At 61.3% G+C, this 457,578-nt stretch carries 404 protein-coding genes, 1 tRNA gene, 1 other RNA gene, 2 pseudogenes and 1 riboswitch (2 of these 409 cut by a window edge); of the genes and pseudogenes, 250 read left to right on the top strand and 158 right to left on the bottom strand.

What is annotated here, in order from left to right:
• Positions 1-128: the 3' end of a response regulator gene (locus tag K5K89_RS22315; RefSeq protein ID WP_058427484.1), read on the top strand. The gene continues 550 nt to the left of window position 1, outside the view; 128 of the gene's 678 nt are visible here — the last part of the coding sequence; its start codon lies beyond the left edge, outside the window; its stop codon occupies positions 126-128.
• Positions 125-1,471: an ATP-binding protein gene (locus K5K89_RS22310; RefSeq protein ID WP_093128142.1), complete on the top strand. Its 1,347-nt coding sequence runs from the start codon at positions 125-127 to the stop codon at positions 1,469-1,471. The genes K5K89_RS22315 and K5K89_RS22310 overlap by 4 nt, the downstream gene beginning before the upstream one ends.
• Positions 1,472-1,589: 118 nt before the next feature.
• Here the strand turns inward: K5K89_RS22310 and K5K89_RS22305 are convergent, their stop codons facing one another.
• Complete coding sequence (locus tag K5K89_RS22305; RefSeq protein WP_071490512.1) at positions 1,590-2,588, bottom strand: AraC family transcriptional regulator; 999 nt, start codon at positions 2,586-2,588, stop codon at positions 1,590-1,592.
• Positions 2,589-2,926: 338 nt separating this feature from the next.
• Between K5K89_RS22305 and K5K89_RS22300 the strand changes: the two genes are divergently transcribed.
• From K5K89_RS22300 to K5K89_RS22290, 3 genes are all read left to right on the top strand, one after another.
• The gene (locus K5K89_RS22300) at positions 2,927-4,258 is read left to right on the top strand and encodes a dicarboxylate/amino acid:cation symporter (protein WP_071490511.1); all 1,332 of its coding nucleotides are present in this window, start codon (positions 2,927-2,929) and stop codon (positions 4,256-4,258) included.
• A gap of 140 nt (positions 4,259-4,398) precedes the next feature.
• Complete coding sequence (locus tag K5K89_RS22295; RefSeq protein ID WP_071490510.1) at positions 4,399-5,385, top strand: XdhC family protein; 987 nt, start codon at positions 4,399-4,401, stop codon at positions 5,383-5,385.
• The gene (locus K5K89_RS22290; protein ID WP_222540285.1) at positions 5,382-5,966 is read left to right on the top strand and encodes an NTP transferase domain-containing protein; all 585 of its coding nucleotides are present in this window, start codon (positions 5,382-5,384) and stop codon (positions 5,964-5,966) included. Before K5K89_RS22295 ends, K5K89_RS22290 begins: the two co-directional genes overlap by 4 nt.
• Before the next feature lie 63 nt (positions 5,967-6,029).
• Here K5K89_RS22290 and rne read toward each other — a convergent pair whose 3' ends face one another.
• Positions 6,030-9,185, bottom strand: a complete 3,156-nt coding sequence (rne, locus tag K5K89_RS22285) for a ribonuclease E (RefSeq protein ID WP_222540284.1) — start codon at positions 9,183-9,185, stop codon at positions 6,030-6,032.
• A gap of 759 nt (positions 9,186-9,944) precedes the next feature.
• On the opposite strand from rne, the gene rluC reads away from it, so the two are divergent.
• From rluC to K5K89_RS22270, 3 genes are read left to right on the top strand one after another with little or no spacing between them, the layout of a single operon-like run.
• Positions 9,945-10,904 carry a 23S rRNA pseudouridine(955/2504/2580) synthase RluC gene (gene rluC, locus K5K89_RS22280; RefSeq protein WP_071490507.1) on the top strand — a complete coding sequence of 320 codons (960 nt, stop codon included), beginning with the start codon at positions 9,945-9,947 and terminating at the stop codon, positions 10,902-10,904.
• A complete protein-coding gene (locus K5K89_RS22275) occupies positions 10,891-11,553 on the top strand; it encodes an HAD-IA family hydrolase (protein ID WP_222540283.1) in 663 nt (220 codons plus the stop codon). The genes rluC and K5K89_RS22275 overlap by 14 nt, the downstream gene beginning before the upstream one ends.
• Before the next feature lie 21 nt (positions 11,554-11,574).
• Positions 11,575-12,558 carry a S49 family peptidase gene (locus tag K5K89_RS22270; protein WP_092242527.1) on the top strand — a complete coding sequence of 328 codons (984 nt, stop codon included), beginning with the start codon at positions 11,575-11,577 and terminating at the stop codon, positions 12,556-12,558.
• Between the two features lie 130 nt (positions 12,559-12,688).
• Here the strand turns inward: K5K89_RS22270 and K5K89_RS22265 are convergent, their stop codons facing one another.
• On the bottom strand, positions 12,689-13,267 hold the full coding sequence (locus K5K89_RS22265; RefSeq protein ID WP_222540282.1) for a Maf family protein: 579 nt from the start codon (positions 13,265-13,267) through the stop codon (positions 12,689-12,691).
• A 105-nt stretch (positions 13,268-13,372) separates the two neighbouring features.
• Between K5K89_RS22265 and K5K89_RS22260 the strand changes: the two genes are divergently transcribed.
• The 20 genes from K5K89_RS22260 (at position 13,373) to K5K89_RS22165 (ending at position 30,940) form a co-directional block, all read left to right on the top strand.
• The gene (locus K5K89_RS22260; RefSeq protein ID WP_010566563.1) at positions 13,373-13,903 is read left to right on the top strand and encodes a YceD family protein; all 531 of its coding nucleotides are present in this window, start codon (positions 13,373-13,375) and stop codon (positions 13,901-13,903) included.
• Between the two features lie 13 nt (positions 13,904-13,916).
• On the top strand, positions 13,917-14,099 hold the full coding sequence (gene rpmF / locus K5K89_RS22255) for a 50S ribosomal protein L32 (RefSeq protein WP_003179396.1): 183 nt from the start codon (positions 13,917-13,919) through the stop codon (positions 14,097-14,099).
• 4 nt (positions 14,100-14,103) lie between these two features.
• The gene (gene plsX, locus K5K89_RS22250; RefSeq protein WP_222540281.1) at positions 14,104-15,114 is read left to right on the top strand and encodes a phosphate acyltransferase PlsX; all 1,011 of its coding nucleotides are present in this window, start codon (positions 14,104-14,106) and stop codon (positions 15,112-15,114) included.
• 126 nt (positions 15,115-15,240) lie between these two features.
• Complete coding sequence (gene fabD / locus K5K89_RS22245; protein ID WP_015885433.1) at positions 15,241-16,179, top strand: ACP S-malonyltransferase; 939 nt, start codon at positions 15,241-15,243, stop codon at positions 16,177-16,179.
• A 25-nt stretch (positions 16,180-16,204) separates the two neighbouring features.
• Complete coding sequence (gene fabG / locus K5K89_RS22240; protein WP_015885432.1) at positions 16,205-16,948, top strand: 3-oxoacyl-ACP reductase FabG; 744 nt, start codon at positions 16,205-16,207, stop codon at positions 16,946-16,948.
• 191 nt (positions 16,949-17,139) lie between these two features.
• Positions 17,140-17,376, top strand: coding sequence for an acyl carrier protein (gene acpP, locus K5K89_RS22235; protein ID WP_003175607.1), 237 nt, complete (start codon positions 17,140-17,142; stop codon positions 17,374-17,376).
• A gap of 128 nt (positions 17,377-17,504) precedes the next feature.
• On the top strand, positions 17,505-18,749 hold the full coding sequence (fabF, locus tag K5K89_RS22230) for a beta-ketoacyl-ACP synthase II (protein ID WP_071490502.1): 1,245 nt from the start codon (positions 17,505-17,507) through the stop codon (positions 18,747-18,749).
• A complete protein-coding gene (pabC, locus tag K5K89_RS22225; RefSeq protein ID WP_222540280.1) occupies positions 18,749-19,564 on the top strand; it encodes an aminodeoxychorismate lyase in 816 nt (271 codons plus the stop codon). The genes fabF and pabC overlap by 1 nt, the downstream gene beginning before the upstream one ends.
• Position 19,565: 1 nt before the next feature.
• Positions 19,566-20,711, top strand: coding sequence for an endolytic transglycosylase MltG (mltG, locus tag K5K89_RS22220; protein ID WP_071490500.1), 1,146 nt, complete (start codon positions 19,566-19,568; stop codon positions 20,709-20,711).
• A gap of 19 nt (positions 20,712-20,730) precedes the next feature.
• Positions 20,731-21,363, top strand: a complete 633-nt coding sequence (gene tmk, locus K5K89_RS22215; protein WP_071490499.1) for a dTMP kinase — start codon at positions 20,731-20,733, stop codon at positions 21,361-21,363.
• Positions 21,356-22,345 (top strand): DNA polymerase III subunit delta', encoded by a 990-nt coding sequence (locus K5K89_RS22210; RefSeq protein ID WP_222540279.1) that lies wholly within the window; start codon positions 21,356-21,358, stop codon positions 22,343-22,345. The genes tmk and K5K89_RS22210 overlap by 8 nt, the downstream gene beginning before the upstream one ends.
• Positions 22,346-22,408: 63 nt before the next feature.
• The gene (locus K5K89_RS22205) at positions 22,409-23,194 is read left to right on the top strand and encodes a TatD family hydrolase (protein WP_222540278.1); all 786 of its coding nucleotides are present in this window, start codon (positions 22,409-22,411) and stop codon (positions 23,192-23,194) included.
• A gap of 449 nt (positions 23,195-23,643) precedes the next feature.
• The gene (locus tag K5K89_RS22200) at positions 23,644-24,297 is read left to right on the top strand and encodes a TetR/AcrR family transcriptional regulator (protein ID WP_071490496.1); all 654 of its coding nucleotides are present in this window, start codon (positions 23,644-23,646) and stop codon (positions 24,295-24,297) included.
• A gap of 115 nt (positions 24,298-24,412) precedes the next feature.
• Positions 24,413-25,381: a GTP 3',8-cyclase MoaA gene (locus tag K5K89_RS22195; protein WP_071490495.1), complete on the top strand. Its 969-nt coding sequence runs from the start codon at positions 24,413-24,415 to the stop codon at positions 25,379-25,381.
• A gap of 143 nt (positions 25,382-25,524) precedes the next feature.
• Entirely contained in the window at positions 25,525-26,130 is a 606-nt protein-coding gene (locus K5K89_RS22190; RefSeq protein WP_071490494.1) for a DUF4823 domain-containing protein, read from the top strand.
• 16 nt (positions 26,131-26,146) lie between these two features.
• Positions 26,147-26,707, top strand: a complete 561-nt coding sequence (locus K5K89_RS22185) for a DUF1285 domain-containing protein (protein ID WP_071490493.1) — start codon at positions 26,147-26,149, stop codon at positions 26,705-26,707.
• A 70-nt stretch (positions 26,708-26,777) separates the two neighbouring features.
• Positions 26,778-27,491 carry a GntR family transcriptional regulator gene (locus K5K89_RS22180; protein WP_092242568.1) on the top strand — a complete coding sequence of 238 codons (714 nt, stop codon included), beginning with the start codon at positions 26,778-26,780 and terminating at the stop codon, positions 27,489-27,491.
• Positions 27,488-28,489, top strand: coding sequence for an ADP-ribosylglycohydrolase family protein (locus K5K89_RS22175; protein WP_102592265.1), 1,002 nt, complete (start codon positions 27,488-27,490; stop codon positions 28,487-28,489). The genes K5K89_RS22180 and K5K89_RS22175 overlap by 4 nt, the downstream gene beginning before the upstream one ends.
• 74 nt (positions 28,490-28,563) lie before the next feature.
• Entirely contained in the window at positions 28,564-30,030 is a 1,467-nt protein-coding gene (locus K5K89_RS22170; RefSeq protein WP_092242572.1) for a purine-cytosine permease family protein, read from the top strand.
• Complete coding sequence (locus K5K89_RS22165) at positions 30,023-30,940, top strand: PfkB family carbohydrate kinase (protein WP_222540277.1); 918 nt, start codon at positions 30,023-30,025, stop codon at positions 30,938-30,940. Before K5K89_RS22170 ends, K5K89_RS22165 begins: the two co-directional genes overlap by 8 nt.
• Before the next feature lie 49 nt (positions 30,941-30,989).
• On the opposite strand, the gene K5K89_RS22160 is transcribed toward K5K89_RS22165, so the two are convergent.
• Together K5K89_RS22160 and K5K89_RS22155 are read right to left on the bottom strand one after the other, a co-directional pair.
• Positions 30,990-31,256, bottom strand: a complete 267-nt coding sequence (locus tag K5K89_RS22160; RefSeq protein WP_058427435.1) for a hypothetical protein — start codon at positions 31,254-31,256, stop codon at positions 30,990-30,992.
• A gap of 51 nt (positions 31,257-31,307) precedes the next feature.
• Positions 31,308-31,640, bottom strand: coding sequence for a hypothetical protein (locus K5K89_RS22155; RefSeq protein WP_222540276.1), 333 nt, complete (start codon positions 31,638-31,640; stop codon positions 31,308-31,310).
• Between the two features lie 190 nt (positions 31,641-31,830).
• Between K5K89_RS22155 and K5K89_RS22150 the strand changes: the two genes are divergently transcribed.
• The 6 genes from K5K89_RS22150 (at position 31,831) to K5K89_RS22125 (ending at position 37,768) form a co-directional block, all read left to right on the top strand.
• Positions 31,831-32,310: a GNAT family N-acetyltransferase gene (locus K5K89_RS22150; RefSeq protein WP_010208407.1), complete on the top strand. Its 480-nt coding sequence runs from the start codon at positions 31,831-31,833 to the stop codon at positions 32,308-32,310.
• Between the two features lie 157 nt (positions 32,311-32,467).
• The gene (locus tag K5K89_RS22145; RefSeq protein WP_092242578.1) at positions 32,468-33,289 is read left to right on the top strand and encodes an SDR family oxidoreductase; all 822 of its coding nucleotides are present in this window, start codon (positions 32,468-32,470) and stop codon (positions 33,287-33,289) included.
• 32 nt (positions 33,290-33,321) lie between these two features.
• The gene (locus K5K89_RS22140) at positions 33,322-34,302 is read left to right on the top strand and encodes a substrate-binding domain-containing protein (RefSeq protein ID WP_222540275.1); all 981 of its coding nucleotides are present in this window, start codon (positions 33,322-33,324) and stop codon (positions 34,300-34,302) included.
• Positions 34,299-35,798 carry an L-arabinose ABC transporter ATP-binding protein AraG gene (gene araG, locus K5K89_RS22135; RefSeq protein WP_222540274.1) on the top strand — a complete coding sequence of 500 codons (1,500 nt, stop codon included), beginning with the start codon at positions 34,299-34,301 and terminating at the stop codon, positions 35,796-35,798. The genes K5K89_RS22140 and araG overlap by 4 nt, the downstream gene beginning before the upstream one ends.
• A 17-nt stretch (positions 35,799-35,815) precedes the next feature.
• Positions 35,816-36,781, top strand: a complete 966-nt coding sequence (gene araH / locus K5K89_RS22130; RefSeq protein WP_028617559.1) for an L-arabinose ABC transporter permease AraH — start codon at positions 35,816-35,818, stop codon at positions 36,779-36,781.
• Positions 36,782-36,964: 183 nt separating this feature from the next.
• Positions 36,965-37,768, top strand: a complete 804-nt coding sequence (locus K5K89_RS22125; protein WP_071491453.1) for an IclR family transcriptional regulator — start codon at positions 36,965-36,967, stop codon at positions 37,766-37,768.
• Here K5K89_RS22125 and K5K89_RS22120 read toward each other — a convergent pair whose 3' ends face one another.
• The gene (locus tag K5K89_RS22120) at positions 37,769-38,821 is read right to left on the bottom strand and encodes an NAD(P)-dependent alcohol dehydrogenase (protein WP_222540273.1); all 1,053 of its coding nucleotides are present in this window, start codon (positions 38,819-38,821) and stop codon (positions 37,769-37,771) included.
• Between the two features lie 181 nt (positions 38,822-39,002).
• On the opposite strand from K5K89_RS22120, the gene K5K89_RS22115 reads away from it, so the two are divergent.
• Positions 39,003-39,896 carry an AraC family transcriptional regulator gene (locus K5K89_RS22115; protein ID WP_071491451.1) on the top strand — a complete coding sequence of 298 codons (894 nt, stop codon included), beginning with the start codon at positions 39,003-39,005 and terminating at the stop codon, positions 39,894-39,896.
• Between the two features lie 42 nt (positions 39,897-39,938).
• On the opposite strand, the gene K5K89_RS22110 is transcribed toward K5K89_RS22115, so the two are convergent.
• Positions 39,939-41,603, bottom strand: coding sequence for an electron transfer flavoprotein-ubiquinone oxidoreductase (locus tag K5K89_RS22110; RefSeq protein WP_222540272.1), 1,665 nt, complete (start codon positions 41,601-41,603; stop codon positions 39,939-39,941).
• Positions 41,604-42,108: 505 nt separating this feature from the next.
• Here K5K89_RS22110 and K5K89_RS22105 point away from each other — a divergent pair.
• The 14 genes from K5K89_RS22105 to K5K89_RS22040 all read left to right on the top strand — a co-directional run bounded on the left by K5K89_RS22105 (position 42,109) and on the right by K5K89_RS22040 (position 53,669).
• The gene (locus K5K89_RS22105) at positions 42,109-42,858 is read left to right on the top strand and encodes an electron transfer flavoprotein subunit beta/FixA family protein (RefSeq protein WP_071491449.1); all 750 of its coding nucleotides are present in this window, start codon (positions 42,109-42,111) and stop codon (positions 42,856-42,858) included.
• Positions 42,859-42,860: 2 nt separating this feature from the next.
• Complete coding sequence (locus K5K89_RS22100) at positions 42,861-43,790, top strand: electron transfer flavoprotein subunit alpha/FixB family protein (protein ID WP_058427425.1); 930 nt, start codon at positions 42,861-42,863, stop codon at positions 43,788-43,790.
• 73 nt (positions 43,791-43,863) lie between these two features.
• Complete coding sequence (locus K5K89_RS22095) at positions 43,864-44,679, top strand: substrate-binding periplasmic protein (RefSeq protein ID WP_222540271.1); 816 nt, start codon at positions 43,864-43,866, stop codon at positions 44,677-44,679.
• A 9-nt stretch (positions 44,680-44,688) separates the two neighbouring features.
• Complete coding sequence (locus tag K5K89_RS22090) at positions 44,689-45,051, top strand: DUF4398 domain-containing protein (protein WP_092242594.1); 363 nt, start codon at positions 44,689-44,691, stop codon at positions 45,049-45,051.
• The gene (locus K5K89_RS22085) at positions 45,048-45,863 is read left to right on the top strand and encodes an OmpA family protein (RefSeq protein WP_093514574.1); all 816 of its coding nucleotides are present in this window, start codon (positions 45,048-45,050) and stop codon (positions 45,861-45,863) included. Before K5K89_RS22090 ends, K5K89_RS22085 begins: the two co-directional genes overlap by 4 nt.
• Positions 45,864-46,113: 250 nt before the next feature.
• Complete coding sequence (locus tag K5K89_RS22080) at positions 46,114-47,553, top strand: PLP-dependent aminotransferase family protein (RefSeq protein ID WP_015885400.1); 1,440 nt, start codon at positions 46,114-46,116, stop codon at positions 47,551-47,553.
• A 104-nt stretch (positions 47,554-47,657) separates the two neighbouring features.
• Positions 47,658-48,143 (top strand): hypothetical protein, encoded by a 486-nt coding sequence (locus tag K5K89_RS22075; protein WP_058427420.1) that lies wholly within the window; start codon positions 47,658-47,660, stop codon positions 48,141-48,143.
• Positions 48,144-48,305: 162 nt separating this feature from the next.
• A complete protein-coding gene (locus tag K5K89_RS22070; protein ID WP_071491547.1) occupies positions 48,306-48,560 on the top strand; it encodes a YkgJ family cysteine cluster protein in 255 nt (84 codons plus the stop codon).
• Positions 48,561-48,601: 41 nt separating this feature from the next.
• Positions 48,602-49,207 (top strand): START domain-containing protein, encoded by a 606-nt coding sequence (locus K5K89_RS22065; protein ID WP_071491444.1) that lies wholly within the window; start codon positions 48,602-48,604, stop codon positions 49,205-49,207.
• Between the two features lie 103 nt (positions 49,208-49,310).
• Entirely contained in the window at positions 49,311-49,547 is a 237-nt protein-coding gene (locus tag K5K89_RS22060) for a hypothetical protein (protein WP_071491443.1), read from the top strand.
• Between the two features lie 212 nt (positions 49,548-49,759).
• Complete coding sequence (locus K5K89_RS22055) at positions 49,760-50,101, top strand: ribonuclease E inhibitor RraB (RefSeq protein WP_058427416.1); 342 nt, start codon at positions 49,760-49,762, stop codon at positions 50,099-50,101.
• 403 nt (positions 50,102-50,504) lie between these two features.
• Positions 50,505-51,914: a circularly permuted type 2 ATP-grasp protein gene (locus tag K5K89_RS22050; RefSeq protein WP_222540270.1), complete on the top strand. Its 1,410-nt coding sequence runs from the start codon at positions 50,505-50,507 to the stop codon at positions 51,912-51,914.
• Positions 51,915-51,918: 4 nt separating this feature from the next.
• Complete coding sequence (locus K5K89_RS22045) at positions 51,919-52,869, top strand: alpha-E domain-containing protein (RefSeq protein ID WP_071491441.1); 951 nt, start codon at positions 51,919-51,921, stop codon at positions 52,867-52,869.
• Positions 52,866-53,669, top strand: a complete 804-nt coding sequence (locus tag K5K89_RS22040) for a transglutaminase N-terminal domain-containing protein (protein ID WP_093128108.1) — start codon at positions 52,866-52,868, stop codon at positions 53,667-53,669. Before K5K89_RS22045 ends, K5K89_RS22040 begins: the two co-directional genes overlap by 4 nt.
• Positions 53,670-53,714: 45 nt before the next feature.
• Here the strand turns inward: K5K89_RS22040 and K5K89_RS22035 are convergent, their stop codons facing one another.
• Positions 53,715-54,521 carry a c-type cytochrome gene (locus tag K5K89_RS22035; protein ID WP_222540269.1) on the bottom strand — a complete coding sequence of 269 codons (807 nt, stop codon included), beginning with the start codon at positions 54,519-54,521 and terminating at the stop codon, positions 53,715-53,717.
• A gap of 645 nt (positions 54,522-55,166) precedes the next feature.
• Here K5K89_RS22035 and K5K89_RS22030 point away from each other — a divergent pair.
• The 3 genes from K5K89_RS22030 to K5K89_RS22020 all read left to right on the top strand — a co-directional run bounded on the left by K5K89_RS22030 (position 55,167) and on the right by K5K89_RS22020 (position 59,333).
• Positions 55,167-56,372 carry an acetyl-CoA C-acetyltransferase gene (locus K5K89_RS22030; RefSeq protein ID WP_071491438.1) on the top strand — a complete coding sequence of 402 codons (1,206 nt, stop codon included), beginning with the start codon at positions 55,167-55,169 and terminating at the stop codon, positions 56,370-56,372.
• Positions 56,373-56,387: 15 nt separating this feature from the next.
• Positions 56,388-58,535: a 3-hydroxyacyl-CoA dehydrogenase NAD-binding domain-containing protein gene (locus tag K5K89_RS22025; RefSeq protein WP_222540268.1), complete on the top strand. Its 2,148-nt coding sequence runs from the start codon at positions 56,388-56,390 to the stop codon at positions 58,533-58,535.
• An 84-nt stretch (positions 58,536-58,619) separates the two neighbouring features.
• Entirely contained in the window at positions 58,620-59,333 is a 714-nt protein-coding gene (locus tag K5K89_RS22020; RefSeq protein ID WP_071491436.1) for an amidotransferase, read from the top strand.
• Here the strand turns inward: K5K89_RS22020 and K5K89_RS22015 are convergent.
• The 3 genes from K5K89_RS22015 to K5K89_RS22005 form a co-directional block, all read right to left on the bottom strand.
• A complete protein-coding gene (locus K5K89_RS22015) occupies positions 59,330-60,301 on the bottom strand; it encodes a magnesium and cobalt transport protein CorA (RefSeq protein ID WP_092242626.1) in 972 nt (323 codons plus the stop codon). The genes K5K89_RS22020 and K5K89_RS22015 overlap by 4 nt on opposite strands.
• Before the next feature lie 132 nt (positions 60,302-60,433).
• Positions 60,434-61,156: a lysophospholipid acyltransferase family protein gene (locus K5K89_RS22010; protein ID WP_071491434.1), complete on the bottom strand. Its 723-nt coding sequence runs from the start codon at positions 61,154-61,156 to the stop codon at positions 60,434-60,436.
• A gap of 212 nt (positions 61,157-61,368) precedes the next feature.
• Positions 61,369-62,061, bottom strand: coding sequence for a crotonase/enoyl-CoA hydratase family protein (locus tag K5K89_RS22005; RefSeq protein ID WP_222540267.1), 693 nt, complete (start codon positions 62,059-62,061; stop codon positions 61,369-61,371).
• A gap of 320 nt (positions 62,062-62,381) precedes the next feature.
• Between K5K89_RS22005 and K5K89_RS22000 the strand changes: the two genes are divergently transcribed.
• Positions 62,382-62,471, top strand: a tRNA-Ser gene (locus tag K5K89_RS22000).
• A gap of 162 nt (positions 62,472-62,633) precedes the next feature.
• Here K5K89_RS22000 and K5K89_RS21995 read toward each other — a convergent pair.
• The 3 genes from K5K89_RS21995 to K5K89_RS21985 form a co-directional block, all read right to left on the bottom strand.
• Positions 62,634-64,130: a trypsin-like serine peptidase gene (locus K5K89_RS21995; protein WP_222540266.1), complete on the bottom strand. Its 1,497-nt coding sequence runs from the start codon at positions 64,128-64,130 to the stop codon at positions 62,634-62,636.
• 145 nt (positions 64,131-64,275) lie between these two features.
• Positions 64,276-64,854, bottom strand: coding sequence for a DUF4337 domain-containing protein (locus K5K89_RS21990; protein WP_222540265.1), 579 nt, complete (start codon positions 64,852-64,854; stop codon positions 64,276-64,278).
• Between the two features lie 54 nt (positions 64,855-64,908).
• Positions 64,909-65,793 carry a LysR family transcriptional regulator gene (locus K5K89_RS21985; protein WP_071491430.1) on the bottom strand — a complete coding sequence of 295 codons (885 nt, stop codon included), beginning with the start codon at positions 65,791-65,793 and terminating at the stop codon, positions 64,909-64,911.
• Between the two features lie 93 nt (positions 65,794-65,886).
• Between K5K89_RS21985 and K5K89_RS21980 the strand changes: the two genes are divergently transcribed.
• A complete protein-coding gene (locus K5K89_RS21980) occupies positions 65,887-66,855 on the top strand; it encodes an NAD(P)H-binding protein (protein ID WP_222540264.1) in 969 nt (322 codons plus the stop codon).
• 125 nt (positions 66,856-66,980) lie between these two features.
• Here the strand turns inward: K5K89_RS21980 and K5K89_RS21975 are convergent, their stop codons facing one another.
• Positions 66,981-67,337 carry a helix-turn-helix domain-containing protein gene (locus tag K5K89_RS21975; RefSeq protein WP_071491428.1) on the bottom strand — a complete coding sequence of 119 codons (357 nt, stop codon included), beginning with the start codon at positions 67,335-67,337 and terminating at the stop codon, positions 66,981-66,983.
• Positions 67,291-67,542 (bottom strand): annotated as a pseudogene (locus tag K5K89_RS21970) (type II toxin-antitoxin system RelE family toxin); the annotation flags it as partial. The gene K5K89_RS21975 and the pseudogene K5K89_RS21970, both read right to left, overlap by 47 nt.
• Before the next feature lie 257 nt (positions 67,543-67,799).
• Here K5K89_RS21970 and K5K89_RS21965 point away from each other — a divergent pair.
• Entirely contained in the window at positions 67,800-68,489 is a 690-nt protein-coding gene (locus K5K89_RS21965; RefSeq protein WP_071491427.1) for an HAD-IA family hydrolase, read from the top strand.
• Positions 68,490-68,574: 85 nt separating this feature from the next.
• On the opposite strand, the gene K5K89_RS21960 is transcribed toward K5K89_RS21965, so the two are convergent.
• Positions 68,575-69,321, bottom strand: a complete 747-nt coding sequence (locus K5K89_RS21960) for a 3-oxoacyl-ACP reductase family protein (RefSeq protein WP_222540263.1) — start codon at positions 69,319-69,321, stop codon at positions 68,575-68,577.
• A 125-nt stretch (positions 69,322-69,446) separates the two neighbouring features.
• Between K5K89_RS21960 and K5K89_RS21955 the strand changes: the two genes are divergently transcribed.
• Positions 69,447-70,376 carry a LysR family transcriptional regulator gene (locus K5K89_RS21955; protein ID WP_071491426.1) on the top strand — a complete coding sequence of 310 codons (930 nt, stop codon included), beginning with the start codon at positions 69,447-69,449 and terminating at the stop codon, positions 70,374-70,376.
• Here the strand turns inward: K5K89_RS21955 and K5K89_RS21950 are convergent.
• The 3 genes from K5K89_RS21950 to K5K89_RS21940 form a co-directional block, all read right to left on the bottom strand.
• Positions 70,357-71,073 (bottom strand): aspartate/glutamate racemase family protein, encoded by a 717-nt coding sequence (locus tag K5K89_RS21950; protein WP_071491425.1) that lies wholly within the window; start codon positions 71,071-71,073, stop codon positions 70,357-70,359. The two genes, K5K89_RS21955 and K5K89_RS21950, sit on opposite strands and share 20 nt — an antisense overlap.
• 13 nt (positions 71,074-71,086) lie before the next feature.
• Positions 71,087-72,613, bottom strand: coding sequence for an NCS1 family nucleobase:cation symporter-1 (locus K5K89_RS21945; protein WP_222540262.1), 1,527 nt, complete (start codon positions 72,611-72,613; stop codon positions 71,087-71,089).
• 467 nt (positions 72,614-73,080) lie between these two features.
• Positions 73,081-73,815 (bottom strand): phosphoadenylyl-sulfate reductase, encoded by a 735-nt coding sequence (locus K5K89_RS21940; RefSeq protein ID WP_071493897.1) that lies wholly within the window; start codon positions 73,813-73,815, stop codon positions 73,081-73,083.
• A 152-nt stretch (positions 73,816-73,967) separates the two neighbouring features.
• Here K5K89_RS21940 and thrH point away from each other — a divergent pair, with 152 nt between their 5' ends.
• A complete protein-coding gene (gene thrH, locus K5K89_RS21935) occupies positions 73,968-74,585 on the top strand; it encodes a bifunctional phosphoserine phosphatase/homoserine phosphotransferase ThrH (RefSeq protein ID WP_222540261.1) in 618 nt (205 codons plus the stop codon).
• Positions 74,586-74,708: 123 nt separating this feature from the next.
• Here thrH and pabB read toward each other — a convergent pair whose 3' ends face one another.
• The 4 genes from pabB to K5K89_RS21915 all read right to left on the bottom strand — a co-directional run bounded on the left by pabB (position 74,709) and on the right by K5K89_RS21915 (position 79,212).
• Positions 74,709-76,052, bottom strand: coding sequence for an aminodeoxychorismate synthase component I (gene pabB, locus K5K89_RS21930; RefSeq protein WP_222540260.1), 1,344 nt, complete (start codon positions 76,050-76,052; stop codon positions 74,709-74,711).
• A gap of 99 nt (positions 76,053-76,151) precedes the next feature.
• Positions 76,152-77,138 (bottom strand): alpha-L-glutamate ligase-like protein, encoded by a 987-nt coding sequence (locus K5K89_RS21925; RefSeq protein WP_071491420.1) that lies wholly within the window; start codon positions 77,136-77,138, stop codon positions 76,152-76,154.
• Complete coding sequence (locus tag K5K89_RS21920) at positions 77,138-78,670, bottom strand: inactive transglutaminase family protein (protein WP_222540259.1); 1,533 nt, start codon at positions 78,668-78,670, stop codon at positions 77,138-77,140. The genes K5K89_RS21925 and K5K89_RS21920 overlap by 1 nt, the downstream gene beginning before the upstream one ends.
• Before the next feature lie 5 nt (positions 78,671-78,675).
• Complete coding sequence (locus tag K5K89_RS21915; protein ID WP_058427391.1) at positions 78,676-79,212, bottom strand: ATP-dependent zinc protease; 537 nt, start codon at positions 79,210-79,212, stop codon at positions 78,676-78,678.
• A 270-nt stretch (positions 79,213-79,482) separates the two neighbouring features.
• Between K5K89_RS21915 and K5K89_RS21910 the strand changes: the two genes are divergently transcribed.
• The 6 genes from K5K89_RS21910 to prpD all read left to right on the top strand — a co-directional run bounded on the left by K5K89_RS21910 (position 79,483) and on the right by prpD (position 87,875).
• On the top strand, positions 79,483-80,193 hold the full coding sequence (locus K5K89_RS21910; RefSeq protein WP_058427390.1) for a GntR family transcriptional regulator: 711 nt from the start codon (positions 79,483-79,485) through the stop codon (positions 80,191-80,193).
• Positions 80,193-81,086 carry a methylisocitrate lyase gene (prpB, locus tag K5K89_RS21905; protein WP_222540258.1) on the top strand — a complete coding sequence of 298 codons (894 nt, stop codon included), beginning with the start codon at positions 80,193-80,195 and terminating at the stop codon, positions 81,084-81,086. The genes K5K89_RS21910 and prpB overlap by 1 nt, the downstream gene beginning before the upstream one ends.
• A 41-nt stretch (positions 81,087-81,127) precedes the next feature.
• Positions 81,128-82,255: a 2-methylcitrate synthase gene (gene prpC, locus K5K89_RS21900; RefSeq protein ID WP_222540257.1), complete on the top strand. Its 1,128-nt coding sequence runs from the start codon at positions 81,128-81,130 to the stop codon at positions 82,253-82,255.
• A gap of 199 nt (positions 82,256-82,454) precedes the next feature.
• Positions 82,455-85,049 carry a Fe/S-dependent 2-methylisocitrate dehydratase AcnD gene (gene acnD, locus K5K89_RS21895; RefSeq protein ID WP_222540256.1) on the top strand — a complete coding sequence of 865 codons (2,595 nt, stop codon included), beginning with the start codon at positions 82,455-82,457 and terminating at the stop codon, positions 85,047-85,049.
• Positions 85,050-85,058: 9 nt separating this feature from the next.
• Positions 85,059-86,249: a 2-methylaconitate cis-trans isomerase PrpF gene (prpF, locus tag K5K89_RS21890; RefSeq protein ID WP_222540255.1), complete on the top strand. Its 1,191-nt coding sequence runs from the start codon at positions 85,059-85,061 to the stop codon at positions 86,247-86,249.
• Positions 86,250-86,390: 141 nt separating this feature from the next.
• Complete coding sequence (gene prpD, locus K5K89_RS21885; RefSeq protein WP_222540254.1) at positions 86,391-87,875, top strand: 2-methylcitrate dehydratase; 1,485 nt, start codon at positions 86,391-86,393, stop codon at positions 87,873-87,875.
• Between the two features lie 68 nt (positions 87,876-87,943).
• Here the strand turns inward: prpD and K5K89_RS21880 are convergent, their stop codons facing one another.
• Genes K5K89_RS21880 through K5K89_RS21860 form a run of 5 tightly spaced genes read right to left on the bottom strand, consistent with a single transcriptional unit; the run spans position 87,944 to position 93,417 of the window.
• Positions 87,944-88,672: an alanyl-tRNA editing protein gene (locus K5K89_RS21880; RefSeq protein ID WP_071491414.1), complete on the bottom strand. Its 729-nt coding sequence runs from the start codon at positions 88,670-88,672 to the stop codon at positions 87,944-87,946.
• Positions 88,673-88,674: 2 nt separating this feature from the next.
• Positions 88,675-89,667, bottom strand: coding sequence for a serine O-acetyltransferase (locus tag K5K89_RS21875; protein WP_071491413.1), 993 nt, complete (start codon positions 89,665-89,667; stop codon positions 88,675-88,677).
• 37 nt (positions 89,668-89,704) lie between these two features.
• Positions 89,705-90,619: a PLP-dependent cysteine synthase family protein gene (locus K5K89_RS21870; RefSeq protein WP_071491545.1), complete on the bottom strand. Its 915-nt coding sequence runs from the start codon at positions 90,617-90,619 to the stop codon at positions 89,705-89,707.
• A 15-nt stretch (positions 90,620-90,634) separates the two neighbouring features.
• A complete protein-coding gene (gene moeB / locus K5K89_RS21865; RefSeq protein WP_222540253.1) occupies positions 90,635-92,497 on the bottom strand; it encodes a molybdopterin-synthase adenylyltransferase MoeB in 1,863 nt (620 codons plus the stop codon).
• 26 nt (positions 92,498-92,523) lie between these two features.
• Positions 92,524-93,417, bottom strand: a complete 894-nt coding sequence (locus K5K89_RS21860) for a DMT family transporter (protein WP_162276406.1) — start codon at positions 93,415-93,417, stop codon at positions 92,524-92,526.
• Positions 93,418-93,577: 160 nt separating this feature from the next.
• Here K5K89_RS21860 and K5K89_RS21855 point away from each other — a divergent pair, with 160 nt between their 5' ends.
• Positions 93,578-95,002 (top strand): PLP-dependent aminotransferase family protein, encoded by a 1,425-nt coding sequence (locus tag K5K89_RS21855; RefSeq protein ID WP_071491410.1) that lies wholly within the window; start codon positions 93,578-93,580, stop codon positions 95,000-95,002.
• Between the two features lie 53 nt (positions 95,003-95,055).
• Here the strand turns inward: K5K89_RS21855 and K5K89_RS21850 are convergent, their stop codons facing one another.
• Positions 95,056-95,874 (bottom strand): pyruvate, water dikinase regulatory protein, encoded by an 819-nt coding sequence (locus K5K89_RS21850; RefSeq protein WP_003193298.1) that lies wholly within the window; start codon positions 95,872-95,874, stop codon positions 95,056-95,058.
• 178 nt (positions 95,875-96,052) lie between these two features.
• Between K5K89_RS21850 and ppsA the strand changes: the two genes are divergently transcribed.
• The 9 genes from ppsA to K5K89_RS21805 all read left to right on the top strand — a co-directional run bounded on the left by ppsA (position 96,053) and on the right by K5K89_RS21805 (position 105,599).
• A complete protein-coding gene (ppsA, locus tag K5K89_RS21845; protein WP_071491409.1) occupies positions 96,053-98,428 on the top strand; it encodes a phosphoenolpyruvate synthase in 2,376 nt (791 codons plus the stop codon).
• Positions 98,429-98,534: 106 nt separating this feature from the next.
• Complete coding sequence (locus tag K5K89_RS21840; protein ID WP_071491408.1) at positions 98,535-99,524, top strand: alpha/beta fold hydrolase; 990 nt, start codon at positions 98,535-98,537, stop codon at positions 99,522-99,524.
• A 189-nt stretch (positions 99,525-99,713) separates the two neighbouring features.
• The gene (gene rraA / locus K5K89_RS21835) at positions 99,714-100,205 is read left to right on the top strand and encodes a ribonuclease E activity regulator RraA (protein ID WP_058427377.1); all 492 of its coding nucleotides are present in this window, start codon (positions 99,714-99,716) and stop codon (positions 100,203-100,205) included.
• A 24-nt stretch (positions 100,206-100,229) separates the two neighbouring features.
• Positions 100,230-101,225 (top strand): zinc transporter ZntB, encoded by a 996-nt coding sequence (locus K5K89_RS21830; RefSeq protein ID WP_222540252.1) that lies wholly within the window; start codon positions 100,230-100,232, stop codon positions 101,223-101,225.
• An 86-nt stretch (positions 101,226-101,311) separates the two neighbouring features.
• Positions 101,312-101,557, top strand: coding sequence for a hypothetical protein (locus K5K89_RS21825; RefSeq protein WP_003230316.1), 246 nt, complete (start codon positions 101,312-101,314; stop codon positions 101,555-101,557).
• A gap of 2 nt (positions 101,558-101,559) precedes the next feature.
• Positions 101,560-102,384, top strand: a complete 825-nt coding sequence (locus K5K89_RS21820; protein ID WP_071491406.1) for a mechanosensitive ion channel family protein — start codon at positions 101,560-101,562, stop codon at positions 102,382-102,384.
• 87 nt (positions 102,385-102,471) lie between these two features.
• Positions 102,472-103,062, top strand: coding sequence for an RNA polymerase sigma factor SigX (sigX, locus tag K5K89_RS21815; RefSeq protein WP_010208495.1), 591 nt, complete (start codon positions 102,472-102,474; stop codon positions 103,060-103,062).
• A 107-nt stretch (positions 103,063-103,169) separates the two neighbouring features.
• Positions 103,170-104,150: an OmpA family protein gene (locus K5K89_RS21810; protein WP_222540251.1), complete on the top strand. Its 981-nt coding sequence runs from the start codon at positions 103,170-103,172 to the stop codon at positions 104,148-104,150.
• Positions 104,151-104,267: 117 nt separating this feature from the next.
• A complete protein-coding gene (locus tag K5K89_RS21805) occupies positions 104,268-105,599 on the top strand; it encodes an IS4 family transposase (protein WP_371914400.1) in 1,332 nt (443 codons plus the stop codon).
• 46 nt (positions 105,600-105,645) lie between these two features.
• Here the strand turns inward: K5K89_RS21805 and cobA are convergent, their stop codons facing one another.
• The 5 genes from cobA to K5K89_RS21780 form a co-directional block, all read right to left on the bottom strand.
• Entirely contained in the window at positions 105,646-106,389 is a 744-nt protein-coding gene (gene cobA / locus K5K89_RS21800; protein ID WP_222540250.1) for a uroporphyrinogen-III C-methyltransferase, read from the bottom strand.
• Positions 106,390-106,415: 26 nt separating this feature from the next.
• Positions 106,416-108,086 (bottom strand): bifunctional protein-serine/threonine kinase/phosphatase, encoded by a 1,671-nt coding sequence (locus K5K89_RS21795; protein WP_071491403.1) that lies wholly within the window; start codon positions 108,084-108,086, stop codon positions 106,416-106,418.
• The gene (locus K5K89_RS21790; RefSeq protein ID WP_222540249.1) at positions 108,086-109,297 is read right to left on the bottom strand and encodes a nitrate/nitrite transporter; all 1,212 of its coding nucleotides are present in this window, start codon (positions 109,295-109,297) and stop codon (positions 108,086-108,088) included. The genes K5K89_RS21795 and K5K89_RS21790 overlap by 1 nt, the downstream gene beginning before the upstream one ends.
• Before the next feature lie 157 nt (positions 109,298-109,454).
• Positions 109,455-110,030: an ANTAR domain-containing response regulator gene (locus K5K89_RS21785; RefSeq protein ID WP_071491401.1), complete on the bottom strand. Its 576-nt coding sequence runs from the start codon at positions 110,028-110,030 to the stop codon at positions 109,455-109,457.
• 13 nt (positions 110,031-110,043) lie between these two features.
• Positions 110,044-111,270 (bottom strand): CmpA/NrtA family ABC transporter substrate-binding protein, encoded by a 1,227-nt coding sequence (locus K5K89_RS21780; protein WP_222540248.1) that lies wholly within the window; start codon positions 111,268-111,270, stop codon positions 110,044-110,046.
• 273 nt (positions 111,271-111,543) lie between these two features.
• Here K5K89_RS21780 and sctC point away from each other — a divergent pair, with 273 nt between their 5' ends.
• The 5 genes from sctC to K5K89_RS21755 all read left to right on the top strand — a co-directional run bounded on the left by sctC (position 111,544) and on the right by K5K89_RS21755 (position 115,339).
• Positions 111,544-112,971 carry a type III secretion system outer membrane ring subunit SctC gene (gene sctC / locus K5K89_RS21775; protein ID WP_222541744.1) on the top strand — a complete coding sequence of 476 codons (1,428 nt, stop codon included), beginning with the start codon at positions 111,544-111,546 and terminating at the stop codon, positions 112,969-112,971.
• 16 nt (positions 112,972-112,987) lie between these two features.
• Complete coding sequence (locus K5K89_RS21770) at positions 112,988-113,212, top strand: FliM/FliN family flagellar motor switch protein (protein WP_222540247.1); 225 nt, start codon at positions 112,988-112,990, stop codon at positions 113,210-113,212.
• 156 nt (positions 113,213-113,368) lie between these two features.
• A complete protein-coding gene (locus tag K5K89_RS21765) occupies positions 113,369-113,773 on the top strand; it encodes a winged helix-turn-helix domain-containing protein (protein ID WP_071491397.1) in 405 nt (134 codons plus the stop codon).
• Positions 113,766-114,227 carry a transglycosylase SLT domain-containing protein gene (locus K5K89_RS21760; RefSeq protein ID WP_130898135.1) on the top strand — a complete coding sequence of 154 codons (462 nt, stop codon included), beginning with the start codon at positions 113,766-113,768 and terminating at the stop codon, positions 114,225-114,227. The genes K5K89_RS21765 and K5K89_RS21760 overlap by 8 nt, the downstream gene beginning before the upstream one ends.
• Positions 114,228-114,313: 86 nt before the next feature.
• The gene (locus K5K89_RS21755) at positions 114,314-115,339 is read left to right on the top strand and encodes a quinone-dependent dihydroorotate dehydrogenase (RefSeq protein WP_071491396.1); all 1,026 of its coding nucleotides are present in this window, start codon (positions 114,314-114,316) and stop codon (positions 115,337-115,339) included.
• Between the two features lie 123 nt (positions 115,340-115,462).
• Here the strand turns inward: K5K89_RS21755 and rmf are convergent, their stop codons facing one another.
• The gene (gene rmf, locus K5K89_RS21750) at positions 115,463-115,678 is read right to left on the bottom strand and encodes a ribosome modulation factor (protein WP_002553055.1); all 216 of its coding nucleotides are present in this window, start codon (positions 115,676-115,678) and stop codon (positions 115,463-115,465) included.
• 532 nt (positions 115,679-116,210) lie between these two features.
• Here rmf and rlmKL point away from each other — a divergent pair.
• Both rlmKL and K5K89_RS21740 read left to right on the top strand, forming a co-directional pair.
• Positions 116,211-118,475 (top strand): bifunctional 23S rRNA (guanine(2069)-N(7))-methyltransferase RlmK/23S rRNA (guanine(2445)-N(2))-methyltransferase RlmL, encoded by a 2,265-nt coding sequence (gene rlmKL, locus K5K89_RS21745; RefSeq protein WP_071491395.1) that lies wholly within the window; start codon positions 116,211-116,213, stop codon positions 118,473-118,475.
• A gap of 142 nt (positions 118,476-118,617) precedes the next feature.
• A complete protein-coding gene (locus tag K5K89_RS21740) occupies positions 118,618-121,014 on the top strand; it encodes a diguanylate cyclase (protein ID WP_222540246.1) in 2,397 nt (798 codons plus the stop codon).
• 64 nt (positions 121,015-121,078) lie between these two features.
• On the opposite strand, the gene dacB is transcribed toward K5K89_RS21740, so the two are convergent.
• Positions 121,079-122,539: a D-alanyl-D-alanine carboxypeptidase/D-alanyl-D-alanine-endopeptidase gene (gene dacB / locus K5K89_RS21735; RefSeq protein ID WP_071491393.1), complete on the bottom strand. Its 1,461-nt coding sequence runs from the start codon at positions 122,537-122,539 to the stop codon at positions 121,079-121,081.
• 238 nt (positions 122,540-122,777) lie between these two features.
• Here dacB and K5K89_RS21730 point away from each other — a divergent pair, with 238 nt between their 5' ends.
• Entirely contained in the window at positions 122,778-123,122 is a 345-nt protein-coding gene (locus tag K5K89_RS21730; protein ID WP_010208515.1) for a YggL family protein, read from the top strand.
• Positions 123,123-123,158: 36 nt separating this feature from the next.
• Here the strand turns inward: K5K89_RS21730 and K5K89_RS21725 are convergent, their stop codons facing one another.
• A complete protein-coding gene (locus K5K89_RS21725; protein WP_058427362.1) occupies positions 123,159-124,349 on the bottom strand; it encodes a benzoate/H(+) symporter BenE family transporter in 1,191 nt (396 codons plus the stop codon).
• A 214-nt stretch (positions 124,350-124,563) separates the two neighbouring features.
• Here K5K89_RS21725 and K5K89_RS21720 point away from each other — a divergent pair, with 214 nt between their 5' ends.
• Positions 124,564-125,328 (top strand): GntR family transcriptional regulator, encoded by a 765-nt coding sequence (locus K5K89_RS21720; RefSeq protein ID WP_015885332.1) that lies wholly within the window; start codon positions 124,564-124,566, stop codon positions 125,326-125,328.
• 64 nt (positions 125,329-125,392) lie between these two features.
• On the opposite strand, the gene guaD is transcribed toward K5K89_RS21720, so the two are convergent.
• The 4 genes from guaD to xdhA form a co-directional block, all read right to left on the bottom strand.
• Entirely contained in the window at positions 125,393-126,697 is a 1,305-nt protein-coding gene (gene guaD, locus K5K89_RS21715; protein WP_222540245.1) for a guanine deaminase, read from the bottom strand.
• Positions 126,698-126,709: 12 nt separating this feature from the next.
• Positions 126,710-127,549 carry a xanthine dehydrogenase accessory protein XdhC gene (gene xdhC, locus K5K89_RS21710; protein ID WP_071491391.1) on the bottom strand — a complete coding sequence of 280 codons (840 nt, stop codon included), beginning with the start codon at positions 127,547-127,549 and terminating at the stop codon, positions 126,710-126,712.
• A 117-nt stretch (positions 127,550-127,666) separates the two neighbouring features.
• Complete coding sequence (gene xdhB, locus K5K89_RS21705) at positions 127,667-130,066, bottom strand: xanthine dehydrogenase molybdopterin binding subunit (protein ID WP_071491390.1); 2,400 nt, start codon at positions 130,064-130,066, stop codon at positions 127,667-127,669.
• Positions 130,059-131,507 carry a xanthine dehydrogenase small subunit gene (xdhA, locus tag K5K89_RS21700; RefSeq protein WP_222540244.1) on the bottom strand — a complete coding sequence of 483 codons (1,449 nt, stop codon included), beginning with the start codon at positions 131,505-131,507 and terminating at the stop codon, positions 130,059-130,061. Before xdhA ends, xdhB begins: the two co-directional genes overlap by 8 nt.
• Before the next feature lie 280 nt (positions 131,508-131,787).
• Here xdhA and K5K89_RS21695 point away from each other — a divergent pair, with 280 nt between their 5' ends.
• From K5K89_RS21695 to K5K89_RS21650, 10 genes are all read left to right on the top strand, one after another.
• Complete coding sequence (locus tag K5K89_RS21695; RefSeq protein WP_058427357.1) at positions 131,788-132,447, top strand: GntR family transcriptional regulator; 660 nt, start codon at positions 131,788-131,790, stop codon at positions 132,445-132,447.
• A gap of 2 nt (positions 132,448-132,449) precedes the next feature.
• The gene (gene smc / locus K5K89_RS21690; RefSeq protein ID WP_222540243.1) at positions 132,450-135,938 is read left to right on the top strand and encodes a chromosome segregation protein SMC; all 3,489 of its coding nucleotides are present in this window, start codon (positions 132,450-132,452) and stop codon (positions 135,936-135,938) included.
• Between the two features lie 259 nt (positions 135,939-136,197).
• Complete coding sequence (gene zipA, locus K5K89_RS21685) at positions 136,198-137,061, top strand: cell division protein ZipA (RefSeq protein WP_071491386.1); 864 nt, start codon at positions 136,198-136,200, stop codon at positions 137,059-137,061.
• 87 nt (positions 137,062-137,148) lie between these two features.
• Complete coding sequence (ligA, locus tag K5K89_RS21680; protein WP_071491385.1) at positions 137,149-139,506, top strand: NAD-dependent DNA ligase LigA; 2,358 nt, start codon at positions 137,149-137,151, stop codon at positions 139,504-139,506.
• Between the two features lie 164 nt (positions 139,507-139,670).
• Complete coding sequence (locus tag K5K89_RS21675) at positions 139,671-140,837, top strand: putative zinc-binding metallopeptidase (protein ID WP_222540242.1); 1,167 nt, start codon at positions 139,671-139,673, stop codon at positions 140,835-140,837.
• 224 nt (positions 140,838-141,061) lie between these two features.
• Positions 141,062-141,158: signal recognition particle sRNA small type (ffs, locus tag K5K89_RS21670), an RNA gene on the top strand.
• A gap of 125 nt (positions 141,159-141,283) precedes the next feature.
• Positions 141,284-141,697: a hypothetical protein gene (locus tag K5K89_RS21665; RefSeq protein WP_071491383.1), complete on the top strand. Its 414-nt coding sequence runs from the start codon at positions 141,284-141,286 to the stop codon at positions 141,695-141,697.
• 20 nt (positions 141,698-141,717) lie between these two features.
• Positions 141,718-143,679, top strand: a complete 1,962-nt coding sequence (locus tag K5K89_RS21660) for a hypothetical protein (RefSeq protein WP_222540241.1) — start codon at positions 141,718-141,720, stop codon at positions 143,677-143,679.
• A gap of 157 nt (positions 143,680-143,836) precedes the next feature.
• Positions 143,837-144,883, top strand: a complete 1,047-nt coding sequence (locus K5K89_RS21655; protein ID WP_058427350.1) for an N-acetylmuramidase family protein — start codon at positions 143,837-143,839, stop codon at positions 144,881-144,883.
• Between the two features lies 1 nt (position 144,884).
• On the top strand, positions 144,885-145,475 hold the full coding sequence (locus K5K89_RS21650; RefSeq protein WP_222540240.1) for a hypothetical protein: 591 nt from the start codon (positions 144,885-144,887) through the stop codon (positions 145,473-145,475).
• Here the strand turns inward: K5K89_RS21650 and K5K89_RS21645 are convergent, their stop codons facing one another.
• Entirely contained in the window at positions 145,476-146,339 is an 864-nt protein-coding gene (locus K5K89_RS21645) for a LysR family transcriptional regulator (RefSeq protein ID WP_222540239.1), read from the bottom strand.
• 102 nt (positions 146,340-146,441) lie between these two features.
• Between K5K89_RS21645 and K5K89_RS21640 the strand changes: the two genes are divergently transcribed.
• On the top strand, positions 146,442-147,401 hold the full coding sequence (locus tag K5K89_RS21640) for a DMT family transporter (RefSeq protein WP_222540238.1): 960 nt from the start codon (positions 146,442-146,444) through the stop codon (positions 147,399-147,401).
• On the opposite strand, the gene K5K89_RS21635 is transcribed toward K5K89_RS21640, so the two are convergent.
• The gene (locus K5K89_RS21635) at positions 147,315-147,686 is read right to left on the bottom strand and encodes a VOC family protein (protein ID WP_092242803.1); all 372 of its coding nucleotides are present in this window, start codon (positions 147,684-147,686) and stop codon (positions 147,315-147,317) included. The genes K5K89_RS21640 and K5K89_RS21635 overlap by 87 nt on opposite strands.
• A gap of 59 nt (positions 147,687-147,745) precedes the next feature.
• Positions 147,746-148,495, bottom strand: coding sequence for a substrate-binding periplasmic protein (locus tag K5K89_RS21630; protein ID WP_222540237.1), 750 nt, complete (start codon positions 148,493-148,495; stop codon positions 147,746-147,748).
• A gap of 133 nt (positions 148,496-148,628) precedes the next feature.
• Here K5K89_RS21630 and dnaX point away from each other — a divergent pair, with 133 nt between their 5' ends.
• The 5 genes from dnaX (at position 148,629) to K5K89_RS21605 (ending at position 154,106) form a co-directional block, all read left to right on the top strand.
• Positions 148,629-150,674 (top strand): DNA polymerase III subunit gamma/tau, encoded by a 2,046-nt coding sequence (dnaX, locus tag K5K89_RS21625; RefSeq protein ID WP_222540236.1) that lies wholly within the window; start codon positions 148,629-148,631, stop codon positions 150,672-150,674.
• A 43-nt stretch (positions 150,675-150,717) separates the two neighbouring features.
• Entirely contained in the window at positions 150,718-151,056 is a 339-nt protein-coding gene (locus tag K5K89_RS21620) for a YbaB/EbfC family nucleoid-associated protein (protein WP_017527493.1), read from the top strand.
• Positions 151,057-151,189: 133 nt separating this feature from the next.
• On the top strand, positions 151,190-152,224 hold the full coding sequence (locus K5K89_RS21615) for an NADP-dependent oxidoreductase (RefSeq protein ID WP_222540235.1): 1,035 nt from the start codon (positions 151,190-151,192) through the stop codon (positions 152,222-152,224).
• 65 nt (positions 152,225-152,289) lie between these two features.
• Positions 152,290-152,892, top strand: a complete 603-nt coding sequence (recR, locus tag K5K89_RS21610) for a recombination mediator RecR (RefSeq protein ID WP_015885312.1) — start codon at positions 152,290-152,292, stop codon at positions 152,890-152,892.
• A 65-nt stretch (positions 152,893-152,957) separates the two neighbouring features.
• Positions 152,958-154,106 carry an acyl-CoA dehydrogenase family protein gene (locus K5K89_RS21605; RefSeq protein WP_222540234.1) on the top strand — a complete coding sequence of 383 codons (1,149 nt, stop codon included), beginning with the start codon at positions 152,958-152,960 and terminating at the stop codon, positions 154,104-154,106.
• Positions 154,107-154,217: 111 nt separating this feature from the next.
• On the opposite strand, the gene K5K89_RS21600 is transcribed toward K5K89_RS21605, so the two are convergent.
• Both K5K89_RS21600 and fnr read right to left on the bottom strand, forming a co-directional pair.
• The gene (locus K5K89_RS21600; protein ID WP_071491373.1) at positions 154,218-154,766 is read right to left on the bottom strand and encodes an adenine phosphoribosyltransferase; all 549 of its coding nucleotides are present in this window, start codon (positions 154,764-154,766) and stop codon (positions 154,218-154,220) included.
• 80 nt (positions 154,767-154,846) lie between these two features.
• Positions 154,847-155,581 carry a fumarate/nitrate reduction transcriptional regulator Fnr gene (gene fnr / locus K5K89_RS21595; RefSeq protein WP_071491372.1) on the bottom strand — a complete coding sequence of 245 codons (735 nt, stop codon included), beginning with the start codon at positions 155,579-155,581 and terminating at the stop codon, positions 154,847-154,849.
• A 156-nt stretch (positions 155,582-155,737) separates the two neighbouring features.
• Here fnr and K5K89_RS21590 point away from each other — a divergent pair, with 156 nt between their 5' ends.
• Entirely contained in the window at positions 155,738-156,235 is a 498-nt protein-coding gene (locus K5K89_RS21590) for a hypothetical protein (protein WP_222540233.1), read from the top strand.
• A 6-nt stretch (positions 156,236-156,241) separates the two neighbouring features.
• On the opposite strand, the gene hemN is transcribed toward K5K89_RS21590, so the two are convergent.
• The 14 genes from hemN to ccoN (K5K89_RS21520) all read right to left on the bottom strand — a co-directional run bounded on the left by hemN (position 156,242) and on the right by ccoN (K5K89_RS21520) (position 170,239).
• On the bottom strand, positions 156,242-157,624 hold the full coding sequence (gene hemN, locus K5K89_RS21585; RefSeq protein WP_071491370.1) for an oxygen-independent coproporphyrinogen III oxidase: 1,383 nt from the start codon (positions 157,622-157,624) through the stop codon (positions 156,242-156,244).
• A gap of 103 nt (positions 157,625-157,727) precedes the next feature.
• Complete coding sequence (locus tag K5K89_RS21580; protein WP_071491369.1) at positions 157,728-158,411, bottom strand: sulfite exporter TauE/SafE family protein; 684 nt, start codon at positions 158,409-158,411, stop codon at positions 157,728-157,730.
• Positions 158,404-158,616, bottom strand: coding sequence for a cbb3-type cytochrome oxidase assembly protein CcoS (ccoS, locus tag K5K89_RS21575; protein ID WP_010208549.1), 213 nt, complete (start codon positions 158,614-158,616; stop codon positions 158,404-158,406). The genes K5K89_RS21580 and ccoS overlap by 8 nt, the downstream gene beginning before the upstream one ends.
• Positions 158,617-158,638: 22 nt before the next feature.
• Complete coding sequence (locus K5K89_RS21570) at positions 158,639-161,083, bottom strand: heavy metal translocating P-type ATPase (protein WP_222540232.1); 2,445 nt, start codon at positions 161,081-161,083, stop codon at positions 158,639-158,641.
• A gap of 141 nt (positions 161,084-161,224) precedes the next feature.
• Positions 161,225-161,764: a FixH family protein gene (locus K5K89_RS21565; protein ID WP_071491367.1), complete on the bottom strand. Its 540-nt coding sequence runs from the start codon at positions 161,762-161,764 to the stop codon at positions 161,225-161,227.
• Between the two features lie 14 nt (positions 161,765-161,778).
• Entirely contained in the window at positions 161,779-163,182 is a 1,404-nt protein-coding gene (ccoG, locus tag K5K89_RS21560; protein ID WP_222540231.1) for a cytochrome c oxidase accessory protein CcoG, read from the bottom strand.
• Positions 163,183-163,483: 301 nt separating this feature from the next.
• Complete coding sequence (gene ccoP / locus K5K89_RS21555; protein ID WP_071491366.1) at positions 163,484-164,461, bottom strand: cytochrome-c oxidase, cbb3-type subunit III; 978 nt, start codon at positions 164,459-164,461, stop codon at positions 163,484-163,486.
• Positions 164,458-164,643 carry a CcoQ/FixQ family Cbb3-type cytochrome c oxidase assembly chaperone gene (locus K5K89_RS21550; protein WP_003175465.1) on the bottom strand — a complete coding sequence of 62 codons (186 nt, stop codon included), beginning with the start codon at positions 164,641-164,643 and terminating at the stop codon, positions 164,458-164,460. The genes ccoP (K5K89_RS21555) and K5K89_RS21550 overlap by 4 nt, the downstream gene beginning before the upstream one ends.
• Positions 164,644-164,646: 3 nt before the next feature.
• Positions 164,647-165,255, bottom strand: coding sequence for a cytochrome-c oxidase, cbb3-type subunit II (gene ccoO / locus K5K89_RS21545; RefSeq protein WP_003193167.1), 609 nt, complete (start codon positions 165,253-165,255; stop codon positions 164,647-164,649).
• Entirely contained in the window at positions 165,255-166,697 is a 1,443-nt protein-coding gene (gene ccoN / locus K5K89_RS21540) for a cytochrome-c oxidase, cbb3-type subunit I (protein ID WP_071491365.1), read from the bottom strand. Before ccoN (K5K89_RS21540) ends, ccoO (K5K89_RS21545) begins: the two co-directional genes overlap by 1 nt.
• A 350-nt stretch (positions 166,698-167,047) precedes the next feature.
• Positions 167,048-167,995, bottom strand: coding sequence for a cytochrome-c oxidase, cbb3-type subunit III (gene ccoP / locus K5K89_RS21535; RefSeq protein WP_222540230.1), 948 nt, complete (start codon positions 167,993-167,995; stop codon positions 167,048-167,050).
• Positions 167,992-168,192, bottom strand: a complete 201-nt coding sequence (locus tag K5K89_RS21530) for a cbb3-type cytochrome oxidase subunit 3 (protein WP_010208563.1) — start codon at positions 168,190-168,192, stop codon at positions 167,992-167,994. The genes ccoP (K5K89_RS21535) and K5K89_RS21530 overlap by 4 nt, the downstream gene beginning before the upstream one ends.
• Positions 168,193-168,195: 3 nt before the next feature.
• Positions 168,196-168,804, bottom strand: a complete 609-nt coding sequence (gene ccoO / locus K5K89_RS21525; RefSeq protein WP_017735321.1) for a cytochrome-c oxidase, cbb3-type subunit II — start codon at positions 168,802-168,804, stop codon at positions 168,196-168,198.
• 10 nt (positions 168,805-168,814) lie between these two features.
• Positions 168,815-170,239 (bottom strand): cytochrome-c oxidase, cbb3-type subunit I, encoded by a 1,425-nt coding sequence (gene ccoN, locus K5K89_RS21520; protein WP_058427329.1) that lies wholly within the window; start codon positions 170,237-170,239, stop codon positions 168,815-168,817.
• 79 nt (positions 170,240-170,318) lie between these two features.
• Here ccoN (K5K89_RS21520) and K5K89_RS21515 point away from each other — a divergent pair, with 79 nt between their 5' ends.
• Positions 170,319-171,011 (top strand): alpha/beta family hydrolase, encoded by a 693-nt coding sequence (locus K5K89_RS21515; protein ID WP_222540229.1) that lies wholly within the window; start codon positions 170,319-170,321, stop codon positions 171,009-171,011.
• A gap of 114 nt (positions 171,012-171,125) precedes the next feature.
• On the opposite strand, the gene K5K89_RS21510 is transcribed toward K5K89_RS21515, so the two are convergent.
• Positions 171,126-172,691, bottom strand: coding sequence for a methyl-accepting chemotaxis protein (locus tag K5K89_RS21510; protein ID WP_058427327.1), 1,566 nt, complete (start codon positions 172,689-172,691; stop codon positions 171,126-171,128).
• A gap of 103 nt (positions 172,692-172,794) precedes the next feature.
• Positions 172,795-173,586, bottom strand: coding sequence for a CPBP family intramembrane glutamic endopeptidase (locus K5K89_RS21505; protein ID WP_071491363.1), 792 nt, complete (start codon positions 173,584-173,586; stop codon positions 172,795-172,797).
• A 407-nt stretch (positions 173,587-173,993) separates the two neighbouring features.
• Between K5K89_RS21505 and K5K89_RS21500 the strand changes: the two genes are divergently transcribed.
• A complete protein-coding gene (locus K5K89_RS21500; RefSeq protein WP_222540228.1) occupies positions 173,994-174,854 on the top strand; it encodes a DMT family transporter in 861 nt (286 codons plus the stop codon).
• Positions 174,855-174,887: 33 nt separating this feature from the next.
• Here the strand turns inward: K5K89_RS21500 and K5K89_RS21495 are convergent, their stop codons facing one another.
• Together K5K89_RS21495 and K5K89_RS21490 are read right to left on the bottom strand one after the other, a co-directional pair.
• Complete coding sequence (locus tag K5K89_RS21495) at positions 174,888-175,772, bottom strand: DMT family transporter (RefSeq protein ID WP_071491361.1); 885 nt, start codon at positions 175,770-175,772, stop codon at positions 174,888-174,890.
• A 52-nt stretch (positions 175,773-175,824) separates the two neighbouring features.
• Positions 175,825-177,435, bottom strand: a complete 1,611-nt coding sequence (locus tag K5K89_RS21490) for a methyl-accepting chemotaxis protein (protein ID WP_409996332.1) — start codon at positions 177,433-177,435, stop codon at positions 175,825-175,827.
• A gap of 406 nt (positions 177,436-177,841) precedes the next feature.
• On the opposite strand from K5K89_RS21490, the gene aceK reads away from it, so the two are divergent.
• On the top strand, positions 177,842-179,557 hold the full coding sequence (aceK, locus tag K5K89_RS21485) for a bifunctional isocitrate dehydrogenase kinase/phosphatase (RefSeq protein WP_222540226.1): 1,716 nt from the start codon (positions 177,842-177,844) through the stop codon (positions 179,555-179,557).
• A 34-nt stretch (positions 179,558-179,591) separates the two neighbouring features.
• Here the strand turns inward: aceK and K5K89_RS21480 are convergent, their stop codons facing one another.
• Both K5K89_RS21480 and K5K89_RS21475 read right to left on the bottom strand, forming a co-directional pair.
• A complete protein-coding gene (locus tag K5K89_RS21480) occupies positions 179,592-179,861 on the bottom strand; it encodes a hypothetical protein (RefSeq protein ID WP_130898136.1) in 270 nt (89 codons plus the stop codon).
• An 18-nt stretch (positions 179,862-179,879) separates the two neighbouring features.
• The gene (locus K5K89_RS21475) at positions 179,880-180,179 is read right to left on the bottom strand and encodes a hypothetical protein (protein WP_222540225.1); all 300 of its coding nucleotides are present in this window, start codon (positions 180,177-180,179) and stop codon (positions 179,880-179,882) included.
• A 606-nt stretch (positions 180,180-180,785) separates the two neighbouring features.
• Here K5K89_RS21475 and hrpA point away from each other — a divergent pair.
• The 4 genes from hrpA to K5K89_RS21455 all read left to right on the top strand — a co-directional run bounded on the left by hrpA (position 180,786) and on the right by K5K89_RS21455 (position 186,997).
• Positions 180,786-184,697, top strand: coding sequence for an ATP-dependent RNA helicase HrpA (gene hrpA / locus K5K89_RS21470; RefSeq protein WP_222541743.1), 3,912 nt, complete (start codon positions 180,786-180,788; stop codon positions 184,695-184,697).
• Between the two features lie 307 nt (positions 184,698-185,004).
• On the top strand, positions 185,005-186,126 hold the full coding sequence (locus tag K5K89_RS21465) for a beta-ketoacyl-ACP synthase III (protein WP_071491358.1): 1,122 nt from the start codon (positions 185,005-185,007) through the stop codon (positions 186,124-186,126).
• A 17-nt stretch (positions 186,127-186,143) separates the two neighbouring features.
• Positions 186,144-186,758: an RNA polymerase sigma factor gene (locus K5K89_RS21460; protein WP_071491357.1), complete on the top strand. Its 615-nt coding sequence runs from the start codon at positions 186,144-186,146 to the stop codon at positions 186,756-186,758.
• The gene (locus K5K89_RS21455) at positions 186,752-186,997 is read left to right on the top strand and encodes an anti-sigma factor family protein (RefSeq protein ID WP_071491356.1); all 246 of its coding nucleotides are present in this window, start codon (positions 186,752-186,754) and stop codon (positions 186,995-186,997) included. The genes K5K89_RS21460 and K5K89_RS21455 overlap by 7 nt, the downstream gene beginning before the upstream one ends.
• Positions 186,998-187,104: 107 nt before the next feature.
• Here the strand turns inward: K5K89_RS21455 and K5K89_RS21450 are convergent, their stop codons facing one another.
• Entirely contained in the window at positions 187,105-188,427 is a 1,323-nt protein-coding gene (locus tag K5K89_RS21450) for a putative porin (RefSeq protein ID WP_028617432.1), read from the bottom strand.
• A 282-nt stretch (positions 188,428-188,709) separates the two neighbouring features.
• Between K5K89_RS21450 and K5K89_RS21445 the strand changes: the two genes are divergently transcribed.
• From K5K89_RS21445 to K5K89_RS21435, 3 genes are all read left to right on the top strand, one after another.
• A complete protein-coding gene (locus K5K89_RS21445; RefSeq protein WP_222540224.1) occupies positions 188,710-189,834 on the top strand; it encodes a GNAT family N-acetyltransferase in 1,125 nt (374 codons plus the stop codon).
• Positions 189,835-189,910: 76 nt separating this feature from the next.
• Positions 189,911-190,141: a BrnT family toxin gene (locus K5K89_RS21440; protein ID WP_222540223.1), complete on the top strand. Its 231-nt coding sequence runs from the start codon at positions 189,911-189,913 to the stop codon at positions 190,139-190,141.
• A gap of 25 nt (positions 190,142-190,166) precedes the next feature.
• On the top strand, positions 190,167-190,415 hold the full coding sequence (locus K5K89_RS21435; RefSeq protein WP_222540222.1) for a BrnA antitoxin family protein: 249 nt from the start codon (positions 190,167-190,169) through the stop codon (positions 190,413-190,415).
• 55 nt (positions 190,416-190,470) lie between these two features.
• On the opposite strand, the gene aqpZ is transcribed toward K5K89_RS21435, so the two are convergent.
• The 5 genes from aqpZ to K5K89_RS21410 all read right to left on the bottom strand — a co-directional run bounded on the left by aqpZ (position 190,471) and on the right by K5K89_RS21410 (position 195,642).
• Positions 190,471-191,172 carry an aquaporin Z gene (gene aqpZ, locus K5K89_RS21430; protein ID WP_093529419.1) on the bottom strand — a complete coding sequence of 234 codons (702 nt, stop codon included), beginning with the start codon at positions 191,170-191,172 and terminating at the stop codon, positions 190,471-190,473.
• A gap of 246 nt (positions 191,173-191,418) precedes the next feature.
• On the bottom strand, positions 191,419-193,251 hold the full coding sequence (locus K5K89_RS21425; RefSeq protein WP_071491352.1) for an ABC transporter ATP-binding protein: 1,833 nt from the start codon (positions 193,249-193,251) through the stop codon (positions 191,419-191,421).
• Between the two features lie 82 nt (positions 193,252-193,333).
• Positions 193,334-193,897 (bottom strand): peptidylprolyl isomerase, encoded by a 564-nt coding sequence (locus K5K89_RS21420; RefSeq protein WP_071491351.1) that lies wholly within the window; start codon positions 193,895-193,897, stop codon positions 193,334-193,336.
• A gap of 3 nt (positions 193,898-193,900) precedes the next feature.
• On the bottom strand, positions 193,901-194,704 hold the full coding sequence (locus K5K89_RS21415; protein WP_222540221.1) for an alpha/beta fold hydrolase: 804 nt from the start codon (positions 194,702-194,704) through the stop codon (positions 193,901-193,903).
• A gap of 14 nt (positions 194,705-194,718) precedes the next feature.
• Positions 194,719-195,642: a LysR family transcriptional regulator gene (locus K5K89_RS21410; protein WP_071491349.1), complete on the bottom strand. Its 924-nt coding sequence runs from the start codon at positions 195,640-195,642 to the stop codon at positions 194,719-194,721.
• A gap of 49 nt (positions 195,643-195,691) precedes the next feature.
• Here K5K89_RS21410 and K5K89_RS21405 point away from each other — a divergent pair, with 49 nt between their 5' ends.
• The 3 genes from K5K89_RS21405 to K5K89_RS21395 all read left to right on the top strand — a co-directional run bounded on the left by K5K89_RS21405 (position 195,692) and on the right by K5K89_RS21395 (position 197,817).
• Positions 195,692-196,006: a hypothetical protein gene (locus K5K89_RS21405; RefSeq protein WP_058425359.1), complete on the top strand. Its 315-nt coding sequence runs from the start codon at positions 195,692-195,694 to the stop codon at positions 196,004-196,006.
• Between the two features lie 139 nt (positions 196,007-196,145).
• Positions 196,146-196,745 carry an FMN-dependent NADH-azoreductase gene (locus K5K89_RS21400; protein ID WP_071491348.1) on the top strand — a complete coding sequence of 200 codons (600 nt, stop codon included), beginning with the start codon at positions 196,146-196,148 and terminating at the stop codon, positions 196,743-196,745.
• A gap of 202 nt (positions 196,746-196,947) precedes the next feature.
• The gene (locus tag K5K89_RS21395) at positions 196,948-197,817 is read left to right on the top strand and encodes a carboxylate/amino acid/amine transporter (RefSeq protein WP_222540220.1); all 870 of its coding nucleotides are present in this window, start codon (positions 196,948-196,950) and stop codon (positions 197,815-197,817) included.
• Here K5K89_RS21395 and K5K89_RS21390 read toward each other — a convergent pair.
• On the bottom strand, positions 197,814-199,112 hold the full coding sequence (locus tag K5K89_RS21390) for a mechanosensitive ion channel family protein (RefSeq protein ID WP_092242872.1): 1,299 nt from the start codon (positions 199,110-199,112) through the stop codon (positions 197,814-197,816). The two genes, K5K89_RS21395 and K5K89_RS21390, sit on opposite strands and share 4 nt — an antisense overlap.
• 193 nt (positions 199,113-199,305) lie before the next feature.
• Between K5K89_RS21390 and K5K89_RS21385 the strand changes: the two genes are divergently transcribed.
• Positions 199,306-200,652, top strand: coding sequence for a DEAD/DEAH box helicase (locus K5K89_RS21385; protein ID WP_071491541.1), 1,347 nt, complete (start codon positions 199,306-199,308; stop codon positions 200,650-200,652).
• Positions 200,653-200,702: 50 nt separating this feature from the next.
• On the opposite strand, the gene K5K89_RS21380 is transcribed toward K5K89_RS21385, so the two are convergent.
• Positions 200,703-200,978: a hypothetical protein gene (locus K5K89_RS21380; protein WP_222540219.1), complete on the bottom strand. Its 276-nt coding sequence runs from the start codon at positions 200,976-200,978 to the stop codon at positions 200,703-200,705.
• 154 nt (positions 200,979-201,132) lie between these two features.
• Here K5K89_RS21380 and K5K89_RS21375 point away from each other — a divergent pair, with 154 nt between their 5' ends.
• The 5 genes from K5K89_RS21375 (at position 201,133) to copD (ending at position 205,459) form a co-directional block, all read left to right on the top strand.
• Entirely contained in the window at positions 201,133-201,522 is a 390-nt protein-coding gene (locus K5K89_RS21375; protein ID WP_071491344.1) for a transcriptional regulator, read from the top strand.
• Between the two features lie 125 nt (positions 201,523-201,647).
• The gene (locus K5K89_RS21370) at positions 201,648-203,354 is read left to right on the top strand and encodes a copper resistance system multicopper oxidase (protein ID WP_222540218.1); all 1,707 of its coding nucleotides are present in this window, start codon (positions 201,648-201,650) and stop codon (positions 203,352-203,354) included.
• Between the two features lie 10 nt (positions 203,355-203,364).
• On the top strand, positions 203,365-204,180 hold the full coding sequence (locus tag K5K89_RS21365; RefSeq protein WP_222541742.1) for a copper resistance protein B: 816 nt from the start codon (positions 203,365-203,367) through the stop codon (positions 204,178-204,180).
• A gap of 53 nt (positions 204,181-204,233) precedes the next feature.
• Positions 204,234-204,608: a copper homeostasis periplasmic binding protein CopC gene (gene copC / locus K5K89_RS21360; RefSeq protein WP_092242886.1), complete on the top strand. Its 375-nt coding sequence runs from the start codon at positions 204,234-204,236 to the stop codon at positions 204,606-204,608.
• Positions 204,605-205,459, top strand: a complete 855-nt coding sequence (gene copD, locus K5K89_RS21355; protein WP_222540217.1) for a copper homeostasis membrane protein CopD — start codon at positions 204,605-204,607, stop codon at positions 205,457-205,459. Before copC ends, copD begins: the two co-directional genes overlap by 4 nt.
• Here copD and K5K89_RS21350 read toward each other — a convergent pair.
• From K5K89_RS21350 to K5K89_RS21340, 3 genes are all read right to left on the bottom strand, one after another.
• The gene (locus tag K5K89_RS21350; RefSeq protein ID WP_222540216.1) at positions 205,456-206,322 is read right to left on the bottom strand and encodes a DUF6279 family lipoprotein; all 867 of its coding nucleotides are present in this window, start codon (positions 206,320-206,322) and stop codon (positions 205,456-205,458) included. The two genes, copD and K5K89_RS21350, sit on opposite strands and share 4 nt — an antisense overlap.
• A gap of 65 nt (positions 206,323-206,387) precedes the next feature.
• Positions 206,388-207,110 (bottom strand): TorF family putative porin, encoded by a 723-nt coding sequence (locus K5K89_RS21345; protein WP_071491338.1) that lies wholly within the window; start codon positions 207,108-207,110, stop codon positions 206,388-206,390.
• A 196-nt stretch (positions 207,111-207,306) separates the two neighbouring features.
• Complete coding sequence (locus K5K89_RS21340) at positions 207,307-207,486, bottom strand: hypothetical protein (protein WP_003193095.1); 180 nt, start codon at positions 207,484-207,486, stop codon at positions 207,307-207,309.
• A gap of 323 nt (positions 207,487-207,809) precedes the next feature.
• Between K5K89_RS21340 and K5K89_RS21335 the strand changes: the two genes are divergently transcribed.
• From K5K89_RS21335 to K5K89_RS21325, 3 genes are all read left to right on the top strand, one after another.
• On the top strand, positions 207,810-208,646 hold the full coding sequence (locus K5K89_RS21335; RefSeq protein WP_222540215.1) for a S1 RNA-binding domain-containing protein: 837 nt from the start codon (positions 207,810-207,812) through the stop codon (positions 208,644-208,646).
• Positions 208,647-208,698: 52 nt separating this feature from the next.
• Positions 208,699-209,097 (top strand): DUF2177 family protein, encoded by a 399-nt coding sequence (locus tag K5K89_RS21330; RefSeq protein ID WP_071491337.1) that lies wholly within the window; start codon positions 208,699-208,701, stop codon positions 209,095-209,097.
• Positions 209,098-209,295: 198 nt separating this feature from the next.
• Positions 209,296-210,738, top strand: a complete 1,443-nt coding sequence (locus K5K89_RS21325) for an NCS1 family nucleobase:cation symporter-1 (protein ID WP_222540214.1) — start codon at positions 209,296-209,298, stop codon at positions 210,736-210,738.
• On the opposite strand, the gene K5K89_RS21320 is transcribed toward K5K89_RS21325, so the two are convergent.
• Positions 210,650-211,855 carry an MFS transporter gene (locus tag K5K89_RS21320; RefSeq protein ID WP_222540213.1) on the bottom strand — a complete coding sequence of 402 codons (1,206 nt, stop codon included), beginning with the start codon at positions 211,853-211,855 and terminating at the stop codon, positions 210,650-210,652. The genes K5K89_RS21325 and K5K89_RS21320 overlap by 89 nt on opposite strands.
• A gap of 103 nt (positions 211,856-211,958) precedes the next feature.
• Between K5K89_RS21320 and ptrR the strand changes: the two genes are divergently transcribed.
• The 3 genes from ptrR (at position 211,959) to K5K89_RS21310 (ending at position 215,572) form a co-directional block, all read left to right on the top strand.
• A complete protein-coding gene (gene ptrR, locus K5K89_RS21315) occupies positions 211,959-212,852 on the top strand; it encodes a putrescine utilization regulator PtrR (protein ID WP_071491334.1) in 894 nt (297 codons plus the stop codon).
• A 142-nt stretch (positions 212,853-212,994) separates the two neighbouring features.
• Entirely contained in the window at positions 212,995-213,117 is a 123-nt protein-coding gene (locus tag K5K89_RS28735; protein ID WP_003193089.1) for a PA1414 family protein, read from the top strand.
• Positions 213,118-213,481: 364 nt separating this feature from the next.
• A complete protein-coding gene (locus tag K5K89_RS21310; RefSeq protein WP_222540212.1) occupies positions 213,482-215,572 on the top strand; it encodes an FAD-dependent oxidoreductase in 2,091 nt (696 codons plus the stop codon).
• A 64-nt stretch (positions 215,573-215,636) separates the two neighbouring features.
• Here the strand turns inward: K5K89_RS21310 and K5K89_RS21305 are convergent, their stop codons facing one another.
• The 4 genes from K5K89_RS21305 to speB are packed head-to-tail and all read right to left on the bottom strand — an operon-like array spanning position 215,637 to position 219,960.
• Positions 215,637-217,019 (bottom strand): sodium:solute symporter, encoded by a 1,383-nt coding sequence (locus K5K89_RS21305; RefSeq protein ID WP_222540211.1) that lies wholly within the window; start codon positions 217,017-217,019, stop codon positions 215,637-215,639.
• 35 nt (positions 217,020-217,054) lie between these two features.
• Positions 217,055-218,566: a purine-cytosine permease family protein gene (locus tag K5K89_RS21300; RefSeq protein WP_222540210.1), complete on the bottom strand. Its 1,512-nt coding sequence runs from the start codon at positions 218,564-218,566 to the stop codon at positions 217,055-217,057.
• A 21-nt stretch (positions 218,567-218,587) separates the two neighbouring features.
• Complete coding sequence (locus K5K89_RS21295; protein WP_222540209.1) at positions 218,588-219,010, bottom strand: YybH family protein; 423 nt, start codon at positions 219,008-219,010, stop codon at positions 218,588-218,590.
• Positions 219,010-219,960 (bottom strand): agmatinase, encoded by a 951-nt coding sequence (gene speB / locus K5K89_RS21290; protein ID WP_222540208.1) that lies wholly within the window; start codon positions 219,958-219,960, stop codon positions 219,010-219,012. The genes K5K89_RS21295 and speB overlap by 1 nt, the downstream gene beginning before the upstream one ends.
• Positions 219,961-220,209: 249 nt before the next feature.
• On the opposite strand from speB, the gene K5K89_RS21285 reads away from it, so the two are divergent.
• The 8 genes from K5K89_RS21285 (at position 220,210) to K5K89_RS21250 (ending at position 233,821) form a co-directional block, all read left to right on the top strand.
• Positions 220,210-221,103 (top strand): LysR family transcriptional regulator, encoded by an 894-nt coding sequence (locus K5K89_RS21285; protein ID WP_017134867.1) that lies wholly within the window; start codon positions 220,210-220,212, stop codon positions 221,101-221,103.
• A gap of 5 nt (positions 221,104-221,108) precedes the next feature.
• Positions 221,109-221,699 carry a tRNA-uridine aminocarboxypropyltransferase gene (locus tag K5K89_RS21280; RefSeq protein WP_071491329.1) on the top strand — a complete coding sequence of 197 codons (591 nt, stop codon included), beginning with the start codon at positions 221,109-221,111 and terminating at the stop codon, positions 221,697-221,699.
• 71 nt (positions 221,700-221,770) lie between these two features.
• Positions 221,771-227,689, top strand: coding sequence for an NEL-type E3 ubiquitin ligase domain-containing protein (locus K5K89_RS21275; protein ID WP_222540207.1), 5,919 nt, complete (start codon positions 221,771-221,773; stop codon positions 227,687-227,689).
• Between the two features lie 108 nt (positions 227,690-227,797).
• Entirely contained in the window at positions 227,798-228,700 is a 903-nt protein-coding gene (gene cysM, locus K5K89_RS21270) for a cysteine synthase CysM (protein ID WP_058425337.1), read from the top strand.
• A complete protein-coding gene (gene rlmD / locus K5K89_RS21265; protein ID WP_071491327.1) occupies positions 228,700-230,052 on the top strand; it encodes a 23S rRNA (uracil(1939)-C(5))-methyltransferase RlmD in 1,353 nt (450 codons plus the stop codon). Before cysM ends, rlmD begins: the two co-directional genes overlap by 1 nt.
• Positions 230,053-230,173: 121 nt before the next feature.
• Positions 230,174-232,417 (top strand): GTP diphosphokinase, encoded by a 2,244-nt coding sequence (gene relA, locus K5K89_RS21260; protein ID WP_071491326.1) that lies wholly within the window; start codon positions 230,174-230,176, stop codon positions 232,415-232,417.
• Positions 232,417-233,250, top strand: a complete 834-nt coding sequence (mazG, locus tag K5K89_RS21255; RefSeq protein ID WP_071491325.1) for a nucleoside triphosphate pyrophosphohydrolase — start codon at positions 232,417-232,419, stop codon at positions 233,248-233,250. The genes relA and mazG overlap by 1 nt, the downstream gene beginning before the upstream one ends.
• A gap of 25 nt (positions 233,251-233,275) precedes the next feature.
• Positions 233,276-233,821, top strand: a complete 546-nt coding sequence (locus tag K5K89_RS21250) for a DUF2058 domain-containing protein (RefSeq protein ID WP_028617375.1) — start codon at positions 233,276-233,278, stop codon at positions 233,819-233,821.
• Between the two features lie 130 nt (positions 233,822-233,951).
• Here K5K89_RS21250 and K5K89_RS21245 read toward each other — a convergent pair whose 3' ends face one another.
• From K5K89_RS21245 to purM, 7 genes are all read right to left on the bottom strand, one after another.
• Positions 233,952-236,063 (bottom strand): TonB-dependent receptor, encoded by a 2,112-nt coding sequence (locus K5K89_RS21245; protein WP_222540206.1) that lies wholly within the window; start codon positions 236,061-236,063, stop codon positions 233,952-233,954.
• A gap of 11 nt (positions 236,064-236,074) precedes the next feature.
• Complete coding sequence (locus tag K5K89_RS21240) at positions 236,075-237,286, bottom strand: MFS transporter (RefSeq protein WP_092242935.1); 1,212 nt, start codon at positions 237,284-237,286, stop codon at positions 236,075-236,077.
• Entirely contained in the window at positions 237,276-239,204 is a 1,929-nt protein-coding gene (locus K5K89_RS21235) for an IucA/IucC family protein (RefSeq protein ID WP_222540205.1), read from the bottom strand. Before K5K89_RS21235 ends, K5K89_RS21240 begins: the two co-directional genes overlap by 11 nt.
• 205 nt (positions 239,205-239,409) lie before the next feature.
• A complete protein-coding gene (locus tag K5K89_RS21230) occupies positions 239,410-239,598 on the bottom strand; it encodes a hypothetical protein (RefSeq protein ID WP_071491322.1) in 189 nt (62 codons plus the stop codon).
• A gap of 380 nt (positions 239,599-239,978) precedes the next feature.
• A complete protein-coding gene (locus tag K5K89_RS21225; RefSeq protein ID WP_058424959.1) occupies positions 239,979-240,692 on the bottom strand; it encodes a DUF3108 domain-containing protein in 714 nt (237 codons plus the stop codon).
• A gap of 8 nt (positions 240,693-240,700) precedes the next feature.
• Complete coding sequence (gene purN / locus K5K89_RS21220; protein ID WP_071491321.1) at positions 240,701-241,351, bottom strand: phosphoribosylglycinamide formyltransferase; 651 nt, start codon at positions 241,349-241,351, stop codon at positions 240,701-240,703.
• On the bottom strand, positions 241,351-242,409 hold the full coding sequence (gene purM / locus K5K89_RS21215; protein ID WP_016976515.1) for a phosphoribosylformylglycinamidine cyclo-ligase: 1,059 nt from the start codon (positions 242,407-242,409) through the stop codon (positions 241,351-241,353). Before purM ends, purN begins: the two co-directional genes overlap by 1 nt.
• 342 nt (positions 242,410-242,751) lie before the next feature.
• Here purM and K5K89_RS21210 point away from each other — a divergent pair, with 342 nt between their 5' ends.
• Together K5K89_RS21210 and K5K89_RS21205 are read left to right on the top strand one after the other, a co-directional pair.
• A complete protein-coding gene (locus K5K89_RS21210; RefSeq protein WP_222540204.1) occupies positions 242,752-243,792 on the top strand; it encodes a DUF2066 domain-containing protein in 1,041 nt (346 codons plus the stop codon).
• 32 nt (positions 243,793-243,824) lie between these two features.
• Complete coding sequence (locus tag K5K89_RS21205; RefSeq protein ID WP_028617371.1) at positions 243,825-244,898, top strand: AI-2E family transporter; 1,074 nt, start codon at positions 243,825-243,827, stop codon at positions 244,896-244,898.
• 102 nt (positions 244,899-245,000) lie between these two features.
• Here the strand turns inward: K5K89_RS21205 and K5K89_RS21200 are convergent, their stop codons facing one another.
• Genes K5K89_RS21200 through K5K89_RS21185 form a run of 4 tightly spaced genes read right to left on the bottom strand, consistent with a single transcriptional unit; the run spans position 245,001 to position 252,395 of the window.
• Positions 245,001-249,338, bottom strand: a complete 4,338-nt coding sequence (locus K5K89_RS21200; RefSeq protein ID WP_222540203.1) for a glycosyltransferase — start codon at positions 249,336-249,338, stop codon at positions 245,001-245,003.
• Between the two features lie 2 nt (positions 249,339-249,340).
• Entirely contained in the window at positions 249,341-250,132 is a 792-nt protein-coding gene (locus tag K5K89_RS21195) for a class I SAM-dependent methyltransferase (protein WP_222540202.1), read from the bottom strand.
• Positions 250,129-251,274 (bottom strand): hypothetical protein, encoded by a 1,146-nt coding sequence (locus tag K5K89_RS21190; protein WP_222540201.1) that lies wholly within the window; start codon positions 251,272-251,274, stop codon positions 250,129-250,131. Before K5K89_RS21190 ends, K5K89_RS21195 begins: the two co-directional genes overlap by 4 nt.
• Positions 251,271-252,395, bottom strand: a complete 1,125-nt coding sequence (locus K5K89_RS21185) for a DegT/DnrJ/EryC1/StrS family aminotransferase (RefSeq protein WP_222540200.1) — start codon at positions 252,393-252,395, stop codon at positions 251,271-251,273. Before K5K89_RS21185 ends, K5K89_RS21190 begins: the two co-directional genes overlap by 4 nt.
• A gap of 269 nt (positions 252,396-252,664) precedes the next feature.
• Here K5K89_RS21185 and hda point away from each other — a divergent pair, with 269 nt between their 5' ends.
• From hda to K5K89_RS21105, 16 genes and pseudogenes are all read left to right on the top strand, one after another.
• Positions 252,665-253,369: a DnaA regulatory inactivator Hda gene (hda, locus tag K5K89_RS21180; protein ID WP_010208669.1), complete on the top strand. Its 705-nt coding sequence runs from the start codon at positions 252,665-252,667 to the stop codon at positions 253,367-253,369.
• Positions 253,370-253,582: 213 nt separating this feature from the next.
• A complete protein-coding gene (locus K5K89_RS21175; RefSeq protein WP_058424953.1) occupies positions 253,583-254,212 on the top strand; it encodes a C40 family peptidase in 630 nt (209 codons plus the stop codon).
• A 144-nt stretch (positions 254,213-254,356) separates the two neighbouring features.
• A complete protein-coding gene (locus K5K89_RS21170; protein WP_071491318.1) occupies positions 254,357-254,896 on the top strand; it encodes a C40 family peptidase in 540 nt (179 codons plus the stop codon).
• A gap of 165 nt (positions 254,897-255,061) precedes the next feature.
• Positions 255,062-255,309: riboswitch (cobalamin riboswitch) on the top strand.
• Between the two features lie 78 nt (positions 255,310-255,387).
• Positions 255,388-255,999: a cob(I)yrinic acid a,c-diamide adenosyltransferase gene (gene cobO / locus K5K89_RS21165; protein ID WP_010208674.1), complete on the top strand. Its 612-nt coding sequence runs from the start codon at positions 255,388-255,390 to the stop codon at positions 255,997-255,999.
• Positions 255,996-257,303: a cobyrinate a,c-diamide synthase gene (locus tag K5K89_RS21160; RefSeq protein WP_071491317.1), complete on the top strand. Its 1,308-nt coding sequence runs from the start codon at positions 255,996-255,998 to the stop codon at positions 257,301-257,303. The genes cobO and K5K89_RS21160 overlap by 4 nt, the downstream gene beginning before the upstream one ends.
• A complete protein-coding gene (gene bluB / locus K5K89_RS21155; protein WP_071491316.1) occupies positions 257,300-257,950 on the top strand; it encodes a 5,6-dimethylbenzimidazole synthase in 651 nt (216 codons plus the stop codon). Before K5K89_RS21160 ends, bluB begins: the two co-directional genes overlap by 4 nt.
• Positions 257,947-258,855 carry an adenosylcobinamide-phosphate synthase CbiB gene (gene cbiB, locus K5K89_RS21150; RefSeq protein ID WP_071491315.1) on the top strand — a complete coding sequence of 303 codons (909 nt, stop codon included), beginning with the start codon at positions 257,947-257,949 and terminating at the stop codon, positions 258,853-258,855. Before bluB ends, cbiB begins: the two co-directional genes overlap by 4 nt.
• Positions 258,848-259,837 (top strand): threonine-phosphate decarboxylase CobD, encoded by a 990-nt coding sequence (gene cobD, locus K5K89_RS21145; protein WP_222540199.1) that lies wholly within the window; start codon positions 258,848-258,850, stop codon positions 259,835-259,837. The genes cbiB and cobD overlap by 8 nt, the downstream gene beginning before the upstream one ends.
• Positions 259,834-261,292, top strand: a pseudogene (locus K5K89_RS21140) (cobyric acid synthase); the annotation flags it as partial. The gene cobD and the pseudogene K5K89_RS21140, both read left to right, overlap by 4 nt.
• The gene (cobU, locus tag K5K89_RS21135) at positions 261,288-261,809 is read left to right on the top strand and encodes a bifunctional adenosylcobinamide kinase/adenosylcobinamide-phosphate guanylyltransferase (protein ID WP_222540197.1); all 522 of its coding nucleotides are present in this window, start codon (positions 261,288-261,290) and stop codon (positions 261,807-261,809) included. The pseudogene K5K89_RS21140 and the gene cobU, both read left to right, overlap by 5 nt.
• Positions 261,806-262,861 (top strand): nicotinate-nucleotide--dimethylbenzimidazole phosphoribosyltransferase, encoded by a 1,056-nt coding sequence (gene cobT / locus K5K89_RS21130; RefSeq protein WP_222540196.1) that lies wholly within the window; start codon positions 261,806-261,808, stop codon positions 262,859-262,861. The genes cobU and cobT overlap by 4 nt, the downstream gene beginning before the upstream one ends.
• Entirely contained in the window at positions 262,858-263,433 is a 576-nt protein-coding gene (gene cobC / locus K5K89_RS21125) for an alpha-ribazole phosphatase family protein (protein WP_092242967.1), read from the top strand. The genes cobT and cobC overlap by 4 nt, the downstream gene beginning before the upstream one ends.
• Before the next feature lie 2 nt (positions 263,434-263,435).
• Positions 263,436-264,164, top strand: a complete 729-nt coding sequence (locus tag K5K89_RS21120) for an adenosylcobinamide-GDP ribazoletransferase (RefSeq protein WP_071491309.1) — start codon at positions 263,436-263,438, stop codon at positions 264,162-264,164.
• 42 nt (positions 264,165-264,206) lie between these two features.
• A complete protein-coding gene (locus K5K89_RS21115; RefSeq protein ID WP_071491308.1) occupies positions 264,207-264,611 on the top strand; it encodes a MarR family winged helix-turn-helix transcriptional regulator in 405 nt (134 codons plus the stop codon).
• A 63-nt stretch (positions 264,612-264,674) separates the two neighbouring features.
• On the top strand, positions 264,675-265,874 hold the full coding sequence (locus tag K5K89_RS21110; RefSeq protein WP_170856058.1) for an MFS transporter: 1,200 nt from the start codon (positions 264,675-264,677) through the stop codon (positions 265,872-265,874).
• Positions 265,875-266,024: 150 nt separating this feature from the next.
• Positions 266,025-266,576, top strand: coding sequence for a glutathione peroxidase (locus tag K5K89_RS21105; protein ID WP_058424941.1), 552 nt, complete (start codon positions 266,025-266,027; stop codon positions 266,574-266,576).
• Positions 266,577-266,641: 65 nt separating this feature from the next.
• Here the strand turns inward: K5K89_RS21105 and K5K89_RS21100 are convergent, their stop codons facing one another.
• The 4 genes from K5K89_RS21100 to K5K89_RS21085 all read right to left on the bottom strand — a co-directional run bounded on the left by K5K89_RS21100 (position 266,642) and on the right by K5K89_RS21085 (position 269,815).
• The gene (locus K5K89_RS21100) at positions 266,642-267,931 is read right to left on the bottom strand and encodes an OmpP1/FadL family transporter (RefSeq protein ID WP_092242979.1); all 1,290 of its coding nucleotides are present in this window, start codon (positions 267,929-267,931) and stop codon (positions 266,642-266,644) included.
• A gap of 146 nt (positions 267,932-268,077) precedes the next feature.
• Entirely contained in the window at positions 268,078-268,560 is a 483-nt protein-coding gene (locus K5K89_RS21095) for a hypothetical protein (RefSeq protein ID WP_092242982.1), read from the bottom strand.
• A 280-nt stretch (positions 268,561-268,840) separates the two neighbouring features.
• Positions 268,841-269,065 (bottom strand): hypothetical protein, encoded by a 225-nt coding sequence (locus K5K89_RS21090; RefSeq protein ID WP_005790139.1) that lies wholly within the window; start codon positions 269,063-269,065, stop codon positions 268,841-268,843.
• Positions 269,066-269,509: 444 nt separating this feature from the next.
• Positions 269,510-269,815 carry a hypothetical protein gene (locus K5K89_RS21085; RefSeq protein ID WP_222540195.1) on the bottom strand — a complete coding sequence of 102 codons (306 nt, stop codon included), beginning with the start codon at positions 269,813-269,815 and terminating at the stop codon, positions 269,510-269,512.
• A gap of 457 nt (positions 269,816-270,272) precedes the next feature.
• Between K5K89_RS21085 and K5K89_RS21080 the strand changes: the two genes are divergently transcribed.
• Positions 270,273-270,596 carry a hypothetical protein gene (locus K5K89_RS21080; protein ID WP_025855837.1) on the top strand — a complete coding sequence of 108 codons (324 nt, stop codon included), beginning with the start codon at positions 270,273-270,275 and terminating at the stop codon, positions 270,594-270,596.
• A gap of 175 nt (positions 270,597-270,771) precedes the next feature.
• Positions 270,772-272,136, top strand: a complete 1,365-nt coding sequence (gene rmuC, locus K5K89_RS21075) for a DNA recombination protein RmuC (RefSeq protein ID WP_222541741.1) — start codon at positions 270,772-270,774, stop codon at positions 272,134-272,136.
• A 24-nt stretch (positions 272,137-272,160) separates the two neighbouring features.
• On the opposite strand, the gene K5K89_RS21070 is transcribed toward rmuC, so the two are convergent.
• From K5K89_RS21070 to K5K89_RS21060, 3 genes are all read right to left on the bottom strand, one after another.
• On the bottom strand, positions 272,161-275,631 hold the full coding sequence (locus K5K89_RS21070; RefSeq protein ID WP_222540194.1) for a PAS domain-containing hybrid sensor histidine kinase/response regulator: 3,471 nt from the start codon (positions 275,629-275,631) through the stop codon (positions 272,161-272,163).
• A 117-nt stretch (positions 275,632-275,748) separates the two neighbouring features.
• Positions 275,749-276,132, bottom strand: coding sequence for a YbaN family protein (locus K5K89_RS21065; protein ID WP_222540193.1), 384 nt, complete (start codon positions 276,130-276,132; stop codon positions 275,749-275,751).
• Positions 276,133-276,152: 20 nt separating this feature from the next.
• Positions 276,153-276,740: a YecA family protein gene (locus tag K5K89_RS21060; protein WP_058424934.1), complete on the bottom strand. Its 588-nt coding sequence runs from the start codon at positions 276,738-276,740 to the stop codon at positions 276,153-276,155.
• Positions 276,741-277,005: 265 nt separating this feature from the next.
• Between K5K89_RS21060 and recQ the strand changes: the two genes are divergently transcribed.
• Both recQ and K5K89_RS21050 read left to right on the top strand, forming a co-directional pair.
• Complete coding sequence (gene recQ, locus K5K89_RS21055) at positions 277,006-279,132, top strand: DNA helicase RecQ (protein WP_071491301.1); 2,127 nt, start codon at positions 277,006-277,008, stop codon at positions 279,130-279,132.
• A gap of 121 nt (positions 279,133-279,253) precedes the next feature.
• Complete coding sequence (locus K5K89_RS21050; protein ID WP_058424932.1) at positions 279,254-279,688, top strand: MarR family transcriptional regulator; 435 nt, start codon at positions 279,254-279,256, stop codon at positions 279,686-279,688.
• Positions 279,689-279,917: 229 nt separating this feature from the next.
• Here the strand turns inward: K5K89_RS21050 and K5K89_RS21045 are convergent, their stop codons facing one another.
• Positions 279,918-282,107: a patatin-like phospholipase family protein gene (locus K5K89_RS21045; protein ID WP_222540192.1), complete on the bottom strand. Its 2,190-nt coding sequence runs from the start codon at positions 282,105-282,107 to the stop codon at positions 279,918-279,920.
• Positions 282,108-282,191: 84 nt separating this feature from the next.
• On the opposite strand from K5K89_RS21045, the gene K5K89_RS21040 reads away from it, so the two are divergent.
• On the top strand, positions 282,192-282,479 hold the full coding sequence (locus K5K89_RS21040; protein ID WP_058424930.1) for a SelT/SelW/SelH family protein: 288 nt from the start codon (positions 282,192-282,194) through the stop codon (positions 282,477-282,479).
• A gap of 42 nt (positions 282,480-282,521) precedes the next feature.
• Here K5K89_RS21040 and K5K89_RS21035 read toward each other — a convergent pair whose 3' ends face one another.
• From K5K89_RS21035 to K5K89_RS21025, 3 genes are all read right to left on the bottom strand, one after another.
• Positions 282,522-282,803, bottom strand: a complete 282-nt coding sequence (locus K5K89_RS21035; protein WP_093122281.1) for a hypothetical protein — start codon at positions 282,801-282,803, stop codon at positions 282,522-282,524.
• 132 nt (positions 282,804-282,935) lie between these two features.
• Entirely contained in the window at positions 282,936-283,820 is an 885-nt protein-coding gene (locus tag K5K89_RS21030; RefSeq protein ID WP_092242999.1) for a DMT family transporter, read from the bottom strand.
• Positions 283,821-283,919: 99 nt separating this feature from the next.
• Positions 283,920-284,669 carry a helix-turn-helix transcriptional regulator gene (locus tag K5K89_RS21025; RefSeq protein ID WP_071491297.1) on the bottom strand — a complete coding sequence of 250 codons (750 nt, stop codon included), beginning with the start codon at positions 284,667-284,669 and terminating at the stop codon, positions 283,920-283,922.
• Between the two features lie 137 nt (positions 284,670-284,806).
• On the opposite strand from K5K89_RS21025, the gene K5K89_RS21020 reads away from it, so the two are divergent.
• Positions 284,807-285,616 (top strand): UDP-2,3-diacylglucosamine diphosphatase, encoded by an 810-nt coding sequence (locus K5K89_RS21020; protein ID WP_071493772.1) that lies wholly within the window; start codon positions 284,807-284,809, stop codon positions 285,614-285,616.
• A 61-nt stretch (positions 285,617-285,677) separates the two neighbouring features.
• Here K5K89_RS21020 and K5K89_RS21015 read toward each other — a convergent pair whose 3' ends face one another.
• From K5K89_RS21015 to phhA, 3 genes are all read right to left on the bottom strand, one after another.
• On the bottom strand, positions 285,678-286,871 hold the full coding sequence (locus K5K89_RS21015; protein WP_222540191.1) for an amino acid aminotransferase: 1,194 nt from the start codon (positions 286,869-286,871) through the stop codon (positions 285,678-285,680).
• Complete coding sequence (locus K5K89_RS21010; protein ID WP_010208721.1) at positions 286,871-287,227, bottom strand: 4a-hydroxytetrahydrobiopterin dehydratase; 357 nt, start codon at positions 287,225-287,227, stop codon at positions 286,871-286,873. Before K5K89_RS21010 ends, K5K89_RS21015 begins: the two co-directional genes overlap by 1 nt.
• A 97-nt stretch (positions 287,228-287,324) precedes the next feature.
• On the bottom strand, positions 287,325-288,116 hold the full coding sequence (gene phhA, locus K5K89_RS21005) for a phenylalanine 4-monooxygenase (protein ID WP_092243009.1): 792 nt from the start codon (positions 288,114-288,116) through the stop codon (positions 287,325-287,327).
• 257 nt (positions 288,117-288,373) lie between these two features.
• On the opposite strand from phhA, the gene K5K89_RS21000 reads away from it, so the two are divergent.
• From K5K89_RS21000 to K5K89_RS20820, 37 genes are all read left to right on the top strand, one after another.
• Positions 288,374-289,936, top strand: coding sequence for a sigma-54-dependent transcriptional regulator (locus K5K89_RS21000; protein WP_071491293.1), 1,563 nt, complete (start codon positions 288,374-288,376; stop codon positions 289,934-289,936).
• 246 nt (positions 289,937-290,182) lie between these two features.
• Positions 290,183-290,923, top strand: coding sequence for a flagellar basal body rod protein FlgF (locus K5K89_RS20995; protein WP_071491292.1), 741 nt, complete (start codon positions 290,183-290,185; stop codon positions 290,921-290,923).
• A gap of 58 nt (positions 290,924-290,981) precedes the next feature.
• On the top strand, positions 290,982-291,767 hold the full coding sequence (flgG, locus tag K5K89_RS20990; RefSeq protein WP_025855853.1) for a flagellar basal-body rod protein FlgG: 786 nt from the start codon (positions 290,982-290,984) through the stop codon (positions 291,765-291,767).
• 53 nt (positions 291,768-291,820) lie between these two features.
• Positions 291,821-292,516 (top strand): flagellar basal body L-ring protein FlgH, encoded by a 696-nt coding sequence (flgH, locus tag K5K89_RS20985; protein ID WP_015885208.1) that lies wholly within the window; start codon positions 291,821-291,823, stop codon positions 292,514-292,516.
• A gap of 27 nt (positions 292,517-292,543) precedes the next feature.
• Positions 292,544-293,632 (top strand): flagellar basal body P-ring protein FlgI, encoded by a 1,089-nt coding sequence (locus K5K89_RS20980; protein WP_033901075.1) that lies wholly within the window; start codon positions 292,544-292,546, stop codon positions 293,630-293,632.
• A 4-nt stretch (positions 293,633-293,636) separates the two neighbouring features.
• Complete coding sequence (gene flgJ, locus K5K89_RS20975; RefSeq protein WP_222540190.1) at positions 293,637-294,908, top strand: flagellar assembly peptidoglycan hydrolase FlgJ; 1,272 nt, start codon at positions 293,637-293,639, stop codon at positions 294,906-294,908.
• 10 nt (positions 294,909-294,918) lie between these two features.
• The gene (flgK, locus tag K5K89_RS20970) at positions 294,919-296,964 is read left to right on the top strand and encodes a flagellar hook-associated protein FlgK (protein WP_222540189.1); all 2,046 of its coding nucleotides are present in this window, start codon (positions 294,919-294,921) and stop codon (positions 296,962-296,964) included.
• Between the two features lie 14 nt (positions 296,965-296,978).
• Positions 296,979-298,583: a flagellar hook-associated protein 3 gene (locus K5K89_RS20965; RefSeq protein WP_222540188.1), complete on the top strand. Its 1,605-nt coding sequence runs from the start codon at positions 296,979-296,981 to the stop codon at positions 298,581-298,583.
• 275 nt (positions 298,584-298,858) lie between these two features.
• A complete protein-coding gene (locus K5K89_RS20960) occupies positions 298,859-299,788 on the top strand; it encodes a ketoacyl-ACP synthase III (RefSeq protein WP_010208730.1) in 930 nt (309 codons plus the stop codon).
• Between the two features lie 264 nt (positions 299,789-300,052).
• The gene (locus K5K89_RS20955) at positions 300,053-301,474 is read left to right on the top strand and encodes a flagellin (protein ID WP_222540187.1); all 1,422 of its coding nucleotides are present in this window, start codon (positions 300,053-300,055) and stop codon (positions 301,472-301,474) included.
• A 75-nt stretch (positions 301,475-301,549) separates the two neighbouring features.
• Positions 301,550-301,900, top strand: coding sequence for a flagellar protein FlaG (locus K5K89_RS20950; protein WP_222540186.1), 351 nt, complete (start codon positions 301,550-301,552; stop codon positions 301,898-301,900).
• 81 nt (positions 301,901-301,981) lie between these two features.
• On the top strand, positions 301,982-303,370 hold the full coding sequence (fliD, locus tag K5K89_RS20945) for a flagellar filament capping protein FliD (protein ID WP_222540185.1): 1,389 nt from the start codon (positions 301,982-301,984) through the stop codon (positions 303,368-303,370).
• A 140-nt stretch (positions 303,371-303,510) separates the two neighbouring features.
• The gene (gene fliS / locus K5K89_RS20940; protein WP_222540184.1) at positions 303,511-303,915 is read left to right on the top strand and encodes a flagellar export chaperone FliS; all 405 of its coding nucleotides are present in this window, start codon (positions 303,511-303,513) and stop codon (positions 303,913-303,915) included.
• 25 nt (positions 303,916-303,940) lie between these two features.
• Complete coding sequence (locus K5K89_RS20935) at positions 303,941-304,237, top strand: flagellar protein FliT (protein ID WP_222540183.1); 297 nt, start codon at positions 303,941-303,943, stop codon at positions 304,235-304,237.
• A gap of 170 nt (positions 304,238-304,407) precedes the next feature.
• On the top strand, positions 304,408-305,883 hold the full coding sequence (locus K5K89_RS20930; RefSeq protein ID WP_071491285.1) for a sigma-54 dependent transcriptional regulator: 1,476 nt from the start codon (positions 304,408-304,410) through the stop codon (positions 305,881-305,883).
• Between the two features lie 110 nt (positions 305,884-305,993).
• Positions 305,994-307,205 carry a sensor histidine kinase gene (locus tag K5K89_RS20925; protein ID WP_071491538.1) on the top strand — a complete coding sequence of 404 codons (1,212 nt, stop codon included), beginning with the start codon at positions 305,994-305,996 and terminating at the stop codon, positions 307,203-307,205.
• 6 nt (positions 307,206-307,211) lie between these two features.
• Complete coding sequence (locus tag K5K89_RS20920; protein WP_222540182.1) at positions 307,212-308,588, top strand: sigma-54-dependent transcriptional regulator; 1,377 nt, start codon at positions 307,212-307,214, stop codon at positions 308,586-308,588.
• Between the two features lie 132 nt (positions 308,589-308,720).
• Entirely contained in the window at positions 308,721-309,050 is a 330-nt protein-coding gene (fliE, locus tag K5K89_RS20915; RefSeq protein ID WP_015885194.1) for a flagellar hook-basal body complex protein FliE, read from the top strand.
• Positions 309,051-309,066: 16 nt separating this feature from the next.
• Positions 309,067-310,848 (top strand): flagellar basal-body MS-ring/collar protein FliF, encoded by a 1,782-nt coding sequence (gene fliF / locus K5K89_RS20910; protein ID WP_092243027.1) that lies wholly within the window; start codon positions 309,067-309,069, stop codon positions 310,846-310,848.
• Positions 310,841-311,860 carry a flagellar motor switch protein FliG gene (gene fliG, locus K5K89_RS20905; RefSeq protein WP_010208743.1) on the top strand — a complete coding sequence of 340 codons (1,020 nt, stop codon included), beginning with the start codon at positions 310,841-310,843 and terminating at the stop codon, positions 311,858-311,860. The genes fliF and fliG overlap by 8 nt, the downstream gene beginning before the upstream one ends.
• Before the next feature lie 10 nt (positions 311,861-311,870).
• Positions 311,871-312,635: a flagellar assembly protein FliH gene (gene fliH, locus K5K89_RS20900; protein ID WP_071491282.1), complete on the top strand. Its 765-nt coding sequence runs from the start codon at positions 311,871-311,873 to the stop codon at positions 312,633-312,635.
• Positions 312,625-313,983 (top strand): flagellar protein export ATPase FliI, encoded by a 1,359-nt coding sequence (gene fliI, locus K5K89_RS20895; protein ID WP_071491281.1) that lies wholly within the window; start codon positions 312,625-312,627, stop codon positions 313,981-313,983. Before fliH ends, fliI begins: the two co-directional genes overlap by 11 nt.
• Before the next feature lie 3 nt (positions 313,984-313,986).
• On the top strand, positions 313,987-314,436 hold the full coding sequence (fliJ, locus tag K5K89_RS20890) for a flagellar export protein FliJ (RefSeq protein WP_071491280.1): 450 nt from the start codon (positions 313,987-313,989) through the stop codon (positions 314,434-314,436).
• A gap of 65 nt (positions 314,437-314,501) precedes the next feature.
• Positions 314,502-314,804 (top strand): STAS domain-containing protein, encoded by a 303-nt coding sequence (locus K5K89_RS20885; RefSeq protein ID WP_058424909.1) that lies wholly within the window; start codon positions 314,502-314,504, stop codon positions 314,802-314,804.
• The gene (locus tag K5K89_RS20880) at positions 314,801-316,519 is read left to right on the top strand and encodes a fused response regulator/phosphatase (RefSeq protein ID WP_222540181.1); all 1,719 of its coding nucleotides are present in this window, start codon (positions 314,801-314,803) and stop codon (positions 316,517-316,519) included. Before K5K89_RS20885 ends, K5K89_RS20880 begins: the two co-directional genes overlap by 4 nt.
• Positions 316,520-316,549: 30 nt before the next feature.
• Complete coding sequence (locus tag K5K89_RS20875) at positions 316,550-316,897, top strand: Hpt domain-containing protein (protein ID WP_071491278.1); 348 nt, start codon at positions 316,550-316,552, stop codon at positions 316,895-316,897.
• A gap of 681 nt (positions 316,898-317,578) precedes the next feature.
• A complete protein-coding gene (locus K5K89_RS20870; RefSeq protein ID WP_222540180.1) occupies positions 317,579-318,919 on the top strand; it encodes a flagellar hook-length control protein FliK in 1,341 nt (446 codons plus the stop codon).
• Positions 318,920-319,129: 210 nt separating this feature from the next.
• Positions 319,130-319,630 carry a flagellar basal body-associated protein FliL gene (fliL, locus tag K5K89_RS20865; protein WP_071489823.1) on the top strand — a complete coding sequence of 167 codons (501 nt, stop codon included), beginning with the start codon at positions 319,130-319,132 and terminating at the stop codon, positions 319,628-319,630.
• A 9-nt stretch (positions 319,631-319,639) separates the two neighbouring features.
• Positions 319,640-320,608 (top strand): flagellar motor switch protein FliM, encoded by a 969-nt coding sequence (gene fliM / locus K5K89_RS20860; protein WP_071489822.1) that lies wholly within the window; start codon positions 319,640-319,642, stop codon positions 320,606-320,608.
• A 42-nt stretch (positions 320,609-320,650) separates the two neighbouring features.
• A complete protein-coding gene (fliN, locus tag K5K89_RS20855; protein WP_058427232.1) occupies positions 320,651-321,118 on the top strand; it encodes a flagellar motor switch protein FliN in 468 nt (155 codons plus the stop codon).
• Between the two features lies 1 nt (position 321,119).
• Positions 321,120-321,563 carry a flagellar biosynthetic protein FliO gene (gene fliO, locus K5K89_RS20850; protein WP_071489821.1) on the top strand — a complete coding sequence of 148 codons (444 nt, stop codon included), beginning with the start codon at positions 321,120-321,122 and terminating at the stop codon, positions 321,561-321,563.
• Positions 321,563-322,306 carry a flagellar type III secretion system pore protein FliP gene (gene fliP, locus K5K89_RS20845; protein WP_016976565.1) on the top strand — a complete coding sequence of 248 codons (744 nt, stop codon included), beginning with the start codon at positions 321,563-321,565 and terminating at the stop codon, positions 322,304-322,306. The genes fliO and fliP overlap by 1 nt, the downstream gene beginning before the upstream one ends.
• A 4-nt stretch (positions 322,307-322,310) precedes the next feature.
• Positions 322,311-322,580: a flagellar biosynthesis protein FliQ gene (gene fliQ, locus K5K89_RS20840; protein WP_010208761.1), complete on the top strand. Its 270-nt coding sequence runs from the start codon at positions 322,311-322,313 to the stop codon at positions 322,578-322,580.
• Positions 322,581-322,584: 4 nt separating this feature from the next.
• On the top strand, positions 322,585-323,370 hold the full coding sequence (gene fliR, locus K5K89_RS20835; RefSeq protein ID WP_071489820.1) for a flagellar biosynthetic protein FliR: 786 nt from the start codon (positions 322,585-322,587) through the stop codon (positions 323,368-323,370).
• Between the two features lie 3 nt (positions 323,371-323,373).
• Entirely contained in the window at positions 323,374-324,510 is a 1,137-nt protein-coding gene (gene flhB / locus K5K89_RS20830; RefSeq protein WP_071489819.1) for a flagellar biosynthesis protein FlhB, read from the top strand.
• Positions 324,511-324,643: 133 nt separating this feature from the next.
• Entirely contained in the window at positions 324,644-324,862 is a 219-nt protein-coding gene (locus tag K5K89_RS20825; RefSeq protein WP_261400738.1) for a cold-shock protein, read from the top strand.
• An 18-nt stretch (positions 324,863-324,880) separates the two neighbouring features.
• The gene (locus K5K89_RS20820) at positions 324,881-325,081 is read left to right on the top strand and encodes a cold-shock protein (protein WP_222540178.1); all 201 of its coding nucleotides are present in this window, start codon (positions 324,881-324,883) and stop codon (positions 325,079-325,081) included.
• Between the two features lie 44 nt (positions 325,082-325,125).
• Here K5K89_RS20820 and K5K89_RS28730 read toward each other — a convergent pair whose 3' ends face one another.
• Positions 325,126-325,311, bottom strand: coding sequence for a DUF6124 family protein (locus tag K5K89_RS28730; protein ID WP_371914797.1), 186 nt, complete (start codon positions 325,309-325,311; stop codon positions 325,126-325,128).
• Positions 325,312-325,817: 506 nt separating this feature from the next.
• On the opposite strand from K5K89_RS28730, the gene flhA reads away from it, so the two are divergent.
• From flhA to yegS, 21 genes are all read left to right on the top strand, one after another.
• Positions 325,818-327,932 carry a flagellar biosynthesis protein FlhA gene (gene flhA / locus K5K89_RS20815; protein ID WP_219731804.1) on the top strand — a complete coding sequence of 705 codons (2,115 nt, stop codon included), beginning with the start codon at positions 325,818-325,820 and terminating at the stop codon, positions 327,930-327,932.
• A gap of 12 nt (positions 327,933-327,944) precedes the next feature.
• Positions 327,945-329,261: a flagellar biosynthesis protein FlhF gene (flhF, locus tag K5K89_RS20810; RefSeq protein WP_071489815.1), complete on the top strand. Its 1,317-nt coding sequence runs from the start codon at positions 327,945-327,947 to the stop codon at positions 329,259-329,261.
• 106 nt (positions 329,262-329,367) lie between these two features.
• Complete coding sequence (gene fleN / locus K5K89_RS20805; protein ID WP_003192912.1) at positions 329,368-330,201, top strand: flagellar synthesis regulator FleN; 834 nt, start codon at positions 329,368-329,370, stop codon at positions 330,199-330,201.
• Positions 330,198-330,938 carry an RNA polymerase sigma factor FliA gene (fliA, locus tag K5K89_RS20800; RefSeq protein WP_016976604.1) on the top strand — a complete coding sequence of 247 codons (741 nt, stop codon included), beginning with the start codon at positions 330,198-330,200 and terminating at the stop codon, positions 330,936-330,938. The genes fleN and fliA overlap by 4 nt, the downstream gene beginning before the upstream one ends.
• Positions 330,939-331,107: 169 nt before the next feature.
• Positions 331,108-331,482, top strand: a complete 375-nt coding sequence (locus tag K5K89_RS20795) for a chemotaxis response regulator CheY (RefSeq protein ID WP_015885173.1) — start codon at positions 331,108-331,110, stop codon at positions 331,480-331,482.
• 18 nt (positions 331,483-331,500) lie between these two features.
• A complete protein-coding gene (locus K5K89_RS20790) occupies positions 331,501-332,289 on the top strand; it encodes a protein phosphatase CheZ (protein WP_058427225.1) in 789 nt (262 codons plus the stop codon).
• Between the two features lie 11 nt (positions 332,290-332,300).
• Positions 332,301-334,502 (top strand): chemotaxis protein CheA, encoded by a 2,202-nt coding sequence (locus K5K89_RS20785; protein ID WP_071489814.1) that lies wholly within the window; start codon positions 332,301-332,303, stop codon positions 334,500-334,502.
• A 48-nt stretch (positions 334,503-334,550) separates the two neighbouring features.
• Positions 334,551-335,681: a chemotaxis response regulator protein-glutamate methylesterase gene (locus tag K5K89_RS20780; RefSeq protein WP_071489813.1), complete on the top strand. Its 1,131-nt coding sequence runs from the start codon at positions 334,551-334,553 to the stop codon at positions 335,679-335,681.
• Positions 335,681-336,421, top strand: coding sequence for a flagellar motor protein (locus tag K5K89_RS20775; RefSeq protein ID WP_033900785.1), 741 nt, complete (start codon positions 335,681-335,683; stop codon positions 336,419-336,421). The genes K5K89_RS20780 and K5K89_RS20775 overlap by 1 nt, the downstream gene beginning before the upstream one ends.
• A gap of 196 nt (positions 336,422-336,617) precedes the next feature.
• Positions 336,618-337,505 (top strand): flagellar motor protein MotD, encoded by an 888-nt coding sequence (motD, locus tag K5K89_RS20770; RefSeq protein WP_222540177.1) that lies wholly within the window; start codon positions 336,618-336,620, stop codon positions 337,503-337,505.
• 51 nt (positions 337,506-337,556) lie between these two features.
• Positions 337,557-338,345: a ParA family protein gene (locus K5K89_RS20765; RefSeq protein WP_016976611.1), complete on the top strand. Its 789-nt coding sequence runs from the start codon at positions 337,557-337,559 to the stop codon at positions 338,343-338,345.
• On the top strand, positions 338,345-339,121 hold the full coding sequence (locus K5K89_RS20760; RefSeq protein WP_222540176.1) for a CheW domain-containing protein: 777 nt from the start codon (positions 338,345-338,347) through the stop codon (positions 339,119-339,121). Before K5K89_RS20765 ends, K5K89_RS20760 begins: the two co-directional genes overlap by 1 nt.
• 53 nt (positions 339,122-339,174) lie before the next feature.
• Complete coding sequence (locus tag K5K89_RS20755; RefSeq protein ID WP_010564003.1) at positions 339,175-339,657, top strand: chemotaxis protein CheW; 483 nt, start codon at positions 339,175-339,177, stop codon at positions 339,655-339,657.
• On the top strand, positions 339,658-340,050 hold the full coding sequence (locus K5K89_RS20750; protein ID WP_071489809.1) for a DUF2802 domain-containing protein: 393 nt from the start codon (positions 339,658-339,660) through the stop codon (positions 340,048-340,050).
• A gap of 255 nt (positions 340,051-340,305) precedes the next feature.
• Positions 340,306-342,051, top strand: a complete 1,746-nt coding sequence (locus K5K89_RS20745; protein WP_231999520.1) for a ShlB/FhaC/HecB family hemolysin secretion/activation protein — start codon at positions 340,306-340,308, stop codon at positions 342,049-342,051.
• A gap of 11 nt (positions 342,052-342,062) precedes the next feature.
• Positions 342,063-342,584, top strand: coding sequence for a toxin-activating lysine-acyltransferase (locus tag K5K89_RS20740; protein ID WP_071489807.1), 522 nt, complete (start codon positions 342,063-342,065; stop codon positions 342,582-342,584).
• Between the two features lie 24 nt (positions 342,585-342,608).
• Entirely contained in the window at positions 342,609-350,387 is a 7,779-nt protein-coding gene (locus tag K5K89_RS20735) for a hemagglutinin repeat-containing protein (RefSeq protein WP_222540175.1), read from the top strand.
• A gap of 11 nt (positions 350,388-350,398) precedes the next feature.
• Positions 350,399-350,704, top strand: coding sequence for a hypothetical protein (locus K5K89_RS20730; protein ID WP_071489805.1), 306 nt, complete (start codon positions 350,399-350,401; stop codon positions 350,702-350,704).
• Between the two features lie 24 nt (positions 350,705-350,728).
• The gene (locus K5K89_RS20725) at positions 350,729-351,055 is read left to right on the top strand and encodes a hypothetical protein (protein WP_092243073.1); all 327 of its coding nucleotides are present in this window, start codon (positions 350,729-350,731) and stop codon (positions 351,053-351,055) included.
• A 26-nt stretch (positions 351,056-351,081) separates the two neighbouring features.
• Positions 351,082-351,624: a hypothetical protein gene (locus tag K5K89_RS20720; protein WP_222540174.1), complete on the top strand. Its 543-nt coding sequence runs from the start codon at positions 351,082-351,084 to the stop codon at positions 351,622-351,624.
• 93 nt (positions 351,625-351,717) lie between these two features.
• Positions 351,718-352,638: a lipid kinase YegS gene (gene yegS / locus K5K89_RS20715; protein ID WP_071489802.1), complete on the top strand. Its 921-nt coding sequence runs from the start codon at positions 351,718-351,720 to the stop codon at positions 352,636-352,638.
• Here the strand turns inward: yegS and K5K89_RS20710 are convergent.
• The 3 genes from K5K89_RS20710 to K5K89_RS20700 form a co-directional block, all read right to left on the bottom strand.
• The gene (locus K5K89_RS20710) at positions 352,597-353,256 is read right to left on the bottom strand and encodes a response regulator transcription factor (protein WP_222540173.1); all 660 of its coding nucleotides are present in this window, start codon (positions 353,254-353,256) and stop codon (positions 352,597-352,599) included. The genes yegS and K5K89_RS20710 overlap by 42 nt on opposite strands.
• Positions 353,253-354,146, bottom strand: coding sequence for a sensor histidine kinase (locus K5K89_RS20705; protein WP_071489800.1), 894 nt, complete (start codon positions 354,144-354,146; stop codon positions 353,253-353,255). Before K5K89_RS20705 ends, K5K89_RS20710 begins: the two co-directional genes overlap by 4 nt.
• 368 nt (positions 354,147-354,514) lie before the next feature.
• Entirely contained in the window at positions 354,515-354,964 is a 450-nt protein-coding gene (locus K5K89_RS20700; RefSeq protein ID WP_173668591.1) for a hypothetical protein, read from the bottom strand.
• A 541-nt stretch (positions 354,965-355,505) separates the two neighbouring features.
• Between K5K89_RS20700 and K5K89_RS20695 the strand changes: the two genes are divergently transcribed.
• Complete coding sequence (locus tag K5K89_RS20695; protein ID WP_092243082.1) at positions 355,506-356,441, top strand: chemotaxis protein CheV; 936 nt, start codon at positions 355,506-355,508, stop codon at positions 356,439-356,441.
• A 39-nt stretch (positions 356,442-356,480) separates the two neighbouring features.
• A complete protein-coding gene (locus tag K5K89_RS20690) occupies positions 356,481-357,287 on the top strand; it encodes an MOSC domain-containing protein (RefSeq protein WP_071489798.1) in 807 nt (268 codons plus the stop codon).
• A 64-nt stretch (positions 357,288-357,351) separates the two neighbouring features.
• On the opposite strand, the gene K5K89_RS20685 is transcribed toward K5K89_RS20690, so the two are convergent.
• The 8 genes from K5K89_RS20685 to K5K89_RS20650 all read right to left on the bottom strand — a co-directional run bounded on the left by K5K89_RS20685 (position 357,352) and on the right by K5K89_RS20650 (position 366,510).
• Complete coding sequence (locus K5K89_RS20685; RefSeq protein WP_058424671.1) at positions 357,352-357,636, bottom strand: pyrimidine/purine nucleoside phosphorylase; 285 nt, start codon at positions 357,634-357,636, stop codon at positions 357,352-357,354.
• Between the two features lie 63 nt (positions 357,637-357,699).
• Positions 357,700-358,242: an exonuclease domain-containing protein gene (locus tag K5K89_RS20680; protein ID WP_222540172.1), complete on the bottom strand. Its 543-nt coding sequence runs from the start codon at positions 358,240-358,242 to the stop codon at positions 357,700-357,702.
• A 73-nt stretch (positions 358,243-358,315) separates the two neighbouring features.
• Positions 358,316-360,199 (bottom strand): acetyl/propionyl/methylcrotonyl-CoA carboxylase subunit alpha, encoded by a 1,884-nt coding sequence (locus K5K89_RS20675; RefSeq protein ID WP_222540171.1) that lies wholly within the window; start codon positions 360,197-360,199, stop codon positions 358,316-358,318.
• Positions 360,200-360,292: 93 nt separating this feature from the next.
• Positions 360,293-361,054, bottom strand: a complete 762-nt coding sequence (locus K5K89_RS20670; RefSeq protein WP_222540170.1) for an enoyl-CoA hydratase/isomerase family protein — start codon at positions 361,052-361,054, stop codon at positions 360,293-360,295.
• Positions 361,051-362,208, bottom strand: a complete 1,158-nt coding sequence (atuD, locus tag K5K89_RS20665) for a citronellyl-CoA dehydrogenase (RefSeq protein ID WP_222540169.1) — start codon at positions 362,206-362,208, stop codon at positions 361,051-361,053. Before atuD ends, K5K89_RS20670 begins: the two co-directional genes overlap by 4 nt.
• Positions 362,209-362,225: 17 nt before the next feature.
• On the bottom strand, positions 362,226-363,842 hold the full coding sequence (gene atuC, locus K5K89_RS20660) for a geranyl-CoA carboxylase subunit beta (protein ID WP_222540168.1): 1,617 nt from the start codon (positions 363,840-363,842) through the stop codon (positions 362,226-362,228).
• A gap of 3 nt (positions 363,843-363,845) precedes the next feature.
• Positions 363,846-364,718 (bottom strand): SDR family oxidoreductase, encoded by an 873-nt coding sequence (locus K5K89_RS20655; protein WP_071489792.1) that lies wholly within the window; start codon positions 364,716-364,718, stop codon positions 363,846-363,848.
• Between the two features lie 13 nt (positions 364,719-364,731).
• Positions 364,732-366,510: an acyclic terpene utilization AtuA family protein gene (locus tag K5K89_RS20650; protein WP_222540167.1), complete on the bottom strand. Its 1,779-nt coding sequence runs from the start codon at positions 366,508-366,510 to the stop codon at positions 364,732-364,734.
• Between the two features lie 153 nt (positions 366,511-366,663).
• On the opposite strand from K5K89_RS20650, the gene K5K89_RS20645 reads away from it, so the two are divergent.
• Both K5K89_RS20645 and K5K89_RS20640 read left to right on the top strand, forming a co-directional pair.
• Complete coding sequence (locus K5K89_RS20645; protein ID WP_071489790.1) at positions 366,664-367,287, top strand: TetR/AcrR family transcriptional regulator; 624 nt, start codon at positions 366,664-366,666, stop codon at positions 367,285-367,287.
• A 94-nt stretch (positions 367,288-367,381) separates the two neighbouring features.
• Positions 367,382-368,170, top strand: coding sequence for a substrate-binding periplasmic protein (locus tag K5K89_RS20640; protein WP_071489789.1), 789 nt, complete (start codon positions 367,382-367,384; stop codon positions 368,168-368,170).
• A gap of 18 nt (positions 368,171-368,188) precedes the next feature.
• On the opposite strand, the gene K5K89_RS20635 is transcribed toward K5K89_RS20640, so the two are convergent.
• On the bottom strand, positions 368,189-368,740 hold the full coding sequence (locus K5K89_RS20635; RefSeq protein WP_005789991.1) for an RNA polymerase factor sigma-70: 552 nt from the start codon (positions 368,738-368,740) through the stop codon (positions 368,189-368,191).
• A gap of 289 nt (positions 368,741-369,029) precedes the next feature.
• On the opposite strand from K5K89_RS20635, the gene K5K89_RS20630 reads away from it, so the two are divergent.
• Positions 369,030-369,782, top strand: a complete 753-nt coding sequence (locus K5K89_RS20630; RefSeq protein WP_071489788.1) for a thioesterase II family protein — start codon at positions 369,030-369,032, stop codon at positions 369,780-369,782.
• A gap of 53 nt (positions 369,783-369,835) precedes the next feature.
• On the top strand, positions 369,836-382,714 hold the full coding sequence (locus K5K89_RS20625; protein WP_222540166.1) for a non-ribosomal peptide synthetase: 12,879 nt from the start codon (positions 369,836-369,838) through the stop codon (positions 382,712-382,714).
• A 109-nt stretch (positions 382,715-382,823) separates the two neighbouring features.
• Here the strand turns inward: K5K89_RS20625 and dsbG are convergent, their stop codons facing one another.
• Genes dsbG through dsbD form a run of 3 tightly spaced genes read right to left on the bottom strand, consistent with a single transcriptional unit; the run spans position 382,824 to position 386,139 of the window.
• On the bottom strand, positions 382,824-383,585 hold the full coding sequence (dsbG, locus tag K5K89_RS20620; RefSeq protein WP_222540165.1) for a thiol:disulfide interchange protein DsbG: 762 nt from the start codon (positions 383,583-383,585) through the stop codon (positions 382,824-382,826).
• Entirely contained in the window at positions 383,561-384,412 is an 852-nt protein-coding gene (locus K5K89_RS20615) for a TlpA disulfide reductase family protein (RefSeq protein ID WP_222540164.1), read from the bottom strand. Before K5K89_RS20615 ends, dsbG begins: the two co-directional genes overlap by 25 nt.
• Complete coding sequence (gene dsbD, locus K5K89_RS20610; RefSeq protein WP_222540163.1) at positions 384,412-386,139, bottom strand: protein-disulfide reductase DsbD; 1,728 nt, start codon at positions 386,137-386,139, stop codon at positions 384,412-384,414. Before dsbD ends, K5K89_RS20615 begins: the two co-directional genes overlap by 1 nt.
• Positions 386,140-386,300: 161 nt before the next feature.
• Here dsbD and K5K89_RS20605 point away from each other — a divergent pair, with 161 nt between their 5' ends.
• The 5 genes from K5K89_RS20605 (at position 386,301) to K5K89_RS20585 (ending at position 391,155) form a co-directional block, all read left to right on the top strand.
• Positions 386,301-386,981 carry a response regulator gene (locus K5K89_RS20605; RefSeq protein WP_028617287.1) on the top strand — a complete coding sequence of 227 codons (681 nt, stop codon included), beginning with the start codon at positions 386,301-386,303 and terminating at the stop codon, positions 386,979-386,981.
• Complete coding sequence (locus K5K89_RS20600) at positions 386,978-388,300, top strand: ATP-binding protein (RefSeq protein WP_071490797.1); 1,323 nt, start codon at positions 386,978-386,980, stop codon at positions 388,298-388,300. The genes K5K89_RS20605 and K5K89_RS20600 overlap by 4 nt, the downstream gene beginning before the upstream one ends.
• 124 nt (positions 388,301-388,424) lie before the next feature.
• Positions 388,425-389,192 (top strand): N-acetylmuramoyl-L-alanine amidase, encoded by a 768-nt coding sequence (locus K5K89_RS20595; protein ID WP_071490796.1) that lies wholly within the window; start codon positions 388,425-388,427, stop codon positions 389,190-389,192.
• Positions 389,193-389,456: 264 nt separating this feature from the next.
• Positions 389,457-390,851: an aspartate aminotransferase family protein gene (locus K5K89_RS20590; RefSeq protein WP_092243138.1), complete on the top strand. Its 1,395-nt coding sequence runs from the start codon at positions 389,457-389,459 to the stop codon at positions 390,849-390,851.
• Between the two features lie 82 nt (positions 390,852-390,933).
• A complete protein-coding gene (locus K5K89_RS20585; RefSeq protein WP_071490794.1) occupies positions 390,934-391,155 on the top strand; it encodes an MbtH family protein in 222 nt (73 codons plus the stop codon).
• 113 nt (positions 391,156-391,268) lie between these two features.
• Here K5K89_RS20585 and K5K89_RS20580 read toward each other — a convergent pair whose 3' ends face one another.
• The 8 genes from K5K89_RS20580 to minC all read right to left on the bottom strand — a co-directional run bounded on the left by K5K89_RS20580 (position 391,269) and on the right by minC (position 399,337).
• The gene (locus K5K89_RS20580; protein ID WP_071490793.1) at positions 391,269-392,615 is read right to left on the bottom strand and encodes an amidohydrolase; all 1,347 of its coding nucleotides are present in this window, start codon (positions 392,613-392,615) and stop codon (positions 391,269-391,271) included.
• A 17-nt stretch (positions 392,616-392,632) separates the two neighbouring features.
• Positions 392,633-394,798: a mechanosensitive ion channel family protein gene (locus tag K5K89_RS20575; protein WP_071490792.1), complete on the bottom strand. Its 2,166-nt coding sequence runs from the start codon at positions 394,796-394,798 to the stop codon at positions 392,633-392,635.
• A 52-nt stretch (positions 394,799-394,850) separates the two neighbouring features.
• On the bottom strand, positions 394,851-395,027 hold the full coding sequence (locus tag K5K89_RS20570) for a hypothetical protein (protein ID WP_163034621.1): 177 nt from the start codon (positions 395,025-395,027) through the stop codon (positions 394,851-394,853).
• A 127-nt stretch (positions 395,028-395,154) separates the two neighbouring features.
• Entirely contained in the window at positions 395,155-396,444 is a 1,290-nt protein-coding gene (locus K5K89_RS20565) for a M18 family aminopeptidase (protein WP_071490791.1), read from the bottom strand.
• Between the two features lie 186 nt (positions 396,445-396,630).
• Positions 396,631-397,266 carry an RluA family pseudouridine synthase gene (locus tag K5K89_RS20560; RefSeq protein ID WP_015885133.1) on the bottom strand — a complete coding sequence of 212 codons (636 nt, stop codon included), beginning with the start codon at positions 397,264-397,266 and terminating at the stop codon, positions 396,631-396,633.
• 96 nt (positions 397,267-397,362) lie between these two features.
• Positions 397,363-397,617, bottom strand: a complete 255-nt coding sequence (gene minE / locus K5K89_RS20555) for a cell division topological specificity factor MinE (protein ID WP_010208824.1) — start codon at positions 397,615-397,617, stop codon at positions 397,363-397,365.
• Positions 397,618-397,620: 3 nt separating this feature from the next.
• Positions 397,621-398,433, bottom strand: coding sequence for a septum site-determining protein MinD (gene minD / locus K5K89_RS20550; RefSeq protein ID WP_071490790.1), 813 nt, complete (start codon positions 398,431-398,433; stop codon positions 397,621-397,623).
• A gap of 166 nt (positions 398,434-398,599) precedes the next feature.
• Entirely contained in the window at positions 398,600-399,337 is a 738-nt protein-coding gene (minC, locus tag K5K89_RS20545; RefSeq protein WP_071490789.1) for a septum site-determining protein MinC, read from the bottom strand.
• Positions 399,338-399,456: 119 nt separating this feature from the next.
• Between minC and K5K89_RS20540 the strand changes: the two genes are divergently transcribed.
• Together K5K89_RS20540 and K5K89_RS20535 are read left to right on the top strand one after the other, a co-directional pair.
• Positions 399,457-400,392 (top strand): lipid A biosynthesis lauroyl acyltransferase, encoded by a 936-nt coding sequence (locus tag K5K89_RS20540; protein ID WP_071490788.1) that lies wholly within the window; start codon positions 399,457-399,459, stop codon positions 400,390-400,392.
• Positions 400,393-400,422: 30 nt separating this feature from the next.
• Positions 400,423-401,547 carry a patatin-like phospholipase family protein gene (locus K5K89_RS20535; RefSeq protein WP_071490787.1) on the top strand — a complete coding sequence of 375 codons (1,125 nt, stop codon included), beginning with the start codon at positions 400,423-400,425 and terminating at the stop codon, positions 401,545-401,547.
• 3 nt (positions 401,548-401,550) lie between these two features.
• Here K5K89_RS20535 and K5K89_RS20530 read toward each other — a convergent pair whose 3' ends face one another.
• From K5K89_RS20530 to puuE, 7 genes are all read right to left on the bottom strand, one after another.
• Positions 401,551-402,336 (bottom strand): outer membrane protein OmpK, encoded by a 786-nt coding sequence (locus K5K89_RS20530; protein WP_028617274.1) that lies wholly within the window; start codon positions 402,334-402,336, stop codon positions 401,551-401,553.
• 437 nt (positions 402,337-402,773) lie between these two features.
• Positions 402,774-404,120 (bottom strand): nucleobase:cation symporter-2 family protein, encoded by a 1,347-nt coding sequence (locus K5K89_RS20525; RefSeq protein WP_071490786.1) that lies wholly within the window; start codon positions 404,118-404,120, stop codon positions 402,774-402,776.
• A 132-nt stretch (positions 404,121-404,252) separates the two neighbouring features.
• Entirely contained in the window at positions 404,253-405,536 is a 1,284-nt protein-coding gene (locus K5K89_RS20520) for a urate hydroxylase PuuD (RefSeq protein ID WP_071490785.1), read from the bottom strand.
• A 51-nt stretch (positions 405,537-405,587) separates the two neighbouring features.
• A complete protein-coding gene (locus K5K89_RS20515; RefSeq protein WP_071490784.1) occupies positions 405,588-406,091 on the bottom strand; it encodes an ureidoglycolate lyase in 504 nt (167 codons plus the stop codon).
• A gap of 124 nt (positions 406,092-406,215) precedes the next feature.
• Positions 406,216-407,211, bottom strand: a complete 996-nt coding sequence (gene alc, locus K5K89_RS20510) for an allantoicase (RefSeq protein ID WP_222540162.1) — start codon at positions 407,209-407,211, stop codon at positions 406,216-406,218.
• A 41-nt stretch (positions 407,212-407,252) separates the two neighbouring features.
• Positions 407,253-407,768 carry a 2-oxo-4-hydroxy-4-carboxy-5-ureidoimidazoline decarboxylase gene (gene uraD / locus K5K89_RS20505; RefSeq protein WP_071490782.1) on the bottom strand — a complete coding sequence of 172 codons (516 nt, stop codon included), beginning with the start codon at positions 407,766-407,768 and terminating at the stop codon, positions 407,253-407,255.
• Entirely contained in the window at positions 407,765-408,691 is a 927-nt protein-coding gene (puuE, locus tag K5K89_RS20500; protein WP_071490781.1) for an allantoinase PuuE, read from the bottom strand. The genes uraD and puuE overlap by 4 nt, the downstream gene beginning before the upstream one ends.
• A gap of 345 nt (positions 408,692-409,036) precedes the next feature.
• Between puuE and uraH the strand changes: the two genes are divergently transcribed.
• Both uraH and K5K89_RS20490 read left to right on the top strand, forming a co-directional pair.
• Complete coding sequence (gene uraH / locus K5K89_RS20495) at positions 409,037-409,390, top strand: hydroxyisourate hydrolase (RefSeq protein ID WP_071490780.1); 354 nt, start codon at positions 409,037-409,039, stop codon at positions 409,388-409,390.
• 149 nt (positions 409,391-409,539) lie between these two features.
• Positions 409,540-414,744: a dermonecrotic toxin domain-containing protein gene (locus tag K5K89_RS20490; RefSeq protein WP_261400734.1), complete on the top strand. Its 5,205-nt coding sequence runs from the start codon at positions 409,540-409,542 to the stop codon at positions 414,742-414,744.
• On the opposite strand, the gene K5K89_RS20485 is transcribed toward K5K89_RS20490, so the two are convergent.
• From K5K89_RS20485 to K5K89_RS20475, 3 genes are all read right to left on the bottom strand, one after another.
• A complete protein-coding gene (locus K5K89_RS20485; RefSeq protein ID WP_222540161.1) occupies positions 414,725-415,366 on the bottom strand; it encodes a LysE family translocator in 642 nt (213 codons plus the stop codon). The two genes, K5K89_RS20490 and K5K89_RS20485, sit on opposite strands and share 20 nt — an antisense overlap.
• Positions 415,367-415,379: 13 nt before the next feature.
• Positions 415,380-416,726, bottom strand: coding sequence for an NCS2 family permease (locus K5K89_RS20480; RefSeq protein WP_071490777.1), 1,347 nt, complete (start codon positions 416,724-416,726; stop codon positions 415,380-415,382).
• 179 nt (positions 416,727-416,905) lie between these two features.
• A complete protein-coding gene (locus tag K5K89_RS20475; RefSeq protein WP_222540160.1) occupies positions 416,906-417,340 on the bottom strand; it encodes a MarR family winged helix-turn-helix transcriptional regulator in 435 nt (144 codons plus the stop codon).
• 81 nt (positions 417,341-417,421) lie between these two features.
• On the opposite strand from K5K89_RS20475, the gene K5K89_RS20470 reads away from it, so the two are divergent.
• Positions 417,422-418,588, top strand: coding sequence for a PLP-dependent aminotransferase family protein (locus tag K5K89_RS20470; protein ID WP_222540159.1), 1,167 nt, complete (start codon positions 417,422-417,424; stop codon positions 418,586-418,588).
• A gap of 10 nt (positions 418,589-418,598) precedes the next feature.
• The gene (locus K5K89_RS20465; protein WP_222540158.1) at positions 418,599-419,201 is read left to right on the top strand and encodes a glutathione S-transferase family protein; all 603 of its coding nucleotides are present in this window, start codon (positions 418,599-418,601) and stop codon (positions 419,199-419,201) included.
• On the opposite strand, the gene K5K89_RS20460 is transcribed toward K5K89_RS20465, so the two are convergent.
• Positions 419,198-420,109, bottom strand: a complete 912-nt coding sequence (locus K5K89_RS20460) for a LysR family transcriptional regulator (RefSeq protein WP_222540157.1) — start codon at positions 420,107-420,109, stop codon at positions 419,198-419,200. The two genes, K5K89_RS20465 and K5K89_RS20460, sit on opposite strands and share 4 nt — an antisense overlap.
• Before the next feature lie 111 nt (positions 420,110-420,220).
• Between K5K89_RS20460 and K5K89_RS20455 the strand changes: the two genes are divergently transcribed.
• The 3 genes from K5K89_RS20455 to K5K89_RS20445 are packed head-to-tail and all read left to right on the top strand — an operon-like array spanning position 420,221 to position 423,157.
• Complete coding sequence (locus K5K89_RS20455; protein WP_071490772.1) at positions 420,221-421,513, top strand: CitMHS family transporter; 1,293 nt, start codon at positions 420,221-420,223, stop codon at positions 421,511-421,513.
• Between the two features lies 1 nt (position 421,514).
• Positions 421,515-422,840 (top strand): acyclic terpene utilization AtuA family protein, encoded by a 1,326-nt coding sequence (locus K5K89_RS20450; protein ID WP_222540156.1) that lies wholly within the window; start codon positions 421,515-421,517, stop codon positions 422,838-422,840.
• A complete protein-coding gene (locus K5K89_RS20445) occupies positions 422,837-423,157 on the top strand; it encodes a hypothetical protein (RefSeq protein WP_071490770.1) in 321 nt (106 codons plus the stop codon). The genes K5K89_RS20450 and K5K89_RS20445 overlap by 4 nt, the downstream gene beginning before the upstream one ends.
• A gap of 109 nt (positions 423,158-423,266) precedes the next feature.
• On the opposite strand, the gene K5K89_RS20440 is transcribed toward K5K89_RS20445, so the two are convergent.
• The 5 genes from K5K89_RS20440 to K5K89_RS20420 all read right to left on the bottom strand — a co-directional run bounded on the left by K5K89_RS20440 (position 423,267) and on the right by K5K89_RS20420 (position 426,051).
• On the bottom strand, positions 423,267-423,638 hold the full coding sequence (locus tag K5K89_RS20440; protein ID WP_092243183.1) for a glutathione S-transferase N-terminal domain-containing protein: 372 nt from the start codon (positions 423,636-423,638) through the stop codon (positions 423,267-423,269).
• Between the two features lie 102 nt (positions 423,639-423,740).
• Complete coding sequence (gene folE, locus K5K89_RS20435; protein WP_003236739.1) at positions 423,741-424,286, bottom strand: GTP cyclohydrolase I FolE; 546 nt, start codon at positions 424,284-424,286, stop codon at positions 423,741-423,743.
• 78 nt (positions 424,287-424,364) lie between these two features.
• Entirely contained in the window at positions 424,365-424,922 is a 558-nt protein-coding gene (locus K5K89_RS20430) for a Smr/MutS family protein (RefSeq protein ID WP_058424628.1), read from the bottom strand.
• 75 nt (positions 424,923-424,997) lie between these two features.
• On the bottom strand, positions 424,998-425,318 hold the full coding sequence (locus K5K89_RS20425) for a hypothetical protein (protein ID WP_058424627.1): 321 nt from the start codon (positions 425,316-425,318) through the stop codon (positions 424,998-425,000).
• Positions 425,319-425,460: 142 nt separating this feature from the next.
• The gene (locus K5K89_RS20420) at positions 425,461-426,051 is read right to left on the bottom strand and encodes a cysteine hydrolase family protein (protein WP_222540155.1); all 591 of its coding nucleotides are present in this window, start codon (positions 426,049-426,051) and stop codon (positions 425,461-425,463) included.
• 239 nt (positions 426,052-426,290) lie between these two features.
• Between K5K89_RS20420 and prmB the strand changes: the two genes are divergently transcribed.
• Complete coding sequence (prmB, locus tag K5K89_RS20415; protein WP_071490767.1) at positions 426,291-427,199, top strand: 50S ribosomal protein L3 N(5)-glutamine methyltransferase; 909 nt, start codon at positions 426,291-426,293, stop codon at positions 427,197-427,199.
• 151 nt (positions 427,200-427,350) lie between these two features.
• On the opposite strand, the gene K5K89_RS20410 is transcribed toward prmB, so the two are convergent.
• Both K5K89_RS20410 and K5K89_RS20405 read right to left on the bottom strand, forming a co-directional pair.
• Positions 427,351-428,157 carry a hypothetical protein gene (locus K5K89_RS20410; protein ID WP_058424625.1) on the bottom strand — a complete coding sequence of 269 codons (807 nt, stop codon included), beginning with the start codon at positions 428,155-428,157 and terminating at the stop codon, positions 427,351-427,353.
• A 99-nt stretch (positions 428,158-428,256) separates the two neighbouring features.
• The gene (locus K5K89_RS20405; RefSeq protein WP_222540154.1) at positions 428,257-429,219 is read right to left on the bottom strand and encodes an alpha/beta hydrolase; all 963 of its coding nucleotides are present in this window, start codon (positions 429,217-429,219) and stop codon (positions 428,257-428,259) included.
• A gap of 143 nt (positions 429,220-429,362) precedes the next feature.
• Between K5K89_RS20405 and aroC the strand changes: the two genes are divergently transcribed.
• The 4 genes from aroC (at position 429,363) to K5K89_RS20385 (ending at position 432,631) form a co-directional block, all read left to right on the top strand.
• Entirely contained in the window at positions 429,363-430,454 is a 1,092-nt protein-coding gene (gene aroC / locus K5K89_RS20400) for a chorismate synthase (RefSeq protein WP_071490765.1), read from the top strand.
• 10 nt (positions 430,455-430,464) lie between these two features.
• Positions 430,465-431,625, top strand: coding sequence for an MFS transporter (locus K5K89_RS20395; protein WP_222540153.1), 1,161 nt, complete (start codon positions 430,465-430,467; stop codon positions 431,623-431,625).
• Positions 431,622-432,152 (top strand): acireductone dioxygenase, encoded by a 531-nt coding sequence (locus tag K5K89_RS20390; protein ID WP_222540152.1) that lies wholly within the window; start codon positions 431,622-431,624, stop codon positions 432,150-432,152. Before K5K89_RS20395 ends, K5K89_RS20390 begins: the two co-directional genes overlap by 4 nt.
• Positions 432,153-432,361: 209 nt before the next feature.
• Positions 432,362-432,631 carry a response regulator transcription factor gene (locus K5K89_RS20385; protein ID WP_071490762.1) on the top strand — a complete coding sequence of 90 codons (270 nt, stop codon included), beginning with the start codon at positions 432,362-432,364 and terminating at the stop codon, positions 432,629-432,631.
• A 58-nt stretch (positions 432,632-432,689) separates the two neighbouring features.
• Here K5K89_RS20385 and K5K89_RS20380 read toward each other — a convergent pair whose 3' ends face one another.
• Positions 432,690-432,968 carry a DUF3509 domain-containing protein gene (locus tag K5K89_RS20380; protein ID WP_003172952.1) on the bottom strand — a complete coding sequence of 93 codons (279 nt, stop codon included), beginning with the start codon at positions 432,966-432,968 and terminating at the stop codon, positions 432,690-432,692.
• Between the two features lie 352 nt (positions 432,969-433,320).
• On the opposite strand from K5K89_RS20380, the gene K5K89_RS20375 reads away from it, so the two are divergent.
• The 5 genes from K5K89_RS20375 (at position 433,321) to K5K89_RS20355 (ending at position 438,982) form a co-directional block, all read left to right on the top strand.
• A complete protein-coding gene (locus K5K89_RS20375) occupies positions 433,321-435,147 on the top strand; it encodes a long-chain-acyl-CoA synthetase (RefSeq protein ID WP_222540151.1) in 1,827 nt (608 codons plus the stop codon).
• Between the two features lie 110 nt (positions 435,148-435,257).
• Positions 435,258-435,773, top strand: a complete 516-nt coding sequence (locus tag K5K89_RS20370) for an ankyrin repeat domain-containing protein (RefSeq protein WP_071490760.1) — start codon at positions 435,258-435,260, stop codon at positions 435,771-435,773.
• 42 nt (positions 435,774-435,815) lie between these two features.
• A complete protein-coding gene (locus K5K89_RS20365; protein WP_071492765.1) occupies positions 435,816-436,346 on the top strand; it encodes a hypothetical protein in 531 nt (176 codons plus the stop codon).
• A 67-nt stretch (positions 436,347-436,413) separates the two neighbouring features.
• The gene (locus tag K5K89_RS20360) at positions 436,414-436,605 is read left to right on the top strand and encodes a PLDc N-terminal domain-containing protein (protein WP_003192770.1); all 192 of its coding nucleotides are present in this window, start codon (positions 436,414-436,416) and stop codon (positions 436,603-436,605) included.
• A 289-nt stretch (positions 436,606-436,894) separates the two neighbouring features.
• Positions 436,895-438,982, top strand: a complete 2,088-nt coding sequence (locus K5K89_RS20355) for an LTA synthase family protein (protein ID WP_071490758.1) — start codon at positions 436,895-436,897, stop codon at positions 438,980-438,982.
• 54 nt (positions 438,983-439,036) lie between these two features.
• Here the strand turns inward: K5K89_RS20355 and K5K89_RS20350 are convergent, their stop codons facing one another.
• Positions 439,037-439,189, bottom strand: coding sequence for a DUF3309 family protein (locus tag K5K89_RS20350; RefSeq protein WP_015885095.1), 153 nt, complete (start codon positions 439,187-439,189; stop codon positions 439,037-439,039).
• A gap of 327 nt (positions 439,190-439,516) precedes the next feature.
• Between K5K89_RS20350 and K5K89_RS20345 the strand changes: the two genes are divergently transcribed.
• The gene (locus tag K5K89_RS20345) at positions 439,517-440,332 is read left to right on the top strand and encodes an SDR family oxidoreductase (protein ID WP_071490757.1); all 816 of its coding nucleotides are present in this window, start codon (positions 439,517-439,519) and stop codon (positions 440,330-440,332) included.
• A 129-nt stretch (positions 440,333-440,461) separates the two neighbouring features.
• Positions 440,462-440,665 (top strand): carbon storage regulator CsrA, encoded by a 204-nt coding sequence (gene csrA / locus K5K89_RS20340; RefSeq protein ID WP_071490756.1) that lies wholly within the window; start codon positions 440,462-440,464, stop codon positions 440,663-440,665.
• A 2-nt stretch (positions 440,666-440,667) separates the two neighbouring features.
• Here csrA and K5K89_RS20335 read toward each other — a convergent pair whose 3' ends face one another.
• The 4 genes from K5K89_RS20335 to K5K89_RS20320 form a co-directional block, all read right to left on the bottom strand.
• Positions 440,668-440,895 (bottom strand): YheU family protein, encoded by a 228-nt coding sequence (locus K5K89_RS20335; RefSeq protein ID WP_003192759.1) that lies wholly within the window; start codon positions 440,893-440,895, stop codon positions 440,668-440,670.
• Between the two features lie 59 nt (positions 440,896-440,954).
• Positions 440,955-442,139, bottom strand: coding sequence for an osmoprotectant NAGGN system M42 family peptidase (locus K5K89_RS20330; protein WP_033900901.1), 1,185 nt, complete (start codon positions 442,137-442,139; stop codon positions 440,955-440,957).
• 78 nt (positions 442,140-442,217) lie between these two features.
• A complete protein-coding gene (gene ngg / locus K5K89_RS20325) occupies positions 442,218-443,966 on the bottom strand; it encodes an N-acetylglutaminylglutamine synthetase (protein WP_222540150.1) in 1,749 nt (582 codons plus the stop codon).
• 3 nt (positions 443,967-443,969) lie between these two features.
• Entirely contained in the window at positions 443,970-445,742 is a 1,773-nt protein-coding gene (locus tag K5K89_RS20320; RefSeq protein WP_222540149.1) for an N-acetylglutaminylglutamine amidotransferase, read from the bottom strand.
• A 215-nt stretch (positions 445,743-445,957) separates the two neighbouring features.
• Here K5K89_RS20320 and K5K89_RS20315 point away from each other — a divergent pair, with 215 nt between their 5' ends.
• A complete protein-coding gene (locus K5K89_RS20315; RefSeq protein WP_222540148.1) occupies positions 445,958-450,796 on the top strand; it encodes an NEL-type E3 ubiquitin ligase domain-containing protein in 4,839 nt (1,612 codons plus the stop codon).
• Here the strand turns inward: K5K89_RS20315 and mnmC are convergent, their stop codons facing one another.
• Positions 450,797-452,779, bottom strand: a complete 1,983-nt coding sequence (gene mnmC / locus K5K89_RS20310; RefSeq protein WP_222540147.1) for a bifunctional tRNA (5-methylaminomethyl-2-thiouridine)(34)-methyltransferase MnmD/FAD-dependent 5-carboxymethylaminomethyl-2-thiouridine(34) oxidoreductase MnmC — start codon at positions 452,777-452,779, stop codon at positions 450,797-450,799.
• Between the two features lie 141 nt (positions 452,780-452,920).
• Between mnmC and pap the strand changes: the two genes are divergently transcribed.
• The 3 genes from pap (at position 452,921) to K5K89_RS20295 (ending at position 456,772) form a co-directional block, all read left to right on the top strand.
• Entirely contained in the window at positions 452,921-454,438 is a 1,518-nt protein-coding gene (gene pap, locus K5K89_RS20305) for a polyphosphate:AMP phosphotransferase (protein ID WP_071490751.1), read from the top strand.
• 109 nt (positions 454,439-454,547) lie between these two features.
• The gene (locus K5K89_RS20300) at positions 454,548-455,732 is read left to right on the top strand and encodes a thiolase family protein (RefSeq protein ID WP_222540146.1); all 1,185 of its coding nucleotides are present in this window, start codon (positions 454,548-454,550) and stop codon (positions 455,730-455,732) included.
• An 83-nt stretch (positions 455,733-455,815) separates the two neighbouring features.
• On the top strand, positions 455,816-456,772 hold the full coding sequence (locus K5K89_RS20295) for a DMT family transporter (protein WP_071490749.1): 957 nt from the start codon (positions 455,816-455,818) through the stop codon (positions 456,770-456,772).
• Between the two features lies 1 nt (position 456,773).
• On the opposite strand, the gene K5K89_RS20290 is transcribed toward K5K89_RS20295, so the two are convergent.
• Positions 456,774-457,578, bottom strand: the 3' portion of a protein-coding gene (locus K5K89_RS20290) for a class II fumarate hydratase (protein WP_071490748.1). The gene runs 578 nt beyond the window's last position; 805 of the gene's 1,383 nt are visible here — the last part of the coding sequence; its start codon lies beyond the right edge, outside the window — the gene reads right to left on this strand; it ends in the stop codon at positions 456,774-456,776.

Here is a 457,578-nt window from a genome sequence, read left to right as displayed (position 1 = left end):
AGCGTGATCCGAATGTCATCGAGGTGCTGGTCGGTCGCCTGCGTCGCAAGCTGGAAGGCCCGGCCGGGTTCAAGCCGATCGACACGGTGCGTGGCCTGGGCTATCTGTTCAATGAGCGCTGCCGTTGATTCGCTCGCTACGCGTACGCTTGATGCTGGCGGCCGCCACCCTGGCCGTGCTGTTCATGCTCGGCCTGTTGCCGGCCATGCAAGGGGCGTTCAGCCTGGCGTTGCAGGACTCCATCGAGCAGCGCCTGGCGTCGGACGTCACCACCTTGATCTCTGCCGCGCGGGTCGAAAACAACCGTCTGCTGATGCCGGCGCAGTTGCCCGACGAACGCTTCAACCTCACTGACAGCCGCCTGCTCGGCTATATCTACGACCGCGAAGGCCACCTGGTGTGGCGTTCGCGGGCGACCAAAGAAGAAAACATCAACTACAAGCCGCGCTACGACGGGCGCGGTAACGAGTTTGCGCGGATTCGCGAGGCCAACGGCCAGGAATTCTTCGTGTATGACGTCGAGGTCAGGCTGCTGGGCGGCAAGAGCGCCGCCTTCAGTATCGTGGCCCTGCAACCGGTGCGCGAATACCAGTTGACCCTGGAAGGCCTGCGCGAAAATCTCTACCTGGGCTTCGGCGCAGCCTTGCTGGTGTTGTTGACCTTACTGTGGCTGGGCCTGACCTGGGGCCTGCAAGCCCTGCGCCGGCTGAGTCAGGAGCTCGACCAGATCGAAGGCGGCACCCGTGAGAGCCTCTCCGAACAACACCCCCGCGAATTGCTGCGCCTGACCGGCTCCCTCAACCGCTTGCTGCACAGCGAGCGTGAGCAACGTGCGCGCTACCGCGATTCCCTCGACGATTTGGCCCACAGCCTGAAAACCCCGCTCGCGGTGTTGCAGGGAGTGAGCGAAGAAATGGCCCAGCGTCCGGAAGATCGCGAGCAGGCCCGGGTGCTGCAATCGCAGATCGAGCGCATGAGCCAGCAGATCAGCTACCAGTTGCAGCGCGCCAGCCTGCGCAAAAGCGGCCTGGTGCGCCACCAGGTGCGCCTGGAGCCGGTACTGCAAAGCCTGTGCGATACGCTGGGCAAGGTCTATCGCGACAAGCGCGTCAGTGTGTCCTTCGACCTGCCGGAAGAATGTGACGTGCCAATCGAGAAAGGCGCCTTGTTGGAGCTGCTCGGCAACCTGCTGGAAAACGCCTACCGCCTGTGCGTGAGCGAAGTGCGCATCAGCCTCGTGGAAAGCCTGGAAGGCACCGAGCTGTGTATTGAGGATGACGGGCCTGGCGTGCCGCCGGATCAGCGTGCCAGGATTCTGCAGCGGGGTGAACGGCTGGACCGTCAGCACCCGGGGCAGGGGATTGGGTTGGCGGTGGTCAAGGACATCATCGAGAGCTACGGTGCGCGTTTGACCCTGGGCGATTCACCGTTGGGTGGCGCCGCCTTCAGGATTCACTTCCCGGCTTTGTGATCTTTATGGGGTGTACAGGCCTCATCGGGGGCAAGCCCCCTCCCACCTTTGAATGTGTTCAAACATCAAAATGTGGGAGGGGGCTTGCCCCGATAGCGTCAGTCCAGGCGCTACATCTTTAGCTCTCTTGGGCTCGGTAAGCCCCCGGCGTCAACCCCGTCCACTTCTTGAACGCTCGATGAAACGCCGACGGTTCGGAAAACCCCAACTGCTCGGCAATCTCCTGCAACGACAAATCCGCCCGCCCCAAATGATAGATGGCGATGTCCCGCCGCAGCTCATCCTTGAGTGCCTGAAAGCTGGTGCCTTCTTCGCGCAAATGCCTGCGCAGGGTCTGCGGGCTGATGTGCAACTGCTGGGCGACGGCTTCCAAGTCTGGCCAGGGTGTACGGTCGCCGCTGAGCAAGCGGCGGAGCTGGCTGCTCAAGCTGTCGCCTTCATCCGGCCGTGACAACAGGTCAGCGGGGGAGCGCTCGAGGAAGTGCTTGAGCGTGCGTTCGTCCTGCAACAGCGGCAGGCTCAGGTAGCGGCCGTGAAATACCAGGCTGCTGTTCGGTGCGCCGAATACCTGGGTGCAGGGAAACAGCAGGTCGTATTCGCTGGCGTGAGCCGGCATCGGGTAGCTGAAGGTGGCCTGGTGCAGGCGGATGCGTTGGCCGATCAGCCAACTGCCGAGTCGATGCCAGATCACCAGCAGGCATTCGCTGAGGAAGTGATCCGGGTCCCACAATTGCGAGTCGTCCAGGCTCAAACGGGCCATTTCGCCTTCACGTGTCAGCTGCCAGCGTGGTCCCTGCGGGAATAGGCTATAAAACAATAAGCCGCGTTCCAGGGCTTTCTCCAGGGTGCGGCAGTGGATCAATGCGTGGCACATCATGGCAAAGGTGCCGCGTTTGCTGGGGCCGTCGGCAAACCCCAGGTATTCATCGTCCAGCGCCAGCCAGAGCATTTGCAGCAACCGGGTAAATTGTTCCGGCGCGATGCGGGCGCGAGGTTCGGTCAGCAGTTCCGGGGTGATACCTGCTTGCAGCAGCAGGCCCGAGTAGTCGTAACCGACCCGACGCGCACCGCCGAGGGCTGCCCGGGCGTAATGGCTGGCGATGGTACGTTCACGCATGCGAAGGCCTCTTCCATGGAAGGGCGGATGGTAGCCACCCTCGGATGGGGTCACAAGGCGGATATCCGCCAAATTGTAGGACGGGATCAGGTTGGTGGGCGGAAATCCGCCACTCGACTCGGCGCCTGGGAGGGCACTTGTAAAGCCCAAACCCTGATGTCTAAAGGCCTTCAGGGTTTTTCAGCAAAGTGGCACGGCGTTTGCGATAAGGATGACAGCGCAGGCTGCACCTACAGACCTCGCAAACAACAAATCCCTCCAGTGCAGGAGGGTTCGCAATTCAAGTGTCGTGGGCAATGGCGGATATTTGCCACACGGGACGATTGAGGAACTTTGCAATGACGACTCGTCAGCCTATCTACAAATCCCTGTACTTCCAGGTGATCGTTGCAATCGTTATCGGTATTTTGCTCGGTCACTTCTACCCACAGACCGGTGTGGCCCTCAAGCCACTGGGTGACGGGTTCATCAAACTGATCAAAATGGTCATCGCCCCGATCATCTTCTGCACCGTTGTCAGCGGCATCGCTGGCATGCAAAGCATGAAATCGGTCGGCAAGACCGGCGGCTATGCACTGCTGTACTTCGAGATCGTTTCCACCATCGCGCTGCTGATCGGCCTGATCGTGGTGAACGTGGTGCAACCGGGCAACGGCATGCACATCGACGTCGCCACCCTGGACGCTTCCAAAGTGGCAGCCTACGTCACTGCCGGTAAGGACCAGAGCATCGTCGGCTTTATCCTCAATGTGATCCCTAACACTATCGTCGGCGCGTTCGCCAACGGCGACATCCTGCAAGTGCTGATGTTCTCGGTGATCTTCGGTTTCGCCCTGCACCGCCTGGGTGCCTACGGCAAGCCGGTACTGGATTTCATCGATCGCTTCGCCCACGTGATGTTCAACATCATCAACATGATCATGAAGCTCGCGCCAATCGGTGCCCTGGGCGCCATGGCGTTCACCATCGGTGCCTACGGTGTGGGTTCGCTGGTGCAACTGGGCCAGTTGATGATCTGCTTCTACATCACCTGCCTGCTGTTCGTGCTGGTGGTGCTGGGTGGTATCTGCCGCGCTCACGGTTTCAGCGTGTTGAAACTGGTTCGCTACATCCGTGAAGAGCTGCTGATCGTTCTGGGTACTTCGTCTTCCGAGTCCGCACTGCCACGCATGCTGATCAAGATGGAGCGTCTGGGCGCCAAGAAGTCCGTAGTAGGCCTGGTCATCCCGACTGGCTACTCGTTCAACCTCGACGGTACGTCGATCTACCTGACCATGGCGGCCGTGTTCATCGCCCAGGCGACTGACACTCACATGGACATCACCCACCAGATCACCCTGCTGCTGGTGCTGCTGCTGTCCTCCAAAGGCGCTGCAGGCGTGACCGGTTCGGGCTTCATCGTACTGGCGGCCACCCTGTCGGCCGTAGGTCACCTGCCGGTTGCCGGCCTGGCGCTGATCCTGGGTATCGACCGCTTCATGTCCGAAGCCCGTGCGCTGACCAACCTGGTGGGTAACGCCGTTGCCACCATCGTTGTGGCCAAGTGGGTCAAGGAACTGGACACCGACAAGCTGCAAAGCGAGCTGGCGTCCGGCGGTACCGGCATCTCGGAAACCCGTGAGCTGGATGACCTGGGCGTGGCCGAAGGCCCTGCACCTGTGGTCAAGTAAATCGCCGATGGCGTGAACTAACGCCGACAGCAACGCACAAACGCCCCGACTGGTTCGGGGCGTTTGCGTTTCTGGCGCGTCACTTCGGCAACTTTTGTTTTACAGTGAATGTCTCGGTTGTAACGCTTGCAGGAGGTTATGTGGACAGTGTGGATCTGAATGTCCTGCGCAGCGTGCTCGAATGGCGCCGTGCCGGACAGCGAGTGGTGTTGTACAGCGTGGTCCAGACCTGGGGCAGCGCGCCGCGCCCGCCGGGCGCCATGCTGGCGTTGCGGGGCGATGGGGTAGTGATCGGCTCGGTATCGGGCGGGTGCATCGAGGATGACTTGATTGCACGCCTGCAGGATGGCCGGCTGCCTGAAGACGGGCCGCCGGTGCAGTTGGTGACCTACGGCGTTACCCGCGATGAAGCGGCGCGTTTTGGTCTGCCGTGCGGCGGCACCTTGCGCCTGACCGAGGAGCGGGTAGACGAGTGGGAATGGGTGGCTGAGCTGCTGGCACGGTGCGAGGCTCATCAGATCGTCGCCCGGGAGTTGGACCTGGCCACTGGCAAGGTGACGTTGAGTGGCGCGAGCAAGACCGATGTCGTCACCTTCGACGGTGAACGCCTGCGAGCCATCTATGGCCCACGCTGGCGCCTGCTGTTGATCGGTGCCGGGCAGTTGTCGCGGTATGTGGCGGAAATGGCGCGCCTGCTGGATTTCGAAGTACTGATCTGCGACCCGCGCGATGAGTTTGTCTATGGCTGGGAAGACCAGCACGGTCGCTTCGTGCCGGGTATGCCCGATGAGGCGGTGCTGAATATCCAGACCGACGAGCGCACGGCCATTGTCTGCCTCACCCATGATCCGCGCCTGGATGACATGGCGCTGCTGACGGCACTGAATTCCTCGGCGTTCTACATTGGTGCCCTCGGTTCACGGGTCAACAGCCAGAAACGCCGGGAAAACCTCGCGGCGCTGGGCTTGTCGACGGAAGCGATTGCGCGTCTGCATGGGCCGATCGGTTTGCATATCGGCAGTCATACACCGGCGGAAATCGCGTTGTCGTTGATGGCGGAAATTGTTGCGATCAAGAATGGTGTGGCGCCGATGCAGAAGAAGCCGTTACCGGTGGTGGTTGAGTGAGCATCACCGCGATTGTGCTGGCGGCGGGGCAGGGCAGCCGTTTCCGCGCCGAGGCAGGGGCTGACCAGGACAAGTTGCTGGCTGATTGTGTGGGCCTGGATGGCGTCGTTCGGCCAGTGATCGAGCAGGTGCTGAAGAATCTGCCGAGTGCCGTGGCTGATCGTTGGGTGGTGACTTCAGCCGATCGTCCCGAAGTAATTCGCTTGGCAGAGATCTACGGTTGCAAGGTGTTGCTGCTGCGCTCGGCCGGCATGGGCGACAGTATTGCCGCTGCGGTTGCAGCCAGTGCTTCGGCGAATGGCTGGCTGGTGGTGCTGGGGGATATGCCGTTTATTCAGTCATCGAGCATTGAGCGAGTGATTGCGGGGTTGGAGGAGGGTGGCATCAGTGTGCCGGTGCAGGACGGGCAGTACGGGCATCCTGTGGCATTTGGCCGGGCATTTGGGCCTGGGTTGATGGCTTTGACCGGTGATCGTGGAGCCAAGCCGTTGTTTGCCCAGGCGGCGGTGTGTGAGGTGGCGGTAGATGACTCTGGTGTGTCATGGGATGTGGACGTGCCTGCGTTGTTGCATTACCTCTAGCCGGACGAACATAAAAAAGCCCCGCCTGATCACTCAGGCGGGGCTTTTTAGTGGCTGCGGGAATCAGGCGAGAGGTTTGCTCTCGTGTTCTGCTTCCTGTGCCGCGGCGGCAGCAGCGGCAGCGGCTTCAGCTTCCTTGCGACGACGACGCACTTCACGTGGGTCGTTCGGCGCACGGCCGTTTTCGGTCAGGGCGCTGACCGGTGCAGCTTCAACCACGGGGGCAGCCACTTCGGCAGCCGCCGGCGTTTCAACCACTGGCGCTGGTTCAACGACCGGAGCAGGCTCAACCACTGGGGCTGGCTCAGCAACCACAACTTCGGCAACCGGTGCCGGCGCTTCTTCTACCGCCGGGGCAGGTGCTGGCTCTTCAACCGAAGCGGCAGGCTCGGCAGTCCATTGGAAGGCGGTCTGTTCTTCACGAACTTCACGAACTTCCGGGGCCGCTTCGACAACCGGTGCTTCAATCACTGCTTCAGCCACAGGTTGAGGCTCGACTACCGGTACTTGTTCAGCCACCGCTTCAACTTCTGGCAGGGCTTCTTGAACCGGAGCAACTTCCACTTCCGGAACAACCGGTGCTTCGATTGGGGTAGTCGCTTCAACAACCGGTGCTTCTACGACTGGGGTTTCGGCAGCAGGTGCTTCAACGACCGGCGCTTCAACCACTGGGGCCTCGGCGGCAGGCACTTCCACAACGACGGCTTCTTCAACAGTCGCGGTAGCGCGCTCAGCCTGCTCGTGCGCCTGGGCTTCAGCCGGAGCGCTGATCACCGAGCTGGCAACGGCAGCGGTAACGGCCAGGCCGGCAGCCAGTTCGGCGCCAGTCGGCTCGCTGGTAGCGGCTTCTGCGTTTTCGCCGGTCTCTTCCGAGCCTTCGATCACGTTGCCGTTGGCATCGCGTTGACGCTCACGACGGTTGCTGCGACGACGCTGGCCACGGGAGCGGCGGCGTGGACGATCGCCTTCGGCGCCTTCCTGACTGTCTTCCTGCAGTTGCTCTTCGCCGGTCAGCACTTCTTCTTCGCTGGCGGCAGCCGCTTGTTCGGCACGTGGTTGACGCTCTTCACGCGGAGCGCGAGGCTGGCGTTCTTCACGTGGCGCACGTTCTTCGCGCGGCTGGCGAGCCGGGCGTTCTTCGGCAACAACAGCTGCACCGGCAACGGCTGGCGCAGCGTCCAGCGGCTCGCGCAGTTCGCGCACACGCTCTTCGCGCTCGCCACGTGGCTTGCGGTCTTCGCGTGGGGCGCGTGGAGTACGCGGTGCGCGCTCTTCACGCGGTGCCCGTTCTACGGTCGGGGTTTCTTCACGGGCTTCGCGAGGCGCACGCTCTTCACGTGGGGCGCGTTCTTCACGCGGCGCACGCTCTTCGCGCGGCTTGCGCTCTTCGTCACGACGGCCGTTGCGGTTACGGCTCTGCTGGCGACCGTTGCGACGCTCTTCGTTGCGTGCAGGGCGCTCGGTCGCTGGTTTCTCAACCACAACCGGTGCAGCAGGCTCTTCCTTGGTGGCGAACAGGCTTACCAGCGACTTCACCAGGCCTTTGAACAGGCTTGGCTCAGGCATTACGGCCGGAGCGGCAACCGGAGCGGCAGCTTCAACCGGAACCGGTGCGTTGGCACGGGCCGGAGCGGTTTTCACGGCGGCTTCCTGGCGAACCAGGGTGCGGGTCGCGGCGGCTGGCTGGACTTCTTCCACTTCGGCGGCGGCAGCGGCGATTTCGTAGCTGGACTGGCCGCTGTGGGCTTCCGGGCTGTCATCACGCAGGCGCTGCACTTCGAAGTGCGGGGTTTCGAGGTGATCGTTCGGCAGGATGACGATACGGGCACGGGTGCGCAGTTCGATCTTGGTGATCGAGTTGCGTTTTTCGTTGAGCAGGAAAGCGGCAACCGGAATCGGCACTTGCGCGCGGACTTCGGCGGTGCGGTCTTTCAGGGCTTCTTCTTCGATCAGGCGCAGGATCGCCAGGGACAGCGATTCAACGTCACGGATGATGCCGGTGCCGTTGCAACGTGGGCAAACGATGCCGCTGCTCTCGCCCAGGGACGGACGCAGGCGCTGACGGGACATTTCCAGCAGGCCGAAGCGCGAGATGCGGCCGACCTGTACGCGGGCACGGTCAGCTTCCAGGCATTCGCGGACTTTCTCTTCCACGGCGCGCTGGTTCTTGGCTGGGGTCATGTCGATGAAGTCGATCACGATCAGGCCGCCGATGTCACGCAGGCGCAGCTGGCGGGCGATTTCTTCGGCCGCTTCCAGGTTGGTCTGCAGGGCGGTTTCTTCGATGTCGCTGCCTTTGGTTGCACGCGCCGAGTTGATGTCGATGGACACCAGGGCTTCGGTCGGGTCGATCACGATGGAGCCACCGGAAGGCAGTTCGACCACGCGCTGGAAGGCGGTCTCGATCTGGCTTTCGATCTGGAAACGGTTGAACAGCGGAACGCTGTCTTCGTACAGCTTGATCTTGCTGGCGTACTGCGGCATCACCTGGCGGATGAAGGTCAGGGCTTCGTCCTGGGCTTCAACGCTGTCGATCAGCACTTCGCCGATGTCCTGGCGCAGGTAATCGCGGATGGCGCGGATGATCACGTTGCTTTCCTGGTAGATCAGGAACGGCGCGGAACGATCCAGGGAGGCTTCCTTGATGGCGGTCCAGAGTTGCAGCAGGTAGTCGAGGTCCCACTGCATTTCTTCGCTGCTGCGGCCCAGGCCGGCAGTGCGCACGATCAGGCCCATGTCGGCCGGTGCGATCAGGCCGTTCAGCGCTTCACGCAGTTCGTTGCGCTCTTCGCCTTCGATGCGACGGGAAATGCCGCCGGCACGCGGGTTGTTCGGCATCAGGACCAGGTAACGGCCAGCCAGGCTGATGAAGGTGGTCAGGGCGGCGCCCTTGTTGCCACGTTCTTCTTTTTCGACCTGGACGATGACTTCCTGGCCTTCGCTCAGGACGTCCTTGATGTTCACGCGGCCTTCGGGGGCTTTCTTGAAGTATTCGCGGGAGATTTCTTTGAGGGGCAGGAAGCCGTGGCGCTCGGAGCCGAAATCGACAAAGGCAGCCTCGAGGCTTGGTTCGATGCGAGTAATACGGCCTTTATAGATGTTGGCCTTCTTTTGCTCGCGTGCACCGGATTCGATGTCCAGGTCGTAGAGGCGTTGGCCATCTACCAGTGCAACACGCAACTCTTCGGGTTGAGTTGCGTTAATCAGCATTCTTTTCATGTTGTACCGTCGGTTTCCGGGCTGCCGGAAACGGCGTTCGGCACACACGACTTCTCACGGTCGGTGTCAGGTGCGTCAAGAGTGGTTGGCCACTCCAGTGTCCAGCAATAACAGGCCAATTGGGCCGGTACCGCGACGGACGCGTCCTGCTTGTTAGCGGTGGTGACAAAGGCACCACTTCAACAAAAGCTAAGGTCAGGAGGAGGAATCAACCGGCGACTGTGGACGAGATGAAGCGTCTAAATATAAGCCTAGTGCTACACGGTCCGACGGTTGTGCATCTCCACCCTACACGTATCCCTGATAATTCGGGTGCTGCCGCGCGCAGAATCCGCAGCGGGTTGGCATTTACCGTGTTCTCCAATGGGGAGTCCACGCTCATGGCTAAACAAGACTAGGTGTGGGCGGTTGCGCTCTCACTCAGCTCTTAACAGGCGTTGTTTCCGAAGCATTCGCCGTGGTCTGGTCCAAGACTGACTGCACTTTGTGAACTGGCCGTAAATATCGGCGCAGAACGCGAGTATTCACTCTGCTTTCTGCACTCGCTTCAGGCCTCATGTCACCTGCGCTTGTTACAACCTTGAACCTTCCAGGGTGGCGAAAGCCCCGTAGGACGGCCTCGCGTCCTGATGAATTGCGATGGTCAGGGCCGGCAGTTTGCCGCATGTCCTCTGTCCAGGCCGCTTTTGGCGGCGTTCGCGACTATAGCAGCAATGATTAAGTGCTTCAATTCCATAAAAAATTGTTATCATCGCCGCCATGACGACTACCGCCCCCCAGACCCCCAGCGTCCAGCTGCTCGAGGTCTCGCCGGAATATGCCGGCCAACGCATCGACAATTTTCTCCTGGCCAGGCTCAAAGGCGTGCCCAAGACCTTGATTTACCGCATCTTGCGTAAAGGTGAAGTGCGGGTGAACAAGGGCCGGATCAAGCCCGAGTACAAGTTGCAGGCGGGCGATATCGTGCGCGTGCCACCGGTGCGCGTGCCTGAGCGTGACGAGCCTGTACCGTTGGCCCAGGGCTTGTTGCAGCGCCTGGAAGCCTCGATTGTCTTCGAAGACAGCAAGCTGATTGTGATCAACAAGCCCTGCGGCATTGCGGTGCATGGTGGCAGCGGCCTGAATTTCGGTGTGATCGAAGCCTTTCGTCAGTTGCGCCCGGATGCCAAGGAGCTGGAACTGGTCCACCGCCTGGACCGCGACACGTCCGGCCTGCTGATGATCGCCAAGAAACGCAGCATGTTGCGCCACCTGCACACCGCCTTGCGCGGCGATGGCGTGGACAAGCGCTACATGGCGCTGGTGCGCGGTAACTGGGCCAGTTCCATCAAGAGCGTCCGTGCGCCGTTGCAGAAGAGCAACCTGCGCTCCGGCGAGCGCATGGTCGAAGTGGATGAGGAGGGCAAAGAAGCCCTGACCCTGTTCAAGGTGCTGCGCCGTTTCGGCGACTTCGCCACGATGGTCGAGGCCAAGCCGGTCACCGGGCGCACCCATCAGATTCGTGTGCACACCCTGCACGCGGGTCACTGCATCGCGGGCGATACCAAGTACGGCGACGAAGATTTCTCCAGGGAAATCCGCGATCTGGGCGGCAAGCGCCTGTTCCTGCACGCCTACATGCTCACCGTGCCGCTGCCAGATGGTGGCGAGTTGAAGCTGCAGGCACCGGTCGATGAGATGTGGGCCAAGACCGTGGAGCGCTTGAGTGTCGCGCCTTGACTACAAACTGCTGATATTCGATTGGGATGGCACCCTGGCCGACTCCATTGGCCGGATTGTCGAGTCGATGCACGCTGCGTCGACCCGCTCGGGGTATACGCTGTGCAGTGATCTGGCGGTCAAGGGCATTATCGGCCTCGGCTTGCCTGAGGCGATTCGCACCTTGTACCCCGAGATCAGCGACGCCGAACTGGTCGCGTTTCGCGAGCACTACGCCGATCACTACATTGCATTGGAGGCCACCCCTTCGCCGCTGTTCGACGGTGTGGTGCAGTCCCTGGAGGCATTCCGTGTCCAGGGCTATCACCTGGCAGTCGCCACTGGCAAGGCACGACGTGGCCTGGATCGGGTGCTCAAGGCCCACGGCTGGGAAGATTATTTCGATATCACCCGCGCCGCCGATGAAACTGCCAGCAAGCCTCATCCTCTGATGCTGGAGCAGATCCTAGCCCATTGCGGCGTGTCGCCACGCCAGGCCTTGATGGTGGGCGATGCCTCCTTCGACCTGATGATGGCGCGCAATGCGGGCATGGACAGTGTGGCGGTCAGCTATGGCGCCCAGGCTGCCGAGGCGTTGCAGCAATATGAGCCGCGTCTGACGATTGATCATTTTTCCGAATTGCAGGCCTGGCTCAGCCGGGCCCAATAAGTCTTTGCTGGGGTTGATGGCATGAGTGATGAGTGGAAAGCGCCCGAAAAGGCTGAAAGCAGTGATGACAAAAGCTGGAAGCTGCTGGAGAAAACCCTTCTGGCCAGCGTTCAGGAGCAGCGTCGCGCGCGGCGTTGGGGGATTTTCTTCAAGCTGCTGACCTTTGTCTGGCTCATCGGCATGCTGGCGCTGTTCAGTCCACTGGTGGACATGGAAAAAAGCGCAACCCGGGGTGCCAATTACACTGCCCTGATCGAAGTGCGCGGAGTGATTGCCGACAAGGAGTCCGCCAGTGCCGACAACATTGTCAGCAGTCTGCGCGCCGCGTTCGAAGACCCTAAGGTCAAAGGTGTGATCCTGCGCATCAACAGTCCGGGCGGCAGCCCGGTGCAATCGGGTTATGTGTATGACGAGATCCGTCGTCTGCGTGGTCTGCACCCGGATACCAAGCTGTATGCGGTGATTTCCGACCTGGGCGCCTCGGGTGCCTATTACATTGCCAGTGCCGCTGACCAGATCTACGCCGACAAGGCCAGTCTGGTGGGTTCCATTGGCGTGACGGCGGCCGGTTATGGTTTCGTCGGCACCATGGAGAAGCTCGGGGTGGAGCGTCGCACGTACACTTCGGGTGAACACAAATCTTTCCTCGATCCCTTCCAGCCGCAAAAGGCCGATGAGACCCAGTTCTGGCAGGGTGTGCTCGATACCACCCATCGCCAATTCATCGCTAGCGTGAAACAGGGGCGTGGTGATCGTCTGAAGGACAAAGACCATCCGGAGCTGTTCTCCGGCCTGGTGTGGTCCGGCGAGCAGGCGTTGCCGCTGGGCTTGATCGACGGCCTGGGCAGTGCCAGTTCGGTGGCGCGGGATGTGATTGGCGAGAAGGAGTTGGTGGATTTTACGGTTGAGGAATCGCCGTTTGATCGTTTCTCCAAGCGGCTCGGTGCCAGTGTGGCGGAGAAGCTGGCCTTTTACATGGGCTTTCAAGGCCCAAGCCTGCGCTGAGCCCCAGGCTACATATAGATCAAAATGTGGGAGGGGGCTCGCCCCCGATTGCGGTGGGTCAGCTGCGGGTTAGTTGGCTGATCCTCTGCTATCGGGGGCAAGCCCCCTCCCACATTTGCTTGTGGTGTTCTCAGGGGATTTGCACGCCTTCGGCCAGCAGCATATCCACCAGGCGAATGAGGGGAAGGCCGATGAGGCTGGTGGCGTCCGACCCTTCGGTACTTTGGAACAGGCTCACGCCCAACCCCTCGGCCTTGAAGCTTCCCGCACAGTTATACGGCTGCTCGACTCGCAAATAGCGCTCGATGCGCTCTGCATCGAGTTCGCGCATATGCACGGTAAAAGGCACGCAGTCGACCTGGCAGTGCCCCGTCTTGCTGTTGAGTAGTGCCAGCCCAGTGAAGAAGCTGACGCGCTTGCCGGTGGCGGCCAACAGTTGCTCGCGGGCATTCTTGAAGGTGTGCGGCTTGCCGATGATCCGGCCATCGAGTGCGGCCACCTGGTCGGAGCCGATAATCAAATACCCCGGATGGCTGGCGGCAAGGGCGCGGGCTTTCTGTTCGGCCAGGCGCTTGACCAGTTCCTCGGCGGATTCATTTTCGTGGTGACTTTCATCGATATCCGGTGAGCTGCAGATAAACGGCAGGTGCAGGCGGCTCAGCAATTCCCGGCGATACACCGAGCTGGATGCGAGTAATAAAGGCAGCATGGGCGTCTCCTCAGGTCGGCAGCGGATTCTAGCGGGGCGACCGGCTGACGCACAGGGCTGAATTTCCTTTGACATGGCTGGGTGCATCCCTATAATGCTGCGCCTATGTTGAATGACCCGATTCCACCTCACGTTGACCCGCGCAAATTGGCTGATCGTGGCACTTCCCTTCAAGGTGAGTTGCTGCTGGCCGATTTGGAGAGACTCTGCGACCCGCTTTCCGACACTGTCGGTACGGTGCAGGCCAAATTTGTTTTTGAACGAGATGAACGTAAATCTGTGGTAATCCACAGTTTTATCGACACCGAAGTCAAAATGGTTTGCCAGCGTTGTCTTGAGCTGGTCACCCTGCCGATCCACAGCGAGTGCAGTTATGCTGTGGTGAAGGAGGGTGCGAATACCCAGTCGTTGCCGAAAGGTTATGACGTGCTGGAACTGGGCGAAGATCCTTTGGATCTGCATGCACTGATCGAGGAGGAGCTTCTGCTCGCCTTGCCCATTGTGCCTGCTCATCATCCGGAAGAATGCCAGCAGCCGGCGGGCCTCGATGACGAGCCCGAACCGAGCGAGGACGAGGTAACGCGGTCCAACCCGTTCAGTGTATTGGCGCAGTTAAAGCGTGACCCAAACGTTTAGGAGTTAATCAATTATGGCTGTTCAGCAGAACAAAAAATCCCGCTCCGCCCGTGACATGCGCCGTTCGCACGACGCTCTCGAGGCTAGCACCCTGTCCGTGGAAAAGACCACCGGTGAAGTTCACCTGCGTCACCACGTATCGCCAGAAGGCGTATACCGTGGCCGTAAAGTGATCGACAAGGGCGCTGACGAGTAATCACTTGTCTGCTCTAGTCATCGCGATAGACGCAATGGGCGGGGACTTCGGTCCCCGCAGCATTGTTCAGGCCTGCATTGCCAGCCTGTCTGCAACACCCTCGCTGCACCTGGCCCTCGTCGGCCAACCCTCCTTACTTGAAGAACTGATTGCCAGCCATCCGGCGGTGGATCGCGCGCGCCTGACGATTACGCCAGCCAGCGAATCCATCACCATGGATGAAAAGCCAGCGGCAGCCCTGCGTGGCAAGCCTGACTCTTCGATGCGGGTGGCCCTGGAACTGCTGCGTGATGGCAAGGTGCAAGCCTGTGTCAGCGCCGGCAATACCGGGGCGCTGATGGCGTTGTCGCGGTTTGTGCTCAAGACCCTGCCCGGCATTGATCGACCGGCTATGGTGGCGGCGATTCCGACGCAAAAAGGCTATTGCCAGTTGCTGGACCTGGGCGCAAACGTCGATTGCAGTGCCGAGCATCTGCTCCAGTTCGCCGTGATGGGCTCGGTGGCCGCCGAGGCGCTTGGCGTGGCCCGCCCGCGCGTTGCCTTGCTGAATATCGGCACCGAAGACATCAAGGGCAACCAGCAGGTCAAGCTGGCCGCCACGTTGCTGCAGGGCGCGCGGGGTTTGAATTACGTCGGGTTTGTCGAAGGTGACGGCTTGTACCGTGGCGAAGCGGACGTGGTGGTGTGTGACGGGTTTGTCGGCAATATCCTGCTCAAATCCAGCGAAGGCCTGGCGACCATGATCGCCACGCGTATCGAGGCGCTGTTCAAGCAGAACCTGGCATCGCGCGTTGTCGGCGCCCTGGCGCTGCCGTTGATGCGCCGCCTGCAGGCTGACCTGGCTCCGGCGCGGCATAATGGCGCGAGTTTTCTGGGGTTGCAGGGCATTGTGGTGAAAAGCCACGGCTCGGCCGGTGTCGAGGGTTTTCAAAGTGCGATCGCTCGGGCAGTGATCGAGATCCAGGAAAACCTGCCGCAACGCTTGCACGGCCGTCTTGAGGACCTGTTGCCTTAGGCGAATCGGCCCGGGAGTGCTTAAATGTGACCGGCCAGTTCAATTGACCATCCAATCTGTCAGTTTCGTGCGCTCCCACCGTAGGAGTGCGCATTTTTGACGACCAGATCATTAGGGGCTTGTTACATGTCTACATCCCTCGCATTCGTCTTTCCAGGGCAGGGTTCGCAGTCCCTCGGCATGTTGGCCGAGCTGGGCGCGCAATACCCGCTGATCCTGGACACCTTCAAGGAAGCTTCCGACGCCCTGGGTTACGACCTGTGGGCACTGACCCAGCAGGGGCCGGAAGAGCAACTCAATCAAACCGATAAAACCCAGCCGGCCATCCTGACCGCCTCGATCGCCCTGTGGCGCCTGTGGCTGGCAGAAGGCGGCGCACGCCCTGCATTCGTCGCCGGCCACAGCCTGGGCGAATACAGCGCCCTGGTTGCCGCGGGCAGCCTGACCCTGGGTGAGGCGGTCAAGCTGGTCGAGCGTCGTGGCCAACTGATGCAAGAAGCCGTTCCGGCCGGGCAGGGCGGCATGGCCGCGATCCTGGGCCTGGACGACGCCGTGGTGATCGAAGCCTGCGCCGAAGCGGCCCAGGGCGAAGTCGTCAGTGCAGTGAATTTCAATTCCCCGGGCCAGGTGGTGATCGCCGGTGCCAAGGCTGCCGTTGAGCGTGCCATCGAAGGCTGCAAGGCCCGTGGCGCCAAGCGTGCGTTGCCGTTGCCGGTGAGCGTGCCGTCGCACTGCGAGCTGATGCGCCCGGCGGCCGAGCGTTTTGCCGAGTCCATCGCCGCCATCAACTGGCAAGCGCCGCAGATCCCGTTGGTGCAGAACGTCAGCGCCGCCGTGGCTGCCGACCTCGAAACCCTCAAGCGCGATCTGCTGGAGCAGCTCTACAAGCCGGTACGCTGGGTTGAATCGGTCCAGACCCTGGCCGCCAATGGTGCGACTGAACTGGTTGAGTGTGGTCCGGGCAAAGTCCTGGCCGGCCTGAACAAGCGCTGCGCCGACGGCGTGTCGACTGCCAACCTCAATACCCCTGACGCCTTTGCTGCCGCTCGCGCGGCACTGGCCTGAATCCCTGAACTTAGGAGAAGCCTGCATGAGTCTGCAAGGTAAAGTTGCACTGGTCACCGGCGCAAGCCGTGGCATTGGCCAGGCGATCGCCCTGGAGCTGGGCCGTCAGGGCGCCGTTGTGATCGGCACCGCTACTTCCGCCTCGGGCGCCGAGCGTATCGCCGCGACCCTGAAGGAAAACGGCGTGCAAGGCACCGGCCTGGAACTTAACGTGACCAGCGATGAGTCCGTGGCTGCCGTTTTGGCCGAGATCACCGCACAGTTCGGCGCGCCGGCGATTCTGGTGAATAACGCCGGCATCACCCGCGACAACCTGATGATGCGCATGAAAGACGACGAGTGGTACGACGTGGTCGACACCAACTTGAACAGTCTGTTTCGCCTGTCCAAGGGCGTTTTGCGCGGTATGACCAAGGCGCGTTGGGGCCGAATTATCAATATTGGCTCCGTAGTGGGTGCCATGGGCAACGCAGGCCAAGTAAACTACGCAGCCGCCAAGGCCGGTCTGGAAGGTTTCAGCCGTGCATTGGCACGTGAAGTCGGCTCGCGGTCGATTACGGTCAACTCGGTGGCTCCAGGGTTCATCGACACCGATATGACCCGCGAATTGCCGGAAGCACAGCGTGAAGCGTTGCTGACGCAGATTCCGCTGGGCCGTCTGGGCCAGGCTCAAGAGATCGCGAATGTGGTCACTTTCCTGGCATCCGACGGTGCGGCATACGTGACTGGGGCTACAATCCCGGTGAACGGCGGGATGTACATGAGTTAAATTGTGACGGATCGCTTCAAAAATATGTCATACGAGCTGTCTAAAATCCGTTATAAAGCTGCAACTTAATTTATAGGCAGGTGGCCGACCGGGTACAGGGTGAAGCTTTCAGTTGAAAAGCTGAAAAGGCTTTCTATACACTTACCCACTGGCCAGCTGCCTGAATTTGTCCATTAGGAGTTAAACAAGGTATGAGCACCATCGAAGAGCGCGTCAAGAAAATCGTCGCCGAGCAACTGGGCGTTAAAGAAGAAGAAGTGGTCAACACTGCTTCCTTCGTAGAAGACCTGGGTGCCGATTCCCTTGACACCGTTGAGCTGGTGATGGCTCTGGAAGAGGAATTCGAGACCGAAATCCCGGACGAAGAAGCTGAAAAAATCACTACTGTTCAAGCTGCTATCGACTACGTTACTAGCCACCAGGCGTAATAGTTTGTAGTCGTCGCTTGCTGTCAGGGAAAAACCGCACTGCTGTAACGGCGTGCGGTTTTTTCTTTAGCCCTGATGAAAAGTACGCGCTGAAGCAAAAGTGTCGTCATTAGAAAAAGGAGAGTGCTGTGTCGCGTAGACGCGTCGTAGTCACCGGTATGGGTATGTTGTCGCCACTGGGCACGGATGTGCCAAGCAGTTGGCAGGGCATTCTGGCTGGCCGCAGTGGTATTGGTCTGATCGAACACACGGACCTTTCTGCCTATTCCACCCGTTTTGGCGGCTCGGTAAAGGGTTTCAATGTCGAGGAATATCTCTCGATCAAGGAATCCCGCAAACTCGACCTGTTCATTCAATACGGCCTGGCAGCCGGTTTTCAGGCGGTGCGTAATGCCGGCCTGGAAGTCACCGACGCCAACCGTGACCGCATCGGCGTGGCCATGGGGTCGGGTATTGGCGGTTTGACCAATATCGAAGAAACCAGCCGCACGTTGCACGATTCCGGCCCCCGTCGAATTTCGCCGTTCTTCGTCCCGGGCTCGATCATCAATATGATTTCCGGTTTCCTGTCCATCCACCTGGGCGCACAGGGACCTAACTACGCCATCGCCACGGCGTGCACCACCGGCACGCACTGCATTGGCATGGCGGCGCGCAATATCGCCTATGACGAAGCCGACGTGATGATCGCCGGTGGCGCCGAAATGGCGGCCTGCGGCCTCGGCATGGGCGGCTTCGGCGCGTCCCGTGCGCTGTCGACGCGCAACGACGAGCCGACCCGCGCCAGCCGTCCATGGGACAAAGGCCGTGACGGTTTCGTGCTGTCCGACGGTGCCGGCGCCCTGGTGCTGGAAGAGTTGGAACACGCCAAGGCGCGTGGTGCCACCATCTACGCCGAGCTGATTGGCTTTGGCATGAGCGGTGACGCCTACCACATGACCTCGCCACCGTCCGACGGTGCCGGCGCCGCGCGTTGCATCACCAACGCCCTGCGCGATGCCAAGGTGAATGCGGACCAGGTGCAGTACATCAACGCCCACGGGACTTCGACTCCGACGGGCGACCTGGCGGAAGCCGAGGCCATCAAGTCGGTGTTCGGTGAGCACGCCTATAAGCTGGCGGTCAGCTCCACCAAGTCCATGACCGGTCACCTCTTGGGTGCGGCGGGCGCGGTCGAGGCGATCTTCAGTGTGATGGCCATCAAGGATCAGGTCGCGCCGCCGACCATCAACCTGGATGAGCCTGACGAAGGCTGCGACCTGAACTTCGTGCCTCACGAAGCGCAGCCGATGCCGATCGACGTGGCGATCTCCAACTCGTTCGGGTTTGGCGGCACCAACGGTTCCCTGGTGTTCCGCCGGTTCGCCGAGTGATGCACAGCTGGGTCGACGGTCAGCCAGCGGACAGCGTGCCCCTGAAAGATCGTGGCCTGGCGTATGGCGATGGGCTGTTCGAGACCATCGCCGTCAAGGCCGGGCAGCCGGTGCTGCTCGACCGTCACCTGCAACGCCTCGACGAGGGTTGCAGGCGCCTCGCCTTGGTTGCGGATCCGATGGTGATCCGCAGCGAAGTGCTGGCCTACGCCACCGCCCTTGGCGAGGGTGTCCTCAAATTGATCCTGACCCGTGGCGACAGCCTGCGCGGTTATGGCATCAACCCTGGCGCACCGGTGCGCCGTATCTTGCAGGGCAGCCCGCCTGCTACTTATCCCAGCGCTCATGGAACCGATGGCATCCGCCTGTTTCCCTGTGCCACCCGCTTGGCCGAACAGCCGTTGCTGGCTGGTCTCAAGCACCTCAACCGTCTGGAACAGGTGATCGCCCGCGCCGAGTGGCAGGACACCAAGCACGCTGAAGGCTTGATGCTGGATGTGTCCGGTCGCGTGATCGAAGGCGTATTCAGCAACCTGTTCCTGGTGCGCAATGGCTTGTTACTAACCGCTGATCTGACGCGTTGCGGCGTGGCCGGGGTGATGCGTGCCGAGATTCTGGCCCAGGCACAGACCCTGGGCGTCCCGGTGGCCGTGGCCGACATCAGTGTCGAGCAGTTGCAGCAAGCCGACGAAGTCTTCGTGTGTAACAGCGTTTATGGCATTTGGCCGGTGCGCGAGTGCGCTGCGATGAGCTGGTCGGTTGGCCCGCTCACCCGTAAACTGCAGGGCATTGTTCGCGCGCTATTGGAAATTTGAGTTGATACGAAAACTGGTTGTACTGCTGCTGATCGGTCTGTTCTCGGCGGCTTTGCTGTTGGGTTATGGCGCCTGGAAATACGACGCTGCCCTGAAGCAGCCCTTGAAGCTGACCCAGGAGCAATTGCTCGACGTACCGGCAGGGGCGACCCCCACCGGCACCTTCAATCGCCTGGAAGCTGACGGCGTACTGGATGGTGCCTTCTGGTTGCGCCTGTACTGGCGCTTCAACCTGGACGGCCAGCCATTGCACAGCGGCGAATACCGCATGACGCCCGGCATGACGGCGCAAGGCTTGATCGGCTTGTGGCAGCGTGGCGAAGTGGTGCAATACAGCCTGACGCTGGTCGAAGGTTGGAACTTCCGCCAGGTACGCTCGGCCCTGGCCAAGCATGAAAAGATCGTGCAGACGCTGTCGGGCCTGAGCGACAGCGACGTCATGGACAAGCTCGGTCACCCTGGCGTGTTTCCAGAAGGGCGGTTCTTCCCCGATACCTACCGTTTCGTGCGTGGCATGACCGACGTCGAATTCCTGAAGAAAGCCTACAACCGCCTGGACGACGTACTCGCCCAGGAATGGAGCAAGCGCGCTGCCGACGCGCCTTACACAGACCCTTACCAAGCGCTGATCATGGCCTCCCTGGTGGAGAAAGAGACGGGTGTGCCTGAGGAGCGTGGGCAGATTGCCGGGGTATTTGTGCGGCGCCTGAAGGTCGGCATGCTGCTGCAGACCGACCCGACGGTGATCTACGGCCTGGGTGAACGCTACAACGGCAAGTTGACCCGCGCGCACCTCAAGGAAGCCAATCCCTACAACACCTACATGGTCGCCGGCCTGCCGCCGACGCCCATTGCCATGGTCGGCCGCGAGGCGATCCATGCCGCGCTGAACCCGGTGCCGGGCAGCAGCCTGTATTTCGTTGCCCGTGGCGATGGCAGCCACATTTTCTCGGATAACCTGGATGCGCATAATGCCGCCGTGCGTGAGTTCCAACTCAAGCGACGCGCCGATTACCGCTCCAGCCCGGCGCCGGTGGTGAAGCCTGCCGAAGACGCAACGCCACCGGCGGATGTGCCCGCCGAGGCGCCGGTAGAAAAGCCGGCCGACCCTGCTCCGGACGCTACCGCGCCGCAAAGCCCGCAATAATTCTGACTAAGGACTGCCTGTGACTGGCTTGTTTATTACCCTGGAAGGCCCCGAAGGCGCCGGCAAAAGCACCAACCGCGATTACCTGGCCGAGCGCTTGCGCAGCGAAGGCATCGAGGTGGTGTTGACCCGTGAGCCCGGTGGCACGCCGCTGGCCGAGCGTATCCGCGAAGTGCTGCTGGCGCCGGGTGACGAGCAGATGAACCCGGACACCGAGCTGCTGCTGGTGTTCGCCGCCCGTGCCCAGCACCTGGCCGAGGTGATCCGTCCGGCCCTGGCCCGTGGTGCCGTGGTGATTTGTGACCGTTTCACCGATTCTACCTACGCCTACCAGGGCGGCGGTCGGGGCTTGTCCGTGGAGCGCATCGCCACCCTGGAAACCTTTGTCCAAGGCGACTTGCGCCCTGACCTGACCTTGCTGTTCGATCTGCCGGTGGAAGTCGGCATGGCCCGTGCCAGCGCCCGTGGCCGCCTGGACCGCTTCGAGCTGGAAGGCGATGGGTTCTTCAACGCGGTACGCAGTGCATTCCTCACACTTGCCAAGGCGGAGCCCGCGCGGTACTCCCTGCTGGATGCAGCCCAGCCGCTGGCGCAGGTGCAGCAGGCCATCGACGCGCTGCTACCCGAACTGCTGGAGCGCGCCCGTGGCTGAAGCCTACCCGTGGCAGGACAGCCTGTGGCAACAACTGGCCGGCCGTGCCCAGCACGCCCACGCCTACCTGTTGCATGGGCCGGTGGGGATCGGCAAGCGAGCGTTGGCCGAGCGCCTGATGGCAAGCCTGCTGTGCCAGCGCCCGATCAATCTTGAGGCCTGCGGCGAGTGCAAGTCCTGCCTGCTGCTCAAGGCCGGCAGCCACCCGGATAACTACCTGCTGGAACCCGAGGAAGCCGACAAGGCAATCAAGGTCGACCAGGTGCGCGACCTGGTCAGCTTCGTGGTACAGACCGCACAGATGGGCGGACGCAAGGTGGTGCTGATCGAGCCGGTGGAGGCGATGAACATCAATGCTGCCAACGCCTTGCTCAAAAGCCTGGAGGAGCCGTCCGGCGATACGGTGTTGTTGCTGGTGAGTCACCAGTCCAGCCGTTTGCTGCCAACCATCCGCAGCCGCTGCGTGCAGCAGGCGTGCCCGCTGCCAAGCGAGGCCATGAGTCTTGCGTGGCTGGCGCAGGCGTTGTCGGAGTGCTCCCAGGACGAACGGGTCGAGTTGCTGACCCTGGCCGCCGGTTCGCCGTTGGCGGCGGTGAAGCTGCAGGTCCAGGGCGTGCGTGAACAACGTGCGCTGGTGGTGGAGGGGGTCAAGAAACTGATCAAGCAGGAAGTGTCCGCCACCCAGCTGGCAGAAAGCGCCTGGAAGGACATCCCCCTGCTGTTGCTGTTCGACTGGTTCTGCGACTGGTCAAGCCTGATCCTGCGCTACCAGCTGACCCAGGATGAAAACGGTCTGGGCCTGCCGGATATGCGCAAGGTGGTGCAGTACCTGGCGCAGAAAAGTGCCCAGGACAAGGTGCTGGCGATCCAGGACTGGATCCTCGCCCAGCGCCAGAAGGTGCTCGGCAAGGCCAATCTCAACCGCGTGCTGCTGCTTGAAGCGTTGCTGGTGCAATGGGTCGGTTTGCTCGGACGCCGTTAATTTCCGTGGCCGGCGGGTGTATCGTCGGCCAGACACTTTTCGTGACTGAAGTTGTAGACTCCTATGATTGTAGATTCCCACTGCCACCTTGACCGCCTCGACCTGGCCCAGCACGGCGGTTCCCTTGACGCTGCCCTCGACGCCGCACGCCAGCGTGGGGTAGGGCACTTCCTGTGCATCGGCGTCAGCGCGGAGAATGCAGCGGACGTCAAATCCCTGGCCGAGCGTTATGCCGATGTGGATTGCTCGGTGGGCATCCACCCGCTGGACCTCAAGCCCGGTGAAGCCCCGGCACTCGACTGGCTGCTGGGTGAACTCAATCACCCGCGCGTGGTGGCCATTGGCGAAACCGGCCTGGATTACCACTACGAACCCGAAGCCGCCGAGTTGCAGCAGGCTTCGTTCCGCCTGCACCTGCAAGCCGCCCGGCAGACCGACAAACCGGTGATCGTCCACACCCGTGGCGCCCGTGCCGACACCCTGACCCTGCTGCGCGAAGCGGCATTGCCCCAGGCTGGCGTGTTGCATTGCTTTACCGAAGACTGGGACATGGCCAAGGCGGCGCTGGACCTGGGGTTCTATATTTCGCTGTCGGGCATCGTCACCTTCCGCAACGCCGACGCCCTGCGTGATGTCGCACGCCAGGTGCCCGCCGACCGCCTGCTGGTGGAAACCGATTCCCCGTACCTGGCTCCCATCCCCCATCGCGGCAAGCCGAACCTGCCGGAGTATGTGCGCGACGTGGCGGATTACCTGGCGATGCTGCGCGGTGAGTCTTACGAGCGTTTTGCCGAGCAGACCACTGAAAACTTCAAGCGCCTTTTCCCACTGGCCCACGTCGCTTCTTGATGCGAGGGTCAAATCGCAGGCAAAAAAAACCCGGGTTCTGGGGGGGTGAATCCGGGTTAAGACCATTAGGAGTAAAACAAGGGTACGCGGTCCGTTGGTACCCAGGTCGGCGCTTCACTTGGGGGAGATGTCACGCCGACAGTTCAAGTATTGATCAGTATCCGATTCAGTCCAGTCGCGGCTGATCGTTTTTTAAACAGATTTGGAATACGCGCGCTTCGCTTGAGTTCTCATCAGGTCGGTGCACGTGTGCAGTTGTTGCGTATTATTTCTGACTGATATCAATGAAAACGTTGGTGTGCTGAAAGTAAAGTGCATTCCGGGTTCACATAGACATTGCCCAACGACCGTTCAGTCGGGATAATCCCTCGCACCGGGTAAATCGTATCGCCACGTATCCGTGGCCCTGCGCAACCCTCCCTAATCCGACCTTTGCAGACCTCTTCCTCATGCACAAAGAACCCCGTAAGGTCCGTGAGTTTCGCCGCCGTGAGCAGGAAATTCTCGACACCGCACTCAAGCTGTTCCTTGAACAAGGTGAAGACAGCGTTACCGTCGAGATGATCGCGGATGCCGTGGGTATCGGCAAAGGCACGATCTACAAGCACTTCAAGTCCAAGGCCGAGATCTACCTGCGCCTGATGCTCGACTATGAGCGCGACTTGAACGAGCTGCTGCATTCGGCCGATGTCGACAAGGACAAGGAAGCCCTGTCCCGTGCCTACTTCGAGTTCCGCATGCGTGACCCGCAGCGCTATCGCCTGTTCGACCGGCTGGAAGAGAAGGTGGTCAAGGGCCACCAGGTGCCGGAGATGGTCGAGGAACTGCACAAGATCCGCGCCTCGAACTTCGAACGCCTGACTCTGCTGATCAAGGGGCGCATCAGCGAAGGCAAGCTCGAAGATGTGCCGCCGTATTTCCACTACTGCGCCGCCTGGGCTTTGGTCCACGGTGCCGTGGCGCTGTACCACTCGCCGTTCTGGAGCAACGTGCTGGAAGACCAGGAAGGTTTCTTCCAGTTTTTGATGGATATCGGCGTGCGCATGGGCAACAAGCGCAAGCACAGCAGTGAGCAGCCACCGGCAGAAACGCCTGCCACGTAATGATTTGCTGCCACGCGTAGTACCCCAGGAATATACTCAGGCATGGACTCTTGCTAAAAGCTGATTTATCAGTCAGCTTTTAGCGCGCCCGAATCATCCTCTGCCGGAGTGATCCATGATCGTTGATCGTCAAGGCAGGCGTTTTCGCAATTTGCGGATCAGCCTGACCTCAGCCTGCAATTACGCGTGTACCTACTGCGTGCCTAACGGCAAGCGGCTGGTGGCTGCCCAGGACGAACTCTCCGCCGAGGCCATGGCCCGTGGTGTGGAATACCTGATCGAAGCGGCGGGCATCGACCGCCTGCGCATCACCGGCGGCGAGCCGCTGGTCAGCCCCAAGCTGGAAGCGTTCATGGGCGCCGTGGGGGGGATGGGGCTCAGCGATATCAGCCTGACGACCAATGGCCAATTGCTCGCGCGCAAGCTGCCGTTGCTGGTGGAGGCCGGGATCAAGCGCATCAACGTGTCCCTCGATACCCTCGACGCAGATGCCTTCCGCAGCATTGCCCGTGGTGGCGACCTGGCCACTGTGCTCGACGGTATGGACCAGGCCCGCGCTGCAGGCATCAAGATCAAGGTCAATATGGTGCCGTTACGCGGCCAGAACCTCGACCAAGTCATGCCGCTGCTCGACTATTGCCTGGAGCGTGGCTACGAGCTGCGCTTTATCGAGTTGATGCGCATGGGCCACCTGGCCAAGGACTCCAACGCGTTCCTGCAGCAGTTTGTCAGCCTGCAACAACTGCTGGGTTTGATCGGTGAGCAGCATGAATACCTGCAAGCCAATGCGCCTGTGGATGCCACTGCCGTACGCTACGAAATCCCCGGTAAAGGCTTCTTTGGTGTGATCGCCAACGAAAGCGTACCGTTCTGCCGCACCTGCTCACGGTTGCGCTTGTCGTCCACGGGTTGGTTGCATGGCTGCCTGTCGTCGAGTAACCGTCACTACGTCGGCGACCTGCTGGACAAGCCGCGCCATCAAGCACTCCCGGCCTTGCAGGGGCTGTTGATGAAGGCGTTGGGTGACAAGCAGGAGGTGGCTTTTTCTGGCGGCGCCACCATCATGAAAATCATCGGCGGCTAACCAACCCGCAAAGCCAGCACGCAACCAACTGTGGGAAGGGGCAAGCTCCTCCCACATTTGTCATAGGTTGCTGCCAAATGGCGCAAAACCTGCATCACACGCCCATTCGCCGGTTTTCCGTCACCGGCTTCTGGAGGATTAGGATGCGTAGTGTGGTTTTGTTGCTGGCGTCGTTGACGCTGAGTGGCTGCATGACCGTCAGCGATATGGCCGAAGGTACCCGCTATCAGATGAGCGACGCCGGTTTGCTGGACCACAGCGATACCCGCCGTACCGCCTCGGTACGCATACAGCCGGACTCCTTTGTCTTTATCGCCCAGGGCGCCTTTGTGCCGCCGGGCAGTGCCTACCCGCGGCCGAACGTGGTGGCCGAAGAAGCCTTCAATGGCTTTGTCGAGTACTTCCCCATGGTGCGCCGCGCCCGTCAGCCTGAAGGCCTGGAGCAGGCCATGGCCGAAGCCCGCGCGGCGGGCGCTCACTACCTGCTGTACTGCCGTTTCGCCAAGGCGGATGACCGCATCGGCAACGCGGATGAATGGGCCGACCAGGAAGCCCTCGACCGCGTCGGCCTGGACAGCGGCGTCATCCAGATCATGTTGATCGAGACCAGCACCCAGTATTTGATTGATACTGCACGTATACGCAGTCGTGGCGGTTTACTGACGTTTCACGACAACAAGCCAGAAGACCTGATTGCCCGCCCCCTGGCGCAGTACGCCCGCGGCCTGTTGGGGATGAGCAATCCATAAGACCCAGGAGAACCCCATGACCGATTCCGCCAAGGCCAACGACCTGTTGGCCCAGTTGCCCAAGGGCAAGGGTCCGGCCCCGGTGCACCTGTGGAACCCGGACTTCTGCGGCCATATCGACATGCGTATCGCCCGTGATGGCACCTGGTTCTATCAAGGCACGCCGATCGGGCGCAAGCCGATGGTCAAGCTGTTCTCCAACATCATCCGTCGCGATGGCGATGATTACTTTCTGATTACCCCCGTGGAAAAAGTCGGCATCACCGTCGATGATGCTCCGTTTGTCGCCATTACCCTGGAAGTCGAAGGGCAGGGCGAAAGCCAGGTGCTGCGCTTCACCACCAACGTCGATGACCAGGTCGAAGCCGGCCTCGAACACCCGCTGCGGGTCGTGATCGATCCTGTGACCCAGGAGCCTGCACCCTATCTGCGAGTGCGCAGCAACCTCGAAGCCCTGGTGCACCGCAATGCGTTCTACCAGTTGGTGGAGTTGGCAGTGAGCCGTCCGATCAACGGTCAGAACTGGCTGGGCGTCTGGAGCGCAGGGGAGTTTTTCCCTATTGGCCTGGAGCCCTGACGCCGGTTTTATCATCTCCCTGAAATAATTCGCTTGCTGCACATGGGCGCTTTGCGTTATCAATTTGTACATGATTAGACATGTTCGATTTGATAAGAAAAAACGCGTCGTCGACGAGCTCATCCGCCGTATCGAGGGTGGGGTGATGGCCGACGGTTTCCTGCTGCCTGGCGAGCATCAATTGGCCGAGGAGTTCGCGGTGAGCCGCGGCACCCTGCGCGAGGCCTTGGCCGAACTCAAGCGGCGCAACTACATCGCGACCCAGAGCGGCGTCGGCTCCATCGTGACCTTTGACGGCATGGTGCTCGACCAGCGCAGTGGCTGGGCCCAAGCCCTGGCGGACACCGGTGCGAAGGTCAACACCGATATCCTGCGCCTGGAAGCGGTGACCCGCCCGGACCTGCTCAGCCGTTTCGGCAGCGACCAATTCATTGCCCTCGACCGCCGCCGTCGCACTACCGATGGCACTGCCGTGTCCCTGGAACGCTCGCTGATGCCCGCTTCCGGAGGCCTGGAGGGCCTGCCAAGAGTAGGCCTGATCGATAATTCCCTGACCATCACCCTGGCCGCCTACGGATATGTCGGCGCCGAAGGGGACCAATGGATCGGTGCCGAGCCCCTCAGCGATGAAGACGCCGAGTTGCTTGGCCGCCCAGCCGGTACGGTGTTCCTCAAGGCTTCGCGTACCACCTACGACCGTCGCGAACGTTTCATGGAGTATGTCGAAAGCTTGCTCGACCCTCTGCACTTTCGCCTGCACCTGCAATTTGGAAACTCGAAATGACCCCGCTCAATCGCGCCCTCGGCGCGTTCTACGGCCTGGCCTTGGGCGATGCCCTGGGCATGCCGACCCAGTCCTTGAGCCGCGAGCAGGTGCGTGCGCGTTTCGGTGCCATCACCGGCCTGGAAAACGCCGATGCCGACCAGCCCATCGCACCGAACATGCCCGCCGGCTCCATCACCGATGACACCGAACAGGCCATCCTGGTGGGCGAGTTGCTGGTGGAAGGCCGAGGCAAGATCGAACCCACTGTGCTTGCCCAGCGCCTGATCGACTGGGAAGCGGTGATGCGTGCCAAGGGCTCGCAGGATTTGCTCGGCCCCTCCACCAAGCGTGCAATCGACATGATCCTCGCCGGCCACACCCCGGAAGAGTCCGGCCGCTACGGCACCACCAACGGCGCCGCGATGCGCATCACGCCGGTGGGGATTGCCGCCGATGTCAGCGACCCGGCGCAGTTTATCCAGGCGGTGATCCAGGCCTGCCAGGTCACCCACAACACCACCCTGGGTATTTCCAGCGCGGCGGCGGTGGCGGCGGTGGTTTCGGCCGGCATCAACGGCGTGGACCTGGGCGAAGCGTTGAACATCGGCACCCAGGTTGCCCAGCAGGCCGAAGGCCATGGTCACTGGATCGCTGGTGGGCGGATTTCCACGCGCATCAGTTGGGCGCGGACCTTGAGCGTCGGCAGCGGTGACAAGGCCCTGTTCGCGGACCTGTTGTACGAATTGATCGGCACCTCCGTCGCGTCCCAGGAGTCGGTGGTGGTGTCGTTCGCCCTGGCCCAGCAAGTGGCGGTGGGCGAAATGAATGCCTTCGAGGCGTTGTGCCTGGCGGCCAGCCTTGGCGGCGACACTGACACCATCGCGGCGATTCTCGGCGCCATGCTCGGCGCGTGCCTGGGCATGCAGTGCTGGCCCGAGGCGATGATCGAACAGGTCAAGCAGGTCAATGGCCTGGATCTGCAATCGCTGGTTCAAGAGCTGTTGAAAATGCGCTGAGTCAGGACGACCGGAAGATTCGCTTTGTATACCTGCCACAACCACAACAATACAGGCACTTGGAGCACCCCCTCATGAGCAGTACATCTTCCGGTCAAAGCGCCGGGCAATTGGAAACACGCGGCATCGAACCGGTCCCGGAAGGCGAGTGCAACGGCCACCCGCTGCAACTGTTCTGGGTGTGGTTCGCGGCCAATATCAGCATCCTCGGCTTGCCGCTCGGCGCCACGCTGGTCGCGTTTCGCGGCCTGGCGATCTGGCAGGCCATCATCGTGGCGATCCTCGGCGCCGCCGGCTCCTTTGCGGTGGTCGGCATCATCTCCATCGCCGGCCGTCGCGGCCGTGCGCCCAGCCTGACGCTGTCCCGCGCCATCTTCGGTGTGCGCGGCAATATCGGCCCGACCCTTGTGTCGCTGATGTCGCGCCTGGGCTGGGAAACCGTCAACACCACCACGGCGGCCTTTGTGCTGCTGTCGTTGTGCTCGATCCTGTTCGGCTCGCCGGTCGAAGCCAAAAGCGCACCGGTGCTCACCCTGGTCTTCATCGCCATCTTCGTGCTGCTGACCTTATCGGTATCCGGGCTGGGCCACGCCACCTTGCTGGTGATCCAGAAGTGGGCCACCTACGTGTTCGGCGCGTTGAACATCCTGGTCGGCGGCTTCCTCTGCGCCACGATCGACTGGAGCGCGGTGTTCAACGCTACCCCGGCACCGTTGAGCGCGATGATCATCGGCATCGGCACCATGGCCGCCGGCACGGGTATCGGCTGGGCCAACGCCGGCGCGGACATGTCGCGCTACCAGCACCGCAGCGTCAAGGCGGTGCGCCTGGTGGCGTCGGCGGCGTTCGGTGCGGGCATTCCGCTGGTGCTGTTGATCACCCTCGGCGGCCTGTTGTCGGTGGGCAACAATGACCTGGCTTCGGCCACCGACCCGATCGTCGCGATCCGCGACATGCTGCCGACCTGGATGGCCGTGCCATACCTGATCACCGCGTTCGGTGGGTTGCTGCTGTCCAACAACCTGTCGGTGTACTCGGCGGGCCTCACCACGCTGACCCTCGGTTTGAAGGTCAAGCGCGTGCATGCGGTGATCGTCGATATCGTGGCGATCTTCGCCGGCTCCATCTACTTCATGCTGATCGCCGACAGTTTCTACGGCCCGTTCATCACGTTCATCTCTTTGCTGGCGGTGCCGATCACGGCATGGGTCGGCATCTTTGTGGTCGACCTGATCCACCGTCACTACTACAGCGCCAAGGACCTGCTGGACGTGAGCCCAAGCAGCGCCTACTGGTATCGCGGCGGTGTGGAGTGGCGTGCCTTCGGTGCCTGGGCCGTGGCGATCGTGCTGGGCTTCAGCTTCACCACCATCGGCACCACCGCCGAGAACATCTGGTTCGCCGGGCCTTTGTCCGACTCCTGGCTGGGCCACAACGGTCTGGGCTGGATCGTCACCTTCCTGGTGGCCGGCGGGATTTATGCGGTGCTGGGCGGTGCGGCTGACCGTCGCCCGGCTTTAGTCGAGAGCCCTAATGTCTAGATTGCTGCACACCGGCCAGGTCATCGTCGACCTGGTCATGGCCCTCGATACCTTGCCCGCAACCGGCGGCGACGTGCTGGCGCAATCGGCCAGTTTCGAAGCCGGCGGTGGCTTCAACGTGATGGCGGCTGCGCGGCGCAATGGGTTGGCGGTGGTCTACCTGGGCCGTCACGGCAACGGGCGCTTCGGCGACCTGGCACGCGCGGCGATGCAGGCGGAAGGTGTCGAAATCGCCCAAGCCGCCAGCACGGATAAAGATACCGGTTTGTGTGTATCGCTGACTGAGGCCACCACCGAGCGCACGTTCATTTCCCATATCGGTGCTGAAGGCGAGTTGAGCGCCGACGACCTGGCGCGGGTGGTTCCACAGGCGGACGATTATGTGTATGTGAGTGGCTACAGCCTGTTGCTGGAAGGCAAGGCGCAGGCTCTGCTCGACTGGTTACTGGCCCTGCCTCGCGATATCCAGGTGGTGTTCGACCCGGGGCCGTTGGTGAAGGCACCGGATTCGGCGCTGATGGTGGCGCTGTTGCCGCGTATCGATATCTGGACCAGTAACGGCCCTGAAGCACTGGCGTTTACCGGGGCGGAAACGGTTGCAGAGGCGCTGGTCGACCTGAGCCGTCATCTGCCCGGCGATGCCTTACTGGTGGTGCGGGATGGGCCGAATGGCTGCTGGGTGAGCCGCAATGGCCAGGCGGAGCATGTGCCGGGGTTCAAGGTGGCGGCGGTGGACAGCAATGGCGCAGGGGATGCCCACGCCGGGGTGTTTATTGCAGGGTTGGCCGATAGCCTGGCACCTGCCCAGGCAGCGCGCCGGGCGAACGCAGCAGCAGCGCTGGCCGTGACACGCTGGGGGCCGGCTACATCGCCTGGCAGCGCAGAAGTCGACGCCTTGCTGCGGGAATAGGGTAGGGTCAAAAAATGTGGAGGGGGCAAGCCCCCTCCAACATTTGAGGCTACTGGCTCGTTTCAGACTCCAGCTTGCGCGCCTCATCCACACCCGACGCCGTCAGCTTGATCGGCAGGTTCAACGCATACTCACCGGCGGCGTCGGTGGTCACATGCCCATCCTTGATCAGGCCGCGATCCTGCAGGAACGCCAACGCACTGGCGACGACTTTTTCTCCGCGGTAGTTATCCAACACCTCCTTGCCCAGCCCTTGAGGGTGAGCGTGCAGCAGGCGGGTCAGGACTTCTTTTTCAAGGTCTTTGTCGACGTTCATGCGTACCTCTTCACTGGGAAATGATCGGGTGTTCGTCAGGCGTTGGTTGGATCAGGGCGCAGGTTGTTTCGGAGCGCCGGGCAGGTTCGAGTCATCGCCCTTATTGATCTTGGGTTCATTGATCGATGGACCCATTTTGCCGTTGCCGACGGCGGCTGGCGCCTGGCGTTGAGTGTCATGACCCTGGGTGTGCGGGTCGGCGGCATTGGTATTGTCAATGACTGCTCCGCCATTGGTGTCCAGGCCGGTGCCCATGGATTTCTGGGACTCGTTGGTGGCGTCCGGATTGGTCGGGCCGGTAGAGGAGGTGGCTGCAAAACCGCTCAGCGAAACCGAAGACAACAGGCCAGCCAGGGCGAGGGCAGCAAACTTGGAATGCTTCATGAGGGTGTCTCCATATGATGAATGTCCTTACCCTCTATTGGTCCGCCGGTGTTCTACGTTCGTGCCTTGATGGCGACGAACGGTCTTGTGTCACCTGTAAGATTTTGTGTGCCATTGACCACGAAAATGCGCTGCAACTCGTCACGAAAGCGCCTTAGTATGTGTGCTTTGAAATTGCCAAGGCTCACCCATGACCATCGAGATTCGCCCCGCCGTGCCCAGCGATGCTGCGCAGATCCTGACTTTCATTACCGAGCTTGCCGAGTATGAGAAGGCCCGGCATGAAGTGATCGCCAGTGTGGTGGACATCGAGCGCAGCCTGTTCAGCGAAGGGGCGACCGCCCATGGCCTGATCTGTTTGCGCGATGGCTTGCCGATTGGTTTTGCGGTGTTCTTTTTCAGCTATTCCACATGGCTGGGCAGCAACTGCCTGTACCTGGAAGACCTGTACATCAACCCGGAGCAACGCGGTGGCGGCGCAGGCAAGAAGCTCTTGCGCCACCTGGCGAAGATCGCGTTCGACAACGGTTGCGGTCGCTTCGAGTGGAGCGTGCTGGACTGGAACGAACCGGCGATTGCCTTCTATAAATCCATCGGCGCCCAGCCGCAGGAAGAGTGGGTGCGTTACCGAATGGAAGGCGATGCGCTGCGTGATTTCGCCTTGGGCTAGCTGAAAATCAAAATGTGGGAGGGGCTTGCCTACTCCCACATTTTTTTGTGCTTTGCTCACTATATGGGATGCAAATTTATATATTGAGATGTTTCAAAAGATGGGTTTATAGTCGGCTGCATCAGCACTCACTACCAAAAATAAAACAGGTGAAGCGATGCAGGCACAACCGTTGTCACTCCCCGCCGTGCCCGAGCCCATCTACGGCGAGCGGCTCAAAGGCAAAGTGGTGATCATCACCGGTGCCGCCCAGGGCATTGGCGAGGCGATCGTCGCGTGTTTCCAGGCGCAGCAGGCGAAGCTGGTCATCGCCGATATCCAGGGTGAAAAGGTCGAGAACGTCGCGACCCACTGGCGTGAACGTGGCGCCGAGATCTACGCGCAACCGGTCGATATCACGTCCAGGGAGCAATGGCAGGCGCTGGTCAATGTGGCCATCGAGCGCTTCGGCCGGGTGGATGTGCTGGTCAATTGCGCCGGGGTCAATGTGTTCCGCGACCCGCTGGAGATGACCGACGAAGACTGGCGCCGCTGCTTCGCCATCGACCTCGACGGCGCCTGGTACGGCTGCCGCACGGTGCTGCCGCACATGATCGAGCAGGGCATCGGCAACATCATCAACATTGCCTCCACCCATTCCAGCCACATCATCCCCGGCTGCTTCCCCTATCCCGTGGCCAAGCATGGCCTGCTTGGCCTGACCCGCGCCCTCGGCATCGAATACGCGCCCAAGGGCATCCGTGTGAATGCCATCGCGCCGGGCTACATCGAAACCCAACTCAATGTCGACTACTGGAACGGTTTCCCCGACCCCCACGCCGAGCGCCAGCGTGCGTTCGACCTGCACCCGCCCAAGCGCATCGGCCAGCCGATCGAGGTGGCGATGACCGCGCTGTTTCTGGCGACCGACGAGGCGCCTTTTATCAACGCCACCTGCCTGATGATCGATGGCGGGCGGTCTGTGATGTACCACGACTAACGCGTTTTCCAATAACAAGAAAGAGGTGGTTCATGTTCAAGAAGACTCTAGGCACCCTCGCGCTCGCCCTTGCCTTCAGTGGCTTTGCATCGGCCGAAGAAGTGAAGATCGGCTTCCTGGTCAAGCAGGCCGAAGAACCCTGGTTCCAGACCGAATGGGCCTTCGCCGAAAAAGCCGGCAAAGAACACGGCTTTACCGTGATCAAGATCGCCGTGCCCGATGGTGAAAAAACGCTCTCGGCCATCGACAGCCTGGCCGCCAACGGTGCCAAGGGCTTTGTGATCTGCCCGCCGGACGTGTCCCTCGGCCCGGCCATCGTGGCCAAGGCCAAGGTCAATGGCTTGAAAGTCATGGCTGTGGATGACCGCTTTGTCGACGCCAAGGGCAACTTCATGGAAGACGTGCCGTACCTGGGCATGGCGGCCTTTGAAGTGGGCCAGAAGCAGGGCACCGCGATGGCGGAGGAGGCGAAAAAACGCGGCTGGGATTGGAAGGACACCTACGCGGTGATCAACACCTATAACGAACTCGACACCGGCAAGAAACGCACCGACGGCTCGGTCAAATCCCTGGAAGAAGCCGGCATGCCCAAGGACCACATCCTGTTCACCGCCGCCAAGACTCTCGACGTACCCGGCAGCATGGACGCCACCAACTCGGCGCTGGTCAAGCTGCCCAGCGGCGCGAAAAACCTGATCATCGGCGGCATGAACGACAACACCGTGCTCGGCGGCGTACGCGCCACCGAAAGCGCCGGCTTCAAGGCGGCCAACGTGATCGGCATCGGCATCAATGGCACCGACGCCATCGGCGAGTTGAAAAAGGCTGAAAGCGGTTTCTTCGGCTCCATGCTGCCCAGCCCGCATATCGAGGGTTACAACACCGCGTTGGCGATGTACGAGTGGGTCACCACCGGCAAGGAGCCTGCGAAATACACGGCGATGGACGAAGTGACGCTGATCACCCGCGCCAACTTCCAGGCAGAGCTGACCAAGATCGGGCTGTGGAAATGACCGGCGCGGCCTTGCGTTTCAACGGCATCGGCAAGGAGTTTCCCGGTGTGAAAGCCCTGGCGCAGATCAGCTTTGAAGCGCGGCCGCGCGAGGTGCATGCGTTGATGGGCGAGAACGGTGCGGGCAAGTCGACGCTGCTGAAAATCCTTGGCGGCGCCTACCTGCCCAGCAGCGGCTCACTGCAGATCGGCGCGCAGACCATGGCCTTCCGAAACGCCGCCGACAGCATTGCCAGCGGCGTGGCGGTGATCCACCAGGAGCTGCACCTGGTGCCGGAAATGACGGTGGCCGAGAACCTGTTCCTCGGCCACTTGCCGACGCGCTTCGGGGTGGTCAACCGCAGCCAGTTGCGCAAGCAAGCGTTGGCCTGCCTCAAGGGGCTGGCGGATGAAATCGATCCGGATGAGAAGCTCGGTCGGCTTTCCCTTGGGCAACGCCAACTGGTGGAAATCGCCAAGGCGCTGTCCCGTGGCGCCCATGTGATTGCCTTTGACGAACCCACCAGCAGCCTGTCGGCGCGGGAGATCGACCGCCTGATGGCGATCATCACCCGCCTGCGCGATGAGGGCAAAGTGGTGCTCTACGTGTCCCACCGCATGGAAGAAGTGTTCCGCATCTGCAACGCCGTCACGGTGTTCAAGGACGGCCGCTACGTGCGCACCTTCGAGGACATGAGCGCGCTGACCCACGACCAACTGGTGACGTGCATGGTGGGTCGCGATATCCAGGACATTTACGACTACCGCCCGCGTGAACAGGGCGAGGTGGCGCTGAAGGTCGAGGGCTTGCTTGGCCCGGGCCTGCGTGAGCCGGTCAGCCTTCAGGTACACAAGGGCGAGATTCTCGGCCTGTTCGGCCTGGTCGGGGCAGGGCGCACGGAGCTGTTTCGGCTGCTGAGTGGTTTGACCCGCAGCACCGCAGGACGCCTGGAACTCTGTGGGCAACCACTGCGGCTGCATTCACCCCGCGATGCCATCGTCGCCGGGGTGCTGCTGTGCCCGGAGGACCGCAAGAAGGAAGGCATCATTCCGCTATCCAGCGTCGCCGAGAACATCAATATCAGTGCGCGTGGCGCCCACTCTGCGTTCGGCTGGCTGCTGCGCGACGGTTGGGAAAAGGCCAACGCCGACCGGCAAATCAAAAGCATGAAGGTCAAGACGCCGAACGCCGAACAGAAAATCATGTACCTGTCCGGTGGCAATCAGCAGAAGGCCATTCTCGGCCGATGGCTGTCGATGCCGATGAAAGTGCTGCTGCTGGATGAGCCAACGCGAGGCATCGATATCGGCGCCAAGTCGGAGATCTACCAGATTATCCATAACCTGGCGGCCAGCGGCATTGCGGTGATTGTGGTGTCCAGCGACCTGATGGAAGTGATGGGGATTTCCGACCGTATCCTGGTGATGAGCGAAGGCGCCCTGACCGGCGAACTCACCCGCGACCAGGCGGATGAAGCACGGCTGTTGCAACTGGCTCTCCCGCGTTCGCGGGCTTGAAGAATTCGAGGTGAATGATGTCCGAGGTAAAAACTGCAAAGGGCTTCTGGCCGGGTTTCAACCAGCGCAAATTCCTCGATGACTGGGTGATGCTGCTCGCCGCGTTGAGCATCTTTGTGCTCAGCGCGTTGTTTATCGACAACTTCCTTTCACCGCTGAACATGCGTGGGCTGGGCCTGGCGATTTCCACCGTAGGCATTGCCGCGTGCACCATGTTGTTCTGCCTGGCCTCCGGGCATTTCGACTTGTCGGTGGGCTCGGTGATTGCGTGTGCCGGCGTGGTCGCGGGCATCGTGATCCGCGACACTGACAGCGTGGTGCTCGGTGTGTCGGCAGCGTTGGCCATGGGCCTGGTGGTGGGGCTGATCAACGGCATCGTCATCGCCAAGCTGCGCATCAATGCATTGATCGCGACGTTGGCGACCATGCAGATCGTGCGCGGCCTGGCCTACATCTTCTCCAACGGCAAAGCGGTGGGGGTGATGGATGAGGGCTTCTTCGTGTTCGGCAACGGCCAGCTGATGGGCGTGCCGGTGCCGATCATCATCACCGTGCTGTGCTTTGTGTTCTTCGGCTGGCTGCTCAACTACACCACCTACGGGCGCAACACCATGGCCATCGGTGGTAACCAGGAAGCGGCGTTGCTGGCCGGGGTGAACGTCGATCGCACCAAGATCATCATCTTTGCCGTGCACGGCTTGATCGGCGCCCTGGCCGGGGTGATTCTCGCCTCGCGCATGACCTCGGGCCAGCCGATGATTGGGCAAGGGTTCGAGCTGACCGTGATCTCGGCGTGTGTATTGGGCGGGGTGTCGTTGAGTGGCGGCATCGGCATGATCCGTCATGTGATTGCCGGGGTGTTGATTTTGGCGATCATCGAGAATGCGATGAACCTGAAGAACATCGATACCTTCTACCAGTACGTCATCCGTGGTTCGATCCTGTTGCTGGCGGTCATCATCGACCGCATGAAACAGCGTTGATCCCGAGCCCTATGAAGATTCGAATGTGGGAGGGGGCTTGCCCCCGACAGCGGTGGGTCAGTGGATACCTGTTTTTCTGATGTGCCGCCATCGGGGGCAAGCCCCCTCCCACATTTGGATCGCCACTGTATTGAGGGTCGGTATTTGCCATAATGCCCCCGCTTTCACACTAATAGGCCCGATATGCAGGAAAACGCCCACATCCCCGTCAAAGATACCGCCCCCACTGGCACCCAGACCCTGTTGCGCGGCCTGGGCGTGGTGCAGGCCGTGGCGGCGGGTGCGCGGGATCTGAAAGAGATCGCCAAGCGCATCGGCACCACTCGCAGCACCACCCACCGCCTGGCCAGTTGCCTGGTGGAGGAGCGTTACCTGCGCGTGGTGCCGCAAGTGGGTTACCTGTTGGGGCCGAAATTGATCGAACTGGGGTTCCAGGCGCGCGAAGAGCTGCCACTGGTGACCCTGGCCATTCCGTATCTGGATGAGCTGTCGGCGCTGACCGGTGACACCATCCACCTGGCCATCCGTGAATACGACGATGTGCTCTACCTGCACAAGAACCCCGGCCGCAATGGCCCGGAAATGCGCTCGCGGGTCGGCCACCGCATGCCGCTGGCGCGGACCGGGATCGGCAAGGCATTGCTGCTGGATGACACGGTGGAGGAGTGGCAGCGCCTGTACGACGTCAGCCTGCCGGCGGGTGGGAAAAGCCTGCAATGGCCGCAGCACCCGGAACAATCCTGGGCGCAGTTCGAGCAGCGCATGCGTGAATACGTCGTGGGTGGGTATGCGTTCGACCTGGAAGACAACGAACCGTCGATCCGCTGCGTAGCAGCACCGGTGCGCGATGCCAGCCGGCGCATCGTCGCCGGCATCAGCATCGCCAGTACCGTGCCCTACATGCCGCTGGAGAAGATGGCCGAGCTGATCCCCGTGGTCAAACAGGTCGCAGCCCGGCTGTCGGCAGAGTTGGGCGCGAAGGCCTGATCAGGCCTTCAAGGTCGCCATGTCGATGACAAAGCGGTACTTCACATCGCCGGCAATCATGCGGCTGTAGGCTTCGTTGATATGGCGGATGTCGAGCATTTCGATATCACAGGTGATGTTGTGCTCGGCGCAGAAATCCAGGACTTCCTGGGTTTCGGCAATGCCACCGATCAAGGAACCGGCCAGCACTTTACGGCCCAGCACCAGCTTGGCGGCGTTGACGGGCGGGTCGACCGGTTCGATCAGGCCCACCAGGATATGCACGCCGTCAAAGCGCAGCACGTCGAGGTAGGGGTTCAGGTCGTGCTGCACCGGGATGGTGTCCAGCAGGAAGTCGAAACTGCCGGCGGCGGCGTTCATCTGCTCAGCATCGGTGGACACGATCACATGGTCGGCACCCTGGCGACGACCTTCCTCAGCCTTGCTTGCCGAGCGGGTGAACAACGTCACTTCCGCACCCATCGCCTTGGCGAACTTGATGCCCATATGGCCCAGGCCACCCATGCCCAGCACGCCGACCTTATCGCCGGCCTTCACGCCGTAGTGCTTGAGCGGCGAGTAAGTGGTGATGCCGGCGCACAGGATCGGTGCCGCGCTGGCCAGGTCGAGCTTGGCCGGGATCTTCACCACGAAGTGTTCGCTGACCACGATGCTGTCCGAGTAACCACCCATGGTGTTGCTGCCGTCTACGCGGTCCGGGGTGGCGTAGGTCATGGTCGGGCCTTCGAGGCAGTATTGCTCAAGGTCCGATTTGCAGGCGTCGCAGTGACGGCACGAGTCGACCATGCAGCCGACGCCGACCAGGTCGCCGACTTGGTGCGCGGTGACATTGGCACCAACGGCAGTGACCTTGCCGACAATCTCGTGGCCCGGCATCAGCGGGTATACGGCGATGCCCCATTCGTTGCGAGCCTGGTGGATGTCGGAGTGGCAGACGCCGCAGTAGAGGATCTCGATGGCCACGTCATCGGCGCGCGGGCTGCGGCGCTGGAAGGACATGGGGGCGAGGGGAGTGGTGGCCGACTGGGCGGCATAACCGATGGCGGTGTACATGGGGAAACCTCGCAAAAGCCTGGACTGTAGAGGTGGCGCATTCTGCGCGCCGACCCTGGGAGCGAACATGGCAAATGCTCCGAGTCTCATGCCTATTCGTCCGGGAGTGCCCCTGGTTTGGATCCGTTGGCCGCCAGACCTGCGATGATGTTCTCATCCCTTATTCGCGAAGTTTTTTGCCATGTTGTTGACCCGCCATCTCGATGCCAACGCCACCTTGGTTGCCTTGATTGAGGGGCTTACGCCCTGCGACGGTTTCTCCCCGACCCACCTGCCCGGTGTGCAAGTGCTGCGCGCCAGTTGTGACGTGGCACGTGGGCCGCAGATTTATGAGCCAAGCCTGATGTTCGTGGCCCAAGGCAGCAAAGTCGCCTACCTGGGGCCGCGCACGCTGGAGTATGGCGCCGGGCACTACCTGATCCAGGCCATGCCGGTGCCCTTTGAGTGCGAGACGTTTGCCATGGGGTCCGATGCGCCGTTGTATGGCGTCACGGTGGGCATTGACCGCGTGGTCTTGGGCGAATTGGTGATGGCCATGGGCATTCAGGCCGGGCCGCCGCCCACGGCGCAGACGCTGGAGTCGATGAGTTCGGTGATGCTCGATGATGCGATGCGCGGTGCCGTCGAACGGCTATTGGAGTGTCTGCACGATCCGCTGGAAAGCCGGATCATGGGGCCGGCGCGGGTCCGGGAAGTGTTGTTCACCGCTTTACGAGGTCCGCAGGCGGATGTGTTGCGGGCGCTGGTGGAACAGCAGGGGCAGTTTTCGCGCATCGCCACGTCGTTGAATCACCTGCATGCCCATTACGCCGAGCCGCTGAATATCGAGACGCTGGCGGGGTATGCGCACATGAGTGCGTCGACCTTTCATGAGCACTTCAAGCGCTGCACGTTGTTGTCGCCGGTGCAGTACCTGAAGCGTTTGCGTCTGCTCAAGGCCCAGCAGTTGCTGCTGGTGGACGGCATGGGCGTGGCGCAGGCGGCGCATAGCGTGGGGTATCAGAGTACGTCGCAGTTCAGTCGGGAATATAAACGCTATTTCCTGCGTAATCCCGGCGAAGAGCGCGCAGCATAAAAAAGGCTCCCATTTGGGAGCCTTTTTGTTCGAGCCGCGAGCTTACATATTCGGGTAAGTCGGCCCACCCGCGCCTTCCGGCGTAACCCAGGTGATGTTCTGCGAAGGGTCCTTGATGTCACAGGTCTTGCAGTGCACGCAGTTCTGGGCGTTGATCTGGAAGCGCTTCTCGCCGTCTTCCTGGGTGATCACTTCATACACGCCGGCCGGGCAGTAGCGCTGCGCCGGTTCATCGTAGAGCGGCAGGTTGGTGCCGATCGGGATGCTCGCGTCTTTCAGCTTCAAGTGGCACGGCTGTTCTTCTTCATGGTTGGTACCGGAGATGAACACCGAGCTCAGCTTGTCGAAGCTCAGCTTGCCGTCGGGTTTCGGGTAGTCGATCTTCTTGCTGTCCTTGGCCAGCTTGAGGCAGGCGTAGTCCGGCTTGGTGTCGTGCAGGGTGAACGGCATCTTGCCGCCCAGGATGTTCTGGTCGAACCAGTTGAAACCGGCACCGATGATCGGGCCGAACTTGTGCATCGCCGGGCCGAAGTTGCGGCTGGCGAACAGTTCTTCGTAGAGCCAGCTGGACTTGAAGCTGTCGACGTAAGCGGTCAGTTCATCACCGCCTTCGGATTCGGCAAACAGGCGGTCGGCCACGGCGTCGGCGGCAAGCATGCCGGACTTCATCGCGGTGTGGCTGCCCTTGATCTTGGCGAAGTTCAGGGTGCCGAGGTCGCAACCGATCAGCGCGCCGCCCTTGAAGACCATCTTCGGCAGCGAGTTCAGGCCGCCTTTGCAGATGGCACGGGCGCCGTAGCTGATGCGCTTGCCGCCTTCGAGGTACTGGGCCAGCACCGGGTGGTGCTTGAGGCGCTGGAACTCATCGAACGGCGACAGGAAGGTGTTGCTGTAGGACAGGTCGACGATCAGGCCGACCACCACCTGGTTGTTTTCCAGGTGATAGAGGAACGAGCCGCCGGTGTTCTCGGCGCTCATGATGTCCAGCGGCCAGCCGCCGGTGTGCACCACCAGGCCAGGCTGGTGCCTGGCCGGGTCGATTTCCCAGATTTCCTTGAGGCCGATGCCGTAGTGCTGGGCGTCGGCGTCGCTGTCCAGGTTGAAGCGCTGGATCAGTTGCTTGCCGATGTGGCCACGGCAACCTTCGGCGAACAGCGTGTACTTGCCACGCAGCTCCATGCCTGGGGTGTAGACGCCTTCCTTTGGGTTGCCCTCGCGATCGACGCCGAGGTCACCGGTGATGATGCCGCGCACCACGCCGTTTTCGTCGAACAGCGCTTCCTGGGCGGCGAAGCCTGGGTAGACTTCCACGCCCAGGTTCTCGGCCTGCTGGGCCAGCCAGCGGCACAGGTTGCCCAGGGAAATGATGAAGTTGCCTTCGTTGTGCATGGTCTTGGGCACAAAGAAGTCAGGGACCTTGGTGGAGGCTTCGGGGCTGCGCAGTACATAGATGTCATCGCGTACCACCGGAGTGTTGAGCGGCGCACCGAGTTCTTTCCAGTCCGGGAACAGTTCGTTCAGGGCGCGGGGTTCGAACACGGCACCGGAGAGGATATGCGCGCCGACTTCGGAGCCTTTCTCGACCACGCAGACGCTGATTTCCTTACCGGCTTCGGAGGCCTTCTGCTTCAGGCGGCAGGCGGCAGACAGTCCCGCCGGGCCAGCGCCGACGATGACCACGTCGAATTCCATGTATTCGCGTTCCACAGGCTATCTCCTACTCAAGGCTCAACAGGCTTTTTTTCTAATGGGTGGAGGTTCGGTGTTGTCTTGCGGCAACGGCAAGACCCACCTTTCTCTCTAGGTGGCGCATTATATCTACACCACTGGCAGCGTCCAATACAAACGTTTGTTTGAATTGCCCGCAGGCTAGATAAATCACAGTGGTGCGGCTTATGACTGGCTATTTTGCCGTATTGACCAGAATAGGCGTTCCGGTCAATATACGGTCGGTTTTGCGCTTACCGTAGGCAGACAGCAGGTTTCAAGAGCACGTCCAAAAGCAAGACAGGTGACGCGTGCCCAACCATTGGCGCGCAGTTTACACGCTGCGATAAAGAATGACCTCTCAGTCACCCCTGACGAACGGTCATCATTTCCCGTGAGCAAGGTCGCCGCCTGCGTTTTTGGAGGTGCCCTTGTGTGCCGATGAGCATCAACCGCCAGGTTCGCCTAGGCGACTTTCTTTTCACCGGAGAGTAACGAGGAATCCATGAAGGTTCTTGTAGCTGTCAAACGCGTTGTCGATTACAACGTGAAAGTTCGCGTCAAGGCGGACAATTCCGGCGTCGACCTCGCTAACGTCAAGATGTCGATGAACCCGTTCTGCGAAATCGCCGTGGAAGAAGCCGTACGCCTGAAAGAGAAAGGCGTGGCGACTGAAATCGTCGTGGTTTCCATCGGTCCTGCCACTGCTCAAGAGCAGCTGCGTACCGCCCTGGCACTGGGCGCCGACCGAGCCATCCTGGTCGAGTCCGCTGAAGAGCTGACCTCCCTCGCCGTGGCCAAGCTGCTCAAAGCCGTTGTCGACAAGGAACAGCCTCAGCTGGTTATCCTCGGCAAACAGGCCATCGACAGCGACAACAACCAGACTGGGCAGATGCTGGCTGCGCTGACCGGTTACGGCCAGGGTACCTTCGCCTCCAAAGTCGAAGTGAGCGGCGACAGCGTGGCTGTCACCCGTGAAATCGACGGCGGCGCGCAGACCGTTTCTTTGAAACTGCCGGCCATCGTCACCACCGACCTGCGTTTGAACGAGCCGCGCTACGCGTCCCTGCCAAACATCATGAAAGCCAAGAAGAAGCCGCTTGAGTCGCTGACTCCGGAAGCTTTGGGCGTTTCCACCGCTTCCACCAACAAGACCGTCAAAGTTGAAGCACCGGCTGCACGCAGCGCGGGCATCAAGGTCAAGTCGGTGGCTGAACTGGTCGAGAAACTGAAAAACGAAGCGAAGGTAATCTAACCATGACTATCTTGGTAATCGCAGAACACGACAACAAAGTGCTGGCCCCGGCCACCCTGAACACCGTGGCTGCCGCTGCGAAAATCGGTGGTGATATCCACGTATTGGTTGCGGGCCAGGGCGCTGGCGCGGTGGCTGAAGCCGCTGCGAAAGTCGCTGGCGTGAGCAAAGTACTGGTCGCCGACAACGCGGCCTACGCTCACCAACTGCCGGAAAACGTTGCGCCTCTGGTTGCAGAGCTTGGCGCTGGCTACAGCCACATCCTGGCTGCCGCCACCTCCAACGGCAAAAACATCCTGCCACGCGTTGCCGCGCAGCTGGACGTTGACCAGATCTCCGAGATCATCTCGGTCGAAAGCGCCGACACCTTCAAGCGCCCGATCTATGCCGGTAACGCTATCGCTACCGTACAGTCCAACGCTTCGGTCAAAGTCATCACCGTGCGTGCCACCGGTTTCGACCCGGTTGCCGCTGAAGGTGGTTCGGCTGCCGTTGAAGCCGTCGCCGCTGCCCACGACGCTGGCACCTCCAGCTTTGTAGGCGAAGAGCTGGCCAAGTCGGACCGTCCTGAGCTGACCGCTGCCAAGATCGTCGTTTCCGGCGGCCGTGGCATGCAGAACGGTGACAACTTCAAGCACCTGTACGCCCTGGCCGACAAGCTGGGCGCTGCGGTCGGCGCTTCCCGCGCGGCCGTCGACGCAGGTTTCGTACCCAACGACATGCAGGTCGGCCAGACCGGCAAGATCGTTGCGCCACAGCTGTACATCGCCGTCGGTATCTCTGGCGCGATCCAGCACTTGGCCGGTATGAAGGACTCCAAAGTGATCGTTGCGATCAACAAGGACGAAGAAGCACCGATCTTCCAGGTGGCTGATTACGGCCTGGTGGCGGACTTGTTCGAAGCCGTCCCTGAGTTGGAGAAGCTGGTCTAATCCAGTCGCTTCACTTATAAAGAGCCCGGTCCTAGTGACCGGGCTTTTTTTTGACTTGCTGGAGACACACGCCATGGAATTGCGCCCCTGGGCTGTACTGCTGGGCCTCACACTGCTGCCGAGCCTGGCGCTGGCCGCCGGCAAATGCGACCGCCTGGTGGTCACCGGCAGCCCGGACGCGCCGCCCCTGCTCTGGCGTGACCCGCAAGACCCCACGCACCTGATCGGCGCCACCGCCGACGTGCTGCAACAGGTGGGCAAGGACCTCGGGTTGAAAGTCGACCTGCTCTATGGCGGCAAACGCCCGCTGGCCCTGGATGAGGTGCGCAGCGGGCGCATGGATATCCTCGCCGATGCGCCGCTGAACCTGGGCGAGCTGGAAACCCTCGACTACATTCACCCGGCCCTGGTGCAGCTCGACTACCTGGTGTGGACGCGCAAGGATTCAGCGCTGGTCTACACCACGGCGGCCGACCTGCACGGGCACAAAGGCGCGGTGTCGGAACGTGCGCGCTTGAGTGCCGCCTTCGAGAGCTTCGCCGGCCAGCAATTGAGCCTGCAACGCCTGGCGTCCCTGACGCCGGCGTTCCAGAAGCTGCTGCTGGGAGAGGTCGACTATGTCCTCGCCGGACGCTATTCCGGCATGGCGATGGCGCAGACCCTGGGCATGAGCAACGACCTGATCGCCCGCGACGTGCCCGTCGATCAGCCGGGCCTGTACCTGGCGATTTCCCACAACTCGGCCTGCAACGATCCGTGGTTGCGCGGACAGCTCGCCAAAAAGATGACAGAATTGCCCGGGTCTGGTGTGACGGAAGCCGCGTTGCAGCGCAATCTGGAACGTTGGAAAGCGCAATTGCAACAACCCGTCGGCACCCCAACAAAGTAGGGATTTTCAGTGACTCTTCGACCTCTTTTCGCGGCCCTCGCCGTTGTCGCTCTGGCGGGATGTGCAGCTGATCCTGCGCCGAATGAACAAATTCGCCTCACCCAGCAAGCCCTGGAGCAAGCCAGCGCCGTTGGCGCCAACCCTGATGAATCGCCCGAACTGAAACTGGCCGAAGAGAAATTCGCCCGGGCCAAGTCGAGCATGGCTGACCAGTCCTACAAAAATGCACGCATGCGCTTTGAGCAAGCCGAGTTGGACGCGCGGCTCGCAGAAGCCAAAGTGTTGACCCGCAAGAGCCAGGAGCAGTTAAACGTGCTCAACACCCGCATCACTCGCCTGCGCAAGCAACTGCAGTTGGGGGACGCCCAATGAGCCCGATGATCCGTGGTTTGAGCTGTGCGCTGCTGTTGGGCACTGCTGTATTGGGCGGTTGTGCCAGCCATCCCGACAGCGAACAGGCCCTGCAACAGGCCGGGAATGATTTCCAGAAGGTCAAGGAAGACGCCAATGTGTTGCGCTTTGCACCCAAGGACGTGATCCGCGCCGGTGAGTCCCTGGCCCGTGCCGACCGCATGTCCAGCTACTGGGGCAGCGGTGCCGACGTGGTGCATTACGCCTATTTGAGCCAGCGCTATAGCGCCATTGCCCGCGAACACACCGAACAGGCGCTCAACCAGGAGCGCGGCGCCAAGCTCGAACTGGAGCGCCAGCGCCTGCAACTGGCCTTGCGCGAAAGCAAGCTGAGCAGCGTGCAGCAGCAGGGCAAATGGCTTGAAGAACAGATCGCCAGCCTGACCACTACCCAGACCGATCGTGGCCTGGTGATGACCCTGGGCGATGTGCTGTTCGACACCGGTGACGCCGAGCTGAAGAACTCGGCCAACCGTACAGTGCTCAAGATCGTGCAGTTCTTGCAACTGAACCCCAAGCGTGTGGTGCGTATCGAGGGCTACGCCGATAACACCGGCGGCGAGCAGGAAAACCTCAAGCTGTCCCGCGACCGCGCGCAGTCGGTGGCTGATGTGCTGGTCGACCTGGGCATCGACGAAAAACGCATCCAGGTGGAAGGGTATGGCGACCAGTACCCGGTGGAGGCCAATGCCTCCGAGCGGGGCAGGGCACAGAACCGTCGCGTTGAAATCGTCTTCTCTGACGAAAAAGGCCAACTGGGCGCTGCCCGATAGTAGCCTGGAGCAGCTCTGAATGTGGGAGGGGGCTTGCCCCCGATAGCGGTGCATCAGTCAGCAAATCTGTCGCTGACCCACCGTCATCGGGGGCAAGCCCCCTCCCACATTTTTTGGTGTGCACCCTCACAGTTTTTACTGTCACTACAACGCGCGCTCGACTATTGTGGCAACTGTCCCCGTACACTTCTAAACTGTGCCGGTATGTTTCACACAAAAATAAAATACCCGTGAAATCGAGTGCTGCGTCATGACCAATCTGTTGCTTTACCAACGTATCGCCCAGCAGCTGGCTGAGGATATCCGGCGCGGTGTCTATCAACCGGGCGAGCGCGTGCCGTCGGTGCGCAAGATGAGTTCGCAGTTGAACGTCAGCCACGCGACGGTGTTGCAGGCCTATGCCAACCTGGAAGACCAGGGGCTGATCCGGGCGCGGCCACAGTCCGGCTATTACGTGCACCAGACGCCAGCACTCACGGCGCCGACGCCGGATATTGCACGGGTCGAGCGCCCTGGGTTGGTCACCCGCAGCAGCATCATTCAACAGGTATTGGGCGAGTCGCGTCGCGAGGGAGTGTTTCCGTTGGGCGCCGCGGTGCCGAGCGTGGACTACCTGCCTGTACGCGCCCTGCACCAGCAACTGGCCAAGGTCACGCGCTTCCAGAGCCCACGTGCGTTCAGCTACATGTTCAGCCCCGGTTTCGAACCCCTGCGCCGCCAAGTGGCGATCCGCATGCGCGATGCGGGTGTGGTGGTGGACCCGTCCGAAGTGGTGATCACCCACGGTTGTGTCGACGCGTTGCAGATGTCCCTGCGGGTGCTGACGCGGCCAGGCGACCTGATAGCCGCTGAATCGCCGACCTATTACGGGTTGCTGCAACTGGCCGATCTGTTGGGCCTCAAGGTCATCGAGATTCCCAGCGACCCGTCCACCGGCATGAGCCTGGAGGCCCTGCAGCTGGCGGCCAACCAATGGTCGATCAAGGCCCTGGTGCTGACCACGCGCCTGAGCAACCCGCTGGGCGGCACGATGCCCGAGGAACGGCAGAAACAGTTACTGCGCCTGGCCTCGGACTTCGACATCCAGATTGTCGAGGACGATATCTACGGCGAGCTGATGTTCGAACTGGGCCGCACCAAGGCGCTGAAAGCCTATGACCGCCTGGATCGGGTCATCTATTGCTCGAGCTTTTCCAAGACGCTGTCCCCCGGTGTGCGCATTGGCTGGATGATCGCCGGCAAGTATCAGCAGGAGATCCAGCGCCTGCAGATGTTCAGCACCCACTCCGCGTGCAGTGTCACGCAGATGGGCGTTGCGGCTTACCTGGAAAATGGCGGCTACGACAGGCATCTGCGTTACATCCGCCAGGAGTACCGCAAGAACCTCAGCGCCTTTCAACTGGCCGTGCAGCAGTATTTCCCGGAAGGCACTCAGATGACCCGTCCGACGGGCGGCTTCATCCTGTGGGTCAGTTTGCCTGGAAGGGTCAATACCCAGGAACTGCACGTGCGCGCACTGCAACAGGGCATCAGTATTGCGCCGGGGCTGATCTTCAGTAATACGGAGCAGTTCAATCACTGCATTCGCCTCAACTGCGGCACCCCGTGGAACCGCGAGGCAGAGCGGGCGCTGATGACGTTGGGGATGCTGGCCAGCCAGTTATGCCAGGAAACGGCAGCAGGACTCTGACGCTCGGAAAGGGGACAAATCCTATAGCGCGCTGATCACCGTGCTTGTCATGCCGCGCACAACAAGCGAGCATATGGCCCTCTGCCGTTAATGCTGTAGGCGATATGACCTGTATTTTTCGCGCTGTTCTGGTAATTGGCCTGTTAAGCCTGTGCAACGTCGGCACAGTGCTGGCGGCAGCCCCTGTGAGCGAAACCAAGCCAGCCGCCAGTAACGAGCAGAAGACCCCCGCGAAAAAACCGGCTCCCGTAAAAAAAGCGCCAGCGGTGAAGAAACCCACCGCCGCCGCCAAAAAACGTGCAGCCAGCAAGTCCAAGGCATCTCGCGAGGTGACGCAGACACAATTGCCACCGGCACAGTTGGACCTGTCCTTGCCGTCGGATATGGTCAGGCACTTGCAGCCTATCGGCACCATGCCCAAACCCAAAAGTGTGCCCTTGCTGCCGCCGATGTTCGGTGAGAAGCCCGCCGACAACAGCGCCTTCCAGATCAACGGCCGTCTGCTCAGCAACGAAATGAAGCTGCAACTGCGCAACGAAGAACGACGCGAAGTGGAAGGCGCCGCGCTGGAGTTCGAGTTCAAGCAGTAAACTTTTCCCGCAAACGTGACGCGTGCCCTCGACCATCTGTCGCAGACTGGTCAGTCACTTTTGTTTTCTGCGAAAAACCCCTGTTAACCCATTTTAAAACGGCTGTTTTAGGGCGTACTCTAGCCCCGCCATCCACATTGAGTCGTCGAGGACTTGCTGGTCATGAATTGCCGTGAAGGCTGTGGCGCTTGCTGCATCGCCCCCTCCATCAGTTCGCCATTACCGGGCATGCCACAAGGCAAGCCCGCCGGCGAACGCTGCTTGCACCTGTCGGTCGAACAACTATGCCTGCTGTTCGGCCAGCCGGAGCGACCGGCGGTGTGCAGTGATTTCAAGGCAGATCTCGAGGTCTGCGGCACCGACCAGGCCGATGCGATCCGCTTGATCGGCTGGTGGGAGCAGATGACGGCGGCTTGATGGGCTTTACTATCGGAACTTCAACAATAAGGAATACAACAATGGGTTCGCTGAAACGAATGGCTGTGTTGTGCGGTTTTACAGTGTTGTTTGCTGCCACTGCCCAGGCTGAGGATTGGCAAGTCGCCAAGGACGAAGACGGTATCAAGGTGTCCCTGAGCGAAATTGCCGGCTCCAAGTACAAGGCGTATCGCGGGGTCACCACGATCAAGGCGCCGGTGGCCAAGATTGTCGCGCTGCAGGAAGACGTTGCCGGTGCGTGCGCCTGGATCCACGAATGCAAGTCCCAGAAACTGGTCGACAAGAAGGGCGACGAGAGCTGGACCTACACCCAATTCAAAGCGCCGTTCCCTGTGACGGATCGTGACTCTTACCTGCATATCACCACGACCAAGGCCGCCGATGGCACGTTGACTCGTAAACTTGAAGGTGTCCCCACCTACAAGCCTGAAGAAAAAGGCTACGTGCGCGTCGCCCAGGTGGACGGCTTCTGGAAACTGGTGCCCAAAGGCGACAACCTGACCGAAGTCACCTACCAGGTGCACACCGAGCCTGGCGGCAGCGTGCCCTCGTGGTTGGCCAACAAGTTTGTGGTGGACGCCCCGTTCAACACCTTGAAAGCCTTGAAACAACACGCAGAAAAATAACTGCAGTTGATCCGGTGCCTCCGGCCTTGAGTGGAACGTTTGTCCAGCGCTCAAGGTCCAGATACGTGTAAGCCCACACATGGGTTTTATCGAGGAGGCACCGATGCAAACGTGGCAAATTACCTTCGTTGATGATCACGGCGTGCAGTCCGTGGAGCAGTTCACCTGCGAACACAAGCCCAGCCTCGAAGACGCTGCGCGCATGATTCGCAACAAGCTGGTGCCCGTCGCCGCCGAACTGGACCTCAATGACCTGGAGGGCCGCAAGCCCGAGCCGACGGTCAAGATCCTCAAAGACCAGAACAGTATCCAGATCCTCGACATCTCTCCCGCCGCCTGAACATTCCCTGTAAGCCATCCAAGCGCCTCTGGTGGAGGTGATAGCTTCGCGCTACTCTGCAAACGAGATCAGCGAATGAATCGCTAGTTCTGGTCTTGTCAGCTACATGCTTGTTTTCCAGCGGTGATGTTGTTGCCGTAGTCCCCACGCCATTGCGGCGTGGGCTTCGGGAAGCACGGAAAGTCTATCCATCAATTCGAGGAGCACTTTTCATGAGCACAGCCTATCAAGAAGACATCAGCACCAACGTTCTGCGCCGCATGAAAGAAGGCGGCTTCGACTTTTCGCGTTTTCACCCCATCGAGTTCTACGCCATTTTCCCGGATGAGGAACGGGCGCGCAGGGCGGCGGGTGAGTTTCGCGGGGAATCCCTGAATGCCCAGGTGAGTGCGCGCGACGATGGCGCCTGGTACCTGGAACTGAGCAAAGTCATGTTTGCGACCTACGACGGCATAGGAGACTTCGAGCAAGACTTCGGGGCGGTGGTCGAGCCGCTGGGTGGGATCATCGAAGGATGGGGCGTGAAGCAGGAGGTGCGTGGGTTACCCATGTAGCGACTTGAAGTATGAGAAACGCAGCGTATCGGCTGACCTTTGGGTCGGCCGATTTTGTTTGTGAGGTGGGAAAATTACTCGGAACTTGCGCGCTATTTTTATGCACCAAAAAAAAGGCCACCCATGAGGGTGGCTTAAAGGGAAGAGCGGAGCGCTGAAGGCAGTTCAGCAGATGGGGCCGATTATCCGCAGCCTGCGCCGGGCAGTGAAATCAACTCTGACTATGCTGTTGATAGTCAAAGCCCGCATTGCGATGAAGCGTCGGGCAGTGCACCGGGCATTCTGCGCACCAGGACGGTGCGAGCAGATTGCGTGGTTAATTCAACTCACTGATTTCTAAGTGTTTATGCCGCTGGCACGGGCCTTGCGACGGTTCTTTCGCCCGGGTGACAAGGAGTTCGGCATGATCCGCACTTATTACGATGAAATGTACGATGGGGCAGGCCAGGTCCGACCGCATTACCGCGAGTTCGCCCGCTGGCTGGCCGAAACCCCGCCTGAACTGCTGGCCCAGCGCCGGCGCGAAGCCGATTTGCTGTTTCACCGCGCCGGGATCACCTTCACCCTCTACGGGGACGAGCAGGGCACCGAGCGCCTGATTCCCTTCGACACCATCCCGCGCAGCATTCCCGCCAGCGAATGGCGGATTGTAGAGCGCGGCTGCATCCAGCGGGTCAAGGCGCTGAACATGTTTCTCGCCGACCTGTATCACGAGCAACGCATCATCAAGGCCGGGATCATTCCTGCCGAACAGGTGCTGGCCAACGAGCAATACCAGCTGGCAATGCAGGGCCTGGACCTGCACCGCGACCTGTATTCCCACATCTCCGGCGTCGACCTCGTACGCGATGGAGACGGTACGTACTACGTGCTCGAAGACAACCTGCGTACGCCCAGCGGCGTCAGCTATATGCTCGAAGACCGCAAGATGATGATGCGCCTGTTCCCCGAACTGTTCGCTGCCCAGCGCATCGCGCCTATCGATCACTACCCCAACCTGTTGCTCGACACCCTGAAAAGCTCAAGCCCCCTGGATAACCCCAGCGTGGTGGTATTGACGCCGGGTCGCTTTAACAGCGCGTTCTTTGAGCATGCCTTTCTCGCCCGTGAGATGGGGGTGGAACTGGTGGAAGGCGCCGACCTGTTCGTGCGTGATGATCGCGTCTTCATGCGCACGACCGATGGGCCAAAGGCCGTGGATGTGATCTACCGTCGCCTCGACGATGCGTTTCTCGACCCCCTGGCCTTCAACCCGGACTCCATGCTCGGCGTGCCCGGCCTGCTCGCGGCTTATCGCTGCGGGAATGTGGTGCTGGCCAATGCCATCGGCACCGGGGTGGCGGATGACAAGTCGGTGTACCCCTTCGTCACCGAGATGATCCGTTTTTACCTCGATGAAGAACCGATCCTGAAGAATGTTCCGACCTTCCAGTGCCGTAAGCCCGACGAACTGTCCCACGTGCTCACCAACCTGCCGGACCTGGTGGTGAAGGAAACCCAGGGCTCCGGCGGCTACGGCATGCTGGTAGGCCCGGCGTCCACGGCAGCGGAAATCGAAGCCTTCCGTGCGCGTATCAAGGCCAAGCCCCACGCCTATATCGCCCAGCCGACCCTGTGTTTATCCACCTGCCCGACCTTTGTCGAAAACGGCATTGCGCCGCGCCATATCGACCTGCGCCCATTTGTGTTGTCCGGCAAGGAGACCCGTGTAGTCCCCGGTGGCCTGACCCGCGTGGCCTTGCGCGAAGGCTCGCTGGTGGTCAACTCGTCCCAGGGCGGCGGCACCAAAGACACTTGGGTGGTCGAGGAATGATGCCATGTTGAGTAGAACTGCCTCGGATCTGTACTGGATGTCGCGCTACCTGGAGCGTGCCGAAAACCTCGCACGCATGCTCGACGTCAGCTACTCGCTGTCACTCATGCCCCAGGATGGGCGCGGCGATGGCCTGCATGAACTGGCCATGCCGTTGTTGATTACCGGCACCCTGGAGGATTACCACGAGCGTCACGGCCAGTTGCACGCCGAACGCCTGTTGCACTTTTTTGCGCTGGACGCGGCCAACCCGGCCAGCATCTACAGTTGTCTCGGTGCGGCGCGGGCCAGCGCCCATGCCGTGCGTGGGCGAATTACCGCGGATATGTGGGAAAACATCAACGCCACCTGGCTGGATATTCGCGATATCGCCCAGCAGGGCCTCAGCCGTTATGGCATGAGCCGGTTCTGTGAGTGGGTCAAGGAACGCTCCCATCTGTTCCGTGGCGCCACCTACGGCACCATCATGCGCAACGACGCCTTCCGGTTTATCCGCCTGGGCACTTTTATCGAGCGCGCCGACAACACGCTGCGCCTGTTGGACGCCCGCTATGAAATGGCCGGTGACCGCGCCGAGCCTGTCACCGATGGCACGGCCCACGCCTACTATCAATGGAGTGCCTTGCTGCGCGCCTTGTCGTCGTTCGAGGCCTACACCGAGATTTATCGCGATGCGCCTGGCGCGCGGCAAGTCGCCGAGTTGCTGCTGTTGCGCGCCGATGTGCCACGCTCGTTGCGTGCCTGCAGTGAAGAGATCGACCAGATCCTCGCCAGCCTGCCCGGCATCAACGGCCGCCCGGCCCAGCGCCTGGCTGCCGAGATGGATGCGCGCCTGCGCTTTACCGCCATCGATGAAATCCTTGAGGAAGGCCTGCACGCCTGGCTGACCGACTTTATCCCTTTGGTCCGCCAGTTGGGCGACGCCATCTACAGTTCCTACCTGGAGGCGGCATGAGACTCTCCATCAGCCACGAAACCACCTACCATTATGAAGACCAGGTGCGCGCCAGCATCCAGTACCTGCGCCTCACGCCCCATGACAGCGAGCGCCAGCACGTGCTCAGTTGGCAACTCGACCTGCCGCGCCCGGTGCGTGCCCAGGTGGACCCGTTCGGCAACATCCTGCATGTGTTGACCCTGGATGAGCCCCACGACGCCATCATCATTGGCGCGCGTGGCCAGGTGGATATTGACGAGCTGCGTGAGGCCGAGCACGAGAGCCAATCGGCGTTCCCGTTCCTACGGTGCACCCGCCTGACCGAACCTGATGACGCCTTGCGTGGTTTTGCCGAACAGCACTGCCATCAACGGCGCGACCGCACGGCGTTGATCGACTTGATGCACGCGCTGAACCAGGCGATGGCCTACACACCTGGCGCGACCGAAGTCGACACCTGCGCCGCCCAGGCCTTCGCCGGCCGGGCGGGCGTGTGCCAGGACCACACCCACGCGTTCCTGGCCTGTGCGCGTAGCCTGGGCATTCCTGCGCGGTATGTGTCGGGGTATTTATACACCGAGGACAGCACGCACCTGGCCAGCCACGCCTGGGCCGAAGCCTGGCTGGATGACGCCTGGTACAGTTTTGACGTGACCAACCAACTGGCCCGCCCGGAGCGGCATTTGAAGCTGGCGGTGGGGCTGGATTACCTCGATGCTTGCCCGGTGCGCGGCATGCGCCGGGGCGGTGGGCATGAGCAGATGCATGCCAAGGTGTTCGTGGCGCCGACGCCGGTGATTTCCGTCCAGCAGCAATGATAGGGTCGCGGCGAGCGGGGTGTCGTGGCGTTCACCACCGGATGTTTAAGGTTGCTGTTTACGTCCGGCCATATGCTTCAAATACCTCACCAACAGATCCAGCTCACCGTCCGGCAACACGCTGGCCGCGAACGCCGGCATCTTCGCCTGCGGCCAATGCCGCAAACTCTGCGGGTCGCGGATATAGCGCTTGAGGAAATCACCGCCAAAATACTCGGTGGGGTTGTAGGGGATATTCAGGTCCGGTCCCACCTGGGCGTCTCCGGCGCCATTGAGGCGGTGGCATGCCAGACAGTTTTTCTGGAACAGGGCAAAACCCTGGTTGATCGGGTCGTTGGCCGCCAGCTTCGGATCCGGCAACAACGCCGGAAAACGCTCCGCCACTGTCTTCAACTGTTTGATCGCGGAAATCTGGAATGGCCACTGCTCAGGGCTGATAGCCCCGGCTTGCGGGTTGGTCCACACCAGGTAGAACGGCCCTGCACCGGGTTTGCCATCTGCCAGCGCCGGCCATGGTTGAGCAGGATCCTCCACCGCCAGCCAGGCGCGTGCACCCTGGTGTTCCAGCAACGGCGCGGCGGTGAGTTCGGCGGCGAACCCATCCAGGGCCACCGCTTGCACGTGGCTCTCGGGTTTCAAGCCAGGTAGGAGTACGGCCAGCGGCACTGCGCGATAACTCATGCTGCGCTTGTAGGAGACGTCATCGGCGATCTGCACCGTCTGCGCTTGCGGGTGCTTGAGCAAGTCGGCGGTCTGCCAGGTCTTGCGGGAGTGGTCGAGTTCGATGGTCAATTGGGCCGCCGCAGTGGGGAGGCTGATGAGCAAGGCGAGGAGGGCAAGGATGGCTTTCAAGAAAGGGCCCGGTGTCGAGTGGCGATGCTGCTCACGATACCGCAAATCTGCACGCAAAAAGACAGCCCCTGCAGGACCGCTATGCGCAATGTCCTTGCAGGCGCTGCCAAAAACTGCAGACCCGGTGCTGTGAATGCACGGCATGTGGGCGTGGAGGTGTCACCCAATAACCTTGGTTAAATTGGGCAAGATCAGAATCAGTGTGGTGGCGAACAGAATGAGTCCCGCCTGACGTACTTTCGAATGTTTGAACATGGCTGACTGCCTTTTGTTGTTATTCCTGAGCGTCAAATGCGTGCCGGTTTTATTTCAGTATGGCGAGATGACGTGTCGCTTTTCTTACAGTTGCTCCAGCAAAACCCGGCAGCAACTTCCTACTGATTCAACCTTAGAGGCCTTGTTCTTCGCGGCTTAGACTCATTTCGTATCAGCTAATCAGCATTTCTGCTTAAAAAGGCATGAGGCATATCGCCATCTTGGCGCCAATGCCTTGGCTAGACAGCTAAAACGATTAATCAGGGGATTACCTTAGGTACCTACCGTTCGTCCGAGCGAGGGGGTCAAAAGCAATGAGCGCATCCGTCATTGAAACCGTGTCAATCGGGCCTAAGGTAGGGCACACATGCACACTGGTTCGAGGACGTCATGACCCAAGCGTTGATCTTTGATGCAATACGCACCCCACGTGGCAAAGGCAAGCCGGACGGTGCCTTGCACAGCGTCAAGCCGGTGAACCTGGTGGCCGGCCTGCTCACCGCGCTGGCCCGACGCAGTGACCTCGACACTCATCAAGTGGACGACATCGTGCTCGGCTGCGTGACCCCGGTAGGCGACCAGGGCGCCGACATCGCCAAGACCGCGGCGCTGGTGGCGGACTGGGACATCAGCGTCGCCGGCGTGCAGGTCAACCGCTTCTGCGCGTCTGGCCTGGAGGCGGTGAACCTGGGGGCGATGAAAGTCCGCTCCGGCTTCGAGGACCTGGTGGTGGTCGGCGGTGTCGAGTCCATGTCCCGCGTGCCCATGGGTAGTGACGGCGGCGCCTGGGTGCTCGACCCGCAGACCAATATGCACAGTCACTTCACCCCACAGGGCATTGGCGCGGACCTGATCGCCACCCTGGAAGGTTTCACCCGCGAGGACGTCGACGCCTTTGCCCTGCATTCGCAGCAGAAAGCGGCGAGGGCGCGTGCAGACGGTGCCTTCAACAAGTCGCTGATCGCGGTTCAGGACCAGAACGGCATCGTGCTGCTGGACCATGACGAATTCATTCGCGGCGACTCCACCCTTGAAGGCCTCGGCAAGCTCAAGCCGAGTTTCGAAATGATGGGGCAGATGGGCTTCGATGCCACCGCGTTGCGGGTCTACAGCCATGTAGAGCGCATCCATCACGTACACACCCCCGGCAACAGTTCCGGCATCGTCGACGGGGCGGCGCTGATGTTGATCGGCTCCGAAGCCAAGGGGCGTGAACTGGGCCTGCAACCCAGGGCACGTATCGTTGCCACGGCGGTCACCAGTACCGATCCGACGATCATGCTCACCGGTCCCGCGCCCGCCACGCGCAAGGCCCTGGCCAAGGCCGGCCTGCGCGTCGAAGACATCGACCTGTTCGAGGTCAACGAAGCGTTTGCCTCGGTGGTGCTCAAGTTCATCAAGGACATGGGCATCGACGCCGCACGTGTGAACGTCAACGGCGGCTCGATTGCCATGGGGCACCCGTTGGGGGCGACCGGCTGCGCGATCCTCGGCACCCTGCTCGACGAACTCGAAGTACGCCAGCAGCGCTATGGCCTGGCCACCCTGTGTGTTGGCGGTGGCATGGGCATCGCCACCATTATCGAACGCCTCTGAGCCAAGGAATTTGTCATGACCCAAGCCATTCGTTACGAAAAAGGCCAGGACGGCATCGTGGTGCTGACCCTCGACATGCCCGGCCAAAGCGCCAACACCATGAACGGCGTATACCGCGCGGCCATGGCGGCCACGGTCGAGCGCCTGGAGACGGAAAGGGACAGCATCGCCGGCGTCGTCATCACCTCGGCGAAGAAAACGTTTTTTGCCGGTGGCGATCTCAATGAACTGATCAAGGTCGACAAGGCCCAAGCCAAGGATTTCTATGACGGTGTGCGGGTGTTGAAAGCGCAACTGCGGCGCCTGGAAACCCTCGGTAAGCCCGTGGTGGCCGCCATCAACGGTGCGGCACTCGGGGGCGGCTGGGAGATTTGCCTGGCATGCCATTACCGCATCGCGCTGGACGACAAGTCGGTGCAGTTGGGCTTGCCGGAAGTCACCCTGGGCCTGCTGCCGGGGGGCGGCGGGGTGGTGCGCATGGTGCGTATGCTGGGGCTGGAAAAGGCCTTGCCGTATTTGCTCGAAGGCAAGAAAGTGCGGCCGCAACAGGCGCTGCAAGCCGGCTTGATCAACGAACTGGCGGCGGATCGCGATGAGTTGCTGGCCAAGTCCCGCGCCTGGATTCTGGCCAATCCGGACGCCAGGCAACCGTGGGACAACAAGGCCTACCAGATTCCAGGCGGCACCCCTTCGAACCCAAAAGTTGCACAGATGCTGGCAATTGCGCCGTCGATTTTGCGCAGTAAAACCAACGGCTGTTTCCCCGCCCCGGAGAAAATTCTCTGTGCGGCCGTCGAGGGCGCCCAGGTAGACTTCGACACCGCGCACCTGATCGAAACCCGTTACTTCACCGAGTTGGTGACGGGGCAGGTGGCAAAAAACATGATCGGCACCTTCTGGTTCCAGCTTAACGAGATCAACGCCGGCAGCTCGAGGCCGCAAGGGTTTGCGCCGTATATCACGCGTAAAGTCGGCGTGTTAGGTGCGGGGATGATGGGGGCGGGTATTGCCTATGTCAGCGCCAGTGCAAGCATCGAGGTGGTGCTCAAGGACATCAACCTGGCGGCCGCCGAGAAGGGCAAGGTGCATTCGGCGGTGCTGCTGGACAAGAAGGTCAGCCGTGGGCAGTTGACCGCCGAGCAGCGGGAAACCATTTTGGCGCGGATTCTTCCTACGGCCTCTGATACTGACCTGGCAGGCTGTGACCTGATCATCGAGGCGGTGTTCGAAGACCGCGAACTCAAGGCCAGGGTCTCGGCCGCTGCGCAAAGCGTGGTCGGCGCCGAGGCCGTAATCGCCTCCAACACCTCCACCTTGCCCATCAGCGGCCTGGCCACGGCGGTGCCGGATCAGGCCAGGTTCATTGGCCTGCACTTCTTCAGCCCGGTGGACAAGATGCCGCTGGTGGAAATCATCAAGGGCGCACGCACCAGCGACGAAACCCTGGCCCGGGGTTTCGATTTCGTCCTGCAAATCAAGAAAACCCCGATCGTGGTCAATGACAGCCGTGGCTTCTTCACTTCACGGGTGTTCGGCACCTTTACTAACGAAGGCATTGCCATGCTCGGTGAGGGCGTGGCCGCGCCGATGATCGAGACCGAAGCGCGCAAGGCCGGCATGCCGGTGGGGCCGTTGGCGGTGTCTGACGAAGTGTCCCTCAGCCTGATGAGCCATATCCGGCAGCAGACGGCCAAGGACTTGCAGGCGGAGGGCAAGGCGCTGCCTGCGCACCCGGCGACGGCGGTGATCGATCTGTTGGTCAATGAATACAAGCGGCTGGGCAAGGCGGCGGGAGGCGGTTTCTATGAGTACCCCAGCGGCGGGCAAAAGTACCTGTGGCCAGAGTTGAAAAGCCGCTTTGAGCGACCCGACCAACGCATCTCTGCGCAGGATGTACGCGACCGCCTGCTGTTTATCCAGGCCATCGAGACGGTGCGCTGTGTGGAGGAGGGGGTGTTGATGTCCACGGCGGACGCGAACGTGGGGTCTGTTTTCGGCATTGGTTTCGCGGCCTGGAGCGGTGGCGCGCTGCAGTTCATCAACCAATACGGCTTGAACGACTTTGTTGCCCGCGCCCGCTATCTGGCGCAGCAGTATGGCGAACGTTTCGCGCCGCCGGCGCTGTTGCTGGAGAAAGCGGCGCAGGGTGAAGTGTTCCGGTGAAGCTGGGGGGCTTGCCTTGAAGGGGTATTTCAAGGCAGGCTCTGGGGGTGTGCAATATTCCCATCACCGTGTCAGGTATTTTTTATGTCGCTACGCGTCTGTATCCTGGAAACCGATATCCTGCGTCCAGGCTTGATCGATCAATACCAAGGGTACGGGCAGATGTTCAAGCGCCTGTTCGCCAAGCAGCCGATTCCCGCCGAGTTCGTGGTGTACAACGTGGTGAACGGTGAATACCCCTCGGACGACGAAGTCTTCGACGCGTACCTGGTCACCGGCAGCAAAGCCGACTCCTTCGGCACTGACCCATGGATCCAGACCCTCAAGACCTACCTGCTCGACCGTTACGAGCGTGGCGACAAGCTGCTCGGCATCTGCTTCGGTCATCAGTTGCTGGCACTGTTGCTGGGCGGCAAGACCGAGCGCGCCGGCCAGGGCTGGGGCATGGGCATTCACGACTACCAACTGGATGCCAAGGCCCCGTGGATGAGCCCTGAAGTACCGGAATTGACCCTATTGATCAGCCATCAGGACCAGGTCACCACGTTGCCGGAGAATGCCACGGTCATCGCCTCCAGCGCTTTTTGCCCGTTCGCGGCGTACCACATCGGTGACCAGGTGCTGTGTTTCCAGGGCCACCCGGAATTTGTCCATGATTATTCTCGCGAGTTGCTGGAGATTCTCCAGACAACCCTGGGCGAAAAAGTCTATACGAACGGCGTGGCCAGCCTTGAGCGCGACCACCACGGTGCAACCGTGGCGGAATGGATGATGCGGTTTGTGGCGCACAAATCCTAAAGCCAACCCGACCGTTTGAAACTGGCCCACAATGCCGTGCAACCCGTCGCAATAAACCCGAGTACCGCAAAGTAGCCGTAGTGCCATTGCAGCTCGGGCATGTTCTGGAAGTTCATCCCGTAAATCCCCGCCACTGCGGTGGGGAACGCCAGGATCGCCGCCCATGCGGCAAACTTGCGCTGCACCACGCTCTGGCGCGAAGCCTCCAATAACACACCGATTTCGATGGTCTGGCTGGCGATATCGCGCAGGGTGGTCAGGTCTTCCATCTGCCGCGTCACATGAATCTGCACGTCACGGAAATACGGGCGCATGTTCTTGTCGATGAACGGGAAGCTGAGCTTCTGCAGCTCCTGGCTGATCTCCACCATCGGCGCCACATAACGCTTGAGTCGCAACACGTCGCGGCGCAGGCCATGGATCTTCTGGATATCCCGCTCGCTCAGCGAACTGCACAACACGTTGCGCTCCAGCTCATCGATCTCGGCATGGATCGCTTCGCTCACCGGCTGGTAGTTTTCGGTAACGAAATCCAGCAGCGCATACAGTACGAAATCTTCCCCATGCTCCAGCAACAGCGGCCGCGCCTCACAACGCTGGCGCACAAAGCCGTAGGACGCCGAGTGCCCATTGCGCGCGGTGATGATGTAGCCGTTGCCGGCAAAGATATGCGTCTCGATAAACTCCAGCTTGCCGTTCTCGCGCACCGGCGAGTAGGTGACGATAAACAGCGCATCGCCAAAGGTTTCCAGCTTGGGGCGGCTGTGTTTTTCCAGGGCGTCTTCGATGGCCAGTTCATGCAGGTTGAACTGGCGTTGCAGGTTGGCCAGCTCCCGGGCGTCGGGTTCTTCCAGGCCTATCCATACAAAGTGATCGGGTTTGGCGGCCCAGGCCGCGCCTTCATCGAGGGTGATATCCGTGACTTTCTTACCGGCGCTGTAGACGGCGGCCGCAACAACTCTACCCATGGTGCTGATCGCTTCTTATTGGGAGGACAAGTGTTGGGCAGCTTAGCCTGAATGGCGTTCCGTCGTTGCGTCGAGCTTTTTGTAGTGAGCGAGCTTGCTCGCGCTGGGGTGCGAAGCGCCTTCAAGCGGTGTTCAGGCTGCCCGCAACTCGCGGTCCATCTCGTCAATACAGGCTTGCATCTGCGCATGACACGCCTGCATCAACGCCGGGATGTCATCCGAGGTCAGGCCAACGGTAGGAATTGGCGGCAGCGACCGTATGAGCACATCCCCACTGTTCCAGCGATTGAGCTGCATCTGCGTGACGTAATTGCTGACACACACCTGCACAATCGGCACACCCGCCGCAATCGCCATATGGAACGCACCTTTCTTGAACGGCAGCAATCCTTTGCCCAGGTTGCGCGTGCCTTCCGGGAACACCCAGATCGAGGTGTCTTCATGCTGCAACGTGTGGGTGGTGGTGAGCATCGCGCGGCGTGCCTTGTGCGCATTGCCCCGGTCAATCAACACATTGCCCGCCAGCCAGAACAACTGGCCGAACAGCGGCACCCACTTCAAGCTTTTCTTGGCGATGCACACCGTGCGGTGGGGCACCACGGTGCCGAACACAAACAGGTCATAGTTGGACTGGTGGTTGGCGATGATCACGCAGGTGCCGGGCTTGTTGCGCAGTGAGTCCACATCGGCCTTCACGTTGAGCCGCAGGATCCACATGGCCGGCACCGCGTACAGGCGTGCGCACAGGCGACTGTTGTCCGGGTTGAACGGCCGGCACACACCAACCAGCACGCCGAGCACGCCGGCAAGCATAAAGTGCAGGCTCATCAACAACATACGCAACAGGAAAAGCATCGACACGGCCTACCGGGACAAAAGTTGGCGCAGTGTACGGTTGTGCACTGTATTCGGCAATTATCCCGGTAGAGGTAGGAGATAGCCGATGTTTAAGCGCATGTTTCAACATCTGTCGATACAGGCAAGCTAGAGCGGCTGAAGATGATTCGGAATTGGTTGTAAGAAAAAGCCCGACGCAAGGTCGGGCTTCGGTGTATCAGGCGTAGGGATTAACTCAGGATATGCCCCTGGTCCTGGATGATGGCGTCGTCCAAGGCTTCCAACAGTTCTTTACGGACTTTCAACTTGGTGTGCTTGTGGGCGTTCATGTTGAGCTTCTTCAACTGACGCGCCGCTTCCAGCGCCGCCGCGTGCAGCTCTTCCGGTGCCACCACCTTGTCGAGGAAGCCCGCTTGCAACGCGCCCTGCGGGTCAAACATCTCGGCATTGATCACCGAACGATGGAACGCCGACTTGCGCAGGCGATCCCGCGCCAACTCGATACCGGCGTGGTGCATGGTCATGCCAATCGCCACCTCGTTCAGGCCAATGCTGAACGGGCCTTCCACGCCAATCCGATAATCCGCCGACAACAGCAGGAAAGCACCCTTGGCCACCGCATGGCCAGGGCACGCCACAATCACCGGGAACGGGTGCGACAACAGGCGACGCGCCAACGTCGAACCGGACGTCACCAGGCTGATCGCCTCTTTAGGGCTGGCGGTCATCACCTTCAAATCATAACCACCCGACAAAATCCCCGGCGTACCGGTGATCACCACCACCGCCCGGTCCTTCTCCGCCTGGTCCAGCGCTTCATTAAACGCACTGACCACCGCCGGAGAAATGGCATTCACCTTGCCGTTGCTCAAGGTCAGGGTCGCGATACCGTCTTCGAGGTGGTAGGCAATCAACTCACTCATGACGCGGTTCCTTGTAGGACTTGTTATAGAAGAATGCAGCAGACGTTACCCACCACGCCCGCCCCGGTAAAGCGCTGTGACTGACTGGCCAGTCAGGGTTTTCCCCTGCACAGCGCATCGGAATGCCTGGGGCAGGGCACAATCGCCACCCCAGACACCTACCGCCAATGCCTGAGAATGGCACAATCAACGCCCCTTGCCGGGCGGTGAGCGGCATAACCGGCTAAGCGCATGAATATTCTGAAAAAAACCTTTGCCATCAGAAAGGCTTTCGACTACATTAGCGCGCCTCGACAGACTGAACTGGTTTGACGAGATACGGTGAAGTGTCCGAGTGGCTTAAGGAGCACGCCTGGAAAGTGTGTATACAAGAAATTGTATCGAGAGTTCGAATCTCTCCTTCACCGCCAAATTCTTGAAGAAATCCCGCGAGTTAGACGCTCTGCGGGATTTTTTTTGCTCTCGATTTCGCAGCCTACCCCCATCTGTGCCCCGGTCGAGTGGTGCCTTTTGGGCATTGCCTATTCTCATACCCGAATTTCATCAAAGGTTGCTGAAAAGGGCTTGCTGCCTCACCTGGCATGATGCTGCGAACGAACCGTTGCGCTTTCGATCATGTCTGTGCGAATGGCTGACGGTTGCCCAACACTGTTGCGTGCATAGCTGCATAACGTGACCGGCAGCTCTGCTATTTCCAGGAAAATGCCATCCATGGCCAGGGTGTAGCGTTCATCGTCAATATCGCCACAGGTGGTCCTGCTCGCCGAATGCACGCTGTAGTAGTAATGCTGGCTAAAACCGCTGTGCTGGTTTTCCCAGGCGATGTGATAGCGGTGCTTGATCTGCGGTGCCGGTGCGGGGTTGGTCAGGAAGACCGAATGGGTGAATACATTACGCAGGAGTGCTTCGGTCAGCGGTTGCTCGGCCTTTTGCACGCCGAGTATGCACAGCACATGCGGCCCCAGCACTGGGCCGATGGACTGGTTGATGTACGCCTCGTCAGAGGCGGCGGCGACTTGGTAGCCGTGGGGGCGTGCGCAATCGTTGATGTCATTTACGGCCTTGAATCGGTAGAACGGCTCCTGGATCGAGAATCTCAGGTTCCAGGTTGGACGGATTATTTGGCCGGCGGCATCACGTTGTAAATGCACATACGGCTTCAGGTTCCATGGTTCGTCCAGCGTGATTTCAACGGCCTTGAGCTGGCAGGTCGGGGTGTCATTACGGAACACACCGTCTACAAAGCAGTAGTACAAGTGGTTGGCAGGATAGCTGTAGTTGAATTTGGCGGCTTCACACACCGAGTTGTTCTGACAGCTATTGAGAATGTCCTTCTGAATGGCGGATGCGACCTTGCTGATGATACTGGTGATTTCATTGGTATTCCGGTCCAGCATCGGACTGCCGGAGCTGCCTGGGCGCAGACCGTTGCAGCGGTTGCGCAAGGCGTTGGGGAACACACCGGGTTGTTCGGCAAAACTGTTGATAGTCGACTCCACGCAGGCGCTCATGCGTAGTCCCTTTTTCAGGAACCCGGTCGGCGCACCCACATTGATCACTTCTCGATCCGACGTGTGACGTTGAGATGCCAGCCTGAGTGGCATGATCCCGCTGGCCACCAGCGCGGCCAGTGACGTATCCAGTTCGAGCACGGCTAAATCGGTGCCCGCCATGCTGCTCCAATGTGCTGTTTTGACGGCGTAGGTGACATGCCGTTCAGGTGTGTCATGAAAGTAATTGAAGGTGACATCGGCGGTGAACGCCCGGCGCAGGAGCGCCGTACCGTAGCTGAAGAACACGCAGTGCCCGCTGGTCAGCACATAAGCCGGGCCGGTGGCCTTGCCCCGGCGATCATGAGTGTCAAGCAAAACGGCATTGCAGGTCTGGCCTAAGGCGTTTTTCAGTGAACCGATGCCGGTCCATTGCGGGTAACGGTGGTGTTTATTCTCAAGTGCCATGGACGGTGACTGTTCGGTAAGTCCTTCGGCCAGGTCTCTGGCGTGGCTGGGCCAGACGATGCTGAGCAACAGGAGATACAGGAAAACGCAAGCGCTGTGAGTACGTGACATAAGGGGGCCCGACAAGGAAGTCATTGATTGGCTGAAACTACCCAATCAGGCCATGGCAAACGCCATACAGGACTATTGCGTGAGCCCTTGAGAGAAGGTGCTGATCCCAGTGATCATGGCGTCACCACCTTTTGACTGCATCGTCTCAGATATGCAGCCACGCCAGGCTGCCCAGCACCACCGCGACACCCGCCGCTGTATACGACAGGCGCTTCAACCAGTCCCGCCTGGTCAGCAAGGTGATCGCCGCCAATGAAATCGCGATCTGAATCGCGGTCATCGCCTGGGCCCAGCGATGGTGCTGGTGCAGCGCCTGTTCCGACTTTTCATCCCATTGCTTTGACGTGGCCTCAAGCTTTTCGGCCTGTTTGCGCACGTCTTCCTTCTGGCTTCTGTAGCGCTCTATCTCTTCCTTGTAATGCACCGCGTCCACGCCGGGAATGTGGGTGGCCAGTTCTGCCAGGTTTTGCCGGCTGGATTTGGCCTGGTAGTAGTTCCACTGGTTGGCGGCTTCGGTCTTGAAGATGGCGGCGTTGTTCTTGTCCATTGCCGCTTCGCTTTCGGTGGAGCCGGCCTGGTAGCTGAGCATGGCGCCGAGGGTGGCCATGAGGGCGGTCATCACGGCGATGCGGCTGGCGAAGGTGTCACCACGGCCGTGGGCATGTTCGGTGGTGTGTTCGATGTGTTTTTCGTGGGGGCTGGGGACTTCGAAGGCTTCGGACATAGGGGCGTCTGTGAAGGGACTGAGGGAGTCTGATTCTTCACCAGTGAAGCTGTCTCAATCCTGTACGTAACGCTGCAAACCTTCCACCAGGGCGTCGAACATCACGCGGCAGCGCGGGCTGTTGCGCAGGTCTTCGTGCATGGTCACCCAGGTGTCCAGCTTGAGTGCAAAGCCTTCTGGCAGGACCCGGCGCAGGCAGGGATCGCGCTTGGCCAGTTGGACCTGGCAGCCGCCGATACCGGCACCGGCGCGGATCAGTGCCAACTGTGCCAGGTCGCTGTCGCTGCTGAGGGCGAAGGCGCTACGCTCGAAGCCCTTGATGGCCAGGCTGCGGATAAATGCGTTTTCCTGGTCGAAACCGATCACTGAGTGGCCGGCCAGGTCCTGCATCAACAGGGGCGTGCCGTGTTGCTGCAGGTAATCGTCGCGGGCATGCAGGCCGACTTCGATCAAGCCGATGCGTCGCGCCAGCAGTTGCTCCTGGCTGGGGCGGACCATGCGCACGGCGATGTCGGCTTCCAGTTGCAACAGGTCGCTCAGGCGGTTGGTCAGCACCAGTTCGACCTTGAGGTGCGGGTGTGCCTGGCGCACTTGCGTGAGGATCGGCGGCAGCACTTCCACGCCGATCACTTCGCTGGCGGACACGCGCACCACGCCGCGCACTTCATCACCCTGGGCAGACGCTGCACGCTCAAGTGCCGCCGCTGTGCGTTCCATGGTTTCGGCGTGGGCGCGCAGGGTCCGGGCTACCGCCGTGGGCAACAAGCCGCTCGGTGAACGGGTAAACAGCACCACGCCCAGCGCCGTTTCCAGCGCGGCAATGTGCCGGCCGACCGTGGGCTGTGTAATGCCGAGTTGCCGTGCGGCTCCCGACAACGATCCTTCTCGGAATACGCCGAGGAACGACCGGTAAAGCTCCCAACCAATATTCGTTGCCATGCATAAATGTATAGCGCTTTGGCGATCTTCGACAATTCCTCTATAGCGCCGGCACGCAGAAAATGTCCCCATCAACCCCTGTGGGAGAGTGTGATGAACAAAGTTTTGGTGTTGGGTGCAACCGGTGGCATTGGTGGCGAAGTTGCACGGCAGCTGCTGGCGGCGGGTTGGCAGGTGCGCGCGTTGACCCGTGATGCCGACAAGGCCCGTGGCCAGAACGCCGCATTTGACTGGCTTGAGGGTGATGCACTCAACCGCGATGACGTACTTGCTGCAGCCCGAGGCTGTGAAGTGATCGTGCACGCGGTCAACCCGCCGGGCTATCGGCACTGGGCCGAGCGGGTGCTGCCGATGATCGACAACACCATCGCGGCGGCCGTTGCGGAAGGCGCCACCATTGTGTTGCCCGGTACCGTCTACAACTTTGGGCCGGACGCGTTTCCCGTACTGCACGAAGACTCCCCTCAACACCCGCAAACCCGCAAGGGCGCGATCCGTGTGCAACTGGAGCAGCGTTTATACGAAGCTTCAGGCAACGGGGCGAGGGTGCTGATCGTGCGCGCCGGTGACTTTTTCGGCGCGCAGGCGGCCAACAGCTGGTTTTCCCAGGGCTTGGTCAAACCTGGCAACATTGTGCGCAGCATCAATTATCCGGGGGCGCCAGGTGTTGCCCATCAATGGGCGTACCTGCCCGATGTGGCGCGTACGATGGTTGAACTGCTGGAGCGCCGTGAAACCCTGCAGGCGTTCGCGCGTTTTCATATGGCGGGGCAGGTGGACACGGATGGCACACAGCTGAGCCGGGCGATCCAGCGCGTGGTGCTGCGTAGGACGGGGCAACAGCCGGTCGTCAGGATGTTCCCCTGGTGGCTGCTGAAAATAGCTTCGCCCTTTGTCGCCACCTTCCGTGAAATGCTGGAGATGCGTTACCTGTGGCAAACCCCTGTACTGCTCGATAACACGCGGCTGGTTGCGGTACTGGGCGCTGAACCTTGCACGCCGCTGGATGAAGCGGTGGAGACGACCCTGGCCGGCATGGGTTGCCTGCGTCGGGCAGTGTGAAGTTTGGCTCAAAGTGGCCTGTGGCACGCCCTCTACGGCACTGGCCCATGCGCGGATCCAGGTGGAAGCCTTGAGCAAGGGCTGCAATGGGTGGGCTGGGGGCGCGGATTTTCCAGAGTTACGCTTTATAGCTCCAGTTGACTGGCGTTGATGCCGAAGGCCTTGGCAATTTTTTCCCGCGTTGCACGGCGAGGTTTGTTCACCGACTCTTGTTGGGCAAATGCGGATTGGGAAATGCCCAGGCGTTTGGCAACCTCTTCCTGGGTCAGGTTCAGGTGTTCGCGCCATGCACGGATAGGGGTTGCCCCATCCACCAGGCGGCTTACCACCGCATGGGGAATCAGATTTGGATCGTTCTGCCGGGCCAGATAATGTTCATAGGGAATCACCACAAAGGCTGGCTTGCCCTCCGTATTGTGGATGATCTGTACGGCAGTAGGTTCGCTCGTCACGCTTCTTGACCTCTTCAATGCTGACCACATGGATATCGCGATCCCAATCGAAAAGGACTCGGTAATTACCCACGCGCAAGCGATAACCATGGGGGTAATTGACCAATGCCTTGACGTTGGCTGCCTCGGGCATGCGCTCAAGCGCTGACACCGCATCGCGTACCTGTTGCTGATGATACGTATGCAACCGAAGCAGTTGCTTTACGGATTTTCTAGTCCAGTGGATGGAGTTCATTGGAAGATTAATAAGTCTTTTATAAGGTTATCAAGCGATATTTTCAGACGCCGGCCAGTGGCGGTTCGCGCTGCCCTCACAAACCGTAGACGGTCGCCGCACACACCGACCGGTATAACTGTTGCCAGTTATGAGGCACTGATATGAAGGGCCATCAACTCGGGAATCGAATCGATACAAAGTCATGGCGGTTGCCTGCATGGGACCCGCACCGCTATTGTGCTGAATCCTTTTAGTCTTTCCCTTGGGTTGTCGTGATGAATGCACCGCGTACCGCAGTCGGTCCGATCAAGGCCGTGATTTTCGATATGGACGGGTTGTTGCTGGACACGGAAGGCATCTACACAGAAGTCACGCAAATCATCGCCGAACGCTACGGTCGCATCTACGATTGGGGCATCAAGCAGCACATCATCGGGCGTGGTGCCCAGGACCTGGCGGACTACGTGGTGAAGGCGCTGGACCTGCCGATCACACCGGCTCAATTCCTGGAGATCCGCGAACCGCTGATGAGCGAGCGTTTCCCCAAGGCCTTGGGCATGCCCGGCGCCGAAGCCTTGGTGCGGCACTTGAAGGCGCACAATATCCCGATTGCCGTGGGCACCAGTTCGTCGCGCAATTCGTTTGGCCACAAGACCACCCTGCACCGCGAATGGTTTGGCCTGTTCGACACCATCGTCACCGCTGACGACCCGGAAGTGGGCGCCGCCAAACCCGCGCCAGACATCTTCCTCACCGCCGCCCGCCGCCTGGGCGTTGCGCCCGAGGATTGCCTGGTGTTCGAAGACTCACCCTTCGGCGTCACTGCTGCCAAAGCTGCCCATATGACCGCCATCGCCGTGCCGGATGAAGCCATGGCCGACAGCAAGTACCACCACGCCGACCAGATCATCCGCAAGCTCGCGGACTTTGACCTGGCGGCCTACGGCCTGCCACCTCGAACCTGATTGATCGCGGTTGAAAATGTGGGAGGGGCGGTGCGACGATTCGGCTTGCCCCCTCCCACATTTGATTGGCAGTGTTCAGGAAGCCTTAGGCGCTGAAGCCTCCATCGATGGTCAAGCTTGCACCGGTGATATAGCCCGCTTCCGGTCCTGCAAGGTAAGCCACAAAACTGGCAATCTCCTCCACATGCCCATACCGCCCCACCGCCATCAACCCAATCAGACTCTCGGCAAAATCACTGTTGGCCGGGTTCATATCGGTGTCCACCGGCCCAGGTTGCACGTTGTTGATGGTGATCCCCCGTGGCCCCAGATCCCGCGCCAGGCCCTTGGTCAAGCCCACCAGCGCTGCCTTGCTCATCGCATATGGGCCACCGCCACCAAACGGCATGCGTTCGGCATTGGTGCTGCCGATATTGATCACGCGGCCGCCTTCACCCATATGCCTGGCCGCTTCCTGGGTTGCGATAAACACGCTGCGTACGTTGATTGCCAGGGTCTGGTCAAAGTCTTCCAGCTTGAAGTCCTCCAGCGGCGCGATGGCCAGTACGCCGGCGTTGTTCACCAGGATATCCAGGCGCCCAAAGGCTTCGACGGTGGCGTTGACCGCATTGCGTATCGCATCGGCACTGGCGCTGTCGGCATGGATCGCCAGGGCTTTGCCGCCTTCGCTGATCACGCTGTTCTGCAGTTCTTCGGCCTTGGCGGCCGAGCTGACGTAGGTAAAGGCAACGGCTGCGCCCTGTGCGGCAAGATGTTTGACGATGGCGGCGCCGATGCCGCGAGAACCGCCTTGAATCAAGGCGACTTTGCCGCTGAGGTTTTGTGTGGTCATGTCGATCTCCAAGCTGTTCAAGGCGGGATGCCTTGTTGTTGGAACCGAGTATCGACCTCGCCAGCCCCTCCCGGTAGACCAGGATTGCTATAGTCTGTGTAAACCAAAAGTTTAGAGTGGTCGATATGGAAAGCTTTGGCAGTATCGAATGTTTCGTGCGCAGCGCCGAAGGTGGCAGCTTTGCCGAAGCGGCGCGGCACCTGAGCCTGACACCGGCGGCGGTGGGCAAAAGTGTCGCCAAGCTCGAAGCGCGTTTGGGCGTACGCCTGTTCCAGCGCAGCACTCGGCGCCTCACCCTCACTGAAGCCGGCAAGCTGTTCCTCGAAGAGGTCAGCGGCAGCCTTACCACCATCCAGAACGCCGTGGCCAACCTGGCCAGCGCTGAAGGGCGGCCGGTGGGCACGTTGAAAGTGAGCATGGGTACGGTGTTTGGCAATCGCTACGTGGTGCCGCTATTGGGCGTGTTCATGCGCCGCTTCCCGGACATCAGCCCGGACTGGCATTTCGATAACCGCCAGGTCGACTTGATCGGCCAGGGTTTCGATGCTGCCATCGGTGGTGGCTTCGAGCTGCCCCAGGGGGTGGTGGCGCGCAAGTTGACCCCGGCCCATCGCGTGCTGGTGGCGTCACCGGACTACCTGGCGCAGCGTCCCCCGGTGCGGGCGCCCGAAGACCTGGCGCATTGCCACGGGATTCTCATCCGTTCACCGCAGACCGGACGCGTGCGCTCCTGGCAATTGACCAGTACCGAGCGTGAACACCGCCCGCTGGTGCTTAGACCGAGCATGACCATGAGCGATTCCGAAGCCGCCTGCTGCGCCAGCGCCCAAGGCCTGGGCGTCGCCTTGGTGAGCATGCCTATGGCCGTGCCATTCCTGGACAGCGGTGCGGTGGTGCGGGTGCTGCCCGACTGGTACGTCGACGACGGCAACATCTCCATCTACTACGCCGAACACAAACTGCTGCCCGGCAAGACCCGCGCGTTTGTGGATTTCATCATCGAGCAATTCGCCGAGCAGCAGTTGAACCAACGCTTCAGCGCGGCCAACCGATGACTTTTTTCGCCCTTGGCGTTGCGTAAGTCCTGATCTTCGACGTCGACAACCCCAGCCGCACCAGCGACTCGGCAATGGTCACCGCCGCTGTCACCCCATCCACCACCGGCACACCGGTGCGCTGGCGAATCTGCTCATCCAGCCCGGCCATGCCGCCACAGCCCAGGCAGATCACCTCGGCCTTGTCTTCGCTGATGGCCAGTTCCGCCTGGCGCACGATGGCCTCCATCGCTGCCAGCGGGTTTTCTTCCAACTCCAGCACCGCCATGCCACTGGCGCGCACCGAGGCGCAGCGCTGGTACAGGCCAGCCAGTTTCAGGCGGTCTTCGATCAGCGGCACCGTGCGGTCCAGGGTCGTCACTACCGAGTAGGCGTGACCCAGGAACATCGCCGTGCTGGCGGCGGCTTCGGTGATGTCCACCACCGGCACGTTGAGCAATTCCTGCAAGCCTTCACGACCATGCTCGCCGTACCCGGCCTGGATCACTGCATCAAACGGCTGGTCATAGGCCATCACCCGGTCCATCACCGCGATGGCCGCCAGATAGCTTTCAAAGTTGCCCTCCACCGATTCGGCGCCGAAGTACGGCGTGAGCCCGACAATCTCGGTGCCCGGCGCAGCCACGGCGCGCGCCTGCTGGGCGATGGTTTCAGTGATGGATTCGGTGGTGTTGACGTTGACCACGAGGATACGCATGGAAGGTCCTTGATTAATGACTGACGTTATCGACGGCAATGCTTTCGCCGCTGACATCGGCGTAGAACGGCTGGCGCTTGGCGATCAGCAAGTACAACAGCCCTGCAATACCGGCGCCAAACATCCAGGAAAACGGTGACACGTTGGCAAAACCCGGTAACAAGGCCAGGAGAATGGCGATCACCGCCGCAGGAATAAACGCTGCCACCGCACGCAAATTGACTCCACGGCTGTAGTAATAAACGCCGCGCGGGTCTTCGCTGTACAACTGCGGCACGTCCACCTGGCTTTTACGGATCAACCAGTAATCGACCATGATCACCCCATACAGTGGCCCCAACAGCGCGCCCAGGCCGGACAGGAAGTACACGATCACCAGGGGGCTGTTGTAGAGGTTCCACGGCAGGATCAGCACCGCCACGGTGGCGCTGATCAACCCGGCGCGACGGAAGTTCAGGTACTTGGGCGCCAGGTTGCTCAGCACAAAGGCCGGCGCGACAAAGTTGGCCATGATGTTCACCGCCACGGTGACGATCAGGAACGCCAGGCAGCCCAGCACCAGGAAGAAGGTATTCGGGATGGCCGCGATGATCTCGGTCGGGCTTTCGATCACTCGGCCATTGAGCTGGAATTGCCCGCCGCACAGCAGCACGGTGATCGCGGCAAACACCAGGATATTCACTGGCAGGCCCCAGAAATTACCCACCTGAATGGTCTTGCGGCACGGCGAGGAGCGGGCGAAGTCACAGAAATTGAGGATCAGCGTGCCGTAGATCGCCAGCCACAGCGCGCCGCCGGCAAAGATATTGCGCCACATCTCGCCGCCGCTCAGCGGCTCGCGGATCGACCAGGCGATGGTCCCGCCGGTCTGGAAATACATCCAACCGGCCAACGACGCCACGGTGAGTAAAATCACCGGCCCGGCGAAGCCTTCGTAGCGGCGTACCATTTCCATGCCGTAGGCCAGGATCACCAATTGCACCAGCCAGATTGCCACGAAACACACCCAGCCGAGGGACGACAGGCCCAGGATCGAATTGTGGTCGTATTCGGCAAAGCCTGGATGAATCGCCGTCAGCAACACGCGGAAAACCACCGAGGCCAGGTAGGTCTGGATACCGAACCAGGCAATCGCAATCACTGCGCGGATCAACGCCGGAATCTGCGCGCCATGAATGCCGAAGCTGATACGGCTGATCACTGGAAACGGCACACCGGTCTTTTGCCCCATATAGCCCGACAAGTTCATGAAGAAGTACACCAGCGCGGCACCGATGCCGAGAGACAACAGAATCTGCCAGCCGCCCAGGCCCAGTGCATACAAGCCAATGGCAAACGAGTAGTTGGCGATGTTGTGTACGTCATTGGTCCACAGCGCAAAGATGCTATAGCGACCCCAGCGCCGGCCTTCAACCTTGGTGGGCGCCAGGTCCTTGTTGTGCAGGCGTGGGCTCAGCACCAGAGGGCCGGGCTCGATGGCTTCGGGCTTCAGGGAGGAGGGCAGATCCAGTGCGATATTATTCGAGAGGCTTGTACGCATTCCGGCAGGCTCCAGCACATCGGCAGCCAGGCCGCAGATGGCAAAGTGTATGTAGGTTTTGTATTTATTGTATACAAAGCTTGTTTTGCCTTAAGCCACTTGCGTGCCAGTTTTTGATCTATGAAAACCTGTGGTAATTTCGTTTTTATAGGTTTATTGAATAACTAGCTGAATTTAAAGCGATATAAATTGACCGTTTGAACAGTTATTTATTTTTTGGTAGGAACCGGGCTATTTGTAAAGACAAAAGGCAGGAGGGGAGAGGTGTTACGTAATGGTGCGCAACAAGATGGATTGCACACATAAATGGCACCGATGGTTACATATGTGTGTACACGTTCAGTGGCTAACATAACTCAAATGTGGGAGGGGGCTTGCCCCCGATTGCGGAGTGTCAGTCACTATTGACCTGGCTGACCCACCGCTATCGGGGGCAAGCCCCCTTCCACATTTTTTACAGCGCAACTTCAGGCCTTGCTGATGATATTGCCCGCATGCAACCCGCATTCCTTCTGCGTGGCTTCCTCCCACCACCAGCGACCTTCACGCTCATGCTGGTTCGGCAACACCGGGCGGGTGCAGGGCTCGCAGCCGATGCTGATAAAGCCGCGCTCATGCAGGCTGTTGTAAGGCAGCTCCAGCATGCGGATGTAACCCCAGACTTCCTCACTGGTCATCTGCGCCAGCGGGTTGAACTTGTACAGGGTGCGTTCCGGGGTAGAGAAGGCCGTGTCGATTTCCAGCGCCGCTACCTGGCTGCGGGTGCCGGGGCTCTGGTCGCGGCGCTGGCCGGTGGCCCAGGCAGTGACGCCGGCGAGTTTACGGCGCAGCGGTTCGATCTTGCGCACGCCGCAGCATTCGCCGTGGCCGTCCTTATAGAAGCTGAACAGGCCTTTCTCTTTGACGAAGGGTTCCAGCTTGCTCTGGTCCGGCGAGATCAACTCGATATCGATCTTGTAGAACTCGCGCACCTGCTCGATGAACCGATAGGTCTCCGGGTGCAAGCGCCCGGTGTCGAGGCTGAACACCTTGACGTTCTTGTTCAGCTTCCAGGCCATGTCTACCAGCACCACGTCCTCGGCGCCGCTGAAGGAAATCCACAGGTCATCACCGAACTGGCTGAACGCCAGCTTGAGAATGTCCTGGGCGGATTTGTTGGCATAAGTCGCGGCGAGTTCAGCGACGTCGAAGGCTTGGTTCATCAGGACGGTTCCTACAGGTCAGTGGCGCTGAGCGCTCTATAGGGGAGCGATGGTATCAAAATCCGCCCTGCGTTGCGGCGGCGAGCATGAATCGCTAGAGTTCGGCAGTCCTTTTGCTCGCTCAACCAACAACATCTATAGGGGAGTGTCTTGTGGAAATTGCCTGTCTCGACCTGGAAGGGGTACTGGTTCCGGAAATCTGGATCGCCTTCGCCGAAAAAACCGGTATTGAATCCCTGCGCGCCACCACCCGGGACATTCCCGACTACGACGTTCTGATGAAGCAGCGCCTGCGCATCCTCGACGAGCACGGGCTCAAGCTTGGCGATATCCAGGCGGTGATCGCCACCCTCAAACCGCTGGATGGCGCCATCGAGTTCGTCAATTGGCTGCGCGAGCGCTTCCAGGTGGTGATCCTGTCCGACACCTTCTACGAATTCTCCCAGCCGCTGATGCGTCAGCTGGGTTTCCCGACCCTGCTGTGCCACCGTCTGATCACCGACGAGAGCGATCGCGTGGTCGGTTACCAACTGCGCCAGAAAGATCCGAAGCGCCAGTCGGTATTGGCCTTCAAGAGCCTGTACTACCGCGTGATCGCCGCCGGCGACTCCTACAACGACACCACCATGCTGGGCGAAGCCGACCGTGGGATTCTGTTCCATGCGCCGGAGAATGTGATCCGCGAGTTCCCGCAGTTCCCGGCGGTGCACACGTTTGAGGCGTTGAAGCAGGAATTTATCAAGGCGTCGAATCGGTCGTTGAGCCTGTAAGGCTTTCAGCGCGGCTGATGGCCTCTTCGCAGGCAAGCCAGCTCCCACACTTGACCGAGTTCCATCATGAGAATGCAGTCAAATGTGGGAGCGGGCTTGCCCGCGAAGAGGCCAGCCCAGTCACTACAAACCGTCCAGTGTCTCCAACAACACCCGCACCTTCGTCAGCGACTCCTGGTACTCCGCCTCCCATTCCGAGTCCGCGACAATCCCGCCGCCGCCCCAGCAACAAACCTGGCCATCCTTCACCAGCAAACTGCGAATGGCGATGGAACTGTCCATCTCGCCGCGCACATCCAGATACACCAGCGAGCCGCAGTACAACCCACGGCGAGTCGGCTCCAGCTCGTCGATGATCTGCATCGCGCGGATCTTCGGCGCGCCGGTGATGGAGCCGCCGGGGAAGCTGCCGGCGATCAGGTCGAGCGCGTCCTTGCCGTCGGCCAGCTCGCCGATGACGCTGCTCACCAGGTGGTGCACGTTGGGGTAGCTTTCCAGGCTGAACAGCTCCGGCACGCTGACCGAGCCGGTGCGGCAGGTGCGCCCCAGGTCGTTGCGCAGCAGGTCGACAATCATCAGGTTTTCGGCGCGGTCCTTGGTGCTGGCCAGCAGTTCGGCGGCGTTGGCGGCGTCTTCCTCAGGCGTCAGGCCGCGTGGGCGGGTGCCTTTGATGGGGCGGGTTTCGACCTGGCGTTTGCTGATGTGCACGAAACGCTCTGGCGACAGGCTCAGCACCGCGCCGTCGTCCGGCAGGCTCTGGAACCCGGAGAACGGCGTCGGGCAGGCTTCGCGCAGGGCGCAGTAAGCGACCCATGGATCGCCGATGCACGGGGCCCGGAAACGCTGGGCAAAGTTCACTTGGTAGCAGTCGCCGGCCTGGATGTAATCCTGGATGCGCACGATAGCCTGGCGGTAGGCCTCGGCGGTGAGGTCCGGCGCCATGGGACCGTTCAACTTGAAGATTGCCGCGCTGTCGGCGACCGGCTGGCCGAACAGAGCGATCAAGCGTTGCTGCTCGCTATCGGCCAGTGTCGGATGAAACACGAGCTGGCTGGTCTGCGCCTGATGATCACTGATCAATGCCCAGGCATACAGCCCGAAGCGCGCATCCGGCAGGTGCAGGTCATCCACGGCGAGGTGCGGCATGTGCTCCAGGTGTCGGCCAAAGTCATAGCTCAGGTAACCGATCAACCCACCGGCAAACGGCAGCTCATAACCAGCAGGCAGATCCGCCTCGCCCAACTGCGTAAGATTTGCACGCAAGCGTTGCAGGAAATCACTGCCGCTTTCGTCGTGCGATACCGTCAATGTCGTTTGTGGCCACGCGCTCAACAGGTCATACCGTCCGCGCTCGGCTGCCGGTCGGCCGCTGTCCAGCAGCACTGCGCCAGGCGCATGGCGAATCGCCGCGAAATACTCGGCGGGGTTGGCCCGGTAGGGCAGCGGGTGTACGGAGCAGGTCAACATGCGGGGTGGATCAGCCATTGGCGCGGGGGAGGGGATTGTAGTCCCCCGTAGGATTTGCTCCTAGGGGGGATGTCGGGGATAGACAGATTGAAGACCTGATCAGCCTTCGACGGGGGGAATATGTCCAAACATTTCCTGCACGAACTTCACCCGTTCTTCCGGGGTTTCTGTCACGCCAGCGGCGTTCAGCGCTTCCAACCGTGCTTCCACCGCATGGGTGCGCAGGGTCAGGCCGCAGTCATTGGCAATCTGGATATTCAGCCCAGGCCGCGCATTCAGTTCCAGGATCAACGGGCCTTTTTCCTGGTCCAGCACCATGTCCACGCCGATATAGCCCAGCCCGCACAGCTCATAGCAGCCGGCGGCGAGCTTCATGAAACCGTCCCAGTTGGGCAGCTGCACGCCATCCACCGCATTGGTGGTGTCGGGGTGTTTGGTAATGATGTTGTTCAGCCAGGTGCCGCGCAGGGTCAGGCCGGTGGCGAGGTCCACGCCGACGCCAATTGCACCCTGGTGCAGGTTGGCCTTGCCGCCCGACTGGCGGGTCGGCAAGCGCAGCATCGCCATCACCGGGTAGCCCATCAGCACGATGATGCGAATGTCCGGCACGCCTTCATAGCTGATGCTCTTGAAGATCTGGTCGGGCACCACACGGTATTCGATCAACGCACGATCACGGTGGCCGCCCAGGGAATACAGGCCAGTGAGGATGCTGGAAATCTGATGCTCGATCTCTTCATGGCTGATGATCTTGCCCGACACCGTGCGATAGCGCCCTTCAAAGCGGTCGGCGACCACCAGGATGCCGTCCCCGCCGGCGCCCTGGGCCGGCTTGATCACGAAGTCGCTGCGCCCGCCGATGATCTCGTCGAGCTTGTCGATTTCTTTCTCGGTGCTGATCACCCCGTACATTTCCGGTACATGGATGCCGGCCGCCAGCGCGCGCTCCTTGGTGATGATCTTGTCATCCACGATCGGGTACAGGCTGCGCTTGTTGTACTTGAGCACGTAGTCGGCGTTACGCCGGTTGATGCCCATGATCCCGCGCGCTTCCAGGGCTTTCCAGGTCTTCCAGAAACCGAACATTACCGGTCAGCCTTCAAGAACGCCTTGAAACGCACCAGCTCGGTCAGGCGGTAACCGCGATAACGCCCCATGGCCAGCATGAACCCCACCAGGATCAGCAGGATCGCCGGGAAGGTGAACACGAAGTAGATCAGCTCCGGCACGCTCATGATCAGGTGCGCCAGGGACGCCGCGAACAGCGTACCAATCGCCACTTTCAGCGCATGGTTGGCGCCGCGTTCCTCCCAGGTGATGGACAGGCGTTCGATGGTCATGGTCAGGATCACCATGGGGAACAGCGCCACCGACAACCCGCGCTCCAGCCCCAGCTTATGGCTGAACAGGCTGATGGCCGCAATCAGCACCACGACGAAGGTCAGCACCACCGACAACCTTGGCAGCATCTGCAATTTCAGGTGTTCCAGGTACGACCTGAGGGACAGCCCCAGCGCCGTGATAATCGTAAACAGCGCAATCCCGAAGCCCAGCTGCGTCTCGCGGAACGCCAGGGCGATCAGCACCGGGGTGAACGTGCCGAGTGTCTGCAGGCCGATCAGGTTGCGCAGGATAAGGATCACCAGCACGCCAATCGGGATCATCACCATGATCATGAAGGTCTGCTGGGTTTGCAGCGGCAGGCCGTACAGCGAGTATTCGAGGAAGTTGGCGTCGGTGTTCTCGTCGGTCAGCTTGGCCAGGCGAATCGCGTTCATCTCGCTGTTGTTCAGGCTGAAGGTCACCATGGCCTTTTTGCCGCCCTCGACGGTGATCAGGTTTTCATCACCGGTCCACCACAGCAGGCGGTCGGCGGGCAGGCCCTGTTCGCCGGTTTCCGGGTTGAAGTACAACCAGTCATTGCCGTTGAAGCTGCGCAACCACAGTTCCGGGGTTTGCGGCTGGTCGGCGACCAGGCGGATGGTGTGGACCTTTTCCACCGGCACGTGGGCGATGGACAGCAGCAGTTCGACGATCTTGGCCTTGTGTGGCGTCGAAGGGTCGCCCGCCAGCAGCAGTTTCACATTGTCGTCGTTGAGGTTGTTGGTGCGTTTGATCGCTTCGGTGATAAACGTCTCGACGTCGGCCGAGTGCTGGCGGATAGGCGCCAGCAGGGCTTCGGCGGCAATCTTTTCCGGGCCTTCCACGGCGATGCTGTCGCGGAAGGTGGGGCCTTTGACCTTGACCTTCTCGCCGCTGTAGCGCTTGGTCAGCACCAGGCGGTAGTACAGGGTCTGGTTACCCTTGGCGCGGCGCGCCGACCAGGTGACCTTGCGGTTGCCGTCGATGCGGTTGACGCTCACCCCGTAGTTATTCGAGATGAAGCTTTCGTTGAGGCTGACGAAGTCGCGGCTCAGGGGCGGCACGAACATCTGGATCTTCACCGGGTCTTTCGGGTTGGCGACGAACTCGACCTTGGCGTCGATGTTCCACAAGTCGTCGGTGGCGTCCTCGGTGACGGGGATCCCCAGCACGAAGATCTGATAAGCGGTGACCGAAATACCCAAAACCACCAGGATGGTGATCAGGATCTTCAGGTGCAGGGTCAGAGAGCGCATTCGGTTTACTCGGCGGTATGAGCGTCGGCGGCGCAGGCGGGTTTGCCTGCTGCGTATTTAAGACTGGGGTCGACCAGCGCATCAAAGCGTTTCAGCGCTTCGGAGCCGATCAGCAGCGGGTATTGGAATGCGCTGCGGTCAGTCAAGTTCACTTCGATGCTGCGTAAAGCAGTGCCCATGCAGATATCCAGGGCAATCACCGGACGGGCGGTGTAGTTCTTGTCCTCATCGGGGTCGTAGTCACCGGCGCGGCGCTTGATCTTGCTGACGCGGGCCAGGGGACGCTCGATGGGATGGGAATGGGCGGTGTCGATGGCCAGGTAGAAGCGCACCCAGGATTCGCCGTTGCGCTTGAAGCGCTTGATATCACGGGCACTGAGCGAGGCGGTCTTGGCACCGGTATCCAGTTTGGCGGCGACTTCCAGGTCGATACCGGCCAACTGGGCGTATTCGTTGAGGCCATACACGGTCTTCTCGGCGGCAGCGCCGAGGCTGGGTGCGGTCAACAGGCACATCAATAGAAGGAAGGGTTTGAGTCTCATAGATCCCGAGGCGGCAGTGCGATGTTCAATTCAAGGCGACTGGCATTGCTGCGCAAACTCCCTCGTACGCCGTTTCATCCAATGATGTCAGGCAAAAGTGCCGGGCATTCTAACATGATGCTTTTTTGGCGCCAGCGCTGGCAGGCGGCCATGCCCTGCTAGGGTGCAACCCTGGTTATTAGACGATTGTCGACAATGTGTATTTATTCTTTGACTATCCTGGGCTGATTGGCTAGTTTTTGCGGCATTGCTTTCAAAGGTGTCGACAATATGCTGGATCAGCTGGAATCCCCAGTAGTGGCGCAAGACGATTCCCAGACCATGTCCGAGAACGTCTTCCGGCGTATCCAGGCCGCCATCGTCAAGGGCGAGATCGCCCCGGGCAGCAAGATCTCCGAGCCGGAGCTGGCGCGCACCTACGGCATCAGCCGTGGCCCGCTGCGTGAGGCGATCCACCGTCTGGAAGGCCAGCGCCTGCTGGTGCGCGTGCCTCACGTCGGCGCGCGGGTGGTGTCGTTGAGCCACGACGAACTGATCGAACTCTATGAAATCCGCGAATCCCTCGAAGGCATGGCTTGTCGCCTGGCCGCCGAGCGCATGACCGACGCGGAAATCGAAGAATTGCGCCAAGTGCTGCACACCCACGAGCGCGACGAAGCCTTCCAGGCCGGCCTGGGCTATTACCAGCAGGAGGGCGACTTCGACTTCCATTACCGGATCATCCAGGGCGCCGGCAACCGCACCCTGACCCAGATGCTCTGCGGCGAGCTGTACCAATTGGTGCGTATGTACCGCATCCAGTTTTCCGCCACCCCCAATCGTCCGCGCCAGGCCTTTGCCGAGCACCACCGCATTCTCGACGCGATTGCCGATCGCGACGGTGAACTGGCCGAACTGTTGATGCGCCGGCATATCGGCGCATCCAAACGCAACATTGCCCGTCACTTCCCGGACGGCACTCCCCCATCACGAGGTGAATGATGAGTTCCAATAACAAGACGACTCCCGGCCAGCGTTTCCGTGACGCGGTCGCCAGTGAACACCCGCTGCAGGTGGTGGGTGCGATCAACGCCAACCACGCACTGCTGGCCAAGCGCGCCGGGTTCAAGGCGATCTACCTGTCGGGTGGCGGGGTGGCGGCTGGCTCCCTCGGTGTGCCGGACCTGGGCATCACCGGCCTGGACGATGTGCTGACCGACGTACGCCGCATCACCGACGTGTGCGACCTGCCGCTGCTGGTGGACGTGGACACCGGCTTCGGCTCCTCGGCATTCAATGTGGCACGCACCGTCAAGTCGATGATCAAGTTCGGCGCGGCCGCCATCCATATCGAAGATCAGGTCGGCGCCAAGCGTTGCGGTCATCGCCCGAACAAGGAAATCGTGTCCCAGCAGGAAATGGTCGACCGTATCAAGGCCGCCGTGGATGCGCGCACCGATGACAGCTTCGTGGTCATGGCGCGTACCGATGCGCTGGCGGTCGAAGGCCTGGAGTCCGCGCTGGAACGTGCCGCCGCCTGCATCGAGGCCGGCGCCGACATGGTGTTCCCGGAAGCCATCACCGAGCTGGAGATGTACAAACTGTTCGCCTCCCGCGTGAAAGCGCCGATCCTGGCCAACATCACCGAGTTCGGCGCCACGCCGCTGTACACCACCGAACAGTTGAAATCTGCCGATGTTTCCATCGTGCTGTACCCGCTTTCGGCCTTCCGCGCCATGAACAAGGCCGCCGAGAATGTCTATACCGCGATCCGTCGCGACGGTACCCAACAGAACGTGATCGACACCATGCAGACCCGCATGGAGCTTTACGATCGCATCGACTACCACACCTTCGAGCAGAAGCTCGACGCGCTGTTTGCCGCGAAAAAATAACCCGGCGCACTCCCAAATAAATTCAAGATTGGAGAACAGACATGGCTGAAGCAAAAGTATTGAGTGGTGCCGGCCTGCGTGGCCAGGTGGCTGGGCAGACCGCACTGTCCACCGTGGGCCAGGCGGGTGCCGGCCTGACCTATCGCGGCTACGACGTGCGCGAACTGGCCGCCGATGCGCAATTTGAAGAAGTCGCCTACCTGCTGCTGTACGGCGAGTTGCCGACCAAGACCGAGCTGGCCGCCTACAGCGCCAGGCTGGGCAAGCTGCGCGACCTGCCGCAAGCGCTGAAGGAAGTGTTGGAGCGTATCCCCGCCGACGCCCACCCGATGGACGTGATGCGCACCGGTTGCTCGTTCCTGGGCAATATCGAGCCGGAAAAAGACTTCAGCGTGCAGCGCGACGTTACCGACCGCCTGCTCGCCGCGTTCCCGGCAATCATGTGCTACTGGTATCGCTTCAGCCACGACGGCAAGCGCATCGACTGCGTGACCGACGAGCCGAGCATCGGCGGCCACTTCCTGCACCTGCTGCACGGCAAGAAGCCCAGCGAGTTGCACGTCAAGGTGATGAACGTGTCGCTGATCCTCTACGCGGAACACGAATTCAACGCCTCGACGTTCACCGCCCGGGTGTGTGCCTCGACCCTGTCCGACCTGTATTCCTGCGTCACCGCCGCCATCGGCTCGCTGCGCGGCCCGCTGCACGGCGGCGCCAACGAAGCGGCGATGGAAATGATCGAGCGTTTCTCGTCCGCTGAAGAGGCGATCGAAGGCACCCTCGGCATGCTGGCGCGCAAGGACAAGATCATGGGCTTTGGCCACGCGATCTACAAAGACAGCGACCCGCGTAATGAAGTGATCAAGGGCTGGTCGAAAAAACTTGCGGACGAGGTGGGCGACAAGGTGCTGTTCCCGGTTTCCGAAGCCATCGACAAGACTATGTGGGAACAGAAGAAGCTGTTCCCCAACGCTGACTTCTACCATGCCTCGGCGTACCACTTCATGGGCATCCCGACCAAGCTGTTCACCCCGATCTTCCTGTGCTCGCGCCTGACGGGCTGGGCGGCGCATGTGTTCGAACAGCGCGCCAACAACCGCATCATCCGTCCAAGCGCCGAATACACCGGCGTCGAGCAGCGCAAGTTCGTGCCAATCGAACGTCGCTGAATGGGAATGCCGACGATCCCGAATTGTTAACCGGATCAAATGTGGGAGGGGGCTTGCCCCCGATTGCTGTCTGTCAATTGATGCAGCGGGCACTGACCCACCGCTATCGGGGGCAAGCCCCCTCCCACATTGTGACCGCATTTCAATTCTGGATCGGTGCAGGTCCTCCCTTTGTTATCACCGTGACCGAGTCCTGACGATGAACACTGAATTCCGCAAACCGCTTCCCGGCAGCCGCCTGGATTTCTTCGACGCCCGTGCGGCTGTCGAGGCAATCACCCCTGGCGCCTACGCCACCTTGCCTTACACCTCCCGCGTCCTTGCGGAAAACCTGGTGCGCCGCTGCGACCCAGCCACCCTCAATGCTTCCTTGAGCCAACTGATCGAACGCAAGCGCGACCTCGACTTCCCATGGTTCCCGGCGCGTGTGGTGTGCCACGACATCCTCGGCCAGACCGCTCTGGTCGACCTCGCCGGCCTGCGTGACGCCATCGCCCTGCAAGGCGGTGACCCGGCCCAGGTCAACCCGGTAGTGCCGACCCAACTGATCGTCGACCACTCCCTGGCCGTCGAAGCCGGTGGTTTTGACCCGGACGCGTTCGAAAAAAACCGCGCCATCGAAGACCGTCGCAACGAAGACCGTTTCCACTTCATCGAGTGGACCAAGAAGGCCTTCAAGAACGTCGATGTGATCCCGCCCGGCAACGGCATCATGCACCAGATCAACCTGGAGAAAATGTCCCCGGTGATCCAGGTGCGCGACGGCGTGGCCTTCCCCGATACCTGCGTCGGCACCGACAGCCACACCCCGCACGTGGATGCCCTGGGCGTGATCGCCATCGGTGTCGGCGGCCTGGAAGCCGAGAGCGTGATGCTCGGTCGCGCCTCGTGGATGCGCCTGCCGGAAAGCGTCGGCGTCGAATTGACCGGCAAGCTGCAACCGGGCATCACCGCCACCGACATGGTGCTGGCGCTGACCGAGTTCCTGCGTAAACAGAAAGTGGTTGGCGCCTGGCTGGAGTTCTTCGGCGAAGGTGCTTCGGCACTCACGCTTGGCGACCGTGCAACCATCTCCAACATGGCCCCGGAATACGGCGCGACTGCGGCGATGTTCTACATCGACCAACAGACCATCGCCTACCTGAAGCTCACCGGCCGCGAAGACGAACAAGTCACGCTGGTGGAGCAGTACGCTCGCCACACCGGCCTGTGGGCCGATGACCTCAAGGGCGCGCAGTACGAGCGAGGGCTGACCTTCGATCTGTCCAGCGTCGTGCGCAACATGGCCGGCCCGAGCAACCCCCATGCTCGCGTTGCCACCAGCGACCTGGCGTCCAAGGGTATTTCCGGCCAGTGGGACGAAGTGCCAGGCCAAATGCCTGACGGCGCAGTGATCATCGCCGCCATCACCAGTTGCACCAACACCAGCAACCCGCGCAACGTGATCGCCGCCGGCCTGCTGGCGCGCAACGCCAACAAGCTTGGGTTGACCCGCAAGTCGTGGGTCAAATCGTCCCTGGCACCCGGCTCGAAAACCGTGGCGATGTACCTGGAAGAAGCCGGCCTGGGCCATGAGCTGGAAAAACTCGGCTTCGGTGTGGTGGCGTTTGCCTGCACCACCTGCAACGGCATGTCCGGCGCACTCGATCCGGTGATCCAGCAGGAAATCATCGACCGCGACCTGTACGCCACCGCCGTGCTCTCGGGCAACCGTAACTTCGACGGGCGTATTCACCCCTACGCCAAGCAAGCGTTTCTCGCGTCGCCGCCGCTGGTGGTCGCGTATGCGATTGCCGGCACCATCCGCTTCGACATCGAGAAAGACGTGCTTGGCCTCGACGCGAATGGCAAGGAAATCCGCCTGCAAGATATTTGGCCGAGCGACGAAGAGATCGACGCAGTGGTCAAGGCCTCGGTCAAGCCGGAGCAGTTCCGCCAGGTCTACATCCCGATGTTCGCCATCCACGAGGACACTGGCCCGAAAGTCGCGCCGCTGTACGAATGGCGTCCGCAAAGCACCTATATCCGCCGCCCACCTTACTGGGAAGGCGCGCTGGCCGGTGCCCGTCCGCTCAAGGGCATGCGCCCGCTGGCGGTGCTGCCGGACAACATCACCACCGACCACTTGTCGCCCTCCAACGCGATCATGCTCGACAGCGCCGCCGGCGAATACCTGGCGAAAATGGGCCTGCCGGAAGTCGACTTCAACTCCTACGCGACGCACCGGGGCGATCACTTGACCGCGCAGCGCGCCACCTTCGCCAACCCGAAACTGTTCAACGAAATGGTGGTGGAAAACGGCAAGGTCAAGCAGGGTTCCCTGGCGCGCATCGAGCCGGAAGGCCAGGTCACGCGGATGTGGGAGGCCATCGAAACGTACATGGAGCGCAAGCAACCGCTGATCATCATTGCCGGCGCGGACTACGGCCAGGGCTCGTCTCGCGACTGGGCGGCCAAGGGCGTGCGGCTGGCCGGTGTGGAGGCGATTGCCGCCGAAGGTTTCGAGCGCATCCACCGCACCAACCTGGTGGGCATGGGCGTGTTGCCGCTGGAGTTCCTGCCGGGCACCGACCGCCACACCCTGAAGATCGATGGCAGCGAGACCTATGATGTGGTCGGCGCGCGTACTCCGCGGGCGCAGTTGACCCTGGTGATCAACCGCAAGAATGGCGAACGTGTCGAGGTGCCGGTGACCTGCCGCCTCGACACCGCCGAAGAAGTGTCGATCTACGAGGCGGGCGGCGTGTTGCAACGCTTTGCCCAGGACTTCCTGGAATCGGCGGCGACGGCCTGAGGGGACACCATGGCACACGTAGCGCAAATCAAGATCCCCGCCACCTACATGCGTGGCGGCACCAGCAAGGGCGTGTTTTTCAGCCTCACAGACCTGCCCGAATCGGCGCAGGTGCCGGGCGCCGCACGCGATGCCTTGCTATTGCGGGTGATCGGCAGCCCCGACCCCTACGACAAGCAAATCGACGGCATGGGCGGCGGCGCCTCGAGCACCAGCAAGACCGTGATCCTGGCCAAAAGCACCCGCGCCGATCACGACGTGGATTACCTGTTCGGCCAGGTCTCCATCGACAAACCCTTCGTTGATTGGAGCGGCAACTGCGGCAACCTGTCGGCGGCGGTCGGTTCCTTTGCCATCAGCGCCGGCCTGGTCGATCCGGCACGCCTGCCCCACAACGGCGTGGCTGTGGTGCGTATCTGGCAAGCCAACATCGGCAAGACCATCATTGCCCACGTGCCGATCACTGACGGCGCGGTGCAGGAAACTGGTGACTTCGAACTGGATGGCGTGACCTTTCCGGCCGCCGAAGTGCAGTTGGAGTTCATGGACCCGGCGGCGGAAGAAGAGGGCGGCGGTGGTTCGATGTTCCCCACCGGCAACCTGGTGGACGACCTGGAAGTGCCTGGCGTCGGCACCTTCAAGGCGACGCTGATCAACGCCGGTATCCCGACCATCTTCATCAACGCCGAAGACCTCGGCTACACCGGCACCGAGCTGCAAGGCGCGATCAACAGCGACCCGAAAGCCCTGGCAATGTTCGAGACCGTGCGGGCTTATGGCGCGTTGCGCATGGGCCTGATCCAGCACCTGGACGAAGCCGCCCAACGCCAACACACGCCGAAGGTGGCGTTTGTGGCCAAGCCGGCCGACTACGTGGCGTCCAGTGGCAAGGCGATCAAGGCGGGTGATGTGGACCTGCTGGTGCGTGCGCTGTCCATGGGCAAATTGCACCACGCGATGATGGGCACGGCGGCGGTGGCGATCGGCACGGCGGCGGCGATTTCCGGCACCCTGGTCAACCTCGCGGCCGGTGGTGTGGAGCGCAATGCCGTGCGCTTCGGGCACCCGTCCGGCACCTTGCGCGTCGGCGCAGAGGCCACCCAGGTGAACGGCGAGTGGGTGGTGAAGAAAGCCATCATGAGCCGCAGCGCCCGAGTGTTGATGGAAGGTTTCGTACGCGTGCCCGGCGACGCTTTCTAACAACCCACACTGTCCCCAGTGTGGGAGGGGGCTTGCCCCCTCCCACATTGGATTTTCATACCCACAAGCAGGCGGCCAGACCTGCGATGGAGCGATCAACCGTGATCCTGAGGACTAACCCAACCTTTTAGGAGTACTGCCATGAGCGCCAACGTCGACCAGAACAACCGTCCCGACTACGACCAGGTCCTGCAGGACATCGCCGATTATGTCCTCACTTACCGGATCGACTCTCAGGATGCATTGGACACCGCCCGCAACTGCCTGATGGACACCTTGGGTTGCGGCCTGCTGGCCCTGCGTTTCCCGGAGTGCACCAAGCACCTGGGGCCGATGGTCGAGGGCACGGTGGTGCCGTTTGGCGCTCGTGTACCGGGCACTTCGTTCCGGCTGGATCCGGTCAAGGCGGCGTGGGACATCGGCTGCATCGTACGTTGGCTCGACTACAACGACACCTGGCTCGCCGCCGAGTGGGGGCACCCCTCGGATAACCTCGGCGGCATCCTCGCTGTGGCCGACCACTTGTCGCAAAAGCGCATCGCCAACGGTGAGGCACCGCTGACCCTGCGCGCGGTGCTGGAAGCAATGATCATGGCCCACGAAATCCAGGGCGTGATTGCCCTGGAAAACTCGTTCAACCGCGTCGGCCTCGACCATGTGCTGTTGGTGAAAGTCGCTTCAACGGCGGTGACGGCCAAACTGATGGGGGCCAACCGTGAACAGCTGCTGGCGGCCCTGTCCCATGCGTTTGTCGATGGGCAGGCATTGCGCACGTATCGGCATGCACCGAATGCCGGTTCGCGCAAATCCTGGGCGGCGGGAGATGCCTCCAGCCGGGGCGTGCGTCTGGCGGATATCGCGATGCGCGGCGAGATGGGCATCCCTGGCGTGTTGAGCGCGCCGCAGTGGGGGTTCTATGACGTACTGTTCAGCCACACCAACAAGGACCTGGCGCTCAAGCCGCAGGACAAGCGCGGGTTCAGCCTGTCCCAGCCCTACGGCACCTATGTGATGGAAAACGTGCTGTTCAAGATCAGCTTCCCCGCCGAGTTCCATGCGCAAACGGCCTGCGAAGCGGCGGTGACCTTGCATCCGTTGGTCAAGGATCGCCTGCAGGAAATCGAGCGTATCGTGATCACCACCCATGAGTCGGCGATTCGCATCATCTCCAAGGTCGGGCAACTGGCCAACGCCGCTGACCGTGACCACTGCCTGCAATACATGACCGCCGTGCCGCTGGCGTTCGGCAATCTGGTGGCCGAGCAGTACGAAGACGAATTCCACGCCGCCCATCCGATCATCGATGAGCTGCGGGATAAAATGGTCATCGTCGAGGATCCGCGCTATAGCCGCGAATACCTGGAGGCGGACAAGCGTTCCATCGCCAACGCGGTGCAGGTGTTCTTCAAGGACGGCAGCAGCACCGAGCAGGTGGCGGTGGAGTACCCGATCGGCCATCGCCGGCGCCGGGTGGAGGGCATCCCGTTGCTGGAGGACAAATTCAAGGCCAACCTGGCCACACGGTTTACCGCGCAGCGCAGTGCCGAGATTTTTGCGCTGTGCAAGGATCAGGCGCGGCTAGAGGCGACACCGGTAAACCGGTTTGTGGATCTGTTCGTGATCTAGCAGACACCGCGTATTCACCGGTGCAAATCCAATGAATGTGGGAGGGGGCCTCCCACAGTTGACCGTGTTCATTCGAATCGCAGTATGACTCTGCGGTTGTGTTTGCTCTTCTTCTCGATCTTCTCGCAGAACACCCGGCCGATTTCTTCGGTGTTGAGCACATGGGTGCCGCCGCACGGTTGGATATCGATACCGGCGATTTCAATCACCCGCACCGCCCCCTGGACCACCGGTGGCGCCACCGCCTGGGTGCGGGTGATCTGCAGCAGGGTGGCGTACTCGGTGGCTGGCATCGACAGGGTTTTCACCGGGTGGGCCTGCTCGATCAGTGCGTTGAGGTCGCGGGTGATGCTGTCTTTGTCGAGGGTCATTTCCGGCAGGTCGAAGTCCAGGCGGCCTTTGTCTGCACTGATGCTGCATCCTGTGACCGGCGCGTCGATGATCGAGCACAACAGGTGCAGGCAGGTGTGCATCTTCATGTGCTGGTAGCGCCGGTCCCAGTCGAGGCCAGCGTCCACCTGCACCCCGGCGGTCAATTGTTCGGGGCAGTGTTCCACCTGGTGCCAGATGATCGAGCGCTGCACCGGGTCGCGCACTGTGCCGGTCACTTCGACCCGCGTACCGTCCGCCAGGGTGAGGTGCCCCGTGTCGCCTGGCTGCCCGCCCCCGGTGGGGTAGAACAACGTGTGCTCCAGGGCGACGCCGTGTTCGCTGACGGCAATCACTCGGGCGCTGAAGGCGTTCTGGTAGGGTGCGCTGTCGAACAGCGCCAGGGTTTCCATGGTGTGCACGGACATGTTCAACCTCCGACGATCAATGGGCTGGCTTGCAACAGGGAGCGCACCATCGCACTCAAGCCAGGCGGGGAAAGCAGGGTGATTTCAAATTCCGGGCCGCAGACCTTCAGGTTCAGCGGCAGGCGTGGCAGGTGGTTGCCCGATTCGATGCGATGCAGGCGAAATTGCAGGTGGTGACGTTCCTTCACCGTAGGCTCCAGCATCAGCCCGGGCAAGGGATGGAAGTCGGCGTCCAGCACTGTGACCTTGTGGCTGGTATTGATCTCGCCGACCACGTGCAGACGCTCATCCAGGGCGAAGGCGCCGAGGTAATTACTGTGGTCCGACTCGTCGTTTTTTTGCAGTTGGATCTGGTTCACCACCTTCACCTTGGTGCCGGCGGGCACGTCCTGGGTGATCACGCAGGACGGGCTGATAAACACGTTGTCGCCGATCAACACATAGCCGAGCACGCGGGCGCCGGAACCGACCTCGACGTTATTACCCAGGCGTGGATGGCGCTTGCCGTCGGGGTTGTTGGCGATGCCGCGGGCGCCCAGGGTCACGCCGCAGAGGATGTAGCAGTCGTTGCCGATCTCGCAGGTTTCACCGATCACGGTGCCGTAGCCGTGGTCCAGTACGAAGCGCCGACCGATACGCGCCGCCGGGTGGATCTCGGCGCCGGAAAGCACCTTGCCCTGGTTGCTCAGCTTGAGGGCGATACGGGAGAAGACGCCGTTGGTCTGGTCGGGGAAATGCCACACCAGGTGCGCCAGTCGGTAATACAGCACCGCCTTGAACGACGCGTAGGACTCCAGGATCAGCTCACCGCGCCCGCGTGATGCCGGGTCGCGGTAGGCGTAGGCGATCAAATCCTCGGCCACCGCCTGGGCGGCATTCTGGACCAGCGGCGCCAGATGCGGCTCCAGCTGTTTCATCTGCGCCGGCGTGAGGGTCTTGATGAGGTGAGTCAGCAACTCATCGTGCAACTGTTGCATGTCGATAAAGCCACCCATTGAGGCACCCCCTTAGTCTGATTGGTTGGAAGAGCGCTTATTCGAAACTGGGCAGGTAGCTGTCGGCATTGTCGTAGACCATGGTCAGCACCACCGTTTCGGGTGGCAGTTCCGGGGCGAGTTGGGCGACAGCCACCATGTTGGCGGCCGAGGACAAGCCCAGGCTGATGGCGTCGGTGCGCATGATGCGTTTCATCATGTCGATGCAGTCCTGGCGCGAGACCTTGAGCATGCCGTCGATCACGTCCAGGTTGAGGATGCTCGGGATCAGGCCGATCGACAGGCCCTGGATATGGTGCGGCGCATGCTGGTTTTTCAGCAGGTCGCATTCTTCCGGTTCCACCCCCATGACACGCAGCCCCGGCCAGGCGGCTTTGAGGGTTTCTCCGATGCCTGTGATATGCCCGCCTGTGCCGATCCCGCTGACAAAGTAGTCAGCGCGACGCTCGCCGAACGCACGCAGGATTTCCGGTGCGGTGGTGTCGCGATGGGTCTGCGGGTTGGCGCCGTTGCGCTGCTGATTGAGCATCACGTAGCTGGGGTTTTCCAACTGCAGCTCCATGCACTTTTCGCCATGGGAGTTGTTGCCCAGGCGGCTGTCCGACAGCACCACCTTGGCCCCGTACAGGCGCAGCAGCTTCTGTTTTTCGGGGCTGTAGTTGTCGGGGATCACCAGCACGACCTTGTAGCCCAGCACATTGCCGGCCATGACCAGGCCGATACCGGTATTGCCGCCGCTGGGCTCGATGATGGTTTGCCCGGAGTCACGGATCAGCACGCCCCGGCGTTCGGCGTCGAGGATCATGCCCAGGGCGATGCGCGCCTTGTGGCTGCCGCCCGGGTTGAGGGATTCGAGCTTGGCATAGACCTCGATGCCGAGGTCTTCAGAGAACTGCGCCAGGCGCACGATCGGCGTTTGGCCGATGACCTCGAGAATGGAGTTGTGCAACATCATTCAGTCCTCGGCTCAATACAAGGGCATGTCAGGTTCGACGTCGCGAACCCAATGCTTCATGCCGCCCTGAAGGACTTTGGTATTGGCGAAACCCGCCGCCAGCAAGGTGCTGGCGGCTTGCTCGGCGCGGGTGCCGGCGTAGCAGATCAGGTAGTGGGTGTTGTCCCGGCTGAGGCGGTCGAGCTGATTGTCCAGTTCGGCCAGGGGGATATGCACCACACCTGGCAATTTGCACACCTCCAGTTCGCTGGCATCACGCACGTCCAGCAACACATCGACGCTGCGCGGGTGTTCGAGCAATTGCTTGAGTACACGGGGCTTTATGTAGCGCTCTTCGGCCAGGGACGGCTGGCTGGGCACAGCGTCCGCACAGACAGCCGGCGCCACGCTTTCGCTATGGCGCAGTTCGGAGCAGCACGGGCAGTCGGCCCGCCGCTTGAAGCGGATCTCGCTGAACTTCATTGCCAGCGCATCGAAGCGCATCAAGCGGCCGGACAGCGGTTCACCGATGCCGATCAACAGCTTGATGGCCTCGGTGGCCTGGATCATCCCGACCACACCGGGCAACACGCCGATCACGCCACCGGCGCTGCAATTGGGCGCCAGTTCGGCGGGCGGCGCGCTGGGGAACAGGCAGCGGTAGCAGGGGCCACCTTTATAGTTGAGTACGCTGATCTGCCCGTCGAAACGGTAGATGGCGCCGTATACCAAAGGCTTGCCCAACTGCACGCAGGCGTCGTTGACCAGGTAGCGGGTGTCGAAATTGTCGGTGCCGTCGATCACCAGGTCATAGGCGCCCACCAGTTCCAGGGCGTTATCGGCGTTCAGGGCGGTGTCGTGGGCGTTGATCTGGATATGGCGGTTGAGGTCTTGCAGACGTTGCTTGGCGGACTCGACCTTGGGCATGCCGAGGGTGCTGTTGCCATGCACGATCTGGCGTTGCAGGTTGCTGCTTTCCACCACATCGAAGTCCACCAGCCCCAGGGTGCCGACGCCGGCTGCTGCCAGGTACAGGCTGATCGGTGAGCCAAGGCCACCGGTGCCGATGATCAACACCTTGGCTTTCTTGAGGTTCAACTGGCCTTCGCGGCCGACGCCGGGCAGGGTGATATGGCGCACGTAGCGTTGCACTTCTTCATTGCTGAGGGCATCGACATCCATACCGCCCGAGGTGGCGAGCAGTACTTCGATCCGGGCTTTTTCCGGAAGCGGATCGTCGGCGCCGACCAGTTCTTCCTCGGCGGTAAACAGAAAGTGTTCCTTGAGCTGGTTGTTCTTCTCGTGGAACAGGTGCGCACGCAACTGCGGGTGGCTGGTGCAGAGGTTTTCAATGACTTCGCGCAATGTCGTTCCGGCGCCCTCGAGGGTCGATTCCGGCAGCTTGGCCACGCGAACCAGAATGTCGGGGAAAGAGACAGCGTTCATGGACAACTCCGTGTGCAGGTCGTTGAAAGGTTGAAGGGCGAAATGTTTGCCATCCCAGGCAAACAGCTTGGAACCCAGGGACTGGCCCTGGCGAACGTCCACCACCAGGTAGCTGACGGGGTAGATCGGTTCGCCCATGAACAGCGCCTTGTCCTCGTCTTCGTCGCTGAAATAGGCGCCGACATCCGGGTGGGAGTGGTAGATCACCACCACTGGGTTGTTGCTGCGAAACGCCTTGCTCAGCAGCAGGGTGTCGGCCACCGAGAAGGTGTAGCCGTTGGCGGCGCTGCGCGGGTACATTTCGGGGTTCTTGCCGTGCAACTCGTTCTGGATATTGCTGCCCAGGTACACGCTGCCGTCGGCGAAGACAAAACCACAGCACTCCTCGGGGTAGCTGCGGCTGGCGTGTGCGTAGATCTGTTCCAGGGCTTCGGGGCGGAGGACGTCCATGTTTCTCTCGCATGGTGGTAGGAGGGTCAATTTTTCTTGGCCAGGAGTTTTTCAACCGGCAGCTTGGTGATCGCAAAGCCGGCCAGCAGGATGGCCGAGTACAGCATCAGGTCGCGGGAAATCGACACGCCTTCGTACCAGGCGCCGATGATCACCGCGAACACCGGGAAGATGATGAACACGAACGACAGGATGATCGGGCTCAAGCGCTTGAGCAGCATGAAGTACACGATGAACCCACCCACCGAGGCCACCAGTCCCAGGTAGAACAGCGCACCCCATGACCGCAGGGTGATGGCTTCGAAGGTCGGCGCTTCAAACCACAGCCCGGCGACGAACAGCATCAGCCCGGCAATACCGATGGGCAGCGTGTTGTAGGTGATTACGCTGATGGCGCTGCCCTTCTGCTTGGTGATGACGTAGCACAAGGCATGCATGATCGCGGCGGTCAGAATCGCCAGCACCCCGAAGAACTCGGCGTGGTCCAGGTGCAGGCCCTGGCTCTTGATGATCATGTAGAGGCTGCCGAAGCCGATACCGATGCCGACCACCTGGGAAAAGTAGATGCGTTCGCGCAGGAACAGCGCGGAGAAAATCAGGATGAACACCGGCATGCAACTGAACAGCAGTGCGGTAAGGCCGGACGAAACATGCATCTCGCCGTAGTTGAGCAGGTAGTAGGGCACGCTGAAGTAGGACAGGGTCACGAACACGAAGAACCAGCGGCTCTCGCGGGGAAACAGGACCGGCTCGCGGCGCACCATGGCAAAGCACAGGAACAGCGGGAAGGCGATGAGGAAGCGCAGGCCGGCGGAGGTGAGCGGCGGCACGCTCTCCACGGCAATCTTGATGCCCAGCCAGGTGGTGCCCCAGCTCAGGCATACGATCAGGAACATCACACTGGTGATCAGCCCGGCCAGCCACTGTTTTTGGGGTTTGGTCTTGGCGGTGTTTTCGAGAACGGCGGACATTGACATCGTTTATTGCTTCCCTGAGCCGGAATTGAACTCTATATTGAGCTTGTAATGAGTTGTAAAATTCGGCGATTGAACCCGTAAAAGCACACTATTAGGGCGAAAGATGGCTGTCAAAACAAATATTGACATGGTGTCAATTATGCGTGAGGGGTTGTCCAACGGTCAGGGCGTGAAGTACAAGCGCCTGTCCGATGTCATGGAACGGGGCATCCTTGAAGGCTTGATTGAGCCAGGAAGAAAACTGCCGCCCCACCGGGTGCTTTCCGACAATCTTGGCGTCACGATCGGCACCATCAGCCGCGCCTATGGCGAACTGGAACGCCTGGGGCTGGTGGTGGCGCGGGTCGGTGACGGCACGTTCGTGCGCAAGCGTGGGATGGAGCGCCAGCGCGATGAAGGCTTTCGCAACTTCAGTGAAGAACCGCGCCAATACTTCGACATGAGCCGGAATATGCATATCCCGGGGCAGGAGACAGTCTTCCTGGCCCAGAGCTTCCAAACCCTGTCGACCAACGCCAAGTTCCTCCAGGACATCAGTGCCTACACACCGGATGCCGGCTTGCCGCGCTACCGTGAAGCGGGGGCGCAATGGCTGGTGCAGCGCGATTTTCATCCGATCCCCGAGCAGGTGATCTGCGTCAACGGCGGCCAGCATGGCTTGCTCTGCTCGATGATGGCGCTGTTACGGGCCGGCGATACCGTCGTGACTGAGCAACTCACATACCCCGGCCTGATCACTGCCGCCCGCATGCTCGGTATTCGCTTGATCGGGCTGGAGATGGACGAGGAAGGTGTGCTGCCGAGCGCGCTGGACGAAGTCTGTCGTAATCACCGGATTTCAGCGCTGTACTGCACGCCGACCATCCAGAACCCCACCACCGCTGTGCTCTCGGTGGCGCGTCGCGAAGCGTTGGTCAAAGTCTGTCGCGAACACAATCTGCTGATTCTTGAGGACGAAGCCCACGGCGTACTGGTGGAGGATCGGCCGCCGCCCCTCAGCCATTTCGCCCCTGAGCGTACGATTCTGATCAGCAGCCTGAGCAAGGCGGTATCCGCCGGGCTGCGTGTGGGCTATGTGCATGCGCCGCCCGCGCTGGTCAGCCGTATTTCGGCGGCCCTGCGTTCGACCTGCTGGATGGCTACCCCCGTCACCCTCGAGCTGGCGACCCAGTGGATCGAGAACGGCACGGCGGAATACCTGCTGCGCCAGCAGATCAACGAGATCAGCCGCCGCAAGGCCCTGGTCCGCGACCTGCTGACGGGCCTGGAGTACCGCACTCACCTCAACAGTCCGCACTTCTGGATAGAAGTGCCGGAGCCGTGGCGGGCGTCGGAGATCGAGGCCGAGCTCAAGCAGAACAATTACCTGATCGCCACCGCCGAGGCGTTTGCCGTAGGGCAGACGGCGGTGCCGCAGTTTATCCGGGCGAGTATCTGCAATACGTCTGGGGATGATCAGTTATTGCGGGCGGGGTTTGATGCGCTGGCCACGGCGCTGGGGCAGGGCGGGGGACGCTTCCAGTTGTAGCAGGGTTTGTTGTGGCGAGCCCGCTCGCCACGGTGCAACAGCGTCTCAAGGCGTTATTTGAAGCGCCGCTCCACGCCTTTCTCCACCAGAATCTTCGCCGAAATCTCTTCCACCGAAAAATGCGTGGAATTGATGTGCGCAATATTCTCGCGACGGAACAGATTTTCTACCTCGCGCACTTCGAACTCACACTGGGCATAGCTCGAATAGCGACTGTTGGGCTTGCGCTCATTGCGGATCGCCGTCAGCCGGTCCGGGTCGATGGTCAGCCCGAACAGCTTGTGCGAATGCGCGCGCAGGGCCGCCGGGAGCGTCAGGTGCTCCATGTCGTCTTCAGTCAGCGGGTAGTTGGCCGCACGGATGCCGAATTGCATGGCCATGTACAGACAGGTGGGCGTTTTGCCGCAGCGCGACACGCCCACCAGGATCAGGTCAGCCTTGTCGTAGTAATGGGTACGGGCGCCGTCGTCGTTGTCGAGGGCGAAGTTCACCGCCTCGATACGCTCCATGTAGTTGGAGTTATGCCCAATGGAATGGGACTTTCCGACCGAATACGAGGAGTGTTCGCTCAACTCCTGCTCCAATGGCGCCAGGAAGGTCGAGAAAATATCGATCATGAAACCATTCGACGTTGCGAGAATCTCACGGATGTCTTGATTGACGATGGTGTCGAAAATGATCGGCCGAAAACCGTCTTTTTCAGCCGCCAGATTGATTTGTTGTACCATGGCCCGCGCTTTATCCACGCTGTCGATGTACGGCCGCGTGAATTTGGCGAAGGTAATGTTTTCGAACTGCGCGAGCAGGCTCTGGCCCAGTGTTTCGGCTGTGATGCCGGTGCCGTCGGAGATAAAGAAAGCAGATCGTTTCATTTGAGCCCTGGGCCTTAAGCTGATGGCGAATCTTGGATATGATAGGCGCGATTTTGCCGTCCCGCGGTGGGCCGCATTCTCACTTATTTTCCAGGTCCAGGCCACAAGCGCGGGCGACAGCTCCTATTGAGCAGCCGGCGTCCTGAGCTTTTCCAACACAGAAAGTGGAGAGATCACCTTGGTAGAGTACGTAGTTTCCCTCGATAAGCTCGGCGTCCATGATGTAGAGCACGTAGGGGGCAAGAACGCATCCCTCGGCGAGATGATCAGTAATCTTGCAGGCGCTGGCGTGTCGGTGCCCGGTGGTTTCGCCACCACGGCCCAGGCTTACCGCGATTTCCTCGAACTGAGCGGCCTCAACGCTCAGATCCACGCCGCGCTGGACGCCCTGGATGTCGATGACGTCAACGCCCTGGCCAAGACCGGTGCCCAGATCCGCCAATGGATCATGGAAGCCGAGTTCCCCGAGAAGCTCAACGAAGAGATCCGTACCGCCTTCGCCACCCTCTCAGCCGGCAACCCGGACATGGCTGTCGCCGTGCGTTCCTCGGCTACCGCCGAAGACTTGCCAGACGCTTCCTTCGCCGGCCAGCAAGAGACCTTCCTGAACATCCGCGGCGTGGAAAACGTCATCCGCGCCGCCAAGGAAGTGTTCGCCTCGCTGTTCAACGATCGCGCCATTTCCTACCGTGTTCACCAGGGTTTCGACCACAAGCTGGTGGCCTTGTCTGCCGGTGTACAGCGCATGGTGCGTTCGGAAACCGGCACGGCCGGCGTAATGTTCACCCTCGATACCGAATCGGGCTTCCGTGACGTGGTGTTCATCACCGGCGCCTACGGCCTGGGTGAAACCGTCGTACAGGGCGCGGTCAACCCCGACGAATTCTACGTACACAAGGGCACCCTCGAAGCGGGTCGCCCGGCCATCCTGCGCCGTAACCTGGGCAGCAAGGCCATCAAGATGATCTACGGCGACGAGGCCAAGGCCGGTCGTTCCGTGAAAACCGTTGAAGTCGACAAGGCCGAACGTGCGCGTTTCTGCCTGACCGACGCTGAAGTCAGCGAGCTGGCCAAACAAGCGATGATCATCGAAAAGCACTACAAGTGCCCGATGGACATCGAGTGGGCCAAGGACGGTGACGACGGCAAGCTGTACATCGTGCAGGCCCGTCCGGAAACCGTGAAAAGCCGCACCTCGGCCAATGTCATGGAACGCTACCTGCTCAAAGAAACCGGCACCGTACTGGTGGAAGGCCGTGCCATCGGCCAACGCATCGGCGCCGGCAAGGTGCGGATCATCAAGGACGTGTCCGAAATGGACAAAGTCCAGCCAGGCGATGTACTGGTCTCCGACATGACCGACCCGGACTGGGAACCGGTAATGAAGCGCGCCAGCGCCATCGTCACCAACCGTGGCGGGCGTACCTGCCACGCGGCGATCATCGCCCGTGAGCTGGGGATTCCTGCGGTAGTCGGTTGTGGCAACGCCACCCAGCTGCTCAAAGACGGCCAGGGCGTGACCGTGTCCTGCGCCGAAGGCGATACCGGCTTCATCTTCGAAGGTGAACTGGGCTTCGACATCAAGCAGAACTCCATCGACGCCATGCCGGACCTGCCGTTCAAGATCATGATGAACGTCGGCAACCCGGACCGTGCCTTCGACTTCGCACAGTTGCCGAACGCCGGTGTGGGCCTGGCCCGCCTGGAGTTCATCATCAACCGTATGATCGGCGTGCACCCCAAGGCCCTGTTGAACTACGACGGCCTGCCGCTGGAGATCAAGGAAAGCGTCGACAAGCGCATCGCCGGCTACAACGACCCTGTTGGCTTCTACGTCGAGAAGCTGGTGGAAGGCATCAGCACCCTGGCGGCGGCGTTCTACCCGAAAAAGGTCATCGTGCGCCTGTCGGACTTCAAGTCCAACGAATACGCCAACCTGATCGGCGGCAAGCTCTACGAACCGGAAGAAGAAAACCCGATGCTGGGCTTCCGTGGCGCCTCGCGTTATATCAGCGAAGCGTTCCGTGACTGCTTCGAGCTCGAATGCCGCGCCCTCAAGCGCGTGCGCAACGAAATGGGCCTGACCAACGTCGAGATCATGGTGCCGTTCGTGCGCACCTTGGGCGAAGCGAGCCAAGTGGTCGACCTGCTGGCAGAAAACGGCCTGTCCCGTGGCGAAAACGGCCTGCGCGTGATCATGATGTGCGAATTGCCGTCCAACGCCATCCTGGCCGAAGAGTTCCTCGAGTTCTTCGACGGTTTCTCCATCGGTTCCAACGACCTGACCCAGCTGACCCTGGGCCTGGACCGCGACTCCGGAATCATCGCCCATCTGTTCGACGAGCGAAATCCTGCGGTCAAGAAGCTGCTGGCCAACGCCATCCAGGCCTGTAACAAGGCTGGCAAGTACATCGGCATCTGCGGCCAAGGTCCTTCCGACCACCCTGACCTGGCCAAATGGCTGATGGAACAGGGCATCGAAAGCGTCTCGTTGAACCCCGATTCCGTGTTGGAAACCTGGTTCTTCCTGGCGGAAGGCCAGGCGTCCGCCTAAGATCGTCATGTCAAAAGTGCCGGTCACCCGATGAGGGTGACCGGCATTCTTATCTGTGCAGGGCGGAACTCCTTCCGGACGCCGCCCTTTTTTGTGCAAGAGCATTATGCAAAGCAGCAGCAACCTGTTTCCCGTCGCCCTGATCAGCGCTGAACGTCGTGGCGACCTGAGTGAAGACGTGTACCGCCTCAAGCCCGGTAACAGCCCCGACGGCACCGTCGAGCTGGCAGTTACCCGTTTGGGCCTGGCCGATGTCCCGGAAAACCGGGGCATTGCGGTTATTTTATTGCATGGCAGTTTTTCCAATCGCCGCTTCTGGTATTCGCCCAAAGGCATCGGCCTGGGCGCTTACCTGGCACGCCAGGGATTTGATGTGTGGATCCCGGAAATGCGTGGTCATGGTTTGTCCAAGCGCAATCATGACTACGCACGCAACCGCGTCGCTGACTATGCGCGCTACGACTTGCCGGCCATTGGCGCGTTCGTGCGCGAGCAAAGCGGGCAGGTTCCTCACTGGATCGGTCATTCCCTGGGTGGCACCAGTCTGGCGGCGGCGCTTGGCGGGCGGCACCTTGGCGCGCCAGCCGTGGCTTCGGTGGCATTGTTTGGCTGCCAGGTCAGCCGCACCCACTGGCCGTTGAAGCTGCCACCGGTGGAATGGACGGGGCGCTTGCTCTTGAAACGCTTCGGCGAAGTCTCCGGCTCGCGCCTCAAGCGTGGCCCGGAGGACGAGCCGGCAGGCGTGATGATCGAAGCCATGCGCTGGAATGGCCTGTTTGGCCGCTTTGGCGAAGGCAAGAACGACTGGTGGAAAGGCCTGGCGGAGGTCGATGTGCCGTTGCTGTCGGTCAGTGCTGCCGGCGATCGTCAGGACCCCGACTGGGCCTGTCGCAAGCTGTTCGAGCAGGTCGGTTCCGAGCACCGTCAATACTTGTGCCTCGGCCGTCAGCAAGGGTTTACCGAGGATTTCGGGCACGTTGAAATGCTCGTCAGCAAAGCCGCACAGGCTGAAGTGTGGCCACTGGTGGCGCAATGGCTGAAGGACCCGCTCGCCCCATTGTTCGGCGTGCAGCCCGAGGTGTTGGCCACTGTTTGAGGGCAGGGCTCTGCCAAGGGCGTTTCACTCGTGTGTGGTTGCGGCTAAGATATGACGCATTAAACGCTTCTGGTCATATTCAGTCGCGCAGTGGCTATTGCGTTGCGACGAAGTGGATGGGATGTTTCGCACCTGCTTGGGCTGGCGCTTCTTTCGAAAGACACCTCTTTGACGGAAAGGAATTGTTCAATGAACCATTATGTGACCCCCGACCTGTGCGACGCCTACCCGGAGCTGGTGCAGGTGCTCGAACCGATGTTCAGCAACTTCGGCGGCCGAGACTCCTTCGGCGGTGAGATTGTCACCATCAAATGCTTCGAAGATAACTCCCTGGTCAAGGAACAAGCCGACCAGCCTGGTGCTGGCAAGGTGCTGGTGGTCGACGGTGGAGGATCCCTGCGCCGTGCGCTGCTGGGCGACATGATCGCCGAAAAGGCTGCCAAAAACGGCTGGGAAGGGCTGGTGATCTACGGCTGCATTCGTGATGTGGATGTCATCGCCCAGACCGACCTTGGCGTGCAGGCCCTGGCCAGTCACCCGATGAAGACCGACAAGCGTGGTATTGGCGATCTGAACGTGGTGGTCACCTTTGCAGGCGTGACGTTCCGCCCGGGTGAGTACATCTACGCCGACAATAACGGCGTGATTGTGTCGCCCAGCCCACTGAAAATGCCTGAATAAACTGCTGTAAGCGACGGGGTGAGGATGTTCGAGGAAGAAAACGCGCAATGGGGGCTGGTGCATGCCCTGGTGCTGGACGGTAAAGGCGGTGCGCGTTCGATTGCCCGGACAGAGCTCGACGACTTGCAACTGCAGTCCCAGGAAAGCGTGTGGCTGCATTGGGATCGCAGTCATCCACAGACCCAGACCTGGCTGCGCAAATCCAGTGGCTTGAGCGAGTTCGCCTGTGACCTCTTGCTGGAGGAGAACACCCGCCCGCGCCTGTTGCCGTTGCCGGACTCGCAATTGCTGCTGTTCTTGCGTGGGGTCAACCTCAACCCCGGTGCCGAGCCGGAGGACATGGTTTCGGTGCGGATTTTCGCCGCGGCCAACCGTGTGATTTCCCTGCGGTTGCGCCCGTTGCGCGCCACGGATGAGTTGCTGGTGCAGCTGGCGGATGGCAAGGGGCCTAAGACGGCCTCTGAACTCATCCTTTATATGGCTCAGTACCTGACTAATAAAGTGCAGGATCTGGTCAGTGACCTGTCTGAAATCGTCGACGTAGAGGAAGAAAAACTCGATACCGACGAACGGTATACCCCGGAACATGGCAGCGTCTTGCAGATCCGTCGACGGGCAGCCGGGCTGAAGCGATTCCTCGCGCCGCAGCGGGATATTTTCGCCCAGCTCACGCGCATCAAACTGCCGTGGTTCTGTGACGACGATGCCGACTATTGGAACGAATTGAACAACAGCCTCACCCGTTATCTGGAAGAGCTTGAATTGACCCGAGAGCGCGTGGGGCTTGTGCTGGAGGCCGAAGACCGGCGTTTGAGCGTGCGCATGAACCGCACCATGTACCGCTTCGGGATCATCACCGGAATCTTCCTGCCGATGAGTTTTCTCACCGGCCTGCTGGGTATCAATGTGGGTGGGATTCCGTTCTCTGCCAGCCCCTATGGATTCATGATTGCGTGCCTGTTGATGGTCTCGGTGGCGCTTGGACAATGGTGGCTTTTTCGACGATTGCGCTGGGTTTGACCTGAATATGACCTGAACGTAGGAAGGGTCCTATGTGACCCCAAGAAATTTACCCTCGTCTTTTAAATCACTTGCGAGAGGTCCTTATGCACGATCCGTTCGAACAGTCTTTGCGTGACATGCTCAATGCCTCGCCGTCCAACCGCGACGACGATGCCTGCCTGGGCCGCGTGCTGAAAACCGCCAACCGTCAGGTGGGCGCGGGTGATCTGTTCGGTCTGCTCGGGCGCTGGGTGCCGGCGTTGATGATGGCCCTGAACAACGGTTCGGCCCATGTCTCACCGGTTTCCCGTGGTAAACCTCTTGCTCGCACTGCTGATAAGGCTGATTGAATATGGAACTTGATCTCTGGACCCAGAGCCTGGTCACCGCGATGACCGCATTGTGGACCAAGGTGGCGAATTTCATTCCCAACCTGTTTGGTGCCCTGGTGCTGGTGTTGCTGGGCTTTGTCGTGGCCAAGCTGCTCGACACCCTGCTGTCCAAACTGCTCGCGAAACTGGGCCTCGACCGCCTGATGGCAGGCACCGGTCTGACCAAACTGTTGGGGCGTGCCGGGCTGCAGGTACCGATCTCGACATTGATCGGCAAGATCGTTTATTGGTTTGTTTTGCTGATTTTCCTGGTTTCTGCGGCTCAATCCCTTGGACTTGAGCGAGTTTCAGCTACGCTCGACATGCTGGCGCTGTACTTGCCGAAGGTTTTCGGCGGCGCGCTGGTGCTGCTGGTAGGTGTTTTGCTGGCGCAACTGGCCAATGGGCTGGTGCGCGGCGCCGCCGAAGGCGTGGGTTTGGACTATGCTGCTGGCCTGGGGCGGATTGCCCAGGGCTTGGTGATTATCATCAGTATTTCGGTCGCGATCAGCCAGTTGGAGGTCAAGACTGACCTGCTCAACCACGTGATTGTGATCGTTTTGATTACCGTTGGTCTGGCCGTTGCGCTGGCCATGGGCTTGGGAAGCCGGGAAATTGCCGGTCAGATTCTTGCGGGAATCTATGTGCGTGAGTTGTACCAGGTGGGCCAACAGGTGCGTGTGGGCGAGGTTGAAGGGCAAATCGAGGAGATCGGCACGGTCAAGACGACGGTGCTGACCGATGACGGCGACCTGGTGTCGCTGTCCAACCGGATTCTCCTGGAGCAGCAGGTCAATAGCCGCTAACCCGGCAAACCCTGCTAATGTACGCCGCCGCGAGCCTGGGTGATCGGGCTGTGGCGGACATTGACCTGACTGTCGGCACGACTTGTTTTGAATAAAGCCCAAACGCTGTCCACGCGCTATGACCCCCGTGAGCTCTCTGATGAGGAGCTGGTCGCGCGTTCGCACACGGAGCTGTTTCACGTCACTCGCGCGTACGAAGAATTGATGCGCAGATATCAACGCACTTTGTTCAACGTTTGTTCAAGGTATTTGGGGAACGATAGAGATGCGGATGATGTCTGTCAGGAAGTGATGCTCAAGGTGTTGTACGGCCTGAAGAACTTCGAAGGCAAATCGAAGTTCAAGACATGGCTGTACAGCATCACGTACAACGAGTGCATCACGCAGTATCGGAAGGAACGGCGAAAGCGTCGCTTGATGGACGCCTTGAGTCTTGACCCCCTTGAGGAGGCGTCTGAAGAGAAGGCGCCGGCACCCGAGGAGAAGGGCGGACTTGATCGCTGGTTGGTGTATGTGAACCCGATTGACCGGGAAATTCTGGTGCTACGATTTGTCGCAGAGCTGGAGTTTCAGGAAATCGCTGACATCATGCACATGGGTTTGAGTGCTACAAAAATGCGTTACAAGCGTGCTCTTGATAAATTACGTGAGAAATTTGCGGGCGAGACTGAAACTTAGTGCGTGGCAAATATCTCTTACGTGTAGGCAAGTTCTGTTAGACTTGTCGCCGAGTTGTCCCCCGGTTTGTGGGACTGCTTTACAATCACCAGATGGGGATTTAACGGATGAAACTGAAAAACACCTTGGGCTTGGCCATTGGTTCTCTTATTGCCGCTACTTCTTTCGGCGTTCTGGCACAAGGCCAAGGCGCAGTTGAAGGCGAGCTGTTCTACAAGAAGCAGTACAACGATAGCGTCAAGCACATCGAAGACGGCTTCAATCCTGGCGCTCGCATCGGTTACTTCCTGACCGACGACCTGTCCTTGAACCTGTCCTACGACAAGACCAACCACACCCGTTCGAACGACGGTACTGGTAACCAGAAGATCAAAGGCGATACCGGCAGCCTGGTTGCCCAGTATCACTTCGGTCAAGCTGGCGTAGACAGCCTGCGTCCATACGTAGAAGGCGGTTTCGGTCACCAGAGCCGTACCAACGTTCAGGCTGACGGCCACAGCGGTCGCGACCAGACTACTTTCGCTACCGTTGGTACTGGCGTGAAGTACTACTTCACCAACAACCTGTACGCACGTGCCGGTGTTGAAGCTGACTACGGTCTGGACAACGGCAAGTGGGACTACTCCGCACTGGTCGGCCTGGGCGTAAACTTCGGCGGTAACGCTGGCGCAGTTGCTCCAGCTCCTACCCCAGCACCAGCTCCAGAGCCAACTCCAGAGCCAGAAGCTCCAGTTGCTCAGGTTGTACGTGTTGAGCTGGACGTCAAGTTCGACTTCGACAAGTCGGTTGTTAAGCCTAACAGCTACGGCGACGTGAAAAACCTGGCCGACTTCATGGCTCAGTACCCAGCTACCAACGTAGAAGTTGCTGGTCACACTGACTCCGTAGGTCCAGACGCTTACAACCAGAAGCTGTCCCAGCGTCGTGCTGACGCTGTTAAGCAAGTCCTGGTTAAAGACGGCGTTGCTCCTAGCCGTATCACCGCAGTAGGTTACGGCGAGTCCCGCCCAGTTGCTGACAACGCAACTGAAGCTGGTCGTGCTATTAACCGTCGCGTAGAAGCGTCGGTTGAAGCTCAAGCTCAGTAATTACTGAGTGGTAGAAAAAAGCCCGGCTTAGGCCGTAATGCTGTTCACTTAAGCATTTGAGTCCCGGCCGGGCTTTATAGAGAATCCGATGTCAGACTCCTGGCATCGGATTTTTTTATGCCCATTCAGCAGCAGTTGCTCGACCTCGGCGATCTCTTCAACTTTTCTGACCTGAGCACCTTCACTCAGAACATCCCAATCGAGTGGGTAGCGAGTGCGCTGAACCTCTCGGTGCAAGCCACCATACGGCGGCGCCGCTTGCCGAGTGACCAAGTTCTTTGGCTGGTTCTGGGCATGGCTTTGTTTCGTGATGAGCCCGTCCACGAGGTCGCCAGGCGTTTGAATATCTGCGCGCAAGGCTTGGCTTCTGATCAGTTGCTGGCTCGAAGCGGAGTAACTGAAGCTCGCAAACGGCTAGGCGCTGACCCCGTCGAATCGCTGTTCCGTCAGACCGGTAAGCATTGGGGCAACGAGCGCTATGAGGCAGATGACTGGAACGGTCTACAAGTCTTCGCGGTGGACGGTGCATTGCTGCGAACCCCTGATTCACCCGAGCTCAGAGAGCATTTTGGCTCCGGCAATACCGGCACCGACCGTCAGACTCCGTTTCCGATGCTGCGGCTCGTTGCGCTGATGAATGTCCGCTCGCATGTCATCCTCGATGCGCAGCTCAGCCCTTTTCGGGGCAGTGAAATGCGGTTGGCCGAAACGTTTCTGGGGCAAATTCCAGACAATTCAATCACCTTGTTCGACAAAGGCTTCTGGGGCGCGGATCTACTGCTAAGCGTGGTTGGCGGCGGTGCGAACCGACACTGGCTGACACCTGCTCGCAAGAATTTGGTCATGGAGGAAGTGGAGCGCTACGGCGAGCATGATCGTCTTGTGCGGATGAAAGTTTCTCCTCAGGCACGCAAACGAAATCCTGAGCTGCCCTTGAGTTGGGAAGTGCGTGAAGTTAGCTATGAAAGCCATGGGAAAGTGAGGTCGCTGCTTACCTCTCTGCCTGTCGAGGGCTATGACACAGCAGCTGTAGCTGAGCTGTACCTGGAGCGGTGGGAAATTGAGCTGGGCTTCAGGGATATCAAAAGCTCGATGCAACAGAACGCGGTAACGCTGCGCAGTAAGAAGGTCGAGCTGATTTATCAGGAGGTCTGGGGGCTTTTGCTGGCTTACAACATTATTCGTCGGGAGGCCAGCCAGGCCGCTGTAGCATTCGGCCGCGCACCTTCAGATATACGGTTCAAGCCAGCCTGCCAGTACATAGCGGTACAGTTGATCGTGATGGCAGCAGCGAACCCGGTATCAGCAACAGGAAGGAGGCTAAGCGAGCTGAGGGGAGGAGTAGGAGGAATGTTTCTGGATCACCGCCCAAGGCCAGGAAGGCCAAGGACGGTGAAGATTTCCAAAACCCGGTACCCAGTGGACCGTAAGGCTGCTCCGCTTAAGTGAACAGCATTACGGCTTAGGCCGGGCTTTTTTTCGCCTGTGATTTGTCTCAGGCGCTGGCGGTTTGAGCGAGGCAAGCGACTTGCCCTGGGGCTGCGACATGGCCAATTACCAGGATGGCCGGGCTTTTCAAGGCAAATGCCTGCGCATCTGCATACATTCGTGACAGCTCACTGCGGCATTCCCGTTGCTGGGGCAGCGATGCGTTTTCGATCATCGCCACCGGCATATCCGCCGCCATTCCGCCGTCCAGCAATTGCTGGCGAATCTCCTCCAGCTTCGCCACGCCCATGTACACCACCAGCGTTGTCCCGCCCTCGGCCAGTGCTCGCCAATTCAGGCGACTATCGTCCTGGGTATGCGCCGTCACCAGGGTCACACCACGACTCACTCCGCGCAGCGTCAGCGGAACCGCACAATTTGTCGCGCCCGCCAGCCCGGCCGTAATCCCGTTGACCAACTCTACCTCGACGCCCCTTTCACGCAGCCACATGGCTTCCTCACCGCCGCGCCCGAAAATGCACGGGTCACCGCCCTTGAGCCGTACCACGCATTTGCCCTGGCGCGCATAGCGCAGCATCAGGCGATGGATAAAGTCCTGCGGTGTCGAGCGACAGCCACCGCGTTTACCCACGGTGATCACCCGTGCTTCAACGCAGTGTTCCAGTACCGCCGGGTTGACCAGGTCATCGATCAGCACCACATGCGCCTCACGCAGGGCGCGTACGGCCTTGAGGGTCAACAGTTCCGGGTCACCGGGACCCGCGCCCACCAACCAGACTTTTGCGTTCATGGATTTTTCCTCGTCCAGGGATGACGTCAGCGGTGAAAGAGTGAGTACAACAGCACTAGATTGATCAACATCGACAGCAGTCCCAGAGTGCGCCAGACCTTCAAGGGTTCACGCTCCAGCAAGGGCTTGGGGCGAATGCTCAGTTCCTGCCGGTCCGCCTGTTCCAGCACACGCAACCATTCTTCGGCGGTTTCGTAACGATGCGCAGGTTGGGCCGCCACTGCCCGGTCCAGGCTGAGGGGTAGCCAATCCGGCAGATCGGGGCGGTAGCGGCTGGCGCTGAAGGGCTGGTTGAACCGGGGCCGTTGGAAGGCTTCGATTTCACCGTAGGGGTAGTGCCCGGTCAGCAGGTAATACAGGCTGACACCGACACTGTATAAATCCTGTTGGGCCGTAGGCCGGTCGCCGTTGAACGCCTCGGGCGCGATAAAGCTTGGTGTGCCAGGCAATGCATGGACGCGGTCTTCCGACAGGCCCGGGCAGTACGCCAGGCCGAAATCCAATACACGCAGTTCGCCGTCATCCCCCAGCAGCAGGTTTTCCGGCTTGATATCGCGGTGCAGGATCTGCCGCCGGTGCAACATGCCCACCGCCCGCAGCAAGCGCTCGGCGATCGACTGCCATTGCGCCAGGGGCAATGGGCCGTGCTGCTGGAACAGTTCGGCCAGGGTCTGGCCGGGGTAGTCCCGCATCACGTAGTACAGATGCTGGCGTCCGCTGGCGGCATGGACTTCAGGAAACGCCCGGCCGGCGACGCGTCGTAGAAACCATTCTTCCGCGAGCAAGGCCTGGCCGGCATCGCTGTCATCATCGCGGCTCAGCGGCAGGGTTTTCAGAAGCCAGGGTTGCTGCTGGGCATCCCGCACCCGGTACAGTAACGACTGTCGGCTCTGCGCCAATACGCTTTGCACCTGCCAGCCTTCAAAGTGTTGCCCGGCTTTCAACGGCGGTGGCAGCGGCCATTGCTGCAACTGCACCAGGGCGTCGCCGAGGGTCGCCGCGCCGAGGGTGTCGATACGCACGAGCAGGGCGCTGGCATTGTCCTGGCTACCCGCCAGGTGCGCGGCGTTCACCAGGGTGTTGACCGCCAGATCCAGGTCGGTTTGCTCGCGCAGAATCGAACGGATGCTGTGATCACCCAGGGTTGCCCACACGCCGTCACTGAGCAGCAGGAAACATTCGCCTTCGCGCAACTGGCCGTCGAGAAAATCCACTACCAGGTGTTGATCCAGGCCGAGGGCACGCTTGAGCACATGCTGCATGCCCGGCTGCTCCCATACGTGATCCTCACTGAGGCGCTGCAATTCGCCATCCAACCAGCGATACGCCCGGCAATCGCCGACATGCGCGAGGGTGAAGCGCTGGCCGCGAAACACCAGGGCGCTCAGGGTGGTCAGCAACGGCTGGCCACCGCCATTGGCCTGCAGCCAGCGATTCTGGGCCGACAGCAAGCGTTCCAGGGCCTGGGCCACGCTCCAGGTCTGCGGCGTGGCGTAGTAATCCAGGGCCAGCGCCTGCAAGGTCGAGCGCGCGGCCAGGCCGCCGTCGGCGCACTGACTCACTCCATCGGCGATGGCGCACAAGTAGCCTTTGCTCGCCGCCAGTTCGGCCACGGGTGTCACCACCCGCAGTGCGTCCTGGTTTTGCGCCCGAGGGCCGATGGTACTGGCCTGAGCGATGCTCAGTTGCAGGCTCATCAGACCCGTGCAGCCGTCACGGCGGCCGAGCCCCAGGTGGTTCTCCAGCGACGTTTAACGCCATGCAGGCCGAACCAGGCCAATACGCCCAGGCTCGCGAACAGCCACAGCGCCATCTGATAGCTGCCGGTGCTTTGCTTGATCGCGCCCATGCCAGCTGCCAGGGCGAAACCGCCAATGCCGCCGGCCATGCCGATCAGGCCGGTCATCACGCCGATCTCACGGCGGAAACGCTGCGGCACCAGTTGGAACACCGCACCGTTACCGGCGCCCAGGCCAAGCATGGTGCAGACGAACAGGGCCAGCGCCGCATAAGAGCTTGGCAGGTTGAAACCCACCGCCGCGATGCAGATTGCTGCCACGCTGTACATGCCCAGCAACGTACGAATCCCGCCGAAGCGGTCCGCCAGCGCACCGCCCAGTGGGCGCATCAGGCTGCCGCCGAACACGCAGGCGGCGGTGTAGTACCCCGCGGTCACCGGGCTCAGGCCGTACTGGTCGTTGAAGTAACCGGGCAGGGCGCTCGCCAGGCCGATAAAGCCGCCGAAGGTCACGCTGTAGAAAAACATGAACCACCAGCTGTCACGGTCGCCCAGGGCCTTTAAGTAGTCGGCCATGGATTTGGCTTTTGGCCGTTCAGGGGCATTGCGCGCCAGCCAGGCAAACACGATCAGCGTCAGCACCAGCGGAATCAGAGCGAAGCCGAACACGTTGCTCCAGCCAAACGCGGCCGCCAACACAGGCGCCAGCAACGCGGCGAACACCGTGCCTGAATTGCCCGCACCGGCGATGCCCATGGCCTTGCCCTGGTGTTCGGCCGGGTACCATTGGGAGGCCAGCGGCAACGCGACAGCAAAGGATGCACCGGCCATACCGAGGAACAGTCCCAGCAGCAGCGCTTGTTCGTAGCTATGGATGCCCAGTTTCCAGGCGCCGAACAGGGCACAGATCACAATCACCTGGCCGATCACCCCGGCGGTCTTGGGCGACAGCTTGTCCGCCAGCATGCCCATCAGGAAGCGCAGCACCGCGCCCGCCAGGATCGGTGTCGCCACCACCAGCCCGCGTTGTTGGGTGGTCAGGTGCAGGTCGGCGGCAATCTGTACCGCCAGTGGGCCTAGCAGGTACCAGACCATGAAGCTCAGGTCGAAATACAGGAACGCGGCAAACAGGGTCGGGGTGTGCCCGGATTTCCAGAAGCTTGATTTCATCACGCACCTCAACGGTTGGGAGTCTTGTAAGAAGGCCAAAACGAAAAAACGCCGCCACCGGGTTCGCGAGGGCAAACCGGGTGTGCGACGTCTTTGTCGTGGAGGGGCAACCGCCGTTGGCTACCTGTGCGGAATACTTAGCAAGAGCTGAGCCAAATCAGCCGAGCAGCTCGCTCATGGCGATAATCTGCTCCGCCACCTGGATCAGTTTCTGCTGGCGGCTCATGGCCTGGCGACGCATCAGGGTGTAAGCCTCTTCTTCGTTGCAGGCCTTCATTTTCATCAGCATGCCCTTGGCCAGCTCGATGCGCTTGCGCTCGGCCAATTGCTGGTCGCGCGCCTGGAGCTGGGCGCGCAAGGCCTGGTCGCTTTCGAAGCGCGCCATGGCCACATCGAGGATCGGCTGCAGGCGCTGGGCCTGGATGCCTTCGACGATGTAGGCGCTGACGCCAGACTTGATCGCCTGGCGCATTACGTTCGGGTCATGTTCGTCGGTAAACATCACGATGGGCCGGGGTTGGTCTCGGCTGACCAATACCACCTGCTCCATCACATCACGACCCGGTGACTCGGTATCGATCAGGATCACGTCCGGGCGCACCGTTTCGACGCGTGCGGGCAGGTCGATGGTCAGGCCGGACTCATCGATGACATCAAAACCGGCCTCGATCAGCGCCGACCTGAGGCGGCCGACCTTACGCGGGGTGTCATTGATCAACAGGATTCGCAGCATGGAGATTCTCCTGTCAGCGCCAGGCCTGGCGGTTGGAATCATTGGCCAGGGCATGCAGGCGGAAGCTGCGGGCGTATTCGGTTGGGTTGGAACCGTCCCAGATTTTGCCGTCGATCAGTTGGCTGCTGCGCATGTCCTGGGCCTTTACCGGGATCCCCAGCGCACCTGCCGCCTGGCGATACAACGCCAGTTGCTGCACCTGGCGGGCAACGCCCAGGTAGTCGGGGTCCTCGCGCAACAGGCCCCAACGCCGGAACTGGGTCATGAACCACATGCCGTCGGAGAGGTAAGGCAGGTTCACCTCGCCACCGGCGAAAAAACGCAGGGCGTGGGGATCCTGCCACTGGTTGCCCAGGCCATCGTCATAGGCGCCCAGCAGGCGCGGTTCGATGCAGTCGAGCGGGGCGTCGAGGTACTCGCGACCACTGAGCAATTGCGCGGTGGAACGGCGGTTTTCGGTGCTTTCTTCGATAAACCGGCTGGCCTCCAGGATCGCCATCACCAGCACGCGCGCAGTATTGGGGTACTGGTCGACGAACGTCCGGGTGCAACCGAGGACCTTTTCCGGGTGATCCGGCCAGATCGCCTGGCTTGTCGCCAAGGTAAACCCCTGGTTTTGCTTGACTGCGCTGGCGCACCAGGGCTCGCCGACACAAAACCCGTCGATGCGTCCGGCTTGCAGGTGGGCAACCATTTGCGGTGGCGGGACCACCACGCTGTCCACATCCTGCAAGGGGTGAATACCTTGGCTCGCCAGCCAGTAATACAGCCACATGGCGTGAGTACCTGTGGGAAAGGTCTGCGCGAAGGTCAGTTTTGTTCGGCTTTGGTGCACGTGGCGGTCAAGCGCCTCAGGAGTGATCACCCCTTGTTGCTGCAAGCCGTGGGACAGGTTGATGCTCTGGCCGTTCTGGTTGAGCCCCATCAGCACGGCCATGTCGGTGGGCGCGACTCCGCCGATGCCCAGGTGCACGGCATAGATCAGCCCGTAGAGGCTGTGGGCGGCGTCCAGTTCGCCGCTGACCAGTTTGTCGCGCAGGTTGGCCCAGGACGATTGGCGCTTGAGGTTCAGGGTCAGGCCGTAGGGTTGAGCGAAGCCCTGGGTGGCCGCTACGACCATCGAGGCGCAGTCGCTCAGGGCCATGAAACCCAGGTCAAGGCTGCTCTTTTCCGGGGCATCACTGCCGTTGACCCAGGCCAGCGGGTCGTTCATCGGGCTGTGGCCGACCGAATCGTTCATCAACACCTACCTTTTCTTTCAAAAAAAAGCGTCGTTCCCTCAGATGGCGATGTAAGCCAATGTGGGTAACGACGCCTTTGTCCGTAGCGCGCTCCGCCGTTGGCGCGTGCTCTCATGCAGAGTTCATAGCAAGGCACATGCCACGGGCGGTGAGGCGCGGCTGGCCGTCAGCTTTCCATCAAGATTGAAACCGGACGGGCTTTCAGTATGGCCGCTCTCTCACCGCCAGACTGCCCAGGAACCCTCACGGTGCACGCCGAATCCCTTTTAACGATGCCCCGCCTCCGGTTCCACCGTTGGCTGTGGTTTGCCGGGCTGTGGCTGGTAAGTGCGCTGGCTGGGGCCGAGCTTCACCAGGTTCGGGATGAAAGCCTGTATACCGTGTTCACTGCGCTGTCTGAGCCGCTGGGGGTGCCCATCGTTGTCAGCCAGGCGGTGGCGCGCAAACGTCTCAGCACCGCACTGGATTTCGATGCGCCGCAACAGGCGTTGGAGGCGCTTGCGCAAGAGCAGGGGTTGATCTGGTACAGCGACGGGCAAGCGCTGCATATCTACGATGCTGACGAGGCAAAGAGCTCTGCGGTGACCTTGCGGCATATTACGGTCGACAAGTTGCGTGGCCTCATGCGCCGCTCGGGCCTTGATGAGTCACGCTACCCGCTGCGTGAAAGTGGGGCGCGCACATTCTATGTGTCCGGCCCACCGAATTACGTCGACCAGGTGATGCGCCTGGCCCAATTGATGGATCGGCAAAGAGCCGATCTGCGTGTGGGCGCGCAGGCCTTTGGTGTGGTTCAGGTGCTTAACACCGATGTGGCGGACCGTCAGTACGGCGCGCGCGACAACCCGGTTACCGTGCCGGGAATGGCGTCGATGATCGAGACCCTGCTGGCCAGCGAGCACAAGGGGTTGCTGGCCGACAAGAGCCTCGGTGTGATCGCCTACCCGGACAGCAACAGCCTGCTGATCAAGGGCAAGCCGGCCCAGGTGACCTTCATCCAGAAACTGGTGGCGGAACTCGACATACCCAAGCGATCGATCGAAGTGTCGTTATGGCTGGTGGATGTTGAGCGTGACGAGCTGGAAAAACTGGGCCTGGGCAGGGATGAAGACGCCCGGATGTCGACCACGCGAATCCTTGCGCCTCAGGATGACAATCGCGTGATGGCCAGGATCGGTGCATTGGAGCGTCGTCGACGGGCGAAGGTGGTGGCACTGCCCGTGATTCTCACTCAGGAGAACGTCCCGGCGGTGTTTCAGGATAGCCATACGTTTTATCTACCGCCCTCCGGAAACGACCGAACTGACTGGAAACCTGTGCGCTATGGCACTCAGGTCAGCGTACTGCCGCGTTTTTCAGAAGCTAACCAGATCGAAATGCGCCTTGAGATTGAGGAGGGGCGCCAGATAAGTGAGAAGGGGCGGCGTGAAAAAAATACCGCGGTGGGGCAGGTGGGGGTCAACAGTGTGGTGCGTGTGCCCCAGGGCAGGCGTCTGTGGCTGGGCGCGTTTCAACGAGAGGCAGAGCGGCGGGCGACTACTCGCCCGGATCAAGTGCGTCTGTTTGTGATTCAGGCCAGGGCCGTGGGCCTTGAGACGCTGGGGCCGGGTGGGGGGGCAGGGCCGCCGCCTTTGACGGCAGCGCAATACGAGCGTGTTCAACGTGCGTTTGTACGGCCTGAGCGCGATGTCTCACCGTGAACAAGGTGTCAGCCCGATGCATCTGGAAATTCTTCTTCAGGAACAACTGATCAGCCGCCGGCGCCTGGCAAAGTTTGCGCCCGGGAAGGTGTTGCCTTTGATGCCAGAGATAATCCATTGCGTGGAGGTTCGGGTCAACGGGCAATTACTGGCCTTGGGTGAGTTGGTGCAGTTGGAAGACCGGTTGGGGGTTGAGTTGCACGATGTTTACCACGCGTGGCTACCTGAAGGTGATGGGTAGCGAAACGTCTTACAGCATGGTTCCAAAATAATGCGCGATGTCTGCGCTTTTTCCTAACGTGAGCCTTGATGCAGGTTTTTATAGTCGTGGCAGGGGCACTTGAACCCGTAATGCAAATGAGGACTTCAATGTCAGTAGTCGGATGCCGAGGTAATCATGGCTGTCATGGATGATGGAGGGACGACGACTTCCCTGGTTTTTGCGCGTTGGACCCTGCACGAAGATGGTCGCCTGACCGGTGAGGACGCAGATCTTCAGTTGCCGCCCAAGGAAGGGCTGGTGTTGCGGTTGTTGCTGATGTCCGGTGGCGTGTTGATGACCAAGGATCGCTTGCTGGAGCTGGCCTGGCCGCAGGGGGAAGTTGCCGAAGAGTCGCTGACACGCTGCATTTATTCACTGCGCAAGTACCTTGGCACCGACAAGGGGTTTATCAAGACGATTTACGGTCGGGGGTACCGTTTCATTTGCCCGGTGACGATCAAGGGCCCCGCGTCTGGCCGTATGGACCATGTGTGCTCGGCATGCGGCCATACCCGCAATGGAGTGGCAGGCCGTGGCTAGGTTCTGGAGCAAGGGCTTGGTGTTGGGTGTCATGATGACCGGCAATCAGGCGCTGGCCTATTGCTGGGAGGAGGCGGCCAGCCGCTACGATATCGAGCCCGAATTGCTGCAGGCGATCGCTGCGGTGGAGTCGGGCTTTCGTGCGCACGCGATAAACGATACGAACCGTAATGGCACTCGGGACATCGGCCTGATGCAGATCAACAGCAGCCATTTGCCGCGCCTGCTCGAGCGAGGTATTACCGAGGAGCGGTTGCTCAATGAGCCTTGCCTGTCGGTGGAGGTAGGGGCTTCGATTCTCGCCGAGTTCATCCAGCGCTTTGGCTACAACTGGACGGCGGTAGGCTCCTACAACGCAGGCCCGGGTTCCGGGCCTGCGCGTGAGGCGTTGCGCATGCAATATGCCCAGAAAATCTGGGCGTATTACGAGCAGTTGGTAGCGCACCGCTACTGACGATTGAGGTTCGCGCCTCGCGCGCAACCCGTGACCCCGGCTATAATCGCCGCCACCTTTCGCCGCCATCCGAGTCTAGCCCGCCCATGTATACCCTGGCCCGCCAGCTGTTGTTCAAACTCTCCCCGGAAACCTCCCACGATCTGTCCCTGGACCTGATCGGTGCCGGTGGCCGCCTGGGGCTCAATGGCCTGGTATGCAAGGCACCGGCAAAAATGCCGGTCTCGGTGATGGGGCTCGACTTCCCCAACCCGGTCGGCCTGGCGGCTGGCCTGGATAAGAACGGTGCGGCCATCGATGGTTTTGCACAGCTGGGTTTCGGTTTCGTTGAAATCGGCACCGTGACGCCACGTCCACAGCCGGGTAACCCCAAGCCACGTATCTTCCGCCTGCCGGAAGCCGAGGCGATCATCAATCGCATGGGTTTCAACAACCTGGGCGTTGATCACCTGCTGTCGCGGGTTCAGGCGGCGAAGTACAAGGGCATCCTGGGCATCAATATCGGCAAGAACTTCGATACGCCGGTCGAGCGTGCGGTGGATGATTACCTGATCTGCCTGGACAAGGTCTACGCCCACGCCAGCTATGTCACGGTCAACGTCAGCTCGCCCAATACCCCGGGCCTGCGCAGCCTGCAGTTCGGCGACTCCCTCAAGCAACTGCTCGAAGCCTTGCGCCAGCGCCAGGAAGACCTGGCCGTGCGTCATGGCAAGCGCGTGCCGCTGGCGATCAAGATCGCGCCGGACATGAGCGACGAAGAAACCGTGCTGGTGGCCCAGGCCCTGGTGGACTCGGGGATGGACGCAGTCATCGCGACCAACACCACCCTCAGCCGCGTAGGCGTCGAAGGCCTGGCACATGGCGACGAAGCGGGCGGCCTGTCGGGGGCGCCGGTGCGTGACAAGAGCACCCATATCGTCAAGGTGCTGGCTGCGGAGTTGGCCGGGCGCTTGCCGATCATCGCCGTCGGCGGTATTACCGAAGGCAAGCATGCGGCCGAGAAGATTGCCGCGGGCGCAAGCCTGGTGCAGTTGTATTCCGGCTTCATCTACAAAGGCCCGGCGCTGATTCGCCAGTCGGTAGATGCCATCGCGGCATTGCCAAAAGCCTGAAAACCATCCATTAAAAAGGGCTCCTGAAAAGGAGCCCCCTGGGCCGAAGCCCGCCGCCCGGATGGGGCGTGCATGGTAAGTCGTTATAAATCCAGAGGTGGTGTCGGAATTAATTGCCCTTGATTAGCCGACGGCGTGAAGTTCGTTGAGTCTGTGGATTCCCGCAGTGCCAGTCATACCGTCCCAGTTGTCGCCGCGTCCTTCTCGCCAGCCGTTGATCCAGGCTTGGCGTACCGACGGTAGAGTAAATGGGCAAAGCTCACGGGATTTGCCATGAACGCCGTATTGATATCCGCGTAAAAATGCTCTTTCCAACGGATCACGCTTAAGTCTTCTCATAGGGTGTTTCCCTCACTTGTTGACTGTCTTGATATCCTTCGGCCTCGTCCGAGACCGGGCAGAGTTTTTCTGCCGTTGGTGGGCTCGCTGCCGGCGTGGCGAGCCGATGTGTCGGCGTCGTTACGGCGCCAACCTGTGTTGAGTTCTAACCAATAGGTCACATGGATTCAATGATCGTTTTGTCATAAGCACGTAACGATAACGATGCTATAGCGATAAGCTGGGATGGTTTTTCGCCCCTTTTATCGGGCAAAGCCAGCTATGATGCACCCTGCATAGAGGATGGGTTTAATCCTTTAGTGAGAATGTCCGCCCGTTGCAGTCAGTTATTATTCGACGAAGGGTCGGAATATTTCTTTTTGTTACAGCTAATTGTTTCTCTGCCCCTTCATTACAGGCCCAAAGGCCCGGCAGCCGGGGTGGGACGGCACATTCGTGCCACGCGAGCACTCTTCAAGAAAAGTGCTTGATTGAAAACCGAACCGGCGATGCGTCGCCCGTTCATTTATTGCTGAAAAGCCTGGAATGCCCCATGTCGGACCGTTTTGAACTCTTCCTCACCTGCCCCAAGGGCCTCGAAGGCCTGCTGATCGAGGAAGCCGTCGGGCTTGGCCTTGAGGACGCCCGCGAGCACACCTCGGCTGTGCGCGGCATGGCCGATATGGAAACCGCCTACCGCCTGTGCCTCTGGTCGCGCCTGGCCAACCGCGTGCTGCTGGTGCTCAAGCGCTTCCCGATGAAGGACGCCGAAGACCTCTACCACGGCGTGCTGGATATCGAGTGGGCCGACCACATGGTGCCGGATGGCAGCCTGGCGGTTGAATTCAGCGGCCACGGTTCGGGCATCGACAACACCCACTTCGGCGCCCTGAAGGTCAAGGATGCGATTGTCGACAAGCTGCGCACCCCGACTGGCGAGCGCCCGTCCATCGACAAGATCAACCCGGACCTGCGCATCCACCTGCGCCTGGACCGTGGCGAAGCGATCCTGTCCCTCGACCTGTCCGGCCACAGCCTGCACCAGCGCGGTTATCGCTTGCAGCAGGGGGCGGCACCGTTGAAGGAAAACCTGGCGGCCGCGATCCTGATCCGTGCCGGCTGGCCGCGCATCGCCGCTGAAGGCGGCGCGCTGAGTGACCCGATGTGCGGCGTGGGCACCTTCCTGGTGGAAGGCGCAATGATCGCTGCCGACATGGCCCCCAACCTGAACCGCGAGCTGTGGGGTTTCACCACCTGGCTCGGTCATGTCCCGGCGCTGTGGAAGAAGCTGCACGCCGAAGCCGCTGAACGCGCCGCCATCGGCATGAACAAGCCGCCGCTGTGGATCCGTGGCTACGAAGCCGATCCGCGCTTGATCCAGCCTGCGCGCAATAACATCGAGCGGGCCGGCCTGAGCCACTGGATCAAGGTGTACCAGGGCGAAGTCGGCACCTTCGAACCGCGCCCGGACCAGAACCAGAAAGGCCTGGTCATCTGCAACCCGCCGTACGGCGAGCGCCTGGGTGACGAAGCCAGCCTGTTGTACCTCTACCAGAACCTCGGCGAGCGTCTGCGCCAGGCGTGCATGGGCTGGGAAGCCGCAGTGTTCACCGGCGCGCCGGACCTGGGCAAGCGCATGGGCATCCGTAGCCACAAGCAGTATTCGTTCTGGAACGGCGCGTTGCCGTGCAAGTTGCTGCTGATCAAGGTCAACCCGGACCAGTTCGTCACCGGCGAGCGTCGTACCCCGGAACAGCGCCAGGCCGAGCGTGAGCAAGCTGCCTACGATCAGGCCCCGGCCGAGCCGCAAGAGCGCCAGTACAACAAGAACGGCAACCCGATCAAACCTGCTCCGGCCCCGGTGGTCGAGCAGGCGCGCCTGAGCGAAGGCGGGCAGATGTTTGCCAACCGCCTGCAAAAGAACCTCAAGCTGCTGGGCAAGTGGGCCAAACGCGAAGGCGTGGATTGCTACCGCGTGTACGATGCCGACATGCCGGAATACTCCATGGCCATCGACCTGTATCACGATTGGGTGCATGTACAGGAATACGCGGCCCCCAAGTCCATTGACCCGGAAAAAGCCTCCGCGCGTATGTTCGATGCGCTGGCGGCCATTCCCCAGGCGCTGAACATCGACAAGAGCCGCGTGGTGGTCAAGCGCCGTGAGCGTCAGAGCGGTACCAAGCAGTACGAGCGCCAGAGCGCCCAAGGCAAGTTCACCGAAGTCAGCGAAGGCGGCGTAAAGCTGCTGGTCAACCTCACCGACTACCTGGACACCGGCCTGTTCCTCGACCACCGCCCGATGCGCCTGCGCATCCAGAAAGAGGCGGCCGGCAAGCGTTTCCTCAATCTGTATTGCTACACCGCCACCGCCAGTGTGCATGCGGCCAAGGGCGGCGCGCGCAGCACCACCAGCGTCGACCTGTCCAAGACCTACCTGGACTGGGCACGCCGCAACTTGTCCCTCAACGGCTTCTCCGACAAGAACCGTCTGGAGCAGGGTGACGTGATGGCCTGGCTGGAGGCCAGCCGCGATGAGTTCGACCTGATCTTCATTGACCCGCCGACCTTCTCCAACTCCAAGCGCATGGAAGGTATCTTCGACGTGCAGCGCGACCACGTGCAGTTGCTCGACCTGGCCATGGCGCGCCTGGCGCCGGGCGGCGTGCTGTACTTCTCGAACAACTTCCGCAAGTTCGCACTGGAGGACAACCTGAGCGAACGCTACGCGGTCGAGGAAATCAGCGACAAGACCATCGACCCGGATTTCGCACGCAATGCGAAGATCCACCGGGCGTGGAAAATCACCGCGCGCTGAACACGGCTGTCAATCAGGCCGCAAGCCTGGATTATTCCGGGTTTGCGGCTTTTTTACGCTGGTCAAATTCAAGGCCGGTGGCTATAACTTAAGGCCAAGCCAAAGTGACACCCCCCGCACGCTGGCGCTGTGAGTGTTGCCTATGCCGTTGCAAGCCGTACGCCCGAAAATCCTAGGCTTTATCAGTGAGCAGGCGTCGGCTTGGCTGGTGGCATTGGTGGTGTTGCTGGCAGGGTTTGCCTTGACGGCTGTTGTGGCCTGGGCGGCCGCCGACCTCTATCAGCAGCAGGTGCGCCAACGCTTTCAGTTGTTGGTCAACGAACGCTACACCCGCCTGCAGGAACGCTTCGACGACCAGGAACAACGCCTGAACAGCCTACGGCGTTTCTTCGTCAACTCCGATGACGTGTCCCGCGAAGAGTTTGACGGTTTTGCCCAGCCCTTGTTGCTGCGCGCGCGCGCTTACTCCTGGGCGCCCCGGGTGTATCGCGAACAGCGCGGTCAGTTTGAGCAAGCCGTGTCCGCGCAGCGCGGCACACCTTTCGTGATCTGTGAGTTGAATTCCACGGGTGAGTTGGCCCCTGCGCCCGAGCGCGATGAATACGTACCGGTACTGTACAGCCAGACTCAAAGCCTGTTGGGGGCACCCCTCGGCTTTGACCTGCTGGCCCAGCCCCTGCGGCGTTCGGTGCTTGAGCGTGCGCAAAACACCGGCAAGCTGGCGGTGTCCCAGCCCATGCAACTGGTGGGTGTGGAACCGGACTATGCCACCGGGGTTTTATTGGTCGCGCCGGTCAGTCATTTGCCCACCTCCGACCAATCCCAGAATGAGCCCTACGGCTATGTCATGGCGGTGATCAGCATGCGCCAACTGGTGGCCGACGGTTTGCCCAAGCCGGACCGCGACAACCTGGTGATGCAGATCGTCGACACCTCCGACGTGCAAAAGCGCGTGCTTTTCGAGTCCGGCAATGCCGTGGCCAGCAGTGATCTGGTCGGGGCGCGCCGCCTCACGCTGGGTGACCATGTGTATGCCCTCACACTGCGTCCGAGCCAGGTGTTCGACCAGGCCAACCACTCCTCGTTGAGCACGATCCTGACCATGGGCGGCCTGCTCAGCCTGTTGCTCAGCGCGTTGCTCTATGTGCTGGTCAGCCAACGCCAGCGCGCGCTGAAACTGGTGGAGCAGCGCACGGCGCAGTTGCGCCTGCGCGAGCAGGAATTACGCGGCGCCCACGGCCAATTGCGCAGTGTGCTGAATGCCGCGACGCAGGTCGCGATCATTGCCACCGACCTGCGCGGTGTCATCAATACCTTCAATGCCGGTGCCGAGCAGATGCTGGGGTTCAAGGCCGAGCAGGTGGTGGGCACGCACACCCTGGAAAGCCTGCACCTGGCGTCGGAACTGGAAGCGCGTTCCGCCAGCCTCAGTGTAGCCTTGGGCAAACGCATCCCGGCAAGCCAGGCGATGCTGGTGGAAAGTCCCGACAACCTGCACCAAGCCCGCGAGTGGACCCTGGTTCGTGAGGATCGCAGCCAACTGACGGTGAACATGCTGGCCACCGTGTTGCTGGACGACCATGGTTTGTGGATCGGTCACCTGGCGATTTACCTGGACATTACCGAACAAAAGCGCGCCTACGAGGCATTGGCGGCCAGGGATCGGCTGCTCAAGAAACTCAGCGCCCATGTGCCCGGCGGCATCTTCCAGTTCACCCTGGAGCCTCAAGACAACTGGAAATTCATCTACGCCAGCGACGGCATGCGCGATATCTATGAAATCGAGACCGGCGTGCTGCAGCAGGATGCGAAGAAGGTCTTCGAGCGCATCCACCCGCTGGATGCGGAGCGGGTACGCGCATCGATCCGCTTGTCGGCGTTGCAGTTGAGCCATTGGCGGGAGGAGTACCGGGTGCTGTTGCCGCAACGCGGACTGCGCTGGATTCGCGGCGAAGCGACGCCGGAAGAGTTACCCGGAGGAGGGACGCTGTGGCATGGCTACGTGTCGGATATTTCCGATCTGAAGCGGGTGGAAGAAGAGCTGCGTGCACTCTCCATCACCGACTCCCTGACCGGGATCCACAACCGCCGCTATTTCCAGGACCGCCTCAAGGCCGAGATGGTCAGGCTCAACCGCACCTCGGGGGCCTTGTCGGTGATCATGCTCGATATCGATCACTTCAAGCGCATCAACGACCAGCATGGGCATGCCGTCGGCGATGGGGTATTGCAGGAGTTGTGCAAACGCATCAGCCAGCGCCTGCGCCGCACCGATGTGTTCTGCCGCCTGGGTGGCGAGGAGTTCATGGTGCTGTGCCCGCACACCGATGGTGCTCAGGCCTACAGCCTGGCGATGGAGTTGTGGGCGTCGTTGCGCAGCGTGCCGATGGAGCCGGTCGGTATTGTCACCGCGAGCTTCGGCGTGGCCAGTTGGCGGGTGGACGAAGGTATCGATGGGCTGCTGCTGCGCGCTGACTCGGCCGTGTACGTGGCCAAGCAGGCAGGCAGGGATCGGGTGGAAGCGCAGTCGGTTTGCTGACTGGCCCTGTCGTGGTGAGCGGGCTTCTGGGGTGAGCGGACAAGCCTGTTCACCCCAGTATGTTTCAGAGGGCCGGTGCTGCCGCAGCCACCTTCGGCTGACGGTACAGGTCGAGCAACACCTGATCCAACACCGACGAAGCACCCCATGGCTTCGGGTCGTTGAGGATAGCCACCACAGCCCAGGTATTGCCGTTGTTGTCGCGGCTGAACCCGGCGATGGCGCGCACGGTGTTCAGGGTGCCGGTCTTGACGTGGGCTTCGCCGCGCATGGCGGTGGTCTTCAGGCGTTTGCGCATGGTGCCGTCGGTGCCGGCAATCGGCATCGAACTGATGTACTCGGCAGCGTAGGGGCTTTTCCACGCGGCTTGCAGCATGGCCGCCATCTCGCGGGCGCTGACCCGTTCGGCGCGGGACAGGCCTGAGCCGTTCTCCATCACCAGGTGCGGCGCGGTGATGCCTTTCTTCGCCAGCCACTGGCGCACCACGCGTTGCGCAGCCTTGGCATCGTCGCCATCGGCGTCGTTGCGGAACTGCGCGCCCAGGCTCAGGAACAACTGCTGGGCCATGGTGTTGTTACTGTATTTGTTGATGTCGCGGATGATTTCCGCCAGGTCCGGCGAAAAGGCCCGGGCCAATACCTTGGCATCCTTGGGCACCGGTGCCTGGATGTCACGGCCCTGGATGGTGCCGCCCAATTCCTTCCAGATCGCCCGGACGGCGCCGGCGGTGTAGGTGGCGTGGTCCAGCAGCGACAGGTAGGTCTGCGAGCTGCAGCCATCGGCCAATTGGCCGCTGACCGTTACCGTCACGCTGCCGTCGGCGGCGGTGACCGGGTTATAGCGTACGTCGCCGGTGCACTGCTTGGCGTTGGACACCTTGACCTGGTTGTCGATACGGATGCTGGCAATCGGCGGCTCGACCGATACCAGTACCCGGCCCGAATCATTGCGGGTCACGAAGCGCAGGGCCTTGAGGTTGACCAGCAGCGCGTCCGGCTTGACCAGGAAGGGCTTGTTCTCGTCGTTGCCGTCGTCGTTGAATTCCGGCAACAGCGGCTGGTTGAAGAAGCTGCGGTCCAGCACCAGGTCCCCAGTGACTTGCTGCACGCCGTTGGCGCGCAGGTCGCGCATCAGCAGCCAGAGTTTTTCCATGTTCAGCTTGGGGTCGCCGCCGCCCTTGAGGTACAGGTTGCCGTGCAACACGCCACCGCTGAGGGTGCCATCGGTGTAGAACTCGGTTTTCCACTGGTGGTTGGGGCCGAGCATTTCCAGGGCCGCGTAAGTGGTGACCAGCTTCATGGTGGAGGCCGGGTTCACCGACACGTCGGCGTTGAACACGGTGGGCGTGCCCGGGCCGTTCAGTGGGATCATCACCAACGACAGCGCAGTGTTTTGCAGTTTGGCTTTGGCCAACGCCTGTTGAACATTGGGCGGCAGGGTATTGTTGACGGGGGCAGCGGAGACGGAAAAGGCCAGTGGCAGAATAAAACCGGCAAACAGAACGGAACGCAACGATTTGATCATAAGAAGTAAAACCCTACTGCTGAGGAGGGTGAAAAAGGCGAGGGGTAAGTAAGAAAAATCCCTCAATGGTCATGAAAGTGTCGGCATTATGCCCCAAGGTGGAGCCACTTGTAGCTGAACCATAGCTGGTATTAGGCGTTTTTTTTACAGGCATTGTGCCGCCTGTCCCAGAGAGTCGGGCAATCGCCGCCTTAAACTGCTAAAGTGCCGCCCGTTATTACTTATGAGGATTGTTCCAATGGCGACTAACCGTTCCCAGCGTCTGCGCAAAAAACTGTGCGTTGATGAATTTCAAGAGCTGGGTTTCGAACTGAACCTGGACTTCAAAGAAGGCCTGAGTGAAGAAGCTATCGACGCTTTCCTCGAAGCATTCATCAAAGAAGCCATGGAAGCCAATGGTCTGGGCTACGTCGGCGGCGACGACTACGGTCTGGTTTGCCTGCAGAAGCGTGGCTCGGTCTCCGAAGAGCAACGTGCTGCCGTTGAAGCCTGGCTGAAAACCCGTTCCGAGCTGACCAAGGCTGAAGTCAGCCCGCTGCTGGACGTGTGGTATCCGGAAAAGCCGATCAACGCGGCTAAGTGATACTGAAAAAACGGCGACCCCAGGGTCGCCGTTTTTTTATGCCTTGCGCCAATTCAGAATCAGCAGCGTCAACACCCCCGCCACAATCCCCCAGAACGCCGACCCGATGGAAAACAGCGTCAGGCCAGACGCCGTGACCATGAAGGTGATCAGCGCCGCTTCACGTTCCTTCGGCTCATTCATGGCGATGCTCAGGCCATTGATGATCGAGCCAAACAGCGCCAGCGCCGCGATCGACAGCACCAGTTCCTTGGGCAAGGCTGCGAACAGCGCCGCCAAGGTCGCGCCGAATACCCCGGCAATCCCGTAGAACACCCCGCACCACACGGCTGCGGTATAGCGCTTGTTGCGGTCTTCATGGGCATGGGGCCCGGTGCAGATCGCTGCGCTGATGGCGGCCAGGTTGATTCCGTGGGAGCCGAACGGCGACAACACCAGAGATGCCAGCCCGGTGGCGGTGATCAGCGGCGAGGCCGGCACGTTGTAGCCGTCGGCCCGCAGCACGGCGATGCCGGGCATGTTCTGCGAGGTCATCGCCACCACGAACAACGGGATGCCTATGCTGATGGTCGCCGCCAGCGAAAAGTGCGGCGTGGTCCATACCGGCGTCGCCACTTCCAGGTGGAAACCGCTGAAGTCCAGCAGCCCCATCAACCCCGACAGCGCGGTGCCGATCAGCAGCGCGGCCAGCACCGCATAACGCGGCGACAGGCGCTTGATCACCAGGTAGGTGAAGAACATTCCCAGCACCAGCCCGGTGCGATGCTGCGCGGCGACGAAGATCTCGCTGCCGATCTTGAACAGGATGCCCGCCAGCAGGGCCGCCGCCAATGACGCCGGGATACGCTTGACCAGTTTTTCAAAGCTGCCGGTCAAGCCGCAGATCGTCACCAGCACCGCGCAGGTGATGTACGCGCCGATGGCTTCGCCGTAGCTCACACCGCCCAGGCTGGTGATCAGCAGCGCGGCACCTGGCGTCGACCAGGCAATGGTGATGGGGGTGCGATAGCGCAGGGACAGGCCGATGCTGCACACCGCCATGCCGATGGAGATCGCCCAGATCCATGAAGAAATCTGCGCCGTGGTCAAACCGGCGGCTTGCCCGGCCTGGAACATCAGGACCAGGGAGCTGGTGTAGCCGGTCATCATGGCGATGAAGCCGGCGACGACGGCCGAAGGTGAAGTGTCGGCCAGCGGGCGCAGAGGCGCTTGGGCGGCATCGGTCATGAACAGGTGTTCCTTTTACCAGGGAAGTTGCGGATTCAAGCCTAAACTCAAACGCAGCGACCCATTGCAATACAGCCGACGCCGCAAACAGCCGTACAGTGTGTTGGCGCATTGGGTTGTGTACAATGTGCCCTGTTTTTAGGTGATACTTGCCAGCGACACGCTGTTGCCGTATTACCGTTAATTCGCCGCCGTTCTCCAAACCCGAGTGCCCATGAACGAACAGTTGCAACCTCTCAAGAAACAACCGCGTGCCGGCAAGGCCGGTCGCAGCGGAACCCAGGACGATATCGTCTACGCGCATATCTTCGAGGCGATCCTCGAACAACGCCTGGCACCCGGTACCAAGTTGAGCGAAGAGGCACTGGGCGAAATCTTCGGCGTCAGCCGCACCATCATTCGCCGCGCGTTGTCGCGCCTGGCCCATGAAGGCGTGGTGCTGCTGCGGCCCAATCGCGGTGCGGTAGTGGCCAGCCCAAGCGTCGAGGAGGCACGCCAGGTGTTCCTCGCGCGGCGTCTGGTGGAGCGGGCGATCACTGAGTTGGCGGTGCAACACGCCACGGCCGAGCAACTGGCCGAACTGCGCCAGATGGTCAATGACGAACGCGACAGCTTCTCCCGTGGCGATCGCGGTGCCGGTATCCGCCTCTCCGGCGAGTTCCACCTCAAGCTGGCCGAAGCGGCGAAGAACGCGCCGCTGATCAGCTTCCAGCGCAGCCTGGTGTCCCAGACTTCATTGATCATCGCCCAGTACGAAAGCGGCAACCGCTCGCACTGTTCCTACGATGAACACACCCAGCTGATCGACGCAATCGAGGCACGGGATGCGGCGTTGGCAGTGAACTTGATGATGCATCACATGGATCACATCGACAGCAAGCTCAACCTCGATGAAGAGAGCGCGTCGGATGATCTGCATGCGGTGTTTTCGCATTTGTTGCAGACCAAGAAGCCGGGGCGTTCGTCCATAAAGTTGTAAATACGACCAACAATGTGGGAGTGGGCTTGCCCCCTCCCACATTTGTTTTGGGGTGTTTATGGGATTAGCGCTGGTGCACCAATTGCCCCGCCGCATAAGTCTGCAACACCGTCCGATCATCCCCCAGTGTCATCAATACAAACAACGTCTCGGCAATGTTCTTCGCCTGCTTCAGGCGATAGCTCAGCAGTGGCGTGGCGTTGTAGTCCAGCACCAGGAAGTCCGCATCGGTGCCCGGTTGCAGCGTGCCGATCTTGTCTTCCAGCCGCAGCGCCCGCGCACCGCCCAGGGTCGCCAGGTACAGCGACTTGAACGGGTTCAAGCGCGCGCCCTGCAACTGCATGACTTTGTAGGCTTCGTTCAGGGTTTGCAGCAGCGAGAAACTGGTGCCGCCCCCCACATCGGTGCCCAGGCCCACATTCAGCTTGTGCTTCTCGGCCATCGGCAGGTTGAACAAACCGCTGCCGAGGAAGAAGTTCGAGGTCGGGCAAAATGCGACTGCTGAACCGGCCTCTGCCAGCCGCGCGCACTCGTCATCACACAGGTGCACGCCATGGGCAAACACCGAGCGCTCGCCCAGCAACTTGTAGTGGTCGTAGACATCCAGATAGCCACTGCGCTCCGGGAACAGCTCCTTCACCCACTCGACTTCCTGCTTGTTCTCGCTGATGTGGGTCTGCATGTACAGGTCCGGGTATTCCCCCAGCAGTTGCCCGGCCAGTGCCAGTTGCTCCGGCGTACTGGTCGGGGCAAAGCGTGGCGTCACCGCATAATGCAGGCGGCCCTTGCCGTGCCAGCGCTCGATCAGCGCCTTGCTTTCCTGGTAGCCGGATTCGGCGGTGTCGGTCAGGTAGTCCGGCGCGTTGCGGTCCATCATCACCTTGCCGGCGATCATGCGCAGGTCGAGTTTTTCTGCCGCTTCAAAGAATGCATTCACCGATTGCGGATGCACACTGCCGAACACCAGCGCGGTGGTGGTGCCGTTGCGCAGCAGTTCCTTGATGAAGATATCCGCGACTTCTTCGGCGTGAGCCTTATCGGCGAACTGGCTTTCGCACGGGAAAGTGTAGGTGTTGAGCCAGTCGAGCAACTGCTCGCCATAGGCGCCGACCATGCCGGTCTGCGGCAGGTGGATGTGGGTGTCGATCAGGCCCGGGGTGATCAACGCGTCCTGGTAATGGGTGATGTCGATGTCGGCGGGCAAGGTCGGCAGTAAATCGCTGGCATGGCCGATGGCGCTGATTTGACCGTTTTCGATCACCAGCAGGCCGTCTTCGAAGTACTCGTAGGAGGCGTCGATGCCCACTTCAGCGGGGTCGGCGAGGCTGTGCAGCAGGGCGGCACGGTAGGCTTTGCGAGTCAAAGGCATGGTGATCTCATTTCAAATGGCTTGGCTGCGACGCGAGGCCGGCAGCAGTTTGGCAATGGGTTCGGCGCTGGCGGTGTGCTGGCCGAAATTGGCGTTATAGGTGGCGATGATTTCGCCGGCGATGGAGATGGCGATCTCCACCGGCAACTTGCCCTTCACCTCGGTGAGGCCCATGGGGCAGCGCATGCGTTGCAGTTGCGCGGCGTCGAAGCCGCGATCCCGCAGGCGATGTTCGAACTTGACGCGCTTGGTCTTCGAGCCGATCAGGCCGAAGTAGGCAAAGTCGTTGCGCTTGAGCAGGGCGGCGGTGAGTTCTAGGTCCAGCGCGTGGTTGTGGGTCATGACGATGCAATAACTGCCCACCGGCAGATCGGCAATTTCGTCGACCGGCTCTTCGCTGACGATTTTACGCACGCCCTGGGGGATATGTGCTGGAAACTCCTGGTCACGGGAATCGATCCAGCGCACCCGACACGGCAGGCTGGCCAGCAACGGCACCAGCGCCCGGCCGACATGGCCGGCGCCAAACACCGCAATCTGCGCCTGCACCTGGCCCATGGGCTCAAACAGCAATACGGTCACGCCGCCGCAGCACTGGCCCAGGCTCGCGCCGAGGCTGAAGCGTTCCAGATGGGTGTTCTGCTGGCCGCGCACGAGCATGTCGCGGGCGATCTGCATCGCCTTGAATTCCAGGTGCCCGCCACCGATGGTGTCGAAGGTCTGGGCGGCGCTGATGACCATCTTCGAACCGGCATTGCGCGGCGTGGAGCCGAGCTCTTCGATGATGGTCACCAGCACGCAGGGTTCACCTTGGTTTTGCAGGTCGGCGAGGGCGCTGATCCAGTTATTCATGGTCACCTCTTGTGGTGTCTGTCAGGCCGCTATCGGGGGCAAGCCCCCTCCCACATTTGAAGGTATTCACAGATCAAAGTGTGGGAGGGGGCTTGCCCCCGATGGCAGCGCCTCGGTCTAAAGCGAAGCCATCTCGGTATCCGCCTCAACCACCTTCGCCGCAGTCAACTGCCGCATCTGCTCACACCCCCACAACACCCGCTCCGGCGTGGCCGGTGCATCGATCCTGGGCTGATGGCGATAGTCAGCCAGGCTCGCCACGGCATCCTTGATCGCGCACCACGAAGCAATCCCGAGCATGAACGGCGGCTCGCCCACGGCCTTGGAGTGGAACACCGTGTCTTCGGGGTTCTTGCGGTTTTCCACCAGCTTCACCCGCAGGTCCAGCGGCATGTCGGCCACGGCCGGGATCTTGTAGCTGGCCGGGCCATTGGTCATCAGCTTGCCCTTGTCGTTCCACACCAGCTCTTCCATGGTCAGCCAGCCCATGCCCTGGATGAAGCCGCCCTCGACCTGACCGATGTCGATGGCCGGGTTCAGCGAGGCGCCCACGTCATGGAGGATATCGGTGCGCAGCATCTTGTATTCGCCGGTCAGGGTGTCGACGATCACTTCGCAGCACGCGGCGCCGAACGCGTAGTAGTAGAACGGCCGACCCCTTGACTGGCTGCGGTCGTAGAAGATTTTCGGGGTCTTGTAGAAGCCCGTGCTCGACAGCGACACCTGGGCGAAATACGCCTGCTGGATCAACGCCTCAAACGTCAGGATCTGCTCGCGCACGCGCACATGGCCGTTGTGGAACTCCACGTCCGCTTCGCTCACGTCGTACTTGCGTGCGGCGAATTCCACCAAGCGCTGCTTGATGGTTTCGGCGGCGTTCTGTGCGGCCTTGCCATTCAGGTCGGCACCACTGGAGGCGGCGGTCGGTGAGGTGTTGGGCACCTTGTCGGTGTTGGTGGCGGTGATCTGTACGCGGTCGATGTCCACCTGGAACACCTCGGCCACCACCTGTGCGACCTTGGTGTTCAAGCCCTGGCCCATTTCGGTGCCGCCGTGGTTCAGGTGGATGCTGCCGTCGGTGTAGATATGGATCAGCGCACCGGCCTGGTTGAGGAAACTCGCGGTAAACGAGATACCGAATTTCACCGGGGTCAGCGCCAGGCCTTTTTTCAGGATCGGGCTGTGGGCGTTGTACAGGCGAATCGCTTCGCGGCGCTCGGCGTATTGGCTGCTGGCTTCCAGTTCGGCGGTCATCTCGTCGAGCATGTTGTGCTCGACGGTCTGGTAGTAGTGGGTGACGTTGCGCTCGGTCTTGCCGTAGTAGTTGGCCTTGCGCACCGCCAGAGGGTCCAGCGCCAGGTGGCGAGCGATGGCGTCCATCACTTCCTCGATGGCCACCATGCCTTGCGGGCCGCCGAAGCCGCGATACGCGGTGTTGGACGCGGTATTGGTCTTGCAGCGGTGCCCGTTGACGGTGGCGTCGCCCAGGTAATACGCGTTGTCGGCGTGGAACATGGCGCGGTCGACAATCGAGTTGGACAGGTCCGGCGAACAGCCGCAGTTGCCCGCCAGTTCCAGGTTGATCCCGTGCAGGCGACCGCTGTCGTCGAAGCCGACGTCGTATTCGATATAGAAGGGGTGGCGCTTGCCGGTCATCAGCATGTCTTCGACGCGCGGCAGGCGCATCTTGGTCGGCTGGCCGGTCAGGCGTGCGACCACCGCGCACAGGCACGCCGGGCTCGCCGCCTGGGTTTCCTTGCCGCCGAAACCACCGCCCATGCGGCGCATGTCCACCACGATCTTGTTCATCGACACGTCCAGCACTTCGGCCACCAATTTCTGCACTTCGGTGGGGTTCTGCGTGGAGCAGTAGACGATCATGCCGCCGTCTTCGGTGGGCATCACCGAAGAGATCTGGGTTTCCAGGTAAAAGTGTTCCTGGCCGCCGATGTGCAGGGTGCCCTGGATGCGGTTTTTCGCAGTGGCCAGTGCGCCGGTCGAATCGCCGCGCTGGTGGGTGTGACTGTCGAGTACGAAATGTTTTTTACGGAACGCCTCGACCACATCCAGCACCGGTTCAAGGTCTTCGTACTCGATTACCGCCGCCATGGCGGCCTTGCGTGCGGTTTCCAGGTCACGGGCAGCAACGGCCAGCACCACTTGGCCGACGAACTGCACCGTATCAATCGCCAGCAAGGGGTCGCCGGGCATCAATGGGCCGATGTCTTTAAGGCCCGGCACGTCCTCATGGGTGATGACAATGCGCACGCCATCAATGGCGTAGCAGGGCGCCGTGTCAATGCTGATGATGCGGGCGTGGGCGCGGTCGGACATGCGCGCATACAGGTGCAACTGGTTGGGGAATTCCAGGCGGTCATCGATGTACTGCGCTTCGCCGGATACGTGCTTGGCGGCGCTGTCATGCTTGACGCTGCGGCCGACCCCGGAAGTAAGGTCCTGGGCAAACAGTTCGGCGAGTTCGGCCTGGGTTTTAACGACGGCGTGATGGTTAGACATAAGCGGTCACCCGAGTCTCGATGTGCGGTGTTTGCAGCTCAATGAAGTACTTGCGCAGCAGGTTCTGTGCGCTGAGCAGGCGGTATTCCTTGCTGGCGCGGAAGTCCGACAGCGGGGTGAAGTCCTGGGCCAGGGCGGCGCAGGCTTTCTCCACGGTAGCGCTGTTCCAGGTGGCGCCGACCAATACGGCCTCGCAGCTTTTGGCGCGCTTGGGCGTGGCGGCCATGCCGCCGAACGCCACGCGGGCCTCGCGGATCACGCCGTTGTCGAGCTTGAGGTTGAACGCGGCGCAGACGGCGGAAATATCGTCGTCCAGGCGCTTGGAGACCTTGTAGGCGCGGAACAGCGTGTGGCCCTTGGGCACGATGATCTTCTCGATGAACTCGCTGTCCTGGCGGGCAGTGACGCGGTAATCGATGAAGTAGTCCTCGAGTGCCAGGGTGCGGCGTGTCGCGCCTTTGCACAGCACAATCTGCGCGCCGAGGGCGATCAGCAGTGGCGGCGAATCACCGATCGGCGACGCATTGCCGATATTGCCGCCGAGGGTGCCCTGGTTGCGGATCTGCAGGGAGGCGAAGCGGTGCAGCAGGTCGCCGAAGTCCGGGTATTCGTGGTGCAGCGCGGTGTAGCAGTCGGAGAGGGCGGTGGCAGCGCCGATTTCCAGACGGTCGTCGAAGTCGTCGATGCGCTTCATTTCTTCAATGTTGCCGACGTAGATCATCACCGGCAAGGTGCGATGGAACTGGGTCACTTCCAGCGCCAGGTCGGTGCCACCGGCCAGCAGGCGGGCCTGCGGGTAGGCGTCGTAGAGGTCGGCCAGGTCGGCGACGGTGAGCGGCACCAGGCAGCGTTTGTCGCCGCTGTTGAGTTCACCGGTCTGGGTCGGCGCAATGGCTTTGAGGCGGGCGATGGTCTGCGCCTCACGGCTGTCGAACTGATCCTGGGGCTTGTTGCAGCAGGCCTGTTCGGCTGCGGCGAGGATCGGGCGGTAGCCGGTGCAGCGGCACAGGTTGCCGGCCAGGGCTTCATGGGCTTTCTGGCTGTCGGGCGCATCACTGTTCTTTTGCAGGGCGAACAGCGACATCACGAAACCGGGGGTGCAAAAGCCGCATTGCGAACCGTGGCACTCGACCATCGCCTGTTGCACGCTGTGCAGTTGGCCCTGGTGCTTGAGGTCTTCGACGCTGATCAGTTGCTTGCCGTGCAGCGACGAGACAAAGGTCAGGCAGGAGTTGAGGCTGCGATAACGGATCCGCTCGGCGCCTTGATCGTCGGTGTGCAACTCGCCGACCACCACCGTGCACGCGCCGCAATCGCCGCTGGCGCAGCCTTCCTTGGTACCGGATTTGCCCAAATGCTCGCGTAAATAGTTGAGCACGGTCAGGTTGGGGTCCAGGGCGTGCTCGCTACGGAGTTCCTGGTTAAGTAAAAACTGGATCACGGAAGGCCTCGCAGACTCATTATTGTTGTTAACCGCTTTGCGCCGAATCTAGTCATCTCTGACTTTTCGGTCAACGATTTTCTGACCAGAAGGTCAAGAAATTGCGATCGCAACACTTTCAATTATGGTTCAGTCTTCTGAAACCGGCGTTTTTGGGGGCTTATGGCTATTCATCGTTGCTTATTCCGTGCCAAATTCGCCACGGTGGGCGTAGCGCCATCAGCCAGCCAATGCGCTACACTGCCGCGCTTGTACCGATAGAAGATTTTGAAGGGAAAACATGACGTTCAAGGCGCCGGACAGTCTCGCCGAGCAAATTGCTCACCACCTCGCCGAACGCATCATTCGCGGCGATCTCAAGCCTGGGGAGCGGATCCAGGAACAGAAGGTCACGCTGGCGCTCAATGTCAGCCGTGGTTCCGTGCGCGAAGCCTTGCTGATCCTCGAACGCCGCCACCTGATCGCGATCCTGCCGCGCCGTGGCGCCCATGTCACCGAGTTGACCGCGCACAAGGTGCAGAGCCTGTGCACCTTGATGGGCGAGCTGTACATCCTGCTCGGCAATGCGGTCGCCCAGGGCTGGCAGGTGCAGGCCGACATGGCGCCGTTCCTGCAGATCCAGCAGCGCCTGGTGACCAGTTACGAGCGCGAGGACATCCGCGCTTTCGTTGAAGAAAGCTTCAACGTGATGCGCGCCGCGTACCCCTTCGCCAATAACCCGTACTTGCAGGAAACCGTCGAGAACCTGCAGCCGGCGATGAACCGCGCCTATTACCTGGCCCTGGATCAGCGCAAGGCGTCCATGAGCGAATACCTGGCGTTGTTCGAGCAACTGCTCGCCGCCGTACTTGCCCGTGACTTGCCGCAGATCCGCCAAGTGCTCTCGGCCTACGGCGAGCGCAGTTGCTCGCTGGTCATTGCTGCGTTGGCGGACGCCTAAACGTGCGGCTCAAGTGCATCAAACTGGCGGGGTTCAAATCCTTCGTCGACCCGACCACGGTGAACTTCCCCAGTAACATGGCGGCGGTGGTCGGGCCCAATGGTTGCGGCAAGTCGAACATCATCGACGCCGTCCGCTGGGTGATGGGCGAGAGCTCGGCCAAGAATCTGCGCGGCGAGTCGATGACCGACGTCATCTTCAACGGCTCCACCAGCCGCAAGCCGGTGAGTCAGGCCAGCATCGAACTGGTGTTCGACAACTCCGACGGCACCCTGATCGGCGAGTACGCAGCCTACGCGGAGATCTCCATTCGCCGCAAAGTGACCCGCGACAGCCAGAACAGCTACTTCCTCAACGGTACCAAGTGTCGCCGTCGCGACATCACCGATATTTTCCTCGGCACCGGCCTGGGCCCACGCAGCTACTCGATCATCGAGCAGGGCATGATCTCCAAGCTGATCGAAGCCAAGCCCGAAGACCTGCGTAACTTCATCGAAGAAGCGGCTGGCATTTCCAAGTACAAAGAGCGCCGCCGCGAGACCGAAAACCGTATCCGCCGCACCCACGAGAACCTCGCCCGCCTGACCGACCTGCGCGAAGAGCTGGAGCGCCAGTTGGAGCGCCTGCACCGCCAGGCCCAGGCCGCCGAGAAGTATCAGGAATACAAGGGCGAGGAGCGCCAGCTCAAGGCACAACTGTCGGCCCTGCGCTGGCAGGCGCTGAACGACCAGGTGGGCCAGCGCGAAGCGATCATCGGCACCCAGGAAATCAGCTTTGAAGCCCTGGTGGCCGAGCAGCGCAATGCCGACGCCAGTATCGAACGCCTGCGTGACGGTCACCATGACCTGTCCGAGCGCTTCAATCTGGTGCAGGGCCGCTTCTATTCGGTCGGTGGCGATATCGCCCGCGTCGAGCAGAGCATCCAGCATGGCCAGCAGCGCCTGCGCCAGTTGCAGGATGACCTCAAGGAAGCCGAGCGCGCGCGCCTGGAGACCGAATCCCACCTGGGCCACGACCGCACCTTGCTGCTGACCCTGGGCGAAGAGCTGGACATGCTCACCCCCGAGCAGGAAGTCACCAGCGCCGCCGCCGAAGAAGCCGCCGCCGCCCTGGAAGAAGCCGAAGCCACCATGCACGGCTGGCAGGAGCAGTGGGACACCTTCAACCTGAAGTCTGCCGAACCCCGGCGTCAGGCCGAAGTGCAGCAGTCACGCATCCAGCAACTGGAAACCAGCATGGAGCGCCTGGCCGAGCGCCAGCGCCGCATGCAGGAAGAGCGCGCGTTGCTGTCCGCCGACCCGGAAGACGCGGCGATCATGGAACTGAGCGAGCAACTGGCCGAAAGCGAAATGACGCTGGAAGAGCTGGAAGCCAGCGAAGAACAACAAGTGGAGCGCCTGGAGCAATTGCGTCAGCAGTTGCAGCAGGCGACCCAGGCACAGCAACAGGCCCAGGGTGATTTGCAGCGGCTCAATGGCCGGCTCGCCTCCCTTGAAGCGTTGCAGCAGGCTGCATTGGACCCGGGCACCGGCACCGCCGAGTGGCTGCGTGATCAACATCTGGCCGAACGCCCGCGCTTGGCCGAAGGTTTGAAGGTAGAAGCCGGTTGGGAACTGGCGGTGGAAACCGTCCTGGGTGCCGACCTGCAAGCGGTGTTGGTGGATGACTTTGGCGGCTTCGACCTGGCCGGTTTTGCCCAGGGCGACCTGCGTTTGCTCAGCCCTGCCGCCGATGGCACGCGGGTGCCGGGCAGTTTGCTGGATAAAGTTGAAGCGGCGATTGATCTGTCGCCGTGGCTGGGCCAGGTCAAGCCGGTGGATTCCCTGGAGCAGGCCCTGGCCCAGCGCGGTCAGTTGGGCGCCAGCGAAAGCCTGATCAGCCGTGACGGCTATTGGGTCGGCCGCCACTTCCTGCGCGTGCGCCGCGCCAGTGAAGCGGAAAGCGGCGTGTTGGCCCGTGGCCAGGAAATCGTCAACCTGATCGCCGAGCGCGAAGAGCGCGAAGCCACCCTGGAAAGCCTGGAAACCGAACTGCAAACCCTGCGTGCCACCCAGCGCCAGCAGGAGACCGGCCGCGAGCACCTGCGCCGCCTGTTGCAGGACGAAGCGCGCCAGCAAGGCGAACTCAAGGCCCAGCTCTCCGCGAGCAAAGCCAAGGTCGAGCAACTGACCCTGCGCCGCACCCGCCTCGACGAAGAAGTCGCGGAAATGGGCGAGCAGCGCGCCCTGGAACACGAACAGATCGGCGAAGCGCGCCTGCAGTTGCAGGAAGCCCTCGACAGCATGGCCCTCGACACCGAGCAGCGCGAACTGTTGCTGGCCCAGCGCGACAGCCTGCGCGAACGCCTCGACCGTGTGCGCCAGGAGGCGCGCCAGCACAAGGACCACGCCCACCAGTTGGCCGTGCGCCTGGGGTCGCTCAAGGCCCAGCACGCGTCCACCGCCCAGGCCCTTGAGCGCCTGGAGATGCAGTCCGAACGCCTGACGGAAAAGCGCGAGCAACTGAGCCTCAACCTGGAGGAGGGCGAAGCCCCACTGGAAGAGCTGCGCCTGAAGCTCGAAGAGTTGCTCGACAAGCGCATGACCGTCGACGAAGAGCTCAAGACCGCGCAGATCGCCCTCGAAGACGCCGACCGCGAACTGCGCGACGCCGAAAAGCGCCGGACCCAGGCCGAGCAGCAATCCCAACTGATCCGTGGCCAGCTCGAACAGCAGCGCATGGAGTGGCAAGCCCTGACCGTGCGCCGCAAGACCCTGCAAGACCAATTGCTGGAGGACGGCTACGACCTGCACGGCGTACTCAACACCCTGACCGCCCAGGCCAACGAGAAAGAAGCCGAAGAAGAACTGGAGCGCATTGCCGCACGTATCCAGCGCCTGGGCGCGATCAACCTGGCGGCCATCGACGAGTACCAGCAGCAATCCGAACGTAAACGTTATCTGGATGCCCAGGACGCCGATCTGGTGGAAGCCCTGGACACCCTGGAAAACGTGATTCGCAAGATCGACAAGGAAACCCGTAACCGTTTCAAGGATACCTTTGATCAGATTAATGGCGGTTTACAGGCGTTATTCCCAAAAGTTTTCGGCGGTGGCAGCGCTTACTTGGAACTGACGGGCGAAGATCTACTCGATACAGGGGTGACGATCATGGCGCGGCCTCCGGGCAAGAAGAACAGCACCATCCATTTGTTGTCCGGCGGCGAGAAAGCCCTGACCGCATTGGCCCTGGTATTTGCCATCTTCAAGTTGAACCCGGCGCCGTTCTGCATGCTCGACGAAGTTGACGCGCCGCTGGATGACGCTAACGTTGGACGCTACGCGCGGTTGGTGAAAGAGATGTCCCAGACCGTGCAGTTCATCTATATCACCCACAACAAGATCGCCATGGAAATGGCGGATCAGTTGATGGGGGTCACGATGCACGAACCGGGCTGTTCGCGTTTGGTGGCGGTGGATGTCGAAGAAGCGATGGCAATGGTGGAGTCTTGACCCATGCCGGCAAAGAATTTTTGTAGCGTGCGGTAAGAGGCTTTAACGGCCTGGCGAAAGTGGCAAATGGACATATTTGTTCAAGGCATTTTGACAGACGGTGTAAAGTTATCTTTGGTCGTGCTAGTTTAATGTCAAATTTTCGTATGCGTGGGCAAAACGTCAGTCAGAACATAGAGTTGGCGCCACGTTTTAAAGCGGTTTGCACGTTGCTAAACCCCTTATTTTTCAGCATTTTTTATTAGAGGCACGGGATTACATGGAAATCGGTCTGCGCGAGTGGCTGATCGTCATCGGCATTATTGTCATTGCCGGTATTCTTTTTGATGGCTGGCGCCGGATGCGCGGTGGCAAGGGCAAGCTCAAATTCCGTCTGGACCGCAACCTGTCCAACTTGCCTGACGACGACGGCAGCGCCGAGCTGCTGGGGCCGCCCCGTGTGCTGGACACCCATAAAGAACCGCAATTGGACGAGCACGACTTGCCGTCGATGAGCGCGCCGGTGCGTGAAGCCCGCGAGCCGTCGCCCAAGCGTGGCAAGCGCACCGCTCCGGTGGTCGCGGAACCGCGCCAGGCCGACCTGGACCTGGACGTCAATGACGGCCCGAGCTTCAGCAGCCGCGATGATGATTTCCCGGACGAGAACGCCGGCAAGAACGCGCCGCGCCAATCCGTGAACGACCAGCCGGCCGCCGAAGAAGTGCTGGTGATCAGCGTGATCTGCCGCGACGCTGCTGGCTTCAAAGGCCCGGCCCTGTTGCAGAACATCCTCGAAAGCGGCCTGCGGTTTGGCGAGATGGATATCTTCCACCGTCACGAAAGCATGGCCGGCAACGGCGAAGTGCTGTTCTCCATGGCCAATGCGGTCAAGCCGGGCACCTTCGACCTGGACGATATCGACCTGTTCAGCACCCCGGCCGTGAGCTTCTTCCTCGGCCTGCCAGGCCCGCGTCACCCGAAACAGGCGTTCGACGTGATGGTGGCCGCGGCCCGCAAGCTGTCCCAGGAACTCAATGGCGAGCTCAAGGACGACCAGCGCAGCGTGCTGACCGCCCAGACCATCGAGCACTACCGCCAGCGCATCGTCGAGTTCGAGCGTCGCGCCCTGACACAGAAGCGCTGAGGTCCGATCTTAAGCGTTGCCTGTAGAATCCGTGCACTAACATATTGAGCAGCTTCGGCTGCTCTTTTGCTTTATGAGAGAACACCCATGACCGCCGCCCACACCCGCATCCTCGAACTGCGCGCTGAACTGGATCAGCACAACTACCGCTACCATGTCCTCGACGAGCCGAGCATTCCGGACGCCGAGTACGACCGCTTGTTCCACGAGCTCAAGGCCCTGGAGGCCGAGCACCCGGAACTGGTCACGCGGGATTCACCGACGCAGCGAGTCGGCAGTGCGGCGCTGTCGGCGTTCACCCAGGTCAAGCATGAGATCCCGATGCTCAGCCTGGGCAACGCGTTCGATGAAACCACCATGCTCGAGTTTGATCGCCGGGTCACCGAAGGCCTCGACCTGCCGGTGGGCGACCTGCTCGGCAGTGGCGCAGCGGTGGAATACAGCTGCGAACCGAAGCTGGACGGCTTGGCGGTCAGCCTGCTGTACCAGGATGGCGAGCTGGTTCGCGGCGCCACCCGGGGCGACGGCACCACCGGCGAGGACATCAGCGTCAACGTGCGCACCGTGCGCAATATCCCGCTGAAACTGCACGGCAGCGGCTGGCCGGCAACCCTGGAAGTGCGCGGTGAAGTGTTCATGTCCAAGGCCGGTTTCGAGCGACTCAACGCCGCGCAACTGGAAGTCGGCGGCAAGACCTTCGCCAACCCGCGCAACGCCGCCGCCGGCAGCCTGCGTCAGTTGGACTCGAAGATCACCGCCAGCCGCCCGCTGGAGTTCTGCTGCTACGGCGTGACCACCGACATCAGTGATACCCACATCGGCAACCTGCAACAGTTGAAGAAGTGGGGCATGCCCATCAGTCATGAGCTGAAGCTGGCCAAAGGCATTCAGGATTGCCTGGAGTACTATCGCGACATCGGTGAGCGGCGTAACAGCCTGCCCTATGAAATCGACGGCGTGGTGTTCAAGGTCAATAGCATCGCCTCCCAGCGTGAACTGGGCTTCCGCGCCCGCGAACCGCGCTGGGCCATCGCGCATAAATTCCCGGCCATGGAAGAGTTGACCGAACTGCTCGACGTGGAATTCCAGGTTGGCCGCACCGGCGCCGTGACGCCTGTGGCGCGCTTGAAGCCGGTCAAGGTTGCGGGCGTGACCGTGTCCAACGCCACCTTGCACAACATGGATGAAGTCGCGCGCCTGGGCCTGATGATCGGCGATACCGTGATCATCCGCCGCGCCGGGGATGTGATCCCGCAAGTGGTTTCGGTGGTCACCGAGCGTCGCCCGGAAAATGCCCGCGCCGTGCAGATCCCCGAAAGCTGCCCGGTGTGCGGCTCCCATGTGGAGCGCACGCAACTGGTCAAGCGCAGCAAGGGCAAGGAAACCGTCAGCGAAGGCGCGGTGTACCGCTGCGTCGGGCGCCTGGCCTGTGGCGCGCAGCTCAAGCAGGCGATCATTCATTTCGTCTCGCGCCGCGCCATGGACATCGATGGCCTGGGTGACAAGACCATCGAGCAACTGGTGGATGAAAAACTGATTGGCTCACCGGCCGACCTCTACAAGCTCAAGTACGAGCAGATCATCGACCTGGAAGGCTTTGCCGATATTTCCAGCAAGAAGCTGATCACTGCTATCGAAAACAGCAAGACCCCGACCCTGGCGCGGTTTATCTATGCCCTGGGCATTCCCGACGTGGGCGAGGAGACCGCCAAGGTGTTGGCGCGTTCGCTGGCATCCCTGGAGCGCGTACAGAAGGCCTTGCCGGCAGTGCTGACGTACCTGCCGGACGTGGGCCTGGAAGTGGCGCACGAGATCCACAGCTTCTTTGAAGACAGCCATAACCAGGACGTGATCGGTGCGCTGCTGTCGCCAGACGAATGCGGCCTGCAATTGCAGGACCAGGGCGACCTGAGTGCCGAATTCGCCGCCAGTACCACGCTGGGCGGCTTGCTCGACAAGTTGCATGTGCCAAGCGTCGGCCCCGGCGCCGCGCAGAAACTTGCGGACAAATTCGGCACCTTGGAAGGCGTGATCAAGGCCGACTGGCTGGATATGCGCCAGGCGCTGCCCGAAAAGCAGGCCAAGGCTGTGCGTGAGTTCTTCGATAACGCAGACAACGCCAACCATGCCCTGGCCATCGAGCAGCAGCTCAAGGACTTCGGCATGCACTGGTTGAGCGAGAAGAAGGTCGTCGAAGGCTTGCCCGAAGCGGGGCACACCTGGGTGCTCACCGGTTCCCTGGAACTGATGAGCCGCGACGTGGCCAAGGAAAAACTCGAAAGCCTCGGCGCCAAGGTAGCGGGTTCCGTCTCGGCGAAAACCCACTGCGTGGTGGCGGGGCCGGGCGCCGGTTCCAAGCTGGCCAAGGCGAGCGAGTTGGGCCTGAAGGTACTGGATGAAGAAGCCTTCGTCGCCTTCCTGGCCAAGCACAACATCACGGTCTGATCCGGGCTTTGTGGCGAGCGGGTTTGCTGTGGAGAGCGGGCTTGCTGTGGCGAGCGGGCTTGCCCCGCGTCGGGCTGCGCAGCAGCCCTCTCCCAACCATCACCAAAGTGGAACGATCCTGAACAGAAAGTGATCTAGTCTCAGTCACCCAGGGAGAGATCGCCATGTTCCGCTACTTCGAGCAACTCAGTTCTCGCATCGCTGCCCCCTTTGTAGCCGGTACATCTCGCGACAGCAAGGTGTGGCAGTGCCGCTGCGGCCAATCCCTGTTCTTTCGCAACAGCCAGTGCCTGGCCTGCCAGGCGCTGCTGGGCTACCAACCCCAGCAAGCCCGGCTGGACTCCCTGCAGCCCGGCCCGGTCGAAGGCACCTGGCTGCAGGACGGCAACCTCGACGCCGGCGCCTTCCGTCGCTGCGCCAACCTCGACACTCCGGCCGCCTGCAACTGGCTGATCCCGGCCCACAGCACCGCGCCGCTGTGCGTGGCCTGTAGCCTGAACCGCACCATTCCTGACCTGTCGATCCCGGAAAACCATGAACGCTGGCGAAAAGTCGAAACCGCCAAGCGCCGGTTGGTCGCGCAATTGATCAGCCTGGGTTTGCAAGTGGTGCCCAAAAGCGTCGACGAAGACACCGGCCTGGCCTTCGATTTTGTCGGTATCGACCTGGAAGGCAACGCGCCCATGACCGGCCACGCGAACGGCCTGATCACCCTCGACATCAAGGAGGCCGACGACGCCCACCGTGAAAAGGTCCGCGTCCAGATGCGCGAACCCTACCGCACGCTGCTCGGTCACTTTCGCCATGAGGTCGGCCATTACTACTGGGATCGCCTGATCGCCAATACCCATTGGCTAGAACCGTTTCGCAACCTGTTCGGCGACGAACGCGCCAGTTATGCCGACGCCCTCGACCAGCACTACCAGCACGGTCCACGTGCCGACTGGCAGCAAACCTGCGTCAGCGCCTACGCCACCATGCACCCCTGGGAAGACTGGGCAGAAACCTGGGCGCACTACCTGCATATGATGGACGCCGTCGACACCGCCCTCGGCTTTGGCATGAGCGCCCGCGAGATGGACCTGGATTACCAGCCATTTCCCCTCAGCACGCTCTATGATCCCGAACACCCTGGCGGCGCGGCATTCCTGTCATTCGTCAACGCCTGGATCGAACTGGCCGGCATGCTCAACGAACTGTCGCGCAGCATGGGCCAGCCGGATTTCTACCCCTTCGTGCTGCCACCGGCGGTGATCGCCAAGCTGCATTTCATTCACCTGGTGATCCAGGAAGAGGGCGGCCGAGCGGATGAGGTGGTACTGGCACAATGATGAGCACTGTGGGAGGGAGCTTGCCCCCGATGGCGCTGGGTCAGTCACCTGTTTATTGGCTGATGTACCGTCATCGGGGGCAAGCCCCCTCCCACAGATGCTGTTGGCGGTGACAAGTACTTGAACCCCTTCATATTTTTAATCCGTCCCCAACGGTTGTAACTTCCGATGAGATCGGTACAATGGCCCCGCTTGCCGAGAGGCAGGCGTCGTTATGGTGACCCCATCGGTCCCCCCGCAACGATTACCCGTGAACCTGGTCAGAGCCGGAAGGCAGCAGCCACAGCGGGAACATTGTGTGCCGGGGTGTGGCTGGTGGGGTTGCCTCCATAACGCTCCTCCTTGCAGTACCTGTTCAAATTCAAATCAAAAATGCTTTCACGCCATCTGCCATCGGGCAGTCCATGGCGGCATACTCCAGTGCCTGGCATCCGGAGACAGCACACGTGGAAAAAGTCGACGACCTCACTCGCGAAAAACTGCGGGAATGGCAGATGCGCCGCCTGGAGATCAAGGACCGCATTCAATCCCACCCTGAGCAGACCCTGGAATTGTCGAGGGTGCTGGACCTCATGGACGACGAACATGCGGAAATCCTCAGCCAGGCGGAAATGATCCGCTCTGCGCAAGTGGCTGATGAGCCCGCGCAGCCACCGCTGGCGGGCGCTTGCACGCTGCAATTGAACGTGGTCGCGCAGAGCGCCGAAGACTTGCGTCGCTTGCTCGATATGGCTGTGTTCGAACTCCAGCAACAGATCAATGCGATGGCGTCTGCGGCTGGCGCAGGCCCTCATTGCGGCGGTATGTCGGGCTCGCTGGGCGAGTATCGGTTTGAACTGGGCGGTCAGGGCAATGCCTGACTCCCTGGCGGCGAGGCACTATGCAACCTGAACACTTCGATTTATCCAGCCCGGTCTTCCTGCCTGTCACGGAGCAAACCTGCACGGCCCTGCTAGGCTCGGACGGCGCCCAGGCCCTGGTCGGCCTGACGAATCCGGAGCTGGCCGCCGTACTGGTCATCCAGAACCTGGCCCAGGCCGCGGAAAAAGAACTGACCTGCGCGGGCGCCGAGCGCATCCTGTCCAAATTGCTCGACTGGTCGGTGGACACGCAGGCAGGGGGCGCCGCGACGCTGCTGTCCGAAGCCCAGCGACTGTTCGACCCGCGCAAGCTCTACTTCGGTTTCAACGCGCTGAAAAGTGTCAACCTGCGCCTGTTGTCGGCGGAAGAGGTCGCCGCGCGGGATTACCTGCTGCCTACGGGAAAATGGGATATCGGCTACAAGGTCCGCCACCTGCGCAGCAATGACCCCTTCAGCCAGCAGATGATCACGCCCCGCCAGCGTGAGCGCTGGCTCAGCCCGGCCCAGGACAAACTGGTGCGTACCTTCCGCGCCAACCTCAACGAAGATTTGCACGTCCAAGGCTACGCCGGCATTGGCAAGAGCCACTTGCTCGGCGCCTTGATGGAGTGCCTGCGCCCCGCTCAGACCCTGGTGCTGGCCCGCACGGGGGCAAAACTGGCGACCCTGCGTGAGCGCATGGGGCTGGGGAAGGACAGCAAGGCGGGTTCGACCTTCGCTGCGTTCGCCAAGGCGCTGCTGCAGGGGCCACGCCCTTCCGTGCAGGGCACGCCGGGCAGGTTGCCCGGCAAACATGAAGTGTCTGAGGCCCTGAATATCCACGGCTGGCGAGGGCACGAGGGCGTGGCGACGCTGGATATCTGTCTGAAGGTGCTCGAAAGCTATTGCCACTCCAGCCATCACAGCCTGTCGGCCAGGCACCTGCCGCATTTCAAGCACCCGTTGTCCAGCGTGGATACCCAGGCGTTGCTGGAGTATTCCAGCCGGTTGTGGACGTACCTGGAGGCCAACCCACAGTGGGCCGGCCAGACTGCTTTCGCGGCGCTATGGCTGATCAAGCGTGCGAGTCTCGAAGGCTGTGTGGTGCCGCCTCGCTATACCCATGTGTTGATCGATGAAAGCCAGGACATCCCGCCTTCGTTGCTGCAGATCATCGAGCGTGGCCGCCAAGTCTTGATCACCCTCGGCGATGAATACCAATTGGCCAGCGGTGTGATGGTGCGAAGAAAGCGCGAAGTCCGACACACCGACATCAATTATTCGGTGCGCTCGGGTCGCAACGTCGAGCGCCTGGTCAACCCATTGATCAGTGTGCACTCACAAAAGTGCAAGACCCCCTTCGAAGGCGCACGGGATGCGGACGTCGGCATCGAACATTACCCCCAGGGCTTCGTACCGCCGGAAGGCTGCGTGGTGTTGACCGCCTCCCATTGGGACACCATGAAATGGGCCATCCAGTTGCAGCAGGCCAACTGCCCGTTCGGGTTCTTCGACACTGCGGCGCAGCAAGATCTGCAGCGTTTCATGATCAGCGTCATTGCCTTGTTCAAGCCGGAGTTCTACAGCAACGAGCACAACGGCAACGGCCCTCACGCCTATTTCAGTGATATGCAAGACTGGCAACAGGTGCGCGACGCCAGCCAGTTCGACGAGGCGTTTCTGTGGGTCGAGAGCGAGCTGGAAAAAGGCTTCAATGTCGCCGACATCACGCGCTTGAACCGGCTGGGCGGCGTGCCCGGCAAACGTTGCCTGCTGATGCTGGCGGCAGAGGCGGGCGGCATGGAGTTTGACCGGGTGCTGCTGACGCCCGAGTTGCTGACCAACGTGAAGTTCAAGGACGCCTACGCGTTCGACCAACGGCTGTGCGAGGTGTATATCGCCATTTCCCGCGCGCGGATGCAGCTTTACCTGCCTTACGACGTGGTCGAGTGGATTGATTTCCACACGTATCAGAAAACCCGGGAGTTTCACGGTTACTGATTGATTTAATTCGGCTGTTTCACAACTTTTGCAGGTCGCTCTGGACAACCCAAAACCACCTTGCTAGTTTCCGCCAGCTACTTGTTTCAGAGTGTGACAAGTACGCGAGGTTGATATTGAAGTGCCATCACTTCTTTAACTAACAAGGATGTCTGTGATGAAAAGCCTGCAAGGGTTGCCCCGTCTTATCAGTGCTTCGGTAGGCGCGCCCGGCAAAGCCCGCAACTTGCCCGCCGATGTGCAGTGCGTCCAGTATTTATTCAATCTGATCATCCCGAAAATGGGTTTCCCGCTGGCCGAAAACGGCAAGTGCGATGGCCAATTGGTGCAATGCATCAGCCAGTACCAATTCCGTCATCTCAAATATGCCCACCCTGATGGCGTGATCGACCCGACTGGTAAGACCTTCAACAGCCTGATCGAAGAAGCGGTGAAAGTGCCGGTGAAGGCGTTCCCGAGTATGCGTATCCCGAGCTTTCTGAATGTGTTCGGCAACAATCAGGGCGACGCAGTGCAGGCCACGGTGAATGTGTACCTGGACCGCATGCGCGCGATGATCGAGGCCGAGAAGCGCAACCGCCAATTGATGCTGCAGGCCACGTGCGACGGGGGAATGACCCTCAGCGAGACGGATTTCCAGAATGCCGCTACGCAGTTGGGTGGCGGTATTTCGGTGAACATCATCAAGGCCTTCGCCACGGTAGAATCCGGCGGCCGTTCGGGTTTCGGCCCGGCCAAGTTGCCGGTAATCGCGTTCGAAGGGCACCTGTTTCGCAAGTACACCAAGCACATCTACGACCAGGCGCATCCGCTGCTGTCCTACCCCTACAAGAAAAAAGCCGGGCCGCAGTGGCAGACCAATAACAAGGACCAGACCAAGGCCTGGGAAACCATGGCCACCGCGTTTGCGCTGGATCAGGAAGCCGCGTTGATGTCGGCGTCCTGGGGCATGTTTCAGATCATGGGCTTCAACTACGCGTCCTGCGGCTACAAGACGGTGTTTGAATTCTCTGCGGCATTAAAAGTGAATGCCGGTAACCAACTAAAGGCCTTCCTCGGTTTTTGCAGCAAGAGCCCGGCGTTGATGAAAGCCATGAAAGCCAAGGATTTTACCGGCATGGCGCGTAACTATAACGGTGAGGACTACGGCAACTATGACGTCCTTATGCAGAAAGCCTACGAGAAACTTGAAGGGAAAAAATAAGATGATCCGTTTTCTAGCGATGGGTGTGTTGTCGTTGTGCGCCGTAGCCCCTGCGTTTGCCGGTTCGCCCGCGTTGCATTCGGGCAAGTACGAAGGGCTGATGCTGGCGGTGACGCCTGAGCATCAGGTGGAAGGTTACTACTCGGAGGAGATGGGCGAAGGCGTGACCCGCAGTTGCGCGTTCTACCTGCAGGGCAAACCCGCGGCGTTGACCACCTGGGCCGACGCCACCTACCCAGGCAGCGTGGCACCCTCGTCCGATGGCGTGACCCTGACCGTGGCAGAAGGCCGCCAGCATCCGGGTTGCCTCAATGTGCTGATGCCGGAGATCGCCACCGGCCTGGACCTGAGCCAGACCGCCAACACGAAATGGATCGGCCTGGTGAAGGTGTCCGCCGACAAGGCTTACCTGCTGAAAAACCCAAGCGCCAAGGCCGCCAAGCGTCCGTACATCGTCAAGAACGATGTGGTCGGGGTGCTGGCCTTCAAGGATGGCTGGGCCCAGGTCGAGTTCATCAATGCCGATGACCGTTCGTTTATCGGGTGGATCAGTCAGGATCAGTACAGCCGCCTGGCAGCACCCAAAAGCTGATCAGCCGAAGGTTTCGCGCAACAACCCGGCAAACGCATCCCGTGCCAGGTGCCGCTGGGTGTCCTTGTGCCAGAACAGCAGGTTGTCCACCGCCTGCAGTTCCTCGAATCGGTACGACGCCAATTGGTTGGCCTGCTCATAGCGGGCCAGGATGCCCTCCGGCGCCAGTGCCACGCCAATTCCCGCACTGACACAACCGATGATCGTGCCCCAGCTGGCATAGCTGGCAATGGCCGGCTTGAACGCGTGGGGCTTGACCCAGTTCTCCAGCGCTGCCCGATAAGGGCAGCCGGGCGGCCATACCAGCAGGGTGCGGCCGGCCAGGTCTTCGGCGCTGTGGATCGGTGCGCTGGAGGCGCTGGCGATCAGCACCAGGCGTTCACTGTAGACCACGCTGTGTTCGAGCTTTGCGCGTTTGTTGCCCGCGGCCACCAGCGCCACGTCCAGGCGGTGGTGTTGCAGGTCATCGAGCAGTTCGCCCCAGGCGCCGGTCACCAGCTCCAGGCTGACATCCGGGTAGCGCCGATGGTATTCGGCCAGCAACGGCGGCAGGCGTCCGCTGGCGCTGGACTCCACCGCACCGATACGCAGGGCGCCACGGGGGATGGCATTGGCATCGACGGCGCGTTTGGATTCGTCCACCAGGGCCAGGATCCGTTCGCAATATTCCAGGAAGATCTCACCGGCCGCACTGATCGCCAGCCCGCGTCCGGCACGGATAAACAGCGGTGTGCCCAACTCGCTTTCCAGCTGCTTGATGCGCGTGGTGATGTTGGACGGCACACAATGCAATTGCACGGCGGCCTGGGCCACGCTGCCGGTTTGTGCCACGGCGCGCACCATTTTCAGTTGGGCCAGTTCCATTGCTCAGTTCCAGTGATTTCAGAAGTCAGAAACGGTTAATTGTCCTGCGCGTTGCTCGGGCGAAGACTGACGGCATTCCTTCCCCGTTTTCGGATGCCGTCGATGAACACCCCGTCACCCCTGAAGCTTACGCTAGTCATCGCCAGCGTCATCCTCTGTTGGGCCTATTCGCCGATTGGCGTGCACATGGGCCTGCACAGCTACAGCCCTGGCCAGCTTGCGCTGTTGCGGTTTCTGATCGCCTCGCTGTTCATGGCCGGCGTGGCGCTGGTGCTCGGCATCGGTCGGCCACGCCTGCGGGATCTGCCGTGGCTGTTGGTGTTGAGTTTTTTCGGCGTGTTCCTGCACCACACCAGCCTCAATTATGGGCAGCAATTCGTGACGGCGGCGGCGTCCAGTGTGCTGGCACAATCGGCGCCGCTGTTCAGCGTGTTGATCGCGTTCTTCTGCTTGAAGGAGCGGGTCAGCCTCTGGCGCTGGAGCTGCGTGCTGCTGGGGTTGCTCGGCGTGCTGGTGGTGATCTGGGGCGATCACGGCGTGGGTGATATTGACCCGCGCGGCTTGCTGATTCTGCTGGCGGCAGTCTCATGGAGCCTGTACTTCGCCATCCAGAAACACTACGCCCATCGCTACAGCCCGCTGGCGATGGCGTGCTACATGGTCTGGGCCGGCACCTTGATGCTCTGCGTGAACCTGCCGGGCCTGCCGGCTGCGGTGGTACAGGCGCCGTTGCCCGAGAACCTCGCGGTGCTGGTGCTCGGGGTTTTCCCCAGCGCCCTGGCGTACCTGGCCTGGGGCTATGTGTTGAAACATGTCGAGGTCAGCCGCGCCTCGGTAGCGATGTACCTGATCCCCCCGGTGGCGATGACGATGGCGGCCACGCTGCTCGGTGAGCACATCGCCCTGCAAGTGGTGCTGGGCGGCGTGATCGTGCTGGCCAGCGTGGCCGCCATCAGCCTGGAGGGGCGCTGGCGGTCAGCCGCTCAGGCAAAACGCGCGCAGCCGGTGGCCATCGAGGTCCTGGGCGACGAAGGTGTAGCCGAAATCCAGGGTGGTCGGTGACTGGATGATGGTTGCGCCGCGCTCTACCCATTGATCATGCAGCGCGTCCACCGCGGCCTGGTCAGCCAGGGACAGGCCCACTTCGCCGCCACCCCCGGTGAGCCGGGCCGCCGGTTCCACGGTATGACGCGACCACAGCCCCAGCTTTACGCCATTGTCGAGAATGAACAGCGCGAAGGTCGGGTTGAGTTCCACGGGCGGCTTGTCCAGCAGGCGGCTATAGAAGTTGGCGCTGGTGGCCGGGCTGTCGACGTACAGCAGGAAGTAATGGGCGAGGGTGTTCATGCAGGCTCCTTGGGAATGCGTGTTCGATTCGATGGAGCCAAGTCTATAAGGCGGCATTGTCAGTTTCTGTCAGGAGTCTCACCGGTGTAGAGCCGGATGATCTGCTCGATCTCGCCCGACTGCTGCATGCGCAGCAAGGTGCGCAGGATCAGCTGCACCGGCACATTCGGGTCGTTGCGCACGATGCAGCCCAGGCGCTGCTCATCAATCACCGCAACCTTGTGCAGCCGCTTGCCGACCGGCATGCGTTGGTTGAACCGCTCGAGTATCCATTCGTTGCTCACCGCAAACTTGAAGCGCCCGGCCACCAGTTTGTGCAGCACCTGCTCTTCGCTGCGCGCGTCGTCGCGGCTGAGCTGGCCTTTGGCGAACAGAGGGTCGAGGGACGCGTAGCGGTAGTTGAGCACAGTGCCGATGGCCTGCGGTGCGAGTGTGTCCAGCTGTATCGGCTTCGGGGGGGTGTGGGTGCTCACCAACAGGTTGCGCTGCACCATCAGCGGCACGCTCCAGACGTAATCGCCGGACGCTTCGTCGACCCAGGCCTGGGTGACATAACAGCGCACATCGATATCGCCATGCTCCATGGCGCTTGAGATACGCGCCCGTGCCAACACATGGAATTCGGCCGGCCGTCCGACCTGGGTAGCCAGGCTCAACATCAGGTCATACAAAATGCCCTGGGTGGGCCGGTCGTTGTCCAGTTGCACCATGGGCATCGCCCAGCTGTCGGAAACCGAGAAACGCAACGGTGCGGGCGCTGCCAGGCAAGCCATGGTGATCATCCATAAAGCGCCCAGGACTACGCGCATACACACTCCGGGTTCAGGCCTTTTTGGGGCCAACCAGGCAAGCTTAGTCAGATTAGGCGAGCGTGCCGGATGCAATTTCCCCCTTGCTCCGCTAGCATTACCGGCTTCCGCTTCCCAGTTGCGACGGTTTTCGATGAGTTATCAGGTTCTTGCACGTAAATGGCGTCCGCGCTCGTTCCGCGAAATGGTCGGCCAGACCCATGTGCTCAAGGCTCTGATCAATGCCTTGGACAGCCAACGGCTGCACCACGCCTACCTGTTCACCGGTACCCGTGGGGTGGGCAAGACCACCATTGCGCGCATCATCGCCAAATGCCTGAACTGTGAAACCGGTATCACTTCGACGCCCTGCGGCACCTGCTCGGTGTGCAAGGAAATCGACGAAGGGCGTTTCGTCGACCTGATCGAGATCGACGCCGCGAGCCGCACCAAGGTCGAAGACACCCGCGAGTTGCTCGACAACGTGCAGTACGCGCCCAGCCGTGGCCGCTTCAAGGTCTACCTGATCGACGAAGTGCACATGCTGTCCAGCCATTCCTTCAACGCCCTGTTGAAAACCCTGGAAGAGCCGCCGCCCTACGTCAAATTCATCCTGGCCACCACCGATCCGCAGAAACTTCCTGCAACGATTCTGTCGCGGTGCCTGCAGTTCTCCCTGAAAAACATGACCCCCGAGCGGGTGGTCGAGCATTTGACCCATGTGCTGGGCGTCGAGAACGTACCGTTCGAGGACGACGCGCTGTGGTTGCTCGGTCGCGCCGCCGATGGTTCGATGCGCGATGCCATGAGCCTCACCGACCAGGCCATCGCCTTTGGTGAAGGCAAGGTCATGGCCGCCGACGTGCGCGCCATGCTCGGCACCCTCGATCACGGCCAGGTCTTCGACGTGCTGCACGCGCTGATCGAAGGCGACGCCAAAGCGCTGCTCGAAGCCGTGCGCCACCTGTCGGAGCAAGGCCCGGACTGGAACGGCGTGCTCTCGGAAATTCTCAATGTGCTGCACCGTGTCGCCATCGCCCAGGCGCTGCCTGAAGGCGTCGACAACGGCCATGGCGACCGCGACCGTGTGCTGGCGCTGGCCCAGGCGCTGCCGGCTGAAGATGTGCAGTTCTACTACCAGATGGGCCTGATCGGCCGCCGCGACTTGCCCCTGGCGCCCGACCCGCGCGGCGGCTTTGAAATGGTGTTGCTGCGAATGCTGGCGTTCCGGCCCGCTGATTCGGCAGACGCGCCGAGACAGCCGCTAAAGCCAGTGGGGATCAGCCAGGCCACAGTTGATTCCGCCAAACCAGTGGCTGGCGCGGCGCAGGTCGCACCAGTGGTTGCTGCACCTGCACCTGCACCGGTGCCTGAACCTGTGGCAGCTGCGCCAGTGGTCGAGCCGGCACCCGTTGTCCAGCCCGAGCCGGTCGTCGACCTGCCCTGGAATGATCCGGTCGAAGCAGACGCCGAGGCCGAGCAAGCGCCCGCCGTGGAGCCCGTGCTGGAAACCAGCGGCGAGCAGCCCGAACTGACACCGATGCCCACGCCGACTCCGGATAGCGTGGTGCCGGATGCCCCCGAATGGGTGTCTGCGCCCGTCCCCGAGCCGACCGTGGCCCAGGTGGAAGCCGCCACGCCGGGTATCGACCTCGACGACGAACCGCCGCTGGACGAAGACTACATCGAGCCGGACATGGATTCGGCCTACAGCTACCTGGACGACCTGGCCAGCGAGCACACCGCCGAACCGGCCCCCGAGCCCGAAGCGGAACCCGCTGCGGCCCCCGCCACCGGCCTGGCCCTGCAATGGCTGGAGCTGTTCCCGAAACTGCCGATCTCCGGCATGACCGGGAGCATCGCCGCCAACTGCACATTGATCTCCATCGAAGGCGACCACTGGCTGTTGCATCTGGACCCGGCCCACAGCGCCCTGTTCAACGCGACCCAGCAGCGCCGTCTCAACGATGCGCTGAACCAGTACCATGGGCGCACGCTGACCATCGCCATAGAGCTGATCAAGCCCGAGCAGGAAACCCCGGCCCAGGCCGCGACTCGTCGGCGCATCAACCGCCAGCGTGAGGCCGAGGATTCGATCCATGCCGATCCGCTCATCCAGCAAATGATGCAACAGTTCGGTGCGGTCGTGCGTCACGATACTATTGAACCTGTCGAAGCCCCGGTGCCCCAAGCGTCATAAAACCGGGCTACTTATTGATCCACGTACTTTTGAGGTGATTCCCATGATGAAAGGTGGCATGGCCGGCCTGATGAAGCAGGCGCAGCAGATGCAGGAAAAGATGGCCAAGATGCAGGAAGAACTGGCCAACGCCGAAGTCACCGGTAAAGCCGGTGGCGATATGGTCAGCGTGGTGATGACTGGTCGTCACGACATCAAGCGCGTGAGCATCGACCCGAGCCTGCTCGAAGGCGTCAGCGATGATGACCGCGAAGTGCTGGAAGACTTGTTCGCCGCGGCCGTCAACGACGCTGTGCGCAAGATCGAAGCCAACAGCCAGGACAAAATGTCCGGCGTGACCGCGGGCATGCAACTGCCTCCGGGCATGAAGCTGCCGTTCTGATCGGCGTGCTTTAGCTAGACTCCAATGCCAGGCCTTGTGCCTGGCATTTTTGTTTGTGCCAATTGGATCGAACCCGGGCACGCCACGCATGGTCTGCACCCTATACCGATGGATTCGATAAAGGAGCCCCTTCATGCCTCAAGAACCGACCCTGAACCAGCGCATCGTCCTGGTCTCACGCCCCCAGGGCGCACCCACCCCGGAAAATTTCCGCCTGGAACGGGTGAACCTGCCGGAGCTGGCAGACGGCCAGGTCCTGCTGAAAACCCTGTACCTGTCCCTCGACCCCTACATGCGCGGCCGCATGAGCGATGCACCGTCCTACGCGGCGCCGGTAGAAATCGACGAAGTGATGACCGGTGGCGCTGTCAGTCGTATCGAGCAGTCGCGTAATCCGAAATTCGAAGTGGGCGACCTGGTGGTGGGTGCTACCGGTTGGCAGAGTCACAGCATTTCCGATGGTCGCAACCTGATGCCGGTGCCCAAGGGCCTGGCCAGCCCGTCGATGGCACTGGGCGTGCTGGGTATGCCGGGCATGACGGCCTACATGGGCCTGATGGACATCGGTCAGCCCAAGGCCGGGGAAACCCTGGTGGTGGCGGCCGCGTCCGGCGCGGTGGGCTCGGTGGTGGGGCAGGTAGCCAAGCTCAAGGGCTTGCGTGTGGTCGGGATCGCGGGGGGCGCAGAAAAGTGCCGCTATGTAGTGGATGAGCTGGGCTTTGATGCCTGCGTCGATCACAAGAGCGCGACCTTTGCCGATGACCTGGCGCAGACGTGCTTCAAGGGCGTCGACATCTATTTTGAAAACGTCGGCGGCAAGGTGTTCGATGCGGTGGTGCCGTTGTTGAATCCGAAGGCTCGCATCCCGCTGTGCGGGCTGATCGCCGGCTACAACGCCCATGAAGCCCCCAGCGGGCCTGATCGTTTGCCGGCGCTGCAACGTACCTTGCTGACCAAGCGCGTGCGCATCCAGGGCTTTATCGTGTTCGATGACTACGGCGACCGCCAGCCTGAATTCCTCAGCGCCATGGCGCCGTGGGTGCGCGACGGCAAGATCAAGTTCCGCGAGGATGTGGTCGACGGTCTGGAGCGGGCGCCCGAAGCCTTTATCGGTTTGCTGGAAGGGCGCAATTTCGGCAAGTTGGTGGTACGCGTTGCGCAGGATTGAGTATTTGACGCTAATCCGGGGCGCGGGTATAAACCGCGTCTCGTTGTTTTGTCGGACCCATGCCCATGAGCTTCAGCCCCCTGATTCGCCAACTGATCGACGCCCTGCGCACATTACCGGGTGTCGGCCAGAAAACCGCCCAGCGTATGGCGCTGCAACTGCTGGAGCGTGATCGCAGCGGAGGCACCCGATTGGCCCAGGCCTTGAGCCAGGCCATGACCGGCGTGGGTCACTGTCGCCAGTGTCGCACCCTCACCGAAGAAGAACTCTGCCCGCAATGCGCCGACCCGCGCCGCGACGACACGCTGCTGTGCGTGGTGGAAGGGCCGATGGATGTATACGCGGTGGAGCAGACCGGCTATCGCGGGCGCTACTTCGTGCTCAAGGGCCACCTGTCGCCCCTGGACGGCCTTGGCCCGGAAGCCATCGGCATTCCGCAACTGGTGGCGCGCATCGAAGAGCAGGGCACCTTTACCGAAGTGATCCTGGCCACCAACCCGACGGTGGAAGGCGAGGCAACCGCGCATTACATTGCCCAACTGCTCACCAACAAAGGCCTGATCACCTCGCGCATTGCCCATGGCGTGCCACTGGGTGGCGAGTTGGAATTGGTCGATGGCGGCACGCTGGCGCATTCATTCGCCGGCCGCAAACCTATCGCGCTCTGACTCCATGGCTTGATAACCAAGCAAGCGCTTGGTAATTTCGCTCCACCTTACCGTGGAGCTTGCCGATGTCTGCCTATCAGGACTACTTCGACCCCAGCCACCAATTGGTCCGCGACAGCGTGCGTCGCTTTGTCGAGCGCGAGATGCTGCCGGGTATCGAGCAATGGGAGGAGACGGAAAGCTTTCCCCGGGAGTTGTACTTCAAGGCCGGAGCGGCGGGCATCCTCGGTATCGGTTATCCCGAAGCTTTCGGCGGCAGCCACGAAGGTGATCTGTTTGCCAAGGTCGCGGCCAGCGAGGAACTGATGCGCTGTGGCTCCGGTGGCGTGGTGGCAGGCTTGGGGTCGCTCGATATCGGTTTGCCGCCGGTGGTCAAATGGGCCAGGCCCGAGGTCCGCGAACGGGTGGTGCCCCAGGTGCTGGCCGGCGAAAAGATCATCGCCCTGGCAGTCACCGAACCGGGTGGCGGTTCTGATGTGGCCAGCCTGCAAACCCGGTCCATTCGTGACGGCGACCATTACCGCGTCAGCGGCAGCAAGACCTTCATTACCAGCGGCATCCGCGCCGATTTCTACACCGTCGCCGTCCGCACTGGCGGGCCGGGCTTTGCCGGGATCAGCCTGCTGCTGATCGAAAAAGACACCCCCGGTTTTACCGTCGGCCAGCCCCTGAAGAAAATGGGCTGGTGGGCGTCGGACACGGCTGAATTGTTCTTCGACGATTGTCGGGTGCCCGTAGGCAACCTGATCGGCGCCGAAAACATGGGCTTTGCCTGCATCATGGGCAACTTCCAGAGCGAGCGCCTGGCCCTGGCGCTCATGGCCAACATGACCGCGCAACTGGCCCTGGAGGAAAGCCTCAAATGGGCCGCCGAGCGCGAAGCCTTCGGCAGACCCATCGGCAAATTCCAGGTGATCAAGCATCGCCTGGCGGAAATGGCCACCGCCGTGGAGGTCTCTCGGGAGTTCACTTATCGGCAGGCAGCAAAGATGGCCGCCGGTATCAGCGTGATCAAGGAGATATCCATGGCCAAGAACCTTGCCACCGACACCGCCGACCGCGTCACCTACGACGCGGTGCAGATCCTCGGGGGCCAGGGTTATATGCGTGGCAGCCTGGTGGAGCGGCTGTATCGCGACAACCGCATCCTCTCCATCGGTGGCGGTACCCGCGAGGTGATGAATGAAATCATCAGTAAGCAGATGGGCTTCTGATCTTTAGTGCCTTTCAGCGCCTCATCGGGGGCAAGCCCCCTCCCACACTTGACCGGTTCACAGATCAAAATGTGGGGGGCTTGCCCCCGATGGCGTCAGCCCAGGCAACCGTTATTGTTCAGTCAGCGCAAACTGCGTCAGGCAGAACGTTGCAATCCCCATGTCCTCCAAACGTTGCGACCCCCCCAGCTCCGGCAAATCAATGATTGCCGCGGCCTCGAAGATCTTCGCGCCCATGCGGCGTACCAGGTTCGCCGCCGCGATCAGGGTGCCGCCGGTGGCGATCAGGTCATCGAACATCAACACCGAATCCCCTTCGCACAAGCTGTCGGCGTGCACTTCGAGGAAGGCCTCGCCGTACTCGGTCTGGTAACCCTCGGCCAGCACGTCAGCGGGCAGCTTGCCCTGCTTGCGGAACAGGATCAGCGGTTTGTTCAGTTGATAGGCGATGATCGAACCGATCAGGAAACCCCGCGCATCCATGGCGCCGATATGGGTGAAATCGGTCTCGACGTAGCGGTGGGCAAAGGTGTCGGCCACCAGGCGCAGGGCTCGGGGCGATTGGAACAGCGGCGTGATGTCACGAAAGATCACCCCGGGCTTGGGGAAGTCGATGACGGGACGGATCAGGGATTTGATGTCGAACGAATCGAAGGTCATCGTCGAAGAGTCCTGGGGCTGGAAACGGACTCGAAGTATACCTGCGGCCTCGCCGGTTGGCGCGGCCGCAAGTGTCTGCGTCAACCGTCTAACGAACCACCGGCCAGCGCGCACAACTGGATCGGGTCGAGGATATGCACTTCCTTGCCTTCGGCGGCGATCAGCTCGTTCTGCTGGAAACGGGTAAATACGCGGGACACGGTTTCCACCGCCAGGCCCAGGTAGTTGCCGATTTCGTTGCGTGACATGCTCAGGCGGAACTGGTTGGCCGAGAAACCCCGGGCACGGAACCGCGCCGACAGGTTGACCAGGAAAGTCGCGATGCGCTCGTCGGCGGTTTTCTTCGACAACAGCAGCATCATTTGCTGGTCGTCACGAATCTCGCGGCTCATTACGCGCATCAACTGGCGGCGCAGTTGCGGCAATTGCAGGGCCAGCTCGTCAAGGCGCTCGAAGGGGATTTCGCACACCGAGGTTGTCTCCAGCGCCTGGGCCGACACCGGGTGGATCTCGGTGTCCATGCCCGACAAGCCCACCAGTTCGCTGGGCAGGTGGAAACCGGTGAGCTGTTCTTCGCCGCTGTCGCTCAGGCTGAATGTCTTCAACGCACCCGAGCGTACTGCATAAACGGAATCGAACTTATCGCCCTGGCGAAACAGGAACTCGCCTTTTTTCAGCGGGCGACCGCGTTTAACGATCTCGTCCAGCGCATCCATGTCTTCCAGATTCAACGAAAGTGGCAAGCAGAGGGGCGCCAGGCTGCAATCCTTGCAATGAGCCTGGCTGTGAGCGCGCAGTTTAACTGGCTCGGACATTTCTTAAATCCTTGTGGGAAAACACACATAAGACGTAAGGGTAACGCACTGTGGGCTGGTGAGGCCAGCGTGTACAAAAAACCAGCAACGGTATAAAGAGTTTTGTGTCGCCGCCGATACAAAGTCACGAACCCTTGAGCTTGGAGGCTCGATATCATGATTTCCATCGGTGCAACGAACGCTGCACGCACTCAGGTGCAGTCCTTTGCGGAGCCGAAAGACTTGGTGGCAGAAGCCAAGCTCACCAAGGCTGACAAAGCGCTCAAGGACGCTACTGAGGCGCCGCTGCGGGAAAAAAAGGACGAGGAGGGGGTGAAGGTGACCTTTTCCGGAGCTGCCTTGAAAGCCCTGACGGAGGCCAAGAAACCCAGCAACGACATCGAAGACAGCGGTCTGCCGGATAACGTCCAGCAGGTTCTCAAGATGATTCGCAAGCTCAAGGAGCAGATCGCCGAGAAGCAGGCCGAACTGCAAGCCGTGATGGCGGACAAGAGCCTCAGCCCCGACGAGGCACGGATCAAGGTCAGCAATCTGCAAGGGGCGCTTGCCCAGTTGCAAGCGAGCCTGATGACTGCACAAACCTCCCTGGCCAAGGCCATGAAAGGCCTCAGCGGGGAAGACGCGTTGAAGGCCGGCTCCCTGGCTATGGCGTAGGGTGTTTCAGATCACCCGCGAAAACCGCTGCCTGTTCTGGTGCTCCAGGTAGGCATCGAACACCATGCACACCGAACGCACCAGCAGGCGTCCGGCGGGCAGTACCCGAATGCCCTGGGCGTCGAGTTCGATCAGGCCATCCTCGGCCATCGCCGTCAGTTGCGGCCAGATGTCGTCGAAATACCCGCGAAAATCAATAGTGAACGCCTGCTCGATCTCGTCGAAGGCCAGGCTGAAATTGCAGATCAACTGCTGAATCACCTCCCGGCGCAAGCGATCGTCCGTGGTGCAGACCAGACCCCGGCTGGTGGCCAGTTGCGCGCCGGCCAGGGTGTTCTGGTAGGCGTTGAGGTCACTGCTGTTCTGGCAGTACAGGTCGCCGATCTGGCTGATCGCTGACACCCCGAGCCCGATCAAGTCGCAATGACCGTGGGTGGTATAGCCCTGGAAATTGCGCTGCAGGGTGCCTTCTTCCTGGGCGATGGCCAACTCGTCGTCGGGCAGGGCGAAGTGGTCCATGCCGATGTAACGGTAGCCGGCCTGGGTCAGTTGCTCGATGGTGGTTTGCAGCATCAGCAGCTTTGACGCCGGGGACGGCAGTTCATCGGTGTTGATGCGCCGCTGGGGCATGAAACGTTCGGGCAGGTGAGCGTAGTTGAACACCGACAAGCGGTCGGGTTGCAGCCTGATCACCTCCTCCACGGTGCGCGCAAAATTGATCGGCGTTTGCTTGGGCAGGCCGTAGATCAGGTCGACATTGATCGAGCGAAATTGCAGGGTGCGTGCGGCATCGATCACCGCGCGGGTTTCTTCCAGGCTTTGCAGGCGGTTGACTGCCCGTTGTACCTCGGGGTCGAGGTCTTGCAGGCCGATACTCACGCGGTTGAAACCCAGTTCGCGCAGCAGGCCCATGGTGGCCCAATCCGCTTCGCGTGGGTCGATCTCGATGCCGTAGTCGCCCGAATCGTCATCCAGCAAATTGAAGTGCTGGCGCAGGCAGCTCATCACCTGGCGCAATTCGTCGTGGCTGAGAAAGGTCGGGGTGCCGCCGCCGAAGTGCAGCTGTTCCACCGGCTGTCTGGGGTCGAGGTGGCACGCCACCAGCTGGATTTCCTGCTCCAGGCGTTGCAGGTAGGCCTGGGCGCGGCCACGGTCCTTGGTGATGACCTTGTTGCAGGCGCAGTAGTAGCAGATGTTCGCGCAGAACGGCACATGCACATACAACGACAGCGGCCGCACCGCCTTGCGGCTGTCGCGCAGGGCGTGGAGCAGGTCGAAGGTGCCGACCTGGCTGTCGAATTGTACGGCGGTGGGGTAGGACGTGTAGCGCGGTCCCGCCAGGTCGTAGCGGTGAATCAGATCGGTATCCCAACGAATGGCGTCGAGCATGCGGGCGTTCCCCCGGATAGGCTAGTGGGCCGAGTCTAGGGGCTGGCCGGGGAGGCCACCTTGATTTGCATCAACAGGGAGCGGCGCTATGCCACATGGCCTTTCAATGGCCCATTAGCCAGTGCTGATGCGGACCGGGCAACGTCCAAATGCCGAATAGAATTACCAGCAAGCCACCGGCCATCCTCACGCTGCGCTTGCGCAACAGTGCCGTCACCCGTTCCGCCGCCAGTCCAGTGGCCAACAGCACCGGCCAAGTCCCCAAGCCGAATGCCAGCATCAGCAACCCGCTGTCCAGCGCATTGCCCTGGCTCGCCGCCCACAGCAACGTGCTGTAGACCAATCCGCACGGCAACCATCCCCACAACGCGCCCAGCAGCAATGCACGCGGTACGTTGGACACGGGCAGCAAACGGTTGGCGACCGGCTGTATATAGCGCCATAGGCCGCGTCCGAGGCTTTCGATACGGGTGAGACCGCTCCACCAGCCCGCCAGGTACAGGCCCATGCTGATCAAAAGCAGGCCGGCGAGCACGCGCATGAACATCGCCGCGGGGCTGTTCGCCACCGCCCAGCCGGCGAGGCCGATCAACACGCCGGCCGCGGCATAGCTGAGGATGCGTCCCAGGTTGTAGGCCAGCAGCAGTTGAAACCGGCGACCGCGTTGCTCCTTGGGGATCGCCAGGGTCAGCGCGCCCATCAACCCGCCGCACATGCCCAGACAATGGCCTCCACCGAGCAGGCCGAGGATCAGTGCAGAGACCAGCAGCGGCGCCAGCTCAAGCATGAGGCGGGTCTTTTGGTGGTTGTTCGGGGTGGTTGGCCTCTTCGACGCCGGCCAGGTGGTTCGGGTCCTGGTCGTCGAACAGCACGCTATGGGCCGGGCCGTCGAGGTCGTCGTACTGGCCGCTGTCCACCGCCCAGAAGAAGATGTAGATGGCCACGCCCACTAACAGCAGCGCCGCCGGGATCATTACGTATAAAGCTGGCATCTGCACTCCATGCCCACGCGGCTCACACTGGCAGCGGGCGGGTTACTGAGGGGGCTCGGGCGGCCGGCGCGCTCGGCAGGCGAGTCAGGCGCAGGGCATTGAGCACCACGGTCAACGAACTGAGGGACATGCCGATCGCCGCCCAGATAGGAGTGATCCAGCCCAGGGCGGCAAACGGCAGCATAAGGCCATTGTACAACCCGGCCCACAGCAGGTTTTCAATGATTACCCGGCGGGTGCGCCGCGCCAGAGTAAAGGCTTGCACCAGGGCGTCCAGGCGGTTGGACAGCAACACCGCATCGGCGCTGGTCTTGGCCAGGTCGGTGGCCGTGCCCATCGCCACGCTGATGTCCGCGGCGGCGAGTACCGGCACATCGTTGACACCGTCGCCAAGCATCAGCACTTTGCGGCCTTGCTTGTGCAGTTGCTGAAGGACTTGCAGCTTGTCATCCGGGCGCAGGCCGCCGTGGGCCTCGTCGATACCCAGCTCGGCGGCGACGCTGGCGACCATCGGCGAACTGTCACCGGACAGCAATAGCGTGCGCCAACCCCGCGCCTTGCACGCGGCCAGCAATGCAGGCGCATCACTGCGCAGGCGGTCGTCGAGCACGAACCAGGCCAGGGCGCCGTCGCGGTCGCCGAGCAGCAGCCATTGGCCGCAAACCTCCGGCGCTGCCGGGATCGGGCAACCACTGAGTTCGCAGACAAAACCCGGCTGGCCAATGCGCAATACGCGCTCGCCGACGCGACCTTCAAGGCCCAGTCCTGGCGAACTGACGACCTCATCGGCGGCCACTGGTGCACGCCCAAAGGCGCGGGCAATCGGGTGTTCGGAGCGGTTTTCCAGGGCAGCGGCGAGGCTCAGGCACAGGTCGGTACTCAAGGTGCCCAGCGGGCGTATGGCTCTCAACGCCAGGCGCCCTTCGGTGAGGGTGCCGGTCTTGTCGAAGATCACCGTGTCGATCTGGTTGAGCCCTTCCAGCACATGGCCGCGCGTCAACAGCAGCCCGAGTTTGTGCAAGGTGCCGGTGGCGGCGGTGAGGGCGGTGGGAGTGGCCAGGGACAGCGCACAGGGGCAGGTTGCTACCAGCATCGCCAGCACAATCCAGAACGCCCGCGACGCATCCAGCTCCCACCACAGCAATCCGATCAGCGCGGCGGCGATCAGCGAGCACAACAGGAACCACTGTGCGGCGCGGTCGGCGATCTGCGCGAGGCGTGGTTTATCGGCCTGGGCGCGCTCCAGCAGGCGCACGATGGCGGACAGGCGCGTGTCATGGCCCAGGGCACGTACTTCGACGGTCAATGCCCCCTCGACATTCAGCGTGCCCGCCGTGACCGCATCGCCGCTTTGGCGCGGTTGCGGCAGGTACTCACCGGTGAGCAGGGATTCATCGATGCTCGATTGCCCGTCGAGGATCACGCCGTCCGCCGGCAGCACGGCGCCGGGGTGCACCAGCACGCGGTCGCCCAGGGTCAGTTCGGGGAGCAGGATGCGCTCGCTCTGGCCGTCGGCCTTGAGTCGCAGGCACGAGGCGGGCAGCAGGTTCACCAATTGCGCCGTCGCGGCGGCCGTGCGCTCCCTGGCGCGGCGCTCCAGGTAACGGCCGGCCAGCAGGAACAACGCAAACATGCCCACCGCATCGAAGTACAACTCGCCCACGCCGGTGATTGCCGTCCAGATGCCCGCCAGGTAAGCCCCGCCGATGGCCAGGGACACCGAGACATCCATGGTCAGGTGGCGCGTGCGCAAGTCGCGCAAGGCGCCCTTGAAAAACGGTGCGCAGCTGTAGAACACGATGGGTGTTGTAAGAAACATCGCCACCCAGCGCAGGATCACATGCAGCTCGGGGCTCAGGTCGATGTTGAATTCCGGCCAGGTAGCCATGGTTGCCATCATTGCCTGGAACCACAGCAAGCCGGCCACGCCCAATTGGCGCAGGGCCAGGCGATTTTCGCCGGCCAGCTGCTCGGCAGCGCGATCGGCCTGATAGGGGTGAGCGGCGTAGCCGATATGGCGCAGTTCACTGAGCAGTTGGCTCAATGGCAGTTGCCCATCGGTCCAACGAACGTGCAGGCGATGGTTGGACAGGTTCAACCGCGCCTCGGCCACGGCGGGCAGGCTGCGCAGGTGTTTCTCGATCAGCCAGCCGCAGGCGGCGCAGCTGATGCCCTCCATCAGCAGGGTGGTTTCGGCCAGCTCGCCCTCGTGGCGCACGAAGGGTTTCTGCACGTCGGCGCGGTCATACAGCGCCAATTCGTCCAGCAGTTGCACCGGCAACGCCTCAGGGTTGGCCGAGGCTTCGCTGCGGTGCTGGTAATAACTTTCCAGGCCGCCGGCCACGATGGCTTCGGCCACGGCCTGGCAGCCGGGGCAGCAGAGTTCGCGGCGCTCACCGAGGATGACCGTGGTGAAACGGCTACCGGAGGGGACGGGGAGGGCGCAGTGGTAGCAGGGGGTGGTCATGGCTTGGGAATCTATGGTGGCTGGTAGGGCCTCATCGGGGGCAAGCCCCCTCCCACATTTGACTGATTTCACCAATAGATATGTGTAAACCCAATCCAGTGTGGGAGGGGGCTTGCCCCCGATGCGCGAAGCGCAGGCTTTTTACTTTTTCAGGTCTTCGGCACCCTGCAACGGTTCATCACCCAGCAGCAAGTCCTTGTCGTGGCTGACTTGTTCTTCCTCGAACATGCGCCAGGTCCGGTCGCCTTCCACGCCGAGCAACTCGACGAACCGCCGGCCTTCGACCTTGTCGGTGACCTGGCCGATGTAGCGGCCGGGCTCGCTGTCGCTGCGGGCCAGGTTGATCTTGCGGTCTTTCTCCGGCTGGGTCGGGGAAATCAGGTTCAATTCCAGGGTTTTCGGGTTGCTGTAGCCGGTGAGGTTGACCTCGACTTCACCGGTCAGCTCATCCAAGTGCACCTTGGCGCGCAGTTGCAAGGTCTGGGCCAGCAGCTCGCGGTCCAGGGAGCGGTTGATGCCTTTGCCGGCCTCGTAGTAGTTGTCGTTGACCAGGTTGTCCGGGTTGTTCACCGCGATGGTCACCATGGACAGGGTCAAGGTCACCGAACAGGCCAGGATGCCGATGATGATCCACGGCCAGAGGTGCTTGTACCAAGGGCTTGCGGCGGTTGCTACGGACATTGTTCGGTTCCCTGTTAGCGGACTTGAGGGCCGATGAATCGGCTCTTGGCTTCAATATGGACGCTGGCGTCATCGGCATCGGTGAGGATGAATTTCACCTCGTTGGTGCTCGACGGCAATTGTTCCGGCGCACTCGACAGCTCCACCGGCATGCTGACGATATCGCCGGCCGCCACCTTGATCTCCCGGCGGCCTTGCAGCTTGAGGTCGGGCAGGCCGGCGGCACCGAGCACGTAGGTGTGGTCGCGTTGGTCCTTGTTCATGATCTTCAGGCTGTAGACGTTTTCGATGCGGCCTTCGGCGTTCTCGCGGTACAGCACGCGGTCCTTGCTCACGTCGAAACCCACCAGCGAGCGCATGAAGAATGCCGCCACCAGCAGGCTGATCATCGCCAGCAACACCAGGGCGTAGCCGATCAGGCGCGGGCGCAGCTTGTGGGTTTTCTGCCCGGACAGGTTGTGCTCGGTGGTGTAGCTGATCAGGCCGCGCGGGTACTCCATCTTGTCCATGATGTTGTCGCAGGCATCGATACAGGCGGCGCAGCCGATGCACTCGATCTGCAGGCCGTCGCGGATGTCGATACCGGTGGGGCACACCTGCACGCACATCGTGCAATCGATGCAATCGCCCAGGCCCTGTGCCTTGTAGTCGGTACCTTTTTTACGCGGGCCACGCAGTTCGCCGCGGCGTGGGTCGTAGGAAACGATCAGGGTGTCCTTGTCGAACATCACGCTCTGGAAGCGCGCGTACGGGCACATGTAGATGCACACCTGTTCGCGCAGCCAGCCGGCGTTGCCGTAGGTGGCAAGGGTGAAGAAACCCACCCAGAAATACGACCAGCCATCGGCCTGGCCGGTGAAAAAGTCGAACACCAGTTCGCGGATCGGCGAGAAGTAGCCGACAAAGGTCATGCCGGTGACAAAGCCGATCAACAGCCACAAGGTGTGCTTGCTGAATTTGCGCAGGAATTTGTTGGCGCCCATCGGTGCCTTGTCGAGCTTGATGCGCTGGTTGCGGTCGCCTTCGGTGACCTTCTCACACCACATGAAGATCCACGTCCACACGCTCTGCGGGCAGGTGTAGCCGCACCACACGCGACCGGCGTACACCGTGATGAAGAACAGGCCAAACGCGGCAACGATGAGAATGCCCGAGAGCAGGATGAAGTCCTGGGGCCAGAAAGTTGCCCCGAAAATGAAGAACTTGCGCTCGGGCAGGTTCCACCACACGGCCTGGTGGCCACCCCAGTTCAGCCACACCGTGCCGAAGTACAGCAGGAACAGACCGGCCCCGCCGAGCATGCGCAAGTTGCGGAACAGGCCGGTGAAGGCGCGCGTGTAGATTTTCTCTCGCGAGGCGTAGAGGTCGACGGTTTTGGCAGGCGGGGTAACGTCATGTACCGGTATCTGGTTACTCATCATTGCATCCCACGGCGGTGGAGATTTGCCTTGGCCAGTACGTGCCAGCCGGGGTCAAATTAGGGGTGTTGCAGTGGTGTAATGATACGCCCCCGGTGGTGCTGAAAGGGGGCGACCTAAGTGATCTGGATCAATTGATCTGGCAAGTATGGCCGGTTTTGGCTGGCCCGGTTCTATGAAACACCGCGGATCCAATGTAGGGGGGGCTTGCCCCCGATTGCAGTGTGTCAATCAGTGCATCTGTCACTGATCCACCGCTATCGGGGGCAAGCCCCCTCCCACATTGGTATTGCAGCGGCTTTTATTGCTCTTCAGCCTTCTTATCTCCATGGGACAAGCTGTACACATACGCCGCCAGCAAGTGCACCTTGTCATTGCCTTGCAGCTGTTCCTGCGCCGGCATCTGGCCCTGGCGGCCCCAACGGATGGTCTGTTGCAGTTGGGCGAAGCTCGAGCCGTAGATGAAGGCGCCCGGGTGGGTCAGGTCGGGCGCGCCCATGGCAGGAGTGCCTTTACCGGCCGGGCCGTGGCAGGCCACGCAGTTGGCGGCGAAGAGTTTCTCGCCGTTGGCCACATCGGCTTTTACGCCTTCGGGCAGTTTTCGCCCGTCGAGGTTGGTGAGCACGAACGCAGCCACATCGCTGACGCCTTGCTCCTTGAGGATATCCAACCAGGCCGGCATCACCGCATGACGGCCCTTCATGATGGTTTCCTTGATGGTGGCCGGTTCGCCGCCCCAGCGCCAGTCGGCGTCGGTCAGGTTGGGGAAGCCATAGGCGCCCTTGGCATCGGAACCGTGGCACACCGAGCAGTTGGAGGCGAACAGGCGCCCCCCCATCTTCAAGGCTTGCGGATCCTTGGCCACTTCTTCAATCGGCATCGACGCGAATTTGGCGAAGATCGGCCCGAACTTGGCGTCCGACCTGGCCATTTCCTTTTCCCATTCGTGCACGCCGGTCCAGCCAGTCTGGCCATTGGCGAAGGGGGTTTGCTTGTCGGTGTCGAGGTAGTTGTAGCCCGGCAGCAGGCCTTTCCAGTTGCCCAGGCCGGGGTACAGCGCCAGGTAGCCGAGGGCGAAGACGATGGTGCCGACGAACAGCATGAACCACCACTTGGGCAGCGGGTTGTCGTATTCCTCGATGCCGTCGAACGAGTGGCCGACGGTCTCGTCGGTTTGCTCGGCGCGCTGGCCCTTGCGGGTCGACAGCAGCAGCCAGGTCAGGGCGAAGATGGTACCCAGACTGAGGACTGTGACGTACAGACTCCAGAACGTAGTCATTCTTTGTTACTCCTAGAAGCTTGCTCGACGTGCTTGATGGCTTCGGGATCATCCGCAAAGGGCAGCAAGGTCGCGTCTTCAAACTCCGACTTGCGCTTGGGGCTGAACACCCACAACGCCAGGCCGATAAAGGCCACCATCACCACAACGGTGCCCAGGCCACGAATCATCCCGATATCCATAGATCACCGTTTGCTTTTGATGATGGTGCCCAGGCCCTGCAGGTAGGCCACCAGTGCGTCCATTTCGGTCTTGCCCTTCACGGCGGCCGCTGCACCGGCGATGTCTTCGTCGGTGTAGGGCACGCCCAGGGTGCGCAAGACCTCCATCTTCTTCGCGGTGTCCTTGCCGTCGAGCTTGTTTTCCACGAGGAACGGGTACGCCGGCATTTTCGACTCAGGCACCACATTGCGCGGGTTGTACAGGTGCGCACGCTGCCAGTCATCGGAGTAACGCCCGCCGACACGGGCCAGGTCCGGGCCGGTACGCTTGGAACCCCACAGGAACGGGTGGTCCCACACGCTTTCACCGGCGACCGAGTAGTGGCCGTAGCGTTCGGTTTCGGCACGGAACGGGCGGATCATCTGCGAGTGGCAGCCGACACAGCCGTTGGCGATGTAGACGTCGCGGCCTTCCAGTTCAAGGGCGGTGCGCGGCTTCATGCCTTCCACCGGCTTGTTGGTCACGTCCTGGAAAAACAGCGGAACGATCTGGGTCAGGCCGCCGATACTCACGGCGATGACCATGAAGAAGGCCAGCAGGCCGATATTCTTCTCGACTACTTCATGCTTCATCAGTGAGCTCCCACAACGGCGATCTTGGCGGCGGCTTCGGCTTCTGCCGGGTCGGCGGCACGCACGGTGCGCCAGACGTTGTAGGCCATCAGGAACATGCCGGAGGCAAAGAATGCACCGCCCAGGGCGCGCACGATGTAACCCGGATGGCTGGCTTGCAGCGCTTCGACGAAGGAGTAGGTGAGGGTGCCGTCATCGTTGATGGCTCGCCACATCAGGCCCTGGGTGATGCCGTTGACCCACATCGAGGCGATGTAGAGCACGGTGCCGATGGTGGCCAGCCAGAAGTGCGCGTTGATCAGGCCAACGCTGTGCATCTGCGGACGGCCGAACAGTTTGGGGATCATGTGGTACAGCGCGCCGATGGAGATCATCGCCACCCAACCGAGGGCGCCGGCGTGTACGTGGCCGATGGTCCAGTCGGTGTAGTGGGACAGCGAGTTGACGGTCTTGATCGCCATCATCGGCCCTTCGAAGGTCGACATGCCGTAGAACGCCAGCGACACCACCAGGAAGCGCAGGATCGGGTCGGTGCGCAATTTATGCCAGGCGCCGGACAGGGTCATCATGCCGTTGATCATGCCGCCCCAGCTCGGGGCCAGCAGGATGATCGACATCGCCATGCCCAGGGACTGTGCCCAGTCCGGCAACGCGGTGTAGTGCAAGTGGTGCGGGCCGGCCCAGATGTACAGGGTGATCAGCGCCCAGAAATGCACGATGGACAGGCGGTACGAGTAAATGGGACGTTCGGCCTGTTTCGGCACGAAATAGTACATCATCCCCAGGAAACCGGTGGTCAGGAAGAAACCCACGGCGTTGTGGCCGTACCACCACTGGATCATCGCGTCCGTGGCCCCGGCGTAGGCCGAGTAGGACTTGAACAGGCTCACCGGCAACGAGGCGTGGTTGACGATGTGCAGCATCGCCGTCACCAGGATGAACGCGCCGTAGAACCAGTTGCCCACGTAGATGTGCTTGGTCTTGCGCTTGACGATGGTGCCGAAGAACACCACGGCGTAGGTCACCCACACGATGGCGAGCAAAATGGCGATGGGCCATTCCAGCTCGGCGTATTCCTTGGTGGTGGTGTAGCCCAGTGGCAGGGTGACGATGGCGCCAACGATGACTGCTTGCCAACCCCAGAAGGTGAAGGCCGCAAGGCTGTCGGAGATCAGTCGCGTCTGGCAGGTTCGCTGCACGACATAGTAGGAGGTGGCAAACAATGCACATCCGCCGAAGGCGAAGATCACCAGGTTGGTGTGCAGCGGGCGCAGGCGGCCAAAGGTCGTCCATGGCAAACCGAAATTCAATTCCGGCCAGACCAGTTGCGAGGCGATGAACACCCCGAGCCCCATGCCAAGGATCCCCCAGACCACCGTCATGATGGCGAACTGGCGGACTACCTTATAGTTATAAGCAGTCGGACTGATTGCTGTGCTCATTCTAAGGTTCCACGGTTTAGGTTTTTTTATAGGTAAAATCGGCCGCAAGTATGTAGAAAGCGAGGGGTCATTGCAACGCAATGACTGACCTGTATCAATGCGTTCCACGCCAGATTCTGCGCCCTTTCCATGTTTGGTGTAAGGACAAAATCGGAAATCGAAAGCTGATCGAGTGGACAGGAAAATTCGAGGGTCGCAACGAATGTCGTTGCGTACGCCAGGATCGGTCCGCTGTGGGAACAAGCGTAGACCCGAAAGTGAGGAGGGGAAAGTTGTGCTTTGGAGGGGTGTGACACTTGGTCGCGTACAGCGCCAGGGTTGCCGCCCCAAAATGGGGCGGCGATCAGAGGTTATTGCGCCTGGCTTTCTGGCGTTGCGCCATCAGCGTTGTGGGACAGGCTGTAAACGTAGGCGGCCAGCAGATGCACCTTGTCATTGCCTTGCAGCACTTCCTGCGCCGGCATCTGGCCCTGGCGGCCGTGGCGGATGGTCTGCTGCAACTGCGCGAGGCTGGTGCCGTAGATGTAGCCGGCCGGTTTGGTCAGGTCGGGCGCGCCCATGGCTTCCATGCCGTGGCCTTCCGGACCGTGGCAGGCGACACAGGTGGTGTTGAAGGCTGACTGGCCGGCAGCCACATCGGCGCTGCTGTCGGCGGGCAGGGGCAACTTGGCCAGGTCGTGGCGAACAAAGGCCGCAACGTTTTTCACACCCTCGTCGCCGAGCATGTCACCCCAGGCCGGCATCGCCGCGTGGCGACCGTTGAGGATGGTGGTCTTGATCGCCTCGGCCGAACCGCCCCAGCGCCAGATGTTGTCCGCCAGGTTCGGGAAGCCAAACGCGCCCTTGGCGTCCGAGCCGTGGCACACCGCGCAGTTGGAGGCGAACAGGCGACCGCCCATTTTCAGCGCTTGCGGGTCTTTGGCCACTTCTTCCACGGGCATGGCCGAGAATTTGGCGAAGATCGGCCCGAACTTGGCGTCGGCCTTGGCCATTTCCTTGTCCCATTCCTTGGCCTGGGTCCAGCCGTCTTCATAGCCCGGCAACACGCCTTTCCAGTTGCCCAGGCCCGGGTAGAGGATCAGGTAGCCGACCGCGAACACCAGGGTGCCGGCGAACAGCATGAACCACCACTGGGGCAGCGGGTTGTCGTATTCCTCGATACCGTCGAAGGCGTGGCCCATGGTCTGGTCGACGCTGCCCTTGGTCTCGCCCTTGCGGGTGCCGACCAGCAGCCAGGTCAAGCCGATCAGGCTGCCGAGGGTCAGTACGCAGATCCATGTACTCCAGAATAGGGTCATGGCCGGGTGCTCCTTATTGCAGGCTCTTCTTGAGCGTCGGATGGAGAGGGTTCATCGGCGAAGGGCAGCAGGCGCGCCTGCTCGAATTCCGCATTGCGCCGGTTGTTGAACACCCACAGCGACAGGCCGATAAAGGCGATGGCAACCACCAGCGTGCCGAGGCCGCGGATGGTGCCTGCATCGAATTCAAATCCCATGGCTCACCTCTTGCTCTTGATGGCGGTGCCGAGCACTTGCAGGTACGAGACCAGCGCGTCCATCTCGGTCTTGCCCTTGAGGCTGGCCACGGCGCCACTGATGTCGTCGTCGGTGTACGGCACGCCGAGGGTGCGCATCACTTTCAACTTGGTCTCGGTGTGGCTGCTGTCGACGGCGGCGGTGACCAGCCATGGATAGGCCGGCATTTTCGACTCGGGCACCACGTTGCGCGGGTTATACAGGTGCGCGCGGTGCCAGTCGTCCGAGTAGCGTGCGCCGACGCGCGCCAGGTCCGGACCGGTGCGCTTGGAGCCCCACAGGAACGGGTGGTCCCACACACTTTCACCGGCGACCGAGTAATGGCCGTAGCGTTCGGTTTCGGCACGGAAGGGGCGGATCATCTGCGAGTGGCACTGTACGCAGCCTTCGCGGATGTAGATGTCGCGGCCTTCCAGTTGCAGCGCGGTGTAGGGTTTCATGCCCTCCACCGGCTTGTTGGTCACGTCCTGGAAGAACAGCGGGACGATCTGGGTCAGGCCACCGATGCTCACGGCAAGCACCATGAGCAGCATCAGCAGGCCGACGTTCTTTTCAATCGTTTCGTGTTTCATCACAGACTCCTCAGGCCAACTGCGCAGTGGTGGCGGCTTCGACAGGCTGCGCCGAACGCACGGTGCGCCAGGTGTTGTAAGCCATCAGGAACATGCCGCTGAGGAAGATCGCACCGCCCACCAGCCGCACGATGAAGCCAGGGTGGCTGGCCACCAGGGTTTCGACGAAGGAGTAGGTCAAAGTGCCGTCTTCGTTGACCGCCCGCCACATCAGGCCCTGGGCGATACCGTTGACCCACATCGAAGCGATATAGAGCACGGTGCCGATGGTGGCCAGCCAGAAGTGCGCGTTGATCAGGCCAAGGCTGTACATCTGCTCGCGGCCGAAGACTTTCGGGATCATGTGGTACAACGCGCCGATGGAGATCATCGCCACCCAGCCGAGGGCGCCGGCGTGTACGTGGCCGATGGTCCAGTCGGTGTAGTGGGAGAGGGCGTTGACGGTCTTGATTGCCATCATCGGGCCTTCGAACGTCGACATGCCGTAGAACGCCAGGGACACCACGAGGAAGCGCAGGATCGGGTCGCTGCGCAACTTATGCCAGGCGCCCGACAGGGTCATCATGCCGTTGATCATGCCGCCCCAGCTCGGTGCCAGCAGCACCAGGGACATCACCATGCCCAGGGACTGTGCCCAGTCCGGCAGCGCGGTGTAGTGCAAGTGGTGCGGGCCGGCCCAGATGTACAGGGTGATCAGCGCCCAGAAGTGCACGATGGACAAGCGATAGGAATACACCGGACGCTCGGCCTGCTTGGGCACGAAGTAATACATCATGCCGAGGAAACCGGCGGTGAGGAAAAAGCCTACCGCGTTATGCCCATACCACCACTGCACCATGGCATCCGTCGCACCGCCATAGAGGGAGTAGGACTTGGTCAGGCTGACCGGGATTTCCAGGTTGTTGACGATATGCAGGATGGCCACGGTGATGATGAACGCACCGAAGAACCAGTTGCCGACGTAGATGTGCTTGGTGTTGCGCTTGGCCACGGTGCCAAAGAACACGATGGCATAGGCCACCCAGACAATGGTGATCAGGATGTCGATCGGCCATTCCAGCTCGGCGTATTCCTTGGAGCTGGTGTAGCCCAGCGGCAGGGAGATCGCTGCCAGCAGGATGACCAACTGCCAGCCCCAGAAGCAGAACGCGGCGATTTTAGGCGCGAACAGCTGCGTCTGGCAGGTACGCTGCACCGAGTAGAAGGAGCTGGCGAACAGCGCGCAGCCACCGAAGGCGAAGATCACCGCGTTGGTGTGCAGCGGGCGCAGGCGGCCGAAGCTGGTCCAGGGCAAGTCGAAGTTGAGTGCAGGCCACACCAATTGGGCCGCGAGAAAAACCCCGAGCCCCATGCCGACGATGCCCCACACCACCGTCATAATGGCGAATTGGCGGACCACCTTGTAGTTATAGGCGGTACTTAAAGTAGTGTTCATGGTTCCCCATCCACGGTTCAACCCAAGCAGATGCGGCACTTGGGCTGGAGTTATAGGCAGACTAAAAAGCGAGGCAAGCATGGGCAAAGAGCACAAGGCCAGTATTGACGGGGATCAATGGGCGCAGTGTGTGCGGGAACATGGGTGGTTGTGGGATGTCGCGGCGGGGGCGGGTGGGGCTGCACCCGTGACGCTGATCCTGGCCCACGGCGCCGGTGCACCGATGGACTCATCCTTCATGAACGATATGGCTGCACGCCTTGCCGGGCAGGGCGTCAACGTGTTGCGCTTCGAATTTCCCTACATGGCCCAGCGCCGGGTTGACGGCGGTAGACGCCCGCCCAACCCGGCCCCGAAGCTACTCGAATCCTGGCGTGAGGTGTATGCCGAGGTGCGACGTCATGTCGCTGGAAAACTGGCCATTGGCGGCAAGTCCATGGGCGGGCGCATGGCCAGTTTATTGGCCGATGAATTGGGTGTTGGTGGGTTGGTGTGCCTGGGGTATCCGTTCTATGCGGTGGGCAAGCCGGAAAAGCCACGGGTCGAACATCTGGCCGGGCTGAAGACGCCAACCTTGATTGTGCAGGGCGAGCGCGATGCACTGGGCAATCGGGCGGCGGTGGAAGGGTATGAGCTGTCGCCGAGCATCGAGGTGATGTGGCTGGTGGCGGGGGATCATGACTTGAAGCCGTTGAAGGCGTCGGGATTCAGTCATGAGCAGCATCTGGAAGCCGCGGCAGTGGGGGTGGCTGGGTTTTTGGCTGGCCTATAGGGCCTCATCGGGGCGGTGCGACGCTTCGACAAGTCCCCCCACACTTGACCGTGTTCTCACATTCCAAATTGTGAACACAGTCAAATGTGGAGGGGGCTTGCCCCCGATAGCGACCTACCGGTTAAACCGCTCCACCAGCGAGTACTGAGTATTGGCGGTATGCGTCAGCTCTTCACTCAACTGCGCCGAGTTCAGCGCCTGCTCCGAGGTCTGGTCCGCCAACAACGCAATGGTGCTGATGTTACGGCTGATCTCTTCGGCCACCGAGCTTTGCTCTTCGGTGGCAGCCGCGATCTGGGTAGTCATATCGGTGATATGCGCCACCGCTTCACTGATGCCCACCAACGCCTGGTCCGCTTCCATCACCCGCGCTACACCTTCTTCGGCCTGGCGATGCCCGGCGTCCATGGTTTGCACGGCGGCGGCGGCAGTCTGCTGCAGCTTGGCGATCAATGCATGGATCTGCCCGGTTGACTCGGCGGTACGCTGGGCCAGTTGGCGGACTTCATCAGCCACCACCGCAAAACCACGGCCCATCTCCCCGGCACGCGCCGCTTCGATGGCGGCGTTGAGCGCCAGCAGGTTGGTCTGGTCGGCAATGCCCTTGATCACGTCGACCACACCACCGATTTCATCGCTGTCCTTGGCCAACTGGGTCACAGTCACACCGGTCTCACCCACAGCCACGGACAGACGCTGGATCGCCTCGCGGGTTTCCCCGGCGATATCACGGCCACGGCCGGTGAGGCGGTTGGCCTCTTGGGTCGCATCGGCCGTGCGCTGTACATGGCTGGCGACTTCCTGGGTAGTCGCCGCCATCTGGTTGACCGCCGTGGCCACCTGCTCGGTCTCGACGCGCTGGCGTTCCAGGCCGCTGGAGCTGTTGTGCGCCAGGGTGTTGGACTGCGCGGCCTGGTCGTTGAGGTGCTCGGCAGTGTCCTGCAAACGCGTAAGGCAGGTCTTCAGACGTGCCTCCTGGCTGAGGATCGACATTTCCAGGCGCGCCTGGGCGCCACGGCTGTCGGTGTACATCTGCGCGATCAGCGGGTCGGAGGTGGTCTGCTCGGCCAGGCGCAGCAAACGCTTGAGGCCGCGCTGCTGCCAGCTCAGGCCGAGCAGGCCCAGCGGCACCGACAACCCCGCCGCCAGGGCAAAGCCCCAGTGGGAGTTGAGCGAAGCGCCGATCATGAAGCTCAACTGGCTCACCAGGATAAACGGCAGCCAGTCCTGCAACACCGGCAACCACTTGTCCCGCTGAGGGATCGCCGACTTGCCCTGGTTGATGCGTTGGTAGAGCGCTTCGGCCCGGCGGATCTGCTCGGCGGTGGGCTTGATGCGCACCGATTCGTAGCCGACCACCTGGTTGCCTTCGAAAACCGGCGTCACATAGGCGTTAACCCAGTAGTGGTCACCGGTCTTGCAGCGATTCTTGACAATGCCCATCCATGGCAAGCCTTGTTTGAGCGTTGACCACATGTGCGCGAACACCGCCGCCGGAACGTCCGGGTGACGCACCAGGTTGTGCGGGGCACGCACCAGTTCGTCGCGAGAAAACCCACTGATTTCGACGAAGGCGTCGTTGCAGTAGGTGATCACGCCTTTGGCATCTGTGGTGGAGATCAACCGTTGCTGAGCGGGGAAGGTACGTTCGCGCTGGGTAACGGGTTGGTTATTACGCATGATTGTTCAATCCGCAAGGCTTTCAGGGGGTATCGGCAAGAACGGCGGTTTATTTAACTTATTTTTGCAACAATCGACGGGATGCACGTTCCCCAGCAGGAGATCAACCGGCCAGCATCGGGTAGGTAAACAACCCGAAGTGAAGCAGATTCAAGCCAAAGTGCGTGGCCACCGCTGCGCCCAGGCCGCCAAACCGATAGGCCAGGCCGTAACCCACCCCGGCGATGCTTGCCAGCAATACCCAATGCCAGCCTGCGCCGATGTGCACCAGGCCGAACAACAGCGAGGCCAGCAGCAGGGCGAGGTTTTCGCCATAGGGCAGGTGTTTGAAGCGACGGCTCAAACCGCCCTGCACATAACCGCGGAACAGGGCTTCTTCCACCAGAGTCACCAGCAGCAGGTTATTGAGTACCCACAGCCAGGCCTGTTCCGGCCACTTCGGCGCCCAACTGATCATGCCCAGCAAGGCCGCTCCGCCGAGGGCGGCGATGGCGGTGAGGGTCAACGCCAGGGCGGCCACGCAGATCGACAAACGCAACGAGCGCCGCGCCACAATCCACGGGCAGGCCAGCAACAGCCAGAAGCCAATCAGCGGTTTGTCCTGGTTCAGGTACATCGAGAAGGGCACGGCATCCTCGGTGAAACGCTGCGAGGCAATGCCGCGCCCGTTGTAGAAACCCGGCAACCAGTGCATCGCCAGGCTCAGGGCCAGCACCACAAACAGCCCGTGGCCCAGGTAACGCGCCCACGGCGTGCGTTGCTGGCGTACGGCGTAGCCGGCAATCAGCAGCAGGGCGACGGACACGCCCGCCAGCACGCCCAATTGCCCGTAGATCAAGGCCAGTAGATAGCCAATGGAAAGAAGCGCCAGGTACAGCCAGGGCAATGCGATCATGGGAAATCCTTGGGAAAAACTGGGCGGCATTATAGCGATCTGTCCTACGGGGCTTACATGAAACTCCTCCATTCAGAGTGATTGCAAAACCTATCACCGGCTGGTTATAGTCCGAGCCTCTCCATCCCTTCACACAAGATCAGCCCATGCCTGCTTCCCAGCGCACAGCGGTAGTCGATTCAGCGGTCAACGCTGCGGTCGTGCCGTGCGGGGACAAGCAGCCTGCGCAGATCAGTCACTACCCTCCACCTGTCAGCAGCACGTCGGTGTACGCAGTCGTATCACCGCCGGGTGTTGGTATTGCGGGTTGATCAGCTGATCGCTGTTCCCGTCTGCCCGCCTGAAAAAAACCTAATGCATTTCAGCGTCTGCTGAATCGGCTTTTTGCCTGATGACAGGTGGTAACCATGTCTGTTTTTTCGAAACAATCCGTGGCCGCGGCGGCCTCGACGAGCCTGTTTGTTCTGCTGTGGAGCAGTGGGGCGATCTTCTCCAAATGGGGCCTGGCCCACGCGTCACCCTTTGCGTTTCTGCTGATCCGCTTTGCCATTGCCCTCGGGGGCCTGGTGGTGCTGATACCGATCCTCAAGTTGAAACTGCCGCGCCCCGGCAAGCCACTTTTATACGCAGCGGCGACGGGGTTGGTGTTGTTGGGCGCCTATCAGATTTTCTATCTGTTGGCCCTGGACCTCAACGTCACCCCCGGCGTGATGGCAACCATCATGGGCGTACAGCCGATCCTCACCGTGATGCTGATAGAGCGCCAGCGTTCTTTCAGCCGTGTGTTCGGCCTGGGCCTCGGGTTGGCGGGGCTGATCATGGTGGTGTATCAAGGCATCGGCCTTTCTGGCATGTCCCTGGCGGGCATGCTGTTCGGGTTGCTGGCCCTGGCCAGCATGACCTTCGGCTCGATCATGCAGAAACGCATCACCGACGAGCCCCTGGGCACGCTGCCGGTGCAGTACTTGGCGGGGTTGCTGCTGTGTTCGGTGTTTGTGCCGTTCCAGCCGTTCCATTTTGAACACAGCAGCAGCTTTTACCTGCCGGTGCTGTGGATGGGCTTGGTGGTGTCGTTGCTGGCCACGCTGTTGCTGTACCGCCTGATCGCCCGGGGCAACCTGGTGAATGTCACCAGTCTGTTCTATCTGGTGCCGGCGGTGACGGCGGTGATGGACTACCTGATCTTTGGCAACCGGTTTGCGATGTTGAGTCTGTTGGGGATGGGGTTGATCATCATCGGTTTAGTGTTTGTCTTCCGTAAGCGTTGACACTGTACTGTAGGAGCCCGGCAAGCCGGGCTCCTACAATTTTCGCGGGCGCAACACCAACCACAACGCCCCCGCAATCAACACCCCGCCATACAGATGCGCCATGGACAATGGCTCATCCAGCAGCAACGCGCCCCACAATACCCCAAACGGCGGAATCATGAAGGTAACGGTCATCGACTTAACCGGCCCGATGGACGTCAGCAACCGGAAGTAAAGAATGTAGGCAAACGCCGTACACACCAGCCCCAACCCCAGCAACGATCCCCACACCTGCCATCCACCCCAACTCGCCGGCGGTTGGCTGATGGCGCTGTAGGCAAAGAACGGCAACAGGAACAACGTCGCGCCGAGCATGCTGCCCAGGGCCGACAGGCGGCTGTCCAAGCCACCACGCTGATCCAGCCAGCGCCTTGCCAGGAACCCGGCAAAGCCGTAACAGGTGGTCGCCAGCAAGCAGGCCAGCGCGCCCATCAATAATTCCAGGTCAAACGCCACCGGCCCTGCGCGGGTCAGTACCCCCACGCCCAGCAGGCCCAGGCACACCCCGGCGACTTTCGATGGGGTCAGGCGTTCGCTGAAGAACAGCCCGCCAATCAACACGCCCATCAACGGCGTGGTGGCGTTGAAGATCGCCGAGTAACCCGCCGGCAGTACTTGGGCAGCGACTGAATACATGGTCGCGGGAATGCCTGAGTTGATCACGCCGAGCAGCAGTACAGTCTTGAACTTGCCCTGGAAATCCCAGCTCACCCGCATCGCCGCCAGGATCACCAGCAACCCGGCGGCGGCGATCGACACGCGGAAAAACGCCGTCGGCAGCGTGCCGATCTCCGGCGCGATAATGCGCATGAACAGGAAGCTCGCGCCCCAGATGGCGGCGAGCCCCAGCAAGTACAAGGTGTCGACAGGTCTCACGGAACACTCCTACCTCAATAAGGCCGCGAGTGTTGCATGACATGTCTAATGATTACAGGACAAACCGCGTCACCAGCCCATTCAGGTCCACCGCCAGGCGTGACAGTTCCTGGCTGGCGGCCGAGGTCTGAGTGGCACCGGCGGCGGTCTGGGTGGACAGGTCGCGGATGTTCACCAGGCTGCGGTCCACGTCACGTGCCACCAGCGCCTGCTGCTCGGCGGCGCTGGCGATCACCAGGTTGCGCTGGCTGATCTGCGAGATGGCCGCGGTGATTTTTTCCAGGGCGCTACCGGCGCTGTTGGCCCGTTGCAGCGTCTGGCCGGCGTGCTCGGCGCTGCTGTTCAGCGCTTCGACCGTATCCTGGGTGCCGCGCTGGATGCCGGTGATCATCTGCTCGATTTCTTCGGTGGAGTCCTGGGTGCGTTGCGCCAGGGAGCGCACTTCATCGGCTACCACCGCAAAACCACGCCCGGCCTCGCCTGCGCGGGCTGCTTCGATGGCGGCGTTGAGCGCCAGCAGGTTGGTTTGCCCGGCGATGCCGCGGATCACTTCCAGCACCTTGCTGATGTCCTGGGCCTGCACGGCCAGGCCTTCGGCCTTGTTCGAGGCGCCGAGCACCTCGTCGACCAGGTTCTGGATCGAGCTGATGGTTTCGCTGATCTGGTAGTGGCCGTGCTTGCTGTCCTCGTCGGAGGCCTGGGACGCCTCGGCGCTGGACACCGCATTGCCCGCCACTTCGTCTACGGCCGCGCTCATTTCGGTGACGGCGGTGGCCGCCTGTTCGATCTCGTCGTTCTGCGCTTGCAGGCCACAGGTGCTTTGTTCCATCACCGAGCTCATCTCCTCGGCGGCGGAGGCCAACTGTTGCGCCGATTCGCTGATGCCACGGATGGTGCCTTGCAATTGCGCCTGCATGGTGGCCAGGGCGTTGAGCAATTGGGCCGGTTCGTCCTTGCCGCTGACGGCGATCGGCTGGCTCAGGTCGCCGCCGGCAATGGTGCGCGCCACGCTCAGTGCCTGGCCGAGCGGGGCGGTGATGCTGTGGGTCAGCAGCCAGGCGAGCAACAAGGTGGCGATCAAGGCGAATACGATGATCAGGCCGACGATCCACTGTGCACTGGAATAGGTCTGCGCGGCGGAATCCACGGCGGTTTCCACGCCGTTCTGGTTGAAGACGATCAGGTCCTCCAGGCTCTTGCTGAGGATCACGCCCTGGGGAGCGAGGCGGGTGTTGAGCAGGTCAATGGCGTCTTGCTGCTGATCCTTGTCCACCAGGGTGACGATCTGTTCGACGAGGGCCAGGTAAGCGTCCACGTTACCTTCGAGCTGTTTGAGCATCTGGCGCTCTTCGTCGCTGCTGAGCAGGGTTTTGTGATGGTCGAGCAGGGTTTGCAGCTCGCTGCGCTGGCGTGTGATCAGGGCTTTGCTGTTGTCGCGGATCCGCGATTCGTCGGTGGTCGCCAGGCGCAAGGCTTCCAGGCGGATGCTGGCGACAAAGGCTGCGCTGTCGTGGATGTTCTCGATGCTCGGCATCCACGATTGCTCGATGACCAGCGCGCTCTGGCGCAGCTTGGCCATCTGGCCCAGGCCGAACATGCCCACGATCACCAGCAAGCTGGCCAAAACCCCAAAACTCAGACTGGCACGCAGACCGATCCTCATGTTCCTCAATGACATCTCAATGCTCCTTGGGCGATTAGAACCTGTTCCCGGATCGGTCTTCGGACCTTGTTAGGGTGGGAGAGGGCGCGCTATATATCAAAGTGCCATCAAGGTGGTAATCAGGGTTTCCCTTAGCTGGATTCAACGGTGTATTTGGAGCAGAGCCCCGGGGGGAGTACGCGGGATTCCGGCGCTAAGCGGCAAGGCCGCGTCGTTGTGGGCGTATGGGGAAAACAATGTGCGACTTTTCAGTGCGTTTATTGACCAATTGGTCGAATTAAATAAATTGAAAATAAATGTACGAAATGAACGGAGTTGTACAAGGCTGCACAAAAAATGACTCTTCTCCTGTGTTCGTACACTGGCTAAGCTCAGGGCTTCCCGATGCCCGCTCGAGGTTTCCCGCATGTCGCAATCCGCCCTCGCCATTGCCCAGATGATCCTCGATGGCTTCGACGACTACCGAGAGCACTTCCGCCAGATCACCGACGGCGCCCGCGAGCGTTTCGAAAAGGCCCAGTGGCAACAGGGCCAGGCGGCGTCGGCGGCGCGCATCAATCTCTATGAGGAAAAGGTCTCCGAGGTGACTCAGCGGTTGCGTGAGCACTTCAATGACGCCGCGCTGCTCGACATCGATGTGTGGCCCGTGGTCAAAAGTGCCTACATCGGCCTGATCGACCTGCGCTTCGACGATGAACTCTCCGAGACCTGGTACAACTCGATCTTCTGCGGCCTGTTCAGCCACGACCTGATCAGCGACGGCTGCATGTTCATCCACACCACCCGGCCCAGCCTGCGCCGGGCACGGGCCGCGCAGACGCGCACCTACACGCCCGCCGGGCAAATCCCGCAAATGCTCGCGCAGATCTTTGCCGACTACCGCTTCAGCGAACCCTACGCCGACCTCGCAGCCGACCTTCATCGCCTCGAAACCCAGCTGCGCGAAAACCTGCCGGACTGGGTGTGCAAGGACCCGGACCTCAAGGTCGAGCTGTTTTCCTCGGTGCTCTACCGTAATAAAGGCGCCTACCTCGTCGGGCGCATCTACACGCGCGACGAACAATGGCCGCTGGTGATCCCGCTGCTGCACCGTGAAGGGCAGGGCATCCAGATCGATGCGCTGATCACCGACGAAGCCGATGTGTCGATCATCTTCTCGTTCACCCGCTCCTACTTCATGGTCGATGTACCGGTGCCGGCGGAATTCATCGGCTTTCTCAAACGCATCCTGCCGGGCAAGCACATCGCCGAGCTGTACACCTCCATCGGGTTCTACAAGCACGGTAAGTCGGAGTTCTACCGCGCGCTGATCAACCACCTGGCGACCACCGACGATCAGTTCATCATGGCCCCCGGCGTGCGCGGCATGGTCATGAGCGTGTTCACCCTGCCGGGCTTCAACACCGTGTTCAAGATCATCAAGGACCGTTTTTCACCGTCGAAAAACGTCAACCGCGCCACGGTGATCGAGAAGTACCGCCTGGTCAAAAGCGTCGACCGGGTCGGACGCATGGCCGATACCCAAGAGTTCGCCGACTTCCGTTTCCCCCTGAGCAAATTCGAACCTGAGTGCCTGGCCGAGCTATTGGAAGTGGCTGCGGGCACCGTCGAAGTCGAAGGCGATACCGTGCTGATCCGTCACTGCTGGACCGAACGGCGCATGACCCCGCTCAACCTCTACCTCGACAACGCCAACCCCGCCCAGGTGCGCGAAGCTTTGGAAGACTACGGCCTGGCGATCAAACAGCTGGCGGCCGCCAATATCTTCCCTGGCGATATGCTGCTGAAGAACTTCGGCGTTACCCGCCACGGTCGCGTGGTGTTCTACGACTACGACGAAATCTGTTTTCTCACCGAAGCCAACTTCCGTCACATCCCCGCACCGCGCACCCCGGAAGATGAGATGGCCTCAGAACCCTGGTACTCCATCGGCCCACTGGATGTGTTCCCCGAGGAATTCCCCCCGTTCCTGTTTGCGGATGCTGGTCAGCGCAAGTTCTTCGATGAGCTGCACGGGGAGCTGTACAACGCGGATTACTGGAAGGGGCTGCAGGAGGCGATTCGGGCCGGGAAGGTGATCGATGTCTTTCCGTATCGGCGCAAGGAGCGCGATCAACTGTAGCAGCGACTGTCTACAGGTGATCGCGCCGTGCGGCTTATATACGGCTGAGAAAGCCCATCAACATTCTTACGCCAAGCGTTGATGATCGATCCGCGGGTAGTTGTTGATCGATTTGAGGGGACGTCGTGTTCGAAGACCGGCCTGAACCGATCCGGTTTATCGAATCGGTATTGGTCAGCGTCGAATAGGCCGGCGGATACTCATACGGGGGTGGCGGCAACGTATCGGCGCTGCGTAGCTGCAGGCTCAATGCTTGCGCATAAGTGGGCAGTTGGGCGGTGGAACGGCTGGAATCAATTGGCATGGAAACTCCTGTATTGGGTCATACCGCTGCGGGCTGGGTAAGCACACGATTTGTGCTGGAGGGCCTTGCTGAGTGGGTGCCGATCAGCGAGGCGTTCCGATCATTGCCAAGCTGTTTTCTTCGGGTTGGTATCCCAGTCTCAGCGCCGTAAGGTTGATCGTCGGCTGCCATGTGGCTTGGCTGTTTGAAGTGGACGCTGGTTTTTTCTGTATAGGCTGGGGGCGGCTTCGCGGCTTCGTAATAGGTTGGCGGCTCGGTAGCCTCGGCATAGCTGTGGGTATTGCCGCTGTACGCGTGGTTGTTGGAGTTGATGGGCATATACACCTCGTGCGATGAGCTTGGAGGGAATCTGTCGTTTCTAATAGGTCGAGTGGATCCAGGACCTTTGCGTCACAGGCCGCTCATGAAACCCATTCCTCGTAATGCCTGACTGGTCGTGTGAAAGCTCGAGATTCGATTTGCCGTCAAATTAGTGGGCGGTGTCGAGTAGGTCCGGGAGGATGCGTTGTGCGGTGGCTTCTCGGTGTACGCGGGCGGGAACTCATAGGGGGGTGGTGGTTCCGACGCTGCCGAGCGCGGTTGGGCTCGCATGGATTGCGCGTAGCTGGGTAGGTTAGGTTGGCTGTTTGTCGATTCGATAGGCATAAAAGCTCCGGTTTCATAAGCGATACAGTGATCTGCCAGAGATTTCTGGCGGGTTGATTTGATCCTGCGTACTTCACTTAAACCATCGGATTTCTACTGTGAAAGGGTCGGATGAGCGACTTGCTCGTGTATGAAATATGTTCATTCGGAGGCGCTACGCCGTCAGTCACTGACTGAGCGTCTCCAGAAATGCCGAAATCTGCGACAATCGCCCCTCGTTTTTTCGTCCGTAGCTATGCAGGCGTGTCCTGCCTCACTCAGAAGACCTTTGCCGCCCTGATGACCGACCAAGCGCCCACCATCGACCAACTGCTCAAAACCCTTGATCACGCCATGCTCGCCGACCGCCACCGTTTGCGTCGGCAGTTGCTTGAGTTGCGCAAAAAGCCCGACGAGGACAAGTTGGTGCAGTGGGTCGCGCGCATGCAGGCGTCCTGCGCCCAGGTCACGGCGCGGCGCGCCAGCCTGCCGGTGATTCGTTATGACGACAGCCTGCCGATTGCGGCCAAGCGCGATGAAATCAAAGAAGCGCTGAACAAGCATCAGGTGCTGATCATTGCCGGCGAAACCGGCTCGGGCAAGACCACCCAGTTGCCGAAGATCTGCCTGGAAATCGGTCGCGGCCAGTTCGGTCTCATTGGTCATACCCAGCCCCGCCGGATCGCCGCACGCAGCGTGGCCAGCCGGGTCGCCGAAGAGTTGGCCACGCCATTGGGCGCGCTGGTCGGCTATCAGGTGCGCTTTGAAGACCAGAGCGATTCCAACACCCTGATCAAGCTGATGACCGACGGCATTCTGCTGGCAGAAACCCAGAACGACCGCTACCTGGAACGCTACGACACCATCATCGTCGACGAAGCCCACGAACGCAGCCTGAACATCGACTTCCTGCTGGGCTACCTGAAAACCCTGTTGCCACGTCGCCCGGACCTGAAAGTCATCATCACCTCGGCGACCATCGACCTGGAGCGTTTCTCCAAGCATTTCGACGATGCGCCGATTGTCGAGGTGTCGGGCCGCACCTTCCCGGTGGACACCTGGTATCGCCCACTGACCCTGGAGCAGGACGAGGAGGGCAACCGCGTCGAGGACGACCTCACCGTCGACCAGGCGATCCTCGCCACCCTGGATGAAATTGCCGCCTATGAGCGCAGCGAGCGGCGCAGCCCGGGCGACGTGCTGGTGTTCCTGCCGGGCGAGCGCGAGATTCGTGACGCTGCCGACATGCTGCGCAAGGCCCAGCTCAAGCACACCGAGATCCTGCCGCTATACGCGCGCCTGTCGCCAGCCGAGCAGCAGCGCATCTTCCAGTCCCATCCGGGCCGACGTGTGGTGCTGGCAACCAACGTCGCGGAAACCTCGCTGACTGTGCCGGGCATTCGTTATGTGATCGACAGCGGCACCGCGCGCATCAGCCGCTACAGCTACCGCGCCAAGGTGCAACGCCTGCCGATCGAGGCGATTTCCCAGGCCAGCGCCAACCAGCGTAAAGGCCGTTGCGGCCGGGTCGAGCCGGGCATCTGCATTCGTTTGTACAGCGAAGAAGATTTTATCGGCCGCCCGGAATTTACCGACCCGGAAATTCTGCGCACCAACCTCGCCGCCGTGATCCTGCAGATGCTGCATTTGCGTCTCGGCGAAATCACCGACTTCCCGTTTATCGAACCGCCGGACGGCAAGGCGATCAGCGACGGTTTCAACCTGCTGCAAGAGCTCTCGGCGGTCGACCGCAACAGCCAGCTCACCCCGCTGGGCCGCCAGTTGGCGCGCCTGCCGGTGGATCCGCGCATGGGCCGCATGTTGCTGGAAGCCGCCAAGCTCGGCAGCTTGCAGGAAGTACTGATCGTCGCCAGCGCCATGTCGATCCAGGACCCGCGTGAGCGCCCGCCGGAGCGTCAGCAGGCCGCCGACCAGGCCCACGCACAGTGGAAGGACCCGGATTCGGACTTCGCCGGCCTGGTCAATTTGTGGCGCGGTTTTGAAGAGCAGCGCCAGGAGCTCACTGCCAGCCCGCTGCGTAACTGGTGCCGCAAGAACTTCCTCAATTACCTGCGCCTGCGCGAGTGGCGTGATTCCCATCGCCAGTTGAGCCTGATCTGCCGCGACATGCAGTTGAGCGTCAATAAAGAGCCGGCGGATTTCCCGAAACTGCACAAGGCGGTGCTGTCCGGTTTGCTCAGCCAGATCGGCCAGAAAACCGAGGACGGCGATTACCTGGGCGCGCGTCAGCGGCGTTTCTGGATCCACCCCTCGTCGGGCATCGGCAAGAAGCGCCCGCAATGGCTGATGACCGCCGAACTGGTGGAAACCACCAAGCTGTATGCGCGCATGGTCGCCAAGATTGACGCCGACTGGATCGAACCGCTGGCCGGGCACCTGATCAAGAAAAACCACTTCGAGCCGCACTGGGAGAAAAAACGCGGCCAGGTCGTGGCCTTCGAGCAGATCACCCTGTTCGGGCTGATTGTGGTCGGGCGCCGTCCGGTGCATTACGGGCCGGTCGACCCGGTGGTGTCTCGCGAACTGTTTATCCGTGAAGGCCTGGTGCGTGGCGAGATCCAGTCGCGGGCCAAGTGCCTGGCGGCCAACCAGCAATTGCTGGAGCAGCTCGACGAGCTGGAGGCCAAGGCGCGCCGGCGCGACATCCTGGCCGACGAGGAAACGCTGTTCGCCTTCTACGATGCGCGCCTGCCGGCGGAGATCCACCAGACCGCGACCTTCGACAGTTGGTACAAGGTCAACAGCCAGAAAGACCCGCAACTGCTGATCATGCGCGAAGAAGACGTACTGGCCCGCGAGGCCAGCGAAGTCACCGCCGCGCATTACCCGGACACCCTGCATTTGGGTGACCTGGAACTGGCCTTGAGTTACCACTTCGAACCCAACCACCCGCGTGACGGTGTGACCTTGCGCGTGCCGGCGCCGCTGTTGCCCGCCTTGCCGGCGGAGCGCCTGGAGTGGTTGGTGCCGGGGGTGATCGAGGCCAAGTGCATCGCCCTGGTGCGCAACTTGCCCAAGGCGCTGCGCAAGAACTTCGTGCCGGTGCCAGACTTCGTCAAGGCGGCCCTGCAACGCATCGAGTTCGGCCAGGGCTCGTTGCCCCAGGTCCTTGGCCGCGAATTGTTACGCATGACCGGGGCGCGGGTCAGCGATGAAGCCTGGGCCGAAGCCGCGCAGCAGGTAGAAAGCCACCTGAAGATGAACCTGGAAGTGGTGGACGGCCAGGGCAAGTTCCTCGGTGAAGGCCGGGATCTCGCCGAACTGACGGCGCGCTTTGCCGAGGCCAGCCAGGCCGCGCTGGCCATACCGCAAACTGCAAAAAGCCAGCAGCCGGTGGAGGCCAAGGTGTTCGCGGCGGTAGCCGAGAAGACGCAACAGAAGATCGCCGGGTTGTCGATGACGGTGTATCCGGCGCTGGTGGAGGAAAACGGCACGGTCAAGGAAGGGCGTTTCTCCACGGCGGCCGAGGCTGAGTTCCAGCATCGCCGTGCCTTGCAACGCCTGCTGATGCAACAACTGGCGGAACCGGCGAAATTCCTGCGCGGCAAACTGCCGGGCCTGACCGAACTGGGCCTGATGTACCGTGAGTTGGGCCGGATCGATGCGCTGGTGGAAGACATCCTGCTGGCCAGCCTCGACACCTGCGTGCTCGAAGGCGAAGCCAGCCTGCCGCGTGATGGCGCAGGTTTGGCGGCCCTGGCCGAGCGCAAGCGCGGCAGTTGGACCGAACATGCCGAGCGCCTGGCGCGCCTGACCCTGGAGGTGCTGAAACTCTGGCATGGCCTGCAAAAGCGCTTCAAAGGCAAGATCGACCTAGCCCAGGCCGTGGCCTTGAACGACATCAAGCAGCAACTGAGCCACCTGGTGTACCCCGGTTTTGTACGGGAAACCCCGGTGCAGTGGTTCAAGGAATTGCCGCGTTACCTCAAGGCCATCGAGTTGCGCCTGGAAAAACTACCGAGCCAGGTGCAGAAGGATCGGGTGTGGAGCGGCGAGCTGGGCGGCCTGTGGACGCAGTACGAAAACCGCCTGAAAAAACATGCCCAGGAAGGCAAGCGCGATCCCCAGCTGGAGCTGTATCGCTGGTGGCTGGAGGAATACCGGGTGTCGTTGTTTGCCCAGCAACTGGGTACCAAAGTGCCGATTTCCGACAAGCGCCTGAGCAAGCAGTGGAGCCTGGTAGAAGCCTGATATTTGCACGGTTTCCAGGGCAATACAGGTCCAGTGTGGGAGGGGGCTTGCCCCCGATTGCGGTCTGTCAGTAAAGGATGTGTTGACTGGCCCACCGCTATCGGGGCAAGCCCCCTCCCACAGATAGCGCCAAATTCCGAGGGTTGTGGCAAACTTCGCGGTTATAAATGCCGGGATCGTCGCGAAAGGCTGCGGCGCGATGGAATAAAGCGATGCCAGTTTGGTGTCCGCGGAGCGGAATCGGACTACTTACAGTTTGGTACGACGGTACCAATATCTTCTGCCTGACAGATTTAGAGGAACGACCGTGCATAACGTCGTCATCAGCGGCACTGGCCTGTATACCCCGGCCAACAGCATCTCCAACGAAGAGCTGGTGCAGTCTTTCAATGCTTACGTGCAACAGTTCAACAGCGACAACGCCGCCGCCATCGAGCGCGGTGACGTGCAGCCGCTGACCGAATCCAGCGCCGCCTTCATCGAAAAGGCCTCCGGCATCAAGAGCCGCTTCGTGATGGACAAGGACGGCATTCTCGATCCGCAGCGCATGGCCCCGCGCCTGCCCGAGCGCAGCAACGACGAATGGTCGGTGCTCTGCCAGATGGCCGTCGGCGCCGCTGAACAAGCTCTACAGCGCGCGGGCAAAACCGCTGCCGACATCGACGGCGTGATCGTCGCCTGTTCCAACCTGCAGCGTGCCTACCCGGCCATCGCCATCGAAGTCCAGGAAGCCTTGGGCATCGAAGGGTTTGGTTTTGACATGAACGTGGCCTGTTCCTCGGCCACCTTCGGCATCCAGAACGCCGCCAACAGCATCCAGTTGGGCCAGGCGCGGGCGATCCTGATGGTCAATCCGGAGGTGTGCACCGGCCACCTGAACTTCCGCGACCGCGACAGCCACTTCATCTTTGGCGATGCGGCCACCGCCGTGGTCCTGGAGCGCGCCGACCTGGCAACCTCCGAACACCAGTTCGACGTGGTGAGCACCAAGTTGCTGACCAAGTTCTCCAATAACATCCGCAACAACTTCGGCTTCCTCAACCGCACCGCGGAAGAGGGCATCGGCGCGCCGGACAAACTGTTCGTACAGGAAGGCCGCAAGGTGTTCCGCGACGTATGCCCGATGGTCGCCGAGCTGATCGGCGTGCACCTGGAAGAGAACCAGTTGAACGTGACCGACGTGAAGCGCTTCTGGTTGCACCAGGCCAACCTGAGCATGAACCACCTGATCGTCAAGAAACTGCTGGGCCGCGAAGCCACCGTGGAAGAAGCCCCGGTGATCCTCGATACCTACGCCAATACCAGCTCGGCGGGTTCGGTGATTGCGTTCCACAAGAATCAGGATGACCTGCCCAAGGGCTCCGTGGCGGTGCTCAGCTCGTTTGGCGCGGGCTATTCGATCGGCAGCGTGATCCTGCGCAAACGCTAAGACAGTCGAGGTCTTGAATGGCAGCAGCGGACGACGCGCACCTGCTTGAACGCCTGCTCCAGGGTGAGCAGCGGGCCTACAAGGAATTGGTCACCACCTACCAGAGCGCCATGCGGGCGGTGGCCTATGCCATCGTCGGCCAGCGTCACGCCGACGAAGTCGTGCAGGACGCCTGGCTATCAGTGGTGCGCAACCTGGCCAGGTTCGAAGGCCGTTCCAGCCTCAAGACCTGGCTGCTGACCATTACCGCCAACGCTGCCAAGGGGCGCTACAAGCAGAACCGTCGCGAAGTGTTGCTCGACGATCTGCCCTCGCCCCACGGCACTATCGGTGACGATCGCTTCACCCCCGATGATGGTCACTGGGCCGTCGCCCCGTATGCCTGGCACCAGGACACCCCGGAAGCCTTGCTCACCGAGGATGAACTGCGCAAATGCCTGGAGCATACGATCCTGAGCCTGTCGGAGTTGCAGAGCAGTGTGCTGGTACTGCGTGAGCGCCAGGGCCTGGAGTTGGAAGAGATCTGTAATCTTCTGACGTTGTCGCTCTCCAATGTCCGTGTGCTGTTGCATCGGGCACGGCTTAAAGTCTTCGCCACGGTGGAGCATTTTGAGGAAACGGGCGAATGTTGACCTGTAAAGAACAAGTGGCACGTTCCAGTGACTATCTCGATGGGCAGTTAACCTTTCGCGAGCGTCTGCTGGTGCGTCATCACTTGATGTTCTGCCCGAACTGCCGCCGGTTTATCCGCCAGATGCGCCTGATGCAGGCGACGCTGAGGATAATGCCGGACGAACCGGTTGACGGTGTGGAGGCCTTGGCGCAGCGTCTGGCTGACGAGCGGCTCAAGGATCATAAAGGCGGGGAATAAACAGGCTCGCGTGGGTGGAGCGAACGGATGATGGGGACCGATCCACCTACGCAAGACTGGTACAGCCACCTCGGGCCGTCCTGGCCCAAGGCTTTCAACACTTACTGTTAGAACTTGGCTTCTGCATCCAGCTGCAGGGTGTTGGTGTTGGCATCACGCTGGGTGCGGCTGGCGTAGTCGGCCTTGGTCAGGAAGTACGTGGCACCGAGGGCGAAGTTCTTGTCGATGTCGTAGCTGACCTTCATCTTGTGACCGCGCGAACCGGTGGTGCCGTTGGCGAAGTCCGAATCGGTGAAGGCACCCACCACGGCATTACGCTGAATGTCGCGGTAGTTGTAGTCCAGGTTGAAACCGAACACTTTCGACTTGGCGCCGATCAGCCAGGCGGTGTCTTGGTCGGTCACGGCGTCGTTGTTTTTCACGTACTGGCCGTAGAACGCCAGCGGTACAGCCAGGCCGCCGATGTCGGCTTGGGCAAATCCTTCATACAGGCGGAACTGGTTGTCGGCCGAGTTACCGTTGACCGCCAGTGCGCAAGGCGTGGTGGTGGTTGTGCAACGGCTGTCCTTGTCATTCTGGTAGGCGTAGACGCTGCCGCCCAGGGTCATTTTCAGGTTGTCGGTGACCGAGAAGCGTGTGCCCAACTGGCCAGAGGTCAGGCGCAGGTCGTGACGGAACTGCACGCCGTCGCCGTCGACGTTGTCCTTGAGGTTGTAGTTGCCGAGGCTGCCGAACAGTTCGGCGCTGCTGCCCAATGGGTATTTGTAGGTCAGGGCCAGACCTTCAGGGTTGATGTCGCTATCCCAGATGACGTCGCCCATGTTCACCCACGGTTGCAGCATCTTGCCGCCGATCACGTGCAGGTTCTTGATCTGGTCCGGGTGGTAGTCGATGTAGCCAAGGTCCAGCCAGATCGACTTCTTGTCGAAATAGTTGTCCTGGTCCTGGTTGGTCGAGCGCGCATCGTCGCTGCTGCCGGTGGCAATACGGATACCGGTGTCGACCTGCGAGTTGATCTCGGTGTAGGCGCCCAGGCGGGCACGGATGCGCTGACGGTCCTTGTCGCGGCCGCCGTTGTTGGATTCGCCCTGGATTTTCACGGTTTCCTGACGGAAACGTACGTCACCCTTGAACTGAGTCTTGGCGGCCCAGGCCAGCTTCTGGTCAAAGCTGCTCAGCTCATTGGTTTTCTTCGCGGTGGCCGCGATCTGTTCGTTGGTCTCTTGTTGAGCTTGCCGTGCGATCTGCTGTTCTTTCTGGTCTTTGGCCAATTCGCTTTGCAGTTCGGTGTACTGCGCTGCGGTGATCTGGCCGTTGGCCTTGAGCATGTCGAGCAATTTAGCGTCGACTGCAGCGCTGGCCGGAACGCTCAGGGCCAGTAACAGGCCGCCGCACAGGACCGCCGCAGTTTTAGTGGAAGCAAGACGCATATCAATCTCCGAAAGTGAGGAGGGATGGCAAACCATCCAGGACACAACCGACCGATGACGGACGGAAAATAGCCGCCGGGTAGAACCAGGCGCTCTAAAAACAGGCGTCAGTATCGCGACCGTTTATGACGACGCAGTGGCGAAGTGATGTCATCTAGATGACAAATTATTTATATTCGGAACTATTGGTTTAGAGCCTTGTCGTGCGAATCGGGGATGTGCCAGGGCTGGCAATCGGCGATACTCGCCAGGCTTTCACGCCCCGAACCAGTGAGGATGCCGATGCCGCTGCAACGCCTGGACAGCCTGTCCGAAATCGCCCCGCAAGCCTGGGATGCGCTGGTGCCGCAGGGGCAGCCGTTCGTGCGGCATGCGTTCCTGAGTGCCTTGGAAGACAGCGCCAGCCTGGGCCCGCAATCTGGCTGGCAGCCGGAGCATTTGCTGCACTGGGAGGGTGAGCGGCTGGTGGCGGCGTTGCCCAGCTATCGCAAATGGCATTCCTATGGCGAGTACGTGTTCGATCACGGCTGGGCTGATGCCTGCGAGCGCGCCGGTATCGACTATTACCCCAAGTTGCTCACGGCGGTGCCCTTCAGCCCGGTCAGCGGTCCGCGCTTATTGGCCGCGAGTGCCGATGACGGTTTTGAGCTGCTCAAGAGCCTGCCGGGTTACCTCGAGATCGAGGGGCTTTCCAGCGCCCATATCAACTTCACGGATGATCTGGCCGATGCTGCACTGGCCCGGCAAGCGGGCTGGTTGCAACGCCTGGGCTGTCAGTATCACTGGCAGAACCGGAGCTACCGCGACTTCCAGGACTTCCTCGACGCCTTGAGTTCGCGCAAGCGCAAACAGATGCGCAAGGAGCGCGAACAAGTGGCGGGGCAGGGGATCGATTTCGAGTGGCTGCAAGGCCATGAACTGAGCGAGGCGCAGTGGGATTTTGTCTACGCCTGCTACGCCAACACCTATGCCGTGCGCCGCCAATCTCCCTACCTGACCCGCGCTTTTTTCAGCCTGCTGGCCGAGCGCATGCCCGAAGCGATCCGCGTGGTACTGGCCAAGCAAGGCTCGCGTCCGGTAGCCATGGCCTTCAGCCTGCTCGGCGGCGACAGTTTCTACGGCCGCTACTGGGGTTGCCTGGCAGAGTTTGATCGCCTGCACTTCGAAACCTGCTTCTACCAGGGCATGGACTACGCCATCGCCCACGGCCTGCAACGCTTCGACGCGGGCGCGCAGGGCGAGCACAAGTTGATCCGTGGGTTCGAGCCGGTGATCACGCGGTCGTGGCACTACCTGCGCCATCCGGGATTGAAGAATGCCGTGGAGGATTTTCTCGAGCGTGAACGGATGGGGATCGTGGCGTATGCACAGGAGGCAAGGGCAGCCCTGCCTTATCGGCAGGGCTGAGCCGCTGGTCTTGTGGCGCTTCCAGGCAAGGCTGAAATTGCTATCTGTATGTACAAAAGTACATACAGGTCGTGCCATGCTATTTGAGTGGGATGAATCCAAAAATAAAGCCAATATTGTTAAACACGGCATCGATTTCAATGACGTTCCAGATATCTTCAGGCACCCGATGCTGGCCTTACGCGATGATCGAGCGGATTATGGCGAAGAGCGTTGGATCAGTATTGGCTGGATCAAATTGTTAGTGGGTGTGGTCGTATATACCGAGCGGCATGGTGGTGTGATTCGCATCATTTCTGCCCGATAAGCAACCAAGAAGGAGGCCAAATACTATGACGCAAACATCGAAAACTGACTGGGAGCGCTTGGCCAAAATGAATGATAACGAGATCGATACCAGCGATATTCCTGAGCTGGATGCCGATTTTTTCCGGCATGCCGATTTACGTGTTCCAGTGAAGCAGGCGGTCACTATCAGGCTGGACGCTGATGTACTGGAGTGGTTCAAAGATCAAGGATCTGGTTACCAGACGCGTATTAACCAGCTATTGCGTCAGTACATGCAGGCCCATCAAGGGTGAATGGCTGTCCGATAAGGGCAGCCCTGCCTTATCGGCAGGGCTGAACCCGTTTGCGTCAGCCCGGCGCCTCCTTGCCCAGCCATCGATAAGTGAACCCACCGATCACCGCACCCAGGATCGGCGCGAGCCAGAACATCCACAATTGCTGGATCGCCCACCCGCCGACGATCAGTGCCGGGCCGGTACTGCGGGCCGGGTTGACCGAGGTATTGGTCACGGGAATGGAGATCAAGTGGATCAGGGTCAGGGCCAGGCCGATGGCGCAGGGTGCCACGCCCTTGGGGACGCGGCGGTCGGTGGCGCCCAGAATGATCACCACAAACATGGCCGTCATCACCAGCTCACACACAAACCCCGCCGCCAGTGAATACCCGCCGGGCGAATGCTCGCCATAGCCGTTGGACGCCAGGCCCGATGCCAGTTCGAACCCCGGCTTGCCGCTGGCAATGAAGTACAGCAACGCAGCGGCGACCGTGCCACCGACCACCTGCGCGACGATGTACGCCGGTAACTCCCTGGCCGGAAACCTTCCGCCCACTACCAGCCCCACCGATACTGCCGGGTTGAGGTGACAACCGCTGATATGCCCGATGGCCACCGCCATGGTCAGCACCGTGAGCCCGAAGGCCAGGGACACGCCCAACAACCCGATCCCGACTGCGGGAAACGCCGCGGCCAGCACCGCACTCCCGCACCCGCCCAACACCAGCCAAAACGTACCCAACCCCTCTGTGACTGAACGCTTGAACAAAGACATGCAACCCGTCCTTGATAGATCGCTCTACCCAATCAGTAAATCAGTGATGCTCCCTGCAGATTTACTTCAGCGCCCGTCTGGGCACTGCACTGAGTACAGCACGGCTATGGCACAAATCCAGGGCTCTAATGTGGGAGGGGGCTTGGCCCCGATGGCGGAGTATCAGTCGCTGTATCCGGTGACTGATCTGCCGCTATCGGGGGCAAGCCCCCTCCCACAGGTTGGATCGGAAAGGGGTTGTAAGGATCAGTCGATGCCGACGAAGCCGCCGGTCTGGTGCTGCCACAACCGTGCATACAACCCACCATGGGCCAGCAGTTCGGCATGGCTGCCGCTTTCGGCAATCTGGCCTTTCTCCAGCACCACCAGGCGGTCCATCCGCGCAATGGTCGACAAGCGGTGGGCAATCGCGATCACGGTCTTGCCCTGCATCAGGGTTTCCAGGCTTTCCTGGATCGCGGCTTCCACTTCCGAGTCCAGCGCTGAGGTGGCTTCGTCCATGATCAGGATCGGCGCGTCCTTGAGCAGTACGCGGGCGATGGCGATACGTTGACGCTGCCCGCCGGAGAGTTTCACGCCGCGCTCACCGACATGCGCATCCAGCCCGGTGCGGCCTTCGGAGTCCGACAGTAATGGGATGAACTCATCCGCGCGCGCCTTGTGCACGGCGGCCCAGAGTTCTTCGTCGGTGGCATCGGGCTTGCCGTACAGCAGGTTGTCGCGGATCGAGCGGTGCAGCAGCGACGTGTCCTGGGTGATCATGCCGATCTGTTCGCGCAAGCTTTCCTGGGCGACGTCGGCGATGTTCTGGCCGTCGATCAGGATACGCCCGCCTTGCAGGTCGTACAGGCGCAGCAGCAGGTTGACCAGGGTCGACTTGCCCGCACCGGACGGGCCGATCAGGCCGATCTTTTCACCGGCCTTGATCTCAAGGTTGAGGCCGCCAATGATCCCGCTCTTCTTGCCATAGTGGAAATCAACCTGCTCGAAACGCACTTCGCCATGGGGCACGCTCAGGCGCGGGGCTTTGTCGCGGTCGATCACGGCCAGCGGCTGGGCAATGGTCTTCAGGCCATCCTGCACCTGGCCGATGTTTTCGAAAATGCCGTTGACCACCCACATGATCCAGCCGGACATGTTGACGATACGGATCACCAGGCCGGTGGCCAGGGCGATCGCGCCAACGGAAATCAGCGACTGCGTCCACAGCCACAGCGCCAGGCCGGTGGTGGTCACGATCAGCAGGCCGTTCATGGTGGTGATCACGATGTCCATGCTGGTGACCACGCGGCTGGCCAGCTGGGTTTTTTCGGTCTGCTCGATGATCGCTTCCTTGGCATATTCCTGCTCATAGCGGGTATGGGCGAACAGCTTCAAGGTGGTGATGTTGGTGTAGCCATCGACGATGCGGCCCATCAATTTGGAGCGCGCCTCGGAGGAAATCACCGAGCGCTCCTTCACCCTTGGCACAAAGTAGCGCAGCGCCAGGCTGTAGCAGAGGATCCAGGTCACCAGCGGGATCATCAGGCGCCAGTCGGCCTCGGCAAACAGCACCAGGGAGCTGATGGCGTAGATCGCCACGTGCCAGATCGCATCCACCGCCGCCACGGCAGAGTCGCGCAGGGAGTTGCCGGTTTGCATGATGCGCTGGGCAATACGCCCGGCGAAGTCGTTCTGGAAGAAATTCAGGCTCTGCTTGAGCACGTAGCTGTGGTTCTGCCAGCGGATCAGGCTGGTCATGCCGGGACTGATGGTCTGGTGCACCAGCAGGTCATGCAGGGCGCCGAAGATCGGGCGCAGCAACAGGGCGACCACGGCCATCCAGATCAGCTCGGTGCTGTGCACCTGAAAGAAGTCGGCGGGCGGCGTGCCTTGGGCGAGGTCGATGATGCGGCTCAGGTAGCTGAACAGCGCCACTTCGATCAGCGCGCCGATCAGGCCCACCACCAGCAAGGCGGCGAAATGCGGCCACACCTGGCGCAGGTAGTAGAGGTAGAAGGGCAGGACTTTATCAGGCGGGGCGGCGCTGGGGGCGTCGCGGAAGATGTCGATCAGTTGTTCAAAGCGACGATAGAGCATTAGGTATGACGCCCGCCGTGCGGGCTCTCCTTTCAAATGCGCACGCAGCCTTGTGGGCTGCGCGCGGAACTGCCTGCCAGGCTCAGTCGAGGCGCTTGGCCGACTTGATCACGACAGGATCGATTGGCACGTTCTGCATGCCTTGCTTGGTAGTGGTCTGGGAGTTGACGATGATGTCGACCACATCCATGCCCTTGACCACTTTGGCGAACACGGCGTAACCGGCATCGCGGCCTGGGTCGAGGAAGGCATTGTCGGCGACGTTGATGAAGAATTGGCTGGTGGCCGAATTCGGATCATTGGTGCGCGCCATCGACAAGGTGCCACGTACGTTATGCAGGCCGTTGCTGGCTTCGTTCTTGATTGGCGCGTCAGTCGGCTTCTGCGCCATCTGCGCGGTGAACCCGCCGCCCTGGACCATGAAACCCGGGATCACACGGTGGAAAATCGTGTTGGTGTAGAAGCCCTTGTCGACATAGGCCAGGAAGTTCTTGGTGCTGATCGGCGCCTTGACCGGGTCCAGTTCGATCTCGATGTCGCCGTTGGTGGTGGTGATCAATACGTGGGGCGCCTTGGCGGGCTCGGCGGCCATCAGGTTGGCGGCGAACAGAACAGAACCGGCAAAGAAGGCGATTTTTTTCAGCATGGGTCAGTGATCCTGGGTAGTGGTTTCGACTGTCTTTAGAAATTCGAGCAAGGTTGCGTTAAAGACTTCGGGTTGATCCAAGGGCGTGGCATGGCGGGAATCTTCTATCACCACCAGTCGCGCATCGGGCAGCAGTTTTACATAGTTTTGTTTCTGCGCCACAGGGGTGTAGTCGTGGTCGGCGCTGATGACCAGCGTAGGACAGGTAATGCGCGAAAGATGTTCCTGCACCCCCCATCCCACAATCGCATCGAAGCTGGCGAGATAAGCACGTTTGTCGTTCTTTGCCCAGCGTTCGGCCATTTTGCGGCGCAGGTCGGCCTGGTGCGGTTTTGGGAAGAGCCGCTCGCCCAACGCCTTGCCGATTGTGGAGAGGCTCAGCAAGCGTGCCAGGCTCCAGCGCTTGGCCCACTGCCAGTAATCATCGGCACTGCGCACCTTGACCTCGGGGGCGCTGTTGACGATGCACAGGCTCTTGACCCACGCCGGTTCGTCCACGGCCAGTTGGAAAGCGATCATGCCACCCATGGACAAGCCCACCACGTGGGCCGGTGGCAGGTCCAGGTGTTCGAACAAGGCGATCAGGTCGTAGGTGAAACCCGGGATGCTGTAGCGTTCGCGCGGTTTGTCCGAGCGGCCGTGACCGCGCACGTCCACCACGACCAGGCGGTAATGCCGGGCCAGCACTGGAATCTGCAGTTCCCAGTCCTGGCTGCTGGAGCCCAGGCCGTGGATCAGCACCAGCGGCGTGCCGTGGCCATATTCCTCGTAGTGCAGGCTGCATCCTTCATGGTCGAACCAGGCCATGGGCGAACTCCGTTTCAGGCTTGCCGGGGGGCGGCGAAAGGCGCGTCCAGCGGTGCGGTGTCAAAGGTGCGCAGCAGTTCCACGAGGATCTGCGTGGCAGGCCCCAGGGGTTTGTCCTTGTTTGAATACAGGTAGAACGTGGGGTGGCGGCTACCGCCCTGTTCCAGCGGCAGTTGCTTGAGAACGCCTTCGGCGAGTTCGCGCTCGATCATGTGCCGGGGCAACCAGGCAAAGCCCAGGCCGCTGCCGACAAAGGCGGCGGCGGTGGCAAGACTGCCGACGGTCCAGCGCTGTTCGGCGCCGAGCCAACCCACATCGCGCGGTTGCTGGCGGCCGGAGTCGCGGATCACCACCTGCATCTGGCTTTCCAGGTCCTGGAAGCTCAGTTCGCGGTTCATGCGGTGCAGCGTGTGCTCGGGATGGGCCACTGCGACAAACTCCACATCGCTCATTTCCGTGCCCAGGTAGCCGGGGATACTGAACCCGCAGATCGCCAGGTCGGCGACGCCTTCCATCAGCAACTCTTCAACGCCAGACAACACTTCTTCCCGCAGGCGCACGCGGCAGCCACGGCTCTGGGGCATGAAGGCGGAAAGAGCGCGCACCAGGCGCGCATTCGGATAGGCCGCGTCCACCACCAGGCGCACTTCGGCTTCCCAGCCCTGCTCCATATGGTGGGCAAGGTCCTCCAACTGGCTGGCGTTTTTCACCAGTTGCCGGGAGCGGCGCAACAGCACTTCACCAGCGTCGGTGAGTACCGCCTTGCGCCCGTCAATGCGCAACAGCGGTACGCCAAGCTGGTCCTGCATGCGGGCCACGGTGTAGCTCACCGAGGACTGCGAACGGTGCAGCGCTTCGGCCGCCTGGGCGAAGCCGCCATGGTCGACCACGGCCTGCAGCGTGCGCCATTGATCGAGGGTAACGCGGGGCGCTTTCAAGATGGGCTCCTCTTGTCCTAAGCTGGCTGTCCTTATTGGAGACTGCCGAATGAGAAAATTCTGTTGTGTGTTGCTGGCGCTGCTGCCGATGAGTGCGTTTGCCTACCCCATTGACGTGACCAAGAAGATCGACGGCGTGAGCATCGATTACACCGCCTCTGACGTGGACGGCGACATCAGCTCGATCCAACTCAATAACTACGGCACGCACGATGCCGTGTGCTCGGTAACCTTCACCAACGGCCCGGAATCGCCGCGTCGCCGCACTGTCACGGTGCCGGCGGGCAAAAGCACCAACACCACGGTCAAGTTCAACCGCGCCATTATCAAGATGCGTATTGCCCTGGCCTGCACGCCGAAATAAGCCGAGAGCGGAGCATGCTCCGCCTTTGAACAAATTTATAGATGGGTTATAGCAGTTTTTTGCGCTTTTTAATCGAATTGGCTCTGTTTAATCTTCACTCCATCGACTCACAGCAATTACAGATGGAGCCTACAACGCCATGTCCAACGTTCTGATCATCGAAAGCAGCGCTCGCCAGCAGGATTCGATTTCCCGCCAACTGACCCAGCAATTCATCAGCCAATGGCAGGCCGCTCACCCGACAGATCAGATCACCGTGCGTGACGTGGCGCTCAACCCGGTTCCACACCTGGATGCCAACCTGCTCGGCGGCTGGATGAAGCCGGCCGATCAGCGCAACGCCGACGAACAGGCGTCCCTGGATCGCTCCAACGCATTGACCGACGAATTGCTCGCCGCCGACGTCCTGGTGATGGCTGCGCCGATGTACAACTTCGCAATCCCCAGCACCCTCAAAGCCTGGCTGGACCACGTGTTGCGTGCGGGTGTGACCTTCAAGTACACCGCCACCGGCCCTCAGGGTCTGCTGACCGGCAAGCGCGCCATCGTGCTCACCGCTCGCGGCGGCATCCACACCGGCGCCAGCTCCGATCACCAGGAACCGTACCTGCGTCAGGTCATGGCCTTCATCGGGATTCATGACGTCACGTTCATTCATGCCGAAGGGGTGAACCTGAGCGGTGACTTCCAGGAAAAGGGCATCAACCACGCCAAGGCGCTGCTGGCCCAGGTGGCTTGATCCTTTAATCGTCACATAATCGCGCAGTGTTTATATCGCTCCACGCCAACCCTTCAAGTACGCGTAACGAACCTCCCTTTGCACTTTTGCTCCTGAGTGCTACCGCCCGACTGACGCTTTAGCGAGGTCGGGTTTTTTTTGCCCCGAGTTTCTTCAACCGTCGAAAACCTTTAATGTCCCGCCCATTCGAAACGAGGCGCGCATGGGCTACTTACTGATTGTTACCCTGATTCAGGCATTTTCCTTCAGCTTGATCGGCGAATACCTCGCCGGTCACGTCGACAGCTACTTCGCCGTGCTGGTGCGTGTGCTGCTGGCCGGGCTGGTGTTCATCCCGCTGACCCGCTGGCGCTCGGTGGAGCCGGCCTTCATGCGCGGCATGCTGGTGATCGGCGCGCTGCAGTTCGGCGTGACCTACGTGTGCCTGTACTTGAGCTTTCGTGTGCTCACCGTGCCGGAAGTGCTGCTGTTCACCATTCTCACGCCGTTGCACGTGACCCTCATCGAGGACGCCCTCAACCGTCGCTTCAACCCCTGGGCACTGGTCGCCGCACTCGTGGCGGTAGCAGGCGCAGCGGTGATTCGCTTCGACCAGATCACCCCGCATTTCCTTGGCGGTTTCCTGCTGCTGCAACTGGCCAACTTCACCTACGCCGCCGGCCAGGTGATGTACAAGCACCTGGTGGCGCGCTACCCGAGCACTCTGCCGCACTACCGGCGCTTCGGCTACTTCTACCTCGGCGCGTTGCTGGTGGTATTGCCGGCGTTCCTGCTGTTCGGCAAGGCTGACTTCCTGCCGGAGGCGCCGCTGCAATGGGGCGTGCTGGTGTTCCTTGGCCTGGTCAGTACGGCGCTGGGCATGTACTGGTGGAACAAGGGCGCCTGCCTGGTGCAGGGTGGCACCCTGGCGGTGATGAATAACCTGCATGTGCCGGTGGGGTTGCTGCTGAATTTGCTGATCTGGAACCAGCATGAACCACTGGGGCGGTTGGCGTTGGGTGGGGTGGTGATTCTGGGGGCGGTGTGGATCAGTCGGTTGGGCGCGAAGGCGCCCAACCGCTCCCTGGTTTAGCCAGCGCGACTTTCAGGGGCCGGCAAATGACTGGCCCCCAACACCGCCGGCAACACCCCGGCGCGCAAGTCATTGCCACTCGGCTGCTGATACAGACTCAAGCCAAATTCCGGCAACACCGCCAGCAGGTAATCAAAGATATCCCCCTGGATCCGCTCGTAATCGGCCCATGCCGTGGTGCGGGTGAAGCAGTAGATCTCCAGCGGCACGCCCTGGGCAGTGGTCTGCATCTGGCGCACCATGCAGGTCATGTTCGGCTGGATGTCCGGGTGGCTTTTCAGGTAGGCCAGGGCATAGGCGCGGAAGGTGCCGAGGTTGGTCATGCGGCGGCGGTTGGCCGACAGTTGCGCGCTGTGGCCCTGGGCTTCGTTCCAGGCCTTGAGTTCGGCCTGTTTTCGCCCGATGTAGTCGGTGAGCAGGTGCACCTGGGTCATGCGCAGTTCTTCGTCGTCGCGCAGGAAGCGCACGCCGCTGGCGTCGATGAACAGGCTGCGCTTGATGCGGCGCCCGCCGGAGGCCTGCATGCCGCGCCAGTTCTTGAACGACTCGGACATCAGGCGCCAGGTGGGGATGGAAACGATGGTCTTGTCGAAGTTCTGCACCTTGACCGTGTGCAACGTGATGTCCACCACATCACCATCAGCGCCGACTTGGGGCATTTCGATCCAGTCGCCGACCCGCAGCATGTCGTTGCTGGTCAACTGCACGCTGGCGACGAACGACAGCAACGTGTCCTTGTACACCAACAGGATCACCGCCGACATCGCACCCAGCCCCGACAGCAGCAACAGCGGCGAGCGGTCGATCAGGGTGGCGACGATGATGATCGCGCCAAACACGAACAGCACCATCTTCGCCAACTGCACATAGCCCTTGATCGAGCGGGTGCGCGCGTGTTCGGTGCGGGCGTAGATGTCCAGCAGGGCGTTGAGCAGGGCGCTGATGGCCAGCACCAGGAACAGGATGGTCAGCGCCAGGGCCACGTTGCCGATGAACAGGATGGCGGTCTTGCTCAGGTCCGGCACCAGGTACAGGCCGAACTGGATCACCAGTGACGGCGTCATCTGCGCCAGGCGATGGAAGACCTTGTTGTGCCGCAGGTCGTTGAGCCAGTGCAGGGACGGTTGCCGGCCAAGCAGTTTGACGGCGTGGAGGATGAGGTAGCGCGCCACCCGTCCGAGCACCAGGGCCACCACCAGCAATACCAGCAAGCCGAGGCTGGCGTGCAGCAGCGGGTGTTCGTCGAGGGCGCCCCAGAGGTCCTGGGCGTTGAGCCAGAGCTGTTTGATATCCATGGGTGAAACCGATTCTTCTGTGGGACAAGACGGGGCGATTAGAGCATTTAAGTGCAACAAAGTTGACGCCATGGACAAATGTCCTGACAAAAAAGCGGCCGATTCACACCGTTCACGTAAAGAAACTCGGTTTGGGCGCCCGAAACCGGTAACCTATGCAGCTGATTTTTTGTATTTCTTCGAGGTAGCACCCGTGTTTTCCCAATTCGCCCTGCACGAACGCCTGCTCAAAGCCGTGGCCGAGCTTAAATTTGTCGAGCCTACGCCTGTGCAGGCAGCGGCCATCCCGCTCGCGCTCGAAGGGCGTGACCTGCGGGTGACAGCTCAAACCGGGAGTGGCAAGACCGCCGCTTTTGTCCTGCCTGTGCTGAACCGCCTGATCGGTCCGGCCAAAGTGCGCGTCAGCATCAAGACCCTGATCCTGCTGCCGACCCGCGAGCTGGCCCAGCAGACCTTGAAGGAAGTCGAGCGCTTCTCCCAGTTCACCTTCATCAAGTCCGGCATCATCACCGGCGGTGAAGACTTCAAGGTCCAGGCCGCCATGCTGCGCAAGGTGCCGGACATCCTGATCGGCACCCCGGGGCGCATGATCGAGCAGCTCAACGCCGGCAACCTCGACCTCAAGGAAGTCGAAGTGCTGGTGCTGGACGAAGCCGACCGCATGCTCGACATGGGCTTTGCCGACGATGTACAGCGCCTGGTGGGCGAGTGCGTCAACCGCCAGCAGACCATGCTGTTCTCCGCCACCACCGGCGGTTCCACCCTGCGCGAGATGGTCGCCAAGGTGCTGAACAATCCTGAGCACCTGCAGGTCAACAACGTCAGCGACCTGAACGCGACCACGCGCCAGCAGATCGTCACCGCCGACCACAACGTGCATAAAGAGCAGATCCTCAATTGGCTGCTGGCCAACGAGACCTATCAGAAAGCCATTGTGTTCACCAACACCCGCGCCGCCGCCGACCGCATCTACGGCCGCCTGGTGGCCCAGGAATACAAGGCGTTCGTGCTGCACGGCGAGAAAGACCAGAAGGACCGCAAGCTGGCCATCGACCGCCTCAAGGCCGGCGGCGTGAAGATCCTGGTGGCCACCGACGTTGCCGCACGCGGCCTGGACGTGGACGGCCTGGACCTGGTGATCAACTTCGACATGCCCCGCAGCGGCGACGAATACGTGCACCGTATCGGGCGTACCGGGCGTGCCGGCAACGATGGCCTGGCCATCTCGCTGATCTGCCACGGCGACTGGAACCTGATGTCGAGCATCGAGCGCTACCTCAAGCAGTCGTTCGAGCGCCGTACCATCAAGGAAGTCAAAGGCACCTACACCGGGCCGAAGAAGGTCAAGGCCTCGGGCAAGGCCGTTGGCGTGAAGAAGAAAAAGACCGACGCCAAGGGCGACAAGAAGAAAACCGGCGCCAAGTCGCCCACCAAGCGCAAGATCGCCAACCGGCCTAAGACCGACAACTTGTCGCTCGTCAGCAAGGACGGCATGGCACCGCTCAAGCGCCGCAAGCCGCAAGCCCCGGCTGCCGAATAAGGCGCGGGTGATGTGAAAAAACCGGACGATTGTCCGGTTTTTTTATGCCCTCAGTCTTTGGCTTTGGCGGCGGCTTCCTTGAGTTCCTTGAGCCGGGCGTCGATCAACTGGCATTTGTCGGGGAACTCCGCGCTTTGCGTATCCAGGTCCATCTTCTGCAGTTCGTCGTTGATCTCCTTGGCCTTGGTCGGATTCTGCTCGGTCAGCCTGGTCACTTCCTGAGCCAATTGCTCGCGTTTGGTCGTGGCTTCGTCGGGCGTACAGGCCCAGGCGGGCAGGGCGCTCAACAGCGCGGCCGCGACGACCAGGTTAATCAGGGTTTTCATGGGCACACCTCCTTGGCGGATATGAGCTGTTGAGGCCGCGAACGTCTGGAAAGTTCAGAGAAATGACGTCCGTCTATTCGGCTGAACGGTGACCGACAGGGCGTGTCACACCTCTAGACAGGCTATTTTCCACCCGCCTGCAGGAGGAATCAGGATGACGACTTACAACTGGGATCTGATCGAACGTCTGCTGCATGAAGTGCAGAACGGCGAGGGCAGCTTCGCCCCACGCAAATACGCCGAGCAGGAAGCGGCCGAGAAGGCCACCGCGGGCGAGCCCACCGGTAACCTGGACGCGCTCAAGAAGACCGCGGCAGATTATGAAGCGCTGTTGTTCAAGCGCGGCTTCATCGAGTCGCGCCCTGAAGAGGAGGGCGGCAATGGTGAGAATTTCATCCTGACTCCGCTCGGCGCGCAGCTGTTGGCGCTGATCGACAGTTCGATCCCGGGCAATGATCACCCGCGCCAGGTGCTGGACGAACAGGCGGATGCACTGGACCCAACGACCTTTGCCGAAGTGGCCTCCAAGGCGCAGATCGCCTGACCCCCTACGCTCCGGCACCGAGTACGGTGCCGGGCGAAACTGTCAGATCGGTAATCTGCCGCTAAGCTGGCTGACAGCCGGCCCTGCCTAATCTGCTGCCATTCAACCCATGGAATTGAATCGGCATGCACTCCACCACTACCCGACGAACCTTCGTCAAAGGCCTGGCCGCCGGCGGCTTGCTCAGCGGGCTAGGGCTCTGGCGCAGCCCGGTCTGGGCGCTCACCAGTCCCGGCCAGCCCACCGTGCTGGCGGGTACCGAATTTGATTTGTTCATCGACCAGATGCCAGTCAACCTCACCGGTCGCAACCGTACCGCGCTGACTATCAACGGCAGCCTGCCTGGCCCCTTGCTGCGCTGGCGCGAAGGCGACACGGTCACCGTGCGCGTGAAGAACCGCCTGGCCGAGCCGACGTCGATCCACTGGCACGGCATTCTCCTGCCGTCGTCCATGGACGGTGTGCCGGGCTTGAGCTTCAAGGGCATCGAGCCGGGTGGGGTGTTTGTCTACCAGTTCACGCTCAAGCAGCACGGCACCTACTGGTACCACAGCCACTCGGGGTTTCAGGAGCAGCAGGGCGTGTATGGCCCGTTGGTGATCGATCCCAGGGAGCCCGAGCCCTTCACTTACCAACGTGACTACGTGGTGATGCTGTCGGACTGGACCGATGAAGACCCGGTTGCGCTGATGAAAACCCTCAAGAAACAGTCCGACTACTACAACCTGCACAAACCCACCGTGGGCGATTTCGTGCGGGATGTGGGCAAGCAGGGCTGGTCGGCCACCGCCGCCGATCGCCTGATGTGGGCGCAGATGAAGATGAACCCCACCGACCTGGCCGACGTCAGCGGCGAGACCTACACCTACCTGCTCAACGGCCAGCCACCGGAACGCAACTGGACTGGCCTGTTCCGGGCGGGCGAGACCCTGCGCCTGCGCTTCATCAACGGCTCGGCGATGAGCTATTTCGATGTGCGCATCCCGGGGCTGAAAATGACGGTGATCGCCGCCGATGGCCAGCCGGTGCAGCCAGTGAGTGTCGATGAGTTCCGCATTGCCGTGGCGGAGACCTTTGATGTGCTGGTCGAACCTACCGCGGCCGCCTACCTCCTGTTTGCGCAGTCGATGGACCGCAGTGGTTACGCCCGCGGCACGCTGGCCCTTCAAGCGGGAGCAATCGCGTCGGTGCCGGCGCTGGACCCGCGCCCCTGGATCACCATGGACGACATGGGCATGGGCGGCATGGACCACGGCGCCATGGCGGATATGCCGGACATGGCGGGCATGGATCACCGCGCCATGTCGATGCAGGCCCATCCGGCCAGCGAGCAAGGCAACCCGCTGGTGGACATGCAGGCCATGAACCCGGTGCCCAAGCTCGACGACCCCGGCATCGGCCTGCGCAACAACGGCCGGCGTGTCCTGACTTACGCCGACTTGCGCAGCACCTTTGAAGACCCTGACGGCCGCGACCCCAGCCGCACCCTTGAGCTGCACCTCACCGGGCACATGGAGAAGTTCGCCTGGTCGTTCAATGGCGTGAAGTTCTCCGACGCCGAACCCTTGCAATTGACCTATGGCGAGCGGGTCCGGCTGGTGCTGGTCAACGACACCATGATGAGCCATCCCATTCATCTGCATGGCTTGTGGAGTGATCTGGAGGATGAAAACGGCCAGTTCCAGGTGCGCAAGCACACCATCGACATGCCGCCGGGCTCGCGGCGCAGCTACCGGGTAACCGCCGATGCGCTGGGGCGCTGGGCCTATCACTGCCACCTGCTGTACCACATGGAAATGGGCATGTTCCGAGAGGTGCGCGTGCATGAGTAAGGACGCAAGCATGAGCCATCGTGTTTTATTCGCCTTTATCGGGCTGGCGTTCGCTCCGTTGGTGCAGGCCGACGAGTTCCAGGGCATGAGCCCGGCGACACCGGCGCTCACCGAGAGCCGGACACCGATCCCGGCGCTGACCGATGCTGATCGCGCGGCGGTGTACAACGCCCCCGGTGGGCACAGGGTTCATGACAGTGGCGTCAATTCGCTGCTGCTGATCAACCAGTTGGAATGGCAGGGCGGTGACGGTGCAGGCGCGCTGAACTGGGATATCAAAGGCTGGGTTGGCGGCGATATCGACCGTCTGTGGCTGCGCAGTGAAGGCGAGCGCAGTGCCGGCCGCACTGAAAGTGCCGAGGTCCAGGCCCTGTGGGGGCACGCCATCAGCCCGTGGTGGGACCTGATGGGCGGCGTGCGCCATGACTTCAAACCGGGCGACGGCCAGACCTGGGCGGCGTTCGGCGCCCAGGGCATGGCGCTGTACAACTTCGAAGCCGAAGCCACGTTGTTTGTCGGTGAGGCGGGTCGTACCGCTGCTCGCCTGGAAGGCGACTACGACATCCTGCTGACCAACCGGCTGATCCTGCAGCCCACCGCTGAACTCAACTTCTATGGACGCAACGATCCGCCGCGCGGCGTCGGTTCGGGCCTGTCGGGCAGTGAGCTGGGTTTGAGGTTGCGTTACGAAGTACGCCGTGAGTTCGCGCCCTATGTGGGCGTCAGCTGGAACCGCAGCTACGGCCAGAGCGCGCAATACGCCCGGGATGAAGGCGAAGACATCAGCCAATGGCGCTGGGTGGTCGGTGTGCGTCTGTGGTTCTGACGGTTTACCCATCCTATAACTCACTCGCCGCCATGAGCGGCCTGGAGCCTTGCATGTCATTGTTGAAAACTACTGTGCTGTGCGCCGGACTGATCACCAGCCTGGCGGTATCAGCTCATCCGAAGCTGCTGTCGTCCACACCATCGGATGGGGCCAAGGGGGCGCCACCCGCCGTGATTGAACTGCGTTTCTCGGAAAACCTGCTGACGCAGTTTTCTGGCGCCAAACTGACCATGACCGATATGCCCGGCATGTCTCACTCGCCGATGCCGGTGAAAGCCAGCGTCGCGGCCAGTACCGATCCCAAGGTGATGCTGATCAAGCCGGCGTCCGCGCTGACGGCGGGTACTTATCGGGTGGATTGGCGCGCGGTGTCGTCCGATACGCATCCGATCCTGGGGAATGTGATGTTCAGCGTCCAGCCATGAGTGAGGCGGTCTCGATATTCCTGCGTTTTGCGCTTTATCTGGATTTGATGCTGGTGTTCGGCCTGGGGTTGTTTGGCCTCTATGGCGACCGCCGCCTATTGAATCGGCAGCCGCTGTTGCGACTGGCGGCGTGCCTGGGCGTACTGCTGTCGGTGGCGTCGCTGCTGGTCATGACCCAGGCCATGAGCGGCGCTGAAGATTGGCAAACGCTGTGGCCGCACCTGCAGATGATGCTCTGGCAGACCGAGCTGGGCTGGACCTGGAGCTTGCGAATGGTGGCGTTGGTGCTGGTTGCGCTCAATACCGGACTGGCGCCGCTGTTCGGCGCGATTGCGCTGGTGACGCTGGCGTGGGCTGGACACGGCGTGATGCATGAGGGTACGCAGGGGTTGTGGCACGTCCTCAGCGACAGTGCGCACCTGCTGGCGGCGGCGGGTTGGGTCGGCGCGCTGGCTGCATTCGGGTTGGCGCTGAGGAGTACCTCGTTACCGGCGCTCCACAGGCTGGCCCACGCGCTGGCGGCGTTCGAGCGGATGGGCATGCTGTTCGTAGCGGTGCTGATCGGCACGGGCGTGGCGAATTATCTGTTTGTGGTCGGGCCGAACCTCGATGGCATCACCGGGGGCACCTACGCGCTCCTGTTGTGCGTCAAGTTGGGCGTGTTCGGTGTGATGCTGGGGCTGGCGGCGCTCAATCGCTCGCACTTCACGCCGTTGCTGCAACGCGCCCTGGCGGCGGGCGCCACTACCGTGGCAGTCAAAGCACTGCGTCGCAGCATTGCGCTGGAGTCTGCCGCAGTGGTGTTGATCCTGGCGCTGGTGGCCTGGCTGGGGACGTTGGCGCCCGGTTAGGACTGCGCGCTCTTCAAGCATTTAAGTGCCTGGAAATCACTGCGGACCTTGTCGATTTTCTGCGTGAGTTTCTGCCGTTGTTGCAGCGTACTTTCGGCCATCACATCGACAATCAGGCTGCGCGCCGCCGCTTCCGTCCGGGCATAGGCCGTTCTGTACTCCGGGGTCCACAGGCTTTCGCGGTCAACCAGCAACTGCTGGATCTTCTGCGGGAAATCGGCACTGCGGCGTTGTTGCACGGCGTCGATAAATTGCGCCTGCCAGCGGGCGCGGTTGCCGATCCATTCCCGGTTCTGCTCGCCCAGGGCGATGGACCACGCGGTTACGCGGTTCTGCTGGCTGGCGCTGAGCGGGCCTATCCAGGCGTCCAGGCGTTTATTCATGCGTTCGGCGCGTTCCTTGATCTGCTGTGCCAGGGGCGGCTTGAGGTATTCGTCCTGGCGTTTGCGCAGGTCCTTGGCCAGCGCGTCGTTCATGTCCTTGACCTGCTGATCATCCAGGCCCTGTAGCAGTTGGATGGCGGAGGGGGTGATCTCGTGGGCGATTTCGTTGATGGCCTGCTTGGCCTCGACGGTACGGGCCTGCAAGGCAGCGTCGGTGACCTGATTGTCATCGGCCATCCGCTGCAGGCGGTCCAGCCAATCCAGGTAACCCGGCAATTGCGTGGTGCAGTGCCAGGCCAGGTGCTGCTTGAGGGTGTCGTTGAACCAGCTCTTCTGCCCGGCGTTCATGTCCAGGTAGTCGTTGAGGGTCCAGGGGATGATCACGTCCAGGTTGCGGTAGGCCAGGCCCACGCGATTGCAGCCGGCGAGCACCAGGCTCAGGCTCAGTAATAGCACCAGTAGTTTGAGCCGACGCAGCATGGGCGGGTCCTTCGCAGAGTGGGTTATCACATGTGAACCCGCGGCGGTTGCAACAGTTCAGCCCATCAATAAAACGACCGCGCAGCCTTCAGCGTCAACAGGCCATCGCATTGCGAATTGTGTCCGGAGTAGGCCGAGCAATCCCCGCCGCTGAGGCTGGAGTCGCTGTAGATCAGGTTCAAGTCAACGCCCATCCACTCCCGGGAGAATTGCACCGACCAGTCGCTGAAGCTGCGAATGGAGCCGCCGTCCACCGAAACCGGAGTGCCCAACTGATGGGTTGTGTATTTCATACTGACGCCGATGCCAAACGGCTGCGTGCCACCGAGGTCGGCGAACAGGGTGCTGTCCTGGCGGTCCGGGTCGTTGCTGAAGGACGCCCCGAAGCGGTTGCCCAACAGGTTCAGGCCGCCGTAGAACTCCTGGCTGTCGAGGGGGCTGAGCTTGGGGTAGCTGTAGTGGATCAGGCCCACTTCGTAACCCAGGGTCTGGTCGAAGGGGTGTTTGAAACCCATGTAGGAATCGACTTCGAGGTTGCTGGACGAAGACAAGCCCATGTTGGGTGAAAACTGACCGAAATACAGGCCACTGTCGTGGCTCAGGTCCAGCCCGCCATGGAACGAGTCGCTGCCGGGGGAGGTGGGCTTGACCAGACCCTGGGCCATGCTTCGGCTGGGTGTAGTGCCCAATTTCAGGTCGAAATCGCCCAATTCACGCTGGAAGACCTGCGCTTCGGCGAGGGGGCTGGCAACCAGGGCAAAGACCAGGAAGATGCAGGATTTGAACATGCTTCACTCCATGAAAAGCGAGGAGCAGTGACGGATGAAATCGGGCAGATGCCCGTGCTAGACGTGTGCAAGCATACCGGCGAATGGCAGGCGGTGAGGCCCGTTCGTCGATTAGAGGTATAGCGGGGGGACTTGGGGCTCTAGTCCTAGCGCCTTGAGAGTCAAGACGCTTAGGGACCAGGGGTATTGCGCGGTATTACTTTTTACCCAGGCTGATCTGCTTGGACGGGCCGAAAGTCTGGCCGCTTACGCCTTTGGCAATTTGCTGGATTTCGCCGCCGGACTTGAGGAACGCCGCAATCTGGCTGTTGATCGACTCGCTGGTTTCAACGGCGGGAGCTGGCTTTGCTTTGCTGTTGGATGCTTTTACGCGCATGGCGGCCACTAACCTGTAGAAAATTAACTTGGCCAGGCATCGTACATGAAATACTTGACAATTGCTTGGTAAATATCCCCCGGGAATAAGTGTCGGGTGTGGAAATAGCCAAAGTTTATCTTTGAGATAAGCCTCTAACTTACTGTTTTAACTCGAAACCACGAGGATGGAGGGCGTTCGGCAGCGCGGGAAAATTCAGTCCAGTGATCGGACGAGCGGGGCTGTGCCATTGGAAGGCCACGCCCGCCCGCGATTTTTCAGGCGCGCGCGCGTGGCGATTGCAACTCGGGTAGAATGCCGCCCACGTAATGAGGGGTTTGGACATGGCTTTAGTCGGGCGCTACAACAGCTTGCAAGTGGTTAAACATACTAACTTCGGTTTGTACCTGGACGGTGCGCAAGATGGCGAAATCCTCTTGCCCAATCGGTATATCCCCAAAGATATTCCCAGTGAAGATGAAGACTGGCTCAACGTTTTCATTTATCTGGACAGCGATGACAAACTTATCGCCACGACTGAAAAACCCAAAGTTCAAGTCGGTGAATTCGCCAGTTTGAAAGTGGTGGAAGTCAACAGTATTGGCGTGTTCCTCGACTGGGGGTTGCCCAAGGATCTGCTGCTGCCGTATTCGGAAGAAAAGCGCCAGCTGACGGCCGGTGAATACTGCGTGGTGCATGTCTATCTCGACAAGCACACCAAGCGCATCACCGCCACCGCGCGCCTGGATCGCTATCTGGACAAGACTCCGGCCAACTACCAGGTGGGCCAGGAAGTCGACCTGCTGGTGGCCGAAGCCACGGACATGGGTTTCAAGGCGATCATCAACAACAAGCACTGGGGCCTGATCCACAAGAACGAAGTGTTCAAGTTCCTGCGCCCGGGCAAGGAAGAAAAAGGCTTTATCAAAGAGATCCGTGCCGACGGTAACATCAGCCTGAGCCTGCAACCGGTTGGCCAGGAAGCGGCCTCCAGCCTGAACTTGAAGATCCTTGCCAAGTTGCGTGAAAACAACGGCACGTTGCCGGTCAGCGACAAGAGCGACCCGGCGGTGATCAGCAACTTGTTCGGCGTGAGCAAGGGCAACTTCAAGAAGGCCATCGGTGCGCTGTATAAGCAGGGCCAGATTGTGATTCATGCCGATCGCATTGAACTAAGCTGAGTGCGTTCTGCTCTTCTGTAGGCGCCCATTGGCGTCTACAGAGGCCGCCTCAATGAATAAGAAAACGCTGTTCGCCTACCTCGGCACGTTGCTCGCCTTCCTGATCCTGGACGGCCTCTGGCTCGGCGTCATCATGGGGCCCACCTATAAGTCCCTGTTGGGTCCACTGATGCTGGATCAACCTCGGCTGTTGCCGGCAACGCTGTTCTATCTCCTTTATGTGCTCGGTTGCGTCGTGTTCGTGGTCTTGCCCAGCGCAAGCTGGCAACGCGCCGGCCGCCTGGGCGCCTTGCTCGGCCTGGTCGCCTACGGCACCTATGACCTGAGCAACTGGGCCACGCTGCAAGGTTGGTCCGCTCGATTGGCGATCATGGACATGGCCTGGGGGACGTTCCTGACCGCCGCATGCTGTACGGTGGGCTACCTGTGTGCACAACGAGTGCAACGCTGATTGTGTACAGGATATCTGTGCACCGTTGCTGAGCGTGGCGCCGCCCTATAGCCCGTTATCAGTCCCTTTGGAGCACCGTGCCAGAGGGATTGCGTTCAATTGGCACGCATTCTGCTGACTATCTCGTATACAAACCATGCCGCCTCCCGTATGCACCCTGTGACGGAAGCGCAGGCCGGTATTTCGAGGAGCCCAGCGATGACCGAACAATTGCCCAAAGGCTACAGCCCGCGCCTGTACAACCAGGACTTGGGCCCGCTGCCGCAAAAGTGGAACTGGTACAACATCTTCGCCTTCTGGATGAGCGACGTGCACAGCGTCGGCGGCTACGTGTTCGCCGCCAGCTTGTTCGCCCTGGGGCTGGCCAGCTGGCAGGTGTTGATCGCCTTGCTCGTGGGGATCTGCATTGTGCAGTTGATCGCCAACCTGGTGGCCAAGCCAAGCCTGCAGGCTGCGGTGCCTTATCCGGTGATCTGCCGGCTGGCGTTTGGTGTGTTTGGCGCGAATATTCCGGCGGTGATTCGCGGCCTGATCGCCGTGGCCTGGTACGGGATTCAGACGTACCTGGCGTCGAGTGCCTTGATCATCGTGGTGCTGCGTTTCTTCCCACAGATGGCGGTGTATGCAGAGCCGCATTTTGCAGGCCTGTCCTACCTTGGCTGGTTTGGTTTCCTCAGCCTGTGGGTGTTGCAAGCGGCGGTGTTCTGGGCGGGCATGGAGTCCATCCGCCGTTTTATCGATTGGGCAGGGCCGGTGGTGTACGCGGTGATGTTTGCCCTGGCCGGTTGGATCGTGTGGAAGGCCGGTTGGTCGAACATCAGTTTTACCCTGGCGGAAAAATCCCTGTCGGGCTGGCAGGCGTTTGGCCAGGTCGTTGTGGCGACGGCGCTGGTGGTGTCGTACTTCTCCGGGCCAACATTGAACTTCGGTGACTTCAGCCGTTACTGCCGCAGCATGCAGGACGTACGACGCGGCAACTTCTGGGGGCTGCCGGTGAATTTCCTGGCGTTTTCCCTGGTGACCGTGGTGATTGTCTCGGGCACCTTGCCGGTGTTTGGTGAAATGCTGCATGACCCGATCGCCACCGTGTCGCGCATCGACAACAGCATGGCCGTATTGCTCGGGGCCTTTGCCTTCGTCACCGCGACCATCGGCATCAATATCGTCGCAAACTTCGTGTCCCCGGCGTTTGACTTCGCCAACGTCGCACCGAGCAAGATCAGCTGGCGCGCCGGCGGGATGATCGCTGCCGTGGCGTCGATCTTCATCACCCCGTGGAACCTGTTCAATAACCCGCTGATGATCCACTACACCCTGGACATCCTCGCGGCGTTTATCGGGCCGCTGTTCGGGATCCTGCTGGTGGATTTCTATTTGATCAAAAAACAGCAGATCGACGTGGATGCACTGTTCGATGACAGCCCCAGCGGGCGCTACTACTTCGACGGTGGCGTGAACTGGACGGCGGTCAAGGCATTGGTGCCCGCGACGCTGGTGGGCGTCGCGATCACCTTCACCCCGGCCTTGCAGGGCATGGCCAATTTTGCCTGGTTTACCGGGTGCTTCCTGGGTGGGCTGTTTTTCCTGGTATTGGCGCGGCGTGAACAGGTGCGTGTGCCTGCGCCGCTGGTTGTCGGCTGATCAACACCGAGCCCGCCACCAACAAGCCTGCCCCGGCGACCACCAACGCCGGTTGCAGGCCACCGCTCAGGTGGCTGCTGACCGACGCCAGCAACGGCCCGCTCAATTGGCCGATGGCAAAGCTGGCGGTCAACAGCCCGGTGCTGCGCTGGTAGCCATGGGGCGCGACGTCCCGCAACCGGGCCATCACCAACTGCATGCAGGCCAGGAACGGCCCGCCACACAGCAAGACCCCCAGTGCCAGGCCCCAGCCATTGCCCAGCAAGCAGGCAAACACCCCGGCCGCTTGCAGCCATAGCGTGGTCATCAGCCAGCGGCGTGTGGTGTTCGGGTCCTTGCGGCGCAGGGTCGCCACCACCACACCGATCGCGGCGGCCAGGCCGAAGCACGGCCAGAACAGGTCGGCCTGCCAGGCGCCCTTGAACTGCGCGTTGGCCATCTGTGACAGGAACGTCGCCGGGATGATGTAGCCCAGGCCGAACAGTACGTAGATCCAGCACAAATGCGCGATGCTGCCATTAATGCCTGCGTCGGAGTGGCCGCTAAGGGGGGCGGCGGCAGACGGCTTGGGCAGGAACGGCAGAATCGCCAGCAACATCACCAGCGCCACTGCGCCATACACCAGCCACAACGTTGCGGAGCTTTGCCCCAGCAGATTGGAGCCCAGCGCCAGCAAGCCCGTCAGCAAAATCCCCAGTCCCGGACCGGCAAACACCAAGGCACCCAGGCGCGGACGTCCGGCGGCAATCGCCAGTGGCTGGCTCAGGCTGGTGATCATCACCAATGCCCAGGCACTGGCGACGCCGGTGCCAAAGCGCAGCAACAGGTGTGGCCAAAAGCCATGGGCCCAGTACGACGCCAGGGTCAGCAGCACGCACAGCCATAACCCGCCATACAACCGGCCACGGACGTGGTGATGGCTGCGCGCGAAGATCGAATCTACCGCGCCGACGAAGTAGCCCAGGTAATTGGCGGCGGCGATCAGGCCCGCACCGGTCAAGTCGATCTGCCCCTCGCTGAGCAGGTGCGGCATTTGCGGGGTGAGGGCGAAGCGGCCAATCCCCATCGCCATCATCAAGGCGACAAAGCTGGCAGTTAAGCGAATCAAGGGAGACATGGTCACATTTCCTGCGGCTAAGCGAATACCTTCAGGCTAAGGTGGATTGACTTTCTGTAGAATTGAATAATAGTGAGCAACTTGTTCAGTTTTGGAGAAAGTCATGGAGTTCAGTCAATTGCGCATTTTCCAGGCCGTGGCGGAAGAGGGCTCCATTACCCGTGCGGCTGATCGCTTGCACCGGGTGCCGTCGAACCTGTCGACGCGCCTCAAGCAAATGGAGGAGCAGCTCGGTGTAGAGCTGTTCGTGCGTGAACGCCAGCGCTTGCAGCTTTCTCCTGCGGGCAAGGTTCTGCTGGACTACAGCACCCGTCTACTGGCCCTGCATGATGAAGCCCATGGTGCCGTGCAAGGTGGGCAACCGGCTGGCGATTTCGTATTGGGCAGCATGTACAGCACGGCCGCGGTGCATTTGCCGAAGCTGTTGGCGGGCTATCACAAGGCTTATCCGATGGTGAACCTTCAGGTGCAATCGGCGCCCAGCGGGGAGTTGCTCGAAGGGTTGATCACCGGTCGCCTGGATGCGGCCTTTGTGGACGGCCCCATCACCATCGCCTCCCTGGACGGCATCGCCCTGTGCGAAGAACGTCTGGTGCTGATTTGCGAAGCCGATCATCCCCCCGTGCGTGGGCCTCAGGATGTAGCGGGGCGCTCGGTGTTCACCTTCCGTCGCAGTTGCGCCTACCGCACCCGCCTGGAGACCTGGTTCTCCCATGAGCGCGTGGCCATGGGCCGGGCGATTGAGATCGAGTCCTACCAAGGAATGCTCGCCTGTGTGATCGCCGGGTCGGGCGTGGCGCTAATGTCCGAATCGATGCTCGACAGCCTGCCTGGCAAGGACAGCGTGTCCGTTCATCCGCTGACAGGGCCTTTTGCCACTGCGACCACCTGGCTGATGTGGCGAAAGGGTATGCTCGGCGCTAACCTCAACGCATGGATCGACCTGCAGCAAGCTGGCAAGGCTGCGGTGGTGCAAGACACGCGCGCCATTGCTTGAGCGATCCGTCAGGATTTTGATGAATTCAGTAATAGTTCGTTGTGTTTTCGTTCAAGCAATACGTAGGACTTAGGGCTACTATCACTGTAGGAAAGGGCGACAGAACTTGCGCCTACCCGCATTACCCTCAAAGGGGGCAACCATGAAAGAGAAAATTCAAAACTGGCTCCATGACCTGGGTGTTGCACTGGGCTTGATCGAGCCTCCGCTGCAGCCGGTGCCGATTCGCACAGATGACGAGCAGCGTCGTCCACGTCGGCGATAAAACGCGACCTGTAAATCGCCTCAGAATCCATGTGGGAGCGGGCTTGCTCGCGAAGGCGGTGTGTCAGTCAACATTTTATGTACTGACACACCGCCTTCGCGAGCAAGCCCGCTCCCACAGTCGTTTTGTACCAGGCCAAAGAAATGTGCGACAGCTAACGTCGCCCCGTTTTAGGGTGAGCATCCGCCTCTCTTCAAGCGTTTTGACTAATGGTCAGAATCGGACTACCTGTCAGTCGGAATCAGCTGGCTTATCTAATTCTAGAAATACCCATAGCTTGAAATTCAAGCGCCTCTTCATAGCGCCCCAACGTTGTTGAGTGCCTCTTTTCGAGGTGTCAGTCAGAGTTGTTGGAGACAAAGCTATGTTGCTCTCTTCAGTTCCTCCGGTCGCCGCGTCACTCATCACCACAACCGATTGTGTTTTACAGGCTGCGCCTGTGTCGAAAAGCTGGAGGGCCGACGCGCCCAGAAACGTCGTGTTTCTTTCGCCGGCATTGACCAGGCAGGCGCTGCTGATACAGATCGCGCTCCTGCGTCCAACAACCATCATTGTTGGAGACCAACCCATCGATGCAGATGTCCTGGAGCAATGGCGTACCTCCCACCCCTTTGGAAACCTCTGTTTGATCCGCAGGGGTACGAGTTTGGACAAGATACGACAGGACCTGTGTGAATCCCACGCCATTCAAGTACTCAACACCCCAGGGGTGAATGCGCCGCATGTGGCCGCCTATATCCTGCGTTGGCTGAGACTGGCTGATGGTTCCATTCCCCGTGACGTGCGTGTACTGGGATACGGCAATGTGGGGAAAGAACTGGTCAACCTGTTGCTTGATCGAGATCCCGATGTTCGGATCAGAGTGCTGGTCCGGCCAGGTCGAGCGTCGGATACTCTCGGTAATGCCGCCTCCGACAGTCGAGTGTCATTTGTCGTGGACTGGTTCGAGGCCTTGGAGGGCGCCGCCGCTGTCGCTGTATGCGTATCCCTCAATGACGAGTCCGTTCATCGCCTCGATCGGGTCCTCATTCAGTGCCTGCACCGACAAGCCCGCCTGATCTGTGTCGCCAAGCCGGACGTCTTCAGCGACGGTGCGTTGCACGCCCTGGCCGAGGCTGAACATATCCAGCTGGTATTGGACTATGGGCCTGCGACACTGGATGAGTTCCGACAACGCACACAGAGGCTCGGCTGTGAGGTCTCCACTTGGTACCGGCCTGCGACGCTCACTACCCAGGCGTCAACCACCGAGGCCTGCCACCGCGACCTTGACTATGCCGTTTCAATACAGCTGAGTTTGATGGCCTTGCGCGGTCTGGTGAGGCGTAAACTTGCACAGTCATTGACGCTCCCTTCTCTGCCCGCAGCGGCCAGTGCGCCGCGTGTTTCAATCATCGGCAGAGGCATTAATGGCCTGTTCCAGGCCGTGATGCTCCGGTTGGCGAATTATCAGGTCACGGTGTATGGGGGAAATCAGAAGAGCGATGGCGCCAGTCATAAGCCTGTAAACATGCGCCATATGTCGGCAACGGAGACGACTGCAAAGCCACTGCATAACGACTATCTACTTCCCGCCAATCAATATTTGGCTGTTGAGTGCAACCGTGCAGGTATCGAGCTGTTTGAAAAGTTTCTGGCTGACAACCCAACGCTGGCACCATTCGCGCGGGCTCGGGTAGTACGCGCTTATATGGACGACGCCAGCGGGGTAGAGACTGCGATACGCGAGCAACGCGATATAGAAAACAGACCTTGGCCGAGTGGCAAGCCAGGAGGTGAGCTCACAGAAATCAGTCAGCAGACGTTCTTGGAGACTTTTGGCGTTCCCGGGGTCGGTCGCGCTATTGAGGTGTCGGGCTACGATTTGGATTTTATCGATTTAAAGCATGAAATAGAGGTGCTGTTGCTGAACTCTGGAGTTCAGTTCATGCCCGGGCACCTGACTCCGATGCAAATTGGTGAGCTAAGCAGAGAACACTTCGTTGTTACTGCTATGGGGGTCGAGGAGTCAGAGATAATCGCCATCACTGGTTGGTTTTTCAAGCTGCGCGCAGTGGGTCATGAAGGCGCCGGGATACGCGGGCTCAAACTGCAGTACGATTTACCAATCGGGGTTATGAATTGCCGATTGGACGGAGACTGCATTCTTGTTTCCGGCGGGCAGGTTCCTCCTGATTCGGCGCCAGAACGCAAAGAGCAGATATTGGGGGCATGCTTGGCGGCTGTTTCTCGGCACTTTCCACAGTCCTACCGAAGGGCAATCGAACGTGGTGATTTACAAGTTATCGAATGTGCCAGGCCCGGCACCTCGGATGGGCTTTCGATAGTGCATTGGTCGGCCCACCACCACATCGCAGCCGGAGGAACCTACGCCGCCGGCACAACGCAAGGACTGTTATGGGCCTCCCTGGTCCAGGAGATCATCCAGGCAAACCAGAACCTTGCGGTTGAATGAAAAAAACGGGCGCGACATCCGACGTCGCGCCCGCTGAAGAAACCCCTCTAAACCCCGCTGTCTCTCAAACCGCGCTGGCCGCCACGCCCTCTGGTCGACGCGACAACAAACTCACCACCACAAAGCTCACCAGCCCCACCGCCAGGCTGTAATAGATCGGCGTGTTCGCATCCAGCCCATCCTTGATCATGAATACCAGCGCGGTCACAAAGCCCAGCGTCATGGAAGTAATTGCCCCGGAGGTGGTGGCGCGCTTCCAGAAGATCGCGCCGATCAGCGGGATCAACATGCCGCCCACCAGCAGGTTATAGGCCAGGGTCAGGGCGCTGATCACATCGCTGACTACCAGTGCGATGCCCAGCACGGCAACACCGGTCAGCATCGTGAACAGGCGGTTGACGGCCAGGCTCGACTGTTTGCCGCCACGCAGGCGCGGCAGCAGGTCTTCGGTCAGTACGGTGGAGGCAGCGAGCAGGCCGGCGCTGGCGGTGGACATCATCGCCGCCAGTGCTGCGGCGATCACCAGGCCACGGATGCCATCTGGCAGCGAGGCTTTCACGATAGCGGCAAACGCATTGTTGACGTTGTCCAGGTCCGGGATCAGCACATGCGCGGCCATACCGATCAGCGCACAGGCCAGGCCGTAGAGGATGCAGTAGAAACCGGCGAAGGTGCCGGCGTACTGGGCGACCTTTTCATCACGGGCGGTGAACACCCGCTGCCAGATGTCCTGGCCGATCAGGATGCCGAAGAAGTAGATCATGAAGTAGGTGATGATCGTGTCCCAGCCGATGGCGGTGAAGCTGAAGCTCGACGCCGGCAGCTTCGCGACCAACTCATCCCAGCCGCCGACGCGGTACAGGCAGATCGGCAGCAGGATAAACATCAGGCCGACGGTCTTGATCACGAACTGCACGATGTCGGTCAGGGTCAGCGACCACATGCCGCCGATGGTCGAGTACACCACTACTACGCCACCGCCGAGCAGCACCGAGATCCAGAACGGCAAGCCGAACAACACCTGCAACACAGTGCCGATGGCCAGGATCGACGTCACGCCGATCATCAGTGCATAAGCCAGCATAATCACAGCGCTGGCCTGGCGGGCCATGGGGTTGTAGCGTTTTTCCAGGACCTGGGTCACGGTGAAGATCTTCAGCTTCAACAGCGGCTTGGCCAGGAACAGGTTCAGCGCAATGATGCCCATGCCCAGCGCGGCACACAGCCAGAAGCCGGAAATGCCATGCACATAACCCAGGCGCACGGTGCCGACGGTGGACGCACCGCCCAATACCGTGGCGGCCATGGTGCCCATGTACAGCGACGGGCCCAGGTTGCGCCCGGCCACCAGGTAGTCTTCGTGGGTCTTGGCGCGGCGCATGCCGTAGTAGCCGAGCACGAGCATGCCGGCGGCGTAGATGAGTACGACGAATAAATCCAAAGCCATGACGGCGGTTCTCCGATTATCTTTTTTATGGGCGATCAGGCGGCGGGTTGCAGCGCCGGTTTAACGCGCGCATCCGTGCGCTTGCTGCGAGGGTCGGCGGGCCCGTAGACGGCCGCCGGTTCCGGGAACACACGCAGCAAGGTCAGGTACACCACCGAGGCCAGTCCCAGCGTCACCGGCAGGCTGATATCGATGCCGTCGGCCAGGTTGCCCAGCGGCCCGACAAACTGCCCCGGCAGGTTGACAAAGCACAGACCCACCAGCGCACTCGGAATCCACGCCCCCAGCCCGCGCCAGTTCCAGCCATGGCTGAACCAGTAGCGACCGCCGGTTTCTCCACGGGTGAACACCTGCAAGTCATCCGGGCAGTAAAAGCCGCGACGCACGATCAGTCCGATGATCATCATCACCATCCACGGCGTGGTGCAGGTGATGATCAGCACGGCGAAGGTCGACACGCTCTGCACCAGGTTGGCGGCGAAACGTCCGATAAAGATGAAGGCAATCGACATCACCCCAATCAGCAAGGTGGCCTTGACCCGTGACAGCAGGCGCGGGAACACACTGGACATGTCCAACCCGGTGCCATACAGCGAGGTGGTGCCGGTGGACATTCCGCCGATCACCGCGATCAGGCACACCGGCAGGAAGAACCAGGTCGGTGCCACTGCAAGCAAACCGCCGACGTAGTTATTCGCCGCTATGTAGTCCGGTGCCTTGATCGCCACGATGGTCGCGGTGGCCAGGCCGAACAGGAACGGGATCAACGTCGCGATTTGTGCCAGGACCACCGCCAGCATGATGCGCATTTTCGGCGTTTCACGCGGGATGTAGCGCGACCAGTCGCCGAGGAACGCGCCGAAGGAAATCGGGTTGCTCATGGCGACCAGCGCGGCGCCGATGAAGGCGGCCCAGAAGCCGGTCTGCCCCAGCGCGACGGAGCCTGCGAAGTGGCTGTCGAAAGCCGGCGCGAAGGCGAAGATACCCAGCAGGAACAACAGGCTCGCCGCCCACACCGCAATGCGGTTGACCCACAGCATGAAGCGAAAGCCGTAGATGCACACCGTCAGCACCAGAATGGCGAACACCCCGTAGGCCAGCCCCAGGGTCAGGTTGGTTTCCGGCAGGCCGATCAGACGTTTCGCACCGCCCACCAGCGCATCACCCGAACTCCACACCGACAGTGAGAAGAAGGCAATCGCCGTCAGCAGCGACAGAAACGAGCCGACGATCCGCCCGTGCACACCAAAGTGCGCACCGGAAGACACGGCGTTGTTGGTGCCATTGATCGGCCCGAACAGGCCCATGGGCGCCAGGATCAGTGCACCCACCAGCACGCCCAGCACAATCGCCCAGACGCCGGCCTGGAATGACAGGCCAAACAGCACGGGGAAGGAGCCCAGCACGGCGGTGGCAAAGGTATTGGCACCGCCGAAGATCAGTCGGAACAGATCCTTGGGGCCGGCGGTACGTTCGTGATCCGGGATCTGCTCGACCCCGTTGGTTTCTATTTTTCGAATACTTTTATCGTTGTTTTTATTATTCATGATCAGCTCCGATCACATTGGCTAAGGGTGCGGCAGCCCTTCCGGCATAGCGGACAAATGTTCGTGACAGGCCAGCCACAGGCCTTGTTTTTGTTGTGCGCCAGATCCTTGCCGTGTGAAGACAATGGTCTCGCGTTCCTGGCTTTTGAATTGCTCCCCGTTCATGCGCAGCTCGGTGGCCACGTCATGGATAAATATCGCCACGTCGCCCTGCAGGCTGACCACGGCGTTGCTCGAGGTGCACGACAGCACCTCGAACCCCTCGTCCCGACGCCAGCTGTCCCACAACGCCTGGTAGGCATCGCGGCTGAGCAGCGGCTGGGGGAGGGTGTAGAACACAAAGCTGGCATCGGCCGTGAACGCGCCGAAGTAGGCGGCGCGGTCATTGCGGGCGAAGGCCGCCACCAGCTCGGCAGCGGCTTGCAGCACCTCGTGCGTGCTCATCAGCGGTGCGCCACGCCCGGCAATACGCAGAGCATTTCGTACAGCAGGTTGGCGCCCAGCAACGAGGTGTTGCCAGTGGTGTCATAGGGCGGCGAAACTTCTACCAGATCACAACCAATCAGGTCGAGGCCCTGGCAGCCACGGATGATCTCGATGGCCTGGATGGTGGTCAGCCCGCCGATTTCCGGGGTGCCGGTGCCCGGTGCCCAGGCTGGGTCGATGCCGTCGATGTCGAAGCTCAGGTACACCGGGCCGCCGCCGACCTTTTCACGCACTTCGGCCATCAGCGGTGCGAGGGATTGGTGCCAGCATTCTTCGGCCTGGACCACGCGGAAACCCTGTTTGCGGCTCCAGTTGAAGTCTTCGGCGGTGTAGCCCTGGGCGCGCAGGCCGATCTGCACCACACGGTCGCAGTCCAGCAAGCCTTCTTCCACGGCGCGGCGGAAGGTGGTGCCGTGGGCGATTTTCTCGCCGAACATATGGTCGTTCACATCGGCGTGGGCATCGATATGCACCAGCCCGACCTTGCCGTGTTTCTTGTGGATCGCCCGCAGGATCGGCAGGGTGATGGTGTGGTCGCCACCCAGGGTCATCGGGATCACGTCGTGTTCGAGGATCTCGTCGTAGGCTTCTTCGATGATGCGCACGGCGTCGAGCAGGTTGAAGGTGTTGATCGCCACGTCGCCGATGTCCGCCACCGACAGCGAGTCGAACGGTGCGGCGCCGGTGGCCATGTTGTACGGGCGGATCATCACCGATTCAGCGCGGATTTCACGCGGCCCGAAGCGGGTGCCGGCGCGCAGCGAGGTGCCGATGTCCAGGGGCACGCCGATGAAGGCAGCGTCCAGGCCTTTGGCGGTTTGCAGGTGGGGAAGTCGCATCATGGTGGCGATGCCGGCAAAGCGCGGCATTTCGTTGCCGCCCAGTGGTTGGTGGAAAATCTTGTCCACGGGAGTGCCTCATCGTTGTTTTGTTTATTAGGGGTCGATTCTGCGAAATACAGGGAAACGAAAGAATCGGCAGGGGCAAATACTTAGTTCAGATTTTTCTAAACTAATGCCTGGGGTAAACTGCGTTTAAATGTGGGAAGGGGCTTGCCCCCGATGGCGGTGGGTCAGTCAATGTTGTGCCGACTGACACGCCCTCATCGGGGGCAAGCCCCCTCCCACAGGATTTTGTGTGTGCCTCTGGAGCCGCCCATGGCCAACGCCTTGCCCGACCTGAAACTCCTGCGCATCTTCGTCAGCGTCGTGCGTCACCAGGGGTTCGCCAATGCCCAGCACGAACTCAACCTGTCCACCTCGGCCATCAGCACCTACATGAGCCAGCTGGAGTCGGCGTTGGGCCTGGTGCTGTGCCATCGCGGCCGCGGCGGGTTCAGCCTCACCAGCAAGGGCGAGCTGTTCCATCAGGAAACCCTGCGCCTGCTCGGTGAGCTGGAAGGCTTCGAGCAATATGCTGCCGCGTTGAAGGGCGAGTTGCGCGGCACCCTCAAGCTCGGCGTGCTCGATTCCACCGTCAGCGACAAGGCGCTGCCGTTCGCCGAGGTGATCGGCGCCTACAGCCTGGAGCACCCGGCGGTGCATTTGCACTTATCGGTGATGAGCCCCTACGAGCTGCAACTGGGCGTGCAGGACAACCGCCTGGACCTGGCCATCGGCGCCTTCTCCAACCGCATGAGCGGGCTGATCTACATGCCGCTGTACCGCGAACAGCACTGGCTGTATTGCAGCACCCGGCATCCTTTATTCAATGAACGACGTATCCCGGAACAAGTGATTACCCAGCAACGCATGGTCGGACGCGGCTACTGGAGCCAGGCCGAACTGGCGCGCCATGGCTTCAAGCACAGCGCGGCGACAGTGGAAAGTATGGAGGCGCAACTGATCCTGGTGTTGTCCGGTGCCTATATCGGGTACTTGCCCGAACACTATGCCCAGGCCTGGGCCGACAAGGGCGATTTGCGTGTGTTGCTGCCGGCGACCTTCGGCTACCAGGCGCCGTTTTCGATGATCATGCGCCGTGGTCGCAGCCGTGAACCGCTGATCCAGACCTTTCGCGACCTCCTCAAAGCCCAGCTCAACCAGGCCTGAAAATCATGTCCAGACCCCAATGCTCCCGTTGTCTCAGGCCTGCCACCCACTGCCTGTGCCCGTTGATCCCCAGCCTGGAAAGCCGCACCCGCGTCTTGCTGTTGCAGCACCCGAGTGAGGTCAACCACGCGCTGAATACCGCAAGGCTGGCCGCGCTGGGTTTGAACAACGCGCAGTTGGTGGTGGGGGAGGTGTTCGACGATCTGGCGACATTGTTGAACCCACCCGGTTATCAGGCGCGGCTGTTGTTTCCGTCGGACGATGCGCAACCCTTGCAACGCTATGCGCCGGACGAACAGCCGATGTTGCTCGTGGTTCCCGACGGCACCTGGCGCAAGGCGCGCAAATTGCTGCACCTCAACCCTTTGCTGGCGGCGTTGCCGCGAGTGACCTTGATGGGCGACGCCGTATCACGCTATCGATTGCGCAAGGCGCCCGGGCCCGGTGCGTTGTCCACCGTCGAAGCGATTGCGCAGGCCCTGCAAGTATTGGAAGCGCCTGCCTCCTTCGAGCCATTGCTGCGCCCGTTCGACGCACTGATCGAGCGGCAGATTGCAGCGATGGGCGCAGCGGTCTTCGAGAAGAACCATGGCTGAATCAACGCGCTACATAGTTACCGGAGCCGTCGACAAGTAGTGGATAGGCTGATCATTTCAAGGAGTGTGAAATGATCGAGCCGTTAGCGACACACCAGCAGGCAGACCCGTTGGCCACGTTCATGACGGAGCAGCGAGCGAGGCTGCCCCTGGTCTCAGGCGACGAGTGGGCGACCCTGCAAACCGTGGACGCCTTGCGTGAGAAGTTCGCGGCCTTCCTCGGTGGGCTCGAAGAAGGTGAGCGGCGTGAGTATGTGCGCGCGCAGCGGGCCTTGATCGAGATTCAGACGACGGTGTCGCGAGATGTAAGTCAACTGGTGGCGCAGTTTGAACGCCAAGGCCTGGAGCGTTTGCGCAAAGGCCTCAAAGACCTGGTCGGCAAGGATATCGACCCGAAGGCCGAGCATATCACCACGGTGTATTCCTTGCGGTCTGGTCGTTATCGTCGCGCGCCTTCGGGGCCTCCCTCTCACGGACAACTTCACCTGACACTCTGGGTGGCCGCGTGCATGAATTACGACGGCCTGACCAGTTGGGAGCGCCCAGGCGAGCCCGGGGTGGCGAAATCCAGCAGGCTGAGTGTTGATATCAGCCCTGAGGATTTCATTGCGTTGGTGCGTAAACTCAACCTCGGCGGTCAACTCCGCACTCTGCTCGACGACAACCTGGGCAAGGATAAGCCGTTGGGTGTCGCGATTGCGAGCCTGGGGCGCCTGGAATTTGAGTTCGCCCTGATCGAGGCCCTGAGAGACTCGAAAACCACCCGGGTTGATCGGGAAAAATATCGGTATATCAAGCAAGCGTTGGAGCAAGAGGGACGCTGGGGGCACTGCGAAGAAATGCAACTGTTCATCCCCGATGGCAAAGATAAAGACGTCATCGGTTGGGTGCCTCAGTTTGTCGGGTATATCGGGCAGATCCTTAGCAGGCCACCCGGTGACAGCCTGGAGATTCCTCACTTGGTATTTGCCGTTATCGGTTGCAAAGGCGCTTTCAGTTACTTCCCCGGAAGGCCAGGCGGAGGCGATTTGCGTCATTACGACAGTCACCGGGAAGCCTGCCAGGAGTTCTATGTCGTGTTCAGCGCTTTCTACAGGCAGGGTAAGGTGGCGTGGCTTTACACGGTCATGGCATACCCTGACCAAGAGCGCTTGACGAGACTCAGGCGAGGTTACGCTCGTGAAGAAGGCCTTTATGAACATGCCAGAATACTACAGGACTTTGTCCATCGCACGTTCGAGTCTCGGTTGGAGGACAGGACCGGGTATGTCCGCAAGACTGTGACCGAAGCGCCCCCCGTCAGTCTGGGAGACCTCCACCTGACGCGTATCCGCACCAACCTGAAATGCCTGGCTAATGAGACTCCCGGGCTTCTGCAGACTATTACCGGTGTTGCTCGGGTGGTGTTGAGTGAGGTGCTGGAAATATTGCTGCTGCCGGTGCCTGGTGCGCTAAAAGGGCTGGCGCGCATACGGGTTGTTGCATTGTTTGCGGCACTCGGTGAAGGGCTGCTCAATGGTGTTTCCAGGATGTTGGAGGGGCACGCCGGCGAATTGGTCCTGGCCTTTGCCGACTTGGCCGACTTGCTTATCAGCGGGCGGCTGCACTCCCGACTGGCAATCAGTGTACGGCGGCGTCATCACGCGTTGTATAGACGCCTGTCGCAACTGCCTGAAGCCACCCGCGCCCAGGAAACCAAAGACCTGAGCGACTCCCAGTGGGTGGAGCGCATGCTGCTGCCCGCTCAGGCACCGGCGCGTGAAATACAGGCGCTGCTCGACACCAGCGGTACCTCACGGGCTGACCTTGAGCGTGTGTGGGCGGGTGAGAAACCGTCGGCTTCGCTGGTCGAGGCTACCGTACGGTTCAATGCCGACCGCCTGATTGACTGGATCGCCGATCCCGCCGGCGCAGGCGGGCCGGCGCCTGTCGATAGTTTTGCCGTGGCGGGCCCGCTGCTCGTGCAGTTGCCCGCATGGCCGGTGGACACCACGCTGCGTATCGTGAATGCGCAGGGCCTGGAGCTGCGGCGCTACAGCAAGGATGCCGACCATCCGACGACCGCGGTGGTCACGGTGACAGCGCTGGAAAACTATCAGTTTGGCTACGCAATCCCTCAGCGCATCACGATGGACCTGACCCAGGCGGTCATGCGGCTATTACCCAATCGTTTTGCCGACGAGCACGCGGTTCGTCGGCAACTGTCAGCCCAGGCCCAGGCGTCGCGGTTCGATCTGTTCGAAGCCCTGACCCGGTTTGCCGATATCCATCGGTCGGCCGCTATCCGCGCGTCGGTGTCCGTGCGCAAGTGGTTGCCCGACAGCGTTGGGCATGACTACCCGGTACCCGAGGTGATCGAGGTGCTGCGCGCTTTGCATCCCGACGTCAGCCTGCCGAGATTGTTGGAGGTGCTGGATCAGCATCCGCTGTCGGCTGATCAGCAAGCCCGTCTGCTTGAGGTCCGACAACAACCCGAGGGACTGTACGATGGGCTCAAGGCCGCCGCGCAGATGGCGCGCGCCGAGGCCCTCATTGACCGGATCTACCACCGCCGCAGGTTTGACCCGCAAACCCAGGCGTGGGTCCAGGCGTTCGCCCGCAGTGCCTTGGGCACTCTCGGCAAACGCCTGATTGTCGGCCCTCCAACCTATGTGCCCCTGGACCGTGACAGACATGCCGTGTTGGTCCTCGACCACGGCGAGGGAGAATTTTCGCCCTACGATCCGGATAGCCAGAGTGCCGGTGTGCAGCAGGGTGGCGCGGATGCGTTTTTCCGGGTGATGCTGAGCCAACTCTCCGAGCATGATCGCGCCAGGTTCGGCGCCGATATTCCGGCAGCCATCACCGGGTTTCGTCATCAGGTGGCGCAGGCCATGCTGCGCAATCGTGCACCGCAAGGCACGTTTTACCCCGTGCTGCGCGAGATCACCCAGTATGCGAGCCACGTCGACGCCACGCGTATGGCCTCCGAGCCTGATGCGATGGGTGTGTACCGTTTGGAGTCGGACCGCTATTTGTTTATCGACAGCCAATATTTCAAAGTGACCCAAGCGGATCAGACCCAACCCTGGCGTATCCGCCATCCTTCCCTGGACGACGCGTATGCGCCGGTATTGAGCCATAACGGTGCGGGCGCCTGGCGCCATGAATGGGAGAACCCGCTGACGTGGGATGGGCAGAAACCCTTTTACCGCCTAGGGCCCAGGTTTCGCGCATTGACCCCTGATGCCATCGACAAGGTTCAGCAGATCAGCGGCGTGACGCCGGACATGCTGCGCAAGGTGCATGTGCGCGGCGAACCGCCGCCGGTGCTGCTGGTGGAGACGTTCGAGCGGCTGAATATTTTTGAACGGGTCAAGCATGGGCTGGAGGCTGGGGCGGAATTTATCGTCCAGGTGCTCGATGAAATAACGCCCGACAACGCTGATGTGTTGGTAGGCCTGCCTGGAGCTGCCCGTGAAGACCAGGTCACGGCGTTGGAAGCCAAGGTGAATATGGACAAACTGCAGATGCATGCACGGTTTTTCGATGTGCTGCGTCGCAAGAACCAGCGTTCCGACGACCCTTTGGTACAGGTGATATTGCGCCAGTATCCCGGCTTGACACTGGGTATCGCGCAAGACTGGGTGCAACACGCCTCTGCATCGGAGTTGGAGCGCCTCAGGGCGGGGCGTGTACCGAACTCTCTGGCGCAAGAGGCGCGTTGGTGGATCCGTTGGTTACGGGTCTGTGGCGCCCTGGAAGGCGTCTACCTGTCCCCGTTGGCGAATGACGACAGTTCACGACTGATGCTCCATGAGCTGGCCGGTCTCGAGGGTTGGCCGACATCGCTGCGGGTTGAACTCTGGGACGCCCATCGCGTGATCGACAGTGTCGGTCCTGATGATGCGGACCTTCGGCGGGTCTTGAAACCAAGCGTCGGGCAGTACCTGGCTTACGTCCAACGGGCAGATGGCACCTTGCAGGCGGTGGGCGCGCGCGCGCCGTTCCTGGAGGCTTTGTTCGGCGCATTACCCCCGGCTGAGCGCCAGTCGTTGGGCTATACCCACGCCGGCGCATTGGAGGAATTGCGCGCCGACATGGGCGCCCGCCTGGGGCAGGATTGGTCGGGAATCCAAGCGACACTCAACATGCGGCAAATGCCATTGAGGCTTGGGCCATTCCGGCTGATCAATGGTCGCAAAGGCTATCCATTCAGTGGTGGAACTGAGTTTGGGCCGACAGAGCGTGATCAGATCTCACGCATGCGCGAGCTGTACCCCTCTAAAACGGATGCCGAGGTTTGGGCGATGCTGGCGGAGGCGGGTGACACGGTCAGAGAGCGCGAAGACTTGATCAACTATCAGGTCAGGGAGCGTGATCGGCTGTACAGGGATTTGCAGGCGTGGCGGGATCAGGCGTCGACAGTCCAGCCGGACAGCGTATCGGCCCGTTCGCGGGCCTTGGCGGCCGAGCGGATTCAGCGTTGCTGGGCCAAGGAAGGGTTCACTCCGGGAGTGGCCGAGGAACTCAACCTGGACGATTTGGATTTGGCAAGTTTACCCACCCTGGGCGCGTACTTTGGTCATGTGACGATGTTGAGCGTGAGAAACAACCGATTGACGGCGTTGCCGGAGCGCTTTCTGTTCAACTTTCCGGCCCTGCGCATTCTTTATCTGAATGGTAACCAACTCACTCATCTTCCCAATCTGGACGTCCACGCTCACCTGGCAGTGCTCAATTTGTCGAACAACCACTTGCGGTTCAACTACATAGACGAGGAACGGTTGGCTGAGCTTACCCGACTCAGAAGCCTCGATTTGTCGGGAAACCCGCTTGGGCAGGGCCGACGCTTGAATGTCTATAAGTTGAAGAGCCTGCGGGAGCTGAACCTGCGCAATTGCGAGTTGAAGCAATTGCCGCGCGGCGCCGTGAGCCTCCCTACCTTGGGCAGCCTTGACCTGCGTGACAATCAACTACAGGAATTGGCCGAGACGGACTTGTTCATTTATCCCGATGTCCATCGAGGGATGAACCTGAGAGGTAATCCGCTTTCCGCCGAGGCACGGCAGTTGTTACGCCGAGTGGGCGAGCGTCGGGGACCACCCGGTATTGATTTCGGACTATGGGAACCGACGGTTCCTCTTGATCAGCGTCCCGACCGCTGGTTGGCGCTGCTCCCTCCTGGAGAAGTACAAGCGCGCCAACTCGATTGGGCGTACTTGCAAAACCAGCCAATGGCGGATTATTTCTTTGAGTTGCTGGCAAGCATTGCCGAATACCCGCAGTTCATTGACCCTCACCACCGTGTAATGAGAGAGATCATTTCACACCGAGTCTGGGGGGTGATTGACGATGCGATGTCCCATGAGGGCATGGAGCGGATTGCTTACTTACCGTGTTATCGCACCCTTCGCGGAGGGATTGATGGTTGCCTGTTGTGCTTGCATCAACTTGAGTTGCAAATAGTTCCTTTACGGATACTCGATGCCGGCGTCCAAACGGCAGGGCCAAATCTGTTGCATTACTACCGGGCACGGCGTCGCCTTGAATACATAGATCAGTATCTTTCCAGGCACTTTGAGCCCCAGGGCATGGCATTCGCTTGCACGCGGGTCCTGAGTTATCGCATCGCCCTGGCATCGAGCCTGAATTTGCCGCAAGTACTTCCCCAGCGTTTTGAGGCGGCTGTGCCGGATGCCCATTCAGTCAATACCGTGCGCACGGCTGTACTGAATAATGAGACGGGAACGAACTGGCCTGAGTTGTTACAGAATGAGCCTTTCTGGGTGCATTTTATTCAGCATAAATATGCCGCAGATCTCGAATTCAAACTCCGCCGTTTCCAGAGGCTGTTGGAGGTTGCTGATCAACAACTGGCGAGCGGCTTGATCAGTGAAGGGCAGTACGTGAATCGTCTCAATGGCGTGCGGGACGCAAGGGCATCAGCCGAAAACAAGCGGATTCGGGAACTTACCCGCCAGGAGTGGACGGCGTTCGTGATCGGATGATTTTTCGTGCTTATATCCTAACGCAATAAGCACCACACTTTGCGTGATATGGCCCGCCGGCCTTTCCCGGTATGATGTGCGCCCCGCAGTCTGGATTGCGAATACGCCATGACCTTGCAGTACCCTACAATCGCCGATTGCGTCGGCAACACGCCCCTGGTCCGCTTGCAACGCATGGCGGGTGAAACCAGCAATACCCTGCTGCTCAAGCTCGAAGGGAACAATCCGGCCGGTTCCGTGAAGGACCGTCCGGCGCTGTCGATGATCACCCGCGCCGAGTTGCGCGGGCAGATCAAGCCCGGCGACACTCTGATCGAAGCCACCTCGGGTAACACCGGTATCGCCCTGGCCATGGCCGCCGCGATCAAGGGCTACAAGATGATCCTGATCATGCCCGACAACGGCAGTGCCGAGCGCAAGGCGGCGATGACTGCCTATGGCGCGCAGTTGGTGCTGGTTACCCAGGAAGAAGGCATGGAGGGCGCGCGCGACCTCGCCGAGCGCATGGCCGCCGAAGGCCGTGGCCTGGTGCTTGACCAGTTCGCCAATGGCGACAACCCCGAGGCGCACTACACCAGCACCGGCCCGGAAATCTGGCGCCAGACCCAGGGCACCATCACCCATTTCGTCAGCTCCATGGGCACCACCGGCACCATCATGGGCAACTCGCGCTACCTCAAGGAGCAGAACCCGGCGATCCAGATCGTTGGCCTGCAACCGATGGAAGGCGCGGCCATCCCGGGTATCCGCCGTTGGCCCGAAGAGTATCTGCCGAAGATCTACAACGCCACGCGCGTGGACCGCATCATCGACATGGCCCAGCGCGAGGCCGAAGACACCACTCGCCGCCTGGCCCGTGAAGAAGGCATCTTCTGCGGCGTATCCTCCGGCGGCGCCGTGGCCGGTATGTTGCGCCTGTCCAAGGAGGTGGAAAACGCGGTGATCGTCGCGATCATCTGTGACCGAGGCGACCGCTACCTGTCGACCGGCATCTTCGACGAACCCAACTGATGGCCAGGCACGAGAGAGGCCTGCGCTTCCAACCGACGGGCGGCAGCCGCGCCCCGCAGATTCCGGTGGGCAAGAAACAACGCCTGACCATCGAGCGCCTGGCCAATGACGGCCGTGGCATCGTGTTCTTCGAAGGGCGCACCTGGTTTGTGAACGGCGCGCTGGCCGGCGAAGAAGTCGAAGCGCGGGTGCTGGGTGCCCACGGCAAAATCGTCGAGGCGCGCACCGAGCGCGTCTTCAAGGCCAGCGAGCTGCGCCGCCCGGCGCCTTGTGCGCACGTCGGTCGTTGCGGCGGTTGCAGCGTGCAGCATTTGCCCCATGCCGAACAGCTTGCCCTGAAACAGCGCATGCTCGCCGAGCAACTGTCCCGCGTGGCGGGCGTGGAACCGCAAGAGTGGGCCGCACCGTTGAGCGGGCCGGAATTCGGCTACCGTCGCCGCGCCCGCGTGGCCGTGCGTTGGGATGCCAAGGCGAAACACCTGGACGTCGGTTTTCGCGCCGTGGCCAGCCAGGACATCGTCGCTATTGATGATTGCCCGGTGCTGGTACAGGCCTTGCAACCGATCATGCAGCGCCTGCCGAACATGCTGCGCCGCCTGAGCAAACCGCAGGCCCTGGGGCATGTGGAATTGTTCAGCGGCACGTCCATTGCGGTGTTGCTGCGGCATATGGCACCGCTGTCCGAAGCGGACCTGCAGGTATTGAACGAATTCTGCGCTTTCCATGAGGCCCAGTTGTGGCTGCAGGGCGAGGGCCAGCCGGCGCCGGTCGACACCGATGCTGTGTTGGGCTTTCCACTGGAACAGTGGAATCTGGAACTGGCTTACCGGCCAGGCGACTTTGTGCAGGTCAACGCCGGCGTCAATGCCGCGATGGTTGCCCAGGCCCTGGAATGGCTGGCGCCACAACCCGACGAACGGGTGTTGGACCTGTTTTGTGGCCTGGGCAATTTTGCTTTGCCACTGGCACGCCAGGTACGCGAAGTGGTGGCGGTGGAAGGTGTGCAGACCATGGTGGACCGGGCGGCCGTGAATGCTGTCAGCAACGATTTGCACAATGCGCAGTTTTTTCAAGCCGATTTGTCCCAGCCTTTGATTGACGCAGAATGGGCCAAACAGGGCTTTTCTGCGGTACTCTTGGACCCACCCCGTGACGGTGCCCTGGAGGTTGTGCGCAAGCTTGCGACCTTGGGTGCCAAGCGTCTGGTGTATGTGTCCTGCAACCCGGCCACGCTGGCGCGGGACACGGTTGAGTTGGTCAGGCAAGGCTACCGGCTAAAACGTGCCGGGATCCTCGACATGTTTCCGCAAACCGCGCATGTCGAGGCCATGGCGTTATTTGAAGCGGGCTAGGATGCCTGTTTAATCCGACTGGCCTGCGTTCTCCAGGGCCTCTGATCTGCCAGGGAGTCCGCAGTAAACGTCGGCGATGATTTTGGCGCATCGAAGGTGCGTCGTAGGGAAGGTAAGCAAGATGGTACAGGTGAGAGCACACCAGCCGATCAACACCGACGGCAGTATCAATCTCGAGGCATGGCTGGACCATGCCATCAGTGTCGATCCGGCACTGGACCGTGAAGCCTTGAAAGCAGCCTGCGAGTTCGCTCGTGAGTCTGAGCAGCAAGACAATGCGGCCAAGAACCTATGGGCCGAAGGCACTTCCAGCTTTCGCACCGGGTTGGAAATCGCTGAGATCCTCGCCGATCTCAAGCTGGACCAGGATTCGTTGATTGCCGCCGTGCTCTATCGCGGCGTGCGTGAAGGGCATATCCCGTTGCCCACCGTCAGCCAGCGTTTCGGCACCGTGGTGGCCAAGCTGATCGACGGCGTGCTGCGCATGGCGGCGATCAGTGCCAGCCTGAGCCCGCGCCAGTCCATGGTGCTGGGCACCCAGGGCCAGGTCGAGAACCTGCGCAAGATGCTGGTGGCGATGGTCGATGATGTGCGCGTCGCCCTGATCAAGCTGGCCGAGCGTACCTGCGCGATCCGTGCGGTGAAGACCGCCGACGACGAAAAACGCAACCGTGTTGCCCGCGAAGTCTTCGACATCTATGCGCCGTTGGCGCATCGCCTGGGCATCGGCCATATCAAGTGGGAGCTGGAGGACTTGTCCTTCCGCTACCTCGAACCCGATCAATACAAACAGATTGCCACGTTGCTGCATGAGCGGCGGCTGGACCGTGAGCGCTTCATTACCGATGTGATGAACCAGCTGCGCTCCGAGTTGCAGGCCACTGGCGTCGAAGCCGACATCAGCGGCCGCGCCAAACACATCTATTCCATCTGGCGCAAAATGCAGCGCAAGGGCCTGGCCTTCAGCCAGATCTACGACGTGCGTGCGGTGCGCGTGCTGGTGCCGGAAATGCGCGACTGCTACACCGCGCTGGGGATCGTCCACACCCTGTGGCGGCACATTCCCAAGGAGTTCGACGACTACATCGCCAACCCCAAGGAAAACGGCTATCGCTCGTTGCACACGGCGGTGATCGGCCCCGAGGGCAAGGTGCTGGAAGTGCAGATCCGCACCCACGCCATGCACGAAGAGGCGGAACTTGGGGTATGCGCGCACTGGCGCTACAAGGGCACCGACGTCAAGGCCGGGTCCAACCAGTACGAAGAGAAAATCTCCTGGCTGCGCCAGGTGTTGGAATGGCACGAAGAACTCGGCGACATCGGCGGCCTGGCCGAACAGCTGCGCGTGGATATCGAGCCGGACCGGGTCTACATCTTCACCCCAGACGGCCACGCCATCGACCTGCCCAAGGGTGCCACGCCGCTGGACTTCGCCTACCGCGTGCACACCGAGATCGGCCACAACTGCCGGGGCGCCAAGATCAACGGGCGCATTGTGCCGCTCAACTACAGCCTGCAGACCGGTGAACAGGTCGAGATCATCACCAGCAAGCACGGTACGCCGAGCCGCGACTGGCTGAACCCGAACCTGGGCTACATCACCACGTCGCGGGCGCGGGCGAAGATCGTCCACTGGTTCAAACTGCAGGCGCGCGACCAGAACGTCGCTGCCGGTAAAACCTTGCTCGAGCGCGAACTGGCACGCCTGGGCCTGCCTCAGGTGGACTTCGACAAGCTGGCCGAAAAGGCCAACATGAAGATCGCCGAAGACATGTTCGCCGCCCTCGGTGCCGGCGATCTGCGCCTGGCCCAACTGGTCAACCTGGCCCAGCAACTGGTCGAGCCGGAACGCGGCAGCGAACAGCTGGAACTGATCCCGCGCAAGGCCACCGGCTACAAGCCTGGCAAGCGTGGCGATATCCAGATCCAGGGCGTGGGCAACCTGATGACTCAAATCGCCGGCTGCTGCCAGCCGCTGCCGGGGGATGCCATCGTCGGCTATATCACCCAGGGCCGCGGTGTAAGCATTCACCGCCAGGATTGCGCCTCGGTGCTGCAACTGGGCGGGCGTGAGCCGGAGCGGATCATCCAGGTCAGCTGGGGGCCGGTGCCGGTGCTCACTTACCCGGTGGACATCGTCATCCGTGCCTACGACCGTTCCGGGTTGCTGCGTGATGTGTCGCAGGTGCTGCTCAATGAGCGGATCAACGTACTGGCGGTCAACACCCGCTCGAACAAAGAGGACAACACCGCGCTGATGTCCCTGACCATCGAGATTCCGGGGCTGGACGCACTGGGACGGTTGCTGGGGAGGATTTCCCAGTTGCCGAATATCATCGAGACGCGGCGTAACCGTACCCCATGATGTATACGCTCGAAGACCTGCTGCACCTGATGAGTCGCCTGCGGGACCCGCAATATGGGTGCCCGTGGGACATCAGGCAAACCTACGCCACCATCGTCCCGCACACGTTGGAAGAGGCCTACGAAGTCGCCGACGCCATCGAGCGCGGCGACTTCGATCATCTGCAAGGTGAGTTGGGCGACCTGCTGTTCCAGGTGGTGTACTACAGCCAGTTGGCGCGGGAAGAAGGGCGCTTCGAATTTGCCGGGGTGATCGACAGCATCACGCGCAAGCTGATCCGTCGCCATCCCCATGTGTTCCCCACCGGCGACCTGTATGCGCCGCTGGATATCCCGCAGTTGAGCGAAGAACAGGTCAAGGAACGCTGGGAGCAGATCAAGGCCGAGGAGCGCGCGCAGAAGTCCGACGCGCCGGAGCAGCTTTCCCTGCTGGACGATGTACCCACCGCGTTGCCGTCCCTTTCCCGTGCCGCCAAATTGCAGAAGCGCGCCAGCCAGGTCGGGTTCGACTGGCCCTGCGCCTTGCCGGTGGTGGATAACGTGCGCGAAGAGCTGGATGAAGTGCTCGAAGCCATGGCCGATAACGACCCGGCGGCGATTGCCGATGAGGTCGGCGACCTGCTGTTTGCGGCGGTCAACCTGGCCCGTCACCTCAAGGTCGACCCGGAAACCGCGCTACGGGGCGCCAATGCCAAGTTCGAACGACGCTTCCGATTTATCGAACAGGCATTGCGCGATACCCGCCGTCCCATAGAAGATTGCACCCTCGAAGAGTTGGACGCCCTGTGGGGCGAAGCCAAACGTCAGGAAAAGAATGTGTCCAGCTGCGGTTGAGCAGTTGCCTAAGTGAGTAAGCACCATGAGCCTTTCCCTTCGCGACCAGTTGCTCAAAGCAGGTCTGGTCAATCAAAAGCAGGCCAAGCAGGTCGGCAAAGAGAAACAGAAACAGCAGCGCCTGGTCCATAAAGGCCAGATCGAGGCCGACGACACCCAGGCCCGCCTGGCGGCCGAGGCGCACGCCGAGAAGGTCAAGCGCGACCAGGAGCTGAACCGCCAGCAGCAGGAAAAAGCCGAGGCCAAGGCCCGCACGGCCCAGGTCAAGCAACTGATCGAGACCTCGCGCCTGCCCAAGCTGACCACCGAGGACTACTACAACTTCGTGGACGACAAGAAGGTCAAGCGCCTGTCGGTCAACACGCTGATGCGCAACAAGCTGAGCAACGGCTCCCTGGCGATCGTGCACCACGGTGGCGGTTATGAGGTGATCCCGCGTGAAGCGGCGCTGAAGATCCAGGAGCGCGCACCGGAGCGTATCGTGCAGCTCAATATCCTTACCGAAAGCCAGGTGCCGGATGAAGATGATCCCTACGCCGCCTACCAGATCCCGGATGATCTGATGTGGTAAGGCTGCAAGCCTCAATTGTGGTGAGCAGGCTTGCCTGTGGTGAGCGGGCTTGCCCCGCGTTGGGCCGCGAAGCGGCCCCAAAACACAAACCCCGCTCAAAAGGCGGGGTTTGTGCTTTCAGCGCCGCGTGTTACCAGTCCACGGCATAACTCACGCTGAAGGTCCGACCTTCGGCATTCGGGTACGGTGCTCGCGCGTTGGCCTGGGCAAACATGTTCTGGTAATTGCGGTTGCTGAGGTTGTAGATCGCCCCCTCCATGCGACCCACAGGCAAGCGTACCGAACCCAGCAGGTCGACCAGGGTGTAGCCCTGGATATCGCGGCCGTTGTTGTCCTTGAACGCGGCGTCATAGTCGGCCAGGCGCATGGCTTGCAGGCGCAGGCTGTAGTCGTCGTGGTCATAGCCGACAAAGGCGGTGGTCTTGGCGGGGGAGATGCGCGTGGCCGGCAAGTCGATCCATTTGCCGTTTTGGCGGGTCTCGCCTTTGGCATATGCGTAAGTACCGCCGACCGACCACTGGTCAGTGACGTTGTACGTCAGGCTGGTTTCAATGCCGCGCACGCGTTCTTTCTGGTTGATCAGGCGCAGCACGCGATCATTGGCGTCATAGAACTGGGTGACATCCGAAGTGTTTTCATACGCCGTGACGTTGGCCAGCCATTTGTCCCAGTTGCCACGCCAGCCCAGCTCATAGCTGTCGACCTTGAGGGCTTGGGCATTGAGCTTCTGAATGTCGTACTGGCTGTTGACGTCCCGCAGGAAACGTTGGATGTCCGGCAGGGAAAAGCCCTGGCTGTAGTTGACGAATACATCCTGGTTTTCGCTCAGGTGATACACCGCCCCGAGGTTATAGAGGGTGTCGTCATATTTGAGGGTGCCGCCCGGCAGGGTAGCGCGGTTACCGGTCTGAACGATTTCGCCATAGGCAATGCTGTCGTCGATCCGGCTCTCGATCCACTCGCGGCGCACACCGCCACGCAAGGTCCAGTCGTCGATGTCGTAGGACAGTTGGCCAAAAATCGCCTTGGTGGTAGTGGTGATGTCCGGCCCCATCTCGAACGTGGTGCCGGTCTTGGTGTAGGTCAGGCCATTGACCCGGTACTGGTCGCCGCGCTGGCGTGAGGTTTCGTGATCATAGTCAGCGCCCCAGACCAGGTTGCCGGTCGCCGGGCCGATATCCGGCATTTGCGTGTCGATGGCTGCGCGCACGCCATAGACGTCCTGCACGCTGTTGTTGTCGGAAACCCCTGCGCGACCGCGGGACAGGTCCGGGAAAAACAGCGCGTCGGCCCGGCGCCAGTAGCTTTCGACCTGCAAGCCCTGTCCGAAGAACGCTTTGTCGGAGTAGTTGAGGTTGACCGCCTGGTTGTGTGTGAACGGTTGATCGTCCAGGTCCAGGCCTTTGACCGCAACGGCGGTGGTGGTGATGCGTGGGTTCTTGGTGTAACGGGTGTCCTGTTCGTCTTTGTAATCTTGCAGGGACAGGCTGATCTTCTTGTCGTCATCCAGCGTGTAGCCGAAGCGACCTTGCAGGTCGTAGGTCTGGGTATCCATGTTGCTGCCCTGGGACGTGTCCTGGGGAATGCGCTTGCCGTTGCCGTCGAACTGGTCGTTGCGCTGCACGCCGTTCGCCGATACGTACCAGTCCACCGGGCCGTTGCGCCCAGTAGCGCTTTGGAACGCCTCGTAGGCAAAGCCCTTGTGACTGAAGTTATTGCCGCTGGTCATGCCGATCTTGCTGCTGAAGGCGAGGTCTTCACCTTGGTTACGCTTGGTGATGATATTGATGATGCCGCCTGAGGCGCCCGCGCCATAAACGCTGCTCGCTCCGGAGATCACTTCGATGCGCTCGATGCTTTCCGGCGCAACGCTGTTGAGCTGGCGGAAGTTGTCGCGTGTGGCGTTCTGGGACACGCCGTCGATCAGGATCAGCGTATTGCGTCCGCGCAGGGTCTGGCCGAAGTTGCTCATGCCACCGCTGGAAGGGGCAATGCCTGGCACCAATTGCCCGAGAATATCCGCGACCCGGCGCCCTGCGGCTGTTTGCTGGCGGATCTGGGTTTCGTCGATGACCTGTACGGAGCCTGGAATCGCGGCAATGCTGGTTTCACTGCGCGTGGCCGAGACGACGGTGGCCTGCAATTGCAGGTTGGTGGGCTCGGCCTCGGACTGATCGGCCCAGGCCGGTGCGCTTATCGATCCCATCAGTGGCAGCAGCGCTGCCCATTGCGACTTTCTCATGATCTTGCCTTTCAATTATTAGACGTATTGACAGAAAAAACAGGCATAGCGGGTGTTCGGGTGAACGAGCGGATGATGCGGATACCCAGGGCGGCCAAGGCGTACGTGAGTGCAACCAGCCAGAAGCTGTGTGCCAGGCCTACCATCCCCATGCCGATACCACCCAGCAAGGCACCGCCTAGCGCTCCCGCCTTGGCGGCGCTGTTGCCGATGCCCAGGGCAAACCCCTGTTGGGCGGGCGCAACGGTATTGGCGATCAACGTATAGGCGACCGGCAGCAATGCGCCTTGCCACATGCCCCACAGCAGCCGGCTGGCGATGAAGCCCAGCCATTCGCTGGCCAGCGCCGTGCACGCCAGGGTCAAGGCGCAGGCCCAGGTGACCCATTCGATGATGCGCAGCGTGTGTGCAGGCGGGTGTCGGTCGAACAGGCGACCCCAGAGCGGTGCGGACAGGGCCAGGGTCAGTGCGCTGGCGGCATAGCTGGCACCGATCAACCAGCCTGGTGCATGCAGGACGTCCGCGACGTATAGGGCGTAAAACGGCTGGGGCATCATTTTGGCAGCCTGGATCAGTACGATGATCCCCAACATTGCGCCGAGCCAGCCTTTGGGCAGGGCGGTGGGCGTGGTGGCATGAGTCTTTCGCAGGCGCTGGGTGTCGCTGGGCAAGAACAGGCTGACCAGCGCGCATACCAGGCAGACGGCGGTAGCGCTGTAGCACAGCAGGGCGAATCCGGAGATATCCATCAGCCAGCCACCCAACACCGGACCGGCCAGCGAACCCACGGCGGTGGCGGATTGCAGGCGGGCCATTATGTGTCCGCGCCCACTGTCGCCGCAGCACGCCAGCGCATAGGCTTGGGCGGCCGCGATAAAACCCGCCAGTGCACCTTGTGCCACGCGGATCGCGACCAGCAGCCAGGGATCGAAGGTCAGGGCGGCCAGCGCCTGACAGGCCGCCAGCGCCAGCAGCGCCCGAATGATCATCGGCTTATGCCCGGTTCGGTCGCCCAGGCGACCCCACAGGGGCGTCAGGATCATCGCTGCCATCATCGGTCCGGCGTATACCAGCGACGACAGCAGGCCGGTGTAATGGGCGCCGGCATCGCCAAGCAGCCTCTGGATCTGCAAAGGCCAGAAGGGGCCGCTCATTTCCATGGCACCCATCGACACCAACTGGATGACCACCAACAAACGCAGTGCAGTGCTGTTAGCCGGCATGTGCGGCGCCGCTCAGCGGGTTCGGCAGGCGCCCGACGATATCGGCGTGACTGTCCAGCAGCCGCATCCGCATGAACGACTTGGCTGGCCACGGCTGCTCCAGCAGCGCTGCACGTTCGGTTTCCCAGCGTTGGGGAGCGACTTCGTTGCGCATGCGATCAAAGCACTGGCTGACTTGGGCCGCGAGTTCGTTCCACAGTTGTGCCTGGGGAATATCGAAGTAGCGGGCACTGAGCAGCACCAGCTCGCCCAGGTGGCACATGAATACCGTGTGCAGCAGCTTGTCACGGACAAAACCGGCATCGTCGTAAAGGGTCATCCCGGGGTCATGCAGTTCGACGTCCAGGCCGTGCGCATGCAAGGTCTGGCGGTCGATGCGAATATCGCCAAAATCACGCAACAGCAGGCGGCTCAACTGCCCGTCTGCGGCCATGACCATGAAGGCGTTCTGCTGATGGGCCTCGAACGCCACACCGTAGCGCAGGTACATCCCCAGCAGGGCCGGCACAGTGATCGCTGCATAGTCTCGAAAGAACGCGAGCATGGCCGGTGCATTGTCCTGGCCTTTACTCAAACGTACCCACTGTCTCAGCAAAGGCTGCCCGTGTTGGTCGATGGCAAACAGGCTACCTACCGGAACGGCCATTTCCCCCGGTTGTAGCAGGCTCTGGGGGTTGTCGCGGTAGAGCACGGCCAGGTGGCGGGCGTGTTCGTCATTTACCGGTTGGGGGTTGAAATGCACGCCGATCCGCTCGGGGACGATGTTCAGGATGTTCTGGATCGCGGGTTCGCGCGCGAGGATCGTTTGCAGCAAGTGACTGATCCGCGGCCCCATGCGCGCCGAGCGCGGCGATACCGTGCGCTGTACGCTGGTCAGGCGCAGTGAGACCGGGAGCTTGACCATGGGCGCGCCGTCCTGGCCATCAGGCAATACGGTCCGGAAGGACATGGTGGGGTGGGCGGTAAACGCGACGATGTCGGTCAGCACCAGCAGTCGGTCGCCGATTTCGTTGGCGAACAATTGAGGCAGTTCCCGTTGGGCTTGCCAAGGGTGCGCAGGCAGCGGCAGATACTCACTGGCTTCCAGGCCCTGGGCCGTCAGCGCTGCGGTCAATTGCTGTGCAGCACGTGGAAAGTGGGCTTGCCACCATTGCCAGTAATCAGCGGTATCGGCCAGCGTTTCCACGTGGGCGTACTGGTGGTGCAGCGCGCACAGCAACACCGGGAAGCGCGCTTCGAACTCCGGTGAGAAGTCGATGACCTGGTGGGTGTCCAGACCCAGTTTGGTTTTGTAGTTGGGGTGCCAGGGGTGGCCCAGCGTGCCCCACTGCTCAAGCACGGAAGTCGGGTTGGTAACGCTTGGCTCATCCTTGAGGTGACTCAGCAGGTTGTCCTGATGGGACGGGCCCATCGAGGCGTGCAGCCTCAGGCTCCATTGCTCGTGGAAGGCCAGGCAGAGCGTATCGTTGACAAAACTGTCGTCGATCTCGCTGTTCAGGCGGCTCAATACCTGCGGGGCGGCAGGTGTTTCGAGGGTGTCGTTGAGCAGCGTCAGCAACTGCGATGGGAATTGGATCTTCCGTGCGGCCTGTCCAGTTTGCACAAGCGTCACCGCGCCACGCAGGTCCCAGCTGGCCATGCGCCCGGCACGCAGGTGGTCGAAACGCAGGCAGGCGTGATCGGACAGCGGTAGGTGGTGGCGGCCTTGTTCGTCTTGGGTGAGTGTATCGGGTGCCAGCAGGCCTTCACGGAACAGGGCCTGGATCAGGCGTTGAAAGCTGCGTTCGGCGGCGGGTGCGAGGGTGTCGATCAGGGCTTCGAGGGTGACGTTGTGAGTCTGGAACTGGGGCGTAACCAGTGCTTCACCCCAGCGTTTGAGCAATTGTTGGTCTGGCGTATTGCTGCATCCGTTCGTCATGATGAATTCCGTTTTCATGGGCGTGCTGAAAGGTGGTGGATATTATCGAGAATCATTTCCAATTGTCTATTTACTGATACAATTTTACTGAATCGTTTATGCCCGCCGTGCAGTTTGCCAAAACGAAAAACCCCGCTCGAAGGCGGGGTCGTCGGGGGTAGGCCCTACAGCTGCGTGGGGCTGGGGCCTACGAGATTTCAGGTGTTCAGGAGCTTTGTGTCTGGCGTCTCATCTCAAGGGCTTCGAGCTCGTTTTTATAATTATGAGCGTCGCTCTCGTTGTGAAACATGCCGACCAACAGGTCTTGCTGGTGTACATCCCAGATGTGAATCCCATGGCCCAGTGCTTCGTGGGACATATGTTCGTCGTCGCGTTCAGTTACTTTTACAGTCATCTGCTTGCTCCAATCTCTGGTGGATCTGCGGCAAGTCGTCGCAGGCCTTTGTTATATGTTTTGTTAGCTTGCTAAGTAAACCGACTTTTCGCGCAACAAATCATTGCAGCAAACGCAACAGTGCTGCAGGCCGCGTAAACCGCGACATTGCGCCGCAGGGTGCTGAGTTTTATGACGAAAGTTTCATGTTCAAGTCAGGCATTGAACCCTTTGTTGGCCCGGCTATCGCCATCGGGGGCAAGCCCCCTCCCACATTTTGATCGGTGAACACAACCACGTGTGGGAGGGGGCTTGCCCCCGATAGCGGTAGAGGTTTGAACACCAAATCCATAGGCGAAAAAAAGCCCCGCATTCGCGAGGCTCGTTGTTCCAGCTACCGATCAGCTACCTTTGACAGCCTTACCGTCAACAGTGCCGTCCTGCAGCATGATGTTGTATTCCTTGCCATCGGTTTCTACCTGGCGCAGGGCAACCAGAATGCCGCCCTGGTCCTTGGCAAACCACATCTGGGTGATGCGCTTGCTTTGCGTCGGGTCACGCACGCGCTCGACCTTGATGGCGTCGATGGAGCCGACCTTGGTCTGGACTTTTTCCGGGCCGATCACGCGGAAGTCGTAGGTGTCGACGTCGGTGCCTTCAACCACGTTGTAGCTCATGCTTTTCTTGCCGGCGGCCACATCGCGTTGCAAGGCCAACTGGTAGGTCGACTTGTCGAGCATGCCACTTTGCAGGGGCACGTTGACCGGGTCTTTGTTTTCAAAGCCGGTGACTTTCTTGGCGGTCTGGTCGAAGTCCAGATTGATTTTCTTCGCCTTTCCCAGGCCGCCGCGTTCGAAGGTGTAGCTCTTCGGTTGCAGGGTGTCCTTGTCAAACAGGATCACGCTGGTTTCGGTGAGGCTGGCGATCATCATGGAAGCCTTGAAATTCAAGGTCCAGGAGCCGTCGCCGTTCTTGGCCAGGCTGCGTTCGGCCGAACCACTCATGGGCAACTGTTTCCAGTCGGCGGTGTAGCTGACGGAGAAGGGGTGAAGGTCTGCTGCTTGCACGGCTGGCAAGGCGAACAGCGCAAAAGCGAAGAGCAAGGCGCGACGCATAAAATCTCCTAGGTTCGAATCAAGTGGCCGCTGGCCGCGAGTAACTGACCGTCCAATAATGCACCCTGGTCACCAAGAATCAACCGCCCCTCGGCAAACCAGCGAACGGCCAGCGGGTAAATCCTGTGTTCCTGGGCGTGAACCCGTTGCGCAAGCGTCTGCGCCGAGTCGTCAGACTCTACCGGAACCACTGCCTGTACGACCAGAGGCCCGCCATCGAGTTCCTCGGTGACAAAGTGCACGCTGCAGCCATGCTCGCTGTCGCCGGCCTCGAGCGCACGCTGGTGCGTGTGCATGCCTTTGTACTTGGGCAGCAGGGAAGGGTGGATATTCAATAGGCGCCCGGCGTAATGCCGCACGAAGTCAGCGCTGAGGATGCGCATGAAGCCGGCGAGTACTACGAGCTTGGGGTTGAAGGCGTCGATCAGTTCGATCAAGGCGCGGTCGAAGGCCTCGCGACCGTCGAACGCCTTGTGATCCAGCGAGCGGGTGTCGATACCCGCGTCCCTGGCGCGTTGCAGGCCGTAGGCGTCGCTGCGGTTGGAGATCACCGCAGCAATGCGCACCGGGTTGTCGCCGGTGCGCGTGCTGTCGATCAGGGCCTGCAAGTTACTGCCGGTGCCGGAGAGCAGCACCACGACATCACAGGTCTGAGACATTAATGAGCCTTGAGGTTCTTCAGCTCAACCTGAGCCGCGCCTTCGGCAGCGGTGGCGATCTGGCCGATGACCCAAGGCTGCTCGCCGGCTTCGCGCAGTACGTTCAGTGCGGTTTCAACGTGCTCCTGAGCCACGCAGATGACCATGCCGACGCCGCAGTTCAGCACGCGGTGCATCTCGGTTTCGTCGACGTTGCCTTTCTCTTGCAGCCAGTCGAATACTGCCGGACGCTGCCAGCTGGCCACGTCAACGATGGCCTGGGCGCCTTTTGGCAGCACGCGCGGGATGTTGTCCAGCAGGCCACCGCCGGTGATGTGGGCCATGGCCTTGACGGCGCCAGTGTCCTTGATCAGCTTGAGCAACGGCTTGACGTAGATGCGGGTCGGGGCCATCAGCAGGTCCGTCAGCGGCTTGCCGTCGAGCTGGGTGTTCTCGATCTCGGCGCCGGACACTTCGATGATCTTGCGGATCAGCGAGTAACCGTTGGAGTGCGGGCCGGAGGATGGCAGGGCGAGCAGGGCATCGCCGGCGGCAACCTTGGAGCCGTCGATGATCTCGGCTTTTTCCACGACGCCGACGCAGAAGCCGGCCAGGTCGTAGTCTTCACCTTCGTACATGCCTGGCATTTCAGCGGTTTCGCCGCCGACCAGTGAGCAACCCGACAGTTCGCAGCCGGCGCCGATGCCGGTGACCACTTGGGCCGCGGTGTCCACGTTCAGCTTGCCGGTGGCGTAGTAGTCGAGGAAGAACAACGGCTCGGCGCCGCACACCACCAGGTCATTGACGCACATGGCGACCAGGTCGATGCCGATGGTGTCGTGCTTGTTCAGGTTCAGCGCCAGGCGCAGCTTGGTGCCCACGCCGTCGGTGCCGGACACCAGTACAGGCTGCTTGTAGCCGGCCGGGATCTCGCAGAGGGCGCCAAAACCGCCCAGGCCGCCCATGACTTCAGGGCGCGCAGTGCGCTTGGCGACGCTCTTGATGCGTTCGACCAATGCTTCACCGGCGTCGATGTCTACACCGGCGTCCTTGTAGCTCAGGGAGGGTTGCTTGCTCATGATCCAGGCCTTTAGGGGGGATTTCTGGGTAACGACCGAGCGAGCGGGGGCTTTTATAAAGGCCACGCCGTTGACGGTCTGCGAAGGCGCGCGATTTTATCAGGCTTGAGGGGCAGCGGCCATCCTCGGGCCGACGGGCAGGGGCATATGGCGTTAAAAAAATGCTAATCGGGTCTGCTTTGGTGCGTATTAAGGTATAGCCTTTACTGCGCTAGCGTTGTGACAGTACGAAAACTTACCAAGACCCTGTGAATGTTTTATCGGTCGCCGTGGTCACAGCCTTGGCAAACCGAGTTCGCGCGGTCTGTTCCAGCCGCTAAATTTGTCGTTCGGGAATCTTCCATGCGTCTGTGTAAATTCTTCTTTGTAGGCTGCTTGTCGTTGGTCAGCCTGGCGAGTCATGCCGAAACCCTCAATGGCCTTTATCAAGTACTCGAACCCGTCAGCAGTCAGTCGCCGCAAGAGCGTGACCAGGCGACCCAGCGCGCCGTGCAGACCCTGGTGATCCGCCTGACCGGCGACGCCAAGGCCGCCGAGGGGCCGGGTCTGGCGGCCGTTCGCAAGGATCCGCAACAAATCATCAGCCAGTACGGCTACGACGCCGGCCCGCCGGAAAGCCTGCAAGTGGATTTCGACCCGGTGAGCACCGATCGCGTGCTGCGTGAAGCGGGTCTGTCGATCTGGGGCAGCAATCGGCCGTCGATCCTTGGCTGGTGGCTGAACGACTCCACCGAAGGCAGCAGCCTGGTGGGTGATGGCCAGACCGTCGCCCAGGCGCTGCGCCGTGCCGCGCAACACCGTGGCTTGCCGCTGCGCCTGCCGCTGGGCGACCTGGATGAGCAGGTGGTCGCCACCGCACCGAACCTGGAAAGTGCTGACGCCACACCGTTGCGCGCCGCTTCCGAACGTTACGGCGCCGACGCTTTGCTGGCCGTGCATGCGCGTCAGGAAGGCAACCAATGGCAAGCCAAATGGCGCCTGTGGCTGGGCGACAAGAGCGAGCAGGGCACCGCGCAAGGGGCCGACACCGGCGCTGTAGCCGACGCGGTGATGCTGGCGGTCAGCCAAAAGCTCGCGCCACGCTTTGCGGTCAAACCCGGCGTGAGCACCGAACAATTGCTGGAAGTGCAGGGCATGACCCTTGAGCGTTATGCCGCGCTGGGTCACCTGCTGGAGCCTTTCGATGGTCAGCCGCAGTTAGTGGATGGCAATCGCATCGTATACCGCGTCAATGGCAGTGCCGATCAGTTGCGTACCCAGTTGAGCCTGGCCAAGTTGCAGGAGATTCCCGCAGGTGAAGCGCCGGTCCAGCAGCCTGTAGTAGACGGCACTCAGCCTGCGGTTGCTCCCGAACCTCAGGCGCAACTGCGTTTTCGTTGGTAGCAGTTTTCTTCTTTATATAGGTGGAGTGGTTTATGGCCGATACGCGTCGTTGGGTGTGGCTTGGCGGGATTGTCCTGCTGTGCGCGTTTGTGTTCCTGCTGCATTCGATCCTGACGCCGTTCCTGGTTGCGTTGCTGCTGGCCTATCTGTTCGATCCGGTGGTGGATCGCCTGGAAAAAGCCGGGTTGTCGCGAACCTGGGGCGTAGTGGCAGTGTTCGCCCTGTTTACCTTGATCATCACGGCGTTGGTGCTGGTGCTGGTGCCGATGTTGGCCAAGCAACTGTTCCGCCTGTATGAGCTGGCACCGCAGATGCTCGATTGGTTGCAGCACACAGCGATGCCGTGGGCTCAGGCGAAGTTGGGGTTGTCGGATGGCTTCTGGAAGTTCGACAAGGTCAAGGCGGCCATCAGCGAGCATATGGGGCAGACCACCGATATCGTCGGTGTGGTCCTCAGTCAGGCCACGGCGTCGAGCCTGGCGTTGATCGGCTGGCTGACCAACCTGGTGCTGATCCCGGTAGTGGCGTTCTACCTGCTGCGCGACTGGGACATCATGATGGCCAAGATTCGCAGCCTGCTGCCGCGTAATCGCGAAGAGCGCATCGTGTCTCTGGCTGAGGAATGCCATGAGGTGCTCGGCGCCTTCGTGCGCGGGCAGTTGCTGGTGATGCTGGCCCTGGGGATCATCTACGCGGCCGGCTTGATGGCCATCGGCCTGGAGCTGGGCCTGTTAATCGGCCTGATTGCCGGCCTTGCCGCAATCGTGCCGTATATGGGCTTTGTGATCGGTATCGGCGCGGCATTGGTGGCGGGGCTGTTCCAGTTTGGCGGCGACCTCTACCCGATGCTGGGGATCGTGGCGGTGTTCATGGTCGGCCAGGCCCTCGAAGGCATGGTGCTGACGCCGTTGCTGGTGGGTGATCGAATCGGCCTGCACCCGGTGGCAGTGATCTTTGCGATCCTGGCGGGCGGTGAGCTGTTTGGCTTTACGGGTATCTTGCTGGCGCTGCCGGTGGCGGCGGTGATCATGGTACTGGTGCGCCATGTACACGATTTGTATAAGGATTCGGATGTGTATACGGGGGTTGAAGACCCCGATCTGTAATGTAGTCGTCAAAAAAAATCGGAATCCGCTAAGGATTCCGATTTTTTTATGCGTGGGGCTCTGAACCCCTTCGCAGCTCAGAACGTCGTCGAGCCACAGTTTTCACGCTTTCAGCCAGGCGTTTCTCCACGCCACTAGGTGGTCTTCCTTGAGTACCCAGTTCTGGAGCACCGCGCTACGCAGGGCGTCTCCGGCTTGAGCGCTGGCGTCGGGTTCCGCAAGGTGCTCGCGAATGGCAGCAATCCAGTCTTTAGGTGTGTTTCTGACCCGGGTCACCGGCAGCTCACCGTTGTAACAACGAATATCCGAGCAAATGACCGGGAAACCACAGGCGCCATATTCCAATAACCGCAAATTGCTTTTGCAGGCATTGAAAAAGTTATCTTCCAGCGGCGCCAAAGCCAGGTCCAGATTCAAGCCGGCCAATCGTGACGGGTACTTTTCGATTGTTACACCTTGGTGGAATTCGTGGATATAGGGGCGCAGTTCCGGTGGGCACATGCCCATGAATACCCATTCCACCTCATGCGCCAGCGCGCGAACTACTTCGGCGATAACGTGCAGGTCGCCGCCGTGACTTGAGCCACCTGCCCAGCCGACTCGTGGCTTGCGGCCTTGCTGGCGATGGCTGGTCAGGCCGTTCCACCATGCGCCTGGCAGGCGATTTTCCATCACGCGGATGTCGGCATTGAAGTGTTCCAGCGCTTCGGCCAGCGGCTGGGTCGACACCACCAGCCTGTCGCAGAGGCCGATAGCGTGTTTCAGCCGTATTGCGGTGTCTTTGGGAAAAAGTTGGCGACTGGCGTTGCCGGCAGGTACATCGAGAATATAGTCATCCAGTTCATAGACCTTGAATGCCCTGGAGAAGGCTTTGGTGTTCTCGATGATCTCCAGTTGAGGCGTAGTGAATTGCCGCTGGAAAATGATCGTATCCGGCGCATGGCGCTCCACTTCTACGGGTTGGAGCAGCCAGTCGCTGACCGCACCCTCGATCAGCCCCGCTGCTTTGAGGGCAGCAAAAGGTTGGCGCACACGATAGTGCCCACTGCCAAAAAAGTCGCCGGGGTAGCAAAGGGCGTAAGGCAATTGGTGGCTGGCGAACGGATGCCAGCCTGCATCGCTGCGACATTCGTAAGCAAAACCGCGGCCTTCCAGTGTCAGGTTGCGGTTATAGGCTGGATCATTGGCGAGTTGCGGCAGCCAGCGCTGGTACATCACCGATTGCTCGCGTTTGAAGCGCTCGCGCTTGGCGTCCAGTCTGGTCGTGTCGACCTTGTCCTGACTGACGTTGGCTTCGTGCATAAGCAATGCATAAGGTGTCCAGACGATCAGTTGCCCGGCCTGGCCCACTTTCAGGCAGAGGTCTACGTCGTTGAATGAAACCCCCAGGCTGGTCTCGTCCATTCCGCCCACCTGGTGGTACAGGTCGGTGCGAATCATCAGGCAGGCGGCGGTAACCGCGCTGTAGTTCTGGTCAACTTGCAAGCGATGAAGGTAGCCGTTGGACTGCATGGGGTCGCCGACAAATGGATGGTCAGCTACGCCGTGCAAGCCGAGCACCACACCCCCGTGCTGAATCGTCCCGTTGAGTAACAACAACTTGGCACCGACTATCCCCACTTCCGGCCGCTGGGCGTGATGGAGCATTGCGCCGAGCCAGTCGCCATCAATGACTGCAGTGTCGTTGTTGAGCAGCACCAGGTATTCGCCACGGGCTTGGCTGACGGCGTAGTTATTGATGGCTGAATAGTTGAACGGATGCGGGTAGCGCAGTATGCGTACCTTGGCGTCGTTCAACTGCTCCATGCCGGCGAACCACTCCCGGGCCTGGGCCGTTTCACTATTGTTGTCGATGATGATCAGTTCGTAGTTCGTGTAGCGGGTTTTCTCCATTACGCTTTCGATGCAGCGCATCAGCATCGGCAGTTGGTCCTTGGTCGGGATCACGATGGACACCAAGGGTTGCCCGGCGTGCTGGTAAATCACGCGATTGACCATCGGCAAAGGCCCCGCACGCATTTCATGAGCCACGCCCAAGCGCTGCAAATGCGCTTGGACTATCGCTGCTGAGTGTGCAATGACCTGGGGCTCGCCGAGCCACTGACCGAAATTGATTAACTGGTGCACGAGTACATCCGCGAGGTGTCCGACGGTGCCCAGCCCGTGGGTTTCAATCAGCCGATAGAGCAGGTCATGGGGCGCGAGCTCGGCGAAGGTGGGATCGAAGCCATTGAGACTCAGCGCTGACTCGCGACTGAATGCCAAGGCTCGGCCAACATAGGGATAACTGCGCAGCAGGTCCAGGTTCAGGTCAGGCTTGAAGACCGGGTCTTGGTAACCGGTTGCCGTCAGTGAATCTTCATCGGTGTAGCACAGGCTGATGCCAGGGTTAAGGGCGATGCCCTCTGCAAGCAATAGCAGTGCGTGCGGATCAAGTCGGTCGCCGCCACGTAACAGGTAGCACCAGTCGACCTGGACGGCATGAAGCAGTTCATTGAGCTGGCTGGGCCAGGACTCCGCTCGCGGTAGCCAGACCAGGTTATCGGCCGGTGTCACCCCGGTCGGCTCGGCGTTTGACAGCACCACGATGGCCGCCGCCTTGTAGAATTGGCGGTCGATGCTTTCCAGGCTGGCGCGTAGCTGTGCGATATCACCGGTTGTATCGGTCAACACCACCAATACGTCGGTGTGCTGTGGCCAGCCAGCCAGCCGTGTTGGCAAACCTTCGAAGTCTGTGGCAGACAGCTGTCGGGTATCCAGCCAGCGCCGATATTGGTCGATATTGCGCTGGTGTTTGCCTGCATTCGCCAGCACGCCGAAGAAGCGCTCGAGGGTGTGTGCCAGCGTGCCGGTAAGTTGTCCGCGTTCGGTTTCGAAGTCTTTGCCGGTGAGGTTCATCCGTTCCAAGGGGGCCAACGCTTCAGTGCGTACAAAGAACATGGAACCGGCAAAAAAATCCGCATCGTCGATTCGTTGTGAATCAATCCCGGCGCGTTCGGCCAGGGCCAGCAGGCGCTGACGGTCGCCTTCTTCAAGGTCCTGAGTGACTGGCACGCGGTACGGCTCTGTGCCGAGCAGTGGATGGTGCGACGGGGCGGCAAGATATTCTACCGACTGCCGGAATCGGACAGGGCTGAGCAAGTCATCGAAAAGGTCATGCGCCCAAGAGCTTTCGGTGCCCCTATGTGCCGAGCGCTTGGTGTGCAACTTGACCAGGGTGTTGATGTTGTCGGCACGCAAGTACGCCAGAACATTTAGGAATGGCAGGGCATCCCTACCGTGATCAGGCACCCGATAGAGCGAATATTTCAGCCCGCTCGCCGCAAGGTGGCTGTTTACGGTGTCTTCCAGGCCGGCTACGCACGTTACGTATAGGTGCAAGCGTTCATGCAGCAGGACCAGGCGGCGCATAATGTCTTGCAGCACGCCGGGAAGATACACATGGATCACCACGCCAATGGGAGGCTCGCCGTCTTCGAGAACGGGCTGTTCGGCGACAAGCACTTCGCATTCGCCGACCAGCGGGGTGGCACTGTGTGAGGTAATGAGTGGCTGGAAATCGCAAGCCAGGTAAGCGCCCTGCAAATGAAACAGCTCAAAGGCTTCAGGGGTTGACAAGTGAGCACGCCGTACCTGCGATGCAGGCTGCGGGTGGTAAAGCCCCAGTGCGTGGATCTGCTGGGTGAAATTGGCGAGGCCCTGATCGAACAGCGCCTGCATATCCGGCTGGTTCTGGCGTTGCTCGGCATGCCGGCGAAAGAGTGACAGGGACTCCTGTATAAAAGCGAGGTGGCCGTGTTGCAGCAGATTCACAAATAAGGCCAGGTCGTTAATGGCACGAATAACGACGCCGCCCAAAGCGCAGATGTGCGGCGCTTGGTCGATCAGTTGGGCGCGGCGAAACATCACCGTGCTGGGTTCGCCAATGAAATTGACAGGCCAGTCGCACAGTAGAGAAATGAGATCTGCGCCATGCAGGCAGGCATCTGCGTCAAACACTTCGCATGTCTGGAGGATGTCGGGCAGCGGCTCATCCTCGGTGCCTATCAGACGACGACGCGAAGTGACCAGCGAGATATCGTTACGTGCCTCAAGCACAGCGGCAAGGCGCTCGACGCAGTGGGGCAGCAGCAGGTCGTCGTCATTCAGAAACTTGATGTATTCGCCCCGGGATTCCTCCAGGCAGCGACTGAGGTTGAGCTGTCCACCCAACTGCTGTTCATTGTGCAGGTAGCGCACCGGCACCACCGTCTGTGCAGCAAGACGCTCGGTGATCAGGCGGATGCCGTCACCACGACAATCGTCGGTGATCACTATTTCCAGATTCGCGTAGCTCTGGTTCAGTGCGCTGTTCAGTGCGGCCTCAAAGAACCGCGGGTTATAGGCAGGTATCGCAATGCTGACCAGCGGCAAGCGGCCGGTCGCGAGGGTATTGGTCATGCTCACACCAACTTGAACAGGGGGCGAAGGTAGAACTCGCTGAGGCCGCCTTCACGGCCTAGGCGATCACAGGTTTCAGCTTGGGCGAGGGCGCCGGGGCTATCGAACAGCTCGATTTTGCGTGTGTGGGGGTCCAATACCAACCCGATGTGTTCGATCCTCCAGCCGGTGCCTGTAAGTGCTGCATCGACGTAAGCGAGTTTTTCGGCCAGTACGTTGCGACCCGCCACGGGTTGCGCTGTGTCGCCGCCCCAATTGAAACCCATCTGGTAGAGGAGGCAGTCGGCTGACGGGCGAAGCGCCTTCAGGAAACCCTGGATATACCCTTGCAGGGCATGTCTGTCGGGCACTAGCGCGGCATCGAAATCGACGCCGGCATGATGTAATACGTTGAACAGCAACAACGTATGGAAATGCCCCGGCATCGCCTGCGCGACTGCGTAGTCGAGAGCTTGCTGCACGACCTCGACGTTGCCCAAATCAAACTCGACGCTCAAGGCGCGAATAAAGTTTGCGCTGGTCTCGTCCAGCTCCCAGGCAACACATTGGCTGCTGGGGTACGCATGAGCGAGGGTGGTGCTGAACAGTCCGGTATTGGCGCCGACGTCCAGAAGCCGTTGGCCGCTGAAGTCGAAGTGTGCTTGCAGGTATTCCAGGCGGCCGTGGTCGGCTCGCCAGCGCGGATTTACCGGTACGTCAAAGCCTAGTCGCTCGGTTACGAAAGCAGGCAGCGGTTGGTAACAGGCGTGTTTACCGGAGTGCATGTACAGCGCCAGTAATTGTTCTCTGGTCATTGGCGTTTGCCTGAACGAAGGAATTCGAAGAAGAACAGCCTGAGGCTGTCAGTAGCGAACCAGATGTCATAGCGCGGCAGCCAACAGCAGGCGTTGATCAGCCAACTGCGAGCCCCGGCGAAAAAGCGCATGTCACTGCGTGGCTGTCCGACAAAACCGCCAAGCCAGAGGTACTTGTCCCGTTGCCAGATGCCTAAAAAACGCTGCTGCGCGGCCATCTGCGGCGCCTGGTGCCGATCTTGCACCAACCAGCTGGCGCGAAAGCCATTTTCAAGCGCCAGTTGCATGGGCCCCCAAAGGCGTGGGTTTGCCTCGATGATGAAGTGTTGGCCAGCGCTTTCCATCACTTCAAACATGATGAAGCCACAATATTGATGCTGTTCAAGCAATGCCCGCAGGCGCTGGTCGGTATCTGCATCGGGGCAGCGCACCAGCTCGGCGGCAACCATCGATTTGCCTGCCGCCTGTTGGGCGATGTTGCGTTGATAGAGCGCGACGACACCCGCATCGTTGCGGAAATAGAGGTAGTAAAAACTTTGCCCGTCTATATAACGTTGAATGAGGTAGTGTGCGGCATCGTAGTGGCTCGCATGTTCAGCGTACTCCGCAGCATTACGTACCAGTAGTGGGTAAAGGCGCTGGCCATGGGGGCCGCTTTCGACCCTGGGCTTGAGTACAAGGGGCAATTGACGTTCAGACAATTGCTCGATTTGCGCGGGTATTTCCAGGCCAACGACTTTTGCCGCCGCCAGGAGTTTTTCCTTATCGGAAAACAGATGGTAAATCTGCGGGCTGACAGATATTCCCCGGATACCTTCCTGGCATAACCAGTCCTGCATGCCCATCAGCAGGCGGTTTATCGACTCTGCGCTCGGGGCTATGGTCAGCGGTCGTGTGGGGTGGTGAGCCTTGATATCGAGCAGTAGGCGCTTGAATTCATTTTCATCCAGGGCATCCTGAGTGCGTTGTGCAAACAAGTGGCGGCGAAGGCGGGTGCGATATAGCGCATCTTGAGCGTTGCGTGTGATCAAGACGAAGTCGATGTGGTCGCGCTCGAGGGAGCGACAAAAAGCGCCGACTGCGCGCTCGTTGGCCCCGGTGAACAGGATCACCAAAGGCTTTTCAGCGGGTGTCATCGTCATCGCGCGGCCAGTTGTTCAGCAAGCAAGTCGGCCAGGCAGTCTATGACTCTATCGACGCATTGATCGGTGAGTGAAAGGTGAAACGGCAATCCCAGCAAACGCTCCGCCAACTGGTCAACCGCTGGCAGCGGGCCAGCCGTATACGCTTGAAAAGCTGGGTGGCCGTGCAGCGGAGGGCAGTACCAGCGGCGGGTTTCGATGTCTTTACCTAGCAGACGCAACTGAATGTCTACACCGCGCAACCCCGCGGGCAACATTATGGGCATCAGGCTGTACACGCCATCAACGGGCTTGGACTGGAGTTTCAGTGCAGGGATTTTTTCCTTCAGGCGTTCGACGTAGCGTTGATGCAGAGTACGTCGTGCTTCTGCGACAGTTGGCCAATTGTCCATCGCGGCCAGTGCAACGGCGGCGTGGTATTCGCTCATCTTGCCGTTCTCGCCCGCCTCGAACACCAAGCCTCCACTCTGTGCGTCGATGCCGAAGTTACTTAACGCTCGCATACTTTGGGCATAGGCATGGTGGCGTGAAGCCACGAAACCGCCTTCACCTCCCCCGAGTGCCTTGGTGGCGTGCAGGCTGAAGGCAACCTTGGTCGTCAGTCCAATCTGTTGGTTACCCCAAGCGCCAGCGGCGTCGACGACCACAGGAATTCCGGTTTCGGCACTGAACAGATCCCAACCAGCGACATCTTGAGCGCAACCGTACGTTGACACGGGCATCACGGCATCAAACGGCATTTCGGCGAGCACCGCGCGTGCTATGGCGGGGGTCAGCAACCAATTGTCGGGATCGACGTCGCTGATAAGCGGTGTGAGTCCGGCCCGAATGATTGCGGTTGCCGTGGCAACGAACGTCAATCCGGGAACCAATACGCGCCCGCTCTTACGTAGCTTCAGGGCTTCCAAGGCAATTTGCAGCGCACACGTACCATTCGCCATAGACACAACATGGACTTGCGCGGGCTCGCGACTAAAAGAGCGCGATAACCGGCCCTCTAGCTCATTCACCAGCGGGCCGAAGTTGGTGTACCAGCGGTTTTCATCGATTTGCTTCCAGTAGGCAAGAATCTGCTCGACTTTGGGCATTTCCGGAACGAGCAGTTTGATGATGTTTTTCATGGTACGCACAACCGTCAATGAAATGTCGTTCTAGGCTATATGACGAGGCAAAGCAGGAAACATACCAATGTAGAAACGGGTCGGCCTGGTGGGTTTACGGCCTGACAGGTGATCGGCGGCATCAAACAATCTGCATAAATCCAACAAGTTAACGCAAACCTTTGATTTTGCTTGGGGTCTGTTGCATTGTGCGCCCGGCGTCACGGGTATAAACTTTGCAAACTTTACACAGAGGCCACTAACGGTTCGTTTGGAGCCGTTCAGTCAGCATGAAACCGATTCAGCTGCCCTTGGGTGTGCGTCTGCGTGACGACGCCACCTTCATCAACTACTACCCAGGCGCCAATGCCGCTGCACTCGGCTATGTCGAGCGGCTCTGCGAAGCCGACGCCGGGTGGACCGAAAGCCTGATCTATCTGTGGGGCAAGCACGGCGTAGGGCGTACCCACCTGTTACAGGCCGCGTGCTTGCGTTTCGAGCAGATGGGCGAACCGGCGGTTTACCTGCCCTTGGCTGAGCTGATGGATCGCGGAATCGGCATCTTCGACCATCTTGAGCAGTACGAGTTGGTGTGCCTGGACGATCTGCAAGCCATCGCTGGCAAGGCAGAGTGGGAAGAGGCGCTTTTTCACTTATTCAACCGCTTGCGTGACAGTGGCCGGCGCCTGCTGATTGCCGCGTCCACCTCGCCGCGCGAGTTGCCGATCAAGCTGGCCGACCTCAAGTCGCGCATGACTCTGGCGCTGATCTTCCAAATGCGCCCGCTGTCCGACGAAGACAAATTGCGTGCCTTGCAACTGCGCGCATCCCGTCGCGGCCTGCACCTCACCGACGAAGTCGGGCATTTTATTCTCACCCGCGGTACGCGCAGCATGAGCGCGTTGTTCGACCTGCTCGAACAGCTCGATCAGGCTTCCTTGCAGGCCCAGCGCAAGCTGACGATTCCCTTCTTGAAAGAAACCTTGGGTTGGTAGCCAGCCAGCTGTTTTCACGGCTTTCGGCAAATTCCAGGCGCCAGAAAACCTGCGTTTGAGCCGGTTTGGCTACGCAAAAGGCAGATATAGGGTGTTAAGGGCTTAGATGTCATAGTCCAAACAAGAAGTCACATAGATCACGATTGAATTTGCAAATCGATGTGATAGAGGGCATAGTCTCGTCTTCTTTACATATCAGCCACGGTCGTGCCCATGCTAAATCGCTTCGCACCCCTCGTGCCCCTCGCACTCGTTACCCTGTTGTTTGGTTGCGCCTCCCACCCTCAGCAGGTGGCAGATCAGCAGAAACCACAGGTTCAAAATCAGGCAAAATTCGTTGCTGCACAATCTGCCTCTGTTTATGAGGAAGAAGTCGCAACGGAAAAGGAACTGGCCGACTTCGCCGGCAACAAGCCTTATCAGCTTCCAGTCCTGGCCGACAGCATCCTCGAACGCGGCATGTCCCTGATCGGTACCCGTTACCGTTTCGGTGGTACCTCTGAAGCCGGTTTCGACTGCAGCGGTTTTATCGGCTACCTGTTTCGTGAAGAGGCCGGCATGAATCTGCCGCGCTCCACCCGCGAAATGATCAACGTGAATGCACCGTTGGTCGCACGCAACAACCTCAAGCCTGGTGATCTGCTTTTCTTCAGTACGGCAGGCCGTGGTCGTGTGAGCCACGCCGGTATCTACCTGGGCGATAACCAGTTTATCCACTCCAGCAGCCGTCGCAGTGGCGGTGTCCGGGTCGATAACCTGGGTGACAGCTACTGGAGCAAAACCTTCATCGAAGCCAAGCGCGCACTCGCCATGGCCCCGACGACGGTTACCGCTAGCAAGTAAACTTAAAGTGATACTTGAAGTTTGACGTGTAAGCGCTAGAATCCCTGGACATTGTTGTAATCCGTTCGCGCGAGCTTTGCTTGCGCGTTCTGGTTTTCAGCGTTCGGCAGCGAAAGCCGCATCCAGACCAGGATTGTTCTGCACATGTCGACCTCGGCCCGCCTGATTCTCATTGTTTGCGCCGCGCTCCTCAGCGCCTGTGCAAGCCGCACACCGCCGCCCGCTCCTGTAGCGGTGAAGCCCAAGCCGGTGTTCAACTATTCCACCCAGAATTTCTCGCCCGCAGCCGAAGACGTACTCTTCCGCGCGCTGGGCCTGGTCGGCACGCCTTACCGTTGGGGCGGCAACACGCCGGACTCCGGGTTTGATTGCAGCGGCCTGATCGGGTTTGTCTTCCGCGATGCCGCCGGGATTTCCCTGCCGCGTACCACCCGCGAGTTGATCGTAATGCGCGCGCAGGACGTCAGCGAGCAGAACCTGCAGACCGGCGACCTGCTGTTCTTCGCCACCGGTGGCGGTTCCCAGGTCAGCCACGCCGGAATCTACGTGGGTGAAGGGCGCTTTGTGCATGCGCCACAAACCGGCGGTACGGTGAAGCTGGACACGTTGTCCAAGGCCTATTGGCAGAATGCCTATTTGAGCGCCAAGCGCGTGTTGCCGGGCAACCTGGCACGCAATCCTTAGCGCCAGACTCGAATCGAAATGTGGGAGGGGGCTTGCCCCCGATAGCGGTGTGTCAGCTAAAGATAACTGGGCTGATCCACCGCCATCGGGGGCAAGCCCCCTCCCACAGTTGTTTTGTGTCGACTTCAAGTTGCTTTAATTGACGCTCCACCCCCAACCTACTACCCTTCGCCGCTTGTTCCAGGTGCTCTGTGACCCACGGGTCGACAGAGTGAAACAGGGAAGCCGGTGAGTGAGCGCACTTCTACACAGTGCCGCCGCGATTCCGGCGCTGCCCCCGCAACGGTAAATGAGTCAAGACGCTGCCTTCTGCCACTGTATCGCCTGCGATATGGGAAGGCGCAGCGTTGGCCTGCCTTCAGCCAGCACGCCACTCATGAGCCCGGAGACCGGCCTGCAACATCCAACAGCATCACGGTGGGCGATGCTTGGCTGTCTGCTTTTCTTTTTTCCTGCCCGCCGTTTTTGTCCAGCCCCAACGGAGAGCTGCCATGACCGATTCCCCCGACCGCGACGAACGCCACCTGGCGCGCATGCTGCGCAAAAAAGCCGTGATCGACGAGCGCATCGCCAACTCCCCCAACGAATGCGGTCTGCTGCTGGTGCTGACCGGCAACGGCAAAGGTAAAAGCAGCTCCGCGTTCGGCATGTTGGCCCGTGCCATGGGCCACGGCATGCAGTGCGGTGTGGTGCAGTTCATCAAGGGGCGCAACAGCACTGGAGAAGAATTGTTCTTCCGCCGCTTCCCCGAGCAAGTGCGCTTCCATGTAATGGGCGAAGGCTTCACCTGGGAAACCCAGGACCGCCAGCGCGACATCGCCGCCGCCGAGGCCGCCTGGGCGGTCTCCCGCGAATTGCTGCAAGACCCCTCCATCGGCCTGGTGGTGCTGGACGAGCTGAACATCGCGCTCAAGCACGGCTACCTCGACCTGGACCAGGTCCTCAGCGATCTGCAAGCCCGTCCACCGATGCAACACGTGGTCGTCACCGGCCGTGGCGCCAAGCCCGAGTTGATCGAAATGGGCGACACCGTCACCGAAATGGGCATGCTCAAGCACGCGTTCCAGGCCGGTATCAAGGCACAGAAGGGCGTCGAACTTTGAATCAGCCCCGTCATTGCCCTGCCGTTTTGATCGCCGCTCCGGCGTCCGGCCAGGGCAAAACCACCGTCACCGCCGCGCTCGCCCGTTTGCACCGCAACCTGGGGCGCAAGGTGCGCGTGTTCAAATGCGGCCCGGACTTTCTCGACCCGATGATCCACGAACGCGCCAGCGGTGCGCCGGTGTATCAGTTGGATATGTGGATGGTGGGCGAGCAGGAAAGTCGTCGTTTGCTGTGGGAAGCGGCGGGGGAGGCAGACCTGATCCTGATCGAAGGCGTGATGGGCCTGTTCGACGGCACACCCTCCAGCGCCGACCTGGCGCGACACTTCGGCGTGCCGGTGCTGGGGGTGATCGACGGCACGGCCATGGCGCAGACCTTCGGCGCGTTGGCATTGGGCCTGGCGCGCTATCAGCCGGATCTGCCATTCGCCGGCGTATTGGCCAACCGTGTCGGCACCCTGCGTCATGCGCAACTGCTCGAAGGCAGCCTCACCGAGGGCCTGCGCTGGTATGGCGCATTGTCACGCGAGACCGGTATCGAACTGCCCAGTCGCCACCTCGGCCTGGTGCAAGCGAGCGAACTGAATGACCTCGATGTACGCCTGGACGCCGCCGCCCAAGCGTTGGGCAGCAGTTGCGAAGTCGCCTTGCCGCCGCCGGTGACGTTCGCTGCGCCCCAAGTGATCGAGGCTGAGCCGTTGCTCAAGGGCGTGCGCATTGCCGTGGCCCGCGATGAGGCCTTCGCCTTTACCTACGGCGCGAGTCTCGACCTGCTGCGCGCAATGGGCGCTGAGCTGAAGTTTTTTTCGCCGATTCACGATCGCCAATTGCCCGATGCCGACAGCCTCTACCTGCCCGGTGGTTACCCCGAATTGCACCACCAGGCGCTGTCGGAAAACATCCCGATGCTCGACGCCATTCGCGCTCACCACGCGGCCGGCAAACCCTTGCTTGCCGAATGCGGCGGCATGCTCTACCTGCTGGACTCGCTGACCGATGTCGACGGCATCCGCGCTGAACTGCTCGGCCTGTTGCAGGGCGACGCGGTGATGCAAAAGAAACTGGCGGCCCTGGCCCTGCAAAGCGTCGAATTGCCGGAAGGCACCCTGCGTGGCCATACCTATCACCATTCCCTGACCACCACTGAATGGCAACCGATTGCCCGTGGCCTGAGCCCCAATGGCGGGCGCGGTGCCGAGGCGGTGTATCGGCAGGGGCGGATGACGGCGTCCTACGTACACTTCTATTTCCCCTCCAATCCCCAGGCGGTGGCCGCATTGTTCGCGCCCGATCCAGCACTATGAGCGACAACGCTTTTCCCCAGGCCGACCGCGACGCCGTCTACCGCGCCATCGCCGAACGCCGCGACATGCGCCACTTCAGCGGCGGCACTGTCGCCCCCGAGCTGCTCCACCGCTTGCTCCAGGCCGCACACCAGGCGCCCAGCGTCGGCCTGATGCAGCCCTGGCGCTTTATTCGCATCAGCGATCGCCAGTTGCGTGGGCAGATTCAACAGGTGGTGGAAGAAGAACGCGTACGCACCGCCGAAGCCCTGGGCGAGCGTTCCGATGAGTTCATGAAGCTCAAGGTCGAAGGCATTCACGACTGTGCCGAAGTGCTGGTAGCGGCGTTGATGGATGATCGCGAGCGGCACATCTTCGGGCGTCGCACCCTGCCGGAAATGGACATGGCGTCATTGTCCTGTGCTATCCAGAATTTGTGGCTGGCGGCGCGGGTCGAAGGCCTGGGCATGGGCTGGGTCTCGTTGTTCGAACCCCAGGCGCTGGCCGATCTGCTGGGTTTGCCGCCCGGTGCGAAACCCCTGGCCGTGTTGTGCCTGGGGCCGGTAGCCGAGTTCTACCCGGCACCGATGTTGCAGCTCGAAGGCTGGACCGAGCCTCGGCCCTTGAGTGACATGTTGTATGAAAATGCGTGGGGAGTGAGTCAATGAGTGTGGCCTTGCTGTGTGTCGCTGCAGTCGCGCTGGATGCGCTGCTGGGCGAACCCAGGCGCTGGCATCCGCTGGTGGCGTTCGGCGATTTTGCCGGGCGCATCGAGCAACGTTTCAATACCGGTGGCCGTGGCTGGCGCAGCCATGGCGTGACCGCGTGGTTTATCGCCGTGGTGCCGCTGACGCTGCTGGCTACGGCCTTGTCGTGGGCGCCTTACATTGGCTGGGTACTGGAGATCCTGGCGTTGTACTGCGCCCTTGGCATGCGCAGCCTTGGCGAGCATGTGATCCCGGTGGCCCAGGCCCTGCGCAGTGATGACTTGGAGGCGGCGCGCAAACGCGTGAGCTACCTGGTCAGCCGCCAGACCAGCGAGCTGGACCGCACCGAAGTCGCCCGTGCCGCCACCGAATCGGTGCTGGAGAACGGCAGCGATGCGGTGTTCGCTGCGATTTTCTGGTTTGTGGTGGCCGGTGTGCCGGGCGTGGTGCTTTACCGCCTGAGCAACACCCTCGACGCCATGTGGGGTTATCGCAACGAGCGTTTTGAGCGCTTCGGTTGGGCGGCGGCAAAAATCGACGATGTGCTGAACTACATTCCCGCACGCCTGGTGGCGTTGACCTACGCGTTGCTGGGCAAGACCCGGCTGGCGCTCAAATGCTGGCGCACCCAGGGCCCGACCTGGGACAGCCCCAACGCCGGCCCGGTCATGGCCGCTGGTGCGGGCGCCCTGGGCGTGGAGCTGGGCGGTGCCGCGATCTATCACGGCGAAGTGCACCATCGTCCGCAACTGGGCGAAGGCCCGGCGGCGGATGCCGATTCCATCGATCGGGGCTGGCAACTGGTGCAGCGCGGCGTATGGTTGTGGCTGTTGATCCTGTGCGCGGGGGCGCAATTCTATGCTTGAGCATGGTGGCCGGCTGCGCAAGGCAGCGATTCAGTACGGGATAGCCGAAGCCGACTGGCTCGACCTGTCCAGCGGGCTCGCGCCCTGGCCCTGGCCGATCCCCGAGATTCCCCTGCGTGCCTGGGCGCGCCTGCCGGAAACCGACGACGGCCTGGAGCAGGCCGCCAGCGAATACTACGGCGCTGCGCATCTATTGCCGGTGCCGGGTTCCCAGGCGGCGATCCAGTTGTTGCCGCGCCTGCGTCGCGCCGGCAAGGTCGGCGTGCTGTCGCCGTGCTATGCCGAACACGCCGAAGCCTGGCGCCGTGCCGGTTACGTGGTGCGCGAAGTGCAGGAACAGGAAGTCGACTTCTTTCTTGATGGCCTCGACGTGCTGGTGGTGGTCAACCCCAATAACCCCACCGGCCTGAGCCTGAGCCCGCAACGCCTGCTGGATTGGCACTCGCGGCTGGCCCAGCGCGGCGGCTGGCTGGTGGTGGATGAAGCCTTCATGGACGTCACCCCGCAACTGAGCCTGGCCGGCCAGGCGCATCAGGTCGGTTTGATCGTGCTGCGTTCGTTCGGCAAGTTCTTCGGCCTGGCCGGCGTGCGGCTGGGCTTTGTGTTGGCCGAGCGCAAGTTGCTCAAGTTGCTCGCCGAGCAGGTCGGCCCCTGGGCGGTCAGCGGACCGACGCGGGTGCTGGGCCAAGGGTGCCTGCGCGACACCGCCGGGCATGCGCGGCAACGCACGCGTTGCATAGAGGCGGGCCAGCGCTTGTTCGCGTTGCTGGAGCGCCACGGCTTTCCACCTCAGGGCGGCTGTGCCTTGTTCCAATGGCTGATCACGCCCCATGCCGAACGTGTGCACGAATTCATGGCCCAGCGCGGCATTCTGCTGCGCCTGTTCGTCCACGACAGCAGCCTGCGTTTCGGCCTGCCCGACACTGAGGCCGACTGGCAGCGCCTCGACGACGCCCTGGCCGCCTATAAGGACGCAACATGAGTACGCTGATGGTGCAGGGCACCACCTCCGATGCCGGCAAAAGTACGTTAGTGACCGCGTTGTGCCGCTGGCTGGTGCGCCAGGGTGTGGCCGTGGCGCCGTTCAAGCCGCAGAACATGGCGCTCAACAGCGCCGTGACCGCCGAAGGTGGTGAAATCGGCCGCGCCCAGGCGGTGCAGGCCCAGGCCGCCAACCTGGCGCCTCATACCGACATGAACCCGGTGCTGCTCAAACCCAACAGCGACACCGGCTCCCAAGTGATCATCCACGGCCGTGCCGTGACCACCATGAACGCCGTGGCCTATCACGACTACAAAGCCATTGCGATGCAGGCGGTGCTGGCCTCCCACGCCCGGTTGAACCAGGCCTATCCCGTGGTCATTGTGGAAGGCGCTGGCTCCCCGGCGGAAATCAACCTGCGCGCCAACGACATCGCCAACATGGGCTTCGCCGAGGCGGTGGATTGCCCGGTGTTGCTGATTGCCGATATCAATCGCGGCGGGGTATTCGCCCACTTGGTCGGCACCCTGGAGCTGCTGTCACCCACGGAACAGGCGCGGGTCAAAGGCTTCATCATCAACCGTTTTCGCGGTGACATCGCGCTGTTGCAACCCGGCCTGGACTGGCTGGAAGCACGCACCGGCAAACCGGTGGTGGGCGTTCTGCCTTACGTGATGGACCTGCACCTGGAAGCCGAGGACGGCATCGACCAACGCCAGATCGACAAGGCGGCCCAGGTGCTCAAGGTGGTGGTCCCGGTGTTGCCGCGCATCAGCAACCATACGGATTTCGACCCGCTGCGCTTGCACCCCCAGGTGGATTTGCAATTCATCGGGCCAGGCCAGCCGATCCCGGCCGCCGACCTGATCATCCTGCCCGGCTCGAAAAGTGTGCGCAGCGACCTGGCCTATCTGCGTGCCAACGGTTGGGACGCCGCCGTGGCGCGTCACTTGCGTTATGGCGGCAAGGTGCTCGGCATTTGCGGCGGCTTGCAGATGCTCGGCGAGCAAGTGCACGACCCGTTGGGCCTGGAAGGGCCTGCCGGTTCCAGCGATGGCCTGGGGCTGCTGGCATTCAGTACCACGCTGGAAGAAGAGAAGCAGTTGCGCAACGTGCGTGGGCGTTTGTTGTTGGAGAATGCCGAGGTCAGCGGTTATGAGATCCATGCGGGCGTGACCTGCGGTGATGCTTTGTCGAATGCCGCCGTGCTGCTGGATGATGGCCGCAGCGATGGCGCACAAAGTGCCGATGGGCAGATCCTTGGCACCTACTTGCATGGCTTGTTCGAAAGCCCGGCCGCGTGCAGCGCCTTGTTGCGCTGGGCCGGTTTGCAGGACGTGCAGGAAGTGGATTACCACGCCCTGCGCGAGCGCGATATCGAGCGCCTGGCAGACTTGGTAGAGAACCACCTGGATACCGATTTGTTGCGCAGTTTGTGTGGAGTCACCCCATGCTCCAGCTGATCCTCGGTGGTGCCCGGTCCGGCAAAAGCCGCCTCGCCGAAAAGCTTGCCAGCGACAGTGGCTTGCCCGTCACGTACATCGCCACCAGCCAACCGCTGGATGGCGAGATGAGCGCGCGTGTCGCCCTGCATCGCCAGCGTCGCCCCGACCATTGGGGGCTGATCGAAGAACCCGTTGAACTGGCGCGGGTACTGCGCGACAACGCGGCAACCGAGCGCTGCCTGCTGGTGGATTGCCTGACCCTGTGGCTCACCAATCTGCTGATGCTTGAGGATTCGCATCGTCTGGCCGCCGAGCGCGATCAACTGCTGGAAACCCTGGCCGCGCTGCCGGGTGAAATCATTTTTGTCAGCAACGAGACCGGTCTGGGTGTCGTGCCGCTGGGCGAATTGACTCGCCGCTATGTGGATGAAGCCGGTTGGCTGCATCAAGCCTTGGCCGAGCGATGTCAGCGTGTTCTCCTGACCGTCGCCGGCCTGCCCCTGACTTTGAAAGGTACTGCGTTATGACTGACACCTGGTGGCTCAACCCGTGTAAGGCGATTGACACTCAAGCCTACGAACACGCCCTGGCACGCCAACAGCAACTGACCAAACCGGCCGGCTCCCTCGGCCAGTTGGAAGCGCTGGCGGTGCAATTGGCCGGCTTGCAGGGCCAGGTCAAACCGTCGGTGGACGCGCTGTGGATCGCCATCTTCGCCGGTGACCATGGCGTGGTCGCGGAAGGTGTGTCGGCGTTTCCCCAGGAGGTCACCGGGCAGATGCTGCACAACTTCGTCAGCGGTGGTGCGGCTATCAGCGTCTTGGCGCGGCAGCTGGAAGCACAGTTGGAAGTGGTCGACCTGGGCACGGTGAACCCGTCCCTGGACCTGCCCGGTGTGCGTCACCTGAACATCGGCGCGGGCACCGCCAATTTTGTCGACGGCCCGGCCATGACCGAGGCCCAGGGGCAACGTGCCCTGCAAGCCGGTCGCGACAGTGCGCGGCGTGCGTTGGCTAGCGGTGCTCAGCTGTTTATCGGCGGTGAGATGGGCATCGGCAACACCACCGCCGCCAGTGCCCTGGCGTGTGCCTTGCTCGATTGCCAGGTCAGTGACCTGACGGGGCCGGGCACCGGCTTGAATGCCCAGGGCGTGAGCCACAAGGTGGCCGTGATCGAGCGCGCACTGGCGGTGCATGCCGCCCAACGCGGCGATGTCTTGCAGACCCTGTTCAATCTCGGCGGCTTCGAGATCGCCGCGCTGGTCGGTGCATACCTGGCGTGTGCCCAGGAAGGCATCGTGTTGTTGGTGGATGGGTTCATCTGCACCGTCGCGGCACTGGTCGCCACGCGCCTGAACCCGGCATGCCGCGAGTGGCTGGTGTTCGGCCATCGTGGCGCCGAGCCTGGCCATCGTCATGTGCTGCAACACCTCGACGCGCAGCCGTTGCTGGAACTGGGCCTGCGCCTGGGCGAAGGCAGTGGTGCGGCGCTGGCAGTGCCGTTGTTGCGCCTTGCCTGTGCATTGCACGGGCAAATGGCGACCTTCGCCGAAGCCGCCGTGGCGGACCGCCCGGCATGATCTTGCACCTCGACCTGCTGCGCCACGGCGAAACCGAGCTGGGTGGCGGCCTGCGCGGCAGCCTGGACGATGCACTCACCGCCAATGGCTGGGTGCAGATGCGCGAGGCCGTGGTGGCGCGGGGGCCGTGGGACCGCCTGATCAGTTCGCCGCTGCAACGCTGTGCGCGATTTGCCGAAGAATTGGGCGCCCGGCTCAAGCTGCCGGTGACGCTGGAGAAGGACCTGCAAGAGCTGCACTTCGGTGCGTGGGAAGGGCAGAGTGCGGCGACCTTGATGGAGACCGACGCCGGAGGGCTGGGGCTGTTCTGGGCCGATCCTTATAGCTTTACACCGCCGGACGGGGAGCCGGTCAGCGCCTTTTCCGAACGGGTTCTGGGGGCTGTCTCACGTTTGCATCAGGCATATGCCGGTGAACGAGTGTTGTTGATCAGTCACGGCGGCGTGATGCGCCTGTTACTGGCGCAGGCGCGTGGCTTGCCCCGGGAGCAGTTGTTGAACGTCGAGGTCGGTCATGGTGGGCTGTTCAGTCTGCAGGTTGCGGCTGACGGAACTCTGAAGGAAGGGGAGTAGACGTGCTGCCATTCTGGATCGCCCTGCAATTTCTCAGCAGTCTGCCGATTCGCCTGCCGGGCATGCCGCAGCCTCAGGAACTGGGGCGTTCGCTGCTGTTTTATCCGGTGGTAGGCCTGTTGTTCGGCGTGCTGTTGTGGGCGCTGAACAGCGTATTGATGGGCGCGCCATTGCTGCTGCATGCCGCACTGTTACTGACTGCCTGGGTATTGCTCAGCGGCGGCTTGCACCTGGATGGCCTGGCGGACAGCGCCGATGCCTGGCTGGGCGGCTTCGGTGACCGCGAGCGCACGCTCACGATCATGAAGGACCCGCGCAGCGGGCCGATTGCCGTGGTGACGCTGGGGTTGGTGCTGTTGCTCAAGTTCACTGCGCTGGTGGCTTTGATCGAGCAACACAATGGCGCCGCGCTGATCCTGGCGCCGCTGATCGGCCGCGCATCGATGCTGGCGCTGTTTCTCACCACGCGCTATGTGCGTGCAGGGGGACTGGGCCAGGCTCTGTCGGATCATTTACCGAGGATTGTCGGTCAACAGGTACTGATCCTCAGTGGTCTTGCCTGCATCCTGATTGGCGGCTTCAGCGGCGGGGTTGCGGTATTGCTCGCGGCGATCTGCTTTCTGGGGCTGCGCCAACTGATGGTCAATCGCTTGGGCGGCACCACCGGTGACACCGCAGGGGCCTTGCTGGAGCTGCTGGAAGTCGTGGTGTTGGTCGGCCTGGCGCTGTAACACTTTCTTGCATTTCCTTAATCGCGGGTATATACACGTTCCATGCTTGCCTCCCAATGTTTATGTACCAACCTGCGACGTGCCGCCCGTGGCGTCAGCAGGCATTACGACGGCGCTCTCGACGGCTTCGGGATCAACGTCGCCCAGTATTCTTTGCTGTGCAACCTGCAACGACTCGACCAGCCGAGCATTTCCAGCCTGGCGGACGCCATGGGCCTGGATCGCAGCACCTTGGGCCGCAACCTGCGGGTGCTGGAAGGCGAGGGCCTGGTGCAACTGGTGGAAGGCGACGACCTGCGCAATCGCCTGGTGATCTTGACCCGGGAGGGTGAGGCGCGACTCGCCGCCGCATTACCCGCCTGGGAAGCGGCGCAGCAGAAATTGATCGATCAACTCGGCGCGGAAAAACGCGAAACCTTGTTGGCCTTGCTGGACGAACTCGCCTGAATGGGAGTTTGTTCGAATACAAGCGGGTATATACCCGCGAGCGGAGAATAAGAAATGACCTCGATGTGGCGCACCAGTGGCTGGATTCTTGTGGGGAGTGCGCTGATCCTGGCGTTGTCGTTGGGCGTGCGCCACGGTTTCGGCCTGTTCCTGGCGCCGATGAGCAGCGAGTTTGGCTGGGGCCGCGAGACCTTCGCCTTCGCCATCGCCCTGCAGAACCTGATCTGGGGTCTGGCGCAGCCGTTCACCGGCGCCCTGGCCGACCGTTTTGGTGCCACCAAAGCGGTATTTGTCGGCGGTGTTCTGTACGCCGTTGGCCTGGTGTTGATGGGCATGTCCGATTCGGCGTGGTCGTTGTCCCTCAGTGCGGGCTTGTTGATTGGTATCGGCCTGTCCGGCACCTCGTTCTCAGTGATTCTGGGTGTGGTCGGCCGCGCGGTGGCGCCGGAAAAACGCAGCATGGCGATGGGGATCGCCAGTGCGGCCGGTTCGTTCGGCCAGTTTGCGATGGTACCGGGCACGCTGGGTTTGATCAGTTGGCTGGGCTGGTCGGCGGCATTGCTCGCACTGGGCTTGATGGTGGCGCTGATCCTGCCGCTGGTCGCCATGCTCAAGGACCGGCCTCTACCAGCGCTGGCCGGCCAGCAGACCCTGCGTGAAGCCTTGAAGGAAGCCTGCTCCCATTCCGGCTTCTGGCTGCTGGCGTTCGGCTTTTTTGTCTGCGGTTTTCAAGTAGTGTTTATCGGCGTGCACCTGCCGGCTTACCTCGTAGACCAGCACTTGCCGGCCACGGTTGGCACCACGGTGCTGGCCCTGATTGGCCTGTTCAATATCTTCGGGACCTACACCGCCGGCTGGCTCGGCGGGCGCATGTCCAAACCGCGCTTGCTCACCGGGTTGTACCTGTTGCGTGCAGTGGTGATCGTGCTGTTTCTGTGGGCGCCGGTCACCGAGATCACGGCCTACCTGTTTGGTATGGCGATGGGCTTCCTGTGGCTATCCACGGTACCGTTGACCAACGGCACCGTGGCAACGCTGTTTGGTGTGCGAAACCTTTCCATGCTGGGTGGGATCGTATTCCTGTTCCACCAGTTGGGTTCGTTCCTGGGTGGCTGGTTGGGTGGGGTGGTCTATGATCGAACCGGCAACTACGATTTGATCTGGCAGGTGGCGATTCTGTTGAGCCTGCTCGCCGCCGCCTTGAACTGGCCGGTGCGTGAGCGGCCGGTGGCGCGCTTGCAGGCGCAGATGGAGGCGGCATGAGTGTAGCGTTACGCGGTCTGACCCTCGTCGCGGGGCTGCTCCTGGTGCTGCTGGCCTGGTGGGGCTGGCAGCATGGCGGGCTGGCGTTGATGCAACTGGGTATGGCGATCTGTTAAGTTCGTGGTCTGAATACTTTTAAGGACACACGACATGCAGATGCGTTGGCTCGCTGTACCCGTCCTGATGGCCATTGGCAGTGCTGCCCTGGCCGCCAGTTGCCCGCCGCTGCTGGAGGGCCAGTTGCCCAAGCTGCGCGCCAAGGAATCCATCGACCTGTGCCAGCGTTTTGCCGGCAAGCCGCTGGTTATCGTCAACACTGCCAGCTTCTGCGGGTTCGCCCCGCAGTTCAAAGGCCTTGAGGCGTTGTACCAACGCTACAAGGGCCAAGGGCTGGAAGTGATCGGCGTGCCGTCCGATGACTTCAAGCAGGAAGCCAAGACTGGCGAAGAGACTGCCAAGGTCTGCTACGTGAATTACGGCGTGACCTTCACCATGACCGAGCCACAGAAGGTCAAGGGACCGGATGCGGTGCACCTGTTCAAGGTGCTGGCGCAGCAGACCGACACGCCGCCGAAGTGGAATTTCTACAAGTACGTGGTGGATCGGCAGGGCAAGGTGATTGCCAATTTCTCCAGTTTGACCAAGCCGGACAATCCGGATCTGATCAAGGCGGTGGAACAGGCGATCGCCTCCAAACCTTGAGGGCCAGCCATTAAAAAGCCCCGCTTCCTTTGCAGGAGAGCGGGGCTTTTTAATGCGGTGTCAGATCAGAACTTGTACGTTACGCCCAGGCCAAAACCGTTGGCGCTGTTCTCGTACTTAGCATTGTAGGACTGGCCCAATGCGTTGGCGCGAGCGACCTTGACTGGTTCTTCCTTGAGGTAGGAGTAAGCCAGATCAACGGTCATATTCGGCATTACATCGTAACCAAGGCCGAGACTGAAGATAGTCCGGTCACCGGTTGGGATGCGCGGCGAACGGTCTTTGTTGTTGGTCGGCGACTGGTCGAAGGTCAGGCCGGTACGCAGCACCACTTGCTTGGTGACGCGATACGAGGTACCCAAGGCATAGGCCCAAGTGTCGTGCCAGTTCTGGTCTTCTTTGATGGTACCGACAATTTGCGGAGCCAAAGCACCGCTACCGGCTGCGGCCGATACACCTTCGTTGTTGACGGTAATGTCTTTCAAACGGCTCCAACGGGTCCAAGTAGCGCCTGCGTAGAGTTTCCACGCGTCGCTCATATCTTGAGTAACCGAGAAGTCCCAGGATTCAGGCGTGTCGATCTTCAGCGACGCGTCGTAGCGACCATTGTTCAGCGCGAAAGCCGGAACGTTGGTGCCTTTGGTCACTTCAGTATGGCCTTCGAGCTTGTACTTCACTTTCGAGTGGTAGGTCAGGCCCACGCGAGTTGTATCAGTGGCTTGAACCAGCAGGCCGGCATTGAAGCCGACGGCGGTGTCATCTCCCTTGATCTTGATGTTGTTGGAGCCGGTACCATTGATTGGCAGGTTGATATCGGACTCGAGCGTACCAGCGATACGGTTGATGGTCGGGCCAAAACCAATGGAAACCCGATCGTTGAAGGCGTAGCTCACCGTAGGCTGGAAGGTGATGACCGTCACTTCGCTTTTGCTGCCAAAAGCTTTGCCTTGGAAGCCATTTTCGTAGTCTGTCACGAGGCCAAACGGAGCATAGACGCCGAAACCGACAGCCCATTGTTCATTGAGTTTATTGGTGTAGAAACCGAAAGGAACGGCAGTGAAAGGCACCATATCGCCTTTGTTCGTGCCTGAGGAGCGGCCGCTGACATCCTTGATGTTGCTTGAGGCATCAATCGCTGCAACACCGCCAGTGACTTGCTGGCCTTCAAGGCGAGCCATACCGGCAGGGTTACCATAAACGGTACTTGCATTTTCGGCAGAAGAGGAGCGGCCTGCGAAACCCGTTCCCATTCCCGCGACGTCTTGTTCGTTAAGGGCGAAGCCACTTGCGAACACGTGGGAAGAGGCCATTGCAACGGCGAGGCTAAGTGTGGTCTTGAGCATTACTTTTTTCATTATTAGAACTCCGTGGTGATCACCGCTGCGGAAAGTAACAATAAATTTAACATCGCGCTATAGGCTGTAATGCAGGAGATAGAGCGGTTTTGTAGGACAATCCGACCAAATTTCAGGTTTTTTGGCGAATCTTGCAAATTGCCCGGTCAGCAAACCACCTGATTCATGGGTGAAACACAGGTTTGCCAGGCTTGAGTGAAATCGCGCAGCCTTCCTTGTGGATGAAAAATTTCTTTCCAGATACGTGCCATGCCCAGCACATCACCGGGCGGGGGCAGTGCAGGGGTGTGTTGTTCCACCAAAAGCCAGGCGATGGCCGTGGCATAACGCAGGTTGACCGTCAGCTCAAGTTGCGGTGCGCTGAGGAACGCGTGCTGGCTGGCGAGGCCGCGTACCAGGCTGGCGCGCTCGGGGTCCAGCGCCAGGTAGTCGTCCCACAACGCGCGGTGGCGCGGTTCGGTGATGCTGTACAGGCCGTGTCCACGCCGGTCGTGCAAGGCGGAACCGAGTTCCGACTGGCTGGCGGCAATGCCCAGCAGCAGGGACTCGGCCGTCGGGTTATGTCGGCCGAGGTACATCAACGTCGGCCTGATCACATAACGACATAATTCGCTGGCAGCGATACCCATACAAGCCTCAATCCGTGAAAGTGGTCGACGAGGCCTGAGAAGGTGGGGGCTTGGCAGCAGTGGATCGGATCTCAGGCTCGCCGGAAGCGGATCATGCCGCTTGAGTTGAAGTGTAGTGTCATATTTGCGATGTAAAGGCCTGTTTTTAAAACATCTTATTCATTTAGTTATAACGTTTATATCTATTTGAACTTAGTGCAAAAGCTCGATGGGCAAATTCCGGGCAATAAAAAACCCTGCTTTTTAAACAGGGTTTTTGTGTTTCAGCGACTCAGGTCGATCAGGCAGTCAGTGCCTGACGGGTACGCTCGATCACGGCCTGCAGCGGTTCTGCGCTGGAGTATTGATCGGGGTACAGGCGTTCGCTGTGACGAGCGATGCCGTGTTCGTTGACCAGGGTGAAGCTGAAGCAGCCTTTGCGAGCGGCCATGATCAGGCAGTTCATTGGAGCAAAAGCGTTGGTGAGGGTGCGAATGGCATCCTGAGTATGGATTTGAGCGTTCATAATTATTGGTGTTCCTACAAATGACACAGATAAGAACTGTGCCGTATTAAAACGTTCCAGTGACGTTGATCACCATTGATCGAACGAAGAACCCGACTGGAACAAAGCAGCCAGTTTGAAGCGCTATTAAGTTAGGCGCGCTTGGGCTGGCAGGTAGGTACTTAGGAGGGCAGGCGACACAACAGGGGCAAAGGTTCTGGGCCCAGGGTGAAGATCCTGATCAATTTGCAGGTTGGTTCGGTCAGAGTATGGAAACTTCGCGGCACCCTTTGCTTGTTCAAAGGCAGTGTCGTCGCAAGTGATACCTGGAAACCATCGAGGTGGTCGATCCCGTGTTGTACAAGGGAGTTGTTCGACCAGAATTGACTTTCAGCTTGGTACTAACGCCGCGGATAGTAACGGATTGAAACGGGTAAGGGAAGTGTGTTAGCGAAAAAACTTCAATCAGCCGCCCGGCAGGCCCCGATAAACCAGTACCGTGGCTGCCGCTGCCAGCGAGCAACCCAGCCCGTAGGCGGCAAGGGTCAAGCGCAGGGATTGGCCGGTCTCGACCACCTTCATCACGTCACCCATATCGTTGATCCGGCCTTCGCCGAGCTCAATGCACAAGCTCACGGCCGTGAACGCCGCCGACAGCAAAATGGCGATGGCGAACAGTGCCCCGTCCGGAGAGGGCAGCGCCGCATTGATTCCCAAGGAAATGGCACAGATGGCCAGGAGCAGCACCGCGAACAACAGAATTCCCTTCATCGACCCCTCCACCGTTGCGCTGTAGGTCGGGGAGTGTGGCGAGCCCGGCAAGATTTGAAAAGTCCCTGGTTGGCCTTGGCGGTAACATCTTTGCAGCAAGTTGCTTCAAAAAACGCCGGTGATATAACCGTCGGATGGGTACTTGTGCACATTAGTTGCGGGGTGTGTAACCATGCTGTCAACTGCTCTGAGGGGCTGCCATTTGCCTGCAATGGAAATTTAAGTCAATGAAAAATCTGGCTTTTTTTTATTGGTGAAAAAATCGTCAGTTTGACTGCGGCCCCCATTCCATGGGGCTTTGCGCGAGTTAAAGGGGGGTTGTCCACTGAGTTATCCACAGCTTCTGTGGATTGTCCCAAGCGCTTGCTCTAGAACGGGCGTGCAGAGTTTTTTCAGCTTTACCTGTACGAAAAAAAGAGTAGAGTGGCGCGCCTTCTGATCTGTCCCACAGTGCTTTATGAAGTTTCGCTCAGTATCACCTTCTGTTACCGATACCCCTCAAACTGTTACCGCCCCCAAGCGCTTCTCCTTGAAAGTTGCCTTGTGGCTGCTCGACAGTCCGCGCCTGGGTCATAACACCAACGTCAAACACTTCGCCGGGCGCTTGCTCAAGCAGCCCGCCCGTGAAGGCGTGGTCGCTGCCCAAAGTCGCCTGGGCCAACTGATGTGCCGTGAATGTGGGAATGCCCGCGACCGCCGCATCGGCCACGACCTGTTGCGCCTGGCGGCCCGTGCCGGCGACCGTCGCGCCCAGCGTGAACTGGGCCAGGTCGAAGACTGAGCTGTCCTCAGGCCCTGGGCTCCGCTAACCTTGCTTTTTTTCGGTGATGGCAGACATGTCTATGGTTTTTGACTGGACCAGTATCGCCCTGGGCCTCGCAGGCGCTGCCGTGCCTTTATTGGCGGTGTGCTGGCAGCTTCAGCGGCGTCTGACCGCACGCATGACCGGCTGGGAACTGCTCGAAGAGCGCCTGGCCACCGCACAACTGGCCCAGGAGGGCCTCGCCGCGCAGTTGGATGCCAGCCGCGACGAGATCAGCGATCTGAGCCAGGCCAACGCCGCCAAGCAGGCCGACCTGGCTGCCTTACGCCGCGAAGTCGAGCTGCTGCAGATCGACCGCGACAATGCCCGCGACGCCGCCCACGCCTGGAGCCTCGACCGCAGCGCCAAGGAGACTGAGCTGCGCCGCCTCGACGCTCTTTCAGCTGCCTTGCGCGCCGAATTGCGCGAACAACAGGACAGCCATCAACAACGCCTGACCGACCTGCAAGGCTCGCGGGATGAGCTGCGCGCGCAGTTTGCCGAGCTGGCCGGCAAGATCTTCGATGAGCGCGAACAGCGCTTTGCCGAAACCAGCCAGGAGCGCCTGGGCCAATTGCTCGACCCGCTGAAGGAGCGCATTCAGTCTTTCGAAAAGCGCGTGGAAGAAAGCTATCAGAACGAGGCGCGCGAGCGTTTTTCCCTGGCTAAAGAGCTGGAGCGCCTACAGCAACTGAACCTGCGTCTGTCGGATGAAGCCACCAACCTGACCCGTGCGTTGAAGGGCCAGAAAACCCAAGGCAACTGGGGTGAACTGATCCTCGAACGGGTATTGGAGCACGCGGGCCTGGAAAAAGGCCGTGAGTACCAGACCCAGGTCAGCCTCAAGGGCCCGGATGGCGAGCGCTTCCAGCCGGACGTGCTGATCATGTTGCCTGGTGACAAGCAGGTGGTGGTGGATTCCAAGGTCAGCCTCACCGCGTATCAACAATACGTGGCGGCGGATGATGAGGTCATCGGCCAGGCGGCCCTGAAACAGCACGTACTGTCGCTGCGTAATCACGTCAAGGGGCTGGCGAGCAAGGATTACAAGCGCCTGGAGGGCCTGCACAGCCTGGATTTCGTGTTGCTGTTCGTACCTATTGAAGCAGCGTTTTCCGCTGCGTTGCAGGCCGAGCCGAACCTGTTCCAGGAAGCCTTCGACCGCCATATCGTGATCGTCAGCCCGACCACGTTGCTGGCCACCCTGCGCGTGATCGACAGCCTGTGGAAGCAGGAACGTCAGAGCCAGAATGCCCGGGAAATCGCCGAGCGCGCCGGTTGGCTGTACGACAAGTTCGTATTGTTTATCCAGGACCTGGATGAAGTGGGTAACCGTTTGCAGCAGTTGGATAAGGCTTACAGCGCTGCGCGTAACAAGCTGACAGATGGGCGCGGAAATCTGGTCAGCCGGACTGAGCAATTGAGGTTGCTCGGTGCGCGGGCCAGCAAGAGTCTTCCTGCTGATTTGCTGGAACGGGCGATGACCGACTCAGATGGCGTGGCCCATCTGCCCGAGTAACGGTAGGCGTCGGCCTGCCGTCTCCTACAAAGGCAGATGCCGACTCAACAATGCTCGCAACGCTGCCGGTTTCACCGGCTTGGCCAGGTAATCCAACCCCGCCGCATGCACCTCGGCCACCATCTCCGGACGGCCGTCGGCGCTGATCACCACGCCGGGAATCGGCTCCGCCAATTGCGCACGCAGCCAACCCATCAATTCAGTCCCGGTTTCGCCATGGTCCAGATGGTAGTCCACCAGCGCCAGTTGCGGACGCACGCCATCGGCCAGCAATGCCGCGCATTGCGCCTGGTCGGTGGCGGTCCAGACTTCGCAGCCCCAGCGCGTCAGCAGGCTGCGCATGCCGAGCAGGATGCTCTCTTCGTTATCCACGCACAGCACCTGCGCACCGCTCAGCGGCAGGCCGGTTTCCTGCGGCGTCCTGACCTGCGGGCTGGTCTGGTTGCGGGCCAGCGGCACGCGCACGCTGAATACGCTGCCTTTGCCGGGCCATGAACGCACACTCAGGCGGTGGCCCAGCACGCGGCACAGGCCGTCGGCGATCGCCAGGCCCAACCCCAGGCCTTTCTCGGCGCGGGTCTGGTGGCTGTCCAGGCGCTTGAATTCCTCGAAGATCACCTTTTGTTTATCCGGTGGGATTCCCGGGCCACGGTCCCACACTTCCAGGCACAGCTCGTCTTTACGTCGGCGTACGCCGAGTAGCACCGGGCCGTCGGCATAACGGAATGCGTTGGTAAGAAAGTTCTGCAAAATCCGGCGGAGCAACTTGATGTCGCTGTCCACGCGCAAACGACTGCCGCGCAGGCGGAAGCGCAGACCTTGCTCCTGGGCCAGCGCCTTGAACTCGGCGCCCAAGGTGTCGAACAGTTCGTTAAGCACAAAAGGCTGGCGCTGCGGATTGATCTTGCCGTTTTCCAGGCGCGAAATATCCAGCAGGTCGCTGATCAGGTCTTCGGCGGAACGCAGTGAGCTGTCCAGATGCTGCACCAATTGCCGGGCTTCGCTGGAGAGGCCGTCCTGCTGGTGGGAGAGGGCGGCGGAGAACAGGCGTGCGGCATTCAGGGGTTGCATCAGGTCATGGCTGACCGCCGCCAGGAAACGCGTCTTCGACTGGCTGGCGGACTCGGCCACGCCCTTGGCGTCGGTGAGCGCCACGTTCAACTGCGACAGTTCGTGGGTGCGCTCGGTGACCCGTTGTTCCAGGCCTTCGTTGGCCTCTGTAAGGGCTTGCTCGGCTTCACGGAACGCAGTGATGTCGGTGAAACTCATCACGAAGCCACCGCCGGGCATCGGGTTGCCGATCAGCTCGATCACGCGACCATTGGGAAACAAGCGTTCAGACGTGTGCGCACGGCCCTGGCGCATCCAGTGCAGGCGTCGCGCCACATGCACTTCGGCCTCACCTGGCCCGCACAAGCCACGTTCGGCGTTGTAGCGGATGATGTCGGCAATCGGCCGACCGACGCTGATCAGTCCATCCGGGTAGTTGAACAGCTCCAGGTAGCGCCGGTTCCAGGCCACCAGCTTGAGGGACTGGTCGACCACGCTGATACCCTGGGTGATGTTCTCGATAGCGCCTTGCAGCAAGGCGCGGTTGAACTGCAGCACTTCCGAGGCTTCGTCGGCGATGCGTACCACGTCCTCCAGCTGCATTTCCCGCCCTTCAATGGCGGCTTTCACCACGGCACGGGTCGAGGAGGCACCGAGTACACCGGCCAGCAACCGCTCTGTGTGGGCGATCCAGTCGTTGTCGGCATTCTGGTTGGGGTTGAAGCCTTTGCCCTGACGATAGGCGAAGCGGATAAAACTCTGCTGGGCGCGTTCTTCACCCACAAAGCGCGCGGCCAGGCTGAGCAAATCACTGATCTGCACCGACAGCATCGAGCGGGCGCTGACGCGTTGGCTGATTTCCTGGCCAATAAAACGCCCGGCTTGCCAGTGTTCGGAAACCCGTGTGCGCGACAGCATCGACACCCACACGAACAGCGTGAAGTTGCCCGCCAGCGAGAACACGGTGCCCAGGGTCAACGACGTGACGGACAGACCCAGTGGATGGGAATGCATCCACGTCAGTCCTGGGAAAAGGCTGAGGGACCAGCCCAGGCTTTTCGCCGTTACCGGTAGGACCAAGGTGTAGAACCATAGGAAAGTGCCCGCTGCCAGCCCGGCAAACACGCCGCGTCGGTTGGCCTGTTTCCAATACAGCGCACCGAGCATCGCCGGTGCCAGTTGAGTCACGGCGGCAAAGGCGATCTGGCCGATGGTCGCCAGGCTCGCGGTGGAGCCCAGCAGGCGGTAGCTGACGTAGGCCAGCAACAGGATGATGACGATGCTGACTCGGCGTACCGACAGCATCCAGTGGCGGAACACTTCGAACGGGCGCTCGGCACTGGAGCGGCGCAGCAGCCACGGCAGTAGCATGTCGTTGGAGACCATGGTCGACAGGGCGATGCTCGCCACAATCACCATGCCGGTGGCCGCCGAGGCGCCGCCGATAAAGGCCAGCACCGCCAGCGCCGGGTGGGCTTCGGCCATGGGCAGGCTGATCACGTAGGAGTCCGGCAGCACCGAGCCCGGCAGCATCATCTTGCCGCCCAGGGCGATCGGTACTACAAACAGAGCGGCCAGGATCAGGTAGGCGGGGAACACCCATTTGGCCAGACGCAGGTCCTGAGGGTCGATATTTTCCACCACCGTGACATGAAACTGCCGCGGCAGGCAGATGATCGCCATCATTGCCACGCCGGTCTGCACCACCATCGACGGCCAGTTGACGGTCTCTTTCCAGTATTCCTCCAGCCGTGGCGCCAACATGGCCTGGCTGAACAGGTCGCCGAAACCGTCGTACAGGCCGTAGGTCACAAACGCGCCGACCGCCAGAAAGGCGAACAGCTTGACCAGGGATTCAAACGCGATCGCCAGCACCATGCCCCGGTGGTGCTCCGTCGCGTCGAGGTTGCGCGTACCAAACACGATGGTGAACAGCGCCAGCACCAGCGACACAATCAACGCGGTGTCCTGGGCGCGGGTGCCGGTGGTGTCCGCGCCCGCGCCGATCAACAGGTTCACCCCCAGCACGATGCCTTTGAGTTGCAGGGCGATGTAAGGCAATACGCCGACCAGGCAGATGAGTGCGACCACCACCGCCAGCGATTGGGATTTGCCGTAGCGTGCGGCAATAAAGTCGGCAATGGAGGTGATGTTTTCCTGCTTGCTGATCAGAATCATCTTCTGCAGCACCCAGGGTGCCAGCACCAGCAGCAGCACCGGCCCCAGGTAAATCGGTAAAAACGCCCACAGCTGTTCGGCGGCCTGGCCTACGGCGCCAAAGAAGGTCCAACTGGTGCAATAAACTGCCAGCGACAGGCTGTACACCCAGGCACGCATGCGCGGCGGCAGTGGCGCACGGCGACGGTCACCGTAGAAGGCGATGGCAAACATAATGGCCATATAGGCCAGGGCAACGGCGGCGATCAGCCCGCTGGACAGCGTCATGGTAACTCCGAGCATAGGAACGCCCGGGCATTCCAGGCCCGGTTGGACAGTCTCGCATGATGCCTGGGGTTAGTCAGTGTCGACCAAGGTCGTGTGGGATCGAATGTCGCAGGTCATTCAGCGCTGTGGCAGGGTTTTCTGGCGCAGGATGTAGATTGTCACCAGCACGGCGCTGGTCAGCATGAAGCCGCGCGCCCACGGTAGGGGCACTAAATAGCAGGACACGCCGATGCTCAGCCACATCAAGCCGATGGCGTAGACCTTGCCCTTGAGCGGGATGCCGTTGCCGTCCAGGTAATCACGGATCCACGGGCCAAGGCGCGGGTGTTGCACCAGCCAGTGGTAGAAACGCGGGGAGCTTCGGGCGAAGCAGGCGGCGGCGAGCAGCAGGAAGGGCGTGGTCGGCAATACCGGTAGGAAAATGCCGATGACCCCCAGCGCTACGCTCAGCCAACCAATGGCCAGCAGCAGGTAGCGCAGGAGCAGCGGACGGTTGCCCATGGGTGTCACGGGCAAACGACTCAGTGGTGACGTGGCTTGAGGATCGCCGGTTTTTCGTCAGGGGCGTTGCACAGCAGGTACAGCGCGGTGAGGGCTTCCGGGATCTGCACGATCATGTCGTCCATCAGGTTGGCGTCGGCGGCGATGTCGGAGAACTCCGGCTGGTCGTCGAACAGACCCGAACCGACCATGATCGGCAGCAGCATTTCGCTGACTTCTTCCTCGGCGGTTTCGAACCAGGCGGCTTCGCGCAGGAACACGCCTTCCATGAAGCCGATGCACCAGCCGCGCAGGTCGGAGTCATCCGGCTCTTCGCCCAGGTCCAGTTCGCACGGCAGCTCGAACTCTTCGTCGGAGGCCAACTGGCGACCGATGTGGGCCTTGAGGGCCAGCAGGGTCGCTTCGATTTCTTCGCGTTGGGCGGCGTCGGTGTAGTGCGGCTCTTCGGCGAACAGCGCGTCGATCCATTCACGGTCAGGCACGACCTCGGAGCAGATCGACAAGGCGGTCAGGTAGCCGTGGGCGGCCACGTAGTCCAGCGCCTCGTCATGCAGCTCATCGGCGTCGAGGAAGGCTTGCAGGCGGGTTAGTTGCTCAGCGAAGGACATTGAAGAGTTACCTTGGGAATAAACGATGCTGAATTCTAGGCTTTCTTGAGCGCCCAGGCCAGCCGCACGGCATTTTAGATCGTGGCGGCTATTCGTCAGTGATGCCCTTTGCCGCAGATCGCTCGGGTATACTGCCGCGTTTTGTGATGCCCTTGCAGGCCAAGCGCCAGCCCGCGAAAACTTCGCTTACGGATTATTTCCCGTGAAAGCGTGTTTTTTCGGCCAGCCTGTACAGAGGGATTTCGGCACCATTTTGGAGTTTTACATGCTCGAGCAGGCTCAACGCGTCCTCAAGGACATCTTCGGCTACGACAGTTTTCGTGGCCGCCAGGGTGCGATCATTGAGCGCGTGGCCAGTGGCGGTGATGCACTGGTCCTGATGCCTACCGGTGGCGGCAAGTCATTGTGCTTCCAGGTGCCGGCGCTGTTGCGCAATGGCTTGGCGGTGGTGGTATCGCCTTTGATCGCATTGATGGACGACCAGGTGGCAACCCTGGAAGAGCTGGGTGTCGCCGCCGCATCGTTGAATTCCACCCTCAGTGCCGAACAGCAGCGTGACCTGGCCGCGCGCATCAAGCGCGGTGAAGTGAAGATGCTCTATCTGGCGCCCGAGCGCCTGGTACAGCCGCGCATGCTGGCGTTTTTGCAGAGCCTGGAAATCGCCCTGTTCGCCATCGATGAAGCCCACTGCGTCTCCCAATGGGGTCATGACTTCCGCCGCGAGTATTTGCAGCTCGGCCAATTGGCGGAGCTGTTTCCCGATGTGCCGCGCATTGCGCTGACCGCGACCGCCGACAAGCGCACCCGGGAAGAAATCGTCGAGCGCCTGCATTTGCAGAACGCCGAACGCTTCCTCTCAAGCTTCGACCGACCGAATATTTTCTATCGCATCGTGCCCAAGGAGCAGCCGCGCAAGCAGTTGCTGGCGTTCCTCTCCGAGCGGCGCAGCGACGCGGGCATCGTCTATTGCCTGTCGCGCAAGAAGGTCGATGAAGTGGCTGCGTTTCTCTGCGAGCAGGGCTACCCGGCGCTGCCGTACCACGCCGGCCTGCCCAACGAAACGCGTTCGGCGCACCAGAAGCGCTTTCTCAACGAGGAAGGCCTGATCATGGTGGCCACCATCGCGTTCGGCATGGGCATCGACAAATCCAACGTGCGCTTCGTGGCGCACATGGATTTGCCCAAATCCCTCGAGGCGTACTACCAGGAAACCGGGCGTGCCGGCCGTGACGGTTTGCCGGCGGATGCGTGGATGGTCTACGGCCTGCAAGACGTGGTGATGCTCAAGCAGATGTTGCAGAACTCCGAAGGCGACGAGCGACACAAGCGCCTGGAGCAGCACAAGCTCGACGCGATGCTCTCGCTGTGTGAGGAAACCCGCTGCCGGCGCCAGACCCTGCTGGCATATTTCGATGAAGACATGCCTGAACCCTGTGGTCATTGCGATAACTGCGTCGATGGCGTGCAGACCTGGGATGCCACCGAGCCGGCGCGTCAGGGCTTGTCCGCTATCTACCGCACCGGCCAGCGTTATGGCGTGGGCCACTTGGTGGATGTCTTGCTGGGTAAGGACAACGAGAAAGTGCGCAGCTTTGGTCATGAGAAACTCTCGGTCTTTGGCGTTGGCAAGGCCCGCGCCGAAGGCGAATGGCGTTCTCTTTTCCGGCAGATGGTCGCGCGTGGATTGGTAGACATCGACATCGAAGGATTCGGCGGCTTGCGTCTGAATGACAGTTGCCGGCCCTTGCTGAAAGGCGAGGTCAGCCTGGAATTACGCCGCGACCTCAAGCCGCAGACCACCGCCAAGACCAGCACCAGTCAGGCCAGCCAACTGGTGCGTGGCGAGGAACGCGAACAGTGGGAAGCCCTGCGCACCCTGCGCCGCAAACTGGCCCAGGAACACAGCGTGCCGCCGTACGTCATTTTCCCCGACTCGACGTTGTTGGAAATGTTGCGCGAACAGCCCACCACCATGGCCGAGATGGCGCGCGTCAGCGGCGTGGGTGCGCGAAAGCTGGAGCGTTACGGCCAGGCGTTCCTCGAAGTGCTCGGCGGCCAGGCCGAAGCGCCAAAGGAGGTCGCCGATATCCGCCACGAACTGATCAGCCTGGCACGCGCCGGCATGACCCCGATCCAGATCGCCGGTCAGTTGCAATGTTCGGAAAAAAACGTCTACACCTTGCTTGCCGAATCCATCGGCAAGCAGCAGTTGTCGTTGGAGCAGGCCCTTGATTTGCCAGAGGATCTGCTCGGCGAGATCCAGGATGCGTTCCTCGACGGCGAGGGTGAATTACCACCTGTTGCGGAGATTGCGCCGCTGTTTACCGGGCGTGTTCCAGAGGGGGTTTTGTACTGCGTGCGCGCGGCTTTGCAGTCTGAGTTCGAAATTTAGTGTGGCAATTACGACAATGTAACGAATCAGTACATAGCAACTCTTGCCTATGGGCAAAGCTCATGCTTAGCTGACTAATAATTAGCCACACTTTATTTTCAGTCTAAACAATGAGTTTTTTATGTCTTTAACCGATCAACATCGTTTTGGCATGCAGCTGGCGCAAATGTCCCGTGGGTGGCGCGCCGAGCTGGACCGCCGTCTGGCGGGGCTTGGTTTATCCCAGGCGCGCTGGCTGGTTCTGCTGCACTTGGCTCGTTTTGAAGAAGCACCCACCCAGCGTGAGCTGGCGCAAAGCGTCGGCGTCGAAGGGCCTACACTGGCTCGCCTGCTGGACAGCCTTGAAGGCCAAGGCCTGGTGCAACGCCAGGCGGTGGTGGAAGACCGTCGTGCCAAGCGCATCGTGCTGTGTGATACCGCACGCCCCCTGATCGAACAAATCGAAACCATTGCCACCGCCCTGCGCCACGAGCTGTTTGTGGGGGTGGACGAAGCCGACCTGAGCGTGTGCATGCGCGTGCACGGGCACATCCTGGCGAATCTGGAAAAGTCCTGAAGAAACCACCGGGCGGGCTTGCTGTGGCCAGCGGTGCTGTGGTGGTGAGCAGATTTGTTGTGGCGAGCGGGCTTGTCCCGCGTTGGGCTGCGAAGCAGCCCCACTAAAGTCACCGCGTTTTTTCAGCTAGAAATCAGTCGTCTGTTTTTGGGGCCGCTTCGCAGCCCAACGCGGGACAAGCCCGCTCGCCACAATAGCGCCGCTCTCCACACGGGTTCTGTGCAAGACGCTAAAACGTCTGCCCCAGGTTCAGATACACCGCCTTCTGGTTGTCATCGTTGAATCCATAGCTGAAATTCAGCGGCCCCAACGGCGTATCGAACCCCAGGAAAATACTCGCCGCGTTGATATAGCCGCTGTCGAATTCGTTGTCGTTGTTCCACGCCCGGCCGCGTTCAAGTGAAGCGCCCAGGTACAACGGGAAATCCAGTGGCAAGTACGAACGGGGCGTAAGCCTGCGGTAGTACACCGCCCGCATCAGGCTGACGTTCTGCCCCGAGATCGCATCCTGGCGGAAGCCCGACAGCTGTCGCGCCCCGCCCAGCAGGAAGCTGGAAATCACCACATCCGAATCATCCAGGGTGCGCCCGTAGCGTCCACCCAGCACCAGGGTGTCCGGGCCGTGGCTCATGGCTTTGTCGAGCTTGAACTCCCATTGGCGGTAGCGCTGGTCCGAGCCCAGCCCCGGTTCGAATTCGCGCAAGGCCAGGCCGATGTCTTCGCCGCTGTGGGGGAAGTACACGTTGTCCAGGGAATCGAAGGAGTACTTCAGTTCATAGAAGCCTTCGCTGAAACTCACGCTGGGCAGGTCGCGGTCGCCGATGCGCACGTCCGCCTTGCCCCAGGCTTCGCCGACGCCGAAGCGGATCTCGCCGCTGTTGCCGATCTGGCGGCCGACGTTCAAGCCAAAACCGTAGCGTTCCAAGCGGTATTCGGAGATGGGGTCGTTGTCCAGGATCAGCTCGACGTTCTGCGCCTGGGCCCTGATGTACGGTGCGACAAAGTAGCGCGAGCCGGTGTCCATCGGCTGGTAGAACTCGCTGTACAGCTCCTGGCGATCCCCGATCTGCACCCGCGTGAGCCATTCCGCACCGAGCCGGTTGATGCCATTCATGCGGTAGCTGGCGCCGAGGTTGAAGGCGCTGTCGCCGCGCATGTCATCCGACAGGTTCAGGCCCAGGCGCAGGTAGTCGGTGCCGCTGCGCTTGCCCCGCGCGCTGATCACCAGCGTGTTGTCTTGGCCCTTCTTGACCACGCGGTATTGCACCTGCTCGAAATAATCCAGGCCGTACAGGGTGCCCATGTCCGTTTGCAGGCGTCCCAGGTTGAGCGGTTCGCCCAGGGGTTGGCGAATGTAGTAGCGGATCACGTCGTCGCTGACTTTCGAGTCGTTCTCCACGCTGATCGCGGTGATCACCGGGGTGCGTTCGCCCGGCGTGCGCGCGGCCACCAATTGCGGGTCGACCGGCTCGGCGGGGCGCAGGTGGGCCAGGCGCATGTCAAGGGCACGGGTGGCGCGGTAACCGGCGTCGATCATGTCCTTGGCGCGGCCGAAGTCGGTCACGCCATAGGCGGCGAGAGGCGGCTGGATCAGCACGTCCTTGGGGTGCAGGTCCTTGAGTTGTTCCTCGGAATTGCGCCGGGTCATCAAGGTGATGGACTGGTTGAGCACATCCACCACCGTGGCCAGTTGCTTGCGCGAACGCAGCGGGGTGCCGATGTCCACGACTATGGCGATGTCTACGCCCATCTCTCGCGCCACATCCAGCGGGATATTGTCGGTCATGCCGCCGTCCACCAGCAGCCGACCGTCCAGTTCCACCGGTGCGAACACCGCCGGGATCGACATGCTGGCGCGGATCACCTGGGGCAGGTGGCCCTTGCGGAACACCACCTTCTCGCCGGTGGTGATGTCGGTCGCCACCGCCCGGAAGGGGATGGGCAACTTGTCGAAGTTACGCGTGTTGCTGGTGTGGGCGAACATGCTTTCCAGCAGCAGCGCCAGGTTCTGGCCCTGGATCACACCCAGTGGCAGGCCCAGGCTGCCGTCGTCGCGAAAGCTGAGTTTCTGCTTGACCAGGAAGTCCCGGTCATCCTGTTTGCGCCGGAACGGCACGTCTTCCCGCGGCGGTGCGTCGGACAGGGCCTGTTGCCAGTCGATACTCAGCGCCAGCTTTTCCAGTTCATCGATCTTGTAGCCAGAGGCATACAACCCACCGATCACCGCGCCCATGCTGGTGCCGGCAATCGCGTCGATCTGGATGCCTTGTTCTTCCAGCGCCTTGAGCACGCCGATATGGGCCAGGCCTCGGGCGGCGCCGCCAGACAGCACCAGGCCGATTTTCGGACGGGGCGGTTCAACGGCGTCGGCAAGCAGAGGGAACAGGCACAGCAACAGGCAGGACAGCAGGCGGCGCATCAGGAATCTCGGGGCTGGGCGATAAAGGCCGGTATTATAGCCATTCGATCCGTCGAGCCCGTCATGCCAGGAGCCTTTCAAATTATGTCCACAAGCAAACCCGAGATCGTCATCACCTATTGCACCCAGTGCCAGTGGCTGCTGCGTGCCGCGTGGCTGGCGCAGGAACTGTTGAGTACGTTTGCCGATGACCTGGGCAAGGTCTCACTGGAGCCGGCCACCGGCGGCGCGTTTCGCATCACCTGTGATGGCGTACAGATCTGGGAGCGCAAGGCGGACGGGGGCTTTCCCGAAGCCAAGGTGCTCAAGCAGCGCGTACGCGACCGGATCGACCCGCAGCGTGACCTGGGGCACAACGACCGTACGCAGTGAACGTCACCGCCCTATCAAGGGCGGTGACCCTCTGGTGCGGCCCTATTTGGCGGCCATCTTTTGTTTGATGAAGCCAATCAGCCACGTCAGTATGAGGCCGCCTATACCACCCCCTACAATGTTGCTGCCAACTGCCGCCACATCCAGCGCTTCACCGCCCGAGGTGCCCGTGAATGCCGCGACGACCTGGCCCAACACCAGTCCGCCGACACCCCCGATCAGTGTATTGAGCCCAGTCCCGAGGCTCTGTTTGGTCATGCCGGCGACGTTGCCGCCGACTGCCCCGCTGATGATCTGTACCAATAAGCTGATGAGCATTTCCATGGTAAAGCTCCCGCATCGCGTTGAGGTTGTGACCACTCGCTTGCAGCAACTTCAGAACACACCCAGGCTGTCATCGAGCTGTCGGATATCCGTTGAACGACTGCTGACTGTTGCGGATGTTTAAAGTATAGATCAGGCCGTTGCAGTGGGCTGCTTGGCCTGGCTGGCGCTGCCCATCAACCCCGACAGCACAATGGCGACGATGATCAGTGCGCCGCCCAGCAGCATGCGCAGCGTCGGCGTTTCGGCAAACAGCAACCAGGCAGCGGTGATGCCGTAGACCGGCTCCATGGCAAATACCACCGAAGCCGTGCGCGCCTTGATCACCGCGAGGCTGGCGACAAACAGGCTGTGGGCCAGGCCCGTGCAGAACACGCCGAGCAAACCGATCCATAGCCAGTCGATTGCCCGTACCTCGGTTAACCCCGGTGCCGCCACCGGCAACAGGCAAACCGCGACCACCACGTTCTGGCACAAGGCCGCCTGCACTGCGGGGATGCGGCCGGAGCTGGCGCGGTTGTTCAGCGATAACAGTGAAAACAACAGCCCCGAGGCGATCCCCCAGAGCAAGCCGCCCGTGGCTTCACTGGCAAGGTTGAAGTCCGGGGTGACCAGCACCAGCCCGACGCTGACCAGCGCCACCAGTACAATTTCGTTGGTGCGGATCCGCTCGCGGAAAATCAGCCCTTCGAGGATTACGGTAAACGCCGGGAACGCGGTGAAGCCCAAGGTTGCGACGGCCACACCGGCTACCTTGACGGCAATAAAGAAGGTCACCCAGTGCGCCGCCAGCAACACACCGCTCACCAGCAGCCGGCGCCAGTCGCGCAGCTCCAGTATCTTCCACGCCGTGTTGCTGGCGAACCGGGCAAACACCGCCAGGGCCACCACGGCAAACGCCGCGCGACCAAACACGATGATGGCTGGCGAAGCGGCCGCGAGTTTGCCGAATACGCCGGTTAGGCCAAACATCAATGCGCCGATATGCAGGGCGCCGAGGGCTGAGCGGGGAGTCATTGCGATCCTTGAGACAAGCGGGTGGCAAGTGCGCAGTCTAGTGGGTCGCCGGTGCGGATGTCTGTCGTGCGGCTCGCGTTTTTTATCGCAGGACTCTTCCTACGCGTTGCGTCGCAAAGCCCCCGGCGACGCGCCAAACTCACGCAGCATCGCGGCAGCAAAGGCGCTTTGCGAGGTGTAGCCGACGCGATCGGCGATGTCGCCGATGGGCAACGGCGTTTGGCGCAGCAGGTCCAAGGCCATGTGCAGGCGCCGACTGCGGATGTAGTCCATCGGCGTTTGTCCGCATTCGGCGATGAAGCGGGCATGCAAGCGTGCCACCGACAGGTCAGCGATGCGCGCCAGGTCCGCCACCTGCAGCGGGTGCGCAAGGTGGCGCTCGATGTGCGCATTGAACGCCGCGTACGGCAGACGCCGTGCCGAAAGGGGTTGGGCCTGGGGATGATTGAGACTGGCCAATAACAGCACGGCGCCTTGCTGGACGATCAGCGGGTCATCCACCGGGCTGTGCGCCAGCCATTGCACCAACTGGTTCTGCCGCGTATCCAGGGCCAGCCGCGCCGGTTGGTCGAGCAAGCGGCGGCTGGCGTCGGCATGTTCGCCCAGCGATTGCAGCAACCAATGCTCGGTGGGCACATCCAGCACCAGGCAGCGGCTGCCATCACGGCTGCCGCACGCATGGTGGGCGGAGAAGGGCAGCACCATCACGCTGCTTTCGCGGACCTGGCTGCCACGCCCATCGACTTCCAGGTCCAGGTGCCCGGACAGGCCGAACACCAACTGCGCATGGTCATGGCTGTGGGCGAGGGGCGCTTCGAGGTAATGGCGCAGGGTGAGGGCGGGTCCCATAGTGGTCTCCATGCTGGCAAGCCGGCAGTCTACAACGCTTTGCGGCCGGCAGGCGCTGTCATCAGACTGACGCACAGTTGTCATGGGCTATTAATCGCCAGGGCGCAAGCTCGCGAAAACACCGTCGAGGGATGCCCATGACCAGTGCCGAGTTCACCAAGCCCAGCCGCAAGCAACGGGTGCGTACCCTGTGGATTTCCGATGTGCACCTGGGCACGCGGGATTGCCAGGCTGAGCATCTGTCGCAGTTCCTCAAGGGCTATCACGCCGACAAGGTCTACTTGGTGGGCGATATCATCGACGGTTGGAAACTGCGTGGCGGCATGTATTGGCCCCAGGCTCACACCAACGTGATCCGTCGCCTGCTGACCATGGCCAAGCGCGGCACCGAGGTGATCTACGTCACCGGTAACCACGACGAATTCCTGCGCCGTTATTCCAAGCTGATCCTGGGCAATATCCAACTGGTAGACGAAGCCATTCATGTGACTGCCGATGGCCGCCATCTGTTGGTGATCCACGGCGACCAGTTCGACGTGATCACCCGCTATCACCGCTGGCTGGCATTCCTCGGCGATTCGGCCTACGAATTCACCCTCACGCTCAACCGCTGGCTGAACCATTGGCGGGCGCGCTATGGCTATGGCTACTGGTCGCTGTCGGCGTACCTCAAGCACAAGGTCAAGACGGCGGTGAATTTCATCAGCGATTTCGAAGAAGCCATCGCCCACGAAGTGACCAAGCGCGAGCTGCACGGGGTGGTCTGCGGGCATATTCATCATGCGGAGATCCGCAAGGTGGGCGAGGTGGACTACCTCAACTGCGGGGATTGGGTGGAGTCGTGCACGGCATTGATCGAGCACTGGGATGGGAGTATCGAGTTGTATCGGTTGGCGGATGCGCAGGCCAAGGAAGCGCAGCTCAAGGCCGAAATGGTCGCGGGCTGAAGTTGCACACAAGCCAGATGTGGGAGGGGCAAGCCCTCTCCCATATTCATTCCGGGTTTCGTCAGCGGGAAACGTCGGCGATGGCTTCGGCCAGCAGCGTCAACCGCGTGGCATCAATCCCTGCCACATTCGCCCGGCCAGAACTCACCATATACACGCTGTGTTTCTCCCGCAGTTGTTTAACCTGCCCGGCACTCAGGCCGGTATAGGAAAACATCCCACGCTGCGCCCCAATGTGCGCAAACCGCTCCGACAGACCATGGGGGGCCAACGCCTCCACCAGCCCGGAACGCAGGTGCGCGATCCGCGAGCGCATGGCCTCGACCTCGTCGCTCCACTGCTTTTTCAGCTCGGCATCACCCAGGATCGTCGCCACCACCGCCGCGCCATGGTCCGGCGGCGTTGACCACAGGTTGCGCGCCGTGTTCGCCAGTTGGCTGCGCACATCCGTCAGTTTCTCGGCATCCGCTGCGCACACGATCAGCGCGCCGACACGGTCGCTGTACAAGCCGAAGTTTTTCGAGCAGGAGCTGGTGACCAGCACTTCCGGCAACTCGGCCGCGAACAGTCGCACCGCCCAGGCATCCTGCTCCAGGCCATCGCCAAAGCCCTGATAGGCGAAGTCGATCAGCGGCAGCAGTTGGCGCTCGCGCACGATCTGCAGCACCTGGCGCCAGTCATCCTGGGACAGGTCAAAACCGGTCGGGTTGTGGCAGCAGGCGTGCAGCAGCACGACATCGCCCTGGGGCACGCGGGACAAAGTGGCGAGCATCGCCGCCACGTCCAGGCGATTGTCAGCGCCCACGTAGGGGTAATGACTGACCGGGAGGCCGGCCTTGGCGAAGATGGTTTCGTGGATCGGCCAGGTCGGGTTGCTCAGCCACACGCCACGGCCCGGTAGGTTGTGCGCAATAAAGTCGGCGCTCAAACGCAGGGCACCGGTGCCGCCTGGGGTCTGGGTGGCGCCGGCACGACGGTCGCGCAGCAGCGGGGAGTCGGCGCCGAGCACCAGTTCGCTGATCAGCTTGCCGAATGCGGCATTGCCGTGGCCGCCGATGTAGGTCTTGGTGGTCTGTGTGTCAACCAGGCGCTGCTCGGCCAGTTTCACCGAGTGCGGAATCGGCGTCAGGCCCTGGTCGTCCTTGTAGACGCCCACGCCCAGGTCGAACTTGTTCGGGTTGGCGTCCTGGGCGTACAGGTCCATCAGCCCGAGGATCGGGTCGCCGGGTACGCGGCCAATGGCATCGAAGTGCATTACTTGCGGCCCTCGGCGTCCTTGGCCACTTCGTCGGTGCGGGCGGCCATGATGAAGTCGTTGCGATGCAGGCCCTTGATGGAGTGGCTCCACCAGGTCACGGTGACTTTGCCCCACTCGGTGAGCAGGCCAGGATGATGGCCTTCGGCTTCGGAGATTTCACCCATGGCGTTGGTGAACGCCAGGGCAAATTTGAAGTTCTTGAACAGGAAAACCTTTTCCAGTTGCATCACGCCGTCGCGGACTTCGATGTTCCAGTCAGGGATCTGCTTGAGCAGTACCGGCAGTTCTTCATCGCTGACTTGCGGGGCATCGGCGCGGCAGGCTTCGCAATGGGCTTGGTTCAAGGTGGTCATGATGGTGTCCTGAATTCGAGTGTTTGAAGATCAGTAGCGTCACCCTAAAGCAACGCGCGGCCAGGGAACAGACTCACCTGGCCTGAAGATGTAAGGTTCAAGCCGCTTTGGGTTTCGGTGGAAACTTCGGCGCGTGCAGACCCAACTGCATACCGCGTTCGACCATGCCCATGATGTCTTCCTGCGCCACTTCGAACAGGCGCTTCAGATTGGGCAACACGAAATACAACGGTTGCAGGATGTCGATGCGGTACGGCGTGCGCATGGCTTCCAGCGGGTCGAACACCTGGTGTTCGGGCTCGGACGACAGGCTGTACACGGTCTCCTTGGGCGATGACAGAATGCCGCCGCCGTAGATGCGCCGACCTGCGGGCGTGTCCACCAGGCCGAATTCGATGGTCATCCAGTACAGGCGCGCCAGATACACCCGTTGCTCCTTGGTGGCCGCCAGGCCGAGCTTGCCGTAGGTGTGGGTGAATTCGGCGAACCAGGGGTTGGTCAGCAGCGGGCAGTGGCCGAAAATCTCGTGGAAAATATCCGGCTCTTGCAGGTAGTCCAGTTCTTCGCGGGTACGAATAAAGGTCGCCACTGGAAACTGCTTGCTGGCGAGCAATTCGAAGAAGGTCTGGAAGGGAATCAGCGCCGGCACACGGGCGACCTGCCAGCCGGTAGTCTCGGCCAGCACCTTGTTGATTTCACCCAGTTGCGGGATGCGATCGTGTGGCAGGCCGAGCTTATCAATGCCGTCCAGGTATTCCTGGCAGGCGCGACCCTCGATCACCTTCAACTGGCGAGTGATCAGGGTGTTCCACACCGCGTGTTCTTCCGGCGGGTAGTGGATAAAACCTTGCGCGTCGGGCTCGCGGGCCACGTACTGCGTCTGCTTCATACGGCTCTCCTGCTAGGCATTCGTTCTTGTTATGTCCTGCGATGAGCCTATTGATAACCCGGGCGAGGCCGGATTCCATCTGTTTAAAACGCCTTGGCGTAGGAAAACTTACCATTTTCCGTAAAGTATTCGTTACGCTTGTGGGGCTGGCCGTTGCATTGGGCTGGGAAAGTCACTCCGCCTGTCACATAATCTTGACGACTATCTGCGCCCAGCGACAAAAAGACGCGGCGCTTCCCCATTTTTCGGGCCTCCTCATGCGTATCAAAGTGCATTGCCAGAACCGTATCGGCATCCTGCGGGACATCCTCAACCTGCTGGTGGAATACGGCGTCAACGTCGCCAAGGGCGAGGTCGGTGGGGAGCATGGCAACGCCATTTACCTGTACTGCCCGAACCTGGTGAACATGCAGTTTCAGGCCCTGCGCCCGCAATTCGAGGCGATTGCCGGGGTGTTTGGCGTCAAAAGAGTCGGGCTGATGCCCAGCGAGCGCCGGCATATGGAACTCAATGCACTGCTGGGCGCCCTGGAGTTTCCGGTATTGTCCATCGACATGGGCGGCTCCATCGTCGCCGCCAACCGCGCGGCGGCGCAGTTGCTCGGGGTGCGGGTGGATGAAGTGCCGGGCATTCCGTTGTCGCGCTATGCCGAGGACTTCGACTTGCCGGAACTGGTGCGCGCGAGCAAGTCGCGGATCAACGGCCTGCGGGTCAAGGTCAAGGGCGACGTGTTCCTGGCGGACATCGCGCCGCTGCAATCCTCCGAGCATGACGACAGCGAGGCCATGGCCGGTGCTGTATTGACCCTGCACCGCGCCGACCGCGTCGGTGAGCGCATCTACAACGTGCGCAAGCAGGAACTGCGTGGCTTCGACAGCATCTTCCAGAGCTCCAAAGTCATGGCCGCGGTGGTGCGCGAAGCCCGGCGCATGGCGCCGCTGGACGCGCCGCTATTAATAGAAGGCGAAACCGGCACCGGCAAGGAACTGCTGGCGCGGGCCTGTCACCTGGCCAGCCCGCGTGGGCAATCGCCGTTGATGGCGCTCAACTGCGCCGGCCTGCCTGAGTCGATGGCCGAAACCGAGCTGTTCGGCTACGGCCCTGGCGCGTTTGAGGGCGCGCGGGCCGAAGGCAAGCTCGGCCTGCTGGAGCTGACGGCGGGCGGTACGTTGTTTCTCGACGGTGTAGGGGAAATGAGCGCGCGCTTGCAGGTGAAACTGCTGCGCTTTTTGCAGGACGGTTGCTTCCGTCGCGTCGGCAGCGATGAAGAGGTGTACCTCGATGTGCGGGTGATCTGCGCCACCCAAGTGGATTTGTCCGAGCTGTGCGCCCGTGGCGAATTTCGCCAGGACCTCTATCACCGCCTCAATGTGCTGTCCTTGCATATCCCGCCGTTGCGCGAATGCCTGGACGGCCTGGCGCCGCTGGTCGAGCACTTTCTCGACCAGGCCAGCCGACAGATCGGTTGCCCGCTGCCCAGGTTGGCGCCCGCCGCAATGGAGCGCCTCAGTCATTACCACTGGCCAGGCAATGTGCGGCAGTTGGAAAACGTGCTGTTCCAGGCGGTGTCGTTGTGCGACGGCGGGACGGTCAAGGTCGAGCACATCCGGTTGCCGGACTATGGCGTGCGTCAGCCGCTTGGCGATTTTTCGCTGGAGGGTGGCCTGGAAGAAATTGTCGGGCGGTTCGAGAAGGCGGTGCTGGAAGCCTTGTACGCCGAGCATCCCAGCAGTCGGCAGATGGGCAAGCGCCTGGGGGTGTCGCACACCACCATCGCCAATAAGCTGCGCGACTACGAAATCCTCAAGACCGATAAATAACCCAATGTGGGAGGGGCAAGCCCCCTCCCACATTTGATCTTTGTCGTTTTCAAGGACGGGGCTTGCCGCAGGCGGCAGTAGTCCGCCGTTTTTTCGACTCGCGCTCAATGCGGAATTCACCCCACCTCACGGCAAAGCCCCGCCCCGCCTGCACTTCTCGCTATTTTCAAAAGTTGGTTCGCAAATTGCTTAAGCCTCATCAGTACAGCGGTGGGCGGCAAGCGTCCGTCAGAAAGAGGAAGAAGCGTGGACAAGTACCTTTATGTGGCAATGACCGGCGCCAGCCAGAATGCTCTGGCGCAGAAGGCCCATGCCAACAACCTGGCGAACATTTCCACCAATGGTTTCCAACGTGACCTGGAGCAGGCGCGTTCGATGCCGGTGTTCGGTGACAGCTTTCCGGCGCGGGCGTTTGCCATGACCGAGCGTCCGGCCACCGACTTCACCCCTGGCGCCATGATCGAGACCGGCCGTGACCTGGACGTGGCCGTCAACGGTGACGGTTGGTTGGCCGTGCAGACCCCTGATGGCAGCGAAGCCTACGTGCGCAGCGCCAGCATGAACGTCGATGCGTTGGGCGTGCTGCGCGCCGGCAACGGCATGCCGATCATGGGCAACGGTGGCCCGATTGCCGTGCCGCCCCAGCAGAAAATCGAAGTGGGTGCCGACGGCACCATCAGCATCCGTGCCATGGGCGAAGGCCCGCGGGTGATGGCCGAAGTGGACCGCATCAAGCTGGTCCAGCCGGACCTGAAGAACATGAATAAAGGCCTCGACGGCACCATCCACACCAAGGATGGCCAGCCGGCCCAGGCCGACGCGAACGTCAAGCTGACCTCGGGCTTCCTGCAGGCGAGCAACGTCAATGCCGTGGAAGAGATGACTGCGGTGCTGGCGCTTTCCAAGCAGTTCGAGCTGCACATCAAGATGATGAACAGCGCTAAAGAAGACGATCAGGCCATGACACGCGTCATGCAGATGAGCTGATCCAACACACTAATTTTGCGGCGCAGCGCCAACAAACAGGCGCACGAAGGAGAACAGCATGCTTCCGGCTCTATGGGTTGCCAAAACAGGCCTGTCCGCCCAGGACACCAACCTGACCACCATTTCCAACAACCTGGCCAACGTGTCGACCACGGGTTTCAAACGTGACCGTGCCGAGTTCCAGGACTTGCTCTATCAGATCAAGAAGCAGCCAGGCGCCCAGTCGACCCAGGACAGCGAACTGCCGTCCGGCCTGCAATTGGGTACCGGTGTGCAGATCGTCGGCACCCAGAAGAACTTCAGCGCCGGTAACCTGCAGCAGACCGGCCAGCCGCTGGACATGGCCATCAACGGCCGTGGTTTCTTCCAGATCCTGCAACCGGACGGCACTACTTCCTACACCCGTGACGGTACTTTCCACCTGGACTCCAACGGCCAGATCGTGACCGCCAACGGTTTCGCCCTGGAGCCGGCCGTGATCGTTCCAGCCGACGCCAAGACCTTCACCGTCGGTAACGACGGTACCGTGTCGATCACCGTGGCCGGCAACCCCGCGTCGCAAGTGATCGGCAACCTGCAGACCGCCGACTTCATCAACCCGGCCGGCCTGCAGGCCATGGGCAACAACCTGTTCCTGGAAACCGCCTCCAGCGGCGCGCCGCAAATCGGCACCCCTGGCCTGAACGGTTTTGGCACCACGCTGCAAAGCACCCTGGAAACCTCCAACGTGAGCACCGTTGAGGAGATGGTCAACATGATCACCACCCAACGCGCCTACGAGATGAACTCCAAGGTGATCTCCACCGCCGACCAGATGCTTTCGTTCGTAACGCAGAATCTGTAATCAAGTCTATGGGGCGCTCTTGACGGCGCCTGCAACACCGTGAGGTAAGGGTCATGAATCGCTATGTTTCTGTTCTGGCATTGAGTGGGATTGCCGTGCTTGCGGGCTGTGTCGCCCCGACGCCAAAACCCAATGACCCGTACTACGCGCCGGTGTTGCCACGCACGCCGTTGCCGGCGGCGGCCAACAATGGCTCGATCTACCAGGCCGGTTTCGAACAGAACCTGTACAGCGACCGCAAGGCGTTCCGGGTCGGTGACATCATCACCATCACCCTGAACGAGAAGACCCAGGCCAGCAAGAACGCCAACTCCCAGGTGGGCAAGACCAGCAAGACCGGTATCGGCCTGACCTCGTTGTTCGGTGCCGTGCCGAACACCAACAACCCGCTGGGCGATGGCGACCTGAGTCTGAGCGCCGGCTACAGCGGTGATCGCGCCACCAACGGCAAGAGTTCGGCGGGGCAGGGCAACAGCCTGACCGGTTCGATCACCGTTACCGTGGCCGATGTGCTGCCCAACGGCATCATCGCCGTGCGCGGTGAAAAGTGGATGACCCTCAACACCGGTGACGAGCTGGTGCGCATTGCCGGCATGGTCCGTGCCGATGACATCTCCACCGACAACACTGTGCCGTCCACACGGATTGCCGATGCACGCATTACCTACTCGGGTACGGGTTCGTTTGCTGATGCAAGCCAGCCGGGCTGGTTCGACCGTTTCTTCCTTAGCCCGCTGTTCCCTTTCTAGGTGGCCACTTTGAACTTCAAACAGCTGATGGCGGCCGCACTCCTGCTTTCCTTGAGCGCTGTCGCCCAGGCCGAGCGCCTGAAGGACATCGCCAGCATCTCCGGCGTGCGTTCCAACCAGTTGATCGGCTACGGCCTGGTGGTGGGGCTCAACGGTACGGGTGACCAGACCACCCAGACCCCGTTCACCCTGCAGACCTTCAACAACATGCTCTCGCAGTTCGGCATCAAGGTGCCGGCGGGGTCGGGCAACGTGCAGCTGAAAAACGTCGCGGCAGTGTCGATCAGCGCCGACCTGCCGGCGTTCTCCAAACCGGGCCAGGTGGTGGACATCACCGTGTCGTCCATTGGTAACTCGAAAAGCCTGCGCGGCGGCACCTTGCTGATGACGCCGCTCAAGGGTATCGACGGCAACGTCTACGCCATCGCCCAGGGCAACCTGGTGGTAGGCGGGTTTGACGCCGAAGGTCGCGACGGTTCGAAGATCACCGTCAACGTGCCGTCGGCCGGGCGTATCCCGGGCGGCGCCACGGTTGAACGTACCGTGCCAAGTGGTTTCAACCAGGGCAACAGCCTGACCCTGAACCTCAACCGTTCCGACTTCACCACCGCCAAGCGCGTGGTCGACAAGATCAACGACATGCTCGGCCCGGGCGTGGCCCAGGCCATCGACGGCGGCTCGATCCGTGTGACGGCGCCGCTGGACCCGAGCCAGCGCGTCGACTACCTGTCGATCCTGGAAAACCTTGAAGTCGACCCCGGCCAGGCCGTGGCCAAAGTCATCATCAACTCGCGCACCGGCACCATCGTGATCGGCCAGAACGTCAAGGTCTCGCCTGCGGCCGTGACCCACGGCAGCCTGACCGTGACCATCACCGAAGACCCGATCGTCAGCCAGCCTGGGCCGTTGTCCAACGGCCAGACGGCGGTGGTGCCGCGTTCGCGCGTCAACGCCCAGCAAGAAGCCAAGCCGATGTTCAAGTTCGGCCCTGGCACCACCCTGGACGAGATTGTCCGCGCGGTGAACCAGGTGGGCGCAGCGCCCGGCGACTTGATGGCGATCCTCGAAGCATTGAAACAGGCCGGCGCCTTGCAAGCCGACCTGATCGTGATCTGAGGCCATGGTCATGGATATGCGCAAGAGCGGGATCAGCAGCACGGCGGATTCGGGGTCTTACTCCGACCTGAACCGGCTTAACCAGCTCAAGGTCGGTGCCGACAAGAACAGCGAAGGCAACATGCGCAAGGTCGCGCAGGAGTTCGAATCGCTGTTCTTGAGCGAGATGCTCAAGTCCATGCGTTCGGCTACCGAGGCGCTGGGTAAAGACAACCCGATGAACACGCCGGCCGCCAAGCAATACCAGGAAATGTACGACCAGCAGCTGGCCGTCTCGATGTCCCGCGAGGGCGGTGGTATCGGCCTGGCCGACGTGCTGATGCGCCAGATGCAGAAAAACAAACCGGTGGAGGCCCAGGCCGCCACCCTGCAGGGGCCGGCAGGCGCTGAACCCGGGAAGAAGGTCGACGTGCCGACGGAAATCGCGGCAGGCACCCAGGCCGAAGGGCCGCTGGGCCGCTCCAATGGCCAGCGTCCGTTGTGGGCGTACCGCGTGGCTGAGCCGCAGGTCGGCGCTGCGGCGTCCCACAGCAATGACATGGAGCTGATGAACCAGCGTCGCATCGCCTTGCCGAGCAAGCTGACCGATCGCCTGCTGGCCGGCATCGTGCCGAACGCGCCCGTTGCTATCGATGCCAAAAGCGCGCCGCTGCGCAACAGCGTGGCCGATGACAACGTGATCAACAGCAGCGCGCGCACCTTCGCCGTGCCGAGCGGGCGCATGCAGGTCTACGGTCGCGCCGTGGCCCAGCCACCCTTGGCGCCGGCGAAGAAGGCCTTCAGCTCGCAGGATGAATTTGTCGCCACCATGTTGCCGATGGCCAAGGCGGCCGCCGCGCGCATCGGTGTCGACCCGAAGTACCTGGTGGCCCAGGCCGCCCTGGAAACCGGTTGGGGTAAATCGGTGATGCGCGCCGAAGACGGCAGCAGCAGCCACAACCTGTTCGGCATCAAGGCTGGCCAGAGTTGGCAGGGCGGCCAGGCGCGTGCGATCACCAGCGAGTTCCGCGATGGGGCGATGGTCAAGGAAACGGCGCAGTTCCGTTCCTACGACTCATACCAGGACAGCTTCCATGATCTGGTGACCTTGCTGCAAAGCAATGATCGCTATAAAGAAGTCATCAAATCGGCCGACAACCCGGAACAGTTTGTCCGCGAGTTGCAAAAAGCCGGTTACGCCACCGACCCGGCCTATGCCAGCAAGATTTCGCAGATCGCCAAAACGATGGACAGTTACCAGAATTACGCTGCCGCTGGCGCAACCACACATTTATAAGGTCTGAACCATGAGTTTGCTCAGTATCGGGATGTCAGGGCTCAATGCCTCTCAAGGATCGCTGTCGGTCTTGAGTAATAACATTGCCAACGCCAATACCTCGGGATACTCGCGCCAGCAGACCACTCAGAATGCGAGTGCGTCAAACCCGTACGGTGGCGTTTTCATCGGCAGCGGTACGACCTTGGCTGACGTGCGCCGGGTCTATAACGAATTCCTCGATGCGGCCTACCAGAACAGCACGGCGCTCAACAATGATGCCAAGGCTTATTCGAGCCAGGCCAGCGCCATCGACAAAACCCTGTCGGATAAGACCACCGGCATGTCTTCGGTACTCAGTGCGTTCTTCGCTGCGGTGCAGACCTCTGCGGCAAATCCCAGCGATGTTTCCGCGCGGCAGGTGTTGCTGACCAGTGCCCAGACGTTGAGCAATCGTTTCAACTCGATTTCGACCCAACTGAACCAGCAAAAAGAGTCGATCAACGGTCAGTTGAAGACCATGAGCGATCAGGTCAACCAGTTGACCTCTTCGATTGCCTCCCTGAACAAGCAGATCACCCAGGCACAAGGCTCAAGCAACAGCGCTCCAGCCAACTTGCTGGATGCGCGTAATGAGGCAGTACGCTCGCTGAATGAGCTGGTGGGCGTCACTGCCGTCGAGAAGAACGGCGTATTCAGTGTCAGTACCGGCACAGGCCAGTCCCTGGTGCTGGGCGATCAATCCAACAGCATTTCAGCAGTGCCGAGTTCGAGCGACCCGAGCCAGTACACCATCCAGCTCAATGCGGGCGGTGGGACCTCGGTGGATCTGGGCAATGTACTCAGCGGCGGCAGTATTGGCGGCTTGCTGCGTTATCGCAGCGATGTCTTGATGCCTGCCATCAATGACCTGGGGCGTATCGCAATTGTTACTGCGGACACGATCAACAGCCAGCTGGGTCAGGGCGTTGACCTGAATGGCGACTTTGGTTCGTCGTTGTTCACGGACATCAACAGCGCCGCTGCCATTGCGCAGCGTAGCGTGGGCGCGGCTGGTAACAGTGCGGGCTCCGGTAACCTGAATGTGAGCATCAGCGATACCAGCAAGCTGACTCCCTACGACTATAAAGTTACGTTCACCAGCGGCAACAACTACACCGTCACGCGTTCCGACGGCAAATCCATGGGCGCGTTCGACACCAATACCACGCCGCCGCCGGTGATTGATGGTTTTACCCTGGCCCTGGACGGTAAGGGGCCGATGGCCGCGGGCGACAGCTTTAAGGTCAGCCCTACCGCCAACGGCGCCACCAACATCGGCACGGATTTGAAGGATGCGAATAAAATCGCGTTCGCCGGGCCGTTGCTGGGTGAGGGCAGCAAGACCAACCAGGGTACCGGCACCTTCACGCCGCCAACCCTGACGGTGCCTATCGATATTCATGGTGGCGCCAATACGGCTCAGCTGCGGACCGGCATTGAGCACTCGATGCCGGTAAAAATGGTGTTTGGTAAACCCGCAGCCGACGGCACCCAGACCTACACGGTCAACGACGCCCAAGGTAACCCGATCGGCACGGGCAGCATCATTCCAGGCCAAACCAACAAGATCACCATTGATGTGCCGATGCGTGACGCCAACGGTGCACTGGTGGTGCCGGCCAAGAGCTTCAAGTTCGATACCGCTGTCAGTGGAGCGCCCGCCGATGGCGACAGCACGACTTTTTCTTTCAATGCTTCGGGCAAGTCGGATAACCGTAACGCCCAGGCGCTGCTTGACCTGCAGACCAAGGCCACCGTCGGCCTGGCAGATGGTAGTGGCGGCGGTGTGAGCCTGGTGGCGGCTAACAGCCGGTTGGTATCGACCGTCGGTGCCAAGGCTGCTTCGGGCATTACCGACACCACCGCTACGGGCGCACTGCTCAAGGCCAACCAGGACGCACGCAACTCGGTATCCCAGGTCAACCTGGATGAAGAAGCGGGCGACATGATCAAGTTCCAGCAGTACTACACCGCGTCGTCGCAGATCATCAAAGCTGCGCAAGAAACCTTCAGTACGCTGATCAATAGTCTTTAAGGGAGCCAGGGACGATGCGCATTTCCACAGCACAATACTTCGAAACCACTTCCGCCAAGTATTCGGATAACTACTCAAGCGTCGTGAAGGCCCAGAACCAGGCCAGTACGGGTGTGCGTGTGGAAACCGCCGCTGATGATCCCGTGGCGGCTGCGCGTCTGTTGATGCTGCAGCAACAGAAAGACATGTTGGGCCAGTTCAACGGCAACATCACCAGCTTGAAGAACTCGCTGACCAACGAAGAAAGCGTGCTCGGTTCGATCAACGACGCGCTGCAGAAAGCCAGTGAGCTGGCCTTGCGTGCGGGCGGCTCGCTGAGCGATGCCGATCGCAAGTCAATTGCCGGTGAAATCGGTGCGATAGAGGATCAGGTGCTGGGCTTGCTCAACAGCAAGGATGCGTCGGGCAACTATCTGTTCTCCGGGTCCAAGACGGCGACCCCACCTTATAGCCGCAACAGCGATGGCACCTATAGTTATCAAGGGGACGAGACTGCGCTCAGCCTGCAGGTTTCGGATACGCTGAAGATCCAGGCGGGCGATACCGGCAAGAGCATCATTGGGGGGGCGGCGAATTCGGGGCGCACCCAGGCTACCTGGATAGCACCACCGATCGTCCCGCCTGCGACGGCGCCAGTGCCGAACGACAATAAAGTCTCATTGTCGGCAGGCCTGGTGACATCGGGCACTGAATACACCAAGCAATTTGCCGACGGCCAACCTTACAAGTTGACCTTTACCAGCAGCACGCAATACAAGGTCTCCGATAAGAACGGTAACGACATTACCTCGGAAATACCGGGTAATGGTACGTTCGACTCCACCAAGGAAGGCGGTGCCAGCGTGAACCTGCGTGGCGTGAAGTTCGATATCACGTTGGACCTCAAGGATGTTGCGCCGGGGCCGAACGCGGATGCAATGGTCAAGGACCGTTCTTTCAGCCTGGCCGCCAAGCCGGACACATTCAGTGTGTCGCGTACCCCAAGCAACCCATCCACTGCGCAGTTGACCAATGCCTCGGTGACCAATCAGGCGGCGTATGCCAGCACATTCCCGGCGAACAGCGGTGCGGTGATCAAATTCACCTCCGGTACTGCGTACGAGGTATATGCCCAACCCTACACGGCTGACAGTAAAGCCATTGCCACAGGTGATACGGGCGGCGGCACGACGGTCACGGCTGCCGGGGTGACGTTTGATGTCAGCGGTACACCTCAAAGCGGAGATCAGTTTGCAGTCGCTGCAACGACGCAGAAGACTCAGAATGCGCTGGATACCCTCAGCCAATTGCGTCATGCCCTGGAGCAACCGGCCGACGGTAATCCGGCGGCGATGGTCAAGCTCAAGGATGCCCTGGATGCTTCCATCGCCAACTTTGGCAATACCCGTACACAGGTCGATAATGTGCGTGGATCCATTGGCGCCCGGCAGAATGCACTGGATATTCAGACCAGCGAGAACACCAGTATCGGCCTGGCTAACACCAGCACCATGAGTGATCTGGGCAATATCGATACAGCTCAAGCCGCGATCAACTTGACCTTGCAGCAAACCATGCTGCAGGCGTCCCAGTTGGCCTTCGTGAAAATCTCGCAGTTGAGCCTGTTCAACAAGATGTAAGTGCCTTTACGTCAAGCGGCCCGCCCTGGAAACAGGGCGGGCCGTTGTCGTTTCCGGGATTTAATTGTTTGAAGGTTTTGCATAAAGCACACAAAATTGAGTGACCTGTGAGTCATAAAGCGCATCTTCACTGTATCGTGTGAAAAGGATAAGTCGTCACAGGGTCCTTGCGTGGCGGCTTTCAGCGAGATTTTTATGGGGTTATCCCCTTTATTGTCAGCACTCCGGGCGTGGCCCAGGGGTGTTCTCCAGCTATTTAGTATTGGGAAGCCACAATGATTGGCATAAAAAGCATCGCCAGTTACGTGCCGGCAGACGGGATCGATAACTACGCCCAGGGTGCCAAATTCGCCAAGGATGAAGAATTCATCATTGGCAAGATCGGTTCGGCGTTCCTGCCGCGCAAGGAAGCCGCGCAGGAAACCTCCGATCTGTGTGTCGAGGCGGTCAACGCTTTGTTTGCCAACAACCCGGATTTGAAACGCGAGTCGATCGACGCGCTGATCGTCGTCACCCAGAACGGTGATGAAGAGGGCTTGCCCCACACGGCGGCCATCGTCCAGGACAAGCTCGGCCTGCCGACCCACGTCGCGGCCTTTGATATCTCCCTGGGTTGTTCCGGTTACGTCTACGGTATCTACGCAATGAAAGGCTTCATGGAAGCCGCGGGCCTGAAAAACGGCCTGTTGATCACCGCTGACCCGTACTCCAAGATCGTCGACCCGGAAGACCGCAACACCACCATGCTGTTCGGCGATGCCGCTACTGCCACCTGGATGGGTGAAGACGCGCCGTGGTTGCTGGGCAAGTCGAAGTTCGGCACCGACGGTTCCGGTGCGCCGCACCTGAAGGTCAGTGATGGGGTGTTCTTCATGAACGGCCGCCAGGTCTTCAACTTCGCCCTGCTCAAGGTGCCGGCGCATTTGCATGAGCTGCTCAATGAGTCGGATCTCAAGGCCGATGAGATCGATGCGTTCTGCATCCACCAGGGCAGTGCGGCGATTGTCGACGCTGTGGCGCGTCGTTTTGAAGATGCACCCGTGGACAAGTTCATCAAGGACATGGTCGAGACTGGTAATACTGTGTCGTCGAGTATTCCGCTGCTGCTGGAAAAGCACGTGATGGACGCTACCTGGAAGCGCGTAGCAATCAGCGGTTTTGGTGTGGGCCTGTCGTGGGGCTCGGCGATTCTCTATCGCCCTTGATGCCTTGATAGCTTCAATAAAAAACGCCGAGGTTCGAAAGAGCCTCGGCGTTTTTTATTTGGCGCCAGAAAACCCAATGAAAACGGGGTTAGGGGCCCGCGTAAACCCTTGAATTGCAAGGGGTGGCACGGCGCCAGTAAAAAAATCAAAAAAAATCCTCAAGCAACCGGCTAGCACGACGATAACTATTACGTAGGTTCTCAGGCCACACCCGGCGGTTGCCAGGGCCGGAAGCCGCAGTATCCATCCAACGAGGATTTCGTCATGGCTTTAACAGTAAACACTAACATTGCTTCCATCACTACCCAGAACGGCCTTGGCAAAGCGGCCAACTCGCTGCAAACCTCCATGCAGCGTCTGTCCACTGGTCTGAGCATCAACAGCGCTAAAGACAACGCTTCGGGCCTGCAGATCTCCAACCGCTTGACCAGCCAGATCAACGGCCTGGGCCAGGCAGTCAAGAACGCCAACGATGGCATCTCCATCGCGCAAACCGCTGAAGGCGCAATGCAGGCATCGACCGACATTCTGCAAAAAATGCGTACCCTGGCTCTGTCCTCGGCTACCGGCTCCCTGAGCGACGCTGACCGTACTTCCAACCAGGAAGAATACCAAGCGCTGACTTCGGAACTGACCCGTATCTCGCAGACCACTACTTTCGGTGGCCAGAAACTGCTGGACGGTTCGTACGGCACCAAAGCTATCCAGGTTGGCGCCAACGCTAACGAAACCATCAACCTGTCCCTGGACAACGTTGCAGCCAACAACATTGGTTCGCAGCAAATCAAGAGCGTTGGTGTTGCACCTAGCGCTTCGGGTGTTGCTGGCGGCGTGATCGGTATCACCGGTAACGGCCAGACCAACAGCGTAACCGTAGCTGCCGGCAGCTCGGCTAAAACGATTGCCAGCCAACTGAACGGCGCTGTAGGTGGCCTGAGCGCTTCCGCTAGCACTGAAGCTCAGTTTGTAGTCGGCGCTGCTGCCAAGACTGCACCGGCCACTTTCTCGATGACCGTTGGTGGCCAAACCACCACCTTCACCGGCGTGACCGATACCGCTAGCCTGGCTGACCAACTGAAGTCTAACGCTGCCAAACTGGGTATTAGCGTTAACTTTGACGAAGCCAAGCAAAGCCTGTCGGTTAAATCCGACTCCGGTGAAAACCTCGAGTTCAGCGCTGCAACCGCCGCTGGTTCGATCACTGTTGCTACCAAAGATGGTAGCGGTGCCTACGGTAGCGCCGTCGCCATTGCCAACGGCTTGAAAGCCACTGGCGCGGTGAACCTGGATTCGTCCAAAGGCTACGCTCTGAACGGCGCTGGTGTAACCGGTCTGTTCGCTGCTACCGGCACTGCCGCTGCTTCGGCCAAGACCTCTGTCGCTCAAACCGATGTGACCAGTGCCTTCAACGCACAGTCCGCCATCGCTGTAATCGACAAAGCCATCGGCGGCATCGACAGCGTACGTTCGGGCCTGGGTGCTGTTCAGAACCGTCTGACCACAACTGTAGACAACCTGACCAACATTCAGAAGAACTCCACCGCTGCACGTTCTACTGTACAAGACACAGACTTCGCTGCTGAAACAGCTGAGCTGACCAAGCAACAAACCCTGCAGTCGGCTGCTACCGCGATCCTGTCGCAAGCCAACCAACTGCCATCCGCTGTACTGAAGCTGCTTCAGTAATAACAGCGCTTGGTCACTGACGGAAGGGCGCGTTTACGTGCCCTTTCGTTTTTTCGGTTTTAGAGGAGATTGGACATGGATATGAGTGTAAAGCTGGCCTCGTCTTATCCACCGGTTGCACCTCAAAGCGCACCCGCCCCGGCTGTTGCGGACAATGACAAAACCAGGGTCGAGGCGATTGCGCCGACCGCCGGTGAGCCTGAGCGGGCTGACCTGGAAAAAGCAGTCACGGATATTCGAGAATTCGTACAGGCGGCCCAGCGCAAACTGGACTTTTCCATTGATGATTCCACCCATCGGGTTGTGGTCAAGGTTATCGCCACTGAGAGTGGTGAGGTGATCCGCCAGATCCCGTCGGAAACTGCCTTGAAGTTGGCGCGGAGCCTGGCGACTGCTAGCCACGTGTTGTTCGACGAAAAGGTCTGAGCTGGCATGAAACTTGTTGCGCTGACGGCTTGAAGTGTTGTTCGTCAAGAAAGCGACAACAATCGAATTAGGAGAAAGACGATGGCGAGTACGACGGTTAACGGTGTTGGTTCGGGTATCGACATTCAGGGTATTGTGAAGTCGCTGGTGGACGCTGACCGTGCGCCCAAGCAGACCCAGATCAACACTCAGTCACAGAAAGCAACTACTCAGCTGTCGTCGATCGGCAAGATTCAGTCGGCTTTGGATGCTTTCCGAGGCGCCATCAAAAGCATGACTGATGACAATAGCTTCAGTGGTTTGACGGGGACGTCGTCGAACGAGAAGGTCGCCACCATGACGACGGGGAAGGGGGCAGCCAATGGCAGCTTCAACCTGGTGGTCAACCAGTTGGCCCAGCCTTCCAAGCTGTCGACTACAACGCTTACGGGTGGTGCCTCTACGGTGGTCAACAAGGGGGATACGGCCACGACATTGTCCATCTCCCAGTCGGGCAAGAAGTTCGACGTGAGTGTTCCGCCGGGTGCAACCTTGCAGCAGGTGCGTGACTCGATCAACTCGCAGTTTGGCACCTCCGGCCTGAGTGCCAACATCGTGACGGATGCCAGTGGTTCACGCATGGTATTGACCTCTACCACCGGCGGTGTGGGGTCGGATCTTACCCTTTCGGGCAACTCGGGTATCGATACCGGTTACAAGGTGATCGATGAGCCAAAGAATGCCGAGTATACAATTGACGGTGTTGCCTATACGGCCAAGACCAACAATATTACGGATGCGGTCAGTGGTGTCAGTATCAAGCTGCTCTCGGTATCGCCACCAGTCAGCAGCACCGACCCGACCAAAGCGGTCACTACTATTTCTGTTTCGACAAGCACCGCAGCGCTTAAGTCCGGGGTCAAGGGTTTCGTCGATAGCTACAATGCCCTGCTCAAGGCGATGAATGCTGAAACCAAGGTGACGAAGGATGCTGCGGGTAACTCCGTGTCGGCGACTCTGACCGGTGATGCGAACATGCGCTCTCTGCAGAGCGCCTTGCGTACCGAGTTCAATGCCTTGTCGGGGAATGGCCAGTTCAAATCCCTGGCGCAATTTGGTATCGGCACCGATTCCAATACCGGTCTGTTGACCATGGATGACAAAGCCTTTGACAAGGCCGCATTGACCAACGCTGCTGACATTAACAGTATGCTGGGCGGTAAGGATGGCTTGTTGGCGCGCATGACCGCTGCAACCGACGGCTATGCAAAACCGACCACTGGGGTCTTTGCGACCCGCTCAAGCGCGCTCTCCGACAGCCTCAAGAAGCTGACCAAGGATCAGTCCGACCTCGACGCCCACGTCCAGGACCTGACCGACAGCCTGACCCGCAAATACGCGGCGATGGACTCCCTGGTTGCCCAACTGCGCCAGCAGAGTAACAACATCATGGGTACCCTTAACGCGCTGAACAACCAGAAAAACAGTTGATCGCGCGCCCATGAAAAAGCCCAGGTCCGTTGACCTGGGCTTTGTTCTTAAGAAGACCATCGGGTTAAAGTTTTTTGCGACCCAGTCGACATAATGGTTACTGAAATCCTTTTCGCTGTTACCTGTCACGAGGTAGAACCATGAATCCCATGAGAGCCCTTCGCCAATACCAGAAGGTCAATTCCCATGCGCAGATCTCCGAAGCCAGCCCGCATCGCCTGGTGCAAATGCTGATGGAAGGCGGGCTCGACCGCATGGCACAGGCTAAAGGTGCACTGGCTCGTGGGGATATCGCACAAAAGGGCCTGATGCTCGGTAAGGCGGTAGACATCATCATCGGCCTGCGTGATGGCCTGGACGCGGAGAAGAGCGAAGATCCGGCTTACGTCCAGCAATTGGAAAGTCTATACGCGTACATGACCAACCGTTTGATGGAAGCCAATCTGCACAACGATGTCAGCATGATCGACGAAGTCGCTCGCTTGCTGATTACCGTGAAAGAAGGCTGGGATGCCATTGCAACACCACAAGGTGCCGCACAATAAGGCCATGGGCCTTGAGGAACACATCATGAGCCACGCACTGCAACGCATCGATGAAACCCGCGAAGCCCTGATCGGCGCGCTGGCAGAACGGAACTGGGACGCTATTGGCGAACTCGACCTGGGCTGCCGCAATGTGATCGAGGAAGTGCTTAGCGAAGCGCCAGTGAACGAGGACGTGCTGCGAGAGAAGTTGGAAAGCTTGCTGAAGGTGTATCAGCAGTTGCTTGAGGTGACGACCGGCGAGCGCCAGGCGATTTTTGAAGAGATGTCGCTGATCAACCGAGCGAAAAATGCGTCAAAGGTTTACCATCTGTTCGGCTGAAGAGCCGCAGTTGGTCCGATGGGCGCGTCATATATTTGACTGTGCCAGCATTTTTGACTTAACTAGTGCTGTTTTCAGATTTCAGACGTCTAGTAAGGTACAAAGTCGTACAGGCGTCTCGATTGCCCTCACTTCGGGGCAGGAAGTTTTACTAGGGAAGTTGCTATTGCATGTGGCGTGAAACCAAAATTCTGCTGATTGATGACGATAGCGTCCGCCGCCGCGATTTAGCGGTGATTTTGAATTTTCTTGGCGAAGAAAATTTGCCCTGCGGCAGCCATGACTGGCAGCAGGCGGTCAGCTCATTGTCATCGAGCCGTGAAGTCATTTGTGTGCTGATCGGGACGGTAAACGCTCCTGGCGCTGTTTTGGGCTTGTTAAAGACACTGTCAACCTGGGATGAGTTCCTTCCCGTGTTGCTGATGGGCGATATTTCTTCTGTCGAACTGCCAGAAGACCAGCGCCGCCGGGTGCTTTCCACCCTTGAAATGCCGCCCAGCTACAGCAAATTGCTCGACTCCCTGCACCGTGCCCAGGTCTATCGCGAGATGTACGACCAGGCCCGCGAGCGCGGTCGCCATCGCGAACCCAACCTGTTCCGCAGCCTGGTCGGCACCAGCCGCGCCATCCAGCACGTGCGCCAGATGATGCAGCAAGTGGCCGATACCGACGCCAGCGTGTTGATCCTCGGCGAGTCGGGCACCGGCAAGGAAGTGGTTGCGCGCAACCTGCACTATCACTCCAAGCGCCGCGACGGGCCCTTTGTGCCGGTCAACTGCGGGGCGATTCCGGCAGAGCTGCTTGAAAGCGAATTGTTCGGCCACGAGAAGGGCGCCTTTACCGGGGCGATCACCAGCCGTGCCGGGCGTTTCGAACTGGCCAACGGCGGCACCCTGTTCCTCGACGAGATCGGCGACATGCCGCTGCCGATGCAGGTCAAGCTGCTGCGCGTGTTGCAGGAGCGTACCTTCGAGCGCGTGGGCAGCAACAAGACCCAGAGCGTCGACGTGCGCATCATCGCGGCCACCCACAAGAACCTCGAAAGCATGATCGAGGTCGGCAGCTTCCGCGAAGACCTGTACTACCGCCTCAACGTATTCCCGATCGAGATGGCCCCGCTGCGCGAGCGCGTGGAGGACATCCCGTTGCTGATGAACGAACTGATCTCGCGCATGGAGCACGAAAAGCGCGGTTCGATCCGTTTCAATTCCGCCGCGATCATGTCCCTGTGCCGCCACGGTTGGCCGGGCAACGTGCGCGAGCTGGCCAACCTGGTGGAGCGCATGGCGATCATGCACCCCTACGGTGTGATCGGCGTGGTCGAGCTGCCGAAGAAATTCCGCTACGTCGACGACGAAGACGAGCAACTGGTCGACAGCCTGCGCAGCGACCTGGAAGAACGGGTGGCCATCAACGGTCATACCCCGGACTTCGGCTCTACCGCTATGCTGCCGCCCGAAGGCCTGGACCTGAAGGACTACCTCGGCAACCTGGAACAAGGCCTGATCCAGCAGGCTCTGGACGATGCCAACGGCATCGTCGCGCGTGCCGCCGAGCGCCTGCGCATCCGTCGCACTACCCTGGTGGAGAAGATGCGCAAGTACGGCATGAGCCGCAAAGAAGGTGACGAACAGGCGGATGATTGACGCCTGTTTTTTAAACCACTGAAACTTCAGTGGTTTTTTTTCGGCACGGGTATTGCTACAGCCCTCGCAACGTTCCGTTTAACTGACGGTCAGCCAAGCGAGAGAGCATGATGCCCCACGCCGCCCAACATTCTTCCAGTCCTGCCATTGCAGGCCTGGTTCCCTCTGTAGAACAGCAAAGCCGCCAGGGCCTGGAGCAGGCGTTTTCGCTGTTCAACCAGATGTCCAGCCAATTGACCGATTCCTACAGCCTGCTCGAAGCCCGTGTTTCGGAGCTCAAGGGCGAGTTGGCGGTGGTCAGTGCCCAGCGCATGGAAGAGTTGGCCGAGAAGGAGCGCCTGGCCAACCGCCTGCAAAACCTGCTGTCGCTGTTGCCCGGTGGCGTGATCGTCATCGACGAAGAAGGCCGCGTGCGTGAAGCCAACCCGGCGGCCTGTGACATGCTTGGCCTGCCTCTGGAAGGCGAGCTGTGGCGTCACGTAATCACCCGCTGCTTTGCGCCGCGTGAAGACGATGGCCATGAAATTTCGCTCAAGGACGGTCGCCGCTTGTCCATCGCCACGCGCGCCCTGGACGCGGAGCCGGGCCAGTTGGTGCTGCTCAACGACCTGACTGAAACCCGTCACCTGCAAGATCAATTGGCGCGCCACGAACGTTTGTCCTCGCTGGGGCGCATGGTCGCTTCCCTGGCGCATCAGATCCGCACGCCACTGTCGGCGGCGTTGATCTACGCCAGTCATTTGACTGACGAACAATTGCCCGCGGCCACTCACCAGCGTTTTGCCGGGCGCCTCAAGGAGCGCCTGCATGAGTTGGAGCACCAGGTGCGCGACATGCTGGTGTTTGCCCGTGGTGAATTGCCGCTGACCGACCGCATCACGCCTGCCGAGTTGATGCAGGCGCTGCAAGCGGCGGCCGCCACCCACATTCAAGACGTACAAGTGCGTTGGCAGTGCGACAGCCATCTCGGCGAGCTGCTGTGCAACCGCGACACCCTCGTCGGTTCGCTGCTCAACCTGATCGAAAACGCCACCCAGGCCAGCGGCCCTGGTGCGCGGCTCAAGGTGCACCTGTACAACCGCGAGCAAACCCTGCGCCTATGCATCAGCGACAGCGGCAGCGGTATCGAGCCTGCCGTATTGCAGCGCCTGGGCGAACCTTTTTTCACCACCAAGACCAACGGTACCGGGCTGGGCCTGACCGTGGTCAAGGCAGTGGCGCGTGCCCATCAGGGAGAATTGCAGCTGCATTCCCGTGTCGGGCGTGGCACCTGTGCATTGATGACCTTGCCGCTGTTTTCATGCGCGGCAAGCACGGAGTAAGAGGTTATGGCTATCAAGGTTCTGTTGGTGGAAGACGATCGCGCGCTGCGTGAAGCATTGGCTGACACGCTGCTGTTGGCGGGCCATGACTACCGGGCGGTCGGTTCTGCCGAGGACGCCTTGGAGGCGGTGGAGCAAGAGTCCTTCAGCCTGGTGGTGAGCGACGTGAACATGCCGGGCATGGACGGCCACCAGTTGCTCGGTGTGCTGCGCGCGCGTCAGCCACAGTTGCCGGTGTTGCTGATGACCGCCCACGGCGCTGTGGAACGTGCAGTCGACGCGATGCGCCAGGGTGCGGCGGATTACCTGGTCAAACCGTTCGAACCCAAAGCCTTGATCGAACTGGTCGCACGGCATGCCCTGGGCGTGATCCCGGCCAGCGACGGCGAAGGTCCGATTGCCTTCGAACCGGCCAGCGCACAATTGCTGGAGCTGGCTGCCCGCGTGGCGCGCAGTGATTCCACCGTGCTGATTTCCGGCGAGTCCGGCACCGGCAAGGAGGTGCTGGCCCGCTACATCCACCAGCAATCGACCCGCGCCAAGCAGCCGTTTATCGCAATCAACTGCGCGGCGATCCCCGACAACATGCTCGAAGCCACGCTGTTCGGCCACGAAAAAGGCTCGTTCACCGGCGCTATTGCGGCTCAGGCGGGCAAGTTCGAGCAGGCGGATGGCGGCACGATTTTGCTCGATGAAATTTCCGAGATGCCCCTGGGCCTGCAAGCCAAGTTGCTGCGGGTGCTGCAAGAGCGCGAAGTAGAGCGCGTCGGCGCACGCAAGCCGATCCAGCTGGATATCCGCGTGGTCGCCACCACCAACCGTGACCTGGCGGGCGAAGTGGCGGCGGGGCGCTTCCGTGAAGACTTGTTCTACCGTCTCTCGGTCTTTCCCCTGGCCTGGCGCCCGTTGCGCGAGCGCCCGGCGGACATCATTCCACTGGCCGAGCGCCTGCTGGGCAACCACGTCAAAAAAATGAAGCATGCCCAGGCACGCCTGTCGGCCGAGGCCCAGGCTTGCCTGGTCGCCTATCCGTGGCCGGGAAACGTCCGGGAACTGGACAACGCCATCCAGCGTGCGTTGATCCTGCAGCAGGGCGGCCTGATCCAGCCCCAGGATTTCTGCCTGGCCATGGGCAGCGGGGTTGCGCCGCTGCCGACCCTGGCGCCTGCGCCCGTGATGGTCGAAACCGAAACCGCCGGTGCGTTGGGCGACGACCTGCGTCGTCGCGAATTCCAGATGATCATCGACACCCTGCGCGCCGAGCGCGGCCGCCGCAAAGAGGCCGCCGAGCGCCTGGGGATCAGCCCGCGGACCTTGCGCTACAAGCTGGCGCAGATGCGTGACGCCGGCATGGACGTCGAGGCGTATCTGTTCGCCACATAATCGGTAACAAGGCGGACAAGGTTTGTCGCCTTTTCTTACGAGTTGAACCAGAGCTGGCACCCTTGTTGCTACTTCACCTAGTAATTGCGGCGTAGCGTCAAAAAACATGCGGGTTGTCGGAGAGAGAAGTTCATGAGCCAGGGTATTGAGTTCAATCGGTTGATGTTGGATATGCGCTCCATGCAAATGGATGCCATGGCTCAACCGAAATCCGTCGCGCCTGCGCCGGAATTGGGCCAAAGCAGCTTCGCCGACATGCTCGGCCAGGCCATCAACAAAGTCAGTGATACCCAGCAAGCCTCCAGCCAATTGGCCAACGCGTTCGAGATCGGCAAAAGCGGCGTGGACCTCACCGATGTGATGGTCGCCTCGCAAAAGGCCAGTGTGTCGTTCCAGGCGTTGACCCAGGTGCGTAACAAGCTGGTTCAGGCTTACCAAGACATCATGCAGATGCCGGTTTAAGGACGAGATTTAAGTCATGGCAGAAGCAGTCGTGGACAACGCACCCGCCAAGGCAGACGGCAAGCCGCCGCTGTTTGGCCTGTCGTTCCTGGAAAACCTCTCCGAAATGACCATGTTGCGTCAGGTGGGCCTGATGGTCGGCCTGGCAGCGAGCGTGGCGATTGGTTTTGCCGTGGTGCTGTGGTCGCAGCAACCGGATTACCGGCCGCTGTACGGCAGCCTGGCGGGCATGGATTCCAAGCAGATCATGGAAACCCTGGCCGCCGCCGACATCGCCTACACCGTGGAGCCCAACTCCGGGGCGCTGCTGGTCAAGGCCGACGATGTGGCCCGTGCACGCATGAAACTCGCGGCGGCCGGCGTTACCCCGTCCGACGCCAATATCGGTTTCGAAATCCTCGACAAGGACCAGGGCCTGGGCACCAGCCAGTTCATGGAAGCCACCCGCTACCGTCGCGGTCTGGAAGGCGAACTGGCGCGCACCATCTCCAGCCTGAACAACGTCAAGGGTGCCCGCGTGCACCTGGCCATTCCGAAAAGCTCGGTGTTTGTGCGCGATGAACGCAAGCCCAGTGCCTCGGTATTGGTGGAACTGTTTGCCGGCCGCTCCCTGGAGCCAGGCCAGGTGCTGGCGATCGTCAACCTGGTCGCCACCAGCGTGCCTGAGCTGAGCAAGTCGCAAATCACCGTGGTCGACCAGAAGGGCAACCTGCTGTCCGACCAGGCGGAAAACTCCGCGCTGACCCAGGCCGGCAAGCAGTTTGACTACAGCCGCCGTGTGGAAAGCATGCTCACCCAGCGTGTGCACAACATCCTGCAGCCGGTGCTGGGCAACGACCGCTACAAGGCGGAAGTGTCCGCCGATGTGGACTTCAGCGCCGTCGAATCGACCTCCGAGCAGTTCAACCCGGACCAGCCGGCGTTGCGCAGCGAGCAGTCCACCAGCGAACAACGCACCGCTGCCAATGGCCCGCCACAAGGCGTACCGGGCGCCCTGAGCAACCAGCCGCCGGCTCCGGCCTCGGCTCCGCAAACCACCGGTGGCGCTACGGCCAGCGCTGGCGCCATCCAGCCGGGCCAGCCGCTGCTGGACGCCAATGGCCAACAGATCATGGACCCGGCCACCGGCCAGCCGATGCTCGCGCCGTACCCGGCGGACAAGCGTAACCAGTCGACCAAGAACTTCGAACTCGACCGTTCCATCAGCCATACCAAGCAGCAACAAGGCCGCGTCAATCGCCTGTCGGTATCGGTGGTGGTGGATGACCAGGTCAAGGTCAATGCCGCCGATGGCGCCGTTACCCGTGCCCCATGGAGCGCCGACGAATTGGCGCGCTTCACGCGCCTGGTGCAGGATGCCGTCGGTTTCGACGCCAGCCGGGGTGACAGCGTCAGCGTGATCAACATGCCGTTCTCTGCCGAGCGTGGCGAAGTGATCGCCGAGCCGGCGTTCTACTCGCAGCCGTGGTTCTGGGACATCGTCAAGCAGGTGCTGGGTGTGTTGTTCATCCTGGTGCTGGTGTTCGGCGTGCTGCGCCCGGTGCTCAACAACATCACCGGCAACGGCAAGAAACAACTGGCGGCCTATGGTGGCAGCGACGTCGAGTTGGGTGGCATGGGCGGCCTGGACGGCGAACTGGCCAACGACCGCGTCAGCCTCGGCGGCCCGCAAAGCATCCTGTTGCCAAGCCCGAGCGAGGGTTACGACGCTCAGCTGAACGCAATCAAGAGTCTGGTGGCAGAAGACCCGGGCCGTGTGGCCCAGGTCGTGAAAGAGTGGATCAACGCAGATGAGTGATAATCGAGCCGCTGTTGCCAAGCTCACCAAGGTCGACAAAGCCGCAGTCCTGCTGCTGTCCCTGGGTGAAACCGACGCCGCCCAAGTGCTGCGCCACATGGGGCCCAAAGAGGTTCAACGGGTGGGCGTGGCCATGGCGCAGATGCGCAATGTGCACCGTGAGCAGGTCGAGCAGGTGATGAGCGAGTTCGTCGAGATCGTCGGCGACCAGACCAGCCTGGGCGTCGGCTCCGACAGCTACATCCGCAAGATGCTCACCTCGGCCCTGGGCGAAGACAAGGCCAACGGCCTGATCGACCGCATTCTGCTCGGTGGCAACACCAGCGGCCTCGACAGCCTGAAATGGATGGAGCCGCGTGCCGTTGCCGACGTGATCCGCTACGAACACCCGCAGATCCAGGCGATCGTGGTGGCGTATCTCGACCCCGACCAGGCCGGTGAAGTGCTCGGCCACTTCGACCATAAAGTGCGCCTGGACATCATCCTGCGCGTGTCGTCGCTGAACACCGTGCAGCCGGCGGCGCTGAAAGAACTCAACACGATTCTGGAGAAGCAGTTCTCCGGCAACTCGAACGCCTCGCGCACCACCCTGGGTGGTATCAAGCGTGCGGCAGACATCATGAACTTCCTCGACAGCTCGGTCGAAGGCCAGTTGATGGACTCGATCCGCGAGATCGACGACACCCTGTCCGGCCAGATCGAAGACCTCATGTTCGTGTTCAACAACCTCTCCGATGTCGACGACCGCGGCATCCAGGCGTTGCTGCGCGAAGTGTCCTCGGACGTGCTGGTGCTGGCCCTCAAGGGTTCGGACGAGAACGTCAAAGAGAAGATCTTCAAGAACATGTCCAAGCGTGCCTCGGAACTGTTGCGCGACGACCTGGAAGCCAAGGGCCCGGTACGCGTCAGCGACGTGGAAACCGCGCAGAAAGAAATCCTCACCATTGCCCGCCGTATGGCCGAAGCCGGAGAAATCGTTCTCGGCGGGAAGGGCGGCGAAGAAATGATCTAAGGCGCTTCCCATGTCGAACAAAGATGAGGCGCCCAGCGATCTGATTCGCGCACGGGACGTCGGTGGGTTCGACATCTGGTCGTTGCCCAGCTTCGACCCGCATGTGCCCGAACCCGAGCCGGAACCGGTCGAAGAACCTCCGGTGGAAATGGAAGAAGTGCCGCTGGATGAAGTCCAGCCACTGACCCTGGAAGAACTGGAAGCCATCCGCCAGGAGGCCTACAACGAAGGCTTCGCGGCGGGTGAAAAAGACGGTTTTCGCAGCACCACCCTCAAGGTGCGCCAGGAGGCCGAAGAGGCCCTGAGCGTCAAGCTGGCCAGCCTGGAACGCTTGATGGGCACGCTGTTCGACCCCATCGCCGAGCAGGATTCGCAGATCGAAAAGGCCATGGTCGACCTGGTACAGCACATCGCCCGCCAGGTGATCCAGCGCGAATTGGCGCTGGATTCCAGTCATATCGAAAGCGTGATGCGCGAAGCCCTCAAGCTGCTGCCCCTGGGCGTCGGCAACGTGCGGCTGTACATCAACCCGCAGGATTTCGAACAGGTCAAGGCCCTGCGCGAGCGTCATGAAGAAACCTGGCGCATCGTCGAAGACGCGTCGTTGCAGCCCGGTGGTTGCCGCGTCGAAACCGAACACAGTCGCATCGATGCCACGGTGGAGACCCGCATCAGCCAGATCATGGCCAAGCTGTTTGATCAGCTGCACGAACAGGCCCTGCACCCGGCCGAGCCTGATCTGAGCGTGGACCTGGACGCCGTCGATGCGCCTTGACCGCACCAGCTTCGCCAAGCGCCTGGCCGGTTACGCCGAGGCCACGGAGTTGCCCGGCCAGCCGATCCTCGAAGGACGCCTGCTGCGCATGGTCGGCCTGACCCTTGAGGCCGAAGGCCTGCGCGCCGCCATGGGCAGCCGCTGCATGGTGATCAACGACGACAGCTACCACCCGGTGCAGGTCGAAGCCGAAGTGATGGGCTTTTCCGGCAGCAAGATTTTCCTGATGCCCGTGGGCAGCCTGGCGGGCATTGCCCCTGGTGCCCGCGTGGTGCCGTTGGCCGACACCGGCCGCCTGCCGATGGGCATGAGCATGCTCGGTCGCGTACTCGACGGCGCCGGTCGTGCGCTGGACGGCAAGGGCGGCATGAAGGCCGAGGACTGGGTGCCGATGGACGGTCCCACTATCAACCCGCTCAACCGCAACCCCATCAGTGTGCCGCTGGACGTTGGCATTCGCAGCATCAACGGATTATTGACGGTCGGCCGTGGCCAGCGTCTGGGCCTGTTCGCCGGTACCGGCGTGGGTAAATCGGTGTTGCTGGGCATGATGACGCGCTTTACCGAGGCCGACATCATCGTGGTCGGGCTGATCGGCGAACGGGGCCGCGAGGTGAAGGAATTCATCGAGCACAGTCTCGGCGAAGAAGGCCTCAAGCGCTCGGTGGTGGTTGCCTCCCCAGCCGACGATGCGCCGCTGATGCGGTTGCGCGCCGCCATGTACTGCACGCGCATCGCCGAATATTTCCGCGACAAGGGCAAGAACGTCCTGTTGCTGATGGATTCGCTCACGCGTTTCGCCCAGGCCCAGCGGGAAATCGCCCTGGCCATCGGCGAACCGCCGGCGACCAAGGGTTACCCGCCGTCGGTGTTCGCCAAACTGCCCAAGCTGGTGGAGCGCGCCGGTAACGCCGAGGCCGGTGGTGGCTCGATCACCGCGTTCTACACGGTATTGTCCGAAGGCGATGACCAGCAGGACCCGATTGCCGACTCGGCGCGGGGCGTGCTCGACGGCCACATCGTGCTGTCACGGCGCCTGGCGGAAGAAGGGCACTACCCGGCCATCGACATCGAAGCGTCCATCAGCCGGGTGATGCCAGCGGTGGTTACGCCGGAACACATGGCCCGGGCGCAACAGTTCAAGCAGCTGTGGTCGCGCTACCAGCAGAGCCGCGACTTGATCAGCGTCGGCGCCTACGTGGCGGGCGGTGATCGCGACACCGACCTGGCCATCGCCCTGCAACCGCAGTTGGTGACGTACCTGCGCCAGGGCCTCAACGACAAGATCAGCATGGGCGAAAGCGAAGCGCACCTGCAGTCGATCTTCGCCCCGGCGCCGGGCGGCTAAGCCATGGCCAACAGCCGCGCCGCGCGCCTGGCTCCGGTGGTGGACATGGCCGAAAAGGCCGAGAAAACCGCCGTGCAGCGCCTGGGTTACTTCCAGGGGCAAGTCCGCCTGGCGGAAAGCAAGCTGGGCGACCTGGAGCGTTTTCGCGGCGAGTACCAGCAGCAATGGATCGAGCGCGGCAGCAAGGGCGTGTCCGGCCAATGGCTGATGGGTTACCAGGGCTTTCTCAACCAGTTGGAAACCGCCGTCGGCCAGCAGCGCCAAAGCCTGGCGTGGCACCAGAACAACCTCGACAAGGCGCGTGAGAGCTGGCAGGCCGCGTTTGCCCGGGTCGAAGGTCTGCGCAAGCTGGTGCAGCGCTATATCGACGAAGCGCGGGCGCTTGAAGACAAGCGCGAGCAGAAGCTGCTCGACGAGCTGTCCCAGCGCTTGCCGCGCAAAGACGTCTATTGAAGGTTGCCCACATCCCCTGCACCTGCTAAACCTTGTGTCATTGCCAATGACAAGGAAGCAGTCACATGTCAGTCGAGTCAGAAGTATCCCTGGATGGGAATAAGTTGACGATCGCGGTCAAGGGCCGGTTTGATTTCGGCAGCCATCAAGCGTTTCGTGACGCCTACGAGCGTTTCTACAAGGTGCCCACTACCTACGTCGTGGACTTGAAAGAGACGACCTACCTCGACAGCTCCGCCCTCGGCATGCTGTTGCTGCTGCGCGATCATGCCGGCGATGACGCCGATATCCGGGTGATCAACAGCAATTCGGATGTGCGCAAGATCCTTGGTATCTCCAACTTCGACAAACTGTTCGACATCAGTTGAGCGTCCTGGCCCCGGTCCTTGAGCCGCTGACGATCCTGATCGCCGAAGACAGCACCGCCGACCTGCTGTTGCTGTCGACCATCATCCGACGCCAGGGCCACCAGGTGCTCACGGCCACCAACGGTGCTGAAGCGGTCGCGGTGTTTACCCGTGAGAGACCGCAGTTGGTGTTGATGGATGCGCTGATGCCGGTGATGGACGGTTTTGAGGCGGCGCGGCGGATCAAGCAATTGGCGGGTGAAGAGCTGGTGCCGCTGATTTTCCTCACCTCCCTGCGCGAGAGCGAAGCGCTGGCCCAGTGCCTGGATGCCGGTGGTGATGACTTCCTGCCCAAGCCCTACAACCAGCTGATTCTCGCGGCGAAGATCAATGCCATGGACCGCCTGCGTCGGTTGCAGGCAACGGTCTTGCAGCAACGCGACCTGATTGCCAAACACCACGATTACCTCCTGCATGAGCAGCGGGTGGCCAAGGCGGTGTTCGACAAGGTTGCCCATTCCGGTTGTATCAACGCCGCGCCGAATATTCGCTACCTGCAATCGCCCTACGCGTTGTTCAACGGCGATTTGCTGTTGGCTGCCTACACCCCGTCCGGCGACATGCACGTGCTGCTCGGTGACTTCACCGGGCATGGCCTGCCGGCGGCGGTGGGGGCCATGCCCCTGGCAGAAGTGTTCTACGGCATGACCGCCAAGGGCTACGGCCTGGCACAGACCCTGCGGGAGATGAACGCCAAGCTCAAGCGCATCCTGCCGGTGGACATGTTCTGCTGCGCCACCCTGTTGTGCCTGAGCACGCAGCGGCGGGTGGTGGAGGTGTGGAACGGCGGCATGCCCGAAGGCTATGTGCATGAAATCGCCACGGGTAAACGCACGCCACTGGAATCGCGGCATTTGCCGTTGGGTGTGCTGTCGGCGCAAGCCTTTGATGATCGCACCGAGGTCTGGCCCATGGCCCTGGGTGACCGGGTGTTCCTGTTGTCCGATGGCGTGCTGGATACCGCTGACGCCAATGAGCAGCTGTTTGGCGCTGAACGTTTGCAGCAGGTGTTCGCCGCCAACCGCGAGCCTGATCGGCTGTTTGAAGATATCGAACGGGCGCTGGCGGCGTTCCGAGGCAAGGCGCGGGATGACGTGAGCATGGTGGAGATCACCCTGCAAGTCGACCAGCAGCTGCGTGCGAGCGGGCCGTTGTATGCCGACAGTGGGCAGTCTTGTCCGCTGGATTGGTCGGTGAGTTTCGAATTCCGTGCAGAGACCTTGAAGCGTTACAACCCATTGCCGTACCTGCTGCAACTGCTGCTGGAGATCCACGGCCTGCGCGAGCAGAGCGGGGCGCTGTACAGCGTGATGGCGGAGCTGTATTCCAATGCGCTGGAGCATGGCGTGCTGGGCCTGGATTCACGGCTCAAGCGTGACGCCCAGGGGTTTGCCGAGTATTACCGTCTGCGTAATGACCGCCTGGCACAACTCAACAGCGGCTATATACGGGTGCATGTGCAGGTGGTACCGACGGAGGCGGGTGGCAGGATGACCCTGCGCGTCGAGGACAGCGGCCCCGGTTTCGATGTGGAACAGGTGCTGGCGCGGCCGTTGGATATCGACCGTCTGTCTGGCCGGGGCTTGAGCCTGGTGCGCCAATTGAGCAGCGATGTACGCTGGTCGGATGGCGGGCGCAGTGTCTGCGTGGAGTTTTCCTGGGAGGCTCTGGCATAATCCGCCGATTCTTGATCAAGGAGCGAGCAAGTGGTTGATCTACATCTGGACCCGGAGGTGCTGTCGGGTTTGCAGGAAGTCATGGAAGGCGAGTATCCCAAGTTGCTTGATACCTTTCTCGATGATTCCCAGAAGCGCGTCGAAGCACTGCGCAAGGCCAGGGATGATGCGAAGGCGTTGGGGCGGATTGCGCATAGTTTCAAGGGCAGCAGTGGGAACCTTGGGGCGGTGAGGTTGGCGCAGTTGTGTCAGCGGTTGGAGGTTGAGTCCGTTGGGCCTGTGGTTGGGGATCTGGGGGAGTTGGTGGATCAGATTGATCGGGAGTTTGCGTTGGTGAAGCCGTTGTATGAGTCGGAGCGGCAGCGGTTTCAGATGTGATTGAGTACATATCCGTTTTTTATGTAACGGCGGCTTAGGGTTCCGCCCTTACGGCGGGTCACTTTTGGAAAGGCCCAAAAGTAACCAAAAGGCCTTCGCCCCAACACTCGGCACCTCGCCTAGGCTCGGTGGTCCCTCAAGCCTGCGTTCGGCCAGCGTGTTTGACGGGGCGCCGAAGATCACAAGCAAGAGCGACTCGCTGCGCATCGTAGATACGTTTTTTGTTCTGTGTAACCCACTTACTGTGTTGCCGACTTACTGTGGCGAGCGGGCTTGCCCCGCGTTGGGCTGCGAAGCAGCCCTAGAACCAGTGAGCGCGCCGCGTTTATCCTGGTTTCCGCGTCATCGTTAATGACCTTCGCGGACAAGCCCGGCTCCTACAGGGGAGCGCGTACGCCTCAACTATTCGGTCGGCTACTAGGCCGCCGCGGTTGCTTTTGATGTTAGGCGGCCCCCCAAATCACTGTCGGATTACGGGCACACCGAGCCTAGGCGAGGTGCCGAGTGTTGGGGCAAGAGCGCTTTGGTTACTTTCGCGCTTTTCGAAAGTGACCCGCCGTAAGGGCGGAACCATAAGCCGCCGTTGCCCAAATAATGGATATACACACAAAACCTGGCCCAACTCTTGCTATACCTCTCAATACTGCATCCCCGACCCCCATGCAGTGGAGACCTTTACCTATGCCAGTCGCCCCGAATTCGCTCCTTCAGGCTGCCCCCGCGGCCAAGCCTCAAGCGCCCTCTGCCAACCCATCGGCAGTGGCTGCGGACCCACGGGACAAGGGCCCTGGCTTCGCTCAAGTGTTTGCCAGCCAGGCGTCCAAGCCCACGGTCAAGACCGACGACAGCTCGGCCAAACCCACCGCAACCAAGTCGTCCGATGCCAGCGCCAAGCCTGCAGCGGGCAATGACAAGCCTGCCGCCAGCACGCCAGCCGTTGCCGATAGCGGCAATACCTTGCCTGCCACGCCGCCGGCCAAAACCGACGACAGCGCGAGCAAGGATGACGACGCGCCAGCCGACCCTGCCTTGGTGCAGCAACCTCCGGCTGACCCGGTGGTCGACCCGGCACTGATTGCCACCGTCACCCCGGTAGCCGTGCCGGTGCCGGTTGAAACACCCGCGCCCGCCACCACGACCAAGGATGACAAGGCTCAGCCGGTGGTTGCTGCGCCGGTCGCAGCGACTGAGGAAGCCAAGCCGGCTTTCGATCCTGAAGCAGATCCCCTGGATGCCATGCCCGCCGTGCGCCTGGCGATGGAGCAGGGCGGTCACGTATCGGCCAGCAGCCAGGCCCAGGCAAAAACCGCTCCGGCACCGACTCAGGATCAACCCACCGCCGCACAGAATTTCGCCGCCGGCCTGGCCAATATGGTCGACCAGCAAGCCACCAAGGACAGCACCGACCAGGGCGGCGACAAGGCCTTCAGCGGGTTGATCGAAGACGGTCTCAAGGACCTGAAGAACGCCAGCAGCGACACCCGTGTCGATGACTTCGCCAACCGCCTCGCCGCGTTGACCCAGGCGGCCACGCCGAAAACCGCCAACGCCTTGCCACCGGTGACCAATGCGCCATTGGCCATGCACCAGAGCGGCTGGACCGATGAAATCGTCAACCGGGTGATGTACCTGTCCAGCGCCAACCTCAAGTCGGCGGAGATCCAGTTGCAACCCGCTGAGCTTGGCCGCCTGGATATCAAGGTCAACATGACCGCCGACCAACAGGCCCAGGTCAACTTCATGAGCGCCCACCCGGTGGTACGTGAAGCGTTGGAAAGCCAGTCCGGGCGCTTGCGGGAGATGTTTGCCCAGCAGGGCATGGGCCAGGTGGACGTGAACGTGTCGGACCAGTCCCGTGGGCAGGAGCAACAACAGCAGCAGGCCCAGACCCGTGGTGTGAGCGGTAGCGGCGGGCGCGGGGGTGACAATGGCGACAGCGGCAACCACCTTGATGTGGCTGAAGCCGTGACGCCGGTCACCTCAACCGTAATCGGCTCCAGTGCGGTCGACTACTACGCCTGATCCGGACGAAATGTGGGAGGGGGCTTGCCCCCGATGAGGGTGTGTCAGCTGAAACATGGGTGACTGATACACCGCTATCGGGGGCAAGCCCCCTCCCACAATTTGATTTGCTACGCCCGTACGTCCTCGACTTCCAGACAACTCTGGCATAACACTTGCTCTTGCCTCTCCGTAGATCTATGAATCCCCGAATAGTGACGGATTATTGGCATGGCGAAGAGCGACGACGCAGCAAAAGCACCCGCAGGCAAAGGCAAGCTCAAGCTTATCCTGTTGATAGTCCTGGGCCTGCTCCTGGCTATCGGCGCCTCGGTGGGTGGCACCTGGTACATCATGCACAGCAGTGCCAGCAAGCCGGCACCCGCCGCCGAAACCGCCACTAACGTCAAGCAACCGGCAATCTTCGAACCGATGCTTCCGGCCTTTGTCGCCAACTTCAATCAGAACGGTCGTCAACGCTACCTGCAGGTGAGCATCACCTTGCTGGCGCGTAACGCTTCGGACCTGGACGCCCTCAAGGTGCACATGCCCGTGATCCGCAACAACCTCGTCATGCTGTTCTCCAGCCAGAGCTTCGACACACTCGCCACCCCGGTGGGCCAGGAAATGCTGCGCCAGAAAGTCACGGCCAGCGTGCAGGAAGTGGCCCAGAAGGAGCTCGGCAAAGTCGTGGTCGAGCAGGCGCTCTTCACTAACTTCGTATTGCAGTAGGATCACGACATGGCCGTGCAAGACCTGCTGTCCCAGGATGAAATCGACGCGCTGCTGCATGGCGTCGACGATGGTCTGGTACAGACCGAAATGGCTGCCGAGCCCGGCAGCGTCAAAAGTTATGACCTCACCAGCCAGGATCGCATCGTCCGTGGACGCATGCCGACCCTGGAGATGATCAACGAACGTTTCGCCCGCTATACCCGCATCAGCATGTTCAACATGCTGCGTCGTTCGGCGGACGTGGCGGTGGGCGGCGTGCAGGTGATGAAGTTCGGCGAGTACGTGCACTCGCTGTACGTGCCCACCAGCCTCAACCTGGTCAAGATCAAGCCACTGCGCGGCACCGCGCTGTTCATCCTCGACGCCAAGCTGGTGTTCAAGCTGGTGGACAACTTCTTCGGCGGCGATGGCCGCCACGCCAAGATCGAAGGCCGTGAGTTCACCCCCACCGAGTTGCGGGTGGTGCGCATGGTGCTGGAGCAGGCCTTCATCGATTTGAAGGAAGCCTGGCAGGCGATCATGGAAGTCAACTTCGAGTACATCAACTCCGAAGTGAACCCGGCCATGGCCAACATCGTCGGCCCCAGCGAAGCCATTGTGGTGTCGACCTTCCACATCGAACTCGATGGTGGTGGCGGCGACCTGCACGTGACCATGCCGTACTCGATGATCGAACCGGTGCGCGAAATGCTCGACGCCGGTTTCCAGTCCGACCTGGACGACCAGGACGAACGTTGGGTCAAGGCCTTGCGCGAGGACCTGCTGGACGTCGACGTACCGTTGAGCGCCACCGTGGCCCGTCGGCAACTGCGCCTGCGCGATATTTTGCACATGCAGCCGGGGGATATCATCCCCGTCGAACTGCCGGAAGAAATGATCATGCGCGCCAACGGCGTGCCGTCATTCAAGGTCAAGCTCGGTTCCCACAAGGGCAACCTGGCGCTGCAGGTGGTCGAGCCGATCACCCGTCGTTGATGCACCCCTATTTATGAATGTTTGCTCCGCCGAGGACATGTAATGGCTACCGAACACGAAAACACTTCCGCCGAAGACCAGGCCCTGGCTGACGAATGGGCGGCTGCCCTGGAAGAAACCGGCGATGTTGGCCAGGACGATATCGACGCGCTGCTGGCCGCTGACGCCGCCACCGCTCCGGCCGGCAACCGCCTGCCCATGGAAGAATTCGGCAGCGTGCCGAAAAACAACGAGCCGGTGTCCCTCGATGGCCCGAACCTGGATGTGATCCTCGACATTCCGGTGTCGATTTCCATGGAAGTCGGCAGCACCGAAATCAACATCCGCAACTTGCTGCAACTCAACCAGGGTTCGGTGATCGAGCTTGACCGCCTGGCCGGCGAGCCGCTGGACGTGCTGGTCAACGGCACCCTGATCGCCCACGGCGAAGTGGTGGTGGTCAACGAAAAGTTCGGCATCCGCCTGACCGACGTGATCAGCCCGAGCGAACGCATCAAGAAGTTGCGCTGATATGAAGTATTCGATGGCGGGACTGTTTCTGGCGCTGCCATTGAGCGCCCTCGCGGCTGAGCCGGCCGCGCAAGCGACGGCGGCGGCCGCACCGGTGGTGAGCAGCGGTATCGGCGGACAATTGACCCAGCTGGTGCTGGGCCTGTTGCTGGTGGTCGGGCTGATTTTCGTGCTGGCCTGGCTGATGCGCCGCGTGCAGCGCGTAGGGCCGGGCAACGGCCAGGTGATCGAGATGATCGGTTCGCGCGCCCTCGGCCCGCGTGATCGGCTGGTGCTGGTGCAGGTGGGCGAGGAACAGATCCTGCTGGGTATCACCCCCGGCCGCATCACCCCGTTGCACGTGCTCAAGACCCCGGTGAGCGTGGATCAGGGCCAGTCCGCCACGCCAGAATTCGCCCAGCGCCTGATGGAGTTGCTGGGCAAGGATCAGAAGGATAAGAAGTAATGCGCGTTTTATTGACGCTCATGCTGTTGCTGGCCGCGCCATTGGCGTTCGGCGCCGATCCGTTGTCGATCCCGGCCATTACGCTGGGGACCAACGCGGCGGGCGCGCAGGAGTATTCGGTCAGCCTGCAGATCCTGCTGATCATGACCGCGCTGAGCTTTATCCCGGCGTTTGTCATGCTGATGACCAGCTTCACGCGGATCATCATCGTGTTCTCGATCCTGCGCCAGGCACTGGGCCTGCAGCAGACGCCGTCGAACCAGATCCTCACCGGCATGGCCCTGTTCCTGACGCTGTTCATCATGGCGCCGGTGTTCGACAAGGTAAACCAGCAAGCCTTGCAACCCTACCTGGCGGAGAAAATGACCGCCCAGGATGCGATCGACAAGGCCCAGGGGCCGATCAAGGATTTCATGCTGTCGCAGACCCGCTCCAGCGACCTTGAGTTGTTCATGCGCCTGTCCAAGCGCACCGACATCGCCACCCCGGACCAGGCGCCGCTGACCATCCTGGTGCCGGCGTTCGTCACGTCGGAGTTGAAGACCGCGTTCCAGATCGGCTTCATGATCTTTATCCCGTTCCTGATCATCGACCTGGTGGTGGCGAGCGTACTGATGGCCATGGGTATGATGATGCTGTCCCCACTGATCATCTCGCTGCCGTTCAAGATCATGCTGTTTGTGCTGGTGGACGGCTGGGCGCTGATTATCGGCACCCTGGCCGGCAGTTTCGGCGGGGTATAGCGCAATGACGCCAGAAGTCGCCGTCGACCTGTTCCGTGAAGCATTGTGGCTGACCACCGTGATGGTCGCCGTGCTGGTGGTGCCGAGCCTGTTGGTCGGCCTGCTGGTGGCGATGTTCCAGGCGGCGACCCAGATCAACGAACAGACCTTGAGCTTCCTGCCGCGCCTGCTGGTGATGCTGGTCACCCTGATCGTGGCCGGCCCGTGGCTGGTGCAGACCTTCATGGAATATATCCTGCAGTTGTACGGCAGTATTCCGCAGTTGATCGGCTGACCCGATGCAGTCCTTGCTGGCGTTGACCGACACCCAGATCAGCACCTGGGTGGCGTCTTTCATCCTGCCGCTGTTCCGGGTCACGGCCATGCTCATGGCCATGCCGGTGTTCGGCACCACACTCGTCCCACGGCGCGTGCGCCTGTACTTTGCGGTGGCGATTACCGTGGTGATCGTGCCCGGGCTGCCGCCGATGCCGCCGGTCAATGCCATCGACCTCAGTGCGTTGCTGCTGATTGCCGAGCAGATCCTGATCGGCGCGCTGATGGGCTTTTCCCTGACGCTGTTCTTCCAGGCCTTTGTGATCGCCGGGCAAATCATCTCGATCCAGATGGGCATGGGCTTCGCCTCTATGGTCGACCCTACCAACGGTGTGTCGGCGGCGGTGATCGGGCAATTCCTGACCATGCTGGTGACCTTGCTGTTCCTGGCCATGAACGGCCATCTGGTGGCCTTTGAGGTGATGACCGAAAGCTTTATCACCTTGCCGGTGGGGTCTGGGCTGGTGGTCAATCACTTCTGGGAGGTGGTCGGGCGGCTCGGCTGGGTATTGGGGGCTTCGCTGTTGCTGGTGTTGCCGGCAATCACCGCGTTGCTGGTGGTCAACATCGCCTTTGGGGTGATGACCCGTGCGGCGCCGCAATTGAACATCTTCTCGATTGGTTTCCCGTTGACCCTGGTGTTGGGCATGGGGATTTTCTGGATCGGCCTGGCCGACATTCTCAATCAGTATCAACCACTGGCGACCGACGCCTTGCAGTTCTTACGTGATCTGGCACGGGCGCGCTGAGCCATGGCTGAGAGCGAGAGTGGTCAGGACAAAACAGAAGACCCCACGGAGAAACGTAAAAAGGACTCCCGGGAAAAGGGTGAGATTGCCCGCTCAAAAGAGCTCAATACCGTCGCCACCATGATGGCCGGTGCCGGCGCGTTGCTCATCTACGGCGGCGGCCTGGCGCTGGACCTGATGGAGTTGATGAAACACAACTTCGCCTTGCCTCGCGAGGTGCTGCTCAACCCCGACGCCATGGGCCGGTACCTGTTGCATTCGGGCAAGATCGCGATCCTGGCGGTGCAGCCGATTCTGATCACCTTGCTGCTCGCCGCACTGATCGGCCCGGTCGCCTTGGGCGGCTGGCTGTTCGCTGCCGGCAGCATGGCGCCCAAGTTCAGCCGCATGAACCCTGGCGCCGGGCTCAAGCGCATGTTCTCCACCAAGGCCCTGGTGGAGCTACTCAAGGCGCTGGCCAAGTTCATTCTGATCCTGTTCGTGGCGCTGATGGTGCTGTCGTCCGACATTGATGATCTGCTGCTCATTGCCCATGAACCGCTGGAGTCGGCGATCATCCACAGCGTGCAGGTGGTGGGCTGGAGTGCGCTGTGGATGGCGGCCGGGCTGATCATCATCGCGGCGGTGGATGCGCCGATCCAGTTGTGGGAAAGCCACAAGAAACTGTTGATGACCAAACAGGAAGTGCGCGACGAGCACAAGGACCAAGAAGGGCGCCCCGAGGTCAAGCAACGCATCCGCCAACTGCAGCGCGAGATGTCCCAGCGCAAGATGATGGCCTCGGTGCCCGACGCCGATGTGGTCATCACCAACCCGACCCACTATGCCGTCGCCCTCAAATACGACCCGGAGAAGGGCGGCGCGCCGATGCTGCTGGCCAAGGGCAGTGACTTTACCGCCTTGAAGATCCGCGAGATCGCGGTGGCCAACGACATCCTGTTGCTGGAGTCGCCGGAGCTGGCGCGGTCGATTTTCTACTCCACCGACCTCGACCAGGAGATTCCCGCCGGGTTGTACCTGGCGGTGGCTCAGGTGCTGGCGTATGTCTATCAGATTCGCCAATACCGCGCCGGCAAAGGCAAGCGCCCGGATCCGCTCAAGGATTTGCCGATTCCGCCGGATTTGCGCCGCGATTCCTGACGTACTCCCGCTCTGCCTACCACTCATCGATAACTGTCGTCTACCTGTCAGACTTCACAGTAGCCAAAGCGCGCTGCTCGCGGTTCTATTGCCCTATGCACTGCGCGCAGGCTGTAAACGAGATGCAGGGAGAGTGGTTTTGAATCGGGTTATCAGAGGCATCGTCAAATCCTATGACCGGAAAACTGGAAAGGGTTTGATTGTCGTGGATGGCGAGGCCGTTCCGGTGGATCTCATTGGTTCGCGGGACGTCCGGCTTGCGGTGGGGGTGCAGGTGGTCTTTCAGAAGATCCATCGACCTGACGGCGTTTTTGCGTCCGATGTCAGGGTCATCCAGCAAGTCCTTGAGTGAGATATCAGGAGAACGGCAATGGCAACAGGTACGGTGAAGTGGTTTAACGCGGAGAAGGGTTTTGGGTTTATTGCCCAAAAAGATGGCGTTGATGTTTTTGTCCATTATTCAGCCATCACGTGCGAAGGTTTCAAGACGCTTGAAGAGAACCAAAAAGTGGAGTTCGACGTTACGCAAGGGCCCAAAGGCGCTCAGGCCGAGAACGTCCGCGTCCTATGAGCTTGATGATCGTTCCTGCAGGGTGATACAGGAACGATCAGCCATCAGGCCATCAAGTGCTCGCTGTCCTCCAGCACTCTGTCAGCCAGCAGCTTCGCCAGCCCGATCAACTGCGCAACACCCAGCGCACCTTCACGTTTTGTCCGGTCCAACTCGAAGGCAAAGTCACTCATGTAAGTGGAGCCGCCACTGATCGCCGCGACGCGATGGAGGGTGGCAGCTGTGCGCAGGTTCGCGGACCGGTTACCAATGGACCCGGCATACCCGAGGGTATCCCGCGCACAGCCACCATAAGGCCGCACAGTAGACGATAAAAAGGCGTCAACTGAAAGCGGACAATGGCGCTTCTGCGCATTGGTAAGCCGGGCCGCGACGCCCGCCCACTGCGTTTGCAGCGGTGTACGGAGACTAGAGAGCGAGTTTCCTAGGGGCAACCGCAAAACCTTATCGGAAATTTCCCCAGTAGTACTGTCTGCGCGCACATCCAAGTGTGGGAGGGGGCTTGCCCCCGATGGCGTTGTGTCGGTCACCAACTCTTAGTCTGGCAAGCTGCGATCGGGGGCAAGCCCCCTCCCACATTTAAAATGTGTTCTTTCCGAAAAAACGTGGGCGTTCATAGCGATCGACGTTCCAAAACAAAAGTTGGAAGGCTTCTTGCAATACCGCCTCCAGGACGCCCAGCCGCGTCAAAACTTTGCTTCAAAGGACACGAGGAATACTGGTGGATCGCTCTCAAATGCTCGGCACGGCGCGCAGCACCCTGACTGACCTCTCGCGGGGCAATCTGGGTGTGCCGTTGTTGTTGCTGGTGATGCTGGCAATGATGATGTTGCCGATGCCGCCGTTCCTGCTCGACGTGTTCTTTACCTTCAACATTGCCCTGTCCGTCGTGGTGCTGCTGGTCTGCGTGTATGCTTTGCGGCCGCTGGATTTCGCGGTGTTCCCGACCATCCTGCTGGTGGCGACCTTGTTGCGCCTGGCGCTCAACGTGGCGTCCACCCGCGTGGTGATGCTCCACGGCCAGGACGGCCATGCCGCCGCCGGCAAGGTGATCCAGGCCTTCGGCGAGGTGGTGATCGGCGGTAACTATGTGGTGGGTATCGTGGTGTTCGCGATCCTGATGATTATCAACTTCGTGGTGGTGACCAAGGGCGCCGGGCGGATTTCCGAGGTGAGCGCGCGGTTTACCCTCGACGCCATGCCCGGCAAACAAATGGCGATCGACGCCGACCTCAACGCCGGCCTGATCGACCAGAACCAGGCCAAGACACGCCGCCTGGAAGTGGCACAGGAAGCCGAGTTCTACGGCTCCATGGACGGTGCCAGCAAATTCGTGCGCGGTGACGCCATCGCCGGCCTGCTGATTCTGTTCATCAACCTCATCGGCGGCATGGCCGTCGGTATCTTCCAACACGGCATGACCTTCGGCGATGCGGGCAAGGTCTACGCCTTGCTGACCATCGGTGACGGTTTAGTGGCGCAATTGCCATCACTGTTGTTATCCACAGCAGCGGCGATCATGGTGACCCGTGCTTCGGGCTCCGAAGACATGGGCAAGCAGATCAGCCGGCAGATGTTCGCCTCGCCCAAGGCCCTGGCCGTGGCGGCGGGCATCATGGCGATCATGGGCATCGTGCCGGGCATGCCCCACGTATCGTTCCTGACCATGGCGGCCCTGGCCGGCGGTGCGGCCTACCTGTTCTGGAAAAAGCAGAATGCGGTCAAGGTCCAGGCCCAGCAGGAGATTGCGCGTCAGCAGGAACTGCTGCCATCCCCGGCCCGCGCCCAGGAAACCAAGGAGCTGGGCTGGGATGACGTGACCCCGATCGACATGATCGGCCTGGAAGTCGGCTACCGCCTCATTCCGCTGGTGGACCGCAACCAGGGTGGTCAATTGCTCGCGCGGATCAAGGGCGTGCGCAAGAAGCTGTCCCAGGACCTGGGCTTCCTGATGCCCACCGTGCATATCCGCGACAACCTTGACCTGGCGCCCAGCGCCTACCGCCTGACCCTGATGGGCGTGATCCTGGCGGAAGCCGAGATCTACCCGGACCGCGAGCTGGCAATCAACCCGGGGCAGGTGTTCGGCAGCCTCAACGGCATTACCGCCAAAGATCCGGCTTTTGGCCTGGACGCGGTATGGATCGAAATCAGTCAGCGCAGCCAGGCGCAGTCCCTGGGTTACACCGTGGTGGACGCCAGCACCGTGGTCGCCACCCACCTCAACCAGATCCTGTACAAGCACTCCCACGAGCTGATCGGCCACGAAGAAGTCCAGCAATTGATGGGTTTGCTCGGCAAAGCCTCGCCAAAACTCGCCGAAGAGCTGGTGCCGGGCATTCTGTCGCTGTCCCAGTTGCTCAAGGTATTGCAGGCGTTGCTGGCCGAACAGGTGCCGGTGCGCGACATTCGCAGCATTGCCGAGGCTATCGCCAACAATGCCGCCAAGAGTCAAGATACTGCCGCGCTGGTGGCTGCGGTGCGCGTCGGATTGTCGCGTGCAATCGTGCAAAGCATTGTAGGGCTTGACTCCGAGCTGCCTGTGATCACCTTGGAACCCAGGTTGGAACAAATATTGCTCAATAGTATTCAGAAGGCAGGACAAGGCCAGGAAGAGGGCGTTCTGCTGGAGCCAAGCATGGCCGAGAAGCTGCAGCGTTCGTTGATCGACGCCGCGCAACGCCAGGAAATGCAAGGCCAACCGGTGATCCTGCTGGTGGCAGGCCCGGTCCGGGCGATGTTGTCGCGGTTTGGGCGCCTGGCAGTACCGAATTTGCACGTTTTGGCTTATCAGGAAATTCCTGACAACAAGCAAGTGACTATCGTCGCGACAGTAGGGCCCAACGGCTGAGGGTAGTGGGTTATGCAAGTGAAGCGTTTTTTCGCCGCCGATATGCGTCAGGCCATGAAACTGGTTCGTGATGAGCTGGGCGCCGACGCCGCGATTATCGGCAACCGTCGTATTGCCGGCGGTGTCGAGCTGACGGCTGCCCTGGATTACACCCCTTCGGCCCTGGCGCCGCGCGTGCCGAACATGGAGCTCGAAGACGAGCTGCGCAAGACCGCTTCGCGCATCGTCTCGGCCCAGGCTGAACTGAGCATGCGTGGCGACAGCGATGCCACCACCAATCGTCAGTTGTTCGCCGGTCTGCCGCTGACCGCCGCCGAGCCATTGGTTGAGCCGACCTTCAAAGAGCCGCCGCGTCCCGCTGCGCCAGCCCCGGCAGCGGCGGTTGACCAGCGCGTGTTCGATTCGATGCGCTTTGAACTCAACGGTTTGCGTGAGCTGCTCGAAGTGCAGTTGGGCTCGCTGGCCTGGAACCAGTTGCAAGGCAGCAAACCGCAACAGGCCAACCTGTGGCGCCGCCTGCAACGCATCGGCCTGTCCGGCCCGTTGTCCCGCGACCTGCTGGCCCTGACCACCGAGATCGAAGAGCCTCGTCAGGCCTGGCGCATGTTGCTGGCCCATCTGGCGCGGATGATTGCCACCCCGGAAATCGAACCTCTGGAAGAGGGCGGTGTGATCGCCATGGTCGGCCCTGCCGGCATGGGCAAGACCACCACCCTGGCCAAGCTGGCCGCCCGTTACGTGCTCAAGTACGGCGCTCAGAATATCGCGCTGGTGAGCATGGACAGCTACCGTATTGGTGCCCAGGAGCAGCTCAAGACCCTGGGCCGCATTCTCAATGTGCCGGTGACCCATGTCGACCCGGGCCAGTCCCTGGCCAACGCCCTCGACCCGCTGCTGCGCAAGCGCGTGGTGCTGATTGATACCGCCGGCCTGCAAGCCAGCGACCCGGCCTTGCGCATGCAGTTGGAAAGCCTGGCCGGGCGTGGCATCAAGTCGAAAAATTACCTGGTGCTTGCAACCACCAGCCAGAAACAGGTTCTTACCGCTGCGTATCATAGTTACAAGCGCTGCGGCCTGGCCGGTTGCATCCTCACCAAGCTCGACGAAACCGCGAGCCTGGGCGAGGTGCTGAGCCTGGCCATCAGTCATGAATTGCCGGTCGCCTACCTGACCGACGGGCCGCGGATTCCGGATGATCTGCATCTGCCGCGCCGTCATCAGTTGGTCAGCCGTGCAGTCAGCGTGCAAATGCAAGACGAGCCTAGCGAGGAAGCGATGGCCGATATGTTCGCCGACCTCTACCACAACCCGGCGAAGCGGGTAGGTTGAGGACGGTATGAACACCGTGAAAAGTATCTACATCGATGGTCTGCAAGCGATTCACGCGGCCAAGCCATGTAGCCTGCGTCTAAGCAAGACAAGGTAAAGAAATAAAATGGGCAGCATGCATCCCGTACAGGTGATCGCGGTGACCGGCGGCAAAGGTGGCGTCGGAAAAACTAACGTGTCAGTGAATTTGTCCCTGGCCCTGGCAGAGCTTGGCCGTCGCGTCATGCTGCTGGATGCTGACCTGGGGTTGGCGAACGTCGACGTTCTGCTGGGGCTGACGCCCAAGCACACCCTTGCCGATGTGATCGAGGGCCGTTGTGAGCTGCGCGATGTGCTGCTGCAAGGGCCCGGTGGCATCCGCATCGTCCCGGCCGCCTCCGGCACCCAGAGCATGGTGCACCTGAGCCCGGCGCAGCATGCCGGCCTGATCCAGGCCTTCAGTGACATCGGCGACAACCTCGACGTGCTGGTGATCGACACCGCCGCCGGGATCGGCGAATCCGTGGTCAGCTTCGTGCGCGCCGCGCAGGAAGTGTTGCTGGTGGTCTGCGATGAACCCACCTCGATCACCGACGCCTACGCCCTGATCAAACTGCTTAACCGTGATTACGGCATGAACCGCTTCCGCGTCCTGGCCAACATGGCCCAGAGTCCGCAGGAAGGGCGCAACCTGTTCGCCAAGTTGACCAAGGTCACGGATCGTTTCCTCGATGTCGCCTTACAATACGTCGGCGCAGTTCCCTACGACGAGTGTGTGCGCAAGGCTGTGCAAAAGCAGCGTGCAGTCTACGAAGCATTCCCTCGTTCCAAGTGTGCATTGGCGTTCAAGGCTATTGCCCAGAAGGTCGATACCTGGCCGTTGCCCGCCAACCCCCGGGGGCATCTGGAGTTTTTCGTCGAGCGATTGGTGCATCAGACGAGCGCAGGACCCGTGCTATGACAGCGACCGGCTACAACGCTTACAAGAAGTCTGCCCGTGACAGCCAGGGCGAGTTGATCGAGCGCTACGCGCCCCTGGTCAAGCGCATTGCCTATCACCTGCTGGCACGCCTGCCCGCCAGCGTGCAGGTCGAAGACCTGATCCAGGCGGGCATGATCGGCCTGCTCGAAGTGTCGACCAAATACGACGCGAGCAAGGGGGCGAGTTTCGAGACGTATGCGGGCATCCGCATCCGTGGCGCGATGCTCGATGAAGTGCGCAAAGGTGACTGGGCGCCGCGTTCGGTACACCGCAACACACGCATGGTCAGTGACGCAATTCGCGCAATTGAAGCAAAAACCGGTCGCGACGCTAAAGATCACGAAGTTGCGGCCGAACTCCAATTGAGTCTCGACGATTACTACGGGATTTTGAACGATACCTTGGGCAGCCGCCTGTTCAGTTTCGACGACCTGTTGCAGGACGGCGAACATGAAGGGCTGCACGAGGACGGCGCGAGTGCTCATATGGAGCCATCGCGTGACCTGGAAGATGAGCGTTTCCAGGGAGCGTTGGCGGACGCGATTGCCAATTTGCCGGAGCGTGAGCGGCTGGTGTTGGCGCTGTACTACGACGAAGAGCTGAACCTCAAGGAAATCGGTGAGGTCCTGGGTGTCAGCGAATCGCGGGTCAGCCAGTTGCACAGCCAGTGCGCAGCCCGCTTGCGGGGGCGTTTGGGAGAGTGGCGAGCGCGCTGAACAGGCAGTGTGGGGACACTGCAGACGATACCGCGAGGGCAACCGGCCTTCGCGGGTTCGACCCGTGGTGCCCCCGGCAGTCCTTTTTGTGTAATGCCTGTTGATTGAAATGGCGCGTCCAGGTGCTGGGCGCGTTTAAGACTGCTTGGAGGTCGAATTGGACAAGAACATGAAAATCCTCATCGTTGATGACTTCTCAACGATGCGGCGGATCATAAAAAACCTGTTGCGTGACCTTGGGTTCACAAACACGGTCGAGGCGGATGACGGCATTACGGCCATTCCGATCCTCAACAGCGGGAGCATCGACTTTCTGGTAACGGACTGGAACATGCCGGGCATGACCGGTATCGACTTGCTGCGCCACGTGCGCGCTGACGAAAAGCTGCGCAGCCTGCCTGTGCTGATGGTCACCGCCGAAGCCAAGCGTGAGCAGATCATCGAAGCCGCCCAGGCCGGGGTCAACGGTTACGTGGTCAAGCCATTCACGGCATTGGCCTTGAAAGAGAAGATCGAAAAAATCTTCGAACGCATCCACGGCTAATGCCATCGCGGGGGAGCTATGGAGCATAAAGAAACGTCACAGGGAGACTTCGAGTCGACCCTGAAAAAGCATGCTCACCAGTTGGTCGACAGCCTTGAAAGAGGCCAGTTCGGCGACGCGGTGCAGTTAATCCATGAGCTCAACCAGACCCGTGACCGCGGCCTGTACCAGGAAGTGGGCAAGCTCACACGCGAGCTGCACAGTGCGATCGTCAATTTCCAGATTGACCCGCACATGCCCCAGGCCGAAGAAATCTCGCAAATCACCGATGCCACCGAACGCCTGTCCTATGTGGTCAGGCTGACTGAGGCGGCGGCCAACCGCACCATGGACCTGGTGGAAAACGCCACGCCCCTGGTCAACGGCATGGCCACTGAGGCCCAGGCCCTGAGCCACGACTGGGGCCGCTTCATGCGCCGGGAAGTGGGGGCCGAGGAGTTTCGCGAGTTGGCGCGTCGGGTCGACGGTTTCCTGTCACGCAGCGAGCAGGAAAACCGTACGGTTTCCAGCAACCTCAACGACATTCTGCTGGCCCAGGATTACCAGGACCTCACCGGTCAGGTGATCAAGCGTGTGACCCAGTTGGTCACCGAAGTGGAAAGCAACTTGCTCAAATTGGTGCTTATGGCAGGCCAGGTTGACCGTTTCGCCGGCATCGAACATGACCGCGAAGCGATCCTCTCGGAAAAAGATCCACAAAAACATCTCGCCAAGGGTGAAGGTCCGCAGATTCATGCCGATAAACGTGAAGACGTTGTATCGGGTCAAGATGATGTCGATGACCTGTTATCCAGTTTAGGCTTCTAAGGAGCACCCACATGAGCTTCGGCGCCGATGAAGAAATCCTTCAGGATTTCCTTGTAGAGGCCGGCGAAATTTTAGAGCAGTTGTCCGAGCAACTGGTCGAGCTGGAAAGCCGACCGGATGATGCGAACCTGCTCAATGCAATTTTTCGCGGTTTTCACACTGTAAAAGGGGGCGCCGGCTTCCTCCAGCTCCATGAGCTGGTGGAGTGCTGCCACATCGCCGAGAACGTGTTCGACATCCTGCGCAAGGGTGAGCGTCACGTTGATTCGGAGTTGATGGACGTGATTCTCGAAGCACTGGATGCGGTCAACGGCATGTTCAGCGAGGTGCGTGAGCGTGCCCCGATCACGGCGGCGACCCCGGAACTGCTGGCCGCCCTGGCGCGCTATGCGGAGCCTGCTGACACGTCGGCCGCACCGGTGGTTGAAGCCGCGCCGGAGCCTGTGGTTGAGGCCGAACCGGATGTGACCGACAGCGAGTTCGAGCAGCTGCTCAACTCCCTCAGTGCCGTCAAGGCCGAGGCGCAAGCACCGGCCGCGCCGGTCGCCGCACCGACCAGCGAAGACATCACCGACGCTGAGTTCGAATCGCTGCTCGACCAGTTGCATGGCAAAGGCCAGTTTGCGGCTGACGCCGTGGCACCCGCCGCTGCGGCTGCGGATGCACCGGCGGCCAGCGCCAGCACCGATATTACCGACGATGAGTTCGAGGCATTGCTCGACCAACTGCATGGCAAGGGCACCTTCGCGGCCGACGCCTTGCCGGAAGTCGCCGCCACGGCTGCGGCACCGGCTGCTGCCAGTGCCGCTCCTGCGGGCGATGGGCTGATCTCCGATCACGAGTTCGAATCCCTGCTGGACGAATTGCACGGCAAGGGCAAGTTCAGTGAAGTGGCCCCGGCCGCTGCGGTTGCGACAGCTGCACCGGCCGCCGCCAAGGCCGCTGCGCCTGCTCCAGCCGCCAAGCCAGCACCGGCTCCGGCCGCCGCACCTGCTCCGGCGCGCGCCGCCCCGGCACCGGCAGCCGAGAAGCCTGCCAGTGAAGCCGAGACCACCGTGCGGGTGGATACCGCGCGCCTGGACGACATCATGAACATGGTCGGCGAACTGGTACTGGTGCGTAACCGCCTGGTGCGCCTGGGCCTGAGCAGCGGCGATGAAGCCATGCAAAAGGCCGTGTCGAACCTCGACGTGGTGACCGCCGACCTGCAGACCGCCGTGATGAAAACGCGGATGCAGCCGATCAAGAAAGTCTTCGGGCGCTTCCCGCGCCTGGTTCGCGACCTCGCGCGTCAGCTGAAGAAAGAAATCAACCTGGAACTGGTGGGCGAAGAAACCGACCTCGACAAGAACCTGGTCGAGGCCCTGGCCGACCCGCTGGTCCACTTGGTGCGCAACGCCGTGGACCACGGCGTGGAAACCCCGGAAGAGCGCGAAGCCTCGGGCAAGTCGCGCAACGGCAAGGTGATCCTGGCCGCCGAGCAAGAGGGCGACCACATCCTGCTGTCGATCACTGACGACGGCAAAGGCATGGACCCGACCATATTGCGCAACATCGCGGTCAAGCGCGGCGTGATGGACAAGGACGCCGCCGACCGCCTGACCGACACCGAGTGCTACAACCTGATCTTCGCCCCGGGCTTCTCGACCAAGACCGAGATTTCCGACGTGTCCGGCCGTGGCGTCGGCATGGACGTGGTGAAGACCAAGATCAGCCAGCTCAACGGCTCGATCAACATCTACTCGACCAAGGGCCAGGGCTCCAAGATCGTCATCAAGGTGCCGTTGACCCTGGCGATCATGCCGACCCTGATGGTGATGCTGGGCAACCAGGCGTTCGCCTTCCCGCTGGTCAACGTCAACGAAATCTTCCACCTCGACCTGTCGCGCACCAACGTGGTGGACGGCCAGGAAGTGGTGATCGTGCGCGACAAGGCATTGCCCCTGTTCTACCTCAAGCGCTGGCTGGTGGCATCGGCCAAGCATGAAGAGCAGCGCGAAGGCCATGTGGTGATTCTCTCCGTGGGCACTCAGCGCATCGGCTTTGTCGTCGACCAACTGGTTGGCCAGGAAGAAGTGGTCATCAAGCCTTTGGGCAAGATGCTGCAGGGAACCCCGGGCATGTCGGGTGCGACCATCACCGGTGACGGTCGGATCGCGCTGATTCTCGATGTTCCGAGCATGCTCAAGCGTTACGCCGCTCGGCGTATTTGATTCTGGTGGGGCAGGGCGGTAGTGCCCGCCCCGCCTAACGGAGTGTTTATGGCAGTCAAGGTCCTGGTGGTGGACGATTCGGGTTTCTTCCGCCGCCGCGTCTCGGAAATTCTTTCCGCCGATCCAACGATCCAGGTGGTCGGCACGGCCACCAACGGCAAAGAGGCGATTGATCAAGCCATTGCGTTGAAACCGGACGTGATCACCATGGACTACGAGATGCCGATGATGGATGGCATCACGGCAGTCCGGCACATCATGCAACGCTGCCCGACCCCGGTCCTGATGTTTTCCTCGCTGACGCACGAAGGCGCCCGGGTCACCCTGGATGCGCTGGACGCCGGCGCGGTGGACTTCCTGCCGAAGAATTTCGAAGACATCTCGCGCAACCCCGAGAAGGTCAAGCAGATGCTCTGCGAGAAAGTGCACAGCATTTCGCGCAGTAACCGTCGCAGCCTGTTCAGCGCGCCTGCGCCAACCGCTGCGCCAGCACCGGCTCCAGCGGCACCGACATCGTCGTTTGCGCGCCCTGCGCCTGCGCCGGTGGCACGGCCTGCGGTGGCACCCGCTCGCACGGCGGCGCCTGCGTCTTCGCATTCGCCCGCACCCAAGCGCAAGGCCTACAAGCTGGTCGCCATCGGCACCTCCACCGGCGGCCCGGTTGCGCTGCAACGCGTATTGACCCAATTGCCGGCCAACTTCCCGGCGCCGATCGTATTGATCCAGCACATGCCGGCGGCGTTCACCAAGGCGTTCGCCGAGCGCCTGGACAAGCTGTGCCGCATCAGCGTCAAGGAAGCCGAGGATGGCGACATCCTGCGCCCTGGCCTGGCGCTGCTGGCCCCCGGTGGCAAGCAGATGATGGTCGACGGCCGTGGCGCGATCAAAATCCTGCCGGGCGACGAACGTCTGAATTACAAGCCGTGCGTGGACATCACCTTCGGTTCGGCAGCCAAGTCCTACGGTGACAAAGTTCTGGCGGTGGTGCTCACCGGCATGGGCGCCGACGGCCGTGAAGGTGCGCGCCTGCTCAAGCAGGGCGGCAGTGCCATCTGGGCCCAGGACGAAGCCAGCTGCGTGATCTATGGCATGCCCATGGCCATCGTCAAGGCGGACCTGGCCGACGCCGTCTACAGCCTGGACGACATCGGCAAGCATCTGGTGGAGGCCTGCCTCTGATGGATGTACTGAGCCTGATCGGCATCATCATGGCGTTTGTCGCGATCATCGGCGGCAACTACCTCGAGGGCGGGCACCTCGGCGCCCTGGCCAACGGCCCGGCGGCGCTGATCGTGATCGGCGGCACCGTGGGCGCGGCGTTGTTGCAATCGCCCATGAGCTCGTTCAAGCGCGCCATGCAGATTCTGATATGGATCATTTTCCCGCCACGCGTGGACCTGCCCGGTGGCATCGACCGCGTGGTCAACTGGAGCCTCACCGCGCGCAAGGAAGGTCTGCTGGGCCTGGAAGGCGTGGCCGATGCCGAGCCTGACAGCTACGCGCGCAAAGGCCTGCAATTGCTGGTGGACGGTGCCGAGCCGGAAGCGATCCGCAGCATTCTGGAAGTGGATTTCTACACCCAGGAAAGCCGCGATATCAACGCCGCCAAAGTCTACGAAAGCATGGGCGGCTACGCGCCGACCATCGGCATCATCGGTGCGGTGATGGGCCTGATCCACGTGATGGGCAACCTGGCCGACCCCTCGCAACTGGGCAGCGGCATTGCCGTGGCGTTTGTCGCCACCATCTACGGCGTGGCCAGTGCCAACCTGGTGCTGTTGCCGGTGGCCAGCAAACTCAAGTCGATTGCCATGCGCCAGTCGCGTTATCGCGAGATGCTGCTCGAAGGCATTCTGTCGATCGCCGAGGGCGAGAACCCGCGTTCCATCGAATTGAAGCTCCAGGGCTTCATGGATTGATGACCATGAGTATCTACTTGTGGCGAGCGAGCTTGCTCGCGTTGGGGCGCGAAGCGGCCCTGATCCAGGCACCGTGTTTTTTCAGAAAGATTGCGGTGCCGGGTTTTGGGGCTGCTCCGCAGCCCAACGCGAGCAAGCTCGCTCGCCACAATGAACCGGTTGGCAGTGAGTACTGTGTGCAGGGAGGTAATTGCCTGTGAGCCGTCGCCGTCGCGAGCCTGAAGAACACGTCAACCACGAGCGGTGGCTGGTGTCCTATGCGGACTTCATCACCCTGCTGTTCGCGTTTTTCGTGGTGATGTACTCCATCTCGTCGATCAACGAAGGCAAGTACAAAGTCATTTCCCAGGCGCTGATCGGCGTGTTCAACGATGCCGACCGTGCGCTCAAGCCGATCCCTATTGGTGAAGAACGGCCCAAGACCGTGACCCCGGTCAAGCCGCTGGTCAACGACAGCGATGAAACCGCCGCCGGCGTGGGCGGCACCAGCGACCCGCTGAAAAGCATCGCGGACGACATCAGCGCCGCGTTTGGCGACTTGATCAGCTCCAACCAGATGACCGTGCGCGGCAACGAGTTGTGGGTGGAGATCGAGTTGAACTCCAGCCTGCTGTTCGCCAGCGCCGATGCGATGCCCAGCGACCAGGCATTCACCATCATCGACAAAGTGGCGGCGATCCTCAAACCGTTCGAGAACCCGATCCACGTCGAAGGCTTCACTGACAACGTTCCGATCAGCACCGCGCAGTACCCGACCAACTGGGAGCTGTCGTCGGCACGAGCGGCGAGCATCGTCAGGATGCTGGCGATGCAGGGCGTCAACCCTGGACGCCTGGCGTCGGTGGGCTACGGTGAGTTCCAGCCGGTGGCCAACAACGCCACGGCGCAAGGCCGCGCGCGTAACCGTCGGGTGGTGCTGGTGGTCTCGCGCAACCTGGATGTGCGCCGCAGCCTGACCGGCACCGGCACCGCCAATGCAACACCGGATGCGGCCTTGAAGCGGGCTGGCACACAAACTGCACCGGCCCCGGTAAAACCGCCGGTTCGACAGAGTGCCGTCAATTCTCCGTCGCTGGCTCAATAACCCCATGCAATGTCTCGGTCGCGCCTGTGCCTGCCGGGAGGAACCAACCGAATGAGAGTCTGGGCAGTTGCCAATCAAAAAGGTGGAGTCGGCAAGACCACCACCTCCATCGCCTTAGCCGGCTTGCTGGCCGAGGCGGGCAAGCGTGTGGTCGTGGTGGACCTGGACCCTCACGGCTCCATGACCAGCTATTTCGGCTACGACCCGGATGCGCTGGAACACAGCAACTACGACCTGTTCCTGCACAAGGGCAGTGTGCCGGCCGATCTGCCCGGGCAACTGTTGTTGCCCACCAGTAACGAAAGCATTTCGCTGCTGCCGTCCAGCACCGCGCTGGCCACCCTGGAGCGCCAGTCGCCGGGGCAGAGCGGCCTGGGCCTGGTGATCGCCAAGACCCTGGCGCAACTGTGGCAGGACTTCGACTACGCGATCATCGACAGCCCGCCGTTGCTCGGCGTGCTGATGGTCAACGCCCTGGCGGCCAGCCAGCAACTGGTGATCCCGGTGCAGACCGAGCATTTGGCCGTCAAAGGCCTGGAGCGCATGGTCAGCACCCTGGCGATGATCAACCGCTCGCGCAAACAGGCGCTGCCGTTCAGTATCGTGCCGACCCTGTTCGACCGCCGCACCCAGGCGTCCCTCGGCACCCTGCGCGTATTGCGCGATGCCTACCCTGACACCATCTGGAACGGCTATATCCCGGTGGACACGCGCCTGCGTGACGCCAGCCGCGCCGGCCTGGCGCCGTCGCAGTTCGACCCGAAAAGCCGTGGCGTACTGGCCTACCGCGCGTTGCTCAAACACCTGCTGTCCCAGCAGCTTGTGGCGCAGGTGGCGTGATGAACCGTCCCGTCGAACTCAAGACCCGGCCGCAACTGGCACTGGAATCCTACCTGGATGCCCTGCTGCAGGACGCGACCGAGGAAGCCATGCCGGAACCGATCCTGGTACTGGAGCCTGCTGTCGAGCCAGAAGCCGCGCTGGATGAATTCCAGTTGGCGGTGTTGGAAGAACAAGCCCGGGATGCGCAGGTCGTGGTGCCGATTATGCCGGCCGTGGCGATCCCGGCAGTGGTCGAGCCGGTGGTGGAAGTGCACCTGCCGCCGAGCATCACACCGCCGCCGGTCACCGGTGATGATCGCCCGAGCTGGGCCGCCGAGCCGTTCGAATGCCTGTTGTTCGACGTCGCCGGCTTGACGCTGGCGGTGCCGCTGGTGTGCCTGGGCTCGATCTATTCCCTGGAAGGTCAGGAACTGACGCCGCTGTTCGGGCAGCCGGAGTGGTTCCTCGGCATCCTGCCGAGCCAGGCCGGCAACCTGAAGGTGCTGGATACCGCGCGCTGGGTCATGCCCGATCGCTACCGCGACGACTTCCGCCAGGGCTTGCAATACGTGATCTCGGTGCAGGGCTACGAGTGGGGGCTGGCGGTGCATCAAGTCAGCCGCTCGTTGCGCCTGGACCCGAACGAAATCAAATGGCGCAGCCACCGGGGCCAACGGCCTTGGCTGGCGGGCACCGTGATCGAACACATGTGCGCGTTGCTCGACGTCGCCGAACTGGCCGAGTTGATCGCCAGTGGTGCCGTCAAAACGATGCCGGTTACTAAACGCAGTTGATTGAACAATAAGGTCCACGCTGGTGCGTGGCCAATCTTGAAGGGGTCAGGGGTATGAACAAGTCAGCGTCCGCACAAGGTTTGGATGATCCGATCCTGCAATGGGTAACCTTCAAACTGGACAACGAGTCCTACGGCATTAACGTGATGCGCGTGCAGGAAGTGCTGCGCTACACCGAAATCGCCCCGGTACCGGGTGCGCCGAGCTACGTGCTGGGCATCATCAACCTGCGCGGCAACGTGGTGACGGTGATCGACACCCGCCAGCGTTTCGGCCTGGTACCGACCGAGGTCAACGACAACACGCGTATCGTCATCATCGAGGCCGACAAGCAAGTGGTCGGGATCATGGTCGACAGCGTGGCCGAAGTGGTCTACCTGCGCCAATCGGAAGTGGAAACCGCGCCGAACGTGGGTAACGAAGAATCCGCCAAGTTCATCCAGGGCGTGTGCAACAAGAACGGCGAACTGCTGATTCTGGTTGAGCTGGACAAGATGATGAGCGAAGAAGAGTGGTCGGAACTGGAGAGTATCTGATTGTTCCTTGAGGCTGCGGTGATCGTCCTGGCCCTGTTGTGGGCCGGGACGTTGGCATTTCTGCTGCGCCATGTGAGCCAGCAGCGCGAACTGTTGTTGCAACAGGCCGAGCGTGATGCGGTGCGTGACCGCCGCATCCTGGAGTTGGTCAAGCGGGTCGATCATTACCAGCAGAGTGCGGTGAGGGTGGGGGATGAGGTGCACGAATTGCGCGCCATTCTTGCACCGTTGCCGGACAAGCTGGCGCAGATCGAGCAACGCGACCCTTCGAGCCTTTCGTTTGCCCAGGCGGCGAAGCTGGTGGGCATGGGGGCTACGGTGGATGAATTGACGCAGTCTTGCGGCTTGACCCAGGCTGAGGCGCAGTTGATGAGCAAGCTGCACAAGAGCTGATGTCTGGTCGTACCGCCATAAACTTGCAGGGGGGCTGAGCCCTTCTACAACAAAACAGTACAAAAACGAATTGTTGGCAAATTCGCTGAGATACCCTAAAAGCCTTGAAGTAGAGCCTTCAAGAAAAAAATGAAGGTGTCCAGGGCGGTCTTTTTTTGCGAAATGTGTCACAGGGCCATACACCCTGATGGCACTTTTATGTCTTTGTGGTGACCAACCTGCGCATGTAGGAAGTTTCACTCACAAGGATGCGAAATGTCTTTCGACGCTTTACCTAGAACAAAACCCTCTGTTTTGCTGCAGTCTTGCGTCGCCACCTGCTCCCTTGTCGGTTTGCTTGCCAGTGCAGCGACACTGGCCGCTGAGCCTCAAGCGCCTGCCCAGCAATTGCTCCTGCAACAACAACGTGAACGTGCCCAGCGCGAGCAGTTGGAACCGTCCCCCGACGTCCGTCTCGAAACTCCGCAAGACAGCTCCGGCACTCTGCGTCTGCCGCGCAACGAAACGCCGTGCTTCAAGATCGACCGTGTGGTCCTTGGCGGCGACCAGTCCGAAGATTTCCAGTGGGCCTTGCGTGCCGCCAACCCGAGCGACGATCCGGTGCAGGGGCAATGCGTCGGCTCCGCCGGGATCAACCTGACGATGAAGCGCATCCAGAACGCGATCATCGCCAAGGGCTTCATCACCACTCGCGTCCTCGCCCAGCCCCAGGACTTGAACCAGGGCACGCTGGCGCTGGTGCTGGTGCCCGGACGCATCAAGCACATCCGTTTTGCACCGGGCACCTCCACGCGCGCCAACTATTGGAACGCCATGCCCGCGTCGCCTGGCGATGTGCTCAACCTGCGCGACATCGAACAGGCGCTGGAAAACTTCAAACGCGTGCCCACCGCCGAAGCCGATGTGCAGATCACGCCAGCCGAGGGCGCGGATGCACAGCCGGGGGAGAGTGATGTCGTGATTGCCTGGAAGCAGGCGATTCCAGTACGCGTAAGCCTGTCGGTGGATGACTCCGGCAGCAAGCAGACCGGTAAGTATCAGGGCAACGTCGCTCTGTCGCTGGATAACCTGGCGACCCTCAATGACCTGTTCTACATCAGTTTCAACCACGACCTGGGCGGCGGTCAGAGCGGTGACCGTGGTTCGAAAGGCCACACCGTGCACTACTCGGTGCCCTACGACTATTGGCAACTGAGCCTGACGTCCAGCGAGTATGACTACCACCAGACGATTGCCGGGGTGAACCAGGCCTATTCCTACAGTGGCCGCAGCCGGACCAACGAGGTGCAGCTGTCACGGGTGATCTACCGCGACGCGGTGCGCAAGACCACTGTGTCGGTTGGTGGCTGGAGTCGTACGTCCAGCAACTACATCGAAGACACCGAAATCGAACTGCAACGTCGCCGCATGGCCGGTTGGCAGGCCGGGATCAATCACCGTGAATTCATCGGCGCCAACACCCTCGACCTCGGTGTCGGTTATCGCCGTGGTACCGGTGCCCGTGATGCGCTGCGTGCGCCTGAAGAGGAAAACGGCGAAGGCACCTCGCGTTCGCAGATCATCACCGCCAACGCGCAATTGCAGGTGCCGTTCACCCTGTCGGATCAACGTCTGCGTTACGTCGCTGGCTGGCGCGGGCAGTGGAACCGTACACCGTTGATCCCCCAGGACCGCTTTTCAATTGGCGGGCGCTACACCGTGCGCGGCTTCGACGGCGAGCAGATCCTGTCGGCCGAACGCGGCTGGACGTTCAGCAACGACCTGGGCCTGAGCCTGGCCAACACCGGCCAGGAACTGTACCTGGGCGTGGATTACGGCGAAGTCGGCGGGCATTCCACCCAGTACCTTTCAGGCCGGCGCCTGGCTGGTGCGGTGGTGGGCCTGCGCGGGGGCTACAAGCAATTTTCCTATGACATTTACACCGGCAAACCCCTGGAAAAACCCAAGGGCTTCCAGACCGCCGACGTGACCAGTGGCTTCAGCGCCAACTGGTCGTTTTGAAGGAGCCCAGCATGCATCACGACACCTTGGAGGTGCTTGCTCCCGAGCGCGCCGACAGCGCCATCGACGAAGCCCAGGTGCTGGGCTCGGCGGTGTGGCTGTGGATGCACTCGGCGGCCCATCGCGATGCGCCGTTGCACAGCCTGTCGACCTTGTTGTTGCCGGCGATCAAGCGGCGCCAGTTCATCTTGATCAGTGAAGCCGGGCAGCCGGTGTTTTTCATGTCGTGGTTGAACCTCAGTGCCGAGGCCGAGGCGCGCTATCTGCGCGAACCTGCGGTGTGCCTGCCGGCGGCGGACTGGGACAGTGGCGACCGCCTGTGGATCAACGACTGGGTCGCGCCGTTTGGTCACACCCGGCGCGTCAGCAGTTTGCTGCGCCGTCGCCTGTGGCCTGGAAGGATCTTCCGTGCGCTGTACCACAAGGGCGAAGAACGCGGTTTGCGCGTCATCGATTTCCAGGGCATCGCCGTGCTCGACCTGGAGGCGCAAGCCTGGTTTGCCAGCCACCCGTTACCTCTTCACGCGCTCTGATCAGCCACCGCGCAAGGGATTTGCATGAATAAGCAGCTATATCGAATTGTGTTTAACAAGGCTCGCGGCCTGTTGATGGTCGTGGCGGAAAACGTCAAGAGTGCCAGCAAGGCACCCGGCACCACGGGTAGCGTTGGCCGGGCCGGCGGTGCCGTGGCCACACTCACGCCCTTGCGCTTTGCGCTGATGGTGGGCATGGGCTGGGTTGCGCTGGTCATGCCGGCCCAGGCCCAGGTTGTGGCTGACGGTTCGGCCCCCGCAGGCCAACGCCCGAGCATCGGCGCGGCGGGCAACGGGGCGCCTGTGGTCAACATCACCACGCCAAGCGGGGCAGGCGTATCGCGCAACACTTACCAGCAGTTCGACGTCGACAAGCGCGGCGTGATCCTCAATAACGCCGTCACCAACAGCCAGACCCAACTGGGCGGCTGGGTCGAAGGCAACCGCGCGCTGGCCAACGGCAGCGCACGGGTGATTCTCAACGAGGTCAATTCGAGCAACCCCAGCCAGTTGCGCGGTTTTGTCGAAGTGGCGGGTTCCAAGGCCCAGGTAGTGATTGCCAACCCCTCCGGAATCGCCTGCGATGGCTGCGGTTTTATCAACGCTGACCGCGCGACGCTGACTACCGGGCGGGCGCAGTTCGAGAACGGTTTGATTACCGGCTATCAAGTCTCTGGGGGCAAGGTCAGCATCGGCGGCGCGGGCCTTGACGCCACTCGCGCCGACTACACCGAGATCATCGCGCGCACGGTCGAAGTGAACGCGGGCATCTGGTCCAAAGACTTGACTATCAAGACCGGCGCAGCAGGCCAGAACCCGGCCGACGCCCCCGCCGTGGCCATCGACGTGGCACAGTTGGGGGGCATGTACGCCGGCAAGATCACCCTGGTAGGCACCGGCGCTGGTGTCGGTGTACGCAATGCCGGGCAGATTGGTTCCAGTGCCGGTGAAGTGGTCATCGGCAGCGATGGGCGTATCGAGAACCAGGGCCAGATCAGCAGCGCCACGCACCTGACCGCTCAGGCCGACAAAGGCATCGATAACAACGGCACGCTGTTCGCCCAGGGTAACCTGGCCTTGGAGACGGCGGGCAATATCGACAACAAGGGCATCGTGTCTGCCCAGGGCGATACCCGCCTGAGCGCCAAAGGCGCGAATTCGGCGATTCGCAGCGATGCCGGCTCTGCACTCGCCGCAGGTGTAGACAGCACGGGTAAATTGGGCAGCAGCGGTTCGCTGACCCTGACGGCGGCCGGCACCCTCACGGCCAAGGGCCAGAACCTGGCGGCGCAAACCATGAAGGCCACTGCCGCCCAGGTCGACCTGAGTGACAGCCAGACATCGGCTGGCACGGTCGAACTGAACAGCACCGCTGGCCATCTGGACCTGCGCCGCAGCCACGTCACTGCCGCTCAATCGCTGACGGCCAATGCCAGTCAAACCTTGTTCAGCGATGCTGCACAGGTGGGCGCGGCGCATATCGGCATCGTCGCCATGGATATGTCCAACGTCGCCGGGAAGTGGGTGCAGACCGGCAAGGCGGGCATGCGGGTGACCCTCGCGCGCAATCTGGACAACCATGGCGGCATCCTGTCCAGCGGTGGTCGCCTTGATGTGAGCGCCAAGACCCTGGGCAACGCGGATGGCCTGGTGCAGTCCGGTGATGGCGGTGACCTGTACATAACGGCACAGGATGCGCTGGATAACAGCAACGGCAAGCTGGTGACCGCCGCGAATCTATCCCTCAACGGCGGCAACCTCGATAACCAGCGCGGGCAGGTCACGGCGGGCGGTGTGCTGGATATCAACGCCGCACAATTGAACAACGCCAAGGGCACCGTCGCCGCCGTCCAAACCCTGACAGTCAGGGCCAACAGCCTGTTGAACCAGGGCGGCACCCTGGGCTCGGTGGCGGGCGACCTGATCCTCGACAGCGATGCTGCCGTGCTCGATAACCGTGGCGGCCGCCTTGAGGCCGCCAAAGCCTTGACCCTCAACGCACAAGGTTTGAACAACACAGGCGGCGTCATCACGGGGGCCCAACTGCTGCTGGATACGCAAGGCCAGCGACTGGACAACGCCCAGGGCACCCTCGACGCCAGCGATACGCTGACACTCGATAGTGGTGTACTGAACAACGACGGCGGCATCGTGCAAGCCAAGTCGAACCTGTGGGTGGATACCCATGGCCAGCAACTCAGCAACCGCAATTCCGGTAGCACCGGCGGCATTCTTGGGCAGCGTGACGTCACGGTGCGTACCGGCCAGTTGATCAATGACCAAGGGTTTATCGGTAGCGCCGGCAGTCTGGCTGTTGACGCCGGACAGGTGAGCAACCAGTCGGGTCTGTTGCGTGCCGATGGTCATCTGTTGCTGACTGCCGCCAGTGCGGATAACCGTTCGACCCAGGGGGCCAACCAGGGCATCAAGGGCCTGGGCGTCGAGATGAACGTCGATACCCTCGATAACCGTGGCGGCTCGCTGGTTGCCGATGCGGCGTTGAGCATCACGGGCAGCGGTGCGCTGGATAACGACCAGGGCATTATCTCGGCCGGCAGCGTGCTGAGCGTGACTGACCGCGACCTTGCGCAGAAGCGCCAGGCCTTGAATAACGGCACGGGCACGCTGATTGCGGGCCAGTCGCTGCAGGTCGACAGCGCCAGCTACAGTGGCAGCGGTAAAGCCCTGAGCCTGAGAGACCTGGCGTTCAAGCTGAGCCATGATTTCGTCAACACCGGCCTGTTCCAGGCCAATGGCAACCTGTCTGTAGAAACGGCTGGGCTTTTGACCAACCAGGGTAGTTTCCAGGCGGGCGATGGGTTGCGGCTCAACGCCAGCGCACTCGACAACACCGCCAGCGGTTCGATCAGTGCCCGCCGGGTCCGGGTCAATGCGCTCAATCAACTCGACAACCGCGGCCTGATCGATGGCGAGGCCACGCGCCTGAGCGCCGCGAACCTGAACAACCTCGGCACGGGGCGTATATACGGTGATCACTTGTCGATTGCCGCCACCAACGTCATGAACAGCGTGGAAGGTTCGACGGCAGCCACCATCGCCGCACGCAACCGCCTGGATATCGCCAGCCAGACTCTCGATAACCGTGAGCACGGCTTGATCTTCAGTGCCGGCGACCTGGTGATCGGTAGCACACTGGATGTCGATGACCACGCCACCGGCCAGGCCCAGGCGCTGAGCAATGCCAGCGCCACGATTGAAGCGCTGGGCAGCCTGAGTGCCAATGCCCGGCTCATCAGCAACACCAATGAACATTTCGCCACCGAGCGGGTACTCGTCTCCAATGAGGCACTGCAGGAATACCAACTGTCGGGCTCGACCAACCGCTATACGCCTTCGCAGATATCGACCTACAAGGATGAGGTGCGGTACCTGGTGACCCCGGAAGGGCGCAAGGATCGTTGGAACCTCTATAACTACGACCGCACGGTGACCGAGACCCGGATCGTCAGTTCCGACCCTGGGCAAATGCTCGCAGGTGGCGCCATCAACCTGACTGCCGACCACCTGCTCAACGACAAAAGCCGGATCATCGCCGGCCAGGCCCTGACGGCCAGTGTGGGCCGTGTGGACAACACCGAAGTGACCGGCGAACGGATTACCACCGACAGTGGTACCCTGACCAACTTCTATCGCATCCAACGCAAGGGGCGTGATCGCCAGGGGACCAGCGTCACGGCTTATAAGCCTGCGCCCTTGATCGAGCAGATCGCCCTCAGACCGACGGTATTTACCGAATACGCGACCATCAATGGCAGCGGCACACAGGTGGGTGCGCGGGTAATGGCCAACGTCGGCGATACCACCCGCGGTACCGGTGAGCTTGCCGGTGCGGGCAGAACCCACACCGTCAGCCCGATCAGCCAGGTGCAGGCATTGACCCAACAGAACGGTGCAGGCGCGGTGGAGCAGATCCGTACCGGCGGGTTCAACCCCGACCTGCCGGACAGCAGTCTGTTCCGCACCAACCCCAACAGTACGGCTGGCTATCTGGTGGAGACGGATCCGCGTTTTACCAATTACGGTCGGTGGTTGTCGTCGGACTATATGCTCGACCGCCTGAACCTCGATCCGGCCGCCACCCAGCAACGGTTGGGCGACGGCTTCTACGAGCAGAAGCTGATCCGCGAACAAGTCGCGCAACTCACGGGGCGCCGGTTTGTCGATGGTTACGCCAGCGACGAAGCGCAATATCGCGGCATGATCGACAACGCCATCACCCTGGCCGAGCAGTGGAAACTGATCCCGGGCGTGGCGCTGACCGCCGGGCAAATGGCGCAGTTGACCAGCGATATCGTGTGGCTGGTGTCCAGGGACGTCACCCTGGCCAGCGGCGAAGTGCGCCAGGTGCTGGTGCCGCAAGTGTATGTGCGGGTTCGCGAAGGCGATGTGGACGGCTCGGGCGCGTTGATGGCCGGGCGCACCTTGAATCTGGATGTGCGCGGTGACCTGGTCAACTCGGGCAGCCTGGCCGGGCGCGACGGTGTGACCATCAGCGTGCAGAACCTCAACAATCTCGGCGGCCGCATCCAGGGCAACGATGTGTCGCTCAATGCCAGCCAGGACCTGAACAACATCGGCGGCCTGATCAGCGCCAACAGTCGCCTGGCGTTGAGCGCCGGCAATGACATCAACGTGCGCTCGATCACCACCGACAGCGCCAGCGAGCAGGGCACCCGCACCGCGTTGTCGCGGGTGGCCGGGCTGTACGTGTCGGCCCCGGCGGCGAACCTGATTGCCACGGCGGGCAATGACATCAACCTGCAAGCGGCTCAGGTCAGCAACACCGGCGTGGGCGGCAAGACCGCGCTGGTGGCGGGCAACGACGTCACCTTGAGCACCGTGAAAGAGTCCTACACCCAGGCCAACCAGTGGGACGGCGACAACTGGCGCAAGGAAGCCGGGCGCAATGAGGTCGGCAGTTCGGTGCAGGCCAACGGCGATATCCGCCTGGGCGCCGGGCGTGACGTGCAGGCACGCGGTGCGCTGGTCAACAGTGACGCGGGCGCGGTGTCGGTCAGCGCGGTGCGCGACATCAACGTCGAGGCCGGCGAGCGCTTGAACAGTGCGGACGAGGCGCACAAGGTCAAGGGCAGCAACGGCCTGTTCTCCAGCAAGACCACCACCACCCGCGATACGGTCGCCCAGACCACCGCGCAAGGCTCGACCTTCAGCGGCGAGCAAGCGGTGGTGCAGGCGGGCAACAACATCACCCTCACCGGCAGCAACGTGGTCTCGACCTCGGGCACGGCGCTGGTGGCGGGCAATGACATCAAGGTATTGGCGGGTACCGAGACGCTCGACGAGAAACACACCAAGGACGTGAAGACCAGCGGCATGTTCAGCGGCGGCGCGATTGCCGTCACCATCGGCTCGCAGCAGCAGACCAACAAGGACAGCAGCCAGCAGACCACGGCCGCCGCCAGCAGTGTCGGCGCCACCGACGGCAATGTGCTGATCAGCGCGGGCGGCGAATACCGCCAGGTTGGCAGCAATGTGAGTGCGCCCAAGGGTGATGTGTCGATTGACGCATCCGAGGTCAATATCCTCGAAGCGCGCAACCTCGCCGCGCAGCAGCAGGAGCAGCGCTTCAAGCAGACCGGCGTGAGCCTGACCCTGACCAACCCGGTCGTGAACGCGGTGCAAACCGGCCAGCGCATGAACAAGGCCGCCGAGCGCACCGACGACAAGCGCATGAAAACCCTCGCCGCGCTGAACACCGCGTGGGCCGCCAGCGAAGCCCATACCCAGGTGATGGCCGACCCGGCAGCGGCGGGCGGGATCAACTTGAGCATCGCCCTGGGCATGAACAAGAGCGAGAACAAAAGCGAGCAGACTTCCAACACAGCGGCCGGCTCGACGGTGGCGGCGGGGCACGATGTGTCGATTGTGGCTACCGGCGGCAAGCGCAACAACGACCTGACCGTGCAGGGCAGCCAGATCACTGCCGGCAACGATGCGTTGCTCAAGGCCGACGGCAATATCCTGTTGGCGGGTGCGCAGAACACCATCGAGCAGCACAGCACCAATAAGAGCGTGAACGGCAGCCTGGGGATTGGTATCTCTTTCGGCAGCGAGAAAAACGGCCTGAGTTTCAACGCTTCAGCCTCCCAGAGCCGCGGCAATGCCGATGGCAACGACCTGGTGTGGAGCAACACCCACGTGACAGCAGGCAACCAGGCCAGCCTGATCTCCGGCAAGGACACCACCCTGCGCGGAGCGGTGGTCTCGGCCGACAAGGTCAAGGCCGATGTCGGCGGCGACCTGAACATCGAGAGCCTGCAAGACACCAGCACATTTGCCTCCAAACAGAAGAGCGTGAGTGCCGGCATCAGCATCTGCATCCCGCCGGTGTGCGCGGGTGCGGCGACGGCCAGCTTCAGCTCCAGCAATACCCAGCAGAAGTCCAACTTCGCCAGCGTCATCGAGCAATCGGGCATCCGCGCCGGCGACGGTGGTTTCGACCTCAACGTGCGTGGCAACACCGACCTCAAGGGCGGCGTGATCGCCAGTTCCGACAAGGCCATTACCGACGGCAAGAACAACCTGACCACCGGCACATTGACCGTGGCCGACATCCATAACGTGTCCGAAGCCAGCGTCAAGACTTCCGGGGTGGAACTCAATTCGGACATGCTCGACGGCAAGCTCGGCACGGCCAAGGCGCTGCTCGCCAACAGCCTCGCCAACGGCTCGGACTCCGATTCCGACTCCAGCGACACCCGCAGCGCGATCAGCGCTGGCACCCTGGTCATCACCAATGCCGAGCGCCAGCGCGTGGTGGCGGGCATGAGCGTCGACCAGACGATTGCCAACCTCAACCGCAATACCGAGGCTGCCCATGCTGCCGTGGAGCGCCTGGACGTGGCGGAGATGGGGCGCAAGGTCGAGGCAGAGCAGGAGATCAAGCGTGAGTTCTACAACCAGGTGTCGCTGCTGGCGGATGAGGCGTATCGCAAGATCTTTATCGAGAAGGCGCGGGTGTATGAGGTCTTGAAGGACGAGAATGGCAAGGCACTGCTGCTCGATGGCAAGAAGGTTCAGTACCGCGAGTTGAGCGACGAAGAAAAGCAGCACCTCAAGCCTGGCCCGGACGGCAAGGTACATATCGCCAACAACGGCATTTTCAACGACGCCGACGGTGCCGCCAAATATGCCGAGCAACACAGTTCGGCCGACACTGGGCCGCAGTATCTGATCCATTTCGAGAAGGCCAACAACTTCACGTCGGAGTTGATGATCGCGGCGTATCAGAAGAACCTGGAAAACGATTTCTGGGGCCTGTCCAACGCGACGGTGCAGACCAAGGAATACATGGTCCAGTTCGGTCAGAGCGGGTTGCATATCGACGGGCATAGCCGTGGCACCATGACCACGGGCAATGCCATGGAGTCGTTGGTACGTGATCAAGCGAACGTTGGGCTGTTGGGTGATACATCGATGAACTTCTTCGGGGCGGCGTATGGGGTGAATAAGGCCGATACGCTATTGGGGATATTGCAGGACCGTACAAAAATCACCTCGGCGGAACAGCGCGACGGGTTGATCTTGCAGTATCAGAACCATGACTTCGACCCCGTTGCCCGCACACCGGGCGTAGGGTTCAACCCGGGGACTGGCGGCAACATTCCCGATGGCAGTAATCGCTTGTGGGAGTGGTTGAAGGTATTTGGTGCTGAGAACACCGTGCATAACTGCTACGCCAATGGCGGAGAAGCGTGCCGCAAATACTGGAGCCACTCCCCCACGGGCAAGCCAGAGTTCGTCAAGGTCCCGCAATCATGAGGAATCCGAATATGTTCAAGATTACCGTCATGTTGAGTCTGTGCCTTTTGGCACTCGGCGCGTGTACGCCCTTCCAGCCTCCGCCTGGGTCCTACACCCAATGGAAAAAGAAGGGGGTCTCCCAGCAGGGCGTCGACGAAGCAATGCGTGCTTGCGGGTACACCAACCTTGATGGTGTGGGAGACAAGTCGCCAATTGATGTGGTGCTGACGCGCTTCTACTGCATGAAGGATGCAGGTTTTACCCGCAAGGACAATCTGGACCTGTGCAAGGAAGGCCGCATCGGCGAATCGCCGGTGTGCGAAGGCCGCCGCTAATCCATCACTAAAAGGAACCAAGGAATGATCGATCTACGCAAAGGACTGTACGGCGCCGCATGGGTGCTGGCGGCAACCACTCTGGGCGGTTGCGCCTCGTCGGCCGCCGTCACTGGCGAGCCGGGGGTGAATATGGGCGACAGCTACCAGCAGGTGCTCGCCGTGGTCAGCCGCAACAACACTGTGACCAAGCAGGTCGATGGCCAGGGCTTTCGCGCCGAGGGTTATTCGGCGATGTTCAAGGACTGCCGCGTCAAGTACTTCCTGTTCCAGGACGCTGATGGCTTGCAGCGCGTGAGCTACGAGCCGGCGCCGCACCTGTCGGTCAAGCAGAATTGCCGCCAGCCGTAAACACCCCCGATGCGAAAGGATGGCTGATGAAAAGGTTAATGGTGATACCTGTTGTGTTGCTGGCCCTGGGCGGTTGCGGCCAGGTGGCGAACATCCGTTCGCTGTCCACCGGCTACGTGCCGCCGCAAAGCGGTGAGACCGCCCGGGTGCGTGTCGTCACCGACGGCCTGGTACGCGCGGTGCCGGGGCGTGACTGCCTGGACTGGAACGTGCCGGGCGCCGGGGTGATGGCCTCGGTGAAAGGCGGTTTCCCCGATCACAACGGCGAAAATCTCGGCATGCCCGGGCCGATCTACTCGTGGGCCGGGGCGGTTACGTCCGAATTGGTGGTGCCAGCGGGCAAACCGATCGCGTTCCATTACCTGGGGCGGTTGCAATACTCCCGCCAGTGCGCCAAGACCATGACTTTTGTGCCCAAGCCCGGGCGCGACTACATGGTGCAGGCGTCGATGTCGGCGGATTGTTCGTTCCTGCTCGACGAGTTGCCGGCGGACGGCAGGCAATGGGTGCGGATCGAGCCGACGCCGGTGGGCAAAGTCTCGATGTGCAACGCGATGGACAATTTCTAGGGCGGCCAATTAATTTACGTTGCCCATGGCTTTTTTTCGGTTGCCAAAGGTCCACATCCTTCATGCACCTTTGAATCCAGGAGTAAGCCCGCTATGACCAGCCCCAAGGCACTGTTGATCCTCCACGGCAAGCAAGCCCTCAACGAGGACGTGCGCGCTGCCGTGAAGGCCCGGCGCGAGCAGGGTGGGGAGTTGGCAGTACGGGTCACCTGGGAAGGCGGCGACGCCCAGCGCCTGGTCAACGAAGCCCTGGCTGACGGCTACACCCACATTATCGCCGGTGGCGGTGATGGCACCCTGCGCGATGTAGCCGAAGCCATGGCCCAGGCCAAGACCGACGCCAGCCTGGTGCTGATGCCCCTGGGCACCGCCAACGATTTCGCCAAGGCTGCCGGCGTGCCGTTGGAGCCTGACCAGGCCCTGGCGCTGCTGGACGTGCCACCCAGGGCCATCGACCTGGGCCAGGTCGGTGGGCAGATCTTCCTCAATATGGCCACCGGCGGTTTCGGCAGCCAGGTCACCGCCAACACCTCCGAAGATTTGAAAAAAGTCCTGGGTGGCGCCGCCTACCTGTTCACCGGTTTGACGCGGTTCAGCGAGTTGAAGGCTGCCTACGCCGAGCTGGATGGCCCTGATTTTCATTGGAAAGGCGAGTTGCTCGCGCTGGGCATTGGCAACGGTCGCCAGGCAGGCGGTGGGCATGAGCTATGCCCAGGCGCCATGGCCGACGATGGCCTGCTGGACGTCAGCATCCTGCCGGCGCCCCAGGAAGTGGTTGGCACCTTGCGAGAGTTGATGAACAACGGCTGGGGCCTGGACACCATGTTCGTCCGGGCGCGCCTGCCGTGGGTGAACATCAAGGTTGCACAGGGCCTGTATATCAACCTGGATGGCGAGCCGCTGCAGGGCGATGACCTGCACTTCCAGGCCTTGCCCAAGGCCTTGCGCGTGCACTTGCCGGTGGGGTCGCCGCTAGTCGTCCAGGCTGATGATCTGCTCGCGCACCGCGAATAGCACCAGGCCGGCCACGTCGAAAATCTGCAGGCGCTTCATGATTTGCGAGCGGTGGGCTTCCACGGTCTTGATGCTCAGGCCCAGGCCGTGGGCGATTTCCCGGGTGGACTTGCCGCGCACGATCAGGCGCAGGATCTCCAACTGCCGCGCCGTGAGGTTGTGGCTGTGGCAGGCGGGAGTGGTGGGCCCCTGGCTGCGCACCAGCGCCTGGTTGATCACGGTGTGGGCGATCGCCGGGCTCAGGTAGCGCTCGTTGTTGCGCAAAGCCAGTAGCGCGTGTTCCAACTCGTTGGCGGTGGTGTCCTTGAGCAGGTAGCCATGGGCGCCGGACTCCAGCGCGCACATGATCAGTTCCGGGTCGGTGTGCATCGACAGGATCAGCACTTTGCTCTTGGGGTAGGCGCGCTTGAGCTGCTGCAAGGCGTCCAGGCCGCCGGTGTGCTTCATCGACAGGTCCAGCAGCACGATATCCGGCAGCAGGGCGCTGAACTGCTCCAGCAACTGCTCGCCATCGCTGGCTTCGCCGATCACCGTGTAGCCGGGAATGTCCTGGACCAGCGCGCGTACGCCGGCCCGGATCAGTGCATGGTCATCCACCAGGAGTAATTTGCAGCTCACTCGAGAACCTTAGGGGAACTGGCCCGTTCGAGGGCGCGGGGCGCCCAGGGGAAAAGCGCTTCGATCCGTGTCCCTTTGCCTGGCTGGCTGCTGACGGACAACGTACCGCCAAGCTGATCTATCCGCTCGGACATGCCGGCCATGCCCCGTTGGCCTTCCAGGCCGGGATTGACGGCCGGTGAAAAACCCTGGCCGTCATCGCGGATAGTCAGCGACAGGCCTTCGGGCAAACGTTGCAGGCGTACCAGCAGGTTCTGCGCCTGGGCGTGGCGCAGCATGTTGGTCACCGCTTCCTGGGTGATGCGGAAGGCCGCCACCGCCATTTCTTCCGGGATTCCGGTCAGCCGTTGCTGGCATTCCAGGCTCCAGTGAATCGGCGTGTTTTCCAGGGTCTTGAGCAGGTGCGCGCGCAGGCTGGCTTCCAGGCCCAGGCTGGCCAGCTGACGAGGGTTGAGGATGGCGGAAACGTCACGCACCTTGGCCAGGGTTTCGTTCAGGGTGTTGCACAGCACCGTGCATTGGCTTTGCAGGTCGTCGGGCAGGCGACGCTTGAGCCATTCGCTTTGCAGCTTGGCCGCGGTGAGCAGTTGGCCGATATCGTCGTGCAGTTCACGGCTGAGGCGATGGCGTTCGTTTTCCTGTACCTGCAACAGGCGATCGGCCAGTTCCTGGGGCTGGAACTTGATGGACTTGCGTGAACGCCATTGTTGCAGGCCGACCACTACGAGAGTGGCCAGGTTAAGCACAATCACCAGCAACGGCAGCGGTTCTGAACTGGCATAGGCCCACAGGCTCAGCAGCAGCGAGCCAAGGCACAGGGCGAGGATCAAGCGGCGTGCATTGCTGCGGGACGCGGACCTTGCGATGAGTGTCTTGAGGCTGGCGTACATAGCGGATGGAGCCAATGAGGGTGCGCTGCGGGAAGCCCGGTCACTGGGGCTGACGGGGCTCTGTTTGGGATGCGTTATCGAATCGTTTTTATGCATGATGAAGTTGAGTCACTTCGAGCGGGGCATAGTACCACCACTATTACCGTTGGTCGCCTGGTGCCGTGCCTTACCGGATTATTGACCGCGCAAATACTCCGGGCGGTATTCCCAGAGTTCATGAAGTGGGGAGTTATATTATTTCTGTTTGGTTGTATCGTTATTACCGTTAATAGCTAATTGATATCTTCGTGTGCGCGGTTCAATTCCAGCCAATTAATAGCCGTGTCGTTTTTGGATAACTTCAGGTTCGAATACGACTTGGTATCCATTCAAGAGGCGTGGTGTACACGCTGCTGCGGTTTATAAGTGAAATCCTTCTGCGGGATCTGAAGCGTGACGGTTGCAATCAATGTCGCCTGCTCACTCTCGTCCATACTCAGTTCGCCGGTGCGCACATCGATCAATTCCAGTTGCCACGCGAGCAACGTCAGGCACGCGTGCAGTGCATCCAACGCCTGGTCATGCAGTTGCATCGGGCTTGCCGCATTGGCGATCACGTACTGGATATGCCGGGAGAATTCGCTGATCACCTGCAGGGCCAGGCTGTCGGCCTTTTCGGCGAGTGTGGCCAGGCTGGCCTTCATGCAGTCGATGGCATCGCTGTCGTCACGAATCAGATGCAGATGGTTTAGGCACTCTTGCGACTTGGCCAGCAGCGTTTCTGCTTCAAGCAGGAACTCGGGAAGTGTGGTCTGCCATTCATTTGCGCTGTTCATCATACAAGTCTCCACAACATGAGGTCGGGTGATGAGATGTCGCACCGGGTGAATGGCTTAAAAATAGCGCCGAAATATGACTGGGACCTGTAGGTGGCTTCTGAGTTTTTAGTAGGACGTTTATTAGAGTGACGGCAACGGCTGTGCGCTGCCCTCATGAGCGGGGTCAATTGCGTACCTTCGATTGCCGACATCTGTATGTCTGGAAGGCCCGTGGGCCGAGGGCTTGGGATGGCAAACAAAAGCCTGACTCCATTCATGCATTGAGAATGGCGTCACATTAATGGCTATTAGATATTGCGAATATCAGGTTGGGCCTGATTGCGTGTAGGGGAATCCCTTACATAGCGGAACCTTGCGTCGAATTGAATGTCGCGCAACGTCGCTTTATTGCCATACGGAGAGGCCAGCGCAGTAAAGCATGATGTCAGTGTGACATCAATGGATTTACGTGGCATTTTACAGGGGTCAAGGTCTGGCACTCGCCGCCGATAACCCACGTTATGTGAACCGCACAAATTCCTTAGCGCATCAGGAGCTTTTAATGGCCGGCATTCTCGACACGGTAGATCAACGCACGCAACTGGTGGGTGAGAATCGCCTGGAGATCCTCATGTTTCGCCTGGCGGGGCGCCAACTGTTCGCGATCAACGTGTTCAAGGTGCAGGAAGTGCTGCAACTGCCCAAGTTGACCCTGATGCCCCAGCGCCACCCGTTTGTATGCGGCGTGGTCAACCTGCGTGGCCAGACCCTGCCGGTGATCGACCTGTCCCAGGCCATCGGCATGCGCCCGCTGGTGCCGGGCCCCAACAGCACCATCATCGTCACTGAGTACAACCGCTCGGTGCAGGCCTTCCTGGTGGGCGGTGTGGACCGCATCGTCAACATGAACTGGGAGGCCATCCTGCCGCCACCGACCAGTGCCGGGCGCCAGCATTACCTCACCGCCATCAGCAAGGTCGACGACCAGCTGGTGGAAATCATCGATGTGGAAAAAGTCCTGGCCGAGATCGTGCCGTACAACGCCAAGGTTTCCCGCGAGAAACTCGAAGACCCGGTGCTGGAGCGTGCCCGTGGCCGCGAAGTGCTGCTGGTGGATGATTCCAACGTAGCCCTGTCTCAACTGCGCGACACCCTCGGCCAGCTGGGTGTGAAGATGCACATCGCCAGTGACGGCCTCAAGGCCTTGAACATGCTCAAGGCCTGGGCCGACGCTGGCCATGTGATGACCGACAAGTTGCTGATGATCTTTACCGACGCCGAAATGCCCGAGATGGACGGTTATCGTCTCACCACCGAGATCCGCAATGACCCGCGTTTGCGCAGTCTTTACGTGGTATTGCACACCTCGCTGTCGGGCAGCTTCAACGAGTCGATGGTGAAGAAGGTCGGCTGCGACAATTTCCTGTCCAAGTTCCAGCCCGACAAGCTGGTGGACGTGGTCCGTCAGCGTCTGATGCTGGACGAAGTGCCTGCTTGACCTTAGGGTTATGGCTTTGCCCCTCAGGAATGCAGGCCCATGCTTCGTCTCAGCGCGTTGTACCGTTACCCTTTGAAGTCCGGCAAGGCCGAGATATTGCAGCAGGTCGGCCTGGATAAGCTCGGGGTGGACGGGGATCGACGCTGGATGCTGGTGGATGAAGCCAGTGGGCGCTTCCTCACGCAACGCGCCGTGGCCAGGATGAGCCAATTGTCGGCATTGTGGAACAGCAAAGGCGGGCTCACCTTGAGTTCGCCCGGTTACCCGCCGCTGGATGTCGCACTGCCGGGCGGTAATGCCGAGTTGCGCGGCGTGACCATCTGGCGCGACACCCTGCGGGTGCCGGACGCGGGCGACGCGGCAGCGGCCTGGGTCAGTGACTTTATCGGCAAGCCGACGCGGCTGGTGCAGATCCCCCTCGAACGCGCCCGCACCACCGAAGCCGGTTATGGCAGGGACGATGACCAGGTCGCATTTGCCGATGGCTACCCGCTGCTGGTGATCGGCCAGGCTTCGCTGGACGACCTTTCGCAACGCATCGGCCGGCCTATGGAGATGCTGCGGTTTCGCCCCAACCTGGTGATCGAAGGCAGCGCCGCCTTCGCCGAAGATAACTGGAAGCGCCTGCGCATCGGCGATGTGGAATTCCGTGCGGTCAAGCCCTGCTCGCGCTGCATCCTCACCACCATCGACCCGCAGACCGGCGAACGCAGTGCCGACCGTGAACCCTTCGCGACGCTGGAGACCTATCGCAAGACTGAAAATGGCGCGATTTTCGGCCAGAACCTGGTCAACGATGGCATTGGCCGCCTGGAAGTCGGGATGCCGGTGACCATTCTCGAATAGTGTTCGACGCGAATAAAAATGCCCGTCTCTCAGGAAACGGGCATTTTTTGTTTCCGGGAAACCCTTAGCCGCGGTATTCGCACAGGTAAGCGGTGTCCACGGCGACCTTGAGTTGGAACTTGCTGTTGGCCGGCACGTTGAACTGGCTGCCGGCGGCGAAGGTTTCCCAGTCGCTGGCGTCAGGCAGCTTGACGGTCAGGGCGCCGGACACCACGTGCATGATTTCACGCTGGGCGGTGCCGAATTCGTATTCGCCCGGGGCCATGACGCCGATGGTCGCCGGACCTTCTGCGGTGCCGAAGGCGATCGACTTGACGGTGCCGTCGAAGTACTCGTTGACTTTGAACATGGGCGATTCCTCGGAAAAGGGTCTGGAAAGGTCGGCCAGTATGCCCAAGGGCAGGGAAGCTGCCTAGACCGGCAGAATCAGTGGCAGCAGGCGCGCGGTGTTGCGTGCATCTTCCAGCGCCCGATGCTGCTGGCCATGGAACTGCATCCCCGCCAATTGCAGGGCACCGTTGAGCCCCAGGGGCTTGTCCAGGCGCCGGGCCTTGGCGAAGCGCTGCTTGAGGTTCACATGGGGCGTGGTGGCGAGTGCGCTGGCCAGGCCATGGCGCTGCCATTCCAGCTCCAGCTGCCTGCGATCGTAATCGCCCCAACTGGCCCAGCCTTCCAGGCGCGCCTGGTGTTGGCCCAGCCAGCGCTCGAACAGCGGCCATACGTCGGTGATCGGCACCGCGCCGTCGATGTTGGCCTGGGTGATGTGGGTCAACTGACGGCAAAAAGGCGTCAGCAAGGGACGGCGCAGCGGCCGCACAAAACGCTGGAAGTGATCCAGCTCGCGGCCCTCGCGGTTGACCAGGCTTGCGCCGATCTCGATGACTTCCATCTCCGTCACGGGCCAGCCGCCTTCATCCGTTGTGGCTTCAAGGTCAATAATCAGCCAATGGGGCATCGCGCAGGTTCCCGTACTCTTCCCTTTCTGTTGGGGATAGAGCGTAGCCCGGCCCTGTAGTTCCGCCTAGGGGCTAGACGATCTCGAGTAACACCTGACGATTGTGCACCTGGTCACCGGCGCTCACCTGCACGCCTTTGATCACACCGTCGATGCCGGCGGTCAGCGGATGCTCCATTTTCATGGCTTCGAGCACCAGCAGCAGTTGGCCCTTGGTGACGCTGTCACCGGTGCTGACCCGCACATCGACGATGGCACCGTCCATCGGCGCCTTCACCGTGCCGCTGCTGGCATCGGCCTGGCGGCTGGCCACTTGCTGCGTGCGGTTGGTCACGCACAGGCCGGGCATCCATAGTTGGTCGCCGTCGAGGTGATAGGCCATGCGCCGGCGGATGCCGTTGAGCACCAGGGTGGCGTGGCGGCCGTCGGCGCTGAGCAGCAGGGGGGCGGTGCTGACGGTGTGGATTTCGCCATTGACCTCAAGCCGATAGGTGCAAGGGCTACTCGCGGTGTTGCGCCAGCCCGACAAACCGTGGGGATGTTGCTCGGCACTGTGGGTGTAGAACAGCGCAGCGGCCAGGGCTAGCTGTTCGCTCGATACAGGCTGGCGTGGGATCTCGCTGAAGTGCTCGGCGATAAACCCGGTGCTGAAATCGCCGTTGATAAACGCCGGATGCTTGAGTAAATCAGCCAACAGTTGCTGATTGGTGGCGACGCCCAGCAACAGCGTGTCTTCCACCGCCCGCAGCAGTTTGCGCCGCGCCTCTTCGCGGGTGGCGCCGTGGGCGATGAGTTTGCCCAGCATTGGGTCGTAGAACGGGCTGATACGTTGACCTTGTATCACGCCATGGTCGATGCGCACGCCGGTCGCCGGTTCCCAGCGCAGCACCTCGCCGGTTTGCGGCAGGAAACCCTGGGCCGGGTCTTCGGCGTACAGGCGCACTTCCATGGCATGGCCGCTCAGGGTCACGTCTGCCTGGGTCAGCGGCAGCGCTTGCCCGGCGGCGATCTGCAGTTGCCAATCCACCAGGTCGAGGCCGGTGATCAGCTCGGTGACCGGGTGTTCCACCTGCAGGCGGGTGTTCATTTCCAGGAAGTAGAACCGGCCATTGCGGTCGAGCAGGAACTCCACGGTACCGGCGCCCACGTAATTCACCGCACGCCCGGCCTTCAATGCGGCTTCGCCCATGGCCTGGCGCAACTCGGGCGTCATGATGGGGCAGGGGGCTTCCTCGATGACTTTCTGGTGGCGGCGCTGGACCGAGCAGTCGCGTTCGCCGAGGTAGATCAAGTGGCCGTGGCTGTCGCCGAACAACTGGATCTCGACGTGGCGCGGCTCGATCAGCGCTTGCTCAAGAATCAGTTCATCGCTGCCAAAGGCATTTTTGGCTTCCGAGCGAGCGGTGTGCAGGTTGTCCAGCAGGGCTTCGGGTTGGTGCACCAGGCGCATGCCGCGACCGCCGCCGCCGGCGCTGGCCTTGATCATCAATGGGTAGCCGATGCGTTCAGCTTCCTGTTGCAGCGTGTTGTCGTCCTGGGCACTGCCCTGATAGCCGGCAATGCACGGCACGCCGGCGTCGAGCATGGCGAGTTTGGACAGGCGTTTGCTGCCCATCAGTTCGATGGCCTCGACGCTGGGCCCGATGAAGGTCAGGCCGGCGTGTTGGCAGGCGCGGGCGAAGTCGGGGTTTTCCGAGAGGAAGCCGTAGCCGGGGTGGATCGCATCGGCGCCGGTGAGTCTGGCGGCGGCGAGGATCGCCTCGATATTGAGGTACGACCGTTGTACCGGGGCGGGGCCGATATTGACGGCTTCGTCGGCCATCTGCACATGCAGGGCCTGGGCGTCGGCATCGCTGTAGACGGCGACGGTGCGGTAGCCCAGGGCTTGGGCGGTGCGCTGGAGGCGGCAGGCGATTTCGCCGCGGTTGGCGATCAGGATTTTGTTGAAGGCGGGCATGGGTTTATCCCTTGGCTGATGGGGTGTTTGATCGGGCCTCATCGGGGGCAAGCCCCCTCCCACAGTGTGGGAGAGGGCTTGCCCCCGATGGCGTCATTTGCACCACCGAGGCTTTCTTTTCTGCACAAACGCCTGCGTTCCTTCAATCCCTTCCTCACTGCGCACCGCTTCGGCAAACCACTGCGCGCCCCGATCCAGCACCGCCTCCAGCGGCTCATCCACACTGGCCAGCAACAGCGCTTTAGTCCGCCCATTCGCCGCCGGCGCGCACGTGAGCACCTGCCCCAGCACCTCATCCAACCGCTGCGCCAACGCCTGCGGGTCGCGCTCGGTAAAGTGCACCACCCCCAGCCGCTCAGCCTCAAGCCCGTCAAACCGTGCCGCTGTCAGCGCCAGCCGCCGCGCCTGGGTCAGCCCGATGCGCTTGACCACGAACGGCGCAATCTGCGCGGGCAGCAAGCCCAGGCTGGTCTCCGGCAAGCCGAATTGCGCCTGGTGATCGGCGATGGCGATATCGCTCACGCACGCCAACCCAAATCCACCGCCCAGCACCGCGCCTTGCAGCACCACGATCACCACTTGCGACAGCGCTTGCACTTCCTGCAGCAAGGTGCCAAATGCGCGGTTCAGCGCCTGCAGTTGATGGCCTGCGGTGACCAGGTCCTTCACATCCGCCCCGGCGCAGAAATGTCCGCCCGCGCCGCTGATCACTACCGCGCGCGTCTGGATGTCCAACTGCGATAGCACCGTGCGCAATTCATTGACCATTTCCAGGCTCATCGCATTGCGGCAGTCGGGCCGGTTGAGGGTGATGTGCAGCACGCCGTTGTGGGGTTCGAGCAACAAGGTGTTCATGGCTTTTTCCCCGGCAAGGTGCCCATCAACTTGCAGATGATGCCCAGCATGATTTCGTCGGCGCCGCCGCCGATCGACACCAGCCGCACGTCGCGATAGGCCCGGGCCACGGGGTTGTCCCACATGAAGCCCATGCCGCCCCAGTATTGCAGGCAACTGTCGCTGACTTCGCGGCCCAGGCGCCCGGCCTTGAGCTTGGCCATGGACGCCAGGCGGGTCACGTCCTGGCCTTTGATGTACTGCTCGGTGGCCTGGTAGACCAGCGCGCGCAGGCATTCGATTTCGGTGGCGAGCTCAGCGAGGCGAAAGTGGATGACCTGGTTGTCGATCAGCGCCTTGCCGAAGGTCTGGCGCTGCTTGCAGTACTCGATGGTGCTGTCGATGCAATGCTCCAGGCCCTTGATCATATTGGCCGCGCCAAACAGGCGTTCTTCCTGGAACTGCAGCATCTGCATCATGAACCCCGCACCTTCGTGGCCGATGCGGTTGCGTTGCGGCACGCGCACGCCGTCGAAGAACACCTGGGCGGTCTCGGAGCTGTGCATGCCGAGCTTTTCCAGGGGCGGGCTGACGCTGATGCCGGGGGTGTTCATCGGCACCATGATCAGCGACTTGTTGATGTGCGGCTTGTCGTCGGAGGTATTGGCCAGCAGGCAAATGAAGTCGGCGCTGGGTGAGTTGGTGATCCACATCTTGCTGCCGTTGATCACGTAGTCGTCGCCGTCCTTGCGCGCATGGGTCTTCAACCCGGCCACATCGGAGCCGGCGCCGGTTTCCGAGACGCCGATGCAGCCGACCTGCTCGCCGCTGATGGCCGGGCGCAGGAATTCGTCGCGCAGTTCATCGCTGCCGAAGCGGGCAAGGGCGGGGGTGCACATATCGGTCTGCACGCCGATAGACATGGGGATACCGCCGCAACGGATGGTGCCGAACTCCTCGGCGGCGACAATGGAATAGCTATAGTCCAGGCCCATGCCGCCGAATTTCTCCGGCTTGGAAATGCCCAGCAGGCCGAGGTCGCCGGCCTTGCGGAAAATGTCGTGGATGGGAAAGCGCCCGGCCTTTTCCCATTCGTCCACATGGGGGTTGATCTCGCGGTCGACGAAGGCGCGGACGGTGCGGCGCAGTTCCTGGTGTTCCTGGGTGAAGATCATTTTTATTGTTCTCCTGATTAGAAACGCGCCACACCAAAGGTGTTGGGCTGCAATGGCCGCACCTCAGCCTCATGACAGATATCCAGCAGAAAACCGAGCAAGGTCCGTGTATCCCGAGGGTCAATCAGCCCGTCATCCCACAGGTTCGCGCTGCCGTAGAGCGCGGTGGACTGGCTGTCGAGCTTCTGTGCGGTGACCTGTTCCAGCATGTCCAGCACCTTGGGATCCGGCACCAGGCCATCCTTCAATTGCTTGGCCTCAGTGACAATCCGCAGGACTTTGCCCGCCTGGGCACCGCCCATCACTGCCGTGCGGCTGTTGGGCCAGGCGAAGATAAAGCGCGGGTCCAGGCCACGGCCGCACATCGCGTAGTTGCCCGCGCCGTAGGAGCCGCCGACCACAATGGTCAGTTTAGGCACCCGCGCGTTGGCCACGGCCTGGATCATCTTCGCACCGTGCTTGATCACGCCTTGTTGTTCCGACTCGGTGCCCACCATGAAACCGGTGGTGTTGTGCAGGAACAGCAGCGGTGTGCGGCTCTGGTCGCACAGTTGGATAAATTGCGCGGCCTTGCTCGCGCCCTTCGGTGTAATAGGACCGTTGTTGCCGATCACGCCCACGGCGCGGCCCTGGATGTGCACGTGGCCGCAGACGGTGTGGGCGTCGAATTCGCCCTTGAAGTCGAGAAAGCGCGAGCCGTCGGCCAGTCGCGCGATGATTTCACGGACGTCGTAGGGCTTTTTCGGGTCGTCCGGGATCAGGCCCAGCAGCTCTTCGATGGGGTACAGCGGTTCTGCGTAGGCACGTTTCGGCGCCTGTGGAAGGCGATCATTCCACGGCAACAGGCTGACGATTTCGCGCGCGATGCGCACGCCGTCCGCATCGTTTTCCGCCAGGTACTCGGCGGTGCCGGCGGTTTGTGCGTGCATCTGGGCACCGCCCAGTTCTTCATCGGTCGCCACTTCGCCGGTCGCGGCTTTAAGCAGCGGCGGGCCGGCGAGGAACAGTTTGGCCCGACCGCGCACCACCACCACGTAATCCGACAGCCCCGGCTGATAGGCGCCGCCGGCCGTGGCCGAGCCATGCACCACGGTGATCTGCGGCAGGCCCATGGCCGACATGCGCGCCTGGTTGGCGAAGCTGCGCGCACCTTCGACGAATATCTCGGCGGCATAGTTGAGGTTGGCGCCGCCGCTTTCGGCGAGGGTCACCACCGGCAGTTTGTTCTCCAGGGCGATCTGTTGCAGGCGCAGGGATTTCTTCAGGCCGGTGGGGGAAATGGTGCCGCCCTTGATCGCGCTGTTATTGGCCACCACCAGCACGCGCACGCCGCTGACGTAGCCGATGCCGGCGATCAACCCGCCACCGGCGGCGCTGCCGTCCTTGTCGTCGTGCAGCTTGTAGCCGGCCAGGCTGGCCAGTTCCAGGAACGGCGCGCCGGGGTCCAGCATTAGGTTGAGGCGCTCGCGGGGCAGCAGTTGGCCGCGCTTGTCGAACTTGGGCTTGGCGTCCTGTGCCTTGCTCAACAGGGTGTCTTCCAACTGCCGCAGCTGGGCGATGGCGGCCAACATGGCCTCGCGGTTTTGCGCGAATGGGGCGCTGTGGGCGTCGATCAGGGATTCAATCGCCGGCATGGTCTATTGCCCCGCCTTGAGCACATCGGGCAGGTAGGCGCGGTGGAAGCCATTGAAGGGTTCGCTCGGCGCCTGCGCCTTGTGCAACGGCCAGGCACGACTGCCCAGGCTGGCGGCACCGTCGATACGCAGTGTGCTGCCGCTGATAAAGGCAGCGGCCGGGCTGAGCAGGAACACGATGGCCGCGCTGACTTCCGATTCGGTGCCGATACGCTTGAGCGGCACATGTTCGCGCAGCGTGGGAATCACCGCCTTGAACGCGCCTTCGTAGGTGTCCATGCCGCTGGAGGCGATCCAGCCCGGCGCCACGGCGTTGACCCGGACGCCGGCATAGCCCCACTCGAAGGCGGCGGTCTTGGTGAAGTTGTCCATGCCCGAACGTGCTGCCCCCGAGTGACCCATGCCGGGCATGCCGCCCCACATGTCGGCGAGCATGTTGACGATGGCGCCGCCGTGCTTGCTCATGGATTGGTTGAACACTTCCCGCGCCATCAGGAAACCGCCGACCAGGTTGGTGCGCAGTACGGTTTCGAAACCTTTCTGGTTGATTGCGGCCAGTGGCGAGGGGTACTGGCCGCCTGCATTGTTGACCAGGCCATGGATAGCGCCGTGGTCATTCAGGACCTGGCCGACCAGTGCCTTCACCGCCTCTTCATCGCGAATATCGCAGGCCTGCCAATGGGCGAGGCCACCGTCTTCAGCGATTTCCGCCGCGACGTTCTGCAGCTTGTCCGGCTTGCGTCCCACCAGGATCACCTGGGCACCCAGCGCCGCCAATTCATGGGCGGTGCAGCGGCCAATGCCACTGCCGCCGCCGGTGACCATCACGGTTTGCCCCTGGAACAGGTCGGCTTTGAAGATCGAGTCGAAGGCCACGGCAATGCTCCTGTTAGGCGAGTTGATCGGCAATGTGTTGCGGCACGGCAATCGGGATCTCCAGCAGTTGCTGGGCGAAGGCTTTACCCTGCGGGTCGATGCGCAGGCTGGCGATGCCACCGCCGCCCAGGGCGTTTTCCAGCAGGAAGTTGAGGCTGTGGCTGCCGGGCAGATACCAGCGCTCGACACGGCCGTGCACGGGGTCGAGCAGATGGCCCATCCAGTCGACGATCACCTGCGGGGTGAGTGCTTCGGCGATCCATGGCAGGTAATCGGGGTGGCGGGCGATCACGCCGATATTGCTGTGGTTGCCCTTGTCTCCGGAGCGCGCCACGGCCAGTTTCACCAACGGCACGCTGGCGTCGGCGCGGCCTTGGGGCTTGGGCGGATCGATGGACGCATCGGGCAGGCGCGGGGCGTCGGCAGGTGGCAGTGCGCAGGGGTGGCGTGCGCCCTGGAAGTCGATCACCCCGTCACAGGCCGTTTTATCGATCAGGAACGAAAACAGTCGGATCAACGGGTACACCGTCGGCCGCCCGCCGACGATGCCGGTCAGGCCCGGTGCCATGCCGGTCGCGGCCTGGGCAATCTCGCGGGCGAACAGTACCAGTGCTGGTTTGTTGGGGTGGCGCACCGCCAGTTTCACCACCACTTCGCGACAGTCCTGGCGCCTGGCGTGGGCGCCGTAGGTGGCTTCGCTGCCGAGCAGTTCGATATTCACTTCGGTGTAAGGTGCCCAGCCGCGCTGGCGGAACAGCTCCGAGGTCTTGTTGATGATCGCCTGGCTGACCCGCTCGGCCTTGGCGACCGCATCAATGCCGGCGATCAGGCAACTGGCGGTGCAGCGAAAACCGTCCGGGTAAGTGGCGCTGACCTTGTATTGATCGGTGGGCGGCAAGCCCTTGGCGCCGTGCAGGCGTACCTGGTGTTTGCCTTGCTGCTGCAATTTGACCTGGCTGAAGTCGCAGATCACATCGGGCAACAGGTAGGCATGCGGGTCGCCGATTTCATACAGCAGTTGCTCGGCGACGCTGAGTTCGCTGATCAGCCCGCCTGTGCCGTCGACCTTGTTGACAGTGAATTGGCCGTCGGCGCTGACGTCGACGATGGGAAAGCCGATGTGCTCGTAGTCCGGCACGTCGCGCCAATCGGTGAAGTTACCGCCGGTGCACTGCGCGCCGCATTCGATGATATGCCCGGCCAGTGCGGCCTGGGCGAGGCGGTCGTAATCCTGCCAGGACCAGTCGAATTCATGCACCAGCGCCGCGCTGACTACTGCGCTGTCCACCACGCGGCCGGTGATGACGATATCCGCGCCCAGCTTCAGCGCCTGGGTGATGCCCGGCGCGCCCAGGTAGGCGTTGGCGGACACGCACAGCGGCGGCAACGGCGCACCGTTGAACATGTCGGTGATGCCGTGCAGGTGTTTGAGCTGGGGTTGCAGGTCGTCGCCCAGCAGCACGGCGATTTTAAGGGGGATACCGGCCTTGTCGCAGGCGGCTTGCAGGGCGGCGGCGCAGGCCTGGGGGTTGATGCCACCGGCGTTGCTGATCACGCGAATGCCCTGGTGCTGGATATCCGCCAGCAGCGGCGTGAGCACGTCGACGAAATCCGTGGCGTAGCCGGCCTGGGGATCTTTCATCCGCGCACCGGCCAGGATCGACATCGTGACTTCCGCCAGGTAGTCGAACACCAGGTAATCCAGCTTGCCGCCTTGCACCAGTTGGGCGGCGGCGGTGCCGGTGTCGCCCCAGAAGGCGCTGGCACAGCCGATACGAACCGTCTTGCTCATGAGAAATCCTTCCTCGAATGGCTGGGGTCGAGACTACCAAGCAAGCGCTTGGTTTGTAAACTGCGGATACAAGTTTCAGCCAAGCGCTTGCTTGGGTGGCCGCCACGGCCTAAATTGCGGGCCAAGACGTCCGTGGAAGTAGAGGAGAGAGGCATGGATGAGCACAAAGCCCTGCGGGTCATGCGCACCATGGTCGATGGCGGCCAATTGACCGACCCCGACAGCGCCCGGGGCAAGCTGCTGCAAACCGCGGCCCATCTGTTTCGCAACAAGGGCTTCGAACGTACCACCGTGCGCGACCTGGCCAGCGCCGTGGGCATCCAGTCCGGCAGCATCTTTCATCACTTCAAGAGCAAGGACGAGATCCTGCGGGCAGTGATGGAAGAAACCATCCACTACAACACGGCGATGATGCGCGCTTCGCTGGAAGAGGCGAGCAACGTGCGCGAACGCGTGCTGGCGCTGATCCGCTGCGAATTGCAGTCGATCATGGGCGGCAGCGGCGAGGCCATGGCGGTGCTGGTGTACGAGTGGCGTTCGTTGTCGGCCGAAGGCCAGGCCCAGGTGCTGGCCCTGCGCGACGTGTACGAGGCGCTCTGGCTGCAAGTGCTGGGGGAGGCCAAGGACGCGGGCTACATTCGTGGTGATGTATTCATCACGCGGCGTTTCCTCACCGGCGCGCTGTCCTGGACCACCACCTGGTTTCGCGCCGAGGGCAGCCTGACACTTGAGCAGTTGGCCGAAGAGGCCCTGCTGATGGTTTTGAAGGCCGACTGAGGCGCAAGCTATTAATTTACCGCTGGAAAGTTGTCTCTCCAGACAAAAACGCCTAGCTTATCGCCATGAGCGTTTTTGAACGGTGTGTGCCTTGATGTTTTCGCCATGGCGGCTGGCTGCAGGACTTACCTTTTGGGCACTGGGCACCGCGTGGTGGATGCCAGCTTCGGCTGCGCAGTTGGTACGCATCGGCGCGGCGCATTTCCCACCCTACACCGTACGGCCGGAGCAGGGCGCCGACACCGGTTTGCTGCCGCAACTGGTCGAAGCCCTGAACGCCGCGCAAACCGATTACCAGTTTGTGTTGGTGCCCACCTCCATCCCCCGACGCTTTCGTGATTTCGAGCAGGGCCGTGTGGATATGGCGATCTTCGAAAATCCCGATTGGGGCTGGCAGAACATTCCCCACACCAGCGTCGACATGGGCCTGGAAGATGCGGAAATCTTCGTCGCCCAGCGTGAGCCCGGTCGTGACCAAAGTTATTTCGCCGACCTCAACGGCAAACGCCTGGCCGTGTTCAGCGGTTATCACTACGCCTTCGCCAACTTCAACCCCGACCCCAAGTACATGGCCGAGCACTTCAACGCCACGTTGACTTACTCCCATGACAGCAACCTGCTGATGGTCGCGCGCGGGCGTGCCGATATTGCCTTGGTGACGCGCTCGTACCTGAGTGATTTCATGGTGCGCAATGCGCAAATGGCGGGGCAGTTCCTGGTCTCGGAGCGCATTGACCAGGTCTATCACCACTTCGCACTGCTGCGCCCGAAGGCGCCGATCACGGGGGACGCGTTTGCCGCGTTGCTCAAGCGCTTGCGCGACGATGGCGAGATGCTGAAGATTTTCGAGCCGTATCGCATTGATGTGATGGCGGTGCCCTGAGGCACCACCGGTGCAGCATCACACCCTGCGCGCAAACGTATCGCTATGGCTGCCCGACACCTTGCGGCAGTGCACCAGCGCATCACGGATCATGAAGTTCACCAGGGTCGGCGACACGCCCAGCTCCTTGGCGATGTCCTTTTGCGGCACGCCGTGCAGGCGGTACATCTCGAACGCATAGCGGGTGCGCTGGGGCAACTCGGTCAGGGCGTCGGCGATGTTTTCCAGGGTGTTGAAGTTGATGTGCGAGGTTTCCGGTGAAGCGCCGTGAATAACCACATTCAAGCCTTCCTCTTCCGTCCCGGAGTATTTGAGCTCCAGGGCCTGCTTGCGGTAGTGATCGATCGCCAGGTTGCGCACGATCTGGAACAGATAACTCAATTGAGCCTTGAACGAAGACGTGATTGTCGGCGCCGATTGCAGCCGGAAGTAGGCGTCCTGCACCACGTCCTCGGCGCGGGAGCGGCAGCCGGTAATGCGTGCCGCGATCTTCACCAGAATCAGCCGATTATCGACGAATGCCTGGAGAAGCGGTGAGTCGCACCTGCCTGTGGATACTTGTTCCGTCATGGAAATCACCTTACTGCCAATAGGTTAGGGGAGGGCGTCCGTGCCGGGGCCTCCTACACATCGGGCAACAAATTATGCTGAATGATAATGATTGTCAAATGAGAAGGCGAACTAATCTTATGCTTTCTCGTTTGGTGTGAACCACGTCTCGCCCATACCTGGCGACTAATTATTTGCCGGTGCCGTCCGTTCTTCTGGGTGACAGGTCCGTTAGTAAAACGACCAAGGAGGAGGACGACATGGGTTTCTATCGTGCAAGCGGCGTGTATCGGTCTGGAGTTGTCGCCTGATGAGTACGCCGACTCGACTGCGCCTGTTCTGCCTGCCTTATTCGGGCGCCAGTGCCATGGTTTATGCGCGTTGGCGCCGGGCCCTGCCTGAGTGGTTGCAGGTCTGCCCGCTGGAATTGCCCGGCCGTGGCATGCGCATGGACGAGCCGTTGCAACGCGATATCAAGGCCTTGGCTGCGCAGCTCGCCGATGAAATCAGCTGCGACTTGAACGGCCCCTATGCCCTGTTCGGCCACAGCCTTGGTGGTCTGCTCGCCTTTGAGCTGGCGCACGCCTTGAACGCTCGCGGTGTGCCCGCGCCGCTCGCCTTGTTCGCCTCCGGCACAGCCGGGCCAGCCCGGCGTGATGTCAGCGAATACGCCATCGAAAAGACCGACGAACAACTGATCGCCCGCCTGCGCGAACTGCAAGGCACCACCGAAGAAGCCCTGGCCAACCCCGAATTGATGCAGTTGATGCTGCCGATCCTGCGCGCCGATTTCCTGCTGTGCGGCAGTTTCACCTACGGCGAACGTGCACCGCTGGGCATGCCGATCCATGTGTTCGGCGGCAAGCAGGACAGTGTGCGCGCCGACCAGTTGCTCGACTGGCAACTTGACGCCGCCAGCGGCTTTTCCCTGGACATGTTCGACGGTCACCACTTCTTCCTCGTGCAACACGAAAGCGCGGTGCTGCGTTGCGTGCGGCGCTACGCCGACGAACACCTGGCCCGCTGGCGCAATGGCGCGGCGCGGCCACTCGCCGTCGGCTGAACAAACCCCCGAATTCTTGAATTTCCCGTAAGCCGATTTCAGGCAGGAACCCCATGATGGACGCCTTCGAACTTCCCCGCACCCTGGTCCAGTCCCTTCAACGTCGCGCCGCGCAGACCCCGGACCAGGTCGCCTTGCGCTTCCTCGCCGAATCCGCCGAGCACAGCGTTGTGCTCAGTTATCGCGACCTCGACCAGCGCGCCCGCACCATCGCCGCTGCCTTGCAGGCCAATGCCGAGCTGGGCGATCGTGCGGTGCTGTTGTTCCCCAGCGGCCCGGATTACGTCGCGGCGTTCTTTGGTTGCCTGTACGCGGGGGTGATCGCGGTGCCGGCTTATCCGCCGGAGTCCACCCGCCGCCATCACCAGGAGCGCCTGCTGTCGATCATCAGCGATGCCGAGCCGCGCCTGTTGCTGACCATCGCCAGTCTCGCCGATGGCCTGGCGCAGATCGAAAATGCGCCGCCGGTATTAAGCGTCGATAGCCTGGAAGGTGTCGGCAATTGGGTCGGCCCTGACCTGCACCCGGACGATATCGCCTTCCTGCAATACACCTCCGGCTCCACCGCCTTGCCCAAGGGCGTGCAAGTCAGCCACGGCAACCTGGTGGCCAACGAAGTGCTGATCCGGCGCGGTTTCGGCATCGACCTCCACCCCGACGACGTGATCGTCAGCTGGCTGCCGCTGTACCACGACATGGGCCTGATCGGCGGCCTGTTGCAACCGATCTTCAGTGGCGTACCGTGCGTGCTGATGTCGCCGGCCTACTTTCTCGGCCGGCCGTTACGCTGGCTGGAAGCGATCAGCGAATACGGCGGCACCATCAGTGGCGGGCCGGATTTCGCCTATCGCCTGTGCAGTGAGCGGGTCAGTGAATCGGCCCTGGACCGCCTGGACCTGAGCAAATGGCGCGTGGCCTATTCCGGGTCCGAACCGATCCGCCTCGACACGCTGGAACGCTTCGCCGAAAAGTTCGCCACCTGTGGTTTCACCCCGAACAATTTCTTCGCCTCCTACGGCCTGGCCGAGGCGACCCTGTTCGTCGCCGGCGGTAGCCGTGGCCATGGCATTCCCGCGCTGCGCGTCGACGAACAGGCCCTGGCCGCCAACCGTGCCGAGCCAGGGCACGGCAGTGCGATCATGAGTTGCGGCACCAGCCAGCCCGAACACGCAGTGCTGATCGCCGATCCGCACAGCCTCACCGAACTGCCCGATAACCACGTCGGTGAACTCTGGGCCAGCGGGCCGAGCATCGCCCACGGCTACTGGCGCAACCCCGAGGCCACCGCCAAGACCTTCGTGCAACATGCCGGCCGTACCTGGTTGCGCACCGGCGACCTGGGTTTTATCCGTGACGGCGAGGTGTACATCACCGGCCGCCTCAAGGACCTGCTGATCGTGCGCGGCCACAACCTGTACCCGCAGGATATCGAGCAGACCATCGAGCGCGAAGTGGAAGTGGTACGCAAAGGCCGGGTCGCCGCGTTCGCGGTGAATGATCAGGGCCTGGAAGGCATCGGCATTGCCGCCGAAATCAGCCGCAGCGTGCAGAAGATCCTGCCGCCCGATGCGCTGATCAAGGCGATCCGCCAGGCTGTCGCCGAGGCCTATCAAGAGGCGCCGAGCGTGGTGGTGTTGCTCAATCCCGGTGCCTTGCCGAAGACTTCCAGCGGCAAGGTGCAACGCGCGGCGTGTGCGCTTCGTCACAGGGACGGCAGCCTCGACAGCTATGCGCAGTTCCCCGATCTGCAAGCGCAGGTGAGCACTGGAGCGCTGGAATCCGACCTGCAAAACCAGATCGCCGCGATCTGGTGCGAACAGTTGCAGGTCGCGACCGTTGCGGCCGATGACCACTTCTTCCTGCTCGGCGGCAACTCCATCACTGCCACCCAAGTGGTCGCGCGCCTGCGTGAAACCCTCGGCCTGGAGTTGAGCCTGCGCCTGCTGTTCGAAGCGCCGACCCTGCAAGGCTTTGCCGCGACTGTCGCGCAATTGCAGCAGGATGGCGGTGTCGCCCAAGGTGTAATCCACAAGCTGTCCCGTCAGGAGGAACTGCCCCAATCCCTGGCACAGAACCGCCTGTGGATCACCTGGCAACTGGACCCGCACAGCAGCGCCTACACCATCCCCGGTGCCCTGCGCCTGCGCGGCGAGTTGGACGAAGACGCGGTGCGCGCCAGCTTCCAGCAGTTGATCCAGCGCCACGAAGCCCTGCGTACGCGCTTCTATGAGCGCGACGGCCAGGCTTTCCAGCGTGTCGACGCCAAGGCCGATTTCGACCTGCAAATCATCGACCTCAGCGACCTGCCCGTTGCCGAGCGCGAAGCCCGTGCGCAACAGATCCGTGAAGACGAAGCGCGCACCCAGTTCGACCTGGAAAAAGGCCCGCTGCTGTGGGTGACCCTGGTGCGTCTGGATGACGAAGATCACCAACTGCTGGTGACCCTGCACCACATCATCGCCGACGGCTGGTCGCTCAATATTTTGATCGACGAATTCTCGCGCCTCTACGCCGCCGCAGCCCAAGGCCAGACCCTGGAACTGCCGCCCCTGGTCCTGCAATACGCCGACTACGGCAGTTGGCAGCGCCAATGGCTGGCCGAAGGTGAAGGCCAGCGCCAACTGGCGTACTGGAAAGCGCAATTGGGTGAAGAGCATCCCACCCTCAGCCTGGCGACCGACCACCCGCGCTCGGTACACCACTGTCACAGTGCCTCACGCCACACCGTGCGGCTTGGCGCCAGCCTCAGCAAAGCGATTCGCCACGCCGCCCAGGCCAACGAGTCCACCCCATTCATGCTGCTGTTGGCGGCATTCCAAAGCCTGCTGCATCGCTACAGCGGCCAGCGCGATATCCGCATCGGCGTGCCCAACGCCAACCGCCCGCGCCAGGAAACCCAAGGCCTGGTTGGCTTCTTCATCAACACCCTCGTGTTGCGTGCCGAGCTAGATGGGCGCCTGCCGTTCAACGAGCTATTGGCCGCGACACGCCAAACGGCATTGGGCGCCCAAGCCCATCAGGACCTGCCCTTCGAGCAACTGTTGGAAGCCTTCCCGCAAGCCCGCGAACAGGGCCTGTTCCAGGTCATGTTCAACCACCAGCAACGCGACCTCAGCGCCTTGCGCCGCCTGCCGGGCATGCTCGCCGACGAGCTGCCGTGGCATAGCCGCGAAGCCAAGTTCGACCTGCAATTGCACACCGAAGAAGACCGCAACGGGCGCCTGAGTCTGTCGTTCGACTACGCCGATGAACTGTTCGAAAACGCGACCATCCAGCGCCTGGCCGAGCACTACATCAACCTGCTGTATGCCGTTTGCGAACAGCCCCGGCAAGCCATCGGCGACCTCATGCTGATGCAGCACGACGAACAGGCGCCATACAGCCAAGCCCCTTGCGCGCCCGCCCAACAGTGGCTGCCCGATCTGCTCAACCAGCAGACCTCGGACAGCACCGCGCTGGTCTGGGACGGCGGCAGCCTGACCTTCGCTCAACTGCACACCCAGGCCAACCGTCTGGCCCACTACCTGCGCGATAAAGGCGTGGGTCCGGACGTGTGCGTGGCCATCGCCGCCGAGCGTTCGCCGCAACTGCTGATCGGCCTACTGGCAATCATCAAGGCCGGTGGCGCCTACGTCCCCCTGGACCCGGACTACCCCGCCGAACGCCTGGCCTACATGCTCAAGGACAGCGGCGTCCACCTGCTGCTGACCCAGACTGCATTGCTGGAACGGGTGCCGAGCGCTGACGGCGTCTGCGTGATTGCGATGGACAGCCTGCACCTCGACAGCTGGCCCACCCAGCCGCCCGGCCTGCACCTGCACGGCGATAACCTCGCCTACGTGATCTACACCTCCGGTTCCACCGGTCAGCCCAAGGGCGTGGGCAATACCCATGCGGCGCTCGCCGAGCGCTTGCAGTGGATGCAGGCCACTTATCAACTCGACGCCACCGATGTACTGATGCAAAAGGCGCCGATCAGTTTCGACGTGTCAGTGTGGGAATGCTTCTGGCCGCTGATCAGCGGTTGCCGCCTGGTGCTGGCCGGCCCCGGTGAGCATCGCGATCCGCATCGCATCGCACAGTTGGTGCAGGAGCATGGCGTGACCACGCTGCACTTTGTGCCGCCGCTGTTGCAGCTGTTTATCGATGAGCCGCAGGTGGCCGAATGCACCAGCCTGCGCCGCCTGTTCTCCGGTGGCGAAGCCTTGCCTGCCGAGTTGCGCAACCGCGTGCTGGCACAGTTGCCAGCGGTGCAATTGCACAACCGTTATGGCCCCACCGAAACCGCGATCAACGTGACCCACTGGCACTGTCACGCTGAAGACGGCGAGCGCTCGCCGATTGGCCGTCCGCTGGGCAATGTGATCTGCCGCGTGCTGGACGAGCAGCTCAACCCGGTGCCGCTGGGCGTGCCGGGTGAGCTGTGCATCGGCGGGATTGGCCTGGCGCGGGGTTACCTCGGACGCCCTGGGTTGACCGCTGAACGCTTTGTTGCCGACCACCATGGCACCCGCCTGTATCGCACCGGCGACCGTGCCCGGTGGAACGCCGACGGTGTGCTCGAGTACCTCGGCCGTCTCGATCAGCAGGTCAAGCTGCGCGGTTTCCGCGTGGAACCGGAGGAAATCGAAGCGCGCCTGCTCGCCCTGGATGGCATCGCCCAGGCCGTGGTGCTGGTGCGTGACGCCCAGTTGATCGGCTACTACACCGCCCATGCCGAACTGGACGAACAGCAGGTCAGGACCGCCCTGGCCGCCGAACTGCCGGAGTACATGGTGCCCGCGCTGTTGATGCGCCTGGACGCCATGCCGTTGAGCCCCAGCGGCAAGTTGGACCGCCGCGCATTGCCGGAGCCGGTGTGGCAAACCCGTGAGCACGTCGAGCCCGAAACGCCGTTGCAACAGCAGATCGCTGCAATCTGGCGCGAGGTCCTCGGGCTGCCGACAATCGGCCTGCACGATGACTTCTTCGCCCTGGGCGGTCACTCCCTGCTGGCTACGCAAATCATCTCCCGCACCCGCCAGGCCTGTGATGTCGAGCTGCCGTTGCGCGCCTTGTTCGAAGCCAGCGAGTTGGGCGCTTTCGCCGAACAGGTCGGGCTGATCCAGGCCTCGGGCCAACGCAACCAGCAAACCGCCGTCGCCAAGGTCGACCGTAGCCGGCCGGTGCCGTTGTCCTATTCCCAGCAGCGCATGTGGTTCCTCTGGCAGATGGAACCGGACAGCCCGGCCTACAACGTCGGTGGCATGGCGCGCCTGCGTGGCGTGCTGGATGTCGGGCGTTTCGAGGCGGCGTTGCAAGCGCTGATCATGCGTCACGAAACCCTGCGCACCACCTTCCCGAGCGTCGACGGTGTGGCCTGTCAGAAGGTCTCGGCACAGACCGGCTTGCGCATGGGCTGGCAGGACTTCTCCGCGCTGGCCGAACCCGAACGCCAGCAACGCTTGCAGCAACTGGCCGATCACGAGGCGCATACCCCGTTCAACCTGGAAACCGGGCCGTTGCTGCGCGCCTGCCTGGTCAAGGCCGCCGAGCGTGAGCATTACCTGGTGCTGACCCTGCACCATATCGTCACCGAAGGCTGGGCCATGGACATCTTTGCCCGTGAACTCAGCGCGTTGTACGAAGCCTTTATCGACGAACGCCTGTCGCCGCTGGCGCCGTTGCCGGTGCAATACCTGGACTACAGCGTGTGGCAGCGCCAGTGGATGGAAGCGGGTGAACGTCAGCGCCAGTTGGATTACTGGACTCGGCAACTGGGCACCGAACATCCGCTGCTCGAACTGCCTGGCGACCGCCCACGCCCACCGGTGCAAAGCCATCGGGGCGAGTTGTACCGCTTCGATTTGAGCGATGACCTCGCCGCCCGAGTGCGTGCCTTCAACGCCGAACACGGCCTGACCCTGTTCATGACCATGACCGCCACCCTGGCCGTGTTGCTCTACCGCTACAGCGGCCAGACCGACTTGCGCATCGGTGCGCCCGTGGCCAACCGTATTCGCCCGGAAAGCGAAGGGCTGATCGGCGCGTTCCTCAATACCCAGGTGCTGCGTTGCCAGCTCAACGGGCAGATGAACGTGGCTGAGCTGTTCGAACAGGTGCGCCACACCGTGATCGAAGGCCAGTCCCATCAGGACTTGCCCTTCGACCACTTGGTGGAAGCCCTGCAACCGCCGCGCAGCGCGGCCTACAACCCGCTGTTCCAGGTGATGTGCAACGTGCAGCGCTGGGAATTCCAGCAGAGCCGCCAACTGGCCGGCATGACCGTCGAGTACCTGGCCAACGATGCCCGCGCGACCAAGTTCGACCTCAACCTGGAAGTCACCGACCTCGACCATCGCCTGGGTTGCTGCCTGACCTACAGCACCGATTTGTTTGATGAGCCACGCATCGCCCGCATGGCCGAGCATTGGCGCAACCTGTTGGAAGCGTTGATCGCCAATCCCGAGCAGCGTCTGAGCGAATTGCCGTTGCTCAGCGCCACGGAACAGCGCGCGTTGCAGGACAGCCTGGGCATCGAAGCCGGTGAACATCGCCTTGATCAGTGCATTCACACGCTGTTCAGCCAGCAGGCGAAAGCCCGTGGCGATGCGCCCGCGCTGACCTTCGCCGGCGTTACCCTCAGCTACCGCGAACTGGACGCCCGCGCCAATCGCCTGGCCTGGATGCTGCGCGAGCGTGGCGTCGGCCCGCAGGTGCGGGTCGGCCTGGCGTTGCCGCGTTCGCTGGAAATGGTCATCGGCCTGCTGGCGATCCTCAAGGCCGGCGGCGCCTACGTGCCGCTGGACCCGGAATACCCGCTGGACCGCCTGCACTACATGATCGAAGAAAGCGGCATCGGCCTGCTGCTCAGCGATGCGGCGATGTTCGATGCCCTTGGCGAATTGCCGGCGAGCGTGGCGTGCTGGTGCCTGGAAGATGATTTGCCGGTACTCGCCAACTACCCGACCGATGAGCTGCCGTTGATCAGCCTGCCGCAACACCAGGCGTACTTGATCTACACCTCCGGCTCCACCGGCAAGCCCAAGGGCGTGGTGGTGGCCCACGGTGAAATTGCCATGCATTGCGCGGCGGTGATCGAGCGGTTTGGCATGCGCCCGGACGATTGCGAACTGCACTTCTATTCGATCAACTTTGACGCCGCCACTGAGCGCCTGCTGGTGCCGTTGCTCAGCGGTGCGCAGGTGGTGTTGCGTGCCCAGGGCCAGTGGGATGCCGAGGAAATCTGCGGATTGATCCGCACCCATGGCATCAACATCCTGGGCTTCACCCCGAGCTACGGCAGTCAGTTGGCGCAGTGGTTGGCGACTCAGCAGCAGACCTTGCCGGTGCGCATGTGCATCACCGGCGGCGAAGCCCTGACCGGCGAACACTTGCAGCGCATTCGCGCGGCGTTCCAGCCGCAGGTGTTCTTCAACGCCTATGGCCCGACTGAAACCGTGGTGATGCCGCTGGCCAGCCTTGCACCGGAGCAGTTGGAGGAGGGCGCCGCCAGCGTGCCGATCGGCAGCATCATCGGCGACCGTGTGGCGTACATTCTCGATGCCGACCTGGCCCTGGTGCCGCAAGGGGCGACCGGTGAGTTGTATGTCGGTGGTGCGGGCCTGGCGCAGGGTTATCACCAGCGTCCGGGCATGACCGCCGAGCGGTTCGTGGCCGATCCCTTTGCGCGTAACGGCGGGCGCCTTTACCGCACCGGCGACCTGGTGCGCCAACGCGCCGATGGCCTGGTGGAGTACCTGGGGCGGATCGACCATCAGGTGAAGGTTCGCGGTTTCCGTATCGAATTGGGCGAAATCGAAACCCGCCTGCTGGAGCACGAGTCCGTGCGTGAAGCAGTGGTGCTGGCGCTGGATTCGCCGAGTGGCAAACAGCTGGTGGCTTACCTGGTCAGCGATGCCGAGCACGGCGCATTGCGCGATGCGCTCAAGGCGCACCTCAAGGCGCAACTGCCGGACTACATGGTGCCCGCGCACCTGATCGTGCTCGACAGCATGCCGTTGACCGCCAACGGCAAACTCGACCGTCGTGCGTTACCGCAGCCGGATCCCGAGGCGAATCGCCAGACCTATGTTGCGCCACGCAACGAGCTTGAACAGACGTTGGCAGCGATCTGGTGCGCCGTGCTGAATGTGCAGCAAGTCGGCCTGGACGATAACTTCTTTGAACTGGGCGGTGATTCGATCCTGTCGATCCAGGTGGTCAGCCGTGCGCGGCAGGCCGGGATTCATTTCAGCCCTCGCGACCTGTTCCAGCACCAGACCGTGCAAACCCTGGCTGCCGTGGCCACGCGCTCCGAGCTCATCTGCGCCGAGCAAGGCGTGCTCACCGGCCGCTCGGGCCTTACGCCGATCCAGCACTGGTTCTTCGACACCGAGATCCCGAACCGTCAACACTGGAACCAGGCGCTGGTGCTCAAACCCTTGCAACTGCTGGACCCTCATCGCCTGGAGCAAGCGCTGCTGGCGGTGCTGGAACACCACGATGCGTTGCGCCTGAGCTTTTCCCAGCGCGATGCACAGTGGCACGCCGAGCATCTGGCCGTGCCGGAAGGTGGCGTGCTGATGCAGGCGCAAGTGCGTGATATGGCGCAGTGCACCGCGCTGTTCACCGACACCCAGCGCAGCCTCGACCTGCAACGTGGCCCGCTGCTGCGCGCCTTGCTGATGGACGGCCCCCAAGGGCAACAACGCCTGCTGATCGCGATCCATCACCTGGTGGTGGATGGCGTGTCCTGGCGCATCCTGCTCGAAGACCTGCAAACGGTCTACCGCCAACTGAGCGACGGCCGCTCCGTCAGCCTGCCGGCCAAGACCAGCGCGCTGCGTGACTGGTCTGCGCGTTTGCAGGCGTATGCCGGCAACGAATCCCTGCGCGAAGAATTGAGCCTCTGGCAGGCCCGATTGGCCGGACCGGAAGTGGGGTTGCCGGTGACTCGCCCGCACGGTTCACGGCGCAATCGCGATGCCGACACCGTCAGCGTGCGCCTGGATGCCGAGCACACCCGCCAGTTGCTGCAACAGGCCCCGAGCGCCTATCGCACCCAGGTCAACGACCTGTTGCTGACCGCCCTGGCCCGTGTGCTGTGCCGTTGGACTGGCCATGCTTCGGCACTGATCCAACTGGAAGGCCACGGCCGTGAAACCCTGTTCGATGATATCGACCTGACCCGCAGCGTCGGCTGGTTCACCAGTGCCTACCCGCTGCGCCTGACCCCGCACGGCGGGCAGGGCGATTCGATCAAGGCGATCAAGGAACAACTGCGCGGCGTGCCGCATAAGGGCCTGGGTTATGGCGTGTTGCGCTACCTGGCCGATGACCTGTGCAAACACAGCATGGCTGCCTTGCCCAGCGCACAGATCACCTTCAACTACCTCGGTCAGTTCGACCAGAGTTTCGGCGCCGATGCGCTGTTCCATCCGCTGGACGAGCCCGCCGGCCTGGCCCATGACCCGGACGCACCGCTGTCCAACGAGTTGAGCGTCGACAGCCAGGTGTACGGCGGTGAACTGGTGCTGCGCTGGACCTTCAGCCGCGAACGCCATGATCAACAGAGCATCCATGAACTGGCAGATGCCTATCTCGCTGAGCTGCAAAGCCTGGTCGCGCATTGCCTGCAAGACGATGCCGGTGGCCTCACGCCGTCCGACTTCCCGCTGGCGCACCTGACCCAATCGCAACTCGACAACTTGCCGGTGCCCGCCAGCGTCATCGAAGACGTCTACCCGCTGACGCCGATGCAGGAAGGCCTGTTGCTGCATACCCTGCTGGAGCCGGGCACCGGCCTCTACTACATGCAGGACCGCTACCGCATCAACAGCGCCCTCGACCCCGAGCGTTTCGCCCAGGCCTGGCAGGCGGTGATCGCCCGCCACGAAGCCCTGCGTGCGTCGTTCTGCTGGAACGTCGGCGAAGACATGCTGCAAGTGATCCACACACCGGGCAGCACGCCGATTGAGTACCTGGACTGGAGCAACGACCCGGAAAGCGAACAGGAACCGCGCCTGCAAGCACTGCTCAAGCAGGAGCGCGAGGCCGGTTTCGATCTGCTCAACCAGGCGCCGTTCCACCTGCGGCTGATCCGCGTCGGCGCCGAGCGCTACTGGTTCATGATGAGCAACCACCACATCCTCATCGATGCGTGGTGCCGTTCGTTGCTGATGAATGATTTCTTCGAAATCTACATGGCCCTGGGCGAAGGCCGCGCCCCGCAATTGGCCACGCCGCCGCGTTATCGCGATTACATCGCCTGGCTGCAACGCCAGAACCTGAGCGAAGCACGCCAGTGGTGGCAGCGGAACCTGCAAGGCTTCGAGCGCACCACGCCGATCCCGAGCGACCGTCCGTTCCTGCGCGACCACGCCGGCCACGGTGGCATGCTGGTCGGCGACTGCTACACCCGCCTCGACGCTCGCGACGGTGCACAATTGCGTGAGCTGGCCCAGGCTCACCAACTGACGGTCAATACCTTCGCCCAGGCAGCGTGGGCGCTGGTATTGCGCCGTTTAAGTGGCGACCGTGACGTGCTGTTTGGCGTCACCGTGGCTGGGCGCCCGGTAGAGATGCCCGAGATGCAGCGCACCGTTGGCCTGTTCATCAACAGCATCGCGCTGCGGGTGAAGCTGCCCGAGGACGACCAGCGTTGCAGCGTGCGCCAGTGGCTGAGCGGTTTGCTCGACAGCAATATGCAACTGCGCGAGTACGAATACCTGCCGCTGGTGACGATCCAGGAACTCAGCGAACTGCCCAAGGGCCAGCCGCTGTTCGACAGCCTGTTCGTGTTCGAAAACGCCCCGGTGGAAGTCTCGGTGCTGGACCGTGCGCAAAGCCTGAATGCCACCTCGGACTCCGGTCGCACCCACACCAACTTCCCGCTGACCGCCGTGTGCTATCCGGGGGATGACCTGGGGCTGCACCTGTCCTATGACCAGCGCTACTTCGACGAAACCACCGTGCAAGGCATGCTCGGTGAGTTCAAGCGCCTGCTGCTGGCGCTGGTTCAGGGCTTCCATGGCGACATGGCCGACCTGCCGCTGATTGGCGAGCAGGAGCGTGAGTTCCTGGTGGAGGGTTGTAACCAGAGCGAGCATGCCTACCCGCTTGAGCGCAGCTATATCGAGTTATTCGAACAACAGGTGGCCGCGCATCCGCAGCGCATCGCCGCCAGTTGCCTCGACCTGCAATGGACTTATGAAGAGCTGAACCGGCGCAGTAACGGACTGGGTCATGCGCTGATTGAAGCCGGCGTGGGTCTGGATCAACCGGTGGCGTTGCTGGCCGAACGTAACCTTGACCTGCTGGGCATGATCATCGGCAGCTTCAAGGCCGGTGCCGGTTACTTGCCGCTGGACCCGGGTCTGCCGAGCCAGCGTTTGCGCAGCATCATCGACTTGAGCCGCACGCCGTTGCTGGTATGCACCGAGGCATGCCGCGAGCAGGCCATCGAGTTGCTGGACGGCTTCGACTGCCAACTGTTGGTGTGGGAAGAGATACCGGCACGTGGCGAAAACCCGGGGATCTACAGTGGCCCGGACAACCTCGCCTACGTCATCTACACCTCGGGCTCCACCGGCCTGCCCAAGGGCGTGATGGTGGAGCAGCGCGGCATGCTCAATAACCAGTTGAGCAAGGTACCGTACCTGGCCTTGAGTGACGCGGATGTGATTGCGCAGACCGCGTCGCAGAGCTTCGATATTTCCGTGTGGCAGTTCCTTGCCGCGCCGCTGTTTGGCGCGCGGGTGGATATCGTGCCGAACACTATTGCGCATGATCCCCAAGGTCTGCTGGAACACGTTCAGACCCAGGGCATCACCGTGCTGGAAAGCGTGCCATCACTGATCCAGGGCATGCTGGCTCAGGACCGTATCGGGTTGGACGGCCTACGCTGGATGCTGCCAACCGGCGAAGCGATGCCACCGGAGCTGGCGCATCAGTGGTTGTTGCGTTACCCCGAGATCGGGCTGGTGAACGCTTATGGTCCGGCGGAATGTTCGGACGATGTGGCGTTCTATCGCGTCGACCTGGCGTCTACCCGTGGCACCTACTTGCCGATTGGTACACCGACCGACAACAACCGTTTGTACCTGTTGGATGGTGCGCTGGAGCTGGTGCCCCAGGGTGCTGTGGGTGAGTTGTGCGTCGCCGGCACCGGCGTAGGTCGCGGTTACGTCAGTGACCCGCTGCGCACCGCCCCGGTGTTTGTGCCGAACCCGTTCGGTGCGCCGGGCGAGCGCCTGTACCGCACGGGCGACCTGGCGCGCCGTCGCAGTGACGGCGTGCTGGAGTATGTCGGGCGTGTCGATCATCAAGTGAAGATTCGCGGCTACCGCATCGAACTGGGTGAAATCGAAGCGCGCCTGCACGAACAACCGGAAGTACGCGATGCGGCGGTGGGTGTGCAGGAAGGTGTCAACGGCAAGCACCTGGTTGGCTACCTGGTGGCGGCGGATGCAGTGCTTAACCCAGGCGAACGCCTGGACCGCATCAAGCAACGCCTGCGCGCCGAACTGCCGGAATACATGGTGCCGCTGCACTGGCTGTGGCTTGACCGCCTGCCGCTCAACGCCAACGGCAAACTCGACCGCAAGGCCCTGCCGGCCCTGGAGATCGGCCAGTTGCACAGCCAGGACTACCTGGCGCCGCGCAACGAACTGGAAACCACCTTGGCTGATATCTGGGCCGAAGTATTGAAAGTCGAGCGGGTAGGGGTAGAGGACAACTTCTTCGAACTGGGCGGGCATTCGTTGCTGGCCACGCAGATTGCCTCGCGGGTGCAGAAGACCTTGCAGCGGGATGTGCCGCTGCGGGCGATGTTCGAGTGCAGCACGGTGGCGGAGTTGGCTGAGTATATCGAGGGGCTGGCGGCCAATGAGATCAGTGCGGAGAAGGTGGATCGGTTGAGTGATTTGATGGCGGAGTTGGAGGGGCTTTAATTTTCGCTGTCAGTCAGGCCTCATCGGGGGCAAGCCCCCTCCCACATTTGGAGCGCATTTCTAATGTGGGAGTGGGGCTTGCCCCCGATGGCGTCAGTCAAGGCGCCGCCTACTTCGGCCCAAGTATCTTCACCAACTTCTCCGGCGAAGGCGCCCCTTGTTGCTGCTGCAACCCCCCTTTGTCATCCAGATAGAAAATCGCCGGCGTCGCCGACAGCTCCAGCTCATCCATCAACTTCATGTTGCTATCAAGCTTGGCCTCGATATCCGCTGGAATCTTGGCCAGCGCCTGCAACTTGCTGCCTTTACCGGCGGCCTCATGTTCTTCCAACGCTTTCTGCGGGTCTTTGGCGGCAAACAGCGCGGCCGATTTGCCTGGGCTGTCTTCGCGGATAATACCGACCATGATGTGGCGCAACTGCACCTTGCCGGCCTTCACCCAGGGGCGGGCCTGTTCCCAGAACATGTTGCAGTAGGGGCAGTTGGGGTCGCTGAACAGGTAGACGATGCGTGGCGCCTTGACGTCGCCGTCCTGGATCCAGCTGCTTTTTTCCATCTTGGCCCAGACTTCCTTGGCCATCGGTGCGTACACCAGTTTTTCCAGGGGCGCGCTGCTCAGGTCGTTGCCTTGGGCGTCGTACAGGTTGCCGGCGAGCACGCTTTTGCCGTCGGCGGTCAGGTACAGGGCCATGCCGCGGTTCTGGTACTGGGCGGCGTAGCCGGTGAGGCCGCTGGGGGCGTCGAACTTGCCGAGGATCTTGGCGCCCTTGGCTTCGATCTGTTTGATCGGCGCCGGCCAGTCTTCGGCCTGGGCCAGGGTAGCGGCCAAGGTCAGTGGCAGCAGGGTCAGCAGGTGGCGGAGGCGAGGCATGTCGGTTTCCTTGTGGCGGCAGGGGCGTTGTCGAAGGGTTCCATGGCGCGGGCCAGGCTGGCCTGGGACAGTTCACCAAGGTGGCTGTTGATCAGGCGTCCATCGGCTTGGTAGAACAGGGTGGTCGGCAAGGCCATGGAACCTACGGCCTGGCCGAGGCGGCCGCTGGCGTCGAACAGCACGTTGTCGAGGGTCAGGCCCTGGGTGGCGAGGAAGGTGCTGACGCTTTGCATGCTTTCGGCCTGGTTGACGAACAGGAAGGTCACGTCGGGCCGCTGGTGTTGGGCGCGCTCCAGTACTGGCATCTCGCGGCGGCACGGCGGGCACCAGGTAGCCCAGAGGTTGATCACCAAAGGGCCTCCTTTATAGTCGGCCAGTTGCACCACGTCGCCATTGGCGTTGCGCAAGGTGATGTCCGGCAGTTGCGCGCCCTTGTCGTACAGGCTCAGGGACAGGCTGGCCAACCCCCAGAACACCAGCCCGGTGACCACGCCGGCACTCAGCGGTGCGCGCAGGGCAGGGCGGCGCCAGCCATACAGCAGCGCGCCGAGTATCAGGGCGATCACGCCGGGCCAGGGGAGAAAACCGCCATCGCGCAGGTCGACCATTTGCAGCGGGTCGTGGCTGTACTCGCTCCAGTACATCAGCACAAAGCTGAGGCGTGCTACCAGCATGCCCAGCAGGAACAGGCTGAACAGCACCGACTCAGGGTTTTCCCCGCCACGCTTGGCCACACGCCAGCCCACCAGGGTGGCGAGAATCAGCGCACTGATCAGCAGGATGTGATTCAGGGCGATGGCGAAGGTGCCGATGGTCAGGGTCAGCATCAGAGAGCGTCTCGGGTTTGCGTCCAGCGTTGCAGGAAAGCGGCGGCATCCACTTCGCCGGTGATGCGTTGGGCGCGGCGTTCTTCACCGTCCGGGCCGATCCACACGAAGCTCGGTGGGCCAGGCACTTTGTAGCGGCCGAGCAGCGCGCGGCTGGCGGCGTTGTCGGCGGTGACGTCCAGGCGCAGCAGGCGTACGTCTTTCAGCGCCTGCATGACTTCGGGTTTGCCGAACACCTGTTTTTCCATGATCTTGCACGACACGCACCAGTCGGCGTAGTAGTCCACCAGCACCCATTGGCCTTGGGCCTTGGCGCTGTCGAGCTGGCTTTGCAGCACGGCCGGGTCGTTGATGGTCATGAAGGCATCGTGGGCGGAGGCTGCGCCAGCGACCCGTGAACCGCTGTAGACCTTCAGCGGTTGCCACAGGTCGTCGCTGCCGCCCGCTGCGCCCACCACCAGCACCGCGCCCCACAGGCCCAGTACCAGGGAGCCTGCGCCAAACACCTTGGCGGCCAGGCCGTATTCGCGGGCCAGGGTCCAGCCGCAGTAGGCCATGATCAGCGCGAGTACGCCCCACAGGCCGATCCACAGGTTTTCGCCGACCACCGGCCGGATCATCAGCACGGCGGTACCGAGGAACAGGAAGCCGAAGACGCCCTTGAGCACGTTCATCCAGGTGCCCGGCTTGGGCAGGAAGCGGTTGCCCACGGTCACCAGCAGCAACAGCGGAATGCCGATGCCGATGCCCATGGCGAACAGGATCAGGCCGCCGTGCAGCGCATTTCCGCTCTGGGCGATGTACAGCAGGGCACCGGCCAGGGGCGCTGTCATGCACGGACCCACCAGCAGGCCGGACAGCGCACCGAGAATCCCTGCGCCCACCAGGCTGCCGCCGCTTTGCTGGCGGCTGACGTTGTCCAGGCGGTCGCGCAGGAACGCTGGCAGTTGCAGTTCAAAGAAGCCGAACATCGGCAAGGCGAGGATCACGAACAGCGCAGCGAAGCTGCCGAGGATCCATGGGGTTTGCAGGAGCGCGGCGAGGTTGGCGCCAAGCAAGGCAGCCAATACGCCGAGCGCGGCATACACCAGCGCCATGCACACCACATAGCTGCTGGCCAGGGCAAAACCGCGACGCGGGCTGGCACCACTGCCCACCACCAGGCCGGCGAGAATCGGCAGCATCGGCAATGAACACGGTGCAAAGGCCAACAGCAGTCCCAAGCCAAAGAATATCAACAGGCTCCAACCCAGGCTGCGTTGTTGCAAACCGCTGGCCAGGCTCTGGTCCTGGGCTTGTGCGGTGGCGGCGACGGCCGGGTTGCCACCCAGGTCCACGGTGATCGACTGCGGCGGGTAGCACAGACCCGCATCCGCACAGCCCTGCCAGCCCAGCTTGACCTGGCCGGTGGCGCCGGCGGGAATCTTCACTTCCAGGCCTTGGCGATAGACCTCCTGGTCGCCGAAGAACTCATCGCTGTGATCCTCGCCTTTGGGCAGCACGGGTTTTTCGGCCAGGCCGTCGAACTTCATGCGCTGCTTGTACAGGTAGTAACCGTCGGCAATCTGCCAATACAGCTGCATCTCGCCACTTTCAAGACGTTCGGAGGTAAAGATGAAGGCCTTGCCCACCGGGAGGAAATCGGGTTTGGTCTCAAACGGGTTGCCCGGCGCGGCCTGGGCCAGCCCCGCGAACAACACCAGCAGAAAGGTAAACAGATGCCGCATGGTCAAGCCTTAGTTCGATGCAAGTAGGCACACAATGTGTGGCGTTGATTAACCGATGATTAACCACGGCTATTCTAGATTGAGTGTGGGGTGTTTAGCGGCATAATCTGCGCTTAATCCGCTGCCCCTTTAATCTCCCCATCTTTCATGAAGGGTTCACCATGCACGTACTGGTCTGTGAAGACGACAAACTGATCGCCAGCGGCATTGTGGCCGGCCTCACCGCCCAGGGTTTCACCGTTGAACACGTGGCCACGGCGGGCGCCGCACGCGCGATGCTCAAGGCGGCGACGTTCGACATCATGGTGCTCGACCTGGGCCTGCCGGACGAAGACGGGCTCAAGTTGTTGCAGCAACAGCGCAGCCAGGGCCTGGAGATTCCGGTGCTGATCCTCACCGCGCGGGACTCGGTGACCAATCGCGTCGACGGCCTGCAAGCCGGCGCCGATGACTACCTGCTCAAACCCTTCGACCTGCGCGAACTCGCCGCGCGCCTGCAAACCCTGCTGCGACGGGTGGCAGGGCGCAGTGTCAACCTGATCGAGCATGGCCGCCTGGCCTACGACCCCAGCAGCCGCGAAACCTTCCTGGGCGGCGAGCCGGTTGACCTGTCGCGTCGCGAGCAGGCGCTGTTGCAAGCCCTGCTGCACAACAAAGGCCGGGTACTCTCCAGCGAACAGCTCAAGGACAGCGTCTACGGCTTCAACGACGAACTGGAAAGCAACGCGCTCAACGTGCATATCCACCACCTGCGGCGCAAGTTGGGCAACGGCATTGTCGAGACCGTGCGCGGCCTTGGCTACCGCCTGGGCCCAGCCGATGGGGGCGAGGACGCATCGTGAAAAGCCTGCGCCTGCGCCTGACGTTCAAGCTCGGCGCCGCTTTTGTGTTGATCTGGGCCCTGGCGGCGGCCTGGATGCTCAATGACCTGCGCAACCAGATGATGTTCTCCCTCGACCAGCGCCTGGTGGCGTCGGCGCGCATGGTGGCGGGGCTGACCGAACAGATGCCCGGCCTGGCCAGCGTCAGCGGCGGCGCGCATTTCAGCGCTGAACAATTGAATGTGCCCGGCGGCATGGCCTGCCAGGTCAGTTCCCTGCGCGGGGAAATCCTGGCGCGCAGCCACACCACGCCGGATGAGGGGCTGGAGTCGCGCAAGAGCGGGTTTCGCGACCAGGTCGTCGATGGCGTGGGCTGGCGCAGTTTCACCCTGTCCCGTGGCGACCTGCTGATCACCACGGCCGACCGACAAGTGGAACGCGAGGCGCTGAACCTGTCGATCTTGCTGGCGGCGTCGGTGCCGGTGGGCGTGGCGATGCTCGGCTGCCTGTGCCTGTTGTGGCTGGGCATCGGCCAGAGCCTGCTGCCGCTCAACCGCATGCGTGACGCCTTGATGCGCCGCAGTGCCGATTCCCTTGAACCGTTGCAGATCCACCCGTTGCCCAGCGAACTCGAGCCACTGCTGGACACCCAGAACCAGCTGTTGCAACGCATTGCCAAGACCATCGAGCGCGAGCGCCGCCTCACCGGTGACGCGGCCCACGAACTGCGCAGCCCGCTCACCGCGATCAAGACCCACCTGCAAGTGGCGCGCATGACCGAAGGCGCGGCCCGCGACCAGTCCCTGGCCCATGCCGAGGAGGGCGCCGACCGCCTGCATCGGACCCTGGAGCAATTGCTGTTGCTGGCACGGGTCGAGGGTAACCTGTCGTTTGACGATGGCATGCACTCCAGCGCCGAAGAAGTAGCGCGCCTGGCGATCCAGGATGCCAATGCCGGTGACAATTCGCGCATCGACCTGATCCTGCCGGACGACCTGTCGGCCACCCCGGTGGACATGCCGGTGGGCCTCGCTGTCGCCGCCTTGCGTAACCTGCTGGACAACGCGTTGCGCCACACGCCGACCGATACCCGGGTGGAACTCAGCGTATTCACCGCCGCCGATAATGTGGTGTTCCGCGTGCGTGACCACGGCAAGCAGATTGCCCCCGAGGACCTGCAGTACCTGACCCAACGCTTCTGGCGCAACGGTAATAGCGAAGGCTGTGGCCTGGGCCTGGCGATCGTGCAAGCGATCGTGCAGCGCTGTTCCTGCTCGTTGAAGTTCGACAGCGGGCCGGACGGCCTGCGCGTTGACCTGGGTATGCCACTGCGCTGCTGATCACTTTTCTTTCAAGTGCCAAATAGCTACCGCCCTCCTGAAGTTGAAGCCTTCAGGATGGCGGTAATTTTTTGCGCTTGAACGGGCTGAATGACTCGGCCTGTATTGAAAAAGGACGGTTCTCATGTTGGTCATCGATACCAGTTTCCCTGCCAGAGGCTTCAACGATCGCAACGGCGAGCCCGTGCGGCAGGTGATCCTGCATTACACCGCAGCGCCTTTTGGTGCCTCACTGCGCACCCTGACTCAGGATGGGGTGAGTGCACACTACTTGCTGCCCGACCCTGATGAGCCCGACTATCGCGCGGCTGGCTATGAAGAGCTGCGTGTCTTCCGGTTGGTGGAGGAAGACCAGCGCGCCTGGCACGCCGGGGTGAGCCATTGGGCGGGGCGCGACAACCTCAACAGCCGCTCGATTGGCATCGAGATCGTCAACCAGGCGCGGGATGACGGCGGTGTGTTCACCTTTGCGGCCTATGCGCCGGAACAGACCGACGTGTTGATTGCACTGGTTCGCGACATTCTTGAGCGATACCCGCAGATCGGGCCCACCGACATCCTCGGGCATGCGGACGTGGCGTTCGGTCGCAAGAGTGATCCTGGGCCGCGGCTGCCGTGGCGGTGTCTGCATGAAGCGGGAGTGGGGGCCTGGTTTGATGAGGCGACACGGGCGATGTATCAGCGCCGGTTTTGCCTGGGCCTGCCGCCGGAGGTCGAGGTGGAGCGGGCGTTTCAACGCTATGGCTATGCGCCGGCGAAGAACCGGCAAGGGTTTGAACAGAGGACGCGGGCGTTTCAGATGCACTTTCGGGCGCGGGATTACTGCGGGTTCCTGGATGCGGAGACCTGCGCGATTTTGTATGCACTGAACGAAAAATACCGCGGTCTTTGACGCCGAACGCAATTCCAATGTGGGAGGGGGCTTGCCCCCGATTGCGCTCTGTCAGTCCCGACACCAGTGACTGATCCATTGCTATCGGGGGCAAGCCCCCTCCCACATTTGGTTTTGTATTCATTGGTGAGTGATCAAAGGCCCTAAATCCCCTCGACGCTGGTGCGTTTCCAGAACAGGAAATCCGTGCGCATGCCCCTTGGGGCCAGACGCCAGCGGATCGGCAGTTTGGTCACCATCATCAGCGTATTGAGGGATCGAGAAATGTCAGTCGCTACCAGCCGTATCGAAGACGCCCAGGTGCATGAAACGCTTTACCAGTTCGACGAAACCCCGCTGCTGGCCCGTCAGCGCCAACAGGAATCCAATGCCCGCAGCTACCCGCGGCGCATTCCCCTGGCACTCAAGCGTGCCAAGGGGATTTACGTGGAGGACGTCGAAGGGCGCAGCTTCATCGACTGCCTGGCCGGCGCCGGCACCCTCGCGCTGGGGCATAACCACCCGGTCGTGATCGAGGCTATTCAACAGGTGCTGGCTGATGAATTGCCCCTGCACACGCTGGACCTGACCACCCCGGTCAAGGACCAGTTCGTGCAGGACCTGTTCGGTTTGTTGCCGCCGGCGCTGGCGCGGGAAGCGAAAATCCAGTTCTGCGGCCCCACCGGCACCGATGCGGTGGAAGCCGCATTGAAATTGGTGCGCACTGCCACCGGGCGCAGCACCGTATTGTCATTCCAGGGCGGTTATCACGGCATGAGTCAGGGCGCCTTGAGCCTGATGGGGAGTCTGGGGCCGAAGAAACCCCTGGGTGCCTTGCTCGGCAGTGGCGTGCAATTTCTGCCATACCCCTACGACTATCGTTGCCCGTTCGGCTTGGGCGGCGCGGAAGGCGTGCGGGTCAACCTGCACTACCTGGAAAACCTGCTGAATGATCCGGAGGCCGGTGTATTACTGCCGGCGGCGGTGATTGTCGAAGTGGTGCAGGGCGAGGGCGGTGTGATTCCGGCTGACCTGGACTGGCTGCGCGGCCTGCGCCGTATCACCGAGCAGGCGGGCGTGGCGTTGATCGTCGATGAGATCCAGAGTGGTTTCGGCCGTACCGGCAAGATGTTTGCCTTTGAGCACGCCGGGATCATCCCGGATGTGGTGGTGATGTCCAAGGCCATCGGCGGCAGCCTGCCGCTGGCGGTGGTGGTGTACCGCGACTGGCTCGACACCTGGCTGCCGGGCGCCCATGCCGGGACCTTCCGTGGCAACCAGATGGCCATGGCGGCGGGGTCGGCGGTGATGCGCTACCTCAAGGACCATGACCTGGCCGGTCATGCGGCGGCCATGGGCGAGCGCCTCGGTGAACACCTGCGCATCCTGCAGCGCGACTTCCCGCACCTGGGGGATATTCGTGGTCGCGGGCTGATGCTCGGCGTGGAACTGGTCGACCCGACTGGCACGCCGGACATTCAAGGTCATCCGCCGGTGCATCGCCAATTGGCGCCGCTGGTGCAGCGTGAATGCCTAAAGCGCGGGCTGATCCTCGAACTGGGCGGTCGGCATGGCAGCGTGGTGCGTTTCCTGCCGCCGCTGGTGATCACCGCCAGCGAAGTGGACCGGGTGGCGGACATCTTCGGACGTGCGTTGGCGGCGGCGGTCGCCAGCCTCTAATTTTTTGCCAGCCTGGTACGTTTCTACAGATATCGGTACTGCGCACGGTGCGCAGCCAGCCTTATAGCGATGGAGAACAGCAATGACCTCAGTATTTGACCGCGACGACATCCTGTTTCAGGTAGTGGTCAACCATGAAGAACAGTATTCCATCTGGCCCGACTACAAGGCCGTACCGGAAGGCTGGCGCACCGTGGGCAAGAGCGGCCTGAAGAAAGAGTGCCTGGCCTATATCGAAGAAGTCTGGACCGACATGCGTCCACTGAGCCTGCGCCAGAAGATGGATGGCGCCACGCTCGCTTAAGCACCGCAAATCAAATGTGGGAGCGGGCTTGCCCGCGATAGCGGTTTATCAGTCATCGAATACATCGCCTGACACACCGCCATCACGGGCAAGCCCGCTCCCACAGAAACGCTTTACAGTGCCTGGTTGGCGTACAGGTAATCCGTCGCCAACGCCGCCAACGTTCTCACCCCCACCACCAACGCTGATTCATCCACAAAGAACCCCGGGTTGTGGTTCGGCGCCGCCTTGCTCATATCCTGATCTCTCGGCGTCACCCCCAGGAACACAAACAGCCCCGGTGCTTCCTTGGCATAAAACGAGAAATCTTCGGCGCCGCCCACCAGCGGGCTGTGCACCACGTCATCCTTGGCCGCCCAGCGCAGGCTCGGCAGCATCTTCTCGGTCAATGCCGGGTTGTTGATGGTGGGGTCGTACTTCTCGATGATGGTGACTTCAGCCTTGGCGCCGCCGCTTTCGGCGATTTTTTCCACGGTCTGCCGCACATCCGCGTGCAGTTTCTGGCGGATGCCGTAGTCGTAGGAGCGAATGGTGCCGGTCATGTCCACCGACTCAGGGATGATGTTGTAGCGCGTGCCACCGTTGATGGTGCCAATGCTCACCACTGAGGGGAACGAGGAAATGTCGGTGCGGCGGCTGATCACGGTTTGCAGGCCGACGATGGTCTCTGCGCCCACGGTGATCGGGTCGATGCCGTCCCAGGGGCGACCGGCGTGGGTCTGTTTGCCGAGGATCTTGATGCGCAAGTCATCCGAGCTGGCCAGGGTCGGCCCCGGGCGGTAGGCAATCTGGCCGGCGGGTACACCCGCCCACACATGCAAGCCAAACACCGCGTCCGGCCTGGGCGCCTTCATCACGCCTTCTTGCACCATCATTTTGGCTCCCCAGGTATTTTTACCGTCGGGGATGAAATCACTCGGGCCTTCTTCGGCCGGTTGGAAGTAGAACACCACGGTGCCGGGCAGGCGCTCGCGCATGCCGGTCAGGATCTTCGCCGTGCTCAGCAGGATGGCGACATGGGCGTCGTGGCCGCAGGCGTGCATCACGTCGACATCCTTGCCCAAGTAGGTGCCCTTGGCTTTGGAGGCGAAAGGCAAGTCGGCGACTTCCTTCACCGGTAGTGCATCCATGTCGGCACGCAAGGCGACGGTCGGGCCGGGCAAGGCGCCTTTGAGTACGGCGACCACGCCCGTGCGGGCGACGCCGGTCTTGACCTCGAGGCCCAGGTCACGCAGTTGCTTGGCGACCAACTCGGCCGTGCGAGTCTCGGTGTTGCCCAGTTCAGGGTGGGCGTGAATGTCGCGTCGGGTTTCCAGCAGCGCCGGCTCGAGTGCTGTTGCCTGGGTGGCGATTGTCTCCCGGGCCCTGTCCTGGTCGCTGCTGGCGGCAATCACGACACTGCTGGCTACCGCGCACAGCATGCCGAAAGCCCATTGGTGTGTCAGACCGGTTAAACGCATAAGGACCTCTCCTGAGTTTATTGTTGTTGATCTTTCTCCTGCACCGTGCCGGCGGTCACCACCTGCACACTCAAACGCGGCGTAGCCAGATCCAGTCCTGCCTCATCCAGATGCCGTTTCAGCGACAGGTTGAACGCCCGCGACACTTCCCACTGTTTGATCGGCGCCGTCTTGAACCGTGCCCGCAGGATCGCGCTGCCCGACTCGAAACTCTCCACCCCCTGAATCTCCAGGGGCGACCAGATATTGCGGCGTTGCAGCGGGTCGTTGCGCATTTTATGGCCGACGTCGCGCATCAGCTTGATGGCGTCGTCGATTTCCATGTTGTACGGGATCGCCACCCGGAAGATCGCGTAGCCGAACTCCCGCGAGTAGTTTTTGATGCTCTTGATCTCGCTGAACGGGATGGTGTGCACAATGCCGTCGATATCCCGCAGGCGTACGGTACGGATGGTCAGGCCTTCCACGGTGCCCAGGTGGCCGCCCACATCCACGTAGTCGTCGATGGCCAGGGAGTCTTCGATGATGATGAACAGGCCGGTGATCAAGTCCGCCACCAGCGACTGCGCGCCAAAACCGATGGCCAGGCCGATCACACCGGCACCGGCCAGCAGCGGCGTGACGTTCATGCCCATGTTCGCCAGGGCGACAATGGCAGCAATGATAAAGATGGTCACGAACAGCACGTTGCGGATCAACGGCATCATGGTCTGCGCACGGGCATTGGCCAGGCCCTTGCGCGAGCGGGTGAGGGCATGATGGATCGCCGTGTCGCTGAGGATCCAGATCAGCCAGGCGAACAACAAGGTCCCGGCCAGGCCGAACAGCTTGACGCTGACTTCATGGCCATCGCCTTCGGTAAATCGGATCAGCGACAGGCCCCACACCCTCAGGCCCAACTCGATAAACACCAGCCACACGATCAGGTGGGCCAGGGTGTAGACGAAGCTTTTCAGGCGTTCGGAATACAGCGCGTGGCGCTTGTGACCGCGTTGCGGCTTGAGCGCGTGGCGTCTCACCAATCCGTTGATCACCATGCACAGCACCAGCAGCACCGTACACAGCAGGGACTGGCGCAAGGCGGTGCTGGTATCGCCAGCCGAGACGAAGGTGGCGAACAGCGAGATACCCACCAGCAGCAAGGCCGGGATGTACCAGAAGGACCCGATGATTTCGATGGTGTCGCTGAGGGCGCGGCGCGTCAGGCGGCGCGACAGCGGCTGGTTGCGGATCAGGTGGGCGATGGGCCGGCGGAAACGCAGGATGAATACACCGGTCGACAGCGCCGCCATCACATTGGCGACTGTCGCGGCGGTGTGGGACAGGTGCTGGCCCAGGGCCTGGACCAGTCGCGGGTCGCTCAAGGCCTCGCCAAAGGCGGCAAAACTGCCGATCCACCACAGCGGGCGGAACGCCTGGTGGCGCAGGATATACAGCGCGCGATGACGGTGCGGGCCGTCGAGTACCGAAAAAGCGATCACGCAGATCGCCGAGAAACAGGTGCCGACCACCAGTGCGTAGGCCAGCACCATCGCCAGGGACTTGCCCAGGGACGAGGGCAGGGCGTAGCTCAGGTACACCGTGATCACCAGGGCGATCATCCACGGGCCGAGCTTGCGCAGGGCGAAGCGCACCATGTCCCAGGTGCGTGGATGTTGCGGCAATTCTTCAGGCAGGCCGAAACGTTCGCGCACTCGATGGCTGAGCCAGATCAGCGCGTACGCCAGCAGGCTCCACACCGCGAGGATCAGGGCAAAACCGAAAATGATCGGCAGCCATTCGTTGGCCGGCAGCATCAGCGCACCGAGTTCTTCCTTGGCCAGGTCGACCTCGTTGGACCAGCGCCCCAGCGGGCTGTCGGCGCCTGAAAACTGTGCCTCGAGATTGGCCAGGGTGCCGCCGATCAAGCCCAGCACACCTTCCTCGGCGGCCGGCTGGGCCTTTTGCGTGGCGGCACGCAGCTTTTTCAGGTCGCTCAGCAACTGAGTGCGCTGCTGGTCGTTTTCCAGGGTCTTGATCACCTCGTCCAGCGACTGCCCCAGCGGCACTTCGGCCTGGGGTTGGGTCTTGTTGGTGGTGCCGAGCAGGCCGGGCAAACCCACGGCATGGGCAGGCGTGAGCGGCAGCAAGGTGAGCAGGGCGATCAAGCAGTAGCAGGGCAGGGCAAACAGACGGGAAAGCACGAGGCGGTCAACCTTGGAAACGACGGGTTGAGCGAGTGTACGAGTGCAAGCGTCATTCGGCCAGTTTGGCGAGGATCTTGTACACCACGGTGCCCAGGATCAGCAGCATGCCGAGCCACATGCCGAACACGCCAAGGGGCTTGTCGCGAAAGTTGAAACCCACGGCCAACATGATCATGCCGATCAGGATAGGGATAAGCATGGCGTGGAAGGAAGACATGGAGATCATGGTGCGACGGCCTTGTCGGAGTGGGAATACTGACAAGTCTAGGTCGGATTATGAGAAGTGCAGGTGATATAGATCAGGGGTACACAACACCAATGTGGGAGAGGGCAAGCCCCCTCCCACATTCAGATCAGGGCAGATCGTGGCTCGCGTAGAACGCCCCCAACACCTTGACCAGGTGCGCCAGGTCATGGCTGCCACACAGTTCGCGGATCGAGTGCATGGCGAACGTCGGCAGGCCGATGTCCACGGTGCGCACGCCCAGGTGGCTGGCGGTGATCGGGCCGATGGTTGAGCCGCAGCCCATGTCGCTGCGCACCACGAAGCTCTGCACCGGTACTTCCTGGGCCATGCACAGGTGGCGGAAGAACCCGGCAGTTTCGCTGTTGGTGGCGTAGCGCTGGTTGCTGTTGACCTTGATCACCGGGCCGGCGTTGAGCTTGGGGCCGTGGTTGGCGTCGTGCTTGTCGGCGTAGTTCGGGTGCACGCCATGGGCGTTATCGGCTGAGACCAACAGGGATTTCTGAATGGTGCGTACGAATTCATCACCTTCCGGCAGCAGGCGACGCAGGGTCTGCTCCAGCATCGGGCCATCGGCGCCGCACGCCGAGCAGGAGCCGACTTCTTCGTGGTCGTTGCACACCAGCACGCAGGTTTCTTCGCTGTCGCTGGTGAGCAGGGCTTGCAGGCCGGCGTAGCACGACAGCAGGTTGTCCAGGCGTGCGCCGGCGATGAAGTCACCGTTCAGGCCGATGACCGCAGCGCCTTGGGTGTCGTAGAAGCTCAACTCGTAGTCGAGTACCACGTCGGCGTTGAGTCCATGTTCGCGTGCCAGTTGATCGGTGAGCACGGCGCGGAAGTCCACGCGCTCGTCACCGGCAAATTGCGCGAGGATGGGCGGCAGCTCGGTCTGGGCATTGATCGCCCAACCCTGGTTGGCTTCACGGTTCAGGTGAATGGCCAGGTTGGGGATGATGGCAATCGGCAGCTTGAAGTCGATCAACTGGCTTTCGACCTTGCCGTCGCGGCGGAAGGTCACACGGCCGGCCAGGGACAGGTCGCGGTCGAACCACGGCGCCAGCAGCGCGCCGCCGTAGACTTCCACGCCCAGTTGCCAGAAACCCTGGCGTTGCAGCTCGGGCTGGGGCTTGACCCGCAGGCACGGGCTGTCGGTGTGGGCGCCAACCAGGCGGATACCGCCCTGCAGCGGCGAATGACGGCCAAGCTTGAAGGCGATGATCGAGGAGTCGTTACGGGTCACGTAATAGCGCCCGTTGGCCTCGGTGGCCCAGGTTTCGCGTTCGTCGAGACGCTGGTAGCCGGCCGCTTCCAGGCGCTGGGCCAGGGCGGCAGTGGCATGAAAAGGAGTAGGGGAGGCCTTGAGGAAGTCGATCAGGCCTTGATTCAACGCTTCGCGCATAAATAGCTCCAGACAGCAATGCGCGGAGTTTACCGTTCGATGGCAAGAAGTGCACAGCACAAATGTGGGAGGGGGCTTGCCCCCGATGGCAGTGGGTCAGCCAACCCATACAGTGATTGACACTCCGCCATCGCAGGCCAGTGGAATCATCGCACCGCCCCTCCCAGATTGACTGCGTTGACAGCTTTAGAACGGTGCGGGGCACTCGAAGCGCAACCGCTCGCCACTTTGCGGGTGAGTGAAGCTCAACATGCTCGCATGCAGGCACAGGCGTGGCCAGGCGGCCAGGGCTTGCTCATGGGCATACAGGCCGTCACCCAGCAGCGGGTGGCCGATGGAGAGCATGTGCACACGCAACTGGTGCGAGCGCCCGGTGATCGGCGTCAGTTCGACGCGGCACCAGTCCCCGCAACGCTCCAGCACCTTCCAGAACGTCAGCGCGTGCTTGCCGAACTCGTGGTCGACCACATGCCGCGGCTTGGTCGGTGGGTCGTAGCGCAGCGGCAAATCGATGCTGCCACTGTCCAGTTCCGGTTGGCCCCAGGCCAGGGCGGTGTAGGCCTTTTCGGTTTCACGGTCATGAAACTGGCGGGACAGCTCACGGTGCGTATCGGCATCCCGCGCCAGCAGGATAATGCCCGAGGTTTCCCAGTCCAGGCGATGGACGATACGGGCTTCGGGATAGCCGTTTTCCTGCAGGCGGGTGATCAGGCAGTCCTTGTTGTCGTCGGCGCGGCCAGGCACCGAGAGCAGCAGGGTGGGCTTGTTCACCACCAGGACGGCGGCGTCCTGATACAGGATGTGGATATTGGACAGCGGCATTAAACAGCCTCGTAACAAACGCCAACGGCGGCTCGCCCACCCGGTTCCCGAAAAGGGATCAAGGTGACCGAGCCGCCGTGGCGGCCGCCTGTTCGATCAACGATCAGGCAGGGTGATATTGAGTTCCAGAATCGAGCAGCTGCCGTCATTTTCCAGGGCGACATGCACGTCATCGTTGCCGATATTGACGTACTTGCGGATCACCTCGACCAGTTCCTTCTGCAAGGCTGGCAGGTAGTCCGGGGTGCTGCGTTGGCCGCGTTCGTGCGCCACGATGATCTGTAGACGCTCTTTCGCGACCGACGCGGTCGTAGGCTTTTTGTTGGCGCGAAAGAAGTCGAGAAATTTCATTGTTTAGTTGCCTCCAAAGATACGCTCGAAGAATCCCTTCTTCTTGACATCGAGGAAGCGGTGTTCCACGGTCTTGCCCAGCAAGCGATCGACGGCATCGCTGTACGCCTGGCCGGCGTCGCTCTGGTCATCAAGAATCACCGGCACACCCTGGTTGGAGGCTTTCAGCACCGCCTGGGATTCTGGAATCACGCCCAGCAGGGTCACTGCGAGGATTTCCTTTACGTCTTCAACGCCGAGCATCTCGCCGTTGCTGACACGCTCAGGGTTGTAGCGGGTGAGCAGCAGGTGCTCCTTGATCGGATCGCGGCCTTCTTCGGCGCGCTTGGACTTGCTGGCCAGCAGGCCGAGCATGCGGTCCGAGTCACGTACCGAGGAGACTTCCGGGTTGGTCACCACGATGGCTTCATCGGCGAAGTACATCGCCAGGTGAGCACCGGTCTCGATGCCGGCGGGGGAGTCGCACACCACGTATTCAAAGGTTTCTGCCAGTTCGGCGATGACTTTGCCCACGCCTTCTTTGGTCAGCGCATCTTTGTCACGGGTCTGGCTGGCGGCCAGCACGTACAGGTTTTCAAGGCGCTTGTCCTTGATCAGGGCCTGTTGCAGGTTGGCTTCACCGTTGACCACGTTGACGAAGTCATACACCACGCGGCGTTCGCAGCCCATGATCAGGTCGAGGTTACGCAAACCGACGTCGAAGTCGACGATAACTGTCTTGTGGCCGCGCAGAGCGAGGCCGGTACCGATAGCGGCGCTGGTGGTGGTCTTACCCACACCACCCTTGCCGGATGTAACCACGAGAATCTTGGCCAAGGTGTTTCACCCCTAAGGAAAAAGGACTTTTCAGTCCCTGAAAAACATCTCTTGGAACTCGCTGCAGGCGGACAGCCTTGTAGGAATAAAAAATTCCTACATAAGTAATGCCGGTTTCGCTGTGCTATCAGAGTCTAGAGATGCTTGGAAAATGCGGCAGTATCCGTTAAAGACGGATGATGTTCAACACATCGCCCGACAGGTTGACCTGCACCGAAGCCCCCCACAGCGGATCACGGCGCAAATCTTCTGAAACCTTGTACTGGCCTGCGATGGACACTAGCTCAGCGGTCAACTGCTGGCAAAAAATACGGGCCTTGGTATCACCCTTGATGCCGGCGAGGGCACGTCCGCGCATCGGGCCGTATACATGGATGTTGCCATCGGCGAGAAGTTCCGCCCCCGGGCTGACCGAGGAGACCACCACCAGGTCGCCCCCCTGGGCGTAAATCTGCTGCCCGCCGCGTACGGGCGAGGTGATGATCTTTGTAGGCTTGATCGCAGGCTCGGGTGGTTTTTCCGGTTTTTTCTTCTCTTCGCCGACCAATGGTTCCAGTGGACGCTCGCGCGCGCCGGACGGTGGCAGTACTGGCAGTTCAATGGCGATGGCCGCCGCAATGTCTTCGATACGGCTGGCGCGAATCGCCAGGGTGCGCAGGCCATGGGAGCGGCACACGCGCATCAGGCCGGGCAAATCGATACTGCCCTGGTCGGCGGGCAACTTGTCCAGGGCCAGCACCAGCGGGGCGTTGTTGAAGAAGTTCGGCGCCAGGGCGACCTTGGCCGCAAGTTGGCGGTCCAGGGCGTCGAGGTCGTTACGGGCGAGTTCCAGTACGGTGATGGCGAGCATGCTGCCTTTCAGCTGGAACACGGGATCTTGGTCTAGCGGTTCGGTTTGGCTCATGGTCGGCAAAAGCGGCTTGTCGCGAAAAGTGTCGAGACTTATAACGAGAACACTCACTGGCCGCAAGCCGGGTCGAACCGTTGTAGAATGCGCGGCCCTTGTCTTTACCGGAATCTGTAATGGATCGCCCGCGTTTTCGAGCTGTATTTTTTCACCCGCGTTTCTGGCTGTTATGGCTGGGGCTCGGCCTGTTGTGGCTGGTCACCCAACTGCCGTACCGCGCGCTGCTGACCATCGGTCGCCTGCTGGGTGCCGGCATGTATCGCGTGGCCGGCGAACGCCGCCGCATCGCCGCACGCAACCTGGAACTGTGCTTCCCGGAAAAATCCGCCAAAGAGCGTAAACAGTTGCTCAAGGAAAACTTTGCCTCCACCGGCATCGCGTTCTTTGAAATGGCCATGAGCTGGTGGTGGTCGCGCCAGCGCCTGGCGCGCCTGGCCCACGTCGAAGGCCTGGAACACCTCAAGCAGGCGCAGTTGGATGGCAAGGGTGTGATCCTCATGGCCCTGCACTTCACCACCCTGGAAATTGGCGCAGCGTTGTTGGGGCAGAAGCACACCATCGATGGTATGTACCGCGAGCACGGCAACCCGCTGTTCGACTATATCCAGCGCCGTGGCCGCGAACGTCACAACCTCGATTCCCTGGCCGTGGAGCGTGAAGACGTGCGCGGCATGCTCAAGCTGCTGCGCGCCGGCCGTGCCATCTGGTACGCACCGGACCAGGACTATGGCGCCAAGCAAAGTATCTTCGTGCCGTTGTTCGGCATCCAGGCCGCTACCGTGCCGGCCACCAGCAAGTTCGCCAAGCTGGGCAAGGCACTGGTGGTGCCGTTCACTCAACAGCGCCTGGCCGATGGCAGCGGTTACCGTCTGGTGATCCACCCGCCGCTCACCGACTTCCCCGGCGAAAGCGATGAAGTCGACTGCCTGCGCATCAACCAATGGGTTGAAGCCTCCGTGCGTGAATGCCCCGAGCAATACCTGTGGACCCACCGCCGCTTCAAGAGCCGGCCACCGGGTGAACCCAAGCTGTACGAAAAACGCCGTCGATAAGACAGACATTTCCCCACATGGAGTGACGCAATGCGCCCAGCTGAACCGGTTACTGGCTTGATTCTTTCCGGCGGCGGGGCGCGAGCGGCGTATCAGGTGGGGGTATTGGCGGCGATTGCCGAGTTGCTGCCGCCGGGGGCGCCCAATCCTTTTCCGGTGATCGTCGGTACGTCGGCCGGTGCGATCAATGCGGTAAGCCTGGCCAGTGGCGCCATGGACTTCACCGCCGCGATCCAACGCCTGACCGCTTTCTGGCAGGGCTTCAGCAGCCATTTGGTGCTGCGCAGTGACTGGCCGGGGGTGATCCGCCAGGCGAGCCGTTTCCTGATCCACAGCCTGCTGGGCTTGGGCGCACAAGTACCGGTGGCACTGCTCGACAGCACGCCGCTGAAGGCGCTGCTCAAAGACAAGCTGCATCTGGACGGCATCGACGAAGCCATCCGCAACAAACACCTGCATGCGGTGGCGGTTACGGCTTTTGGTTATGAGTCCGGGCAGGCAGTGACCTTCTATCAGGGCGGCGGCACCATCGACGCCTGGTTGCGCCACCGCCGTATCGGCCTGCCGACTCAACTGACGGTCGAACACCTGCTGGCCAGTTCGGCGATCCCCTTGTTGTTCGCCCCGGTCAAACTCGACCAGGAATACTTCGGCGACGGCGCCGTGCGGCAGTCGGCGCCGATCAGTCCGGCGTTGCACCTGGGCGCCAGCCGCGTGCTGGTGGTCGGTGTCAGCGGCAACCCGCGGGGCAATGAGCCGGCGGTACAGCGCAGCTACACCGGCCAGGAGCCGACCCTGGCGCAGATCGGTGGGCATATGCTCAACAGCACGTTCATTGACAGCCTGGAAAGCGATATCGAATTGCTCGAACGCTTGAACCAGTTCAGCCATGTCGCGCCGGGGGTGGCGGCGGTGGAGGTGCTGGTGATCGCACCCAGCCAGCCGATCGACGAGATCGCGGCGCGGCATCGCCAGGAACTGCCGGCGGCGTTGCGCTTGTTTCTGCGCGGGCCGGGGGCGACCAAGACGAGCGGGGCGGGGGTGTTGAGTTACCTGCTGTTCGAGGCGGGGTATTGCAGTGAATTGATCGAGCTGGGGCGACGGGATGCGTTGGCCAAGCGCGAGGAATTGTCGAAATTCCTCGGCCTGGCCTGACGGTCAGAAGTGATACTTGACCAGGAAGCTCGCCGTGTCCTGGTTGGTCTTGAACGCGCCGGAATCTTCGATCCCGTACTTGTTCTTCCAGTAGTCGTATTCAAAACCCACGTACAACTGCTTGTCGCCCCAATGCAGCGCCTTGCCCAGGTCATATTTGACCTGCGGGTTGAAGTGCAGGTTGGCGTGGTAGGTGCCACGGGCGTTCTTGTCGTTGTCCGTCACCCAGTCCATGAAGCCGTCGATCAGCACGTCGGAATTGCCCACTGGGATGGTGTAGGACCAGACCGGCGTGATCTGCCAGACGCCGTCACCTGGGCGATTGCCTTCGGTCTGGCGTTGGTAGAAGTTCAGCTGGAAGTAATCGAAACCGGGGATGTTCAAGTCAAAGCCAGGCCCGAGCAGGTACGACTCGTTGTCGCCTTCGCCGAACTCGTAAGTGAACGCCAGCAATACATCCTTGATGGGGCCGAAGGACAGGTCTTTATCAAAGATCTTGCCGAATGACAGACGTGGGCTTATTTCGCCGTAATACGTACTGGGGCCGACGTTGCCGTCTTCCTTGCCGTTGTAAAAGATGCGGTCGACGAAGATAAAGTTATCACCGTACTTCCACGCATCGGCATGTTCGAACGTGACGGTTTGCTGAATCTGCGGGTTGACGGTAAAGCTCTTGCCCCACAAGTAAGTCAGGCTGTTGTTCTGCCACTGCAACAGGTCACCGGCCACGGCTTGGCCACCGGCCAGCAGGGATCCCGCCAGCATCAGGCCTTTGAACATAGGTTTCATTCGGTTGCTCCCGAGTTAAAGTTTTATGGTTTTTCTTCTACGCAGGCGCTCTGGTGTGGCGCCTTTTGGTTCGCTGCAAAAATCGTCTGTTCGGTCAGCTTTAGTGCTTTTAGCAAGAGCTGCGCCAAGGTGTTTAAAAAGCCAAAAAATCCCCGTCGGCTGCATGAGATGCAGTCGAATTCAGAGGACATTTGCGCACTTTGGCCGCAGACATTAGGCCGGGATAAGTTGGCCTTGCAGTCAGCTTTTACATTCGCTGTTTTTTTTTGAGTCGATTCGAGCGGGCGCGGAGAATACTGGCTCCCAGGCCTGGGCTCAAGTGCGCCGTTACAGCGCGCGCGGGGCGAGAATGGGGCACGGCTTGTGACCGGCCCCAGGTGAGCGGTGTGCATGTTGATGTTCCCTGTTTCGTTATTGTTTTTGTGCGAACGAAGGAATCAATGCGTAGGAGCAACGGCTGGTCGTTCAGAACCGCCGAGAATGTTGAACAGGATATTCAGCGACAACGCGCTGAGGGTGGCCATGGCGATGCCGCTGTGGGTAATCGGGCTCATCCATAGCGGCAGCTGCGCGAAGAACTCCGGGCGCACCACCGGGATCAGGCCCATGCCGATGCTCACCGCCACCAGCAATTGGTTGCGCCGGTCGGCGATATCGGCTTCCTGCAGGATCTTGATCCCGGTCGCCGCCACCATGCCGAACATGGCAATCGCCGCGCCGCCCAGCACCGCCGGCGGGATCGACGCGACCAGGTACGCCGCCTTGGGCAGCAGGCTGAGCACGATCAGAAATGCGCCGGCCATCATCGTCACCGAACGGCAACGCACGCCGGTCATCTGCACCAGGCCGATGTTCTGCGCGAACGAAGAGTGGGTGAAGGTGTTGAAGAACCCGGCAAAGAACGACGCACCGGCATCACACAGCAGGCCACGGCGCAGCATTTTCGGCGTGACGTCCTGGCCGGTGATCTTGCCCAGCGCGAGGAACATCCCGGTGGACTCGACAAAGATGATCACCACCACCAGGCACATCGACAGGATCGGCGCCAACTCGAATTTGGGCATGCCGAAGTGCAACGGCGTCACCACCTGCACCCACGGCGCCTGGGCCAGGCCACTGAGGTCGACCATGCCGATGGCGCCGCACAAGGCGTAGCCCAGGCCCATGCCGATCAGCACCGAGATGTTCACCCAGAAGCCACGCATGAAGCGGTTGATCAGCAGGATGGTAGCCAATACCAGCGCGGCAACCGCCAGGTAGACCGGTGAGCCGAAAGTCGCGGCGGCACTGCCACCGCCGGCCCAGTTCACCGCCACGGGAAACAGCGACAGGCCAATCGCGGTGATCACCGTGCCGGTCACCAACGGCGGGAAAAAACGCACGACCTTGGACATGAACGGTGCGATCAGCATGCCAAAGAACCCGGCAGCGATGGTCGCGCCGAAGATGCCCTGCAAGCCGATACCGGGCATGCCGGCCATGGCGACCATGCTGCCGACGGCGGCAAAACTGGCGCCCATCATCACCGGCATGCGAATGCCCACCGGGCCGATGCCGAACGACTGCACCAGGGTGGCGATGCCGGCGACCAGCAGATCAGCGTTGATCAGAAAGGCGATTTCTTCACGGCCGAGGCCTGCGGCCTGGCCAATGATCAAGGGCACGGCGACGGCGCCGCCGTACATCAGCAAGACGTGTTGCAGGCCTACCAGAATCAGTTGCAAGAGGGGCAGCCGCACCAGGGCGGGTGCGGCGGGAATCTGCGGTTCGGCTAACTCGGTCATGCAACACCTCGGATCTTTTTATTGTTGTGTTGTTCGGCATTCAATTGCCGGGTGGAACTTGATCTTCAAAACCCTGGAGACCCTTGTGGGAGGGGGCCTGCCCCCTCCCACCTTTGGATCTGCGCCAGCCTGTCAGTTGGTACGCGCCCCCTGGTTGATCCAGGTGCCAATCAAATCCCGCTCCTGCTGGGTCATCTGGGTGATGTTGCCCAGCGGCATGATCTGGCTCGCCACGGCCTGCGCCTGGATACGTGCGGCCTGCTGCTGGATCTGCGCCGGGGTGTCGAACATCACACCCGCTGGAGCCGTACTGAACAACGGACTGGTGGGCTTGGCCGAGTGACACACGGCGCAGCGCTCCTGGATCACCCCGTGGACCTTGTCGAAATCAATCGTCGCCTGGGCCGGAGCAGGTTCAGCGGCGGGGGCGGCAGGCGCTGCCGGTTTCAAGCCACCGCCCAGTGCGGTTTCCGGCAACGGTTGGTACTCGATGGCCGCCGGGGCCTTGGCCACTTCGGCCACCGGCTTGGGGCCGGTCACGTAGGCGAGGCAGATCATTGCCAGTGCACCCACCGGCAACGTCCACGCATACTTCTGGCTGTTATGCCGGGTGTTGAAGTAGTGGCGCACCAACACCGCCGCCACCGCGATGCCCGCCAGGATCAGCCAGTTGTATTGGCTGCCGTAGGTGCTCGGAAAGTGGTTGCTGATCATGATGAACAGCACCGGCAAGGTGAAGTAGTTGTTGTGACGCGAACGCAGCAGACCTTTGGCGGGCAGCGCCGGGTCCGGCGTGCGGTTTTCCGCGATCGCCGCCACCAGCGCACGTTGTGCCGGCATGATGATGCGGAACACGTTGCCCACCATGATGGTGCCGATCACCGCACCCACGTGCAGGTACGCACCCCGCCCACTGAACACTTTGCTGAAGCCGTACGCGGCGGCAATCAACAGCACGAACAGGATGAAACCGAGCAGGGCAGGGCGCTTGCCCAGGGCCGAGTCGCAGAGGAAGGAGTAGATGAACCAGCCGGCGAACAGTGAGCCAATGCCCAGCAACACGCCTTCCGGGCCACTGAGACTGCTGCCCGGGGCCAGCAGGTACAGCGTCGGGTTCCAGTAGAACACCACGCACAGCAGCGCAATGCCCGACATCCAGGTGAAGTAGGCCTCCCATTTGAACCAGTGCAGGTTGTCCGGCATGGTCGGTGGGGCCAGTTTGTATTTTTCCAGGTGGTAGATACCGCCACCGTGGATCGCCCACAAGTCACCGGCCAGGCCGCTCTTGGGGTTGACGCGATTGAGGTTGTTTTCCAGCCAGACGAAGTAGAAAGAAGCGCCGATCCACGCGACGCCCGTGATCATGTGAACCCAGCGCACGCTCAGGTTCAGCCATTCCATCAAATGTGCTTCCACAGTCTTTACCTCTCGCCTGTCACCCTTGTTGTCGGGTGATCAGACCTTCTCTTATTGGTGGGGGGCGAGGATCAACCGCTCATCCTCTTTGAAAAAATGCTCATCGCAGTTATTGCCTGTGCCACTGCGATCAACCACCAGGAAGTCATCCCGCTTTTCGATCGTCAGCACCGGGTGGTGCCAGACGCCGCGATGGTAATTAATGCCCTGCCTGCCGTTGGTGACGAAGGCGCGGACCAAGCCCGATACAGGTTCATCGCCAAGAGGCGCGACCACGATCAGAAAGGGGTTGCCGAGCAGCGGAATGAAAGCCTGGCTGCCCAGCGGGTGTCGTTCCAGCATGCACACGGTCAGCGGCATGTCCTGCGCATCGGCGCGGAAGATGCTGATGATTGCGTGGTCTTCCGGCGTCGCGGTTTGCACCGTCGCCAGCTTGTGAAAGCGCATGGTCGACCCGTTGTTGATCATGAAGTGATCGCTGCCATCGGTTTCGATAACGTCTCCGAAAGGGGCGAAGGCTTCTTTGGTCAGGGGTTCGATCATCAGTGTGCGCATGGCTGTCTTCTTAAATTTTCGAGTGTGATGGTGTCTGGTCTACCGTTATCGCGGGCAAGCCCGGCTCCCACATTTGACCGCATACTCCTGTGGGAGCCGGGCTTGCCCGCGATGGGGTCCACCCTTATTTCGCTACCTTACCGAGGACCCGCAGGCGACTTACGCCCCCATCCGGGAACACGTTCAGGCGGATGTGGGTAATCGGCCCCAGCGCCTTGATCTGCTCGGCGAAGGTGTGTTCGGCGTGCATTTCCAGCTTCTGCGCCGGCAGCAGTTCGCGCCAGAACAGCGACTGGGTTTCGATCTGGTTGTCGGTGCCGCCCTTCACGAACGCGCCCTGGATCGAGCAGGTGTCCGGGTAGTTGCCCTTGAAGTGCAGGGTGTCGACGATGATCTTCTCGATCTCGCCCGGGTGACCCAGCGCCACGATCACCCAGTCATTGCCCGGTGTGCGACGACGCGCGGTTTCCCAGCCGTCGCCCATGTTGATGCCGCGGCCTGGATTGAGGATGTTGCTCATGCGGCCGAAGTGTTCATCGGAGCAGGCCAGGGCACGGCCACCGTTGAGTGCTGCCGCCAGGTCGACCTGTTCGTTGTCGCCCACCGAGGACCAGTCGCGAAACGGCACGCCGTATACGCGCAGGCGCGCCACGCCGCCGTCCGGGTAGATGTTGAAACGCAGGTGGCTGAAGGCCTGGTCGTTGTGGATCTCGTGATAGTGGTGGCTGTTGCCTTGCAACTCGACGGCCGACAGCACTTCGACCCACTGGGTGTTGTCATCCGGCTCGCCCGAAGTCAGGAAGCAGGCTTCCAGGGAGGCCGATGGCGGGAAGTTGCCGGTAAAGAATGAAGTGTCGATGTCCACGCCTTTGATCGAGCCTGGCACACCCAGGCGGATCACAGCGCTGTCGTAGCCTTCGAAGCGCTTGCGGCGCGACTCCCAGCCGTCCATCCACTTGCCGTTGTCATCGAAAACGCCCTCCTTCCATACGGCCGGGGTCGGCTGGAACAGGCGGTTGGCGTCGGCGAACCAGTCATCGGTGACGGAGATGATCTTGGTGCCCAGGCGGGCGTCGGCCAGGTTGACGAACTTTTCGAAAGGTACGGCGTAAGCTTTCATTCTTCTTGTCTGCCTTAGATAAAGTGGCTGGGGATGGTCGTTTAGAGGGTCAGTAAGCGGAACAACGCGATCTTGTTGATCTCGGCCAGTGCACATTTGAACTCGGCCTCGACTGAGTTGTGAATGCGCGTTTCGAACGCGGCCAGGATCTGATGCCGGTTGCTGCCTTTTACCGCCATGATGAAGGGAAACTTGAACTTGGCCTTGTAGGCGTCGTTCAGCTCGGTGAAGCGCGAGAACTCTTCGGCCGTGCATTGGTGAATCCCCGCGCCAGCTTGCTCATCGGTGCTGGCTTGGGTCAGTTGGCCCTGGACGGCGGCTTTGCCGGCCAGGTCCGGGTGAGCGTTGATCAGCGCCAGCTGGCTGGCATGATCAGCGCTCAACAGGATGTCGCTCATGCGCTGGTGCAGGGTTTCGATCTGGTCGATCGAAGCATCCTGGCCCAGGTCGAAGGCCTTTTCGGCCACCCATGGCGAGTGTTCGTAGATATCGGCGAAGGCAGCGACAAACTCATCTCGGCTCAAGGTCGAGGGTTTCAGGCCGTGGAACGCAGTCATTTCGCCGCTCCCGTGTAGGGGTGGGTTTCCTGCCAGTGGCGGGCAATGTCGACGCGGCGGGTGAACCACACCTGCTCGTGACCTTTGACGTACTCGATAAAGCGCTTCAACGACGCCAGGCGCGCCGGGCGGCCGATCAGGCGGCAGTGCAGGCCGATGGAAAGCATCTTCGGTGCCTCGGCCCCTTCGGCGTAGAGCACGTCGAACGCGTCCTTGAGGTACTCGAAAAAATCATCGCCCTTGTTGAAACCCTGCACCTGGGTGAAGCGCATGTCGTTGGTGTCCAGGGTGTAGGGGATCACCAGGTGCGGCTTGCCGGTCGGGGTGTTGGGTTCCCAGTAGGGCAGGTCGTCGTCGTAGGTGTCGCAGTCATAGAGGAAGCCGCCTTCCTCCATGACCAGCCGCCGGGTATTGGGGCCGGTGCGCCCGGTGTACCAGCCCAGTGGGCGTTCGCCGGTGAGTTCGGTGAGGATGCGGATGGCTTCGAGCATGTGCTCGCGCTCCTGGGCCTCGTCCATGTATTGGTAGTCGATCCAGCGGTAGCCGTGGCTGCAGATCTCATGGCCGGCGTCGACCATGGCGCGGATCACATCCGGATGGCGCTGCGCGGCCATGGCCACGGCGAAGATGGTCAGCGGGATATCGAATTCTTTGAACAGCTTGAGGATACGCCACACGCCGGCACGGCTGCCGTATTCGTACAGCGACTCCATGCTCATGTTGCGCTCGCCCTGCAGGGGCTGGGCCGAAACCATTTCGGAGAGAAAGGCTTCGGATTCTTTGTCGCCGTGCAAGATATTGCGCTCGCCGCCTTCTTCGTAATTGAGTACGAAAGACAGCGCAATGCGCGCCTTGCCCGGCCAGTGGGGGTGAGGAGGGTTACTGCCGTAACCGATCAGGTCGCGTGGGTAGTCAGCGCTCACTGCAGTCTTCCTTCTTGTTCGTCGTAGTAGCGATGAGTGATTGTATACAACTTATCGCGCACTTTGTAAGCCTACATTTCTGCATTTTTTCGGCGTAGCGCTAGACCAGTGGTGTAGCAAGAAACTTGCCTGGTTGGTCAGCTAATGGACAAAAGGTCGTTTAAAAGCAAGGATAACGCGCAGATTGCCCTGTTGAGCAATGGCAGCAGGCGGATCTGAGAGTTTGTGATTTTTATTGTGTACAATTTTTTTAAAAAGTGTCTTAATCGATCATCGCCGGCTTTTTCGATGCCCTGAAAAAGTGCGGATCACTCTTCTATTGACCACAGGAGGCGCGTAGACGCCATGGGACGCTTGACCACACACGTATTGGACGCCGCACACGGCTGCCCCGGCAGCGCAATCAAGGTTGAGCTGTACCGCGTCGAAGGCGCGCAGCTGGCACTGGTCGCCACCGCGCAGACCAACAGCGACGGCCGCTGCGACGCACCGTTGCTGCAAGGCGATGACTACCGCAGCGGCGTGTACCAATTGCAATTCAGCGCTGGCGATTACTATCGCGCCCGTGGCGTGCAACTGCCGGAGCCGGCCTTCCTCGATGTGGTAGTGCTGCGTTTCGGCATCAGCGCCGAACAGGATCACTACCATGTCCCGCTACTGATTTCGCCCTACAGCTACTCCACCTATCGCGGTAGCTGAGCGTCAACTCGCTTCACACCCCCAAAGCGCTTCGTTGGTTTTTCGCCCGCCCACACTGCGGGCTTTTTTCGATTCTGGGCTTAACTATCTAGCTCCTTTCGCGTGTGCGCCCTATTTAGGCTGGGTTTTTCTCATTGATAGAAAACACCATGAGCCCGCCCCCCGATACCGATGATGCAGACATGGCCGCCCAAGCGGCGTCGCAGGAAATACGCAAAACACTGCGGTGGCGAATAAACGCCAGTACGCATCCCAGCCGCTTGATCAATAAGATTGCCTTTGCCGACCTTCGGTGCGTCGAGTCGACTCGGGCGCTTGCCCACCTGATAGGACGTTCGCCCACAGTGTTGAAGGTCATCCGCGCCGAGCTGCACAAGGCGTTCGAGATTGACCCGGACACACTGTTGTTTACCGAGCCCAAACCGCCGCTTGTACCTGAGAAGGTCCAGACGCTGACCGAGCTGGCATTGTTGTTGCTGGTCAAGCCGGTGGTGGAAATCAACGTCAATGCCTTTACCGTCCTGAGCGTCAAGGGTGAGCCGAGTCGTCGATTGTCCTACACGCCGTTGGAGGTATTGCAGCGGGTAGTCGAGATGCGGCTGTCTGACCGGCTGGCGCGTGCGCATGACACCTATTGGAATACCCTGGCCGAGGGTTCCTGGCTGACGCGGCGTGAGCGCTGGATCGAGCTGCATGCAGGACTGTTCGCTGACCGGGCCTTTATCTCGTGGCAACTCAACGAACTGTCGAGTGCGGCAATGCTGATGGTCCAGGCCGTGATCGATGCCCCGACTGCTGAGGCACGCCAGCGGGCAGGTGGGCATTGGGCCAACGTGCACGTGAGCCAATTGATGTGGCCGGGCTCGCCGGCTGAAGCGATCCCCGGAGCGTTGCATATTTACCGTGAGGGTGAGTCTGCTGAAGCCCTCCACGTGACTTACCTTCCAGGTGTGGTACGCAACTTCTACGAGTACCCGAGCTTCAACGACCTTCAGTGCGGCCTGCTGGAGCTGGACAGAGAGCGCTTTCACCAGTTGTGGCAGTGTATGCCGTTGAAGCGGCGCAATGGATTGTGCTCACCGGCCGGCCTGTCGTCGGCAACTGGATTCGCGTGTGGTCCGAAGATTGTGGAAGATGCGCTGACGCAAGGCACGCAGATGTTGCTGGAGGGGCAATGGGCCAATGAAGTCGCTTGTGCCTTTACGATTAATCTGGCCCAGGTCTTCTCCGCAGAGCCCCCCCAGTCTCAATCGCTGGAGGTAGCGCCCTTTCTCAGGTTCATGGAGCGCACCAGAAAGCAGTTGATCGGCGGCGTTCGCCTGGGGGCCATCCGCGACTCGTTACTTGAATGGGATCATCAGCGACGACACGCAGAAATAATTTTTGCCAGCATGCCACCCGGCCTCGCATTCCTTACCGTAAAGCATCAGGTCAAGCGCTATGAAAAAGGCCTGGTCGCGCTGTTGGCTCCGAATGATCCCGCTGCTCAGACACCTGCGTACCAAGATCACCTGTCGCTGATGAGCCAATTGGAGATTCGTACACAGGCGTTAAAGACGTTGATGAAGGAGGCACCGCAAAGGTCGCTTGATCTGGCTTTTTGGGCTGAACGACCCGGCGGGGCGGGTACTCCCAGGCGTGTTTCGCTGTTCATGAACGCCCAGGCCGAGGCTCTGCGCTGTGAGGTTCAATTGCAACACCGGCTCAAGCTCCTCAGCACGGCACATCGGGACTTGATGATTGAGGTGATAGATCAGCCTTTGGCAAGCAAGCGCCCCGGCAGTCAAACCCAGGTGATGTCAGTCGCCATTGGCAACGACCCAGACGCCTTCTATCCGCTCCATAACGTGTGGGTGATCACCACGGCAGCGGCGTTGAGCAGGCCGACACGCCAGCTTCCCGTGGTTCTGTACGCCTTTGGGGAAGAGGGTGGGGTATTGGCTTTTTCCGGGGTGGACGGGCTAACACGCAGTCTCAAGGCAAGCCTGGGCAGTCGGGACGACTCTGTGCTGTGGGGCTGTGTCGAGCACGATAAGCGTCGCGACTTACGTGCACATGCTGCCCGTGAAACCCTGAGCGTGCGCTATGTAGACATCCCTGGTAAGCCCGCGCTGGCCACTCTCAAGAAGTTGCTGGGGACTTACGACCGATTGCACAAAAGCAGCGAAGATATCACCCGCGTTTTCAGTGAGGTAAAGGATGCGCAGTTGAGCCGTGCGCTGCTGCTGACTGAGCTGGAGCAACAACTGAAGGCTCCTGTCAACAGCGCCCTGAGCCGCGCGCAGGCGAATATTGAGCTGTTGCGCAAGGTTGCGCTTGAAGCGAAAAAACTGCCGACATGGTTGACGGCGGCAACGCGTGCGCAGCGTAGGCACTGCAGGCGCGTGCAAAAGCACTACATGAGCAGCGCCTGGGCATTGTTAGCGCGGCAAGAACAGCGTCTGCCAGATTTACACACATATGCCAGGCAGGCGTTGACCGCCCGCTTGTATAGCGAGGGGATCGCCCTGGAGATTGATATGGACGAGCCTTTTATCGCGATGTCTGGCGATATTCACGGCACCTATTGTGATTACGAAGAGGCCTGCCTACTGAAGGACCCGAAAACCCGATTGCCTCTGTCTTCTGCATGCAGGGCCTTCAGTCTGATGGAGGTGGCGCTGCAAAACCTGGATCCGCTGGCATCCTGGACCCAGTACAAATTAAACCGTGCCTGTCTTCTGCGAGTGCCGTGGCCAGGCTTTCATGTTAACCATCTGAGGCAAATAATCGCTTCGCTGGATATCGGCGGTCGGTACGGCGTGCTGATCAAAGACAGTTTTTATCCACCCGTTAGCCCTGACCAGTCGCTCAGCGAAGGCCGAATGCCTGAGTTACTGAATCGAGTGTTGCGCGCGGGCGTTGACTATCATCTGTTTTCAGCGGTTCAACAGGGGCTGTCGGCGCAAGCGCAGAGCGTATTCAGCACTGCAATGGCCGCGCGAACGCCGCAGGACCTGTTGAAAAACCAGCATGAATTACAACTGCACGTGGTTCATCTGGTGGGGCATACGCTGCAGCATGATCGCTATGTCACCGGGATAGTGGTCGTGCAAGACAAGCACTCGCAGCTTTGCGTGGTCTATTGGCCGCAGGCCCCGCACGCCTGGGTGCTCACTGAGTACAGTAGTCTTGAACAAGCCACGGCTGAATTGAATCGCTTCGGCGCATTGCCCGATAACGCCAAGACGCTGGCGCGGCAGGTCGCCGCCGGCTGGGCCTTTGAGGCAACGTTCGACGCTCTGTTTGAACGCAATGTCTTCAGCCTGGCTAAAGCGAAGGCTGGGATGTTTTTTGTGATCGGGAAATGGCTGTTGTCTCGTGTGACCCGCGCAAAGCATCTGGAGCCATCGCTGTCGCTTGATGAGATAGAAGCGCAGGTGTTCGAGCAGATTGCCAGCAACCCAAAGGATTGGCTGGCGATTGTCCCCCGGTCCAACAGCGATGCCCAGGCGTTGCTGTACCACGGCCATGTGCAGTGCCTGCAACGACAGACACAGGCCGCCAGCTATTCCAATAAGGCGCTGGAGGAATATCGAACCCGGCGCCTTCGCGACGATAGCGTATCTAAAATACGGATGATGTTAGGTGTCTTTTTTCCGATTGCCGGGGCGTTCAATGACATCGTTGAACTGTACCTGGCGGTGCGGCGCTATCAGCGTTCTGGCGATCCCCGTGATAAACGTGTGTTGGCCGATACGATAAAGCTTTCTATGGTTGGTCTTGTGATGACCTTCGTACCCGGCCCCAAGAGAGTCGGTAATGTGGCGAATGCTGCTATACGCTCTGCTTTGCCGCCGGCGTTGGGACGGATACGCCGTTGGCGTGGGGAACTGAGTGGCGTTCCCCGTCCGGTGTCATCGGTGAAGCAACTTCCGGCGCTGGAGCGTTTCAAAATCAAATCGGTGCCCGAAGGGGCCGTGGCGCTCAAAGGGCTGGGCGAGGAGGGTGTGTACGCGAAGGGGGGCACGCTTTTCATGGCGGATGGCACCCACCATTACCCTGTTTATCGGCGCAACAACGAACCGTTTCTTCGCCTGAAAAACCAGCAGGTCGCGGGCCAGGACGAACTGATCCTGAACATCCATGAGTCGGGCGAGTGGTTGCTCGGTGCGGACGCGCCCCAGCCCGTGGCGGGGACGAGTTCAGGAACGTTGAATCCATGGCGCTCGCCGGTGTCGCCCCCGCCTGATTGGTGGCCGCCCATTGTGCGCACGGCGACGGAAAATACGATTCTTCGATCAACTAGCACGACTGATCATTGGACAAGTTGGCGTATACCAGCCCCTGATCCTCGACAAGTGGTTTCTCCTGCACCTGGCGTTTTCCGCGTTCCCGGTGAGGCCCCCGGTTGTTCCTATAATGTTGCGCGAATCGCCCCGCCGAATGTTCCATTCGACCACCTGACAAGTGGTTTTTACAGGTTGCTACCTGAGGGACAGCAGGCGCCTTTGAACCGTATTGTGTTTATGACAAAGAATGAGCCTCTGGCTTCAAAGGCTGCCGTTGATATCGTGCGCTGGACAAGCACGGCGCGGCATGAACAACCCCTTCCAATGTCCTTCTCTGCCCAGGGCGAATGGATACCCCATGCTCCGCTGTTCGACAGACCGTTGGCTCAGTCTGTAGGTGAGGCCTTCCCCTCCATGACAATCAGGGATCGAGATCTCACTGTCATACGCATGATTGAGTTGTCTGGGCCAGAAGGTTCTGCAACGGCAACTCATTTGCTTAACATCCGCACAACGTTGGACAAATGGTTGCCGCCACTGCCTGCTCGGCCGGGGCAAACGGATGACTTGTTGAGAATGCTAAGGCCCGTTGAGAGGGGCACCGGGAACTTTTTTATTGGTTATCAGGGTGCTAGCCCTGGCTTCACGCGTGTTGACTTTCAGATGAGGGGATTAGACCCCTCATTGCGGATCGTTAAGTCTCGTATCTCCCCCGAGCGCCGCACTGTGATGATGACTGCCGTCGAGGGGGGGCTGCTGCAGCGGGGGTTCACGGTTCATCAACTAGACGTTAAGCGTCCCGGTTCCCCATCATGTGAGTTGGCGGCGACGCACCCCGGGTCGAATTCACTTTATTACGTGTCAGTTCACTGGGTAGAGGGAGGGAGTATCCACTTACAAAAAAGACTGACCGATGAATGGCTCAACATTACCATTCGCAGAAACTCAAAGAACCCAGCATTCTTGCCCGTCAAAACAGCTATGGAGGAAGGGCGGTTGGTCCGGATCGTGGCAGGCATTCAATGGCCCACCACGGGTACGGTTCCCCCGAGCATTTATTTTGTCAAAGTGAGTCCATCCTGACCTTCATCAGCGACATCAGCCCCGCACCGCCAAACAACCCTGCGCTGACGCGGTTGAACCAGCCTTGACCTTTGCCGCTGCGTAGATACCGTGCGGCCCCCTGGGCGCTCAAGCCATAGGCAAGCTTGCAGAGCAGGTCGAGCAGCGTCCAGGTGGCGATCATCATTAGCAATTGCGGCAGAAATGGCCTTTCGGCGCTGAGAAACTGAGGCAGGAAGGCGGCGAAAAACAGAATGTCCTTGGGGTTGCTCGCGCCGAGCACAAATGCGCGGCCAAACAGGCTGCGAAAGCGCGGTGTGGCAGCCGATATCATGACCTCGGCGCCTAGGGCCGGTTGTCGCGATTGCTTCCAGCTCTGCCAGGCCAAATAGAACAAGTAGGCTGCGCCGACCACCTTGAGCGCACTGAATAGCTGTTCCGACGCCAGCAACAGCGCGCCCAAGCCGAGGGCCGAGGCGCTGAGCAGGCAGATCGAGGCGGTTACGCCGCCGAGGAAGGCAGGGTAGGAGCGGCGCAAGCCATAGTTGAGGCTGTTGCTGATCATCAACAACGACAGCGGCCCGGGGATCAGGATCACCACCAATGCCGCGCCACTGAACAACAACCAGGTTTCCAGACTCATGCCTTGCTCCTCTTTATAGAAATATGAATTTCGCGATGAAAATCGCGCACAGCACCCACAGGCTCACGGAGATCTCGCGGTACTTGCCGGTACCGGCCTTGAGGGCCACGTAGGTGATAAACCCCAGGGCAATCCCATCGGCGACCGAGAACGTCAGCGGCATCATGATCGCGGTGACAATCGCCGGAATGCTGTCGGTGGCCTCATCCCAATTGATATGGGCCATGCTCGCCATCATCAGCATTGCCACGTAAATCAGCGCACCTGCGGTGGCATAGGCCGGAATCATCCCGGCCAGCGGTGCGAAAAACATCGCGGCCACAAACAGCACGCCGACGGTGACGGCGGTCAACCCGGTACGGCCACCTGCGGCCACCCCGGCAGCACTTTCCACGTAGCTGGTCACCGGCGGCACACCGACCATGGCACCGAACACGCTGGAGGCACTGTCGGCCTTCAATGCACGGGACAGGTTGTCGATCTTGCCGTCGGCATTGACCAACCCGGCCCGTTGCGCGACGCCCATCAGTGTACCTGCGGTGTCGAACATGTGTACAAAAAGAAAGGCAAATACCACGCTGATCATGCTGACATTGAACACACCCGCTACGTCCATTGCCATCCAGGTCGGCGCCAGGCTCGGTGGGGTGGAGATGAAACCGTTGTAATGCACCAGGCCCAGGCCCCAGCCGGCGAGCGTCACGGCGATGATGCTGATCAGGATCGCGCCGAAAACCCGGTGGTAGCTGAGAATCGCGATCAGTAAAAAGCACACCGCCGCCAACAGCGGCGCAGGCTCATGCAAGGAGCCGAGCTTGATGAGGGTCGCCGGGCTGTCGACGATGATGCCGGCGGTCTTCAGGCCGATCACCCCGAGGAACAACCCCACGCCGGCACCCATGGCGTGGCGCAGGCTGACGGGGATGCTGTTGAGCAGCCATTCACGCACCCGGGACAGGGTCAGGAACATGAACAGCACACCGGAGATAAACACGGCGCCGAGGGCGGTCTGCCAGGTGTAGCCCATGGTACCAACCACGGTGTAGGTGAAAAACGCATTCAAACCCATGCCCGGCGCCAGGCCCACGGGCCAGTTGGCATACAGCCCCATCAACAGGCAACCGAGTGCGGCGGCGATGCAGGTGGCGACGAACGCCGCACCGTGATCGATGCCCGCGTCGGCCATGATGTTGGGATTGACGAAGATGATGTAGGCCATGGTGATGAAGGTGGTGAGGCCGGCGATCAGCTCGGTCTTCACTGTGGTGCCATGCAAGCGCAGTTTGAACAGGCGTTCCAGCCAGCCATTTGGTGAGGGGGCAAGGTCCAGCGTCGGGGCTTCGGATTTGCGGCTATCCACAGCGAGTACTCCTCAAGCATTTTATTGTTATGGCCAGCGCGGAAGCGCTGAGAGGTACTGGCGGGTTTGTTGACCAATAGGTCAGGAACTCGCACGAAGCGAATTATGCTTTTGTATACAAATAAAGCAAATAATGTTTTCTATCTGCTGCGCCAAATAGATGAAAGGCAACCACAGGGTCAGGGCTGCTTGGCGAGCGCCTGATTCACCGCCAGCCACCCAACCACCGCGTCTTCACCGGCGTCACTGAAGGCACGTTGCAGCAACTTCACCTGTTCGCGGCGCAGTGACTGTTCGAAGCGCAGGCCTTCTTCGGTCAATTCCAGCAGGCGCTTGCGCTTGTCTGTCTCGGACGCGACGCTGTTGACCAGGTGCATCTCCTGCAATTGGCGCAGAGGGATGTTCAGTGCCTGCTTGCTCACACCGAGCAGTTCCAGCAGTTCCTTCACGCTCAGCGCCGGGTAGCGCGCGATGAAAAACACGATGCGCTGATGCACTCGGCTCAGCCCGCGGCGCTCGAGCATTTCGTCGGCCTTGGCGGTAAACGCCTGGTAGCCGAAGAAAAACGCTTCCATCGCGGCCTGCTGGGCGGTTGGGTTTTTAAGGTCAAGCATGTTGACGTATCCGTGCGAGTCGTCGTAATTTAGGTCAACCAGTTTGACGTATTTCCCATAGTCTTCGCTACCGGTGACCCCATGGCCTTCTCTGAACGTGTTACGCGCCTCAAAAGCTCCCTGATCCGTGAAATCCTCGCGGCGGCCCAGCGCCCGGAAGTGATGTCGTTCGCCGGTGGCCTGCCGGCCGAAGCCATGCTGCCTGCCTTGAACTGGGACGACATGCCGCTGAACATCGGCCAGTACGGCATGAGCGAAGGCGAACCGCAGTTGCGCGAACTGCTCGCTGCCGAGGCGCGTGCCCTGGGCGTGCCGTGCCAGGCCAGCCAGGTGCTGGTGGTCAGCGGCTCCCAGCAGACCCTCGACCTGGCGGCCAAGCTGTACATCGACAAGGGCACCCGGATCCTGCTGGAAGGCCCGACCTACCTGGCCGCGTTGCAGATCTTTCAACTGTTCGGCGCCGATTGCCTCACCGTGCCACTGGACGCCGACGGCCCGGACCTGAACGCGTTGCGTGCCAACCTTGAACGCCATCGCCCGGCGTTCATCTACCTGATCCCGACCTTCCAGAACCCCTCGGCCGTGCGCTACAGCGAGGCCAAGCGCGAAGCCGTCGCCGCCTTGCTCGACGAATTCGGCGTGACCCTGATCGAAGACGAACCCTACCGCGAACTGACTTTCGACGGCGGCAGCGCCAGACCCATCGTCGGGCGCCTGAAAAAAGCCAGCTGGATCTACACCGGCACCGTGTCCAAGACCCTGTTGCCGGGCCTGCGCGTGGGCTATCTGATCGCCAGCCCGGACCTGTTCCCGCACCTGCTCAAGCTCAAGCAATCGGCGGACCTGCACACCAACCGCGTCGGCCAATGGCAGGCCATGCAGTGGATCGGCACGGAGCAATACCAGCAGCACCTGACTCAACTGCGCGGCTTTTATCGCGAGCGCCGCGATGCTTTCCAGTCGGCGCTGGAGCGTCACTTCGTCGAGCTGGCCGACTGGCAGGTGCCCGAGGGCGGTTTATTCTTCTGGCTGACCTTGAAACAGCCGCTCGACACCCGCACCTTGTTGGCTCAAGCGCTCGACCAGAACGTCGCGTTCATGCCCGGTGAACCGTTCTTTTCCGAGCCCGACCGACACCTGGGTTCGTTGCGGCTCAATTTCAGCCATATCGACCCGGCCCGTTTGGACGAAGGTCTCAAGCGCCTGGCCGCGGTGGTCCGTCAAGCACAGCACGCGCAAGCGGCATAAGGGGAGCCCCATGTACAAGGTTTATGGCGATTACAAGTCGGGCAACTGCTACAAGGTCAAATTGATGCTCAGCCTGCTGGGCATCCCGTACCAATGGATCGATGTGGACATCCTCAAGGGTGACACCCAGACCGCCGAGTTCCTGGCGAAGAACCCCAACGGCAAGATCCCCGTGCTGGAGCTGGAAGACGGCACCTGCCTGTGGGAGTCCAACGCGATCCTCAACTTCCTTGCCGATGGCAGCGAGTTCCTACCCACCGAACCGCGCCTGCGCACCCAAGTGTTGCAGTGGCAGTTCTTCGAGCAGTACAGCCATGAGCCGTACATTGCGGTGGCGCGGTTTATCCAGTTTTACCTGGGCCTGCCCGAGGACCGCCAGGAGGAATACAAGAAACTGCACAAAGGCGGTTACAAGGCACTCAAGGTCATGGAGCGCCAACTGCAACTGACGCCGTACCTGGTGGGCGAGCAGTTCTCCATCGCCGATGTGGCCTTGTATGCCTATACCCATGTGGCCCATGAGGGTGGTTTTGAGCTGGAGGCTTATCCGGCTGTGCAGGCGTGGTTGAAGAGGGTTGCCAGCCATCCCAAGCATGTGGCCATGCTCGGTTAAACCTGTGGGAGGGGGCTTGCTCCTTCCACATTCAGTTCTTCGTTCAGCAAGTCAAAGCAGCGTTGCGCCGCCGGGCTCAGGCCCATCCCGCTGCGACTGATCAACCCGATCTCCCGGTTTACGCCGGGATGCTCGATGTGGATGCGCTTCAACCCCGCCAGGCTGTCCGCCGCCGACTCCGGCAGCACACTGATCCCCAACCCCTGGCGCACCAGTGCCAGCACCGTCGACATGTAGTTGGCCTCCATGCCCGCGTTCATCGTCAGGCGCGTCTCGTCGAACAGCGCATCCACTTGCTCGCGCACGCTGCTGTCGCGGCCAGTGAGGATGATCGGTTGGTCCGCCAGTTGTGCCAGGGTCAGTTTGCGATGGCGGGTCAGCGGATGACCGACCGGTACAAACGCGCACAGGCGATCGTTCAGCACTGGCACGAATTCCAGGCCATGGCTGAGCCGTGCACGCACGCCAATGCCGAAATCCACCTCGCCGGACCGCACCTGGGCGTGTATGCGATGGGCCACCAGGTCATGCAGGCGCACTTCGATTCCGGCAAAACGTTCGCGAAACAGGCGCAGCACCGGCGGAAGGCTGCCGGCACAGACCGAGGGCAGGGCGGCGATGGTCACCACGCCTCGGCGCAACGCCGCCAGGTCGCGGGACCCGCTGACGATGTTGTCCAGGTCCAGCAGCAGTTTTTCCATGGGCCCGCGGGCCTCCTGGCCGGCGGCGGTAATACTGACGTGGCGCGGGCTGCGGTCGAGCAGGGCGACGCCGAGCCAGTCTTCCAGTTGTTGCACCTGCACCGTCAGCGCAGAAGGCGACAGATGCAGCTCATTGGCCGCCTTGGTGAAACTGCCAGTACGGGCCACGGCAAGAAACGCCTGAATGTGTTGGATACTGTTCTTCATTTTGTTTTTCCGAACACTAGCGGGTGAATATTCCAATTTACAAAGACTAACCTGCTTCCAATACTCCAGGGAAAACAATAACCGGCCAAAAAGGTCGCTCTGGAGTAACCCATGCTCGCTACCCTGGGTGTCATCACCATCCTGTGCCTGCTCGCTGCCGTCATGAGCAAACGCCTCTCGCCGCTGGTGGCCCTGATCGCCTTGCCGATCATCGCCGCGCTGCTCGGTGGGTTCGGCCTGCAAACCAGCGCCTTCATCATCACCGGTATCAAGAACGTCGCCCCCGTGGTCGGCATGTTCGTCTTTGCGATCCTGTTTTTCGGGATCATGACCGATGCCGGCATGCTCGACCCCATCATTGATCGCATCCTGCGCACGGTAGGGACGCGTCCTACACGCATTGTTGTAGGCACCGCGACCCTGGCGCTGCTGGTGCACCTGGACGGCTCCGGCGCGGTGACGTTCCTGGTGACGGTGCCGGCGATGTTGCCGCTGTATACGCGGCTGGGTATCGATAAGCGCATCCTGGCCTGTGTCTGCGCGATGGCGGCGGGGGTCAACTTCCTGCCGTGGACGGGTCCGGTGCTGCGCTCGTCAGCGGCCCTGCACGTGCCGGTGGCGGACCTGTTCCAGCCGTTGATCCCGGTGCAGATCGTCGGCCTGATCTTTGTGTTTGCCTGTGCCTGGTGGCTGGGCCGTCGCGAAGAAAAACGCCTGGGCCTCGGCGCCGGCTCCACGGTGGATGCGGTGCCGCAACGGGTGCTCAGTGAAGACGATATCAAGCTGCGTCGCCCGCGCCTGTTCTGGGTCAACCTGATCCTGACCGTGCTGGTGATGGTGGTGATGATTGCCGGCTGGGTCGACCCGGTGGTGATGTTCATGCTCGGCACCGTAGTGGCGTTGTGCATCAACTATCCGAACGTAGATGCCCAGCGTGCCCGCATCGATGCCCATGCCAAGACCGCCCTGACCATGGCCAGTATCCTGCTGGCCGCCGGGGTGTTCACCGGCATCATGCAAGGCACCGGTATGCTCAAGGCTATCGCCGAAGTAGCGGTGGCGCAGATTCCGGCGGGTCACGGCAAGTTGATCCCGGCGGTGGTGGGATTCATTTCCATGCCGTTGAGCATGCTGTTCGACCCCGATTCCTACTATTTCGGCGTGATGCCGGTGATCGCCGAAGTCGGCAAGGCCCTGGGCGTCGACCCGCTGCAAGTGGCCCAGGCCTCGTTGCTGGGGGTGCACACCACCGGCTTCCCGGTCAGCCCGCTGACCCCTGCGACTTTCCTGTTGGTGGGCCTGTGCAAGATCGAGTTGGCCGATCACCAGCGCTTCACCATTCCGTTTCTGTTTGCCGCGTCGGTGTTGATGACCCTGACCGCGTTGCTCCTGGGAGTGATTTGAGATGAAAACCTTGCGCATCGGTTCTGGTGCCGGCTATTCCGGCGACCGTATCGAACCGGCGGTCGAGTTGGCCGAACACGGCGACCTGGATTACCTGGTATTCGAATGCCTGGCTGAACGCACCATCGCCTTGGCGCAACAGGCGCGGATCAGCGATCCGCAGGGCGGTTACGATCCACTGTTGAGTGAGCGCATGCGCCGGGTGCTGCCGTTTGTGGGTGTGCAGATCGGGCGCCGTCGCCTGCGGGTGATCACCAATATGGGCGCGGCCAATCCAGTGTCGGCGGCGGCCGAAGTGCGGCGAATTGCTGTTGAGTTGGGCCTGGATCTCAAGGTGCTCGCTGTGGTGGGCGACGACGTGTTGACGATGTTGCAGCCCGAGTTTCTGCTGGATAACGGCCAGACCGTCGGCTCTTTGGGCGAACGGTTGATCTCTGCGAATGCCTACCTGGGCGTCGACGGCATTCTGCAGGCATTGCACGCCGATGCGGACGTGGTGATCACCGGGCGCGTGGCCGACCCCTCGCTGTTCCTGGCGCCGCAGATGGTTGAGTTCGGCTGGGCGGCGGACGATTGGCCGCGGCTGGGGCGCGGCACCTTGGTGGGTCATTTGCTCGAATGTGCCGGGCAAGTCAGCGGGGGGTATTTTGCCGACCCGGGTTTCAAGGATGTGGATGACCTGGCGCGCCTGGGTTTCCCGCTGGCCGAGATTGATGCTGACGGTCAGGCCGTGATCACCAAGGTCACCGGCTCCGGTGGGCGGGTCAGCCGTGCCACCTGCACCGAGCAACTGATCTACGAAGTGCATGACCCTGCGGCCTATCTGACGCCGGATGTAACCGCCGATTTTTCCCGGGTGTGCTTTGTCGAGGAGGGCGCTGATCGCGTTCGTGCCCAAGGTGCTGGTGGTCGCTCGCGTCCCGAACGGTTGAAGGTGAGTGTTGGCTATCTGGACGGCTGGATCGGCGAAGGGCAGATGTCCTACGGTGGGCCCGGTGCTGTCGCACGGGCGCAGCTGGCGCGGGATGTCGTGCTCAAGCGCCTTGAGTTGATAGGCGTGAAGATGCAGGACGTGCGTGCCGAACTGATCGGCATGGACTCGCTGCACGGCCCGCGCAGCACGGTGGAGCCCTGGGAAGTGCGCCTGCGCGTGGCGGCTCGCTGTGAAGAGCGCAGCGAAGCGGTGCGCGTGGGCAACGAAGTGGAAACCCTTTACACCAATGGCCCGTCCGGTGGCGGCGGCGCGAGCAAGAGCGTGCGGCAGGTGGTGGCGGTGGCGTCGTTGCTGCTGCCGCGTGATGCGGTCAACCCGAGGATCGAAGCATGAAGCTGCACACACTGGCCCATTCCCGCACGGGGGATAAGGGCGATACGTCGAACATTTCGATCATTGCCTATCGTGCCGAGGATTACCCCTGGCTCTGCGAACAACTGACCGTCGAGCGTGTGGCGGGGTTTTTTGCGGATCTACTGGAGCCAGGCGCCGCACCGGTGCGGCGCTATGAGCTGGCGAATGTGCAGGCACTGAACTTCGTGCTGCCGGGCATCCTGCGCGGCGGTGTGACCCGCTCGCTGGCGCTGGATGCCCATGGCAAGTGCCTGGGCTCTGCACTGCTGGACATTGATTTGCCAATAATGAACTAAGTGTGGGAGGGGGCTTGCCCCCGATAGCAGAGTGTCAGTCACACACTAAGTTGACTGATACAGCGCCATCGGGAGCAAGCTCCCTCCCACATGGGTCGTCCAGTGTCTGTCAGACCGCAGCGAAACGCTTGTCGAGGTAATCGATGATCACCTTGGAGTCATACATCCAGGTGGTCTGGCCATTCTCTTCAATGCGCAGGCACGGCACCTTGATCTTGCCGCCTTGCTCCAGCAGGGTCTGGCGGTCTTGCTCGTTGTTCTTCGCGTCCTTCAACGCCACCGGCACATTCAGGCGGTGCAGGGTGCGACGGGTCTTCACGCAGAACGGGCAGGCGTGGAACTGATACAGGGTCAGTTCCTTGGCCGCTGCATTCACCTGCGCCTGCTGTTCGGCGGGGCGCTGTTTTTTACGGGGACGGGTCAGGAAGTCGCCCGCGATGATGATCTGGCCGAGGCCGACTCGAAGTGCTTTGACCAACATGGTTTAAACCTCTTGCCCATAACTGAGGGGCGGCAGCTTACCTGAATTCTGCGGGCGAAAAAAAAACCGGCGATGAACGCCGGTCTTTTCCTACGCAGCCCGTTACTTGATCAGGCTGAGGAATTCGCTGCGGGTCGCCGCGTTTTCGCGGAACTCACCCAGCATCACCGAAGTGATCATCGACGAATTCTGTTTCTCCACACCACGCATCATCATGCACATGTGCTTGGCCTCGATCACCACGGCCACGCCCAGGGCGCCGGTGACTTGCAACACCGCGTCGGCGATCTGGCGGCTGAGGTTTTCCTGGATCTGCAGGCGGCGGGCATACATGTCGACAATCCGCGCGACCTTGGACAGGCCCAGCACTTTGCCGCTCGGGATGTAGGCAACGTGGGCCTTGCCGATAAACGGCAGCAGGTGGTGTTCGCACAGCGAGTACAACTCGATGTCCTTGACCAGCACCATTTCGCTGTTGTCGGAGCTGAACAAGGCACCGTTGGTGACTTCTTCCAGTGTCTGCTCATAGCCGCGGCAGAGGTACTGCATCGCCTTGGCGGCACGCTTTGGCGTGTCGAGCAGGCCCTCGCGGGAAACGTCCTCGCCGAGTTGGCCGAGGATCGCGGTGTAATTCTGTTCCAGGGACATGAAACTACCTGTGGGATTTTCGCAAAGCGCAAGGTTACGGTGGCGGGCACATCGCTGCAAGCCTGACGATGGCACTTGTTACTCGTCGCGCCCTTCCATCATGGTCCGCTTGAGCATCACATACACCGCCCCCGCGCCGCCGTGGCGGGCCTGGCACGAGGTAAAGCCGAGTACCTGGGCGTGCTGGCGCAGCCAGGTGTTGACGTGGCTCTTGATCATCGGCCGCTTGCCGTCCAGCCGCACGGCCTTGCCATGGGTGACGCGCACGCAGCGGATTTCGAATTTGGTGGCTTCTGCGAGGAAGGCCCACAGGGTTTCCCGGGCTTTTTCCACGGTCATGCCGTGCAGGTCGAGGCTGCCTTCGAACGGGATCTGGCCGATCTTGAGCTTGCGCATCTGGCTTTCCTGCACACCGTCGCGGGCCCACATCAGCTCGTCTTCGGGGCCGACGTCGATTACGAACTGGTCCGACAGGCCGTCCACGGTGGTGGCATCGGTGCGCACGGTCGCGGCCTGGCGTAGCTTGGCGATCTGCGCGCGGTCGGCCTTGGGTTTGCCGGTGTCGGCGCGGTCGTGCTTGATCGGCTTGACGCCGCGCAGCTCGTTTTTGAACAGGGAAAAATCGTCGTCTTGCATATCAGCCTCCGCGAAGGGCGGGCAGTTTACCTAAATCGCGGCGGCCGGGGCGCAGGAAACGCTATCCAAGCGCCATCAGTCGTGTTTTTTCATCAGGTGCGAAGCGATATTAAGCGACAACGGCTGGCGCATTTTCCGACGGCTGCGCCGCCACAACCATACGCCCAACCACAGTACCAGCAGCCCGATCCCCAACAGGATAGCCGAGCCGCCAGGGCTGGCATTCAGCTCGCCAAGGGCCGGGGAGTGACCAGACAGACCAGCGCCACCAGCGCCGGCCAACAGCAGACCTACGATCGCCAGCAGCGCGGCGATGCCGGCAACCAGGCGCAGACGCCAGTTGCTCGGGCCCTTGGGGCGCAAGCGACGAGCATCAAAACCATCGGATATCTTCATTCCGACCTTTCCTCCAGGGTATCGGCCCTTCGACCGGACAATACACAGGTTGTTCCGGGGCGAGGGGTAAATGCGCCAAATGAAAAGGCTTTGCGGATGAGCGGGGCAATAAACATTGCCGCACCGCTCATCAGAAGGTCGATCAGATCAGGTCTTTGGTCAACGCCAGGGTGGCGAAGTTGTCGGCCATGATGGCCATTTCGGTCTGCTGTACGTGCTCGGCGCTCAGGATGCCGCCTTTGTAAGGCAGGTCACGGGTGGCGCAGGCATCTTCCACCAGGGTGCAGCGAAAGCCCAGGTTCTTGGCGGCACGCACGGTGGTGCTGACGCTGGAGTGGCTCATGAAGCCGCAGACAATCAGGTCCAGGGAACCGAGGTCCTGCAGGTGTTTTTCCAGGCCGGTGCCGTGAAATGCGCTGGGCAGCAGTTTGCCGATGATGGTTTCGTCGCCTGCAGGCTCAAGGCCCGGGATGAACTCACCCCGTTCGCCTTGCGGGTCGAACAAGCCGCCAACGGTGCCCAGGTGACGCACATGCACGATCGGGCGCCCGGCGTTGCGCGCTGCGGCGACCAGTTGCTTGATGTTACCAACGGCCGCGTCCATGCCCGAGAGGGCGAGCGGGCCGCTGAGGTATTCCTTCTGGGCGTCGATGATCACGAGGGTCGCATGGCTGAGGTTCGCAGCTGCGTAACCACGACCGCTGAGTTGAAACATCGTCTTTGGAACGGACATTCTGGGGCTCCTGTGAGGGGGGCTTTTGCGACATTGTCCACTGGCTGAGCGGTTCTGTGAATCGCTACCATCGTAAGGTACGCCGTTGTTGACGTGTAGCCATGTCAAGAGGTGGGCCTGTTTGACACAATGATGGCAATTCGGATGAAATCCGACGGATGGGCGCTGGGTTTCGTACATCGTCGGTACAGGTGAACGCTGTTAGAATCACCAGTCGTTTTTTCCAGGAGCTTGCCCCCGTGATCACATCCCGCCTGCGCACGTTGCGCGACCACATCCGTTGGGCTGTCAGCCGTTTCCATGGGGAAGACCTGTTTTTCGGGCATGGCACTGACAATGCCTGGGACGAAGCCCGTCAATTGGTGCTCGGCGCGTTGAACTTGCCGTGGGAGATTGCCGACAGTTATCTGGACTGCAACCTGGAGGAAGAGGAAGTTTCCCATGTGCAACGTTTGCTGCACAGGCGCATCCATGAGCGCGTGCCCACCGCGTACCTGTTGAACGAGGCGTGGTTCTGCGGCATGTCGTTCATCGTCGACGAACGCGTGCTCATCCCCCGTTCACCGATCGGCGAGCTGATCGAAAACCGCTTCGAACCCTGGCTGGCGCAACCGCCGGCACGCATTCTCGACCTGTGCACCGGCTCCGGCTGTATCGGCATTGCATGTGCCTACGAGTTCCAGGACGCCGAAGTGGTGCTGGGCGACCTGTCGTTCGAAGCCCTGGAAGTGGCCAACCAGAACATCGAGCGCCATGGCGTCGATGAGCGCGTGTACACCGTTCAGGGTGACGGTTTCGACGGTCTGCCGGGCCAGCGTTTTGACCTGATCGTGTCGAACCCGCCGTATGTGGATGCGGAAGATTTCGCCGACATGCCCGACGAATACCAGCACGAACCGGAACTGGGCCTGGCCTGCGGCGATGATGGCTTGAACCTGGTGCGGCGCATGCTGGCCGAAGCGGCGGACCACCTGACCGAGAAAGGTTTACTGATCGTGGAGGTGGGCAACAGCCAGGTGCACGTCGAGGCGTTGTACCCGGAAGTGGACTTCGCCTGGCTGGACTTCCAGCGTGGTGGGCATGGGGTGTTCATGTTGACGGCGGAGCAGTGCCGCCAACATCAGGCGGTGTTTGCCGCCCGCGTTTAACCCACCTTACTGAACGAATAGGGCCAATGTGGGAGGGGGCTTGCCCCCGATGGCGGTGGATCAGTCAGCTACTCCAAATACTGACACTCAGCTATCGGGGGCAAGCCCCCTCCCACATTCAGACCTTATTTCATCAAGGCATAGACTCATTTCAGCGGTGGGTGGCAATCCAGATCAACAACCCCGCCTGAAACACCGTAAACGCCACCAGGCAGGTGATGGTAAAGCGCAACCCGCTGTCCTCACGCTTGAACTTGGTGACCTTTTCCTCTTCCTTGCGCAGCTTCACTTCCTGCTCCGCCAGGTTCTGCTCAGCCTGTTGCAGCATCTGCGCGGCTTCGAGAATCTCCACGAACTGCACCTTCTCGGTGTTCCAACTGTCCAGCACATCACCGACCTTGCCCGGCTGCACATTACCTTTGAGGTGTTGCACATCGGCGTAGGCCACATCAAAGCCCTGGATGCGCAGGAAGTGATCGCGGCGCAGGCGGGTGGCCTCGTTCAAGGCATCTTTGTTGGCCAGGTCGACGCCGTCGACGCGATAGTGTGACCACTTCTTCTTCGCCCACGCGGCGCCCTGGGCCACCAGGAAGCGACCGATACCCCGGTTGGCTGGTTCGATTTCCAGGCTGTTGCCCGGGCCGAAGTGCACACGGTGCTTGTCGTGGTCGACCCAGATATCCAGGTGGTTCTGCTCACGGCGCACGCGCTGCCCTGGCAGCTGGATGACCATGCGCAGCAGGCTGTGGTGTTTGTCATTGCGCTCGGCGTAGCCGAACTGCACGAACCGCAACGGTCGCACGCCAGTGGCACGGTCGGTGGCCAGGGGCGCCAGGCGCAGCATCTTGAAATGCTCGGCCTGGACATCCGCCCACGGCAGGGGCGCCGCGTCGACGGCCTCGGTTTTTTCAGCCGGGGTGTCGGCGGTGGATTCCGGTGTTGCTTCAGTGGTTGTCATGCGGCGCGATCCTGTCCAAGCCCAGCGAGCCGACAGTCTTTTTACTGTCGACCCAGGGCTTATCGGCCGGTTTTCCCAGGACTGGAGGCAAATAGTCGCTTAATGGGGTTGAAGTCCTTCGATAAAACGCACGACGCGGCTGCCCAGCTCGGCGGCGAGGGGTAGTTGCGGATCGTTGTAGGAGGCCAATTGTTGCTTCACATCGTTGGGCACGATGCGCATCACGTGGTTCATGCCTTCGATCACCGCCAACTGCGCGTCGGGCTTGGCCTTTTTCAATTGCTGGGCGTCGCTCACACCCACCTGGATATCGTGGGTGCCCTGGATGATCAGCGCGGGCATGCGCAACTGGGCGAAAGCGGCCGATGGGTCGGCACGGAACAGGCTGATCAGGTACGGCTGCACACTGGGGCGGAAAATACCTTCCAGCGGGCCAGGCACGTCGTTATCCACCTGGCCGGCCTTGAGGTGATCGAGGATCTCGTTGCTGCGCAGCAGCAGGGCGGGGGGCAGGTGATCGGCCAACTGCTGGCGGATCACCTGGTCTACCGGGCGTGCGCTGCCGGACAACGAAATGACGCCGGCCGGGTCCAGTTGCGGCGCGGCGAGGGTCGCCACCAAAGCGCCTTCGCTATGACCCAGCACAATCAACGGCCCCAGGCGTGTGTCGGCCTTGAGCCGCTTGCCCCAGGCCACGGCATCGGCCACGTAGGCATCCAGGGTCAGGTTGCGCTCATCCGGCGTGGCCGCCAGGCTGGCCGCGACGCCGCGCTTGTCGTAGCGCACGCTGGCGATATTGTGCCGCGCCAGTACCCAGGCCAGACGCTTGAGGCTGTCGTTGCGCGCGCCGTCGGCACTGTTGCCGTTGCGGTCGGTGGGGCCGGAGCCGGCGATGATCAGTACAACCGGGACTGGCCTATCGGATTTGGGCAACAAGAGTGAGCCAAACAGCTCGCCACTGCCTGTGTCGAGGCTGATGGGCCTTTGCAGCACGACCGGGGAGGCGGCGAAGCCAACGCTGGAAAACAGGGTGAGGGTCAAAAGCAGAACTCGCAGCATCATCGCGCCATCATGGGGAAGGTGCCGGTTGGACCAAGGTCTACCGGGAAGGTTTCGAGGATGAACTACTCGGTTAGCCTGCGTATACTGGCCGCCTTAAGTTATTACGGTTGACTTGATTCAACTGATTTCACGGAGCGCCCTGCATGTCCGGCAATACCTTCGGCAAGCTGTTCACTGTCACCACCGCGGGCGAAAGCCATGGCCCGGCGTTGGTCGCCATTGTCGACGGCTGCCCGCCAGGCCTCGAACTGTCCCTGGAAGACCTGCAGCGTGACCTCGACCGCCGCAAGCCCGGCACCAGCCGCCACACCACCCAGCGCCAGGAGCCGGACGAAGTCGAGATCCTCTCCGGTGTGTTCGAAGGCCGCACCACCGGTTGCGCCATCGGCCTGCTGATCCGCAACACCGACCAGAAGTCCAAGGACTACTCGGCGATCAAGGACCTGTTCCGCCCGGCCCACGCCGACTACACCTACCACCACAAATACGGCGAGCGCGACTACCGTGGCGGCGGCCGCAGTTCGGCCCGCGAAACCGCCATGCGCGTGGCCGCCGGTGCCATTGCCAAGAAATACCTGGCCACCCAGGGCATCGTGATCCGGGGCTACATGAGCCAACTGGGTCCGATTGAAATCCCGTTCAAGACCTGGGACAGCGTCGAGGACAACGCCTTCTTCAGCCCGGACCCGGACAAGGTGCCGGAACTGGAAGCCTACATGGACCAGTTGCGCCGCGACCAGGATTCCGTCGGCGCCAGGATCACCGTGGTGGCCGAAGGCGTGAAGCCGGGACTGGGCGAGCCGATCTTCGACCGCCTCGATGCGGAACTGGCCCACGCGCTGATGAGCATCAACGCCGTCAAAGGCGTTGAAATCGGTGCCGGCTTTGCCTGTGTGTCCCAGCGTGGCACCGAGCACCGTGACGAGTTGACCCCGCAAGGCTTCCTCAGCAACAACGCCGGCGGCATCCTCGGCGGTATTTCCTCCGGCCAGCCGATCGTGGCGCACCTGGCGCTCAAGGCCACATCGAGCATCACCACGCCAGGGCGTTCGATCGACGTGCACGGCAACCCGGTGGACGTGATCACCAAGGGCCGCCACGACCCATGCGTTGGCATCCGTGCCACCCCGATCGCCGAAGCGATGATGGCCATCGTGTTGATGGACCACCTGCTGCGCAATCGTGGGCAAAACGCCGATGTGCGCGTGAGTACGCCGGTGCTGGCCCAGTTGTGACGGCGCTGCTGTGACAGCCCTCCCATACTGGCGCCTCTCCAGCTTCTACCTGTTCTACTTCGCCCTCCTGGGGGCGACCGCGCCGTTCCTGGCGCTGTACTTCGATCACCTCGGGTTCTCCAGCGCGCGTATCGGCGAGCTGGTGGCCATTCCCATGCTGATGCGTTGCGTGGCGCCCAACCTGTGGGGCTGGCTGGGCGACTACACCGGCCGGCGCCTGGCCATCGTGCGTTTTGGTGCGGTGTGCACCCTGGCGAGTTTTTCGCTGATCTTCGTCAGCCATACCTACGCCTGGCTGGCCCTGGTCATGGCGCTGCATGCATTCTTCTGGCATGCGGTACTGCCGCAATTTGAAGTGATCACCCTCGCGCACCTGCAAAAGCAGACGGCGCGCTACAGCCAGATCCGCCTGTGGGGCTCCATCGGGTTTATCCTCACCGTGGTGATCATGGGCCGCTTGTTCGACTGGTTGAGCCTGGACATCTACCCGGTGGTGGTCGTAGTCATCATGGCCGGCATCATCGGCGCCAGCCTGTGGGTGCCGAATGCGCAGCCCGCGACCCACGGCAATCGTCTGGCGGGCGACGGCTTCCTCAAGCAATTGCGCAGCCCCGGCGTACTGGCGTTTTATGCCTGCGTGGCATTGATGCAACTGAGCCACGGCCCGTATTACACCTTCCTCACGCTGCACCTCGAACACCTGGGTTACAGCCGGGGCGTGATCGGCATGCTCTGGGCGCTGGGGGTCGTGGCGGAAGTATTGATGTTCCTGGGCATGAGCCGCATCCTCACGCGCGTTTCGGTGCGTCGTGTACTGCTGGCGAGCTTCCTGTTGGCGGCATTGCGCTGGCTGCTGTTGGGGTCGTTTGCCGAGTATTTCTGGGTGTTGTTGCTGGCGCAGGTGATGCACGCTGCCACGTTCGGCAGCTTTCATGCAGCCTCGATTGCCTTTGTGCAACGCAGTTTTGGTGACCGGCAACAAGGCCAGGGCCAGGCGCTCTACGCCGCCCTGGCCGGCACCGGCGGTGCGCTGGGTGCGCTGTATGCCGGCTACAGCTGGAACCTGTTGGGGCCGACCCTGACCTTCAGTATCGCGAGCGTCGCGGCCCTGGCCGCCGCCCTTATCATCGGTCTTCGATTGCACGAGCAGAACCAAGGAACCCTTCAATGAGTTATGTCGCCGTCTACTGCGCTGCTTCACCGGACACCCCGAACAAGGTGCTGACCCACCCCGAGGATATTGCTGCGACCCTGGCCGAGCACGGCGTGCGTTTTGAGCGTTGGCAACCGGTTTCTATCGAGAAGGGGGCCACAGATGCGCAACTGATTGCGGCGTACAAGGCACAGATTCAAGCCTTGGGCTACGCGGATGCGCAGGTGCTCAGGGTGACGGAGGATCATCTCCAGAAGGCCGAGGTGCGTGCGGGCTTTCTTGCCGAGCGCCGCTGCAGCGAAGCTGCCGCACGTTTCATCATCGCTGGCCAGGGGCTGTTTTCCCTGCACATAGGCGATTATGTATACGCCGTGCGTTGCGAGAAAAACGACCTGCTTGTGATCCCGGCCGGTATGCCGCACTGGATTGACATGGGGGAGAACCCGCACTTTGTCACACTGCGCCTGTTCAATACGCTTGAAGAATGCATACCGGAGTTCATCGAGGACGATATTGCCAGTCGTTTCCCCGGCCTGGACGACTAATCCCCACCGATCAAAAACTACAACCCCTGAAGGTTGGAAGTTGCTGTGGGAAGAAACTTAAACTTCTGTAAGGCTTGGATGTTTATGCGCGGGCCTGCGCCTTAATACCATTCGTTATGTAACCCTCTGCGACATCAATGTTTATGTCACCTGTCAATAGGAGGAATCCGAAGAGGGGGCGGCATGAGCCAGAGAAAGGAGAGGAACTAATGAGTGGCCCCAAGGAATCGTTTCTACCGCCATATTCGGTACCCAATGCAATCAGGCGACGTTTGAACCTGGCTGGCAAGGCCCTGACTCCGGCGGAGTTGGAAATCCTGCGCTGGGCTTCGGAAGGCAAGACCGTCTGGGAGATCAGCCAGATACGCGCCACGTCCGAAGCAACCGTGAAATTCCACCTGCGTAATATCTATTGCAAGCTGCAAGTGACCAATCGGGTACAAGCCGTCAATGAAGCCAGCCGCCAGGGGCTGTGTTGAACCCATGAAAAAGGGCCGCGACGCTCAATGCGTCGCGGCCCTTTTGGGTATTTCAGGCTTAAGCCGAGTGGTAGGTCGGCAAGGCAAAGCGGTTCTGGCTTTGCAGCATCGAAATCTGCGGCAACTCGCTGGCCTGTTCAGCCAGGTCGCGGCGAATGGCGCTGATGACCCAGGTCAGCTGATCGGCAGTGTGCAACTGCTGATAGGAGATCGAACGCTTGACCTGTTTACCTTCGCTGTTGCGCAGGGTCAGCAGGATGCCGCCGTCTGGACGAGGCTGGGTGGTGACATCGTAGTTGGAGAATACTGAAGCGAATTTATCTTGGATCAGGCTCATGTCTATCAGCTCCGTTGGCTCAAGTGGGCAAGCATGGAGAGATAGGTGCAGTGATTGTGCCAGCTAGTGATTTAGATAAATATCGTTATAAATCAAGGAGTTATAAAAATATAAAATTTCCGGATTCGTGCAATTTGCATGAATGGCCATCATGCATCCTGCATTTTGCGTTGCTGGGCGCGCTCGGGCAGGTGCCTTATTACTCATAATGACTCTCTCTGCCTGGCTTAATTCCTTTTTTCAGCGTTCGCTTATCGGGATACAAAACTTTTCAAATCCTGCGTGTACAGCCGAAGAGGGCCTGACGTACTTTTCTGCAAGGTTTACGAACAATAAGAAAAAGGACGTTCCCATGAGCCACCCGCAAAACGACATGATCACCTGGGGCATGATGCTGCGTAAGGTGCCGGCCATTGTTCGTGCTCTGCCTCGGGTGGTGCGCGGCATGCGGGCCGCCAATGTCACCGACCCCGCTCAGCCCTGTGGCCTGGGCTGGCAGTTTGAACAAGCCACCCTGCGCAACCCGGATGGCACCGCCTTGTTGTACGGAGAGCGCGTGCTCAGCTACAGCGAAGCCAACCAGCAGGCCAACCGTATTGCCCACCATCTGCAAGCCCAGGGCATCGGCAAGGGCGATGTGGTGGCGATCTTTATCGAAAACCGTCCCGAGTTGCTGCTCAGTGTGCTGGCCGTGGCCAAGCTGGGCGGCATCTGCGCGATGCTCAATACCGCGCAGACCCAGGCGGCGCTGCTGCACAGCCTCAACCTGGTGAACCCGGTGGCGATTGTGGCCGGTGCGGAATTGGTGGCTTCCTATGACGCGGTACGTGAGCAGGTGAGCATTCCCGCTGAACGCACCTGGTTTGTCGCGGACCAGCAAGCCACTGCGCTGCCCGATGGGTATTGTGACCTGATGGCTTCCAGCGCTGGTGGGCCGGTAGATAACCTGCCGAGTACCGCGCAGATTTTCTTCAACGACCCCTGCTTCTATATCTATACCTCCGGCACCACCGGGCTGCCCAAGGCCGGCATCATGAAACATGGCCGCTGGACCAAGACCGCGATCAGCTTCGGCAGCATTGCGCTGGACATGGGGCCGGAGGATGTTCTTTATTGCACCCTGCCGCTGTACCACGCCACCGGCCTCTGTGTGTGCTGGGGCTCGGCGATTGTCGGGGCGTCCGGTTTCGCTATCCGGCGCAAGTTCAGCGCCAGTCAGTTCTGGGAGGATGCGCGCAGATTCAAGGCGACCACCCTCGGCTACGTCGGCGAACTATGCCGCTACCTGCTCGACCAGCCAGCGGCCGAAAACGACCGTGATCACCGCGTGACCAAGATGGTCGGCAATGGCCTGCGCCCTGGCGTGTGGGCGCAATTCAAGGCGCGCTACGGCGTGGAGCATGTCTGCGAGTTGTACGCCGCCAGCGACGGCAATATCGGTTTTACCAACATATTGAATTTCGACAACACCGTCGGCTTTTGCCTGCAACACTGGGCGTTGGTGGACTACGCCCACGACACGGGTGAACCGATCCGTGGCGGCGATGGTTTCATGCACAAAGTGAAGACCGGCGGGCAGGGCTTGTTGCTGGCCAGGATCGATGAAAAGTCGCCCTATGACGGTTACACCGACCCGGAAAAAAACCGCAAGGTGATCCTCACGGATGTGTTCGAGAAGGGCGACCGCTACTTCAATACCGGCGATCTGGTGCGCAGTATCGGCTTCGGCCATGCACAGTTCGTCGACCGCCTGGGCGACACCTATCGCTGGAAGGGAGAAAACGTCTCCACCACCGAAGTGGAGAACATCCTGTTGCAACATCCGCAGATCGCTGAAGTCGTGGCCTATGGCGTGGAAATCGAAAACACCAACGGCCGTGCCGGCATGGTCGCCATCACCCCGAGCGAATCGCTGGCTGCCCTGGACATGCGTGAGTTGCTGCAGTTCGCCCACGGCCAGTTGCCGCACTATGCCGTGCCATTGTTCCTGCGGATCAAGGTGAAGATGGAAACCACCGGCACCTTCAAATATCAGAAGGTGCGGCTCAAGGAGGAAGCCTTCGACCCGGACAAGGCGGGCAATGACCCGGTCTACGCCTGGCTGCCGGGGTCGGACAGTTATGTGCCGGTCACCGGGCAATTGCTGGCGCAGATCCAGGGTGGGCATTTTCGTTATTAAAGTAGCGCTATTGATTCTGCCTATGGCCGCTTTTGACAAAAAAGCAATGACAGGGGGGAACTCCCTCGTGACACTGGGCGCCATATAAAGGACCAGACAAGGAGCCCCACATGTCAGACCAAGCCAAACAAATGACCGAAGACGAAGCCGCCGAATTTGCCGAGCAGGTCTTCGACGTTGCCCGCAAAGGCGACGCCGCCATGCTCGCTGCGCTGCTGGCCAAAGGCTTGCCGGCCAACTTGCGCAACCACAACGGCGACACCTTGCTGATGCTCGCGGCTTATCACGGCCATGCCGAGGCGGTAAAAGTGCTGCTGGAGTTCAAGGCCGATCCGCAGATCGCCAACGACAAGAACCAGCTGCCGATGGCCGGTGCAGCGTTCAAGGGCAACCTGGACGTGGTCAAGGCGCTGATCGACGGAGGCGCGCCGGTGGACGCCGCGTCTTCCGACGGCCGTACGGCGTTGATGATGGCGGCGATGTTCAACCGCGTGGAAATGGTCGATTACCTGCTGGGGCAGGGCGCCAACCCCAAGGCCACCGACGCTAATGGCGCCACCGCACTGGCTGCCGCGCAAACCATGGGCGCGGTGGATACGACGGCGCAGTTGCAGAAACTGGTGTAGGCTACGCGCCCTCAAAAGCCAGCCCGCTACAGGACCATTCCCATGAAAACCGCCCTCGTCGAACTGATCAGCAAAATCAGCGCCGGCGTCATGGGCGAGGACGAGGTGGCGCGCATCGCCGATGAGGCAGCCCAGGCCTACGCCGACCCGGCCGCGTTTCTGGCGGCCAACCCGGATATCAACTATGACGACACCTTCCCCATCCCACTGGGTGAGTGGGTGGTGGTCGGCAGCCTGCCGGACACCGTGCTGTTCCAGGCCGACACCTATGGTGACCTGTTCGCGCAGATCGTCGCGTCGTTCGGCCCGGGCGTTGCGTTCAACCTCAAGCCCAAGCAACTGGCCAAGACCGAAGACTTGACCGCACTCAACCGCATCCAGATCCAGATGAGCGCCCTCAGCCCGGAGGATGGCGGCTATGTGCTGCTCAACTTCAGCCAGCTGCTGGATGACGAGATCCAGGCGGTACTGGTCTACGGCAACGACCTGCCGCGCGTGCTGGAGCTGTGCGCCGAAGTCGGCATCAAGGGCGAACCGTCCCTGGAAGCGCTGAAAGTCGCGGTTCACGTCTGAAATAAAACGGAACCCCCGCCAGGGCTGACTATCCTACAAGGGCATGCCCTCACTTAGGAGCGACACCATGGGTTCCACGTTTAATAGCTTGATCGGGCTGATCATCCTCGCGCTGGATATCTGGGCGATCATCAACGTATTCAAAAGCGGCGCAAGCACGGGCGCCAAGGTGTTGTGGATCTTGTTGATCCTGCTGCTGCCGGTGCTGGGCCTGATCATCTGGGCGATTGCCGGACCACGGGGTAATGTGCGGATCTGATCTCGCACACCACCTGGCAGCTGTCGAACCCTGGCTCGGCCGCTGTCGGGCCACGGGTTTACCCTTCAATTCATTTTGTGTTTCGAAATATTCGCTGCACAAAATTTTCACATCCCTTCCAAGACAATTCGCCGGCTTTATCTTCCTGCCAAGGCCCTGTCCCAAGAGCCACTAAAGGCGGAGCGCCGGTGCACGTTCAGTAATTAATAGCCTTGCCGCCGTTGATCGGGCACCATTCGCGCCACTGCACTACTTCGTCACTTAAACTTCCAATGGGTCCTGAAACGACATGGCAAACCCGGACGCCCTGAGTCAGCAGCGAGCTTCTAATCGCCTGCTGCAACCGACCGTCAAATCCCATCTGGCGTACACGCTGCTCTGCGCACTGGTCATGATGGTGATGTTCTCCCTGCTGCGCCTGGCGCTGCTGGTGTACAACCGCGAAATGATCCTCGACACGCCGGCCTCGACCTTCCTCGAAGCGTTCGGCAATGGCCTGCGCCTGGACATTCGCCTGGTGATGTACCTGCTGGTCCCGCTGCTGCTGGCCTTGTTCAGCGTCCGCGCCATGGCTGCGCGTGGGTTCTTCCGTTTGTGGCTGACCGTCGCGTCCAGCATCGCCCTGTTCCTGGGCCTGATGGAAATGGACTTCTACCGCGAGTTCCACCAGCGCCTCAACGGCCTGGTCTTCCAATATGTGAAGGAAGACCCGAAGACCGTGATGAGCATGCTCTGGTACGGTTTCCCGGTGGTGCGCTACTTGCTGGCCTGGGCCGTGGGTACGTTGATCCTGAGCATGGCGTTCAAAGGCGCCGACCGCGCCACACGCCCGCGTGGCCCGTTCAGCGGTGGCAGCATCGGCACTCGCCAGGTCGCGCCGTGGTACACGCGCATCGCGGTGTTCGTGGTCTGCCTGCTGATCGCCGTGGTCGCCATCCGTGGCACCCTGCGCCAGGGGCCGCCGCTGCGTTGGGGGGATGTCTACACTACGGATTCGAACTTCGCCAACCAGTTGGGCCTCAACGGCACCTTGTCGCTGATCGCCGCGGCCAAGTCACGGTTCTCCGAAGATCGCTCCAATATCTGGAAGGCCACCCTCGACCAGCCGCTGGCCACCCAGACCGTGCGTGACATGTTGGTGCTGCCGCAAGAGAAACTGGTGGATACCGACATCGCCGCCGTGCGCCGCGACTACATGCCGCCGGCCGAGAAGACCCTGCCGATCAAGAACGTGGTCGTGATCCTCATGGAAAGCTTCGCCGGTCACTCGGTCGGCGCCTTGGGTCGTCCGGGCAACATCACGCCGTACTTCGACAAACTGTCCAAGGAAGGCCTGCTGTTCGACCGTTTCTTCTCCAACGGCACCCATACCCACCAGGGTATGTTCGCCACCATGGCGTGCTTCCCGAACCTGCCGGGCTTCGAATACCTGATGCAGACCCCGGAAGGCAGCCACAAGCTGTCGGGCCTGCCGCAGTTGCTCAGCGCGCGCAAGTTTGACGACGTGTATGTGTACAACGGCGATTTCGCCTGGGACAACCAGTCGGGCTTTTTCAGCAACCAGGGCATGACCAACTTCATCGGTCGCAATGACTTCGTCGACCCGGTGTTCTCCGACCCGACGTGGGGCGTGTCTGACCAGGATATGTTCAACCGTGGCCTGGAAGAGCTCAAGGCGCGTGAAGGCGGCAAGCCCTTCTATGCGTTGCTGCAAACCCTGTCCAACCACACGCCGTACGCGTTGCCGACGCCGTTGCCAGTTGAGAAAGTCACCGACCGTGGCAGCCTCAACGAGCATTTGACCGCCATGCGCTATTCCGACTGGGCCCTGGGCCAGTTCTTTGAGAAGGCCCGCAAGGAGCCTTACTTCAAGGAAACCCTGTTCGTCATCGTGGGTGACCATGGCTTCGGCAACGAGCAGCAGATCACCGAAATGGACCTGGGCCGTTTCAACGTGCCGATGCTGATGATCGCGCCAGGCATGCAGGAAAAGTTCGGCGAGCGTGACCACACCGTGGGCACCCAGATCGACATCGTGCCAACCATCATGGGCCGCCTGGGTGGCGATACCCTGCACCAGTGCTGGGGCCGTGACCTGTTGAACCTGCCGGAAGGCGATAAGGGTTTTGGTGTGATCAAGCCATCGGGCAGCGATCAAACCGTGGCATTGGTGACGGCAGATCGCATTCTGGTGCTGCCGAAGGAAATGCCACCGAAGTTGTGGGAATACGAACTGGGCGCCAACCCGACCGGTAAAGTGATTCCCGAGTCGCCGGACGAGGCGGCACTGAAGCAGAAACTTGAGTCGTTCCTGCAGACCGCTACCAAGAGCCTGTTGGATAACACCGCCGGTGTGGTCAACGGCAAGCCGGACTAATTAACCGGCCATAAAAAAGAGGCCCTTTAAAGGGCCTCTTTTTTTGCCTGGCGTTTATATACGCCCTAGCAACAACAGTACCAGCAGCACCACTAGGACAACGCCCAGGATACCTGACGGGCCATAGCCCCAGTTACGTGAGTGAGGGAACACTGGCAGACCGCCGACCAGCAGGAGGATCAAGATAATGATCAGAATGAGGCTCATGGTTTTTTTCCTTATTGGCCTTCTGCAAAGACCGGTTGTTTAACGATAGGCCCGCATATTAAAGACAGACGCCTTAACAACTCCGACTCTGGTTCTTCGCAGAAAATTCAGTATTTTTTTAAAGCATTTCGCACACAGGCTTATTTCTTTTAATGCGCTCGCAACTAAACCTATTAGTTGAAAAATATTGAACTTAGGCTATACGCGAACATCCGACCCGGCCCACGGTTTGCCAGGGGCATTCATCACTCTGATGGTGGATGGGGGCAGGAAAAACCTTCGCTACACTGCCGGTCACTTCTTCCGTGAACCACAAGGCAACTTCCTATGCAAAATCGCATGATGATCACTGGCGCCGGGTCCGGCCTGGGTCGTGAAATCGCTCTGCGCTGGGCCCGTGAGGGCTGGCAGTTGGCCTTGTCGGACGTGAGCGAGCCCGGCCTGCAGGAAACCCTCAGGCTGGTGCGCGAGGCCGGTGGCGAAGGTTTTATCCAGCGCTGCGACGTGCGCGACTACAGCCAGCTCACCGCGTTCGCCCAGGCCTGTGAGGTCAAGCTGGGCGGTATCGATGTGATCGTCAACAACGCAGGCGTGGCGTCAGGCGGTTTCTTTGCCGAGTTGTCCCTGGAGGACTGGGACTGGCAGATCGCAATCAACCTGATGGGCGTGGTCAAGGGCTGCAAGGCGTTCCTGCCGCTGTTGGAAAAGAGCAAGGGCCGCATCATCAACATCGCCTCCATGGCCGCGCTGATGCAGGGGCCGGCCATGAGCAACTACAACGTAGCCAAGGCGGGTGTGGTGGCGTTGTCGGAGAGTCTGCTGGTGGAGCTCAAGCAGCAGGAAATCGGTGTACATGTGGTGTGCCCATCGTTCTTCCAGACCAATCTGCTGGATTCCTTCCGTGGGCCGACCCCGGCCATGAAGGCCCAGGTGGGCAAGTTGCTGGAAAGCTCGCCGATTTCGGCGGCGGATATCGCCGATTACATCTATCAGCGGGTCGCGGAAGGTGAGTTCATGATCCTGCCCCACGAACAAGGGCGCATGGCATGGGCGTTGAAGCAGAAGAACCCGCAGTTGTTGTATGACGAAATGACCAGCATGGCCGACAAAATGCGCGCCAAGGCACAGGCCGCCAAAGGCTGACCGGGAAGTGGTCTGTCAGGCATTTTACCTACACATGTAAGTAGTGCCTGATTTCACGGCACGCCATTGATGCACACCACAGCCTGCGCGCATGGTCGAGGTCCTTTCACTGTTAAAAGGACAACCGCCATGCTGGTTTTAAGCCGCGCCATAGGCGAAGTCATCTCCATTGGCGATGACATCGCCGTGCATATCCTCGAGTTGAACGGTACCCAGGTGAAGTTTGGCGTTGAAGCGCCGGCCGGGGTGCATGTACATCGCGCGGAGGTGCATCAGAAAATCCGCGAGCGCCAGGCCGCCAGCACCCATCCGGTGCAGGTGCCCAATCTCTGACGTCAGTCGAACAGATGCTTGGGCACGTCGTGCTTGAGCATCAACTGGCACTGCTCGCTTTCCGGGTCGAACACGATCAGCGCCTGGCCCTTGGTCAGTGCCTGGCGCACACGCAGTACGCGGGTTTCCAGCGGCGTGTCGTCGCCATTGTCGGTGCCGTCGCGGGTCACGAAGTCTTCGATCAGGCGTGTGAGCGTGTCGACTTCAAGTGCATCGTAGGGAATCAGCATACAAGCCTCGGGTGATGGATCCCGGCGATCCTACTGCGCCGGGACCGTAGTTGCCAGTCTCAGGACTTGTTGCCCACCAGGCTATCCACCGACGGCACTCGCGTGTCGCTTTCCATCTGCGTCTCGTGCTCGATCTGGTGACTGAACCGGTCCAGGGAACCCTGTGCCGGCTGTGCATCGCTGGCGAACACGGGCGGGCTGAGAATGTAGGCGCCCAATAGACGACTCAGCGCCGCCAGACTGTCGATATGCGTGCGCTCGTAGCCGTGGGTCGCATCGCACCCGAACGCCAGCAACGCGGTGCGGATGTCGTGGCCGGCGGTGACGGCCGAGTGCGCGTCGCTGAAGTAGTAGCGGAACAAATCGCGGCGCACTGGTAACTCATTGTCCGACGCCAGGCGCAGCAAATGCCGCGACAGGTGATAGTCGTACGGCCCGCCGGAATCCTGCATCGCGACGCTCACCGCATGCTCGCTGGAGTGCTGGCCGGGGGCGACCGGCGCAATGTCGATGCCGACAAACTCACTGACGTCCCAGGGCAGTGCGGCCGCTGCGCCACTGCCGGTTTCCTCGGTGATGGTGAACAGCGGATGGCAGTCGATCAGCAACGGCTCGCCACTGTCGACGATGGCCTTGAGCGCGGCCAGCAGCGCGGCAACGCCGGCTTTGTCGTCCAGGTGCCGGGCGCTGATGTGCCCGCTCTCGGTGAATTCCGGCAGCGGGTCGAAGGCGACATAGTCACCGATGCCAATGCCCAGGGAATCGCAGTCGGCACGGGTGGCGCAGTAGGCATCCAGGCGCAATTCCACATGGTCCCAGCTCACCGGCATTTCATCCACGGCAGTATTGAACGCATGCCCTGAGGCCATCAACGGCAACACGCTGCCACGGATCACGCCGTTATCGGTAAACAGGCTGACGCGGCTGCCTTCGGCAAAGCGGCTCGACCAGCAACCCACCGGCGCCAGGCTCAAGCGGCCATTGTCCTTGATGGCGCGCACGGCGGCGCCAATGGTGTCCAAGTGTGCTGATACCGCACGGTCGGGGCTGTTTTTCTGGCCCTTGAGGGTGGCGCGGATGGTGCCGCGCCGGGTCATTTCAAAGGGGATGCCCAGCTCTTCCAGGCGCTCGGCGACGTAGCGCACGATGGTGTCGGTAAATCCGGTGGGGCTGGGGATGGCGAGCATTTCCAGCAGCACTTTTTGCAGGTAGTTCAGATCCGGTTCGGGGATGTTTCGGCTCATAAAGACTCCTGATGAGGTGTGGCGAGCAGCCGTGTTGTGGCTAGCTGGCTCACCACAAGAGGTCCCCTGGTCACAGGGTTATTGAGTGGCAGGCTGGCTATGGGGAAACAACAAATCCACAAACTTCTCCGCAGTCGGTTGCGGCTCGTGATTGGCCAGGCCGGCCCGTTCGTTGGCTTCGATAAACACGTACTCGGGTTGGTCGGCGGCGGGCACCATCAGGTCCAGCCCCACCATGGGAATATCCAGGGCGCGGGCGGCGCGCACGGCGGCGTCCACCAGCGTGGGGTGCAGGATGGCGGTGACGTCTTCCAGGCAACCACCGGTATGCAGGTTGGCGGTGCGGCGCACGGCCAGGGTCTGGCCACGGGGCAGGATGCTGCTGTAGTCATAGCCAGCGGCTTTCAATGTGCGTTCGGTCTCACCATCCAGAGGGATTTTACTTTCACCATCGGTGGCGGCCTGGCGACGGCGGCTCTGGGCTTCGATCAATGCGCCAATGGAGTGATGACCGTCACCGGTGACTTCCGCAGGACGGCGGATCGCGGCGGCCACCACCTCGAAACCGATGACCAGGATGCGCAGGTCCAGGCCTTCGTGAAAGCTTTCCAGCAACACGCGGCTGTCGAACTGCCGCGCCGCTTCAATGGCTTGCTGCACCTCTTCGATACTTTGCAGATCCACGGCGACGCCCTGACCCTGCTCGCCATCCAGCGGCTTGACCACGATGCGCTGGTGCTCATCGAGGAACTCCAGGTTGTCATCCGCGCTGCCCGCCAGTTGCTGCGAGGGAACTTTCAAACCGGCGGCCTTCAGCACCTTGTGCGTCAGGCTTTTGTCCTGGCACAAGGTCATGCTGATCGAGCTGGTCAGGTCGCTCAAGGACTCACGGCAACGCACACGGCGCCCGCCATGGCTCAGGGTGAACAGCCCGGCATCGGCGTCATCCACCTGTACATCGATACCGCGCCGATGGGCTTCCTCGACGATGATCCGCGCATAGGGGTTGAACCCCGCCTGCGGGCCAGGGCCGAGGAACAACGGTTGGTTGATCCCATTCTTGCGCTTGATCGCAAAGGTGGTCAGTGCGCGAAAACCGAGCTTGGCGTAGAGATTCTTGGCCTGGCGGTTATCGTGCAGCACCGACAGGTCCAGGTAGCTCAGGCCACGACTCATGAAGTGTTCCACCAGATGGCGCACCAGTACTTCGCCCACGCCGGGGCGCGTACACAGCGGGTCGACCGCCAGGCACCACAGGCTGCAACCGTTTTCCGGGTCATGAAACGCCTTCTGGTGATTCAGCCCCATCACGCTGCCGATTACTGCGCCGCTGTCTTCATCTTCCGCCAGCCAGTACACCGGGCCGCCCTGATGGCGCGGCGTGAGGCGTTCAGCGTCGACCGGCAACATGCCGCGCCCCTGGTACAGTTGGTTCACCGCCAGCCAATCGGCCTCGGTCTGCACCCGCCGGATGCGGAAGCCGCGAAATACCCGGGTAGCCGGGCGATAGTCGCTGAACCACAGGCGCAGCGTGTCGGAGGGGTCGAGAAACAGCTGCTGGGGATCGATGCCCAGGATCTGCTGGGGCGCCGCCACGTACAGAGCAATGTCACGCTCACCCGGCTGCTCATGGAGCAGTTCCTGGGCCAGGCTGGCCGGGTCGGGAAAGGTATGCCCGATCAGCAACCGGCCCCAGCCGCAATGCACCGCAATCGGCTCGGCGGCCAATGGGCTGCCGTCTTCCGCTAGGCGCGCCTGCAGGCGCTCGTAGGTCGGCGCCTGGCCCTTGATCAAGCGTTGGCTATAGGCCGCTGCGAGAGGTTTCATCAATCAGATTCCTTGTTCGCTGAGCCACAGGTTCAGCGCTGCCAGTTGCCACAGCTTGGAGCCACGCAACGGCGTCAATTGGCCCTGCGGGTCGGTCAACAAGCGGTCCAGCGCGGCGGGGTTGAACAGGCCGCGATCCTGGCTCGGGTCGAGCAGCAGTTCGCGTACCCAGTTCAAGGTATCGCCCTGCAAGTGCTTGAGGCCCGGCACCGGGAAGTAGCCCTTCTTGCGGTCGATGACTTCGCTCGGAATGACCCGGCGCGCCGCTTCTTTCAGCACTTGCTTGCCGCCATCGGGCAACTTGAATTTACCTGGCACGCGGGCCGACAGCTCTACCAGGCGGTAGTCCAGGAACGGCGTGCGCGCTTCCAGGCCCCAGGCCATGGTCATGTTGTCGACGCGTTTGACCGGGTCGTCCACCAGCATCACCGTGCTGTCCAGGCGCAGGGCCTTGTCCACCGCCGCATCGGCGCCGGGCATGGCGAAATGTTCGCGCACGAAATCGCCAGCCGCGTCGTTGGCGGTCAGCCATTTGGGCGCGACAGTGGCGGCATAGTCGTCGTAGCTGCGGTCAAAAAATGCATCGCGATAAGCCATATAGGGATCGGCGGCACCGTCGACCTGCGGGTACCAGTGGTAACCGGCGAACAACTCATCGGCGCCCTGGCCGCTTTGCACCACCTTGCAGTGCTTGGCCACTTCCCGCGACAGCAGGTAGAAGGCGATGCAGTCATGGCTGACCATCGGCTCGCTCATGGCGCGGAAGGCGGCAGGCAGTTGCTCGATGATCTCACTTTCGGCGATGCGCAATTGGTGGTGGCGCGTACCGTAGTGTCTGGCGATCAGGTCCGAGTACTGGAACTCGTTGCCGGCCTCGCCACCGGCGTCTTCAAAACCGATGGAAAAGGTCGACAAATCCTGTACGCCGACTTCACGCAGCAGGCCGACGAGCATGCTCGAATCGACCCCACCGGAGAGCAGCACACCCACATCCACCGCAGCGCGTTGACGGATGGCCACGGCTTCGCGAGTGCTGTCGAGCACGCGGTCGGTCCAGTCTTCCAGGCTCAGGTTTTTTTCATCTTCGCGCGGGCCGTAGGGCAGGGTCCACCAGGTTTGCTGTTCAGTCTTGCCGCTGGCATCGATACGCATCCAGCTGGCCGGCGGCAGTTTTTCGATGCCCGCCAGCAAGGTGCGTGGTGCCGGCACCACCGCATGGAAATTCAGGTAGTGATTCAGGGCTACCGGATCGAGGATCGGGTTGATATCGCCGCCCTTGAGCAGCGCCGGCAAGGCCGAGGCAAAGCGCAGGCGCTGGCCGGTGCGCGACAGGTACAACGGCTTCACGCCGAGGCGGTCGCGGGCGATGAACAGGCGCTGGGCATCATGTTCCCAGATGGCGAAGGCAAACATGCCGTTGAGCTTGGGCAACAGTGCCTCACCCCAGGCGTGGTAACCCTTGAGCAACACTTCGGTGTCGCCGCCGGAATAGAAGGCGTAACCCAGGGCTTCCAGCTCTTCGCGCAATTCCGGGAAGTTATAGATCGCACCGTTGAAGGCCAGGCTCAGGCCCAGGTGCGAATCGACCATCGGTTGGGCCGAGCCGTCCGACAGGTCCATGATTTTCAGGCGCCGATGGCCCAGGGCAATCGGCCCCTGGGCATGAAAGCCCCAGGCGTCGGGGCCTCGCGGGGCCAGGTGATGGGTGATGCGTTCAATCGCCGCCAGGTCGGCAGGTTGGGCATCGAAACGTAATTCTCCAGCTAATCCGCACATAAATTCCTTACCGGTTTTTCCGTTGGGGAGCATAAAACTCAATACGCCCAAAAGGGCGCGTACCCAGAAACTGACACGGGGCTATTCGTGGAGTTTTAGATCAATCGGTTATAAGCGGAGTGGGCCTGTCGCAAGGCGGTATACAAATACCCGGTTTTGACCCAGGCAAGGCTTATCGTTTGGCGTCATGTTCAGCTGGCTGAGGAAACATGCCGATGACGCAAAACCGCGATTTGAGTGAGGTCGCCGCAGGGGCGACCCAGGATGAGCTGGACAGGGCATTGCTCGACATGACTGCCGACCTGGACAAGGCGCAGGTTTTGCGCAAAACCCTGCCGCACTGGTTGGTTGAGGCCGACGCTTCGATACTCACGGCCCTTGAGCAGGCGCATATCGACAGCAAGGCGATCCGTGAGAACGTCCGTTATCTAATACAGCGCCTGGAATCGCTGGATCAATACTGCGCAGAGCGCTTGACCAATTTTCTGCGGGCCAAAGGGGTTGAGTCGCCGGATGTCAGGCAAGACCTGCTGGAGTTGCCCAAACGTAAGCTCACCGGCGTCAGCCCTGACCTGGGCGGCGGCTTGCACCAGACCGTTACCTACACCAAGCAGAGCCTGCTGCACGCGGCGATGCAGAATTTCTCCGAAGAGCGCGCCGAGCCGGGGGGCATGTCCGTCGCAGCGGTGGTGCGCTCTGCGGCCACCAGGCAGCCGATGGTCGGGATGACGGTGCCTGAATTTGTCGGTTATTGCCGGGAGCTGGACCTGGGGGCCCTCTATCAAAAACACATCGAAGAGGTCTTCGACCTGCCCGACCCGAAAAGCAAAGAGGAAGTCAGCTCCTACAACCAGGCTGCCGTCAGTATTGGCTTGGGCAAACTCATGGACATGCGCACGGATCTGCATATTGCCTTGTGCAAGGGGCATATCGAAGCCGGGACCTATGCCCGGTTGCTCAAGCTGATCGGTTTCGACCGTCCGGCCAGTGAGCTCAAGAGCAAGGTGCCGGGCAACGGTCTGACTACGTGGCAAGGCGTGAACATCGATGACACCTGTGTGTGGAGTGTATTGGTGTTTTCCGACAGCGTACCGGGCAGCCTGGATACCGGCCCCTTTATTGTCTACATGCCTAACGAACCCTCCAGGCCCTGGTACGAGTACCCGACGCTGGAAGACTTCAAGCTGTACTTGTCCTTGAAGCTGCAAATCAAGAGCTACCGGACGTTTTTCGAAGGGTACCTGGATGAGTCCAACCGCCTGGATTTTTTCGAATCGTTCGACATGACGCGCAAGGTTGGCCAGCTGCGCGCCTTACCCGTCACGACCAGCCTGACGGGGTTCTTCTTCCAGGCATTCGTCGGCAAGATTCAATTGGATGCGTTAGTGCTGGCGGTGCCCAAGGCCCAGGTCGACCAGCAAGCCAGTGAAGAGCGCACGCAGCGCTATCTGGACCTGGGGCTGGACCTGCTGAATGTGGCGGCGTTGGTGGTGCCGGTGTTGGGTCAGTTGATGCTCGGGGTAGCCATCGGACAGCTGTTGGGGGAAGTGTTCGAGGCCGTCGAGGACTGGCAGCACGATGAACATACCGAGGCCCTCAGGCATCTGGTGAATGTGGCCGAAAACGTCGCGGCCATGGCTTTGTTTGTGGCAGGGGGGCGGGTCGTGGGGACGTTGAAGCGCACCCTGACAACCTCTACGGAGTTCTTCGAGAAGTTCGAAACCGTCACCACTGCCGACCAGGGCCAGAAACTCTGGCGGCCACGGCTCAATGCCTATCGACAGCCTGAGCCGGTCGCACGCCAGACCGTGGCCAGTTCTCGCGGCGTCTACCAAGTCAACGGCCGCTCTTACATCCGGATGGGGGGAAACCACTATTCGGTTGCCTTCGATACCAAACTGCAGAAGTGGCGGGTTATTCATCCACAGCGCCCGCAGGCTTACCGCCCGACGCTGGAGCACAACTTCCGTGGTGGCTGGCAGCATGTCTACGAGCGCCCCTTGCAATGGGACGATCCCGTCTACAGCCTCAGGCGACTGGATCCAAGCCTTGAGGAATTGCCCGCTGAGCCGTTGTCGAACCTGGCAACCCTCACAGGAATGACCCTGCCACACTTGCGGGCATTGGGCAGTGCCTACGAGCCGTTACCCGAGCGTTTTCATGACAGCGTGCTGCGCTACAAGCAAAACGACAGGGTCCGTGAACTGATGGAGTACCTGGCGCGTGGTCAACGTCCGGATGCGAGTACCGCACGCGTCCAATTGTTTGCATTGCCGCTGGTGCCTGGCTGGCCCCAGGGACGTTTTTTCGAGGTGCTGGACGAGGAGGGCGAACTGCTGGAAAGGCATCCGGAAACAGCACCTTTCGATTATGAGGACCTGAGCATCCATATCACCCGCAAGGAGTTGAGGGATGGGCGGGTCATGGACACCTTGCTGGAGCATCTGAGCGACGAAGAGCGTGTCGACCTGTTGGGCAAGGGCGTGGCGGAAGACGACATGCGCAGCACACTGGAGCGGCGTCTGTTGGACACCCTGCGTAGCCGGCATCAAACCGTGCTTGATCGTTTGTGCACCTATTACGCCGGTGTTGCTCTGAACGAGTTGGTGCCGTTGTGCGAACGCTTCAAACAACTGCCGCCCCGTGTGGCGTGGGAGCTGTACTCACAGGCCACATTGTGGGAGCGCCGGTATTTGCGCACCACTGGCCGAGTACCACTGGTGCTTGCCCAGCGGGCACGCGAGGCGGTGGACCAGTTGGAGCAGGACCGCGCGCTGATGGGCCTGTACTGGCCGGAGTTGGCGGGGGACGGCACCCGACGCGTGGCCGTCGGTATGCTGGAGCGAATGCCCGGCTGGCCCCGAGACCTGGCATTGCAGGTACGCAGGCACACCCTGAGCGGGGAGGTGCTGGCCGAGACGGGCGCTTCAACAGCTGCGACGCAGAGGACCCTGGTCAGTACGCCCCAGGGGTATCAGGCATTCGATCAAAAAGGCAAGGCCCTGGGGCCGGTCGCGACAGGCGCGGACGGCTTGTACACGGCGCTTTTCGATAGCCTGCTGCCACGCCAGCGTATTGCATTGAAGCTCCAGGCCGAGAATGAGGCCGCCGACTTGCGGGGCCGCCTGCGTGCCACCACGGTGCATGAGCGTGAAAGCGTCGCCCGTTACCTGTGGCCGGAACGCGGGCTGCTGGAAGAAGAACCGCTGATCTGTACCCAGTCGGCGCGGGGCGAGGCAGAGCATTTTCCGGCGGCGTTGGTGCGTAAGGTCAACAAGCTTTATCCCTTGTTCAGTCCGTCGCAGGTCAACGATTTCTTGCGCGATGCGGGCCATGATCACCTGTCTCGTGCCAAGGCGGTCCAGGCACGTGAGCAGGAGTTTGAAGCGCTGCACACGGCACTCAAACGCTGGCGTGCCGAGAGGTCTGTCAATATCGTGCAGGCCGACCCCCTGTGGGACTATCGATTGAGTCGCCACCAGGCGGCGAAAAGCATCGAAAAATGCTGGCGACGGATGTCGACCCTGCCCGATGAGCGCGCCAGCCAGGTTCCAGGGCTGTTGCTCGATGATATGGTCATCGGCCCTCTGCCGACATTACCCGCACAGGTGCGCTTCGATCACGTCGAGCATTTGTCATTGCGCCGTTTGAACCTGACCGACGATGTGGCGTATTTCCTCAGCCACTTCAAGGGGCTGCGCACCCTTGAACTGGGCGAAAACCAGATTACCCGGCTACCTGAAGCCCTGTCGCACATGCCGGGCCTGGAGCGGTTGTACCTGAGCAACAACAAACTCCAGCTCACCGAATACACCCGTGCCAAGCTGGCCGATCTAACGCGCCTGAAGGTGTTGAGCCTGGCGGATAACCCGCTGCTGGACCCGCCGGATATCAGCCGTATGTTCGCGCTGCGCAGCCTGGTGTTACGCAACTGCCGGCTCAAGGAACTGCCCAGGGACCTGTGGCGTCTGCCTTATCTTGAACACATCAATTTGCGCGCCAATGACATCAGCGTGCTGCCGGAGTGGCTATTGCGCGTGCCGCGAAACGTTGCCCTGGGTGTCAACTTGCGGCACAACCCGTTATCGGCTCAAAGCCAACTGGCCCTGAAAAATTACCGGCAGGCGTACGGTCCGGGCATGGGGTTCCTGGAAGATGATATTGCGCGTTTGAACGAGCAGAGCGCACGCGAACTGTGGCTGGCGGACGAACGGATGGCGGGCTATGCGGCGAAGAAAGTCACGTGGACGGGCCTCAAGGACGATCACCGGTCGGACGCCCTGTTCAAGTTGCTCGCGGAACTGGGCGGCACCAAAGACGCCGAGTTCGTGCGTGAGGACCTGCAGCGCCGCGTATGGCGGGTGCTGGAGGCTGCCGCAATGAACAGCGAACTGCGTGAGGAAGTATTCGAACGGGCCGCCACGCCGATCAATTGTGACGATGCCGCCGCCGTCAACTTCAGCAGCCTGGAAGTCCTGGTGGAAATCAGCGATGCCAAGGCCCTCATCCAGGGGCGTGCGCTGACGCCCAGGCCGCTGTTGAAACTGGGTCGTGGCCTGTTTCGCCTGGAGCAGTTGGAGGCGATTGCGCGCCGTCACAGTGGCCTGCATCCTGCCGCCGATCCATTGGAGGTCAGCCTGGCTTTCCGCACAGGGCTGGTCGGCGAATTCTATTTGCCCGGCCAGCCTCGGCACATGCGTTATTCGCGGCTGGGGGAGGTCACTCAGTTGGCGCTGGATGAAGCCAAGGCTGAAGTCACGCTGGCCGAGCTGTCCCCCGAGCTGATGACGTATCTCAAGAAGCTGCCGTTCTGGACCGACTACCTCAAGCGTGCCCATGCGGCTCGCTTCGAGGCCTTGAGCTCGCCCTATGACGAGCGCCTCAATGACATCTTCGAGCAAAGCCTGGTACTGAGCGATGCCGATTACCGTAGTCGCATGCACACCGTCCTCAGTGAACGGGAGCAGGCCGAAAGCGTGCTGATCGAGCGCTTGACCGAGGACGCCATCAAGGCCGAAGCGCTGGGCTCCGTGTGTGAGGTCCCAGCCGGTTGATCACTCGACCTTGCCGGTGGTGGCGCGGATCAGCGCCCGCACGGCAAACCGATTGGGGTGGCAGGCGTCAGCCACGGCGCGCGGCACCGGCAGCGGCTCGTTGTCCAGCCAGGCGGCGAGCAACTCCGCACTCAACGGGGCGGTGATCAGCCCCCTTGAGCCATGGCCGCTGTTGACGTACAGCCCGTCCAGCCAGGGGCAAGCGGTGCCTGGCACTTGCCGGGCGTCCTTGCGCAGGGCGGCGTAGGCCTGGTCGAACGCCTGGCGGTCAGCCAATGGTCCCACAATCGGCAGGTAATCCGGGCTGGTGCAGCGGAACGCGGCGCGACCTTCCAGGGTCGCCGGCTCCAGGGTGTCGGCGCCCAGGCGCTGGGCCAGGTCCTCGGAGATGCCCATGAGCAGCTCCAGGTTTTCGGCATGTTCAGCGGCGGTGGGCGTAAGGTCATCGCTTTTGAAGTCGAAACTGGCGCCCAGGGTGTGTTCGCCCAGGCGTGGCGGGGCGACGTAGCCTTCGGCACACACCACCGTGGCCAGGGCCTGGCTGTCGGCGGTCTGCGGCAAACGGGTGATCTGCCCGCGAATGCGCTTGAGGGGCAGGTCGGCGAACCGCTGGACTTCGGCGGCGCCGGCCAGCACCGCCACGCAGGCGCTGGCCAGCAGGTGTTCACCGTCCCAGGCTTGCCACTGGTCGTCGACATGACGCAGGTCGAGCACATCGTGGTGGGTTAGCACGGTCACGCCCGGTTGATGGGCTTGCCACTCGCACAATGCGGGTGGGTGCACCCAGCCGCCTTCGGGGAAAAACAGCCCACCGTGCGCCAGTGCGATACCGGCGCGGGCCTGGGCCTGGTCGCGGTCGAGCAGGTGCAGCAAGTCCGGCGCGAAGGCAGCGGCCAGTTGCGCCTGGCGCTGGGCCTCCTTGGCATCGAAGGCCAGTTGCAGCACGCCGCAACCGTCCCAGTCGACGCCGCGATGCAAGTGCTCCAGCACTCGACGGGTATAGCCGAACCCGGCCACGATCAACTGCGACAAGGCAGTGCCGTGGGCCGACAGTTTCAGGTATAGCACGCCCTGGGGATTGCCGGAGGCTTCCCGCGCCACGCCGTCATGGCGCTCCAGCAGGCTGACTTGCCAACCCCTGGCCGCCAGGCTGGCCGCCGTCGCACAGCCCGCCAGGCCGGCGCCGATCACCAGTGCGTGGCGGTCACCCGTAATGGCGGGCGGCCTGGCGAACCACGGCTTGGCCGCGGCCGGTACCGGCGTGTCGGTCGGCCAACCGAGAAACTCCCCACGGAGGATCTCCCACTTGTGGCCAATGCCCGGCGTACGTTTCATCTTGAACCCGGCGGCATTGATCAGCCGACGCACCCAGCCGGTGCTGGTAAAAGTGCTGATGGTCGAACCCGGTGCCGCCAGGCGTGCCAGTTCGGCAAACAGCTCGGCGGTCCACATATCCGGGTTTTTCGCCGGGGCGAAGCCGTCCAGGAACCAGGCGTCTATCTGCGCGTCCAGTTGGGGCAGTTGCTCCAGGGCGTCGCCGATCAGCAGGGTCAGGGTCACGCGGCCGTTATCCAGCACCAGGCGCTGGAAGCCCGGATGGATGGCAATGTATTGCGCCAGCAGTTGTTCGGCGAAGGGTTGCAGTTCCGGCCAGAGCAGCAGGGCGCGTTGCAGGTCGGCATGGCTGAGCGGGTACTTTTCCACGCTGACGAAATGCAGGCGCGCACCGGCCACGGCGTGTTGTTCGAACAGTTGCCAGGCGCAGAGGAAATTCAACCCCGTGCCGAACCCTGTCTCGCCAATCACCAGCCGCCCACCGGCGGGCAGCGCGGCAAAGCGCTCCCGCAAACGGTTCTGTTCCAGGAACACGTAGCGGGTTTCTTCAAGGCCTGACTTATCGGAAAAGTACACATCGTCGAAGATCCGCGAGTGCGGGCGACCTTGGTCATCCCAGTCGAGTTGGGCGTGGGTGATGGGATTCATGGGCGGCTCGGTAAAGGCAAGGCCGCCATTCTAGCCGATCAACCGGCGTTGAATTGATCCATGGCAAGCGCCGGTGGAATTTCCTCCCGCGTGTTGCTGCCTAATCCGCTAGTCTTGAGCCATCTTGAAACGGAGCTGCCCATGTTCGAATCCGCCGAAATCGGTCACGCCATCGACAAAGACACCTTTGAGGCCGAGGTGCCGGCCCTGCGCGAGGCCCTGCTGGAAGTGCAGTACGAGCTGCAGCAGCAGAAGCGCTTCCCGGTGATTATCCTGATCAACGGTATCGAAGGCGCCGGCAAGGGCGAGACGGTCAAGCTGCTCAATGAATGGATGGACCCGCGCCTGATCGAAGTGCGCACCTTCGACCAGCAGACCGACGAAGAACTGGCGCGCCCGCCGGCCTGGCGCTATTGGCGCCAACTTCCTGCCAAGGGTCGCATGGGCATCTTCTTTGGCAACTGGTACAGCCAGATGCTGCAAAGCCGCGTACATGGGCAGATCAAGGACGCCCGCCTCGACCAGGCCATCGCCGGCGCCGAACGCCTGGAGAAAATGCTCTGCGATGAAGGCGCGCTGATCTTCAAGTTCTGGTTCCACCTCTCCAAGAAACAGATGAAGGCGCGGCTCAAGGCCCTGGCCGATGACCCCCTGCACAGTTGGCGCATCAGCCCGCTGGACTGGCAGCAATCCGAGACCTACGACAAATTCGTGCACTTCGGTGAGCGCGTGTTGCGCCGCACCAGTCGCGACTATGCGCCGTGGCATGTGATCGAAGGCGTGGACAGCAACTACCGCAGCCTCACCGTGGGCAAACTGCTGCTCGAAGGCCTGCAGAATGCGCTCAAGCTGTCCAAGGGCAAGGCCAGCGGCATGAACCCGGCGCCGTTGATCGCCTCGGTGGACAAGAAGAGCCTGCTGGACAGCCTCGACCTGTCCCAGCGCCTGGACAAGGACGATTACGAAGAACAACTGATCACCGAACAGGCGCGTTTCTCCGGACTGATGCGCGACAAGCGCATGCGCAAGCATGCCCTGGTCACGGTGTTCGAGGGCAACGATGCGGCGGGCAAGGGCGGGGCGATCCGTCGGGTGGCGGCGGCGCTGGACCCGCGTCAGTACCACATCGTGCCGATTGCCGCGCCCAGTGAAGACGAACGCGCCCAGCCTTACTTGTGGCGGTTCTGGCAGAAGATCCCGGCGCGCGGCATGTTCACCGTGTTCGACCGTTCCTGGTATGGCCGCGTGCTGGTGGAGCGCATTGAAGGCTTCTGCACCCCGGCGGACTGGATGCGCGCCTATGGCGAGATCAATGACTTCGAAGAGCAACTGCGCGATGCGGGTGTGATCGTGGTCAAGTTCTGGCTGGCCATCGACAAGGACACGCAACTGGAGCGCTTCCAGGCCCGCGAGGAAATCCCGTTCAAGCGCTTCAAGATCACCGAAGACGACTGGCGCAACCGTGACAAATGGGATGACTACCGCGCGGCCGTGGGCGATATGGTCGACCGTACCAGCACCGAGGTGTCGCCCTGGACATTGGTGGAGGCCAACGACAAGCGCTGGGCGCGGGTCAAGGTGTTGCGCACCATCAACCTGGCGCTGGAAGAAGCGTTCGCCAAGACCGACAAGCACGACAAAAAGAAAAAGAAAAAATGACGCAGTGAGCCGGCTCGCCATGGTTTTGTATCTATGGGGTGAATGATCGTCGCGGTGGCGCGGGGCGGGATCTATGCTCGATCCGACAACCACAAGATCGAGGTAGCCCATGCGTGAAGTAGTGATCGTCGACAGTGTGCGAACCGGCCTGGCCAAGTCCTTTCGCGGCAAGTTCAACCAGACCCGCCCCGATGACATGGCGGCCCATTGCGTCAACGCGCTGCTCGCCCGCAACGGCATCGACCCGGCGACGGTGGAGGATTGCATCGTCGGCGCCGGCTCCAACGAGGGCGCACAGGGCTACAACATCGGGCGCAATGTGGCGGTGCTCTCGCAACTGGGCACCGGCGTGGCCGGCATGACCCTCAACCGGTTCTGCTCCTCGGGCTTGCAGGCGATTGCCATTGCGGCCAACCAGATTGCGTCGGGTTGCAGCGATATCATCGTGGCCGGCGGTGTCGAGTCCATCAGCCTGACGATGAAAAGCGTCAATACCGACAACCTGATCAACCCGCTGCTCAAAGAGCAGGTGCCGGGTATCTATTTCCCCATGGGCCAGACCGCCGAGATCGTCGCGCGTCGCTACCACGTCAGCCGCGAAGAACAGGACCTGTACGCCCTGCAAAGCCAGCAGCGCACCGCCCAGGCCCAGGCCGATGGGCTTTTCAGAGATGAAATCGTGCCGATGGCGGTCAAGTACAAAGTCGAAGACAAGAACACCGGTGAGGTGCAGATCCTGGAAGGTGTGGTCGACCGTGACGACTGCAACCGCCCGGACACTACCCTGGCCAGTCTGCAGGGTTTGAAGCCGGTGTTCGCCGAGGATGGTTCGGTGACGGCGGGCAACTCGTCGCAGCTCTCCGACGGCGCCTCGATGACGCTGGTGATGAGCCTGGAGAAAGCCCTGGCACTGGGGCTCCAGCCCAAGGCGTTTTTCCGTGGCTTCACCGTGGCCGGTTGCGAGCCGGACGAGATGGGCATCGGCCCGGTGTTCTCGGTGCCCAAGTTGCTCAAGGCCAAAGGGTTGCAGGTGGCGGACATCGACCTGTGGGAGCTTAACGAAGCGTTTGCCTCGCAATGCCTGTATGCGCGCAATCGCCTGGAAATCGACAATGCCAGGTACAACGTCAATGGCGGTTCGATCTCCATCGGGCATCCATTCGGCATGACCGGCTCGCGGCAGGTGGGGCACCTGGTGCGTGAGTTGCAGCGACGCAACCTGCGTTACGGCATCGTCACCATGTGCGTGGGCGGCGGTATGGGGGCCACCGGGTTGTTCGAAGCGGTGCGCTGATCGGCAAATTAAGTGTTCGCTACACAAAGTGCATCGGGTGCCCCTAGAATGCGGCTCCACTTCCTCCAGCTTCTGGGGTACTCATGCACATCTCTTCCGGCCGCTGGGTCTATGGTTTTCTCCTGACCCTGCTGACCGCGTTTCTGTGGGGCATTCTGCCGATCAAACTCAAGCAGGTGCTGCAGGTGATGGACCCGATCACCGTCACCTGGTTTCGCCTGATCGTGGCCGGCAGTTGCCTGTTCGTCTACCTGGCGCTGACCAAACGCTTGCCCAGCCGCAAGGTGCTTGGCCCCCGGGGTGGTTGGCTGGTGGCGATGGCGGTGTGCGGACTGGTGGGCAACTACGTGCTGTACCTGGTGGGCCTGAAATTGCTCAGCCCCGGCACCGCGCAGTTGGTGGTGCAGATGGGGCCGATCTTTTTGATGGTCGCCAGTGTGTTCGTCTTCAAGGAGCGCTTCAGCCTGGGACAGGGGGTGGGGCTGGTGGTGTTGATCATTGGTTTCGGCCTGTTTTTCAACCAGCGCCTGGAAGAACTGCTGACCTCGCTCGGCGCCTACACCGCCGGCGTGCTGACCATCCTGCTCGCCACCACGATCTGGGTGTTCTACGCCCTCGGCCAGAAACAACTGCTGACGGTGTGGAACTCGCTGCAGGTGATGATGGTGATCTACCTGTCCTGCGCCGTGTTGCTCACGCCTTGGGCACATCCCCTGGAGGCGTTGCACCTGAGCCCGCTGCAAGGCTGGCTATTGCTGGCGTGCTGCATGAATACCCTGGTGGCCTACGGCGCCTTTGCCGAAGCGCTGGCCCACTGGGAGGCCTCGCGGGTCAGTGCGACCCTGGCGCTCACGCCTTTGGTGACCTTTGTGGCGGTGGCCGTGGCGGCCTGGCTGTGGCCCGACTATGTGCAGGCCGAAGAGATCAACGCCCTGGGCTATGCCGGGGCGTTGGTGGTGGTGCTGGGTTCGGCAACCGTGGCGCTGGCGCCGTCGTTGCTCGCCGGGCTCAGGGCCCGGCGGTTGCGCCTGGCGTCCTAGGCTAGGTGCCCAGCATGTCTTCGGGGCGAACCCACTGGTCGAACTCCCCATCGGTGAGGTAGCCCAGTTCCAGCGCGGCTTCCCGCAGCGTCAGCCCTTCGGCATAGGCCTTCTTGGCGATCTCGGCGGACTTGTCGTAGCCAATGTGCGGGTTGAGCGCGGTGACCAGCATCAAGCCACGCTCCAAGTGTTCCGCCATTTGCACAGGGTCAGGCTCCAGCCCGGCCACGCAGTGTTCCTGGAAGTTGTTGCAGCCGTCGGCCAGCAGGCGGATCGACTCCAGCAGGTTGTGGATGATTACCGGCTTGTACACATTCAACTGCAAGTGACCCTGGCTGGCGGCAATGCCGATGGTCACGTCATTGCCCAACACCTGGCAGGCCAGCATCGACAGTGCTTCACACTGGGTCGGGTTGACCTTGCCCGGCATGATCGAGCTGCCCGGTTCGTTGGCCGGCAATTTCACTTCGGCCAGCCCGGTGCGCGGCCCGGAGCCCAGCAGGCGCAGGTCATTGGCGATTTTCATCAGGGCCACGGCCAGGGTTTTCAGCGCGCCGTGCAGCGTCACGAGAGGCTCATGGCCGGAGAGGGCGGCGAATTTGTTCGGCGCGGTGACGAACGGCAAGCCCGATAGCGCCGCCAGCTCCGAGGCAATCGCCTCGCCGAAGCCATGGGGCGCATTGAGCCCGGTGCCCACGGCGGTGCCGCCCTGGGCCAGCTCGCACACGGCGGGCAGCGCGGCGCGGATCGCACGTTCGGCATAGTCGAGTTGAGCGATGAATGCCGACAGCTCCTGGCCGAAGGTG

The sequence above is a fragment of the Pseudomonas sp. DR208 genome (assembly GCF_019823005.1).
Lineage (GTDB): Bacteria > Pseudomonadota > Gammaproteobacteria > Pseudomonadales > Pseudomonadaceae > Aquipseudomonas > Aquipseudomonas extremorientalis.
Note: the sequence above shows the minus strand (reverse complement) of the source record. Positions and strands in the feature narration are given on the sequence as shown.

Excerpts from the sequence above, each read along its gene's own strand:
- fliG (WP_010208743.1), top strand. The coding sequence starts at position 310,841 with ATGAGTGATAATCGAGCCGCTGTTGCCAAGCTCACCAAGGTCGACAAA.
- K5K89_RS20455 (WP_071490772.1), top strand. The coding sequence starts at position 420,221 with ATGCTCGCTACCCTGGGTGTCATCACCATCCTGTGCCTGCTCGCTGCC.
- K5K89_RS20540 (WP_071490788.1), top strand. The coding sequence starts at position 399,457 with ATGGATCGCCCGCGTTTTCGAGCTGTATTTTTTCACCCGCGTTTCTGG.
- K5K89_RS21305 (WP_222540211.1), bottom strand. The coding sequence starts at position 217,019 with ATGGCTTTGGATTTATTCGTCGTACTCATCTACGCCGCCGGCATGCTC.
- K5K89_RS20535 (WP_071490787.1), top strand. The coding sequence starts at position 400,423 with ATGCGCCCAGCTGAACCGGTTACTGGCTTGATTCTTTCCGGCGGCGGG.
- minE (WP_010208824.1), bottom strand. The coding sequence starts at position 397,617 with ATGAAATTTCTCGACTTCTTTCGCGCCAACAAAAAGCCTACGACCGCG.
- fliQ (WP_010208761.1), top strand. The coding sequence starts at position 322,311 with ATGACGCCAGAAGTCGCCGTCGACCTGTTCCGTGAAGCATTGTGGCTG.
- cbiB (WP_071491315.1), top strand. The coding sequence starts at position 257,947 with ATGAGTGTGGCCTTGCTGTGTGTCGCTGCAGTCGCGCTGGATGCGCTG.
- K5K89_RS22155 (WP_222540276.1), bottom strand. The coding sequence starts at position 31,640 with ATGAAGCATTCCAAGTTTGCTGCCCTCGCCCTGGCTGGCCTGTTGTCT.
- fliP (WP_016976565.1), top strand. The coding sequence starts at position 321,563 with ATGCGCGTTTTATTGACGCTCATGCTGTTGCTGGCCGCGCCATTGGCG.
- rpmF (WP_003179396.1), top strand. The coding sequence starts at position 13,917 with ATGGCTGTTCAGCAGAACAAAAAATCCCGCTCCGCCCGTGACATGCGC.
- K5K89_RS22305 (WP_071490512.1), bottom strand. The coding sequence starts at position 2,588 with ATGCGTGAACGTACCATCGCCAGCCATTACGCCCGGGCAGCCCTCGGC.
- acnD (WP_222540256.1), top strand. The coding sequence starts at position 82,455 with ATGAACACTGAATTCCGCAAACCGCTTCCCGGCAGCCGCCTGGATTTC.
- rmf (WP_002553055.1), bottom strand. The coding sequence starts at position 115,678 with ATGAGAAGACTTAAGCGTGATCCGTTGGAAAGAGCATTTTTACGCGGA.
- K5K89_RS21050 (WP_058424932.1), top strand. The coding sequence starts at position 279,254 with ATGTCTTTAACCGATCAACATCGTTTTGGCATGCAGCTGGCGCAAATG.
- K5K89_RS21380 (WP_222540219.1), bottom strand. The coding sequence starts at position 200,978 with ATGAAAACCCTGATTAACCTGGTCGTCGCGGCCGCGCTGTTGAGCGCC.
- bluB (WP_071491316.1), top strand. The coding sequence starts at position 257,300 with ATGAGCGACAACGCTTTTCCCCAGGCCGACCGCGACGCCGTCTACCGC.
- K5K89_RS22270 (WP_092242527.1), top strand. The coding sequence starts at position 11,575 with ATGAGTGATGAGTGGAAAGCGCCCGAAAAGGCTGAAAGCAGTGATGAC.
- K5K89_RS20445 (WP_071490770.1), top strand. The coding sequence starts at position 422,837 with ATGAAGCTGCACACACTGGCCCATTCCCGCACGGGGGATAAGGGCGAT.
- cysM (WP_058425337.1), top strand. The coding sequence starts at position 227,798 with ATGACCTTGCAGTACCCTACAATCGCCGATTGCGTCGGCAACACGCCC.
- K5K89_RS20410 (WP_058424625.1), bottom strand. The coding sequence starts at position 428,157 with ATGACAACCACTGAAGCAACACCGGAATCCACCGCCGACACCCCGGCT.
- alc (WP_222540162.1), bottom strand. The coding sequence starts at position 407,211 with ATGAAAGCTTACGCCGTACCTTTCGAAAAGTTCGTCAACCTGGCCGAC.
- K5K89_RS22085 (WP_093514574.1), top strand. The coding sequence starts at position 45,048 with ATGAGCCCGATGATCCGTGGTTTGAGCTGTGCGCTGCTGTTGGGCACT.
- ngg (WP_222540150.1), bottom strand. The coding sequence starts at position 443,966 with ATGAAACCTCTCGCAGCGGCCTATAGCCAACGCTTGATCAAGGGCCAG.
- K5K89_RS21600 (WP_071491373.1), bottom strand. The coding sequence starts at position 154,766 with ATGACCTTCGATTCGTTCGACATCAAATCCCTGATCCGTCCCGTCATC.
- rraA (WP_058427377.1), top strand. The coding sequence starts at position 99,714 with ATGAACCATTATGTGACCCCCGACCTGTGCGACGCCTACCCGGAGCTG.
- uraH (WP_071490780.1), top strand. The coding sequence starts at position 409,037 with ATGGGACGCTTGACCACACACGTATTGGACGCCGCACACGGCTGCCCC.
- K5K89_RS20585 (WP_071490794.1), top strand. The coding sequence starts at position 390,934 with ATGACCTCAGTATTTGACCGCGACGACATCCTGTTTCAGGTAGTGGTC.
- cobO (WP_010208674.1), top strand. The coding sequence starts at position 255,388 with ATGACCGATTCCCCCGACCGCGACGAACGCCACCTGGCGCGCATGCTG.
- K5K89_RS21825 (WP_003230316.1), top strand. The coding sequence starts at position 101,312 with ATGCACGATCCGTTCGAACAGTCTTTGCGTGACATGCTCAATGCCTCG.
- K5K89_RS21425 (WP_071491352.1), bottom strand. The coding sequence starts at position 193,251 with ATGCTCTATCGTCGCTTTGAACAACTGATCGACATCTTCCGCGACGCC.
- fliN (WP_058427232.1), top strand. The coding sequence starts at position 320,651 with ATGGCTACCGAACACGAAAACACTTCCGCCGAAGACCAGGCCCTGGCT.
- K5K89_RS21365 (WP_222541742.1), top strand. The coding sequence starts at position 203,365 with ATGAGCCATCGTGTTTTATTCGCCTTTATCGGGCTGGCGTTCGCTCCG.
- K5K89_RS21100 (WP_092242979.1), bottom strand. The coding sequence starts at position 267,931 with ATGAAAAAAGTAATGCTCAAGACCACACTTAGCCTCGCCGTTGCAATG.
- ccoN (WP_058427329.1), bottom strand. The coding sequence starts at position 170,239 with ATGAACACTACTTTAAGTACCGCCTATAACTACAAGGTGGTCCGCCAA.
- K5K89_RS22010 (WP_071491434.1), bottom strand. The coding sequence starts at position 61,156 with ATGCTTTTCCTGTTGCGTATGTTGTTGATGAGCCTGCACTTTATGCTT.
- K5K89_RS22265 (WP_222540282.1), bottom strand. The coding sequence starts at position 13,267 with ATGCTGCCTTTATTACTCGCATCCAGCTCGGTGTATCGCCGGGAATTG.
- K5K89_RS20335 (WP_003192759.1), bottom strand. The coding sequence starts at position 440,895 with ATGCTGATTCCCTACGATGCACTTGAAGTCGACACGCTCACACGCCTG.
- K5K89_RS20380 (WP_003172952.1), bottom strand. The coding sequence starts at position 432,968 with ATGAGCCTGATCCAAGATAAATTCGCTTCAGTATTCTCCAACTACGAT.
- K5K89_RS21375 (WP_071491344.1), top strand. The coding sequence starts at position 201,133 with ATGACGACTTACAACTGGGATCTGATCGAACGTCTGCTGCATGAAGTG.
- mazG (WP_071491325.1), top strand. The coding sequence starts at position 232,417 with ATGTATACGCTCGAAGACCTGCTGCACCTGATGAGTCGCCTGCGGGAC.
- K5K89_RS20580 (WP_071490793.1), bottom strand. The coding sequence starts at position 392,615 with ATGCGTTTAACCGGTCTGACACACCAATGGGCTTTCGGCATGCTGTGC.
- K5K89_RS20625 (WP_222540166.1), top strand. The coding sequence starts at position 369,836 with ATGATGGACGCCTTCGAACTTCCCCGCACCCTGGTCCAGTCCCTTCAA.
- K5K89_RS21175 (WP_058424953.1), top strand. The coding sequence starts at position 253,583 with ATGCTAAATCGCTTCGCACCCCTCGTGCCCCTCGCACTCGTTACCCTG.
- K5K89_RS21630 (WP_222540237.1), bottom strand. The coding sequence starts at position 148,495 with ATGCGCGTAGTCCTGGGCGCTTTATGGATGATCACCATGGCTTGCCTG.
- K5K89_RS21515 (WP_222540229.1), top strand. The coding sequence starts at position 170,319 with ATGGGCAAAGAGCACAAGGCCAGTATTGACGGGGATCAATGGGCGCAG.
- K5K89_RS22070 (WP_071491547.1), top strand. The coding sequence starts at position 48,306 with ATGAATTGCCGTGAAGGCTGTGGCGCTTGCTGCATCGCCCCCTCCATC.
- K5K89_RS21285 (WP_017134867.1), top strand. The coding sequence starts at position 220,210 with ATGGCCAACGCCTTGCCCGACCTGAAACTCCTGCGCATCTTCGTCAGC.
- K5K89_RS20695 (WP_092243082.1), top strand. The coding sequence starts at position 355,506 with ATGGCCGGCATTCTCGACACGGTAGATCAACGCACGCAACTGGTGGGT.
- relA (WP_071491326.1), top strand. The coding sequence starts at position 230,174 with ATGGTACAGGTGAGAGCACACCAGCCGATCAACACCGACGGCAGTATC.
- K5K89_RS21780 (WP_222540248.1), bottom strand. The coding sequence starts at position 111,270 with ATGAACGATTCGGTCGGCCACAGCCCGATGAACGACCCGCTGGCCTGG.
- aroC (WP_071490765.1), top strand. The coding sequence starts at position 429,363 with ATGTCCGGCAATACCTTCGGCAAGCTGTTCACTGTCACCACCGCGGGC.
- K5K89_RS21805 (WP_371914400.1), top strand. The coding sequence starts at position 104,268 with ATGCCCATTCAGCAGCAGTTGCTCGACCTCGGCGATCTCTTCAACTTT.
- phhA (WP_092243009.1), bottom strand. The coding sequence starts at position 288,116 with ATGAAGCAGACGCAGTACGTGGCCCGCGAGCCCGACGCGCAAGGTTTT.
- K5K89_RS20295 (WP_071490749.1), top strand. The coding sequence starts at position 455,816 with ATGCACATCTCTTCCGGCCGCTGGGTCTATGGTTTTCTCCTGACCCTG.
- K5K89_RS21615 (WP_222540235.1), top strand. The coding sequence starts at position 151,190 with ATGCCTCAAGAACCGACCCTGAACCAGCGCATCGTCCTGGTCTCACGC.
- K5K89_RS21925 (WP_071491420.1), bottom strand. The coding sequence starts at position 77,138 with ATGTTCGGTTTCTGGAAGACCTGGAAAGCCCTGGAAGCGCGCGGGATC.
- K5K89_RS21570 (WP_222540232.1), bottom strand. The coding sequence starts at position 161,083 with ATGACCACCCCCTGCTACCACTGCGCCCTCCCCGTCCCCTCCGGTAGC.
- K5K89_RS21090 (WP_005790139.1), bottom strand. The coding sequence starts at position 269,065 with ATGAACGCTCAAATCCATACTCAGGATGCCATTCGCACCCTCACCAAC.
- K5K89_RS21475 (WP_222540225.1), bottom strand. The coding sequence starts at position 180,179 with ATGCCCATCAACTCCAACAACCACGCGTACAGCGGCAATACCCACAGC.
- K5K89_RS21855 (WP_071491410.1), top strand. The coding sequence starts at position 93,578 with ATGGCTGTCAAAACAAATATTGACATGGTGTCAATTATGCGTGAGGGG.
- K5K89_RS21660 (WP_222540241.1), top strand. The coding sequence starts at position 141,718 with ATGCAACCTGAACACTTCGATTTATCCAGCCCGGTCTTCCTGCCTGTC.
- K5K89_RS22005 (WP_222540267.1), bottom strand. The coding sequence starts at position 62,061 with ATGAGTGAGTTGATTGCCTACCACCTCGAAGACGGTATCGCGACCCTG.
- K5K89_RS22300 (WP_071490511.1), top strand. The coding sequence starts at position 2,927 with ATGACGACTCGTCAGCCTATCTACAAATCCCTGTACTTCCAGGTGATC.
- K5K89_RS20420 (WP_222540155.1), bottom strand. The coding sequence starts at position 426,051 with ATGTCCGTTCCAAAGACGATGTTTCAACTCAGCGGTCGTGGTTACGCA.
- K5K89_RS21250 (WP_028617375.1), top strand. The coding sequence starts at position 233,276 with ATGAGCCTTTCCCTTCGCGACCAGTTGCTCAAAGCAGGTCTGGTCAAT.
- hda (WP_010208669.1), top strand. The coding sequence starts at position 252,665 with ATGAAACCGATTCAGCTGCCCTTGGGTGTGCGTCTGCGTGACGACGCC.
- guaD (WP_222540245.1), bottom strand. The coding sequence starts at position 126,697 with ATGCCTTTGACTCGCAAAGCCTACCGTGCCGCCCTGCTGCACAGCCTC.
- K5K89_RS20315 (WP_222540148.1), top strand. The coding sequence starts at position 445,958 with ATGACGCAAAACCGCGATTTGAGTGAGGTCGCCGCAGGGGCGACCCAG.
- K5K89_RS21620 (WP_017527493.1), top strand. The coding sequence starts at position 150,718 with ATGATGAAAGGTGGCATGGCCGGCCTGATGAAGCAGGCGCAGCAGATG.
- K5K89_RS21950 (WP_071491425.1), bottom strand. The coding sequence starts at position 71,073 with ATGCGTATCCTCGTGGTCAACGTCAACACCACCGAATCCATCACTGAA.
- K5K89_RS21840 (WP_071491408.1), top strand. The coding sequence starts at position 98,535 with ATGCAAAGCAGCAGCAACCTGTTTCCCGTCGCCCTGATCAGCGCTGAA.
- K5K89_RS21645 (WP_222540239.1), bottom strand. The coding sequence starts at position 146,339 with ATGGAACTGGCCCAACTGAAAATGGTGCGCGCCGTGGCACAAACCGGC.
- rlmD (WP_071491327.1), top strand. The coding sequence starts at position 228,700 with ATGGCCAGGCACGAGAGAGGCCTGCGCTTCCAACCGACGGGCGGCAGC.
- ccoO (WP_003193167.1), bottom strand. The coding sequence starts at position 165,255 with ATGAAGCATGAAGTAGTCGAGAAGAATATCGGCCTGCTGGCCTTCTTC.
- K5K89_RS20370 (WP_071490760.1), top strand. The coding sequence starts at position 435,258 with ATGTCAGACCAAGCCAAACAAATGACCGAAGACGAAGCCGCCGAATTT.
- prpC (WP_222540257.1), top strand. The coding sequence starts at position 81,128 with ATGGCTGAAGCAAAAGTATTGAGTGGTGCCGGCCTGCGTGGCCAGGTG.
- K5K89_RS22040 (WP_093128108.1), top strand. The coding sequence starts at position 52,866 with ATGAGACTCTCCATCAGCCACGAAACCACCTACCATTATGAAGACCAG.
- K5K89_RS20465 (WP_222540158.1), top strand. The coding sequence starts at position 418,599 with ATGTACAAGGTTTATGGCGATTACAAGTCGGGCAACTGCTACAAGGTC.
- K5K89_RS21530 (WP_010208563.1), bottom strand. The coding sequence starts at position 168,192 with ATGGGATTTGAATTCGATGCAGGCACCATCCGCGGCCTCGGCACGCTG.
- K5K89_RS20430 (WP_058424628.1), bottom strand. The coding sequence starts at position 424,922 with ATGCAAGACGACGATTTTTCCCTGTTCAAAAACGAGCTGCGCGGCGTC.
- K5K89_RS21975 (WP_071491428.1), bottom strand. The coding sequence starts at position 67,337 with ATGTGGTCAGCATTGAAGAGGTCAAGAAGCGTGACGAGCGAACCTACT.
- K5K89_RS21340 (WP_003193095.1), bottom strand. The coding sequence starts at position 207,486 with ATGCGCGTAAAAGCATCCAACAGCAAAGCAAAGCCAGCTCCCGCCGTT.
- hemN (WP_071491370.1), bottom strand. The coding sequence starts at position 157,624 with ATGCTCGACGCCATTCGTTGGGATACCGATCTGATTCACCGCTACGAC.
- K5K89_RS21025 (WP_071491297.1), bottom strand. The coding sequence starts at position 284,669 with ATGGGACCCGCCCTCACCCTGCGCCATTACCTCGAAGCGCCCCTCGCC.
- K5K89_RS20525 (WP_071490786.1), bottom strand. The coding sequence starts at position 404,120 with ATGACCGAGTTAGCCGAACCGCAGATTCCCGCCGCACCCGCCCTGGTG.
- K5K89_RS22095 (WP_222540271.1), top strand. The coding sequence starts at position 43,864 with ATGGAATTGCGCCCCTGGGCTGTACTGCTGGGCCTCACACTGCTGCCG.
- K5K89_RS21940 (WP_071493897.1), bottom strand. The coding sequence starts at position 73,815 with ATGAACCAAGCCTTCGACGTCGCTGAACTCGCCGCGACTTATGCCAAC.
- K5K89_RS21000 (WP_071491293.1), top strand. The coding sequence starts at position 288,374 with ATGCGTATCAAAGTGCATTGCCAGAACCGTATCGGCATCCTGCGGGAC.
- folE (WP_003236739.1), bottom strand. The coding sequence starts at position 424,286 with ATGTCCCTGGAACAGAATTACACCGCGATCCTCGGCCAACTCGGCGAG.
- K5K89_RS21170 (WP_071491318.1), top strand. The coding sequence starts at position 254,357 with ATGTCGACCTCGGCCCGCCTGATTCTCATTGTTTGCGCCGCGCTCCTC.
- K5K89_RS22025 (WP_222540268.1), top strand. The coding sequence starts at position 56,388 with ATGACCCAAGCCATTCGTTACGAAAAAGGCCAGGACGGCATCGTGGTG.
- K5K89_RS20760 (WP_222540176.1), top strand. The coding sequence starts at position 338,345 with ATGAACCGTCCCGTCGAACTCAAGACCCGGCCGCAACTGGCACTGGAA.
- K5K89_RS21590 (WP_222540233.1), top strand. The coding sequence starts at position 155,738 with ATGATTTCCATCGGTGCAACGAACGCTGCACGCACTCAGGTGCAGTCC.
- K5K89_RS21310 (WP_222540212.1), top strand. The coding sequence starts at position 213,482 with ATGTTGCTCTCTTCAGTTCCTCCGGTCGCCGCGTCACTCATCACCACA.
- K5K89_RS20470 (WP_222540159.1), top strand. The coding sequence starts at position 417,422 with ATGGCCTTCTCTGAACGTGTTACGCGCCTCAAAAGCTCCCTGATCCGT.
- K5K89_RS21880 (WP_071491414.1), bottom strand. The coding sequence starts at position 88,672 with ATGTCCGTGCACACCATGGAAACCCTGGCGCTGTTCGACAGCGCACCC.
- ccoO (WP_017735321.1), bottom strand. The coding sequence starts at position 168,804 with ATGAAACACGAAACGATTGAAAAGAACGTCGGCCTGCTGATGCTGCTC.
- uraD (WP_071490782.1), bottom strand. The coding sequence starts at position 407,768 with ATGACTGCGTTCCACGGCCTGAAACCCTCGACCTTGAGCCGAGATGAG.
- K5K89_RS20355 (WP_071490758.1), top strand. The coding sequence starts at position 436,895 with ATGGCAAACCCGGACGCCCTGAGTCAGCAGCGAGCTTCTAATCGCCTG.
- fabD (WP_015885433.1), top strand. The coding sequence starts at position 15,241 with ATGTCTACATCCCTCGCATTCGTCTTTCCAGGGCAGGGTTCGCAGTCC.
- K5K89_RS20460 (WP_222540157.1), bottom strand. The coding sequence starts at position 420,109 with ATGAAGAACAGTATCCAACACATTCAGGCGTTTCTTGCCGTGGCCCGT.
- K5K89_RS20450 (WP_222540156.1), top strand. The coding sequence starts at position 421,515 with ATGAAAACCTTGCGCATCGGTTCTGGTGCCGGCTATTCCGGCGACCGT.
- K5K89_RS21245 (WP_222540206.1), bottom strand. The coding sequence starts at position 236,063 with ATGAGAAAGTCGCAATGGGCAGCGCTGCTGCCACTGATGGGATCGATA.
- K5K89_RS21035 (WP_093122281.1), bottom strand. The coding sequence starts at position 282,803 with ATGGAAATGCTCATCAGCTTATTGGTACAGATCATCAGCGGGGCAGTC.
- K5K89_RS21300 (WP_222540210.1), bottom strand. The coding sequence starts at position 218,566 with ATGAATAATAAAAACAACGATAAAAGTATTCGAAAAATAGAAACCAAC.
- K5K89_RS21830 (WP_222540252.1), top strand. The coding sequence starts at position 100,230 with ATGTTCGAGGAAGAAAACGCGCAATGGGGGCTGGTGCATGCCCTGGTG.
- K5K89_RS21785 (WP_071491401.1), bottom strand. The coding sequence starts at position 110,030 with ATGCTGCGAATCCTGTTGATCAATGACACCCCGCGTAAGGTCGGCCGC.
- K5K89_RS21875 (WP_071491413.1), bottom strand. The coding sequence starts at position 89,667 with ATGGGTGGCTTTATCGACATGCAACAGTTGCACGATGAGTTGCTGACT.
- K5K89_RS21445 (WP_222540224.1), top strand. The coding sequence starts at position 188,710 with ATGCCGCTGCAACGCCTGGACAGCCTGTCCGAAATCGCCCCGCAAGCC.
- K5K89_RS21675 (WP_222540242.1), top strand. The coding sequence starts at position 139,671 with ATGTTCCGCTACTTCGAGCAACTCAGTTCTCGCATCGCTGCCCCCTTT.
- cobA (WP_222540250.1), bottom strand. The coding sequence starts at position 106,389 with ATGAACGCAAAAGTCTGGTTGGTGGGCGCGGGTCCCGGTGACCCGGAA.
- K5K89_RS21060 (WP_058424934.1), bottom strand. The coding sequence starts at position 276,740 with ATGTCCTTCGCTGAGCAACTAACCCGCCTGCAAGCCTTCCTCGACGCC.
- K5K89_RS21995 (WP_222540266.1), bottom strand. The coding sequence starts at position 64,130 with ATGTCACGTACTCACAGCGCTTGCGTTTTCCTGTATCTCCTGTTGCTC.
- fliI (WP_071491281.1), top strand. The coding sequence starts at position 312,625 with ATGCGCCTTGACCGCACCAGCTTCGCCAAGCGCCTGGCCGGTTACGCC.
- ccoG (WP_222540231.1), bottom strand. The coding sequence starts at position 163,182 with ATGAGTAACCAGATACCGGTACATGACGTTACCCCGCCTGCCAAAACC.
- K5K89_RS21030 (WP_092242999.1), bottom strand. The coding sequence starts at position 283,820 with ATGACTCCCCGCTCAGCCCTCGGCGCCCTGCATATCGGCGCATTGATG.
- K5K89_RS21235 (WP_222540205.1), bottom strand. The coding sequence starts at position 239,204 with ATGACGAACGGATGCAGCAATACGCCAGACCAACAATTGCTCAAACGC.
- K5K89_RS20360 (WP_003192770.1), top strand. The coding sequence starts at position 436,414 with ATGGGTTCCACGTTTAATAGCTTGATCGGGCTGATCATCCTCGCGCTG.
- minC (WP_071490789.1), bottom strand. The coding sequence starts at position 399,337 with ATGAGCCAAACCGAACCGCTAGACCAAGATCCCGTGTTCCAGCTGAAA.
- K5K89_RS21510 (WP_058427327.1), bottom strand. The coding sequence starts at position 172,691 with ATGCGTAATAACCAACCCGTTACCCAGCGCGAACGTACCTTCCCCGCT.
- K5K89_RS20595 (WP_071490796.1), top strand. The coding sequence starts at position 388,425 with ATGTTGGTCATCGATACCAGTTTCCCTGCCAGAGGCTTCAACGATCGC.
- K5K89_RS21210 (WP_222540204.1), top strand. The coding sequence starts at position 242,752 with ATGCGTCTGTGTAAATTCTTCTTTGTAGGCTGCTTGTCGTTGGTCAGC.
- purM (WP_016976515.1), bottom strand. The coding sequence starts at position 242,409 with ATGAGCAAGCAACCCTCCCTGAGCTACAAGGACGCCGGTGTAGACATC.
- cobC (WP_092242967.1), top strand. The coding sequence starts at position 262,858 with ATGATCTTGCACCTCGACCTGCTGCGCCACGGCGAAACCGAGCTGGGT.
- K5K89_RS21790 (WP_222540249.1), bottom strand. The coding sequence starts at position 109,297 with ATGAAATCAAGCTTCTGGAAATCCGGGCACACCCCGACCCTGTTTGCC.
- K5K89_RS21460 (WP_071491357.1), top strand. The coding sequence starts at position 186,144 with ATGGCAGCAGCGGACGACGCGCACCTGCTTGAACGCCTGCTCCAGGGT.
- K5K89_RS21795 (WP_071491403.1), bottom strand. The coding sequence starts at position 108,086 with ATGAGCCTGCAACTGAGCATCGCTCAGGCCAGTACCATCGGCCCTCGG.
- K5K89_RS21550 (WP_003175465.1), bottom strand. The coding sequence starts at position 164,643 with ATGGATATCGGGATGATTCGTGGCCTGGGCACCGTTGTGGTGATGGTG.
- K5K89_RS22170 (WP_092242572.1), top strand. The coding sequence starts at position 28,564 with ATGAGCAGTACATCTTCCGGTCAAAGCGCCGGGCAATTGGAAACACGC.
- K5K89_RS20485 (WP_222540161.1), bottom strand. The coding sequence starts at position 415,366 with ATGAGTCTGGAAACCTGGTTGTTGTTCAGTGGCGCGGCATTGGTGGTG.
- K5K89_RS20755 (WP_010564003.1), top strand. The coding sequence starts at position 339,175 with ATGAACAAGTCAGCGTCCGCACAAGGTTTGGATGATCCGATCCTGCAA.
- K5K89_RS21020 (WP_071493772.1), top strand. The coding sequence starts at position 284,807 with ATGACCAGTGCCGAGTTCACCAAGCCCAGCCGCAAGCAACGGGTGCGT.
- K5K89_RS20965 (WP_222540188.1), top strand. The coding sequence starts at position 296,979 with ATGCGCATTTCCACAGCACAATACTTCGAAACCACTTCCGCCAAGTAT.
- K5K89_RS21320 (WP_222540213.1), bottom strand. The coding sequence starts at position 211,855 with ATGTCTCCCTTGATTCGCTTAACTGCCAGCTTTGTCGCCTTGATGATG.
- K5K89_RS21850 (WP_003193298.1), bottom strand. The coding sequence starts at position 95,874 with ATGAAACGATCTGCTTTCTTTATCTCCGACGGCACCGGCATCACAGCC.
- K5K89_RS22115 (WP_071491451.1), top strand. The coding sequence starts at position 39,003 with ATGTTGTTGACCCGCCATCTCGATGCCAACGCCACCTTGGTTGCCTTG.
- pap (WP_071490751.1), top strand. The coding sequence starts at position 452,921 with ATGTTCGAATCCGCCGAAATCGGTCACGCCATCGACAAAGACACCTTT.
- K5K89_RS20365 (WP_071492765.1), top strand. The coding sequence starts at position 435,816 with ATGAAAACCGCCCTCGTCGAACTGATCAGCAAAATCAGCGCCGGCGTC.
- K5K89_RS20700 (WP_173668591.1), bottom strand. The coding sequence starts at position 354,964 with ATGATGAACAGCGCAAATGAATGGCAGACCACACTTCCCGAGTTCCTG.
- K5K89_RS20680 (WP_222540172.1), bottom strand. The coding sequence starts at position 358,242 with ATGCCCCATTGGCTGATTATTGACCTTGAAGCCACAACGGATGAAGGC.
- mnmC (WP_222540147.1), bottom strand. The coding sequence starts at position 452,779 with ATGAATCCCATCACCCACGCCCAACTCGACTGGGATGACCAAGGTCGC.
- K5K89_RS21400 (WP_071491348.1), top strand. The coding sequence starts at position 196,146 with ATGTCCAACGTTCTGATCATCGAAAGCAGCGCTCGCCAGCAGGATTCG.
- csrA (WP_071490756.1), top strand. The coding sequence starts at position 440,462 with ATGCTGGTTTTAAGCCGCGCCATAGGCGAAGTCATCTCCATTGGCGAT.
- K5K89_RS21205 (WP_028617371.1), top strand. The coding sequence starts at position 243,825 with ATGGCCGATACGCGTCGTTGGGTGTGGCTTGGCGGGATTGTCCTGCTG.
- K5K89_RS21725 (WP_058427362.1), bottom strand. The coding sequence starts at position 124,349 with ATGACCGATGCCGCCCAAGCGCCTCTGCGCCCGCTGGCCGACACTTCA.
- K5K89_RS20675 (WP_222540171.1), bottom strand. The coding sequence starts at position 360,199 with ATGCCCGCCTTCAACAAAATCCTGATCGCCAACCGCGGCGAAATCGCC.
- ccoP (WP_222540230.1), bottom strand. The coding sequence starts at position 167,995 with ATGACCCTATTCTGGAGTACATGGATCTGCGTACTGACCCTCGGCAGC.
- K5K89_RS21405 (WP_058425359.1), top strand. The coding sequence starts at position 195,692 with ATGAGAAAATTCTGTTGTGTGTTGCTGGCGCTGCTGCCGATGAGTGCG.
- K5K89_RS21915 (WP_058427391.1), bottom strand. The coding sequence starts at position 79,212 with ATGAGACTCAAACCCTTCCTTCTATTGATGTGCCTGTTGACCGCACCC.
- sctC (WP_222541744.1), top strand. The coding sequence starts at position 111,544 with ATGCCCCGCCTCCGGTTCCACCGTTGGCTGTGGTTTGCCGGGCTGTGG.
- K5K89_RS20935 (WP_222540183.1), top strand. The coding sequence starts at position 303,941 with ATGAGCCACGCACTGCAACGCATCGATGAAACCCGCGAAGCCCTGATC.
- K5K89_RS28735 (WP_003193089.1), top strand. The coding sequence starts at position 212,995 with ATGAAAGAGAAAATTCAAAACTGGCTCCATGACCTGGGTGTTGCACTG.
- K5K89_RS21640 (WP_222540238.1), top strand. The coding sequence starts at position 146,442 with ATGAACACCCCGTCACCCCTGAAGCTTACGCTAGTCATCGCCAGCGTC.
- K5K89_RS20565 (WP_071490791.1), bottom strand. The coding sequence starts at position 396,444 with ATGCGCGAAGCGTTGAATCAAGGCCTGATCGACTTCCTCAAGGCCTCC.
- K5K89_RS20475 (WP_222540160.1), bottom strand. The coding sequence starts at position 417,340 with ATGCTTGACCTTAAAAACCCAACCGCCCAGCAGGCCGCGATGGAAGCG.
- K5K89_RS21095 (WP_092242982.1), bottom strand. The coding sequence starts at position 268,560 with ATGGGTATCGCTGCCAGCGAATTATGTCGTTATGTGATCAGGCCGACG.
- K5K89_RS21440 (WP_222540223.1), top strand. The coding sequence starts at position 189,911 with ATGCTATTTGAGTGGGATGAATCCAAAAATAAAGCCAATATTGTTAAA.
- K5K89_RS22200 (WP_071490496.1), top strand. The coding sequence starts at position 23,644 with ATGCACAAAGAACCCCGTAAGGTCCGTGAGTTTCGCCGCCGTGAGCAG.
- K5K89_RS21015 (WP_222540191.1), bottom strand. The coding sequence starts at position 286,871 with ATGCACTTCGATGCCATTGGCCGCGTACCCGGCGACCCGATCCTCGGG.
- K5K89_RS21435 (WP_222540222.1), top strand. The coding sequence starts at position 190,167 with ATGACGCAAACATCGAAAACTGACTGGGAGCGCTTGGCCAAAATGAAT.
- K5K89_RS22100 (WP_058427425.1), top strand. The coding sequence starts at position 42,861 with ATGACTATCTTGGTAATCGCAGAACACGACAACAAAGTGCTGGCCCCG.
- K5K89_RS21085 (WP_222540195.1), bottom strand. The coding sequence starts at position 269,815 with ATGAAGGGAATTCTGTTGTTCGCGGTGCTGCTCCTGGCCATCTGTGCC.
- K5K89_RS20920 (WP_222540182.1), top strand. The coding sequence starts at position 307,212 with ATGGCTATCAAGGTTCTGTTGGTGGAAGACGATCGCGCGCTGCGTGAA.
- K5K89_RS20425 (WP_058424627.1), bottom strand. The coding sequence starts at position 425,318 with ATGAAGATATCCGATGGTTTTGATGCTCGTCGCTTGCGCCCCAAGGGC.
- K5K89_RS21945 (WP_222540262.1), bottom strand. The coding sequence starts at position 72,613 with ATGCGTACAAGCCTCTCGAATAATATCGCACTGGATCTGCCCTCCTCC.
- K5K89_RS22160 (WP_058427435.1), bottom strand. The coding sequence starts at position 31,256 with ATGAACGTCGACAAAGACCTTGAAAAAGAAGTCCTGACCCGCCTGCTG.
- K5K89_RS21490 (WP_409996332.1), bottom strand. The coding sequence starts at position 177,435 with ATGAGGATCGGTCTGCGTGCCAGTCTGAGTTTTGGGGTTTTGGCCAGC.
- fliJ (WP_071491280.1), top strand. The coding sequence starts at position 313,987 with ATGGCCAACAGCCGCGCCGCGCGCCTGGCTCCGGTGGTGGACATGGCC.
- K5K89_RS21295 (WP_222540209.1), bottom strand. The coding sequence starts at position 219,010 with ATGAGCACGCACGAGGTGCTGCAAGCCGCTGCCGAGCTGGTGGCGGCC.
- K5K89_RS21580 (WP_071491369.1), bottom strand. The coding sequence starts at position 158,411 with ATGCTTGAGCTGGCGCCGCTGCTGGTCTCTGCACTGATCCTCGGCCTG.
- K5K89_RS20300 (WP_222540146.1), top strand. The coding sequence starts at position 454,548 with ATGCGTGAAGTAGTGATCGTCGACAGTGTGCGAACCGGCCTGGCCAAG.
- araH (WP_028617559.1), top strand. The coding sequence starts at position 35,816 with ATGTCCGAGGTAAAAACTGCAAAGGGCTTCTGGCCGGGTTTCAACCAG.
- pabC (WP_222540280.1), top strand. The coding sequence starts at position 18,749 with ATGCACAGCTGGGTCGACGGTCAGCCAGCGGACAGCGTGCCCCTGAAA.
- K5K89_RS20345 (WP_071490757.1), top strand. The coding sequence starts at position 439,517 with ATGCAAAATCGCATGATGATCACTGGCGCCGGGTCCGGCCTGGGTCGT.
- fliA (WP_016976604.1), top strand. The coding sequence starts at position 330,198 with ATGACAGCGACCGGCTACAACGCTTACAAGAAGTCTGCCCGTGACAGC.
- K5K89_RS21010 (WP_010208721.1), bottom strand. The coding sequence starts at position 287,227 with ATGACCACCTTGAACCAAGCCCATTGCGAAGCCTGCCGCGCCGATGCC.
- copD (WP_222540217.1), top strand. The coding sequence starts at position 204,605 with ATGAGTGAGGCGGTCTCGATATTCCTGCGTTTTGCGCTTTATCTGGAT.
- K5K89_RS21720 (WP_015885332.1), top strand. The coding sequence starts at position 124,564 with ATGAACGAACAGTTGCAACCTCTCAAGAAACAACCGCGTGCCGGCAAG.
- K5K89_RS21280 (WP_071491329.1), top strand. The coding sequence starts at position 221,109 with ATGTCCAGACCCCAATGCTCCCGTTGTCTCAGGCCTGCCACCCACTGC.
- K5K89_RS21980 (WP_222540264.1), top strand. The coding sequence starts at position 65,887 with ATGAACAAAGTTTTGGTGTTGGGTGCAACCGGTGGCATTGGTGGCGAA.
- K5K89_RS21990 (WP_222540265.1), bottom strand. The coding sequence starts at position 64,854 with ATGTCCGAAGCCTTCGAAGTCCCCAGCCCCCACGAAAAACACATCGAA.
- K5K89_RS20870 (WP_222540180.1), top strand. The coding sequence starts at position 317,579 with ATGCCAGTCGCCCCGAATTCGCTCCTTCAGGCTGCCCCCGCGGCCAAG.
- K5K89_RS21500 (WP_222540228.1), top strand. The coding sequence starts at position 173,994 with ATGTCTGTTTTTTCGAAACAATCCGTGGCCGCGGCGGCCTCGACGAGC.
- K5K89_RS21920 (WP_222540259.1), bottom strand. The coding sequence starts at position 78,670 with ATGCGCTCTCTGACCCTGCACCTGAAGATCCTGATCACCATCCTGGTG.
- recQ (WP_071491301.1), top strand. The coding sequence starts at position 277,006 with ATGCTCGAGCAGGCTCAACGCGTCCTCAAGGACATCTTCGGCTACGAC.
- K5K89_RS21965 (WP_071491427.1), top strand. The coding sequence starts at position 67,800 with ATGAATGCACCGCGTACCGCAGTCGGTCCGATCAAGGCCGTGATTTTC.
- K5K89_RS21420 (WP_071491351.1), bottom strand. The coding sequence starts at position 193,897 with ATGCTGAAAAAAATCGCCTTCTTTGCCGGTTCTGTTCTGTTCGCCGCC.
- K5K89_RS21810 (WP_222540251.1), top strand. The coding sequence starts at position 103,170 with ATGAAACTGAAAAACACCTTGGGCTTGGCCATTGGTTCTCTTATTGCC.
- K5K89_RS20640 (WP_071489789.1), top strand. The coding sequence starts at position 367,382 with ATGTTTTCGCCATGGCGGCTGGCTGCAGGACTTACCTTTTGGGCACTG.
- K5K89_RS21820 (WP_071491406.1), top strand. The coding sequence starts at position 101,560 with ATGGAACTTGATCTCTGGACCCAGAGCCTGGTCACCGCGATGACCGCA.
- K5K89_RS22165 (WP_222540277.1), top strand. The coding sequence starts at position 30,023 with ATGTCTAGATTGCTGCACACCGGCCAGGTCATCGTCGACCTGGTCATG.
- K5K89_RS20530 (WP_028617274.1), bottom strand. The coding sequence starts at position 402,336 with ATGAAACCTATGTTCAAAGGCCTGATGCTGGCGGGATCCCTGCTGGCC.
- aqpZ (WP_093529419.1), bottom strand. The coding sequence starts at position 191,172 with ATGTCTTTGTTCAAGCGTTCAGTCACAGAGGGGTTGGGTACGTTTTGG.
- K5K89_RS20320 (WP_222540149.1), bottom strand. The coding sequence starts at position 445,742 with ATGTGCGGATTAGCTGGAGAATTACGTTTCGATGCCCAACCTGCCGAC.
- K5K89_RS20765 (WP_016976611.1), top strand. The coding sequence starts at position 337,557 with ATGAGAGTCTGGGCAGTTGCCAATCAAAAAGGTGGAGTCGGCAAGACC.
- recR (WP_015885312.1), top strand. The coding sequence starts at position 152,290 with ATGAGCTTCAGCCCCCTGATTCGCCAACTGATCGACGCCCTGCGCACA.
- K5K89_RS22080 (WP_015885400.1), top strand. The coding sequence starts at position 46,114 with ATGACCAATCTGTTGCTTTACCAACGTATCGCCCAGCAGCTGGCTGAG.
- K5K89_RS22020 (WP_071491436.1), top strand. The coding sequence starts at position 58,620 with ATGTCGCTACGCGTCTGTATCCTGGAAACCGATATCCTGCGTCCAGGC.
- K5K89_RS21390 (WP_092242872.1), bottom strand. The coding sequence starts at position 199,112 with ATGGATATCAAACAGCTCTGGCTCAACGCCCAGGACCTCTGGGGCGCC.
- K5K89_RS21110 (WP_170856058.1), top strand. The coding sequence starts at position 264,675 with ATGTGGCGCACCAGTGGCTGGATTCTTGTGGGGAGTGCGCTGATCCTG.
- acpP (WP_003175607.1), top strand. The coding sequence starts at position 17,140 with ATGAGCACCATCGAAGAGCGCGTCAAGAAAATCGTCGCCGAGCAACTG.
- K5K89_RS20635 (WP_005789991.1), bottom strand. The coding sequence starts at position 368,740 with ATGACGGAACAAGTATCCACAGGCAGGTGCGACTCACCGCTTCTCCAG.
- K5K89_RS21195 (WP_222540202.1), bottom strand. The coding sequence starts at position 250,132 with ATGACCAGAGAACAATTACTGGCGCTGTACATGCACTCCGGTAAACAC.
- K5K89_RS22120 (WP_222540273.1), bottom strand. The coding sequence starts at position 38,821 with ATGTACACCGCCATCGGTTATGCCGCCCAGTCGGCCACCACTCCCCTC.
- ligA (WP_071491385.1), top strand. The coding sequence starts at position 137,149 with ATGACCGCCGCCCACACCCGCATCCTCGAACTGCGCGCTGAACTGGAT.
- hrpA (WP_222541743.1), top strand. The coding sequence starts at position 180,786 with ATGACCGACCAAGCGCCCACCATCGACCAACTGCTCAAAACCCTTGAT.
- K5K89_RS21415 (WP_222540221.1), bottom strand. The coding sequence starts at position 194,704 with ATGGCCTGGTTCGACCATGAAGGATGCAGCCTGCACTACGAGGAATAT.
- K5K89_RS20385 (WP_071490762.1), top strand. The coding sequence starts at position 432,362 with ATGAGTGGCCCCAAGGAATCGTTTCTACCGCCATATTCGGTACCCAAT.
- K5K89_RS20785 (WP_071489814.1), top strand. The coding sequence starts at position 332,301 with ATGAGCTTCGGCGCCGATGAAGAAATCCTTCAGGATTTCCTTGTAGAG.
- ccoS (WP_010208549.1), bottom strand. The coding sequence starts at position 158,616 with ATGCCAGCTTTATACGTAATGATCCCGGCGGCGCTGCTGTTAGTGGGC.
- K5K89_RS21240 (WP_092242935.1), bottom strand. The coding sequence starts at position 237,286 with ATGCCGGCTAACAGCACTGCACTGCGTTTGTTGGTGGTCATCCAGTTG.
- K5K89_RS22075 (WP_058427420.1), top strand. The coding sequence starts at position 47,658 with ATGACCTGTATTTTTCGCGCTGTTCTGGTAATTGGCCTGTTAAGCCTG.
- K5K89_RS22140 (WP_222540275.1), top strand. The coding sequence starts at position 33,322 with ATGTTCAAGAAGACTCTAGGCACCCTCGCGCTCGCCCTTGCCTTCAGT.
- purN (WP_071491321.1), bottom strand. The coding sequence starts at position 241,351 with ATGTCTCAGACCTGTGATGTCGTGGTGCTGCTCTCCGGCACCGGCAGT.
- ptrR (WP_071491334.1), top strand. The coding sequence starts at position 211,959 with ATGGAGTTCAGTCAATTGCGCATTTTCCAGGCCGTGGCGGAAGAGGGC.
- K5K89_RS21480 (WP_130898136.1), bottom strand. The coding sequence starts at position 179,861 with ATGCCAATTGATTCCAGCCGTTCCACCGCCCAACTGCCCACTTATGCG.
- fliD (WP_222540185.1), top strand. The coding sequence starts at position 301,982 with ATGGCGAGTACGACGGTTAACGGTGTTGGTTCGGGTATCGACATTCAG.
- K5K89_RS20960 (WP_010208730.1), top strand. The coding sequence starts at position 298,859 with ATGATTGGCATAAAAAGCATCGCCAGTTACGTGCCGGCAGACGGGATC.
- K5K89_RS22175 (WP_102592265.1), top strand. The coding sequence starts at position 27,488 with ATGACCCCGCTCAATCGCGCCCTCGGCGCGTTCTACGGCCTGGCCTTG.
- rluC (WP_071490507.1), top strand. The coding sequence starts at position 9,945 with ATGACGACTACCGCCCCCCAGACCCCCAGCGTCCAGCTGCTCGAGGTC.
- K5K89_RS20705 (WP_071489800.1), bottom strand. The coding sequence starts at position 354,146 with ATGTACGCCAGCCTCAAGACACTCATCGCAAGGTCCGCGTCCCGCAGC.
- araG (WP_222540274.1), top strand. The coding sequence starts at position 34,299 with ATGACCGGCGCGGCCTTGCGTTTCAACGGCATCGGCAAGGAGTTTCCC.
- K5K89_RS22045 (WP_071491441.1), top strand. The coding sequence starts at position 51,919 with ATGTTGAGTAGAACTGCCTCGGATCTGTACTGGATGTCGCGCTACCTG.
- xdhB (WP_071491390.1), bottom strand. The coding sequence starts at position 130,066 with ATGTCTAACCATCACGCCGTCGTTAAAACCCAGGCCGAACTCGCCGAA.
- K5K89_RS20330 (WP_033900901.1), bottom strand. The coding sequence starts at position 442,139 with ATGAGCCGAAACATCCCCGAACCGGATCTGAACTACCTGCAAAAAGTG.
- K5K89_RS20350 (WP_015885095.1), bottom strand. The coding sequence starts at position 439,189 with ATGAGCCTCATTCTGATCATTATCTTGATCCTCCTGCTGGTCGGCGGT.
- K5K89_RS21080 (WP_025855837.1), top strand. The coding sequence starts at position 270,273 with ATGAAGTTTCGCTCAGTATCACCTTCTGTTACCGATACCCCTCAAACT.
- K5K89_RS22060 (WP_071491443.1), top strand. The coding sequence starts at position 49,311 with ATGCAAACGTGGCAAATTACCTTCGTTGATGATCACGGCGTGCAGTCC.
- K5K89_RS21045 (WP_222540192.1), bottom strand. The coding sequence starts at position 282,107 with ATGCGCCGCCTGCTGTCCTGCCTGTTGCTGTGCCTGTTCCCTCTGCTT.
- K5K89_RS21370 (WP_222540218.1), top strand. The coding sequence starts at position 201,648 with ATGCACTCCACCACTACCCGACGAACCTTCGTCAAAGGCCTGGCCGCC.
- K5K89_RS21335 (WP_222540215.1), top strand. The coding sequence starts at position 207,810 with ATGGCTTTAGTCGGGCGCTACAACAGCTTGCAAGTGGTTAAACATACT.
- K5K89_RS21635 (WP_092242803.1), bottom strand. The coding sequence starts at position 147,686 with ATGAACACCCTCGCCCATTACTTCCTGCTGTACGTCGACAGCCCGGCC.
- fliH (WP_071491282.1), top strand. The coding sequence starts at position 311,871 with ATGTCGAACAAAGATGAGGCGCCCAGCGATCTGATTCGCGCACGGGAC.
- flgH (WP_015885208.1), top strand. The coding sequence starts at position 291,821 with ATGAATCGCTATGTTTCTGTTCTGGCATTGAGTGGGATTGCCGTGCTT.
- K5K89_RS21565 (WP_071491367.1), bottom strand. The coding sequence starts at position 161,764 with ATGTCCGTAGCAACCGCCGCAAGCCCTTGGTACAAGCACCTCTGGCCG.
- K5K89_RS20730 (WP_071489805.1), top strand. The coding sequence starts at position 350,399 with ATGTTCAAGATTACCGTCATGTTGAGTCTGTGCCTTTTGGCACTCGGC.
- K5K89_RS22015 (WP_092242626.1), bottom strand. The coding sequence starts at position 60,301 with ATGGGTAGAGTTGTTGCGGCCGCCGTCTACAGCGCCGGTAAGAAAGTC.
- K5K89_RS22150 (WP_010208407.1), top strand. The coding sequence starts at position 31,831 with ATGACCATCGAGATTCGCCCCGCCGTGCCCAGCGATGCTGCGCAGATC.
- K5K89_RS21115 (WP_071491308.1), top strand. The coding sequence starts at position 264,207 with ATGCTTGCCTCCCAATGTTTATGTACCAACCTGCGACGTGCCGCCCGT.
- K5K89_RS21200 (WP_222540203.1), bottom strand. The coding sequence starts at position 249,338 with ATGACCAATACCCTCGCGACCGGCCGCTTGCCGCTGGTCAGCATTGCG.
- cobT (WP_222540196.1), top strand. The coding sequence starts at position 261,806 with ATGACTGACACCTGGTGGCTCAACCCGTGTAAGGCGATTGACACTCAA.
- dsbG (WP_222540165.1), bottom strand. The coding sequence starts at position 383,585 with ATGCCTCGCCTCCGCCACCTGCTGACCCTGCTGCCACTGACCTTGGCC.
- yegS (WP_071489802.1), top strand. The coding sequence starts at position 351,718 with ATGACCAGCCCCAAGGCACTGTTGATCCTCCACGGCAAGCAAGCCCTC.
- copC (WP_092242886.1), top strand. The coding sequence starts at position 204,234 with ATGTCATTGTTGAAAACTACTGTGCTGTGCGCCGGACTGATCACCAGC.
- moeB (WP_222540253.1), bottom strand. The coding sequence starts at position 92,497 with ATGGACGTCCTCCGCCCCGAAGCCCTGGAACAGATCTACGCACACGCC.
- K5K89_RS21395 (WP_222540220.1), top strand. The coding sequence starts at position 196,948 with ATGGGCTACTTACTGATTGTTACCCTGATTCAGGCATTTTCCTTCAGC.
- K5K89_RS21330 (WP_071491337.1), top strand. The coding sequence starts at position 208,699 with ATGAATAAGAAAACGCTGTTCGCCTACCTCGGCACGTTGCTCGCCTTC.
- K5K89_RS20375 (WP_222540151.1), top strand. The coding sequence starts at position 433,321 with ATGAGCCACCCGCAAAACGACATGATCACCTGGGGCATGATGCTGCGT.
- K5K89_RS20670 (WP_222540170.1), bottom strand. The coding sequence starts at position 361,054 with ATGAACACCTTGTTGCTCGAACCCCACAACGGCGTGCTGCACATCACC.
- K5K89_RS21605 (WP_222540234.1), top strand. The coding sequence starts at position 152,958 with ATGTCTGCCTATCAGGACTACTTCGACCCCAGCCACCAATTGGTCCGC.
- K5K89_RS22125 (WP_071491453.1), top strand. The coding sequence starts at position 36,965 with ATGCAGGAAAACGCCCACATCCCCGTCAAAGATACCGCCCCCACTGGC.
- K5K89_RS20775 (WP_033900785.1), top strand. The coding sequence starts at position 335,681 with ATGGATGTACTGAGCCTGATCGGCATCATCATGGCGTTTGTCGCGATC.
- K5K89_RS20570 (WP_163034621.1), bottom strand. The coding sequence starts at position 395,027 with ATGATCTCCATGTCTTCCTTCCACGCCATGCTTATCCCTATCCTGATC.
- K5K89_RS21650 (WP_222540240.1), top strand. The coding sequence starts at position 144,885 with ATGATCCGTTTTCTAGCGATGGGTGTGTTGTCGTTGTGCGCCGTAGCC.
- flhA (WP_219731804.1), top strand. The coding sequence starts at position 325,818 with ATGCTCGGCACGGCGCGCAGCACCCTGACTGACCTCTCGCGGGGCAAT.
- K5K89_RS20980 (WP_033901075.1), top strand. The coding sequence starts at position 292,544 with ATGGCGGCCGCACTCCTGCTTTCCTTGAGCGCTGTCGCCCAGGCCGAG.
- cobU (WP_222540197.1), top strand. The coding sequence starts at position 261,288 with ATGCTCCAGCTGATCCTCGGTGGTGCCCGGTCCGGCAAAAGCCGCCTC.
- K5K89_RS20735 (WP_222540175.1), top strand. The coding sequence starts at position 342,609 with ATGAATAAGCAGCTATATCGAATTGTGTTTAACAAGGCTCGCGGCCTG.
- fabG (WP_015885432.1), top strand. The coding sequence starts at position 16,205 with ATGAGTCTGCAAGGTAAAGTTGCACTGGTCACCGGCGCAAGCCGTGGC.
- K5K89_RS20725 (WP_092243073.1), top strand. The coding sequence starts at position 350,729 with ATGATCGATCTACGCAAAGGACTGTACGGCGCCGCATGGGTGCTGGCG.
- K5K89_RS20440 (WP_092243183.1), bottom strand. The coding sequence starts at position 423,638 with ATGTTGGTCAAAGCACTTCGAGTCGGCCTCGGCCAGATCATCATCGCG.
- K5K89_RS20685 (WP_058424671.1), bottom strand. The coding sequence starts at position 357,636 with ATGTTCAAAGTCAACGAGTACTTCGACGGCACCGTCAAGTCGATCGCC.
- K5K89_RS20515 (WP_071490784.1), bottom strand. The coding sequence starts at position 406,091 with ATGCGCACACTGATGATCGAACCCCTGACCAAAGAAGCCTTCGCCCCT.
- K5K89_RS21350 (WP_222540216.1), bottom strand. The coding sequence starts at position 206,322 with ATGCTGCGTCGGCTCAAACTACTGGTGCTATTACTGAGCCTGAGCCTG.
- dacB (WP_071491393.1), bottom strand. The coding sequence starts at position 122,539 with ATGATCAAATCGTTGCGTTCCGTTCTGTTTGCCGGTTTTATTCTGCCA.
- K5K89_RS20590 (WP_092243138.1), top strand. The coding sequence starts at position 389,457 with ATGTCAGTCGCTACCAGCCGTATCGAAGACGCCCAGGTGCATGAAACG.
- K5K89_RS21190 (WP_222540201.1), bottom strand. The coding sequence starts at position 251,274 with ATGACGATGACACCCGCTGAAAAGCCTTTGGTGATCCTGTTCACCGGG.
- K5K89_RS21695 (WP_058427357.1), top strand. The coding sequence starts at position 131,788 with ATGACGTTCAAGGCGCCGGACAGTCTCGCCGAGCAAATTGCTCACCAC.
- K5K89_RS20955 (WP_222540187.1), top strand. The coding sequence starts at position 300,053 with ATGGCTTTAACAGTAAACACTAACATTGCTTCCATCACTACCCAGAAC.
- K5K89_RS20645 (WP_071489790.1), top strand. The coding sequence starts at position 366,664 with ATGGATGAGCACAAAGCCCTGCGGGTCATGCGCACCATGGTCGATGGC.
- K5K89_RS20925 (WP_071491538.1), top strand. The coding sequence starts at position 305,994 with ATGCCCCACGCCGCCCAACATTCTTCCAGTCCTGCCATTGCAGGCCTG.
- K5K89_RS20950 (WP_222540186.1), top strand. The coding sequence starts at position 301,550 with ATGGATATGAGTGTAAAGCTGGCCTCGTCTTATCCACCGGTTGCACCT.
- atuD (WP_222540169.1), bottom strand. The coding sequence starts at position 362,208 with ATGATCTTCACCCAGGAACACCAGGAACTGCGCCGCACCGTCCGCGCC.
- K5K89_RS22260 (WP_010566563.1), top strand. The coding sequence starts at position 13,373 with ATGTTGAATGACCCGATTCCACCTCACGTTGACCCGCGCAAATTGGCT.
- K5K89_RS21040 (WP_058424930.1), top strand. The coding sequence starts at position 282,192 with ATGTCCACAAGCAAACCCGAGATCGTCATCACCTATTGCACCCAGTGC.
- K5K89_RS20615 (WP_222540164.1), bottom strand. The coding sequence starts at position 384,412 with ATGCTGACCCTGACCATCGGCACCTTCGCCATCGCCCTGAATCACATC.
- K5K89_RS21450 (WP_028617432.1), bottom strand. The coding sequence starts at position 188,427 with ATGCGTCTTGCTTCCACTAAAACTGCGGCGGTCCTGTGCGGCGGCCTG.
- K5K89_RS20605 (WP_028617287.1), top strand. The coding sequence starts at position 386,301 with ATGCACGTACTGGTCTGTGAAGACGACAAACTGATCGCCAGCGGCATT.
- K5K89_RS20795 (WP_015885173.1), top strand. The coding sequence starts at position 331,108 with ATGAAAATCCTCATCGTTGATGACTTCTCAACGATGCGGCGGATCATA.
- fliF (WP_092243027.1), top strand. The coding sequence starts at position 309,067 with ATGGCAGAAGCAGTCGTGGACAACGCACCCGCCAAGGCAGACGGCAAG.
- K5K89_RS20650 (WP_222540167.1), bottom strand. The coding sequence starts at position 366,510 with ATGAGCAAGACGGTTCGTATCGGCTGTGCCAGCGCCTTCTGGGGCGAC.
- K5K89_RS21870 (WP_071491545.1), bottom strand. The coding sequence starts at position 90,619 with ATGTTGCACAACTCCATTCTCGAGGTCATCGGCCAAACGCCGATCGTG.
- K5K89_RS22055 (WP_058427416.1), top strand. The coding sequence starts at position 49,760 with ATGAGCACAGCCTATCAAGAAGACATCAGCACCAACGTTCTGCGCCGC.
- K5K89_RS20885 (WP_058424909.1), top strand. The coding sequence starts at position 314,502 with ATGTCAGTCGAGTCAGAAGTATCCCTGGATGGGAATAAGTTGACGATC.
- K5K89_RS21455 (WP_071491356.1), top strand. The coding sequence starts at position 186,752 with ATGTTGACCTGTAAAGAACAAGTGGCACGTTCCAGTGACTATCTCGAT.
- prpB (WP_222540258.1), top strand. The coding sequence starts at position 80,193 with ATGAGTTCCAATAACAAGACGACTCCCGGCCAGCGTTTCCGTGACGCG.
- K5K89_RS20405 (WP_222540154.1), bottom strand. The coding sequence starts at position 429,219 with ATGATGCTGCGAGTTCTGCTTTTGACCCTCACCCTGTTTTCCAGCGTT.
- K5K89_RS21070 (WP_222540194.1), bottom strand. The coding sequence starts at position 275,631 with ATGACGCTGTCCAGCGGGCTGATCGCCGCCGTTGCCCTGGCCTATATG.
- fleN (WP_003192912.1), top strand. The coding sequence starts at position 329,368 with ATGGGCAGCATGCATCCCGTACAGGTGATCGCGGTGACCGGCGGCAAA.
- K5K89_RS20720 (WP_222540174.1), top strand. The coding sequence starts at position 351,082 with ATGAAAAGGTTAATGGTGATACCTGTTGTGTTGCTGGCCCTGGGCGGT.
- K5K89_RS22145 (WP_092242578.1), top strand. The coding sequence starts at position 32,468 with ATGCAGGCACAACCGTTGTCACTCCCCGCCGTGCCCGAGCCCATCTAC.
- K5K89_RS22190 (WP_071490494.1), top strand. The coding sequence starts at position 25,525 with ATGCGTAGTGTGGTTTTGTTGCTGGCGTCGTTGACGCTGAGTGGCTGC.
- K5K89_RS21755 (WP_071491396.1), top strand. The coding sequence starts at position 114,314 with ATGTATACCCTGGCCCGCCAGCTGTTGTTCAAACTCTCCCCGGAAACC.
- dsbD (WP_222540163.1), bottom strand. The coding sequence starts at position 386,139 with ATGCGGCATCTGTTTACCTTTCTGCTGGTGTTGTTCGCGGGGCTGGCC.
- fliS (WP_222540184.1), top strand. The coding sequence starts at position 303,511 with ATGAATCCCATGAGAGCCCTTCGCCAATACCAGAAGGTCAATTCCCAT.
- K5K89_RS22030 (WP_071491438.1), top strand. The coding sequence starts at position 55,167 with ATGACCCAAGCGTTGATCTTTGATGCAATACGCACCCCACGTGGCAAA.
- K5K89_RS22065 (WP_071491444.1), top strand. The coding sequence starts at position 48,602 with ATGGGTTCGCTGAAACGAATGGCTGTGTTGTGCGGTTTTACAGTGTTG.
- K5K89_RS20630 (WP_071489788.1), top strand. The coding sequence starts at position 369,030 with ATGAGTACGCCGACTCGACTGCGCCTGTTCTGCCTGCCTTATTCGGGC.
- fnr (WP_071491372.1), bottom strand. The coding sequence starts at position 155,581 with ATGTCCGAGCCAGTTAAACTGCGCGCTCACAGCCAGGCTCATTGCAAG.
- rlmKL (WP_071491395.1), top strand. The coding sequence starts at position 116,211 with ATGTCGGACCGTTTTGAACTCTTCCTCACCTGCCCCAAGGGCCTCGAA.
- K5K89_RS21325 (WP_222540214.1), top strand. The coding sequence starts at position 209,296 with ATGACCGAACAATTGCCCAAAGGCTACAGCCCGCGCCTGTACAACCAG.
- K5K89_RS21740 (WP_222540246.1), top strand. The coding sequence starts at position 118,618 with ATGCCGTTGCAAGCCGTACGCCCGAAAATCCTAGGCTTTATCAGTGAG.
- pabB (WP_222540260.1), bottom strand. The coding sequence starts at position 76,052 with ATGTTGACCTGCTCCGTACACCCGCTGCCCTACCGGGCCAACCCCGCC.
- K5K89_RS20490 (WP_261400734.1), top strand. The coding sequence starts at position 409,540 with ATGAGCCCGCCCCCCGATACCGATGATGCAGACATGGCCGCCCAAGCG.
- rne (WP_222540284.1), bottom strand. The coding sequence starts at position 9,185 with ATGAAAAGAATGCTGATTAACGCAACTCAACCCGAAGAGTTGCGTGTT.
- fliM (WP_071489822.1), top strand. The coding sequence starts at position 319,640 with ATGGCCGTGCAAGACCTGCTGTCCCAGGATGAAATCGACGCGCTGCTG.
- fliE (WP_015885194.1), top strand. The coding sequence starts at position 308,721 with ATGAGCCAGGGTATTGAGTTCAATCGGTTGATGTTGGATATGCGCTCC.
- K5K89_RS20930 (WP_071491285.1), top strand. The coding sequence starts at position 304,408 with ATGTGGCGTGAAACCAAAATTCTGCTGATTGATGACGATAGCGTCCGC.
- K5K89_RS20780 (WP_071489813.1), top strand. The coding sequence starts at position 334,551 with ATGGCAGTCAAGGTCCTGGTGGTGGACGATTCGGGTTTCTTCCGCCGC.
- flhB (WP_071489819.1), top strand. The coding sequence starts at position 323,374 with ATGGCTGAGAGCGAGAGTGGTCAGGACAAAACAGAAGACCCCACGGAG.
- K5K89_RS21275 (WP_222540207.1), top strand. The coding sequence starts at position 221,771 with ATGATCGAGCCGTTAGCGACACACCAGCAGGCAGACCCGTTGGCCACG.
- ccoN (WP_071491365.1), bottom strand. The coding sequence starts at position 166,697 with ATGAGCACAGCAATCAGTCCGACTGCTTATAACTATAAGGTAGTCCGC.
- K5K89_RS22105 (WP_071491449.1), top strand. The coding sequence starts at position 42,109 with ATGAAGGTTCTTGTAGCTGTCAAACGCGTTGTCGATTACAACGTGAAA.
- K5K89_RS21955 (WP_071491426.1), top strand. The coding sequence starts at position 69,447 with ATGGAAAGCTTTGGCAGTATCGAATGTTTCGTGCGCAGCGCCGAAGGT.
- dnaX (WP_222540236.1), top strand. The coding sequence starts at position 148,629 with ATGAGTTATCAGGTTCTTGCACGTAAATGGCGTCCGCGCTCGTTCCGC.
- K5K89_RS21765 (WP_071491397.1), top strand. The coding sequence starts at position 113,369 with ATGGCTGTCATGGATGATGGAGGGACGACGACTTCCCTGGTTTTTGCG.
- K5K89_RS21985 (WP_071491430.1), bottom strand. The coding sequence starts at position 65,793 with ATGGCAACGAATATTGGTTGGGAGCTTTACCGGTCGTTCCTCGGCGTA.
- flgG (WP_025855853.1), top strand. The coding sequence starts at position 290,982 with ATGCTTCCGGCTCTATGGGTTGCCAAAACAGGCCTGTCCGCCCAGGAC.
- flgK (WP_222540189.1), top strand. The coding sequence starts at position 294,919 with ATGAGTTTGCTCAGTATCGGGATGTCAGGGCTCAATGCCTCTCAAGGA.
- flgJ (WP_222540190.1), top strand. The coding sequence starts at position 293,637 with ATGGTCATGGATATGCGCAAGAGCGGGATCAGCAGCACGGCGGATTCG.
- K5K89_RS21910 (WP_058427390.1), top strand. The coding sequence starts at position 79,483 with ATGCTGGATCAGCTGGAATCCCCAGTAGTGGCGCAAGACGATTCCCAG.
- K5K89_RS21345 (WP_071491338.1), bottom strand. The coding sequence starts at position 207,110 with ATGTTCAAATCCTGCATCTTCCTGGTCTTTGCCCTGGTTGCCAGCCCC.
- K5K89_RS21960 (WP_222540263.1), bottom strand. The coding sequence starts at position 69,321 with ATGACCACACAAAACCTCAGCGGCAAAGTCGCCTTGATTCAAGGCGGT.
- K5K89_RS20390 (WP_222540152.1), top strand. The coding sequence starts at position 431,622 with ATGAGTTATGTCGCCGTCTACTGCGCTGCTTCACCGGACACCCCGAAC.
- K5K89_RS22185 (WP_071490493.1), top strand. The coding sequence starts at position 26,147 with ATGACCGATTCCGCCAAGGCCAACGACCTGTTGGCCCAGTTGCCCAAG.
- K5K89_RS20690 (WP_071489798.1), top strand. The coding sequence starts at position 356,481 with ATGCTTCGTCTCAGCGCGTTGTACCGTTACCCTTTGAAGTCCGGCAAG.
- prpD (WP_222540254.1), top strand. The coding sequence starts at position 86,391 with ATGAGCGCCAACGTCGACCAGAACAACCGTCCCGACTACGACCAGGTC.
- K5K89_RS21655 (WP_058427350.1), top strand. The coding sequence starts at position 143,837 with ATGAAAAGCCTGCAAGGGTTGCCCCGTCTTATCAGTGCTTCGGTAGGC.
- K5K89_RS21770 (WP_222540247.1), top strand. The coding sequence starts at position 112,988 with ATGCATCTGGAAATTCTTCTTCAGGAACAACTGATCAGCCGCCGGCGC.
- cobD (WP_222540199.1), top strand. The coding sequence starts at position 258,848 with ATGCTTGAGCATGGTGGCCGGCTGCGCAAGGCAGCGATTCAGTACGGG.
- K5K89_RS20790 (WP_058427225.1), top strand. The coding sequence starts at position 331,501 with ATGGAGCATAAAGAAACGTCACAGGGAGACTTCGAGTCGACCCTGAAA.
- K5K89_RS22050 (WP_222540270.1), top strand. The coding sequence starts at position 50,505 with ATGATCCGCACTTATTACGATGAAATGTACGATGGGGCAGGCCAGGTC.
- prpF (WP_222540255.1), top strand. The coding sequence starts at position 85,059 with ATGGCACACGTAGCGCAAATCAAGATCCCCGCCACCTACATGCGTGGC.
- K5K89_RS20740 (WP_071489807.1), top strand. The coding sequence starts at position 342,063 with ATGCATCACGACACCTTGGAGGTGCTTGCTCCCGAGCGCGCCGACAGC.
- atuC (WP_222540168.1), bottom strand. The coding sequence starts at position 363,842 with ATGCCGGCGATTGAATCCCTGATCGACGCCCACAGCGCCCCATTCGCG.
- zipA (WP_071491386.1), top strand. The coding sequence starts at position 136,198 with ATGGAAATCGGTCTGCGCGAGTGGCTGATCGTCATCGGCATTATTGTC.
- K5K89_RS20560 (WP_015885133.1), bottom strand. The coding sequence starts at position 397,266 with ATGCCGCTGTCCAATATCCACATCCTGTATCAGGACGCCGCCGTCCTG.
- K5K89_RS21225 (WP_058424959.1), bottom strand. The coding sequence starts at position 240,692 with ATGCGTCGCGCCTTGCTCTTCGCTTTTGCGCTGTTCGCCTTGCCAGCC.
- fliO (WP_071489821.1), top strand. The coding sequence starts at position 321,120 with ATGAAGTATTCGATGGCGGGACTGTTTCTGGCGCTGCCATTGAGCGCC.
- fliR (WP_071489820.1), top strand. The coding sequence starts at position 322,585 with ATGCAGTCCTTGCTGGCGTTGACCGACACCCAGATCAGCACCTGGGTG.
- aceK (WP_222540226.1), top strand. The coding sequence starts at position 177,842 with ATGTCGCAATCCGCCCTCGCCATTGCCCAGATGATCCTCGATGGCTTC.
- K5K89_RS21730 (WP_010208515.1), top strand. The coding sequence starts at position 122,778 with ATGGCGACTAACCGTTCCCAGCGTCTGCGCAAAAAACTGTGCGTTGAT.
- fliL (WP_071489823.1), top strand. The coding sequence starts at position 319,130 with ATGGCGAAGAGCGACGACGCAGCAAAAGCACCCGCAGGCAAAGGCAAG.
- K5K89_RS21505 (WP_071491363.1), bottom strand. The coding sequence starts at position 173,586 with ATGATCGCATTGCCCTGGCTGTACCTGGCGCTTCTTTCCATTGGCTAT.
- K5K89_RS22180 (WP_092242568.1), top strand. The coding sequence starts at position 26,778 with ATGATTAGACATGTTCGATTTGATAAGAAAAAACGCGTCGTCGACGAG.
- K5K89_RS21065 (WP_222540193.1), bottom strand. The coding sequence starts at position 276,132 with ATGGGCAACCGTCCGCTGCTCCTGCGCTACCTGCTGCTGGCCATTGGT.
- K5K89_RS22205 (WP_222540278.1), top strand. The coding sequence starts at position 22,409 with ATGATTGTAGATTCCCACTGCCACCTTGACCGCCTCGACCTGGCCCAG.
- K5K89_RS21105 (WP_058424941.1), top strand. The coding sequence starts at position 266,025 with ATGCAGATGCGTTGGCTCGCTGTACCCGTCCTGATGGCCATTGGCAGT.
- K5K89_RS21230 (WP_071491322.1), bottom strand. The coding sequence starts at position 239,598 with ATGACTGTAAAAGTAACTGAACGCGACGACGAACATATGTCCCACGAA.
- xdhC (WP_071491391.1), bottom strand. The coding sequence starts at position 127,549 with ATGAATAACTGGATCAGCGCCCTCGCCGACCTGCAAAACCAAGGTGAA.
- K5K89_RS20745 (WP_231999520.1), top strand. The coding sequence starts at position 340,306 with ATGTCTTTCGACGCTTTACCTAGAACAAAACCCTCTGTTTTGCTGCAG.
- ccoP (WP_071491366.1), bottom strand. The coding sequence starts at position 164,461 with ATGACTACGTTCTGGAGTCTGTACGTCACAGTCCTCAGTCTGGGTACC.
- flhF (WP_071489815.1), top strand. The coding sequence starts at position 327,945 with ATGCAAGTGAAGCGTTTTTTCGCCGCCGATATGCGTCAGGCCATGAAA.
- K5K89_RS21185 (WP_222540200.1), bottom strand. The coding sequence starts at position 252,395 with ATGAAAAACATCATCAAACTGCTCGTTCCGGAAATGCCCAAAGTCGAG.
- K5K89_RS22195 (WP_071490495.1), top strand. The coding sequence starts at position 24,413 with ATGATCGTTGATCGTCAAGGCAGGCGTTTTCGCAATTTGCGGATCAGC.
- K5K89_RS20820 (WP_222540178.1), top strand. The coding sequence starts at position 324,881 with ATGGCAACAGGTACGGTGAAGTGGTTTAACGCGGAGAAGGGTTTTGGG.